Annotated in this window: 470 protein-coding genes, 11 tRNA genes, 5 pseudogenes, 2 riboswitches and 1 other annotated feature (1 of these 489 cut by a window edge); of the genes and pseudogenes, 193 read left to right on the top strand and 293 right to left on the bottom strand. The window is 57.2% G+C overall.

Annotated features, from left to right (window positions below):
- The 3 genes from WKI41_RS07470 to pcsA all read right to left on the bottom strand — a co-directional run.
- Nucleotides 1-282, bottom strand: partial view of an ABC transporter permease gene (locus tag WKI41_RS07470; RefSeq protein ID WP_340192854.1) — the 5' end (the start) only. 807 nt of this gene lie to the left of the window's left edge; only the first 282 of its 1,089 coding nucleotides appear in the window; the start codon lies at nucleotides 280-282; the stop codon falls past the left edge of the window.
- A complete protein-coding gene (locus WKI41_RS07465) occupies nucleotides 272-1,861 on the bottom strand; it encodes an ABC transporter ATP-binding protein (protein WP_340192853.1) in 1,590 nt (529 codons plus the stop codon). The genes WKI41_RS07470 and WKI41_RS07465 overlap by 11 nt, the downstream gene beginning before the upstream one ends.
- A gap of 167 nt (nucleotides 1,862-2,028) precedes the next feature.
- On the bottom strand, nucleotides 2,029-2,760 hold the full coding sequence (pcsA, locus tag WKI41_RS07460; RefSeq protein WP_340192852.1) for a phosphatidylcholine synthase: 732 nt from the start codon (nucleotides 2,758-2,760) through the stop codon (nucleotides 2,029-2,031).
- 207 nt (nucleotides 2,761-2,967) lie between these two features.
- Here pcsA and WKI41_RS07455 point away from each other — a divergent pair, with 207 nt between their 5' ends.
- Nucleotides 2,968-4,182, top strand: coding sequence for a UbiH/UbiF family hydroxylase (locus tag WKI41_RS07455; RefSeq protein ID WP_340192851.1), 1,215 nt, complete (start codon nucleotides 2,968-2,970; stop codon nucleotides 4,180-4,182).
- On the opposite strand, the gene WKI41_RS07450 is transcribed toward WKI41_RS07455, so the two are convergent.
- Both WKI41_RS07450 and WKI41_RS07445 read right to left on the bottom strand, forming a co-directional pair.
- Complete coding sequence (locus tag WKI41_RS07450; protein ID WP_340192850.1) at nucleotides 4,160-5,104, bottom strand: AEC family transporter; 945 nt, start codon at nucleotides 5,102-5,104, stop codon at nucleotides 4,160-4,162. The two genes, WKI41_RS07455 and WKI41_RS07450, sit on opposite strands and share 23 nt — an antisense overlap.
- A 36-nt stretch (nucleotides 5,105-5,140) precedes the next feature.
- Nucleotides 5,141-5,887 carry a cytochrome c biogenesis CcdA family protein gene (locus WKI41_RS07445; RefSeq protein ID WP_340192849.1) on the bottom strand — a complete coding sequence of 249 codons (747 nt, stop codon included), beginning with the start codon at nucleotides 5,885-5,887 and terminating at the stop codon, nucleotides 5,141-5,143.
- Between the two features lie 183 nt (nucleotides 5,888-6,070).
- Here WKI41_RS07445 and WKI41_RS07440 point away from each other — a divergent pair.
- The 4 genes from WKI41_RS07440 (at nucleotide 6,071) to WKI41_RS07425 (ending at nucleotide 9,809) form a co-directional block, all read left to right on the top strand.
- A tRNA-Lys gene (locus WKI41_RS07440) sits at nucleotides 6,071-6,146 on the top strand.
- 514 nt (nucleotides 6,147-6,660) lie between these two features.
- Nucleotides 6,661-7,851, top strand: a complete 1,191-nt coding sequence (locus WKI41_RS07435) for a hypothetical protein (protein ID WP_340192848.1) — start codon at nucleotides 6,661-6,663, stop codon at nucleotides 7,849-7,851.
- Between the two features lie 47 nt (nucleotides 7,852-7,898).
- Nucleotides 7,899-9,488 (top strand): hypothetical protein, encoded by a 1,590-nt coding sequence (locus WKI41_RS07430; RefSeq protein WP_340192847.1) that lies wholly within the window; start codon nucleotides 7,899-7,901, stop codon nucleotides 9,486-9,488.
- Between the two features lie 90 nt (nucleotides 9,489-9,578).
- Nucleotides 9,579-9,809, top strand: coding sequence for a hypothetical protein (locus tag WKI41_RS07425; protein WP_340192846.1), 231 nt, complete (start codon nucleotides 9,579-9,581; stop codon nucleotides 9,807-9,809).
- Nucleotides 9,810-10,220: 411 nt separating this feature from the next.
- Here the strand turns inward: WKI41_RS07425 and WKI41_RS07420 are convergent, their stop codons facing one another.
- The 3 genes from WKI41_RS07420 to WKI41_RS07410 all read right to left on the bottom strand — a co-directional run bounded on the left by WKI41_RS07420 (nucleotide 10,221) and on the right by WKI41_RS07410 (nucleotide 14,054).
- Nucleotides 10,221-11,531, bottom strand: a complete 1,311-nt coding sequence (locus WKI41_RS07420; RefSeq protein WP_340192845.1) for a homoserine dehydrogenase — start codon at nucleotides 11,529-11,531, stop codon at nucleotides 10,221-10,223.
- A gap of 65 nt (nucleotides 11,532-11,596) precedes the next feature.
- Complete coding sequence (locus WKI41_RS07415) at nucleotides 11,597-12,817, bottom strand: LL-diaminopimelate aminotransferase (protein WP_062425410.1); 1,221 nt, start codon at nucleotides 12,815-12,817, stop codon at nucleotides 11,597-11,599.
- Nucleotides 12,818-13,094: 277 nt separating this feature from the next.
- A complete protein-coding gene (locus WKI41_RS07410; protein ID WP_340192843.1) occupies nucleotides 13,095-14,054 on the bottom strand; it encodes a nucleoside hydrolase in 960 nt (319 codons plus the stop codon).
- A gap of 175 nt (nucleotides 14,055-14,229) precedes the next feature.
- On the opposite strand from WKI41_RS07410, the gene WKI41_RS07405 reads away from it, so the two are divergent.
- Nucleotides 14,230-15,033, top strand: a complete 804-nt coding sequence (locus tag WKI41_RS07405) for a TSUP family transporter (RefSeq protein ID WP_340192842.1) — start codon at nucleotides 14,230-14,232, stop codon at nucleotides 15,031-15,033.
- Between the two features lie 33 nt (nucleotides 15,034-15,066).
- Here WKI41_RS07405 and WKI41_RS07400 read toward each other — a convergent pair whose 3' ends face one another.
- The 9 genes from WKI41_RS07400 to hemN form a co-directional block, all read right to left on the bottom strand.
- The gene (locus WKI41_RS07400) at nucleotides 15,067-15,795 is read right to left on the bottom strand and encodes a PAS domain-containing protein (protein WP_340192841.1); all 729 of its coding nucleotides are present in this window, start codon (nucleotides 15,793-15,795) and stop codon (nucleotides 15,067-15,069) included.
- Between the two features lie 172 nt (nucleotides 15,796-15,967).
- Complete coding sequence (locus tag WKI41_RS07395) at nucleotides 15,968-16,660, bottom strand: PAS domain-containing protein (protein ID WP_340192840.1); 693 nt, start codon at nucleotides 16,658-16,660, stop codon at nucleotides 15,968-15,970.
- Between the two features lie 301 nt (nucleotides 16,661-16,961).
- Nucleotides 16,962-17,903, bottom strand: a complete 942-nt coding sequence (locus tag WKI41_RS07390; RefSeq protein WP_340192839.1) for a lipid A biosynthesis lauroyl acyltransferase — start codon at nucleotides 17,901-17,903, stop codon at nucleotides 16,962-16,964.
- A 3-nt stretch (nucleotides 17,904-17,906) separates the two neighbouring features.
- Nucleotides 17,907-18,935: a zinc-binding dehydrogenase gene (locus tag WKI41_RS07385; RefSeq protein WP_340192838.1), complete on the bottom strand. Its 1,029-nt coding sequence runs from the start codon at nucleotides 18,933-18,935 to the stop codon at nucleotides 17,907-17,909.
- A gap of 136 nt (nucleotides 18,936-19,071) precedes the next feature.
- Nucleotides 19,072-20,358 (bottom strand): beta-ketoacyl-ACP synthase, encoded by a 1,287-nt coding sequence (locus WKI41_RS07380; RefSeq protein WP_340192837.1) that lies wholly within the window; start codon nucleotides 20,356-20,358, stop codon nucleotides 19,072-19,074.
- Nucleotides 20,359-20,370: 12 nt separating this feature from the next.
- A complete protein-coding gene (locus tag WKI41_RS07375; protein ID WP_340192836.1) occupies nucleotides 20,371-21,567 on the bottom strand; it encodes a beta-ketoacyl-ACP synthase in 1,197 nt (398 codons plus the stop codon).
- A gap of 178 nt (nucleotides 21,568-21,745) precedes the next feature.
- Nucleotides 21,746-22,225: a 3-hydroxyacyl-ACP dehydratase FabZ family protein gene (locus tag WKI41_RS07370; protein ID WP_340192835.1), complete on the bottom strand. Its 480-nt coding sequence runs from the start codon at nucleotides 22,223-22,225 to the stop codon at nucleotides 21,746-21,748.
- A 145-nt stretch (nucleotides 22,226-22,370) separates the two neighbouring features.
- Nucleotides 22,371-22,649, bottom strand: a complete 279-nt coding sequence (locus tag WKI41_RS07365) for an acyl carrier protein (protein ID WP_027675812.1) — start codon at nucleotides 22,647-22,649, stop codon at nucleotides 22,371-22,373.
- Between the two features lie 133 nt (nucleotides 22,650-22,782).
- Nucleotides 22,783-24,132 (bottom strand): oxygen-independent coproporphyrinogen III oxidase, encoded by a 1,350-nt coding sequence (gene hemN, locus WKI41_RS07360; protein WP_340192834.1) that lies wholly within the window; start codon nucleotides 24,130-24,132, stop codon nucleotides 22,783-22,785.
- A 198-nt stretch (nucleotides 24,133-24,330) separates the two neighbouring features.
- Between hemN and fnrN the strand changes: the two genes are divergently transcribed.
- Nucleotides 24,331-25,056, top strand: a complete 726-nt coding sequence (gene fnrN, locus WKI41_RS07355; protein ID WP_340192833.1) for a transcriptional regulator FnrN — start codon at nucleotides 24,331-24,333, stop codon at nucleotides 25,054-25,056.
- A gap of 349 nt (nucleotides 25,057-25,405) precedes the next feature.
- Nucleotides 25,406-25,461, top strand: a sequence feature (sul1 is cis-regulatory element that is thought to sense ions involved in sulfur or methionine metabolism; They are found in Alphaproteobacteria).
- A 76-nt stretch (nucleotides 25,462-25,537) separates the two neighbouring features.
- The gene (locus WKI41_RS07350) at nucleotides 25,538-27,025 is read left to right on the top strand and encodes a SulP family inorganic anion transporter (protein WP_340192832.1); all 1,488 of its coding nucleotides are present in this window, start codon (nucleotides 25,538-25,540) and stop codon (nucleotides 27,023-27,025) included.
- Between the two features lie 73 nt (nucleotides 27,026-27,098).
- Here WKI41_RS07350 and WKI41_RS07345 read toward each other — a convergent pair whose 3' ends face one another.
- On the bottom strand, nucleotides 27,099-27,494 hold the full coding sequence (locus WKI41_RS07345; RefSeq protein WP_340192830.1) for a hypothetical protein: 396 nt from the start codon (nucleotides 27,492-27,494) through the stop codon (nucleotides 27,099-27,101).
- 127 nt (nucleotides 27,495-27,621) lie between these two features.
- On the opposite strand from WKI41_RS07345, the gene WKI41_RS07340 reads away from it, so the two are divergent.
- From WKI41_RS07340 to WKI41_RS07325, 4 genes and pseudogenes are all read left to right on the top strand, one after another.
- Nucleotides 27,622-29,472 carry a class I poly(R)-hydroxyalkanoic acid synthase gene (locus WKI41_RS07340; RefSeq protein WP_340192829.1) on the top strand — a complete coding sequence of 617 codons (1,851 nt, stop codon included), beginning with the start codon at nucleotides 27,622-27,624 and terminating at the stop codon, nucleotides 29,470-29,472.
- 27 nt (nucleotides 29,473-29,499) lie between these two features.
- Nucleotides 29,500-30,219, top strand: coding sequence for a DNA/RNA nuclease SfsA (gene sfsA, locus WKI41_RS07335; RefSeq protein ID WP_340192828.1), 720 nt, complete (start codon nucleotides 29,500-29,502; stop codon nucleotides 30,217-30,219).
- A gap of 32 nt (nucleotides 30,220-30,251) precedes the next feature.
- Nucleotides 30,252-31,082, top strand: a complete 831-nt coding sequence (map, locus tag WKI41_RS07330) for a type I methionyl aminopeptidase (RefSeq protein WP_340192827.1) — start codon at nucleotides 30,252-30,254, stop codon at nucleotides 31,080-31,082.
- Between the two features lie 177 nt (nucleotides 31,083-31,259).
- Nucleotides 31,260-31,643, top strand: a pseudogene (locus WKI41_RS07325) (RadC family protein); the annotation flags it as partial.
- 70 nt (nucleotides 31,644-31,713) lie between these two features.
- Here the strand turns inward: WKI41_RS07325 and WKI41_RS07320 are convergent.
- The 4 genes from WKI41_RS07320 to WKI41_RS07305 all read right to left on the bottom strand — a co-directional run bounded on the left by WKI41_RS07320 (nucleotide 31,714) and on the right by WKI41_RS07305 (nucleotide 34,178).
- A complete protein-coding gene (locus WKI41_RS07320; RefSeq protein WP_340192826.1) occupies nucleotides 31,714-32,916 on the bottom strand; it encodes an integrase in 1,203 nt (400 codons plus the stop codon).
- A 481-nt stretch (nucleotides 32,917-33,397) separates the two neighbouring features.
- Nucleotides 33,398-33,574 (bottom strand): hypothetical protein, encoded by a 177-nt coding sequence (locus WKI41_RS07315; RefSeq protein WP_340192824.1) that lies wholly within the window; start codon nucleotides 33,572-33,574, stop codon nucleotides 33,398-33,400.
- Nucleotides 33,571-33,810, bottom strand: a complete 240-nt coding sequence (locus WKI41_RS07310; protein WP_340192823.1) for a hypothetical protein — start codon at nucleotides 33,808-33,810, stop codon at nucleotides 33,571-33,573. Before WKI41_RS07310 ends, WKI41_RS07315 begins: the two co-directional genes overlap by 4 nt.
- Nucleotides 33,807-34,178 carry a hypothetical protein gene (locus WKI41_RS07305; protein ID WP_340192822.1) on the bottom strand — a complete coding sequence of 124 codons (372 nt, stop codon included), beginning with the start codon at nucleotides 34,176-34,178 and terminating at the stop codon, nucleotides 33,807-33,809. The genes WKI41_RS07310 and WKI41_RS07305 overlap by 4 nt, the downstream gene beginning before the upstream one ends.
- A gap of 103 nt (nucleotides 34,179-34,281) precedes the next feature.
- Between WKI41_RS07305 and WKI41_RS07300 the strand changes: the two genes are divergently transcribed.
- The 6 genes from WKI41_RS07300 to WKI41_RS07275 all read left to right on the top strand — a co-directional run bounded on the left by WKI41_RS07300 (nucleotide 34,282) and on the right by WKI41_RS07275 (nucleotide 37,421).
- Nucleotides 34,282-34,509 (top strand): transcriptional regulator, encoded by a 228-nt coding sequence (locus WKI41_RS07300; RefSeq protein WP_340192821.1) that lies wholly within the window; start codon nucleotides 34,282-34,284, stop codon nucleotides 34,507-34,509.
- 127 nt (nucleotides 34,510-34,636) lie between these two features.
- Nucleotides 34,637-35,695 carry a tyrosine-type recombinase/integrase gene (locus WKI41_RS07295; RefSeq protein WP_340192820.1) on the top strand — a complete coding sequence of 353 codons (1,059 nt, stop codon included), beginning with the start codon at nucleotides 34,637-34,639 and terminating at the stop codon, nucleotides 35,693-35,695.
- 110 nt (nucleotides 35,696-35,805) lie between these two features.
- A complete protein-coding gene (locus tag WKI41_RS07290) occupies nucleotides 35,806-36,045 on the top strand; it encodes a hypothetical protein (protein WP_340192819.1) in 240 nt (79 codons plus the stop codon).
- 61 nt (nucleotides 36,046-36,106) lie between these two features.
- On the top strand, nucleotides 36,107-36,298 hold the full coding sequence (locus tag WKI41_RS07285; RefSeq protein ID WP_340192818.1) for a dehydrogenase: 192 nt from the start codon (nucleotides 36,107-36,109) through the stop codon (nucleotides 36,296-36,298).
- Entirely contained in the window at nucleotides 36,288-36,758 is a 471-nt protein-coding gene (locus WKI41_RS07280) for a hypothetical protein (protein WP_340192817.1), read from the top strand. Before WKI41_RS07285 ends, WKI41_RS07280 begins: the two co-directional genes overlap by 11 nt.
- Nucleotides 36,759-36,761: 3 nt before the next feature.
- Complete coding sequence (locus WKI41_RS07275) at nucleotides 36,762-37,421, top strand: SOS response-associated peptidase (RefSeq protein WP_340192816.1); 660 nt, start codon at nucleotides 36,762-36,764, stop codon at nucleotides 37,419-37,421.
- A 368-nt stretch (nucleotides 37,422-37,789) separates the two neighbouring features.
- On the opposite strand, the gene WKI41_RS07270 is transcribed toward WKI41_RS07275, so the two are convergent.
- The gene (locus WKI41_RS07270) at nucleotides 37,790-38,650 is read right to left on the bottom strand and encodes a glycosyltransferase family 2 protein (protein ID WP_340192815.1); all 861 of its coding nucleotides are present in this window, start codon (nucleotides 38,648-38,650) and stop codon (nucleotides 37,790-37,792) included.
- Nucleotides 38,647-39,294, bottom strand: coding sequence for a class I SAM-dependent methyltransferase (locus WKI41_RS07265; protein WP_340192814.1), 648 nt, complete (start codon nucleotides 39,292-39,294; stop codon nucleotides 38,647-38,649). The genes WKI41_RS07270 and WKI41_RS07265 overlap by 4 nt, the downstream gene beginning before the upstream one ends.
- A gap of 295 nt (nucleotides 39,295-39,589) precedes the next feature.
- Here WKI41_RS07265 and WKI41_RS07260 point away from each other — a divergent pair, with 295 nt between their 5' ends.
- Nucleotides 39,590-40,831 carry a class I SAM-dependent methyltransferase gene (locus WKI41_RS07260; protein WP_340192813.1) on the top strand — a complete coding sequence of 414 codons (1,242 nt, stop codon included), beginning with the start codon at nucleotides 39,590-39,592 and terminating at the stop codon, nucleotides 40,829-40,831.
- Between the two features lie 34 nt (nucleotides 40,832-40,865).
- On the opposite strand, the gene WKI41_RS07255 is transcribed toward WKI41_RS07260, so the two are convergent.
- The 30 genes from WKI41_RS07255 to WKI41_RS07110 all read right to left on the bottom strand — a co-directional run bounded on the left by WKI41_RS07255 (nucleotide 40,866) and on the right by WKI41_RS07110 (nucleotide 65,731).
- Nucleotides 40,866-41,684: a methyltransferase, TIGR04325 family gene (locus tag WKI41_RS07255; protein ID WP_340192812.1), complete on the bottom strand. Its 819-nt coding sequence runs from the start codon at nucleotides 41,682-41,684 to the stop codon at nucleotides 40,866-40,868.
- 76 nt (nucleotides 41,685-41,760) lie between these two features.
- Entirely contained in the window at nucleotides 41,761-42,219 is a 459-nt protein-coding gene (locus WKI41_RS07250) for a hypothetical protein (RefSeq protein WP_340192811.1), read from the bottom strand.
- On the bottom strand, nucleotides 42,216-42,500 hold the full coding sequence (locus tag WKI41_RS07245; RefSeq protein ID WP_340192810.1) for a hypothetical protein: 285 nt from the start codon (nucleotides 42,498-42,500) through the stop codon (nucleotides 42,216-42,218). The genes WKI41_RS07250 and WKI41_RS07245 overlap by 4 nt, the downstream gene beginning before the upstream one ends.
- A 133-nt stretch (nucleotides 42,501-42,633) precedes the next feature.
- Nucleotides 42,634-44,793 (bottom strand): hypothetical protein, encoded by a 2,160-nt coding sequence (locus tag WKI41_RS07240; protein WP_340192809.1) that lies wholly within the window; start codon nucleotides 44,791-44,793, stop codon nucleotides 42,634-42,636.
- The gene (locus tag WKI41_RS07235; RefSeq protein ID WP_340192808.1) at nucleotides 44,786-45,046 is read right to left on the bottom strand and encodes a hypothetical protein; all 261 of its coding nucleotides are present in this window, start codon (nucleotides 45,044-45,046) and stop codon (nucleotides 44,786-44,788) included. The genes WKI41_RS07240 and WKI41_RS07235 overlap by 8 nt, the downstream gene beginning before the upstream one ends.
- A 9-nt stretch (nucleotides 45,047-45,055) precedes the next feature.
- Nucleotides 45,056-45,400, bottom strand: a complete 345-nt coding sequence (locus WKI41_RS07230; RefSeq protein WP_340192807.1) for a hypothetical protein — start codon at nucleotides 45,398-45,400, stop codon at nucleotides 45,056-45,058.
- A 117-nt stretch (nucleotides 45,401-45,517) separates the two neighbouring features.
- Nucleotides 45,518-45,757, bottom strand: coding sequence for a hypothetical protein (locus WKI41_RS07225; RefSeq protein ID WP_340192806.1), 240 nt, complete (start codon nucleotides 45,755-45,757; stop codon nucleotides 45,518-45,520).
- Nucleotides 45,754-46,680, bottom strand: coding sequence for a glycoside hydrolase family protein (locus tag WKI41_RS07220; RefSeq protein ID WP_340192805.1), 927 nt, complete (start codon nucleotides 46,678-46,680; stop codon nucleotides 45,754-45,756). The genes WKI41_RS07225 and WKI41_RS07220 overlap by 4 nt, the downstream gene beginning before the upstream one ends.
- 17 nt (nucleotides 46,681-46,697) lie before the next feature.
- Complete coding sequence (locus WKI41_RS07215; RefSeq protein ID WP_340192803.1) at nucleotides 46,698-46,997, bottom strand: hypothetical protein; 300 nt, start codon at nucleotides 46,995-46,997, stop codon at nucleotides 46,698-46,700.
- Between the two features lie 3 nt (nucleotides 46,998-47,000).
- Nucleotides 47,001-49,079 (bottom strand): discoidin domain-containing protein, encoded by a 2,079-nt coding sequence (locus WKI41_RS07210; RefSeq protein ID WP_340192802.1) that lies wholly within the window; start codon nucleotides 49,077-49,079, stop codon nucleotides 47,001-47,003.
- A 12-nt stretch (nucleotides 49,080-49,091) separates the two neighbouring features.
- On the bottom strand, nucleotides 49,092-51,926 hold the full coding sequence (locus WKI41_RS07205) for a phage tail tip fiber protein (protein ID WP_340192801.1): 2,835 nt from the start codon (nucleotides 51,924-51,926) through the stop codon (nucleotides 49,092-49,094).
- A gap of 4 nt (nucleotides 51,927-51,930) precedes the next feature.
- Nucleotides 51,931-52,302 carry a DUF6950 family protein gene (locus tag WKI41_RS07200; RefSeq protein ID WP_340192800.1) on the bottom strand — a complete coding sequence of 124 codons (372 nt, stop codon included), beginning with the start codon at nucleotides 52,300-52,302 and terminating at the stop codon, nucleotides 51,931-51,933.
- Nucleotides 52,299-52,769, bottom strand: coding sequence for a GNAT family N-acetyltransferase (locus tag WKI41_RS07195; protein WP_340192799.1), 471 nt, complete (start codon nucleotides 52,767-52,769; stop codon nucleotides 52,299-52,301). The genes WKI41_RS07200 and WKI41_RS07195 overlap by 4 nt, the downstream gene beginning before the upstream one ends.
- Nucleotides 52,735-53,307, bottom strand: coding sequence for a hypothetical protein (locus WKI41_RS07190; RefSeq protein ID WP_340192798.1), 573 nt, complete (start codon nucleotides 53,305-53,307; stop codon nucleotides 52,735-52,737). Before WKI41_RS07190 ends, WKI41_RS07195 begins: the two co-directional genes overlap by 35 nt.
- Nucleotides 53,307-53,918, bottom strand: coding sequence for a hypothetical protein (locus tag WKI41_RS07185; RefSeq protein WP_340192797.1), 612 nt, complete (start codon nucleotides 53,916-53,918; stop codon nucleotides 53,307-53,309). Before WKI41_RS07185 ends, WKI41_RS07190 begins: the two co-directional genes overlap by 1 nt.
- A gap of 10 nt (nucleotides 53,919-53,928) precedes the next feature.
- Entirely contained in the window at nucleotides 53,929-56,292 is a 2,364-nt protein-coding gene (locus WKI41_RS07180; protein WP_340192796.1) for a phage tail length tape measure family protein, read from the bottom strand.
- Between the two features lie 397 nt (nucleotides 56,293-56,689).
- Nucleotides 56,690-56,893 (bottom strand): phage tail assembly chaperone, encoded by a 204-nt coding sequence (locus tag WKI41_RS07175; protein WP_340192980.1) that lies wholly within the window; start codon nucleotides 56,891-56,893, stop codon nucleotides 56,690-56,692.
- Nucleotides 56,890-57,249, bottom strand: coding sequence for a hypothetical protein (locus WKI41_RS07170; protein ID WP_340192795.1), 360 nt, complete (start codon nucleotides 57,247-57,249; stop codon nucleotides 56,890-56,892). The genes WKI41_RS07175 and WKI41_RS07170 overlap by 4 nt, the downstream gene beginning before the upstream one ends.
- On the bottom strand, nucleotides 57,250-57,681 hold the full coding sequence (locus WKI41_RS07165; protein ID WP_340192794.1) for a phage tail tube protein: 432 nt from the start codon (nucleotides 57,679-57,681) through the stop codon (nucleotides 57,250-57,252). It lies immediately after the preceding gene.
- A 34-nt stretch (nucleotides 57,682-57,715) separates the two neighbouring features.
- Nucleotides 57,716-58,126 carry a DUF3168 domain-containing protein gene (locus WKI41_RS07160; RefSeq protein ID WP_340192793.1) on the bottom strand — a complete coding sequence of 137 codons (411 nt, stop codon included), beginning with the start codon at nucleotides 58,124-58,126 and terminating at the stop codon, nucleotides 57,716-57,718.
- The gene (locus WKI41_RS07155) at nucleotides 58,126-58,620 is read right to left on the bottom strand and encodes an HK97-gp10 family putative phage morphogenesis protein (RefSeq protein WP_340192792.1); all 495 of its coding nucleotides are present in this window, start codon (nucleotides 58,618-58,620) and stop codon (nucleotides 58,126-58,128) included. The genes WKI41_RS07160 and WKI41_RS07155 overlap by 1 nt, the downstream gene beginning before the upstream one ends.
- The gene (locus tag WKI41_RS07150) at nucleotides 58,617-58,973 is read right to left on the bottom strand and encodes a phage head closure protein (protein ID WP_340192791.1); all 357 of its coding nucleotides are present in this window, start codon (nucleotides 58,971-58,973) and stop codon (nucleotides 58,617-58,619) included. The genes WKI41_RS07155 and WKI41_RS07150 overlap by 4 nt, the downstream gene beginning before the upstream one ends.
- Nucleotides 58,974-59,089: 116 nt before the next feature.
- Nucleotides 59,090-59,446 (bottom strand): head-tail connector protein, encoded by a 357-nt coding sequence (locus WKI41_RS07145; RefSeq protein ID WP_340192790.1) that lies wholly within the window; start codon nucleotides 59,444-59,446, stop codon nucleotides 59,090-59,092.
- 10 nt (nucleotides 59,447-59,456) lie between these two features.
- Complete coding sequence (locus tag WKI41_RS07140; RefSeq protein WP_340192789.1) at nucleotides 59,457-59,735, bottom strand: hypothetical protein; 279 nt, start codon at nucleotides 59,733-59,735, stop codon at nucleotides 59,457-59,459.
- Between the two features lie 3 nt (nucleotides 59,736-59,738).
- Complete coding sequence (locus tag WKI41_RS07135; protein ID WP_340192788.1) at nucleotides 59,739-60,038, bottom strand: spike base protein, RCAP_Rcc01079 family; 300 nt, start codon at nucleotides 60,036-60,038, stop codon at nucleotides 59,739-59,741.
- A 48-nt stretch (nucleotides 60,039-60,086) separates the two neighbouring features.
- A complete protein-coding gene (locus tag WKI41_RS07130) occupies nucleotides 60,087-61,280 on the bottom strand; it encodes a phage major capsid protein (RefSeq protein WP_340192787.1) in 1,194 nt (397 codons plus the stop codon).
- Nucleotides 61,281-61,293: 13 nt separating this feature from the next.
- A complete protein-coding gene (locus WKI41_RS07125) occupies nucleotides 61,294-62,412 on the bottom strand; it encodes a S49 family peptidase (RefSeq protein ID WP_340192786.1) in 1,119 nt (372 codons plus the stop codon).
- A gap of 9 nt (nucleotides 62,413-62,421) precedes the next feature.
- Complete coding sequence (locus tag WKI41_RS07120; RefSeq protein ID WP_340192784.1) at nucleotides 62,422-63,648, bottom strand: phage portal protein; 1,227 nt, start codon at nucleotides 63,646-63,648, stop codon at nucleotides 62,422-62,424.
- The gene (locus tag WKI41_RS07115; RefSeq protein ID WP_340192783.1) at nucleotides 63,648-65,174 is read right to left on the bottom strand and encodes a terminase large subunit; all 1,527 of its coding nucleotides are present in this window, start codon (nucleotides 65,172-65,174) and stop codon (nucleotides 63,648-63,650) included. The genes WKI41_RS07120 and WKI41_RS07115 overlap by 1 nt, the downstream gene beginning before the upstream one ends.
- Before the next feature lie 86 nt (nucleotides 65,175-65,260).
- Nucleotides 65,261-65,731, bottom strand: coding sequence for a phage terminase small subunit P27 family (locus WKI41_RS07110; protein ID WP_340192782.1), 471 nt, complete (start codon nucleotides 65,729-65,731; stop codon nucleotides 65,261-65,263).
- A 472-nt stretch (nucleotides 65,732-66,203) separates the two neighbouring features.
- Between WKI41_RS07110 and WKI41_RS07105 the strand changes: the two genes are divergently transcribed.
- Nucleotides 66,204-66,461, top strand: a complete 258-nt coding sequence (locus WKI41_RS07105) for a hypothetical protein (RefSeq protein ID WP_340192781.1) — start codon at nucleotides 66,204-66,206, stop codon at nucleotides 66,459-66,461.
- Nucleotides 66,462-66,651: 190 nt separating this feature from the next.
- On the opposite strand, the gene WKI41_RS07100 is transcribed toward WKI41_RS07105, so the two are convergent.
- The 3 genes from WKI41_RS07100 to WKI41_RS07090 all read right to left on the bottom strand — a co-directional run bounded on the left by WKI41_RS07100 (nucleotide 66,652) and on the right by WKI41_RS07090 (nucleotide 69,070).
- A tRNA-Trp gene (locus tag WKI41_RS07100) sits at nucleotides 66,652-66,726 on the bottom strand.
- A gap of 671 nt (nucleotides 66,727-67,397) precedes the next feature.
- Entirely contained in the window at nucleotides 67,398-68,621 is a 1,224-nt protein-coding gene (locus WKI41_RS07095) for a hypothetical protein (protein WP_340192780.1), read from the bottom strand.
- Complete coding sequence (locus WKI41_RS07090; protein WP_340192779.1) at nucleotides 68,618-69,070, bottom strand: hypothetical protein; 453 nt, start codon at nucleotides 69,068-69,070, stop codon at nucleotides 68,618-68,620. The genes WKI41_RS07095 and WKI41_RS07090 overlap by 4 nt, the downstream gene beginning before the upstream one ends.
- Before the next feature lie 125 nt (nucleotides 69,071-69,195).
- On the opposite strand from WKI41_RS07090, the gene WKI41_RS07085 reads away from it, so the two are divergent.
- The 3 genes from WKI41_RS07085 (at nucleotide 69,196) to WKI41_RS07075 (ending at nucleotide 72,146) form a co-directional block, all read left to right on the top strand.
- Complete coding sequence (locus tag WKI41_RS07085) at nucleotides 69,196-69,468, top strand: hypothetical protein (RefSeq protein ID WP_340192778.1); 273 nt, start codon at nucleotides 69,196-69,198, stop codon at nucleotides 69,466-69,468.
- Between the two features lie 452 nt (nucleotides 69,469-69,920).
- On the top strand, nucleotides 69,921-70,994 hold the full coding sequence (locus WKI41_RS07080) for a RelA/SpoT domain-containing protein (RefSeq protein WP_340192777.1): 1,074 nt from the start codon (nucleotides 69,921-69,923) through the stop codon (nucleotides 70,992-70,994).
- A 186-nt stretch (nucleotides 70,995-71,180) separates the two neighbouring features.
- A complete protein-coding gene (locus WKI41_RS07075; RefSeq protein ID WP_340192776.1) occupies nucleotides 71,181-72,146 on the top strand; it encodes a hypothetical protein in 966 nt (321 codons plus the stop codon).
- Between the two features lie 111 nt (nucleotides 72,147-72,257).
- Here the strand turns inward: WKI41_RS07075 and WKI41_RS07070 are convergent, their stop codons facing one another.
- The 3 genes from WKI41_RS07070 to WKI41_RS07060 all read right to left on the bottom strand — a co-directional run bounded on the left by WKI41_RS07070 (nucleotide 72,258) and on the right by WKI41_RS07060 (nucleotide 75,203).
- Complete coding sequence (locus tag WKI41_RS07070) at nucleotides 72,258-73,706, bottom strand: AAA family ATPase (RefSeq protein WP_340192775.1); 1,449 nt, start codon at nucleotides 73,704-73,706, stop codon at nucleotides 72,258-72,260.
- 216 nt (nucleotides 73,707-73,922) lie between these two features.
- A complete protein-coding gene (locus WKI41_RS07065; RefSeq protein WP_340192774.1) occupies nucleotides 73,923-74,354 on the bottom strand; it encodes a hypothetical protein in 432 nt (143 codons plus the stop codon).
- Nucleotides 74,355-74,879: 525 nt separating this feature from the next.
- Nucleotides 74,880-75,203, bottom strand: coding sequence for a hypothetical protein (locus tag WKI41_RS07060; RefSeq protein ID WP_340192773.1), 324 nt, complete (start codon nucleotides 75,201-75,203; stop codon nucleotides 74,880-74,882).
- A 33-nt stretch (nucleotides 75,204-75,236) separates the two neighbouring features.
- Here WKI41_RS07060 and WKI41_RS07055 point away from each other — a divergent pair.
- A pseudogene (locus WKI41_RS07055) lies at nucleotides 75,237-75,542 on the top strand (JAB domain-containing protein); the annotation flags it as partial.
- Between the two features lie 128 nt (nucleotides 75,543-75,670).
- On the opposite strand, the gene WKI41_RS07050 reads toward WKI41_RS07055, so the two are convergent.
- Complete coding sequence (locus WKI41_RS07050; protein ID WP_340192772.1) at nucleotides 75,671-75,835, bottom strand: hypothetical protein; 165 nt, start codon at nucleotides 75,833-75,835, stop codon at nucleotides 75,671-75,673.
- Between the two features lie 301 nt (nucleotides 75,836-76,136).
- Here WKI41_RS07050 and WKI41_RS07045 point away from each other — a divergent pair, with 301 nt between their 5' ends.
- Both WKI41_RS07045 and WKI41_RS07040 read left to right on the top strand, forming a co-directional pair.
- Nucleotides 76,137-76,559 carry a TadE/TadG family type IV pilus assembly protein gene (locus tag WKI41_RS07045; RefSeq protein ID WP_340192771.1) on the top strand — a complete coding sequence of 141 codons (423 nt, stop codon included), beginning with the start codon at nucleotides 76,137-76,139 and terminating at the stop codon, nucleotides 76,557-76,559.
- Between the two features lies 1 nt (nucleotide 76,560).
- Nucleotides 76,561-78,291 carry a TadG family pilus assembly protein gene (locus WKI41_RS07040; protein WP_340192770.1) on the top strand — a complete coding sequence of 577 codons (1,731 nt, stop codon included), beginning with the start codon at nucleotides 76,561-76,563 and terminating at the stop codon, nucleotides 78,289-78,291.
- Between the two features lie 68 nt (nucleotides 78,292-78,359).
- On the opposite strand, the gene WKI41_RS07035 is transcribed toward WKI41_RS07040, so the two are convergent.
- Entirely contained in the window at nucleotides 78,360-79,736 is a 1,377-nt protein-coding gene (locus tag WKI41_RS07035; protein WP_340192769.1) for a class II 3-deoxy-7-phosphoheptulonate synthase, read from the bottom strand.
- A 496-nt stretch (nucleotides 79,737-80,232) separates the two neighbouring features.
- On the opposite strand from WKI41_RS07035, the gene WKI41_RS07030 reads away from it, so the two are divergent.
- Nucleotides 80,233-81,141 carry a LysR family transcriptional regulator gene (locus tag WKI41_RS07030; RefSeq protein ID WP_340192768.1) on the top strand — a complete coding sequence of 303 codons (909 nt, stop codon included), beginning with the start codon at nucleotides 80,233-80,235 and terminating at the stop codon, nucleotides 81,139-81,141.
- On the opposite strand, the gene gor is transcribed toward WKI41_RS07030, so the two are convergent.
- The 3 genes from gor to rpiA form a co-directional block, all read right to left on the bottom strand.
- The gene (gene gor, locus WKI41_RS07025; protein ID WP_340192767.1) at nucleotides 81,119-82,507 is read right to left on the bottom strand and encodes a glutathione-disulfide reductase; all 1,389 of its coding nucleotides are present in this window, start codon (nucleotides 82,505-82,507) and stop codon (nucleotides 81,119-81,121) included. The two genes, WKI41_RS07030 and gor, sit on opposite strands and share 23 nt — an antisense overlap.
- 204 nt (nucleotides 82,508-82,711) lie before the next feature.
- Entirely contained in the window at nucleotides 82,712-83,308 is a 597-nt protein-coding gene (locus WKI41_RS07020; protein ID WP_340192766.1) for a DUF2059 domain-containing protein, read from the bottom strand.
- 17 nt (nucleotides 83,309-83,325) lie between these two features.
- Nucleotides 83,326-84,024 carry a ribose-5-phosphate isomerase RpiA gene (gene rpiA, locus WKI41_RS07015; RefSeq protein WP_112952472.1) on the bottom strand — a complete coding sequence of 233 codons (699 nt, stop codon included), beginning with the start codon at nucleotides 84,022-84,024 and terminating at the stop codon, nucleotides 83,326-83,328.
- Between the two features lie 336 nt (nucleotides 84,025-84,360).
- On the opposite strand from rpiA, the gene gph reads away from it, so the two are divergent.
- A complete protein-coding gene (gph, locus tag WKI41_RS07010; RefSeq protein ID WP_340192764.1) occupies nucleotides 84,361-85,050 on the top strand; it encodes a phosphoglycolate phosphatase in 690 nt (229 codons plus the stop codon).
- Between the two features lie 109 nt (nucleotides 85,051-85,159).
- Here the strand turns inward: gph and rpsD are convergent, their stop codons facing one another.
- The gene (rpsD, locus tag WKI41_RS07005) at nucleotides 85,160-85,777 is read right to left on the bottom strand and encodes a 30S ribosomal protein S4 (RefSeq protein WP_340192763.1); all 618 of its coding nucleotides are present in this window, start codon (nucleotides 85,775-85,777) and stop codon (nucleotides 85,160-85,162) included.
- Between the two features lie 436 nt (nucleotides 85,778-86,213).
- Here rpsD and WKI41_RS07000 point away from each other — a divergent pair, with 436 nt between their 5' ends.
- Nucleotides 86,214-87,203 carry a TerC family protein gene (locus WKI41_RS07000; protein ID WP_340192762.1) on the top strand — a complete coding sequence of 330 codons (990 nt, stop codon included), beginning with the start codon at nucleotides 86,214-86,216 and terminating at the stop codon, nucleotides 87,201-87,203.
- 97 nt (nucleotides 87,204-87,300) lie between these two features.
- Here WKI41_RS07000 and WKI41_RS06995 read toward each other — a convergent pair whose 3' ends face one another.
- The 6 genes from WKI41_RS06995 to WKI41_RS06970 form a co-directional block, all read right to left on the bottom strand.
- Complete coding sequence (locus WKI41_RS06995; protein ID WP_340192761.1) at nucleotides 87,301-88,818, bottom strand: helicase HerA domain-containing protein; 1,518 nt, start codon at nucleotides 88,816-88,818, stop codon at nucleotides 87,301-87,303.
- A 127-nt stretch (nucleotides 88,819-88,945) separates the two neighbouring features.
- Nucleotides 88,946-89,833 (bottom strand): EamA family transporter, encoded by an 888-nt coding sequence (locus tag WKI41_RS06990; RefSeq protein ID WP_340192760.1) that lies wholly within the window; start codon nucleotides 89,831-89,833, stop codon nucleotides 88,946-88,948.
- Nucleotides 89,834-89,876: 43 nt separating this feature from the next.
- Nucleotides 89,877-90,512: a LysE family translocator gene (locus WKI41_RS06985; RefSeq protein ID WP_340192759.1), complete on the bottom strand. Its 636-nt coding sequence runs from the start codon at nucleotides 90,510-90,512 to the stop codon at nucleotides 89,877-89,879.
- Between the two features lie 105 nt (nucleotides 90,513-90,617).
- A complete protein-coding gene (gene bluB / locus WKI41_RS06980; protein ID WP_340192758.1) occupies nucleotides 90,618-91,304 on the bottom strand; it encodes a 5,6-dimethylbenzimidazole synthase in 687 nt (228 codons plus the stop codon).
- A gap of 94 nt (nucleotides 91,305-91,398) precedes the next feature.
- A riboswitch (cobalamin riboswitch) is annotated at nucleotides 91,399-91,577 on the bottom strand.
- Between the two features lie 33 nt (nucleotides 91,578-91,610).
- Entirely contained in the window at nucleotides 91,611-92,441 is an 831-nt protein-coding gene (locus WKI41_RS06975) for a TolB family protein (protein ID WP_340192757.1), read from the bottom strand.
- Nucleotides 92,442-92,479: 38 nt separating this feature from the next.
- Complete coding sequence (locus WKI41_RS06970) at nucleotides 92,480-94,159, bottom strand: NAD+ synthase (protein ID WP_340192756.1); 1,680 nt, start codon at nucleotides 94,157-94,159, stop codon at nucleotides 92,480-92,482.
- Between the two features lie 283 nt (nucleotides 94,160-94,442).
- Here WKI41_RS06970 and WKI41_RS06965 point away from each other — a divergent pair, with 283 nt between their 5' ends.
- From WKI41_RS06965 to sthA, 3 genes are all read left to right on the top strand, one after another.
- Complete coding sequence (locus tag WKI41_RS06965; RefSeq protein ID WP_425340999.1) at nucleotides 94,443-96,338, top strand: LTA synthase family protein; 1,896 nt, start codon at nucleotides 94,443-94,445, stop codon at nucleotides 96,336-96,338.
- 82 nt (nucleotides 96,339-96,420) lie between these two features.
- Entirely contained in the window at nucleotides 96,421-96,966 is a 546-nt protein-coding gene (locus tag WKI41_RS06960; protein WP_340192754.1) for a DUF1003 domain-containing protein, read from the top strand.
- A 234-nt stretch (nucleotides 96,967-97,200) separates the two neighbouring features.
- Entirely contained in the window at nucleotides 97,201-98,619 is a 1,419-nt protein-coding gene (gene sthA / locus WKI41_RS06955; RefSeq protein ID WP_340192753.1) for a Si-specific NAD(P)(+) transhydrogenase, read from the top strand.
- A 6-nt stretch (nucleotides 98,620-98,625) separates the two neighbouring features.
- Here sthA and WKI41_RS06950 read toward each other — a convergent pair whose 3' ends face one another.
- From WKI41_RS06950 to WKI41_RS06935, 4 genes are all read right to left on the bottom strand, one after another.
- Nucleotides 98,626-99,279 carry a hypothetical protein gene (locus WKI41_RS06950; protein WP_340192752.1) on the bottom strand — a complete coding sequence of 218 codons (654 nt, stop codon included), beginning with the start codon at nucleotides 99,277-99,279 and terminating at the stop codon, nucleotides 98,626-98,628.
- 381 nt (nucleotides 99,280-99,660) lie between these two features.
- Entirely contained in the window at nucleotides 99,661-100,203 is a 543-nt protein-coding gene (locus WKI41_RS06945) for a nucleoside kinase (protein ID WP_340192751.1), read from the bottom strand.
- A 164-nt stretch (nucleotides 100,204-100,367) separates the two neighbouring features.
- Complete coding sequence (tig, locus tag WKI41_RS06940; RefSeq protein WP_340192979.1) at nucleotides 100,368-101,843, bottom strand: trigger factor; 1,476 nt, start codon at nucleotides 101,841-101,843, stop codon at nucleotides 100,368-100,370.
- 188 nt (nucleotides 101,844-102,031) lie between these two features.
- Nucleotides 102,032-102,116, bottom strand: a tRNA-Leu gene (locus WKI41_RS06935).
- Nucleotides 102,117-102,667: 551 nt separating this feature from the next.
- Here WKI41_RS06935 and WKI41_RS06930 point away from each other — a divergent pair.
- From WKI41_RS06930 to trmFO, 3 genes are all read left to right on the top strand, one after another.
- A complete protein-coding gene (locus WKI41_RS06930) occupies nucleotides 102,668-102,814 on the top strand; it encodes a DUF1127 domain-containing protein (RefSeq protein ID WP_113265880.1) in 147 nt (48 codons plus the stop codon).
- Between the two features lie 356 nt (nucleotides 102,815-103,170).
- Nucleotides 103,171-103,314, top strand: a complete 144-nt coding sequence (locus tag WKI41_RS06925; RefSeq protein ID WP_082447266.1) for a DUF1127 domain-containing protein — start codon at nucleotides 103,171-103,173, stop codon at nucleotides 103,312-103,314.
- Between the two features lie 296 nt (nucleotides 103,315-103,610).
- On the top strand, nucleotides 103,611-105,080 hold the full coding sequence (gene trmFO / locus WKI41_RS06920) for a methylenetetrahydrofolate--tRNA-(uracil(54)-C(5))-methyltransferase (FADH(2)-oxidizing) TrmFO (protein WP_340192750.1): 1,470 nt from the start codon (nucleotides 103,611-103,613) through the stop codon (nucleotides 105,078-105,080).
- On the opposite strand, the gene WKI41_RS06915 is transcribed toward trmFO, so the two are convergent.
- From WKI41_RS06915 to yajC, 5 genes are all read right to left on the bottom strand, one after another.
- The gene (locus WKI41_RS06915; protein WP_340192749.1) at nucleotides 105,032-105,514 is read right to left on the bottom strand and encodes a hypothetical protein; all 483 of its coding nucleotides are present in this window, start codon (nucleotides 105,512-105,514) and stop codon (nucleotides 105,032-105,034) included. The genes trmFO and WKI41_RS06915 overlap by 49 nt on opposite strands.
- A 230-nt stretch (nucleotides 105,515-105,744) precedes the next feature.
- Nucleotides 105,745-106,593 (bottom strand): phytoene/squalene synthase family protein, encoded by an 849-nt coding sequence (locus WKI41_RS06910; RefSeq protein WP_340192748.1) that lies wholly within the window; start codon nucleotides 106,591-106,593, stop codon nucleotides 105,745-105,747.
- Between the two features lie 13 nt (nucleotides 106,594-106,606).
- Nucleotides 106,607-106,999: an Mth938-like domain-containing protein gene (locus WKI41_RS06905; protein WP_340192747.1), complete on the bottom strand. Its 393-nt coding sequence runs from the start codon at nucleotides 106,997-106,999 to the stop codon at nucleotides 106,607-106,609.
- A complete protein-coding gene (gene secDF, locus WKI41_RS06900; RefSeq protein ID WP_340192746.1) occupies nucleotides 106,999-109,560 on the bottom strand; it encodes a protein translocase subunit SecDF in 2,562 nt (853 codons plus the stop codon). The genes WKI41_RS06905 and secDF overlap by 1 nt, the downstream gene beginning before the upstream one ends.
- A gap of 63 nt (nucleotides 109,561-109,623) precedes the next feature.
- A complete protein-coding gene (gene yajC / locus WKI41_RS06895) occupies nucleotides 109,624-109,980 on the bottom strand; it encodes a preprotein translocase subunit YajC (protein WP_340192745.1) in 357 nt (118 codons plus the stop codon).
- A 233-nt stretch (nucleotides 109,981-110,213) separates the two neighbouring features.
- Here yajC and WKI41_RS06890 point away from each other — a divergent pair, with 233 nt between their 5' ends.
- Both WKI41_RS06890 and WKI41_RS06885 read left to right on the top strand, forming a co-directional pair.
- Complete coding sequence (locus WKI41_RS06890; protein WP_340192744.1) at nucleotides 110,214-111,089, top strand: ATP-binding protein; 876 nt, start codon at nucleotides 110,214-110,216, stop codon at nucleotides 111,087-111,089.
- Nucleotides 111,090-111,242: 153 nt separating this feature from the next.
- On the top strand, nucleotides 111,243-112,142 hold the full coding sequence (locus tag WKI41_RS06885) for a PhnA-like protein (protein WP_340192743.1): 900 nt from the start codon (nucleotides 111,243-111,245) through the stop codon (nucleotides 112,140-112,142).
- A 131-nt stretch (nucleotides 112,143-112,273) separates the two neighbouring features.
- On the opposite strand, the gene dksA is transcribed toward WKI41_RS06885, so the two are convergent.
- Entirely contained in the window at nucleotides 112,274-112,693 is a 420-nt protein-coding gene (gene dksA / locus WKI41_RS06880) for an RNA polymerase-binding protein DksA (RefSeq protein ID WP_340192742.1), read from the bottom strand.
- A 269-nt stretch (nucleotides 112,694-112,962) separates the two neighbouring features.
- Here dksA and WKI41_RS06875 point away from each other — a divergent pair, with 269 nt between their 5' ends.
- From WKI41_RS06875 to WKI41_RS06860, 4 genes are all read left to right on the top strand, one after another.
- The gene (locus WKI41_RS06875; protein ID WP_340192741.1) at nucleotides 112,963-113,472 is read left to right on the top strand and encodes a SixA phosphatase family protein; all 510 of its coding nucleotides are present in this window, start codon (nucleotides 112,963-112,965) and stop codon (nucleotides 113,470-113,472) included.
- A 101-nt stretch (nucleotides 113,473-113,573) separates the two neighbouring features.
- Nucleotides 113,574-115,049, top strand: a complete 1,476-nt coding sequence (locus tag WKI41_RS06870) for a YcjX family protein (RefSeq protein WP_340192740.1) — start codon at nucleotides 113,574-113,576, stop codon at nucleotides 115,047-115,049.
- On the top strand, nucleotides 115,046-116,122 hold the full coding sequence (locus WKI41_RS06865) for a TIGR01620 family protein (protein WP_340192739.1): 1,077 nt from the start codon (nucleotides 115,046-115,048) through the stop codon (nucleotides 116,120-116,122). Before WKI41_RS06870 ends, WKI41_RS06865 begins: the two co-directional genes overlap by 4 nt.
- Nucleotides 116,123-116,250: 128 nt before the next feature.
- On the top strand, nucleotides 116,251-116,808 hold the full coding sequence (locus WKI41_RS06860) for a hypothetical protein (RefSeq protein WP_340192738.1): 558 nt from the start codon (nucleotides 116,251-116,253) through the stop codon (nucleotides 116,806-116,808).
- 18 nt (nucleotides 116,809-116,826) lie between these two features.
- Here the strand turns inward: WKI41_RS06860 and folK are convergent, their stop codons facing one another.
- Genes folK through folP form a run of 3 tightly spaced genes read right to left on the bottom strand, consistent with a single transcriptional unit; the run spans nucleotide 116,827 to nucleotide 118,494 of the window.
- A complete protein-coding gene (gene folK, locus WKI41_RS06855) occupies nucleotides 116,827-117,351 on the bottom strand; it encodes a 2-amino-4-hydroxy-6-hydroxymethyldihydropteridine diphosphokinase (protein ID WP_340192737.1) in 525 nt (174 codons plus the stop codon).
- Nucleotides 117,344-117,709, bottom strand: coding sequence for a dihydroneopterin aldolase (folB, locus tag WKI41_RS06850; RefSeq protein ID WP_062425460.1), 366 nt, complete (start codon nucleotides 117,707-117,709; stop codon nucleotides 117,344-117,346). Before folB ends, folK begins: the two co-directional genes overlap by 8 nt.
- On the bottom strand, nucleotides 117,706-118,494 hold the full coding sequence (folP, locus tag WKI41_RS06845; protein ID WP_340192978.1) for a dihydropteroate synthase: 789 nt from the start codon (nucleotides 118,492-118,494) through the stop codon (nucleotides 117,706-117,708). The genes folB and folP overlap by 4 nt, the downstream gene beginning before the upstream one ends.
- A 283-nt stretch (nucleotides 118,495-118,777) precedes the next feature.
- On the opposite strand from folP, the gene WKI41_RS06840 reads away from it, so the two are divergent.
- Nucleotides 118,778-119,407 (top strand): DUF922 domain-containing Zn-dependent protease, encoded by a 630-nt coding sequence (locus WKI41_RS06840; protein WP_340192736.1) that lies wholly within the window; start codon nucleotides 118,778-118,780, stop codon nucleotides 119,405-119,407.
- A 298-nt stretch (nucleotides 119,408-119,705) separates the two neighbouring features.
- Here WKI41_RS06840 and WKI41_RS06835 read toward each other — a convergent pair whose 3' ends face one another.
- Nucleotides 119,706-120,026 (bottom strand): 2Fe-2S iron-sulfur cluster-binding protein, encoded by a 321-nt coding sequence (locus WKI41_RS06835; RefSeq protein WP_340192735.1) that lies wholly within the window; start codon nucleotides 120,024-120,026, stop codon nucleotides 119,706-119,708.
- A 259-nt stretch (nucleotides 120,027-120,285) separates the two neighbouring features.
- Complete coding sequence (locus tag WKI41_RS06830; RefSeq protein ID WP_340192734.1) at nucleotides 120,286-120,654, bottom strand: Hpt domain-containing protein; 369 nt, start codon at nucleotides 120,652-120,654, stop codon at nucleotides 120,286-120,288.
- 478 nt (nucleotides 120,655-121,132) lie between these two features.
- On the opposite strand from WKI41_RS06830, the gene WKI41_RS06825 reads away from it, so the two are divergent.
- Entirely contained in the window at nucleotides 121,133-128,245 is a 7,113-nt protein-coding gene (locus WKI41_RS06825; RefSeq protein WP_425340996.1) for a hypothetical protein, read from the top strand.
- A gap of 952 nt (nucleotides 128,246-129,197) precedes the next feature.
- On the opposite strand, the gene WKI41_RS06820 is transcribed toward WKI41_RS06825, so the two are convergent.
- Both WKI41_RS06820 and WKI41_RS06815 read right to left on the bottom strand, forming a co-directional pair.
- Nucleotides 129,198-130,157 (bottom strand): PopZ family protein, encoded by a 960-nt coding sequence (locus WKI41_RS06820; protein WP_340192732.1) that lies wholly within the window; start codon nucleotides 130,155-130,157, stop codon nucleotides 129,198-129,200.
- A 197-nt stretch (nucleotides 130,158-130,354) separates the two neighbouring features.
- The gene (locus WKI41_RS06815) at nucleotides 130,355-131,026 is read right to left on the bottom strand and encodes a protein-L-isoaspartate O-methyltransferase family protein (protein WP_340192731.1); all 672 of its coding nucleotides are present in this window, start codon (nucleotides 131,024-131,026) and stop codon (nucleotides 130,355-130,357) included.
- Between the two features lie 243 nt (nucleotides 131,027-131,269).
- Here WKI41_RS06815 and WKI41_RS06810 point away from each other — a divergent pair, with 243 nt between their 5' ends.
- From WKI41_RS06810 to WKI41_RS06795, 4 genes are all read left to right on the top strand, one after another.
- Nucleotides 131,270-131,422: a DUF3309 family protein gene (locus WKI41_RS06810; RefSeq protein ID WP_340192730.1), complete on the top strand. Its 153-nt coding sequence runs from the start codon at nucleotides 131,270-131,272 to the stop codon at nucleotides 131,420-131,422.
- A 167-nt stretch (nucleotides 131,423-131,589) separates the two neighbouring features.
- Nucleotides 131,590-131,663 (top strand) — tRNA-Cys (locus WKI41_RS06805).
- Between the two features lie 187 nt (nucleotides 131,664-131,850).
- Nucleotides 131,851-132,141, top strand: a complete 291-nt coding sequence (locus WKI41_RS06800) for a hypothetical protein (protein WP_340192729.1) — start codon at nucleotides 131,851-131,853, stop codon at nucleotides 132,139-132,141.
- Nucleotides 132,142-132,212: 71 nt separating this feature from the next.
- Complete coding sequence (locus WKI41_RS06795) at nucleotides 132,213-132,458, top strand: DUF982 domain-containing protein (RefSeq protein ID WP_340192728.1); 246 nt, start codon at nucleotides 132,213-132,215, stop codon at nucleotides 132,456-132,458.
- Between the two features lie 572 nt (nucleotides 132,459-133,030).
- On the opposite strand, the gene wrbA is transcribed toward WKI41_RS06795, so the two are convergent.
- Nucleotides 133,031-133,630 (bottom strand): NAD(P)H:quinone oxidoreductase type IV, encoded by a 600-nt coding sequence (gene wrbA, locus WKI41_RS06790; protein WP_340192727.1) that lies wholly within the window; start codon nucleotides 133,628-133,630, stop codon nucleotides 133,031-133,033.
- Nucleotides 133,631-133,874: 244 nt separating this feature from the next.
- Between wrbA and WKI41_RS06785 the strand changes: the two genes are divergently transcribed.
- Both WKI41_RS06785 and WKI41_RS06780 read left to right on the top strand, forming a co-directional pair.
- Nucleotides 133,875-134,648 carry a competence/damage-inducible protein A gene (locus tag WKI41_RS06785; protein WP_340192726.1) on the top strand — a complete coding sequence of 258 codons (774 nt, stop codon included), beginning with the start codon at nucleotides 133,875-133,877 and terminating at the stop codon, nucleotides 134,646-134,648.
- A 118-nt stretch (nucleotides 134,649-134,766) separates the two neighbouring features.
- Nucleotides 134,767-135,612 carry a universal stress protein gene (locus WKI41_RS06780; protein ID WP_340192725.1) on the top strand — a complete coding sequence of 282 codons (846 nt, stop codon included), beginning with the start codon at nucleotides 134,767-134,769 and terminating at the stop codon, nucleotides 135,610-135,612.
- A 134-nt stretch (nucleotides 135,613-135,746) separates the two neighbouring features.
- On the opposite strand, the gene WKI41_RS06775 is transcribed toward WKI41_RS06780, so the two are convergent.
- The 4 genes from WKI41_RS06775 to WKI41_RS06760 form a co-directional block, all read right to left on the bottom strand.
- A complete protein-coding gene (locus WKI41_RS06775; protein ID WP_340192724.1) occupies nucleotides 135,747-136,520 on the bottom strand; it encodes an amino acid ABC transporter ATP-binding protein in 774 nt (257 codons plus the stop codon).
- An 11-nt stretch (nucleotides 136,521-136,531) separates the two neighbouring features.
- Nucleotides 136,532-137,689, bottom strand: coding sequence for an ABC transporter permease subunit (locus WKI41_RS06770; protein ID WP_340192723.1), 1,158 nt, complete (start codon nucleotides 137,687-137,689; stop codon nucleotides 136,532-136,534).
- 5 nt (nucleotides 137,690-137,694) lie between these two features.
- Nucleotides 137,695-138,891 (bottom strand): ABC transporter permease subunit, encoded by a 1,197-nt coding sequence (locus WKI41_RS06765; RefSeq protein ID WP_340192722.1) that lies wholly within the window; start codon nucleotides 138,889-138,891, stop codon nucleotides 137,695-137,697.
- Between the two features lie 107 nt (nucleotides 138,892-138,998).
- Nucleotides 138,999-140,021, bottom strand: a complete 1,023-nt coding sequence (locus WKI41_RS06760; RefSeq protein WP_340192721.1) for an amino acid ABC transporter substrate-binding protein — start codon at nucleotides 140,019-140,021, stop codon at nucleotides 138,999-139,001.
- A gap of 339 nt (nucleotides 140,022-140,360) precedes the next feature.
- Between WKI41_RS06760 and WKI41_RS06755 the strand changes: the two genes are divergently transcribed.
- A complete protein-coding gene (locus WKI41_RS06755; RefSeq protein ID WP_340192720.1) occupies nucleotides 140,361-141,548 on the top strand; it encodes a cystathionine beta-lyase in 1,188 nt (395 codons plus the stop codon).
- Nucleotides 141,549-141,643: 95 nt separating this feature from the next.
- On the opposite strand, the gene WKI41_RS06750 is transcribed toward WKI41_RS06755, so the two are convergent.
- Both WKI41_RS06750 and WKI41_RS06745 read right to left on the bottom strand, forming a co-directional pair.
- A complete protein-coding gene (locus WKI41_RS06750) occupies nucleotides 141,644-142,813 on the bottom strand; it encodes an FAD-dependent monooxygenase (RefSeq protein WP_340192719.1) in 1,170 nt (389 codons plus the stop codon).
- A 23-nt stretch (nucleotides 142,814-142,836) separates the two neighbouring features.
- A complete protein-coding gene (locus tag WKI41_RS06745; RefSeq protein ID WP_340192718.1) occupies nucleotides 142,837-143,082 on the bottom strand; it encodes a zinc-finger domain-containing protein in 246 nt (81 codons plus the stop codon).
- A 152-nt stretch (nucleotides 143,083-143,234) separates the two neighbouring features.
- Here WKI41_RS06745 and WKI41_RS06740 point away from each other — a divergent pair, with 152 nt between their 5' ends.
- From WKI41_RS06740 to WKI41_RS06725, 4 genes are all read left to right on the top strand, one after another.
- The gene (locus tag WKI41_RS06740; protein ID WP_340192717.1) at nucleotides 143,235-144,023 is read left to right on the top strand and encodes an alpha/beta fold hydrolase; all 789 of its coding nucleotides are present in this window, start codon (nucleotides 143,235-143,237) and stop codon (nucleotides 144,021-144,023) included.
- Nucleotides 144,024-144,156: 133 nt separating this feature from the next.
- The gene (cysE, locus tag WKI41_RS06735) at nucleotides 144,157-144,981 is read left to right on the top strand and encodes a serine O-acetyltransferase (protein ID WP_340192716.1); all 825 of its coding nucleotides are present in this window, start codon (nucleotides 144,157-144,159) and stop codon (nucleotides 144,979-144,981) included.
- Between the two features lie 174 nt (nucleotides 144,982-145,155).
- On the top strand, nucleotides 145,156-145,359 hold the full coding sequence (locus WKI41_RS06730) for a DUF3126 family protein (protein ID WP_062425480.1): 204 nt from the start codon (nucleotides 145,156-145,158) through the stop codon (nucleotides 145,357-145,359).
- A gap of 384 nt (nucleotides 145,360-145,743) precedes the next feature.
- A tRNA-Glu gene (locus WKI41_RS06725) sits at nucleotides 145,744-145,818 on the top strand.
- A 134-nt stretch (nucleotides 145,819-145,952) separates the two neighbouring features.
- Here the strand turns inward: WKI41_RS06725 and recJ are convergent.
- The 4 genes from recJ to WKI41_RS06705 form a co-directional block, all read right to left on the bottom strand.
- Entirely contained in the window at nucleotides 145,953-147,755 is a 1,803-nt protein-coding gene (recJ, locus tag WKI41_RS06720; protein WP_340192977.1) for a single-stranded-DNA-specific exonuclease RecJ, read from the bottom strand.
- A 159-nt stretch (nucleotides 147,756-147,914) separates the two neighbouring features.
- On the bottom strand, nucleotides 147,915-148,115 hold the full coding sequence (locus tag WKI41_RS06715) for a hypothetical protein (protein WP_340192715.1): 201 nt from the start codon (nucleotides 148,113-148,115) through the stop codon (nucleotides 147,915-147,917).
- A 127-nt stretch (nucleotides 148,116-148,242) separates the two neighbouring features.
- Nucleotides 148,243-148,683 carry a YqaA family protein gene (locus WKI41_RS06710; RefSeq protein WP_340192714.1) on the bottom strand — a complete coding sequence of 147 codons (441 nt, stop codon included), beginning with the start codon at nucleotides 148,681-148,683 and terminating at the stop codon, nucleotides 148,243-148,245.
- 39 nt (nucleotides 148,684-148,722) lie between these two features.
- The gene (locus tag WKI41_RS06705) at nucleotides 148,723-149,982 is read right to left on the bottom strand and encodes a glycerate kinase type-2 family protein (RefSeq protein WP_340192713.1); all 1,260 of its coding nucleotides are present in this window, start codon (nucleotides 149,980-149,982) and stop codon (nucleotides 148,723-148,725) included.
- 183 nt (nucleotides 149,983-150,165) lie between these two features.
- On the opposite strand from WKI41_RS06705, the gene WKI41_RS06700 reads away from it, so the two are divergent.
- Nucleotides 150,166-150,399: a hypothetical protein gene (locus WKI41_RS06700; RefSeq protein ID WP_340192712.1), complete on the top strand. Its 234-nt coding sequence runs from the start codon at nucleotides 150,166-150,168 to the stop codon at nucleotides 150,397-150,399.
- A gap of 74 nt (nucleotides 150,400-150,473) precedes the next feature.
- Nucleotides 150,474-152,036: a phospholipase D family protein gene (locus WKI41_RS06695; protein ID WP_340192711.1), complete on the top strand. Its 1,563-nt coding sequence runs from the start codon at nucleotides 150,474-150,476 to the stop codon at nucleotides 152,034-152,036.
- A gap of 57 nt (nucleotides 152,037-152,093) precedes the next feature.
- Here WKI41_RS06695 and WKI41_RS06690 read toward each other — a convergent pair whose 3' ends face one another.
- From WKI41_RS06690 to WKI41_RS06670, 5 genes are all read right to left on the bottom strand, one after another.
- A complete protein-coding gene (locus tag WKI41_RS06690) occupies nucleotides 152,094-152,933 on the bottom strand; it encodes a response regulator (RefSeq protein WP_340192710.1) in 840 nt (279 codons plus the stop codon).
- A gap of 156 nt (nucleotides 152,934-153,089) precedes the next feature.
- Nucleotides 153,090-153,467: a response regulator gene (locus tag WKI41_RS06685; protein WP_340192709.1), complete on the bottom strand. Its 378-nt coding sequence runs from the start codon at nucleotides 153,465-153,467 to the stop codon at nucleotides 153,090-153,092.
- A 3-nt stretch (nucleotides 153,468-153,470) separates the two neighbouring features.
- Nucleotides 153,471-155,489 (bottom strand): GAF domain-containing protein, encoded by a 2,019-nt coding sequence (locus WKI41_RS06680; protein WP_340192708.1) that lies wholly within the window; start codon nucleotides 155,487-155,489, stop codon nucleotides 153,471-153,473.
- Between the two features lie 146 nt (nucleotides 155,490-155,635).
- Nucleotides 155,636-156,340 carry an SDR family oxidoreductase gene (locus WKI41_RS06675; RefSeq protein ID WP_340192707.1) on the bottom strand — a complete coding sequence of 235 codons (705 nt, stop codon included), beginning with the start codon at nucleotides 156,338-156,340 and terminating at the stop codon, nucleotides 155,636-155,638.
- Nucleotides 156,341-156,371: 31 nt separating this feature from the next.
- Nucleotides 156,372-157,541: a pyridoxal phosphate-dependent aminotransferase gene (locus tag WKI41_RS06670; RefSeq protein ID WP_340192706.1), complete on the bottom strand. Its 1,170-nt coding sequence runs from the start codon at nucleotides 157,539-157,541 to the stop codon at nucleotides 156,372-156,374.
- Nucleotides 157,542-157,801: 260 nt separating this feature from the next.
- Here WKI41_RS06670 and WKI41_RS06665 point away from each other — a divergent pair, with 260 nt between their 5' ends.
- The 5 genes from WKI41_RS06665 to aat all read left to right on the top strand — a co-directional run bounded on the left by WKI41_RS06665 (nucleotide 157,802) and on the right by aat (nucleotide 161,637).
- On the top strand, nucleotides 157,802-158,569 hold the full coding sequence (locus WKI41_RS06665; RefSeq protein ID WP_340192705.1) for a DsbA family protein: 768 nt from the start codon (nucleotides 157,802-157,804) through the stop codon (nucleotides 158,567-158,569).
- 147 nt (nucleotides 158,570-158,716) lie between these two features.
- Nucleotides 158,717-159,154 (top strand): type II 3-dehydroquinate dehydratase, encoded by a 438-nt coding sequence (aroQ, locus tag WKI41_RS06660; protein WP_340192704.1) that lies wholly within the window; start codon nucleotides 158,717-158,719, stop codon nucleotides 159,152-159,154.
- 27 nt (nucleotides 159,155-159,181) lie between these two features.
- A complete protein-coding gene (gene accB / locus WKI41_RS06655; protein WP_340192703.1) occupies nucleotides 159,182-159,667 on the top strand; it encodes an acetyl-CoA carboxylase biotin carboxyl carrier protein in 486 nt (161 codons plus the stop codon).
- Between the two features lie 11 nt (nucleotides 159,668-159,678).
- Entirely contained in the window at nucleotides 159,679-161,022 is a 1,344-nt protein-coding gene (accC, locus tag WKI41_RS06650) for an acetyl-CoA carboxylase biotin carboxylase subunit (RefSeq protein ID WP_340192702.1), read from the top strand.
- A gap of 3 nt (nucleotides 161,023-161,025) precedes the next feature.
- The gene (gene aat / locus WKI41_RS06645; protein ID WP_340192701.1) at nucleotides 161,026-161,637 is read left to right on the top strand and encodes a leucyl/phenylalanyl-tRNA--protein transferase; all 612 of its coding nucleotides are present in this window, start codon (nucleotides 161,026-161,028) and stop codon (nucleotides 161,635-161,637) included.
- Between the two features lie 35 nt (nucleotides 161,638-161,672).
- Here the strand turns inward: aat and WKI41_RS06640 are convergent, their stop codons facing one another.
- The 5 genes from WKI41_RS06640 to gatB all read right to left on the bottom strand — a co-directional run bounded on the left by WKI41_RS06640 (nucleotide 161,673) and on the right by gatB (nucleotide 165,359).
- A complete protein-coding gene (locus WKI41_RS06640) occupies nucleotides 161,673-162,110 on the bottom strand; it encodes a DUF2155 domain-containing protein (RefSeq protein ID WP_062425495.1) in 438 nt (145 codons plus the stop codon).
- A 144-nt stretch (nucleotides 162,111-162,254) separates the two neighbouring features.
- On the bottom strand, nucleotides 162,255-162,653 hold the full coding sequence (locus tag WKI41_RS06635; protein ID WP_306932353.1) for an NADH:ubiquinone oxidoreductase subunit NDUFA12: 399 nt from the start codon (nucleotides 162,651-162,653) through the stop codon (nucleotides 162,255-162,257).
- A 105-nt stretch (nucleotides 162,654-162,758) separates the two neighbouring features.
- On the bottom strand, nucleotides 162,759-163,220 hold the full coding sequence (locus WKI41_RS06630; RefSeq protein WP_340192700.1) for a GNAT family N-acetyltransferase: 462 nt from the start codon (nucleotides 163,218-163,220) through the stop codon (nucleotides 162,759-162,761).
- A 4-nt stretch (nucleotides 163,221-163,224) separates the two neighbouring features.
- Nucleotides 163,225-163,722: a GNAT family N-acetyltransferase gene (locus WKI41_RS06625; protein WP_340192976.1), complete on the bottom strand. Its 498-nt coding sequence runs from the start codon at nucleotides 163,720-163,722 to the stop codon at nucleotides 163,225-163,227.
- 134 nt (nucleotides 163,723-163,856) lie between these two features.
- Nucleotides 163,857-165,359, bottom strand: coding sequence for an Asp-tRNA(Asn)/Glu-tRNA(Gln) amidotransferase subunit GatB (gene gatB / locus WKI41_RS06620; protein WP_340192699.1), 1,503 nt, complete (start codon nucleotides 165,357-165,359; stop codon nucleotides 163,857-163,859).
- A 151-nt stretch (nucleotides 165,360-165,510) separates the two neighbouring features.
- Here gatB and WKI41_RS06615 point away from each other — a divergent pair, with 151 nt between their 5' ends.
- On the top strand, nucleotides 165,511-165,795 hold the full coding sequence (locus tag WKI41_RS06615) for a DUF1294 domain-containing protein (protein WP_340192698.1): 285 nt from the start codon (nucleotides 165,511-165,513) through the stop codon (nucleotides 165,793-165,795).
- Between the two features lie 22 nt (nucleotides 165,796-165,817).
- On the opposite strand, the gene WKI41_RS06610 is transcribed toward WKI41_RS06615, so the two are convergent.
- Nucleotides 165,818-166,327 carry a GNAT family N-acetyltransferase gene (locus WKI41_RS06610; protein ID WP_340192697.1) on the bottom strand — a complete coding sequence of 170 codons (510 nt, stop codon included), beginning with the start codon at nucleotides 166,325-166,327 and terminating at the stop codon, nucleotides 165,818-165,820.
- A 283-nt stretch (nucleotides 166,328-166,610) separates the two neighbouring features.
- Here WKI41_RS06610 and WKI41_RS06605 point away from each other — a divergent pair, with 283 nt between their 5' ends.
- Nucleotides 166,611-166,868, top strand: coding sequence for a YjhX family toxin (locus WKI41_RS06605; protein ID WP_340192696.1), 258 nt, complete (start codon nucleotides 166,611-166,613; stop codon nucleotides 166,866-166,868).
- A 208-nt stretch (nucleotides 166,869-167,076) separates the two neighbouring features.
- Here WKI41_RS06605 and WKI41_RS06600 read toward each other — a convergent pair whose 3' ends face one another.
- The 5 genes from WKI41_RS06600 to WKI41_RS06580 form a co-directional block, all read right to left on the bottom strand.
- On the bottom strand, nucleotides 167,077-167,547 hold the full coding sequence (locus tag WKI41_RS06600; RefSeq protein ID WP_340192695.1) for an SRPBCC family protein: 471 nt from the start codon (nucleotides 167,545-167,547) through the stop codon (nucleotides 167,077-167,079).
- 61 nt (nucleotides 167,548-167,608) lie between these two features.
- Entirely contained in the window at nucleotides 167,609-168,091 is a 483-nt protein-coding gene (locus WKI41_RS06595) for a GNAT family N-acetyltransferase (protein WP_340192694.1), read from the bottom strand.
- A complete protein-coding gene (gene gatA / locus WKI41_RS06590) occupies nucleotides 168,085-169,566 on the bottom strand; it encodes an Asp-tRNA(Asn)/Glu-tRNA(Gln) amidotransferase subunit GatA (protein WP_340192693.1) in 1,482 nt (493 codons plus the stop codon). The genes WKI41_RS06595 and gatA overlap by 7 nt, the downstream gene beginning before the upstream one ends.
- A 57-nt stretch (nucleotides 169,567-169,623) precedes the next feature.
- Nucleotides 169,624-169,911, bottom strand: a complete 288-nt coding sequence (gatC, locus tag WKI41_RS06585; protein WP_340192692.1) for an Asp-tRNA(Asn)/Glu-tRNA(Gln) amidotransferase subunit GatC — start codon at nucleotides 169,909-169,911, stop codon at nucleotides 169,624-169,626.
- A 125-nt stretch (nucleotides 169,912-170,036) separates the two neighbouring features.
- The gene (locus tag WKI41_RS06580; RefSeq protein WP_340192691.1) at nucleotides 170,037-170,741 is read right to left on the bottom strand and encodes a metal-dependent hydrolase; all 705 of its coding nucleotides are present in this window, start codon (nucleotides 170,739-170,741) and stop codon (nucleotides 170,037-170,039) included.
- A gap of 80 nt (nucleotides 170,742-170,821) precedes the next feature.
- On the opposite strand from WKI41_RS06580, the gene WKI41_RS06575 reads away from it, so the two are divergent.
- The gene (locus WKI41_RS06575) at nucleotides 170,822-171,124 is read left to right on the top strand and encodes a zinc ribbon domain-containing protein YjdM (RefSeq protein WP_340192690.1); all 303 of its coding nucleotides are present in this window, start codon (nucleotides 170,822-170,824) and stop codon (nucleotides 171,122-171,124) included.
- A gap of 9 nt (nucleotides 171,125-171,133) precedes the next feature.
- A complete protein-coding gene (gene ruvX, locus WKI41_RS06570; protein WP_340192689.1) occupies nucleotides 171,134-171,622 on the top strand; it encodes a Holliday junction resolvase RuvX in 489 nt (162 codons plus the stop codon).
- Here the strand turns inward: ruvX and WKI41_RS06565 are convergent.
- The 5 genes from WKI41_RS06565 to WKI41_RS06545 all read right to left on the bottom strand — a co-directional run bounded on the left by WKI41_RS06565 (nucleotide 171,565) and on the right by WKI41_RS06545 (nucleotide 175,319).
- The gene (locus WKI41_RS06565) at nucleotides 171,565-171,891 is read right to left on the bottom strand and encodes a DUF6105 family protein (protein ID WP_340192688.1); all 327 of its coding nucleotides are present in this window, start codon (nucleotides 171,889-171,891) and stop codon (nucleotides 171,565-171,567) included. The two genes, ruvX and WKI41_RS06565, sit on opposite strands and share 58 nt — an antisense overlap.
- Nucleotides 171,888-172,034 carry a hypothetical protein gene (locus WKI41_RS06560; protein ID WP_340192988.1) on the bottom strand — a complete coding sequence of 49 codons (147 nt, stop codon included), beginning with the start codon at nucleotides 172,032-172,034 and terminating at the stop codon, nucleotides 171,888-171,890. Before WKI41_RS06560 ends, WKI41_RS06565 begins: the two co-directional genes overlap by 4 nt.
- Before the next feature lie 236 nt (nucleotides 172,035-172,270).
- Complete coding sequence (locus WKI41_RS06555; protein WP_340192687.1) at nucleotides 172,271-172,921, bottom strand: TetR/AcrR family transcriptional regulator; 651 nt, start codon at nucleotides 172,919-172,921, stop codon at nucleotides 172,271-172,273.
- A 131-nt stretch (nucleotides 172,922-173,052) separates the two neighbouring features.
- Nucleotides 173,053-173,667: a GNAT family N-acetyltransferase gene (locus tag WKI41_RS06550; protein WP_340192686.1), complete on the bottom strand. Its 615-nt coding sequence runs from the start codon at nucleotides 173,665-173,667 to the stop codon at nucleotides 173,053-173,055.
- Complete coding sequence (locus WKI41_RS06545; RefSeq protein WP_340192685.1) at nucleotides 173,667-175,319, bottom strand: acyl-CoA dehydrogenase family protein; 1,653 nt, start codon at nucleotides 175,317-175,319, stop codon at nucleotides 173,667-173,669. Before WKI41_RS06545 ends, WKI41_RS06550 begins: the two co-directional genes overlap by 1 nt.
- 129 nt (nucleotides 175,320-175,448) lie before the next feature.
- Between WKI41_RS06545 and WKI41_RS06540 the strand changes: the two genes are divergently transcribed.
- From WKI41_RS06540 to WKI41_RS06490, 11 genes are all read left to right on the top strand, one after another.
- A complete protein-coding gene (locus tag WKI41_RS06540) occupies nucleotides 175,449-176,390 on the top strand; it encodes an aspartate carbamoyltransferase catalytic subunit (RefSeq protein ID WP_340192684.1) in 942 nt (313 codons plus the stop codon).
- The gene (locus tag WKI41_RS06535) at nucleotides 176,387-177,679 is read left to right on the top strand and encodes a dihydroorotase (protein WP_340192683.1); all 1,293 of its coding nucleotides are present in this window, start codon (nucleotides 176,387-176,389) and stop codon (nucleotides 177,677-177,679) included. The genes WKI41_RS06540 and WKI41_RS06535 overlap by 4 nt, the downstream gene beginning before the upstream one ends.
- A gap of 44 nt (nucleotides 177,680-177,723) precedes the next feature.
- Nucleotides 177,724-178,341, top strand: coding sequence for a glycerol-3-phosphate 1-O-acyltransferase PlsY (gene plsY, locus WKI41_RS06530; RefSeq protein WP_340192682.1), 618 nt, complete (start codon nucleotides 177,724-177,726; stop codon nucleotides 178,339-178,341).
- A 33-nt stretch (nucleotides 178,342-178,374) separates the two neighbouring features.
- Entirely contained in the window at nucleotides 178,375-179,532 is a 1,158-nt protein-coding gene (gene dprA, locus WKI41_RS06525; protein WP_340192681.1) for a DNA-processing protein DprA, read from the top strand.
- 243 nt (nucleotides 179,533-179,775) lie between these two features.
- Nucleotides 179,776-182,466: a type I DNA topoisomerase gene (topA, locus tag WKI41_RS06520; RefSeq protein ID WP_340192680.1), complete on the top strand. Its 2,691-nt coding sequence runs from the start codon at nucleotides 179,776-179,778 to the stop codon at nucleotides 182,464-182,466.
- Entirely contained in the window at nucleotides 182,463-184,817 is a 2,355-nt protein-coding gene (gene rnr, locus WKI41_RS06515; RefSeq protein ID WP_340192679.1) for a ribonuclease R, read from the top strand. The genes topA and rnr overlap by 4 nt, the downstream gene beginning before the upstream one ends.
- Nucleotides 184,818-184,893: 76 nt before the next feature.
- Nucleotides 184,894-185,328 (top strand): DUF983 domain-containing protein, encoded by a 435-nt coding sequence (locus WKI41_RS06510; protein WP_340192678.1) that lies wholly within the window; start codon nucleotides 184,894-184,896, stop codon nucleotides 185,326-185,328.
- 51 nt (nucleotides 185,329-185,379) lie between these two features.
- Nucleotides 185,380-186,012, top strand: a complete 633-nt coding sequence (locus WKI41_RS06505; protein ID WP_340192677.1) for an NUDIX hydrolase — start codon at nucleotides 185,380-185,382, stop codon at nucleotides 186,010-186,012.
- 9 nt (nucleotides 186,013-186,021) lie between these two features.
- Entirely contained in the window at nucleotides 186,022-187,194 is a 1,173-nt protein-coding gene (locus WKI41_RS06500; protein WP_340192676.1) for an MFS transporter, read from the top strand.
- 89 nt (nucleotides 187,195-187,283) lie between these two features.
- Entirely contained in the window at nucleotides 187,284-187,451 is a 168-nt protein-coding gene (gene rpmG, locus WKI41_RS06495) for a 50S ribosomal protein L33 (RefSeq protein ID WP_003496403.1), read from the top strand.
- A gap of 97 nt (nucleotides 187,452-187,548) precedes the next feature.
- Nucleotides 187,549-188,919 (top strand): IS1182 family transposase, encoded by a 1,371-nt coding sequence (locus tag WKI41_RS06490; RefSeq protein ID WP_340192675.1) that lies wholly within the window; start codon nucleotides 187,549-187,551, stop codon nucleotides 188,917-188,919.
- 625 nt (nucleotides 188,920-189,544) lie between these two features.
- Here WKI41_RS06490 and WKI41_RS06485 read toward each other — a convergent pair.
- On the bottom strand, nucleotides 189,545-190,912 hold the full coding sequence (locus WKI41_RS06485) for a PleD family two-component system response regulator (RefSeq protein ID WP_340192674.1): 1,368 nt from the start codon (nucleotides 190,910-190,912) through the stop codon (nucleotides 189,545-189,547).
- 18 nt (nucleotides 190,913-190,930) lie between these two features.
- The gene (locus WKI41_RS06480; protein WP_034854043.1) at nucleotides 190,931-191,302 is read right to left on the bottom strand and encodes a response regulator; all 372 of its coding nucleotides are present in this window, start codon (nucleotides 191,300-191,302) and stop codon (nucleotides 190,931-190,933) included.
- A 141-nt stretch (nucleotides 191,303-191,443) separates the two neighbouring features.
- Between WKI41_RS06480 and WKI41_RS06475 the strand changes: the two genes are divergently transcribed.
- The 4 genes from WKI41_RS06475 to WKI41_RS06460 all read left to right on the top strand — a co-directional run bounded on the left by WKI41_RS06475 (nucleotide 191,444) and on the right by WKI41_RS06460 (nucleotide 194,970).
- Nucleotides 191,444-191,740, top strand: a complete 297-nt coding sequence (locus tag WKI41_RS06475; RefSeq protein ID WP_340192673.1) for a DUF3572 domain-containing protein — start codon at nucleotides 191,444-191,446, stop codon at nucleotides 191,738-191,740.
- 82 nt (nucleotides 191,741-191,822) lie between these two features.
- Nucleotides 191,823-193,106, top strand: coding sequence for a DNA polymerase IV (locus WKI41_RS06470; protein ID WP_340192672.1), 1,284 nt, complete (start codon nucleotides 191,823-191,825; stop codon nucleotides 193,104-193,106).
- A 151-nt stretch (nucleotides 193,107-193,257) separates the two neighbouring features.
- Nucleotides 193,258-194,478 (top strand): L,D-transpeptidase family protein, encoded by a 1,221-nt coding sequence (locus tag WKI41_RS06465; RefSeq protein WP_340192671.1) that lies wholly within the window; start codon nucleotides 193,258-193,260, stop codon nucleotides 194,476-194,478.
- Between the two features lie 201 nt (nucleotides 194,479-194,679).
- A complete protein-coding gene (locus WKI41_RS06460; RefSeq protein ID WP_425340995.1) occupies nucleotides 194,680-194,970 on the top strand; it encodes a hypothetical protein in 291 nt (96 codons plus the stop codon).
- A 180-nt stretch (nucleotides 194,971-195,150) separates the two neighbouring features.
- Here WKI41_RS06460 and dnaE read toward each other — a convergent pair whose 3' ends face one another.
- From dnaE to WKI41_RS06330, 26 genes and pseudogenes are all read right to left on the bottom strand, one after another.
- Nucleotides 195,151-198,648 (bottom strand): DNA polymerase III subunit alpha, encoded by a 3,498-nt coding sequence (gene dnaE / locus WKI41_RS06455; RefSeq protein ID WP_340192670.1) that lies wholly within the window; start codon nucleotides 198,646-198,648, stop codon nucleotides 195,151-195,153.
- 513 nt (nucleotides 198,649-199,161) lie between these two features.
- Nucleotides 199,162-199,845, bottom strand: coding sequence for an ABC transporter ATP-binding protein (locus tag WKI41_RS06450; protein WP_340192669.1), 684 nt, complete (start codon nucleotides 199,843-199,845; stop codon nucleotides 199,162-199,164).
- Nucleotides 199,846-199,860: 15 nt separating this feature from the next.
- Entirely contained in the window at nucleotides 199,861-201,168 is a 1,308-nt protein-coding gene (locus WKI41_RS06445) for a lipoprotein-releasing ABC transporter permease subunit (protein WP_340192668.1), read from the bottom strand.
- Nucleotides 201,169-201,188: 20 nt separating this feature from the next.
- Complete coding sequence (gene proS, locus WKI41_RS06440; RefSeq protein WP_340192667.1) at nucleotides 201,189-202,511, bottom strand: proline--tRNA ligase; 1,323 nt, start codon at nucleotides 202,509-202,511, stop codon at nucleotides 201,189-201,191.
- A gap of 697 nt (nucleotides 202,512-203,208) precedes the next feature.
- Nucleotides 203,209-203,478 carry a DUF1467 family protein gene (locus WKI41_RS06435; RefSeq protein ID WP_340192666.1) on the bottom strand — a complete coding sequence of 90 codons (270 nt, stop codon included), beginning with the start codon at nucleotides 203,476-203,478 and terminating at the stop codon, nucleotides 203,209-203,211.
- A gap of 127 nt (nucleotides 203,479-203,605) precedes the next feature.
- Nucleotides 203,606-204,010, bottom strand: coding sequence for a methylmalonyl-CoA epimerase (mce, locus tag WKI41_RS06430; RefSeq protein WP_340192665.1), 405 nt, complete (start codon nucleotides 204,008-204,010; stop codon nucleotides 203,606-203,608).
- A 104-nt stretch (nucleotides 204,011-204,114) separates the two neighbouring features.
- Complete coding sequence (locus WKI41_RS06425) at nucleotides 204,115-205,782, bottom strand: ribonuclease J (protein ID WP_340192664.1); 1,668 nt, start codon at nucleotides 205,780-205,782, stop codon at nucleotides 204,115-204,117.
- 192 nt (nucleotides 205,783-205,974) lie between these two features.
- The gene (locus tag WKI41_RS06420; protein WP_340192663.1) at nucleotides 205,975-206,715 is read right to left on the bottom strand and encodes a biotin--[acetyl-CoA-carboxylase] ligase; all 741 of its coding nucleotides are present in this window, start codon (nucleotides 206,713-206,715) and stop codon (nucleotides 205,975-205,977) included.
- Nucleotides 206,716-206,741: 26 nt separating this feature from the next.
- Nucleotides 206,742-208,184 carry an NADH-quinone oxidoreductase subunit NuoN gene (gene nuoN / locus WKI41_RS06415; RefSeq protein ID WP_340192662.1) on the bottom strand — a complete coding sequence of 481 codons (1,443 nt, stop codon included), beginning with the start codon at nucleotides 208,182-208,184 and terminating at the stop codon, nucleotides 206,742-206,744.
- Between the two features lie 18 nt (nucleotides 208,185-208,202).
- Complete coding sequence (locus WKI41_RS06410) at nucleotides 208,203-209,714, bottom strand: NADH-quinone oxidoreductase subunit M (protein ID WP_340192661.1); 1,512 nt, start codon at nucleotides 209,712-209,714, stop codon at nucleotides 208,203-208,205.
- Nucleotides 209,714-211,711: an NADH-quinone oxidoreductase subunit L gene (gene nuoL, locus WKI41_RS06405; RefSeq protein ID WP_340192660.1), complete on the bottom strand. Its 1,998-nt coding sequence runs from the start codon at nucleotides 211,709-211,711 to the stop codon at nucleotides 209,714-209,716. Before nuoL ends, WKI41_RS06410 begins: the two co-directional genes overlap by 1 nt.
- 7 nt (nucleotides 211,712-211,718) lie before the next feature.
- A complete protein-coding gene (gene nuoK, locus WKI41_RS06400) occupies nucleotides 211,719-212,027 on the bottom strand; it encodes an NADH-quinone oxidoreductase subunit NuoK (protein WP_296020959.1) in 309 nt (102 codons plus the stop codon).
- A 29-nt stretch (nucleotides 212,028-212,056) separates the two neighbouring features.
- Nucleotides 212,057-212,671, bottom strand: coding sequence for an NADH-quinone oxidoreductase subunit J (locus WKI41_RS06395; RefSeq protein WP_340192659.1), 615 nt, complete (start codon nucleotides 212,669-212,671; stop codon nucleotides 212,057-212,059).
- A 137-nt stretch (nucleotides 212,672-212,808) separates the two neighbouring features.
- Nucleotides 212,809-213,300 carry an NADH-quinone oxidoreductase subunit NuoI gene (gene nuoI / locus WKI41_RS06390; RefSeq protein ID WP_003502385.1) on the bottom strand — a complete coding sequence of 164 codons (492 nt, stop codon included), beginning with the start codon at nucleotides 213,298-213,300 and terminating at the stop codon, nucleotides 212,809-212,811.
- Nucleotides 213,301-213,339: 39 nt separating this feature from the next.
- The gene (gene nuoH / locus WKI41_RS06385; protein WP_340192658.1) at nucleotides 213,340-214,383 is read right to left on the bottom strand and encodes an NADH-quinone oxidoreductase subunit NuoH; all 1,044 of its coding nucleotides are present in this window, start codon (nucleotides 214,381-214,383) and stop codon (nucleotides 213,340-213,342) included.
- 12 nt (nucleotides 214,384-214,395) lie between these two features.
- Nucleotides 214,396-216,477 carry an NADH-quinone oxidoreductase subunit NuoG gene (gene nuoG / locus WKI41_RS06380; RefSeq protein WP_340192657.1) on the bottom strand — a complete coding sequence of 694 codons (2,082 nt, stop codon included), beginning with the start codon at nucleotides 216,475-216,477 and terminating at the stop codon, nucleotides 214,396-214,398.
- 158 nt (nucleotides 216,478-216,635) lie between these two features.
- Nucleotides 216,636-217,940: an NADH-quinone oxidoreductase subunit NuoF gene (gene nuoF, locus WKI41_RS06375; protein WP_340192656.1), complete on the bottom strand. Its 1,305-nt coding sequence runs from the start codon at nucleotides 217,938-217,940 to the stop codon at nucleotides 216,636-216,638.
- A 38-nt stretch (nucleotides 217,941-217,978) separates the two neighbouring features.
- Nucleotides 217,979-218,764, bottom strand: a pseudogene (gene nuoE, locus WKI41_RS06370) (NADH-quinone oxidoreductase subunit NuoE); the annotation flags it as partial.
- A gap of 16 nt (nucleotides 218,765-218,780) precedes the next feature.
- On the bottom strand, nucleotides 218,781-219,035 hold the full coding sequence (locus tag WKI41_RS06365; RefSeq protein ID WP_340192974.1) for a hypothetical protein: 255 nt from the start codon (nucleotides 219,033-219,035) through the stop codon (nucleotides 218,781-218,783).
- A gap of 2 nt (nucleotides 219,036-219,037) precedes the next feature.
- A complete protein-coding gene (locus tag WKI41_RS06360; protein ID WP_062425538.1) occupies nucleotides 219,038-220,228 on the bottom strand; it encodes an NADH-quinone oxidoreductase subunit D in 1,191 nt (396 codons plus the stop codon).
- Nucleotides 220,228-220,659 carry a GFA family protein gene (locus tag WKI41_RS06355; RefSeq protein WP_340192655.1) on the bottom strand — a complete coding sequence of 144 codons (432 nt, stop codon included), beginning with the start codon at nucleotides 220,657-220,659 and terminating at the stop codon, nucleotides 220,228-220,230. The genes WKI41_RS06360 and WKI41_RS06355 overlap by 1 nt, the downstream gene beginning before the upstream one ends.
- Nucleotides 220,656-221,258 (bottom strand): NADH-quinone oxidoreductase subunit C, encoded by a 603-nt coding sequence (locus WKI41_RS06350; protein WP_340192654.1) that lies wholly within the window; start codon nucleotides 221,256-221,258, stop codon nucleotides 220,656-220,658. Before WKI41_RS06350 ends, WKI41_RS06355 begins: the two co-directional genes overlap by 4 nt.
- A 17-nt stretch (nucleotides 221,259-221,275) precedes the next feature.
- Entirely contained in the window at nucleotides 221,276-221,860 is a 585-nt protein-coding gene (locus WKI41_RS06345; RefSeq protein WP_274103711.1) for a NuoB/complex I 20 kDa subunit family protein, read from the bottom strand.
- Nucleotides 221,851-222,216, bottom strand: a complete 366-nt coding sequence (locus WKI41_RS06340; protein ID WP_027672972.1) for an NADH-quinone oxidoreductase subunit A — start codon at nucleotides 222,214-222,216, stop codon at nucleotides 221,851-221,853. Before WKI41_RS06340 ends, WKI41_RS06345 begins: the two co-directional genes overlap by 10 nt.
- Before the next feature lie 420 nt (nucleotides 222,217-222,636).
- Nucleotides 222,637-222,713: transfer RNA gene (locus WKI41_RS06335), tRNA-Asp, on the bottom strand.
- A 43-nt stretch (nucleotides 222,714-222,756) separates the two neighbouring features.
- Nucleotides 222,757-222,833: transfer RNA gene (locus WKI41_RS06330), tRNA-Asp, on the bottom strand.
- Between the two features lie 654 nt (nucleotides 222,834-223,487).
- On the opposite strand from WKI41_RS06330, the gene WKI41_RS06325 reads away from it, so the two are divergent.
- Nucleotides 223,488-223,563 (top strand) — tRNA-Val (locus WKI41_RS06325).
- Nucleotides 223,564-224,171: 608 nt separating this feature from the next.
- On the opposite strand, the gene WKI41_RS06320 is transcribed toward WKI41_RS06325, so the two are convergent.
- The 5 genes from WKI41_RS06320 to clpP all read right to left on the bottom strand — a co-directional run bounded on the left by WKI41_RS06320 (nucleotide 224,172) and on the right by clpP (nucleotide 231,168).
- Nucleotides 224,172-225,074 (bottom strand): DMT family transporter, encoded by a 903-nt coding sequence (locus WKI41_RS06320; RefSeq protein WP_340192653.1) that lies wholly within the window; start codon nucleotides 225,072-225,074, stop codon nucleotides 224,172-224,174.
- A 127-nt stretch (nucleotides 225,075-225,201) separates the two neighbouring features.
- Nucleotides 225,202-225,352, bottom strand: a riboswitch (FMN riboswitch).
- 240 nt (nucleotides 225,353-225,592) lie between these two features.
- Entirely contained in the window at nucleotides 225,593-225,868 is a 276-nt protein-coding gene (gene hupB / locus WKI41_RS06315; protein WP_062425544.1) for a DNA-binding protein HupB, read from the bottom strand.
- A gap of 201 nt (nucleotides 225,869-226,069) precedes the next feature.
- Nucleotides 226,070-228,487, bottom strand: coding sequence for an endopeptidase La (lon, locus tag WKI41_RS06310; protein ID WP_340192652.1), 2,418 nt, complete (start codon nucleotides 228,485-228,487; stop codon nucleotides 226,070-226,072).
- 411 nt (nucleotides 228,488-228,898) lie between these two features.
- Complete coding sequence (clpX, locus tag WKI41_RS06305) at nucleotides 228,899-230,176, bottom strand: ATP-dependent Clp protease ATP-binding subunit ClpX (RefSeq protein ID WP_296038183.1); 1,278 nt, start codon at nucleotides 230,174-230,176, stop codon at nucleotides 228,899-228,901.
- Between the two features lie 359 nt (nucleotides 230,177-230,535).
- A complete protein-coding gene (gene clpP, locus WKI41_RS06300; protein WP_340192651.1) occupies nucleotides 230,536-231,168 on the bottom strand; it encodes an ATP-dependent Clp endopeptidase proteolytic subunit ClpP in 633 nt (210 codons plus the stop codon).
- Nucleotides 231,169-231,586: 418 nt separating this feature from the next.
- Here clpP and WKI41_RS06295 point away from each other — a divergent pair, with 418 nt between their 5' ends.
- Both WKI41_RS06295 and WKI41_RS06290 read left to right on the top strand, forming a co-directional pair.
- Nucleotides 231,587-232,834 carry a diguanylate cyclase gene (locus tag WKI41_RS06295; RefSeq protein ID WP_340192650.1) on the top strand — a complete coding sequence of 416 codons (1,248 nt, stop codon included), beginning with the start codon at nucleotides 231,587-231,589 and terminating at the stop codon, nucleotides 232,832-232,834.
- 59 nt (nucleotides 232,835-232,893) lie between these two features.
- The gene (locus tag WKI41_RS06290; protein WP_340192649.1) at nucleotides 232,894-234,141 is read left to right on the top strand and encodes a cytochrome P450; all 1,248 of its coding nucleotides are present in this window, start codon (nucleotides 232,894-232,896) and stop codon (nucleotides 234,139-234,141) included.
- Here WKI41_RS06290 and WKI41_RS06285 read toward each other — a convergent pair.
- Nucleotides 234,131-235,117, bottom strand: coding sequence for a helix-turn-helix transcriptional regulator (locus WKI41_RS06285; RefSeq protein ID WP_340192648.1), 987 nt, complete (start codon nucleotides 235,115-235,117; stop codon nucleotides 234,131-234,133). The two genes, WKI41_RS06290 and WKI41_RS06285, sit on opposite strands and share 11 nt — an antisense overlap.
- Before the next feature lie 118 nt (nucleotides 235,118-235,235).
- On the opposite strand from WKI41_RS06285, the gene WKI41_RS06280 reads away from it, so the two are divergent.
- On the top strand, nucleotides 235,236-235,895 hold the full coding sequence (locus WKI41_RS06280; RefSeq protein WP_340192647.1) for a glutathione S-transferase family protein: 660 nt from the start codon (nucleotides 235,236-235,238) through the stop codon (nucleotides 235,893-235,895).
- A 36-nt stretch (nucleotides 235,896-235,931) separates the two neighbouring features.
- Here the strand turns inward: WKI41_RS06280 and WKI41_RS06275 are convergent, their stop codons facing one another.
- The 3 genes from WKI41_RS06275 to WKI41_RS06265 form a co-directional block, all read right to left on the bottom strand.
- Nucleotides 235,932-236,288, bottom strand: a complete 357-nt coding sequence (locus WKI41_RS06275; RefSeq protein ID WP_340192646.1) for a cupin domain-containing protein — start codon at nucleotides 236,286-236,288, stop codon at nucleotides 235,932-235,934.
- Between the two features lie 48 nt (nucleotides 236,289-236,336).
- The gene (locus WKI41_RS06270; protein ID WP_340192645.1) at nucleotides 236,337-237,620 is read right to left on the bottom strand and encodes an O-acetylhomoserine aminocarboxypropyltransferase; all 1,284 of its coding nucleotides are present in this window, start codon (nucleotides 237,618-237,620) and stop codon (nucleotides 236,337-236,339) included.
- Between the two features lie 84 nt (nucleotides 237,621-237,704).
- Nucleotides 237,705-238,139, bottom strand: coding sequence for a CoA-binding protein (locus tag WKI41_RS06265; RefSeq protein ID WP_340192644.1), 435 nt, complete (start codon nucleotides 238,137-238,139; stop codon nucleotides 237,705-237,707).
- Nucleotides 238,140-238,700: 561 nt separating this feature from the next.
- On the opposite strand from WKI41_RS06265, the gene WKI41_RS06260 reads away from it, so the two are divergent.
- From WKI41_RS06260 to rpsI, 3 genes are all read left to right on the top strand, one after another.
- Nucleotides 238,701-239,537 carry an EamA family transporter gene (locus tag WKI41_RS06260; protein WP_340192643.1) on the top strand — a complete coding sequence of 279 codons (837 nt, stop codon included), beginning with the start codon at nucleotides 238,701-238,703 and terminating at the stop codon, nucleotides 239,535-239,537.
- A 249-nt stretch (nucleotides 239,538-239,786) separates the two neighbouring features.
- Nucleotides 239,787-240,251, top strand: a complete 465-nt coding sequence (rplM, locus tag WKI41_RS06255) for a 50S ribosomal protein L13 (protein ID WP_062425555.1) — start codon at nucleotides 239,787-239,789, stop codon at nucleotides 240,249-240,251.
- 2 nt (nucleotides 240,252-240,253) lie between these two features.
- Nucleotides 240,254-240,721 carry a 30S ribosomal protein S9 gene (rpsI, locus tag WKI41_RS06250; RefSeq protein WP_051795849.1) on the top strand — a complete coding sequence of 156 codons (468 nt, stop codon included), beginning with the start codon at nucleotides 240,254-240,256 and terminating at the stop codon, nucleotides 240,719-240,721.
- 172 nt (nucleotides 240,722-240,893) lie between these two features.
- Here rpsI and WKI41_RS06245 read toward each other — a convergent pair whose 3' ends face one another.
- Nucleotides 240,894-242,849 (bottom strand): acyltransferase family protein, encoded by a 1,956-nt coding sequence (locus WKI41_RS06245; RefSeq protein ID WP_340192642.1) that lies wholly within the window; start codon nucleotides 242,847-242,849, stop codon nucleotides 240,894-240,896.
- Between the two features lie 274 nt (nucleotides 242,850-243,123).
- Between WKI41_RS06245 and speB the strand changes: the two genes are divergently transcribed.
- The 3 genes from speB (at nucleotide 243,124) to WKI41_RS06230 (ending at nucleotide 245,947) form a co-directional block, all read left to right on the top strand.
- The gene (gene speB, locus WKI41_RS06240) at nucleotides 243,124-244,077 is read left to right on the top strand and encodes an agmatinase (protein WP_340192641.1); all 954 of its coding nucleotides are present in this window, start codon (nucleotides 243,124-243,126) and stop codon (nucleotides 244,075-244,077) included.
- Nucleotides 244,078-244,148: 71 nt separating this feature from the next.
- The gene (argC, locus tag WKI41_RS06235; protein WP_340192640.1) at nucleotides 244,149-245,075 is read left to right on the top strand and encodes an N-acetyl-gamma-glutamyl-phosphate reductase; all 927 of its coding nucleotides are present in this window, start codon (nucleotides 244,149-244,151) and stop codon (nucleotides 245,073-245,075) included.
- Entirely contained in the window at nucleotides 245,072-245,947 is an 876-nt protein-coding gene (locus WKI41_RS06230; protein ID WP_340192639.1) for an aminoglycoside phosphotransferase family protein, read from the top strand. Before argC ends, WKI41_RS06230 begins: the two co-directional genes overlap by 4 nt.
- Here WKI41_RS06230 and WKI41_RS06225 read toward each other — a convergent pair.
- Nucleotides 245,937-247,055 carry a COX15/CtaA family protein gene (locus WKI41_RS06225; protein WP_340192638.1) on the bottom strand — a complete coding sequence of 373 codons (1,119 nt, stop codon included), beginning with the start codon at nucleotides 247,053-247,055 and terminating at the stop codon, nucleotides 245,937-245,939. The genes WKI41_RS06230 and WKI41_RS06225 overlap by 11 nt on opposite strands.
- Nucleotides 247,056-247,229: 174 nt before the next feature.
- Here WKI41_RS06225 and WKI41_RS06220 point away from each other — a divergent pair, with 174 nt between their 5' ends.
- The gene (locus tag WKI41_RS06220; protein WP_340192637.1) at nucleotides 247,230-247,442 is read left to right on the top strand and encodes a DUF2842 domain-containing protein; all 213 of its coding nucleotides are present in this window, start codon (nucleotides 247,230-247,232) and stop codon (nucleotides 247,440-247,442) included.
- 6 nt (nucleotides 247,443-247,448) lie between these two features.
- On the opposite strand, the gene WKI41_RS06215 is transcribed toward WKI41_RS06220, so the two are convergent.
- Nucleotides 247,449-248,090 (bottom strand): hypothetical protein, encoded by a 642-nt coding sequence (locus tag WKI41_RS06215; protein WP_340192636.1) that lies wholly within the window; start codon nucleotides 248,088-248,090, stop codon nucleotides 247,449-247,451.
- 218 nt (nucleotides 248,091-248,308) lie between these two features.
- Here WKI41_RS06215 and WKI41_RS06210 point away from each other — a divergent pair, with 218 nt between their 5' ends.
- The 3 genes from WKI41_RS06210 (at nucleotide 248,309) to WKI41_RS06200 (ending at nucleotide 250,958) form a co-directional block, all read left to right on the top strand.
- On the top strand, nucleotides 248,309-248,881 hold the full coding sequence (locus tag WKI41_RS06210) for a polysaccharide biosynthesis/export family protein (protein ID WP_340192635.1): 573 nt from the start codon (nucleotides 248,309-248,311) through the stop codon (nucleotides 248,879-248,881).
- A gap of 286 nt (nucleotides 248,882-249,167) precedes the next feature.
- Nucleotides 249,168-250,715, top strand: coding sequence for an undecaprenyl-phosphate glucose phosphotransferase (locus WKI41_RS06205; RefSeq protein ID WP_340192634.1), 1,548 nt, complete (start codon nucleotides 249,168-249,170; stop codon nucleotides 250,713-250,715).
- A gap of 93 nt (nucleotides 250,716-250,808) precedes the next feature.
- The gene (locus tag WKI41_RS06200; protein ID WP_340192633.1) at nucleotides 250,809-250,958 is read left to right on the top strand and encodes a hypothetical protein; all 150 of its coding nucleotides are present in this window, start codon (nucleotides 250,809-250,811) and stop codon (nucleotides 250,956-250,958) included.
- A gap of 375 nt (nucleotides 250,959-251,333) precedes the next feature.
- On the opposite strand, the gene WKI41_RS06195 is transcribed toward WKI41_RS06200, so the two are convergent.
- Nucleotides 251,334-251,410 (bottom strand) — tRNA-Pro (locus WKI41_RS06195).
- A 260-nt stretch (nucleotides 251,411-251,670) separates the two neighbouring features.
- Between WKI41_RS06195 and WKI41_RS06190 the strand changes: the two genes are divergently transcribed.
- On the top strand, nucleotides 251,671-252,099 hold the full coding sequence (locus WKI41_RS06190; RefSeq protein WP_340192632.1) for a hypothetical protein: 429 nt from the start codon (nucleotides 251,671-251,673) through the stop codon (nucleotides 252,097-252,099).
- 77 nt (nucleotides 252,100-252,176) lie between these two features.
- Here the strand turns inward: WKI41_RS06190 and WKI41_RS06185 are convergent, their stop codons facing one another.
- The 19 genes from WKI41_RS06185 to WKI41_RS06095 form a co-directional block, all read right to left on the bottom strand.
- Nucleotides 252,177-252,872 (bottom strand): hypothetical protein, encoded by a 696-nt coding sequence (locus tag WKI41_RS06185; RefSeq protein ID WP_340192631.1) that lies wholly within the window; start codon nucleotides 252,870-252,872, stop codon nucleotides 252,177-252,179.
- Nucleotides 252,865-253,086 (bottom strand): hypothetical protein, encoded by a 222-nt coding sequence (locus WKI41_RS06180; protein ID WP_340192630.1) that lies wholly within the window; start codon nucleotides 253,084-253,086, stop codon nucleotides 252,865-252,867. Before WKI41_RS06180 ends, WKI41_RS06185 begins: the two co-directional genes overlap by 8 nt.
- The gene (locus WKI41_RS06175) at nucleotides 253,083-253,352 is read right to left on the bottom strand and encodes a hypothetical protein (RefSeq protein WP_111846685.1); all 270 of its coding nucleotides are present in this window, start codon (nucleotides 253,350-253,352) and stop codon (nucleotides 253,083-253,085) included. The genes WKI41_RS06180 and WKI41_RS06175 overlap by 4 nt, the downstream gene beginning before the upstream one ends.
- 9 nt (nucleotides 253,353-253,361) lie before the next feature.
- Nucleotides 253,362-253,853 carry a hypothetical protein gene (locus WKI41_RS06170; RefSeq protein ID WP_340192629.1) on the bottom strand — a complete coding sequence of 164 codons (492 nt, stop codon included), beginning with the start codon at nucleotides 253,851-253,853 and terminating at the stop codon, nucleotides 253,362-253,364.
- Nucleotides 253,854-253,857: 4 nt separating this feature from the next.
- Nucleotides 253,858-254,181 carry a cell wall anchor protein gene (locus WKI41_RS06165; protein WP_340192628.1) on the bottom strand — a complete coding sequence of 108 codons (324 nt, stop codon included), beginning with the start codon at nucleotides 254,179-254,181 and terminating at the stop codon, nucleotides 253,858-253,860.
- 22 nt (nucleotides 254,182-254,203) lie between these two features.
- Entirely contained in the window at nucleotides 254,204-254,917 is a 714-nt protein-coding gene (locus tag WKI41_RS06160; protein ID WP_340192627.1) for a peptidoglycan-binding protein, read from the bottom strand.
- A gap of 18 nt (nucleotides 254,918-254,935) precedes the next feature.
- Entirely contained in the window at nucleotides 254,936-255,634 is a 699-nt protein-coding gene (locus WKI41_RS06155; RefSeq protein WP_340192626.1) for a hypothetical protein, read from the bottom strand.
- A gap of 3 nt (nucleotides 255,635-255,637) precedes the next feature.
- Nucleotides 255,638-256,039, bottom strand: coding sequence for a hypothetical protein (locus WKI41_RS06150; protein WP_340192625.1), 402 nt, complete (start codon nucleotides 256,037-256,039; stop codon nucleotides 255,638-255,640).
- A complete protein-coding gene (locus tag WKI41_RS06145; RefSeq protein ID WP_340192624.1) occupies nucleotides 256,036-256,788 on the bottom strand; it encodes a hypothetical protein in 753 nt (250 codons plus the stop codon). The genes WKI41_RS06150 and WKI41_RS06145 overlap by 4 nt, the downstream gene beginning before the upstream one ends.
- Nucleotides 256,789-256,800: 12 nt before the next feature.
- Complete coding sequence (locus WKI41_RS06140) at nucleotides 256,801-257,697, bottom strand: hypothetical protein (protein WP_340192623.1); 897 nt, start codon at nucleotides 257,695-257,697, stop codon at nucleotides 256,801-256,803.
- 12 nt (nucleotides 257,698-257,709) lie between these two features.
- Complete coding sequence (locus WKI41_RS06135; RefSeq protein WP_340192622.1) at nucleotides 257,710-258,507, bottom strand: DUF2612 domain-containing protein; 798 nt, start codon at nucleotides 258,505-258,507, stop codon at nucleotides 257,710-257,712.
- Entirely contained in the window at nucleotides 258,507-259,397 is an 891-nt protein-coding gene (locus WKI41_RS06130) for a hypothetical protein (RefSeq protein ID WP_340192621.1), read from the bottom strand. Before WKI41_RS06130 ends, WKI41_RS06135 begins: the two co-directional genes overlap by 1 nt.
- Nucleotides 259,394-259,759 carry a hypothetical protein gene (locus tag WKI41_RS06125; RefSeq protein WP_340192620.1) on the bottom strand — a complete coding sequence of 122 codons (366 nt, stop codon included), beginning with the start codon at nucleotides 259,757-259,759 and terminating at the stop codon, nucleotides 259,394-259,396. Before WKI41_RS06125 ends, WKI41_RS06130 begins: the two co-directional genes overlap by 4 nt.
- On the bottom strand, nucleotides 259,756-260,412 hold the full coding sequence (locus tag WKI41_RS06120; protein ID WP_340192619.1) for a Gp138 family membrane-puncturing spike protein: 657 nt from the start codon (nucleotides 260,410-260,412) through the stop codon (nucleotides 259,756-259,758). The genes WKI41_RS06125 and WKI41_RS06120 overlap by 4 nt, the downstream gene beginning before the upstream one ends.
- On the bottom strand, nucleotides 260,412-261,299 hold the full coding sequence (locus WKI41_RS06115) for a phage protein (RefSeq protein WP_340192618.1): 888 nt from the start codon (nucleotides 261,297-261,299) through the stop codon (nucleotides 260,412-260,414). The genes WKI41_RS06120 and WKI41_RS06115 overlap by 1 nt, the downstream gene beginning before the upstream one ends.
- Nucleotides 261,300-261,620 carry a phage baseplate plug family protein gene (locus WKI41_RS06110; protein WP_340192617.1) on the bottom strand — a complete coding sequence of 107 codons (321 nt, stop codon included), beginning with the start codon at nucleotides 261,618-261,620 and terminating at the stop codon, nucleotides 261,300-261,302. It lies immediately after the preceding gene.
- Nucleotides 261,617-262,189, bottom strand: coding sequence for a phage baseplate protein (locus tag WKI41_RS06105; RefSeq protein WP_340192616.1), 573 nt, complete (start codon nucleotides 262,187-262,189; stop codon nucleotides 261,617-261,619). The genes WKI41_RS06110 and WKI41_RS06105 overlap by 4 nt, the downstream gene beginning before the upstream one ends.
- On the bottom strand, nucleotides 262,189-263,820 hold the full coding sequence (locus tag WKI41_RS06100; RefSeq protein ID WP_340192615.1) for a phage tail tape measure protein: 1,632 nt from the start codon (nucleotides 263,818-263,820) through the stop codon (nucleotides 262,189-262,191). The genes WKI41_RS06105 and WKI41_RS06100 overlap by 1 nt, the downstream gene beginning before the upstream one ends.
- A gap of 166 nt (nucleotides 263,821-263,986) precedes the next feature.
- Nucleotides 263,987-264,445, bottom strand: a complete 459-nt coding sequence (locus WKI41_RS06095; protein WP_340192614.1) for a phage tail assembly chaperone — start codon at nucleotides 264,443-264,445, stop codon at nucleotides 263,987-263,989.
- Nucleotides 264,446-264,466: 21 nt separating this feature from the next.
- Between WKI41_RS06095 and WKI41_RS06090 the strand changes: the two genes are divergently transcribed.
- Nucleotides 264,467-264,841, top strand: coding sequence for a hypothetical protein (locus WKI41_RS06090; protein WP_340192613.1), 375 nt, complete (start codon nucleotides 264,467-264,469; stop codon nucleotides 264,839-264,841).
- Nucleotides 264,838-265,320, top strand: a complete 483-nt coding sequence (locus tag WKI41_RS06085; protein WP_340192612.1) for a thermonuclease family protein — start codon at nucleotides 264,838-264,840, stop codon at nucleotides 265,318-265,320. The genes WKI41_RS06090 and WKI41_RS06085 overlap by 4 nt, the downstream gene beginning before the upstream one ends.
- On the opposite strand, the gene WKI41_RS06080 is transcribed toward WKI41_RS06085, so the two are convergent.
- The 15 genes from WKI41_RS06080 to WKI41_RS06010 all read right to left on the bottom strand — a co-directional run bounded on the left by WKI41_RS06080 (nucleotide 265,317) and on the right by WKI41_RS06010 (nucleotide 278,255).
- Nucleotides 265,317-265,469 carry a hypothetical protein gene (locus WKI41_RS06080; protein WP_340192611.1) on the bottom strand — a complete coding sequence of 51 codons (153 nt, stop codon included), beginning with the start codon at nucleotides 265,467-265,469 and terminating at the stop codon, nucleotides 265,317-265,319. The two genes, WKI41_RS06085 and WKI41_RS06080, sit on opposite strands and share 4 nt — an antisense overlap.
- Nucleotides 265,462-265,896: a phage structural protein gene (locus tag WKI41_RS06075; RefSeq protein ID WP_340192610.1), complete on the bottom strand. Its 435-nt coding sequence runs from the start codon at nucleotides 265,894-265,896 to the stop codon at nucleotides 265,462-265,464. Before WKI41_RS06075 ends, WKI41_RS06080 begins: the two co-directional genes overlap by 8 nt.
- A gap of 13 nt (nucleotides 265,897-265,909) precedes the next feature.
- A complete protein-coding gene (locus tag WKI41_RS06070) occupies nucleotides 265,910-267,055 on the bottom strand; it encodes a DUF3383 family protein (RefSeq protein ID WP_340192609.1) in 1,146 nt (381 codons plus the stop codon).
- 27 nt (nucleotides 267,056-267,082) lie between these two features.
- Complete coding sequence (locus tag WKI41_RS06065) at nucleotides 267,083-267,571, bottom strand: phage neck terminator protein (protein WP_340192608.1); 489 nt, start codon at nucleotides 267,569-267,571, stop codon at nucleotides 267,083-267,085.
- Nucleotides 267,572-267,926: 355 nt separating this feature from the next.
- Nucleotides 267,927-268,397, bottom strand: coding sequence for a hypothetical protein (locus tag WKI41_RS06060; RefSeq protein WP_340192607.1), 471 nt, complete (start codon nucleotides 268,395-268,397; stop codon nucleotides 267,927-267,929).
- A 218-nt stretch (nucleotides 268,398-268,615) separates the two neighbouring features.
- Nucleotides 268,616-269,005 carry a DUF4054 domain-containing protein gene (locus WKI41_RS06055; RefSeq protein WP_340192606.1) on the bottom strand — a complete coding sequence of 130 codons (390 nt, stop codon included), beginning with the start codon at nucleotides 269,003-269,005 and terminating at the stop codon, nucleotides 268,616-268,618.
- Nucleotides 269,006-269,053: 48 nt separating this feature from the next.
- Nucleotides 269,054-269,356 carry a hypothetical protein gene (locus tag WKI41_RS06050; RefSeq protein WP_340192605.1) on the bottom strand — a complete coding sequence of 101 codons (303 nt, stop codon included), beginning with the start codon at nucleotides 269,354-269,356 and terminating at the stop codon, nucleotides 269,054-269,056.
- Between the two features lie 13 nt (nucleotides 269,357-269,369).
- Nucleotides 269,370-270,323, bottom strand: coding sequence for a DUF2184 domain-containing protein (locus tag WKI41_RS06045; protein ID WP_340192604.1), 954 nt, complete (start codon nucleotides 270,321-270,323; stop codon nucleotides 269,370-269,372).
- Between the two features lie 15 nt (nucleotides 270,324-270,338).
- Complete coding sequence (locus tag WKI41_RS06040) at nucleotides 270,339-270,776, bottom strand: structural cement protein Gp24 (protein WP_340192603.1); 438 nt, start codon at nucleotides 270,774-270,776, stop codon at nucleotides 270,339-270,341.
- 12 nt (nucleotides 270,777-270,788) lie between these two features.
- Nucleotides 270,789-271,922 (bottom strand): DUF2213 domain-containing protein, encoded by a 1,134-nt coding sequence (locus WKI41_RS06035; RefSeq protein ID WP_340192602.1) that lies wholly within the window; start codon nucleotides 271,920-271,922, stop codon nucleotides 270,789-270,791.
- Between the two features lie 175 nt (nucleotides 271,923-272,097).
- Nucleotides 272,098-273,786 carry a hypothetical protein gene (locus tag WKI41_RS06030; protein ID WP_340192601.1) on the bottom strand — a complete coding sequence of 563 codons (1,689 nt, stop codon included), beginning with the start codon at nucleotides 273,784-273,786 and terminating at the stop codon, nucleotides 272,098-272,100.
- A gap of 222 nt (nucleotides 273,787-274,008) precedes the next feature.
- A complete protein-coding gene (locus tag WKI41_RS06025; RefSeq protein ID WP_340192600.1) occupies nucleotides 274,009-274,830 on the bottom strand; it encodes a phage minor head protein in 822 nt (273 codons plus the stop codon).
- Nucleotides 274,830-276,650, bottom strand: a complete 1,821-nt coding sequence (locus WKI41_RS06020; protein ID WP_340192599.1) for an anti-CBASS protein Acb1 family protein — start codon at nucleotides 276,648-276,650, stop codon at nucleotides 274,830-274,832. Before WKI41_RS06020 ends, WKI41_RS06025 begins: the two co-directional genes overlap by 1 nt.
- Nucleotides 276,651-276,796: 146 nt before the next feature.
- Nucleotides 276,797-278,017, bottom strand: a complete 1,221-nt coding sequence (locus WKI41_RS06015) for a PBSX family phage terminase large subunit (protein WP_340192598.1) — start codon at nucleotides 278,015-278,017, stop codon at nucleotides 276,797-276,799.
- The gene (locus tag WKI41_RS06010; protein ID WP_340192597.1) at nucleotides 277,995-278,255 is read right to left on the bottom strand and encodes a hypothetical protein; all 261 of its coding nucleotides are present in this window, start codon (nucleotides 278,253-278,255) and stop codon (nucleotides 277,995-277,997) included. Before WKI41_RS06010 ends, WKI41_RS06015 begins: the two co-directional genes overlap by 23 nt.
- A 170-nt stretch (nucleotides 278,256-278,425) precedes the next feature.
- On the opposite strand from WKI41_RS06010, the gene WKI41_RS06005 reads away from it, so the two are divergent.
- Nucleotides 278,426-278,635 (top strand): hypothetical protein, encoded by a 210-nt coding sequence (locus tag WKI41_RS06005; protein WP_340192596.1) that lies wholly within the window; start codon nucleotides 278,426-278,428, stop codon nucleotides 278,633-278,635.
- A gap of 210 nt (nucleotides 278,636-278,845) precedes the next feature.
- On the opposite strand, the gene WKI41_RS06000 is transcribed toward WKI41_RS06005, so the two are convergent.
- The 23 genes from WKI41_RS06000 to WKI41_RS05890 all read right to left on the bottom strand — a co-directional run bounded on the left by WKI41_RS06000 (nucleotide 278,846) and on the right by WKI41_RS05890 (nucleotide 291,556).
- A complete protein-coding gene (locus tag WKI41_RS06000; protein WP_340192595.1) occupies nucleotides 278,846-279,271 on the bottom strand; it encodes a hypothetical protein in 426 nt (141 codons plus the stop codon).
- Nucleotides 279,272-279,999: 728 nt separating this feature from the next.
- Nucleotides 280,000-280,533, bottom strand: coding sequence for a hypothetical protein (locus tag WKI41_RS05995; RefSeq protein ID WP_340192594.1), 534 nt, complete (start codon nucleotides 280,531-280,533; stop codon nucleotides 280,000-280,002).
- Between the two features lie 89 nt (nucleotides 280,534-280,622).
- Nucleotides 280,623-280,811: a CrpP-related protein gene (locus tag WKI41_RS05990; protein WP_340192593.1), complete on the bottom strand. Its 189-nt coding sequence runs from the start codon at nucleotides 280,809-280,811 to the stop codon at nucleotides 280,623-280,625.
- A complete protein-coding gene (locus WKI41_RS05985; RefSeq protein ID WP_340192592.1) occupies nucleotides 280,808-281,014 on the bottom strand; it encodes a hypothetical protein in 207 nt (68 codons plus the stop codon). Before WKI41_RS05985 ends, WKI41_RS05990 begins: the two co-directional genes overlap by 4 nt.
- Nucleotides 281,011-281,469 (bottom strand): hypothetical protein, encoded by a 459-nt coding sequence (locus WKI41_RS05980; protein WP_340192591.1) that lies wholly within the window; start codon nucleotides 281,467-281,469, stop codon nucleotides 281,011-281,013. The genes WKI41_RS05985 and WKI41_RS05980 overlap by 4 nt, the downstream gene beginning before the upstream one ends.
- Nucleotides 281,466-281,936, bottom strand: a complete 471-nt coding sequence (locus WKI41_RS05975; RefSeq protein WP_340192590.1) for a helix-turn-helix domain-containing protein — start codon at nucleotides 281,934-281,936, stop codon at nucleotides 281,466-281,468. The genes WKI41_RS05980 and WKI41_RS05975 overlap by 4 nt, the downstream gene beginning before the upstream one ends.
- On the bottom strand, nucleotides 281,933-282,421 hold the full coding sequence (locus WKI41_RS05970; protein ID WP_340192589.1) for a 5' nucleotidase, NT5C type: 489 nt from the start codon (nucleotides 282,419-282,421) through the stop codon (nucleotides 281,933-281,935). Before WKI41_RS05970 ends, WKI41_RS05975 begins: the two co-directional genes overlap by 4 nt.
- On the bottom strand, nucleotides 282,418-282,747 hold the full coding sequence (locus tag WKI41_RS05965) for a hypothetical protein (protein WP_340192588.1): 330 nt from the start codon (nucleotides 282,745-282,747) through the stop codon (nucleotides 282,418-282,420). Before WKI41_RS05965 ends, WKI41_RS05970 begins: the two co-directional genes overlap by 4 nt.
- Nucleotides 282,744-284,111 (bottom strand): DUF4942 domain-containing protein, encoded by a 1,368-nt coding sequence (locus WKI41_RS05960; RefSeq protein WP_340192587.1) that lies wholly within the window; start codon nucleotides 284,109-284,111, stop codon nucleotides 282,744-282,746. The genes WKI41_RS05965 and WKI41_RS05960 overlap by 4 nt, the downstream gene beginning before the upstream one ends.
- Nucleotides 284,112-284,354: 243 nt before the next feature.
- Nucleotides 284,355-284,558: a response regulator transcription factor gene (locus WKI41_RS05955; protein ID WP_340192586.1), complete on the bottom strand. Its 204-nt coding sequence runs from the start codon at nucleotides 284,556-284,558 to the stop codon at nucleotides 284,355-284,357.
- Nucleotides 284,551-285,141, bottom strand: a complete 591-nt coding sequence (locus WKI41_RS05950) for a hypothetical protein (protein WP_340192585.1) — start codon at nucleotides 285,139-285,141, stop codon at nucleotides 284,551-284,553. The genes WKI41_RS05955 and WKI41_RS05950 overlap by 8 nt, the downstream gene beginning before the upstream one ends.
- Nucleotides 285,110-285,466 carry a hypothetical protein gene (locus tag WKI41_RS05945; RefSeq protein ID WP_340192584.1) on the bottom strand — a complete coding sequence of 119 codons (357 nt, stop codon included), beginning with the start codon at nucleotides 285,464-285,466 and terminating at the stop codon, nucleotides 285,110-285,112. Before WKI41_RS05945 ends, WKI41_RS05950 begins: the two co-directional genes overlap by 32 nt.
- Nucleotides 285,463-286,623, bottom strand: coding sequence for a DNA-methyltransferase (locus WKI41_RS05940; RefSeq protein ID WP_340192583.1), 1,161 nt, complete (start codon nucleotides 286,621-286,623; stop codon nucleotides 285,463-285,465). The genes WKI41_RS05945 and WKI41_RS05940 overlap by 4 nt, the downstream gene beginning before the upstream one ends.
- Nucleotides 286,620-286,964, bottom strand: coding sequence for a hypothetical protein (locus WKI41_RS05935; protein ID WP_340192582.1), 345 nt, complete (start codon nucleotides 286,962-286,964; stop codon nucleotides 286,620-286,622). Before WKI41_RS05935 ends, WKI41_RS05940 begins: the two co-directional genes overlap by 4 nt.
- 73 nt (nucleotides 286,965-287,037) lie before the next feature.
- Nucleotides 287,038-287,658: a GIY-YIG nuclease family protein gene (locus WKI41_RS05930; protein ID WP_340192581.1), complete on the bottom strand. Its 621-nt coding sequence runs from the start codon at nucleotides 287,656-287,658 to the stop codon at nucleotides 287,038-287,040.
- 36 nt (nucleotides 287,659-287,694) lie between these two features.
- Entirely contained in the window at nucleotides 287,695-288,027 is a 333-nt protein-coding gene (locus WKI41_RS05925) for a hypothetical protein (RefSeq protein WP_340192580.1), read from the bottom strand.
- A 592-nt stretch (nucleotides 288,028-288,619) separates the two neighbouring features.
- On the bottom strand, nucleotides 288,620-288,952 hold the full coding sequence (locus tag WKI41_RS05920) for a hypothetical protein (protein ID WP_340192579.1): 333 nt from the start codon (nucleotides 288,950-288,952) through the stop codon (nucleotides 288,620-288,622).
- Nucleotides 288,953-289,288: 336 nt separating this feature from the next.
- Nucleotides 289,289-289,984, bottom strand: coding sequence for a hypothetical protein (locus WKI41_RS05915; protein ID WP_340192578.1), 696 nt, complete (start codon nucleotides 289,982-289,984; stop codon nucleotides 289,289-289,291).
- Nucleotides 289,984-290,172, bottom strand: a complete 189-nt coding sequence (locus tag WKI41_RS05910; protein WP_340192577.1) for a hypothetical protein — start codon at nucleotides 290,170-290,172, stop codon at nucleotides 289,984-289,986. The genes WKI41_RS05915 and WKI41_RS05910 overlap by 1 nt, the downstream gene beginning before the upstream one ends.
- On the bottom strand, nucleotides 290,173-290,559 hold the full coding sequence (locus tag WKI41_RS05905; RefSeq protein ID WP_340192576.1) for a hypothetical protein: 387 nt from the start codon (nucleotides 290,557-290,559) through the stop codon (nucleotides 290,173-290,175). It abuts the gene before it with no gap.
- Nucleotides 290,560-290,568: 9 nt separating this feature from the next.
- Nucleotides 290,569-291,042 carry a helix-turn-helix domain-containing protein gene (locus WKI41_RS05900; protein ID WP_340192575.1) on the bottom strand — a complete coding sequence of 158 codons (474 nt, stop codon included), beginning with the start codon at nucleotides 291,040-291,042 and terminating at the stop codon, nucleotides 290,569-290,571.
- A complete protein-coding gene (locus tag WKI41_RS05895) occupies nucleotides 291,039-291,347 on the bottom strand; it encodes a helix-turn-helix domain-containing protein (RefSeq protein ID WP_340192574.1) in 309 nt (102 codons plus the stop codon). The genes WKI41_RS05900 and WKI41_RS05895 overlap by 4 nt, the downstream gene beginning before the upstream one ends.
- Nucleotides 291,344-291,556 carry a helix-turn-helix domain-containing protein gene (locus WKI41_RS05890; RefSeq protein ID WP_340192573.1) on the bottom strand — a complete coding sequence of 71 codons (213 nt, stop codon included), beginning with the start codon at nucleotides 291,554-291,556 and terminating at the stop codon, nucleotides 291,344-291,346. Before WKI41_RS05890 ends, WKI41_RS05895 begins: the two co-directional genes overlap by 4 nt.
- Before the next feature lie 93 nt (nucleotides 291,557-291,649).
- Between WKI41_RS05890 and WKI41_RS05885 the strand changes: the two genes are divergently transcribed.
- The 25 genes and pseudogenes from WKI41_RS05885 to WKI41_RS05770 all read left to right on the top strand — a co-directional run bounded on the left by WKI41_RS05885 (nucleotide 291,650) and on the right by WKI41_RS05770 (nucleotide 303,274).
- Nucleotides 291,650-292,075, top strand: coding sequence for a helix-turn-helix domain-containing protein (locus WKI41_RS05885; protein ID WP_340192572.1), 426 nt, complete (start codon nucleotides 291,650-291,652; stop codon nucleotides 292,073-292,075).
- Nucleotides 292,076-292,434: 359 nt separating this feature from the next.
- The gene (locus WKI41_RS05880) at nucleotides 292,435-292,860 is read left to right on the top strand and encodes a hypothetical protein (RefSeq protein ID WP_340192571.1); all 426 of its coding nucleotides are present in this window, start codon (nucleotides 292,435-292,437) and stop codon (nucleotides 292,858-292,860) included.
- Nucleotides 292,861-293,316: 456 nt separating this feature from the next.
- Nucleotides 293,317-293,607, top strand: a complete 291-nt coding sequence (locus WKI41_RS05875; protein ID WP_340192570.1) for a hypothetical protein — start codon at nucleotides 293,317-293,319, stop codon at nucleotides 293,605-293,607.
- Between the two features lie 78 nt (nucleotides 293,608-293,685).
- Entirely contained in the window at nucleotides 293,686-294,312 is a 627-nt protein-coding gene (locus WKI41_RS05870; RefSeq protein ID WP_340192569.1) for a hypothetical protein, read from the top strand.
- A gap of 51 nt (nucleotides 294,313-294,363) precedes the next feature.
- Complete coding sequence (locus WKI41_RS05865) at nucleotides 294,364-294,708, top strand: hypothetical protein (protein ID WP_340192568.1); 345 nt, start codon at nucleotides 294,364-294,366, stop codon at nucleotides 294,706-294,708.
- A gap of 226 nt (nucleotides 294,709-294,934) precedes the next feature.
- The gene (locus WKI41_RS05860; protein WP_340192567.1) at nucleotides 294,935-295,150 is read left to right on the top strand and encodes a hypothetical protein; all 216 of its coding nucleotides are present in this window, start codon (nucleotides 294,935-294,937) and stop codon (nucleotides 295,148-295,150) included.
- Nucleotides 295,151-295,154: 4 nt separating this feature from the next.
- Complete coding sequence (locus WKI41_RS05855) at nucleotides 295,155-295,424, top strand: hypothetical protein (protein WP_340192566.1); 270 nt, start codon at nucleotides 295,155-295,157, stop codon at nucleotides 295,422-295,424.
- 23 nt (nucleotides 295,425-295,447) lie between these two features.
- A complete protein-coding gene (locus WKI41_RS05850) occupies nucleotides 295,448-295,822 on the top strand; it encodes a hypothetical protein (RefSeq protein ID WP_340192565.1) in 375 nt (124 codons plus the stop codon).
- A 42-nt stretch (nucleotides 295,823-295,864) separates the two neighbouring features.
- On the top strand, nucleotides 295,865-296,092 hold the full coding sequence (locus tag WKI41_RS05845; protein WP_340192564.1) for a hypothetical protein: 228 nt from the start codon (nucleotides 295,865-295,867) through the stop codon (nucleotides 296,090-296,092).
- Complete coding sequence (locus tag WKI41_RS05840) at nucleotides 296,092-296,328, top strand: hypothetical protein (RefSeq protein ID WP_340192563.1); 237 nt, start codon at nucleotides 296,092-296,094, stop codon at nucleotides 296,326-296,328. Before WKI41_RS05845 ends, WKI41_RS05840 begins: the two co-directional genes overlap by 1 nt.
- Nucleotides 296,316-296,498 carry a hypothetical protein gene (locus tag WKI41_RS05835; RefSeq protein ID WP_340192562.1) on the top strand — a complete coding sequence of 61 codons (183 nt, stop codon included), beginning with the start codon at nucleotides 296,316-296,318 and terminating at the stop codon, nucleotides 296,496-296,498. Before WKI41_RS05840 ends, WKI41_RS05835 begins: the two co-directional genes overlap by 13 nt.
- Nucleotides 296,495-297,175, top strand: a complete 681-nt coding sequence (locus WKI41_RS05830) for a hypothetical protein (RefSeq protein ID WP_340192561.1) — start codon at nucleotides 296,495-296,497, stop codon at nucleotides 297,173-297,175. The genes WKI41_RS05835 and WKI41_RS05830 overlap by 4 nt, the downstream gene beginning before the upstream one ends.
- Entirely contained in the window at nucleotides 297,175-297,906 is a 732-nt protein-coding gene (locus tag WKI41_RS05825; RefSeq protein ID WP_340192560.1) for a hypothetical protein, read from the top strand. Before WKI41_RS05830 ends, WKI41_RS05825 begins: the two co-directional genes overlap by 1 nt.
- Nucleotides 297,906-298,208, top strand: coding sequence for a hypothetical protein (locus tag WKI41_RS05820; RefSeq protein ID WP_340192559.1), 303 nt, complete (start codon nucleotides 297,906-297,908; stop codon nucleotides 298,206-298,208). Before WKI41_RS05825 ends, WKI41_RS05820 begins: the two co-directional genes overlap by 1 nt.
- Nucleotides 298,208-299,035 carry a hypothetical protein gene (locus WKI41_RS05815; RefSeq protein ID WP_340192558.1) on the top strand — a complete coding sequence of 276 codons (828 nt, stop codon included), beginning with the start codon at nucleotides 298,208-298,210 and terminating at the stop codon, nucleotides 299,033-299,035. The genes WKI41_RS05820 and WKI41_RS05815 overlap by 1 nt, the downstream gene beginning before the upstream one ends.
- A gap of 204 nt (nucleotides 299,036-299,239) precedes the next feature.
- Nucleotides 299,240-299,455 (top strand): hypothetical protein, encoded by a 216-nt coding sequence (locus WKI41_RS05810; protein WP_340192557.1) that lies wholly within the window; start codon nucleotides 299,240-299,242, stop codon nucleotides 299,453-299,455.
- The gene (locus WKI41_RS05805) at nucleotides 299,452-299,655 is read left to right on the top strand and encodes a hypothetical protein (RefSeq protein ID WP_340192556.1); all 204 of its coding nucleotides are present in this window, start codon (nucleotides 299,452-299,454) and stop codon (nucleotides 299,653-299,655) included. The genes WKI41_RS05810 and WKI41_RS05805 overlap by 4 nt, the downstream gene beginning before the upstream one ends.
- Complete coding sequence (locus WKI41_RS05800; protein ID WP_340192555.1) at nucleotides 299,655-300,062, top strand: HNH endonuclease; 408 nt, start codon at nucleotides 299,655-299,657, stop codon at nucleotides 300,060-300,062. Before WKI41_RS05805 ends, WKI41_RS05800 begins: the two co-directional genes overlap by 1 nt.
- Complete coding sequence (locus WKI41_RS05795) at nucleotides 300,059-300,547, top strand: hypothetical protein (protein WP_340192554.1); 489 nt, start codon at nucleotides 300,059-300,061, stop codon at nucleotides 300,545-300,547. The genes WKI41_RS05800 and WKI41_RS05795 overlap by 4 nt, the downstream gene beginning before the upstream one ends.
- On the top strand, nucleotides 300,537-300,995 hold the full coding sequence (locus WKI41_RS05790) for a hypothetical protein (RefSeq protein ID WP_340192553.1): 459 nt from the start codon (nucleotides 300,537-300,539) through the stop codon (nucleotides 300,993-300,995). Before WKI41_RS05795 ends, WKI41_RS05790 begins: the two co-directional genes overlap by 11 nt.
- Nucleotides 300,992-301,429 (top strand): hypothetical protein, encoded by a 438-nt coding sequence (locus WKI41_RS05785; RefSeq protein ID WP_340192552.1) that lies wholly within the window; start codon nucleotides 300,992-300,994, stop codon nucleotides 301,427-301,429. Before WKI41_RS05790 ends, WKI41_RS05785 begins: the two co-directional genes overlap by 4 nt.
- A complete protein-coding gene (locus WKI41_RS05780) occupies nucleotides 301,429-301,677 on the top strand; it encodes a hypothetical protein (protein WP_340192551.1) in 249 nt (82 codons plus the stop codon). Before WKI41_RS05785 ends, WKI41_RS05780 begins: the two co-directional genes overlap by 1 nt.
- Nucleotides 301,674-302,006, top strand: a complete 333-nt coding sequence (locus WKI41_RS05775) for a hypothetical protein (RefSeq protein WP_340192550.1) — start codon at nucleotides 301,674-301,676, stop codon at nucleotides 302,004-302,006. The genes WKI41_RS05780 and WKI41_RS05775 overlap by 4 nt, the downstream gene beginning before the upstream one ends.
- A pseudogene (locus WKI41_RS21725) lies at nucleotides 302,007-302,162 on the top strand (helix-turn-helix domain-containing protein); the annotation flags it as partial.
- Nucleotides 302,163-302,185: 23 nt separating this feature from the next.
- A complete protein-coding gene (locus WKI41_RS05770) occupies nucleotides 302,186-303,274 on the top strand; it encodes a tyrosine-type recombinase/integrase (RefSeq protein WP_340192549.1) in 1,089 nt (362 codons plus the stop codon).
- A gap of 194 nt (nucleotides 303,275-303,468) precedes the next feature.
- Here the strand turns inward: WKI41_RS05770 and WKI41_RS05765 are convergent, their stop codons facing one another.
- Complete coding sequence (locus WKI41_RS05765) at nucleotides 303,469-303,996, bottom strand: dual specificity protein phosphatase family protein (protein WP_340192973.1); 528 nt, start codon at nucleotides 303,994-303,996, stop codon at nucleotides 303,469-303,471.
- A gap of 132 nt (nucleotides 303,997-304,128) precedes the next feature.
- On the bottom strand, nucleotides 304,129-304,716 hold the full coding sequence (locus WKI41_RS05760) for a YqaA family protein (RefSeq protein WP_340192548.1): 588 nt from the start codon (nucleotides 304,714-304,716) through the stop codon (nucleotides 304,129-304,131).
- A 622-nt stretch (nucleotides 304,717-305,338) separates the two neighbouring features.
- Between WKI41_RS05760 and WKI41_RS05755 the strand changes: the two genes are divergently transcribed.
- Complete coding sequence (locus WKI41_RS05755; RefSeq protein ID WP_340192547.1) at nucleotides 305,339-305,986, top strand: exopolysaccharide biosynthesis protein; 648 nt, start codon at nucleotides 305,339-305,341, stop codon at nucleotides 305,984-305,986.
- Here the strand turns inward: WKI41_RS05755 and WKI41_RS05750 are convergent.
- Complete coding sequence (locus WKI41_RS05750) at nucleotides 305,973-306,266, bottom strand: hypothetical protein (protein ID WP_340192546.1); 294 nt, start codon at nucleotides 306,264-306,266, stop codon at nucleotides 305,973-305,975. The two genes, WKI41_RS05755 and WKI41_RS05750, sit on opposite strands and share 14 nt — an antisense overlap.
- Nucleotides 306,267-306,441: 175 nt before the next feature.
- Here WKI41_RS05750 and WKI41_RS05745 point away from each other — a divergent pair.
- The 3 genes from WKI41_RS05745 to WKI41_RS05735 all read left to right on the top strand — a co-directional run bounded on the left by WKI41_RS05745 (nucleotide 306,442) and on the right by WKI41_RS05735 (nucleotide 307,377).
- Nucleotides 306,442-306,516, top strand: a tRNA-Asn gene (locus tag WKI41_RS05745).
- Between the two features lie 113 nt (nucleotides 306,517-306,629).
- A complete protein-coding gene (locus tag WKI41_RS05740) occupies nucleotides 306,630-307,115 on the top strand; it encodes a helix-turn-helix transcriptional regulator (protein WP_340192545.1) in 486 nt (161 codons plus the stop codon).
- 1 nt (nucleotide 307,116) lies between these two features.
- On the top strand, nucleotides 307,117-307,377 hold the full coding sequence (locus WKI41_RS05735; protein ID WP_340192544.1) for a hypothetical protein: 261 nt from the start codon (nucleotides 307,117-307,119) through the stop codon (nucleotides 307,375-307,377).
- Nucleotides 307,378-307,586: 209 nt separating this feature from the next.
- On the opposite strand, the gene WKI41_RS05730 is transcribed toward WKI41_RS05735, so the two are convergent.
- A complete protein-coding gene (locus WKI41_RS05730; protein WP_340192543.1) occupies nucleotides 307,587-307,910 on the bottom strand; it encodes a DUF2934 domain-containing protein in 324 nt (107 codons plus the stop codon).
- 167 nt (nucleotides 307,911-308,077) lie between these two features.
- On the opposite strand from WKI41_RS05730, the gene WKI41_RS05725 reads away from it, so the two are divergent.
- Nucleotides 308,078-308,323 (top strand): hypothetical protein, encoded by a 246-nt coding sequence (locus WKI41_RS05725; RefSeq protein ID WP_340192542.1) that lies wholly within the window; start codon nucleotides 308,078-308,080, stop codon nucleotides 308,321-308,323.
- A gap of 120 nt (nucleotides 308,324-308,443) precedes the next feature.
- Here the strand turns inward: WKI41_RS05725 and WKI41_RS05720 are convergent, their stop codons facing one another.
- Together WKI41_RS05720 and WKI41_RS05715 are read right to left on the bottom strand one after the other, a co-directional pair.
- Nucleotides 308,444-308,887, bottom strand: a complete 444-nt coding sequence (locus WKI41_RS05720; RefSeq protein WP_425340994.1) for a TIGR02594 family protein — start codon at nucleotides 308,885-308,887, stop codon at nucleotides 308,444-308,446.
- 976 nt (nucleotides 308,888-309,863) lie between these two features.
- The gene (locus WKI41_RS05715; RefSeq protein ID WP_296022258.1) at nucleotides 309,864-310,130 is read right to left on the bottom strand and encodes a DUF982 domain-containing protein; all 267 of its coding nucleotides are present in this window, start codon (nucleotides 310,128-310,130) and stop codon (nucleotides 309,864-309,866) included.
- A 189-nt stretch (nucleotides 310,131-310,319) separates the two neighbouring features.
- On the opposite strand from WKI41_RS05715, the gene WKI41_RS05710 reads away from it, so the two are divergent.
- From WKI41_RS05710 to sseA, 4 genes are all read left to right on the top strand, one after another.
- Nucleotides 310,320-311,768, top strand: a complete 1,449-nt coding sequence (locus tag WKI41_RS05710) for a cryptochrome/photolyase family protein (protein WP_340192541.1) — start codon at nucleotides 310,320-310,322, stop codon at nucleotides 311,766-311,768.
- 120 nt (nucleotides 311,769-311,888) lie between these two features.
- A complete protein-coding gene (locus tag WKI41_RS05705; RefSeq protein WP_340192540.1) occupies nucleotides 311,889-312,926 on the top strand; it encodes a cysteine synthase A in 1,038 nt (345 codons plus the stop codon).
- A 12-nt stretch (nucleotides 312,927-312,938) separates the two neighbouring features.
- On the top strand, nucleotides 312,939-313,676 hold the full coding sequence (locus tag WKI41_RS05700; protein WP_340192539.1) for an alanyl-tRNA editing protein: 738 nt from the start codon (nucleotides 312,939-312,941) through the stop codon (nucleotides 313,674-313,676).
- Nucleotides 313,677-313,693: 17 nt separating this feature from the next.
- A complete protein-coding gene (gene sseA, locus WKI41_RS05695) occupies nucleotides 313,694-315,115 on the top strand; it encodes a 3-mercaptopyruvate sulfurtransferase (protein WP_340192538.1) in 1,422 nt (473 codons plus the stop codon).
- Nucleotides 315,116-315,562: 447 nt separating this feature from the next.
- On the opposite strand, the gene WKI41_RS05690 is transcribed toward sseA, so the two are convergent.
- Complete coding sequence (locus tag WKI41_RS05690; protein WP_340192537.1) at nucleotides 315,563-316,447, bottom strand: DUF4344 domain-containing metallopeptidase; 885 nt, start codon at nucleotides 316,445-316,447, stop codon at nucleotides 315,563-315,565.
- Nucleotides 316,448-316,599: 152 nt separating this feature from the next.
- On the opposite strand from WKI41_RS05690, the pseudogene WKI41_RS05685 reads away from it, so the two are divergent.
- Both WKI41_RS05685 and WKI41_RS05680 read left to right on the top strand, forming a co-directional pair.
- Nucleotides 316,600-317,067, top strand: a pseudogene (locus WKI41_RS05685) (DUF1203 domain-containing protein).
- Between the two features lie 160 nt (nucleotides 317,068-317,227).
- The gene (locus WKI41_RS05680; protein WP_340192536.1) at nucleotides 317,228-319,219 is read left to right on the top strand and encodes a bifunctional 2',3'-cyclic-nucleotide 2'-phosphodiesterase/3'-nucleotidase; all 1,992 of its coding nucleotides are present in this window, start codon (nucleotides 317,228-317,230) and stop codon (nucleotides 319,217-319,219) included.
- 81 nt (nucleotides 319,220-319,300) lie between these two features.
- Here WKI41_RS05680 and WKI41_RS05675 read toward each other — a convergent pair whose 3' ends face one another.
- Nucleotides 319,301-320,257: a LysR family transcriptional regulator gene (locus tag WKI41_RS05675; RefSeq protein WP_340192535.1), complete on the bottom strand. Its 957-nt coding sequence runs from the start codon at nucleotides 320,255-320,257 to the stop codon at nucleotides 319,301-319,303.
- Between the two features lie 134 nt (nucleotides 320,258-320,391).
- On the opposite strand from WKI41_RS05675, the gene WKI41_RS05670 reads away from it, so the two are divergent.
- On the top strand, nucleotides 320,392-321,006 hold the full coding sequence (locus WKI41_RS05670) for an FMN-dependent NADH-azoreductase (RefSeq protein ID WP_340192534.1): 615 nt from the start codon (nucleotides 320,392-320,394) through the stop codon (nucleotides 321,004-321,006).
- Nucleotides 321,007-321,069: 63 nt separating this feature from the next.
- Here the strand turns inward: WKI41_RS05670 and WKI41_RS05665 are convergent, their stop codons facing one another.
- Both WKI41_RS05665 and ilvA read right to left on the bottom strand, forming a co-directional pair.
- The gene (locus WKI41_RS05665; RefSeq protein WP_340192533.1) at nucleotides 321,070-321,378 is read right to left on the bottom strand and encodes an HlyU family transcriptional regulator; all 309 of its coding nucleotides are present in this window, start codon (nucleotides 321,376-321,378) and stop codon (nucleotides 321,070-321,072) included.
- Between the two features lie 64 nt (nucleotides 321,379-321,442).
- Nucleotides 321,443-322,693, bottom strand: coding sequence for a threonine ammonia-lyase (ilvA, locus tag WKI41_RS05660; RefSeq protein ID WP_340192532.1), 1,251 nt, complete (start codon nucleotides 322,691-322,693; stop codon nucleotides 321,443-321,445).
- Between the two features lie 114 nt (nucleotides 322,694-322,807).
- On the opposite strand from ilvA, the gene WKI41_RS05655 reads away from it, so the two are divergent.
- A complete protein-coding gene (locus tag WKI41_RS05655) occupies nucleotides 322,808-324,268 on the top strand; it encodes a TrkH family potassium uptake protein (protein WP_340192531.1) in 1,461 nt (486 codons plus the stop codon).
- Nucleotides 324,269-324,273: 5 nt separating this feature from the next.
- On the opposite strand, the gene WKI41_RS05650 is transcribed toward WKI41_RS05655, so the two are convergent.
- From WKI41_RS05650 to WKI41_RS05615, 8 genes are all read right to left on the bottom strand, one after another.
- A tRNA-Leu gene (locus WKI41_RS05650) sits at nucleotides 324,274-324,355 on the bottom strand.
- Nucleotides 324,356-324,417: 62 nt separating this feature from the next.
- A complete protein-coding gene (locus tag WKI41_RS05645) occupies nucleotides 324,418-325,122 on the bottom strand; it encodes a nuclease (protein WP_340192530.1) in 705 nt (234 codons plus the stop codon).
- A 174-nt stretch (nucleotides 325,123-325,296) separates the two neighbouring features.
- Nucleotides 325,297-325,836, bottom strand: a complete 540-nt coding sequence (locus WKI41_RS05640) for a MerR family transcriptional regulator (RefSeq protein WP_340192529.1) — start codon at nucleotides 325,834-325,836, stop codon at nucleotides 325,297-325,299.
- A 164-nt stretch (nucleotides 325,837-326,000) separates the two neighbouring features.
- The gene (locus tag WKI41_RS05635; RefSeq protein ID WP_340192528.1) at nucleotides 326,001-326,339 is read right to left on the bottom strand and encodes an integration host factor subunit alpha; all 339 of its coding nucleotides are present in this window, start codon (nucleotides 326,337-326,339) and stop codon (nucleotides 326,001-326,003) included.
- A gap of 144 nt (nucleotides 326,340-326,483) precedes the next feature.
- Nucleotides 326,484-327,455, bottom strand: coding sequence for a beta-ketoacyl-ACP synthase 3 (locus WKI41_RS05630; RefSeq protein ID WP_340192527.1), 972 nt, complete (start codon nucleotides 327,453-327,455; stop codon nucleotides 326,484-326,486).
- Nucleotides 327,456-327,458: 3 nt separating this feature from the next.
- Nucleotides 327,459-328,520, bottom strand: coding sequence for a phosphate acyltransferase PlsX (gene plsX / locus WKI41_RS05625; protein ID WP_340192526.1), 1,062 nt, complete (start codon nucleotides 328,518-328,520; stop codon nucleotides 327,459-327,461).
- Nucleotides 328,521-328,619: 99 nt separating this feature from the next.
- Nucleotides 328,620-329,183, bottom strand: a complete 564-nt coding sequence (locus WKI41_RS05620; protein ID WP_340192525.1) for a YceD family protein — start codon at nucleotides 329,181-329,183, stop codon at nucleotides 328,620-328,622.
- Nucleotides 329,184-329,191: 8 nt separating this feature from the next.
- Complete coding sequence (locus tag WKI41_RS05615; RefSeq protein ID WP_340192524.1) at nucleotides 329,192-329,731, bottom strand: ubiquinol-cytochrome C chaperone family protein; 540 nt, start codon at nucleotides 329,729-329,731, stop codon at nucleotides 329,192-329,194.
- Nucleotides 329,732-330,005: 274 nt separating this feature from the next.
- Between WKI41_RS05615 and WKI41_RS05610 the strand changes: the two genes are divergently transcribed.
- On the top strand, nucleotides 330,006-330,536 hold the full coding sequence (locus tag WKI41_RS05610; RefSeq protein WP_340192523.1) for an outer membrane protein assembly factor BamE: 531 nt from the start codon (nucleotides 330,006-330,008) through the stop codon (nucleotides 330,534-330,536).
- A 77-nt stretch (nucleotides 330,537-330,613) separates the two neighbouring features.
- Here the strand turns inward: WKI41_RS05610 and WKI41_RS05605 are convergent, their stop codons facing one another.
- A complete protein-coding gene (locus WKI41_RS05605) occupies nucleotides 330,614-331,510 on the bottom strand; it encodes a branched-chain amino acid ABC transporter permease (protein ID WP_340192522.1) in 897 nt (298 codons plus the stop codon).
- 61 nt (nucleotides 331,511-331,571) lie between these two features.
- On the opposite strand from WKI41_RS05605, the gene WKI41_RS05600 reads away from it, so the two are divergent.
- Together WKI41_RS05600 and WKI41_RS05595 are read left to right on the top strand one after the other, a co-directional pair.
- Nucleotides 331,572-332,123 carry a CGNR zinc finger domain-containing protein gene (locus WKI41_RS05600; protein ID WP_340192521.1) on the top strand — a complete coding sequence of 184 codons (552 nt, stop codon included), beginning with the start codon at nucleotides 331,572-331,574 and terminating at the stop codon, nucleotides 332,121-332,123.
- On the top strand, nucleotides 332,120-332,620 hold the full coding sequence (locus WKI41_RS05595) for a hypothetical protein (protein WP_340192520.1): 501 nt from the start codon (nucleotides 332,120-332,122) through the stop codon (nucleotides 332,618-332,620). The genes WKI41_RS05600 and WKI41_RS05595 overlap by 4 nt, the downstream gene beginning before the upstream one ends.
- A gap of 94 nt (nucleotides 332,621-332,714) precedes the next feature.
- On the opposite strand, the gene ndk is transcribed toward WKI41_RS05595, so the two are convergent.
- The 3 genes from ndk to WKI41_RS05580 form a co-directional block, all read right to left on the bottom strand.
- Nucleotides 332,715-333,137 (bottom strand): nucleoside-diphosphate kinase, encoded by a 423-nt coding sequence (ndk, locus tag WKI41_RS05590; RefSeq protein WP_062425595.1) that lies wholly within the window; start codon nucleotides 333,135-333,137, stop codon nucleotides 332,715-332,717.
- A 102-nt stretch (nucleotides 333,138-333,239) separates the two neighbouring features.
- On the bottom strand, nucleotides 333,240-333,929 hold the full coding sequence (locus tag WKI41_RS05585) for a glutathione S-transferase family protein (RefSeq protein WP_340192519.1): 690 nt from the start codon (nucleotides 333,927-333,929) through the stop codon (nucleotides 333,240-333,242).
- A 116-nt stretch (nucleotides 333,930-334,045) separates the two neighbouring features.
- Complete coding sequence (locus WKI41_RS05580) at nucleotides 334,046-334,804, bottom strand: class I SAM-dependent methyltransferase (RefSeq protein ID WP_340192518.1); 759 nt, start codon at nucleotides 334,802-334,804, stop codon at nucleotides 334,046-334,048.
- A gap of 115 nt (nucleotides 334,805-334,919) precedes the next feature.
- Between WKI41_RS05580 and WKI41_RS05575 the strand changes: the two genes are divergently transcribed.
- The 3 genes from WKI41_RS05575 to WKI41_RS05565 all read left to right on the top strand — a co-directional run bounded on the left by WKI41_RS05575 (nucleotide 334,920) and on the right by WKI41_RS05565 (nucleotide 338,767).
- Nucleotides 334,920-336,803, top strand: a complete 1,884-nt coding sequence (locus WKI41_RS05575; protein ID WP_340192517.1) for an ABC-F family ATP-binding cassette domain-containing protein — start codon at nucleotides 334,920-334,922, stop codon at nucleotides 336,801-336,803.
- Between the two features lie 96 nt (nucleotides 336,804-336,899).
- A complete protein-coding gene (locus tag WKI41_RS05570; protein WP_340192516.1) occupies nucleotides 336,900-337,742 on the top strand; it encodes a polysaccharide deacetylase family protein in 843 nt (280 codons plus the stop codon).
- Nucleotides 337,743-337,840: 98 nt separating this feature from the next.
- Nucleotides 337,841-338,767, top strand: coding sequence for a Gfo/Idh/MocA family protein (locus WKI41_RS05565; protein ID WP_340192515.1), 927 nt, complete (start codon nucleotides 337,841-337,843; stop codon nucleotides 338,765-338,767).
- Between the two features lie 99 nt (nucleotides 338,768-338,866).
- On the opposite strand, the gene WKI41_RS05560 is transcribed toward WKI41_RS05565, so the two are convergent.
- The 10 genes from WKI41_RS05560 to WKI41_RS05515 all read right to left on the bottom strand — a co-directional run bounded on the left by WKI41_RS05560 (nucleotide 338,867) and on the right by WKI41_RS05515 (nucleotide 349,849).
- Nucleotides 338,867-339,577, bottom strand: a complete 711-nt coding sequence (locus tag WKI41_RS05560; RefSeq protein WP_340192514.1) for a ribonuclease activity regulator RraA — start codon at nucleotides 339,575-339,577, stop codon at nucleotides 338,867-338,869.
- 32 nt (nucleotides 339,578-339,609) lie between these two features.
- Nucleotides 339,610-340,410 carry an NAD-dependent epimerase/dehydratase family protein gene (locus WKI41_RS05555; RefSeq protein ID WP_340192513.1) on the bottom strand — a complete coding sequence of 267 codons (801 nt, stop codon included), beginning with the start codon at nucleotides 340,408-340,410 and terminating at the stop codon, nucleotides 339,610-339,612.
- 12 nt (nucleotides 340,411-340,422) lie between these two features.
- Nucleotides 340,423-342,147 (bottom strand): L-arabinonate dehydratase, encoded by a 1,725-nt coding sequence (gene araD, locus WKI41_RS05550; protein WP_340192512.1) that lies wholly within the window; start codon nucleotides 342,145-342,147, stop codon nucleotides 340,423-340,425.
- Nucleotide 342,148: 1 nt separating this feature from the next.
- A complete protein-coding gene (locus WKI41_RS05545) occupies nucleotides 342,149-343,231 on the bottom strand; it encodes a sn-glycerol-3-phosphate ABC transporter ATP-binding protein UgpC (protein ID WP_340192511.1) in 1,083 nt (360 codons plus the stop codon).
- Between the two features lie 22 nt (nucleotides 343,232-343,253).
- The gene (locus WKI41_RS05540) at nucleotides 343,254-344,297 is read right to left on the bottom strand and encodes a carbohydrate ABC transporter permease (protein WP_340192510.1); all 1,044 of its coding nucleotides are present in this window, start codon (nucleotides 344,295-344,297) and stop codon (nucleotides 343,254-343,256) included.
- Nucleotides 344,290-345,258: a carbohydrate ABC transporter permease gene (locus WKI41_RS05535; RefSeq protein WP_340192509.1), complete on the bottom strand. Its 969-nt coding sequence runs from the start codon at nucleotides 345,256-345,258 to the stop codon at nucleotides 344,290-344,292. Before WKI41_RS05535 ends, WKI41_RS05540 begins: the two co-directional genes overlap by 8 nt.
- 56 nt (nucleotides 345,259-345,314) lie before the next feature.
- On the bottom strand, nucleotides 345,315-346,589 hold the full coding sequence (locus tag WKI41_RS05530) for an ABC transporter substrate-binding protein (RefSeq protein WP_340192508.1): 1,275 nt from the start codon (nucleotides 346,587-346,589) through the stop codon (nucleotides 345,315-345,317).
- A gap of 121 nt (nucleotides 346,590-346,710) precedes the next feature.
- On the bottom strand, nucleotides 346,711-347,790 hold the full coding sequence (locus tag WKI41_RS05525) for a Gfo/Idh/MocA family protein (protein WP_340192507.1): 1,080 nt from the start codon (nucleotides 347,788-347,790) through the stop codon (nucleotides 346,711-346,713).
- On the bottom strand, nucleotides 347,787-348,803 hold the full coding sequence (locus WKI41_RS05520; protein ID WP_340192506.1) for a Gfo/Idh/MocA family protein: 1,017 nt from the start codon (nucleotides 348,801-348,803) through the stop codon (nucleotides 347,787-347,789). Before WKI41_RS05520 ends, WKI41_RS05525 begins: the two co-directional genes overlap by 4 nt.
- The gene (locus WKI41_RS05515; protein ID WP_113225411.1) at nucleotides 348,800-349,849 is read right to left on the bottom strand and encodes a Gfo/Idh/MocA family protein; all 1,050 of its coding nucleotides are present in this window, start codon (nucleotides 349,847-349,849) and stop codon (nucleotides 348,800-348,802) included. The genes WKI41_RS05520 and WKI41_RS05515 overlap by 4 nt, the downstream gene beginning before the upstream one ends.
- 105 nt (nucleotides 349,850-349,954) lie before the next feature.
- Here WKI41_RS05515 and WKI41_RS05510 point away from each other — a divergent pair, with 105 nt between their 5' ends.
- Nucleotides 349,955-350,668: a GntR family transcriptional regulator gene (locus WKI41_RS05510; RefSeq protein ID WP_306932064.1), complete on the top strand. Its 714-nt coding sequence runs from the start codon at nucleotides 349,955-349,957 to the stop codon at nucleotides 350,666-350,668.
- 33 nt (nucleotides 350,669-350,701) lie between these two features.
- Nucleotides 350,702-351,628, top strand: a complete 927-nt coding sequence (locus WKI41_RS05505; protein ID WP_340192505.1) for an SMP-30/gluconolactonase/LRE family protein — start codon at nucleotides 350,702-350,704, stop codon at nucleotides 351,626-351,628.
- A gap of 12 nt (nucleotides 351,629-351,640) precedes the next feature.
- Here WKI41_RS05505 and WKI41_RS05500 read toward each other — a convergent pair whose 3' ends face one another.
- Nucleotides 351,641-352,090 carry a DNA polymerase III subunit chi gene (locus WKI41_RS05500; protein ID WP_340192504.1) on the bottom strand — a complete coding sequence of 150 codons (450 nt, stop codon included), beginning with the start codon at nucleotides 352,088-352,090 and terminating at the stop codon, nucleotides 351,641-351,643.
- A 29-nt stretch (nucleotides 352,091-352,119) separates the two neighbouring features.
- On the bottom strand, nucleotides 352,120-353,610 hold the full coding sequence (locus WKI41_RS05495) for a leucyl aminopeptidase (RefSeq protein ID WP_340192971.1): 1,491 nt from the start codon (nucleotides 353,608-353,610) through the stop codon (nucleotides 352,120-352,122).
- A 293-nt stretch (nucleotides 353,611-353,903) separates the two neighbouring features.
- Here WKI41_RS05495 and WKI41_RS05490 point away from each other — a divergent pair, with 293 nt between their 5' ends.
- From WKI41_RS05490 to WKI41_RS05455, 8 genes are all read left to right on the top strand, one after another.
- A complete protein-coding gene (locus tag WKI41_RS05490; protein WP_340192503.1) occupies nucleotides 353,904-355,073 on the top strand; it encodes an LptF/LptG family permease in 1,170 nt (389 codons plus the stop codon).
- Entirely contained in the window at nucleotides 355,070-356,158 is a 1,089-nt protein-coding gene (lptG, locus tag WKI41_RS05485; protein ID WP_340192502.1) for an LPS export ABC transporter permease LptG, read from the top strand. The genes WKI41_RS05490 and lptG overlap by 4 nt, the downstream gene beginning before the upstream one ends.
- Nucleotides 356,158-358,518 (top strand): LPS-assembly protein LptD, encoded by a 2,361-nt coding sequence (locus WKI41_RS05480; RefSeq protein WP_340192501.1) that lies wholly within the window; start codon nucleotides 356,158-356,160, stop codon nucleotides 358,516-358,518. Before lptG ends, WKI41_RS05480 begins: the two co-directional genes overlap by 1 nt.
- 322 nt (nucleotides 358,519-358,840) lie before the next feature.
- Nucleotides 358,841-359,782 (top strand): peptidylprolyl isomerase, encoded by a 942-nt coding sequence (locus WKI41_RS05475; protein ID WP_340192500.1) that lies wholly within the window; start codon nucleotides 358,841-358,843, stop codon nucleotides 359,780-359,782.
- Between the two features lie 115 nt (nucleotides 359,783-359,897).
- Nucleotides 359,898-360,914 carry a 4-hydroxythreonine-4-phosphate dehydrogenase PdxA gene (gene pdxA / locus WKI41_RS05470; protein ID WP_340192970.1) on the top strand — a complete coding sequence of 339 codons (1,017 nt, stop codon included), beginning with the start codon at nucleotides 359,898-359,900 and terminating at the stop codon, nucleotides 360,912-360,914.
- Nucleotides 360,914-361,744 (top strand): 16S rRNA (adenine(1518)-N(6)/adenine(1519)-N(6))-dimethyltransferase RsmA, encoded by an 831-nt coding sequence (rsmA, locus tag WKI41_RS05465; protein ID WP_340192499.1) that lies wholly within the window; start codon nucleotides 360,914-360,916, stop codon nucleotides 361,742-361,744. Before pdxA ends, rsmA begins: the two co-directional genes overlap by 1 nt.
- A 62-nt stretch (nucleotides 361,745-361,806) precedes the next feature.
- Entirely contained in the window at nucleotides 361,807-362,034 is a 228-nt protein-coding gene (locus WKI41_RS05460) for a hypothetical protein (RefSeq protein WP_340192498.1), read from the top strand.
- Nucleotides 362,022-362,432, top strand: coding sequence for an alpha/beta hydrolase (locus WKI41_RS05455; RefSeq protein ID WP_340192497.1), 411 nt, complete (start codon nucleotides 362,022-362,024; stop codon nucleotides 362,430-362,432). The genes WKI41_RS05460 and WKI41_RS05455 overlap by 13 nt, the downstream gene beginning before the upstream one ends.
- On the opposite strand, the gene gmk is transcribed toward WKI41_RS05455, so the two are convergent.
- The 7 genes from gmk to fabD form a co-directional block, all read right to left on the bottom strand.
- The gene (gmk, locus tag WKI41_RS05450; protein WP_340192496.1) at nucleotides 362,429-363,091 is read right to left on the bottom strand and encodes a guanylate kinase; all 663 of its coding nucleotides are present in this window, start codon (nucleotides 363,089-363,091) and stop codon (nucleotides 362,429-362,431) included. The genes WKI41_RS05455 and gmk overlap by 4 nt on opposite strands.
- Nucleotides 363,092-363,096: 5 nt before the next feature.
- Nucleotides 363,097-363,984 (bottom strand): YicC/YloC family endoribonuclease, encoded by an 888-nt coding sequence (locus WKI41_RS05445; protein WP_340192495.1) that lies wholly within the window; start codon nucleotides 363,982-363,984, stop codon nucleotides 363,097-363,099.
- A 55-nt stretch (nucleotides 363,985-364,039) separates the two neighbouring features.
- Nucleotides 364,040-365,257 (bottom strand): endolytic transglycosylase MltG, encoded by a 1,218-nt coding sequence (gene mltG / locus WKI41_RS05440; protein WP_340192494.1) that lies wholly within the window; start codon nucleotides 365,255-365,257, stop codon nucleotides 364,040-364,042.
- 308 nt (nucleotides 365,258-365,565) lie between these two features.
- On the bottom strand, nucleotides 365,566-366,828 hold the full coding sequence (fabF, locus tag WKI41_RS05435; protein WP_340192969.1) for a beta-ketoacyl-ACP synthase II: 1,263 nt from the start codon (nucleotides 366,826-366,828) through the stop codon (nucleotides 365,566-365,568).
- 165 nt (nucleotides 366,829-366,993) lie between these two features.
- The gene (locus WKI41_RS05430; protein WP_027675866.1) at nucleotides 366,994-367,230 is read right to left on the bottom strand and encodes an acyl carrier protein; all 237 of its coding nucleotides are present in this window, start codon (nucleotides 367,228-367,230) and stop codon (nucleotides 366,994-366,996) included.
- Nucleotides 367,231-367,612: 382 nt separating this feature from the next.
- Entirely contained in the window at nucleotides 367,613-368,350 is a 738-nt protein-coding gene (gene fabG, locus WKI41_RS05425; RefSeq protein WP_062425623.1) for a 3-oxoacyl-[acyl-carrier-protein] reductase, read from the bottom strand.
- Nucleotides 368,351-368,380: 30 nt separating this feature from the next.
- Complete coding sequence (gene fabD / locus WKI41_RS05420) at nucleotides 368,381-369,325, bottom strand: ACP S-malonyltransferase (protein ID WP_340192493.1); 945 nt, start codon at nucleotides 369,323-369,325, stop codon at nucleotides 368,381-368,383.
- Between the two features lie 226 nt (nucleotides 369,326-369,551).
- On the opposite strand from fabD, the gene WKI41_RS05415 reads away from it, so the two are divergent.
- The 5 genes from WKI41_RS05415 to rplI all read left to right on the top strand — a co-directional run bounded on the left by WKI41_RS05415 (nucleotide 369,552) and on the right by rplI (nucleotide 373,348).
- Nucleotides 369,552-370,595: an aldo/keto reductase gene (locus WKI41_RS05415; protein ID WP_340192492.1), complete on the top strand. Its 1,044-nt coding sequence runs from the start codon at nucleotides 369,552-369,554 to the stop codon at nucleotides 370,593-370,595.
- A 287-nt stretch (nucleotides 370,596-370,882) separates the two neighbouring features.
- On the top strand, nucleotides 370,883-371,329 hold the full coding sequence (rpsF, locus tag WKI41_RS05410; RefSeq protein ID WP_340192491.1) for a 30S ribosomal protein S6: 447 nt from the start codon (nucleotides 370,883-370,885) through the stop codon (nucleotides 371,327-371,329).
- Between the two features lie 12 nt (nucleotides 371,330-371,341).
- Nucleotides 371,342-371,590, top strand: a complete 249-nt coding sequence (gene rpsR / locus WKI41_RS05405; RefSeq protein WP_003502063.1) for a 30S ribosomal protein S18 — start codon at nucleotides 371,342-371,344, stop codon at nucleotides 371,588-371,590.
- 189 nt (nucleotides 371,591-371,779) lie between these two features.
- Nucleotides 371,780-372,757 carry a DUF2232 domain-containing protein gene (locus WKI41_RS05400; protein WP_340192490.1) on the top strand — a complete coding sequence of 326 codons (978 nt, stop codon included), beginning with the start codon at nucleotides 371,780-371,782 and terminating at the stop codon, nucleotides 372,755-372,757.
- Between the two features lie 15 nt (nucleotides 372,758-372,772).
- Nucleotides 372,773-373,348, top strand: a complete 576-nt coding sequence (gene rplI, locus WKI41_RS05395; protein WP_306932004.1) for a 50S ribosomal protein L9 — start codon at nucleotides 372,773-372,775, stop codon at nucleotides 373,346-373,348.
- Nucleotides 373,349-373,527: 179 nt separating this feature from the next.
- Here rplI and WKI41_RS05390 read toward each other — a convergent pair whose 3' ends face one another.
- The gene (locus WKI41_RS05390) at nucleotides 373,528-374,451 is read right to left on the bottom strand and encodes a DMT family transporter (RefSeq protein WP_340192489.1); all 924 of its coding nucleotides are present in this window, start codon (nucleotides 374,449-374,451) and stop codon (nucleotides 373,528-373,530) included.
- Between the two features lie 120 nt (nucleotides 374,452-374,571).
- Here WKI41_RS05390 and WKI41_RS05385 point away from each other — a divergent pair, with 120 nt between their 5' ends.
- Nucleotides 374,572-375,282 (top strand): metalloregulator ArsR/SmtB family transcription factor, encoded by a 711-nt coding sequence (locus tag WKI41_RS05385; RefSeq protein ID WP_340192488.1) that lies wholly within the window; start codon nucleotides 374,572-374,574, stop codon nucleotides 375,280-375,282.
- Between the two features lie 80 nt (nucleotides 375,283-375,362).
- Here the strand turns inward: WKI41_RS05385 and WKI41_RS05380 are convergent, their stop codons facing one another.
- From WKI41_RS05380 to WKI41_RS05370, 3 genes are all read right to left on the bottom strand, one after another.
- The gene (locus WKI41_RS05380) at nucleotides 375,363-376,430 is read right to left on the bottom strand and encodes an HlyD family secretion protein (RefSeq protein ID WP_340192487.1); all 1,068 of its coding nucleotides are present in this window, start codon (nucleotides 376,428-376,430) and stop codon (nucleotides 375,363-375,365) included.
- Nucleotides 376,431-376,448: 18 nt separating this feature from the next.
- Nucleotides 376,449-378,005, bottom strand: a complete 1,557-nt coding sequence (locus WKI41_RS05375) for an MFS transporter (protein ID WP_340192968.1) — start codon at nucleotides 378,003-378,005, stop codon at nucleotides 376,449-376,451.
- A gap of 146 nt (nucleotides 378,006-378,151) precedes the next feature.
- Nucleotides 378,152-378,607, bottom strand: coding sequence for a MarR family winged helix-turn-helix transcriptional regulator (locus tag WKI41_RS05370; RefSeq protein WP_340192486.1), 456 nt, complete (start codon nucleotides 378,605-378,607; stop codon nucleotides 378,152-378,154).
- A gap of 318 nt (nucleotides 378,608-378,925) precedes the next feature.
- Here WKI41_RS05370 and WKI41_RS05365 point away from each other — a divergent pair, with 318 nt between their 5' ends.
- Nucleotides 378,926-380,422 carry a replicative DNA helicase gene (locus tag WKI41_RS05365; RefSeq protein ID WP_062425631.1) on the top strand — a complete coding sequence of 499 codons (1,497 nt, stop codon included), beginning with the start codon at nucleotides 378,926-378,928 and terminating at the stop codon, nucleotides 380,420-380,422.
- Nucleotides 380,423-380,467: 45 nt separating this feature from the next.
- Here the strand turns inward: WKI41_RS05365 and WKI41_RS05360 are convergent, their stop codons facing one another.
- The 4 genes from WKI41_RS05360 to WKI41_RS05345 form a co-directional block, all read right to left on the bottom strand.
- On the bottom strand, nucleotides 380,468-382,162 hold the full coding sequence (locus WKI41_RS05360; RefSeq protein ID WP_340192485.1) for an ABC transporter ATP-binding protein: 1,695 nt from the start codon (nucleotides 382,160-382,162) through the stop codon (nucleotides 380,468-380,470).
- A 97-nt stretch (nucleotides 382,163-382,259) separates the two neighbouring features.
- On the bottom strand, nucleotides 382,260-382,562 hold the full coding sequence (locus WKI41_RS05355) for an AzlD family protein (RefSeq protein WP_340192484.1): 303 nt from the start codon (nucleotides 382,560-382,562) through the stop codon (nucleotides 382,260-382,262).
- Nucleotides 382,559-383,269, bottom strand: coding sequence for an AzlC family ABC transporter permease (locus tag WKI41_RS05350; protein ID WP_340192483.1), 711 nt, complete (start codon nucleotides 383,267-383,269; stop codon nucleotides 382,559-382,561). Before WKI41_RS05350 ends, WKI41_RS05355 begins: the two co-directional genes overlap by 4 nt.
- A gap of 73 nt (nucleotides 383,270-383,342) precedes the next feature.
- Complete coding sequence (locus WKI41_RS05345) at nucleotides 383,343-384,200, bottom strand: AraC family transcriptional regulator (RefSeq protein WP_340192482.1); 858 nt, start codon at nucleotides 384,198-384,200, stop codon at nucleotides 383,343-383,345.
- 79 nt (nucleotides 384,201-384,279) lie between these two features.
- On the opposite strand from WKI41_RS05345, the gene alr reads away from it, so the two are divergent.
- The 5 genes from alr (at nucleotide 384,280) to WKI41_RS05320 (ending at nucleotide 390,147) form a co-directional block, all read left to right on the top strand.
- Complete coding sequence (gene alr / locus WKI41_RS05340; protein ID WP_340192481.1) at nucleotides 384,280-385,455, top strand: alanine racemase; 1,176 nt, start codon at nucleotides 384,280-384,282, stop codon at nucleotides 385,453-385,455.
- 106 nt (nucleotides 385,456-385,561) lie between these two features.
- Nucleotides 385,562-386,965: a DNA repair protein RadA gene (radA, locus tag WKI41_RS05335; RefSeq protein ID WP_340192480.1), complete on the top strand. Its 1,404-nt coding sequence runs from the start codon at nucleotides 385,562-385,564 to the stop codon at nucleotides 386,963-386,965.
- Between the two features lie 92 nt (nucleotides 386,966-387,057).
- Entirely contained in the window at nucleotides 387,058-387,645 is a 588-nt protein-coding gene (locus WKI41_RS05330) for a CvpA family protein (RefSeq protein WP_340192479.1), read from the top strand.
- 138 nt (nucleotides 387,646-387,783) lie between these two features.
- Nucleotides 387,784-389,277: an amidophosphoribosyltransferase gene (gene purF, locus WKI41_RS05325; RefSeq protein ID WP_340192478.1), complete on the top strand. Its 1,494-nt coding sequence runs from the start codon at nucleotides 387,784-387,786 to the stop codon at nucleotides 389,275-389,277.
- 129 nt (nucleotides 389,278-389,406) lie between these two features.
- On the top strand, nucleotides 389,407-390,147 hold the full coding sequence (locus WKI41_RS05320; RefSeq protein ID WP_113260786.1) for an SDR family NAD(P)-dependent oxidoreductase: 741 nt from the start codon (nucleotides 389,407-389,409) through the stop codon (nucleotides 390,145-390,147).
- Here WKI41_RS05320 and WKI41_RS05315 read toward each other — a convergent pair.
- Nucleotides 390,125-390,358 carry a hypothetical protein gene (locus WKI41_RS05315; RefSeq protein ID WP_340192477.1) on the bottom strand — a complete coding sequence of 78 codons (234 nt, stop codon included), beginning with the start codon at nucleotides 390,356-390,358 and terminating at the stop codon, nucleotides 390,125-390,127. The two genes, WKI41_RS05320 and WKI41_RS05315, sit on opposite strands and share 23 nt — an antisense overlap.
- On the opposite strand from WKI41_RS05315, the gene cysS reads away from it, so the two are divergent.
- From cysS to rarD, 6 genes are all read left to right on the top strand, one after another.
- Nucleotides 390,357-391,742 (top strand): cysteine--tRNA ligase, encoded by a 1,386-nt coding sequence (gene cysS / locus WKI41_RS05310; protein WP_340192476.1) that lies wholly within the window; start codon nucleotides 390,357-390,359, stop codon nucleotides 391,740-391,742. The two genes, WKI41_RS05315 and cysS, sit on opposite strands and share 2 nt — an antisense overlap.
- A gap of 288 nt (nucleotides 391,743-392,030) precedes the next feature.
- Entirely contained in the window at nucleotides 392,031-392,399 is a 369-nt protein-coding gene (locus tag WKI41_RS05305) for an endonuclease domain-containing protein (RefSeq protein WP_340192475.1), read from the top strand.
- Nucleotides 392,396-392,869, top strand: coding sequence for a GFA family protein (locus WKI41_RS05300; RefSeq protein WP_312805012.1), 474 nt, complete (start codon nucleotides 392,396-392,398; stop codon nucleotides 392,867-392,869). The genes WKI41_RS05305 and WKI41_RS05300 overlap by 4 nt, the downstream gene beginning before the upstream one ends.
- Nucleotides 392,869-393,339 carry a GFA family protein gene (locus WKI41_RS05295; RefSeq protein ID WP_062437963.1) on the top strand — a complete coding sequence of 157 codons (471 nt, stop codon included), beginning with the start codon at nucleotides 392,869-392,871 and terminating at the stop codon, nucleotides 393,337-393,339. Before WKI41_RS05300 ends, WKI41_RS05295 begins: the two co-directional genes overlap by 1 nt.
- An 18-nt stretch (nucleotides 393,340-393,357) precedes the next feature.
- Nucleotides 393,358-394,314, top strand: coding sequence for a prolyl aminopeptidase (gene pip / locus WKI41_RS05290; protein ID WP_340192474.1), 957 nt, complete (start codon nucleotides 393,358-393,360; stop codon nucleotides 394,312-394,314).
- Nucleotides 394,315-394,563: 249 nt separating this feature from the next.
- Nucleotides 394,564-395,478 carry an EamA family transporter RarD gene (rarD, locus tag WKI41_RS05285; RefSeq protein ID WP_340192473.1) on the top strand — a complete coding sequence of 305 codons (915 nt, stop codon included), beginning with the start codon at nucleotides 394,564-394,566 and terminating at the stop codon, nucleotides 395,476-395,478.
- Nucleotides 395,479-395,534: 56 nt separating this feature from the next.
- Here the strand turns inward: rarD and WKI41_RS05280 are convergent, their stop codons facing one another.
- Complete coding sequence (locus WKI41_RS05280) at nucleotides 395,535-396,155, bottom strand: TIGR00730 family Rossman fold protein (protein ID WP_340192472.1); 621 nt, start codon at nucleotides 396,153-396,155, stop codon at nucleotides 395,535-395,537.
- Nucleotides 396,156-396,310: 155 nt separating this feature from the next.
- Between WKI41_RS05280 and WKI41_RS05275 the strand changes: the two genes are divergently transcribed.
- The 5 genes from WKI41_RS05275 to WKI41_RS05255 all read left to right on the top strand — a co-directional run bounded on the left by WKI41_RS05275 (nucleotide 396,311) and on the right by WKI41_RS05255 (nucleotide 402,537).
- Nucleotides 396,311-398,362, top strand: a complete 2,052-nt coding sequence (locus tag WKI41_RS05275) for a LysM peptidoglycan-binding domain-containing protein (protein ID WP_340192471.1) — start codon at nucleotides 396,311-396,313, stop codon at nucleotides 398,360-398,362.
- Nucleotides 398,363-398,482: 120 nt separating this feature from the next.
- Nucleotides 398,483-400,369 carry an ABCB family ABC transporter ATP-binding protein/permease gene (locus WKI41_RS05270; protein ID WP_340192470.1) on the top strand — a complete coding sequence of 629 codons (1,887 nt, stop codon included), beginning with the start codon at nucleotides 398,483-398,485 and terminating at the stop codon, nucleotides 400,367-400,369.
- 246 nt (nucleotides 400,370-400,615) lie between these two features.
- Nucleotides 400,616-401,314, top strand: a complete 699-nt coding sequence (locus WKI41_RS05265) for a phosphatidylserine decarboxylase (RefSeq protein WP_340192469.1) — start codon at nucleotides 400,616-400,618, stop codon at nucleotides 401,312-401,314.
- Nucleotides 401,315-401,338: 24 nt separating this feature from the next.
- Nucleotides 401,339-402,199, top strand: coding sequence for a CDP-diacylglycerol--serine O-phosphatidyltransferase (gene pssA, locus WKI41_RS05260; protein WP_340192468.1), 861 nt, complete (start codon nucleotides 401,339-401,341; stop codon nucleotides 402,197-402,199).
- 203 nt (nucleotides 402,200-402,402) lie between these two features.
- Nucleotides 402,403-402,537 carry a hypothetical protein gene (locus WKI41_RS05255; protein WP_272865808.1) on the top strand — a complete coding sequence of 45 codons (135 nt, stop codon included), beginning with the start codon at nucleotides 402,403-402,405 and terminating at the stop codon, nucleotides 402,535-402,537.
- Nucleotides 402,538-402,650: 113 nt separating this feature from the next.
- Here WKI41_RS05255 and WKI41_RS05250 read toward each other — a convergent pair whose 3' ends face one another.
- Nucleotides 402,651-403,406, bottom strand: coding sequence for an SOS response-associated peptidase (locus WKI41_RS05250; protein ID WP_340192467.1), 756 nt, complete (start codon nucleotides 403,404-403,406; stop codon nucleotides 402,651-402,653).
- Between the two features lie 3 nt (nucleotides 403,407-403,409).
- A complete protein-coding gene (locus WKI41_RS05245) occupies nucleotides 403,410-403,733 on the bottom strand; it encodes a YnfA family protein (protein ID WP_340192466.1) in 324 nt (107 codons plus the stop codon).
- A 136-nt stretch (nucleotides 403,734-403,869) separates the two neighbouring features.
- Here WKI41_RS05245 and WKI41_RS05240 point away from each other — a divergent pair, with 136 nt between their 5' ends.
- The 9 genes from WKI41_RS05240 to WKI41_RS05200 all read left to right on the top strand — a co-directional run bounded on the left by WKI41_RS05240 (nucleotide 403,870) and on the right by WKI41_RS05200 (nucleotide 409,679).
- Nucleotides 403,870-404,550 carry a glutathione S-transferase family protein gene (locus tag WKI41_RS05240; protein WP_340192465.1) on the top strand — a complete coding sequence of 227 codons (681 nt, stop codon included), beginning with the start codon at nucleotides 403,870-403,872 and terminating at the stop codon, nucleotides 404,548-404,550.
- Between the two features lie 36 nt (nucleotides 404,551-404,586).
- Entirely contained in the window at nucleotides 404,587-405,009 is a 423-nt protein-coding gene (locus WKI41_RS05235) for an NUDIX hydrolase (protein ID WP_340192464.1), read from the top strand.
- 58 nt (nucleotides 405,010-405,067) lie between these two features.
- Complete coding sequence (locus tag WKI41_RS05230) at nucleotides 405,068-405,493, top strand: TIGR02301 family protein (RefSeq protein WP_340192463.1); 426 nt, start codon at nucleotides 405,068-405,070, stop codon at nucleotides 405,491-405,493.
- A 105-nt stretch (nucleotides 405,494-405,598) separates the two neighbouring features.
- On the top strand, nucleotides 405,599-405,856 hold the full coding sequence (locus tag WKI41_RS05225; protein WP_062425653.1) for a hypothetical protein: 258 nt from the start codon (nucleotides 405,599-405,601) through the stop codon (nucleotides 405,854-405,856).
- 14 nt (nucleotides 405,857-405,870) lie between these two features.
- Nucleotides 405,871-406,620: a hypothetical protein gene (locus WKI41_RS05220; RefSeq protein ID WP_340192462.1), complete on the top strand. Its 750-nt coding sequence runs from the start codon at nucleotides 405,871-405,873 to the stop codon at nucleotides 406,618-406,620.
- 178 nt (nucleotides 406,621-406,798) lie between these two features.
- Nucleotides 406,799-407,647: a folate-binding protein YgfZ gene (locus WKI41_RS05215; RefSeq protein WP_340192461.1), complete on the top strand. Its 849-nt coding sequence runs from the start codon at nucleotides 406,799-406,801 to the stop codon at nucleotides 407,645-407,647.
- A 3-nt stretch (nucleotides 407,648-407,650) separates the two neighbouring features.
- Complete coding sequence (locus WKI41_RS05210; protein WP_340192460.1) at nucleotides 407,651-408,262, top strand: YfbR-like 5'-deoxynucleotidase; 612 nt, start codon at nucleotides 407,651-407,653, stop codon at nucleotides 408,260-408,262.
- A complete protein-coding gene (locus tag WKI41_RS05205) occupies nucleotides 408,259-408,789 on the top strand; it encodes a tyrosine phosphatase family protein (protein WP_340192459.1) in 531 nt (176 codons plus the stop codon). The genes WKI41_RS05210 and WKI41_RS05205 overlap by 4 nt, the downstream gene beginning before the upstream one ends.
- Before the next feature lie 65 nt (nucleotides 408,790-408,854).
- Nucleotides 408,855-409,679 (top strand): mechanosensitive ion channel family protein, encoded by an 825-nt coding sequence (locus WKI41_RS05200; protein ID WP_340192458.1) that lies wholly within the window; start codon nucleotides 408,855-408,857, stop codon nucleotides 409,677-409,679.
- 49 nt (nucleotides 409,680-409,728) lie between these two features.
- On the opposite strand, the gene WKI41_RS05195 is transcribed toward WKI41_RS05200, so the two are convergent.
- The 3 genes from WKI41_RS05195 to WKI41_RS05185 form a co-directional block, all read right to left on the bottom strand.
- Entirely contained in the window at nucleotides 409,729-410,547 is an 819-nt protein-coding gene (locus tag WKI41_RS05195) for an ABC transporter permease (protein ID WP_340192457.1), read from the bottom strand.
- Nucleotides 410,544-411,332 carry an ABC transporter ATP-binding protein gene (locus tag WKI41_RS05190; protein WP_340192456.1) on the bottom strand — a complete coding sequence of 263 codons (789 nt, stop codon included), beginning with the start codon at nucleotides 411,330-411,332 and terminating at the stop codon, nucleotides 410,544-410,546. The genes WKI41_RS05195 and WKI41_RS05190 overlap by 4 nt, the downstream gene beginning before the upstream one ends.
- A gap of 110 nt (nucleotides 411,333-411,442) precedes the next feature.
- Nucleotides 411,443-412,432, bottom strand: coding sequence for an ABC transporter substrate-binding protein (locus tag WKI41_RS05185; RefSeq protein WP_425340998.1), 990 nt, complete (start codon nucleotides 412,430-412,432; stop codon nucleotides 411,443-411,445).
- A gap of 334 nt (nucleotides 412,433-412,766) precedes the next feature.
- Between WKI41_RS05185 and WKI41_RS05180 the strand changes: the two genes are divergently transcribed.
- The 6 genes from WKI41_RS05180 (at nucleotide 412,767) to WKI41_RS05155 (ending at nucleotide 420,863) form a co-directional block, all read left to right on the top strand.
- On the top strand, nucleotides 412,767-414,332 hold the full coding sequence (locus WKI41_RS05180) for a VOC family protein (RefSeq protein ID WP_340192454.1): 1,566 nt from the start codon (nucleotides 412,767-412,769) through the stop codon (nucleotides 414,330-414,332).
- Nucleotides 414,333-414,432: 100 nt separating this feature from the next.
- Entirely contained in the window at nucleotides 414,433-417,228 is a 2,796-nt protein-coding gene (locus WKI41_RS05175) for a DUF2339 domain-containing protein (protein ID WP_340192453.1), read from the top strand.
- A gap of 57 nt (nucleotides 417,229-417,285) precedes the next feature.
- Nucleotides 417,286-417,927, top strand: coding sequence for an HD domain-containing protein (locus tag WKI41_RS05170; protein WP_340192452.1), 642 nt, complete (start codon nucleotides 417,286-417,288; stop codon nucleotides 417,925-417,927).
- 10 nt (nucleotides 417,928-417,937) lie between these two features.
- Nucleotides 417,938-418,783, top strand: coding sequence for an MOSC domain-containing protein (locus tag WKI41_RS05165; protein ID WP_340192451.1), 846 nt, complete (start codon nucleotides 417,938-417,940; stop codon nucleotides 418,781-418,783).
- 90 nt (nucleotides 418,784-418,873) lie between these two features.
- Nucleotides 418,874-419,161 carry a GIY-YIG nuclease family protein gene (locus tag WKI41_RS05160; RefSeq protein ID WP_340192450.1) on the top strand — a complete coding sequence of 96 codons (288 nt, stop codon included), beginning with the start codon at nucleotides 418,874-418,876 and terminating at the stop codon, nucleotides 419,159-419,161.
- Nucleotides 419,162-419,636: 475 nt separating this feature from the next.
- Nucleotides 419,637-420,863, top strand: coding sequence for an MFS transporter (locus tag WKI41_RS05155; protein ID WP_340192449.1), 1,227 nt, complete (start codon nucleotides 419,637-419,639; stop codon nucleotides 420,861-420,863).
- 20 nt (nucleotides 420,864-420,883) lie between these two features.
- Here WKI41_RS05155 and recO read toward each other — a convergent pair whose 3' ends face one another.
- The 11 genes from recO to rpoZ form a co-directional block, all read right to left on the bottom strand.
- Nucleotides 420,884-421,663 (bottom strand): DNA repair protein RecO, encoded by a 780-nt coding sequence (gene recO / locus WKI41_RS05150; protein WP_340192448.1) that lies wholly within the window; start codon nucleotides 421,661-421,663, stop codon nucleotides 420,884-420,886.
- Between the two features lie 153 nt (nucleotides 421,664-421,816).
- Nucleotides 421,817-422,170, bottom strand: coding sequence for a response regulator (locus WKI41_RS05145; RefSeq protein WP_340192447.1), 354 nt, complete (start codon nucleotides 422,168-422,170; stop codon nucleotides 421,817-421,819).
- A 230-nt stretch (nucleotides 422,171-422,400) separates the two neighbouring features.
- The gene (locus WKI41_RS05140) at nucleotides 422,401-423,153 is read right to left on the bottom strand and encodes a Crp/Fnr family transcriptional regulator (protein WP_340192446.1); all 753 of its coding nucleotides are present in this window, start codon (nucleotides 423,151-423,153) and stop codon (nucleotides 422,401-422,403) included.
- A gap of 206 nt (nucleotides 423,154-423,359) precedes the next feature.
- The gene (era, locus tag WKI41_RS05135) at nucleotides 423,360-424,319 is read right to left on the bottom strand and encodes a GTPase Era (protein WP_340192445.1); all 960 of its coding nucleotides are present in this window, start codon (nucleotides 424,317-424,319) and stop codon (nucleotides 423,360-423,362) included.
- Nucleotides 424,320-424,329: 10 nt separating this feature from the next.
- Nucleotides 424,330-425,049 carry a ribonuclease III gene (rnc, locus tag WKI41_RS05130; RefSeq protein WP_340192444.1) on the bottom strand — a complete coding sequence of 240 codons (720 nt, stop codon included), beginning with the start codon at nucleotides 425,047-425,049 and terminating at the stop codon, nucleotides 424,330-424,332.
- Complete coding sequence (gene lepB, locus WKI41_RS05125) at nucleotides 425,046-425,792, bottom strand: signal peptidase I (protein WP_340192443.1); 747 nt, start codon at nucleotides 425,790-425,792, stop codon at nucleotides 425,046-425,048. Before lepB ends, rnc begins: the two co-directional genes overlap by 4 nt.
- A gap of 137 nt (nucleotides 425,793-425,929) precedes the next feature.
- Nucleotides 425,930-426,334: a holo-ACP synthase gene (gene acpS, locus WKI41_RS05120; protein WP_340192442.1), complete on the bottom strand. Its 405-nt coding sequence runs from the start codon at nucleotides 426,332-426,334 to the stop codon at nucleotides 425,930-425,932.
- On the bottom strand, nucleotides 426,331-426,909 hold the full coding sequence (locus WKI41_RS05115; RefSeq protein ID WP_340192441.1) for a DUF2062 domain-containing protein: 579 nt from the start codon (nucleotides 426,907-426,909) through the stop codon (nucleotides 426,331-426,333). The genes acpS and WKI41_RS05115 overlap by 4 nt, the downstream gene beginning before the upstream one ends.
- A gap of 218 nt (nucleotides 426,910-427,127) precedes the next feature.
- Nucleotides 427,128-427,274, bottom strand: coding sequence for a DUF3563 domain-containing protein (locus WKI41_RS05110; RefSeq protein ID WP_340192440.1), 147 nt, complete (start codon nucleotides 427,272-427,274; stop codon nucleotides 427,128-427,130).
- Between the two features lie 191 nt (nucleotides 427,275-427,465).
- A complete protein-coding gene (locus tag WKI41_RS05105; protein ID WP_340192439.1) occupies nucleotides 427,466-429,700 on the bottom strand; it encodes a RelA/SpoT family protein in 2,235 nt (744 codons plus the stop codon).
- A gap of 145 nt (nucleotides 429,701-429,845) precedes the next feature.
- Nucleotides 429,846-430,238 carry a DNA-directed RNA polymerase subunit omega gene (gene rpoZ / locus WKI41_RS05100; RefSeq protein WP_340192438.1) on the bottom strand — a complete coding sequence of 131 codons (393 nt, stop codon included), beginning with the start codon at nucleotides 430,236-430,238 and terminating at the stop codon, nucleotides 429,846-429,848.
- 281 nt (nucleotides 430,239-430,519) lie between these two features.
- Here rpoZ and WKI41_RS05095 point away from each other — a divergent pair, with 281 nt between their 5' ends.
- Nucleotides 430,520-431,095 carry an NYN domain-containing protein gene (locus WKI41_RS05095; protein WP_340192437.1) on the top strand — a complete coding sequence of 192 codons (576 nt, stop codon included), beginning with the start codon at nucleotides 430,520-430,522 and terminating at the stop codon, nucleotides 431,093-431,095.
- 172 nt (nucleotides 431,096-431,267) lie between these two features.
- Nucleotides 431,268-432,761, top strand: a complete 1,494-nt coding sequence (locus WKI41_RS05090) for a methyl-accepting chemotaxis protein (RefSeq protein WP_340192436.1) — start codon at nucleotides 431,268-431,270, stop codon at nucleotides 432,759-432,761.
- 135 nt (nucleotides 432,762-432,896) lie between these two features.
- Here the strand turns inward: WKI41_RS05090 and WKI41_RS05085 are convergent, their stop codons facing one another.
- The 5 genes from WKI41_RS05085 to dapA all read right to left on the bottom strand — a co-directional run bounded on the left by WKI41_RS05085 (nucleotide 432,897) and on the right by dapA (nucleotide 438,088).
- Nucleotides 432,897-433,592: an FkbM family methyltransferase gene (locus WKI41_RS05085; protein WP_340192967.1), complete on the bottom strand. Its 696-nt coding sequence runs from the start codon at nucleotides 433,590-433,592 to the stop codon at nucleotides 432,897-432,899.
- Nucleotides 433,593-433,666: 74 nt separating this feature from the next.
- Nucleotides 433,667-435,601, bottom strand: a complete 1,935-nt coding sequence (locus tag WKI41_RS05080; protein ID WP_340192435.1) for a putative bifunctional diguanylate cyclase/phosphodiesterase — start codon at nucleotides 435,599-435,601, stop codon at nucleotides 433,667-433,669.
- A 9-nt stretch (nucleotides 435,602-435,610) separates the two neighbouring features.
- Nucleotides 435,611-436,117 carry a molybdopterin-dependent oxidoreductase gene (locus WKI41_RS05075; RefSeq protein ID WP_340192434.1) on the bottom strand — a complete coding sequence of 169 codons (507 nt, stop codon included), beginning with the start codon at nucleotides 436,115-436,117 and terminating at the stop codon, nucleotides 435,611-435,613.
- Nucleotides 436,118-436,583: 466 nt separating this feature from the next.
- A complete protein-coding gene (smpB, locus tag WKI41_RS05070) occupies nucleotides 436,584-437,063 on the bottom strand; it encodes an SsrA-binding protein SmpB (protein ID WP_062425680.1) in 480 nt (159 codons plus the stop codon).
- A 140-nt stretch (nucleotides 437,064-437,203) separates the two neighbouring features.
- A complete protein-coding gene (dapA, locus tag WKI41_RS05065; protein WP_340192433.1) occupies nucleotides 437,204-438,088 on the bottom strand; it encodes a 4-hydroxy-tetrahydrodipicolinate synthase in 885 nt (294 codons plus the stop codon).
- Nucleotides 438,089-438,487: 399 nt separating this feature from the next.
- On the opposite strand from dapA, the gene WKI41_RS05060 reads away from it, so the two are divergent.
- Entirely contained in the window at nucleotides 438,488-440,563 is a 2,076-nt protein-coding gene (locus WKI41_RS05060; protein ID WP_340192432.1) for a lytic transglycosylase domain-containing protein, read from the top strand.
- A gap of 275 nt (nucleotides 440,564-440,838) precedes the next feature.
- On the opposite strand, the gene WKI41_RS05055 is transcribed toward WKI41_RS05060, so the two are convergent.
- The gene (locus tag WKI41_RS05055) at nucleotides 440,839-441,900 is read right to left on the bottom strand and encodes a porin (RefSeq protein ID WP_340192431.1); all 1,062 of its coding nucleotides are present in this window, start codon (nucleotides 441,898-441,900) and stop codon (nucleotides 440,839-440,841) included.
- 266 nt (nucleotides 441,901-442,166) lie between these two features.
- Nucleotides 442,167-443,158 (bottom strand): porin (locus tag WKI41_RS05050; RefSeq protein WP_340192430.1); only part of this gene is annotated, 992 nt, incomplete at its 5' end.

Here is a 443,158-nt window from a genome sequence, read left to right as displayed (position 1 = left end):
GAACTGCCCTTCCGCGCCAATATTCCAGTTGTTCGATCGATAACAGATGGCAAGCCCGACCGCGATCAGGATCAGCGGTGCTGCCTTGACGGCCAACTCATGCAGCGACCACACCTCCAGCAACGGCTCGATGAAGAAGCTGTAGAGCGCTCCGATGGGTTCTTTGCCGAGTGCCGCGAAGATAATGGCACCGACAATCAGCGTCAGCACCAGAGCCAGAAGCGGAGAGAGAAAAGCAAAGAGCTTGGAAACCCCCGCGCGTTTTTCAAGTTCAATGCGCATGGACGACCTGCTCCGTATGCCCTGCCTGGCCTGTGCTGCCTGCGTGGATGCCGCCCATCAGAAGACCGATCTTCTCACGCGTCATCTCTTTTGCCGGGTAGGCGCCGGACAGATGACCGTCGGAGATGACCGCAATGCTGGAAGAGACCTCAAAGATTTCGTCCAAATCCTGGCTGATGACGATGACTGCAGACCCTGCTTTCGCCATATCGACAAGTGCTTGACGAATGCGGCTGGCGGCACCCGCATCGACGCCCCATGTCGGTTGGTTGACAACGAGGACGGAGGGCTGGCGATCGAGCTCCCGACCGACGATGAATTTCTGCAGATTGCCGCCGGATAGCGAACCGGCGAGCGGATCTTCGCCGCTTTTACGCACATCCATATTTTGCGAAATGCGTTTGGCGGCGTTCTTGATCACCGAATGCCGGACGACTTTCAGGACGCCGCCGGTGAGAAACGCTTTCTTGTCGGATCGACAACGTGCCAGGAGAAGATTGTCGGAGAGGCTCATATTCGGCACCGCCGCGTGGCCATGGCGCTCTTCCGGGACAAAACCGGCACCCAACAAGCGGCGGCCATTGATGCCCATGCGGCCGACCGGCCTGCCGCGCAGAAAGATCGCGTCGTCCTTTGAGACGGGATACTCGCCCGAGAGCGCATCGAACAGTTCGCCCTGGCCGTTGCCGGCAATGCCTGCTATGGCCAGCACCTCACCCGCTCGCACCTTCATGGCGATATTCTTGAGCGACACCGCAAACGGCGTACGTGCGGGAACGGAGAGTCCCACGATCTCGACTGCCACATCACCAATCGTGCATTCGTCATCACGCTGAATGCCAGCGACATCGGAACCGACCATCATGCGCGCCAAAGACGCAGGCGTCTCTTGGCGCGGATCGCAGGCGCCGGTGACCTTGCCGTGGCGGAGAACCGTGGCGCGGTCGCAGATGCGCTGCACTTCCTCCAGACGGTGGCTGATGTAAAGCACCGAGCGACCTTCGGCTTTCAACTTTTCCAGTGTCTCAAAAAGCCGATCCGCTTCCTGCGGCGTCAGCACCGACGTCGGTTCATCGAGAATAATGAGCTTCGGGTTCTGCAGCAGAGCGCGGACGATCTCGATACGCTGACGTTCGCCCACGGAAAGATCGGCGACGTGGGCATAGGGGTCGAGCGGCAAACCATAGGCCTTAGAGAGCGTCTCGGCTTCGCGGGCAATTTCCTTCAGCGAAATCTTCGGATCAAGCGACAGCGCGATGTTTTCGGCAACCGTCAAAGCTTCGAACAGGGAGAAATGCTGGAACACCATGCCGATGCCGAGCCTGCGGGCCTCGCCTGGCGACGCAATGCGAACGGAATTTCCGTTCCAGACGATCTCTCCACTTGAGGGCTCAAGCACGCCGAAAAGCATCTTGACCAGCGTGGATTTCCCCGCACCGTTTTCACCGAGAAGAGCGTGAATTTCGCCAGGGGCAATATCGAGATCAATCGAATTGCATGCGGCAAATGTTCCAAACAGCTTGGTCAGCTGGCGCACGGATAAGAGGGGCAAAGCCCCGGACGTGACCGATTCCGTCACCTGTTCCCCTTTTCACCAATCGCTGCACTTCTACGAGGCTTAACGACTGGATCGACACTCTTGCACTTAAATTGGGCACTGCCCTTTATGTGTAATAAATACCTTTTTTGTGCCGCGACACAACTGGAAAACATAAGTCAGGCGATGCTTTTAAACGGCTGATTTCGTCAGCCCTTTCTTGCTCCCAAAAACGGCATGAACTGCATGACGCCGCCGATGCAATAAAGATAAATGCCAGTGAGAACCACACCTGCCACAAGCCAATCAGGCGACTGGAAATGCAGGAGCAGCGAGTAGCCGCTCAGCACGCACCACAGCAGAAAAACCGCCATGTTCAACCATCGCAGCCGCTTCACGCGCACCGGATGAAGGAAGTTGATCGGCAGGAAGGTCAGAATAACCGATACTGTTACGATAATCATCGCCGTCGTGGCACTGGCATCGATGACGAAGAGCGTGAACACCACCATATTCCAAACGACGGGAAAGCCAGAGAAGAAATACTCGTCCGTCTTCATGCCCATGTCAGCATAGTAGATCGCGCTCGACACCACGATCATGCCGGCTGCGACGAATGACCAGGGCTCTCCGATCATGCCACTCTGATAGAGCGCAAATGCGGGGAGCAGGACGTATGTGACGTAATCGATGATATTATCCAGCGTGTCGCCGGACCAGTTGGGCAAGACTTCTTTGACCTGAACTTTGCGGGCGATCGGCCCGTCGATGCCATCGACGAGGAGCGCGAGGCCCAGCCACCAGAACATGTCGACGAAACGATGCTCAGCGGCAGCCACGACGCCCAAAAAGGCCAGGAAAGAACCCGACGCTGTCAGGATATGGACGGAGAAGGCTCGGATTTCGGCATAGGGCACGCGTCTGTAGTTGAAAATCTTCATGACAGCGTAACGGCCCCGCTCTTATTCATTGTCTCTTTCCGATATGCGACCATTCACCGCTCTTTGCAACCATGCGCGAAAGCTTATCCTCGAACTTAATGAGGATGTTGCCGCATGACCATGGCATGCGGACACCAGATGGCTTCTGGATTTGACAGCACAAAGCCACTATGTGTTGGACCTAGACTGCAGGAGTGGAACAGGACGATGAAGAACTTCGAAGTTGCCGTTGTCGGCGCTGGACTTGCAGGACAGATTGCGGCTCTTGCCATTGCGCGGGCGGGCCGAAACGTCGCGCTGATTGCTCCTCAATCCGATAGAACCGATCGCCGTACGACCGCGCTCATGGATCAGTCGATCCGTTTTCTCGACCGGCTTGGTGTTTGGTCCAGAATCGAACCCTCCGCTGCGCGGCTCGCCACGATGCAGATCATCGATGGCACAGACCGCCTGTTGCGCGCGCCGACCGTCGCCTTCCGTTCGTCCGAAATCGGACTCAATGCTTTCGGCTGGAATATGCCAAATGCCGCGCTGCTCAGCGTCCTTTCGGACACCGTCGCTCATGAAAATAATATCACCCTCATCGATGCAACGGTCGATACGGTTGACGTCGGCCCTCATGACGTGTCGCTGAAACTGGCCAACGACGAGATGGTCTCCAGCAGCTTTGTCATCGGCGCGGATGGTCGAAACTCCAAGGTGCGTGAAGCAGCCGAGATCGGCGTTCGGAGCTGGTCTTATCCGCAGACCGCTGTCGTCCTCAACTTCTCCCACACGCGCCCGCACGGCAACATCTCGACGGAATTCCATACCCCAACCGGACCCTTTACCCAGGTGCCCCTGCCTGGCGATCGATCCAGCCTTGTCTGGGTCGTAAAACCGGAGCAAGCAGCGGAACTCGCAGCCTTGCCGTTAGACGTATTAAGCGCGCGCGTTGAAGAGCGCATGCAGTCGATGCTCGGCACGGTTTCGGTTGAAGAGGGCGTGCAGACATGGCCGCTCTCGAGCATGACGGCCCGCAATTTCGGTAAGGGACGTATCGCGCTTGTTGGTGAGGCTGGGCATGGCTTCCCGCCCATCGGTGCACAGGGCCTCAATCTGAGCCTCCGCGATATCATCGTTTTGACGGACATGCTGGGCACTTTGACGGGCGGCGCGATCCCGGCAGATGCAGGTGCCGCCTTCGATCGCCGCCGCCGCGCCGACGTGTTCAGCCGCACACTGAGTGTGGATCTTCTCAACCGGTCGCTTCTATCAAGCATGCTACCCATGCAGATGGCCCGTGCGGCAGGGCTTCACGTGCTTGGCAATGTCGGACCGCTGCGCGGTCTGGTCATGCGTGAGGGGATCGAACCGGGACGTGGCATCAAGGCTCTTCCCTCCCTCATCGTCGGAAGCCTCAGGCGCTCATTGCGCGAATGAAGTAAAGCACCAGCGAGACTGTGAAGACGGACAACACAGTCGAGATGAGGATGGTCGCCGAGGCTCGTTCCTGCCAGACCTGGTAGTGCTGGCCGATAACGAAGACGTTGGTGGCCGTCGGCAGCGCTGCCAGAAGAACCGCGGTCGATACCCAAATCGGGTCGAAATTGCCGAAAGAAGACATCAGAAGGTAGGCGAGCAGCGGGTGCAGGATGAGCTTGGCTGGGACGATGTAACTGATCTCCACTGGCACCCGCTTCAACGGTCTAAGCGCCAATGTCACACCCATTGCAAAGAGCGCACAGGGTGCCGCTGACTGCGCCAGATAATCCACCAGTTGCTGTACCGGCTGAGGCGGTTGCCACGCAAAAACGGCTGCCAGAAAGCCGACGATGACGGACAGGATGAACGGGTGCGTCAACACCTTGCGGGCGACATCGCCGGCGAGCCTCAAGCGCGATCGCCTGTCACCGCCGGCAATCGCCATGAGCGCTGGCGCTGCAATAAAATGCGCGGCGTTTTCCAGACAAACGATCAGGGCAACGGGAACAGCCGCTCCCTCGCCGAGTGCCAGAAGCGCTAGCCCTGGCCCCATGTAGCCGATATTGCCATAGGCTCCGGCAAAACTCTGAATGGTACAATCCGCGAAGCTATTGCGGCGCAGATAGTAACCAATGAGGAAAAGGCAAATGAAGATCGTGTATGTCCCAGCTAAGCTTAGCGCGACAAAATCCATGCGAGCCAGTTGATCGACTGGCGTTCTGGCAACGAGTTTAAAGAACAGCGCCGGAAGTGCGGCGTAGATGATGAAGGTGTTCAACCACCCGAGCGCTTCGGCTGGCTGTCGCGTGACACGCGCCGCCACATAGCCGATCAGGATCAGCCCGAAAAACGGAAACAGCAATCCGGCGATTTCAGCCATGGCCCCCTCGCCGTGCACGTCATCTCTGAAGAGGGTCTAGCCGATTTTCATCAGGATTGGAAAGCTCTCCTGAAACCAGATTGCCACATTGGTGATGAAGCCCGACATGAATGCAATACCCGTCAGGATCAGCAGCACGCCCATGACTTTCTCAACCAGTCCCAGGTGGCGTCGAAAACGCGTGAGGAAGCGCATGAAGCTGCCGGAAAAGGCAGCCGCTATCCAGAACGGGATGGCGAGACCAGCCGAATAGACAGCGAGCAACATTGCGCCCTCGCCGACGGTATTGCGGGAGGCTGCGACGCCAAGGATAGCGCCAAGCACCGGACCGATACAGGGCGTCCAGCCGAAGGCGAATGCTAGCCCCATAAGATAGGCGCCGGAGAGCGTGGCGGGTTTTCCGCCGCTTTGAAACCGTGCCTCACGCGAGAAGATGCCGATACGGAAAACGCCGAGGAAGTTCAGTCCCATAAGGATGATGATGAGGCCGCCGATCTTGGCAAGGACATCGAGGTTTTGTCGCAGCACCATGCCGATCGTCGAGGCGCCTGCCCCGAGCGCCACGAAGACAGTGGCAAAACCTAAGGTGAAGAATAGTGCTGCGAAAAGCACCGCCTTGCGGACCTGCGGCTTTGCTTCGAACCGGTCATCCTTGAACTGCTCCACGGAAATGCCCGCCATGTAGCACAGATAGGGCGGCACGAGCGGCAACACACAGGGAGACAGGAACGATAAAGCTCCAGCAAAAAGTGCTGTGAGGATCGATATATCGGCGATGGACAATGTGGCACTCCGGACAGTTCACGACGTCTTGTAGCTCCACCAAACCCTTGCCACCAATCACCTTTTTGCGGTTGCGGCAAAAAAACGCGGAAAGATGATATAATCCTGTTTTTATGGGTTGACCGCAAACGTGCCTCTACCTATGTTCCGCCCACTTCCGAGGGGCGCTTCGCCTCCACTTGGGAGAGCGTAGCTCAGCCGGTAGAGCAACTGACTTTTAATCAGTAGGTCCAGGGTTCGAATCCCTGCGCTCTCACCACCAAAACCCAAGTAATTCATCTACTTAAAAGCCTCCACAAAGGCCGCAACGACTTTTTGGAATGCAGAAAGTTTTACAGGCTGCACCTTAACGACGCTCAATCTTGCGGCCAATCACCACCCGGTGATGGGTAAGCGACTGTCGTGCCTCGTAGTGGAGCGCGACTGAAGGCGTGGCTGGGCTCCTCGATTGAGCGATGCCGGCGGCATAGGCATGTGGTTCCGGCTATCGCTATCTTGACCTGCAGTGCCCGCAACACACGCAAAGCGTGCTCTTGGTTGCGTGTTTACAGCCTCAAACTCCTCACCTTACATCGCTCTCCCGTCTACGCGCTGGAGACTCAACGATGAATGCTCGCCTCCTTGTTTTCGCTCTTCTTTTCTTTCCTGCCTCCGCCGCTTTGGCAGACTGTCCGGCACCTACAGACAATAGTTTTGCAGCAGCCGCCAAAGCTAAGTTTGACTGTTCGAGCAGCCTGCCACTCAAAGGGCACGAGACGGATCGGAAGTTTCAGATGCATTATGATTTTCCCAAAACCTTGCCCGACAACAGCAAGCTTCCTTGGTTGACGGTCGATCCGTTCAAGAATCCTGCGGACTATATGCAGTCGATTCTGAACTACGTTACAAAGGTAAACGCGCGGCCGGATGTCGATTGGCGGATCGAGGACAACAAAGAAGAGCAGTGGTGCGACGCGCCTTGGTTCTTCATGTTGCGCGAGCCCCTGCGCGGTATGACAACGGAGCGGTGGTCACGGCCCAAGGAACTGCATGCACTGCAAAGGGACTGGGAGCGCAACTTCGCTGTCGGCATCTATAACGATGTCGCATGCTACGGCTTCGGTCAAATCTGGAAAGATCCTGCCTTCCCCAAGACTCGTGATTTCGCGTTTGCGGAAGGCGCGGTTTCAGCGAAGATGCTCTTTACCACTGCCACACCTTCAAGCGTTCCTTATCTTGCCGGCTCGAAAGAATGGGACGTGGCTGGGCAGAAGGATGGCAGCGTCATGACCATGCGCCTTCTGCAGCTGGATCTTTCGGTAAAGGACAAGCGTTCGCCGAATGGCTGGTTCTTCGGGACCTTCATGTATAACGCCATGCAGCCCGGCAACACGCCTTATGAGCGGCTGGTGCCTGTCGGCCTCATCTGGGGCAGCGATCCAGGGCTCAACGCGAAAGCTTATCTTGAACAGGCAGCGACGCCCAAGGAACGCTGGGTCAATCCGGATGTCGCTTCCATGTTCTACGCCCTTCCCCGCCAAAATCTTGGCCTCTTTGGTCGCGCAAACGGCCCCGTCGACAACCCGACATCGGCATGTATCACCTGCCATCAGCGTGCCAATGATTGGGGCACTGCCGTCCTGCCGGATACGCCCGAAGCGACGCAAGCGGCAGCACTTCTGCCTGATGTCCCTGCCAATCCTTATGATGACGCGGCGATTGCTGCCTACTTCCGCAATATCGGGAAGAATTCGCCCGTCGCCGATACCCAGTCGCTTGACTACGTACTGCAAGTGTCAAAAGGAATTGCTGCATTTCGCAACTGGGTGAAGACCGATTTCCCTGATCACACTGCATCGACGACCGATGTTACGCCCTACCCGTTCAAGCCAGCCGAGGCTCGCCTCATGGCGCCAGCCAATGCCGACGCCGCAAGACCGGACGAAAATGAGCAGGATCCAACGGGAAGGCTTTTCCTCCGCTAATACGACCTGATATGCATAGGCGTGATTTGCCTTCGGGGGGCGCACCTATGCTGTCGTTAAACGTCTTTGGTCAACTCCGGATCGGCGATCCGGATGGAAATGACCGAGCACCGCGATCAGCCAAGGCTCGCGGTCTTCTCGCTTTGCTGGCAACGGCGCCGCATTATTCCAGAAGCCGGAGCTGGCTGCAGGACAAGTTGTGGAGTGATCGAGACGCCAGAAAGGGCTCGGACAGCCTGCGCCAAACGCTTGTCGAGATTCGAAAAGCGTTTGGCCCCTATCAAGAAATCTTGCAGGCCGACCGCGAAAAGGTTGCCCTCGACCCATCTCGTTTCAAGGTCAGCTATCGCCTTGTCGAGTCGTTGGGTGATTGGGGTGATGAACAGGACGCCTTTGCTGGCATCGACATTCCTGACCCCGAATTCGAGGACTGGATTCGCGACACTCGATCGTCGCTTGCCGAGAAGGCGCGCGTCGGCGCTTTCGATGCACCGCACGCATCTGCGCCACCGAAGCCAGCAATCTTCTTTCAATTTCATTCCGACACTCAGTCAGCCAGCGAGTTGATCAACTCCCGCATGATGACGCTGACGACGGCATCTCTTCATGACCTGGACGACTTTCAGATCTTTCCACACATCCCGGATGCGGCCCGTGGCATCTCGCGTCAGCCTATCAGTGGTCTTTCCGTCTCCGTCCGAACCGCAACGATGGGACGACACAGCCACATTAGCTTCACGATCAGCCACGCAGAGACCGGCAGGCTTTACGCGTCGCGCATCGAGAAGCTGGCAAGTTCTTCTGAAGAGGCCCTGCATCATCTGTGTGGCACTTTAGTCCAGGCCATCCTCATTACATTGCGTGAGAGGAAGGACGATCTTGCGATCTCGAACTGCGCGGCACTTTTGGCCAGCAATGCTCGCAATCTGATCTTTCGCTTCGACCGTCAAAGTCTTTCAGAAGCGGACAAACATCTTAGCTATGCGTACGAGCACGATCCTCGACCGCAATATGTCGCGTGGCGGGCCTTTCTTCGCAATATGGCGCAATTCCAACATCGTAGTACTGCCTTCCTCGGCGACGAGATTACCTCAACGGAACTCGTGCAGGAGGCTCTGCGCCAGGATGGAAACAGCCCGGGCATCCTCAGTATAGGGGCGCATCTGGAATATCTTGGCGGAGGATCGAGCCGCGGATCGCTGAAGCTCGCCGAGCGGGCTGCCCAACTCGATCCGCTGAACCCGATGAATATGGCGATCCTGTCCAATGCAGAACTTGTTCTCGACAAGTTGAGGGCAAGCCGCAGGTCGGCAACAAAAGCTCTGGAACTGACGGGCGGTGGGGAGCACCGCGCCTTCGTCGAATTCTTCTGCTGCATGTCGGCCGCGGCTGTCGGCGACTATGACGCAGCCATCGGTCATGCGGAGGCTGCTCTTATTTTGCGGCCTGCCTTCCGGGCGCCATTGCGTTATTTGATCGCCCTGTACATCCAAAAAGGGATGACGATACATGCGGAACGCGCCATCGGCCAGTTGCAGTTGCTTGAGCCGGACTTTACGCCGGCCCGTTTCCTCGATGACGATTATCCCGTCACCACGATGCGGCGCATCAGACTGATCGACACTATTTCCGCGTAATCTTATATAGTCTTGATACCGTTGGTTGATTCACGCTGCAATCACGATGATGCACTAGTTTGAGTGCGTTAAGACACATGAGGGCAGACTATGAGTGACACCAATATCGTGATGGACCATTTGCGCGCAGCCTTGCTTGCCACGCCGAAGGAAAGCACGTTTCTTACCTATCTCATCCAGATGGCGCTGATTGAAGGAAGCAATGCATCTCAGGATCGCTTCGCGAACCAGGACATCGCTTTGGATGATGACACGGAAAGCCACCGCAGGGTGTACCCGACGCCATCAGAAAAGAGCTACCCAGCTCAGGCCTACGCGTGATTTGTATCTAAAGCGCCATGCGCCTTTTCCCACGCAAAGGACGCTTTGGCTCTTTGAATCTACGCAGCGCTTATCAAAGATCGATCCCGATTTTCGGGTCTATGCCTCAGCCGTTCGCAACAGGGATGCCTCTTGGCGATACGCATTCGCCAAGACTTTTTTTCGAGGTCACACGCTGAAGCGACATGAATGGCGTGTCGAGACCACGTGACCTGAGAGTGTATAGAGACGCGCATCGGATCATGCGGGCTTTGGGATCATCAGGACGCTCTCTGCGTGAGCATGCACCGTTTCCCCTTGTGCAAATCGGTATATCAAGAAATGAAAAGCCCGGACGCAACTGCCTCCGGGCTCTGTTTATCCATCAAGTTTTATCGGATGAAGACGCCCGCAAGCCGTCGGTGCTATCTCTTATGTGCGCTCAATGCGAATGACCTGCGGTTCGCTTACCAGATATTTCTCGCTCTTGATGGCCTTCACCGCCTTACGGATTGCATCTTCCATCGTAGCGTGCGTCACGAGGATAATGGTCTGAGCTCCCTGCTCCATCGGCACCTGAGAGCGCTGAACGATTGATTCCAGAGAGATGTTGTTTTCCGCCATGCGGGTCGCTATCGACGCAAACACGCCGGCCTTGTCCTTCACAGTCAAGCGGATGAAGTAGCCACCTTCGTGGCTCTTCATCTTGGCACGACGATAATCCGTGAGGGACTTTGCAGGACGGCCAAGCACCGGCACCTGCTGGGCACCGGGTCGGCTCTTGGCGATATCGGCGACATCGCCCAGCACCGCAGACGCCGTGGCGTTGCCGCCGGCACCAGGGCCAACCATCAGCAATTCACCGAGAATATCCGATTCCACCGCGACCGCATTGGTCACCCCATCGACCTGCGCGATAACGGAATCGAGCGGCACCATGGTCGGGTGGACACGTTGCTCGATGCCGGACTCGGTCAGTTGGGCGACACCGAGAAGCTTGATGCGATAGCCGAGGTCGGCAGCAGCTTGAATATCTTCGATGGAGATATTGGTGATGCCTTCAAGATAGATGTCGTCGGCGGCAATCTTGGAGCCGAAAGCGAGCGTCGTCAGGATCGCAAGCTTATGAGCCGTATCGTTACCCTCGATATCGAAAGCCGGATCGGCCTCCGCGTAGCCGAGACGCTGCGCTTCCTTGAGGCAGGCTTCAAAGGACAGACCTTCCTTTTCCATCTTGGTCAGGATGTAATTGCACGTGCCGTTCATGATGCCGTAGATGCGTGACACATGGTTGCCCGTCAGCGATTCACGCAGCGCCTTGATGATCGGAATACCGCCAGCAACGGCCGCTTCGAAGTTAAGCAGGGCGCCCTTCTCTTCCGCCATCTTTGCCAGTTCCACGCCGTGCTTTGCCAGCAGCGCCTTGTTTGCCGTCACCACATGGAGACCACGAGAGAGAGCGGCGCGAACAGCCTTTTCTGCCGCACCAGATGCGCCGCCGACGAGTTCGACGAAGACATCGATATCGGCCTTTTGCGCCATGTCTTCCGGTGTGTCGAACCAGGTAATACCCGAGAGATCAAGGCCGCGGTCACGCGAGCGATCGCGTGCCGACACAGCAATAATCTCAATTGCGCGTCCGCAGGTAATCGCAAGTTCGTTGCTTCTCTGCTGGAGGATGCGCACGAGCGAAGAGCCGACAGTGCCGAGTCCCGCTATGCCGATTCTCAATGAATCTGCCATGGGTATATTCCTGATTTGCTTTAATGAAAGAGGTGGCCGGAACCGGCCACCTTGGCGGGTTGCCCTTATCTGTGGGCGTTGAGCGAGACGACGTTGTGAAGCGTGTCGTCCGCTGTCGACAGGAAGCGCTTGAGATTGCGCGCGGCCTGACGAATCCTGTGCTCATTCTCCACGAGCGCGAGGCGAACGTAATCGTCGCCCATTTCGCCGAAGCCGACCCCCGGAGCGACCGCGATATCGGCCTTCTCGATCAAGAGCTTGGAAAATTCAAGCGAACCGAGGTGGCGGAATTTTTCTGGAATTTTTGCCCAGGCGAACATGGTGGCAGCCGGTGGCGGAACTTCGAAACCGGCCTTGCCGAATGTATCGACCATGACGTCGCGACGGCGGCGATAGACGTTACGCACTTCGGCGATATCGGAGCCATCGCCGTTCAGAGCGTGCGTGGCTGCAACCTGGATTGGCGTAAATGCACCGTAATCGAGATAGGACTTCACGCGTGTCAGTGCAGCGATCAGACGTTCGTTGCCGACTGCAAAGCCCATGCGCCAACCGGGCATGGAGAAGGTCTTCGACATGGAGGTGAATTCCACCGATACATCCATGGCGCCCGGTACTTCCAGAACGGATGGCGGCGGGTTCTTCTCGTCGAAGTAGATTTCCGAATAGGCAAGGTCGGACAGCACGATCAGGTCGTGCTTCTTCGCAAACGCGATCACGTCCTTGTAGAAATCCAAAGACGCCACGTGAGCGGTCGGATTGGATGGATAGTTGATGATCAGGGCCAGAGGCTTCGGGATCGAATGGCGCACAGCGCGCTCAAGCGGACCGAAGAAGGTTTCATCCGGCTCGACATTCATCGAACGGATGACGCCACCTGCCATCAGGAAGCCGAAGGCATGGATCGGATAGGTCGGGTTCGGACAAAGGATCACGTCGCCGGGCGCGGTGATCGCCTGCGCCATGTTGGCGAAACCTTCCTTTGAGCCCAGCGTTGCGACAACTTGGGTATCAGGGTTCAGCTTCACACCAAAGCGGCGCGCGTAATAAGCGGCCTGGGCGCGGCGAAGGCCTGGAATGCCTTTAGAGGACGAGTAGCGATGGGTGCGCGGGTCCTGAACGACTTCGCAAAGCTTGTCGACGATTGCCTTCGGTGTCGGCAGATCTGGATTGCCCATGCCAAGGTCAATAATATCCGCGCCACCCGCTCGCGCGCTCGCTTTCAAACGGTTGACCTGTTCGAAGACGTATTGCGGCAGACGCTTGACCTTGTGAAACTCTTCCATCTCTTTCCTCATGGAAATGGACCGGCTTATCCGGTCCACACTAGCGTTCGTTTTTTGGTTTGAAACATAAGCCCCACACGAACAAATCGGACCTGTGCTGTTCATTGTAGCGCAAGCGGTGGAAAACACGAATTGGTTTTCCCGAAACGCCACGCTGTTACCGACGCTTTGCCCGATCGAGCGTCGCGACATCTACTTGTGCAGATCGTGCCTGCATAACGCCAGATTCTTGTAAAATGCAAGGCAAAGCCGCCGCGCGAACGGCGGCTCCCCTCAATCAGCCACGTTCGCCACGCACAATTGCGGAGCGGATGACCGAAAGCACACGATCTGCCTCGATCTTCGTGCAAATCTTCTGGCTAGGATGGCCATCCCAATTGCCCGGCGGGAAGGTAACACCATCCGGCTTCTGAATTGTCTGGCCGTCGGCGAGACCGCCGCAAACGACGCGGATCGCGCCGGTTCGCGTTTCGAAAAGTTCGGGGTTCGTCAGATAGACGCAGGCACAAGAATCGTGGACGACCATGCCGTCGCCTGTGCGCATGTTGTAAAAGCTGATGTAGAACTGCGAGAGGTCGGACAGAAGCTGAACGGCCGCGCCATTTTCCTTGACCATATCCGCCAGAAAACCGGAGGTCATGACCGTTTTCGTGGTGACGTCCAGACCGATGACGGTGACCGGCCACGGCGCGGTGAAAACGACATCGGCCGCTTCGGGATCGCCGTGAATGTTCGCCTCCGCTGCAGGGCTGACATTGCCGTTGATATCGAAGGCCCCACCCATGATGATGACCTCCTTCACCAGAGCCGCGAAATCGGGATCGGTCTTCAGAGCGAGCGCCAGATTGGTCATGCGACCAACGGCAATCAACGTCACTTCGCCGGGATTTGCCTTGACGGTATCGATGATGAATTGGTGGGCTGCGCGGGGATCGAGCGGCACATCCACCGTTTCCGGGACGCCAATATTTCCAAGCCCATCATCGCCATGAATAAAGGTTGGGAAATGACCCTCGGCACGCGATGGATCGAATGTCTTGCCGGCGCCTTTGGCAACCGGTGCATCGATCATCCATTGCTGCTTCAGGAACTGCGCATTGCGGGTGGTAATCTCGATTGGCGCGTTGCCAAAAACGGTCGTGACCCCGATGAGATCGATGTCAGGGTGACGATGCAGAAAAAGCAGCGCCATTGCATCATCAATACCCGGATCTGTGTCGAAAATTACCTTCTGCATATGTCCCTCATTTAAATTCGGTGGCCTGCTTTGCAGCTGCGTTCGGCGCACAATAACCTCCTGTGCGGACTGCGCAATCTTTTCCGTCCGTCCATTAGCGCCACCTGCAAAAGCGGTTGCGGGACAAGGCATTCAGTGCCACAAGCGGCCAGCAAAACATTCCGGATGCCTCCCAGTGCAAGACGTCGCCCTCCAGCTTTTCATCGTTCTGTTCTTTGTCGCCGTCTTTGCCGGCTTCGTCGATTCGATTGCCGGAGGCGGAGGATTGATCGTGCTGCCGGCCATGCTGATCATGGGCATACCGCCACTGGAGGCACTGGGGACCAACAAGTTGCAGGCCCAGTTCGGCTCGGCTTCCGCAACGATCGCCTATGCCCGCAAGGGCCATGTCAATCTAAGACAACAGCTTCCGATGGCCGTTATGGCGCTGATCGGCGGAATGGCCGGGGCGTTTATCGCGTCCTTCGTTCCGGCCGATATACTCAGGGCCATCATGCCATTTCTGCTCGTTGCGATTGCCATCTACTTCGCCTTCAAGCCGAATCTGAGCGATATCGACAGCCATCGCCGCATCACCCCATTTCTGTTCGGCGTGACTGTCGTGCCGTTGATCGGCTTTTACGACGGCATCTTCGGCCCTGGTGCCGGCTCGTTCTACATGCTCGCTTTCGTCGGCCTCGCCGGCTTCGGCATGTTGAAAGCGACCGCCCACACGAAGCTTTTGAACTTCGGCTCGAATATCGGCGCCTTCATCGTGTTCACATTCAACGGTGCAACTCTTTGGAAGCTTGGGCTGGTGATGGGCCTTGGGCAGTTTCTCGGCGCCCAGATCGGATCCGGATTGGCGATGAAGAACGGCGCAAAGATCATTCGCCCGCTCCTGGTCATCTCCTGCCTCGCCATGGCAGCCAGACTTATTCTAGATACGAGTGCGCCCTACTCTCTCGGCTGGATCTTCGGCAAGCTCAGCGGCGCTTGATCTTCAGATCAAGCGAAAACTCGAAACTTTTTCCTAGCCGCACTCAAGTGTCGCCATTTCATCCATGTTGGTCAGCACCACAACCGCGCCCATGACGTGATTGTTAGATGCACGCAACGGCGTCATCCGGCATCGCGTGGAAAACCGCTGCCCGTCCTGGTAAGCGTGATGAATATAGCCAACCTTCTCCCCGGCAAAGCAACGATCCAAGGCGGGCTTTGCCTGCAAGTAGAAGCCGTCTTCACCAGTAAACTCGGTGACGTGGCAGCCGATGAGCGACAGCCTCGTCCGGTTCTTCATTTTGGCATAGGCATGATTGGTATAGAGATAGCGGTAATCGCTGGTGACAACGATAATGTGGTCGTCGAGACTGTCGAGAATCGCGTCGTTGAACAGCGGCTGCTCATAAAATGCAGGCGCTAAAACCTTGGGTGGCTGAGTGATTGCAGAAAAAACGTCTGCGCCGAATTGATCTGAATGATCTCGGAAGTACCGGTCAATCAGCCCAGACATCATCACGCTTCGGCGCACAACCGCCAACCTATCGTCAGCTTCGTCACGCACGAGCGTGCACAGAAACTGGAATTGTCTGTAGAGCTCATCCTGACTGGACGCTTGATGAGCCAGAATGTCGTTGACGATCGCCTGAATCTCTCTGTCAAAAGATTGGACAAGCGTGTCCTCACCCCGGTTGATAGCCTGCTGCAACTGCAGGCTTTTGATCGCAAAGGCCTGAAAAAAATCCTGGAGCAAAGTGTCCATCCACGTTCACTGCGAATAACTCGGAAATACTCTCCGACCGCAAGTTTGGCCGTACCAATCCGCCACAGCAATACTACCCGCATCGCCGTCGTCAATATACCATTTATAGTAGTATTTTCATGAAAAGCGAAGCCCCGACTGCCATCGGGGAATGGCCGCGACCGATGCTGGCTTACGCGACCACGCGCGTGCGGCGATCTTCCAGCTCCTTGACCACCACAATGGCGCCAACAAGCTTGTAGGAAGGCGAATAGCAGGGGGACATCTCGAAGGACTTGACCACTGTATGCCCAAGTGCGTCCTCGGCATAGGTGTACTTCTCAGCCTCACCCTTGAAGCACGCATCGAGCTTCTCACGAAACGCCTGCTGGAAGTGGTGGATGCCGACCAGCTCGGCAATGTGTTTGCCGATGATTTCACTGCGATCCGATTGCAGCGACGCTGCGTTGGCGGAATTAGTGTAGTTGATGCGGTAGCCAGGAGAGACAACAACGACACGATCGTCCAGGTCTTCCAATCGATCTTCATCCAGAATGATGTAGGGGCTCCATGGCGCATCTTCGTCATCCGGCGTGCTGCCATCGCGCGGAAGACCCGCGCCGATATAACGATCGACAAGCTTGCGAAGAACGTCGGCATTGCGCTGAACGCAACCGATGTCTTCCGCCTCTTCGTTCAGAAGATCGATAGCGAAACGAAACTGTTCTAGAATTTCCGACGACGAAGCGTTCTTTCTGCCGATTATATTATCGAGCAGAGTTTCCAGCTCTTTGTCGAGCGCGGCGACCTTGGGCGCTTCATTGCGAAGAACTGCGCTTTTCAGCTCCGCATAACGCTGCCAGAATAATTCGATTTTTCTCTTCAACTCAACACTCCCGAGACGCAGGCATTCAAGCTGCCCAATCCTCTCCGGGCGCACACGCGATTATCTGCACGATGTGCCCGTAAAGCATGATGTAAGGAGTTGCAAGATCACCACACCAGCACATTCACCCATATCACAATCGGCGGTGTCATTACAAATCCGAGAAATAGTAAGGAAGAATAAGCACGTATTATCTTGAAGCACGCCGGCTAAAGCAGCGCAGAGCAAAATCTCTCTGCCTCATGTGGTCTAGTAATACCCCAAGTGGTAGACAGCATTATTGAAAAGGATCGACCGACTTTCAATCCGCCGTCTTGACCTGTTCCTTGATGTGCCAGCGATCGTGGTACCACAACCACTGACCCGGGTATTCACGCACCCAGCTTTCGACCTTATCGTTCAGAAGCTGTGCGGTCTTCTGAATGTCAACGCTGCCCTTTTCGTTGAGCGGTATTTCGACTTTGGGCTCGATTTCCAGACGGTAGCGATTATCCGGCAGGCGGATGCATCGCGCCGGATAGACATCGCAGCCGAACTGGCGCACCAGCTTGGCAAGTAGCGGATTCGTCTGAACATTATGTCCGAAAAACTGGGTGGGAAGACCTTTGCGAAACTTCTGATCAACGAGCACGCCAACGCCCGCCCCTCGCTCCAGCTGCCTCGCCAACGCGAAGGATGAGCCTGCATGCGAAGGAACGAGCTTGCCCATCCGCTCCTTACGGAAATTGAAGATTTTCTCTGCCACGTAAGGATTGTTCGGAGGACGGAAGAGCACAGTCACGTCAAGGCCGAAGGCTGATCCGGCGACAGGTAGAAGCTCAAAATTTCCGGTATGGGCCGTGAAGACGATGAATGGGCGTGGATTGTCCCGCAGCTCAAGAAAGTTGTCGATGCCGACAACCTCGATTCGGCCGGGCTTGGTCTGCTCCGGGTCGTAATCGAATAGTCGGTCAAGAAAGACATATTCGGCTGCGAGCCGCCCCATATTCCCCCAGCTGTCGAGCGCGATGTCCAGACGCTCTTCTTCGGTCTTCTCCGGATAGGCGCGAGCGAGGTTGAAGAGCATCAGCTTGTGGCGTGGCGTCTTAGGCCCAAGTTTACGCGCAATGCGATCGGCAAAGTGAATGGCGGGATCGGCCGGCAAGAGCTTCAGCATGTTCAAAAAGCCGAACGCGATGGTCGCGTTCAGCCACTGGCGAAAGTTCTCAAGCGCCAGAACAATGCGCGTTATAAAAAGCTTCACTGATCAATCCATCCGCAGAACGATCTTACCGAAGACCTGACGGGTCTCCATGCGTTCCAGAGCCATGTCGATATCGTCGAAGGTTACTTCGGTATCGATTACCGGATGTACAAGGCCACGCGCCATTTTCTGCATGGCATCGGCCATGTTCTGCATGCGGCAACCAAAAGAACCAAGCAGCTTGAGCTGCTGCTGGAAGAGCATCATCAGGTTGATTTCGGTCGAGACGCCCGAGGTCGAGCCACAGGTGACGAGACGACCACCGCGCTTCAGCGAGAACATGGAGCCTGCCCAGGTATCCTTCCCGACGTGCTCGAAGACGACGTCGACGCCCTTCTTCTTGGTCAGCTTGCGCACGACACCTTCGAATCGATCCACGCGGTAGTTGATGACATGATCGGCACCCAACGCTTTAGCGCGTTCGATCTTGTCGTCCGAACCGACCGTGGTGATCACTGTGCAGCCCATCTTCTTCGCCAGCTGAATGGCCGCCGTGCCAATGCCAGAGCCACCGGCATGAACGAGGATCGTTTCACCGGGCTGGAGCTTGGCATTGTCGAACAGCATGTGCTCTACGGTACCGAAGGTCACCGGTGCAAGCGCGGCTGCCACAGCATCGACGCCAGGCGGAGCCAGAACCAGCTGACGGGCGGGGATGTTGATCTTTTCCTGCGCAAAGCCATCGAGGTGGAAACCGTGGACGCCGCCGACATTTTCACACAGGTTGTCACGACCCGCGACGCAGTGATGGCAACGACCACAGATGCGCGCGCCGTAAATGGAGACCAGCTGGCCGGGAAGAACATTGGAGACGCCAGGACCGATGGCCTCCACCACGCCCGAGGCTTCTGCACCAATCGTCAAGGGCATCTTGCGCTTGGCAAAGGCCATGCCGCGCCAGCCCCAGACGTCGATGTGGTTCAGCGCGACCGCCTTGACCCGCAGCGTGACCTCACCGGGTGCCGGCGCTTCCGGCTCCGGCAGATCCACCTTTTCGAGCTTACGGTCGTCGACGAGTTGAAGAGCGCGCATAATAGAAGTCCTTCGCCCGAAGGCGTTAAAGCGTTTTCGATCGAGAGCGCCGCTCGCCCGCATGGACACGCAAAGGCGGCTCTCCTTTGTTTACAAGTGCATCGGACGCGTTAGGGCCGATACGTTGGGGAACCGATTAAGCCGGTTCCCGCGTCATGACAAGGCTTGCGTTCTGGCCACCGAAGCCAAAGGAGTTGGACAGCACGGCACTCACCTGAGCATCCCGCTTCACATTCGGCACCACGTCCAGCGCAATCGTCGGATCAGGATTGTTGTAATTGATGGTTGGCGGAAGTGTGCCGGTCAGCATGGTCTGCAAGGAGAACACGGCCTCGACCGCTCCTGCTGCCGTCAGCGTGTGGCCGATCATCGACTTGTTGGAGGAGACCGGGATCGACTTCAAACCGTCACCGAAGACTGCAAGCATGGAGCTATACTCCATCTTGTCGTTTTCCGGCGTGGAGGTGCCATGGGCATTGACGTAGCCGATATCGCTTTCGGAGAAGCCGGCATCGGAAAGTGCTGCACGGATCGTCGCAATCGCAGGACCGCCATCTGGCGAGGAGCGCGTGCGGTGGAAGCTGTCTGCCTTCTCGCCGGCACCCTTGATGATGCCGAGAACCTTTGCGCCCCGCGCTACCGCCGCTTCAAGCGATTCCAGAACCAGCGTCGCAGCACCTTCGGCAATGACGAAACCATCGCGATCCTTGCTGAAAGGCTTAGACGCTTTTTCCGGTGGATCGTTCTGCGTCGACAAGGCCGACAGAAGCGAGAAGCGGATCAGCGCTTCCGCGCTGACCGATCCGTCCGTTGCAACCGTCAGCGCGCGATCCGTGCGCCCCTGGCGGATGGCTTCGACGCCGAGCTGGATAGCTGTTGCGCCGGAAGCGCAGGCCGTCGACAGCGTGACCGGAAGGCCACGTGTGCCGAACTGATCGGACAGCCGCTCCGAAATCGCACCGAACAATGCGGCTTCCTGGAAGGCCGGATCGGGACGCTCACGAAGAGCGGACATGAAGCGATCATAGGCGTCGCCCGGTTTTGCGGCAGGCGGCGAACGGTCGGCAAGCTCGAAGCGGGCGCTCCATTCCGGTTCGATCGGCGGTGCCGCAAGAAACAGCGGTCCGTTGAAATCGCCGGATAGTCCGGCCTGTGCCAAAGCTTCGATCGTGGTTTCGCGCGCGAAAGCGAAGGACCGCTCGACGGAATTGGGTGCAGGGATATCGATGAAATCGACCGTGCCACAAATCTTGGTGGAGAGGTTGTCTGTCGGAAAGCGGGTGATCTTGTGGATGCCAGATTTGCCGGACGTCAGAGCCGACCAGTTATCTGAAAGTCCCTGCCCCAAGGAGGTGATGATGCCCATGCCGGTGACGGCAACGATGGGACGGCCAAGGTGATCCTTGAAAGTGCTGGATGCCATGGTCTTAACTCCTCAAGCGTCTTTAGAAAGAACGGCAACACCTTCACCGCGCACATGGCCAACCGTGGTCACGACCGCTTCGGTTGCGGAAGCCGCCATCGGCTTTTCTGCCGCACTGTCGAAAGGTGGGACCTTCGCGCCGCTCTCGAGCGCAAGGGCGGCAAGCGCCAGACCAAGCGGAAACTGCGCTTCCAGTCCATGGCCGGTGACACCACCGAAGCCGCGAATGGCAGCATGCGGCAGGGTCTTTTCGAGGATGTCCTTTTCGCGGGCTGTCAGGCCGTCATAGCCGCTGGCGCCGGAAAACACCACTGTGTCTGCCGCATCCTTTGCGGGTGCAAGCAGGCGTCCAAGACGCGTCTCAAGCTTGCCTTCATCACGATTGCCGCGATCGCCTTCGATCGCGTCGATGCGTGCGTAAATCTTCGCCCCACGCGCTTCAGCGCGCTTGCGCGATTCCAGCACAAGAAACGCGCCGACAGAGCCGGTAATCATGCCACCTCCCTCGCCTTCCATGCGCGACCACAGCGGCTGCCAGTCGCCTTGAGCATGCGCGCCAACCGCTTCGAACAGCAGCGTCATATCGGGACGCTCGGCGGCGAAAGCACCACCGACCAGCGCATGGCTCGATTCGCCTGAGCGAATTCGGTAGAAAGCGGTCTCGACGGCTGAGATGCCTGCCCCCTCTTCACCCATGAAGGTGCGTGAAGAGCCCGTGACCTTGTGAACGATCGAAATATTGCCAGCCATCAGATTGGAAAGCTGGGCGAGAAACAGCGTCGGACGAAGTTCTGTCGTCAGCTTTTCATTGAGCATGACTTCGCGGTCGTTGCGCTTCAGGCCTTCATCGACAATCAGCGTATCGACATTGATGTCGCGCTCTCCGCCTCCGGCTGCAACGATCATGTCCATCGTGCCGCAGGCTTCAGCGTCTTCCTTCAAGCTAGCATCGTCGAGAGCAAGACCGGCGGCAAACACGCCGAGGCGCTGCCAGTTTTCCATCTGGCGCTGATCCTTGCGCCCAATTTGAGCGGACCAGTCGATCTCCGGTAATGGATGAATGGGATAAGGAGCAAACTTTTCCGTTTCAACGATCGCCTCAGGCGTCGTGGTGCTGGAGAGCAGCGCAATATGGGCATCTTTACCGACGCCGTGACAGGTCACGATACCGACCCCGGTAATCACCACATCATTGTCAGACTTCATCATCCGTGATCCTTCGTCGCTTTTCCGAGACGCAGTCTCGGGCGAGCCTCACAAGCGGCAGAGAAGCCGCACTTGCCATGCGGAATAATGCGCGCGATGCAGCTTTGCAATGGCGAAGGCCAAATGACCTCTCGCAGTGCGTGACTTTTCAGCATTTTAAACGCGAAGACAGCGTTTTTGATCAGGCGGAAGTGTCGGCGGCAATGGCCGCCATCAGGCCCACTTCCTCAGCGCGCTTCTTGATGATCGGCGCGAGCGGAATTTCGGAAAACGGCATGGTGCGAAGCTTCAGCTGCGCGTCGCAGACTTTCTTTCCGCCCGAGGTGATCTTCGCCTTCGTAACCGCAAAGCCCGATCCGTCATGTTCCAGATAGGCTTCGATATCGAGTTCGGCATTGGGTTCGACGAAGGTGCGCATCTTGGCACTATCGACCGACATCAGGAACGGCATGGCGGCGAAATCAGTCATGGCGAGAACCAGCATCCCGGATGTCTGGGCCATGGTTTCGATCAAAAGTACGCCTGGAACCAGCGGCATGCCAGGAAAATGTCCCTCGAAAACCGGGCTCTTGTCCGGCACGACCGATCGCGCCTTCAAGATGCGGGCTGATCTTTCGATAGACTCGATTCGGTCCACCATCTGGAAATATTCGAGAAGCATCTTTTGTCCGTTGAATGAGACAGAATGGTTTGCCCCAAGACACCGTCTCATGGGCAGAGATCCTCGAAGCGTGCCGAGGATCAAGCTCTGTTTAAAGCGTCATACGGGTTCCATTGCCTGGAACCCGCAGAAGCGGAAGACAGAATCAGCCCTTGGCTGCCTTGAGCTCGTCAATCTTGGCGCAGAGGTTCTTCAGAACGAAGTATTCTTCGGTCGAAACCTTGCCTTCATTGACTTCCTGCGTCCACTGCTCGAGCGGGATCTTGATACCGAATTCCTTATCGATGGCGAAAACGATATCGAGGAAGTCGAGGCTGTCGATGCCGAGGTCGTCGATCGTGTGGCTTTCCGGCGTAATGGTTTCGCGATCGATTTCGCTGGTGTCAGCGATGATGTCGGCAACCTTATCGAATGTAGCTGTCACGCCCGTAATCCTTTGTGTTCTTAATTATAAAGGTCTCTTCTGACGCACCACATAGGGAAGTTGTATCAAAAAGCCAATGCTTTCGTGATGCTTCGGTCTATTTTGGGCGATGTGTGTTGCGCACGCCCTACAGTCAAACGGCCAGAGAATGGCGCCCTCGCCCGTTGGAGAGGTAGGTGTCGAACCTAGCGGCAATGCTGCGAGCAAAAGGCTTGCCTGTGTCCGTCAAGGCGAAATGATCCGCCTTAAGATGAACGAGTCCATCGCAATCTGTCTGCGCGAAATGCCTTGCTTCTTCGACCGCTGTCAGAGAGGCATTGCCATAAAGCGCGGTCAATGCCGACAGATCGAGCGAAAAATCGCACATGATCCTCTCGATCACGTAGGCCCTCACACGGTCTTCGACGGAAAGCGCGATGCCGCGGGCGGTGCAAAGACCATCGGTTTCGGCCATGCGCTCATATTCGCCGGTTGCAACGATGTTCTGCACATAGCCTTGCGGCAACTTGCCGATGGAAGATGCGCCGAGCCCGATCACGGCGTCGGCGCTGTCGTCAGTATAGCCTTGAAAGTTGCGGCGAAGTTCTCCCTCTTTCATCGCGCTTGCCAGAGTGTCTCCCGGCTTGGCGAAGTGATCAATTCCGACCGCCTCGTAACCCGCCTCCACCAACATTTCGGCTGCGGTCGTCATCTGCCTGTAGCGCGCGATCGCATCCGGCAGCGCCTCTTCTGGGATCATCGTCTGGTGCTTCTTCATCCATGGCACATGCGCGTATCCGAAGAGGGCCACACGGTCCGGGTTCAAGGACAGGATCTTGTCGATGGTATCGCGAAGCGTCTCCAGCGTTTGATAAGGAAGGCCGTAGAGCACGTCGCAATTGACGGAATGGACACCACGCGCCCTCACCGCATCGACGACGGATTTCGTTTGCTCGAAGGTCTGTATGCGATTGATCGTGTTTTGCACCTTCGGATCAAAATCCTGCACGCCGAGGCTTGCTCGCGTCATCCCGATTGCCGCCAAGGCATCATAGCGCCCCTCATCAAGATCGTTCGGGTCCATCTCCACGCTGATCTCAGCATCGTCCGATACGGAAAATGTCGAGCGGATGTGGTCCATCAGGGCGATCAGGTCTTCCGGTTTCACCATGGTCGGCGAGCCCCCACCGAAATGCACGGCAGTGACTTTTGCATGGCGCGAAACAAGTCGGCCGACTGCGTCGATCTCTCCATGGAGTGCCTTCAGATAGGCGGCGATCGGCTCGTAGCGAAGCGTGTGTTTGGTGTGGCATGCACAGAACCAACAGAGCCGGTCACAATAGGGAATATGGATGTAGAGGGACAGGCGATGTTGCTGGTTAAGAGCGCGCAGCCAAGCCGCATACTCGCCAGCACCGATGCCCTCGTGGAAGTGTGGCGCTGTTGGATAGCTGGTGTAGCGGGGAACGGCCGCCGAATATTTCTTCAACAAATGCTCAGCCATCGCGATCGCTTCCTGACATGTATCAATTCTGCGACTTAGGGATACAGGCTGCGACAGTTTGCAACTTTGACTTCGATCAAATTAACTAATAAACAAACAGATCAGAAGCGGTGTGGGGACATGCGCTTCGGGGGCTTAAGGTAGCGGGATTTTGGAGATCGTGTTGCGGTCTTACCCGTTCGACTTGGACGTGATGCGATGGACACGCTGCAGAGAACTATCCACAATTCGGACATGCCCGTGGTGTGCCGGTCTTGCGAGGCGCGCCATGGTGGCCTCTGCGGTGTCCTCACCCCGTCGCAGCTTCTGGAGCTCAACCGCCAGTCCAGCCGAAAAAAGTTCGAGACCGGCAACGAGCTGCTCGGTCAGGGCGAGCTTGTGCCCTACTACGCCAATATTCTCAACGGCGTCATCAAACTATCGAAAATGATGTCGGATGGTCGTCAGCAAATCGTTGGCCTGCAATTCGCGCCGGATTTCCTTGGGCGCCCTTTCAATGCCGAAAGCAGCATGACGGCTGAGGCCGCTACCGATGTGGAGATTTGCCTGTTTCCACGGCGCGTCGTGGACCGGATGATCAGCGAAGTGCCGAACATGGAGCGCAAGCTTCACGGTCAATCGCTGAAGGAGCTGGACGAAGCACGGGACTGGATGCTGACGCTCGGCCGCAAGTCCGCCCAAGAAAAAGTAGCGAGCTTCCTGCATCTGATCGCCACGCACATCGATCCCGAGAAGGGTGACGCGTCCTCTTTCGACCTGCCTCTGTCACGTGCTGACATTGCCGATTTTCTCGGTTTGACGATCGAAACCGTCAGCCGTCAAATGACCAAGCTGAAAAAAGAGGGCATCATTCGGATCGAAAACAACCGGCATATTACCGTGCCCGATCTTGACGCGTTAAGCGATGCCGCTGGAAACGACTGAGCGACCTACTTGTCCCAGTGCAGGTGCGTGAGCGAGGCGCCGAACATGTAAGGCGCCTTAGCCTCTGCTGGTGTGAAAACCGTTCCGGTCAGGATCAAAACTACAAAAAAGCACTTCATCATCACGCTCCCCAGCGCCTGCCATCAAGTGGCCTCCCTGACAACAAGTTTTAGACGATAAGATACTCTTTTCGTTTAAGAAATTCGGTTATCACGGAATTGGAGGGATGCGTTAAAAACGCTCATCCCAGGTAACATTTCGTTAAGATAACCGGGGCTGCCTCACAGCTCCTCAGCAAAACGATGCTGGTTGAAGCATGCCGATATCTCGATTATAGAACAATCATCCACATGGACCCGGTGAAAATCCGGGTGGCTCTTCTGGCCGCCGATCCGCCAGACAACACAGCAACGCAACCTGTTTCATCTTTTTGAGGACCGAGTTCTGCTCGGCCCGTTGCATCAACTGTGGTAACTCATCCATGCAAACTTTTTCACACTACCGTCGGGAGTGGTTCTCCAATATTCGTGGAGACGTGCTTTCCGGCGTTGTCGTCGCACTTGCGCTGATCCCGGAAGCAATCGGCTTTTCCGTCATCGCCGGCGTCGATCCCAAAGTCGGGCTCTATGCCTCGTTTGCGATTGCCTGCGTTGCAGCTTTCATCGGCGGCCGTCCCGCCATGATCTCCGCGGCAACGGCTGCGACAGCCGTGGTTATGGTCTCGCTCGTCAAAGAGCACGGCCTGCAGTATCTCTTTGCCGCTACGGTCCTGATGGGCCTCATCCAGATTGTCGCGGGCTGGCTGAAAGTGGGACGCGTCATGCGCTTCGTCTCCCGCTCGGTGATTACCGGCTTCGTCAACGCACTCGCCATACTGATCTTCATGGCGCAGTTACCTGAACTGATCGGCGTGCCAACACTGACCTATGTGATGATCGCAGCCGGTCTCGCCATCATCTATCTCTTTCCATATCTGACCAAAGCGGTCCCCTCGCCGCTGGTTGCCATAGCCGTCCTGACCCTTGTCGCATGGTGGACGGGGATGGAGCTACGCACGGTGGGCGACCTCGGCGAGCTACCGTCGAGCTTTCCTGTACTGATGATTCCGCAAGTCCCGCTAACCTGGGAAACGCTGCAGATCATCTTCCCCTATTCCATCACGCTTGCCGCCGTCGGCCTGCTTGAATCCCTACTCACGGCTCAGATCGTCGACGACATGACGGATACGCCGAGCAACAAGAGCCAGGAGTGCGTTGGCCAGGGTGCGGGTAACATCGCCTCAGCGCTTATCGGCGGCATGGGTGGCTGCGCCATGATCGGCCAGTCGGTGATCAATGTGACGTCCGGTGGACGCGGCCGGCTCTCGACCTTCGTCGCCGGTGCATTTTTGCTTTTCCTTATCGTCGTACTGGACGACCTCGTTCGCATCATTCCGATGGCCGCACTTGTGGCGGTGATGATCATGGTATCGATCGGTACCTTTTCCTGGCGCTCGATCCTCGACCTCAGACGCAATCCGCTGCCATCTTCCGTCGTTATGCTGGCCACGGTCGTCACCGTCGTCGCAACGCACGATCTTGCCAAGGGCGTTATCGTCGGCGTGCTGTTGTCGGGGATTTTCTTCGCAGGCAAGGTCTCCAAGCTTTTTCGCGTGACGCGAAGCGAAGACATGAGCACCAAGACGGTGACCTATCTCGTGGAGGGCCAGATATTCTTTGCCTCGGCAGAAAACTTCATTCATGCCTTCAATTTTTCCGAGACGGCGGACAAGATCATCATCGACGTTTCGGCCGCGCATCTCTGGGATATCACCGCAGTCGGTGCTCTGGACAAGGCGGTCTTGAAGTATCGCAATGCTGGCGTCCAGGTCGAAGTCATGGGCTTCAACAAGGCAAGCGCCGAGATGGTCGACAGGTTTGCGCTCCATGACAAGGGAGAGCGGCTGGCGGCAAGTGCATCCTTGCACTGATGATGAGGGGCCGTGGCGATATCGCGGCCCTTCTTATCTCCAGATATAAGAGAATTGATGCCGGTTCTTTTGCTTATTGGGAGGCAGCAGGCGTGGATATTGGTTGCTGCTGCTCCGCAAGCGCACGAAGCTCTGCGACGCGCCGCTTGTATTCGGCCTCGGTGATCTGGCCGCGGCGGCGGGCAGCGCCCAGTGCGGTCAGGTTCTGCTCCATGGTCGAGGCTTCGTTTTCTTCCATCTGCGGCATCGCAGCCGTCATAGGCTTGGCGAAGGTCGGGAAATTGCCCGTGTCACGCTTCTGCAACGGGCCGCTGCTGACTGGCTGCGGGCCGACGATTTGCGCCTTGGGCCGCTCCATATGAGCGGGATTGACGAGCGGCTTCGGTGTGGTGCAGGCAGCCAGAGGAAGGACCAAGCCGCAAACCAACAGCACAGATGCTGCTTTTACGCTTCCTGAATGCTTGCCCATTTTCCTGCCCCACCTGTAAGGTAACTGTCGCCTGTCGAACGCAATTTGCCAGCGTCCATGTTGCTGGAACTTGTATTCGTTTTCGTACAGAATGTGCAAATACAAAAATCGCCGCGGAGGAGAACGTATGGCCGGCAATCGAGGCGGACCGAACGATCCTGATGACAAAGGGTTCAGTTTCGATCCCAAATCTGCCGACGCTTATATTCTTCGCGATCCGCAAGCCTTTGCCATGAATATCGCCAGAGCTGTGGAAAATCTCGGCAAGGCCGCATCGGAATGGCTTGCACCGCGAGAGCGCGGCGAGATCCCGCAGACTAGTCCAAGCCCTTTGAGCGATGTCTTCCAGACGATGTCGGATGTAGCGGAATATTGGATGGCGGAGCCTCAGCGCTCCATCGAGGCACAGACAAACCTTCTGTCGAACTACTTTGAAATCTGGCAGGAATCAGTTCTGCGGCTCTCGGAACAGCAGACCAAGGCCGGCGGGGAAAAACCCCAAAGCCAAACCGGCAACAAACGGTTTGCCGATGCCGACTGGCAGGCAAACCCGTTCTTTGACTTTCTGCAGAAGGTCTATTTCGCCACCGCCGGTTGGGCGGAGAAGATGGTCACGGAGGCCGATGGCCTGGACGAGCGCACCCGGGAGAAGGCCCGCTTCTATATGCGGCAGGTGACTGAGGCGATTTCGCCAGCCAACTTCGCCTTCACCAATCCTCAAGTGTTTCGAGAGACCGTTGCGACGAGCGGAGCCAATCTCGTTAGGGGAATGGCTCAACTGGCGGAAGACGTGGCTGTCGGCAAGGGACACCTAAGGCTTCGTCACACAGACTACAGCCAGTTCGTCATTGGCCAGAACATTGCAGTCTCTCCAGGCAAGGTGATTGCCCGCAGCGCGCTCTGCGAGGTCATCCAGTACGCCCCTTCGACGGAGACAGCGTTCAGGCGCCCTCTCCTGATCATCCCACCATGGATCAACAAGTTCTACATTCTCGATCTCAACGCGCGAAAATCCTTCGTCAAGTGGTGCGTCGATCAAGGTCACAGCGTCTTCATGATCTCCTGGATCAATCCGGATGCGCGTCATGCCGAAAAAGAATGGGACGACTATGTTCGTGAAGGTATCGATTTTGCCCTTACCGCGATAGAAGAGGCCACCGGCGAAGAGGATGTCAATGCGGTTGGCTACTGCATCGGCGGGACGCTTCTCGCTTCCGCTCTTGCCCTTCACGTCCAGGAGAACAACCACCGCATTCGCAGTGCCACGCTGCTTGCGGCGCAAACCGACTTCACCAATGCCGGTGATCTGAAGATCTTTATCGATGAGCCTCAGCTTGCTGCGCTCGACGTCCATATGAAGGCGATCGGATATCTGGATGGCGCGATCATGGCGGGCGTCTTCAACATGCTGCGCGCCTCCGATTTGATCTGGCCTTACATGGTCGATAACTATCTGCGCGGCACCCAGCCACCGCCCTTCGACCTCCTCTACTGGAACTCGGATTCGACGCGCGTCGCAGCAGCCGTTCACTCCTTCTATCTGCGCAACTGCTACCTGGAGAACAATCTCGCCGAAGGCCGCATGGTGGTGGGTGGCAAGGTACTGAACCTCAAGGACGTAACTATTCCGATCTACGATCTTGCCACCCGTGACGACCACATCGCTCCGGCACAATCGGTGTTGGAGGGTGCAAAGCTGTTCGGTGGGCCGGTTGAATTCGTGCTGGGTGGTTCGGGCCACATTGCGGGCGTGGTAAATCCGCCGGATGCGGGCAAATATCAATATTGGACGGGCGCGTCACCGGTCGGTGATCTCAAGAACTGGCAGCAGGAAAGCACCGTTCATGCCGGATCCTGGTGGCCGCATTGGCAGCACTGGCTTGAGGGACTGAGCGGAGAAAAAGTCGCGGCGCGCATCCCAGGGGACGGTAAACTCGTTCCGCTTTGCGATGCCCCAGGAACCTATGTTCTTGAATGACACACACCATCGGCAGACACTTGCGCCATGCGCTTTGATTCTCCCCTCGCGCCCGCGACGCTTGTTTCTCGCTACAAACGCTTTCTCTTCGACGCCATCCTGGATGACGGAACAGCGATTACCGGATCGTGTCCCAATACGGGCTCAATGCGTGGCCTAACGACGCCTGGTTCGCGTATTTGGCTTTCCGTGCATGACAGCCCGACGCGCAAGTACCGTCATATGCTGGAAATGGTGGAAGCGGATGGAACGGTGGTGGGCATCAACACTGGAATGCCGAACCGGCTTGCGGAAGAAGCGATCCTTTCAAATCGCGTTCCGTCACTACGTGGCTACGACATGCTGAAGCGCGAGCAGCGATACGGTATCAATTCTCGCATCGATTTTCTGCTATCGGCGCCTGGACGACCGAATGCCTATGTCGAAGTCAAAAACGTGCATTTCATGCGCGAGGCAGGGCTCGCGGAGTTTCCGGATACAGCGACGAAGCGCGGCGCAAAACATCTTGAAGAACTGGGTGACGCGGCAGAGACTGGCTATCGCGCCGTGATGCTCTATCTGATCCAGCGCGCGGATTGCCATCGGATGCGCATCTGCTCCGATCTCGACCCAATTTACGGAGAGGCTTTCCGACGCGCGATGGCACGGGGCGTGGAGGCCTATGCCATCGCTTGCGCGGTTTCGCCGACGGAAATCGTCGCGAACCGGATGGTTGCAATAGACGACTGGCACCCTACTGCTTTATGAACGCAGGTGAAAATAAGACAGAAAGCGATAGAATGGTCACCTATATCGACGCGACGTCGGCACCCATGAAGAATACGGGCGTCATCCGCCTCTATAACTCCGAAGATTTCGAAGGCATGCGCAAGGCAAGTCAATTGACGGCCCGTTGCCTCGATGCGCTGGCGGACATGGTCAAGCCTGGTGTCATGACCAACGCGATCGACCGCTTCGTCTTCGAATTCGGGGCCGATCATGGCGCGCTGCCCGCAACCCTCAATTATCGCGGTTATACGAAATCTGTCTGCACCTCTATCAATCATGTCGTGTGTCACGGCATTCCAGACGACAAGCCGCTGCGCGAAGGCGACATCGTCAATATCGATGTGACCTATCTTCTGGATGGCTGGTACGGCGATTCGAGCCGAATGTACCCTGTTGGGCTGATCAAGCGCTCGGCCGAACGCCTGCTCGAAGTCACCTACGAGTGCCTCATGCGCGGCATCGCTGCAGTAAAACCGGGCGTGCGGACCGGCGCCATAGGCGCTGCCATCCAGGCCTATGCGGAAGCGGAACGATGCTCTGTCGTCACGGATTTTTGTGGCCACGGCGTTGGGCGCCTCTTCCACGATACCCCGAACATCCTGCACTACGGAAAGGATAGCGACGGTCCGGAAATCCGCGAGGGCATGATCTTCACCATCGAGCCGATGATCAATCTCGGCAAGCCGCATGTGAAAGTTCTCTCGGATGGATGGACGGCGGTGACCCGCGATCGATCGCTCTCAGCGCAATATGAACATGCCGTTGGCGTCACTGCGACGGGCTGTGAGGTCTTCACCCTGTCGCCAGGCGGCTTCGACCGGCCTGGTCTGCCACCGCTCTAAAGAGAGAGTTATCGCCAGATGACAAAAGGTCCCTCACCCGACACCGCAACAGCACCAGCATTTGGCGAAACGTCTGGGGTGGGAGACTTATTTGGCAGTCCGGTAACTATCGATGTGTCCGACGAGACGTCGCCTCTTCCTAGGCCGGCCAAGGCGAAGACGAAAGATACGACCGAGGTCGCGCATTATCATGGTCATCGCGAAAGACTGAGAGCCAAGTATCGCGACATTGGCGACGTGGCGCTTGCGGACTACGAACTCCTTGAGCTTCTTCTCTTTAGGCTCATTCCGCGCCGCGACACCAAGCCCATCGCCAAAGCGCTCATTGCCCGTTTCGGAACGCTCGGCGGCGTTATTGGCGCTCCGCTATCGCTTCTGCAGGAAGTCAGTGGTGTCGGAGAGGCCGTAGCACTGGATTTGAAACTGATCGGTTCCGTGTCGCAACGGATGCTGAAAAGCGAGATCCGCAACAAGCAGGTGCTCGGCTCCTGGGCTGCGGTCATTGATTATTGCCATGCAGCAATGGCCTACGAAACGCGAGAACAGTTTCGCATGGTGTTCCCGCGCTTTGAAAACTGCACTAGAAACAAGACCTTACGCGAAACATCCCTCAAACGTCCCTGCCCGTCCCTCACGCGTCGTTCTCGCTCTGTTTTTCCGAGCGCATCTTTGCGACACGGCTTGTTTGCTTGATCGTTCCCCGATTGTATCGGGCACTGGTTTGGCGGTTTTTGTGGCCAGCAGATTTCATCACGTCGGTTTCCATCGCGCCTAGATCGTAGGCCTCAGTTATAGCGCCTGCACGCGCGTCCATGCTCCAAACGTTGCGCGGTATGCCGGCCTTATCGGCGACCTTCCGCCAGCGCTCCGTAAACTTACGATTTTTGTAAGGAACTCCGGTGGCTTCTGAAATGATCATCGGACCAATCTTCTTGTCCTCGGGCACCCGAGCGAACTCCTCAAGGACACGAGGATGAAGCTTAAGGTCGTGCTCAACGTAAAAGCCTGTTTTGGTGTGTCGCTTACGCAAAATCATCTCATCGTCGACATCAGACCAAAGAAGGCCGTTGACCCACCGCCTATCCCTAAAAGTAATTCCACTGTCACCTGAAACATTGGGCTCCCATTCGCCTACGACGTCTTTTTGACGCATCGCCAGCGCAAACTGCATGGTCGTGGCCAAAGCCACCGAGGGGTACCCGTGAAGGTGGGCGGCGGCCCGTATCGCATCGACGTGTTCCGCCGTCATCACTGAAGTTCGAGCGGGAGGGATTTTGAAGCGTATTTTAGAGAGGATGGTATCCGCGCGAAAGCAGTCCTCGAAGCCGAGTGTCACGCCGTAGGCTATCAATTGCCTGACGGCATCCATAGCGTGTTTGGCGCGCCATGGGCGCGGCTTGTCACCGTCAGTCTTTGGCTCACTCCAGGAGGAATGCCAGCGCTTGAAATCCGGGCCTAGTAGCTTTCCTACCTGCCTGGACCCGACAGTCCGCTCAACAATTGTCAACGACTTCAGCCGATGCTCCTGGCTATTCCACTTCATGCCGTGGAACGGCGAATCGTCATTAGTCTGAAACAGCCTCGAGAGGCTTACGAGAGTTCCATCAAAGTCCGGTTTGGAGCGACCTTCGTTGGAAACCCAAGCCAGCATTTCAGCCTGCAGTACTTGGCAGCGCGCCGCTAGCATGTTTCGTCCGTCGATGCTTTCATCATAGTGAAGGCGAACAGATGATGGCTTGTACCCCTTCTTCACCAAATCCGAACGCGCCTGCCAATATTCGCGGAAGCTGCCGTCTTGGTTCCTTTTTCGCTTAAGGCCAGGAGCGCCCATCATGACCAATTCTCCGCGCCATCCGCAGTCGAGGGAATGCTTGCCCGGTTTAAGCCATGACGGCGATCCAACCAATTGCGCACCGCTGGCCAATACCGGCAGCCGGTCATGGGATCGATGCGGGGCAAGCCCTCTCGTTCCCAGACGCGCGCCAGAGCTGCCCAGGATGCTTTGTTCTTGGCGCCAAGGATACGTGCTGCGATCGCACTCTCAGGCAAATACAATGGGTCATTGTCGTTGTCGGCTCGCATCACGGCTCCTTTTATGAAGTGGCAACCCCGCAAGGTGGTGAGGCTTGCGGGGTTGATCGGCTGTGGTGGACTTGGTGGTGAAAGGCGCCGGTTACATTCGAAAATGTCAACGCCGTGATTGGTGTCGGTTCCCCGATGCGGCGAAGGAACCGGCAGGCTGCGAAGGTAGGGCGGAGCCTCGCAGCAGGATAAAAGACCGGGTGCTGCCCGAAGGCGCACACCGGCAAGGCAAATCAAGGATATCGAATGCCAGTGGCGACCTGCGGCAGATACTGCGGACACACGGTCATGACGCGCAAATCGCCTTGATACAGGTCTAAACCAGGAAAAAACGGATTGTGCTTGGCGACGTTGCGGTCGTTGCCGATGAAGACCGTGCTACCTTCGGGGTAGAGTTGCTGCCAGCTCATTGGACGAACCCCCGAAGTTTCGGCAGCACGAACCAGTGATGACGGGCGCTATCCCAACTCTGAACCATCGGGTCTTTCTTGCACCACGTCTGGCCTCTGTTGGTCTCCTTGACCCAGCGTGCGTACACTTTTTCCTCTTCTGTGTGCCATTCAGGCCAGGTGGCTGCGCGTACGTCGCCTCCCATATCCATTCCGGCGATAAGAAATTTCGCGAACTCTTGAAGCATAACGCTCATTGCATCACCTCCAGCCCAAGGCAATCGCGATACATGCGAACATCTTCAAGGGGAAGGGATCTGATCTCGATGATGCGCAAAGCTTCGATATCAACAACGCTGCAACTGAAGTGGTGCGGGCGGCCGTCATACCACATCATGTCCAAGTCGCCGTCCGCCCTGAACCCAAGGATGGTTGCAACGTGAGACCAGCCATCCTCTTTTATGAATTTCAACATATCTCCCACGCAGAACGGCGGCGGGTTTTCACTGTGAAATAATTCTAGGAATTCGTCGCGTCTGTCGCTGGGTCTGCCGACCAACGATCGTGGCAGCGTCTCTCTGGCGTTGCGCGATGGCGCAAGAATTCTTTCTGCGGCTGCGGTCATTTTCAGTCTCCTCGGTTGCAGTTCCGTAGCGTTTTCGCTACTGTGTAAACAATATAAGCCTATTTTCGCTACGTCAATGCGAAATCGCTACAGGAATGCAAAAATGTTGCCGATGCAGTGCCGGATGGCGCGTGTTGCACTTGAGTGGGGAGTGCGAGAGCTTGCGGATGCTGCAAACGTTTCGACAAACACCGTCACCCGTTTTGAAGGTGGCGAAGCTCTGAAAGAGCGTACCGTGGATGCACTGCGAACAGCGTTTGAACGTAGCGGCATCACATTCATCACCACCGGCGATGTTGCCCAAGGCACCGGCGTCACCTTGAAAGCTTGACGCCCACGCGCGCCAGGCGCAGACTGCCCTCTGTAGCCACCACCTGCATCACCACACTGAGGAGACCAAACAAGCTTTCGGCAGCAATGCCGGTGGCAGTGTGTCCGTTATTTGTAAGGTGATAGCGATGCGTGGTGCTCTCCCCAAAGGCCTCATGAAGGTCAAAAAGACCCTCGCGAGCGGCAAGACCATCTATTACTGCTACGCGTGGCGCGGAGGCCCGCTTCTGACCACCGAGACCGGCGACCCGATGCAGCCCGGTGACGCTCTACTGGGCGAAGCGTTTGCAGCCGCGCACGATCGGCGGAAGACTCCCACCACCCACGACCTCAAAGAAATCATCACCCGCTATCGAGCGTCTTCCGACTTCCGCGCGACAGCGCCCAAGACGCGCCAGGAGTACGATCGATACCTTGACGTCATCCGTGGCAGATTTGGCCTGCTAACTCGAGAGCAGCTTCAAGATCCGTCGACACGCGGCGAGTTCAAGGAATGGCGCGATTCGCTAGCCGACACTCCCCGCGCGGCAGACTTTGCTTGGGCGGTCCTGGTACGTGTTCTGTCATTCGCCAAGGACCGAGGCATGCTCTCGGTGAACATCGCCGAGCGCGGCGGCAAGCTGTATCGGGCCGCGAGGAAGGAACGCATTTGGAGCGACGAGGACATAGCTGTATTTCAAGCTGTGGCGCCACCACACATGCGCTTGGCGCTTCGTCTTGCTCTGTGGACGGGCCAGCGCAAAGGCGACCTCCTGCGGCTCACCTGGCGCGATTACGACGGCCGATCAATCAAACTGAGGCAGAGCAAGACCGGCGCGCGCGTCATGATCCCGGTCGATCCGCTCGTCGCGGAGCTCGACGCTGCCCGATCCGCAGGTGCGATCCTGAAAAACAGCCGCGGCCAAGCATGGACATCAGACGGCTTCGACACTTCTTGGAGGAAGGTTTGTGGCAGCGCCGGTATAACCGCCCTCACCTTTCACGACCTGCGCGGTACCGCAGTCACGAGGATGGCGCTGGCCGGCTGCACTGTTCCTGAGATCGCGGCCGTCACTGGCCACAGCCTGCGCGACGTCGAAGCGATGCTCGATCTGCATTACTTGGGCGGCCGGGCAGATTTGGCGGGGAACGCGATGCGGAAGATGATGGAGAGTGACGGCATGTCTGGAGACACGTTGTCTTCCTAGTGCGTTGTTCAACGTGACTGCAAGCCGAACGTCCGCCTGTGAGATAGAGGAACCTTGACTCTCCTTTCCCACAATGAGAACATAAGAAGAACAAAAGAGAGAGCCATAGAATGTCAAATGACGAGAAAATCATCGTCGTCCAGTTCAAGAAGAACCGTGGAGGCATAGTGCCCGGCGACATCAGGCAGGCATCTAACGCGGCCTCGGCGGAAAAGATTGCTGGCGCCATGGCTGCTCGGCATATCGGCGTGGCTGCCTACGCCGTGACCGTGGATGAGGAAAGCGGCAGCATGGGAAACCCTCGCCTTCTGGTGTCTCATGGGCAGATCGCCGACCTGATGCCAGACTAATACGCAAATCTCATAGAGCTGAAATTGAACTTCTGAAACGGAGATTGAGAACGTGCGCCCGATGCAGAAACAAACCACAGCGGATCCAGTCGCCCATCTCGTCGCATGGCACGATGGGGATCACCGCGCAGCTATCGAGACGTTGCTCGAAGACGTTGCTCATCTTCGCATGCAGCTCGCCTTGGCGACTGCTGCTATGAGCGCGGGATATACAAGAGGATGGGCACCGAACGAGGAGCGCGATGCCCGCTGAAGGCTTTGCAACGCTCTCGTCGTTGAAGGACGAGCATGTCTTCGTCATGTGCCTGGACTGCGAGATGCTTCGGCGTTTGGATTATGAAGGCCTCGCCTCAATGTATGAGGACCTTGAGTTGCTCACACTGAGGGACCGAATCGCCAAAGACATCATCAAATGCGAGAGGGAAGTCGAGGGCTATCATAACAGATGTCGGATCAGCTTTTACCGTGGCCATGAAACGAAAAAGTTCACTTACGAGAAACCGGCTTCACCTAGCCTGGAATCGCTTTGCAATTGGCACATAGTCGTCGGCAAATGCCTCTACTGCGGACACGTGTCGAACATAGAGCGGTGGCGAGTGAACAAGGTTACGAAACCAGGCAGGACGCTGGACGACCTGAAGAAGCTCCTCAGATGCAGCAAGTGCAACCACAAGGGCCACGTGGAGTTGTCCCTAGCCAAAATGCCGAGGTGACGCATGTGCAATCTCTACCAAGTACGAACAAACCAAGAGGCGATGCGCGACATCGCCGGCGCCATGAGCGAGAGGCTAAACCTTGAGCCAGAGGTAGAAGTCTACCCGGACCGCCCTGCCCCGGTCATTCGAAACCACGGCGGTGCGCGCGAGCTGGTGGGCCTTACTTGGGGCATGCCTACGCCGCCAAACATCCTTGGCGACCGACCGGACACAGGAGTCACCAACATTCGCAATGTCACCTCACCACACTGGCGCCGATGGTTAAGGCCGGAGAGCCGTTGCATCGTGCCATGGACGCGGTTCTGCGAGTGGGAAGATACCAAGCCTCGCAAGACGAAGCGGTGGTTTGCGATTGATGTTTCTGAACCACTTGCCTTCTTCGCCGGCATCTGGACGGAATGGCGTGGAGTGCGCGGCTCAATGAAAAACCCACGAGACGGCAATCACGAGCTATTCGGCTTCCTGACCTGCGAACCGAACGACATCGTCAAGCCGATCCATCCAAAGGCAATGCCGGTGGTGTTGACGACCCGAGAAGAAGTGGACGTTTGGATGAATGCACCATGGGATGTGGCAAAAACACTACAACGACCTTTGCCTGATGAACGCTTGATCCTGCTGCCTGTCGAGGAAGCGACGCCGCAAGGAACGCTGCTGTGAGCGACGAAAAATCCGGCGACGGAATCCACATCAATCACTGCTGCTCGCATCCAGGCTGCAAGAAGTGGGGTAGTCTCGGGTATTCCAAAAACAAAACCGATGCGCCACAGTGGTGGTGCGTTGAGCATTATCCCTACTTGAAAGTAACCAACTAATGGACACGATACATGCTCGCCGCAAGCACTACGAAGAGCGTCTGGCAGCGGCTTTGCGCCAGTTCAATGACGCGATCCGCGACGTTCACAAGTCTGGCCTGGATGTCGATATCAGCACTCTGACCATGCACACGGAGCGCGGGCCGATGGTCCAAGTGGATCTGTGCACGTTTCGGCTTGATGGTGCTCCGCCTTTGCTAAAGGTTGTGGACACTAAACGTGCAATACATCCAGATATTGCCGACTTACTGCCCTAGCACGCTTTGAGAAAAACTTGAGTAGGACATTGACGGGCGACTTCTTGCTTATGCCACGTCGCCTCCTCGTCGCCATTATGGTCTCGGCCCACAAAGCAAAATACATCAACTTCCATACAAAATAGCAACGGTGGCCGACGATGCGCTTCATTTCAGGCCCCCACTTGCGCAACATTCCTCGCAAGCCGATTAGGCGCTTGTCCGTGCTAGCCGATATGCTGTCGTCAGAAGGCTTGTACTCGGCGGTTATCGTGTCGACGAAGTACACCGGATATCGGCGCGCAACAGTAAGGCAGAAATCATCGTCCTGCCAAGCCGGTAGGTCCTTGTCGACATCATCCCACTGCGCGGCCTCTTTTTTTACAAGGAGGCCTGAGAAGGGGCAAAGGCTAAGGTTCTTTAGTAGTTTCGGGAAGGCGCCGCCTCGCACCTGGAGAAAATTAGTCTCCTTAGAGCCAACTCTGAAGTTACCATAAAAAAGAGCCGCATCAGGGTTTTTCTCTGAGGCTGCAATCATCTCTTCAATGCCGGCGGCAACAAGAAGATCATCGGAATCCAGATAGAGCACAAAATCTCCAACTGCCTCAGCCGTGCCAAGGCTCCTCGCATGCTGAGCGCCTGGGGATCCGCTATTCCGCACGATGCGGACCAAGTTGGAACGTTCTTGAAGATTAAGTGCATCGAGGGTTAGAGGCGGCGTAGAGTGATCATCAACGACGATCACTTCGCAAACATTTCTTATCGCGACGGCACTGTTGATGGCATCGATGAGCTTAGGGACACGATTTTTAACGGGGATAACAACGCTGATCCTCATTGCGCGGCACCATCCGGGAACCGCAGAACAGCGATTCCTTTGGGGGTCTCATAGAAAGAACTGTCCAAAAACTTCCTGCGCAATGATGCAAAGGCATAAAGTTCATCAGCACGCTTTGCATCGTGAATGACGACGATGGATTTTCTTCTCAATAAGGGGAGGAAAAACTCAACGGTCTTCAATCTCACATCAAGAGCATTAGTATCTGGCGGTGCATCAACAAAGACAAGATCGGGCGGGCCAGCGTTAAGAACATCGCAAACGATTTCCTCCGCGAAGACGCCACTCTCATTGTCGTAAGGGACATGTTTTATTTCAACGCGGCCTCTGCTGAATGATTTGCTTTCTACCCAATCACGCGCCTCCATAAAATATTTTTCATCACCTTCCAGCGAGACCATAGAGTAACTCTGAAAACTACCTTCCAGGTACTGTGAGACAATCCGGGTCGACAGACCGAAACCAAACTCCAAGTATGAGATGTGGCGATGTTGGAGAAACCTTTCCGCCTCACTTGCCAACACTACTGCGTCTTCGAGGTCAATACTCCAACCGGAAGCTGCTTCTATGCTGCCAATTTTGAACTGTTTAGCCAACACCTGCTTTGCTTCCGAACCCCTATCGTAGTTTTTCTTAAAAAGCACAAACCTCTCCTTGCCCAATCTGTGATTGCTCTCTTTGTTACCTCCTTTGGTTGATTTCGCAATACTGCTATTTGGCTCAAGTTGCCCTATGGACGGGCCCTTCGTCGCGTCGCGTGGTTTCCGACAGGTTGAATTTTACCCGTGAAATGTGCGGTTGACGTAGCAGTTAGTGTCACATATTCGCCTTCTTTTAGAAGGGGTGATCTTAATGCATAGCAGTGACTCGGACATCTCATACCACCTTCAGAGTTATGCAGACTCTAGAGGCCGCTTGTTTCTCCGTGACGGAAAAGTGATGCGTCACATTGATCGCGGCTCATCGAACTTCTATTCCAATTTCATCACTTCACCTCTCTATCGCACCTTGCTGTCGGATGGCTTGTTGATTGAGTCCTCTGCCAGGGAAACTAATCATGATGGTTCAATAATTATCGAACATCAGACTATTGAACATGTGAGCTATCCTTTCGAGTGGTCCTTCAATGGTCTCAAAGCCTCGGCGCTAATGTTTCTTGAGCTACAGGAGAGACTGTTACGCGAGGGGCTTTCAATTCATGACGGGCACCCCTTTAACGTCCTCTTTGATGGCTGCCGACCTGTCTTCGTTGATCTATCATCTATCAACGCCGCGCAGCCCCGTAGGTGGGGCGCTTCTCGGCAGTTTCGGCGTAATTTCTTGAACCCTCTTCGCCTGATGGCCGCCGGCCACACAAAAGTCCCGCGGGCCGTGATGGCTCGTGGGCAAGGCATTAGCGATGAGGAAACAGATCTGTTGACGGGCCGTGGCGGTCGTCTTACCAGGACGCTGAAGCAGTCTTTCAGAAATACGCGCCAAAAGTGGCAAAAAAACCCTGCGTCGATCGTTCAAAGACTGAGGCGATCCGTCGAAGATCTGAGCTACCCTAAATCCGCCACTAAATGGGGAAACTATTACAAAGAACCAGAGCCTGTAGATCTCAAAAACTACAGCAACCTAAAGCAGGAAAATGTACGGAAAACTATTGATAAGCTAAAACCGCGGACGATTTTGGATGCTGCGTGCAACCAGGGTTGGTTTGCTCGACTTGGAAGCATTCATGGAGCGCGCGTAATTGGCTTCGACCTTGATGAGGTCGCGGTAAATAAAGCGTTTGATGTTTGCCATGACACGGGAGCAAACGTGCAACCTTTGGTTATGGACTTCGCTAATCCAAGCCCCGCTCTCGGGATACTGAACCAAGGATTTCCTAACGCGATCCAGCGTTTCCGATCAGAGATGGTCCTCGCACTTGCGATCGTTCACCACCTGGTCTTCAGTGCAAACCTTCGGTTTGAACAAATCGTTTTTACTTTGGAGGCGATGACTGAAAAGTGGCTTTTGATCGAATTCATTCCAGGCGAGGACATTCATGTTAGCAAATGGAAAAAGCCAATCCCTGAGTGGTATAACCTAGAAAATTTCAAAAAGGTTTTAGGAAGCTCGTTTGAGAGCATAGAGATTTTGGAGAGTGAACCATCTCCAAGAGTCTTCTTGCTATGCGCGAAGAGCGCGCTCTAGTCGGGTACGCCGCTGTGACAATGTCCTGAGAATTCTAAGTGATAATCTCGCTCGGCTGGCTACAAATAACGGTGTCAGAGCGGATCGACTGGCCGGCAATTTTGACGATGCGATCACTGCGGATTGAAACCACTTTACCATAGTGCCGTCGCAACTGAGCCATGACGTCAGCTTCCGGCCTGTATGTCACAGGATAGAAAATATCTTGGTCAGGGAAACCCTCGGGAAGCGGACCTCTAGCGTTCTCGCCTAAGCGACTTTTCTGGACGATGGTAACCGACCGCGTAGACAGAGAAACCGCGCAACGCTGAATGGCCAAAATTGGCGCATGTAGATTTAGCAGTCTGGACAGAGCCGCTTGAGGGTCTGGTGTATATTGTAAAGCCCCGGAAGTAAAGACAAGATCACATGCTTCAAGCCATATCATCGCTTCATCAATATCCGAAAACCAACGAAGGTGATCAGATCTATAATCCAGCGAGCGCTTTACCATAGGTTCAGTCTCTATGACCGCCCATTTACCGATAGGAACATGGCCATAAATCTGTGTTGCAAGCAGGTAATGGGTTCCTGTAGAGCCGCCGAAGTCAAGAACGCGGACTGGTCGATCTGACTTTGCGGCAATGGGCAGGGCAGCCAAAAGGCCGGCCGTCCCAAACCACGGAACATCCTCAAGTGGAGACGCGTCTTGGAACAAAGGACCCTGCCTCGCCCACGTATAGGCTGAGAGATGATCGGCGCTATAGCCCTTACCGGCCGCTTTTAAAGCCTCTGAGAATGACGAAAACTGCTTCGCATCAGATGACTTTGTTTTGTTTCGAAGAACATTAAAAAACGAAAACCTATACCCCACCAGACGATCCTCAACCTAAGGTAAGAGTTTGGGGAATATTCGAACTAAAGAATATAAGCAACTCATATCCCACGCTTCACAAAGATTTGCCTGCCGGCAGGATTGTGAACCGGATTCCCGGCGAAACAACCCGGATCGGCCCAACCAGGTTGTGAAGTGGATTGCAGATGTATTCCAGCGTCACACTATATTCAGCAGGACCGGGCGCAGCGGCCGGGGGAATGGTTATGGACCTGCGATATGTCTCCCTGCCTGCCAGCAGTCTCAGTCCGGTCGTATACTGAGGTATCGAGTGCCGTTCCTTGTTGGCATCGAGGAGCCAGCGCTTTGCTACTAGCGGGCATATCCGTTTGCGGAATACAGAAAACTCAACATCGATCGTCCCGCCCTGCTCCACACTGTCAGCAAGTGCTGTGACATTTTCATATTCGATCGGCGCATCTGTGTCGGCAACCCAAATCCCAAGGTTGACAGAGCCGATCACAGCGAGAAGACCGATCACCGCCGCGAGAAGCTTTACGAAAAATCTCTTCATTGGGATGATCCCCCTTTGAAAAAGCCGACGAATTTGAGGAATTGCTCGTAGAGCATCACTGTGCCCACGAAGATCGAGATGCATGTGATGATCACCCATCGCATGTAGCGGCCGACAATGCGCATATCCCGGATCAGCTTGAATGCATCGCGGATGTCTTCCTCAGGAAGCTCAACGATCGCCTTCAGCGTGTTGAGTTCATCCGGTCGCAGACCCGCCATCCATTCGCGGGTCTCCGTCGGCAAGTCCCGCATTTTGTCCGGGATGACAGTTTCGGTCATTTTACAGCTTTCGAGACGAAGGGCGGGAGCGTGGCGTTGGCCGCGCTGATGAACGTTAACAGATTGTGCAGAAGGCGCGTTTAAGCACCTGCCGCCAATTAGCGATGAGCATGAGGAGTTCCTGATTGTTTGATTAAGCAGATATCCGATACGCTCGGAAATCGCTGATCCAAGGATTTTTGACAGCCTGTCGGTTGACGACCCCCTGCCGGACCTCAGTGGGAAGATCAGTGCTTACGAGTGTTCTTGTCCCTTGCAATACACCGTCCGCGTAAACCCTCACATCTTGGCCGAACACCTCCATCGCCATTTTGCCACCATTGGCAATATTGACGGGGAACGTCCCAATCGATGTAAAAGTGGATGCTATACGCTTATAGAGCTCCAGACGGTTGACGCTGGAAACACGAACGTACCGCAACCCGACATAATTTGTCTGATTGTTCAGGCGGCAAGAAATAAACGGTCCGTCAGTCGAAGTCGGCTGCGAGGCTATCGTTGCCTCAACACCATGGTTTGCCTGTCCCACAGAAGGACATTTTGCAATCGCTCCGTTCACCGCATCATTGGCAGCAAGGTTACCTCCGACGATCAAGAACGCAGTGTCATTGCCTCCTGTGCGCGACCAGTTGGCAGACGGCGTTAGATTGCCGTCCTCTCTCTCAAAGTCGTCGTAGAACGACGTAGCGAGTATTGTGCCGGTCTGCGCTGACGTGGCGATGGCATTTGGGAAGTCTGCGGGTATTTGACCGACAGATACCTTCTGACCGCCATCGGCTGGCTGCAACAGATACGTGGTGCCAGTCGCGCCGGGGATTGCAGCACCGTTACGGAACCATTGCCAGGTGAACGACTGATTTGCGCCGGTCCATGCGCCGGGAGTTGCCGTTAGCGTTTGTCCCTCTTCCAGCGTTCCGCTGATAGTGGGGTTGGCTGTCCATACGCCGGTTGCCGTCAAGGCATTCAAGCGAGCAATCATGGACGTTCGCGAAGGGGAAGCAGGCAGCGCGTTGATCGCATCAAGGGCAAGAGACACGCGCACCGACTGTCTGTTGACCTCGGTTGCAGCGACGAGAGTTTCAGAAACGCTGGTCGGCCACACGCCCGTATATAGGTAGGTCATCAACTGACGCACCCAAATTTCACTCCGAATGCCGGCATAGTATTCTGGGTAGGTCGAGCCGTGTATTCCGTCGCCGTCCTGATACTCACGCCAAGCGATCGTCCACGAATAGGCATCGCCGCGAGGAACTGAAAGGGTGGCGTCGAACTGGTCTGGCAGAAGCTGTTGGATTACTGGATAGACGTGATTGAGGTTGTAAGGCAGCGAGCCGTTCTCTTGATTTGCAGCACCATTTACGGGGTTGGTTGTCTTGTAGTTACGATAGGTGATGCCGCACGTGAGGCAGTTCTTGCCAGCCGAAAGGATTGCAGCGATGGCCGTCCTGATAGTGTTTTCAAACCGGTCATATTTATCAAAATCGCTGTCATCAAAGTATGGGCGGTTTGACGTGATCGTGTTCCCGCCAGTCTCGAATAGCACCGTCCCGATAACGCTGTCGAAGATAGGCAGAGCAGCGAGAGCCAAGTCCTTCGTCTGAACAGAATTATAGCCAGAGCGCGCATAAGTGAAAAAGAGCGGATCACGATCCGGGAATGCCACCTGTGTAGCGGCTCTCATGCTGCCTGGCTTGCAACCATCGTCTTCCAAAGAGGCGCCAATGACAAGATGAGCGTCCAGCCTTGTGCCGGGTAGTGCCTTTTTGAAAGCACCGAACTGCCAATTGATAGCCGTTCCTGCCGTTCTGGTAGGGTTGAGCTTGACGCCCTTCGTGCCTGTCGGCAGATCGACCCAAAAAGCTCGACGCGATTTTGAGGCGCTGTCAGGCAGCGGAATATTGACGGTCGCTGCGGACCAACTGCCGTCAGCACCGTTCGACGTGTCGAGGCTGTACTCAGCAGTGAACGTGAAGTCTTCGCTGGTGGTGGCGTAAGTCGGAATGAAGTAGACAAACGCTCCCTCTGAAGGCACCGTCTCAACGGTCCAGACAAGCGCTGCGTTGTTTTGCGACAGCGTGGGCAGCGTTTTGGCTGTACCGGAGGCGATCATCTGCGTAGCGAAGCTGTCGACGCTCCCATCAGTGGTGGCAGAGGTGATTGCGAGGCGACGGTTTTGGGCTGGTTTGAACGGGATCACAGGCACCACCCCACCAGAGACCACGCCCCGGCCCACCACTCCCTTCGTCATCAACGGTGAGAACAACGGGCTGAAAAGTCCAGACTTATTAAGCACTGAACACCCCGCAGACTCCGCCTGCGATACGGCTAAAACGGTATGTGCCAGGCGCGTTGATCAATTGCGCGGGCGACGCCTTAGAAAGCGTGCCAACTTGTGTATACGCACCGGCGTCGTCCTTCAGCTTGATTCTGACGTCCGCGAGTTTGTCGGCACCTTTAAGCACAACCGTCAAAGGCGTTCCGGCAGCGACAACGACATCAGCGGAATCGGCGGCAGTGTTGCCTGTGGCTAGAATATTGCTTGGCATGGATCCATCCTATGAGGAGCGCGTCGTCCGCGGCTTTGATTGGTTTTCGACAATGCGATCTACGCGCAGCGTCATCTGGTCGACGGCATCCTTAACCGCGCCAATGGCTCCCATGATCTGCTCTGTCTGTTCGCGAAGGCCGGACTTGGAGACATACGTTTCGGCGACATGAAGGCGGTGCGCCGCAAGCTCTTCGCGCGCCAGGGAAGCCATTGCAGCAGCTGCGCTTGCCGAGCTTGATGCTTCTGTTTTCGCTGCGCTGATCTTAGCGTCAACGTACTTCCACAGACCGAAGAAAAAGCCGAAGAGCATGACGAAGAAGCCGACGACGCCCATGATTTCGGCGCCGGTCACGGCTTCACCCCGCACAGCTTCTCAAGCTTTTGGTTCTCGGTGAGGATCTGGCGCTTGGTCTCCGGCGTCATATTGTCGTCGACAGACGGACGCACCGGCCGCGCGATGTCGCAGTAGCTACCGCTTGTCGCGCATCCACTTGCTAAGGCCAGCATCAACGCCAGCGTCATCCAGATTTTTAACTTCATGTTCGACGTCCCCGGCCTTCTTGATGGCCTTGGCGTTAGCGGCGGCCTGTTCGTCTTTTGCCGAGGAGCGCCCTGCCCTCTGGCCATACAAAAATGCGCCCGCGATGATCGCGAGCGCCGTACCGATTGCGGCGAGGTAGCCTTTGAGCTTTGCCCATATGAAGATCACACCTTCTCCTCCTTGCCGCGCCAGCTGTTCCACCTGCGAATGACGACATCTCGGTTTCGGTAGGCAACGTAGGCTACGACGGCGACAAGCACGCCTGCGGCAATCCAGCCCCATGGAAGGCCAGCGGTGAAGGCAAGCAGGCCTGAACCTGCCGCCGAACTTACGCCCTTCGTCACCACGTCCTTGGCTGCGCCAGCGTCACGACGAAGCTGGGCAAGAGTTGCCGGTCCGATGATGCCATCAGCGACCAGATGCGGATGAGCCTTCTGATAGGCGATGACCGCTGACTTGGTCCTCTCGCCCATCCATCCATCAATGGCGCCCGGATTGAGGCCTGCCGTCGTCAGCAGCTCCTGCGCTTCCTTGACGACAGGATCAGGCTGCTTCGGCGGTTCTGCTGTGGCCTCTTTGGTCACGCCGCCGACACCTGTGTAGATGCCCTTCTCAAAGAGAAGCGCTTCCTCTTTGCGACGGCGCACAAGGCCCGGCAGCTTCTTGCCGTCGGCCGTGTTGTAGTTACGCGAGAGATAGTCGGCCGCCTGCTTGATCTGGCCTCTGCGCCAGAGGTCCGCCCATGTCCACTCCATTGCGCGAACGCCGAGGTTAAAAGTCACAGACGAAGCGGCGTCGAGTTCGTGCTGCTTTCGGTCCTGTGGTGAGTTGGCAACGACTGCAGGCACGTATTCAGTCGCCAGCACTGCGTCCAGAATTGCGTCGCTCTGCGCGGCGGTGATCTTGGTCTTCCCTGGCACCAACTTCGTGATGCCGATCTTCGCAAGTTCGCGGCGTACGGAATCGCTGCCCATCGTGAAGCCAGTGCCGATCGTCGGAATGCCGACTGGATCAAGGTAGGCCGTGTGCGGGTCGCCCTCGTGCAGACGCACGAAAGCCTTCCCCTGTGTGGAGATTTTGGTGATTGGCATAAAACGTTCCTTAGAGTTTAAGGCCAGACGATCTCAGGCAACGCAGCAATGAACTCCGCGACTGTCGGCGCGTCACCACCGGCCTGCACCGCTGCCAGCTGTGCAAACATTGAGGCCAACGCCTGATCTCGCCAATCAATGAATGCTTGTGCCTCAGCAGCCCAAACCGCGTTCGTGCTGCCTGCGTAGGTGGCGATCGTCACCCGGTTGTCGTAGCTCTTCGACTGCGCAACAGAATCGAGGTGAGCGTCGAACGCAGTTTTGTAGTCGTCAATGGCCGGCACCAACGGTGCCAGCCCGAATGTTCTTGGTGCCATTGATCAACTCCACTGAGCAACGACGCCAGATACGGCGACGTTCTTGTTGTTGGCGGTCGAGACTTCCCATTTTATGGAAGTGCCGTTGCCCAGAGACGCAAGGTTGATGCCCGTGGCTTCGTACATCTTCGGACCGATCAGAAACTGCGAAAGCGCAAGAGTGGCGGTCGCCCAGGTGGTGCCACCGTCGCGAGACATGCGAACGACGACATCCGTGTTGATCGTGATGGCGTCGGTCTCGACAAGCTGGACTGCAACCCTGCCGGTGGTTGGTACTGCTGCTGCCGCATAAGCGACAGAGCGCAGGGTCATGTTGTTGGTTGATGGCACCACAGTATCAATTTTGAACTCAACTTCGCGAATGAATGTGTCAGTTGAATTCCCGCTGACGCCAAGAAGTTGAAAGTATCGGTAGAGCGATGTCGCTTTGCCTATCTCGGTATTTAAAGATTCGTAGAGAGACCCCACCGCCACATTGCCGCCGTGCAAGGTAAACTCCGATCCAATATCGGTCCACGTGCTCCCGTCGTTTGATCCCTGCCACTTGAAGACGCCTTGCGTGGTCGCCGTCCCCTGACGCCAACGCATTTCAGCAATGTACCTTGCGGAGCCCGCACCGAAATCAAATCGAATATTCTTGCCAGATACGGCTTGAACGCTAGTGGCATACGAGCCGGTATCACTTCCATCCACCAATGCAGAAGGCGAACCTGAAGCGGCAAGCGTGCTGCTCACAGTGATAAGTGAGCTTCTGTTGCCTGTTCCGCCTGGGTTCGAGTACGACGCGCTTCCTGACTTCGTGGGCGCATACCAATCATTCGTCGCATCGTAGATCGCGTTTGTTTTGACATCGACGCCTGTCTCGTCATCGAAGGCATCGGCAACGCCACCCTTCATACCAAGGCGCGAGCCCTTGAGGTCGGCGATCTCCAGAGCAAGGATGGCGTCGTTCTGACCACCCGCAGAGAAACGCGGGTCATCGCCAGCCGCTACGGTCCCGGCAGCAGTGCCAACATTGCGAGATGCCGAGTTTCCCAGGATGATGCCGCTGTCGATAATGACCTTGCCGGAGGTGCCGCCAAACACAGCAACGCGGTTTGCAACAGAACTGGCAGGGCCGACGACGTCGCCAGTGCCAGTGCCGTCAGCTCCCTTTGCAGCCAGCAGGCTCCAGTAGGTATTTTCAGTCGTCGGCAGCACAGGCGGCGCATTGCCCGTCGTCGTACCCTTGGCGATCCACGATGAACCATTGTCTAGGACAAGGTCCAGAGCCACGTAAGACTTGCTATTGTCATAAGCACCGCGAGGATTAACGCCTGCACTGCCAGCGCGAGCAAATATTCGCCACTGTGTGTTCTCAGTCGTTGGCAGCGTCGGCGGAGCGTTGCCAGTTGTCGCCACCTTGGCGATCCATGTAGAACCGCCGCTGTAGACAAGATCGTCAGCAGCGTAGGCCGTCGCAGGGTCATATGTCCCGCGCGGGTTCACGCCATCGGGACCAGGCGGGCCGGTAATGATAGCCGGAGCCGACCAGTCCGCTGCAGTATTGCTGTTCTTGCTGTAAATGGCGGCCCGGCCATCACCGATATCAGCCACCAGAACACGGAAGTTTGGGGGGCGACTATCGTAGACAGCCCTGTCCGCAAGATTGTTCACCTGCACATCGTAGTCAGCACCGTTGATGAGTGAGGTGAGTGCGATCGTGGTCGCGGTATCCGGTCCGGTAAAAAGCAGCAACGTATCGGCCAAAGGGCTTACACCCGCCACAGCCGACAAAGCCGTGTTGTTCAGCTTCTGGATATAGTCTGCCAGCGCCTGAGCATTTGCCACCGTCTGCTGGCCGTAGGCAGTGTCGCGAACGAGAGCGTAATCGTAGGTGCCGGTCGGGCCAGTCCAGGCGATCGCGGCAGTGATGGCCGTGTCACCGCCGATATCCGCGATGGGCAGAGCATTGCCACCATCAGCCTCGACGAAGATCGTCCCGCCGATGATCAGCGACGTTTCCCAGCCAGTGCCGATACCCGTCACCATAGCGCTGCCATTGACGAGGCTGATCTGCCCCGTCGTGTAAGGAGTGGTCATGTTGGATTGGCCCTAGATGTTGTTGGGAACGTTCTTGGTGAGGATCGCCCCTATCGTTCCACTGTCGTATGACAGGGATGCACCAAGTGGTTGAAGCTCAACTCGAAAAACAGTCTGAGTTTGCGTCTGTGACTCGGCTAGAGACACATAGGTAAATTCCGTCCTATTAAGAGTTTGACCGGCAAAGATAACCCCGAAGTTCACAAGAAGAACCGCTTCGCCTGTGGACATGTTTCTAATAATTGCAGTCACAGGACCGGTTGACCCAGTCCCCAATCTGCTTATCTGCAACTTGAAGTCTAGCCTGATTTCGTGGTGCGTTCCGGGCTGACTTACTCCGTGTCTAACAACAAAGTCGTAATTCCCGCCGTTATTTCCGGGTATTTGAAGAGACTTAATGAACCCTGCCGAAGCCGGTTCTATCTGGTCTTGCCCAACGAATAGGTTTTCAATCTGCGCCTGCTCGATCATGGCATTGATGATCTTCACCACGCCACCTTCCGTCGCGAAGACTGGCAAAGCTCCATCTTCGGTCAGGATTGTGAACTTGTCCGCGAGGAAGCCGACTTCGGACACTCTCACGCCGCCGACGGTTCGGATCTGGATGTAGAACCCACTTTCCGTAAAGTCTTCATCCGTGCCGGCGCGCAGCATGATTGCGAAACGAACAAGCACGTCCTCAGGACTCGCTACAGCCTTGAAGCTTACCAGCCCTTCGGCAAAGTTTTCACCGAACGAAGCAGACAACGCCGTGAGAGTCTCTGCAAGAGCTTCGCTTTCAGAGACCCGAACGCGCTTTTCTTCCACGATCTGAGCGCGCGCGGCGCCAAGCTCCGCACGCATCTTCTGACGATCGATCTGACCTATCGCGCCATCAAGGGTGAAAGCCGTCGTGGATTCTTCCAAACGTTTCCAGAGATCATCAATCTCGCCGCCAAGCTGCGTGAATACGGCCTTTGCATCTTTACCAAGATGTTGCAGATCAGCGACGAAGTCCCCGCCAGCCTGAAGGGTTCGGAAGTTGGTGATACCAGACGGCGCGACTGCTCGACCGTTATCGACAACCAACGTCGTGCGAACGCGCAAGTCAGTTTCGGAGGTCAAGCCTTCCACGATCTGCACTACGCTGATGTCGGCATCCACCATTTTGGTGAATACCTGCGTCGGATTGGCGACAGGCCAATACTCGATCAGCACACCAGTAACCGAGATATCTTGAATAGCACCCCACGACAGCCGCACGCCAGGCAGCAAGCCGCCGCCTTCTGCTTCCACCACGTTCGGCGTCGCCGTGAAGTTCTGCACCTCTGCCAGATACTCAGGCGGAGGAACAACGATAATGACAGGCGGGTTCGTGGCGTATGCTGTGGGATCGAAGACGCCGTTGCTGATTTCCTGCAGCGAGACTGTGATGTCACGCACACCATCGCTGCTGTGCGGTCCGAGGGTGCGCGAGAGCACCTGGTAGGTGCGCGTGCCATGCTTGGCGCTTGCCCACGTGATCCACCGGCCTTCCTTCACAACATCCAGAAAGCGCGGATGAATGGTGATTTCCGCAGACGCTTGAAAGCGCGCTCCACGAAGGGCGATATCGGCCAGACGATCAACCTGCTTGACGTTTGTCACAGCGCCGTAAGGGATGCTGCTGGCAAGCGTCTCGCGGTCTTCAGCCAGTGCTGACTGGTCTATGCGCGTGGCCGCGTCCTTGGTCTCGTAGAAATCATCCGGCGAGATATATGACGCCGCAACCGTGTTGATCAGCTCTGTACGCTTGCGCTTGGCCGTGAACCGCTTTGGCGCGCCGACCTTGATGTCGTCATCGGTTATGGTCGCGACGATTGCCTGCGGTGCGCCCCCGATCGGGAACTCTCCATCGACACGCTCCACCCAAGACGCACACATGGCTTCAAGCAAAGGCTGAAGGTTGGCGTCATGGTTGGCGCCCGGTCCATCCTTGGCAATCATGTGCGAGCGGTAGCGATAGTAGCCGTCGACGATCTCGTCGCAGATATTGGCAGCCTGCGTCCACTCGGAAAGCGGCAGACGCGAGGCGCGAACGCCCTTCCCCACCATGCGCTGCGCACCATGGAAGAAGCCACGCTCCAGATTGTAAGCCTGCACGGCTGGATTGTCGCTGTATTCCCATGTCGACTGGTCATTCCAGCGATGAGGGCCAGCGCCGCCGACACTGCTATCCTTACGCCAATCGTAGAGAGGAGCCCCCTTCACCTCAAAGAGCAACTGTGCAGGAGACGTTAGTCCGCGCCCCTTGCGGCTCAGGACAGAATAGACAACTGCGTAAGCAACGCCGACGCCGCGGTGATCTTCTGTCCAGCGGCCGGCGGGTCGAGATGTCTCAATCAGATAAGGGTCTGCCTGCTGGTCCATGCTCCCGTAATAGAACTTGACTTGGATCTCATCACGGCTGTCTCCGCTGGTCCCCTCGTTCGGCACGTCATACCACCCGCCTGGCGTCGGGTTTGAGAGAGTTCTCCACTGGCCGTTATATTTAACGCGAGGAACGTCGGTGATCCTGAAGCTCGCCAGCTCATAGACATCAACAAAGATGCGCCCGCCGTCGCTAAAGTTGTTGCGATACACGTGACGGCCAGCAAGACCGCAGGTGCCAAGGATGACAGTGCGCGGATTGTTCGCGCCGTATTCCGTTTCGATCTGCGCCGAAGAGCTTGGAGTCTTTGGCGGGAACAGTTTGCTGACAGCATATTGCGCAGCGATGGAAAACGCACTGGTCAGGATACCGGCCAAGACCGTATTGGCAGCTGCCCACGTGCCGATCGCCGCGATACCTGCTCCGATCGCGCCGATGATGCTGGAAATGAATGCCATAGAGCTAGGCGCCTATCTTGTAAGCTTGTTCGATATCAGCGAGCGGAAAGATCGACGCGCCATGCGCCATCCGGACGACAAAGCCTGCACTCGACACCACACCAAGGAAGTAACGGCCCTCGAAGAACACGAGGCCGATATCCCCGCGACGGGCGTTGAAACGGTTGACCGGCTCAAGGCCATCGACGAACGCCTTGGCGTCTTTGCCTCGCGGTGTGACCGCAACGCCAACAGTGGCCGAAATCACGTCGCAGACTGCCGCCACGTCTTGGTTCAGGGCGTCTGTCGGCCCGCTGCTCGTGATGGTAGACACGGCCTCTTCCAGTCGCCTGTCCCACCCATCGGCGCGGACAGCCTTTGCAAGCTTCTTGCTCATACGGTCAGCGCTTTCATAAAATGGGTCTCAACCGGCGCATATCCGCATCGGGTGTAGATCCGGGAGACGTCGTTGATCGCGAGGGACGCCATGCAGGCATAGACGCAGCCGATATCCCTTGCCCAATCCTCATAGGCGTCCAGCATCTTTAGTGCGCCTCGCCCTCTAGCCTCTTCCGCGATAAACCAGACCGTCTCAAAACTGCACATGCCTGCACCGAATGGATGGTCAAAAGCGTGAGCCATGAGAATTCCTGCGGGAGACCCGCGATACTCCATGACAATTGCCGCCGTGTGCGCGGATTGCTCGTGCGCACAGAACAGCGAGTGCGCCCGCATCGGATCGAAAGGAAATTTCCATCTTGCAGCCGCGTGGCTTTGCCTCAGAAGCTCGACGACGACACCGGCATCGCTATTGCGAGCGTGGCGAACATCACTTCTGGTCAAAGGTGAAATTGAAGAACTCATTCTTGAGCCTCGCAGCATGTTCGAAGAACATATCGCCAGGTGAGACCAGTTGCTGGTCTTCGTGACTGGCGTACCGATAGCCCTCGCGGAAATTGTCGATCGCTTCGGTTTCGATGTTGGCTTCCAGCCAGGCTTCGCCGTTCTCCTCGCGGTGGTCGATTGTATCGACGTAGCCGTAGAAGGTCGGCTCCGCGTGGAGGAACTGATTATTGTCCGGATCGAAATAGAAGTCGTAGAGCGTGACCGGTCGGCCCTTGTACTCCTCTTGCTCGATCAGCAGCAGCTTGTCTGGCGTAAGATCGAAGTCGGACCGTGCCGGAAGCCGCATCGTAATCGGGTTGGCAGCGGTACCTAGTGCATAGGCAGGCTCGTCGATCTCGATCAGCGAGCTACCCTTGTAGGTCAGCCCGTTGAAATCCAGAGTGCCTTTGCCCGAGAAGAACCCGTACGTTCCCGTACCAAACTCAAACTTGACGCCCGAGCCGATCTTGACTCTGCCCTCGTTTAGGAGCTGCTGCAATCGTGTCGGAAAAGCCATTACTTCGGCACCTCGATGAGTGTGAATGTGGCTGTCGGCCGAAAGTCGTCAGGGCACTCGTAGCTATCCGGCACCATGCGCATGTTCATGACTGGGTTCTTGAAAACGACAGTCGCGCCTGCGGTGATGTAAGACGGCAGGAATGGCTCAATCTTGATTGTAATAGCCGCACTGGCTGCGACCGCGTCCTCAACAACGCGAACGATGATGTTGTAGTCGCCTTGGCTTAAACCGATCAGGTCACCAGCAGTCAGCTTCAAGCCGGTCGTCACGCTGTTGACCGCGAGCTGGTTGCCGCTGATCGTGGCAAGCGTTCCGTTATCGAGGATTGCCGGAGCATCTGGGTTTCCCCAATAAGCCTGCGGCAGGCAGACATGCTTCGGCGTGTAAAGCACCGTCACCATGCCGTCTCGACAGCGAGAGATGAATGCTTCCAGTTTCTGCCGATCGGCGTTGCTCAGCGCGAGCACTCGCATCGACACTTGCCAGAACGGATCGCCCGTCTCCATGAAGGAGATCGCGCGCTTGCCCCATCGTGACATGCTCGTCGAGCGCACGAGCTTAGGATAGGTCGGCCCGTATCTCAGGCCGACCGGTAATGTTTCTGCCATGTGTGAAGCCCTAAACTTTGATGCCGCGCGGACCGACCTGCTTCATGACTTTCAGCACGTTGCCAGTAAGTTCTTGGTTCGTTTTTGCGAGCCCCGCCTCAATGCGAGCGACAGCCGCTGCGTCAGCGCCACGAGCGTCAATGACGGGAGCGAAGGTGATATTGGGCATAGCTGGCGCCGCAGTCTTCAGAGATGGCAAACTCGGCACCGAAACGCCAACCGCACCACCATTGGCGTAGCCCTTCAGGTTGCGCCTCATGGCTTCCATGGCCGCCGGACCGCCGGCTGCTTTGACCGCCGCCTGGTCAAAAACATACTCGCCTTTGTGGACAACGCCGGCAGGCTGGTACTTGCCGCCAGCACCGGTGTAGCCGCCGTCTGAATACAGGCCGCCAGGCGCAGATGGAAACTTGCTGCCTCCACCACCAAAGATGCCACCGAAGAGTCCGCTCAGGAAACCACTGCCGCCACCCGCCGCGTTGTTGACCTTGAAAATGCTGTTCAACACATCGTCGAGCAGTGCATCAGCTATGCGGCTGAGTGCCGCAGCAAACGCATCGGCCGCGCTTTCACCATGGATCAAGTCGTCAATAAAGCCGCGTGTAGCGTCTCTTGCTACGTTGTTCCACTCATTGAGCTTCTGCTGTTGCTCTTGCGCCTTTCTTAGCGCTTCTGACTGGCGCGCGTAGGCTGATGCCTCCTGCTCAATGGCCGCGATTTTGTCCGGCGAAAGCGTGATGCTTTCGAGATCCTTCTCGCCTTTTTTACGCGCCTCTTCTCGAAGGTCGGCGAGAGCTTTCTGCTCCAGATCGAGAGCAGTGCGGCGCTTGGCTTGCTCTTCATTGGAGAGACCAATCAAGGCCATCTCCTGACGCAGCGCCTCTGTGCGGTCTCGAACTGCCTGAATGTCTTCCGCAAACCGATCGGCGGACGTCTTCTTTGGCACTCTCGCGCGCTTCGGAGTTCCAAAACCACGGTTCTTGTCGGTGTCGAGATCCGAAGGTCGGTTTGTCGGCGTAGGACCATCAAAGGGGAGAGAGTATTTCTCGTTTTGGATGGTGTTATCAGCCGACTGGAACGTCCCTGGATAACTGCCTTGAGACGGGAAAAGCGCCGTCCGCGCCGAAGCTTCGGCAAGCAGTGATTGCTCCCTTAGCTTTGCTGCATTACCTGCGGCCGCGACGAACATGTTCGAAAGATACTCAATCCTCCCGCTGAGCGTGTCTGACGCTCTAGAGGCGTCGTTTTCGAGCATCCGCGCGAGTGTCTCGGTGACAGCTTCCATTTCTTTGGAAGTGTCTTTCCCAGCCTTGTATGCATCGGATAGCTCTCCGATCTTCCCTTCCAGCGCAGTCACATCGCCAATGAGGACTGCAAATGACTGTCTTGCCTCTTGGTTTCCTGTTTGCATCTCCAACGACGCCTGAACCGCGGCATCTTTCAGTCCGGCGTAGCCCTTCGTCGCGTCCGCAAGAACCCGCTCGATGGCATTACCCGTCGCGGTTTGGAGATCTGCGCCCTCCTGCGCTCTCTTAAGCTGGTCGGCATATTCGCGCAGCGCGGGAACCGCATCACCCCACCTCTCAGCCACCGCCGAGATAAGAGCGGCTTGTTCCTTGAGCACCTCAGCGGACTTGTCACCCTCGCTCATCACGGTCGCGAAATACTGGAAGGCGGCAGTGCCGGCTGCGATCACGCCGATCGTCACGAGAGACAGCGGAGAAACCACCGATGCAAAGGCTGCGGCCAGCCCTTTTCCCACGCCTTGTCCGCTGGTTTTCAGCTCCTGCAACACAGCAGACAACTGAGTGCCCTGCTGTAGCGCAATCTGTATAGGTGACATGCCCATGGCTGCCGTAACGCCAATATCTTGGAACTGCGCAGCGATGTTGGACGTGTTGAAATTGTTCGTCTTCGGCTGCGACGACAGCGCCGAATTCCGGCCCTTGATGGCCGCCGTAGATGCTAAGGCAGCTTGCCGTTCACGCTGGATCGCGGCGGTCATCTCATTTGCGGAGATTGCACCTGCGGCATGGGCCTGCCTGATTTCCGAAACGGCTGTCTTGTAGTTCGAGACGGTCGCAAATAGCGGGCTATATTTTGCACGAAGGCGATCAAGCTCTTTCTGCTGATCTGCAAGAACTCCGTTCCACTCTTTTGCGGCCGTCGCGCCGATTCCCACCATGCCGTTGATGCGTTCCTGCATCGAAGTGGTGAGAGAGCTATTTATCGACTTTCCCGCAGACGCAAATCGCTTTTCAATGCCGCTCGAGGCACTACCGACGTCAGACACAAGCCGATTCAGCGCACGCTTTACGGTTGCAAGGTCGGTGCTGATTGAGATAATCAGATCATCACTGTTGTTGCCGGCCAAGTCTTGTTCCTAACGTGGAAAAGCCCGCCGGTTGGGCGAGCTGGGAGGCTTCGAGAATGAAAGTGTGGACACTTGCAGCGATTTTTGCTGCATCTTGCGCAGTCTCGGCCGCCGGAGGGTGGACCGCACGGGGTCTCACTTTGCACAACAGGCCACAACTTGTAGCCACACCTCGTATCATCGAGAGGTGTGAGAAGGATGTCGCGGACGTCGTTTTGAGGCGAGACCTTGAGAGCCTTAATGAGGGTACAAAGCGATCGTATGCGATCACAACGCAAGAGTGCTACGAGCACGGACTCGTATCAGACAGATACCTGGACGCCATCAAAAACAGTCAGATCGGCCCGTACCTAGAGCAGTACAAAGCCAATCGAGGTGTATGGCGGCAAAAACCAGCCTAACCACCATACTTCGCGATCAACTCATCCATCTCTGCGTCCGACGGCGGCTTTACCGAACCGCCAGCGCCGTTCGCTTCGGCCTTACCCTTCACAGCAAGAGTGAATTCCGTCAGGCTGGATGCCCAGAAAACAGCGGGCGGCCAGCATAGGCCTCCGAATGCGATCTTTTGCCAATCTCGCCAAGGAAACGGTTCTTCTATGCCGCCTTTTGAGCGGCTTCTCCGTTTCCCTCGTCTTCCTCGTCGAAATGATGAGACAACGCCTCGGAAATCGCCTTGGCAACGGCGCCGAAGTGCTTCAGTTTCAGCGAACCGATCGCCTTCACCTTGTCTCCTCGAGTCGTGAGAAGATCGAGTGCGGCCACGGTAGCCGCTGGCTCTACGCCTGACAGGCGAAGAAACAAATCGGACATGCTCTTGCAAGACAGGCGCGAAGAAACAGCTGCAAGGCCGCCCATCTCGGCAACGATGACCAGAGGAACGTTGCCGATCCACAGAGCGACCTCGCCGCGAGCACCGTTCACTTCGAGCGGGAATGGCTTTTCTTCTTCGGACAATTAAGCCTCCGCAACAAAAGACAGGACGCCGGCGGCAACAAAGGTAGCATTGAACTCCATGTTGCCTTCCATTTCGCCGCTGAATTCGAACTCAGACACAAACCACGGTCCGGTATATGTGCCGAGACCTGGCACGATGACCTTGGCGTTGAACTTGGTGGCATCGGTGACGTGCGCCATGAACGCGGTGTTGGCAGTGCTCTTGATGAACTTGCCAGAACCGGAGAACGTACGATTCTTGATGCCAGGCTCGGCCGTTTTCTGGGGTGTGTTCGCAGGGTTCTCGCAATCCGTGACCGTAGTGTCGACCTCGTTTGCGGACATGTTGAAGCTGCGCGTCGTCAGGCCGCACAGATTTGCATACACTTCCGGAGAAGCGCCATTACCAATCTGGATAAGCAGCGTGCGACCAATCTGTTGACCGTCGGCCATATGTAAACCTCAAGAATTAGGGATTGATGGCCAATCAGGCCGGTGTTTCGACACGCGCAACAAACTCAACGACACCATGTGTCGTAACTTCGTCCGGGTCTTTGAAATGGCGAGTATCTTGCCGCGTTAGCGACACGAGGCGATGCGATGGGAGCACGAGAGGCGCGTCATCGAGCGCCTCAACAACTTCGTTTATGACCTCCTTCAGCTCCTTGAAGCCTCCGGAGTATTGCGACCAAACGTGGATAGTCACGTAGATGAGATTAGCCTTGAAGCAGGTGACATCGTCGCGAATGACTTGGCTTTCGCCGTACTCGACATAAGGAAATGGAGCATTGGTCGGAGGTCGATCATAAATGCGCTGTGCAACAATGGCTGTCAGCGCGGTACGCGCCTTCAGTCTCGCAACGATCGCGCCCTGCAACTCAAGATCGGGACTAGCCATTATTTCTTCATGGCCTCCCTCACCCCGCGTGAAACCGCTTCCGCGATCTTCTTCTTCGCCTTCGCCTTCATAGAGCGCCAAGTCGGGAAAACGTGTGGCTGCGCACGCGTTCCTGGGTGCATCTTCGCGCCGTCAGTCTGCTTTTTGCCGAGAACAGTTCCGCCACCCTTTGCAACGTTGTGAGGTGATGTACCGAACTCCAGGAAGTGCCAAATCCAAGCGGCGAATACGCCAGTCGCATCCGGATCCTTACTGGCCGATGCGCCAACAAGGGCTTTTGCGCTCGGTCTGTCAGAAATCTTGCCGCCCTGTATCGAGGCAGCGTAGTCGCCGGCCGTTGCGCTGTTGCTGATTGGTGCCCGGTCGGAAATTCGCTCTGCCGCCTCGTTTGCAATCTGCAACTTCGCTTCGGCGGCGTATTTGTTGGCAAGCGGCGCGACTTGATTGAGCTTTTTTGTCAGCGCCTCGCGGCCCAAAACCTTTGCCTTGATCAAGATGCCTCCCCTTGCACCACAAGCAGTTCAATCCACTGATTGCGCTCGTCGATGTTGACCGCTGCCTTGATGGCGTAGACGACGCCGGTGCGCTTATTACGCGCCCGCCACGCGGGCGTTATGGTGCGCGTGCGCTCATTGCTGCGAACAGTCATGGTGAATGGCTGCAACCCTTGTAAGCGGCTGGCTATGACCGTTTCGTTGCCGACGCGCGGCTCGAGGCGGGCAGGTTCGATAAAGGATTCCTGCCAGCCTGTAATCGTCCCGCCGTACCCGTCATCACCTTGAACCTCAGCCTCAAAGCCGATTCTCTCCGACAGCGAGCCCGCTCCGGATCTCTTGCGTTTTGGCATTCGGTCGATCCTTGGTGGGTTCGGCGGCCTTGGCCGCTATCGCAGCATCGGCGCAAGCGCGCGTGACGTTGTATAGGCCCGGCTCATAGGCAATGGTGAAGCCTGGCTGGCGCCAGTCAAATGGTGCATGGAAACGTATCCACATAGTCTTCCACCGGTGTTCGCCATATGCGCCAGGGCGCTAGCAGCATGCGGACCGCGCGCGGAAGAACCGCGTTGCCCTTGGCGTCAGGGTCTGGCTCGCGAACCTCATAAAGGTCGCCCGTCACAAGAAGGATCGCGGACACGATCGCAGGGGTTGCGACAATGCCGTCGGTTGCGGTCGGCGTTACGCCAGCGGCAACAATCTCGCGGTCCAAATACTGCGTGACAATGCTCTCAGCGGCATCGCGATAAATGCCAATCTCCGCGTCTTCATCATCGTGAAAGACGCGGAGGTGTTTCTTGATCGTATCGAGATCGACGATCGGCATGGCTCAACCCTTAATGCGGATCGGAGCCCGCCTTCTCATCAACGAGCTTGACCAGATCGTTGGCCTTCAAGTCGACGTATCGCTGATGGCTGACGCGGAACGGCTCGGATCGCGGCCCCTTGTCACCCTCGATGCCCTCAAAGCTGCGAATGGCCTGCACCAGAACGGTGTTGGCGTTTTCGGCTTTCGCTGGCGCTTCTTCGGCCTTCGCTTCGGCGACCTTGTCCTCGACCGCCACCGGCTTCGGGTCTTCCTTGACCTCGACCTTTTCGTCTTTCTTGGCAGCCATTGGTTAGCCCTCCAAAGTTGCAAGAGTTGCGGTCGTGCCGGTGGCAAACACGCGGCGAACCTGGTGGGGGATGATCATGCCGACAGTGGCCCCGGTGATAGTGATCGTGTCGGCGTCAGCGTTCTGCGACGGAACGTACTTCACGTTGCCAGCGGTCACGACAACCAAGCCAGCAGCGTAGGTCGCGAGGTCGACGGTATCGGAAGGAACAACGGTCACGCCCTTGGGGTGGCGGGCGGCTTTGCGACGGCCTGCGCTGTAAGGATTGCCTGTGGCCGGATCTTTTGTCTTATCGTAGGGCATAAGCCCCTCCTTATCTCAGAGGAATGGGCGCCGAAGCGCCATGTGGGGTTAAGCCGAGACGGCACCGGTCACGAAGGCTTCAGGACGATACACAGCCAACGCCAGACGCTCTTCAGCGCGGATCGAAACCATGTTCTTTTCGAAGTCATCAACGTTCTCGGTGGAGAGAAGGACTTCGATTTCCATGCGATCAAAGATCTGCGCGGCCATGTTGAATGCGCCGGTCAGGAAGGTGCCTAGCGTCTGCGACTGGGTTTCGACCACCGGCAGATTCCAGAGCGTCGGCTGGTTGGAGCCCTGAGGGTTGGCGATGATGTAGCGACCCTCGCTGTCCTTGGTCAGCTCGATGGCTGCCCAGTCGACCGGATTGAGGACAAAGCCCGTCGCAGGATACTCAGCCAAGACAACCTGTAGGATCGCGAGGCGAAGGCGATCGATAGGCGTTGCGTCCTGCGGCACGAACGCCGGGTTAAATGCGGTTGCCTGCGGCTGGATACCGAGGATGTTCTGACCGGTACCGTCCCCCTTGAGAAGCTGCGCCTCTTCCTTGAACTGGAGACCGTAGCGCGCTCGACCGTCGATGTAGCTTCGCAGCCCGACCGCATCGTCCAGAATCTGGCGCGACGCCTTGAACAGATGAGCAATCGTGCGAACCGGAGCGTTCGTCATATCAAACGTGATGTCTGAATATGGCTTCGCAGTGGTTTCGGCGACCGTATTTGCATTGTTCGTGAAGCCGGTCTCTCTGGTGTACTCGACGTTGTTCGAGCTGGTCTGGCCAGGCATCAGAAGATCGCGGATGGTCATGCGACGGTTCGGTGGAGCGACAATGCCCGGAACGCGCTGACCAGCCACGAGAGACGTGCCGGCGGAGCGGCCTGTGCCCACCGTAGTGTTACCGGTGGTAATTGCGGCGCGCTCCGCTTGGACCCGAATAGCACCGCGAGCGGCCCCGTTGAATTCCTTCGCTTGCGCCGCCTCGACGACCAGATCGCCGAGCGACTTCTCTTCCACGTCGCCGTTTTCACGCTCGCGAGCGGCGCGCTTCTCCATGTCGGAAAGACGGGTCGTGACGTCGCCGAGTTCGGAAAGCGCCTTGTCGGTCTTTTCCTTCAGCTCAGCGGAAACCTGACCGTTTGCGGCAAGCTTCGAAGTGAAGTCGGTGGCGAGATTGCCAACCTGCTCCTTGATGGATGCGAGGGAAGCACCAAGTTCGCCAATTTTTTCTGCTAGTTCGGCCATGAAAGGCTCCTTATCATCGAATGAGGGGAGTTTTTGCTTCGGCCAAAAGCCGGTCTAAGGCTGCCAAAGCAGCAGCATCCGTCTCGACGTCAGGAGCCCCCTGACCATCTTTGAGGTAGAGCCGAGCGGCCCGCTCTGCCTCAGAGCCCGACAACCCCATCAGTCCCCTGATGCCGTTTTCGAACTCGCGTTTCGTGATTTGCTCGCCGGCCGTCATCTTTGCGACCAGCGTTTGTGCAGCCTCCCCCTTTGCGGCGTTGGCTGCCTTGATGCGCCTTACCGGCGCAGGCTCTGCGTCCGCGCCGTAGCGGGCCAAGGTCTCGTCAAGTGTGGCAACACGGTCGACCATGCCTCGGTCCATAAGGGCTTCCGCATAGAATACTCTCCCTTGGCCGTAGCCATCCTCAACTTTGCTGACCGTCACACCGCGCCCTTCGGCAACGGCTGCGAGGAAGCGATTGTAGGAACGGTTCACGCCATCCTGCACATGCGCCAGCGTGTCCTTGCTCATAGGCTCGGTCTCGTTGCCCTCGACCTTGTGCTTGCCGGCAGAAATGTAGGTACGCTTGATGCCCCGCTGCTCAAGAGCGGCGGACAGGTCATCATGGGCGGTATAAACACCGATCGAACCAGCGCGGCCGGAAGGCGTGACGACGATTTCGTCGGTCGACGCAGCGATCCAGTACGCCGCACTTGCCGCCAGGCTGTTGACCTGCGCGATAATAGGCTTTTCGCCGCCACGCAGCTTTCGGATCTCGGTCGCGAGCTCGTCAGTGCCCGGCACAGTGCCACCGGGGCTGTCGATATCGAGCACGACAGCCTTGATATCCTCGTTCGATAGCGCTGAATGCAGCGCTTTCTTGATGCCAGCGTAGGAAGTTCCGCCGCTCATGGCGGAAAACATGTCCATTTTGTTCGCCAATACCCCGTAAACGGGGATGACCGCGACGCTGCCGCCGATTTCGGCGATTTCCTTGGCTCGCGCATCGTCGATCGACGCGGCGAACTCCGACGAGAACAGCTTCTCGCCTTCGGCTCGGGCGACCAAAACATTAGCCAAGACGCCCAGTTTTTCGCGCTGAATAGCCCAAGGTTCGGCCAGAATGGCCGAAATCAGGTGTTCAAATTTCATGATTTTCCCTTATGCAGCGCGTGCTGCTGGCGTTTGCGGCGCATTATCGTTGGCCTGACCGACCGTATCGAGCGGGGTCATGGTGCCGTTGACGATTGCCTTCTCTCCGCCGTCGACTGGAGCCTTGTTCTCGTAGGAACGGGCCTCATTTGGCGTGTAGATGCCGTTGGTGACCATCTTGGACAGGAATTCTGCCCTCGCCGTGCTGTCGCCGCGGAGCAAGCCTTCCATGTTGAATTTGACGATGGTGGTCTTGCGTGTTTTCTCGTCGAGGAGGTCGCGGTACACGGCAGATTCGATGCTTTTTACCAGCGGCCCAAGGCATGTCTTGATGAACTGCAGGATAAGCTGCTCGATGCCGCTTCCCCAAGTCGTTGTGCCGTTGGCTGCGTGGCCGATCATCACCGGAGGAATGCCGAAGATGCGGCAAATCTGCTCGACGTTGAACTGGCGCACCTCAAGCATTTGCGCATCTTTGGGATTGATCGTCAGCTGCTGGTATTTGAGGCCAGCTTCAAGGACTGCGATCTTGCCAGCCTTATCAGATCCGGCAAACTGCCCAAGTATCTGGCCAAGCTGGTCGCGCTGTTCCTTCTTTAGGATCTGATCAGACGAAAGCACGCCTGCGACCTGCATGCCATTGGCAAACATCTTGCCAGCGGTCTTCTCGCCGGCCAGTGCGTTGCCCACAGTGTTGCGGACAACACCGATCGGTGACATGCCTCGATCACAGCCAGGCAGCACCGCGCCGCGGACGTGGAACATCCTGTCTTCTGCGATCCTGCGCTTATTGCCGCTCTCGGTAACCTCGTAGTAGCGCGCGTTCCGACTATCACGGCATACGTTCACGGCGAGAGGTGGCAGCGGGTTGAGCGCCACCAGCTTGCCGCCGTTGAACTTCTTCTCTGCAAAGAAATTGCCGTCTAGGCACAAGCACAAGACGACCATGGCCCAGAAATCCGAGGCGGTGTCGTCCATATTCGGCATGTCGTGCAGCAAGTCGTAGAGCGGCGATGCCCTGTCGATTGTGACGCCGTCGTCCTTGTAGACGTTGCAAGGCAGCATAATCACTGCGTTCCGGATCAAGTTGACGCACGCCCACACAGCATCAAGTTGGAGCGCTGTCTCGATCGTAACCGGCTCACCAGAGGTGGTTCCTAGCCCGAAGAACCCGCGCCAGAACTCGCCATCGGTGAGTTTGATGGGTACTCCGCGCCATCGTTCGAAGAAACCCATTAGATCACCATAACCATGTTGTTGATGAAGTCGTCCAAGTCCGGCCCACCTTCGACGAGGTCTCGAGCCTTCAGGCCGAGAGCCATGGCCGCAGCAACCGATCCATCGATACGGAACCGTGTTGCCGCCTTGTTGAGTTTGCGATTCCCGGCTGCATCCATCTGGACGATCGCGTTGGCGAAGCAAAAACCAAGAACCGGGTTCCCGTCGTGCATGAATCGCCGCTGAATGACCGATTCCTCTAAGGCGTCGATTGCAGGCGCCATCGAAACGAAGCCTTGGCCCCAGTCGACCATGCGTATCGCGCCGTCGTAAGGTCGGTCTTGACCGTCCTTGTAGGCTTCAATCCCTAAGCGGCCGAATTCGACCAATAGAAGATCGATGCGAGACCGGTCGTACGCGATGCCGGCGATCTCATAGTCTTGCGAGATTCGGCTTATCGCTTGCGCGACATGTCCGAAGTCGATCACCTTCCCAGGAGCAGCATCAAGCCATCCCTCTTTCGCCATAGTCGGATAGTCGAAGTGGTCCCGCTTGTAGTGGTCGTGAAGATAGTCTTTTGGCTTCCAATGCCACGCCTTCACCCGATCGCTTCCCGGTTCGGCGGAGACAGCCACAAGTGCGGTCAAGTCGACTTTGGCAGACAAGTCCAAACCAAGATAAATCCGCTCGCCTTTCCGAAGCACGCCGGTATCCGATCGCCATGTCTTCGCGTCAGGCGATTGGCAGGCCTTCCATTCGGATCTCGATATGAGAGGCGCCGTTTGATCGACACGCTGATTCAGATAAAGATTTCGGAACGATGCCTCACGAGAAGGCATGCGAACGGCTTCCTCCGCCAGCGCACGGATATCTTCCACTTTGCGGAAATCACCCAGGGCAGGATTGGCGGCTGCCCACGCATCTTCGTCGAGTAGGTCTTCCACATTCTCGGCAGCGGCATAGAGATGGACACATACTCGGGTATCATCTGCCCGAAGGCCGTCGTCGATCAGCTTTGAGAGCGGATGCTCTGGGTCAGGCGACTGCGTCGATATGACAAAGCCGAGCGGCTCATTCCGTGCGCCTTGAGACGTGTTCAACACGTCGTAGAGTTCATGATTCCTCGCCTGCGCTAGCTCGTCGTAGATCCACAGCGACGGGTTCAAGCCGTGCTTCGTACCGGCCTCAGCGGAAAGCGCCCTGTAAGTACTGCCGTTGTGCTTGCACAGGATGGTTTTCGTTGAAGGCACGACGGTGAGCGGACAACTGCCGCCGGGTCCGAACTCGGGCTCAGCTTCAATTATCTGGCTCGCGAACTTAAAGACTTGGCCCGCTTGCTCGCGGTCTGTGGCAGCCGAATAGATTTCGCCATTCTTTTCCGACACGGGGCCGCACAGGTGCGCCAACACAAGTGCTGCTATGAGAGCAGTCTTCCCGTTCTTTCGTGCGACCGAGAATATCGCGCGCCTGACGCGCCGCCTGCCATTTGCGAGTGGCGCATACACGTCGAGTATGAACTGCTTCTGCCAATCCCTTAGTACCATGGGGCCGCCCTGGCCCTCGCCGCTTGGCACGCGCAGCAGTTCAATGAAGTCAATAACTCGTTGGGCGCGGTCCAGCCCCTCTTGGGTTACGCCTTCTCCACGCCTTGCCCAAGCAGGCCGCTGAACTTCGATTTTGGCTTCTCCTCAGGTAGCGCCAAGGCGCCGCGGGCTTTCGGGTCCATGCCCAGCCTGTCGCCCATCGACATCATGATGCGCGCCGCTTCATTCTTGATTTTGAACCAAGGGTTCACTGTCGGATTGCCTGTTGACCCAGGCACAATGGCAGCTTCTGTTTTGAGCGCTTCCGTAGCTCGCTTGTGATCCGACCAGGCGGATGCGTAGACGGCTATACCGCCTGTGTCGGTCACCGCGTAAGTACCTGGGGGCATTGCGGCCACGATCATCTCGAAGCATTGCTTGGCATCGTCATCCAAGTAGTTCGGGATGTAGACGTCACCCTTCGCCTTCAATGACGGCGCGCGCTTCTTGCGCTTGCCGGGATTACCCTTCAGCGCCTGCATTTCCGGCGTTTCAGGGCGCGGTCCTCTGGCGCCCATGGCCTCACCTAAAAATAGTTTGAAAACTTGCGGGATTTAACGCTTGCCTCCCTCGGCGGTCCCTGGGGGTCGAAGCTGACACTTCTCTTTGGCCCCGGGGGTCAGTCGTCGACGGGCCAGCCGTCGCTCCCAAAGGACACGACCTTGATGCCACGATCCTCAAGAGCACCGAAGCGATCGTGGCATGCCTTGCAGAGGGATTCGAATGGCCCATTCCAAAAGCGATCCTCGTCGCCTTTGTGCCCACCTTCTGCGTGGTGCACGACGGTGGCTTCCTCAACCACTTCAATGCCGAGGCATCGAGTGCACAAGGGATGCGCTGCCAAGTGTGCCTCGCGGAGGCGCTGCCACCGTGCCGTTCGATAGAGGCGACGATAGAGGGCGGCCTGGGCTGAGCGACCTACGGGTTGAGGCATTGCATAACGCTCTCATGCCGTGCATTCTCTACCCGCTTTATGTAGGGAGAAGAGCTATGGACAGAATACTGGGTTACAAAGACGTTAGCCCTGAAGCTAATGCCCGAGTATCGGTAGCAGAGGGTAATCATTTTCAAGGAATGACGAAGCTTGATCTCAAGCCCGCTAAAGATGCCTTCAAAGAGGCTATAGACGCGGAAGACTCAGGCAAATACGATAGAATTTCTGTCTTCGTTGAGGACGTTACGGAAATCCTTGAAATGCCTCAGGTTCGTGAGATTTATGCTGCATGGGTAGATGAAGGTTTGGCTTAATATTCTTGGGCTGAGGCCTATTTCGCTGCCTAACGTATTGCCCTATACCTGACAAACCGACGTCGCGGGCGTGGATAAGTAGGAAGACGGCAGCGATGATTGTGTCGGTCATGGCTGTCTCCGGAAAAGCACGCTAGGTCATCATCCCGGCGTTCTTTTCGATGAGGCCTATGCGGCCCTAGAAGTTGAATGGCGGTGCGCAGCTGGAGTTGAACCAACATCGACGGTTTTGGAGACCGTTGCCTTACCGTTAGGCGATACGCCCTTAGAAACAAAAGCGGCCCGCTCAACCACGATGGGGAACGGGCCGCATGAACCCACGCTGCGGAGGAGAACGCGCATGGGATTGCGAAACATGGTGGTGCAACGACAATAGGCCTCTAAAAAAACCGATTCGGGAGGCAGAGTTGTTACGAAGCAGCACAATAGATCAATACTACGACACCGTATGGTGCATTGCCGCGTCGAAATATGTTGCTGAGTACATGATAGGATACACGCGGAGGCCGCTGAAGAACAGGCTTTCTGAGTACGGAAGACTCCACGGCTATCAATATCTAGTCATTTTGTCTAACGGCCTTAAGCTCGACGAAGCAATGCAACTAGAGCGCATGCTCCAAGAGCGGATTAAGCAGGATCGAAAACACACCCTCTTCAAAAAGTACTGCTCTCAACGGCGGGAGCAGCGCTACTTTCCGAGCCAAGGGCCAATTAGCGTGTCTCCGTTCGAGCCTGTTCATTCAGTCTACATGGCGTGGTGGGATCAGTACACTTGAGCAAGGCATAAACGTCCTGGCCCTCAGTTTACTCCACGAGATAGTTACGCCCGGCTCATCGCTGGCCGAGCGTCCGTCGCAACTTCGGTGCATCCGGAGTGGTGTGGGGCTTTTCAGCCCCTTCACCTGTATAGGTGGATGAGCGGAATTTTTCTTCCCTTCAAGCCTCAGCGGCATATTGCGCCAGTGCCAGCGCACGCTCGAAATTGTCGTTTGCCGCCCTCAGGAGAGACCGGCCGGCATCGACGGCATGGCGTCCTTTATAGCCACGAGCTTCGCCAAGCTGCGCCAGGCTCTTGGCGTCGACAGCATCGGCAAGGATTCCGACGTCGCTATCTAGCAGGCTCTCAAGCGCGATTTCGAACTGCTTCTTATTTTCGCTCTCGACGGCGATATCTTCCCAGGCCTGCGAGCCTTTCTCGCCGTTCTTGCCCTTGCGGCCGGCAATAAACAACTGACGCAGCGCTGTTGGGCCGTAGGGAAAGCCGTCCGGCGCCTTCTTCACCTCTGGCATGACAGGTGTGTTTTTGATCGCCTCCGCAAGCATAGCTCTCGCTTCCATCTTCGACATGACGACGCGCTTCTTCGATCGATCCTTCTTCTTCGGTTGCTTGGCGGACTTACCTTTCACCATCCATCGATAGTGCGCATTGCTACCCGTCTCGTCGATCTCGGATCCCTTGTCTCTGGCCGATTTCTCAATGCACCCCAACATTGCGCCGACGGGCATCCGGATTTCGGCATCAACAGCCTCGCCGAAAACCAGCTTCTGACCCTTCTCCTTCTGCGATCCGTCGCTGAAACGAAGCGAGCCGAGCCGGACAATGCATTTGTGCTTCTTGCCATCGTCATCGGTGTACGAGCCGTACTCAACCGAGCCGCCAATCGGTACCGAGTGGATTTCACGGTTGTTCGTAGGATTGAGCATCGACGGCTCGGCCCTCTCCCGTGTTTCGATCCTAGCTGCCGATTCCATGATCAGCTGGATGCTAGGTTCGTACTCCACAGCCCGCTCGTTGCCAAAACCATCCTCTGGCGGCGCGTTGTCGTTGGCGGGCACAAGCGACCAGTTTGTGGCTAGAGCGGAGAAGCCCTTCATTTTCACGTCACCACCCTCGGCCACGCCTAAAGGCCTATTACGGAACGCGAGCAGCCCGCTCATAGCGCCCAAGCCCCGGTGACGTGGCGCATCCGTCTTTGGCTTCTTGCCAAAAATGTCGCTATCGTTGGCAGGCGCGCTCTTGCGCCATTTTTCCACTGCGGCGCGGTGTTCGACTGTTGTCCGGACCGGTGGATCTTCGGCCGAAACCGTTGGTGCATCTCGGCGCTTGAACAGCACGCCCGGGAACATTGGCGAACAGTAGTAACCTTCTGGGATCATCATGCGCGGCTCCATCGTGGTTTGGCATCTGGAATTGCTCTGATTGCTTCTGAGGCGGATGTTGGCTGGCCTCCCTCGTCCTCCATCAAAATCGCCGCCTTTTCTCGTGCGAGGTTGAATGCCTTGCGGCAGCCCTCCTCCGCCTCCCTGACCGGGATCGACGTCGGCGTGTTTTCTTTGAGCGTTGTGTATGCAACTTTGAACTTGTCGCGCTCTTTGGTCACCTCGGCTAGCCTTGCATCGAGGTGGCGGCGATCGCTGATAGCCGCAGCGCGCTCCCTCTCCTCAACGTGCTCAACGAGGCGGTCACGGTAGTAAGCGAGCACTTCCGCGATCATATCCTCCCTCACGCCAGGGATGTCTGATGTGCAGTGATGCGCTATTACGCGCAAGCAGTAGTCCGCTAGATCCTCGCGCTTCCCGCGCGCGACGCGCTGTTCCAAATGGTGCATCGATACCCCCAAAGTCTTCGAAGGTATTTTTAGATTTTCGTTGGGAAAAGTCCGGTGCCTAATGCAAATATTTTTGCGGTGTCCTGAGCGCCGATGCACTATCGACCATCATCTTCGGAGGCCACATGCAGCTCAAGAAATCGTTTGCATATCGCAACAGCAACCATCCTGGGAAAGCGTCAGTCTTCTTAGAGCAATCGAGGCCGCCAACTGGCTACAAGGATGCTGGTGTCGAAATTCGGTTCGATATGGGGACCGAGGAGAAGCGGGAACGACTGGCGGTGTGCATCCACAAAAGTGACTTCGCGATTATCGCTCAACAGATGGCGGAAGCTGACCGAGAAGCGGCAATTCAGGCTTTTTCAAATGCTCTGATCAAGTCCAAGCCGAACCGCTAGGCCGCTGCTCTTCCCAACCTATCTACGGGGGATGGCGTTCCCAGACGCCTCCCCTTACGTAGTAAGGGCAAATGCCGGGAACGCGGGAACGTCAATGAAATCATATAGTTAAGCCGTTCCCGGAAACGGTGGGAACGCCGGGAACGGGAACGTGTTATTGAATGATATCAATCACTTACCGTTCCCGTTCCCACGGGAACGGCCGTTCCCAGAAATGTCGGGAACGGGTTTTTGGCCATGGAAATTGGGCGCTGTGCAGGTGTCTCCGCCCGGATGTGCACGGGTACTGAAAGGATATTTAATGAGGTATTCTGGTGTTACCTTGGGTTGAAAATCATGTGGGCACGGGTTGCATTGCCATTGACGAACAATTCTGCGGTAGGGACAATGGCGTCACCTCACCTGCCAAGTCTTTGAGCCTTGATCTGGTGTAACTAGATAAGGTGATCCCATTGGCTTACGAAAAACCATCGTGCTCCATGAACAGGCTGGACAAGGCTTGCGCGCGTCTCTTTCAGCCTGATTGCGCCGCGGACGAATGGGTAGAAGGTTTGCAATTGTTGTCCAATTGGAGGGCCGCGCACAGCTACCCGCTCAATGCGCTGAACACGACGTTGAGAAACAGAATACTCTCTGTGGACAAGGATGCTATTACAGCACAGCGATTGAAGCGCCTTGAATCAGTTCTGAGAAAGCTTCGACGTCGCCCTACGATGCAGATGTCGCAGATGCAGGACGTCGGTGGCTGCAGAGCGGTCGTAGGTGGAATGGGTAATTTAGGTAAGGTGTTGCGGCTTTATGTTGACAGACCCCTCCGGCATTCCCTGAATAAAATCGACAATTACATCGATACACCAAAAGAAGATGGTTATCGGAGCATACATATGCGCTACAGGTTTGCAGGTCGTGCTACAGCATCTCCCTGGAACAACTTGCGTATAGAAGTCCAGATCCGAACAAAGTTGCAACATTCTTGGGCGACTGCCGTGGAGACCGTGGATGCCTTCACGGGCGAAAACGTAAAGTTTGGAAGCGGCACTCAAAAATGGCGTCGTTTCTTTTCGCTTATGGGATCCGTTCACGCATTTTACGAACGGCAGCCGCTGGTGCCAAGTACGCCAACATCAGTAACGGAGCTCCGAGAGGAGTTGGCTGATCTATCGAATGATTTGAATGTCGCCTACATGTTGAGATCTTACGCAAGAATCGGTCGACAGATGCAAGGGTATATGAACGGCAAAGATTATTGGTATCTGCTGGAATTGATGCCTGAGACAAGTGCTGTGAAAATGACCTCCTACCCCACTAGAATGTCTGAGGCTGCGAAGGTCGACTACGCAGAGGCGGAAAAGCGATTCACGGGCACCTTAAATCAAGCGGTATTGGTCTCGGTGGATTCTATCAAGGATCTGCAGAAGGCCTATCCTAACTTTTTTGGCGACACGAGACTTTTTTTGTCCTCTTTGGAGCGGTTCTTGAGCGAAGAACGTCAGGCGAGAAATAAATTGTTCCCAATTCTTATGTAGAAACAACATCTTGACCGTATCACAAATTTGCATCTGGCATGATCCGCAGTATATCGCGTGTATCTCCAGAACAAATATTGCCGGCCTTGCAGAACTGGCAGCTTAGGTCTTACGCCAAATGCTCGGCGCCTTTTAGCTAGTCGGGCATAGGCTAGCGTCCTTATCGGATAATGAACGGATGAAAAAATGAAGCGAATTCTTGTCGGATTGAGTAGCCCTATTGCGTACAACTACACTGGCCTAACAGGCCGGGAACCTCCTAAAACGATGCTCTACGGAGCTACCGGGATGTTCATCCTCTACGATGAAATTTGGTTTGTTTCTGCCGACCAGTGCCCCCCAAATATGCGGTCCCTGCCGTACGTTAAATTCTTAGAGCGGGAGGTCAATCCAGCCATTCTGGGAGGCAACTTCCGACATGAGACTGAAGCAGTCAGTGCCGAGCTTCAATCCGCGCTCGACCGGCAAATGCTCGAAGGTTGGGACGATCTTCTCCAGCACTACGATCCTGAAATCAAAACAAAAGCTTACGATAACCACGGCCGCGGAGGGCGCGGATTGTTTGAGTTCGGTGCGGGACATATGTTCTCGCCACGCGAATTGGCCGTAGATCTATCAATAGTAGCCAAGCTCACAGGATATGATTTTGACTTAGCGCTTCATCCGTTTACGGAAGATTATGTTGCGTCACCGTTCGGAAGCTTAGATCAAAGCCGCAACCTGATTGCTCATGACCAAGTTGAATTAGCAACTAAACTTATCCAAGTCGACCACACCTATGACTATATAAATGCGGATGGCCCTTATCATCCTGCCATAGAAGAGGTTCGCCAAGATGAACTCATGGCGCATTTTCGAAAATGGATGGCTGGACACACCTCTCGCTTAGACAACGGAGAAATTGTTGAAATTGAACGAGAAGTGAACGCTCAATTGAAAACGTTGATGGAGAAGAGCTTGAGAAAGTATGTGAAGAGCAGTTCCTTGACCCAGATTGGCGTTCAGTGGATGAAAACTGGCCTGATGGAAGCTGCGGCTCCTGGTTCAAGCATAATTGACAAAGTGATCACGCATTTTCGCGACAGAGCGAAGAAGAAAGACGCATCATGGCAGGCTTTCATCGCGTTATCCAGGGATCGCTTGCGGGCATAGACTCTAGTGGCAGGTCATCATGCAACAGATTGCGGAGGGCGCGCTGCATCTAAGCGTCCAGGTGGCAGATAATCAAAAATGAAAGGGCGGCCTTACGACCGCCCTCTCCCTTCAAATCCTAACCGCTCCGGTCGTGAATGTTCCCAGACCATGAGCAAAGTGCCCACCAGGCACATCAAGCCATTTGGCAGTTTTCTCTCCCTTGGCAGCCGTACGCACGATCGACCCCTTGCCAAGCGCATCATCGACCAGCCCATGCAGCTTGGTCTTCGACAGACTCCTGAGTTCATCCGGCAGGCGTTCCCGCATCTCGAACACGCCGCTTGCACCCGACTTTGTGAACGGGGATCCGGCATTGGCTGCGGCCTCAACCGTCACCACTAGCGCTCCGATCAAGTCGCCGGTTGACGGCGTGGATGAACCGAGCAAAGCCGTCTTGTCGACCAGAAGACCATGCTCATTGCGGACATAGGTCGAGATGATGCGTCGAGCTGCGCCGTTCGCTTTCACGACGCCGCCGAGCACCACTCTACCCGGCACGAAATCTACGCCGACAGCCCTGCAGACCTTGCGCGCCCTCGCTTCTTCCGCCGGCCACATAGCATAGGCTAGACGAAGGCCGTCGACCAAAGCGGTGCTGCCTCGGATGCTATCGCGCGCATCGCCAAGCGTTTCAATGGGCTTTTGCGTTTTTCGCATGTGGTGCGCAACCAGAACCGTCGCGCCGGTCTCAGTAGCGAGGCGAGACAGCGACGTGCATACGAATTGGCCAGCGGCCGGGTCTTCATTCAGAGGGAGGTGCGCGAAGCTCGACAACGGATCGAATGTCACCAGTCGGAGATCATCTATCTCAGCCAGCTGATCGCATATGCGCCGGTAGTGCTCGGTTTCCTGCAAACCCTTCTTCCTATCATCCATCCAAAAGGCCTGCGCGCCACCGGCTGAAGGAAGAGGTACGACGATCATCTTGCGCCCGAGCTCGGAAAACCTGTGCTCGCGGTGATCAAGCGCAGCGATGCGCCGGTGAACCTCGCTTGCGTCATCCTCGCTCGTGATCATTACCGACGTGCCTTGCGCGGTAACTCGTCCGCCAAAGATCGGGCTGTCGTAGATGCTCGAACCGAAAGAAACGCGTCGGTGAAGCTCGAGCATTGCGTACGATTTGCCGGTGTCGCCCATAGCCGAGACCATGCCTGGCACGCCTGCTGGCATGACGCCGTCGACGAGATAAGAAACCTCGGGAGGCTCACCCTTGAATCGATCGACCGTCCAGTCGAAGATAGACAAGGATGGACCTGCAGGAACGTTGTCGTTTGCAGCGACCGGGCGAACTGGTGCTTTACCGTCTACTGTCGTTAGGTAGTCGGTCATCACCATCCGGGTATCGCCGAGGCGGTCGAACTCCACGCGCGACATGAAGTTGCCGGGGTAAATGACCGTGCCTTCGCCGTATTCGGTGTGGATGACTCGATCGCCGATGCGCCACGGCGAACCAGGATGTGAATAGCCAGAGGCGTCGGGCTTAGGCTGCGTCGTTGATACTGGCGGTAGTTTGGCCACGGGCGACTTCCCTCATTGCAATCTCAGCGAGGCGATCAGCGATCACCGGTTCCATTGTGACGGCGGAACCGCCAGCGATAGATGGGCCGAAGACTCTCAGCCCCTTCTGTGATTGAACAAGCTTAAGGCCGTAGGCTCTTATGCCGGGAGCTATCTCGGCATCAAACCGAGCAATGGTATTGCCGCCCTCGAAAGGGCGGCGTAGGGATAGGATCTTCATGCAGATTCTTTCTGGCCAGCCAGAACCCGCGCTTCGAAGGCTTTCTTCCACTCGTCGAGGGTCATGCCGGTGTTCCCCTCGTCGTCGCTGACGCCACCCAACGGATCGATTAGTGCCTCGTAATTATCAACGTGATCCCCATCGGTTGCGAAGAAAGGAAAGTTGCCGCCAGGACATACTCGCCACGCGATGATGGACCGTATGCGGTAATGGAATTCGTTTTTCCACTGATCGACAAACACCGCGGCGTGGCCAGGGTTTGCTGGCACGACAGGATAGAAGGCTTCTTCGATGTCTCCGATTACTTTGGCGGTTTGCTCTCCTCCCGTAGACAAAAGAATCTTCGTTAGTCCGCTGCGGAGATGTTGATGTTGGACGACGTGTTCGGAATTGATCGTCAGGCCTTCGGTGGTGAAAATTGCGGGCATGTGGTCTCCTCTTGTGGTGTGGTGGTGGTTGGTAAGGGCCGGCAGGCGTCGGCAGGCGTAGAACTTCAAGAGGCGTCCGGTTCGCTCCTGCTCGCCACGTATTCCATTGCCTCTTTAAGCTTCGGTGGAATGGTCTTCCCCCGCTTCACGGCCCGCCTAAGCATCCCGGCGCATGCCTTGGGGCTCAAGATGAACCGGTCATCCACTTCGCTCATGGGCTGAAGTATGTCCGTTAGGTTTTTGACGGACGCATCGTTAGGCCATTCCTCAACATTGATCCGGCCTGCAAGCCCCCGAGGCATGGACTTTTTGTCGAAAAGCCAAACCTTCACATCCCCATCACCTTGCGTGAAACTGGGGGGGGGTATCCCAAATGTCGACAGGCTGCTGATCGGTCTGTTTGAAGTGTTCATCGGTGAACAGGGGTGCGGTCTCGTAGGTGGAATTATTGTTGTCAGTCATAACTTCTCCTCTCGCCAGCAGCGCTGGGCGTTGCATGTGGTTGACGATGTTGGGCTGGGTGGTCTAGGCGACGACGCTCATTGCGTCTGCAACGGCAATCTCTTCGGCGATGGCGAACGCGCGCATAAATGCATTCTCATCGATAGTGGGAAAGCGCGCGCGGATGATTCTCACTCGGTCTTGCTCGGGAATGTCCCTGTATTCTTCGACTAGAAACTTGGCGAATTCGGAAGCCTGGTCATTCATGCCGCCGCCCTCGCGCTGATTTTGGCCTGTACCCGGCGCAGTTGTTTTGTCGTTCTGATGTTGCATGGTTTCTCCTTCTTGCGTGATGATGAAGGAATGCTGGCGGTTACATAGGGGCTGGTCAATTGCCTCAGAAGCCAAGGTACGTAACTACGCAAAATCAATTACTTATAACAGTTTCGCATTCTCTTCCTCGATAAGCGCAACGTGCTGATTGCCGATGAGGTACAGGGACAGGGCACGGTTGATCACACGCCCGTCTATCCACGCGAGCTTGTAAGGCGCGCTCTGGAGCTTTCCTCAACCGCCATCATCCTCGTGCACAATCATCCCAGCGGGGACCCGACACCGTCCAAGGCCGATATCGATATGACGAAGACCATCATCGACACGGCAAAGCCGCTTGGCATTGTCGTGCATGATCATATCATTATCGGCAAGGACGGGCATGTGAGCTTCAGAGGTCTGCGGCTGATCTGAGATGGTCAATGATGTCCATCGTCAGCTAAAAGCCTTTCCCCTGAGGCCTAGCGCCTCTGGAAGGGGCTGAGGTCGGCGTATGGTGATTGTAGGGGAGCCGGTAAAGAACCCGCCCCCTGCTTGTATGATTAGTGACGATCACTCTCTCGGTGTGAGCACCGCTTCATCATCTTGTCGATCAATGACCGATCGCCGCCAAACCGGTCCAAGACCTCAACGGCCTTTGGCAGGCTTAGAGCATATGCCTGCTGAAGCTGCTCAACGGTGTATGGCTGGTTCTTTAAATCGTCCATGTGCATTCTCCTTACGGCCCACAAATGCAAATGGTAGAAGGTGGGTTCCACAACTGCCAACTCTCGCTCTCAACCACTCGCTGTAACAGCGTTTAGCTGCGATCGGCCGCCTGTTTCAGAAATCATATGTGACGTAACCTGTAACGGCGGATAGCGGTGACTGATCATTGTCTCTACTTATGAAGGTATATTGTCGCCATCCCAAAGTGATACACAACCAAGAGCTTTGTCATTAAGAAAAAAGCAACCTGGTTGAATTAGCATTTCCGAAAATAACGCAACAAGCGTATCGGAGGATGCCATGGGACTTATGGCAAAAATGCTTCGTAATCGTGCGGGCTCATCTACCGTCGAATTTGCGATTATTGCGCCAATATTTCTGCTGGTCCTACTGACCATGATTGCCTACAGCATCTACCTGATGACCGCCTACTCCGTGCAGCAGGTTGCGGCGGATGCAGCCAGAACCGCTATCGCCGGATTGAACAACAATGAACGGGAAGCGCTGGCAAAGGACTTCGTATCGCGCAGCGCTCTGAGCTACGCCTTCATGGACAAGCGCTATTTCAATGTGACGGTCGGCAGCGATCTCAGCAACAGCAACCAGTTCACCGTGACCGTGGAGTATGATGCCACAGAGCTACCGATCTGGAGCCTCTACTCCTACGCCCTTCCAGAAAAGACCATCAAGCGTTTCTCGACTATCCGGATCGGAGGGGTCTGACATGAACGGAGCAAAACTTCAGCAGTCGCGTCTGTGGAAGAACACATCCGGCAACATCGCTATCATGGCTGGCCTTACTGCTCCGCTCTTTGCCGGCATTCTGGCACTCGGCGTCGATTATGGCGCGTTGACGCTGCAAAAGCGGGAGCTTCAGCAAACCGCGGACCTCGCCGCTATTTCCGCTGCCGGCGCACCCAACCCCGACCAGGCCGTGTTGCAGCACTTCAAGCTCAACGGCAAAAAGCTTGGCGTGAAGATTCCCGCTGGCGTGTTGACCGATACCGGGATCGTGCCCATCGACATCAATGGCGACGTACCTGGAATGGACGGTTATGCCGAGATCACCAAAGGGCGCTATGTGCCGGACCCAAATACCGATGTCGGCCAGCGGTTCGTGGCCAACGCCACTCCAGCCAATGCAGTAAAGGTAGAGATCGTCGAACGAGGAGAGCTCTATTTTGCGTCGAGCTTTACGACCTCACCAAAGGTTTCGGCAATCGGCACCGCCGCGGCGCAACGTATAGCGGCGTTCTCTGTAGGCTCACGTCTGCTTTCCCTCAATGAAGGCATCCTCAACGCACTTCTCAGCGGGCTCCTGGGTTCCTCCGTCAGCCTCAAGCTGATGGACTATCAGGCACTTGTCAGCACCGACGTCAATCTGTTGAAGGTGATTGACGTTCTGGCAGTCGACCTCGACCTCCAGGCTGGCACCTATCGCGAGGTGCTGGCGACTGATGTTACCGTCAGCCAGTTCCTCAGCGCGCTTAGCCGCACGGCCGGCCTGTCTCCCTCTGTCGCAGCAGCGGTGAAAACTCTTGAGCGGACGGCAAACAAGAGCAGCATCAGTCTTCCTCTGGAAAAAATCGTCAACCTCGGACCGTTTCTGGATTCGATGGTCGGCAACAGCGAAAACCTCAAGGTCACAGCAGGTGTCTTTGATATCATCTCGGCCGCAGCGGTGGCTGGTAATGGAAACCAGCAGATTGCGATCAATGCAGGCGCGTCAGTTCCGGGTCTTGCCGCAACCAAGATCACGCTGGCGGTGGGCGAGCCTCCCGTCAGCACGCCTCCGCTTGCCGTCGGCGCATCGGGCACGGTCGTTCGAACGGCGCAGACACGCCTTGCCGTCGAGACTTCTGTAACGGGTCTGAAAGCACTTCTTGGCCTGCAAATTCGCATCCCTCTTTATGTCGAGGTGGCCAATGCGGAAGCAAGGCTTGCTGATATCCGCTGCATGACACCGGGTAACGGCGCGGTCGACATCGACGTCGTCCCTGGCCTTGCTGAGATTTCGCTTGGGACTGTCGACACAAGTGCATTCAACAATTTCGGCCGCGCGCCCCGCGTCACCAAAGCGTCGATCATCGATTCTGCCGTGCTCAAGATCAACGGCATGGCGCAGATCAACAGCGGCAACATGACGAAGAGCCGACTAACTTTCTATCAATCGGAAATCCAGCTTGGAAAGATCAAACAGGTCTCGACAAAGGATGTCACCACATCGTTGGTCACTTCGCTTCTGAAGAAGCTCGACCTCGATATCAACGTGCTTTTCCTGACGATCGGCTCACCCACAGTTCTCCAGGCAGCGCTTGCAGACACGCTGGGTGCTGCGACGAAACCGATTGATGAGCTCCTCTATAACACCCTACTGGTGCTGGGCGTGAAGATTGGCGAAGCGGATGTGCGGGTGACGGATTTACGTTGCATGCAGCCTGTGTTGGTTCAGTGATTTTCTTTGAAACAAGAAAGCCGCCGAATCGCTCCGGCGGCTTTTGCATTGTTGGCATGTCTACAAACTCAAGCGTTGGCGACGGCCAGGCGCTTTTCGTCACGACCACTCTTCATGCGCTCGGACAGGAGGAACGCCAGTTCCAGGGCCTGGTCGGCATTGAGGCGCGGGTCGCAGTGCGTGTGGTAGCGATCGGACAGCGAATCTGCGGTCACGGCGCGCGCACCGCCGGTGCATTCCGTTACGTCCTTGCCAGTCATCTCGATGTGGATGCCACCCGGGTGCGTGCCTTCGGCGCGGTGGATCTGGAAGAAGCTCTCCACTTCCGAGAGAATGCGCTCGAATGGGCGCGTCTTGTAATGGTTGAGCGTGATGGTGTTGCCGTGCATCGGGTCGCAGGACCAGATGACCTTGCGGCCTTCTTTCTCGACGGCGCGGATCAGCTTCGGCAGGTGGTCTGCGACCTTGTCGTGTCCGAAGCGGCAGATCAGCGTCAGGCGTCCTGCCTCGTTGGTCGGGTTAAGCGCGTCGATCAACTGGATCAGATTGTCAGGCTGCAGCGACGGGCCACACTTCAGACCGATCGGGTTCTTGATGCCGCGGAAATATTCCACATGCGCGTGATCGAGCTGGCGCGTGCGGTCACCGATCCACAGCATGTGTCCGGAGGTCGCGTACCAATCGCCGGAGGTGGAGTCGATGCGGGTTAGCGCTTCCTCATAGCCAAGAAGCAGCGCTTCGTGGCTGGTGAAGAAGTCCGTTTCGCGGAGGCTTGGGTTGTTATCCGCGCTGATGCCAATCGCCTTCATGAAGTCCATCGTTTCGGAGATGCGACCAGCAAGCTTGCGGTAGCGATCCGCCTGCGGGGAATCCTTGACGAAGCCAAGCATCCACTGATGCACGTTCTCCAGATTGGCATATCCACCCATCGCGAACGCGCGAAGCAGGTTCAGCGTTGCAGCCGACTGGCGGTATGCATCCAGCTGGCGCTCCGGATTGGGAATGCGGGAGCCCTCGTTGAATTCGATGCCGTTGATGATGTCGCCACGGTATGAGGGCAGTTCCACGCCATTCTGCGCTTCGATGTTGGACGAGCGCGGCTTGGCAAACTGACCGGCAATGCGGCCGACCTTCACGACAGGCAGCTGTGCGCCATAGGTCAGCACAACGGCCATCTGCAAGAAGGCACGAAAGAAGTCACGGATATTGTCGGCACCATGCTCCAGGAAGCTTTCCGCGCAATCGCCACCCTGCAGAAGGAAGGCTTCGCCTTCGGCAACGCTAGCAAGCTGTTTCTTCAGACGCCGGGCTTCGCCGGCAAAAACCAGCGGAGGATAGCTTGCAAGCTGGGCTTCCGTTGCTGCCAGCGCAGCAGCGTCAGGATATTGCGGAACCTGCTGGATGGGCTTTTGTCTCCAGCTACCGGGCGTCCAATTCTGTGCCATTCTACTCACCTGTCTCCCCGCCCGAAGATTGCGCGGGCGTCCGCTCCTTTAAAAATTGAGCGGCTTATAAACCTTTGCAGGGAACTTGCCTAGTCAATTACCGACGCTTTTAGACCTAGGAAAGCGCTCGGAATTCTCGATTATCCTTGCATTGAAGCCCCAGTGCTTGACGTTGTCGTTTTTTACGATCGGTCGCGATTGCACGACCGCTGCACAAGCTGCCAGAGATACACGGCGAAATGATCAAGACGGGTCGATGGCCATGTCTCCCATCGGTGATCATCTTCCCGCTTTCGCTCCGTGACGCTGGCACGAGCCACTCTCTCCATCGAAAACATCGTTTCCGGCAGCATGGTCTTCCTCCTGTTACTCGAGAGGAAGTAAGGCAGAGGCTGCGGGCGGCGTAGATGCAGGAATGAAACGCGCGTTTCAGTGCCTAACGGTGCAACGCGGCATCGATCGGGCTATAAATGACCTATCAGCCAGGGAGCTTGCCATGACAGACGTGAACTGGGACGATCTGAAACTCTTCCATATCGTTGCGACCGAAGGTGGCCTGGCAGGCGCGGCCGGTCTCACCGGCATCAGTGCGCCGACGATTGGACGCAAGATGCTCTTTCTCGAAAGGACGATGGGGCGCACGCTTTTCATCCGCAGCCAGCAGGGCTACAAGCTTGCGCCCGATGGGGTGAGCCTGTTCGAACGGGTTCAACATATGCGAAGGACCGCGGCAGAGATCAGCCAGTGGCACGGTGACGCCTTCTCGCTGCCAATCGTCTCGATCTCCAGCAATATTTGGCTGATGGGTTTCATCGCCGAAAACACCAGTGCCATTCGTGGACCGGAAGACGCTTTTCGGCTTTGCTGCAAGCACTTCGGACCCGACGACGATCTGACATTCCGACGCGGTATGATCGGGGTTTTCGACGCCCCTCCGCAGCACGGCAACTTTGCTGTGCGCAAGTCCGTCACCGTCAATTACTGCGTCTACCGATCGAACGAACTTCACCAGGAGGGATCCGCGCCCTGGATTTCGATCGGAACGGAAGTCGCGGCGTCGGACGCGGAGATGTGGGTTTTTCGCAACCGGGAGCAGATGATCCACACATGGACAAATGCGCCGGCGCTTTTGCCGCGCCTAATCCAGAGCCGGGCTGGCAAGGGGGTCTTGCCCGCCTATATCGGCGACGCCCTACCCGGCGTGGTGCGAGACGGCGACATCATCGAAGAACTCGGGCACTCGCTGTGGATCACCGTCAACGATGACGATCGTCATACGCCCGAAATGCGGGTGGCCATCGACCGGCTCGCCGCGCTTTTGAAGCGCAACGAGCGATTGTTTGAAGGCGCTCAGGAGGCGCCAGTAGACCAACGGACCCCGGTTATACTCTTTCCCCGTTCTTGATCCGATAGCTTGGGGAATACATCGTCACCAGTTCTTCAGCGGCCGTCGGATGCACGGCCATGGTGGCGTCGAAGTCATCCTTGGTGCAACCGGCCTTCAGCGTGATGCCGAGAAGCTGCGCCATCTCGCCGGCCTCGTGACCCAATATATGCGCACCGACGACCTTTCGATCAGCGGCGTTGACAAGGAGTTTCATGATCGTCTTTTCCTGACGACCGGAGAGCGTCGCCTTCATCGGACGGAACTGCGCACGGTACACTTCGACTTCCTCGAACTTGGCTGCAGCCTGTTCTTCCGAGAGGCCAACGGTGCCGATTTCCGGCTGTGAGAACACGGCCGTGGCAATCAGATGGTGATCGGGCTTGGTCGGATTGTTCTTGAACTCCGTCTCGATGAAGCACATGGCCTCATGAATGGCGACCGGGGTCAATTGTACCCGATCGGTGACGTCACCCAGCGCGTAGATATGAGGGACATTGGTGCGCGAATACTCGTCCACGACGATCGCGCCCTTTTCACTGGTTTTGACGCCTGCCTTTTCGAGACCTAGACCCTTGGTGTTGGGGTCGCGCCCAAGCGCCAGCATGACTAGGCCGACATGGATCGAGGCGCCCTGTTTGGTGCGGGCCATGAAGCCGCCTGCCCCGTCCTTGCTAACTTCCTGGATTACGTCTTCCAGTATTATGCGAATTCCCTTGGCTTCCATTGCTTCATGCAGACCCTTGCGCATGTCGCCATCAAAGCCGTTAAGGATTTCCTTGCCGCGATAGATCAGCGTCGTTTCGACACCGAGGCCATGGAAGATGTTGGCAAACTCGACGGCGATATAACCGCCACCGGCGATCAGGATCGATCTGGGCAGTTCTTCCAGATGAAACGCCTCGTTGGAAGAGATGGTCAGCTCGTGACCCGGCAGTGACGTGTGGACATTCGGCGTGCCACCGACGGCAATGACGATGCGTTCCGCGGTCACCGTCTGCCCGGTGCTGAGAAGCTTCACCGTGTGTGCGTCGACGAGTTCCGCCCGACTGTCGAAGATGTCCGCCTTGGCGTTTTCCAGGCCCTTGCGATAGAGGCCTTCGAGGCGCTCGATCTCCTTGTCCTTGGCGGCAATCAGCTTCTTCCAGTCGAACGTACCGTTCCCGACGGTCCAGCCAAACCCTGCGGCATCTTCGAAATGTTCAGGGTATTGCGACGCGTAGACGAAGAGCTTCTTCGGCACGCAGCCTCTGATCACGCAGGTGCCTCCGTAACGATATTCCTCAGCAATGCCGACGCGCTTGCCAAGCGAAGCTGCCACACGGGCGCTGCGCACACCGCCGGAGCCGCCGCCAATAACAAAAAGATCGTAATCATAGGATGTCATCATAAACCCCTGTCATCGGCCGAGACCCGCATACGGCATCGACAATCTTAGCGTGAAAAATCAGCTCGTTACGCCAAGCTGCGCACCGAAGAAACGCGCAAGACCCAAGCGTTTTCTTGATGCTCATATAGGTGTCGGTAGCTGTAAAAGAAAAGCCCGGAATTTCTTCCGGGCTTTGAAAAATAATGATCGATCAGCCAGCAATCATGGCTTTGGCGCAGGAGCCGCGGCCGGAGCAGCCGGCGCGCCTGGCGCACCACCAACATTGTTTTCGTTCGCTGGAAGCGGCTGGAGGTCGGCACCCGCAACCTTCTGAAGCTCGGCCATGCTCGACGCGTTGAGATCGCGGTTGATGCCAGCTGCCCAGATATCGGCGGCCTTCATCAGTTCGCGTGTCGCAATCGGACCATCCTTGAGAAGCTTCTTGCCAGCTTCGCTGCTGTAGAACGTCGAAATGGCTTTCAGTTCATCGATCGAGAAAGCGCGAGCATAGGTCAGCGCTGCTTCACGTTCCAGATCGGCGCGGCGTGGTGCGAGTTCAAGCGCCTTGGCATCGACGGTCGCAGTGATCTGGTCTTCGACGTTCGGCGACGACTGGATTAGTTCAGACTTCAGACGCTCAGCAAGACCCGGCAGAATGTTGTCGAAGCGATCGGTCACGCCCAGAGCCGTGATTGCCTGCTTTGCAGCAGCGATATGATCTGCAGAAATTTCCTGCGCGCGTGCGGCGGTGCCGAACACAAGGCCGGAAAAAAGGATCGAAGCAGCGGCAGCTTTGCCCAGTCCCGCTAGTTTACCCATGAACTCTCTCGCTCCTGTTATATTTTCGCTTGCATGACGCGGGCGCCATCCGGCCCAGCGATGATGGCAAGCGATGCCAAATTAATGAAAAGTCCGTGCTCGACGACCCCTGGAATCGTATTCAGCTGACGTGCCAGCGCTTCTGCATCAGGAATACGGCCAAATGATGCGTCGAAAATGAGATGACCACCATCGGTTTTGAACGGTCCGTCTTCGGAAGAACGTAGCTTCAACTCGCCCGAAAGGCCCATTTTGGACGCCAGTTTTTCGATGGCAATACGGGTTGCAATCTGGCCGAAGGCATTGATTTCGATGGGAAGCGGAAAGGCGCCCAGTGTCTCGACGACCTTCGTCTGATCCGCAATCACGATCATGCGCGCCGACGCGGCCGCGACGATCTTCTCCCGCAGCAAAGCACCGCCACCGCCCTTGACCAGTCGAAGACCGTGATCGACCTCGTCGGCGCCGTCAATCGTGAGATCGAGTTCGGGCAGTTCATCCAAAGACTTCAGCGGAACGCCAAGCTCGACGCATAGACGCGCTGTGCGCTCCGATGTCGGAACACCTTGAACTTTGAGGCCGTTCGATACTTTTTCGGCAAGCAGGCGGACAAATTCTTCCGCAGTAGAGCCCGTTCCGATGCCAAGACGCATGCCGTCTTCAACATGGGCAAGTGCAGCCTCTGCGGCCTTGATCTTCATTTCGCGGGCATCCATGCGCCTGCAACTCCGCTTTACTCATCGCCGTGCGACGAACATCCGCACGAGATCACCATTGTGATTGTACATCGGAAAGCACCAAATGACGGTTGCCAGCCTTTGTGACTGCGTGTGTTTACACGTCTAGAAAGTCAAACGAAAGCCCCTTTTGCTGCTTCAAAATAGACCATTCAGTGGTTTCGGCCGGCTGAGATCAGGCCCGCAGCCTCAAGCGGTTAAAGCAAAAGTGCGAAAGCGCTGCTCAGGCTTCGTCCAGATGTCGAATAGCGTTTCGATTTCCTGCGCGATGCGTTAGGTTCTCGCACTATCAACACGACAGACGAGGTTTCCTCTTTGACTGCACCCCTTGTTATTTTCGATCTCGATGGAACGCTGATCGACACGGCCCCTGACCTGATCGACAGCCTGAACCACACGATTGCTGCTGCAGGCCTTGCACCGGTCACCTTCAACGACCTGACGCATCTTGTCGGCCAAGGCGTTCGCGTCATGATCGAACGGGCATTTGCGCTAAGAAACAAGGCGTTGCCCCCGGAAGATGCGGAGCCCCTGCACGAACGTTTCATTGCCCACTACAGGGAAGAGATGCCGGGCAACAGCAAGCCTTACCCTGGCGTCCTCAAGGCACTGGATCGCCTCACTGCTGCAGGCTTTGAACTCGCAGTCTGCACCAACAAGACATCGGTTCTGGCGATCCCTTTGCTGGAAAAACTGGGACTGAAGGATCGATTTGCGACGATTACCTGTGGAGACACATTCGAGTGGCGCAAGCCGGACGCGCGCCACATTCTCGGAACCATAGAAAAAGCCGGCGGCGACGCGGGGCGCAGCATTATGGTGGGTGACAGCGTCAACGACATTCTGGCGGCGAAAAATGCCAAGATCCCGTCCATCGGCGTGACCTTCGGTTATACAGACGTGCCTATGGCAGAGCTTGGACCGGATGTGACAATCGACAGCTATGAGGCTCTGGATGCGGCACTTGTCGAAAGACTGCTAGCGCAGAATGCGGCTGCCGCCTGAAGACTGATCGTCCTTGGCACAGCACCAAGGACTGAACCTTGCTCATCGAAAAATGCGCACAAAAAAGCCGGCCACGAGGACCGGCTTTTCTGCTGAACTTGAACGCGGATTAACGCGAGTAGAATTCGACGACCAGATGCGGTTCCATGATGACGGCGTAAGGCACGTCAGCAAGAGCCGGTACGCGAGCGAAGGTCGCGACCATCTTGTTGTGATCGACTTCGATGTAGTCCGGAACGTCGCGTTCTGCGAGCTGGACAGCTTCAAGAACGATTGCGAGCTGCTTGGACTTCTGGCGCACTTCGATAACGTCGCCAACCTTGCAACGGTAGGAACCGATGTTGACGCGAACGCCGTTAACAGTGACGTGGCCATGGTTGATGAACTGGCGAGCCGCGAAAACGGTCGGCACGAACTTGGCGCGGTAGACGATGGCGTCCAGACGCGACTCGAGCAGACCGATCAGGTTCTCGGAGGTGTCGCCCTTACGACGGTTGGCTTCGTCGTAGGTTGCACGGAACTGCTTCTCGCGGATTTCGCCGTAGTAACCCTTCAGCTTCTGCTTGGCGCGCAGCTGCGTGCCGAAGTCGGACATTTTGCCCTTGCGGCGCTGACCGTGCTGGCCAGGGCCATATTCGCGACGGTTAACCGGGGACTTTGGACGACCCCAGATGTTTTCGCCCATGCGGCGGTCAATTTTGTACTTGGACGATTCGCGCTTGCTCATCGTATTTCCTTCTCAACAGTTTACACCAGTCTGTTGCGAGACCGGATTAAGGAAACACGCCCTCCTCTGAGGTTCTGCTGAAGAACCTCTGACAGGCTTCTCACATGCGATATGGAGAGACCACGGGACATGTCGGTGATGTTGACCGCCGAACGTCAGCTATTTGCTGCAAGGCAGTCAACGAAACACACCGGGCATTGCTACCCGGCGTTGGAGCGGCTTCTAGGGGCGCTTCATAAAAATGTCAACGACAAAACGACGAAAGCCCCTTGAAACCTGTGCCGCGCCTCCCATTTCATCCTGGTGATCAGGACTCGGGCCCCTCTGGCGTATTACCGGACAATACGCGATGTCGAGTCTCCAAGGTTGGGGCGTCGTCTATTTTTCATCACGTTCCCAATCATTGAGCCAACCTCGTCCGGACAAAGGTTGACTGATGGACTTTCTGTTTACGGATTTTCTCGCTACCCCCACCTGGATGTGGGGAATTTTTATCACTCTCGTTTTAGGCCTTTTGGCGCTCGATCTTGGCGTTCTGCATAAAAACTCCAAGGAAATCGGCATCAAGGAAAGCCTGCTGATGTCAGGCTTCTACATTGCCATTGGCTTGGCCTTCGGTGGCTGGATCTGGTTCCAGTCCGGTCAGCAGCCGGCGATGGAATATGTCACGGGCTTCGTGGTGGAAAAAAGCCTGGCGATGGACAACATCTTCATCATCGCCATGATTTTCTCCTACTTCTCGATCCCGCGTCAATACCAGCACCGCGTGTTGCTCTGGGGCATCCTCGGCGTCATCGTTCTGCGTGGAATCATGATTGCCGCCGGTGCTGCGATCGTCGAAAACTTCCATTGGGTCCTCTACCTCTTCGCCGCGTTCTTAGTATTCACCGGTATCAAGATGCTGTTCTCGGCAGACCATGAAGAGCAGGACATCGGCAAGAACCCGATCCTGAAGTTGCTGCGCTCGCGTCTGCCCGTCACGGAAAAGCTTCACGAGGAGCGCTTCTTCGTCAAGCAGCCTGATCCCAAGACCGGCCGGTTGAAGACCTTCGTGACGCCGCTGTTCCTGGCGCTCGTCATGGTGGAAATCGCCGACTTGATCTTTGCAGTCGATTCGATCCCGGCGATCTTCGCGATCACTACCGATCCGTTCATCGTCTACACGTCGAACATCTTCGCGATCCTTGGACTGCGCGCCCTCTACTTCGCGCTTGCCGCCCTGATCCACCGCTTTGCATACCTCAAATATGCGCTAGCCGCGGTTCTGGTCTTCGTCGGTTCCAAGATCTTCCTGGCCGACATGCTGGGCATCGCGAAAATCCCGCCGTCGATCTCGCTTGGCATCACCGTCGCGATCCTCCTGACAGGTATCGTCGGCTCGCTGTTTGCCACGCGCAACGACAAGAAGGTCATCGACGAAGTCTAAAAGCGTTCATCATTGAGACTTGGAAAGGCGGGGCGACCCGCCTTTTTCTATGGACTGATGACCATTTAGCGTCTGGACGGGCTTACCCGCGTCGGCCTTATTCGGCCGCCAAACTCATGTCACCGTCCGGAGCATCAGCGTCGCCGGGCGCGGTCTTAGCTTCCATATCCGGGAAGGCCACGATGCGCTTGCCGGAAAAGTCCGCATGCACCACGACCAGTTCCTTTTCTTCGAAGTAGCCGAGCAGACGCCTTGCGCGGCGCGCCGAATGGGTGCCGTACGCGCGCGCAATCCTCGCGTCCGAAGGGCAAGGCTCTTCTGCAAGAGCCGCCTTTACCAAAAGCAGGAAGACTCCCTGAAGGTCGTCCGAGACGCTGCGTGATAGCTCTAGAGCTTTCTGCCAATTTTCGCTTGCCGCCATTTCTACATCAACGCCGGAGCGGGTGATGGCGATCTGCCGGCGAAATTCAGACAGCGCCATAGGCGTGCCCGGAATACGGCGCATGCGGGCGCGCACGAGAAAGTCCTGGTAGAGCACCGCATCGGTGCGATAGGCCGATTGCGGATCGTCAAGAATTTCGGTCAGAACAGCGGTGATCTTTTCCTCGCGCTCTTCCGGAGTCAGTTCCGGCTGGCTCGAACGCGAAGGCTGCTCGGATGTTGGTGCGATAGCAGCGGGCGTCGAGCGCGAAAGTTCGGCAAGAATATCGGTTGTGGGACGCGGTGCTGGCGGCGTGCGACGAACAGCGGGCCTCGTGAACTCTTCCGGGTCTGGGGTGAAGATCAGGTCTTCCACATCCTGCGGCGCATCTGGCAGCGGCATAAGTTTGGGCGACGAGGAACGTGCCGAGGTTTCCACCGGACCAATAACGATCGGCAGCGGCCGGCGCGACAATGCGGGACCGAGGGCGACGAAATTGCCGCGCTGAAGATCGCGAAACATTTCCGCCTGACGGCGGTCCATGCCGAGAAGATCGGCAGCGCGCGCCATGTCGATATCGAGAAAGGTGCGCCCCATCAGAAAGTTGGATGCTTCCGCCGCAACGTTCTTGGCAAGTTTTGCCAGTCGCTGCGTGGCGATGACACCGGCAAGGCCGCGTTTGCGTCCGCGACACATGAGGTTGGTCATGGCACCAAGCGAGGCCTTTCGGGCATCTTCGGTAACTTCGCCACCGACGGATGGCGCGAACATCTGCGCCTCATCCACCACCACCAGAACCGGATACCAATATTCGCGGTCGGCATCGAACATACCGTTGAGGAATGCGGCTGCAGCGCGCATCTGCTGCTCGATATCGAGCCCCTCGAGCGTCAGGACGCAGGAGACACGATGCTGGCGAATGCGGTTGGCAATGCCAGCAAGTTCGGCCTCGGTGCGCTCGCCATCCACCACAACATGGCCGAACTTGTCAGCCAGCGTAACGAAATCACCTTCGGGATCGATGATGACCTGCTGAACCCAAGGGGCCGACTGCTCTAAAAGGCGGCGCAGCAGATGCGACTTTCCGGAACCGGAATTGCCCTGCACCAGCAAACGTGTGGCGAGCAGTTCCTCAATATCGAGCTTGGCACTCTGCCCGCCCGAAAGTGTACCCATGTCGATACCGACCTGCACGTTGGCACTTCCCTGCACTGCAATGAATGAAACACCGCGTCATCGAGCGGCGAACACTCTCTTTACCAAAATTTTGCGCAAATGCCCCGCCGCATCGCAACAATGCACAGGGAATTGCAGATCGCTCTTAGGCGTTGCCGGATGGCGCTCGACCGAAGGATAAGCGGCGGCCAAACACGTTCAGCGCCAGACCGGCAACGACAAGTGCGCTGCCGACAATCTCCAGCGTCGTGATGTGTTCGGCAAAGGCAAAATAGGCGCCAAGAAAGCCGACGATCGGCACCAGCAGCGAAAACGGCGCCACGGTTCCTGCGGGATAGCGAAGCAAAAGAAAACTCCAGATGCCCGCGCCAATGATCGTCGCGCCATAGGCCATATAGGCAACGACGGCCACCGTCATCATGTTGGCGTTCGCCAGGCCTTCGCCAATCGCCTCTGGGCCTTCGAGCAGCAGCGAAAGCGCGATCAGGGGTAAAACCGGCGCAAGACTTGTCCAGGCGACGAAGGCAATCGCGTTGACGCGTCCCACCTTGCGGTTGACGATATTGCCGATTGCCCAGCTGAACGCCGCACCGACGCACATCAACAATGGAACGAGCGCTGTGAGTTCCAGCCTTTCCAGCCCGATGACTGCAAGACCGGAGAATGCTACGGCGGCCCCGGCAATATGGGATCTTAACGGAATTTCGCCCAAGAGCGTGACGGCCAACGCCATGGTGAAGAAGGCCTGCGCCTGCATCACGAGGGAAGCAAGCCCGGCAGGTAGGCCCCATTTGATCGCCGTATAAAGCAGGCCGAATTGCGCGCAGCCCATCACCAAGCCGTAAACGACCATGTGCTTCCACGGGACCTTGGGGCGCGGCAGGAAGAAGATCAGCGGCACGGCTGCGAAGAGGTAGCGCAGCGCCGTCAAGAAAAGCGGCGGCATATCCATGACGCCGACCTTGATCACGACAAAGTTGAAGCCCCAGAGAAAGACCGTGACAAGAGCAAGAAGAATGTGCGGCACTGACATTGATATGTTCCAAAACTCGGCGCCGCACGAGATGGCGACGTTCTCAAGCGGCGGCTTTTTTCCAGCCTGCCGCCAGCAGTCCGGCACCGATCAAGAGCCCGCCACCCGTGCGGTTGACGACGCGCTGGACGGAGGGCTTGCGAATGGTGTTGCGGGCCGCACTTGCCAGCAACCCATAAAGAGCCGCGTTGCAAGTCGCAAGCACAAGAAAAGTAACTTCGAAAATAAGCACCTGCGGCCAGAATGGCAGGGTCGGCACCAGGAACTGCGGCAGGAAGGCGACGAAGAAGATGATGCTCTTTGGGTTCAGCGCTGTGACGATGTAGGTGTGAATGAAGATTTTCAGCGGGCGCTCGCGACCGCTGACGTTACCCTCGCCTCCAGCTGAGGCGCCGACAGGAGCACGCCAGAGCTTGATGCCGAGGTAAATCAGATAGGCCGCACCCACCCATTTCAACACGGTGAAGAGTGCGGCAGACGTGGCCAGCAGTGCGCCAAGACCCAGCATTGAAGCAGTCATGGCGGTAAAATCGCCGAGAGCCACGCCGGCGACGGTGGCACTGCTTGCCTTTCGTCCGTGTCCGAGCGCGTAGGAAATGACCAGCAAAATTGTTGGTCCGGGAACGGCGAGCATGATGGTGGATGCGGCAACGAAGGCCGACCAGTTTTCAATCGGCATGATATGATCCCCTCTCGAAATGAGAAAGAACTAAGCCACTGGCCATGGAGACTGGCAAGTGGTTTTTGAGGGCTTGGAAGGCACGCGTACAAGCCGGCGAACCTGTTATTTTTCGCCCCACCTGTCTCTGAAAATCAGATCGTCCAACGGCAGGCGTTGGCGCCAGCCCTTCACCGCTAGCTCCGGCTCGGCGTAGAGTTCCGAAACATAGCCGATGCAGAGCCATGCCACGATTTCGATATGCTGAGGGATACCCAGGATCTTTCGGATATCGTCATCATGAAAAATGCTGACCCAACCGACGCCGACACCTTCCGCGCGTGCTGCAAGCCAGAGGTTCTGGACCGCACATACTGTGGAGTAGACATCCATGCGGGGATTGTGCGTCCTTCCCAGCACGACATCTCCACCCCGTGTCGGATCGCAAGTGACGCAGATGGAGAGCGGCGCTTTCCTGATACCCTCCAGCTTGAGGCTTCGATAAAGCGACTGCCTCTTCTCGGTGAACATCGACGCTGCCTCTTCATTGGCGCAGCTGAAGGCCTGCCAAACGGCTTGCTTGATCCTGGTATCGCTGACCAGCGTAAAATTCCATGGCTGCATGAAACCGACAGACGGCGCGGCATGGGCTGCTGCCAACAGCTTTGCGATCAGTTCGTCCGGTAGCGGATCGGATAAAAACTCGTTGCGGACATCGCGGCGGGTCTCGATGGCGCGATAAACCGCAGCCTTCTCATCCTTGGAAAACTCAAAAGCCGGCATCAGGCCATGCCGGGTATCATCAGGTGGCATCGTCAATCCCCAACAATGCAGGAAAGACCGCGTGTGCACGCCGATCACGGCGCGGCGCACCGTTCTTCCTCACAACCTGCCGCCGTCCGCGCGGTCTGGTCTATCTCGTCAGGCCGGTCTTCTGACTTGGCTTCGCCTGCCCGTTGCCGCCTTCCCGATTGCTCAGTGGCCTGTGGCAACAGGCATCAGCCTCACAGCGTTGGGCACGTCGCGGTCTTGCACCGCATTCCCGATTCTCCCGCTCAGGCGGGCACCTGACGACAAGCCGTATGTCCAATTGTTGGCAACAAGGCAAGTGCCGGGGATTTAGCCAGCTGGGAAATATCGCACATAGGCAAACTCATCACCATTCGGTGACCAGTTGGGAGAGTTCATCGTGCCCTGCCCGCCGAAGAGATCGAAGAGCGTTTCGACATTGCTACCATCGGGATCCATCAAGCGCACCCGAACATCAAGATCACGCGGATGGTCGAAAACGTCGCCGTCATAAGAAATGAAAACGACTTTGTCTCCCTTGGGAGAGGGATGCGGAAACCAGTCGCCGTATGGACTGTCGGTTATCCTCTCCACGTCCGATCCATCCGGTCGCACACGCCAGATCTGCATCCGGCCCGTACGGCTGGAATTGAAATAGATCCACTCACCGTCGGCCGAGTAATCTGGACCGTCGTTTCGACCCTCGCCATGCGTCAGGCGAGTCTCGGTCGCAGTTTCGATGTCCATGGCGTAGATATCGAAAACCTGATCCCTGATGCCGCAATAGGCAAAACTTTTGCCATCCGGCGCCCAGCCATGCCAGTAGGATGGCAGGTTCTGCGTCATCAGTTTTGGCGTACCGCCCGTGGAGGGCAGAAGATAGATCGCACTCTTGCCGAACTCCACTTTGTCGGAAATGGCATAGAACGAACCGTCCGGCGAGATGCCGTGGTCGTTGTTGCACTCAACCGCAAAGCCCGTATCGACGGTCTCCACTCCTTCAGCTTGCCCAAGAGACAGGCGGTAGAGCACCCCATCGCTATTCAGCAACAGATACCGTCCGTCCGGAGACCAGTTCGGCGCTTCGAACAGCTTCTCGGTCTGCCACACGACGCGATTTTCGCGGGTACGGATGTTGAATATCTCGACTGAACTTCGCATCGTTCCTCCCGTTGCGATATTCCAACGATTTGACTTACCTACCGGTCTCGGAATCGATTGGTGATCGGATAGCGACGATCACGACCGAAGTTCTTCTTGGTGATCTTCACGCCGGGTGCGGACTGGCGACGCTTGTATTCGGCAAGATAGAGCAGGTGCTCGATGCGATGAACCGTTGCGACATCGTGACCTCGGGCGACGATCTCCTCGACGGACATTTCCTGCTCCACCAGGCACTCTAGAATATCGTCGAGAACGGGATAAGGGGGCAGCGAATCCTGGTCTGTCTGGTTGGGACGCAACTCGGCGGACGGCGCTTTTGAAATGATGTTGGCAGGAATGACTTCACCTGAAGGTCCAAGTGCGCCAGGCGGTACATGCGCGTTACGCCAACTGGAGATGGCATAGACCTGCATCTTGTAGAGGTCCTTGATCGGATTGAAGCCGCCATTCATGTCGCCATAGAGCGTCGCATAGCCGACCGACATTTCCGACTTGTTGCCTGTGGTCACCACCATCGAACCGAACTTGTTGGACACGCCCATAAGGATCGTGCCGCGCGCGCGGCTTTGCAGGTTTTCCTCTGTGATACCTTCTTCTGTTCCCTCGAACAGCTCAGACAGCGCCGACATGAAGCCATCGACAGGTTCGGCAATCGACACGATATCGTAACGGCAACCGAGTGCCTTAGCGCAATCGGCAGCATCTTTCAGTGATTCTTCCGAGGTATAACGATATGGAAGCATGATGCAGCGTACGCGCTCCTCGCCGAGCGCATCAACCGCAATCGCTGCACAGATGGCCGAATCAATGCCGCCAGAAAGCCCCAGAACGACACTCTTGAAGCCGTTCTTGTTCACATAATCGCGGAAGCCCAGCATGCAGGCGCGATAGTCCGCCTCTTCGCCTTCCGGGATATGCGACACCGGACCGTGGCTGCAATGCCAACCATTTTCCGTGCGCTTCCAGTCGGTAACCGCAAGGGTGGCTTCGAACTGGCTCATCTGAAAGGCAAGCGTCTTATCGGCATTGAAACCGAAGCTTGCGCCATCGAACACCAGCTCGTCCTGGCCGCCGAGCTGATTGGCGAAGACCAGAGGCAGGCCGCTTTCGATGACTTGGCGAAGTGCCACCTGATGACGGACATCGACCTTGCCCCGATAATAGGGTGAGCCGTTCGGCACCAGCAATATTTCGGCGCCAGCCTCGGCCAGCGTTTCGCAGATGCCCAGATCGTTCCAGATTTCTTCGCAGATCGGAATGCCGATGCGGATGCCCCTAAAATTATAGGGGCCCGAGATCGAGCCTTCGCTGAAAACGCGCTTTTCGTCGAATTCGCCGTAGTTTGGCAGATCCACCTTGTCGCGCAACGCTACGATCTTTCCGGCATCCAACAGCGCGACGGAATTATGCCTGCCCTTTTCGCCTTGCCGTGGGAAGCCGATGATGACACCCGGGCCGCCATCTGCCGTCTCTGCCGCCAGATCTTCCACCGCCTTGAGGCAGGATTTAAGAAAGGCAGGTTTCAGAACCAGATCTTCCGGCGGATAGCCGGAAATGAAAAGCTCCGTCAGCAGAAGAAGGTCGGCACCCTGGGCTGCCGCATCTGCCCTGGCCTCGCGGGCTTTGGCAAGATTGCCTGCAACATCGCCAACAGTCGGGTTGAATTGCCCGACTGCAATGCGGAACGTGTGGGGAATGGTCTGTCCTGTGCTCATGCCTTCCTCATTATCGCGCCGGCTCTCACTGTGCAACGCGCCGGATAGAACTGTTGCAAAACAACGCTCAGTCAAGAAGGTTTCGGCAAGCGGATGCGCAATCTTGATGGCTCACGCAACGGTTATACTCAAGGCCTGTGAATTTTGCATAGTTCATGTCGCGTTCATTGCGCATATGTGACAGTTAGATGACGCTTATATGACAGGTGATTCACACCCGTCACCCGACTGCCGGAGTACAAACTTGACGAAATCGGCGCCCAAAACAACGGTTGCCGAAAGGATGAAACTCGTCCTTTCAACGCCTTGGACACGGTCCCTTGCCCGCCTTTTAAATGATGCGCAAACTCTGGCCAACTTGGTACTCGCAGCGGTCTTGCTGGTTGTCTGCATGGAGTGGATCGCGCGTGGCACCTTGTACGATGTCGGCTCGTTTCTTTTGTCACCCGCGCGTCCTGGACTGACGACGATCGTCACAGTCGTCATTGGTCTGATGGCACTCGACGCCCTCTTCGGGCGACATTATCAGTCGCTACTCGTTGCCATTCCACTGCTGATCCTCCCCGCCTTCATTTCCAGCCAAAAGCAGCTCTACCTCTCTGATCCGCTATATCCCTCCGACCTGCTGTTTGGCCGTCAAATCATCCAGCTTCTGCCGGCTATGCTGAAAGCTCAGCCCTTGACGGCAATAGCGCTGGCGGCTGCTTTTGCCGCTGCAGCCTTTACCATCCTTATGCTCTGGCGCTTTTTACGTCACGCCATGCCGGTCATGCCCTTCAAGGCCAGGATGTGGAGACTGGCGCTTGCCGTCCCGCTCTTCGTCAGTTTCGGCTCGATGATGGAATATTCCAGCTATTCCTGGATCAGGGACCGGCTCAACATCATTCCGATGATGTGGGATCAGAAGGAAAACTACCGTCACAACGGCTTCATCATGGCCTTCGCCTTCAATATTCCGATGGCGAAAGTGACGGCGCCTTATGGTTACGGCGAGAACACCATCGCCGAGATCACCTCCGATAGCTCGGCTTTTGCGATCAATCACAGCAAACGTCCCGACGTCATCATGATCATGAGCGAGTCGCTGTGGGATCCAACGCGGTTGGAGAACGTCAGACTTTCGAAAGATCCGATGCCCAGCATCCGCGCCATGCGATCGGGCCATGTGTTTTCGCCGGAGTTCGGCGGCATGACGGCAAATGTCGAGTTCGAAGCGCTGACCGGCTTCAGCAATGCCTTTTTGCCCTATGGCAGCATTCCCTATCAACAATATGTGCGTCGTCCCGTCCCATCACTTGCGACCTTCTTCCGCTCGGAAGGCTACTCCGCCGTCGCCGTCCACCCCTTCCAGGAATGGTTCTGGAATCGCCGGGAAGTCTACAAGCATTTCGGCTTCGAGGAATTTCGCTCGGAGGAAACGCTGCCGCCAATGGAAAAGCGTGGCGCCTTCGCCTCGGATGAAGCGCTGACGAACGAGATCATCCAGACAGTGGACGCTGCCGAGAAGCCGCAGTTTCTCTTTGCCGTCACCCTCCAGGGACACGGACCTTACGAGGGAAACCGCTATGCCGAGAAAGGCGTGGCGGTCACAGGTGATCTTTCCGAAAACGCCCGCGATGCACTCGCTACCTATGCGCAAGGCGTTTCGGAAGCTGACGCAAGCTTTGCGAAGCTCGTCGCGTGGGCAAAAGGCCGTGAGAGGGAAACCGTCATCGTTCTCTTTGGCGATCATCTGCCGCCGCTCGGTCAGGCCTTTGTCGAAAGCGGCTACATGCCTGGCATGGTGGCGACACGCCGCGCGCCACTTGTCACCATGAAGAGGGAACACGAAACGCCCCTGGTGGTCTGGTCCTCGAAGGCCGGACTGCAAAACCGGATCGGCACGATCAGCCCGTCGCTGCTGCCTTATCACATTCTAAAAACCGCAGGCTTTGACGATCCGTTCTACACCGGCATTCTGGGCAAAGTGCATTCATCGTTTTCCGTGATCGACCGGCATATGCTGATGGAGCGAAACGGTTCGGCTGTGCCCGACTGGTCTATCACGCCAGCGACTCTGCCATCTTCACTTATCGAATATCGCCAATTGCAGTTCGACATGATGTTTGGCGATCAGTTCGGCAGAGAGCGGTTCTTTCCCGGCTTCAACTGGATCCACCAGACAGCGCCATCCAGCTAAGGCATTTTGAAGCCCGCGATTTTGTTTGAACTTGCGGGTTCGTTGCGTTTATCTCCAGCCAACGCCTTGCCGGAGATGATTCATGTCTGCCATCCCAGATTACGTGCTGTCCCATTTCAAGCGGTCTTCCAGACAGATCGGCGAGATCGAAAAGCGGATTCTGGAGGTGGCGCATCAGAAACAATTGATCTCCACGGACACGAATGCCGAGTTTTCGAGGGAGTCCACAGTCGGCGCCCGGCTAGCCGACAGTATCGCCCGTATCGGTGGCTCCTGGGGTTTCATCATCAGCTTCATTGTCTTCCTGGCCATTTGGGCTGTCATCAACACGGTAGTTCTGACGACAAAGGCCTTCGACCCCTATCCCTTCGTGTTCCTCAATCTCATTCTCTCCATGCTTGCAGCCATACAGGCGCCGATCATCATGATGTCGCAGAACCGGCAGGCCGAGCGCGATCGCTTCGAGGCAGCCAAGGATTATGAGGTCAATCTCAAGGCTGAGTTGGAAGTTCTCTCTCTTCACGAGAAAATCGATCTCAAGGTTCTGGCCGAACTTGCAGCGTTACGCGACGATATTGCGAAACTACACGCGGTACAGAACCAGCGCGGCGGTGGCCCCACATCGTGATCGATAGTCGGTCTGCGGCTTTTTCCATGCCGGTTACGAATCCGTCAGATTTCTGCGCTACAGATTGACGCAGGCATTTGTTGCATTGCACTCCGCAGTCTCACGACGCTCGGATGTGCGAATGCGGAGATCGTTTCCGTAAGCTCAGAGCATCACGCTTTTCGCGGCAAATCCCTCACATCGGATCTTTAAACATTCGGGCACTGATCCCGGTTCACGTCCAGAGGCTTTTTCATGAACCAGTACGATCTCATTGTTGTTGGTAGCGGTCCCGCCGGCAGACGCGCTGCCATCCAAGCGGCGAAGCTCGACAAGAAGGTTCTGGTCATCGAAAAGGGCAGCCGTGTTGGTGGCGTCTCGGTTCATACCGGCACCATCCCTTCCAAGACCATGCGCGAAACTGCCCTCAATCTTTCCGGATGGCGCGAGCGCGGCTTCTACGGCCAGTCCTATCGCGTCAAGCAGGAGATCAGCGCCGAGGACCTGCGCCAGCGCCTGCTCATCACCCTCAACCACGAAGTCGAAGTGCTTGAGCATCAGTTCGCACGAAACCGCGTGCAGCACCTGCGCGGCAAGGCAAGCTTCATCACGCCGGACACGCTTCAAATCACCAAGGATGATGGCGAAGTGATGCATGTGATGGGCAAGAGCATTCTGCTTGCCGTCGGTACCCGTCCCTTCAGGCCCGACTACATGCCGTTTGATGGCAAGACCGTCATCGACAGCGACGAGTTGCTGCAAATGGAAAGGCTGCCACGCTCCATGGTGGTCATCGGCGCCGGCGTCATCGGCATCGAGTATGCGACGATCTTCAGCGCGCTCGATACCGCCGTCACGCTGATCGATCCAAAGTCGACAATGCTGGACTTCATCGACAAGGAAATCGTCGAGGACTTCACCTATCAGCTGCGTGACCGCAATATGAAGCTTTTGCTTGGCCAGAAAGCGGAGAAGGTCGAGCATACCTCGGAGGGCAAGGTTTCGATCACCCTCGACAATGGTCGCACGATCGTTACTGAAATGGTGCTGTTCGCTGCCGGCAGAATGGGCGCAACAGATACGCTGAACCTTGCTGCAGCCGGTCTTGAGGCCGACAGCCGCGGCCGACTTTCGGTCAATCCCGAGACCTTCGAGACTTCAGTCCCAGGCATCTTTGCCGCCGGAGACGTTGTCGGCTTTCCAAGCCTTGCCTCCACCTCCATGGAACAGGGCCGAATCGCCGCCCGCGTCGCGGTTGGTGCGATTGCGATGGAGCCCCAGAAATATTTCCCCTATGGCATCTACGCCGTTCCGGAAATCTCGACCTGCGGTTTGACCGAAGAAGAAATGAAACAGCGCGGGATCCCTTATGAGTGCGGGATTGCCCGCTTCCGGGAAACCTCTCGTGGACACATCATGGGCCTTGATTCCGGTCTGTTGAAACTCATTTTTTCCCTGAAGACGCGCCGGCTTCTTGGCGTGCATATTGTCGGCGAAGGCGCCACCGAATTGGTGCACATCGGCCAAGCCGTGCTGAACCTCAAAGGTACCGTCGAGTATTTCGTTGAAAATACGTTCAACTATCCCACTCTTGCCGAGGCCTACAAGATTGCCGGGCTGGATGCGTGGAACCGAATGGGCGACATCAAGAAAAAGGATGAGGCGGCCAGTTGAGCCGCTTCACCATCTGATCTTGTAGTTCGCGTGCACGGCTGGGCGGAAACGATCCTCAAAACCACGATCAAAGCTTCCGGTCACGGTCAGATTGTCGGAAAGCTTCTGTTCAAGCGCGACGCTGGAACTGAACTCATCGAAGGTCTGCCGGCTTGCGCCCGTCAGAACAAATGCCGTGCCAGTGCCAGAGCGCGTCAATCGCAGCGATTGAGAGACATCCAGGCCATTCCACTGCTGGCTTGGTCCGTCATAGCGCAGCGTCACGTTCCTGTTCGACTCAAAATCGAGATCGGCTGTCGCAACCCGCTTTTGCGTCATCGTCATCGTCACGGCGCTCGAGCCGGTGAGCGCATTCATCAGGATGCCGATGTCTCTTGCGATCTTCACGCCTGGTAGATTGGTGGACATCAAGGTGACATCGCCCCAAAACTTCACCGGCGCATCCACCACGGCCCCGCCTTCAGAAGCGCTCATGCCCATCTCAAGACCGGCGCGCAACGGCGTTTCGGTGGGCAGCTTTGCACCCAGCCGCGCCGAATAGGAGCGGTCTGAGTTTTTTGCAGGGGCCCAGATCAACCCGCGTTCCTGCGCCTTCACCTGTACCGGCGACAACAAAATGAGCGAGGCCGCGGCGAGCGTACCTAGTATCTTGACCAACATGTCATTTCCTCAAGCTTTAAAAAGACCAGCCGCTCTTGGGAGGAAAACGGCAGGTCTCGTTTCGGCTTGGGCAATCCCAAAAAGAGGATCGCCCGGCGTGGATTCGGCCCGGCACGGACGCCAGCCTCACCCGCACTTGCTTTTTACGCAGCGCAGATCGACAAGCGCGACATGGCAGCCGCGCCCGAAAAGAATTGAACCTGAAGGCTTAAAGCCGAGCCGCGTACTGCGGCGGATTGCTCCTCACGCAACGAGGCGTTCAGCAAATCACTCCCGAAGGGTGCCAGATGAACGGGAGATGAACAAGAGCAGGTGCAGCAAAAAGTCATTGTGCACTGCATTGTGATCTTGAGAGCACAATTAGTCTCGGCGATCGGACCACTATAAAGGCCGAAATGGCTGTATGTTGATATGGGACAACAGCTCGGCGACAACGGCTGCAACCGGCTGAGTGGCGTCGATGACGATACCGTCTGGCGGAACGTCCTTCTCGCTGTCGTATAGCCGAAGGATGAACGCCCGCTCTTCCGGTTTCCCGCCAAACTCGTCTTCCGGCCTGAATAACAAGCGCTTTTCTAACAACGCTCTGTCGAGATTAAGAACGAAGACCTTGTCAAAGAGCCCGATGAAAGCGGAAAAGTTACGAGCGCCGCCACAGAAGAAGGTGACCGGATGGCTTTGATCGGCCATGAACGCTCTGACTTTCTTGATGCACCAGAGGTGATGACGACGCGGAAACGATACGTCCCCGGCCAAGGCGTCATCAAACGGCCCCTCTAACGGTAAGCCGGTCAGAGGATCGCCCTTGTAGGCAAGTTCCCGATCACCATGAACGACATGGTGTCCCAGACGCTGAAGCTCCGTTGCTACCGACGTTTTGCCTGAGCAAGACAAACCTTCGACGAGATAGTTTCTGACACCCACGAGATATCGCCTGACAGCAGGAGGAGCCAAAGGCCAACATACCGTTTGGATACGACGAGACGATGTCTTTTCACCGCGGATACAGGCACGTAACTTCGCAAAGCCGCAAATGAAAAGGCCGCAGCTTTCGCCGCGGCCTCTCCGAAACATATGAGAAGAGCAGATTACTCTGCGTCGCCTTCCGCTGCCTTCTTCTTGGCAGGAGCCTTCTTCTTCGGAGCAGCTTCTTCACCTTCAGCAGCGTCAGCCTTGGCTGCAGCCTTCTTCTTGGCAGGTGCCTTTTTCTTGGTCTCTTCGCCTTCTTCGGCGTCGTCAGCCAGAAGCTCTTCCTTGGAAACCGTCTTGTCGGTGACGGAGACTTCGCTCAGCAGCTTATCGATGACCTTCTCTTCGAAGATCGGAGCGCGTAGCGACGCGGATGCACCAGGCGTGTTGCGGAAGTAATCGAGGATTTCCTTCTGCTGGCCTGGGAACTGCTGCAGCTGCTGGAACAGCGCGCGCTGCATTTCGTCTTCGGTCACTTCAACGCCAGCCTTCTCGCCGATTTCGGAGAGAACGAGGCCGAGACGGACGCGGCGCTCAGCGAGCTTGCGATATTCTTCGCGCGCTTCTTCTTCGGTCGTGTCCTCGTCAGCGAAGGTCTTGCCGGACTGTGCAAGATCGGTGTTGATCTGGCGCCAGATGTTGTCGAACTCGGCGTCGACGAGACCTGCAGGCGTGTCGAACTTGTAGAGTTCGTCCAGCTGGTCGAGGATTTGACGCTTCACCTTCTGACGGGTCACGTTGCCGTACTGGCTTTCGATCTGACCGCGAACGATTTCCTTCAGCTTTTCAGCGGATTCGAGCCCGAGCTTGGTTGCCAGCTCGTCGTTGATTTCGACGTCGGCGGCAGCAGCAACTTCCTTGACGGTGATGTCGAAGGTGGCTTCCTTGCCAGCCAGCTCAGCAGCCGGATATTCGGTCGGGAAGGTTACGGTGATGGTCTTTTCGTCGCCCGCCTTGACGCCAACGAGCTGGTCTTCGAAGCCTGGGATGAAGCGGCCCGAGCCAATAACCAGTTCGGCATCTTCAGCAGCGCCGCCATCGAAGGCTACGCCATCGACCTTGCCGAGGTAATTCATGGTGACGCGGTCGCCTTCAGCGGCCTTGCCCTTCTTGGTCTCGTAGCTACGAGCGCTCTCGGCGATCTTGAGGATCTGCTCGGTGACTTCGTCTTCGGTTACTTCGACGACTTCGCGCGTAACCTTGATGCCGTCATTCGACTTCAGCTCGATCGCAGGAATGACTTCGTAAGCGATGTTGAATTCGAAATCGGTTTCAGCAGCCAGGATCTTATCGGCTTCCTTCTCGTCTTCCGTCATGGAGATGGAAGGCTGGGTTGCAGACTTTTCGCCGCGGCTGGAAATGATTTCGGAAGGCTTTTCACGAACAAGCTCGTTGACGAGGTCGGCCATGATCGACTTGCCATACATCTTCTTCAGATGCGCAGCAGGGACCTTGCCGGGACGGAAGCCGTTGATACGAACCTTGTCCTTGGCTTCAGCGAGGCGCTCGTCAAGGCGAGCCTTCATGTCGGCGGCCGGGATAACGACCTTGATTTCGCGCTTCAGCCCTTCAGCGAGCGTTTCGATAACCTGCATTTTCATACCTTCACATCATGGCGGCAGTGCTCAGACAGCCGTCGGTTTACTTTCGAGCACAGCGCCGGAATCTGAATTCACCGGCCGTGACTATAAAACTTGCATGCACAGGCGCGTTGCGGAGCAATTATGCCTGAGCCAGGGAAAGGGCAAAACGAAACGTTGTGCCTAGCTCTCCCGGCGATTTGTGGTGCGGGTAGAGGGACTCGAACCCCCACAACTCTCGTCGCCAGAACCTAAATCTGGTGCGTCTACCAATTCCGCCATACCCGCGCTCTTTAAATCCTGCATAAACAACATCTGGCACATGAGGCCTTCCGGAGCGCGGCGTCTCTATATCATCCGTTTTCAGGAGCGCAAAGGAAAAATGACGCCGTACAGCCCCTATTTCCATGGGTTTTGAGGCCTATATGACAATTGCATGCAAGGCATCATCGAGATTTACGGAGATGCCGTCTTCTCGATTCTCTTTGATTAAAGGGCTGATGAGTTTCCCGGCCCTCGTGGAACGCCCTCCCCTGCTCCTAGACCCCAGGTGAAAGCACCCGGTTACCTTCCCAAAACCATCAAGAACAAGATCGACGGCACCAGGAGGTTTAGCGGGCCTTGAGAGGGTCTGAAGCATCAAAACTCCTCTTCGATGCTACCAAATTATGCATTTGTTAAGGAAGTAGCCACCGATTCGCGCGTCGCCATGCGTTTCCTGCATAGGTGTCATCCTTCTTTGTCTGTTTTTGGAGTGCGCGGAAACGCATATATTCCAGTTCAGAAAACGAAGCCGAGTTGACCCCAAGCAACCGGCGAACCGAAACGAGGATATGACCATGAACATTGCACGCTCGCTGAACAACTGGCGCAAGTATCGTCAGACCGTAACTGAACTCGACCGTATGAGCGATCGCGAACTGAGCGATCTCGGCATCGGCCGCACCGACATCCGTCGCGTTGCTCGCACTGCCGTCGGCATCTAATAGACTATAACACCGGCTGACGATCCGTCGTTAACTTGATGCGTTACCTCAAAAGGCCCTGAGCACTCGCTCCGGGCCTTTTCTTTTTGCTTGCATTTCTCTCTGATCACCAAAAAGCACGTTGGCTATCGATCGAAAACGCCACGCGCTTCCCCGCTCAAATAATACGCATATCCGTCCTGAAGCTGCAAAAATAGACGACACATTGCACAAATGCATGGCAGTCGCTCAAAATCTGCACTCCAAGTCATGGCTGTGAATATGTATATACCAGTCAACAGCCGAGAGCGCAGATGACCAGCGGCCCGGCGGACAGAATTCAAAATTCAAATACATCACAAATCGAGGAAACGACCATGAACCCGCTTCGCATCGCAAAGAACTGGATTAGCTATCGCCGCACGCTCAATGAATTGGGCAGCCTCTCCAACCAGGCTCTCAGCGATATCGGCCTGACACGTTACGACATCCGTAACGTCGCCTCCCGTTCGTTCCGCTAATCAGCGTAAAGAGCCATCCGAAAGAGCCGACCTCCCACGGCATCGGATGGCTGAGCGACAGGCAAGAAAAACGGCGCCACGAGCGCCGTTTTTTGATTCTGGCTGGCAGCCTAGGACTGGGGAGTAGCGCGGCCCTCCGCCATGTCCGAGGATTGGCTGTAGCCGAAAAAGTTTGGCTACGTGCATTGCTCGTGATACTGCATCGGCCAAGTGCCTCCTGAGAGCGAGGCGTAGCCAATCAACAAAGATGGTCGACCCGCAGCACCCACGGTGCCGGTTGGCGATGTGAGCGCGCGATGCAAGACAAGACGAATTCCCCCATCCACGTCATTGGCGGCGGCCTTGCTGGTTCTGAAGCAGCCTGGCAGATTGCTCAGGCTGGCATCCCCGTTGTTTTGCATGAAATGCGCGGTGTTCGCGGCACGGATGCTCACAAGGGCGACAGTCTTGCAGAGCTTGTCTGCTCCAACTCTTTCCGCTCAGACGATGCCACGGCCAATGCAGTCGGTGTTATTCACGCCGAGATGCGTCTGGCAGGCTCACTGATCATGGCCTGCGCCGACAGGCACCAGGTTCCGGCCGGTGGCGCGCTCGCTGTCGATCGCGACGGGTTTTCCGAAGCGGTAACAGCTCAACTTGAGGCCCATCCGCTCGTGACAATCGTTCGTGAAGTGGTTTCTGGACTTCCGCCAAAAGAATGGGGCAACACGATCATTGCCACGGGCCCCCTCACCGCGCCCGAGCTTGCCAGTGCCATTCAGGCGGAAACGGGCGAGGATGCACTGGCCTTCTTCGACGCTATCGCGCCAATCGTCCATCGCGACAGCATCAACATGGATATCTGCTGGTACCAGTCCCGCTACGACAAGGTCGGACCTGGCGGCAACGGCAAGGACTATATCAATTGCCCGATGAACGAAGAGCAGTATCATGCCTTCATCGACGCGCTGATCGCCGGTGATACGGTGGGCTTCAAGGAATGGGAAGGCACACCATACTTCGATGGTTGCCTGCCGATCGAGATCATGGCGGAACGCGGACGTGAAACGCTTCGCCATGGTCCGATGAAGCCGATGGGTTTGACCAACGCCCATAACCCGACCGTCAAGCCTTATGCGGTCGTGCAACTGCGCCAGGATAATGCGCTCGGCACGCTCTACAACATGGTCGGCTTCCAGACGAAACTGAAATACGGTGCACAGGCCGAGGTTTTCCGGATGATCCCGGGCCTGGAAAATGCAGAGTTTGCACGCCTGGGCGGCCTGCACCGCAACACCTATATCGATTCCCCGCGTCTGCTCGATACGTCGCTCAAGCTGAAGTCCCGTCCGGACATTCGCTTTGCCGGCCAGATCACCGGCTGCGAAGGCTATGTAGAGAGTGCATCCATCGGACTTCTGACAGGCCGCTTCGCAAGTGCTGAGCACAAGGGCGAGAAAATCAGCCTGCCGCCCGCGACAACAGCTCTGGGCGCTCTGCTGAACCACATTACGGGCGGTCATCTTTCCACCGACGAAGAACCAGGCAAGCGCTCGTTCCAGCCGATGAACGTCAATTTCGGTTTGTTCCCCGACCTCGAGCCCGGCTCGATCGTCAAGCCCGAAGGCGTCAAGCGCTTTCGCGGCAAGGACAAGACCATCATGAAGCGGCAGTTGATGAGCGCCCGCGCGTTGAGAGATTGCGCGATGTGGCTTGGTGTTGCAGCGCCTGTTGTCGATCAGGTCGCGGGAGAAGGCGAGGAGTTGGAGCCGGTTTCCCTAGGCTGATCCGGATCGGCATCTGCCGCCTCCAAATAGCTACCAAGTAGCCAGAGCGACACTTCCGCGGCTTCGCCGATCGTTTTGAAACGATAAGCACCGCTATATTTTGGCGTGTCGATGAAGGTGACGACGAAACCATCGCCGCTTTCCAAATGCTCAACGGTAATGCGCTCAGGGTTCAGCATCATGCAGACATTGTGCTTGCCCATGTTGCGCATGAAGCCAGCCTTGTTGTCATGCAGGCGAACGAAGACGGCGTTGCCGTCAGCAGTCATGTGCAGACTGCGGATCGCCTCATTGGGAAAGGCTCGGGCAAAGTCCAAAATCGCCTGCCCCGTATCGTAGCTGTTTTCGCTTTCCGAGAAACGCTTCAGGCGCCAGATATAGATCGCAACCGCACCCAATAGCGCGAGGATGATGATCCAAATGGTTAGGCTCATCTTGTCACTCCCTAGAGCGCCGCGCATCTCATTTAGACGCACGAAGGACGCTCTGACTTCTCGAATTTACGCTTAAAGCGATACCAAAGCGTGTCGCGATCTTTCCGATTTGCTTCTTACGCTTTAGGTCCTTGTCATAGCATGTCGCTCTCGCAAAACCGCTGCACACTTTTACGCGACATGCTTATCAAGAGCGTTAGCAATCAAGGCTTGCGTGGACGTGGAGGCGCTCAAAATCGCTTGAGATAAGCGGCTTTGGCAAGCAGCCATTGACGGCGGAGCAACGAGAGTTGAATGCCGCTTTCAAGCACATCTGCGCCTGCCCGACGCGCCGCCTTCAACACGGCCTCGACTTGCGCTACCGGCAAGAAGGCTGGAACGACTGCGGCAGGAAGCGAGGTCTGGCGTGCCTTCTTCAAGTGATCCTGAGCGTGCGCGCAGAATATCTCGATCGCTGCCCCGACCTTCTCTCGGTCTTTGCCTTCCAGAAAACTCCCCCGGTTCAACCCGGCCGCCGACAAGATATCCTGCGGGATGTAGACCTGTCCGCGACGGCGATGTTGCGGCATCAACAGCAGCATGCCAGCCATGGCCTGAGCGACGCCTGCATGGCCCGCGACATCAGCGTTTTTCGCGGCGTCACGTGGGGAAAGCACGATGCTGGCAAGCTGGATCAGTGCCGACGCCGTCTCGCCCGCGTACCCCTCCAGAGCATTACGGCTTTCGAAGACGTCATCGTAAAGATCGAAGATGCGCGCTTCGATCATGTCGATCAAAGTCTGCCTGGGCAGATTATGCGTGGCGATCGCGTTCAAGAGAGCTGCGGCAACCGGATGACCTGTGCTGTCTCCGTGCGGATTGCCCTCCAGAAGATCACGCCACCATTGCATGCGCACCTCGCCTGGAAGCGGCTCGCGCACGACATCGCGGATGCGGGCGATCTCGGCATTGAAAGCGTAAAGCGCGGCAAGATCGCCGCGCTTGTCTTCCGGCGCAAGAAGGCACGCGAGATATCTGTCGCGATCCATATCGCGCAGCATCGAAAGGCATGCATCCTTGTTCGCCGGCAGATCTGTCATCGATAACCGTTCTTCAGCCTTCGACCGCAATGAGGGCCGCAGCGACTGCCCGCGATTCGGAAAGCATGATGTTGTATGTTCTTACTGCAGCACCCGTGCTCATCGGATCGACCGAGATGCCAGCCTCTTTCAAGGCTGCCTTCAATTCTCTTGGAACGACCCGCATGGAGTTTCCCATGCCGATCAACAGAAACTCGATGTCGGCCGCTTGTTCCAGAATCTTGGCAAATTTATCGACCGAAAGCTGTGAGGGATCGGTGACGTCCCATCCATGAATGCCGGAAGGGAGGCAGAGAAGCGAGCCGCGATGCGACATTTCGGCAAAGCGAAATCCGCCATTTCCATAAGCATCGATCGGCGCCCGACCGGGAAAATGGGCCGGGCGTATCTCTATTCCACCAGCCATCAGACTGCCGGCTTACCGGTGATCGTCTTCGCTTTTTGATCTTCCTTATCGTCGGAATCGACGCTGGAAGGGCGCAGATTGAAGGCGATCAGAACCGGTGCCGCGATGTAGATCGACGAGAACACGCCGATACCGACACCGAAGAGCATCGCGAATGTGAAGGAACGGATGACTTCACCACCGAAGAGATAGAGCGACAGCAGTGCAAGCATCACCGTCAGACCGGTCAAGATCGTGCGCGACAGTGTCTGGTTCAGCGAGACGTCGATGATCATGGACAGCGGCATCTTCTTGTAGCGCCGCAGGTTCTCTCGAATTCGGTCGTAAATGACCACCGTATCGTTCAGCGAGTAACCGATAATGGTCAATATTGCCGCGATACTGGTGAGGTTGAATTCGATGCCGAGGAAGACGAAGAGGCCGATGGTGAAGACCACGTCGTGCACCATCGAGATGATCGCGCCCAGAGCGAACTGCCACTCGAAGCGGAACCAGATGTAGATCATGATCGCGACCATGGCGAGCGCAATACCGATCGTCGAGGTGACGGTCAGATCGCCGGACACTGCTGGGCCCACGACTTCGACGCGGCGGAAGTCGTATTTCTCCTGCAACTCACCGCGGATCAACGTGATCGCCGACTGCTCGGCGTTCTCGCCACCTTCCTGCGCCTGAATGCGGATCAGCACGTCCTGTGGAGAGCCGAAGCTCTGCGCCTGGATTTCACCGAGATTCAACTGGCTGAGGCGGTCACGAATATCTGCGAGATCGGCAGGGCCGCTCTTCGACTGAACTTCAATGATCGATCCGCCCTGGAAGTCGATGCCGAGATTGAGACCCTTGGTCATGAAGCCGCCGACGCAGGCCAGCATGATCACGCCGGTAATACCGAAGACGAGGCGACGGTACTTCATGAAAGGGATGTCCTTGCCGTCGAACATGCCAGTGCGGATGCCCTTTGGCAGGTGCTTCGGACGGGTACGGCGAACCCAGGCGCCAAACAGCCAGGCTGTCAGGGTGTAGGCCGTGAACACCGTCGTGACGATACCGACGGCAAGCGTCACCGCGAAGCCCTTAACCGGACCTGTACCCATATAGAAGAGCACGCAGGCCACGATGAAGGTGGTCAGGTTGGCGTCGATGATGGTCGCGAAAGCGCGGGTAAAGCCGTTCTCAAGCGACGATATCAACGGCTTTCCGGCTTTGACTTCCTCGCGGATGCGCTCGTAGATCAGAACATTGGAGTCCACCGCCATGCCGATCGTCAAGACGATACCGGCGATACCCGGCAAGGTCAGAGTCGATCCGATGATACTGAGAACCGCAAGCAGCATTACGATATTGATGACCAGCGCGATATTCGCCAGCAGGCCGAAGAAACCGTAAAAGACGAACATGAAGATGACGACGCCGGCAGCACCGATGGCGCTGGCAGTGAGGCCGGCATTGATGGAGTCGCTACCAAGGCTTGGGCCGACGGTGCGCTCTTCCACGACGGTCAACGTCGCAGGCAAGGCACCGGCGCGCAGAAGCACGGCGAGATCGTTCGCGCCCTGAACGGTGAAGTTACCGGAAATCTGGCCGGAACCGCCGATGATCGGCTCGCGGATCACGGGTGCAGAGATAACGTTGTTATCGAGAACGATAGCGAATGGCTTGCCGACATTCTGCTGAGTCGCCTGGGCGAAACGTTGCGCGCCGCGGCTGTCGAAGCGGAACGTGACGACGGGCTCATTGGTCTGCTGATTGAAGCTTGCCTGCGCGTCGACCAGATTGTCACCGGAGACCAGGGCACGGCGCTCAACAAGGTAAGGAACCGGCGGATCATCCTGCGAATAGAGAATTTCATCTGTCGCGGGCGGGCGACCGTTCAACGCTTCCTGAACCGGCATGGACGTATCCACCATGCGGAAAGAAAGCTTGGCGGTCTGGTTCAACAGCGACTTCAGGCGCTGCGGGTCCTGGAGGCCAGGAACCTGAACGATGATCCGGTCATTGCCCTGACGGACGATCAGCGGTTCGGTGGTGCCGAGTTCGTCGACACGACGACGCACGACTTCAATCGATTGGGAAACGGCCGACGATAGACGGTAATCGATGCCCTCGTCCGTGAGATTGAGGCGAAGCAGATTGTCGCCGCCGTCGCTCATCGTCACTTCATGTACGGAGGTGCCAACCAGCGTACCGGTAGAAACCGGCTGCGTCAGGTCCTTCAGTGCATTCTTCGCCGCTTCATATTGCGCCGGATCGGTGATACGAACCTGGATCTGTTGCCCGTTACCGGTCAGACCCGAGTAGCGAATGTTAGCATCGCGCAACTGGGCTCGGACGTCGCCAACAATGGTTTCGAGGCGTTCCTTGACGATATCGGAACGCTCGACCTTGAGCATGATGTAAGACCCGCCCTGAAGGTCGAGACCCAGCGTCACCTTGTTGTGCTTGTACCAGTTCGGCATGCCCTCCAGCTGCTTGTCCGTAAACAGGTTGGGGGAAGCGATGACGGCGCTTATCAGCACGATCAGCCAGATGAAGACTGTTTTCCAGCGGGAAAAATGAAGCATTTCGGTCTCGGTCAGGGTTGGGTTAAAAAACCCAGGCTGCATCGATGCGCAGCCTGCTTATTGTTACTTCGCGTTTGCAGGAGCTTCGGTCTTGACCGGCTCACCCTTGACACGAACCTCGGCAATGTAGGTGCGCGATGCGCGGACCTTGACGCCTTCGGAAATTTCAACTTCGAGTTCGTTATCGTCGATAACCTTGGTCACCTTGCCGACAATGCCGCCGCCGAGCACGACCTGATCGCCGCGACGGATATTGGTCAGCGTCTCCTGACGCTTCTTCATCTGCGCGCGCTGCGGACGGATCAGGAAGAAGTACCAGACAACCATCAGGGGGGCGAAAAGGAAAAGCATTTCCAGGCCGGATCCGAAAGCCGACGGTGCGCCTGCTGCATCCTGAGCAAAGGCTTGGCTAATGAACATAAAAAACTCCTCAGATTTCAGGCACAGTTCTAAGCCACTGGCCAGCTTTCAAGCCGCCGGAATATAGTTGCGATCCCTTAGAATGCAACAGAAAGACTTGGAACCCCGTACCGTTTCCACGCCTCATACTCTTTCGAGGTGCGAAACGCCATGCTACGCCGCGCAAAATCCACGGTTGTTCCGGCATTTGACCGACTTCATCACGCCGTGAAAGACGACAAGGAGCATCGATCATGACGTCAGACGAAACCAGCGCACTCCTGCTTCTCGAACTTCGCCGTCTTGCCGACGCTGTGGAACGATTGGCAGGCCCGCCACCAGCGGCAAACGACTGGGATAGCGCCGACTGTTTCGTATGGGCGCCCGCCAATGCATGGCTACAGCCCGTGCGCCGTCCGAACCGGATTGCACTGACGCTGATACGCGGCGTCGATCATGTCCGAGATATATTGCACGAAAACACGCTTCGCTTTGCCGAGGGCTTTGCCGCCAACAACGTGTTGCTGTGGGGCGCACGCGGCATGGGCAAATCTTCGCTGGTCAAGGCGGTTCACGAAGATGTGCGTGCGGCCAGAGGCGCGTCGCTGAAACTGGTCGAAGTGCATCGTGAAGATATTCACACGCTCCCTGCCCTGCTCGACATTCTAAAGGCCGCGCCGCATAGGGTCATCCTGTTCTGTGACGACCTCTCCTTCGACCATGATGACACAGCCTACAAGTCCTTGAAGGCGGCGCTCGATGGCGGCATCGAAGGCCGACCGGACAACGTCCTGTTCTACGCAACGTCAAACCGGCGCCATTTGCTGCCGCGGCACATGATGGAGAACGAGCAATCGACCGCCATCAACCCGTCGGAAGCGGTCGAGGAAAAAGTTTCGCTGTCGGATCGCTTCGGCCTCTGGCTCGGATTCCATAAGTGCAGCCAGAATGATTATCTGGCGATGATCGATGGCTACGCAGAGCATTTCGACCTTGGCTTGACTCAAGATGTCCTCCATCGCGAAGCTCTGGAATGGGCAACAACACGCGGCGGTCGATCCGGTCGTGTGGCATGGCAATATATCCAGGATACAGCCGGTCGTCTGCGCAAGCCCCTGGACAAATCTTGAAGACAAAAAGCCGATCATTACAACCACTGCGATTGGCAGTTGGAAGAGAGACACCCCGGTATCCGCAAATACTTAGTGCGCAATGGAACAAACGGATTGAAAGGCCGTTGCACCGCATGCGCAACCTTCGCGCGATTTATTAGGAGAGTCTAAATGGTTGATCAGGCCCGCTATGCAACATCGACGGTGGCCGCGCGCAGCGCGGTATGGCCCGAAGCAGTGACACGTATTTCCTGGGGTGGCGTTTTTGCAGGTGTCGCGGTCGCACTGACACTTCATTTGCTCCTCAACCTCCTGGGCGTTGCCATCGGTGCGGGCGTGATCGATCCCGCCCATAACGACACGCCGTCGGCAACGTCGCTATCGACGGGCTCGGTGATTTGGATCATTGCCAGCGGCATCATCTCGTCCTTCGTGGGCGGCTACGTGGCGAGCCGCCTTTCCGGTCGCTCCATCCGCTCGACCGGCGCTCTTCACGGTTTGACCACCTGGGCTGTCACCACGCTGATCGTCTTCTACATGCTGACGACCTCCGTCGGCGCGTTGATCGGCGGAGCTTTCACCGGTGTCACAAGCGTCTTCTCCGGTGCCGGTTCAACGATCGCAACTGCCGCAACGACGGCTGCACCAGCGCTTGCAAACACCACCGATCCGCTGGCTGGCGTCGAGCAGCGTATCCGTGAAGCGAGCGGCGGAAACGATCCGCAGGCTCTTCGCGATGCCGCTGTTAGCGCCGTACGCGCGGTTCTGACCGGTGACCAGGCCCAGGCTGAAGATGCACGCAACCGCGCTGCCGATGCCCTCGCCCGCGCTCAGAACATCCCGGTCGACCAGGCACGTCAGCAGGTTACGGACTATGAGAACCAGTACCGTCAGGCTGTCGAGCAGGCCAAGGTCCGCGCGACAGAAGCTGCACAGGCAACTGCGACCGCCGTCTCCACCGCCTCCTACGTCGCCTTCGGCGCGCTTCTGGTCGGTGCAGTCGCTGCGCTCTTCGGCGGCAGCGTCGGCACCAGTCGTGGTTACCGCGACGGCGAAGTCGTCGTCGAGTAATACGGTCTCAAGGTCGATCGGAGTGCCCGCGCAAGTCGCGGGCATTTTTGTATAGACCTTATGGATGCAATACAAAAAAGGCCGCATCATTTCTGAAGCGGCCTATCATTCATTTGTATTCCGTCTTGCGATTACTCGTCGCGATAAACCTTTTCGCGCCGCTCATGTCGCTCTTGCGCCTCTATCGACAAGGTCGCAATCGGACGAGCATCAAGGCGCTTGATCCCAATCGGTTCGCCAGTTTCCTCACAGTAACCGTAAGTGCCGTCTTCGATCCGCTGAAGAGCAGCATCGATCTTGGAAATCAGCTTGCGCTGACGATCGCGGGCTCTCAGTTCGATGGCTCTGTCTGTTTCTGAAGAGGCACGGTCTGCCAGGTCAGGATGATTGGCGCTTTCCTCTGCGAGATGACCGAGTGTCTCGCGCGCTTCTCTCAATATGTCGTTTTTCCAACCGATCAGCTTGGCCCTGAAATAAGCCCGCTGGTTGGTGTTCATGAACTCGTCGTTTTCCGAGAGCACATAGTTACTAAGATCGATCTTCTCACTCAACGCGATTCTCCTCGAAGAACATCTCATATGGCGGCGGTATACTCCAATGCCGTGTAGCCATTCAAGCCTGGAGAATCGTTTTCAGGCATTTTTAAATCTGTCACAAAAATCATCTAAACGACTATTTTTTATACATTATTGCGAAAACACGAATTATTTCTTCGATCACTTTATCTAGACTTGCTCTTCCGCGCTCACTCTTGCGAGTTAGCCCCCTCCTCCTGTAAAGCGTGGTTCTCCCTTTTTAATTGCATTAAGGATGCTCCGGAATGGCGCCGTCGCAACAGCAAACCTTCCGGCTTTATCTCTTGCGACACGCCCAGGCTGGATGGGCAGAACCCGGTGGACGCGACTTCGACCGAACGCTGACCGAAGAGGGAAAATCGGAAGCGGCGTTCATCGGCAAATCTGCTGTAGACAGGGACTATCGCCCCGCGCTCATGCTCAGCTCGGCTGCCACTCGATGCCGCGAAACGGCGCGAATTGTGCTCCAGGCATACGACGAGAAGATTGCCGTCTCCTATTTTGATGAGATGTATAACGCCCGGGCTGAAATCTATCTTGATCTTGCGCTTCGAAGAGACGACGTCTCGTCTCTCATGCTTGTCGGACATAACCCAACAATAGAAGCTGTTGCAGAGGTTCTGCTTGGCCGTGAGCTTCTGGAAACGTCGCTCCCGCATGGTTTTCCGACAGCAGGCCTCGCCGTGCTCGAATGCGATCTCGCGGACAAATCCAGATTCCGTGGCTGGCGGCTCGTGGACTTTCTTACGCCATAAGCAGAATTCCAAGGGTTGGAAAACTTTGCCCCGCGCTTCTTTTTTGAGCATGGCGCTATCCTATATATTTTCGGAAGACCGATTATTTTTAGGAAAAGTCATTGCCGCCATCCCTGACATCCTTCACCGACAGCGCACTGATCGCCCTCGACAATCTTGCGGACCGGGCAAGCGCGCTGACCAACCCGACATTGCGGCTTGGTGTGACGGGACTGTCACGCGCGGGAAAGACGGTCTTCATCTCATCGCTCGTTCATAATCTACTCAATGGCGGACGCCTGCCACTCTTCGAAGCCATCCGGTCTGGTCGGGTCTCGAATGTGCGGCTCGAACCGCAGCCGGATGATGCCATCCCGCGCTTTCAATACGAAGATCATATCCAGGCGCTGGTGCGAGATCGAATCTGGCCGGAATCGACCCGCGCCATTTCGGAGCTTCGGATCACGCTCGATTACCAGAGTGCGAGCGGCTGGGGGCGCTGGTTTTCGCCGGGTCGGCTTTCCATTGATATCGTCGATTATCCAGGCGAATGGCTGCTGGATCTGCCGCTGCTGACGCAGGATTACAAGACTTTCAGCGACAACACGGTTTTGCTGGCACGGACGGGCGTCAGGTCCGAACTTGCACGCGAGTGGCTGGATATTGCGTCATCCATTGATATTGATGCGCCAGCTGATGAGATGACCGCCAAGCGCTTGGCGGAGAGCTTCGCGGCCTACCTCAAGGCCTGCAAGTCGGATGAGCGGTCGCTCTCAACGCTGCCGCCCGGTCGCTTCTTGATGCCGGGCGATCTGGAGGGCTCGCCTGCCCTCACCTTCTCACCTCTTCCAGGGATCGGTGACGAGAAAGCCGTCAAAGGATCGCTGCGTGCCATGATGGAGCGACGCTTTGAAGCCTACAAGTCGATCGTGGTGAAGCCCTTCTTCCGTGAGCATTTCGCCCGCCTCGACCGGCAGATCGTGCTGATAGATGCGCTGCAGGCGGTCAATCGTGGGCCGGAAGCCGTGCAGGATCTGGAGCGTGCGCTTGGCGATGTGCTCGCCTGTTTCCGCCCTGGCAAGAACAGCCTTCTCTCGTCGCTGGTTGGCCGGCGCATCGACAAGGTGCTGGTGGCGGCAACGAAAGCAGACCATCTGCACCACGAGAGCCATGACCGGCTGGAGAATCTTACTGCGCGTCTTGTCGATCGTGCAGTGACGACCATCGGCATGAGCGGTGCAGGTATCGAAGTCATGGCGCTTGCCTCGGTGCGTGCGACGAAGGAGGCAAGCGTGCGCCAGGACGGAGCGTCATTGCCGGTCATCGTCGGCACGCCAATTGCTGGCGAGAAAATCAACGGCGAGATCTTCGACGGCAGTCGCAGTACGGCAATCTTTCCCGGCGACCTGCCGGAGGACCCGGAGCCGCTCTTTCGCCAGATCGATGCACAAGGCGCTTCGGCAGACCTGCCCGACGTCAACGTCATCCGCTTCCGTCCGCCGAAACTAGAAGAGACGGCCGGCGGCATCAAGCTCTCGGTCCCGCATATTCGCCTGGACCGCGCCATGCAGTTTCTGTTCGGAGACAAGCTCGCATGAAAGACAATACGAACGGTTCGTCCCGCAGACCCGCGGCGTTCACTCTCGAGACCGAAGCGCAACGAGGTACGCCGACGGCATTGCCAAGGCGTCAGCCACGCAGCTTCGACACCGACGTCTCGATGGTACCGGATGAAGAAGACCCGTTCTTGGCACCCGAAGAGATCGATGCAGCGCCACTTCCTGTCGCGGAACCGCGCCGCCACCGCTTCTCCTTCGGTAAACTCGCTATCGGTGCCATTGGCGTTCTTCTCTCGCTTGCTTTCGGGCTTTGGGCCGACCAACTCATCCGCAACCTGTTCTCGCGCTCGGACTGGTTGGGTTATACGGCGACAATCGCGCTTATCGTTGCGGTCGTCGCAGTCCTTGTTCTCATTGGGCGGGAAGTCTTCGGCATCATGCGGTTGAACGCCGTTCAGTCGCTGAAGGCGGATGCGCAAGATGCTGCCGGCCAAAAGAAGGCGTCGGCTGCGCGTTCCGTGATAACTCGGCTGACAGCTGTTCTCTCTCACCGGGCGGAGACAGCCAAAGGTCGTGCCGCCTTGAAAGAGACCGAAAGCGATGTGATCGACGGGCCGCATCTGATGGAGCTCGCCGAACGGGAGCTTCTCACCCCGCTCGACCGCCAAGCGCGTGCCTTGATCCTCAACTCGTCCAAGCGAGTCTCGGTCGTGACTGCCGTCAGCCCTCGGGCCATCGTCGATCTGGCCTATGTCCTGTTTGAGGTGACCCGACTTGTTCGCGCCATGGCCGAACTTTACGGCGGCCGTCCGGGCACTCTCGGAATGATCCGGCTACTGCGCGATGTGATCGCTCACCTTGCAGTGACAGGCTCGATTGCGGTGGGTGATGGGCTGGCCCAACAGGTTCTTGGACACGGCCTTGCCTCGCGTCTGTCGGCCCGTCTCGGTGAAGGTGTCATCAACGGTCTGATGACGGCTCGCATAGGAATTGCCGCAATGGATCTCTGCCGGCCCTTGCCTTTCCGAGCGCTGAAACGGCCGGGCATCAGCGACTTCATGTCCGATTTAACGCCGGATCTGAAGGGTAACACAAAGGTTGAAAAGCCCTGATTTCAGGGTTCTTCCGAGCCAAATGGTTACAATTCGTTATCCTTATTTGCCCGAAATATACCAACCATTAACCATTCGCGACATAGATTGCTCCCACACAAAGCGGCCTACTCGCCAGGGAAAGTATCATGTTTTCGCGCTTCTTTTCGCTTCTGGGCGGACTTGCCGCCGTTATGTCCGTCAGTAGCGGACTTGCAATTTCGGACGTTCAAGCCGCATCGCGTGACGACGTCTTCTTCGGCTCGGTCGCAGGCACCTGGTCTGGTCCGGGCGAGATCGTCGCTGGCAAATACAAGGGCACAAAGTTCAACTGCGATCTCACAGGCGAACCGCTGGGCGATAAAGAGACGGGCATCAAGCTTGGCGGCACCTGCCGCGTTGGCGTCTTCAAGCAGCCCATGTCCGCCATCATTGCTAAAAAAGGTGGTGGCTATGAGGGCAAGTTCCTCGACGGCTCCGAGGGCAAAGGACTGGATGTCACATCCGGTCAGGTCAGCGGCGACAAGGTGGTGCTCGGCATCAACCGCGCAAAGCTCAACGGCGCGATGGTGGCGCGTGTGATGGAAGACAACAAGTCGATGAACATCACGATCTCGGTCAAAGTTGCAGATCAGATGATCCCTGTGATCGGCCTGACATTGGCGCGCAATGTCGACTCGATGGCGGTCGGCTCGATCAAGCCGTAACGCGGCTCAACCGGATTCTCATTCCGAAGCGGGATTGGTCCACCAGTCCCGCTTTTCGTTTGCACGCACGATGCCGGTACTATTGGCGTTCGCAAGCCATTCGATCACCCGCCTGCCATTCACAACCAGATCCGGCGTGATATCGCTAAGCGGCATCAAAACGAAAGCGCGTTCCGTCATCCTTGGATGAGGGATTTCGACACGATCCGTCAGGACATGCGCGTCGCCGAAGGTCAGCACATCGATATCGATGGTACGCGGCCCCCAGCGCTCGATGCGCACACGCTTCATCCCCCGTTCGATATCGAGGCAGAGATCGAGTAAAGCCTCGGCGGTGAGCGACGTCTCGATCAAAGCGCAGCAGTTGAAGAAGTCGGCTTGGTCGGTCTTGCCCCACGGGGGCGTGCGGTAGAGCTCGGACACCGACACAAGGCGGCAATCGCTGCGCGCGCTCAAAGCAGCCAGTGCTTTCGCCATCGCAGTCTTCGGGTCACCGAGATTGCCGCCGAGGCCAAGCGTTGCGGAGGTCCACATCTCAGGCATGCTGCTCGACGCAGACCTGAGCGTAATCCAGGATACCTGGGACAGGCGCCGAGGGCTTGCGCACGGTGATCTTGACGCGCACAATCTGCGGGTAGCGCTGGCGAAGGGCGGTGGCGATATCGTTGGCAAGCGCCTCGATCAGATAGCGCCGCTGGCCGACGACGATCTTTTCAATGACGGCAAAAGCAACACCGTAGTCCACGGTGTTACCAATCTCGTCCGTCTCAAGTGCGTCTCCGGCTTCGACATCCATTTCGGCATCGACGAAGAAGCGCTGGCCCAAAACCTCCTCCTGCTCCAGCAGGCCATGGCGGGCGAAGAACGAACAGTTCTTCAGAAGGATCGTGTAACGGCTCAAGCGCGTGTCTCCTGTCGCTTCTTCTGGTCGAGGACAGCATCGGCGACAGCCAAGGCATCCCTTGTCATGGACACGTTATGAACGCGGAAGATCAATGCGCCTGCAAGGCGCAGGATCGTCGTTGTTGCTGCCGTTCCCACGTCGCGCTCATCCGCTGCTTCTCGTCCGGTCAACGCGCCAATGAAACGTTTGCGCGACGTGCCGGCCAGAATAGGCAGGCGGAAGGCTGCAAGCTCATCGAAACGCGACATCAGTGCGACATTTTCATCCACATTCTTGGCGAAGCCGAAGCCAGGGTCAAGGACGATACGGTCGCGGGCGATGCCGGCGGTATCGGCAATCGCAAGCGATTGGTTCAGAAAGGAAAACTGATCGGCGATGACATCGTCCAGCTTCCGGCGCTCCCGCCCGGTGTGCATGATGCAGACCCCTGCACCAGAGTTTGCGACGACTTGCGCCATACCAGCATCTTTCTGCAGGCCGAACACGTCGTTGACGATATGCGCACCCGTTTCGATGGCGAGGCGCGCCGTCGATGCCCGGTAGGTATCGACCGAGATCAGCGCATCGGTGTGCTTCGAAAGCTGCTCGATCACTGGAAGAACTCGATCCTGTTCCTCCGCATCCGTCACGCTGGCAGCGCCGGGGCGGGTTGATTCCCCACCAATGTCAACGATATGCGCGCCGTTCTCGACACAAGCCAACGCATGTTGAACCGCCTGATCCACCGTGGCAAAGCGCCCGCCATCGGAAAAAGAATCCGGCGTAGCGTTGACGATCGCCATGATAAGGCCATGTCCATCAAGTTTCAGGAAGCGACCATGGGCCGCTTGCCACAGATTACTGCTGGCTGTTATCAAGTAACGTACGCCTTTCTGAACTCGTGGAGTGCCTTGCCATTTATACCGATCCCGCTCCGTTTACCGCATCGGTCGCTGTCAGACCGGCTTCGATTTTTTTCGGGCGCGGTACGTCGTATAAAGGTTTGAAGCGTTCTTTGCGCGCTTCCTCGGCCACCTCTCGCTCTATGCCGCAAACCTCCGGCAAGTTCAACATGAAGGCCGGAAAATGAAAAAGCTTTACCCTTTCTGCCTCGCACTTATCGCGGGTGCCCTGTTGCTGTCCGCCCTTGAACGCCCGGCTGCCGCCGAAACCCTCAGCACCAAGACCTACTCCTACTTCGTCGTTGGAGGAAAAACGGCAGAAGATCTGGATCGCGAGCTGTCGCTACGCGGCCCGATGACCAAGTCGACTGGCTTTCGCCATCCGGGTGCCACGGAAATCAAGTTTGGGGGCGAACTGACCTATGTGGAGAAAAATGGACGGTGCGGCGTGGGTACGGTCAAGGTAACCCTGCACACCAAGATCCTCCTGCCGCGCTGGTCGAACCGGCGTCGCACCAATGCTGATCTGGCGCTGATCTGGGACACACTCGCCGCCGATATCAAGCGCCATGAGGAACGGCATGCCGAAATTGCGCGAGGCTATGCGCGTGATCTCGATCAAAAGCTCCGTGCGTTACGTCCGCAACCCAGTTGCGAGGCTATGCAGAAGATGGTGGCAGAGGTGAGCCAAGAGGTGATGGATGCACATGACAAGGATCAGGTGCGCTTTGATAAGATCGAGTCCAAGAACTTCGACGCCAGAATGACACGGCTGCTTAAGAATCGCATTCAACAACGCGCCGACTCTCGCTGAACCAGGCATGAAGCACAGGATGCTTGCCCCAGCCGTGTCGCAACGCAAAAGGTTTTGCCGGATAATGACCGTTGATTTCTTGCCATGGTCGCACAGGGCAGACTCACGTAATGGTGAATGCACCAGATAAAGACATATTCGAAGACTTGAAATTCACGATCACACGGGCTCTCCCGGTGCGTATGAAGCCGCAGGTGTCTTCCTCTCCGCCTGCAGGTGACGCGCCCAACTGGAGCGGCAGGTGGCATAGTTATCACCACCGCCGCTCAATCTTTTCAAAGACTTACTAGAAGATAAATCAGCCCTGGCGCTCAGGCACGTGGACGACCAGGCCATTAAGGTCATCGGTCATCTTGATCTGACAGGACAGGCGCGAGGTCGGGCGCACGTCGAAAGCGAAATCGAGCATGTCCTCTTCCATCGGCTCTGGCGGCCCTACCCGCTCAGCCCATTGATCGTCGACATAGACATGACAGGTTGCACAGGCGCAGGCACCCCCACATTCAGCATCAATGCCAGGAATGGAATTGCGAACGGCGTTCTCCATCACAGTGGAGCCGTTGCTGACGTCGAGTTCATGGGACGTGCCGTCGAAAGCAACGATAGTCAGTTTTGTCATGTCAAAAGATCCAGGCAAGGTGTTTGAGAATTCTTCTAAACACATAGAAAGGCCGGCTGCGATTGGCAACCCGTGAATGTGGTCGCGAACCAAACCGGCCTGTATCGTGGTAGTTCCGAGTTACAGCATCGCCTGAGAATTGCATTGGATTTTCGGAAAAGCAGGATGCGTCAATTCAAAAGCGAATGCGTCTATTGCGCGTCCAACAGGATCCATGGTGCCTTGGGATTTGCCCGGCGCCATCTAGGGCAGTTGCACTTTACCGGCAGAGCTTCAGAATGAAGTTCTCGGCTTCCACAACGCAGGCAGCTAGCTTCGCGAGAGCAGCACCATCGTACTGGCCGTTCTCAAGGATTTCCGCCGCGGCCGACACGCTGAATGCGCCGACTGCGTCGGCCGAGCCTTTGAGACGACCGGCAATGACGCGCATGGATGCTTTGTCAGCAGCCGCAAGCTCTTGCAGGATGGACCGCGCATGCCGAGAAAACAGCTGGAGAACCGCGATTTCAAGATCCTTATCGCCCTTCGTCTGACAGGCCAGGTGAGTGAAGTCGATCGGTTTTCTTCCAGTTACGGCTTTGCCGCCATGATTGTCCGGCGCTTCAAATGCGATACTGAGCGCAGCCATCTGCATGATCCTTCGTTTGTCTTTGGATAGAGTTGTTTGAATGTGTTTCACATCAAAGCAAGCTATTGTCGCTTTCAGCTGAAAATGCGGCGCCTATAACGGGAAAATCTTTCGCTATGGTTAATTTATGTTAAACTTCTCATAACTCAGGGTTTCCAGGTCTTTTCGCGGTTTAAAAACTGTTAACAAGCAGGCACTTGGACCGCCCGCGCCGCCCGTGTTAATTGTTTAAAAGCTGCAAATGTGTCACTACGGTTATTCCGTGCCGCATGCCCTCTTCCCGGGTTTTGCGAATTCGGCAAGCTGATGCATTTTTACCTTGAAGCTGGGCGACCGCTTTCAGGTGTTAGTAAGGAGCAGGCCACCGCGTACCATGATGGTTCTAGGTGTCTTGCAGGCATGATGGCGGATATTCGTTTGCAGGCGGCGGGCGAATGAACGGCATGAGCCGGGCGTATATGTAACGAGGCGTAACCGCATGGCGAACAACAAGTTTAGCGACTCGATCGACGAGACTGCATACCAGGCACTTGAAGATGCCTTGCAGCTCGGCGCATACGAAAATCAGCCGGAGCCTCGTAGAAGGTCCACTCAAAAGCCCGCGGAGGCAAGAGTGCCAGAACAGAATAGACCGCGTAAGAACGACCAGCAGGCACAGGCCTCGGCTCAAGCAGCAGCAGCGCGCGCGGCAAGCGAGCAGCAGTCTCGATCCGGTGGCCTTGAGGCTGCCAATGACGGCACCAAACGCAGCCCGGCCATGATCTTGCGCTCGCTGGAGGCCGGCTCGATGACTGGCGCCATCCGCAATGCGTCGATCGTATCGGTCTTCTGGGCGATTGCCGGCATTGGTCTTGCCCATGCCATTTACGGCGGCCAGATCTGGAATGTGGGCTCGATCGCACAGCTCTTTGCCATTCCTGGCCTGATGGCCATCATGGTCGGCATCGTCGTCCCGATCATGCTGTTCTTCGCATTCGCCATCATGATGGCGCGCGCCAAGGATCTGCGCAATGCGGCGCGCTCCATGGCGGAAGTTGCCCTTCGTCTAGCAGAGCCGGAAACAATTGCATCCGAACGGATCATGTCTGTCGGCCAGGCCGTTCGTCGTGAAGTCTCCGCCATGAATGACGGCATCGAGCGCACGATTGCCCGTGCGACCGAGCTTGAGACGCTCGTCCATTCGGAAGTCAATGCGCTCGAGCGGAGCTACGCCGATAACGAACTGCGCGTGCGCGGTCTTGTGCATGAGCTGACCGCAGAGCGCGATGCCATCATCAGCCATGCGGAGCGCATTCGCTCCTCGATCTTCGGCGCTCAGGAGCAACTCAAGGAAGAACTGTCACTGGTCGGTGAAGAGTTGTCCATGCGTCTTGCCACCAGTGGCGAGGCGTTTGCTTCGATGATCGACACCCGATCGGCAGCACTTCTGGAGAAGTCGCGCGTTTCGACTGAAGCCATGGGCACGCTGATTGCAGCGAAGACCGAAAACCTGCTGAATGCTCTGAACAGCTCCGGTGCTGCGCTCAACAACGAATTCGATCTTCGCCTTCACGATCTCTCCAATACGTTTGACGAGCGCGGAAACGCCCTGATCGAGAAATTCGCCACGCATGCCACCGCGCTGTCGAGCGGCACGGAAACGCTCAACCAGTCGATGGACGAGCACACCCGCCTTCTCAACGAGACGCTGACCAAACGCACGCAGGAGCTGTCGCAGAATATCAGCCGCGGCCAGCAGGTCATCGATGGCTCGCTGGACACGGTGCTCGGCAAGCTTTCTGCTACACTCGAAGAAAAAGGCACGTCCTTCCGCCAAAGCCTGCAGAGCACGGCAGACGATGCGATCATGGATCTCGATCTGCGCTCCGGCCTTTTCGAAGAAAAGCTGCAGACGACCGTCGGCCTCGTCAACACGGCGTTCGACACGCATGTTGCAGAGTTTGCCAGCGCATTCGACCAGCGCGCCGGTACGCTCGACAGCAAGCTGATGGAAAGCCTCGCACGCATCAACGAAACAGTTGCCGGTGGTACGGATTCGTTGAGCGGCATCCTCAATTCCAATATCGATCGCCTCAACAACACTCTCACCGACCAGTCTCTCGCTTTGGCGACGTCGCTTGGCACCGGTCAGGAGATGCTGGAAAGCTCGCTCGAAACCCGCACACGCGAACTGACGGATGCCTTGAGCGCGCGCACCAACGAAATCTCTACCGCGATTGTCGGCACGCACGAGAAGATCGATGCGGTTCTCGCGGAGCGCAGCGCGCAGCTTTTCGGTGCATTGACCGAAAGCCAGAACCGCTTCGACAACGCGCTTGCCAGCCGTTCGGAAGCCATCACCGGATCGGTTGCCGGCACGGCAGAACGCTTGGCCGCGCTGCTCGATGAGCGCGCCGCCGCTATCAACAATGTCGTCGCCGACGTTGAGCGTCGCCTTGCAGAAACGCTGGATAGCCGCGCTGCTGCCATTACGGGTGCCGTCTCCGGCGTCGAAGACCGCATTGCCGATACGTTGGATAGCCGAACTGCAGCACTGAACCACGTCGTTGCAGGCGTGGAAGAACGCATCGCCGACACGCTCGATAGCCGCACCATGGCGCTGGACATGGCATTCTCCAACGCTGAAGAGCGCATTGCGGAAACCCTGGATACGCGCACCTCTGCTCTGACCACCATCGTCAACGATGTCGACAGCCGTCTCGCAGAGACGCTGGACAGCCGCACGTCTGCTCTCGGGAATGTCGTTGCCGGTGTTGAAGAGCGCATTACCGATGCACTCGACAGCCGCACCATGGCGCTCGACATGGCATTCTCGACTGCCGAAGAGCGTATTGCCGAAACGCTCGAAAACCGTACCTCCGCCCTTAACAGTATCGTCAGTGGTGTTGAAGATCGCCTTGCCGAGACGCTGGACAGTCGTACTGCTGCGCTTGGGACCGTCGTTGCGGTCGTTGAAGAGCGCATAGCCGATGCGCTCGACAGCCGGACCATGGCACTCGATATGGCATTCTCGACCGCCGAAGAGCGCATAGCCGAAACACTCGATACGCGCACCTCGAATCTGACCAATTTCGTCAGCGATGTCGAAGGCCGCCTGGCCAATACTTTGGACAGCCGCACCTCCGCGCTAGGCAACGTTGTTGCGGGCGTTGAAGAGCGAATCGCCGATGCGCTCGACAGCCGGACCATGGCACTCGATATGGCGTTCTCGACTGCCGAAGAACGGATCGCTGAAACGCTCGATACACGCACTTCGAACCTGACCAATATCGTCAGCGGTGTAGAAGGCCGTTTGGCCGATACTTTGGACAGCCGCACCTCCGCGCTAGGCAACGTTGTTGCGGGCGTTGAAGAGCGAATCGCCGATGCTCTCGACAGCCGGACGATGGCACTCGACATGGCGTTCTTGACTGCCGAAGAGCGGATCGCTGAAACGCTCGATACGCGCGCTTCGAACCTGACCAATATAGTTAGCAATGTCGAAGGCCGTTTGGCCGACACGCTGGATAGCCGCACCTCGGCGTTGGGTAATGTCGTCGCTGGCGTAGAAGAACGCATTACCGATGCGCTCGACAGCCGCACCATGGCCATCGACATGGCGTTCTCTTCTGCTGAGGAACGGATCGCCGATACGCTCGACACGCGCACGTCGCATCTGACCAATATCGTCAGCGGCGTGGAAGGTCGTTTGGCCGAAACGCTTGATAGCCGTACCTCTGCCCTCAACAGCGTGGTTGCCGGTGTAGAAGAGCGCATCGCCGACACGCTCGACAGCCGCACCATGGCAATCGACATGGCCTTCTCTTCTGCTGAAGAGCGGATTGCAGAAACCCTCGACAGCCGCGCGGCCACTCTGACGTCCGCCGTTTCCGGTATCGAGAGCCGCATCGCGGGTACGTTGGAGAGCCGTACCCATGCGCTGACGGATGCTGTCAACGGCGTCGAAGGCCGTATTGCCGACACGCTCGATAGCCGCACCATGGCGATCAACATCGCCTTCTCCAGCGCAGAAGAACGTCTTGCCGAAACACTTGATGGCCGTACAAGCGCGCTGACCTCTGTCGTCTCGGGCGTCGAAGAACGCATTGCCGATACGCTCGACAGCCGTACCATGGCAATCGACATGGCCTTCTCCTCTGCCGAAGAGCGCCTGGCCGAAACCCTGGATGGCCGCACGAGCGCCCTCTCCTCGGTTGTATCCGGCGTGGAAGAACGTCTCGCAGACACGCTCGACAGCCGCACCATGGCGATCGACATGGCTTTCTCCTCTGCCGAAGAGCGCCTGGCCGAAACCCTGGATGGCCGAACCGGCGCCCTCACCTCTGTGGTATCGGGCGTAGAAGAACGTCTCGCTGACACGCTCGACAGCCGCACCATGGCGATCGACATGGCGATCTCTTCTGCCGAAGAGCGCCTCGCTTACGCCCTCGATGGTCGGGCTGCGAGCCTTGCCCGCACTGTCTCGGATGCCGAAGAGCGGCTGACATCGACGACATCTGCAATGGAAGAAGCCATGTCCGTCGGGCATCTGCGTCTCGACACCATGCTCGGCACCCAGGCCTATACCATCAGCCGAACTGTCGAGCGCAACAGCGAGCTGATCGAACAGACGGTTGCTTCCGCGGCGACCCGGATCGAGACCGCAGTCGAGTCCGGCGGCGGCAACTTTGCCAACACGATGGAAAGCGGCGTCCAGCGTCTGGAAAACAATCTGCAGACGTCGCACGAAGCCATCCGTAGCACATTGGATCAGCATCACTCCGCTCTGTCGGAGACGTTGGGCTCTGCCAAGGAGCAACTCGGCGATCTTCTATCCGAGCAGACGATGTCGCTGGCGACCACCGTTGCTTCGAGCACCAGCATGCTGGAAATGTCGTTTGAAACGCAGCAAGAAGTGCTGCAACGCACGATCGACATTGCATCGGAATCGATGAGCTCGCGTATCGAAAATTCCGTCAACACGGTTTCCAACCGTCTTGGCGAAACCGGCGCGCGGCTTGAGAACAATATCGAGACCCTGCATGGCAAGCTTCAGTCCGATCTGAGCAACGTCAATGCAACGCTTGACGACGCCACCCAGAAGATTGAGGGCGTCTTCATTACCGGCACGGCTCGGATCGACGAACGTCTCGGGACCATGGACCGCGCGCTGAATGTCGGTCTCGAAAACGTCAACCGCACGATCGAAGGCAAAGCCTCCGGTCTCGCTCGCAGCCTTCGCGATGCGGTGGCCGACGCTGCTCAGAGCATCGATCATGAAGCGGTGCGCTCGACCGAATTCATCGGCAAGACCGGCGTAGAATTTGCTGACCAGATCAAGGCACGCAACGACGAATTCACGCGCACGGTCGAACAGCGCTCGGATGAAATTGTCGGACGCATTTCCGATGCGCAGAGCAGGCTTTCTGGGCAGGCTGCTGCGGTCGCGCAGACCTTCTCTGACGCTGGCAATGCCATCGTCAACAAGGTTGCCGAGGCGGAGGCGGTCGTTCGCACGCAGGTCGGCGCTATTTCGGAGACCCTGACGAATGTCGAAAGCGCGCTTGATGCTCGTGGCGAATCCATTCGCCACACGCTCGACAGCCGCACCCGCGAACTCAACTCTATGCTCGCAAGCCGTTCGGCCGAACTGTCTCGCCTCATCGAGGAGAAAGCAAAGCCAATCGTCAACGAATATGCGGCCGTTGGCCAGGACGCAGCAGAGAAGATCGTGACTGCGGCTCAGCAAAGCGCGAGTCTGCTGTCGGATACCAATAGCGGCATGGTGGGTATGGTCGAACAGGCCATCGACGAATATGGACGTGCAAGCAGCGACGCTGCCAACAAGCTGGTCGCGGCGACGCGCCAAAGCACCGACATGCTGTCGCAGACCCATTCGAGCATGACGGATGTGGTGAACGGCGCGACCGACAGCCTTAACGTGGCTGTTGCCCGTGCGACACAGGAATTCAAGCAAGCTGACGTCGCTCTCAACAGCGCTACGACAAGCTTCTCGGAATCCGCATCGCGTGCCTCCGACCTGATCACCACGTCCAGCCGCTTGCTGGAAAGCAAGGTCGATCGCCTGGCCACGGTGTCCGGCAACACGCTGTCACAGGTCGCTGGCATTGTAGCGCGCTTCGATGAGCACTCCTCTGTTCTGTCGCAGGCGGGCGAGCTTCTAACCTCGGCTCAGGCCAACCTCGTCGGCACACTGGAAGAACGCCAGGAAGCGCTTCGTTCGCTCTCGGTCGGTCTGTTGCAGCGGTCCGAGGAGATCGAAAACTCCATGCGTGGCGTCATGTCCGTCGTGGAGCAGACGTTGGGCGAGGCCGAACAGCGCTCTTCCAATGTGGCAGACAATCTGCGCGAAAACCTCAACTCGTCCTTCGACGATATTGGTCGCTCGCTGGATGAGACCGAACAGCGGGCACGCAACGCGGCGCAGAACATGCGCGGCGCGCTCCTTGCAGCCAGCCAGGACGCCGCCCGCTCCATCGAAGGCACGATGTCGGAGGCGCAGAAATATTCCGACGAGCTTGCTGGTCGTCTGCGCAATGGCGTGGCTTCGTCGCTGTCCGACGTCGACAAGCTGATCAACAGCGCCACCGACAAGTCGAACGCCGCGGCCACAGTTATGCGCGAGACATTGCGTGAAGCGGTACAGGAAGCGGTCAATCGCTTCTCGGGCGCAACGGAAGAAATCCGTCGCTCCAGCCACGACATCCGTCAGGAACTCGACGCAACGCGCGCAGAACTGAAGCGCGGCGCATTCGACCTGCCGGAAGAAGCAAAGGAAAGTGCTGCCGCCATGCGTCGTGCCGTTTCCGAGCAGATCAAGGCACTGCAGGATATCTCTCAGCTGGTTGGTCGCTCGACACAGCAGTTCGAGATTTCCGAACCAGCAGCACGTGCGATTGCGGCGACAAAGCCAGCCGCCCCGCAGCAGCAGCCACTGCGTGCAGAGTCGCGCCCACAGCAGCAACCTCTCTCTGCACCGGTAGCCACCCAGGCTCCGGTTCAGCAGCAGCCGGCTGCACCCGTTATCCGCAACGCGGCTCCGGTGGAGCAGCGGCCGGCTCCGTCGCAGCCTGGTCTTTCGGCGCCACTTCAGCGCCGCGAGGAAGGCGGTGGTTGGATCAGCGATCTGTTGCGCGGAGCATCGCGTGACGGTCAAGACGGTGCAGCGCCGGTGGCACCTGCCCCAGCTCCAGTGCGTCCTGCGGCCGAGCAGCAGACGCGTGCCACAGATAGTCGCAACCCGCGCCACGTGGTCGAGTCGCTGAATTCGCTATCAGTCGATATTGCCCGGGCTATCGATCACGATGCGTCGGTCGAATTGTGGGGCCGCTACCAGCGCGGTGAGCGCGACGTCTTCACGCGTCGTCTCTACACGCTGAAAGGTCAGCAGACCTTCGACGAGATCAAGCGCAAATATGAGCGTGAGTCTGAGTTCCGCACGGCGGTCGACCGATACATCTCCGACTTCGAAAAGCTGCTTGCCGATGTTTCTCGCACAGACCGCGACCGCACCGTAACGCAATCCTATCTGACGTCGGACACCGGCAAGGTTTACACCATGCTGGCCCATGCGGCAGGACGCTTTAGCTAACCGAGCCTCTCGCGGATACTGTTTGAAGACGCCCCCGCCAACAACGGGGGCGTTTTCATTTGAGGAGCATCAGCGTTGCAGATGGCAGTTGATGCGTCTTCACGATTGGCTGTGCCGCCTGAGTTGATGGCGCTACATCAATCCTCTGGAATTTTGGCAACGCGGCAGTCGCTCGTCCGCATGAGGTCGTCTTGTGCTTAATACGTTCTCTATAGCGACTGATGCGTTCGATCGACGCACCCGCTCAAACCGCCTTCCAGTCACTCTGAGTTGACGACGACCAACATCGCTACAGCGATGCGTTCGCTTGCAGGGGCGGGTTGGATACTCCATTGCTTTGACGGGGGAACGATAACGAACGCGTCTGGAACTCTGCTTGCGGGTCTTTCGAATAAGACCCACGTCTCCTTGAGAGCGCCATGTCTGCCTGGCATGCAGAATAGTCTGGCGGTTGCAAAGCGCACGGCTTCCTGAGGATTGAGCTGTTTTATTACCCGCTGATTCGATCCGGCACGGCTGAAGTTCTTGACCGACTGTCGCATGGTTGGGATGCAACTGACCGTTTCGTTGAGCATAAAGGTGCGGCCCGGATGTCTGAGGGTGGCTCTGTCCAACACGCCTCACGCGCTGGAAATGGGGGCGATGTTTGGGAGCGACGCGGGCGCAGAAGTGAGCTTGGAGCTGCGAAGTCCGCTCTGCAGCATCGGCCCGAAAATCGGAATTGATTCTCGGAGAAGCACGATGCGTAGATCCCAAAAGCTGAAGCGTCCTTTGTGCGTCTAATGGGACGCAAGGCACTTTAGCAAGGAGCTCAAGGGAGTTGTAAAAAAGCGAAAGCCGCTGAGGAGGTCATCTCCACAGCGGCTTTCTTTATCAACGAAAGGTCATCATGACCTCAAGGTGACCTCGTTCGACGCGGCAGGAGAAAGGTGCAGCCTTCCTCCAAGGTGCATCAACGACGAGGACCACGCGCAACGCGCTCGATTTCTTCACGAACCATACGTTCGACGATCGTTGGCAGGTTATCTTCCAGCCATTCCTGCAGCATAGGGCGCAGCATATCCTGAGCAACGGTTTCGATTGTCGGATTACGCACGCCATCGAACACGTCGGCAAGAGCACCAAAAGACCGGGCGATCTGGGCACCCGCCTCAGCAGATACCAAGTTCAGCGGCAGATCGAGCTTGGGCTCGCTTTTCTGAGCGAGCGGTTCTGCAACAGGCTCCTGACGAACCTCGACCGCGCGAGAAATCGGCTTTTCTTCTTCCACGGTACCGCGCAGTTCCATTGTTTCCCAGACAGGAATGGACTGCGGTGCTGGCTCGTGCACGGGAGAAGGCCCCGCAGCCGGCGGTGGGGGATTGAAAGTCGGCATTTCCCGGACAGGCTGATGTGTTGCAGCAGCCATCAGTGGGCGCACATCCGTTGGTCGCGCAGGCGGAGCCATCTGGGGGCGCTCGTTTTCAAACGAGGCTTGCGGCAATGCTGGTGCGACGGCTGGTGCCGGTGTTGCACCCTGCCCTAGTGCCACACTCGCTTGCGGACCAAGCGCAGCATTGCGATCGGCAGCTGCGCGAACGCGTGCTGCCACATCGGCCAGCGACAGCGACTTTTCGGCGGCACGCTCTACGGCAGGCTCTTCTCTTTCGGCAACAGGCGCAAAATCGTTGAACTGGCGAGCCCCATAGCCCTGATTGGCAGCCGGTGGGACATGGGCAGGCGGGCTCGGGATTTCCGCGGAGACATCCTCGGCAAAATCGACATCCAACTCGACATCGCCAAGATCGAACTCAGGAGCCGGCTGACCTGGAAAGCCATTCGATGGCGCCGGTTCGTTGCTCTCGATGATCCTGCGGATCGATGCCAGAATCTCTTCCATGGATGGTTCACGCGCTACACTCGGCTGAGCCATTTTAATCCCCGATTTTCACATTTAAGACGGGCCGGAGCAAAATACGCATGCTCCGAATCACCTCGAGTGTAGGCCACCGAGACTCGGAAGAGAATCCATGCAGGCGGCTGATTTGCGCGATGCACAGCTTTATTTGCAAATAAAAACGGCCCGGCGTGAACCGGGCCGTCTGTTAACCATCTGCTTTTGCAGACGATTTAGAAAACAAACTCACGCGCCTTGGCAAAGCCTGGAAGTGGCTTGAGCGACGCATTAAAGAATGTCGCGGCAGAAATACCTTTGCCATCGCGACGATAAACAGTCGCCTTGGCTGCGTTGCCATAACCGACGACAGCGATCAGGCGACCACCATCGGCGAGTTGGTCGAGGAGCACCTGCGGCACTTCCTCGACAGAACCATTGACGAAGATCACATCATAAGGTGCCTGGGCTGCATGTCCCTGCTCAAGCGCGCCAGCCACCGTCACGACGTTATCGTAACCGAGTGCGGCAAGCGTTTCGCTCGCCTTGGCCGATAACTCCGCATCGCTCTCCAGCGAAACGACAGAACCCGCAAGTTCCGACAGGATCGCGGAAAGGTAGCCGGTCGCTCCGCCGACTTCCAGAACGAGATCATCCTTGGTGATGGCGACAAGCTGCAGCATCTTGGCGATCGGCGAAGCCTTCAGCAGGTAACGCGGACCGAGTCCATCCTTGGCGGGACAGATCTGCAGGTCCTCGTCCATATAGGCGACCTGCTTGACGCTTTCTGGAACGAAAGCTTCACGAGGAACGGAGAGAAACGCCTTGAGCACCGAATGGGATGTCACGTCGGTGGTGCGCACCTGGCCGTCGACCATTTTCGCGCGTGCGGTTTCAAAATCCATCATGTCGTGCTTGCCTCGAGTAAAAGCCTGCGAACACAGATGTGTCCGCTTTTTGCTAATCGTCTTAATGGGCTCCGGCTGCGCTTTCAAGCACAAGCATGCATCAGGCGGACTAAAAAGAAACGGGCTTGTGCGACGGCATGTCGTCTTCTTGCAATTGCACCCTCCGATACCGCGCCTTGGAACTTTTTTATCCGCCTAATCATTATTGCGTTACTGAAGCATCATCAACGGCTGGAGGTAAAAATGCTCGGTACAATCCTAGTCATCCTTCTCATTCTCTTCCTGGTCGGCGCGCTTCCGAGTTGGGGCTACCACAATTACGGATGGGGACCGTCTGGCGGCTTAGGCCTCGTTCTGGTCATTGTCATTGTCCTGCTTCTGCTTGGACGGATTTGATCAAAGAGATTGAAAAAGGCCTCGCCGCGGTTACTGCCCCGGCGGGGCCTTTTTGTCACCTTTAAGTGGCCTGGAAAAACTTATCGGGAGTTTTTCAAACTCTCCTATTGCGTGGAAAATGGATTCGTTCTAAATCCCCGCCATCGCTCAAACAGACGAGCGGGTGAGGCCTCGTGGCGGAGTGGTGACGCAGAGGACTGCAAATCCTTGTACCCCGGTTCAATTCCGGGCGAGGCCTCCAAAAAATTCTCCACATGATGATTTCCTTGGTCGTCGCGATGCTGTCGTGAGGCAGACGAACATAGTCGTGCATGTTAAGGGCCATCAGTCTCAGTCAGAGATCGAGCAATCGAGGAACCTCCATCCGGACTTCTAGTTTACGGCGGTGACCTCGTGACGACATTCCGTCTGATCCTATGGAGCCTATCATGACAGCGAAGTCTCTTTTCGCCATTTCCGTTCTTGCTCTGGCGCTTGCAGGCTGCACGACGGGGATTTCGAATGCTAACCTGGAGCCTATCCCGGGGAGCATCACCTACAACGGACAGCCGCGCACCAAGCTGACGAAATCGCCGGTGGGTAGTACCTTCACGCATAACTTCAGGCGCTGGAACGGCGACCGCGTGATTGAGACCTATCAGATTCAGCCGGATCGTTCGATCAAGATCATCGACCGTCGGATCATTCGTGATTGGCTGACATTTGGCCGCGACGACTAATCCAAACTGTTGAATGAAACATGCTCTCGGGTTAGACGCATCTTTCGATCGAATGGAGCGTGAGCGCGAAGATGCATACGAAATGGGGCAAGCCTGTTCTTGTCGCGCTGGAAGAGCCGGATAATTATATCAGCATCGAAACAACACAGGCTGCATCCTGGGCGATGATCGAGGACTGGCCCGTTGAAGACGGTGATGCGCTCGATCAAGCTCTGCTTGTCTGCGCCGCCGTGGGTGCGGGCAAGAAAAAACCAGAAGACGCCCGAAGGGCCTTCATCGCCGCCGCAGTCGAAGCAGGCATCGATATAAAGGCATAGTGTCGCAACACCAATGATGCTGGTTAACGCGTGCGTTTTTTGCGTGTAGAAGATAACGAGCGGTTCGGCCAAGGCAGGTCGCGCCGTCGGTAGCGCCCTAGAGAACGTACCACCTAATTAGAATTAAAAGCGCGACGGTCGAACCTCGCCGATCGCCATTCGCCTGCAGAAAGTCCAAGACACGATGAAGAAGCCCCTGCTCCTGCTTTTGATGACCTGCCTTGTCGTCGGCGTCGTCGGCCATCTCATCATCGCCTTCGTTATTACCGGCTAATTAAAACAAATCGGCATTAAGAGAATCTCTTTACTGTCCATTAAGATTCGTACCATCGTCGCGGAACTACGTTATGTTTTCCACGTTTTCCTGGCACGGAAATCTGGAGGGTATAAAATGCGTGACGGCCTGAACAGTTTGCTTGAAATATCGCTTCTGGGCTTTGTGGTTGTGACATGCCTGATGATGGTCAACCCGCTGGTCTAAAGCTTTTGATTTTTTGATTAGTGAACCGCCTGCAATGGCGGATATGAAAATGCGGCCTCATGGGCCGCATTTTCATTTTTATCTACCGGGTTCAAGCCGAGAGCTTGGCAGCCAGTTTCGCAACATGTGCGCCCTGGAACTTGGCGCCTTCCAGCTCGATTGCCGAAGGCTGGCGCGAGCCGTCACCGTCGGTGATGGTGGACGCGCCGTAAGGTGAGCCGCCCTTGACTTCCTCCACACCCATCTGACCCTGAAACGCGTAAGGCAGACCCGCAACCACCATGCCGTGGTGCAGGAAGGTTGGGATGAAGCTGAGGATGGTCGATTCCTGGCCGCCGTGTTGAGTGGCAGTGGAGGTAAAGGCCGAACCGACCTTGCCGACCAGCTTGCCGCTGAACCACAGGCTACCCGTCTGATCCCAGAAATTGCGCATCTGCGACGCAACAGTGCCAAAGCGTGTGCCGGCGCCGACGATGATCGCGTCGTAGTCTGCGAGCTCGTCAACGGTTGCGATCGGTGCCTGCTGATCCAGCTTGAAGTGGGAGGACTTCGCGACTTCTTCCGGAACGAGTTCGGGAACGCGCTTCACGACGACGTCGGCACCCGCAGATTTAGCACCTTCTGCAACAGCATAAGCCATTGTTTCCACGTGACCGTAGGACGAGTAATAGAGCACCAGAACTTTTGCCATCGTTGGTCTTTCCTCACTGTTTGTTGTTCAGAATCGAAACTGCAGGGGCATACTACGCCTGCGATGTAACGAGACGCTAACAGAGGAATTGGGCAAGAGCGAGAGGTACGAACAGGACGGACTGTTCTCGATTTACGAACGATAGACGCGCGGGGGTATACGCGCCTATTTTGCGAGACGGCATATTGCATTCGCCGCTAACGGGTTTAACCTCCGGCTCATCCTGTCGCGTGAGTATCCTCCCATGTCTTCTGCCTCTCCCTCCTCCCCGGTTACTGCTGCCATGCTCGCCATCGGCGATGAGCTTCTGTCCGGTCGCACCAAGGACAAGAATATTGGGCACCTTGCCGATGTGCTGACCATGTCTGGCATCGATCTCAAGGAAGTGCGGATCGTTGCTGATGATGAGCCGGCGATTGTCGAAGCCTTGAACGCTCTTCGCGCGCGTTATGATTATGTCTTCACCTCCGGCGGCATTGGGCCGACGCATGACGACATCACTGCTGACGCTGTGTCGGTGGCATTCAACCTGCCCTGCGAGCACGATGCCGACGCACTGCGCATTCTTGGCGACATGTACCGCGCTCGCGAAATGGAGTTTACAGAAGCCCGCAAGCGCATGGCCCGCATGCCGCGCGGCGCCCAACACATTGCCAACCCTGTGTCGGTTGCGCCGGGCTTTATCATTGAAAACGTTTATGTCATGGCCGGTGTGCCGCAGGTATTCCAGGCGATGCTCGATAATGTCGCGCCTACGCTGAAGACGGGCGCCAAAATGATGTCACAGTCGGTAACATCACCCTATGGAGAGGGTGACATCGGAACGCCCCTGAGCGAGATCCAGAAGGCGCATCCTCAAACCAGCATTGGCTCCTATCCGAAATATGATGGGCAGCGTTTCTCCACTGAGATCGTCGTGCGAGCACGCGATGCGGACCTGTTGGACGCAGCAGCAAGAGACGTGGCGGCGATGATCGAAAACATTGCGAAAGCGAAAGCCTCGTCCACGTTTGCGTGAACTCCTTTGGGCGCAATACGTTTAATCTATGTAGCTTTGTCTTGATAGGGATCAAGGCGACAAACGAGTGACAGGCTTATCTTGAGCTCGTCACTGACGCGTTACAAGGAGAATGGCCATGGGCTATAGAACGATCCTCGCTGTTGTCGACACCGCTGAAAACACGCGTCAGCTGGACGCGTTCGTGGCTCAGTTGGCGCAACAATTCTCGTCTCATGTTGTCGGGCTCCATATGGAGGCTCTGGCTGCCGTACCGCTTGTCGCCCCCATGGAAATGCCGGATCCCGCCACCATGCAGGCCGTTCAGGATGTGGCCCACAAGGAAACCGAGGAGTCCGGCAAAATTTTCGCCGAAAACATGGCGGCAAATGGCATCTCCAGCGAATGGCGCAGCTTCGCATCTTCTGTTGGCTACTCTGCCAAATCCTCGATTCAGAGCGCGCGTTGCGCCGATCTGATCGTGGCTCGCCAACACAGTTCGTCGGCCCTGTCGGATAGCCGCGCCGACATCGACAATTTCCTCTATGAGAGCGGACGACCGGTCCTTCTCATCCCGCATATTCTGACAGCGCCCAAACCGATCCGCCGGGTGCTGATTGCCTGGAATGGATCACGCGAGGCGACACGCGCGACGTTTGACGCCCTGCCCTTCCTCCAGGCCGCCGAGAGCGTTGAAGTGTTCTCTGTCGACATGGAAGATAATGATTCCAAGACAGCTGCGCTGGCAGGATCGGAGATCGCCGCAACGCTTGCGCGGCACGGCGTCAACGTGACTGTAACTTCGCAGGAAAAAATACAGGGTGTTGCACCACACACGGCGATCGAGAAGCGTTTGGCGGATAACAGCATCGACCTGTTGGTGATGGGCGCCTATGGCCACTCCCGCTGGTGGGAAATGCTGTTCGGCGGTGTCACCCGTACGCTTCTCGACTCGATGACAGCAATGACACTGATGTCACGCTGACAACCTCGATACCTGATAAAGAAACCCGCCGGTCGCCCGGCGGGTTTTGTGTCTCGGCGTTTCGACAATTTGCTACAGCATTGCGCGTAGAGTCAAAAAGCCACGTGCTTTGTGTGTCGATAGGACAGACGGCGCTAGTGCAGGATCTGGCTGAGGAAGAGCTTGGTACGCTCATGCTGCGGATTGTCGAAGAACTCCTGCGGGGCGTTCTGCTCGACGATCTGACCCTGATCCATGAAGATCACGCGATTGGCGACCTGACGGGCGAATCCCATTTCGTGGGTCACGCAAAGCATGGTCATTCCGTCTTCGGCCAAGCTCACCATGGTGTCGAGCACTTCCTTGACCATTTCAGGGTCGAGCGCGGATGTCGGCTCATCGAAAAGCATGATCTTCGGCTTCATGCAAAGCGAGCGGGCAATCGCCACGCGCTGCTGCTGACCACCGGAAAGCTGGCCTGGATATTTATGGGCCTGCTCGGGGATCTTGACGCGCTTCAGATAGTGCATCGCGATTTCTTCCGCATCCTTCTTGGGCATCTTTCGAACCCAGATCGGTGCCAGCGTGCAGTTCTCCAGGATCGTCAGATGCGGGAAGAGGTTGAAGTGCTGGAACACCATGCCGACTTCACGGCGCACTTCATCGATCTTCTTCAGGTCGTTGGTCAGTTCGATGCCGTCGACAACAATGCTACCCGACTGATGCTCTTCCAAACGATTGATGCAGCGGATCATCGTCGACTTGCCGGAACCGGATGGACCGGCGATGACGATGCGCTCGCCCTTCATCACCTTGAGATTGATGTCGCGCAGCACGTGAAAATCGCCGTACCACTTGTTCATGCCGGTGATTTCGATCGCGACATCCGTCGCGGAAACTTCCAGCTTCTTTGCGTGGGTTTCTGCCATGAGATTTTCCCTTATTTTCTATGTCCGGTGTCGAGATGGCGCTCCATGAACAAGGAATAGCGCGACATGCCGAAGCAGAATATCCAGAATATGAACCCGGCAAACACATAGCCCGTAACAGGCGTCACAGGTGTTGCCCAGTTCGCATCCGATTGGTTGAGGTTAACGATACCGAGCAGGTCGAACATGCCGATAATCGACACAAGCGAGGTATCTTTGAAAAGACCGATAAAGGTGTTGACGATGCCCGGAATGACGAGCTTCAGCGCCTGTGGCAGAATGATCAAACGCGTCTTCTGCCAGTAATTCAGACCAAGAGAGTCGGCTCCCTCGTACTGCCCCTTCGGGATGGCCTGAAGGCCGCCGCGGATGACTTCCGCCATATAGGCGGATGCAAACAGCGACACGCCGACCAGAGCACGCATGAACTTATCGAAGGTGACACCCTCGGGCAGGAACAGCGGCAGCATGATGCTGGCAAAAAACAGGACTGTGATCAGCGGGATGCCGCGAATGACTTCGATGAACGTCACGCACAGCGTCTTGATCACCGGCATTGTCGAACGTCGACCAAGCGCCAGCAGAATGCCCAGCGGCAACGACACGGTGATGCCGAAGAACGACAAGATCAGCGTCACCATCAGCCCGCCCCAGAGCTGCGTCTCCACCCTCGGCAAGCCGAAGTAACCGCCGACAAGCAGGAAGAAGGAGACGAAGGGCAGCACAAGGAAGAGCAAGACAGCATTGGCCGTCTTGAACGGTGCCTTCGGGATCAACATCGGGATCAGCAGAATGACAAACATTGCTGCCACCAGAAGCGGCCGCCAGCGCTCGTCAAACGGATACCGTCCGAACATGAACTGCTGGAACTTGGCGCCAACAAACGCCCAGCATGCTCCGGCCTGACCGTCCGGCAAGGCACCACCTTGAGCGACAGTGAGGCAGGCCAGTCGGTCGGTACCGGTCCAAACGGCATCGATGAACAGAAATTGCACCAGCGGCGGAATGATGTAGGCGAGCAGTGCGATGGACAGCACCGTCATCACGACATCCTTCGGCGTGGCGAAGAGTTTCGTCTTGAGCCAATGAACGACGCCGACTTGGCTGGATGGCGCCGGCTGCGCCGGCACCAGTTCACGGCGGATATAGGAAACGGGATTAGTGGCCATGTCTCTTATCTCTCCACCAATGCCATCTTCGCGTTGAACCAGTTCATGAACAGCGCGGTGGTGATGGACAGCGTCAGATAGACAATCATCCAGATCGCCACGACTTCAACAGCCTGACCCGTCTGGTTGAGGATGGTACCGCCAACCGCAACAAGGTCGGAGAAGCCGACAGCAACAGCCAGAGACGAGTTTTTCGTCAGGTTGAGATACTGGCTGGTGAGCGGCGGGATAATGATGCGCATTGCCTGCGGTACGACGATCAGGCGCGTCGTGGTGCTGGAACGCAAGCCGAGCGCGTCGGCGGCTTCGGTCTGCCCCTTCGGCACAGCCTTGATACCACCGCGGACGATTTCAGCGATGAAGGAGGCGGTGTAGAAGGATAGAGCCAAGTACAGCGACATGAATTCCGGTGCGATGACCGAACCGCCTGCCAGATTGAAACGGCCAAGAACTGGAAGATCAAAAGTCAGCGGTGCGCCGAGCCCCAGGAACGTCACAAGAGGCAAACCGATGATGATCGCAGTGCCCACGAGACCGGTGCGGAATGGCTGGCCGGTGCGCATTTGCCGGGCCTTGGCCCAGCGATAGACGAAGAAGGTAATGACGATACCGACGAGGAAGGCCACCGGAACCATCCAGGTGCCCTCGCCCCAAACGAATTTGGGGTAGAAGAAACCGCGATTGTTCAAATAGGTATCGAATGGCAGTGCAAGCGATTCACGCGCCTGCGGAAGAATTGTGATGACGCCCTTGTACCAGAAGAAGATGACGAGAAGCGGCGGCAGATTGCGGAAGATTTCCACATAGGCCTGCGCGAGTTTCGAGACGAGCCAGTTTCTGGACAGGCGTGCAATACCGACGAGGAAGCCGATGATCGAGGCGGTGATGATGCCAAGAACCGCCACCTGCAAGGTGTTCAATATACCGACGATCAGCGCGCGACCGAAGGTGTTGTCGTTGTTGTAGTCGATCAGCGTCTGGCCGATATCGAAACCGGCTCGACCGTTCAGGAAGCCGAATCCTGAGGCGATATTGGCGCGCTGAAGATTCTGGATCGTGTTGTTGGTGATGAACCAGACGGCCAACACCAGGATGATGAGCGTCACGGTCTGGTAGAAGATGGACCGCATGCGCGGATCGTTGATCATGGACGTCGCGCCGGATGCGCCGGACGGTCCAGAACGGATCGTCTTGCCTGCCATAGGCACCTTTCCCTCTATATGCTCTTTTCGAGCTTATTTTATGAAGAAGAAGGAGGCAGAGATGAATATCCCCGCCTCCTGCAAAAGCTTTTTAGGCTTTAAAGCAATCAGCGAACCGGAGGTGCGTACTGCAGGCCGCCCTTGTTCCACAGAGAGTTCAGGCCACGCTCGATCTTGAGCGGGGAGCCAGGACCGACGTTGCGGTCGAAAACTTCACCGTAGTTGCCGACATTCTTGATGATGTTGTAGGCCCACTCGTTGGTGACGCCCAGATCGGTGCCGATCTTGGTACCTTCTTCGGTGCCGAGAAGACGCTTGACGTCCGGGTTGGCAGACGCCTTCTGCTCATCGACGTTCTTGGATGTGATGCCGAGTTCTTCAGCATTGACCATGGCGTAGTGAACCCAGCTGACGAGGTCGAACCACTGGTCGTCGCCCTGGCGAACGGCAGGTCCGAGCGGCTCCTTGGAGATGATTTCAGGCAGAACCATGTTTTCATCAGGGTTCTTCATCTTCAGACGAATGGCGTACAGGCCGGACTGGTCGGTGGTGTAGACGTCGCAACGACCGGAGTCGTAAGCTGAGGTCGCATCGGATTCCTTCTCGAAAACAACCGGGTTGTACTGAAGGTTGTTGGTCTTGAAGTAGTCGGCAAGGTTGAGTTCGGTCGTCGTGCCCTGCTGAACGCAAACGGCAGCGCCGGAAAGCTCAAGAGCAGACTTCACGTTGAGGCTCTTCTTAACGATGAAGCCCTGGCCGTCGTAGTAGTTGACGGTGCGGAAGTTGAAGCCGAGGGACGTGTCGCGGCTGATCGTCCAGGTGGTGTTACGCGTCAGAACGTCGATTTCGCCGGACTGGAGGGCCGGGAAACGATCCTTGGAGGTCAGCGGGACGTACTTCGCCTTGGAAGCGTCACCAAAAACGGCGGCAGCGATACCGCGGCAATAGTCAACGTCGATACCGGACCATTCGCCCTTGTCGTCAGGGTTCGAGAAACCCGGAATGCCAGAGCTGACGCCACAGGTGACGAAACCCTTTGCCTTAACATCCTGAAGAGTACCGGCAGATGCAGCCGTTGCAGCTCCCAAGACTGCTGCGCCAATAGCGGCTGACAGAAGTGCCTTTTTCATTTTTCCCAACCTTTGTCTCTTTTTTCTCGATTGGAGAGGACCGGCACCCGCCGTGGCTTGCAACAGTCTCTCCGCTTCACCTCCCGGTGTGCGTCCCTATCACAATCGCAATTGCCGCTATGGTCAAGACTTACGCGAAGCAATTGTGTCCAAAAAACGGAATTTTCAAAATTCCGACCTTTAAGTAAGCATCTGACTATTTTTTACGCTAAATCAGCCCAAAATCTACTCATCCTGTCAGGCAGGTAGACTGGTTTTCCCCAACCACAGATAACCCGCTTGACCTGTGAAGCAATTCCTCGGCATCTTCCCGCATCACATTAATGAGAGACGCCTAGCATGAAAGACAAGAACGAGATCCTCGGCAACTCGGGTGTGAATACCCGCCTCGCCCACCTTGGAAACGATCCGTCTGATTTTTTCGGCTTCGTCAATCCTCCGATCGCCCGTGGTTCGACGGTTCTTTTCCCGGACGCCGCAACACTGATGTCGGGCAACCAGCCCTATACCTACGGCACCCACGGCACACCGACCACGGATGCACTCTGCAAGATGATCGATGCGCTGGAAGGTTCGGCCGGAACCATCCTTCTATCATCCGGCCTTGCCGCCGTAACCGTGCCCTTTCTCGCCTATCTCGGTGCTGGCGATCACGCGTTGATCGTCGATTCGGTCTATTTCCCGACCCGTCGTTTCTGCAATACGATGCTGAAGCAATATGGCGTCGAGGTCGAATATTACGATCCCGCCATCGGCGCTGGCATCGAGGCTTTGATCCGTCCGAACACGCGGCTCGTGCATCTGGAGGCGCCAGGCTCAAACACGTTCGAAATGCAGGACGTGAGGCTGATCTCATCTATCGCGCACCGCCATGACTGCGTCGTCACAATGGACAATACCTGGGCGACCCCGCTTTATTTTCGCCCGCTTGACCATGGCGTCGATGTCTCCATCCATGCTGCGACGAAGTATCCGGCAGGCCATTCCGACGTGCTGATGGGCTTTGTGTCCGCCAATGAGAAACACTGGACTAAGCTACTGGAGGCCAACACCAATCTTGGCATGTGCGTCACCTCTGACGATGCCTATCAGGTTCTGCGTGGTATGCGCACCATGGGCATCAGACTGGAACACCATCAAAAAAGCGCCCTTAAGATTGCTCAGTGGCTCGAAACGCGTGACGATGTTGCCCGTGTGCTGCACCCTGCCCTGCCAAGCTTTCCGACACACGACGTCTGGAAACGCAACTTCAAGGGCTCGAGCGGCGTGTTCTCGTTCGTTTTGAAGGCCGATCAGAACAAGTTCACGCAAAAGGCGCACGCGTTTCTCGATGCTCTCTCCATCTTCGGGCTTGGTTTCTCATGGGGCGGCTACGAGTCGCTTGCGATCCCCGTCAATCTCGCCGATCGCACCGTAGCGGCAGCGCCGACCGAAGGACCTGTCATCCGGCTTCAGATCGGATTGGAAGATGTTGCGGATATCACGCGCGATCTCGAGGCAGGTTTTGCCGCCGCCGCGAAGATCTAGAGCATGTCGCGCCAAGTGTTCGACGGTCTTGCGGTAACGACATGCGGCAGAAATAACTAAAGGTGAGGAGCGAAGCTGAAAGATCGCAACATGCTTCAAAGCCCCCTTGCCTTGTAGCCGTAGAGCCAATCGAAGTCCGCCAGGAATTTTTCTGACGGACGCATCAAAAAAAGAAGATCGCGCCCGATGCGCGCCGGTCCTGAGGCGTGATACGCGAAGCTGTTGAGTGATGCGCGTCTGCGCGCCTTATCGATGCGCGGCACCCGATGGGCAGCAAAATCCGACAGCGACGTCGCGAGTGCATTTCCGTTCGAAACAAATGCTGCGAGCTCGAAGGCATCCTCGATTGCCATCGCCGCACCTTGAGCTGCGAAAGGCATCATGGCATGGGCAGCATCGCCGATCAGCACCGTGTCGCGGCCATTGTGCCACTGGCCGGCACCCGCCTCAAACAATGGCCAGAATGTCGGGTTGGCGGGACCCTCAAGTGCCTTGGCAAAGGCGGGGTGCCATTTCCGAAACTGGTGGAGAAGAAACGCCTTCTGCTGGCCTTGCGCTTCCGCCTTCCACGGAGCGCCGGGGTTCGCGCCAACAGCGATGGCGACCACGTTGAAGTCGCCCGTCTCTGCCAGCGGATAGGCCACGACATGAGCCGATCGCCCGAGATAGGCTATGACCGCCTTGCGATTGAAAAAGTCGGGCGCCTCATCTGCCGACACTGTGAAGCGCCATGCAATGTTGTTTGAAAAGGTCGCGACGGGGCTGTTCGGCACGGCGTAGCGCATGCTCGACCAAACGCCATCGGCACCGACGATCAAATCCGGCTCCGTATATGTCGTGCTGGCAATCGCGGCCTTAGTCGCCGCCTCCAGCCTCTTGCCAAGATACACCCGACACAAGGGATTGTCTTTGACGGCCGTCAGAAGCGCCCGTTGCAGGCTGGCCCGATGCAGCACCCCATAAGGTGCCTGCCAGCGGCTTCTTGCCACGCTCTTCATTGGCAGAGAGACGAGCGTCTTCAAAGAAAGGCCGGACGCCAGATCGACTGTCTCCGGCTCGATCCATTTCTCCTCGATCAACGGCAGGACATTGAGAGCGGAAAGGATGTGGGCGGCGTTGGGCGATATCTGCAGCCCGGCGCCGACCTCTGCCAGTTCGGGCGCCTGCTCGATGATGTCACTTGCGATGCCATGTCGCGCGAAAGACAAAGCGGCGGTGAGACCGGCTATACCGGCACCGACAATCGCCACGGACTTTATGGGCATGGAGAGCCCCGATATTTATGAGGTTACGCTGCCTTCACGTGGAAGACGCAGCCGGGAGGATTGGTCTGCGTGGCCTTTAGCGACGAATTGTAGCGATAGAGCGTCGAACAGTAGGAGCAAACCTTCTCGCTCTCGTCGCCCATATCGATGAAGATATGTGGGTGGTCGAAAGGAACGGATGCTCCCGTGCACATGAATTCCTTGACGCCAATCTCGATCATGCGGTGTCCGCCGTCGTTCTGGAAGTGAGGAATTGTATGGCCGGCCATGTTCGTCTCCAACTGCAACTTCGTCTCTGAGCCAATGCTCGTATCGTTCGAGTATGTAGCGTTAAATCACTTAGACCTCCACAGAAAAGAGTGGCGAATATTCCCAACACCTCTATTTCCTGACATATGGTCGGCAAAAAAGGAGGTCCTTGATGAATCTCAACCTGCCGCAATTTTTGTCCTTCCACCGCGATGGACTTCAACTGGCCTATTTCGACAAGGGTAATCCATCCGGGGAGCCAGTGCTTCTGATCCACGGCTTTGCGTCGAGTGCGGCCGTCAACTGGGTTCATCCGGGCTGGGTGAAGACGCTTGGCGATGCCGGCTACCGCGTGATCGCGCTTGATAATCGCGGCCACGGTGCCAGCGACAAACCGCATGATCCGGACGCCTATTATCCAGCCGTCATGGCGGAAGATGCAGTCGGCCTGCTCAATCATCTTGGCATCCCCGAAGCCCACGTCATGGGCTACTCCATGGGCGCGCGGATCTCCGCTTTCTTGGCGATGGCTCATCCAGAGCGCGTTCGGTCGCTGGTGTTCGGTGGGCTCGGCATCGGCATGGTCGATGGCGTTGGCGACTGGGATCCGATTGCAGATGCTCTACGCGCGCCTTCGCTGGATGTCGTCACCCATGAGCGTGGCCGCATGTTCCGAGCATTTGCCGAGCAGACGAAGAGCGACCGCGTGGCGCTCGCCGCCTGCATCGAGACCTCGCGCGTGCTCGTTACGCGTGAGGAAGCCGCCAAGATCGACGCTCCGACGCTGATTGCCGTTGGGACGAAGGATGATATTGCAGGCTCCGGCCAGGAGCTTGCCGATCTCCTGCCCCATGCGCGGGCCATTGACATTCCCAACCGCGATCACATGCTGGCAGTGGGAGACCGTGTGTTCAAAGCGGCGGTGTTGGAATTTTACGGCGAACTTGACCAATCGACGTGATCAAGAAACGCCGTTCCACAAAGCTGTCAGAAAAACTGATGCTTTACCACCTTTAACGCTGCACACGCATACCCATTTCTGTGCAACGTATTTTTCTATATAATGAAGCAAACCGGTTTTAAGGACAGCTGACATGGTCGCACGCATAGAGACCCGGCAGAATGATCAGATCACCGTCGTCGATCCGATCTGGGGCAGTCTGTTGAACGAAGCGCGCACTGCCGCCGCACAGGATCCGCTGCTTTCGGCATTCTTCTATTCAACGATCCTCAATCACCATTCGCTGGAAGAAAGCGTCATTTATCGCATCTGCGAACTGCTCGACCACCCGGATATGCAGGCCGTGCTGTTGCGACAGACGTTCTCGGAGATGCTTCAAGACTGGCCGGAATGGGGCGCAATCCTGCGTGTCGACATCCAGGCAGTCTATGACCGCGACCCCGCCTGCACGCGCTTCATCGAACCCGTCCTTTATTTCAAAGGCTTCCACGCCATTCAGACGCACCGTCTGGCCCACTGGCTGTGGTCGAAAGGTCGGCGCGATTTGGCGCTTTACCTCCAAAGCCGGGCGTCGAGCGTTTTCCAGACCGATATCAACCCGGCTGCCAGGATCGGCAAAGGGCTGTTTCTCGACCATGCGACCGGTCTTGTCGTTGGCGAAACGGCAGTCATCGGCGACAATGTCTCGATCCTGCATGGCGTCACACTTGGGGGAACGGGCAAAGAAGGCTCCGACCGCCATCCGAAGATCCGTAGCGGAGTGTTAATCGGCGCGGGAGCAAAGATCCTCGGCAATATCGAGATCGGTAGTTGCTCGCGTATCGCCGCAGGTTCCGTCGTTCTGAAGCCCGTTCCCGCCAATGCCACCGTGGCTGGCGTCCCAGCGAGAATTGTCGGCGAAGCGGGCTGCAAGGAACCCTCTCGCATCATGGACCAGATCATCGGCGCCGATATCTGATCGAGGTTGGACTGAGATAAAAACCTCCGTGTGGATCGATTGATCGATTTGCCTCTTTGACTTTACTTTCGCCTTTAAGCCGTGTCACAAGCGGCGCAGATTGAAAATCACGATGTCCGGATGACGCGTTTTCAACGACGATGGACGACGTGAGAACCGCACAGGAGAAGACTGGTGAAAGCCGACGAAATCAAAAAGCTCGATGCCTATTTCAAGCGTACGTTCAACGACAAGATGGCCGTTAAGGCGCGTCCGCGTAAGGATGATTCCGCTGAAGTCTACATGGGTGAAGAGTTCCTCGGTGTCGTCTATATCGACGACGAAGATGGCGATCGCTCCTACAACTTCTCCATGGCGATCCTCGACGTCGATCTTTGATTGCGTTAAACTTAGTTCGCAAGATCAGCCGCCCAAGACAGATGTCTTCGGGCGGCTTTTTTTGTTTCAAACAAGGGCACGAGAGGCGACAAGATTTTTTGCCGTCCTTCTCCACAGGTGGAACCAAAATCTCCACCGCTCGTTTCTTCGCTGTCCCCCCGATGAAGCGTGAGGCGGCGATCAAAACGGGAAGCCCCTGATCCCACGCCACCTCACGCTTCCCCCTCCCTTTCAAATCGATACCGACCGGACCCGCGAGTTTGGATGAGTTTGTCCACGCCGTCGGCCCTCCTCCTTAAAAAACATCATCTAAAGTCAAAAAAATCGATATTGCCGCTTGCGGAGAATCTTCGGTCTGACTATAAGGCCCCCACCACAGCGCACGCGCCCTTCGTCTATCGGTTAGGACGTCAGATTTTCATTCTGAAAAGAGGGGTTCGACTCCCCTAGGGCGTGCCACTTCCCCCCATTTTCATAATGTTATGTGCCTATCTTGATGAAAAGCGTGAAGGTGTCCCGCACTCCATGCTTGATGGTCACGCGATGATCCTACGTGCGGAAGATTCGGCATCTATGTAGCGTCGCGTGACGCATTAAGGCGCAAAGGCTGCGTCTAGAACGCGCAGTTGCACACGCTTCTGACCCTGCCAGTGCTCGGCTCCAAGCGTACCGGCAACGTGGATCTGGCGACCGCGCGCTGCCATCAACATCTGCCCGAGAGGCGCATCCGCGGCACGGAAGGCGATGCCATCCAGGCGTGAACCGTCCGTCGCTTCCAGCGTGATTTTGATATGCGACGTGCCAACGATCCGCACATCACGCAGTCGGTGAGCAGGCACGGCGAAGATTGGCTGCGAGTGGCCCGATCCATAAGGCCCCGCCTGCTCCAGTTGATCGACAAGTGCCAGTGTGGCACCGGACGCACCAATGGCACCGTCGATTTTCAACACACTGTTTTCGACGAGTTGCGAGACGGTCTTTTGTGCCGCTTCCTCGAAGAAGGTTCGTAAGCGTCCGAGATTCGCGCGCTCCACGGTGAGGCCGGCTGCCATTGCGTGGCCACCGCCTTTGACCAGAAGACCGGCTTCCACCGCAGTGCGCACCATCCGCCCCATATCGAAGCCATTGATGGATCGGCCGGAGCCCGTGCCTCTACCTTGCGAATCGAAAGCGATGGCAAAGGCCGGACGACGAAAACGATCCTTTAAGCGCGAGGCGAGGAGGCCGACGATACCGGGATGCCAGTTCTCCCTGGCGGTCACGATGACACCCGCGCCAGAACCATCGCCATATTCAAACAGCGCTTCCGCTTCAGCCTCGGCAAGCATCGCCGCCTCCATCGCCTGGCGCTCGCGGTTTAACTCGTCGAGCTTCTCTGCAATGACTTCGGCCTGCGTGCTGTCATCCAGCGTGAGGAGACGGCTGCCGAGGGCGGCGTCACCGATACGTCCGCCTGCATTAATGCGGGGACCGATCAGAAAGCCAAAATGATATGGCGTCACGGGGCCGCCGAGGCCCGCCTTCTTGAAGAGAGCAGCCAGGCCGACATTGTTCATGTGCCGTGCGGCGACCAGTCCCTTGACCACGTAGGCGCGGTTCAGACCCTTCAACGGCACGACATCACACACCGTCGCCAGCGCGACGATGTCCAGATAGGTCAGAAGGTCCAACATGAAGGCTTGGCGGTTATGCCGCTCTTTCAGAACCCGGAGCGTTGCCACCAGCACCAGGAACACAACGCCAGCTGCGCAGAGATGGCCCTGCCCCGACAGATCGTCCTCGCGATTTGGATTGACCAATGCCACCGCTGGCGGGAGTTCTGTACCGACTTGGTGGTGGTCGATAACGAGAACATCGGTTCCGGCATCGCGCGCGGCCGCGAGCGACTCGTGGCTGGTCGAGCCGCAGTCCACCGTGATGATCAGCGTTGCGCCATTGGAGGCGAGTTGCTGCATGGCGGCAGGATTAGGTCCGTAACCTTCAAAGATTCGATCCGGAATATAGATTGCCGGTTCGAGGCCGAAGTGATGAAGGAAGCGGTACATGAGCGCTGATGAAGCGGCACCATCCACATCATAATCACCGAAGATCGCAATCTTCTCATGCTTTTCAATAGCATCGGCAATGCGCTTGGCAGCCTTCTCGCAATCCGTCAGCGTATGGGGATCCGGCATCAGCGAACGGATCGTCGGGTCGAGAAAAGCAAGCGCGTCGTCCACGCCAACATGACGGCCAGCCAGAACGCGGGCGATCAGTTCCGGAATACCGTGGACCTGGGACATGGCAAGCGCACGGTTCTGCCCGGCCTGATCCAGCCGCGACATCCATCGCTGGTCTGTTGCCGATCGCTCCACCCCGAGAAAGGCCCTCGGAACGGCATCGACCGTCTCAATCATCACCATGGTCCGTCCGTATCGCCATTCACGCTTTTAGAAAATAACCGGCTACAGCATCAGCCCGCAAATCGGAACCAATTTTTGAGAGCAGGATGCGTAGATCCAACGAAAATGGAGCGCCCGGCGTTTTTCAAGCAAGAAGCAACACGAGTATGCCTGTCACCAGAGCGGCAGAAAGATGAAGGCAGAAAGCCCGCAGACGATTGCACCGATGAGACAGAAAAGACGCCAGTCACGTTCTTGGCCCGCAGCTTCGAATTCCAGGCTCGGAAAGTTATCGTTCGCTCCGGCGCGGTGGATTTTACGGCGCGATACCAGACCACGTGGTTGATCGTCTCTGAACAGGATTTTCGATTTCACGGCAGCGCCTCCCTTCGCTTGGTGAATTCTCTAGGGATCATATCATCAGAGCCGAAGCTTTTGCAAAGGCTTCGCAAGCAAGGTCAATAATCCAAGCTCGACAGATCGCCGCCCTATAATAACGGCATCAGAGAAAACCTTGTGTCGCAAAAGCGAGGAGCACGTAGCGCCCCGCTTTGGCAACTGTGACGATGGCGACGAAGGATGGTAGCGGCTCACGCATGACCCCGGCCACGATAGTCAAAGGGTCGCCGATAATGGGCAGCCAGCTTGCCAGCAATGACCAGCGTCCAAAGCGCGCGTACCAGCGTTGCGCCTTCTCAAGCTTTTCTGAGGAAACCGGAAACCACCGCCGTTCACGGTAGTGTTCGATGCCACGGCCCAGATACCAATTGACGATGGATCCCAAGACATTGCCGAGACTTGCGAGCGCGATAAGCAAGATAATGGAGTAGTGTCCCCTCGTCATCAGATAGACCAGGACCGACTCCGACTGAGCCGGGAGCAGCGTCGCGGCCAGGAAAGCGGACGCGAAAAGGCCGAAATAGGCGCCGATATCACCGCTCATCCTGTGGCCGCTGCGGTGACGTCGGCACACATGCTAGTTTTAGTGAAGCAGGAAAGCACGGAAGTCGTTGACGTTGGTGCCGGTCGGACCTGGAGCAAACAGATCGCCCGAGATGGCAAAAGCAGACCAGGCGTCGTGACCGGCAAGGAACGAGCGAGCGTCGCCGCCAGAGGCGCGAATGCGCGCCACTGTTTGTCCGTCACAAAATGCGCCGGCATTATCTTCCGATCCATCGATTCCGTCCGTGTCTGCTGCGAGCGCGGTTATACCGTGGCTTCCCTGCAAGTCGAGTGCGGCAGACAGCAGCAGCTCGGAATTGCGCCCACCCTTCCCATATGTGCCGCTGCCTATACTCACCGTCGTTTCACCGCCTGAGAGCAGCACGATGGGTTTTCCCGCCGCCGTACGGCTTGAAAACTCCTTTGCCAAAGCAGCATGCATTCGGCCGATATCCTTGGCCTCGCCCTCGATACAATCAGACAGGATCAGTGGTTCGACTCCACGTTCCAGCGCAAGCTTGGCAGCCGCTTCCAGCGAGACGCGCGCGGACGCGATGACATGCACTTCGTTGTTGGCAAACGATGCTTCTGAGGGCTCTGGTGTCACCACTTGGTGAATGTGATCGATGACCCTCTCAGGGAGCGCGATTTTGTAGTCTCTTATCGCACGTAACGCATCAGCGGCATCTCCCTCATCTGGCACTGTCGGGCCGGACGCAACGAAAGCAGGATTATCTCCCGGCACGTCGGAGACGATCAAACTGACGACGCGCGCCGGGTGGGCGAGATCGGCAAGTCTCCCTCCCTTGATTCGGGAGAAATGCTTACGCACCAAATTCATGGCGGAGATCGGTGCGCCAGATGCCAAAAGCGCTTGGTTAAGCGCAATCTCATCGGCAAGCGAAAAACCCTCCGGTGGTGCAGGCAGCAGAGCCGAGCCGCCGCCGGAGATCAGCGCGATGACCAGGTCGTCCTTCGTCAGGCCATGAACCGTGCGGATGAGTGCCTCGGAGGCAGCAAGCCCTGCTTCATCCGGCACGGGATGCGCCGACTGCAATATCTTTATGATTCGACATGGAGCAACCGGCCCATGTCGGGCGACGACGACGCCTTCATAAGGATGAGGCCAAGCCCTTTCAAAGGCTTCTGCCATCTGGCTTGCCGCCTTACCGGCACCAATCACGATCGTGCGGCCTTTCGGCCTTGCGGGGAGATTTGCGCAGATCGCCTCGTAAGGATCTGCGGCGCGGACGGCTTCAAAAAACAAATCTTCCAGAAAGGCACGCGGGTCGGCAATCACAACTTTCTCCCAGAGGCAGAACGAAACTCCCCTAGCATGTCCTGCGTCATGAGCAGCGACAAGGCACCGAACCGCAAAAACGTTCGTTACAGCTTCATTCGCATGTCCTGATGAAACCACCTGCGCGGTTGAAGCGTTCGATGCGTGACCTCCGGAAATTTCAACAGGCGCGGGAGAGCCACGATGACCAACACAGAAAATCTCGGCCCGGAATACCAACACCACAGCAACAAGAACCGCCTGCTTCACCGTCGTTTCGTCTGGTCTCGTCGCAAATCGAAGCCATGGGGCCCGACGATTGCCGTGATCGGCACGCTTATCGTTGCAGCGGGCGTCATCGCGGTCACCTACCTGGTGACATCGCATCCGGGCATGCCCGAACCGAACCCAGGCATCGAAACACAGGCTATGCGGTAACCTTCGCCTCTCCGGCACAAGAAGCGCCTACTATCAATACTGACGGTGAATAAAAAACAGGAACGGGAGACATTGTGACGGGGATCATCATTACGACGCTGATCGTGCTCGTCGCCGTCGTCGCTTTGCTCGTTGCCCTGTCGCGCCGTCAAGAACGAGCCATCACCAAGATTGCTTCGACAGCGCTTCCAAAGGTCGATGATGCCACGCCCCTTGACCGCCACTGGGCAGATATCCGCGAGGGCGGTGATGAAGAGGACCTTACGGCGCTTGCGCTTGTGCAGTCCAACATGGACGCCTTCGCGGTGCGCGTCGCCACAGCACGAGCGGCGGGTCGCAGTCTCGATCTCATGTATTACATGTGGAATGCCGATCTCACCGGTCGCCTGATGATGCGTGAGGTTCTTGCTGCAGCAGATCGCGGCGTCCGCGTCAGGCTGCTGCTGGACGACCTCGGTGTCACCATGTCGGATCGAATTTTCCACGCCATAGACAGTCATCCCAATATTGAGTTGCGCTTGTTCAACCCGACGAAGGCGCGGGAGAACATCTTTCGGCGCGGCGTCGAGCTCGTCTTGCGTTTCCGAAGCGTCAATCGACGCATGCACAACAAGGCCTGGATTGCCGACGGTCGCGCGTTGATCATAGGCGGACGCAATATCGGTGATGCCTATTTCGGCGCGGCCGAGGCTGCGAATTTTCGCGACTTCGATGTGCTTGCACATGGCAAAGCAGTTAGCGATGCCGAAGAGATTTTCGACGATTACTGGAATAGCGCGGTTGCCATCCCGGTCCGCTCGCTGTTGGCGAAGAGGCCGAGCAGACTTGCGAGGCTGCGGCGAAAGTTGGATCGCTTGGCGACCGGAGACGCAGCACGACCCTATCTCGAAAAGGTCGAGAGCCTCCACCATGATGGCGAGTTTCTGATGGCCGACCAACTTCGAAGGGTGGCGTCCGCAAGCGTGCTCGCAGACCCGCCTGAAAAAGCGGCGGGCAAGCGCCGTAGCGGACACAACTATCTGATGGAGAACCTACTTCCAATTTTGGAAGGCGCGGAGCAGAAGCTGAAGATAACCTCTCCCTATTTTATTCCGGGACAGAAAGGTGTGGAGACGTTATCACGCCTGTCTGCAAGCGGCGTCTGCGTCTCCGTGCTGACCAACTCGCTTGCCGCAACCGATGTTGCCGCTGTGCACGCCGGCTATGCACGCTATCGCCGCCCTCTCCTGATGAATGGTGTCAAAATCCACGAATTGCGCTCGCTGGCGGACCAGCACAATTCACTGTCTCTTCGAGGTTCCGGACAGGCAAGCTTGCACACAAAGGCGTTCACGCGGGATGGCGAAACGGGTTTCATCGGATCGCTGAACTTCGATCCCCGCTCCATGTCGCTCAATACCGAAATGGGCGTGTTGTTCAAGTCGCCTGAATTGGCTACTGCTATGGACGAGATATTCAAGCAGGAAACCAGTCGCGACATGAGCTTCGAGTTGGCGCTGAGCCCCAAGAGGCGGCTGATCTGGACCGGGCTCGTACGAGGCAGGCCTCGACTTTACGGCAATGAACCCTACGCCAGCGTGTCCCGGCGCGCGGTCGCCCTGATTTTGGGCATTCTTCCGCTGGAGTCACAGCTGTAAACACAAAGCCGCCCTTGATGCAAGGACGGCTTAGGTGGTTGTAACCACAAGCGCTTGTTATGCCGCTTCGGCTTTCTGGGCACCGCCGCGCGCCGTCTTGATTTGCACCAGCGTGTCGAGGTTCTGGTTCACGCGGCAATAGAACTCTTCTTCGATAAAGGGACGCAGCATGAAGTCATTACCGCCGGCTTTTAGGAAGCGCGCCGACAGCAGACGATTGGTTGACGACGATACGCCGATAATGCGCAACTCGTGCGAGCCGCGCATGGTGCGGATGCGGCGCGTCAGCTCAAAGCCATCAATGTCGGGCATGTTGTAGTCGGTGACGACAAGGCCGATATCCGGATTGTTACGAAGAATCTCGAGGGCCTTGGCACCGCTATCGGCCAGGCTGACGCGGAAATTGTAGCGCTTCAGGCGGCTGGAGAGCAGCGCACGAGCGGTTGGGCTGTCGTCCACGATCAGCACGTGATGCCTGTGATTGGTGAGGAAGCGGCAAACTGATTCGGTCAGCATATCGACTGCAAAGACGTTGTCCTTGAGAATATAGTCGACCACTTCTTTGGTGATCAGCTTCTCACGCGTGTCCTCATGAAAAGTGCTGGTGAAGACAATGGTCGGGATGGACAGATCTACCAGATACTCCAAGGCCTCGCCATTTTCAGCGCCGGGCAAGTTGATGTTCGAGATCGCCAAAGTCACCTGTTCGCTGGAGTGTTCGTAGCACTCCTGAAGCTCTTCGAAGTTGCGGCAGACTTCGACGGTTAGGCCAAGCAACTCTTTCAGGCGGGCACCGATCATCTGGGTAAAGACGTTTGAATCTTCCGCGAGCAATATTCGCGTATCGTGAAACGGAACGCCGGAATATTGCATGCCTGTAATGCCAAGAAAGTTCATGTAGTCCCCCAGAGCCAAATCTTGGAGAGACAATAAAAAATTTTATTTTCGGAAAAATTAATGCAAATTGTCACCGATTTTCTTGGTTTATAAGCCGTGAATTTCGATGAGCTTCGCGATAGTGCCGCTCCCGGTTTAAGCAGCACTACAACGAGCTTAGGCGGCGATTTTCCGCAGGACTTCGGTCACGATGTTTAGATCGTAGGGCTTTGGGAAGAAGATGCTACGCGGCGGCAGAGTTTCCTGATCAAGCCGATGTTGGCCGGAAGTAATCACGATTCTAATCGGCCGATCAGTCTGGCACGCGAGACGAGCAAGTTGAACACCATCCATGGTGCCTGGCATGTCGACATCAGTGAAGAGCACTCCGACGTCAGGACGCGTCTGCAGAATTTCCAGTGCTTCGTCAGCCCCACCGGCCTCGATCGCACTGAAACCCGCATCTTCCACCATGTCGACCGCCATCATGCGCAAAAGCGGATCGTCTTCGACGACCAATACGACATGTTTGGCAAATGGCTGCTTCTGTCCCATCTTTCACGCTACCTGTTGCAGTTGAACCAGGGACGCTGTCATTTCGACCTCTAGTCCTTGATCTAAGTAACGCGTCGATACCCCACCGGTTCCTAGCAACCCCATTGAAATAAGGCGGGAGCCGAAGCCCTTCGATTGCGGCTGGACAACGGGCGGCCCGCCCGTCTCCCTCCAGATCAGACGGAAGACGGCGTCTTCCCTGCCCCCCTCGACATCCCATGCCACAAGGACCCGGCCCTGAAGCGACGAGAGGCTTCCATATTTTACCGCATTGGTCGTCAGTTCGTGGAACAGAAGCGAAAGGGACAAGGCGCCCTTCGGGTTGACCGAAATATCGTCGCCGCGAATGTCGACCTGCTCCGTCATTCCGAGCGTATCGATGACGCGCAGAAGCACTGTGCGCACATCAGCATTCGCCCAGTTGTTGCCCAATAGAATATCGTGCGCCGAGCTTAACGCCTGCAGCCGCTGCTCGAAATTCAGAACTGGCCCCCGCTCTTGAACGGGCCTCAGAGTTTGTTTCGCGAGCGCCTGCACCATGGCGAAGGCGTTCTTCAGCCTATGACCGATCTCGCGGTTTAGGAGGTTCTGCTCGGCTTCGGCGCGCAGCCGGCCGATCGCGCTTTGAATACGGTCGCCAAAACTTCTGACAAAGGCAAGATCGTCGTCCATCCATTCGAACAGATCGCAGTGGTGCACGAAGACGACGAGAGCGAATTTTCCTTGGTCGAAGATTGGTACGTTTACGAGCTGACGAATTCCAATTGCCAACAGAGCGTCGGCTTTGTCCTTGGTCCTTGGATCCGTCGTCACATCCGAGATGACGACGCTCATGCCGCCCTTCAGGTCATCGATATAAGATCCGTAGTCACGAAAATAGTGTTTCCCTGCCAGAGACGACACGCCGGGCGCACGCCATTCCGGTTGCATCATCACCGTTTCTCGAACGGGATCGACCACACCAAAGCCCGCGCGCGTCGCATCGAGCGCGTGCGCCATCAACTCCGCCGCGGTCAGAGCGATCTCTTCGACGTCCGTCAAGTCTCGCAGCCGATCGCCAAGTTCCAACAGCGTCCGGATGCGCTCGGTGGCCCGCTTCTGTTGCGTGATGTCCTGAACCGTACCGAGAAGCTTGACCGGCTTGCCAGTCTCGTCCCTCTCGAACGTTGCTTGTCGGCTTACCCAGCGGACTCCACGTGAGGCGGTGACAATGCGATATTCGACGGTGGTGACGGCCGTACCACTCTTGCGCGTCTCTTCCGACGACTCACGGCCCCGGTCATCGGGATGGAGCATCTTTTCGAAATCGCGCGCGTGATAGTGGCCGACGGGGGGAACGTCGAAAATGCGGCAGAATTCGGCAGAGACCTTGATGTTTCCCGTCTCGACATCGAGTTCGAAGGTGCCAATACGCCCGGCTTCCTGCGCCGTGAGCGCTGTGCGGACACTGTCGCGCATCATCGCGTTGATCTGCTTTTGACGCTCAAGAATTTCGCGCTGGCGGTTTGCTGCGCGGCGAAGCTCCAGATGAGCGGAAATCTGGCCGGCGAGAGCCTTCAAGACAGACCGCTGCTCCCGCGTCAGACCCTCAGGACGGGGCACATGGTCGATAATGCACAGCGCGCCGACGGCGATCCCATCTGAGAGGACAAGCCGAGCGCCTGCGTAGAAGCGAATGAAGGGGTCTTGGGTGACAAGAGCGTTGGAAGATGTCCGAGGGTCCTTTGTCAAATCGGGGATGATCAGCAAATCGTCGGAGTTAAGGGAGTAACGGCACACAGACTGATCAATGGGTGTCTCTGCCGGAGGGAAGCCTATACGGGCCTTGAACCACTGCCGCTCCTCCTGAACGAAGCTGATGAGCGCCACTGGTGCGTTGCAGACTGTGCTGGCGATTTGAACGACATCATCGAAGACTGGCTCAGGCCCGCTATCGATGATCTGCAACTCCTCCAGAGCCTCCAGACGCTCCACATCCGACGCCGAGAATACGGACACTTCCGGCTCAGAATCGCGAATCATGTGAACCAAGTCCATTCCCCAATTCATAAAAGGGTGTGGCGTCCATAGGTTCGCGATTTCCATGTGGCATCGAGATCAAAAAGGACACTCCCCCGCGTCGTTACAACGCTGGAAATGAGGATCGGTTCCCTGCCCAAGAAAAAATTTTAGACTGATCTCGTCAGACCACCGTCGACCTTTAGGTTTTGCCCGGTGATGTAGCCCGCGCCTTCGGACGCAAGAAACGCGACGGTGGCGGCAATTTCCTCGCTTTTGCCGTAGCGCTGCATGGGCACCATCTCGCGTCGCTGCTCGGTTGCCGGAAGGCTATCGATCCAGCCCGGCAGAACATTGTTCATGCGAACATTGTCGGCAGCGTACTTATCGGCAAAAATCTTCGTGTAGGCGGCAAGCCCTGCGCGGAACACTGCGGATGTCGGAAACATGTCACTCGGCTCAAATGCCCATGCTGTCGAGATGTTGACGATGGCACCGTTCTTTTGCGCGACCATAAGGGGCGCTATAATGCGGGTCGGACGGATGACGTTCATCAGGTAGACATCGAGACCGGTGTGCCACTGCTCGTCGGTGATCTCGAGGATCGGCGCACGTGGACCGTGTCCGGCGCTATTGACCAGTACGTCGATGCGGCCAAACTTCTCCATCGTGAGGTCAGCGAGCTTCTGAATATCCTCGTTTGACTGGTTGGAGCCTGTGACCCCCACGCCACCGAGTTCAGCAGCCAGTGCTTCTCCTTTACCGGAGGACGAGAGGATCGCTATCTTGTAACCATCCTGGGCAAAACGTCTCGCCACGGCTGCACCCATGCCGCTCCCACCCGCCGTCACGACCGCCACTTTTTTCATCGTCATCGTCATCGTCTTTCTCCGCTCCGCTTACGCGTCAATCCTGTTTCAGCCATCCCGCAATGCGTCCAACGGCCTCAGCAATATCCGAGACCGAGCCCGCGTATGAAAACCGCATCGCACGATGCCCTTCCAGCGGATCGAAATCCAGCCCGGGTGTCGCAGCCACATCGATTTCCGAAAGCATGCGTTTGGCAAACTGCATACTGTCGTTCGAATAGCGGCTTGTATCGACATAGGCGTAAAAGGCGCCATCCATGGGCGAGGCAAGCGGCAAGCCTAACTCGGGCAGGCGGCTCATCAGAAAATCGCGGTTTGTGCGGTAGCTTTCCTTGTAGATGTCGAGCTCTGCCGGCGCGGAGAATGCAGCCGCTGCCGCAAGCTGAGAGAGCTCAGGCGCCGAAATATACATGCTCTGCGCCAGACATTCGACGGGCCGGATCAGCTCTTCCGGCAAAACCATCCAGCCAACGCGCCAGCCCGTCATACAGTAATATTTGGAGAACGAGTTGATGACGACGGCCTTGTCGGTGACCTCTACGGCGCTGGTCTCATCGCCTACAAACGTCAGGCCGTGATAAATCTCATCGGAGATGAAAGCGATATCGCGGCTGTCGCAGTAAGTTGCAAGACGTTTCAAGGCCTCCCTGCCCGTCACGGTTCCGGTCGGGTTGGCGGGACTTGCCAGAAGCACGCCCTTCAGCTTGCAGCCGGCCTTCGTCTCTGCCCGCTCGAGACTGGCTGGCGTCAGCGTGTAACCTGTTTCGGCCGTGACCGGTACTTCCACCACATTCAGGCCAAGCGCCTTCAGGATGTTGCGATAGGCGGGATAGCCGGGTCTCGCGATCGCTACCGCATCGCCGGCATCGAACAGCGCAAGGAAGGCGAGATTGAAGGCCGCGGAAGAGCCAGTCGTCACTGCGATCCGAGCAGGGTCTATGATCACCTGATGCCGCAGCCGATAATGCGCAGAGATGGCCTCGCGCAACTCGCGAAGACCCAGCGCATCCGTGTATCCGATGCGGCCGTGCTTCAAAGCCGCTTCAGCCGCCTCCAGCGACACCCTGGGCGCTGGATGGGAAGGCTGACCCACTGCCATGGAAATGACCGGACGACCCGCCTGTCTTTGCCGGTTAGCCTCCGCCAGGATATCCATGGCATGAAAAGGCTCGACGGCGCTTCGCTTCGACAGTGTTATCAAGGGCATGGTCTTTCTGTATGCTACGGCTTCGTCCCGAAAATTATATCCGATTCTCGAAAGGCGCGAGCCGTAGACTTGAAGTAGATAGAGGGTGCCTTTTGCGTCCTGACGGATGCACGGAGCTCTATGACGGAGATTTGCCGCATTGTTGCGCTCTTCACAATGGCGAGAAAGCAACGAACGCGATTATTTGCGATATGGCAATTCCTTTAAATTAAGGTAATGGCCTGCACCACGAAACGACGAGACAAACAGTGAGGACCGAAATGGCACCTTCCATCCGATTTGCAGCACTTGCCTGCGTCACGGCCCTTTCCACCTTAGGCGCTAGCCTGCCGGCTCGCGCATTGGATGCCGAGCAAAAGAAGGAGATGGGTGCCTTCATCAAGGAGTATCTGGTCGAAAATCCAGAAATCATGCTCGAAGTCCAGGATGCGCTGGAGAAGAAGCAGTATGCAGCCCGCAATACGAAAGCGGCGGAAGCGGTTGCCGACAACACCAAAGCGATCTTCGATTCTAAATACGATCTCGCGATCGGTAATCCCGACGGCGATGTGACGCTGGTGGAGTTCTTCGATTACAATTGCGGTTACTGCAAGCGCGCCATGGCTGACATGGACAAGATTCTCAAAGAGGACAAGAACGTCCGCGTCGTCTTGAAGGAATTCCCGATCCTCGGGCCGGAATCGGTTGAGGCGCACAAGGTTTCCAATGCCGTGAAGCTGCTAGCCCCGAAGAAGTATCCCGAGTTCCAGCGCACGCTGCTTGGCAGCCGAGGACGCGCCAATGAGGCAAGGGCAATGGATGTTGCCACTTCGCTTGGCCTTAAGGAAGCCGAAATCCGCAAGTCCATGGCGGAGAACCCCAACGATGCCCAGGTTCAGGAAGCCTACACGCTCGCAAGCAATCTCGGCATCTCCGGCACGCCTTCCTACGTGATCGGCAATGAGGCGGTCTTCGGTGCCGTCGGCGCCGAACCGTTGAAGGAAAAGATCGCCAATATGCGCAACTGCGGCAAGGCGAGTTGCTCCTAACGCAAGCGCCCTGGCATGGCTTGAAGCCTAAAAAGCCACTGAATAACGTTGACTTACGCTGCCCCCGATCTTCTTTCGAGGCATCGGGGGCTTTTCCTTGACGGTCGCGCAGTCTATAGGTGTCGCTGATTTTTGACGGAACCGCGAATGAGCAACACGATCTTCGTCCTGAACGGCCCCAATCTCAATATGCTGGGAAAGCGGGAGCCGGGCATTTACGGCGGCAAGACGCTGAAGGATATCGAGAACGACTGCGTGGTGGCTGGTGAAGAGCTTGGCTTTTCTGTCGAGTGCCACCAGTCCAATCATGAAGGCGTTCTTGTGGATTTCTTGCATGAGGCGGGTGAACGTGCCGCCGGTGTCGTCATCAATCCCGGTGCCTATGGCCATACATCGATTGCTCTGCACGATGCCATTCGCGCCATTTCCGTACCCGTCGTGGAAGTTCACATTTCCAACATCCACGCCCGCGAAGAATTCCGCCACAAATCGATGATAGCGCCCGCTGCAAAAGGCATGGTCTGCGGCTTCGGGCCTTATGGCTACATCATGGCGCTCAACGCCTTGAAGAACATCACGGCATAAAAAGAAACAATCAGAATAGGGTTTGTCATGTCTGAAAAGAAAAACGGTATCGACAAGGAACTGATCCGCGACCTCGCGAACATCCTCAACGACACCGATCTTTCCGAGATCGAAGTCGAGCAGGACGATCTGCGCATCCGCGTCTCCCGCTCTGCGCCGCCTGCGACCGTCTATGCCGCAGCTCCTCAGTATGCGCCAGCCCCTGCAGCAGCGCCTGCCGCTCCCGCTGCAGCGGCACCTGCCGCTTCCGCCGCACCGGCTGCTCCGGCGCGCAACCCGGCAAACACCGTGACTTCCCCGATGGTCGGCACAGTTTACCTGTCGCCGGCACCTGGTGCCCGCGCCTTCGTTGAAGTCGGCGCCACCGTCAAGGAAGGCCAGACCATTCTCATCGTCGAAGCCATGAAGACCATGAACCAGATCCCGGCTCCGAAGTCCGGCAAGGTGACGGAAATCATCGTCAATGACGCACAGCCCGTGGAGTATGGTGAAGCCCTCGTGGTCATCGAATAAGGGCAGATCACATGGTTTCCAAGATCCTCATTGCCAACCGTGGCGAAATCGCCCTTCGCGTGCTTCGCGCCGCCAAGGAACTCGGTATTCCGACGGTTGCCGTTCACTCCACGGCCGACGCGGATGCCATGCATGTGCGCCTGGCCGACGAGAGCGTCTGCATTGGTCCGCCACCGTCGCGTGACAGCTACCTCAACATCCATCAGATTGTTGCGGCCTGCGAGATCACCGGTGCGGATGCGGTCCACCCTGGCTACGGCTTCCTGTCGGAAAATGCCAAGTTTGCCGACATTCTCGACGCGCACGGCATCACCTTCATCGGGCCGACCGCCGAGCATATCCGCATCATGGGCGACAAGATCACTGCCAAGCAGACGGCGCAAGAACTCGGCATCCCCGTTGTTCCCGGTTCCGATGGCGAGGTGAAGCCTGAAAACGCGATGGAAATCGCGCGTTCGATCGGCTTCCCGGTCCTGATCAAGGCGACGGCCGGTGGTGGCGGCCGCGGCATGAAGGTCGCCAAGACCGAAGCCGATCTCGACGAGGCCGTCTCGACAGCCCGTTCCGAAGCGCTTGCTGCTTTCGGCAACGACGCCGTCTATATGGAAAAATACCTCGGCAAGCCGCGCCACATCGAGGTGCAGGTTTTCGGCGATGGCGAAGGCAATGCAGTGCATCTGGGTGAGCGCGATTGCTCGTTGCAGCGTCGTCACCAGAAGGTTCTGGAAGAGGCAAACTCCCCTGCTCTCACCGTCGAGCAGCGCATGGAGATCGGTGAGATTTGTGCGAGCGCCATGCGCAAGCTCAAGTATCGCGGTGCCGGTACCATCGAGTTCCTCTATGAAAACGGCGAGTTCTATTTCATCGAAATGAACACCCGCCTCCAGGTGGAGCATCCGGTGACGGAAGCGATCACCGGCATGGACCTCGTGCAGGAGCAGATCAGAGTCGCGTCCGGCCAGGGCCTTTCCGTTACGCAGGCCGATATCGAATTCCATGGTCACGCCATCGAATGCCGTATCAATGCCGAAGACCCGCGGACCTTCGTGCCCTCTCCCGGTACGTTGACCTATTTCCATACGCCCGGCGGTCTCGGTGTGCGCGTGGATTCGGGTGCTTATCAGGGCTACAAGATCCCGCCCTACTATGACAGCATGATCGGCAAGCTCATCGTCCACGGTCGCGACCGCGACGAGTGCATTCGCCGCCTGCGTCGTGCACTCGACGAGTTCGTCGTCGATGGCATCAAGACCACGCTTCCGCTGTTCCAGGATTTGCTTCAGAACGAAGACATTCTCAACGGCGATTACGACATTCACTGGCTGGAGAAGTATCTGGCCGGCGACGCACACTGAGGAATGGGGCGGCGCAGCAGAGATAGCGATATCACTGTCGACATGCTGCTGCGCGCCTATTCTATCGGCCTCTTTCCGATGGCTGAAGCGGCTGACGACCCGGAGCTATTCTGGGTCGAACCGGACCTGCGGGGCATCATCCCGCTCGACGATTTTCACGTATCAAAGAGTCTCGCCAAAGCGATTCGAAAGACGCCTTTCCATATTCGCTTCGACACGGCGTTCACTGCCGTGATAGCCGGATGCGCAGCGGAAGCGCCGGACCGCCCCAATACCTGGATCAACGAGACGATCCGCAAGCTCTACACCGAACTGCACGAGGTTGGCCACGCGCACAGCGTCGAAGCCTGGGAAGGCAATGAGTTGGTGGGCGGTCTTTACGGCGTCTCGCTGGGGGCTGCCTTCTTCGGTGAAAGCATGTTCTCTCGGCGCACCAACGCCTCGAAAATCTGCCTCGTCCATCTGGTGGAGCGACTGCGCGAAAGAGGCTTTATGCTGCTGGATACGCAGTTCACCACCGAACATCTCAAGACCTTCGGCGCGATTGACGTTCCGAAGGAGGCTTATGCAAAGATGCTGGATCGGGCGGTGAACCAACCGGATTTGGAATTCTAGGTTTTGCGGGATGACGGCTCTTTGGAGCCTAGCGATTACTTGCTCGCCGTCGATGGTGGAGGAACGTCGGAGTCCTGTTTGCACCCCGTGAGCCACACGTCATAGATCGGGTGTTCAACGGCATTGAGACCGGGGCTATCGGCAAACATCCAACCGGTGAAGATGCGACGGATTTTGCGGTCCAGGGTAATCTCATCGACTTCAACGAAAGAATCGATTTTCTGCGCTTCGGTATCGTCGCGCGAATAGCAGACCTTCGGCGTAACCTGCAGTGCGCCGAACTGTACCGTCTCGTTGATGTAGACGTCGAAAGAGGTGATGCGGCCGGTGATCTTGTCGATGCCCGAGAAAACAGCGACTTTGTTTTCGAGCCGAGCGGCAGAAGCCGGAGACACGAGACCCACTGCCGGAAGAAGCGCCAGAAGCGAAACCGCCAGTGCACGCAAAGATACATCCCGCGTGAATGTTCTCATATCAAACCGTCTCCAGAAAAACTGCCCCGCTCATCAAAGCGCCCATCACGCCTAAAGATTGAATGTGGCAAAAGCGGGTGGCGGCCATAATGTAATGCCCGCCCATTTTTGCTCCGATTTGCAAGGAGCATGAGGCGAAGTGAATCAGCCGCCGGGCGTCCAGGCGTCGTAGTCACCGGTAACGCGCGGGCGTTCACCGGGAACAGCGATCGATCCCTTGGGACGGTAAGCCTGAGCGGAACCGGTCAGGTTTGGCTGGTGCTGCTTCTGCCAGTCGCGTGCGACATAGCTTTCTTTGCTCGGTGGCGTGTCGGTGCGGTAATGCATCCAGCCGTGCCAGCCGGGCGGAATTGCAGACGCTTCGGCATACCCGTTATAAATCACCCAACGGCGCGGCATGCCCCAGGAGGTGGTGCCGCCTTCATAATACGTGTTGCCGAACTCATCCTGCCCCACCTTCTTTCCGAAGCGCCATGTATGAAAGCGCGTTCCGATCGTCTGGCCGTTCCACCAGGTGAAGATTTGCAGCAGAAGAGTCTTCATTATCCGTTCCTCGGGCTTTTCAGGCGCGTCGCTTTCGCACTCGCACAGCCACAAGCTTATGACGTTGTCACCGACGATTGTCCAGCTTTTCCAACGTCGCGACGATTATTTCAACTTCAGCCGGAAGCCGAAATGACGCTTTTCGAAGCCCAGTCTCTCATAGAAGCGGTGGGCGTCGATGCGCGCCATATTGGAGGTGAGCTGCACACCCGCAAGGCCACGCCTTTCAGCCTCGGCAATGCAATAGCGGATCATCGTCGCGCCGATGCCCCGACCGCGCATATCTTCGCGTGTCTGCACCCCTTCCACCACCATCCACACCGCGCCACGCCCGGCGATCTTAGTGAGAATCACCGTCTGGAAGGTGCCGATCACCTGGCCCTCGAACTCCGCCACGTAGAGCGTTTCGATGGGCGACATGGCGATCACCCTGAAAGCAGCGAGATAGTCGGGCATTGCTGATTCATCGGTGGTGTCGCCATGGCCGCCCACATCATCGGCCGCAAACATCGCAGCGATTGCCGCGACATCCTCTTCGCGTGCTTCACGAATGATCAGACCGTCCATTCTCTTACCGCCTCAAGCTTTTTTCCATGACGATTCCCGGCATCCCCTCGACGCCCGCCATGCGCTCGATTCGATCTACCTCGGAGAATCCGACGCCTTCATAGAAGGTAATTGCGACAGTATTTTTAGGCTCGACTTCCAGCCGCATGATTTCCGCGTCGGGAAAGCAGGTTTCGAGTTCAGCGAAAAGATCGCGCCCCACACCCTGACGCTGGAACTGCGGATCGACATAAAGCTGATAGAGCAACGCAGTTTTCGCCATGCTGGTGGACATGACGGCATAGGCCATGCCGCCGATGCGCTTACCGTCATCGGCCACGAGAAACTCGCCGCCTTTTTTCTCGACCCGCTCTTTCAGGGCCGCTGGCGTGTGCCACAGCGCGATCATGTCGTTGACCTTGTCCGTGCCATAGATCGGATCATAGGTGGCGTGCCAGGTCTTCATCAACAAAGACCGGACCGGCTCGATATCGCGCTCGCTTGCGGTGCGAATGAAGAACACCATTGTTACTCCCATCAAAACAGAAAAGCCGGGAGTGATCCCGGCATTGCTAATCTTACCTTAACGTCACTTCGACGTGACACGAGGCCGACGAAGGAGAGCGCTGGCCTCTCAACGAGAGGCCGAACGCCGGCTTATTCCTCGATGCCGAGCTTGGCTTTCACTAGCTCCTGGACGGCCTGCGGGTTTGCCTTGCCGCCCGTCGCCTTCATCACCTGGCCGACGAACCAGCCGGCAAGCGTTGGCTTTGCCTTGACCTTCTCCACCTGATCCGGGTTCGCAGCGATGATTTCGTCCACGGCCTTTTCGATGGCACCGGTGTCGGTCACCTGCTTCATGCCGCGGCTTTCAACGATTTCCGCCGGGTTGCCGCCCTCGTTCCACACGATTTCGAACAGGTCTTTGGCGATCTTGCCGGAGATGGTGTTGGCCTTGATAAGGTCGATGATGCCGCCCAGTTGGTCAGGAGAAACCGGCGTTTCCTCAATGGACTTGCTGGACTTGTTCAGCGCGCCAAGGAGATCGTTGATAACCCAGTTGGCAGCTGTCTTCGGATCACGTCCGGCAGCTACAGCCTCATAATAATCGGCGATCGCCTTTTCCGAGACCAGGATCGATGCGTCATAGACGGAGAGGCCGAGTTCAGCCACGAAGCGCGCCTTCTTGTCGTCGGGCAGTTCCGGCAGACCGACCTTCAGGCTTTCCACAAAGGCATCGTCGAATTCCAGCGGCAGCAGGTCTGGATCGGGGAAATAGCGATAATCATGCGCATCTTCCTTGGATCGCATGGAGCGCGTCTCACCCTTACCCGGATCGAAGAGGCGGGTTTCCTGATCGATTGCGCCGCCATCTTCGAGAATGGCGATCTGTCGGCGGGCCTCATACTCGATCGCCTGACCGACGAAGCGGATGGAGTTGACGTTCTTAATTTCGCAACGCGTGCCGAAACCTTCGCCCGGACGGCGCACCGAAACGTTGACGTCAGCACGCATGGACCCTTCATCCATGTTGCCATCACAGGTGCCGAGATAGCGGACGATAGAGCGAAGCTTGGTCAGATAGGCTTTCGCCTCATCGGACGAGCGCATGTCCGGCTTGGAAACGATTTCCATCAACGCAACGCCGGAGCGGTTCAGATCGACAAACGACATGGTCGGATGTTGGTCGTGCATCGACTTGCCAGCGTCCTGCTCGAGATGCAACCGCTCGATACCGATTTCGATATCCTCGAAATTGCCCTGACGATCCGGACCGAGCGAAATCGTGATGGTGCCTTCACCGACGATCGGGTCCTTGAACTGCGAGATCTGATAGCCCTGCGGCAGGTCGGGATAGAAGTAGTTCTTGCGATCGAAGATGGAACGGTTGTTGATCTTGGCCTTGAGACCGAGGCCGGTGCGAACCGCCTGCGCCACGCACTCCTCGTTGATGACCGGCAACATGCCGGGCATGGCCGCATCGACGAGCGACACGTTGGAATTGGGCGCATTGCCGAAGGTCGTGGAAGCGCCGGAGAAGAGCTTCGAATTGGACAGAACCTGCGCGTGGACCTCCATGCCGATGACGATTTCCCAGTCGCCGGTGGCGCCGGGGATAAAACGTTTCGGGTCGGGTGTGCGAACGTCTACAAGGGTCATATCAAGCTCATACGATACGGAATTTCTATCCGTGGTGAGGTAGAGCAATTGGCCGGGAGGTGCAAGACTTCTAAGGCGCTTACGGCCAACGCGAGACCTTTTTACCGATCTGGAATGCCCACCGAGCGTCATTTAGATTATAGAGCCGATCATGACATTTATCCCTGCGGCTCTCGGCATCTATACCGTCGTCACCATCACTACCTTCACCCTGTTCTGGTGGGATAAGCGAGCAGCGCGGCGAGGCGCCAGGCGCATTCGAGAACGGACCCTGCTCCTCTTCGCGCTCATTGGCGGAAGTCTCGGCGCGGTGACAGCGCAACAGATGTTGCGTCATAAGACACGCAAGCAGCCATTTCGCGGACTGCTTTTGGCCATCGTCTTTCTTCACTTCGCATTGGCGGCACTGTGGACGTTTTTCGCCTGGAACGCGTGAGTATTCCCGAGCGGTCTTGCGATTAAAAAGACGGACCATAAGTCGTTATGTCGAATTCTTTCAACGCCTTGCGCAGACCGATGGTCTGGACTTCGCGGTCGAGCTTCCGGGCATATTTCATCGACAGCCAATTGACGTTGTAGCCATGCTTGCGAAAGAAGGACAGCGCGGCTTCGTTACTCGCGTGGCTCTCAAGCCCGATCGAGTAAAAGCCGGCGGCAAGGACCTGATATTCAACCGCACTGAGGAGCTTGCCGCCAAGCCCTTGTCGATGAAGCCGTGGATCGATCCAGAAGTCGGAGATCAGATCGTCGGAGTTTTCCCGCGCCGCCCAACCGGCGGGCGCGCCGTGTCTTTCGATTAGGAGGATGCGATGCCAGAAGGATTGGGTGAAACCGGCAAAGGCTTCCGCCGCGTTCGTTTCGAGAACGGCCGTCAGCCCCAGCGCAGAGCTTGCGACACGCCATGCCTGCAGGCCGATGGCCGCAAGATGCGGTGCATCCTGTTCATTTGCGTTGCGAATGACGATCACGTTCTGGTCCCGATGGCTCGACGAGATAAAGCATCGGCCCTGCGATTCTTCCAGTCAAACCGGAAATACCGCGTGAATTCCGCCGATTCTTGACGGAAAGACCGCAAGCGCTTAATCAGAAAACGACCAACTTTGGAGTTTTGATGTTCTCTCAATCGGAGTCCCGGTAGAGGCCCTGCCCGCAAGTCTCTTGCGTGCCGGGCCATGTTGAAATCGAGCCGGATGCCAATGGCAGCCGGGTTTGTTTTCACGCGTCCACATGGACGCAAGCCGGATTCCAACCATGGACATTTCCCGCGCAGAACAGCGCATCCTTCACTTGCTCGCGCAAGGCGGCAGAATTGAACTGACGCGAGACGAGAACTGCAGAATCGAGAAAGTCGTGCTTTACACGCGCGGCGGCTGGGTTTTCAGCGGGCTCGACCTCATCACCTTCCGCAAACTGAAGAGCAAAAGAGCAATCTCGTCCTCCAGAAGCCAGCCTTATCGTATCACCACGCGTGGGCTGGAGCTGGTGAGAGGTCAACTCGACAATAGCTGAGAACAAGGGGCGGCGGTCAGACACCCGCCGCTCCTCCTCTCAAGCTTCCGCCGGCACGTTCTGGACGAGGGGACAGCTTGGCTTCAGGTTTCTCATCGGGCTGGCTACAGCATCGGCCCGAAAATCGAAACCGATTTTCGGAAAGCACGGTGCGTAGATTCAAAAAAGGGAAAGCGTCCTTTGTGCGTCCAATAGGACGCACGGCGCTTTAGATGGTCGCAACGAGTGCTGCCAGTTGATCTGTGGCAGCGCCCCAGCCTTCATGAAAGCCCATGGCTTCGTGCGCCTTCTTGTCTTCTTCCGTCCAGTGGCGTGCCATGGCTGTGTATTTGGTCCGGCCATCGCCTAGCGGTTCAAGAAGGACAATGCCCGTCATGAAGGGCTTTTCCGATGGTACCCAGGCGGTCTTGAACGCGTCGGTGAAGACGATCTTTTCATTCGGCACGACTTCAAGATAAACCCCGCGGTTTTCGACCTCTTCGCCGTTCGGTCCGTTCATGACGATGACGCTGGTCCCGCCAGCACGAACATCAAGTTCAGCGTGAGACACGCGCCAGGGCTTGGGACAAAACCATTGTTTCAAAAGTTCCGGATCAGTCCAGGCGCGAAAAATTTTCTCCGGCGTCGCGTCAATCTCGCGCATCAGGATGAGTTCATGCCTCGCGGTTTCAGATGTCATTATCGCCTCCCGTGATAGTGTCACCCAGCATAACAGAGGATCAACGGAGAAAAAGGCCGCTTTAGAGAGGTTTTTCCAGCCGGACCTTCTGAAGCTCGACCTTCATGCTTTCCGACCACTGTGCGCCCTGCCAGACGATGCGAAAACCGCAGCGTTCATAGGCGCGGATAGCGTTGACGTTCCTAGCATGGGTAGCGATCTTCGCGGCCGGGAGATGGGAGCGGCGCATCTCGTCGAGGAAATACTTGACGAGGACTCGGCCAATGCCCCTGCCCTGATAGTCTGGATCGACCCAGATGTCGGAGATATAGTCCGGGTCTCCAGCGCGAGCACCCCAGCCAATGACGAAGCCGCCGATCTCGGCAATGACGACATCGCAGTTGGTTTCACGCGCGAAAACTTCAAACTCGCCGCGCTCGATCACGATCGGATCCAGATAAGTATCTTCAAATGCGCTGCTCGATTGCCAGGCGCGAATACCGACGAGGCCGACCGCTTCGCGATCGGTCTCTGTCATGGCTCGAATTGTAAGACCCGTTACCACCACTTGGCGGGCGTGAACTTGCCCGCTGCCTGCTCGATGGCATGCGCCGTCTTGAACAGCGTTTCTTCCTCGAAGGGCTTGCCAATCAGTTGAAGGCCGAGTGGAAGGCCCTTGCCGTCAAGGCCAGCCGGAACGGAAAGACCTGGCAAGCCCGCCATGTTGACGGTGATGGTGAAGACGTCCTGCAGGTACATCTTGACCGGATCGGAGGCCAGTTCCTTATCGCCGATCTCAAAAGCCGAGGATGGCGTGATCGGCGCGAGAACAGCGTCGACGCCTTCGTGGAAGACGTTCTCGAAGTCGCGCTTGATCAGCGTGCGGACCTTCTGCGCCTTGAGATAATAGGCGTCGTAGTAGCCGGCGGACAGCACATAGGTGCCAACCATGATACGGCGCTTCACTTCCGAGCCGAAGCCGGCAGCGCGGCTCTTCTCATACATGTCGGCAATATCCTTGCCATCGACCCGGAGGCCGTAGCGAACACCGTCATAGCGGGCAAGGTTGGAGGACGCTTCGGCAGGTGCGACGATGTAATAGGCCGGCAGCGCATATTTGGTGTGGGGCAGCGAGATATCGACAACCTCGGCACCGGCGTCCTTCAGCCAGGCGATGCCCTGTGCCCAAAGCTTTTCAATTTCTTCCGGCATGCCATCGACGCGGTACTCCTTCGGAATACCGATCTTGAGCCCCTTCAGCGACTGGCCCATGGCCTTCTCGTAATCCGGTATCGGCAGATCGACGGACGTGGTGTCCTTTGCATCAACGCTTGCCATGGACTTCAGCAGAATTGCCGCATCGCGAACATCGCGAGCAATCGGACCTGCCTGATCGAGCGAGGATGCGTAAGCGACGATGCCCCAGCGCGAGCAGCGGCCGTAGGTGGGCTTGATGCCGACAGTGCCGGTGAATGCTGCGGGCTGACGGATGGAGCCGCCGGTATCGGTTGCGGTGGCGCCGGCGCAAAGATGCGCGGCAACGGCTGCCGCAGAACCACCGGAAGAGCCGCCAGGAACGAGGTTCTTTTCGGAGCCTTCGGCGCGCCAAGGGTTCACAACCGGACCGTAATAGGAGCTCTCGTTCGACGAGCCCATGGCGAATTCGTCCATGTTGAGCTTGCCGAGAAGGACAGCGCCGTCGTCCCAGAGGTTCTGGGTCACTGTGGATTCGTATTTCGGCTTGAAGCCGTCCAGCACATGCGAGCAGGCCTGGGTGTGGATGTCACGGGTAGCGAACAAATCCTTGACGCCAAGCGGAATACCTTCAAGCGCACCGCCATTACCCGCAGCAAGCTTCTCGTCGGACGCCTTCGCCATGTCACGCGCCTTGTCATGCGTCGTCACGACATAGGCGTTCAGCTTGTCATTGGCGGCGTCGATGGCGGTCAGATACGCATCCGTCAGCTCAACGGCGGAGAATTCCTTGGACTTCAGTCTATCACGCGCTTCGGCAATGGTGAGGCTGGTCAGTTCGGTCATATCGGCAACAGCTTTCGAAACTTTTGAATTTTCAACGTGGGAGCAAACGAAAAGCGCTTACTCGACCACCTTCGGAACCATGAAGAAATTGCGATCGGTGGCTGGCGCATTGGCAACGATGTCTTCGGCCTTGTCGCCATCTGTCACAGCGTCGGGGCGTTTCTTCATCGCAACCGGCGTCACCGAGGTCATCGGCTCGACGCCGTCCACATTCACTTCCGAAAGTTGCTCCACGAAGCCGAGAATACCGTTCAACTGACCAAGCATGGTGCTGGCCTCTTCTTCGCTGACGGCAATGCGGGAAAGGCGCGCGACGCGCTTCACGGTGGCAAGATCGACGGACATGGTTCTACTCCAGTCAAGAATTTTCTACCCGCTATAATGACCATGTCCGCCCTTCGCAACGGTAGAAAGCGTGTCGCGGCCCTCTGCGGCGCAGTTTTGGGCCGGGACACGCTGATGCCGGCTCATCAGAATGACAGGACTTGTCCAACCTTGGGGACATCCACGCGCGTCTGCGAACCGTCCATGCCGGACACGAACTTGTCGGCAGTCTGATCGACGATTGGGAATGAACCGTAGTGGCAGGGAATGGCATGGCGGAACTTGAAGAAGCGCTGGCAGGCAAGAGCTGCCACTGCACCGCCCATCGTGAAGCGATCGCCAACGGGAACGAGGCCGACTTCCGGCTCGTGCAACTCGTTGATCAGTGCCATGTCCGAGAAGATATCCGTGTCGCCGAGATGATAGACGGATGGGCCATCTTCGAAATGCAGCATGAGGCCATTGGCATTGCCAAGCGAATGCGACACACCGTCTTCCGTGATCTGCGCGGAGGAGTGCAGCGCATTGGTGAACGTGACCGAAAAGCCGTCGAAGCCCACCGTGCCACCAGTGTTGCCCATTTCAAGCTTCTGGACGCCCTTGGAGCCGAGCCATGCAGCAAGGTCTGCGTTGGCCAGCACCGTTGCGCCGGTCTCTTCTGCGAGCCGCACCGTGTCTCCCACGTGGTCGCCGTGACCATGCGTCAACAGAATATGAGTAATACCGTTTGCAGCATCCTTGGCGTTCTGTCCGGCAAAGCCTGGATTCCCGGTGAAAAACGGATCAATCAGGATCTTTGCGTGACCCGTTTCAATGCGGAAAGCGGAATGGCCGAGCCAGGTGATTTTCATCGAAGTTCTCCTTTGTGTTCTCGTCATACTATGAGATAGGACGAGCCATAAGACCCAAAGCCTTATTTTGGAGCGATAAGATGGCCGCAGATAATGACGACTATGTGTATGACGAGGTGAGCGGCGAATGGCGCCCTGCGTCGGAAGTTGCGGCGGCTGCAGCCACGGCGACCGAGGTTCGAGACGCGGCCGGCAATCTGCTCGCAGATGGCGATTCCGTCACTCTGATCAAGGACTTGAAGGTCAAAGGCACGAGCACCACGCTGAAGCAGGGTACTGTCATCAAGTCGATCCGACTGACAGAAAACCCTGAAGAGATCGATTGCAAGAGTGATGCGGTCAAAGGGTTGGTGCTGCGCACGGAATTCGTCCGCAAGAGATAAGGGGACTGCATGGCAACGCTGACGATCGAAGAACTGGCTGAGACCTTGGGCCCCGGACAGGCGATTGCCGGTCTCGATCTCGGCACCAAGACGATCGGTCTTGCTATGTCGGATCTGTCGCGGCGGTTCGCTACCCCTCGCCCGGTGCTCAAGCGGATCAAGTTTACCCAGGATGCTGCACTTCTCCTGGATTTCGCCGCTAAGGAAAAGGTTGCGGCCTTCGTCATTGGTCTGCCGATGAACATGGATGGCTCTGCCGGTCCGCGCGTTCAGGCGACCCGCGCCTTCGTTCGCTCGATGAGCGAAAAGACCGATATTCCTTTCATCTTCTGGGATGAAAGGCTGTCCACCGTAGCAGCCGAACGAGCGCTCCTGGAAATGGACGTTTCGCGGGCAAAGCGCGCCGAGCGGATCGATTCCGCCGCAGCAAGCTTCATCCTTCAGGGTGCCTTGGATCGGCTGTCCATGCTGGCAAGAGACGCGTCGACAGAAGGTTGACGCGCACGCCACCACGACGCAATCGCCTTGCGCTTGCGAAATGCGATAATCGCGAAAACGATCAGGCTATCGACCGCAATGGCGCGCGCCACGAGCGGCGGGATCGTTTCCGGCGGAATGCCGAGGACATTGCCGTAAATCTGGAAGACCAGATCATGGGTCTGCCTTGTCAGCATAAAAAAGCCGAAGCTCATATCGTAATAAGATAGACCATACCAACTGGTGAGCAGAAGCACGGGACCGGCCCACAATATCAGAAACCACTTCATGCCATCTGCTCCCCGGACAGGCTCGTTGCAGCCGTCCGTTCGTCAGGCAGAACTGCAATGACACCCCAGCGCAGCAAAGCCATGATGCACAGGTTCAGCGTCGGCGCATTGAGATCGAGTGGTAGCAGGGCGAAAAACGTCATTATGACGCTCAAAGGTATCCAGCGGCTCACAGCGCTTCCTTCTCATCCAGCTCGGAATTCGTGGTTAACAAATCGTTAACAGCATGAACCGAAGGTTAATGAGGGGCAAACGAAACCTGCATTTATGGTTAATGCGAGATGCCGCGCTGTGGACAAACGACGATAGTGCACACGCCGTTGCCACGGCCAACGGCGTTAAGTTCAATTGATAGGGAAGTAACTCCGGGTCCGCCGGATCAGCCGTAAAGCGCCCTAATGATACGCTTAACCGCGGTGGCGATCTTGTCCCAATCCTTGTCACTTTTTAGCGACACCCCGGAAAACTGGCCATTCGTCGTTCCGGCAATGACGAGGTGCTGGATTGAGGCGAAAAGGAGTGCATTGAGCACGAGTGGATCGGCACCCTTGGGCGGCTGGAGCGAGCCGCGCATGCGCTCGATCCATCTGACCAGCGCCTTCGAGCGGGCGTCCGCCAGTTGCTTGACCTGTTCCGTCTGCTCGGAGAGTTCCCAGGCAATGATCTTGCAGACCAATGGATCGGCGCGAAGCGCATCGAGATAGGAGAGCATCAGCCGTTCCATCAGGTCGCCATAGGTCAGCAGGAACATGCCGCCTGTATCTTCCGGAATACGGTCCTGCACCCAGGAGCCGAGATCCTCGCCGATGGCTGAAACCAGGCCTTCGAGACCGCTAAAATAACGATAGATCAGCTGCTTGTCGCAACCGGCGCGACGCGCCACGGCATTGATGCCGAAACCCTGGAAGCCCTCCTCCGCCAAGAGCGACTTTGCCGCAGCAAAGATCGCCTTCTCCGTCGCGGCGCGATCCTTGATGCGCTTTTCCGGCGCAGGCGACATGAGGGCGGCAGTGCCATCGATGGCGAGCATGGCTTTTCCGAATCTCCGATTGGTGACCTATCCTGCGCGGTTAGCAAAGAGTTAACAACACGACAATCGAGACGAAGCCTAGCAACCCTGGCTTTCCTGTGGATGGTGGAAAAAACGGCGGTCTACCGGGCTCAGGCGTCCAACAACATGCCGAACCATGCGGTACCCGCCGGCATTCCGGCAAGCGGCGAGAATCCACGCGACTGCCAGAAGGCGATGCCATTGTGATTTTCAGGATTGGCGCCGAGATGGATGCCCGAGATCCCCTTGCTCCGTGCCATCTCCACCCAAATCGACAACAGCCGAGAACCGCCGCCGGTGCCTCGCGCTCGCTCCAAGAGGTTCATGTGGATATGAGCGGGATACTTCTGAACTACCGCGACAGGCATGCGAGACGGCTGGTGGATGAAAGCGACACGCTTGCGGTGTTCTTCGGGCAGACGATTATCCTCTGCTTCCGCGAGAGGATAGTGTTCGCGCAGCTTCGGCCACCAATCCTGCTCAAGCTGTTCTTCGTAAGTCGCAGTGTCCGTGGCTCCGACTATGTAGCCGCAGACGCCCTGCTCATCTTCTGCGACGAAAGCGCTGTCTGGACAAAGATGGAGATAAGGCACGGCATAGATACTACCGACGAGCTTATCGTCGGCGTAGAGATGCGAGGCATCCTTGCCCGCGTCGCCAGTCGCAAGGCAGGTGGCGTAAAGCGCCTCCTCGTCTCTTAGAACGGCTTTGCGGAACGTCAGCATCACGACACCGGCGGGTAGAGCAGATCGATAATGTATGTCGGGTCGAAGCGGCTATCGAGCATGCCATAGGTGTGGCGCCAGCCGCCCGCCAAGCGGGTTTCAAGGAAGGCATCGGCGATGCGCCCTGCCCCGATGCGGCAGAGTTCGGCAGCGGCGGCGGCAAGAGCAAACTGCTCCACCAGCAGACGGGCAGCGCCCTCGTCACGCTCACATAGCGCAATTGCGGCGCGCAGCACGTCCGTGGTTTTTTTTCCCGATGGGCCGAGGTCGCGTTCAAGCGTTTCGAAAACGAGATCGAAGAGATCCTTGCCGCGCTGAAGCACGCGCAGCACATCGAGCGCCATCACATTGCCTGAGCCTTCCCAAATGGCGTTGACCGGGGCTTCACGGTAGTGACGGGCAATCGGACGGTCTTCGACATAGCCGTTGCCGCCAAGGCTTTCCATCGCCTCATAGATCAGGGCTGGCGCGATCTTGCAGCACCAGTACTTGACGATCGGCGTCATCACGCGGGCGTAAGCCGCTTCCGCAGGGTTGCTACGGGCGCTGTCGAAGGCAGTTGCGAGGCGGAAGGACAAGGCCGTCGCGGCAGCGACATCAAGCGCCATGTCCGCTAGCACGCGCGTCATCACCGGCTGGTTGACGAGCGGCTTGCCAAAGACCGAACGACCTCGGGCAAAATGAACGGCTTCCGCGAGCGACGCGCGCATCATGCCGGAAGACGCCAGTGCGCAGTCGAGCCGCGTCAATGTCACCATGTCGAGAATCGTGCGAATGCCGGCACCGGGCTCACCCAGAAGATAGCCGAATGCGTCGCTGAATTCGACTTCGGCCGACGCGTTGGAGCGGTTGCCTAGCTTGTCTTTCAGGCGTTGGAAATGCAGCCCGTTCGCCGATCCGTCTTCCAGAAAGCGCGGCACCAGGAAGCAGCCCATGCCGTCGCTCATCTGCGCCAGCATGACGAAGCCGTCGCTCATCGGGGCCGACAGAAACCACTTGTGGCCGGAGAGTCGATAGATGCCCTCGCCCACCCGCTCTGCCGTTGTGCGGTTGGCCCGCACATCCGTGCCGCCCTGCTTCTCCGTCATGCCCATCCCGATCGTCACGGCCGTCTTCTGCATCGCAGGCTTTTGCGAGGAATCATATTTGCGCGAGAGGATCTTCGGCGCCCATTCGTTCTGAACGCGAGGCGATGCCATCAAAGCGGCAACCGAGGCATGGGTCATGGTCAGCGGGCAGAGATGGCCCGCTTCCAGTTGCGCCGTCAGATAGAACTTGGTGGCTCGAGCCTTGTGCTCGTTGCCACGCGTATCGGCGGAGTTTTCCCAGGCGGCGCTGTGCAGGCCGGACGACATGGAGCGCCGCATCAGCGCATGCCACGCGGGGTGGAACTCCACCTGATCGAGACGTTCGCCACGCGGGCCGTGGGTGTGCAGCTGCGGCGTGCTGCGATTTGCCATGCGCGCCAGTTCCTGGGCTTCGGCAGAGGTAACGTAACGACCGATCTGGTCCAGCTCGTCGCGAAGCGGGCGCGAAAGATTGGAGGTCAGATCAACGATCAAAGGGTCGGACCGATAGGCATTGATCCCGGACCAGAGGCTAGGCTGGTTCAGTTCTGCAAGCTGTTCTTCAGTCCGGTTCATGTCTGTCATCGTGTACTTTTATCGGGATTTGCAATTAAATGCCTAGATAGGCTCGCTCCCGGCTTATCCCATGCTTGCCGACAAAGCCACCTGTCTTTATAGACCGCGACTGACTATTCCGGCCCGGAGGACAGTTCCATGGTCTATTTTCCCCATCGCCATCTGCTTGGCATCAAGGGGCTTTCCCATCAGGATATCACGCTTCTTCTCGACAAGGCCGACGAGGCCGTGAAGATCAGCCGACAGCGCGAAAAGAAGACCTCCACGCTTCGCGGGCTAACGCAGATCAACCTGTTCTTCGAAGCCTCGACCCGCACGCAATCCTCCTTCGAACTGGCCGGCAAGAGGCTGGGTGCCGACGTCATGAACATGTCCGTCGGTAACTCTTCGGTGAAGAAGGGAGAGACGCTGATCGATACCGCCATGACGCTGAATGCCATGCGACCAGATGTTCTGATCGTGCGCCATTCATCCGCTGGTGCGGCAGCGCTTTTGGCGCAGAAGGTCGCCTGCTCGGTCGTCAATGCCGGCGATGGTCAGCATGAGCATCCCACCCAGGCACTTCTCGACGCGCTAACGATCCGGCGCGCCAAGGGCGGCATCTCCGGCATGACGGTGGCCATTTGCGGCGACGTGCTGCATTCGCGGGTCGCCCGTTCCAACATCATTCTCCTGAACCAGATGGGCGCTCGGGTGCGTGTCGTCGCGCCACCGACGCTCCTGCCTTCTGGCATCGCCGACATGAGTGTCGAAGTCTATCACGACATGAAGGAAGGCCTGAAAGGCGCCGACGTGGTAATGATGCTGCGCCTCCAGCGCGAGCGCATGGCCGGCTCCTTCGTGCCGTCGGTGCGCGAATATTTCCACTACTACGGCCTTGATGCGGAAAAGCTGAAGGCCGCGAAGGAAGATGCGCTTGTCATGCATCCCGGCCCGATGAACCGCGGCGTGGAAATTGCTTCCGAAGTCGCAGACGGTCCGCAGAGCGTCATCGAAGCCCAAGTGGAAATGGGTGTTGCCGTTCGCATGGCGGTTATGGAAACGCTTCTTCTTTCGCAGAACCAGGGAGAGCGCGTATGAGTGCCGCGACCGTCCTCACTAATGTACGCATCATCGACCCGTCGCGCGGTCTCGATGAGACCGGCACGATCATCATCGATGCTGACGGCAACATCCTGGCGGCTGGCAAGGACGCGCAGAACCAGGGTGCGCCAGAGGGCTCCACGGTCCGTGACGCCAAAGGCCTCGTTGCCGTTCCTGGACTGGTCGATGCCCGTGTCTTCGTCGGCGAACCGGGTGCCGAACACCGTGAAACAATCGAGTCCGCCTCGCGTGCGGCCGCTGCTGGTGGCGTGACCAGCATCATCATGATGCCGGATACCGATCCGGTCATCGATGACATCGCGCTGGTGGAGTATGTGAAGAAGACCGCGCGCGACAAGGCTGTCGTTAACGTGCATCCGGCAGCGGCTCTGACCAAGGGTCTGCTGGGCGAGGAAATGACCGAGTTCGGGATGCTGAAGGAAGCGGGTGCGGTTGCCTTCACCAATGGCCGCAAGGCGCTGTCCGATACGCTGGTGCTGCGTCGTGCCATGACCTATGCGCGCGAGCTCGGCGCGGTCATCTCGCTCGAGACCCGCGACAAATATATCGGCAATGGGGACATGAACGAAGGGCTGCTCGCAAGCTGGCTCGGCCTTCCCGGCATTCCCAAGGAGGCCGAAATCATTCCGCTGGAGCGCGACCTGCGCATCGCGGCACTCACCCGCGCCAACTACCACGCCGCCAAGATTTCAGTGCCGGAATCAGCAGAAGCCCTCAAGCTCGCCAAGGATCGCGGCGCGAAGGCGACCTGCGGCATCTCGATCAACCATCTGACGCTCAACGAGAACGACATCGGCGAATACCGCACCTTCTTCAAGCTCTCACCACCGCTGCGCGCCGAAGACGATCGCGTCGCCATGGTCGAGGCGCTGAAGAACGGCACCATCGATATCATTGTCTCGTCGCATGATCCGCAGGATGTCGATACCAAGCGCCTGCCCTTCTCGGATGCGGCAAGCGGCGCGATCGGACTGGAAACCATGTTGGCGGCAGCGCTTCGCCTGTATCACAGCGATCAGGTACCGCTCATGCGCCTGATCGACGCGCTCTCGACCCGGCCGGCGCAGATCTTCGGGCTGGATGCCGGAACGCTCAAGCCCGGTGCTAGGGCCGATATCACGCTGATCGATCTTGATGAGCCATGGCTGGTTTCAGAAAAGAAGCTGGTATCGCGCTCCAAGAACACGCCATTCGAGGATGCGCGTTTCAGCGGGCGCGCAGTCGCGACATATGTTGCGGGCAAGCTCGTTCATTCATTGCAGTAATAAATGGTGGTGCGCCACGACGCACTAAAGAGGGGACGTAGAACATGACTGCATTGACCACTTGGGAGACAGCGCCAGCGTTTCTCGCTTTTGCCGCTATCATCGGTTACCTCCTCGGCTCCATTCCTTTCGGCTTGCTTCTGACGCGGGCGGCAGGTCTCGGCGATGTTCGCCAGATCGGCTCGGGAAATATCGGCGCGACCAATGTGCTGCGCACCGGCAATAAGAAGCTCGCTGCGGCAACCCTTCTCTGCGATGCGCTTAAAGGAACGGCGGCCGTGCTGATTGCCAATGCGCTATGGGGATATGAGGCGTCGCTGGTGGCGGGCTTCTTCGCATTTCTTGGTCACCTCTTCCCCGTCTGGCTTGGCTTCAAGGGTGGCAAGGGAGTCGCGACCTATATTGGCGTTCTCCTGGGTGCCGCTCCACTGATGATGCTGGCATTCGCCGCCATCTGGCTGATCACTGCCTTTGTCACCAAATATTCTTCTCTCTCGGCGCTGGTTGCGATGCTGGTCATCCCGATCGTCCTGTGGATTCTGGGGCCGGAGAAGACGGCACTACTGGTGACGATCCTCAGTATCATTTCCTGGTACATGCACCGCGAAAACATCAAGCGGCTGCTGGCCGGTACGGAAAGCAAGATCGGCAAGAAAGGTTGAGACTTTATTGTGTCGCAACGTTCGGGGGCAGACATGTCGCGTGATCAAGAAACGAAGCGCGGCATCGCCCTGACCGAAAAGCAAAAGCTTTCCTGGCTGCGGCTGATCCGCAGCGACAATATCGGCCCCGTCACGTTTCGTGATCTGATCAATCACTTCGGCAGCGCCGAGGCGGCGCTGGAGGCTTTACCAGATCTTTCCCGCCGTGGTGGGTCTGCACGCAGCCCCCGCATTGCCACGCTCGCTGAGGCCGAACGCGAAATGGAAACAGCGACACGGTTTGGCGCACGCTTCATCGGCATCGGAGAAGCGGACTATCCGCCTGCGCTGCGCGAGATCGACGGTGCACCACCGCTGATCGCGATGAAGGGTTCGAGTGCTGCAGTCATTCGCCCGTCGCTCGGGATCGTTGGCTCTCGCAACGCGTCTATCAACGGCGCGAAGTTTGCGGCCATGCTGGCAAGGCAATGCGGACAGGCGGGCTACACCATTGCGTCCGGTCTTGCCCGCGGCATCGATGCCGCGGCTCATTCGGCCAGCCTCTCGACCGGCACGGTCGCCATGCTGGCGGGTGGCTTGGACAAGCCCTACCCGCCTGAAAACTATCGCTTGCTGGATGACATCTACGCCAATGGCGGTGCTACCATCAGCGAAATGCCGTTTGGCTGGGAGCCGCGTGCGCGAGACTTTCCGAGGCGTAACCGGCTGATCGCCGGTGTTTCGCTCGGCGTGCTGATCGTCGAGGCTGCGGAACGCTCGGGCTCTCTCATCACCGCGCGGCTGGCTGGAGATTTCGGCCGTCTCGTCTTCGCGGTGCCGGGATCACCGCTCGATTCTCGCTGCCACGGCACCAACCGGTTGATCAAGGACGGCGCGACGTTGGTAACGGAGGCCGCCGATATTCTCGATGCGCTCTCGCCAATGATGGAGCCTCGCTTCGATCTGCCACAGGTCGTCCGAGAAGGTACTGAACATCAGCCCATGTCTCAAGCGGGAGACCATCACGCAGGTGACAGGGAGCGCGCCATCCTTGCCGACGCCCTCGGCCCCTCGCCCGTCGAAACGGACGACATCATTCGTCACACCGGCCTGCCCGCGGCAACCGTCTATTTCCTGCTTCTTGAGTTCGATATTGCCGGCAAGTTGAACCGACACTCGGGTGGACGAGTTTCGATGATCATGGCGGATTAAGACGCCAAGGGGCCGCTCAAGCAAAGCTTCCGCCTGGTGGCGAACGGGAGCGTTGCGCCAATCAAAAATTGTCTTTGCGTCGGAAAAATTCCGAAAGTTGCATATAGGCGAGAAGATAGAAAAACGGGCTCTCCCCCTTGACCGGAGCGCATTACCTGTCCATGTCGAAATAAAAGGAAGGCGTTGTTGCGTGCGCAATAAGCGACGATGCCGGTTAACGGACATGTTTCCAGAGAAAAAAATATGAATGTCGTCGTCGTAGAATCTCCGGCAAAAGCCAAGACGATCAACAAGTATCTCGGCCCCGGCTATAAGGTTCTTGCATCGTTCGGCCATGTGCGGGATCTCCCCGCCAAGGATGGTTCGGTTCTCCCCGACCAGGATTTCGAAATGTCCTGGGAGGTCGATCCCGCGTCGCAGAAACGCATGAAAGATATCGCCGATGCCGTGAAGGCATCCGATGGACTGTTCCTGGCGACCGACCCTGATCGCGAGGGAGAAGCTATTTCCTGGCACGTTCTGGACCTTCTGAAAAAGAAGAAGGTTATCGGCGACAAGCCGGTCAAGCGCGTGGTGTTCAACGCTATCACCAAGAAGGCCGTTCTGGATGCGATGGCCGAGCCGCGTGACATCGACGTTCCGCTTGTCGATGCCTATCTTGCCCGCCGCGCGCTGGATTACCTCGTCGGCTTCAATCTGTCGCCGGTTCTATGGCGCAAGCTGCCGGGTGCGCGTTCCGCTGGACGCGTGCAGTCGGTCGCGCTTCGCCTTGTCTGCGATCGCGAATCCGAAATCGAGCGGTTCGTCTCGGAAGTATACTGGAACATTTCCGCACTCCTGAAGACACCGCGTGGCGACGAGTTCGAAGCCAAGCTCGTTTCGGCGGATGGCAAGCGCTTGCAGGGCAAGTCGATCAAAACTGGCGACGATGCGACCCGGCTGAAGACCTTGCTTGAAGGCGCAAGCTACGTTGTCGATACGGTCGAGGCAAAGCCTGTCAAGCGCAATCCCGGCCCGCCCTTCACCACATCGACGCTGCAGCAGGCCGCCTCCTCGCGTCTCGGCTTCTCCGCATCGCGCACCATGCAGGTGGCACAGCGGCTTTATGAAGGTATCGATATCGGTGGCGAGACCGTCGGTCTCATTACTTATATGCGTACCGATGGTGTGCAGATGGCACCCGAGGCGATCGATGCTGCGCGACGCGCGATCGGCGATCAGTTTGGCGAACGCTATGTGCCGGAGAAGGCGCGTTTCTACTCGACCAAGGCCAAGAATGCCCAGGAAGCCCACGAGGCTATACGCCCGACGGACTTCAATCGCTCGCCGGACAAGGTGAAGCGTTACCTCGATTCCGATCAGCTTCGTCTCTACGATCTGGTCTGGAAGCGCGGTATTGCGAGCCAGATGGCCTCTGCCGAGATCGAACGCACGACGGTTGAAATTCTTGCCGATAACAAGGGTGAGAAGGCCGGTCTTCGCGCCGTCGGCTCGGTCATCCGTTTCGATGGCTTCATAGCCGCCTATACGGACCAGAGGGAAGATGGCGAGCAGAGCGATGACAGCGAAGACGGCGGTCGTCTTCCGCAGATCAATGCTCGTGAAAACCTTGCCAAGCAGAAGATCAATGCGAGCCAGCACTTCACCGAGCCGCCACCGCGCTACTCGGAAGCATCGCTGATCAAGAAGATGGAAGAGCTCGGCATCGGTCGCCCCTCCACTTATGCCGCGACGCTGAAGACGCTGAGCGACCGCGAGTACATCGTCGTCGACAAGCGCAAGCTGATCCCGCATTCGCGCGGTCGGCTGGTGACGGCCTTCCTCGAGAGCTTCTTCACCCGCTACGTAGAGTATGATTTTACCGCGGATCTGGAAGAGAAGCTCGATCGGATTTCGGCAGGCGAACTAGACTGGAAGCAGGTTCTTCGCGATTTCTGGAAAGACTTCTTCGCTCAGATCGAAGACACCAAGGAACTGCGCGTCACCAATGTTCTCGACGCTCTGAATGAGGTGCTGGCACCGTTGGTCTTCCCCAAGCGCGAGGACGGTTCCGATCCGCGCATCTGCCAGGTGTGCGGCACCGGCAACCTGTCGCTGAAGCTCGGCAAATATGGCGCTTTCGTCGGCTGCTCGAACTATCCGGACTGCAACTATACCCGCCAGCTGACCTCGGATGGGGCGGAGGCGGAAGCCGCAGCACTGAACGAGCCGAAGGCGCTCGGCGCCGATCCGATGACCGGCGAAGAATTGACGCTGCGTTCCGGTCGTTTCGGACCCTATGTCCAGCGTGGCGACGGCAAGGAAGCCAAGCGTGCATCGCTGCCCAAGGGATGGAAGCCGGAAGAAATCGATCATGAGAAGGCGCTCGCGCTGATCAACCTGCCACGCGATATCGGCAAGCATCCGGAATCCGGCAAGATGATTTCTGCCGGCATCGGTCGCTATGGTCCGTTCCTGATGCATGACGGTGGTTACGCCAATCTGGAGAGCGTTGAAGACGTGTTCTCCATCGGCCTCAACCGCGCCGTGACCGTCATTGCTGAAAAGAAGGCAGCGCCCGGCCGTGGCCGCGCGTCCACGCCTGCTGCACTAAAGACTCTGGGCGATCACCCAGACGGCGGCGCGATTACCGTCCGCGACGGTCGCTTTGGTCCTTACGTGAACTGGGGCAAGGTCAACGCGACGATCCCCAAGGCACAGTCTCCTGATACAGTGACGCTGGACGAAGCGCTGGTGCTGATTGCTGAGCGCATTGCCAAGACCGGGGGCAAGCCGGTCAAGGCGAAGAAGGCACCGGCAAAGAAGAAGGCCGAAGGCGACGCAGACGCCAAGCCCGCAAAGGCGAAAACGGCCAGCAAGACCAAGGCGACTGCCAAGCCTAAGGCCGCAGCCAAGCCGAAAACCGCAGCAAAAACCAAGAAGGCCGCATCGTGAGCAAAGCACCGCGTCAGAAACAGAATTCCGCCAATGACGGTTTCGGACGCACCGCTCGCTCAAAGCGCGTGAATGAAAGCGAAGGCATCATCCATGGGGAAGTGCCTTCGCGCGAAGTTCTGCTGAAGTTCATTGCCGAACATCCGCAGCAGGCCTCCAAGCGCGAAATCGCCAAGGCTTTCGGCCTGAAAGGCGACACCCGCGTGGTGCTCAAAGCTCTGCTGAAGGAGCTTGAAGGCGACGGCATGGTGCAGAAGAACCGCAAGTCGCTGATGCGGCCGGGTGGCCTACCGCCTGTGACGGTTCTCGACATCACCACGCGGGACAAGGATGGCGAGTTGATCGGCCGCCCTGCCGAATGGCCGGAAGACCAGGGCGCGGCACCCGCTGTGCTGATCCGCCAGTCGTCACAGGACCGTGGCAAGAAGGGACCGGCGGCGGGCTTGAATGACCGCGTGCTGGCCAAGATTTTCCCTTCCAAGGATCGTAGTGGGCCTGCCTACACCGCCCGCGTCATCAAGCTGATCGATCGCCGCCAGAGCGCGCTGATCGGCGTATTCAAGGAGCAGCCCGGCGGTGGTGGCCGCCTGATGCCGGTAGACCGGCGGGGCGAAGAACTGGTAATCGATCCCGATGGCGTTGGAGATGCCAAGGACGGCGATCTGATCGAAGTCGATGTATCGCGCAACAGCGGACGTTATGGCCTGAAGCGTGCCAAGGTGCTTTCCGTGATTGGCTCGGTGGCGTCTGAAAAGGCCATTTCGATGATCGCGATCTATGGGCACGGTATTCCGCACATCTTCCCGCAGAATGTTCTGGCGGAAGCGGATGCGGCAAAGCCCGCCACCATGGCGCACCGTGAGGACTGGCGCGATCTGCCGCTGATCACAATAGACCCGGCGGACGCCAAGGATCATGACGATGCGGTCTATGCCGAGCCCGATACCTCGCCTGACAATCCCGATGGTGTCATCGTCACCGTGGCGATTGCCGATGTGTCCTATTACGTTCGTTCCGGCGCGCCGCTCGACCGCGAAGCGCTGAAGCGCGGCAACTCCGTCTATTTTCCCGATCGCGTCGTGCCGATGCTGCCAGAGCGGATTTCCAACGATCTCTGCTCGCTGAAGGAAGGCGTCGATCGGCCAGCGCTCGCGGTTCGAATGGTGTTTTCGAAAGAAGGCCGCAAGGCGTCTCATACATTCCATCGCATCATGATGAAGAGTGCGGCCAAGCTCTCCTATCAGCAGGCGCAGGCGGCGATCGACGGTAAGCCAGACGACAAGACCGGCCCGATGCTGGAGCCGATCCTAAAGCCGCTGTGGCGCGCCTATGAGGTGATGAAGCGCGGGCGCGATCGTCGCCAGCCGCTCGAACTCGACATGCCGGAACGCAAAATCGTGCTGCGCAGCGATGGCACCGTCGACAAGGTCATCATTCCCGAACGTCTCGACGCCCACAAGCTGATCGAAGAAATGATGATTCAGGCGAACGTTTCTGCAGCGGAGACGCTGGAAAAGAAGAAGCAGCCGCTTGTCTATCGCGTTCACGACGCTCCCACCCTTGCCAAGCAGGAGACGCTGCGCGAATTTCTTGCAACGCTCGGCATCACCATGGCCAAGGGCGGTCAGGTGCGCGCCAACTCCTTCAACGGTATTCTGGCACGCGCGGAAGACACGCCTCATCAGATCATGGTCAATGAGATGGTCCTGCGGTCGCAGAGCCAGGCGATCTACAGCCCTGACAATATCGGACACTTCGGCCTGAACCTGATGAAGTATGCGCACTTCACCTCGCCCATTCGCCGCTACGCCGACCTGATCGTGCATCGGGCTCTCGTCGGATCGCTCGGGCTTGGTGAAGGCGGCATCACGCCGCAGGAAGAAGCGACGCTCGCCGATATCGCCGCTGAGATTTCCACCTTCGAACGCCGTGCCATGGCAGCCGAACGCGACACCATCAACCGCCTGATCGCTCACCATCTTTCCGAGCGCGTCGGCGAGGAATTCGAGGGCCGGATCGGCGGCGTCACGAAAGCGGGACTATTTGTCGCGCTTCCACAGTTTGGCGCAGACGGCTTCGTTCCTATATCTACGATCGGGACCGACTATTTCATCTACGACGAGGCGCATCAGGCACTGACGGGTGAAAAGACCGGCCTTGGCTTCCAGCTTGGCGATACGGTCCAGGTTCGTTTGGCAGAAGCCGTACCGCTGGCAGGTGCACTTCGCTTTGAGATGTTGAGTGAAGGGCGCAAGATGCCCACAGCAACACGATCCTTCCACAAGACGGCGCGCCGGGGTGGAGGGCGCCCGGCGGCTCCGGGAACGAGGCCGCCGCGTAGGAAACACTGAAGCATTGTCCCGTGGCAATATCGGCAACAATGTCGCCATCAAATGGTTCGGCACTGGACGTCTTGGAGAGATTAGCATGAGCGATACACAGACAGTGCAGTATGGTGGCGAGAAGCAGGAGCGTCCGCTGGGACGGTCCATCATGCGCGGCATCTCATGCCGATGCCCGGCCTGCGGCAGCGGCCGGCTGTTCAAAGCCTGGCTGAAGCCCGTCGATCAGTGTGCTGCCTGCGGCGAGGATTTGCACCACCAGCGCTCGGACGACCTACCTCCTTACATCTCCATCATGATTTTAGGCCACGTTGCGGTCGGCGGCTTCATGATGACAGATCTGATCCTTATGGTGCCGATGTGGGTGCATCTCGCCATATGGGTTCCGATTACCATCCTCGTAGCGCTCCTTACGATCCAGCCGATCAAGGGCGGCGTCATCGGTTTGCAGTGGGCACTCAGGATGCACGGCTTTAGCGGCGAACCTGAGAAGACGCAGATCGACGGCTCTTCCCACTGACAGGCGCCCATTGCCTTGCCTGCTGCAGCCGAATCCGAGAAATCACCCAATATGCGTCCCAGGGACGCGGCCTGTCTCATTTTGACCGATCGTTCGGGTGATTATCCACGGGTGCTCGTCGGCAAGCGCAGCAGTCGTCACGTCTTCATGCCCGACGTCTATGTCTTTCCGGGTGGTCGCCGCGACCCTCGCGATCACGCCCTGCCCTTCAGCGCCGATCTCCGTCCACGTGTTATCGACAAGCTGAGGCATTCAGCCTCGCGTGTGATGTCGGTTGCCGGAGCGCGGGCATTGGCGCTCGCGGCGGTGCGCGAGTTGCAGGAGGAGACGGGGCTTTGCTTTCAAAACGACCATTCGCAACAGGGACCGGACCTTGCGTCACTGCGCTATGTCGCTCGTGCCATCACGCCGCCCGGGCGCGTCAGGCGATTCGACACGCGCTTCTTTTTCTGCTTCACCGACGAGGTTGGCATTGAGCCGGCAAATATAAAGGACTCAGCCGAGCTGCAGGACCTGCAATGGCTTGACATCCGCGACAGTTCCGGTGTGAACATGGCGGCGATTACACGGATGGTTCTCGAAGATGTCACAAACTTCATGATAGGTGATCAGCCACTACATTTTGAAAGCCGGGTGCGACTTTACTTCGAGCGTCGCGGCACATTCATTCGCGGCTTTCTATAAAAGGTCTCCATGTCACATCCCAACTGCGACGCCGACAATATTCACTGGCCATCGCTGATTGCCGCCATATCCGCCATCAGCGCCGTGGGCATCGCTATCGGTCTGGGTTTGCCGCTCTTGAGCCTCATCCTGGAGCGTCGCGGAATCTCATCGAGCATGATCGGCTTGAATTCGGCTATGGCCGGTGTCGCAGCCATGATCGCAGCGCCTATCACCAGCAAGCTCGCCCATGACTTCGGTGTTGCCCGAACCATGTTGACGGCGGTGGTCATCTCTTCCGTCAGCGCCATGGGCTTTTATTTCGCGCCCGACTTCTGGATGTGGTTTCCGCTGAGAATCGTTTTCCACGGCGCGACGACCACGCTTTTCATCCTGTCGGAGTTCTGGATCAATGCGGCTGCACCTCCGCGCAAACGCGGATTTGTGCTGGGAATGTATGCGACAGGACTTGCCGTCGGTTTCGCCGTGGGGCCTCTTCTTTTTTCGACCGTCGGGAGTGAGGGGATCACACCGTTTCTGGTCGGCTGTGCCATCATTCTGCTTGCCGCGATCCCGATCTTTCTCGCGCGCAATGAAAGCCCACCACTGGACGAGAAGCCAGCCCACCATTTCGTGCGCTATATCTGGCTTGTGCCGATGGCCTCTGCCGCCGCCTTCGTCTTCGGCTCGGTCCAGGCTGGCGGGCTGTCGCTCTTTCCAATCTATGCCACGCGGGAAGGCTTCAATGAGGCCCAGGCAGCGCTTCTCCTCACGGTCATGGCGATCGGCAACATGACCTTCCAGATTCCGATCGGGCTCCTCTCCGACCGCATCACCAACCGCCGCTTGCTGCTCGGTGTGATGGCTTTTATTGGCCTATGTGGCACGCTTGCGCTGCCACTATTGGTCAGCAACTGGATCCTGGTGGCGATACTGCTTCTTCTCTGGGGCGGTCTTGTGTCGGGCATGTATACGGTCGGCCTCACGCATCTGGGGTCGCGACTCACCGGCTCGGACCTCGTTGCCGCCAATGCAGCCTTCATCTTCTGCTATGCCACAGGTACGATTGCCGGCCCTCAGACGGTCGGTATTGCGATGGATATTTCCGGAAGCCACGGCTTTGCCTGGGCATTGGCGCTGTTTTTCGGCTTCTATGTCGTTCTTTCCATTGGCCGTTCGGTTTTCGGATCAAAACATGCTTGACTTTTCGGGCGCGATCCGTAGTTTCGCGCCAGATTTAGCCGGGATCGTCGAGGTCCGCGGCCCACTTACTTGTTAAAGGCAGGACGACCATGGCGAAAGCTACAACAATCAAGATCAAGCTGCTGTCGACGGCCGACACAGGTACTTTCTACGTCACCACGAAGAACAGCCGTACCTTCACGGACAAGATGACGAAGACCAAGTACGACCCGGTCGTTCGCAAGCACGTTGAATTCAAGGAAACCAAGATCAAGTAATTTTCTTGATCCGGTCCTTAAAGAACGCGCCCTTGAGGCGCGTTCAGACTGCTGACAAACCTCTGGCGTGAGTTGGGGGTTTATGATTCATTAGGACATGTTGAAGAAACCTGCTCCTGAACAGACCGCTCTTGAGATGGTGACGCTCGATAGCCTGGTCCCGAAAGATCATCTGCTTCGAAAGATCGACGCGGTGATCGACTTTTCCTTCATCCATGATCGTGTTGCGGGCCTCTACTGCACCGACAATGGTCGTCCGCCGCTCGACCCGACATGCATGTTCAAGGCTCTGTTCATCGGCTACCTGTTCGGTGTGCGCTCGGAGCGGCAGTTGGTGCGCGAGATTGAGGTGAACGTCGCCTATCGCTGGTTCCTGCGTATGAAGCTGACCGATCCGGTCTTTGATGCCTCGACGCTATCGCAGAACCGCCGCCGTCGCTTCAACGATACATCCGTTGCCCAGGACATCTTCGATGCGATCGTGGAGCAGGCGATCCAGCACGGTCTGGTGGACGGGACTGTACTCTATACGGATTCGACCCACCTGAAGGCCAATGCCAACAAGAGTAAATACGATCTGGCAATGCTCCAGAAGTCGCGGGCGGACTATTGGGCCGATCTGGATCGGGCGATCGAGGCGGAACGTGCGGCACATGGCCAGAAGCCGTTGAAGGAGAAAGAACGCGAGCCAGCGCAAAAGGAGACGAAGGTCAGCCGTACCGATCCCGATAGCGGTTACATGGTGCGCGACGGTAAGCCCAAAGGCTTCTTCTACCTCGATCACCGCACTGTCGACGGCCACTATGCGATCATCACCGACACACACGTAACGCCGGCCAATGTGCATGACAGTATCGTCTACCTGGAGCGGCTCGACCGGCAGCGCCAACGCTTCGACTTACATGTCGGCGCGGTTGGGCTGGACGCCGGTTATGCCACGCCAGGCATTGCCAGGGGGCTGGAGGACCGAGAGATCCTCGGCGTAACTGGCTATCGCAACCCAACCCCGCCCAGAGATGGGATGATGCGCAAGTCGAAGTTTGTCTACGAACCAGAGGCTGATGGCTATCGCTGCTCGCAAGGACAATTGCTGACCTATGCCACCACCGACCGCAATGGTTACAAGCACTACCGCTCAGACCCATCCATCTGCCGTGACTGCCCGCTTCTGGCGTCTTGCACTTCCAACGCCAAGACAGAGCGCACCATCACCCGCCATGTCTGGCAAGACGTTCGCGACCGCACGGACGCTCACCGAAAGACGACATGGGGCAAAGCGATTTACAAGCGGCGTAAGGAAACGGTGGAGCGCTCCTTTGCCGATGCCAAACAGCTTCACGGGCACCGCTATGCCCGCTTCCGAGGCTTGATCAAGGTCAGATGGCAGTGCCTGCTCGCCGCGGCTGCACAAAACATCAAGAAGATCGCAATGGCGCTGACGAAAGCACCCAAACCTGCCTGGGGATGAGGAGATCAGCCTCATCTTGTCTCCCATTCGGCATCGCGAAAAGAACACCACCAACATCACAATCCAAAAACAGAAAAACCCGCCGAAAAAATCGACGGGTTTGTCAGCGGTCTGAACGCGCCCTTGAGCCGGGTTTTTTGTTTTGGGCAATTGGAGTATCTAGATCCCACCAAGCTTAAGCGCATCAATGCGCTGCTTGTGAAGCCATGGATCTTGTTAAGATGGTGGGAACGGAAAATCGTGGCGATGTGGGGTCGGCCGGGATAACCACGATAGCACGAGGAACCATCAATTGGCATCGCCGGCCGACCGGCCCCAAGACCCAGGAGATGCGGCGGACCTGAGCATCAAGGGGTTCGTAGGCACAGTCCTTCAAAAATAGAACCGCGCGGTCTGTTAAAGTTCTAGTGCCTCATATCGACAGATATATCGGCCTAAAGTTATTTGTATGAACAAAGTTTCGCTCAACACGCCCAAAAGTTCAATACTTTATTAAGCCGGAGCTGTTGTTGCTTCGAGATATGGTTAAGTGCGCCATGCTGGGACAGAAACTCCCACTCCAAGCATAGCTTCAGCAACGCGCTGCTGAAGGCGCCTCAGAGGAGGATGTTTCCTGCAACTCTAATCAGGCTGCGGAAGCAACAACGCGGTTTCGTCCGCTTCTCTTAGCCTCATAGAGAGCCCGATCTGCCTGTCGCATCAACTGCTCCGGACTTTCGACCCCCGTCGCATTCGAGGCGATCCCAAGCGACGCCGTGATCTTCAAAGATTGGCCGGAACGAAGCACGAAAGCAGTATCTTCAATGATCGAACGCAGGGATTCCGCAACCGCGGAAGCCGTTTCCATAGAGGTGTCCGGCATTACCACAACGAACTCTTCACCACCGTACCGACAGGCGAGATCCGCGCCGCGCACTGTGGAGCGCAGACGCGTTGCAAATTCCTGCAGAACTTCGTCGCCGGCCTCGTGTCCGTAGAGATCGTTGACCTGCTTGAAGCGGTCGATATCCGTCATGCAGACGGAGAGATTGCGGCCTCGAAGTGCCGCACGGTTGAACAAGGTCTTCAAATGGAGATCGAGATAGCGCCGGTTGTTCAGGCCGGTAAGCCCATCGATAACTGCAAGCTCCATGGTCTGCGCCAAGTTCTCACGCAGCCTGTCGTTGAAGCGCTTGCGCTTGATCTGGGAGAGCGTGCGCGCCACCAACTCATTCGGGTCGATTGGGCGAATGATGTAATCATTGACGCCGAGATCGAGCGCGCGCACCACCATTGCGTCGTCGTTCTGCTCGGTGATGATGAGAAGCGGCAGAAAACGCGTCCTCTCCAGCGAGCGCAATTGAGAGCAAAGCCTCAAAGGATCGAAATCATCGAAATTGGAATTGATGATGACGAGGTCATAGGCATTTTCCGCCGCCTCGAAAATGACATTCCCCGGATCGCTCCACGCTACAACCTCTCCAACCGGCTTCAATGCCTTGACGATCCGCTCCTGTGAGCTTGCCCTACCATCAACGAGAAGAACACGACCTGGCTTTTCGATATGGCCGTCGGCGCCGATCGATTCTTGGATGCCGATCGTTTCTGCATTCATCATCCGGCCACGCAACTCGTCGCTCATGGTCTTGAGACGTGCGAGGCTTTTGACCCTAGAAATAAGTTGCAGATCGTTCACTGGCTTGGTCAGGAAATCATCCGCGCCAGCTTTCAATCCGCGCACACGATCGGCAGGCTGATCCAGCGCCGTTACCATGACGACGGGGATGTGCGCGGTCGCCGGATTGGCCTTAAGCCGCTCGCAGACCTCAAAGCCATCCATTTCCGGCATCATGATATCAAGAAGAATGACATCGACCTGCCCATCGGCGCAAATCGCCAAAGCGTCGCGACCATTGTCAGCGCAGACGACATCGAAGTATTCGGCAAGCAAACGCGCTTCCAGAAATTTTACATTGGCTACGATATCATCGACGACCAGGATCCTAGCAGTCATTCGGTCGCCCCTATTACCTTAAGCATCGCCTAAATAAGTCTTGATCGTCTCAATAAACTTCGGAACAGAAATTGGTTTGGAGACATAGGCTTCACAACCGCCCTGGCGAATGCGCTCCTCATCTCCCTTCATAGCAAAAGCTGTGACAGCAATCACGGGAATCACATGAAGTTCATCATCTTCCTTGAGCCATTTGGTGACTTCAAGTCCCGATACTTCCGGTAACTGAATATCCATGAGAATAAGATCGGGTCTATGCTTGCGAGCAAGCTCGAGCGCTTCCATACCATTGCGTGTCTGTATGGTCGTGTAACCAGATGCCTCGATCAGATCACGAAAGAGCTTCATGTTCAGCTCATTGTCTTCAACTATCATGACCTGCTTGGGCATGGCGGCAGTCCTTGTTACGCTTTGAAACCGTCCGCGTGACATATAAGTTGCCAAACAACCGATTCCATTATCCCCTGCCGAGGGAGGCTAAAGTGATTTGGTTGAAAAATAGGTAACTTCCGGCAAGAAATACGGCGTGAGATGAAATACGGCAAACCAATCACCAAAGACCCCGAGGAAACCGTCGCCGCCATTCTTGGTTGGCTGGCAAACGAGCCGGATATTCTCGCTCGCTTTCTGGCGCTCTCCGGGCTGCAGCCGAACATGCTGCGCGCAGCCCTACAAGATCCCGGCTTTCTGGCTGGGTTGACGGATTTCGTCATGAACCATGAGCCGGATCTCATGGCGTTCTGTGAATCCTCGGGTTGCAAGCCGGAAGATGTGCAGGCCGCTTGGCATAAATACTCCGGTCCCGGTCTCGATTCCGGCGTCTACTGAGATGTGAATCGACGATGCGCGCTCTTGAGCAACGTCTGATTCACAACTATGGTCGAGGCTGTTCCCTCTTTGTTTCTTGGCCATGGCTTCCATGTCGAACGACCACCCCGGTTTCTGTCGTGACTGCCTGGCTGGTCAGCCCGAGGGATTAAAACGTTGCCGCCGATGTGGCAGCCCTCGCCTCCTCTACCACGATGAACTGTACGACCTCAGCATCGCCCATATCGATTGCGATGCCTTCTATGCTTCGGTGGAAAAGCGCGACAATCCCGATCTTATCGACAAGCCGCTGATTATCGGTGGCGGAAAGCGCGGCGTCGTCTCGACCGCGTGCTACATCGCCCGCATCCATGGCGTTCGCTCCGCCATGCCAATGTTCAAGGCGCTCGAAGCCTGTCCTGATGCCGTGATCATCAAGCCCAATATGGAGAAGTACAGCCAGGTTGGGCGTCAGGTTCGCACCATGATGCAGGACCTGACGCCATTGGTGCAGCCAATTTCGATTGACGAATCATTTCTTGATCTTTCCGGTACCGAGAGACTGCACCATGATCCGCCAGCACGGGTGCTGGCGCGATTTGCACGCCGGGTGGAAAAGGAGATCGGCATCACGGTGTCTGTCGGGCTCTCCTACTGCAAGTTTCTGGCAAAGGTCGCGTCCGATCTGCAAAAGCCACGGGGCTTTTCAGTGGTTGGCGAAAAGGAAGCGACCCGTTTTCTCGCAACCCGTCCTGTCACTACGATATGGGGCGTCGGCAAAGCCTTTGCAGCGACGCTGGATGCCGATGGCATCCGCATGATCTCGCAGTTACAGGAGATGGAGGAAACGGATCTGATGCGCCGGTATGGTACTATGGGGCAGCGCCTTTACCGGCTCGCGCGCGGCATCGATGACCGAGAGGTTCATACCAACGATCCAGCCAAAAGCGTTTCTGCCGAAACCACCTTCTTCAACGACATCTCCCGCTACGACGAACTTGTGCCGATCTTGCGCTCGCTTTCGGAAAAGGTCGCGTGGCGGCTGAAGAAGAATGCGACCGCCGGACAGACGGTGGTGTTGAAGATGAAGACTGCGGACTTCAAGTCCCGCACGCGCAACAAGCGGCTGGAAAATCCAACGCAGTTGGCAGACCGGATTTTCAGAACGGGCCTTTCGCTCCTTGAAAAGGAAACGGACGGCACAAAATTCCGCCTGATCGGCATTGGCGTGACCGATCTTTGCGATCCGGCCCAGGCCGACCCGCCCGATCTGGTAGACAAATCCGCTGGCAGACGAGCCGCAGCAGAAGCCGCGATGGACAAGCTGAGAGAAAAGTTTGGTAAAGGCACGGTGGAAACTGGCTACACATTCGGCGCGAAAAAATGAGCGTCCACACAGCTTCGTGACCGCATTTAAAACCTTCCTTAAATAGGCGAGCCTATGCTCTGTCTTCTGACTGGCGCAGTTCAAAGCGTGCCTTGAGTCTCCCTTGCCGTTCCTTCTCTGGCGGCTTGTTGTGTATCGCGTTGGAGCAAACATGATGTTGCGTAGCTTAGTGGGAGCCTGTCTCCTTTCCACCTCCGTTTTCGTGCAAGCGGCAATTGCCGGTGATGCACGCAGCCTGCAGGTCATCGTCTCGAAAAATGACCAGTCGCTGTCCCTCTACGAAGACGGAGAGATCGTCGCCACATCGCGTGTCTCTACCGGCAAGGCTGGCCATGAGACGCCTAGCGGCATCTTCTCGATTCTGGATAAGCGCAAGTATCACGAGTCCAATATCTATTCAGCGGCCCCTATGCCGTTCATGCAGCGGCTGACATGGTCAGGCATTGCCCTACATGAGGGCCATGTTCCGAACTACCCGGCCTCGCATGGCTGCATTCGCTTACCTGCCAAATTTGCAAAGTCGCTTTACGGCATGACCAGTCGCGGCGTCCACGTCATCGTCTCCAGCGCCGATGTTACTCTACAACGCATCGACCATCCAACTCTTCTCCAACCCAAGCCTGCTGACGAAGGCCGCCTGCTTTCCGATGTCGAGATGCGGCCTGCCACTTTCGATGCATCGCTGAAGCTGGTGGAGGTCGCAGTCAACGAGAAGACCAGCTCCGTACCTGCCAAGTCTGCCTCTAAGGCAACCGGTGCGCCATTGCGAATCCTGATCACCCGGCGTGGCGATCGGGAAAAAATCATGGATGTTCAGCGTTTGTTGACCAGCATCGGCTTTGACGCAGGCGTCGCCGATGGCTTTACGGGCCAAATGACGATCAACGCGGTAAACGGTTACAAGCGGTGGAAGGGCATCAAGACCACCGGTCCGCTTGTCACCAACGAATTCCTCGATGCACTCTATGGATCGACTGGGGCCGACACGCCGCCTAATGGACAGCTGATGGTGCGTCAGAATTTCAAGCCGCTTTTGGAAGCGCTAATCCACATCAAGGAGCCTCAGATGGCGCTCGGCACCCATTTCTTCGAAGTCATCGACATTGAAGGCGACAGGGCGGAATGGAACGGCCTAACCCTTGAGAACCACATCCCTCTCGCGGCGAAAAAGCGTCTTGGAATCGATGTGGCGGATGCTCCGGGCGGTTATGATCAACTCACTGCCGTGCTTGACCGCATCGATATACCGGCCGACATTCGTGGGCGGCTTGAAGAGCAATTGGCCGTCGGAAGCTCGATTACCGTCTCCGATCTGAGCCATGGCTTAGAGACCGGTCAAGGCACCGACTTCGTGACGATCACGCGCGACTGACGCTTGAGTCCGCAGCATCGGCCCGAAAATCGAAACCGACTTCGGAAAGCATAATACTTTGGATTGGAACATCTTAAAGCATCGTGCGCTCTGAAAGCGGACTATGGTTTCGGGTTGATGGTGCGGGCCGAGCGACCCGAGGAACCACAGGCGGCGCCGTGACGTTTAGAGGCTCATCACGTTTGTTTGGGGAGCCTGCCTATGAACATGAAATATCTTGGAGCCGCTGTCGTCGCACTAGCCTGTGTCTCTGCTGCCGAAGCACCGAAAAACTACAGCGTCTATGGCGGGCCGGCCGTCGATAGCGACCCGGTCATTCTGAACGTATTTGACCACGCACTCTCAAGATGCAGCGTTGAGGCCAGCGTGCCGCCAAGAGGCACCACTTTCACCAATTCCTACTACTATAATGCGGCGCTGCGAGCCTGCCTGTCACGCCACGGCTTTATCGATAACGGCGCATATGCATATCCTGCGAACAGCTTATTCTAATCCTCAGACGGGCGAAGGACACTCCCTTCTACCGAGAGGCATCCAAGCGCCGCTGTCCTGAATTGAATAACAACAAAAGCCTAAACGTCTTATTGGTGGTCGGTTGAAACCGACCACAAGCGTCTGGATTACTCTCCTGACTCAGATCAAGGCGTAGATAAGGACACTCGGCCCGCTAATCTACACCAACTCCACATCGATGACGCCGGGAGCACTGCGCAAGGCGGCGGCGATCTCTGGTGAAATGCGATACTTCTCCGTGAGTTCGACCTCGATCTCACGCTGTCCTTCATCCTTGATCACGACGAAATACACCGATCCATCGCCCTTCGCGTTGAGGTGTCGTGCGACGGTCTTGAGAGGACCGGAATCGCGGACATAGACGCGAAGCGCCTTCTGCATTTGAACGGATTTCTCCTCAAGCGACTGCGCCGTCTGAATGCGCAACCCTATCCCTTCAGGCCGCTCCTCCGCCTGAACGGTGATCACCAGTGACTTTCCCACCTCGAGCAGGTCTCGATACTGACCGAGCCCTTCCGAGAACAGCACAGCCTCATACTGACCAGACGCATCCGAAAAGGTCACGATGCCCATCTTGTTGCCGGTGCGGGTCTTGCGCTCCTGTTTGCCAGTCACCGTACCAGCCAAACGCCCGACTGTCGCACCCTGCTTCACCGCGGCTGAGAAGTCAGCGATGTTCTGAACGCGGAGCTTGTCGAGCACAGCGCGGTAGGTATCAAGCGGATGGGCGGTGAGATAGAAGCCGAGCACCTGATATTCGCGCAGCAGCTTTTCGGAGGCGAGCCAGGGCTGGTAGGCTGGCAGTACCAGCTTCTCGGGACCGGTCGCCGCGCCTGAGCCGAACATATCGTGCTGCCCGGTAACGCGGCTTTCCTGGGCGCGCTGGGAGTAGCCTATTATACGATCGAGCCCGCCGATCAGTTCGGCGCGGTCCCTGCCAAAGCAATCAAAGGCGCCTGCATTGATGAGGCTCTCCAGAACGCGGCGGTTGACCTGCTTGGGATCAATCCGAAGGCAGAAATCCTCAAGGCTGGCGAACGGCTTGTCGCCACGAACCTCTACGATATGATCGACCGCGCTTTCGCCAACGCCCTTCAAGGCCGCCAAAGAGTAATAGATGCGGTTTTCGCCCGTCTCGAAACGGCGGAAGGAGGTCTGCACCGATGGAGCGACGATCTCAATCCCCATCCGCGCGGCGTCCTGGCGGAAGTCGTTGACCTTTTCAGTGTTCGCCATATCGAGCGTCATCGACGCTGCGAGGAATTCCACCGGATAATGCGCCTTCATATAGGCGGTCTGGTAGGAGACGATCGCGTAGGCGGCAGCGTGCGATTTGTTGAAGCCGTAATTGGCGAACTTGGCGAGAAGATCGAAGATCGTATCAGCCTGTGCCTTGGACACATTGTTGCGGATCGCGCCCTCAACGAAGCGCTCACGCTGCTTGTCCATTTCCTCCTTGATCTTCTTGCCCATGGCGCGGCGCAGAAGATCGGCTTCGCCGAGCGAATAACCAGAGAGGACCTGGGCGATCTGCATCACCTGTTCCTGGTAGACGATAACACCCTGCGTTTCCTTCAGGAGGTGGTCGATCGTCGGATGGATCGACTCGATTTCCTCTTCGCCGTGCTTGCGAGCGTTGTAGACTGGGATGTTCTCCATCGGGCCCGGTCGATAGAGCGCCACAAGCGCGATGATGTCCTCGATGCAGTCGGGCCGCATGCCGATGAGGGCCTTGCGCATGCCGGCACTTTCCACCTGGAAGACGCCAATGGTCTCACCACGCGACAGCATGTCGTAGGTCTTTTGATCCTCCAGAGGGATTGCGGCAAGATCGACGTGAATGCCACGCTTGGCGACGAAATCAACGGCGACCTTCAGCACCGTCAAGGTCTTCAGACCGAGGAAGTCGAACTTCACCAGGCCAGCACTTTCCACCCACTTCATGTTGAACTGGGTCACCGGCATGTCGGAGCGCGGATCGCGATACATCGGCACGAGCTTCGATAGCGGACGATCTCCGATGACGATACCGGCGGCGTGGGTCGAGGCGTGGCGATAAAGACCTTCGATCTTCTGGGCGATATCCAGAAGCCGTGCGACCACCGGTTCTTTGTCCGCCTCCTCCTGAAGGCGCGGCTCTTCTTCGATGGCCTTGGAAAGTGGCGTTGGATTGGCCGGATTGTTTGGCACCAGCTTGCAGATACGGTCCACCTGACCGTAGGGCATTTCCAGCACACGGCCGACGTCACGCAACGCCGCACGCGCCTGCAGCGAACCGAAGGTTATGATCTGCGCCACCTGTTCGCGCCCATATTTGCGCTGCACATAGCGGATCACCTCTTCGCGGCGATCCTGGCAGAAGTCGATATCGAAGTCGGGCATCGAGACGCGTTCCGGATTGAGGAAGCGTTCGAAGAGCAGCGAGAAGCGAAGAGGATCGACATCGGTAATGGTCAGCGCATAAGCGACCAGCGATCCCGCACCCGAACCACGACCCGGACCGACGGGTATGTCGTGCTGCTTTGCCCATTTGATGAAGTCGGCAACGATGAGGAAGTAGCCCGGAAACTTCATGCGCTCGATGACGCTCAGTTCGAAATCCAGCCGCTCGCGATACTCCTGCTCCGTATAGCCGGGCGCTATACCAAGCGCAGCAAGGCGCATATCCAGTCCTTCGACCGCCTGACGACGAAGCTCAAGCGACTCTGCGCGCTCGGCCTCTTCCGGGTCATCACTCGCGCCGGTAAAGCGCGGCAGAATGGGACCTCGCTTTTTCAAGACGTAAGAGCAGCGCTGGGCAATCTCGACGGTGTTTTCGATCGCTTCAGGAATATCCTTGAACAGCGCCACCATCTCGTCACGGCTCTTCAGGTAATGGTCCGGCGTCAAACGAAAACGGCTGTCATCCGAAACGATGGCATTATGCGCTACCGCCATCAAAGCGTCATGCGCCTCATAATCTGCCTTGGACGGGAAGAAGGCTTCGTTGGTTGCGACCAGTGGAATGTCGTGCTCGTAGGCGAGTGCTATCATCCGGCGTTCATGCGCACGGTCGTAGTTGCCTTGGCGCTGTAGCTCGATATAAAGCCGGTCGCCAAAAATTTCTTTGAGCGCGAGAAGCCGGCTCTTTGCCTGAGCAGCATGACCCTCTCTGAGCGCCATATCGACAGGACCACCGGACGCGCCGGTCAAGACAATCAGTCCAGTATTACTGGCTTCTTCCAGCCAGGATTTGGCGATGTTGACGGCATGACCGCTGCCCTCCCCATCGAGATAGGCGCGGCTGAGCAGATCGACCAGGCGCTCATAGCCTTCGGCATCTGCGGCAAGCAGAACGATTGAGGGAAGCTTGGAAAGATTGTTGCTTCCTCGTTTGTCTTCGACGGCATCTTGCATGTCGATTGACAGCTGACATCCGATGATCGGCTGCAGCCCCTCGTCTCGCGCTTTCTCGGAGAATTCCAACGCGACGAAGAGATTGTTCGTGTCTGTGATGGCAATAGCTGGCTGTGAATCGCCGACAGCCTTTGTCATGATCTTCTTGAGAGGAAGCGCTCCCTCAAGAAGGGAGTATGCGGAGTGGACACGCAAGTGCACAAAGCCGGGAGATTTCAAGAGCACGCCCGAGTGGTTTTGCTCCGTTACATGATCGCCCATTGTGCTGCATTCCCGTCATTCTGAATCGGGCTGATTTTGATGCCTTCGAGCAGCAAAGTCCACCGGCAAAGGATGTCTTTGCACCGCTATCGCCGGGGAGACCGAAAGGCCTTAGCGTCACATGGACGTGAGTATGACAGAGAAGCTCGCAACGAACAGGGCAATGGAGGCAAAAGCGGCGAGGTCACGGATAAAATCGGTCATTTGTCTCTCCTTACTTGTTATGTTCCAATTTTGTTCTCATTTTGTTTCGGTGTCAACAGCTTTTTTGGGCTGGCTTGTTGCCAACGTGGTGCGACTCGCTGCAGTTCCTCTGGTGGCCCCAAGCAGATTGGTCCAAAACAATAAAACCCCGCCTGGCGGGCCAGACGGGGTTGATGTGCGCGATTCCTGCTTGAGGGGCTGTGCGTCTTTCCAGACGCGAAAAAGTCGCTCGATCTTATTTAAACCCACGCCTCGTGCTTGTCGAAAATCGAACCGATTTTCGACAAGCACGAGGCTGTCCGTGTTCAATCAGAACTCGACGATTTTACCTTCGGAGAGCGTCACGCGACGATCCATGCGTGCTGCCAGATCGTGATTATGAGTTGCGATCAAAGCCGCAAGACCCGACTGGCGCACCAGAGCTTCCAACGCATCGAACACGTAGGATGCGGTCTCAGGGTCTAGATTGCCCGTCGGTTCGTCTGCCAGAAGCAGAAGCGGCGCATTGGCGACGGCTCTTGCAATTGCCACACGCTGCTGCTCACCGCCGGAGAGCTCTGCCGGACGATGCTCGCCGCGGTGGCCTATCCGCATATAGTCCAGCAACGCTTTGGCTCGGACCTGCGCTTCCTTTGGTGCAAGACCGGCGATCATCTGCGGCATCATGATGTTCTCAAGCGCCGTGAACTCCGGGAGCAGATGGTGGAACTGGTAGACGAAGCCGATATCGCTGCGGCGGATCGAGGTGCGCTCTTCATCGGAGAGCGTACCGCAGGGTTTGCCATTGATGAAAACCTCGCCGGCATCCGGATGCTCCAGAAGACCTGCCAGATGCAGCAGGGTGGACTTGCCGGTACCTGACGGTGCGACAAGCGCAACGATCTCGCCGCTTCTCAATTCGAAGTTTGCATCCTTCAGAATGGACAGGCTCGTTTCGCCTTGACCATAGGTCCGTTCCACGCCGGTAAGCTGTAGAGCCATTTTCTTTGCCATGGTGTGAAGCGGGTCCTATTCGTATCTCAGGGCCTGGACAGGATCGAGCTTCGACGCGCGCCATGCGGGGAAGATCGTCGCCAGGAAGGACAGGGTCAGCGCCATGACGATGACGGTGATCGTTTCGCTCAAATCCATCTCCGCCGGAAGCTGGCTGAGGAAATAGAGTTGCGGATCGAAGAGAACAGTGCCGGTGATCCAGGAGAAGAACTGTCGGATCGATTCCACATTCAGACAGACGAGAACGCCAAGCGCGACGCCTGCAAATGTGCCGACAATGCCGATCGCAGCGCCGGTCATGAAGAAGATGCGCATGATGGCCCCAGAGGTTGCCCCCATGGTGCGCAGAATGGCGATGTCGCTGCCCTTGTCCTTGACGAGCATGATGAGACCGGAAATGATGTTGAGCGCCGCGACCAGAACGATCAGCGTCAGGATCATGAACATGACGTTTCGCTCGACCTGGAGCGCGGAGAAGAAGGTCTGGTTACGCTGTCGCCAGTCGGTGATATAGACCTGACGCCCTGCCGCAGTCTCCACCAGCGGGCGGATTCCGTCAACATTGTCAGGATGGCTGACGAAGAGCTCGATCGATTGGACGATGCCTTCGGAATTGAAATAGAGCTGCGCTTCTGAAAGCGGCATATAGATCATCGAGGCATCATATTCCGACATGCCGATCTCGAAGACGCCCGAAATCGGGTACGACTTCACGCGCGGATTGACACCCATCGGCGTCACGTCACCTTCCGGTGAAATGAGAGTAATCTGATCTCCCACAGTCACGCCGAGCTGTGCTGCAAGCCTCGAGCCCACCAGAACGCCCTGCCCCGACATGAAGCCCACCAAGTCGCCGGCTTTGACGTTGGTGGATATCTCCTTGATCTTTTCCAAATCTTCCGGACGCACGCCGCGAACCAACGCACCGCTGCCGGCGCCATTGCGTCCAGAGGCCAGCGTCTGTCCCTCGACAAGCGGCAAGGCCATCGTCACGCCAGGAATAGCGCCGAACTTCTTCGCCAGTTCATCATAGTTGTTGAAGGGCTGATCAATCGGCTGAACGATCATGTGACCGTTGATGCCTAGAATGCGGGAGATCAGCTCGGTACGGAAACCGTTCATCACCGCCATGACGATAATGAGCGTCGCTACACCCAGCATGATGCCGACGAATGAGAACCCCGCAATGACCGATATGAAGGCCTCCTTGCGGCGCGAACGCAGGTAGCGCCAGGCTACCATGCGCTCGAAAGCCGAAAATGGCCGTGCCGCCCCATCCTTCACGGATGCAACTGCCCCGTTGTCAGCCTCGGCTTTTGCCATGTCCACTCCTTGTCGGCTTCTCAGCCGAGAACTCTGTTCATTGCCGCTTCGATGGTGACGTTCTCACGCGCTCCAGTCTTGCGGTCCTTCACTTCGACTTCACCGGCAGCAATGCTGCGCGGGCCGACGATGATCTGCATAGGCACGCCGATGAGATCGGCCGTCGCGAACTTCTGACCTGCGCGATCATCCGTATCGTCGTAAAGAACATCCTTGCCGGCGTTCGACAGCGAGTAATAAAGCTTCTCGCAAGCCGCATCACAGGCAGCATCACCAGCCTTCATGTTGATGATGACGACGTCGAAGGGAGCAACCGACGCGGGCCAGATGATTCCGTTCTCGTCATGCGATGCTTCAATGATGGCGGGAACAAGGCGTGTGGGACCAATGCCATAGGATCCCATGTGGACAGGATGTTCCTTGCCGTCCGGACCTTGAACCTTGGCACCCATCGGCTCGGAATACTTCGTGCCGAAGTAAAAGATATGGCCGACTTCGATACCACGCGCGGAGAGACGATCGCCTTCTGGAATTGCGTTGAAGGCAGCCTCGTCGTGCATTTCCGATGTCGCGGCGTAGTCCGCGGTCCATGTGTCGAAAATGTTCTGCAGACCGGCAACATCATCGAAATTGGTGTCGTCGCCAGGAATACCCTGCTCCAGGAAGCTCTTGTGGCAGAATACTTCCGATTCACCCGTGTCGGCCAGGATGATGAATTCATGGCTGTGATTGCCACCGATCGGGCCGGTATCGGCGCGCATGGGAATGGCGCGCAGGCCCAGGCGTGAGAACGTGCGAAGATAAGCAGCAAACATCTTGTTGTAAGAATGGATCGCGGCTTCCTTCGTCAGGTCGAAGGAATAGGCATCCTTCATCAGGAACTCGCGCGAGCGCATCGTGCCGAAACGCGGACGTACTTCGTCGCGGAACTTCAACTGAATATGATAAAGGTTCAGCGGCAGGTTCTTGTAGGACTTCACGTACGAGCGGAAGATGTCCGTAATCATCTCTTCGTTTGTCGGGCCGTAGAGCATCTGACGGTCCTGGCGGTCCTTGATGCGCAACATTTCCTTACCATAGTCGTCGTAACGGCCGCTTTCCTGCCAAAGCTCAGCCGATTGCAAGGTCGGCATCAAAAGCTCGATCGCACCCGAACGGTCCTGCTCTTCGCGGATGATGCGGTTTACCTTGTCCATCACACGCTTGCCGAGCGGCAGCCAGGAGTAAATGCCCTGGCTCTGCTGACGGACCATGCCCGCGCGCAGCATCAGGCGGTGAGAGACGATTTCTGCCTCCTTCGGATTTTCCTTCAGGATGGGCAAAAAATAACGGCTAAGACGCATGACTATTTCCTGAGTGATACGACTCCCTATCGACTGGGGAATCGCCAGAATTAATGGATATTTCCCCGGTACATAACCGTTTCTCCGGCAGAAGGAAACCCGCACAATCCGGACGTCCAAAACGCCTGTCACGTCTGCGTGAGAACAGGACATTCGTCACTGAACGGTTTCAGGAGAAATAATTTTGCCAAGCGCCTGCGACATAATGTTCGTGAGGAAATTTTTTGCTGACTGTAACAAAAATGCAAAAAACGTGGTGACAAGGTGGAATCTTTGGGCTAGCTTTAGCTCACAAAAGAGGCAGGAAGTTTAAATTTCTGCCGTCTTCGCGGTCAGTCTTGGGAGGATGAGATCTTAGGCGCGCTTGTTCGCAGCCCCGGAAACGGAAACGGATCACGCGAAACTGAAAAACAAGGCTTAACCGCCTTGTTTTTTTTTGCCTTGAAATTGGTTGTCTTTCAGCGAGTTAGGCGTCGGCGGGTCCTCGACCCGCTTTCGCTCTCGGCCGATGCGCGAATCTTGATCCACGAAAATGTAACAATCGTATGACGAGCGATAAGGCATGTCGCGCGCTGAAGTGTGCACCGGTTTCATGATAACGACATGCGGCAGAAGAAGGAGCTAACGCGCAAGGAGCGAAGATCGCGATACGTTTTAGCGGATAGACAGGCTTCATGTAGGCTCGCGACCTGCAAACTCAGTCGTAAACCGGGATGATACGGGGAAGATCATCGAGGCTGACGCCGAAGTACCATGTGACGCCATGCCAGAGTGCACAGAGCAAGACCGAAATCAGCGTCGTCGCGATCAGGATTTTTGCGCCTTGGAAACGCGCAGGCGCGCTTGCCACCGTACCGAGGGCCACATCGTCGTCGTCCATCTGCGTTCTGAGCCCAATCGGCAGCACGACAAAAAGGACCGTCCACCAGACGATGAAAAAAACGGCAACAACCGACAGCCACGGCATGCGAAACCTCCCGAGTAGAACCGGCCGCTCCAATCCCTTTCACGGCCAGAGACACGCTCGAAACAGATGGAGAAGCAGGCACACGATTCCTAAGCGAAGACGTCCGCTTTAGAAAGACGACCTTTGATCAAATCTCTTCCAACTCAACCAGCGTTCCGCAAAAGTCCTTTGGGTGGAGAAAAAGCACAGGCTTTCCGTGTGCGCCGACCTTCGGCTCTCCATCGCCCAGAATGCGTGCGCCGGCCGCTTTCAAACTATCACGGGCAGAGATAATGTCCTCCACCTCGTAACAGATGTGATGCATCCCGCCGGCCGGGTTCTTTTCGAGAAAGGCTGCGATTGGGGAGTTGTCATCCAGCGGTTCAAGCAGTTCCACCTTGCTGTTTGGCAGGTTGACGAACACCACCCTCACCCCATGTTGAGGCAAGGTCTGAACTTGCGAGACAGCAGCGCCGAGCACGTCGCGATAGGTGGTGGTGGCGGCTGCGAGATCGGGCACAGCAATCGCGATGTGATTGATCCGTCCAAGCATGGTCTTCCTCCCAAGTTCTCAGCCGAAGATAGCAACGTCCCGCCCGAAGATCATGTAGAATCGGAGGTGCGCAGCAGCTGTAAAACGCAGCACGAAGCCTACCGTCAGATCTTCGTCACGAACACCGTGACGATCGGTTTTTTTCCCCATGTCTGGTTGGCGGCAGCACGAACGGCGCGACGCACCGCTTCGCGCAACAGATCCAGATCTTTGCGGCGCGCGCGCGGGATGCTTTCAATGGCACCGAGAACGGCATCATAGAGCGTGTCCTCCATCGCCTCGCCTTCGTCGTCGAATTCCGGCAGGCCGAAAGGCACGACGTCCGGATCTCCATGGAAATCGTAACGGCTGTCCAGCACGACGTTGACCGAGACATGACCGGCAAAGGAAAGCTTGCGACGGTCGCCGATGCCCATTTCTTCAAAGTCGCCGACCAGCCGGCCATCCTTGAAGACGCGGCCATGCGGCGCATCATCGATCACCTCTGCAGGACCAGGCGCCAGACGCAGGATGTTGCCGTTGCGGACCTTGGGAACCTGCTTGATGCCGGCCTGCTCGGCCAGTTCCTTCTGGGCCACCAGATGCGCTGCTTCGCCATGCACAGGCACGAGGATTTGCGGCTTGGTCCACTCATACATGCGCAGCAATTCGTTGCGCCGTGGGTGGCCGGAAACATGAACCAGGGCTTCATTATCGGTGATGATGTGGATGCCCTGCTCGATCAGACCGTTCTTGATATCGAGGATCGCCTTTTCGTTGCCCGGAATGGCGCGCGAGGAAAAGACGACCGTGTCGCCCTTGGCGAGCGCTACATTACGCATTTCATCGCGTGACAGTTTCGCAAGTGCTGCGCGCGGCTCACCCTGCGAGCCGGTGAGAATGACAACCACCTTATCGCGAGGAATGTAACCATACTCGTCTTCGGCCAGGAAAGGCTTGATGCCCTCCATGATGCCAAGATCCTGCGAGACGTTGACCACACGCTTCAGCGACGAGCCGAGCAGCAACACTTCGCGACCAGCGCGCTCCGCAGCCTGGGCGATGGAGCGAATACGGCCGACGTTGGAAGAAAAGGTGGTGATTGCCACTCGGCCTTCGGCATTTTCGATGATCTGGCGCAGCCCCTCGGAAACCTGTTCCTCCGACGGCGAAACACCGTCGCGCACGGCGTTGGTGCTGTCACACAGAAGTGCCAGAACGCCTTCCTCGCCAACGGCGCGGAAGCGTGCCTCATCTGTCAAAGGTCCGAGCGACGGCGCGTCATCGATCTTCCAGTCGCCTGTGTGGACAACATTTCCAAGCGGCGTGCGGATGACGAGTGACATGGGCTCAGGGATCGAGTGATTGACGCCGATAGCCTCGATCTCGAACGGACCAAGATGAATGCGATCACCCCCCTTGAAGGGGGAGATCGGGATCTCCGCCCGCGTGCCCTCATAGTTGCGCTTGGCTTCCAGCATGCCGGCAGTGAAGCCCGACGCATAGACGGGAACGTTGAGGCCAGGCCAAAGGTCGTTCAGCGCGCCGTAATGGTCCTCATGGGCGTGAGTGATGATGATGCCCTTGAGGTTCTGCCGCTGCGCTTCGATGAAGCGGATATCGGGCAGCACGAGATCGACACCCGGAAGATCGAGGCCTGCGAAGGTGACGCCGCAATCCACCATGATCCATTGCCGTTTGGCGGCAGGACCATAACCATAGAGTGCGAGGTTCATCCCAATTTCGCCGACGCCGCCAAGCGGCAGGAAAACCAGTTCGTCTTGTTGAGACATGTCGTTATCCATTCTGCAACAGGCCATGGCCGCACACGTCTGCTGCGCGCCGCCATCGCCTTCACCGCGTCGGACTTAATGAAACGCCGGAATGCCGGGCCGACGCGGACCGTATGGGCGCCCTGATTTTACGAGCATCAGGGGTGCTGCAAACTCGAAAGCCAAGTTGGAGCGTCGACCGCGCCTATATACTCAGCCGAAAAATACGTCGCCGGCGGCGATTGCCCGTCTGGGGCCATCATCCTCGTCCAGCAATAGAAATCCTTGATCGTCTATTCCCGCAAAACGCCCGCCGATAGAGCGATCGGGAAAGTTGACCGTGATATGCTCACCAACACCGCAGGCGGCTGCGCGCCAGTCCCTCATGACCTCGCTGACGCCTCTACCCTCATTCCAGACCGATAGAACCTCAGCCGTCTCACGATAAAGATGGGCAAACAGTTCATCCGGCCCGCAAGACGCCCCGTGCTCCGACAGCATGGTGGCAGGATAAAGCGGGTTGTCGGGTTTATGGGCGATGTTGATGCCGATGCCGATAACAATCGCCCGGCGTCCATCTGGAAGCTGCTCCGCTTCCATCAGGATTCCGCAGGTCTTCATCCTGTCGATGAGAATATCATTGGGCCATTTGATTTCCAACGCAGTCACGCCGAAGGGCAGGACTGCACGGATCGCACGGTGAACCGCGAGCGCAAAAGCTAACGGCAGGGAACCAAGGCGGTCCGCTGGTGCGGGATCAATCAGGAGAAGAGACGCGTAGAGATTGCCAGGCTCAGAGATCCAGGGTCTGCCGCGGCGGCCCTTGCCGCCTGTCTGGCGGAGCGCGGTGATCCAAAGATTGCCGGTATCGCCGGAGCGCGCCCGGACAAGGCATTCGACATTGGTGGAGGATGTCTCCTCCAATGCCTCGTGCCGGAAGTCATCAAGTGACATCCGGCGCTGTTTCATAGCATTTTCGCTCAAAAGAACGTCTTCGCCGCAGCTGTCACGGCGTTGCCGAGCATGCCGCCGAAGAAGATGAAGGCGACGACGAAGAGGCCAGACAATGCGTATACGATCCGCAACTCGCCAGCAGCCTTTTCAAACCCACCCTTGGCCTCATCGAACCACATGACCTTGACGATGCGCAGGTAGTAGTAGGCACCAACAACAGATGCTATCACGCCGATCACGGCCAGTGCGTAGAGCTTGGCTTCGATGGCAGCGAGGAAGACGTAGTACTTGCCGAAGAAGCCCGCGAGCGGTGGGATACCTGCCAGCGAGAACATCAGAGCCGTTAGAACCAGCGCCATGAACGGGTTTGTCGAAGACAGACCAGCGAGATCGTCGACATTCTCGACATTGCCGACTTCCTTGCGGCGCATGGCCAGAATGCAGGCAAAGGTGCCGAGCGTCATGCCCATGTAGACGGCCATGTAGATCAGCACACCGGCAACACCATCCTGGCTACCAGCAGCAAGACCGACCAAGGCATAACCCATGTGACCGATCGACGAGTAGGCCATCAGGCGCTTGATGTTCTTCTGGCCAATGGCCGCGAAGGAGCCGAGCAGCATGGAGGCGATCGATACGAAGACGACGATCTGCTGCCAGTCGGTGAACACAGGCTGGAAAGCGTCGATGACGATACGAACGAAGATTGCCATGGCACCGATTTTCGGCGCAGCGGCGAGGAAAGCCGTCACCGGGGTCGGCGCTCCTTCGTAGACGTCCGGTGTCCACATGTGGAACGGCACGGCGGAAATCTTGAACGCCAGGCCAGCCAGCACGAAAACCAGTCCGAAGACGAGGCCGAGCGAACGGGTTTCGGCGGATAGCACGGCTGCGATTTCCTGGAAGCCGGTATTGCCGGTGAAGCCGTAGACCAGCGACATACCGTAGAGCAGCATGCCAGACGAGAGCGCGCCGAGAACGAAGTACTTGAGACCGGCTTCGGTCGAACGCAGGCTTTCGCGGTTGATTGCGCAGATGACGTAGAGAGCCAGCGACTGAAGCTCGAGTGCCATATAGAGCGAGATCAGGTTGTTGGCGGAGATCATCAGCAGAATGCCGAGTGTCGCCAGAACCAGAAGCACCGGGTACTCGAAGCGGCCGATCGGCTCGACACGGCTGTGGCCGACCGAGAGGATCATGGCGACGATGGAGCCGATCAGCGCCAGGATCTTCATGAAGTTGCCGAAGGCATCGGCGACATACACGCCGCCGAAGGCAACTCCTCTTGCAGGAGCGAAGATGATCCACAGGCCGACGACGACCAAAAGCGCGACGGCAAGACCCGTCACAGTGTTGGTCGACTTGTCGCCGGAGAAGACGCCGATCATTAGCAGCGCCAGCGCACCGACCGCAAGGATCAGTTCGGGCGTCGCGATGCGCAGACTGGCAAAAAGAAGTTCAGCGGTCATATCCAACGGGTCCTGTCGTCAGTTCAGAGAAAGCGCAACATTCTGCGCTGCCTGCAATGCGGCTGTATAATTATTGATCACGAGATCCACCGATGCCGCCGTCGCATCGAAGACCGGCGCCGGGTAGACGCCGAAGAAGATCGTCAGCACCACCAGCGGGTAAAGGATAACCTTTTCGCGGGTGTTGAGATCGAGCATCGCCTTCAGGCTTTCCTTCTCGAGCGCACCGAAGATCACGCGGCGATAGAGCCACAGCGCGTAGGATGCAGAGAGAATGACGCCTGTTGCGGCGAAGAGTGCCACCCAGGTGTTGGCGCGGAAGACGCCGACGATCGTCAGAAACTCGCCGACGAAGCCGGAGGTGCCGGGCAGGCCGACATTGGCCATGGTGAAGACCATGAAGGCCACTGCGTATTTCGGCATGTTGTTGACGAGGCCACCATAGGCCGCGATCTCGCGGGTATGGAGGCGGTCATAGACGACGCCGACGCAGAGGAAGAGTGCGCCCGATACGATGCCGTGCGATAGCATCTGGAAGATAGCACCCTGCAAACCTTGAACGTTTGCAGCGAAGATACCCATCGTCACGTAACCCATGTGGGCGACGGATGAATAGGCGATCAGCTTCTTGATGTCCTCCTGCATCATCGCGACCAGCGAGGTGTAGACGATGGCAAGCACGGACAATGTGAATACGAAGGGCGCGAAGTGCTCGGATGCCAGCGGGAACATCGACAGCGAGAAGCGGATGAAACCGTATCCGCCGAGCTTCAGCATAACGCCGGCCAGGATGACCGAGCCTGCGGTTGGCGCCTGAACGTGCGCATCGGGAAGCCAGGTGTGAACCGGCCACATCGGCATCTTCACCGCGAAAGCCGCGAAGCAGGCAAGCCAGAGCCAGGTCTGCATGCCCGCCGGAAAGCCGTGCTTCAGAAGCTCGGTCATATCCGTCGTGCCAGCCTGCCAGTACATCGCCATGATGGCGAGCATGGTCAGAACCGAGCCGAGAAGCGTGTAGAGGAAGAACTTATAGGACGCGTAGACGCGATCCTTGCCGCCCCAAACGCCGATGATGATGAACATCGGGATCAGCGTCGCTTCGAAGAAGACGTAGAAGAGAACGGTATCGAGCGCGACGAACACGCCAATCATCACGACTTCCAGAAGAAGGAAGGCGATCATGTATTCCTTCAGGCGCTTCTCGATGGAATCCCAGCTTGCGAGAACGCAAAAGGGCATGAGGAACGTCGTCAGGATGACGAAGAGCATGGAGATGCCGTCAACGCCCAGATGGTAGGAGGCGATGCTGCCGAACCAATTATACTTCTCGACCATCTGGAAGCCGGGGTTCGAATTGTCGAAGCCGATCCAGATGAACAGCGAGACGATGAAGGTGAACACCGTCGTCAGAAGCGAGACATTGAGAATGTTACGGCGCCCGAAGGGGCCGTTCTCATTCGTCAGAAGCAGGAGCACCACGCCGACGAGCGGCAGGAAGGTGACCGTTGAAAGAATGGGCCAATCGGTCATCAGAGGGCACTCCCGAGCATCATCCAGGTGACTAGTGCTGCGATGCCGATCAGCATCGCGAAAGCATAGTGATAAAGGTAACCGGATTGCAGACGGACGACACGGTTGGTCACGTCAACCACGCGCGCTGCAATACCGTTGGGGCCATAGGCGTCGATGACAGCCACGTCGCCCTTCTTCCACAGGAAGCGACCAAGCGCCTTTGCGGAACGAACGAAGAGGAAGTCGTAGAGTTCATCGAAGTACCACTTGTTCAGGAGGAACTGGTAGAGGCCGCGATGAGTCTCTGCCAGACGCTTCGGCGTCTGTGGCGACTTGATGTAGAAGTACCAGGCGGTGACGAAGCCGAGAACCATGGCGATGAAGGGGCTCCACTTGACCCACAGCGGGACGTGGTGGAACTCTTCAAGGATTTCATTGGACGGAAGCGTAAAGAGTGCGCCCTTCCAGAATTCCGCATATTCGTGGCCGAAGAAGTAGCCTTCGAACACGACACCGGCAAAGATCGCACCGACCGTCAGAACGAAGAGCGGGATCAACATCACCATCGGCGATTCATGGACGTGGTGCATGACATCTGCCGAAGCGCGCGGCTTGCCGAAGAAGGTCATGAACGCCAGGCGCCATGAGTAGAAGCTGGTGAAGAGCGCTGCAACGACGAGGAGCGTGAAGGCGAAACCTGCAAGCGGGCTGTGCGATGCAAACGAGGACTCGATGATCACGTCTTTGGAGAAGAAGCCGGCAAAGCCGATCATCGTTCCAGGTATACCGACGCCGGTCAGAGCAAGGGTACCCACCGTCATCGTCCAGAAGGTGATCGGGATGTGCTTACGCAGACCGCCCATGTGACGCATGTCCTGCTCGCCATCCACGGCATGGATGACCGAGCCTGCACAAAGGAACAGCAGCGCCTTGAAGAAGGCGTGCGTGAAGAGGTGGAAGACCGCCGCGCCATAAGCGCCGACGCCGAGCGCCACGAACATGTAACCCAGCTGCGAGCAGGTCGAGTAGGCGATGACGCGCTTGATATCGTTCTGCACCAGGCCAACGGTGGCGGCAAAGAAGGCGGTGATCGCACCAATCAATGTGACGAACATCAATGCAGTAGGCGATAGTTCGAAGATCGGCGACATGCGCGCAACCAGGAACACGCCAGCGGTCACCATGGTCGCGGCATGGATCAGCGCCGAAACAGGCGTCGGGCCTTCCATGGCGTCCGGAAGCCAGGTGTGCAGCAGGAACTGAGCCGACTTACCCATCGAGCCCATGAAGAGCAGCAGGCAGACGGCAGTTACCGCGTGTGCCTTGTCGAGTTGCATGCCGAAAAGGTTGATCACGGCTTCAGTGGAGGCAGCGCCATCGGCCGGCAGGTAAGAACCGGCGGCCGCGAAGATCGTTTCGAAGTTGATCGAGCCGAACAGAACGAAGAGACCGGAGATGCCGAGAATGAAGCCGAAGTCGCCGACGCGGTTGACGATGAAAGCTTTCATCGCAGCGGCGGAAGCGGACGGCTTCTTGAACCAGAAACCGATCAGCAGATAGGACGCTAGACCCACGCCTTCCCAGCCGAAGAACATCTGCAGCAGGTTGTCCGAGGTCACCAGCATCAGCATGGCGAAGGTGAAGAGCGACAGATAGGCAAAGAAGCGCGGACGATGCGGATCGTGGTGCATGTAGCCGATGGAGTACAGATGCACGAGACAGGACACCGTATTGACCACGACGAACATGACGGCCGTCAGCGTATCGATGCGGAATGCCCATTCGACGTCGATGCCACCGGACTGGATCCAGCGCAGCACCGGCACCTTGATGACCTCGCCGGCTTCATGGGTCAGAAGCGCAACGTCGAAGAACACGATCCAGGAGAGGATCGCGACTACGATCATCAGACCGGTGGTGACATATTCCGAGGCCTTGGCGCCGATGGAGCGGCCAAAAAGGCCAGCGATCAGGAAGCCGATCAGCGGAAGAAAGACGATAGCCTTGTAGATCATAGCCTTATCAGCCCTTCATCATATTGACGTCTTCCACGGCGATCGATCCGCGGTTACGGTAGAAGACTACGAGTATTGCAAGACCGATGGCAGCCTCAGCAGCGGCAACAGTCAGAATGAACAGGGCAAAGACCTGGCCGACGATATCGTTCAGCACCCAGGAGAAGGCCACCATGTTGAGGTTGACCGCCAGCAGGATGAGTTCGATCGACATGAGGATGACGATGACGTTCTTCCGGTTAAGGAAGATACCGAAGATGCCGATCGTGAAGAGGATCGCGCTGACCGTCAGGTAATGGGAAAGACCGATTTCCATATTCTATGTTCCTTGGATCCGTTCGCGCCTCAGAGGCCCTGACCCGGCTTGACCTTGACCGTCGTAACGGCGGTCTTCGGATCGCGGGCGACCTGCGTTGAAATGTCCTGACGCTTGATGTCGGTGCGGTGACGCAGCGTCAACACGATGGCGCCGATCATGGCCACCAAGAGCACGAGACCTGCCAGCTGGAAGAAGTAGACGTAATTCGTGTAGAGCACGTCACCCAGAGCTGCGGTATTGGTGCGCTCAAGCGGATTGGGGATTGGCATTGTGATCGACTTTGCCGCCTGCGGGTTCAGCACGCTGCCGCCGATAACGATGATGAGTTCTGCCGCCAGAATGATCCCGATCAAGGCACCGATCGGGGCATATTGCAGCACACCGGAACGCAACTCAGCAAAATCGACGTCCAGCATCATGACGACGAAGAGGAACAACACCGCCACGGCGCCGACATAAACGACCAGCAGGATCATGCCGAGGAACTCAGCGCCCGTCAGCAGGAAGAGCGCGGCCGCGTTGAAGAAGGTCAGGATCAGGAACAGAACCGAATGAACGGGGTTCTTGGATGCGATGACCAGAAACGCAGACGCCACGGCGACGAAAGCGAAGATGTAGAAGAATACAGCGTGCAGACCCATGTTGGTGCCTTTTTGTCCTCACCGGACAAAAGCGGCCTTCAGACCGCCCTGCCCGTTTCGTTCCCGCCAGCGATCGCCGACCGGCATTTCATCTTTTACCGTCCCCGAAGAAAAGCTCCGAAGACATGGAATAAGCCTTAGCGATAAGGCGCATCCAGAGCGAGGTTGCGCGCGATTTCACGCTCCCAGCGATCGCCATTGTCGAGAAGCTTCTGCTTGTCGAAATAGAGTTCTTCGCGGGTTTCCGTCGCAAACTCGAAATTCGGACCCTCGACGATCGCATCCACCGGGCAGGCTTCCTGGCAGAAGCCGCAATAGATGCACTTCACCATGTCGATGTCGTAACGCACCGTGCGGCGCGTGCCATCGTTGCGGCGCGGGCCGGCTTCGATGGTGATCGCCTGAGCAGGACAGATCGCTTCGCACAGCTTGCAGGCGATGCAGCGTTCTTCGCCATTTGGATAGCGACGCAAAGCGTGCTCACCACGAAAGCGCGGGCTGACCGGGCCCTTTTCGAAAGGATAGTTCACCGTTGCCTTCTGTTTGAAGAAGTGGCGCATGGTCAAAAAGATCGCGCCAACGAATTCCTTGAGGAACAGCGAATTGACGGCTTGGGAAAGACTGGCCATCTCAACCTCCAAATCTGCAAGCGAGGAGTTCGGACATCATCATGCCCCTGCCGTCAGCTTGAGTACGAATGCAACAATCACGACCATGGCAAGCGACAGTGGAAGGAAGACCTTCCAGCCGAGACGCATCAGCTGGTCATAGCGGTAACGCGGGACGAATGCCTTCACCAGACCGAACATGAAGAACACCATGACGCCCTTCAGGACGAACCAGACGATGCCTGGAACCCAGTTCAGGAACCACACATCGACGATCGGCAACCAGCCGCCAAGGAAGAGAATGGTCGTCAGGCAGCACATCAGAACGATGGCAGCATATTCGCCCAGCATGAACATCATGTACGGGGTGGAGCCATACTCCACCATGTGACCGGCCACAAGTTCCGATTCCGCTTCCGGCAAATCGAAGGGCGGACGGTTGGTTTCAGCCAGCGACGAAATGAAGAAGACGATGAACATCGGGAAGAGCGGCAACCAGTGCCAGTCTAGGAACGATGCCGGCAATCCGAGCGACGTGCCAATGCCGGAATGCTGGGCATTGACGATATCTGTCAGGTTCAGCGAACCCACGCAGAGCAGGACGGTGACGATGACGAGGCCGATTGAAACTTCGTAGGACACCATCTGCGCGGCAGAACGCAGCGCGCCGAGGAACGGGTACTTCGAGTTCGACGCCCAGCCACCCATGATGATGCCGTACACTTCAAGCGACGAAATCGCAAAGATGTAGAGAATGCCGACATTGATGTTGGCAACCACCCAGCCTTGGTTGAACGGGATCACGGCATACGTTGCGAGTGCAAGCGTCACCGCGACCAGAGGTGCTAGCAGAAAGACACCCTTGTTAGCGCCGGACGGAATGACCGGCTCCTTCAGGATGAACTTCAGCAAGTCGGCAAAGGACTGGAAGAGACCGAAAGGACCGACGACGTTCGGGCCACGGCGCAGCTGAACGGCCGCCCAGATCTTGCGGTCAGCCAGAAGCAGGAACGCGATCGCGACCAGAAGTATAACGAGAAGCAGTAGAGACTGGCCGACAATAATCAGCGCTGGCCAGACATAGCTCCAGAAAAACGAGTCCATAATTCCCTACCCTTACTCTGCCGCAGCCTTGAAGTTGTTGCGGGCCAATGCGGAGCATTCGGCCATTACGGCGGACGCTCTCGCAATCGGGTTCGTCAAATAGAAATCCTTAACCGGCGTCGCGAAAGCCGCCTTGTTAAGGGCGCCGGTCTTGCCGGACAGTGCCGTCAGGTCGTGAACGTTACCCGCAGCGATCTCATCGGGGTCGGCAAAATGCGGATGCGCGATGTAGAGCTGAGCACGCAGACCGGACAGGCTGTCGAAAGGCAGCTTCTTGCCGAGGACATCGGAGAGCGCTCGCAGGATCGCCCAGTCTTCACGCGCTTCACCGGGAGCAAAGCCCGCGCGGTTACCGAGCTGAACACGGCCTTCGGTGTTGACCCAGATACCGGACTTTTCGGTATAGGCAGCACCCGGCAGGACGACGTCGGCGTTCATCGCGCCGTTGTCACCGTGCGAGCCGATGTAGACGGTCAACTTTGCAGCCTTAGCCGATAGATCGATTTCATCAGCGCCGAGCAGGAAGAGCACGTCGGACGAAGCAACGATCGACGCGGCGTTCGCGGATTCATCTGCAGGAACGAAGCCGAGATCGAGGCCACCGACGCGCGAGGCGGCGGTGTGCAGAACGCAGAAGCCGTTCCAAGCTTCAGATACTGCGCCGATGTTTCCGGCAAGCTTTGCCGCATCCGCCAGAATTGCCGCACCGTCTTCGCGTGTCAGGGCGCCTTGGCCGACGATGATCATCGGGTTTTTTGCCAACTTCAGCTTATCAAGGAAGCTTCCCGAACCGTTGACCAGATCGGTCAGCGTATCGGTGCCGGCACCGAGATATTCGTAATCGTAACGCAGTTCACCCGCTTCACCGATCACGCCGATCGGGAAACCGCCACGGCGCCAGCGCTTGCGGATGCGGGCGTTGAGAACGGCCGCTTCGAAGCGAGGGTTGGAGCCGATGATGAGAAGCGCGTCGGCCTTCTCGATGCCCTGGATCGTCGTATTGAAGAGGTAGCTTGCGCGACCGTGCGACGGATGAAGTGCTGCACCATCCTGGCGACAATCGACACTAGTCGAGCCGAGCGAGGCGAGAAGCGACTTCATCGCGAACATTTCTTCGACGGAAGCGAGATCGCCGGCAATGGCGCCGATCTTTTCGCCAGAGGTCGTCGAAACGGCAGCCTTGATCGCACCGAAGGCTTCACCCCAGGTGGCAGGCTGCAGGCGGCCATCCTTACGAACGTATGGACGATCGAGGCGCTGCGTCTTCAGGCCGTCCCAGATGAAGCGGCTCTTGTCAGAAATCCACTCTTCATTGATGGCTTCGTTGACGCGCGGCATGATGCGCATGACTTCGCGGCCACGCGTGTCAACGCGGATCGCAGAGCCCAGAGCATCCATCACGTCGATGGTTTCGGTCTTGCCGAGTTCCCATGGACGGGCGGTGAAAGCGAAAGGCTTGGAGGTCAGAGCGCCGACCGGGCACAGGTCAACGACGTTGCCCTGCAACTCGGAGGTCATTGCCTGCTCGAGATAGGTTGTGATTTCCGCATCCTCGCCACGACCGATCAGGCCGAGTTCGGAGATGCCGGCAACTTCGGTGGTGAAACGAACACAGCGCGTGCAGTGAATGCAGCGGTTCATCACCGTCTTGACGAGCGGGCCGATATACTTGTCTTCGACCGCACGCTTGTTTTCGGAGTAGCGCGAGCCCGCGATACCGAAGGCCATGGCCTGGTCCTGCAGGTCGCATTCGCCGCCCTGGTCGCAGATCGGGCAATCCAGCGGGTGGTTGATGAGCAGAAACTCCATCACGCCTTCGCGGGCCTTCTTGACCATCGGTGTGTTGGTGAACACTTCCGGCAGTTCGCCGTTCGGGCCGCCGCGAATATCGCGCACACCCATGGCGCAGGAGGCTGCAGGCTTGGGCGGCCCGCCCTTCACCTCGATCAGACACATGCGGCAGTTACCGGCTACCGACAAACGCTCGTGAAAACAAAAGCGCGGAACTTCGGCACCAGCCTCCTCACACGCCTGAAGCAGCGTGAAATGATCCGGAACCTCGATCTCTTTACCGTCAACCTTGAGCTTTGTCATGGTTCTACTTACGTCCTGTTGCCTGTCCGTCCCGCCAAAACCGCGGTCCACGACAAATCCCGATCGCATCCTGCCGTATCGCTCGATTCGACCGGATGCTTAAATGATTTTCGGGATCGGTGAAACCCGGTCCCTTGCCTTGTCACGCGCCGTACGAGTTACTCGGCAGCTTCCATTACAGCGCCGTCATCCATGGCTCTGTAGGTGTATTGGTCGATGCGCTTTTCGATCTCCGGGCGGAAATTGCGGATCAGCGCCTGAACCGGCCACGCAGCCGCATCGCCAAGCGCGCAGATGGTGTGACCTTCGATCTGCTTGGTCACTTCGAACAGCATGTCGATTTCGCGCTTCTGGGCGTTGCCTTTGACCATGCGCTCAAGAACGCGCCACATCCAGCCCGTGCCTTCACGGCAAGGCGTGCATTGGCCACAGCTCTCATGCTTGAAGAAGGCTGCGATGCGAGCGATCGCCTTGATGACGTCGGTGGACTTGTCCATGACGATCATGCCGCCGGTACCGAAGGACGACTTCACTTCGCGCATGCCGTCGAAGTCCATGATGGCGTCCTTCATGTCCTCACCGCGAACGATGGGGCAGGATGCGCCGCCAGGGATAACGCCGAGAAGATTATCCCAGCCACCGCGAATGCCGCCGCAGTGATGCTCGATCAGTTCCTTGAAGGACAGACCCAGCGCATCTTCGAAGGTGCATGGACGCTCGACATGGCCGGAGACCATAAACAGCTTGGTGCCGACATTGTTCGGACGACCGATGGACGAGAACCAGGACGCACCGCGACGCAGGATCGTCGGCGCAACGGCAATCGATTCGACGTTGTTGACCGTGGTCGGGCAGCCGTAAAGACCCATATTCGCTGGGAATGGAGGCTTTAGGCGCGGCTGGCCCTTCTTGCCCTCCAGGCTTTCAAGCAATGCGGTTTCTTCGCCGCAGATGTAGGCACCTGCGCCGTGGTGAACGTAGATGTCGAAATCCCAGCCGTTCTTGTTGTTTACGCCGAGAAGGCCCGCATCATAGCATTCGTCGATGGCAGCCTGAAGCGCTTCGCGCTCACGCATATATTCGCCGCGAACATAGATGTAGGCCGTGTGGGCGCCCATGGCAAAACCGGCGATCACGCAGCCTTCGATCAGCGTATGCGGATCGTGGCGCAGGATTTCGCGGTCCTTGCAGGTGCCAGGCTCGGACTCGTCGGCATTGACGACGAGGTAATGCGGACGGCCATCGCTCTCCTTCGGCATGAAGGACCACTTCAAGCCTGTCGGGAAGCCTGCACCACCACGACCACGAAGGCCAGATGCCTTCATCTCGTTGATGATCCAGTCACGGCCCTTTTCGATGATCTGCTTGGTGCCATCCCAATGGCCACGCGCCATATTGCCCTTAAGCGACTTGTCCTTGAGGCCGTAGAGATTGGTAAAGATGCGATCTTGATCTTTCAGCATGGTTCAACCTCTCACTGCGACTTCTTGGCATCGCTGTTGGTGTCGGCAGCCTTGGCATTGTCTGCTGCAGCCTTCGGCTCCGTCGCCGGCGTCTTCAGCTTCGGATCGGTTTCCGGCGTATCCGTCTTCGGCTTTGCGGCATTGGACGGTGGCGTCTGCGCAGCGTCCGGTGCAGGCTCTTCCTTCTTGTCGAGGTTTGAGCGATCCGGCTTGGTCTCTTCCGTCAGCGTGGTCAGCGGACCGACCGGTGCCGACAGATGACGATCGATCTGCGGGCCAGGCTTCACTGTGTCGCCCTTGCCTGCTTCGAAGGCGTCGATGATCTGTTCCAGACGCTCAGGCGTCAAATCTTCATAGGCATCCTTGAAGATCATCACCATCGGCGCGTTGACGCACGCACCCTGGCATTCAACTTCTTCCCAGGACAGCGTGCCGCTCTCGTTGGTGTGCAGCGGATCGTGGTGAATCTTATGGCGACAGACATCCATCAGCGCTTCGGAACCGCGCAGCATGCACGGCGTCGTACCGCACACCTGAATATGAGCCTTGGTGCCCACCGGCTTGATCTGGAACTGCGTATAGAAGGTCGCGACTTCGAGAACGCGGATATAGGCCATATCCAGCATTTCGGCGACCTTCTCGATGGCGGCGCGGGTTACCCAGCCATCCTGTTCCTGCGCACGCATCAGCAGCGGAATGACCGCAGATTGCTGGCGTCCTTCAGGATATTTCTTGATCGTCTTTTCCGCCCACGCCGAATTGTCCGCATTGAATGCGAAGCTTGCGGGCTGGAACTGATCTTCGGCTAGTCGACGAACGGACATACTTCCTCACGCCTCATCAATTTAACGACTCACACCGCGATCTCGCCACCGTGACGAACTCGCAAGCATAAGCCGCTTTGTCTTTTTGCATAAACACAATGAATTTGCTGCCGTTGGGAAGCGAGGACTTAATCTCATATCCCAAATCCAACAGCTGCTTGATGGTCGAGCTGCCGCCGCTTCCACCCGACGACACATCGCTTGTCGCCGTCTGGGCGAAAAGCGGCGTCGCGGCGGCCAGCAAAGCCGATATGGCGAGCGGCAGACGCATCATCAGCGATCGACCTCCCCGAACACGATGTCGAGAGAGCCGAGAACGGCTGTCACGTCAGCGAGCTGGTGGCCTTTGCAGAGAAAGTCCATCGCCTGCAGGTGGGCGTAGCCCGGAGCGCGGATCTTGCAGCGATACGGCTTGTTGGTGCCGTCGGCCACAACATAAACGCCAAACTCGCCCTTCGGCGCTTCGACGGCCGCATACACTTCGCCAGCCGGCACGTGATAGCCTTCGGTGTAGAGCTTGAAGTGGTGGATCAGCGCTTCCATCGAACGCTTCATCTCACCACGCTTCGGCGGAACGACCTTGCCGTCCAGCGACGAGACTGCACCAATGCGATGCTTACCCGAGAGAAGCTCGACGCACTGCTTCATGATCTTTACCGATTCGCGCATTTCCTGCATGCGGATCAGATAACGGTCGTAGCAGTCGCCATTCTTGCCGACCGGAATATCGAAGTCGAGATCGGAATAGCACTCGTAAGGCTGTGCCCGGCGAAGGTCCCAGGCAGCGCCTGAACCACGAACCATGACGCCGGTAAAGCCCCAGGCGAAGGCATCTTCGAGCGACACCACGCCGATATCGACGTTACGCTGCTTGTAGATACGGTTATCGGTGAGCAGGCCCTCGATGTTGTCGAGAACCGTGATGAACGGATCGCACCACTTGCCGATGTCATCGACGAGCTCCTGCGGGATGTCCTGATGGACGCCACCTGGCCGGAAATAAGCGGCGTGCATGCGAGCACCAGATGCACGCTCGTAGAACACCATCAGCTTTTCGCGCTCTTCGAAGCCCCAGACCGGTGGCGTCATGGCGCCGACGTCCATGGCCTGCGTCGTCACGTTCATGATGTGCGACAGGATGCGGCCGATTTCCGAATACAGAACACGGATCAACTGGCCGCGCATCGGGATTTCGAGGCCAAGCAGGCGTTCGACAGCAAGTGCAAAGGCGTGTTCCTGGTTCATCGGCGCCACATAGTCGAGACGGTCGAAGTAAGGAACGGCCTGAAGATAGGTCTTGGCTTCGATCAGCTTTTCCGTGCCACGATGCAGCAGGCCAATATGCGGATCGACGCGTTCAACGATTTCGCCATCGAGTTCCAGAACGAGACGCAGCACGCCGTGCGCGGACGGATGTTCCGGACCGAAGTTGATCGTAAAATTGCGAACGTTATGTTCAGTCATCAGTGTTGCTCCGCCGACGTGATCATGGCGATGAATTCGGGGCCGGTCATTTTCTTGGTGGCCTCGGCGAACGAATAGCTTGCCGGCTTTTCGTCAATGAAGATCTCAGATGCCAGCGTGAAGCTGGACGGGTCGCTGAAGAGCTGGGCGGAAACGGCGAAATGCGCGCCATCCTTGGAGCGCCACATCACCGTGCTGCCGCACGTCTTGCAGAAGCAGCGCTCGCCCCACTCGGACGAGGAATAGACGCCGAGCGCTTCAGCATTCTCTACAGAGACGGACTTGCATTCAACAGCGAGGAAAACCCCGCCGGACCAGCGACGGCACATGGAGCAATGGCATGCACCCATTTCCCGGGCGCCGATCGTCGCTTGCATGCGAACGGCGCCGCAAAGACATTGTCCCTGCTCTGTGGAAATTGCTTCGCTCATTGCTTGGCCTTTTCATCACCTGGAAGAACGTAATCCGTTCCTTCCCAAGGCGAGAGGAAGTCGAAGCTGCGGAATTCCTGCTTCAACTCCACGGGCTCGTAAAGAACGCGCTTCTGGACGTCATCGTAGCGCACTTCGACAAAACCGGTGAGCGGAAAATCCTTACGCAGCGGGTGGCCTTCAAAGCCGTAGTCCGTGAGAATACGACGAAGATCCGAATGGCCTTCAAAAGGAATGCCATACATGTCCCAGGCTTCGCGCTCGAACCACTCGGCACCGAAGAACACGGACGTCGCAGACGGTACGCCCTCATCTTCCGCCGCCTGAAGCTTGACGCGAACGCGCAGGTTCTGGCGTGGCGACAGCAGGTGATAGACGACATCGAAGCGCTTTTCGCGTTGCGGCCAGTCAACGCCGCAAATGTCGATGATGTTGACGAAACCACACTGGACATCGTCACGCAGGAAGGTCAGCAGCGCGATGATGTTTTCTGGCGTCGTGTTCAGCGTCAACTCGCCATAGGCAATGGCGTGCGACTCAATGAGAGAGCCGCGCGCTTCCTGCACATAGGCCGCGAGATCGTTCAGAGCTTCGCTCATTCTTCAGTCCTCTGCCCTTAACGCTCGATCGTGCCTGTGCGGCGGATTTTCTTCTGCAGCAGAAGTACGCCGTAAAGCAGCGCTTCCGCCGTGGGGGGACAGCCCGGCACATAAATGTCGACTGGCACGACGCGGTCACAACCGCGAACGACAGCGTAGGAATAATGATAATAACCGCCGCCATTGGCGCAGGAGCCCATGGAAATGACGTAACGCGGCTCCGGCATCTGGTCGTAGACCTTGCGCAGTGCGGGCGCCATCTTGTTGGTCAGCGTGCCGGCCACGATCATGACGTCCGACTGGCGCGGTGAGGCGCGCGGGGCAACGCCGAAGCGCTCCATATCGTAACGCGGGCCGGAAGCCTGCATCAGACCTTCGACGGCGCAGCAGGCCAGACCAAACTGCATCCACATCAGCGAGCCGGTGCGCGCCCAGGTGATGAGCTCGTCGGTCGAGGTAACGAGAAAGCCCTTGTCGGCCAACTCGTCGTTGATTTCGCTGAAGTAAGCGTCATCGCTGCCAACCGGCTTACCGGTCGACGGATCGATAATGCCCTTGGGCTTTTGCGCGATAAGCGTCGAGTCGTTTTGAACTACGCCCATTCCAGCGCTCCCTTCTTCCATTCATAGATGAAGCCGATAGTCAGAACGGCCAGAAACACCATCATGGACCAGAAGCCGAACCAGCCGAGCTCACCGAAGGACACAGCCCATGGGAACAGGAATGCGACTTCGAGGTCGAAGATGATGAAAAGGATTGAAACGAGATAGAATCGAATGTCGAACTTCATGCGCGCGTCGTCAAACGCGTTGAAGCCGCATTCGAATGCGGAAAGCTTCTCAGGATCGGGATTCTTGTAAGCAACCGCGAAAGGCGCGATCAACAGCGCCAGGCCGATGACGAGTGCGATACCGATAAAGATTGCGATCGGAATATAGGAACTGAGGAGTTCAGTCATTGTCTCTTCCTTGCCCGACCGAGCGTCGGACACCCATTTGGAACTGAAGTTCCGCCGGGCCGAATTGTGTTGCAACGCCGCAGTGGTTAGCGCAGCCGCGCCATCTCTGCAAGGGTTTAAGCACCATTTCGCGCCAATCCCGCCATGGATTGGACACCATAACGTCAAACAGCTGGTGCATCGACTGTTAGACATATCGTTAAATACTTAAAAAATTTAGATAAAAATCCCCTGAAGGGATCTTTCAAAAAGTCACACATATTTGCGCAGGCCGGTAGCGATTTATGACCTAGGAGGGGCGCAAAAACCTGAATTTTCAGAGTAACAATTTGGGTGATTTGGCGAACGGACTCGCCGCAATTTCTTGACCATCATATGGTTCGGAAAACGCGTAATTCAATGGCGGAGAATTACAAAAAATGGCGCGAGTGACGGGGCTCGAACCCGCGACCTCCGGCGTGACAGGCCGGCACTCTAACCGACTGAGCTACACCCGCGCATGACGAACGCTTAGCGTCCGTAGAGTTCCGAGGGACAGGATGGCGCGAGTGACGGGGCTCGAACCCGCGACCTCCGGCGTGACAGGCCGGCACTCTAACCGACTGAGCTACACCCGCATCTCCTGACAGGAGGCTTTCACCCCGCTGCACGAACCGCCTCGGCTGTTCGTTGAGCGGCTAACTAAGGCGTTCGTGTGGGGGTGTCAAGCAGCTTTCACGACAAAAGAATAAGCTTATGCATTTTGCCGTGAGACCAGCTTCCAAAAGCCCCGGCTTTCCGGGCAAGCGATCCAAACCTGCAAACGCGAATAGCGGACTTCTTATCCACAGCCCGAGCCGATCTTGTTGGGAAAAGAGATCTTGAGTCGCCTCTGTCGGGGCATGCGCACCAAGAAATCTTCTCCCCTGCCCTCCTCCATGATCGTCTCGTTATCCAAGCGCTGGACGCGTTCACAATCTCGAAGCTGACTCGCTGCTGCGCGGAGGAGAAAGCGATGTCCGAATACAGGAACTGTTGCTGCCGACGTTTCGCTCGGATACAGCGTCATACTTCTGGCGCCGGAGAGATGGAAGACGAGCGGTTTAGCTACGTAGGAGGATAACCATCTGATATGGAAGTTCTATTTCTGGTGATCGTTGACTGTTGCGCCATGTTTCCACTGACAAAAAATCGGAAAAAGCAAAAAAACTTCACAAAGGCTCTTGCGGTTTCCATCCGATCCGAATAGATCACGGCCACCGACGCGGCAGACACGATCTGTACGACGCGAAGGGCGATTAGCTCAGTTGGTAGAGCGCCTCGTTTACACCGAGGATGTCGGGAGTTCGAGTCTCTCATCGCCCACCATTTTTTTCCCACACAAAAACATTGGATACTCCATGCGTTCGCGCATTGATGCCTTGCTGACGCTCGTGCGTTTTGCGGGCGATACTGAGCGCCACTTGTTGCTCATCCGAGCAACGTCAGGTGATCCAAGCGGCCACAGTTCGACGATGCTTTTGTCGCACCCTCACCTGTCCCAGAATCGGACAATTCACTCGGCAAGCGATTCAAGAATTATAAAGATGTTTCGGATCATAAGTATCGCGTCGTCCTCATGATGAAGACGCGACTAATGGGATGAACCATGTCAGTACACACGCTCGCCACTTTGGCGCTTATTGCCTTGCCGATTTATTTCTTCTTCCGATGGGTTCAGTACGATTCGGAGAATCAGGACAAGCAGCGATAGAAGCCTCGGCCACTTAATCCAGGTATCCAACACAGCTTTATCGGACGGTGATTTTGCATTGTCCGGTCTGCGAAGCTTTTCGCCCTTATCGCCGCTAGCGTACCGTAGTTGCCCCTACCCTGTCCTAGCATTGCTGGGGACGCGGCAGAGGGCCCGCGCAGCCATTACGAGGGTATTGATGTCTAGGCCGGACGCGATGCGCCCGGCTCTATCTCCCGTGTCGTCATGATACGGTCTTCGTTTCCCTCCCCGCCTCACGTAGCATCAGGAAGAGTGAGGCGCAGAGGATGAGGAGCGCCCCCAGCCAAAGGTAGCCGCTGGGAGCGTAGCCAAAAACCAGCCAACCTGCGAAGACATTCAGCGGTAGCTTCAGGTCGTCGAAGGGTTGGACATAGGCAGCATCTGCCGCATTATAGGCGAGCGTCAGAAGATATTGCCCCAGGGCCGTCAGCAGACCAGCGCCCAGCAGAAGCCATAGCGCAAGCCCTTCTGGGACGGCAAACCCGGAGGCGGCGGCAAGGCCTGCATTGATCGGCGTCAGCAAGACGAGCAGCCAGACGGTGACAGTCTCGGGAGGTTCGTGATGCGTGAGGTTCTTCATGATCAGCGACGATCCACCCCACAATAAGGCGGATAGAATCGGTAACAGTGCGGCCATGGTGAAGCTGTCCGACCATGGCTGCAGGATGATCATGGCGCCGACGAAGCCCGTTAGTGTCGCAAGCCATCTGTCACGACCGACGGTTTCGCCGAGAAACAGACGCGCGCCGATGATGATGAAGAAGGGCGAGGTCATGACGAGCGCGATGGCCTGCCAGATCGGCACCGTAACGAGCCCCGTCACCCAGGCCTGAACACCGAAAGCGGCAAGCAAAACGCGGAAGATGTGACGGAAGGGATAGGCCGTTTTCATTGCACGCAGGCCGAGCCGAATAAGCAATGGCAGCGAGAGGATGAGCGCGAAGCCATATTGCCAGAAGGCTGTCGACGCCGGCGGAAAGCCGAGCGTCATGGCAAGCTCCTGGGTCACGACGTTGAGTGCGGCAAAGGCGATACCCGCCAGAACCATGAAACCGGCGCCGAGAACGGCCCGGGAGCGTAAGAGCGAAATGGAGCTCTGATTCATGCATGTTTCCTTTTCAAAGGACCAACATAAACCAGGACAGATGAGGACGACGCAAACCGCATCGGCGAAGATGCGATGAAACACGCACTGCCTCTCCCCTGCTTTCGCAGATGAGAGCGCAGCCTGACCTCATTCTCTTTCATCCGGACTATAACCGTCGGCTCCGGAGTTACACCGGATCTGCTGACCCTGCCCCTCCTTCGAAGAACAGGCGCTCGCGGGCTTGAGGTTTCCCTTTTACCGCCGGTGGGGAGTTGCGCCCCGCCCTGAGAACGAATGCCGGAAGAACCGACACGACAGAAATATGGCACGTCTCGAAACAACGCAAGATGGCCAAAAAGAAAGCCCGGCGCCAAGGCCGGGCTTACAGGATATCGAATTGTCTTAAACCCCATCCAAGACAAGGTTACTGCATCGGCCTGAAAATCGGTGTCGATTTTCGAAAAAGCTCGATGCGCCGGTTCAAAGCTAAAGCGTCCGTTATGCGTAGAATAGCACGCACGGCGATTTAGGACCGATCAGCTGTTAACTGCGTCCTTCAGACCCTTGCCTGCAGAGAACTTAGGAACGTTGCGAGCCGGAATATCGACTTCCTCGCGGGTCGCCGGGTTGCGGCCCTTGGTTGCCTTGCGGTGGCTGACGCTGAAGCTACCGAAGCCAGCGAGGCGAATGTCGCCGCCAGCCTTCAGTTCGTTCTGTACAGTTTCAAATACGGCGTCAACGGCAGAAGCGGCATCAGCCTTGGACAGGCCAGCCTTCTCGGCAACTGCGGAAACGAGCTCGTTCTTGTTCATGTTTCCATCCCTTTCAGTGGTATGAAACGACTCAAAATCAGGTCCGCGCAGAATAGAGTTCTATTCGCGCACCGCCATCCAAAAGCGACGGAATCGCCTGAAAAACAAGAGGTCTCGTGATCTTTTCACAAAAAAGGCCGGCATTTCTGCCGGCCTTCCAGAAGTTCTGTGCTAATTTAGCACCAGAGATCGCTCGAAATCTTAATGCGCGATGGTCTGGCTGCCGTCATCGACGCCCTCAACGGTCGCGATGACCGGCGTTTCGATGCTTCCATCCCATTCGATCGGCTCCGGTTTGCGGGTTAGAGCATGCTCCAGAACCTCACCCATCCGCGATACCGGAATGATCTCCATGCCGTTCTTCACGTTGTCCGGAATGTCGGCCAGATCCTTGGCGTTCTCTTCCGGGATCAGCACCTTCTTGATGCCACCGCGGAGTGCAGCAAGCAGCTTTTCCTTCAATCCACCGATCGGCAGGACACGACCACGCAGGGTGATCTCGCCTGTCATCGCCACATCCTTCGAGACGGGGATCCCCGTCATGATGGAGACAATGGCCGTTGCCATGGCGACGCCTGCGGAGGGACCGTCCTTTGGTGTTGCGCCTTCCGGCACGTGTACGTGGATGTCGCTCTTATCGAAACGTGGAGGCTCAATGCCGAAATCGACCGCGCGCGAACGGACATAGGATGCCGCCGCAGAGATGGATTCCTTCATCACTTCCTTCAAGTTACCGGTCACGGTCATGCGACCCTTACCCGGCATCATCACGCCTTCGATGGTGAGCAGCTCGCCGCCGACCTCGGTCCAGGCAAGACCCGTTACCACGCCGACCTGATCCTCACGCTCGGCCTCGCCGTGGCGGAAGCGCGGCACACCCAGATAATCGTGGATGTTGTCTGCCGTGACTTCGACCGAATTGGTCTTGCCCTTGATGATCTCGGTGACGGCCTTGCGAGCGAGTTTCATCAGTTCACGCTCGAAGTTACGAACACCGGCTTCGCGGGTGTACTGCTGAATCACGGCCATCAGGGCGCCATCCGTCACGGAAAACTCTTCCGGACGCAGAGCATGTTCCTTGATTGCCTTGGGCAGCAGGTGCCGCTTGGCGATCTCGCGCTTTTCGTCTTCTGTGTATCCGGCAATACGGATCACTTCCATACGGTCCATTAGCGGACCCGGAATGTTGAGCGTATTGGCCGTCGTCACGAACATAACGTCGGACAGGTCGTATTCCACTTCCAGGTAGTGATCCATGAAGGTGGAGTTCTGTTCCGGATCCAGCACCTCCAGCAGAGCCGAGGACGGATCGCCGCGGAAGTCCATGCCCATCTTGTCGATTTCGTCGAGCAGGAAGAGCGGGTTCGCCTTCTTGGCCTTCTTCATCGACTGGACGATCTTGCCAGGCATGGAGCCGATATAGGTGCGGCGGTGACCGCGGATCTCGGCTTCGTCACGAACGCCCCCGAGCGCCATGCGAACATATTCGCGGCCCGTCGCCTTGGCGATCGACTTCGCAAGCGAGGTCTTACCCACACCTGGAGGTCCGACGAGGCACAGGATCGGGCCGCGGATCTTGGTTGCACGGGCCTGCACGGCCAGATACTCGACGATGCGTTCCTTGACCTTGTCGAGGCCAAAGTGATCGAGATCCAGAACCTGTTCGGCTGCGTTCAGATCAACCTTGACCTTGGACTTCTTGCCCCATGGCAGACCGAGCAGCCAATCCAGATAATTGCGCACGACTGTGGCTTCCGCCGACATCGGGCTCATCTGGCGCAGCTTCTTCATCTCCGCTTCGGCCTTTTCCTTGGCTTCCTTGGAGAGCTTGGTCTTGGCGATGCGCTCTTCCAGTTCGGCCATCTCGTCGCGGCCGTCCTCGCCGTCGCCAAGCTCCTTCTGGATCGCCTTCATCTGCTCATTCAGATAATATTCGCGCTGCGTCTTTTCCATCTGGCGCTTAACGCGCGAACGGATGCGCTTCTCAACCTGAAGAACCGAAATCTCGCCTTCCATGAAGCCGAGAGCCTTTTCCAGGCGCTGCTTCACGCTCACCGTTTCCAGCATTTCCTGCTTTTCGGTGATCTTGATGGAAAGATGCGATGCCACGGTGTCGGCGAGTTTGGAATAATCGTCGATTTGTCCAGCAGCGCCAACCACTTCCGGCGAAATCTTCTTGTTTAGCTTTACATAGCTTTCGAACTCGGACACGACTGAGCGAGACAGAGCCTCAATCTCTACAGCGTCTTCCGATGGCTCGTGCAGGATCGTTGCTGTCGCTTCATAGAAGTCTTCCCGGCCGGTGTATTCTTCAATCTGCGCACGACCCTTACCCTCGACGAGAACCTTGACGGTGCCGTCGGGCAGCTTCAGCAACTGAAGAACGTTGGCAACCGTGCCGACCTTGTGAATGGCAGACGGATCTGGATCATCGTCGCTCGCGTTGATCTGGGTGACAAGCATGATCTGCCTGTCGGAGCCCATGACCTCCTCCAGCGCGCGAATGGACTTCTCGCGTCCGACGAACAGTGGAACGATCATATGCGGGAAAACGACAATGTCGCGCAGGGGAAGTACGGGATAAGTACCGCCAGATGCAGCAGACGTAATGTTCGTCATATCATTTCCTTTCCATGGTCCCGTGAGGGACGCTTGCCGGACGTCTTGGAGAGTTTCCGGCGTATTCTTATTCGTGACAGAAAGTGGAGTTTCGCACTGTCATTTTCAAGTCACGAAAACCAGCAACCCGCCGTCTATCATGGGGTCGCATATTTTTAAAAAACCGATGGGCCTAATACGCCTTTTACTGTCCAACCCTTCCGCGCCCCGCGAGGGTGGATTTGATGAGCGACCTTTGTCGACACGCCGCATCATCACACAAATCACTCGTAAGAGTTTATCAGCAAAGCACAATCCGCTCCAACTTAAAATCGGAAGCCAGCCGCGTTATTCGCCACTTGTAGGTCTAAAACGGAAAAAAGGCCCGCCAGTGGCGAGCCTTTTCAACTCATTCACGATCAGCGTTAGCGATCAGGCCGATACATTGGCCTTTTCGTCCTGACGATCGGCGTAGATGTAGAGCGGACGAGCGAGACCGCTGACAACTTCGTCGGAAATGACCACCTCGCGTACGCCTTCCAGCGTCGGCAGGTCGAACATCGTGTCGAGCAGGATCTTTTCCATGATCGAGCGCAGACCGCGGGCACCCGTCTTGCGGGTGATCGCCTTGCGCGCGATTTCACGCAACGCATCCTCGTGGAATGTCAGTTCCACATCTTCCATCTCGAACAGACGCTGGTACTGCTTGACCAGAGCATTCTTCGGCTCGGACAGAATCTGGATCAGCGCATCCTCATCGAGATCCTCAAGCGTTGCCAGAACCGGCAGACGACCGATGAATTCGGGGATAAGGCCGAACTTGACCAAATCTTCCGGCTCGAGTTCACGCAGCACTTCGCCAACGCGGCGATCGTCTTCCGCCTTGACCGTCGCGCCGAAGCCGATGGACGTCTTCTCGCCACGAGCCGAGATAATCTTGTCGAGACCAGCAAATGCGCCGCCGCAGATGAAGAGGATGTTCGTCGTGTCCACTTGCAGGAACTCCTGCTGCGGATGCTTGCGGCCGCCCTGCGGAGGAACGGACGCGACCGTGCCTTCCATGATCTTCAGAAGCGCCTGCTGCACGCCCTCGCCCGATACGTCGCGCGTGATGGACGGATTGTCCGACTTGCGGGAAATCTTGTCCACTTCGTCTATGTAGACGATACCGCGCTGCGCCCGCTCGACATTGTAGTCGGCAGCCTGCAGCAGCTTCAGAATAATGTTTTCGACGTCTTCACCGACATAACCGGCTTCGGTGAGTGTCGTTGCATCGGCCATGGTGAACGGAACGTCGATGATGCGCGCCAACGTCTGGGCAAGATAGGTTTTGCCGCAACCGGTCGGGCCAACCAGCATGATGTTCGATTTCGCCAGTTCGACATCACCATTCTTGGAGGCGTGCGCCAGGCGCTTGTAATGGTTATGAACGGCAACAGACAGGATTTTCTTCGCCTGCTTCTGGCCGATGACGTATTCGTCGAGGATCTTGATGATGTCCTGCGGGGTGGGAACACCCTCACGTGACTTCACCATCGAGCTCTTGTTCTCCTCGCGGATGATGTCCATGCACAATTCGACGCATTCATCGCAGATGAACACCGTCGGCCCGGCAATCAGTTTCCGGACTTCGTGCTGGCTCTTGCCGCAGAATGAACAATAGAGTGTATTTTTCGAGTCGCCGCCGTTGCTGCCGCTGACTTTGCTCATATCTCTTTCCTTCCAGCACGCCGCAGGTCCGCCAAGCGGAGCGCGGTCAACTTACCGCCTGCAAATACGATCGCCACTTCCGGCCTTCGCATCCGCTTCGTTCCCGGGGTACTAGCCGTATCAGATACATGAACTGACGCACGGCGGCAACGAATTCCCCTTAAAACCCCGGAACACGCGTGCTCCGGTATCTCTTCCTATGCTCTCCTCAAAAGCTTTACGCCATTCAGGAGAGCTTGGTTCAGACTACGTCATAAAATTTCAACATAGCCTTAATATGTACTATTAGCGCTTTATTTGCCGGTTTAAAGCCTAGAATTAAATCTGAGCCGACAAACCGGCATCAAAGCGCAAACACCTTAATTTGCAGAAACGCCTTCGATTTCCTGGCGGGAGGTGAGGATCTTGTCGATCACGCCCCAATCCTTCGCCTCTTCGGCATCCATAAAGTGGTCGCGGTCGAGCGTCTTTTCAACGTCTTCCAACGTACGACCTGTGTGCTTTACGTAGACTTCATTGAGGCGACGCTTCATCTTGATGATATCACGTGCGTGGCGCTCGATGTCGGATGCCTGACCCTGGAAACCGCCGGACGGCTGGTGAACCATGATGCGAGCATTCGGGGTTGCAAAGCGCATGCCCTTTTCGCCGGCAGCCAGCAGCAACGAGCCCATCGAGGCTGCTTGTCCAACGCAGAGCGTAGAGACCGCAGGACGGATGAACTGCATCGTATCATAGATCGCCATGCCGGCGGTCACGACGCCGCCTGGCGAATTGATGTAGAGCGCGATTTCCTTCTTCGGATTTTCGGCTTCAAGGAACAGAAGCTGGGCACAAACGAGCGACGCCATGTGATCTTCGACAGGACCTGTCAGGAAGATGATGCGCTCTTTGAGAAGACGGGAGTAGATGTCATAGGAGCGCTCACCACGGTTGGTTTGCTCCACGACCATCGGCACCAGAGCCATGGCGGTATCAACTGGATTTGTCATGTCCGTCCTTTATCCAATTCTTGCCCGGAAGCTCCGAGCGCCCGGAATCATTATTCGTCAACTCACTACATAGAGTGTCCTTGGTCGGCACTTCAAGACTGAGGCGGCGGATATCCTTAATAGCGAGGACAATTCTTGCTCTGCTTTAAAGATGAAATCGCCTGCGGACCAGTCTCTCGCGCGCTATGCCACACCCTCATCAACGACCAACACCTCGACTGGTCAACAAGCGGTTAAGCTGAAGCGATGCTGTGCCGAATTCTTTACGTTACGTAAGGAAGATAGGGCGAGCGAGAGTTTTTCGTTGAAAGTCACCTTTCGGAGGACTACACGTCGAAGTGGCGTTATCGACCTCCTTCCTCGTTCACACTCGACGATCAGGCGAAGCGACCCATCGAAATTCAATTAGGATAGCGCAGTGTTCCAGGCCCAAACAGGCATGCTTCTCTGGTCGTTGGAAACGTCGACCCTTGCCGCACTGCTGGCCATGCTTTGGTTTCATGCGCCGTCGAAAAAACATCACCTCTTCTTCGCTTGCGGTTTTGCGGTTATCGGCGTCGGCTTTGCGCTGGTGTCGCAGCGGGGCTATCTCGCCGATTTCTGGACGATCATCGTAGGCAACACGCTTGCGCTTTCGGCCTCCGGCTTCTGGCTTGCCGGTCTGCTTCGCCTCGAGCAGCGAAAAATCGAAGGCTGGATCTTCATCCCGCCGCTCTTGTGGCTGGCCTTCATGTTTCTGCCGCCAGTGCGCGACAGCATGCTGGCACGCGTGCTTGTCTATCATGCCTGCGCCGCCATCGGTTACTTCACAATTGCCGGCGTTGTGCTGACTTCTAAAGAGCCTCGTTCGACGACGCGTAAGCTCTTTGCCGCCGCACTCGTTGTCCATGCGCTCATCGGTCCTTTAACCGCGGCCCTTATCATTCCCTACAACATGCTTGCAGGCCAGACACTGCCGCTGACCGCACCGGTTGCTTACTCAGCGGCCTTCAGCTTCGTGGTGCTGATGATGATTGCTGTGAAGATGTTCATGGAGGACAACGAGAGACGGCTGCATCGCCTGTCGGTTACAGATCATCTCACGGGCGTTCTGAACAGACGCGGGCTGATGGAGAGATTTCCGCAGATCAAGACGGCGCCGGAACATCGCTCTTCACAACTTCTACTTGCGCTGTTCGACATAGATCATTTCAAGAAGATCAATGACCGGCACGGTCACCAGTGTGGTGACGAGGTGTTGGTGCAGTTCTGCGAACTCGTTAACCGTATTGTCGGCGGCAAGGGCACCTTCGTGCGCATGGGCGGAGAAGAGTTCGCTTATCTGCTGACCCACGACGACCTGAACGCAGCTCTCAGGATCGTCGATGGCGTGCGCGTCTATTTCTCCCGTCTGCCCACAGAAGGGACGGAAGAAAGCTTCACGTCCACGGTCAGCATAGGCATCTACTCCGCACCCGTGGCGGAAGCGGAACTGGATCTGATGCTGAAAATGGCCGACCGGGCGCTCTATGCGGCCAAGTCCGCAGGACGCAATCGCACGGTCTTGAACGACGGCGTCGCCAATGTCGTGTTGCCGGCAGATGACCGTGGCGAAGACCCGCACGACAACAACGCCGACAGGCAGGTGGCGGCACTCAACCGCATCGCGGCTATCGGCAGCGCTTGAACCTCTTTCACGCCTGAAATCTCTTTTCCGTCGCCGACGTTTTCGCTAGATGTTCGGGCATGAACACCATGCTCGACTTTCTCCACATCGATCCTCAGACGCGGTCCGTTTCGCTCGACGCCCGTAACCCGGCGTTTTACGGCGATCCCAACGCCACATACGCTCAGCTTCACGCCCACTGTCCAACCTTCTACTGGAAGGAACAGAAGCAATGGTTCTTTACCGGCTATGATCATGTCAACGCGCTGTTGCGCGACCGTCGCTTCGGGCGCCAGATCCTGCATATCGCCACGCGTGAAGAACTCGGCCTTCCCGAGCCGCTCGAGCACACTCAGAATTTCGATGCGGCTGAGCGCCATTCCCTGCTGGAAATCGAGCCGCCGGCACACACCCGCCTTCGCACACTTGTCAACCGCGCCTTCGTTTCCCGCCACGTGGAGAAGATGAAGCCGGAGATCGAGGCACTCGCGCACGAGCTTATCGACCGCTTCGAAAAGGACGGCGAGACGGAGCTGCTCTCGTCGTTTGCCGACATCATCCCTGTGACGATGATTGCCCGGATGATCGGCATTCCCGAGGAGATGGGACCTCAACTGCTGAAATGGTCGCACGCCTATGTCGGCATGTACATGTTCAAGCGTAGTCGCGAAGACGAGCTTGCCGCCGACCGCGCGGCCAAGGAATTCGCGGATTATGTGCGAAGCGTGATTGCTAAGCGGCGGGCCGAACCAAAGGATGATCTGCTCAGCCATATGATCCACACGGAACATAAGGGACAGTTCCTCACCGATGACGAACTGATCTCCACCACCATTGTGCTTCTCAACGCCGGCCATGAGGCGACCGTCCACCAGATCGGAAACTCCGTCCGTGTCATCTTGGAAAGCGGCCTTAATCCTCCGTCGCTCTTCAGCGACGAGAAGACAACCGAACGGACCGTTGAAGAAACGCTGCGTATCGGCGCGCCCGTCCATATCTTCCAGCGTTGGGCATTGGAGCCTGTGGAGATCGACGGCGTGACATTCGAGCGAGGCGATAAAGTCAGCCTCATCCTCGCCGCCGCCAATCTCGATCCGCAAAAATTCAGCGATCCCCTCGCCTTCAAGCCGGATCGCGCCGAGGCGCCGAACCTCTCCTTTGGTGCGGGCATCCATTTCTGCATCGGCGCCCCGCTGGCGCGGCTGGAACTGAATATCGTCCTTCCACTTCTCTTCCAGCGCTTGCCGCATCTCAAGCTGGCGAGCCAGCCGAAGGTCAAGGACGTCTATCACTTCCACGGCCTGGAAAGGCTCGACCTCACATGGTGAGGTCGTCTGCTCCCCGCGCGTAACGGTTCATCAGTGTTTCTATCGCCTGTCGCATAGCGTCGCGCAATTCCGGCGGGTCAATCACTTCGACCTCTGGCCCGAGCTTCAGCATTTCATGCACGGCCATGCGCGTTTGCGCCACCGGCAGCCGCACCGTTTGCCAGCCAGCTTCGTCGGCTTCTTCGACGAAGCTCAGATTGGCACGGACGTAAGGTGGCGCCGTATGCTCGATCTCCTTCAAGCCATAAGGTGAAATCCGGATCATTGCCCAATTCGGGTAGAGATCGAGCTCTAGTCTCCTCGTGTTTTCAGTCCAGTAGTCGGCCAGATTAAACGCTTTCGGCCAATCGAAGCTTTCGTCAGTCACGATAAGGTCGAGGACGCGTGAAATGCGGTAGGTGCGAACCGTGTCGTCAACGCGCGCGACCAGATACCAGGCGCCCCCTTTCATGACGATGCCCAGCGGCTCTGCGACCCGCGTCTTTTCGGCTGTCCACGAGCGGTATCTGATCCGGATACGTTTCGAATTCCAGACAGCGCCGGCGATGGCTTGCAGATTAAGCGGTTGCTCCCCCTCGGCGAGCCATGTCGGTGCGTCGAGGTGAAATTTCGTTTGCAGCCGCCGCGCGCTTTCGCGCAAATCCTCGGGCAAGGCGGCTGTCAGTTTCTTCTGCGCCCCCGCCATTAGCGCTCCCAAGCCGAGATCGGCAGCAGCGCCGGGAATACCCGAGAGGAACATGGCTTCCGCCTCGGCAGGGGTCAGCCCGTTCAGGCGCACGCGGTAACCGTCCAGCAGCCGATACCCGCCTTCCGACCCACGTTCGCTGTAGACGGGAACACCCGACAGCGAGAGCGCGTCAATGTCGCGATAGATCGTCCGAACCGAGACATCATTTTCCTCAGCCAAGAGTTCGGCTGTTACGAGGCCCTTCGCCTGGAGGGTGGTGAGAATGTTGATCAGCCGGCTCGCGCGCATCGAAGAAGTTCCTGTTTCTCGATCTATTGCTAACCCAACCTGACATGATCTGACAGGTATGGAAGCGCAATCTCTCCATATCGCAATTCGCGAGATCGATCAGAACGGGAGACAACAAATGACCACAAGCCATGAGCTTACACTTTTCTACTCACCACAAACGCGTGCAACTGGAGCCCGCATTTTGCTGGAGGAGCTGAATGTGCCCTATGAACTACACGTTTTGAACATGAAGGCCGGCGAACAGCGGCAACCGGAGTATTTGAGCATCAACCCGCTCGGTAAAGTACCCGCGGTGCGTGTCGGTAATACGTTGATCACGGAACAGGGCGCGATCTATCTGTATCTTGCCGATCTATTCCCAGAGCGGAATCTGGCCCCAGGCCTCACCGATCCGGGTCGCGGCGCCTATGTCCGTTGGCTGTTCATCTATGGCAGTTGCTTTGAACCGGCCATCGTCGACCGCTACATGAAGCGGGAGCCAGCATCTTTGAACGACACACCCTATGCAAGCTATGAAGCCCTGTTCGACATGCTGGAAGCGCAGCTTGAGAAGGGGCCCTATCTGCTCGGCGATCGATTCACGGCCGCCGATCTTCTGTGGGGCATTGCTCTCATCTGGACGACGATGTTCGGCCTCGTGCAAGTCCGTCCCGCCTTTCAGCGTTACATGGATCGCATCAGCGCTCGGCAAAGCGTTCAGACAGTCACCGCACAGGACGCGGCCATGGTCTCTGAACATCAAGCGGCAGCAGCCGCCCTTAGCAAGTCTGTCTAATGATGACAGGAGACGATGCGTCTGAGGTAGCCTGTCCTACATTCGAACCACATAATCCTTTCGTGTCGTCTCCACCACTTCCCATGTGCCTTTAAAACCGGGGCGGATGATTTGGCGGTCGCCCGCCTTCAAGTGAACGGGCTCGCCACCATCTTCCGTCAGAATGGAATGGCCCTCTAGGATGTTGAAGTACTCCCATTCGTCATACTCAACGCGCCATTTGCCGGGAGTGGATTGCCAGATACCAGCATAGATACCGCCTTCGGCCTCCTCCAGGTTCCAACTGGTGAATTTTGGGCCGCCGGCAATCAGCCGGGCGGGCGCGGGAGCGCCCTCCTCCGGCTGAATGGTGGAAAGATCGCCGTCCGGCTTGAAATTGAGTGTGAAAGCCATCGGCGATCTTATCCTTCCAGATTGTTGCTTCTCAGCTATTTTGGCTCGTCAGATCTTTGCAAGCGACTGCTCAAGATCGGCGATGATATCCTTCACATCCTCTATGCCGATGGAGAGGCGCACAACGTCTGGACCGGCACCTGCAGCAACCTGCTGCTCAGGCGTGAGCTGAGCATGGGTCGTGGATGCCGGGTGGATGACGAGAGAACGCGTGTCGCCAATATTGGCGAGATGCGAGAAGAGCTGCAATCCTTCCACCAGCGACTTGCCAGCCTGGTACCCGTCTTTTACGGCGAAGGTGAAGACCGATCCCGCGCCCTTTGGCGAGTAGCGTTGCTGCAGGGCGTGGTTGTCGCTGTCGTCTAACCCCGCATAATGCACCCAGCCGATCTTCGGATGCGCCTTCAGCCATTTGGCCACGGCCAGCGCATTGTCTGAATGGCGCTGGACGCGCAGCGGCAGCGTTTCAATGCCGGTAAGGATCAGGAAGGCGTTGAAAGGGGAAATCGAAGGGCCGAGGTCTCGAAGCCCGAGGACCCGTGTGGCAATGGCAAAGGCGAAATTGCCGAAGGTCTGGTGCAGCACAACGCCTGAATATTCCGGGCGCGGTTGCGAGAGGGCCGGAAACTTGTCCGACGCGGACCAGTCGAACGTTCCGCCATCGACGATGATGCCGCCCATGGAGTTGCCATGGCCGCCGAGAAACTTCGTCAGCGAGTGAACGACGATGTCAGCACCGTGTTCGATCGGCCGAATGAGATAGGGACTAGCCATCGTGTTATCGACGATCAAAGGCAGGCCATGTCTGTGTGCTACTTCTGCGATCGCAGCGATATCGACAAATGTGCCACCTGGATTGGCAAGGCTCTCGACGAAAATCGCTTTCGTCCGCTCATCGATCTGGCTCTCGAAGTTGGCCGGATCGGCGGCATCCGCCCAACGCACCTGCCAGCCGAAGTTCTGGAAGGAGTGTCCGAACTGGTTGATCGAGCCGCCATATAGCTGGCGAGCGGCGACGAAGTTGTCTCCGGATTGCAGCAGCGTGTGGAAGACCAGCAATTGCGCCGCATGCCCGGAGGCTACAGCAAGCGCGGCGGTTCCGCCCTCAAGGGCTGCGACACGCTCTTCAAGAACCGCCTGGGTGGGGTTCATGATGCGGGTGTAGATATTGCCGAATTCCTTCAGCCCGAAGAGCGCTGCCGCGTGATCGGAATCACGAAATGCGTAAGCGGTTGTCTGATATATCGGCGTGGTGCGCGCGCCGGTCGTCGGATCCGGCTGCGCACCGGCGTGAATGGCAAGGGTGGAAAAGCCCGGCGTATGGTCTGACATGGTGTCCCTCCGACTGTCTTTTTTAAACAAGCACGGCGGGATCATATCGCTTCGACGCCGAATGATAAGTGCGACTTATCCTAACTATCGCCCGATATTGAGACGAGGATGCTCAATGGCCGGGCAACGATCCATGATCACTTCCACGCCGTAATGCTCTCCCTTTGCCGCCGCATCGTGATCTTTAACGCCGAGCTGCGCCCAGACGACCTTTGGACGGGGCGACATGTGGATTACTTCTTCCATCACACCGGAAAGAAACTCCGAAGCTCGAAACACATCGACCATATCGACTGGCTCAGGGATATCTGCAAGCTTGGCGTAAACCTTTTGTCCGAGGATTTCCTTGCCTTCCTGGCCGGGGTTGACGGGGAAAACCGTGTAACCCTTGGACAGAAGAAACGACATGACGCCATGGCTGGGGCGCGCGGCATTTGGCGAAGCTCCGACCAATGCGATCGTCTTCGTATCGTTCAGAATGCGACGAATGTCCTCATCTTCATAGTTGTCGTGATCCATGATGTCATCCTCCTCTTATCGGCTAACCGTCTCCGGCTTCACGTTACAATAGATGAAAACATCAATTCCTCGTCGCAGAAAAGGATGCGTGATTTTGTACCGCGCACTGCTCTTTTAAGCGATGGCAGAGGAATTGCCCTATCGTACTATCTTTGTTCGAATTTCGTTCATGCTCACTTTAGAAACTACTTATAGTTACATTAGCGATCTACGTTTCTGGTATAACAAATCCCAATCTGAAACGTTTAAGCTCCGATTAATCGCGATCTTTTAAGGGATCGACATCTTCTCGTCCTTGAAATCTCACCAGCGAAAACATCTTGGAATTGCAATTATTGAGAGTCTCACACAGCGGCTGTGGGGTGATCGAAACGAAATCATTTCGACTTTTTGCACGCCCTCCGTGAGCATTTCCACGATTTGAGTTCTTCGTAATCAGTTTTGCCTTTTCGCAGGAAGGCGCGGCATCCCGTTCCTCTACCGTGATCGCAAAACCACTGCACACTTGTGCGCGGCATGGTCTAGACTTCCGTTTTCACCCAGACGCTTCGTGAGTCGCCCGTGTCCCTTGATGTCTTGCTGCTTGTTCTTCTAGGCGCTCTCCTGCACGCATCATGGAATGCGCTCGTCAAATCCGGATCGGACAAGGCACTGGACGCATCGCTGATCGCGGCGGGTGCAGCGATCTGTTGTATTCCGTTCCTGCCATTTCTACCGCTTCCCGGGATTGTCGCTTTACCCTTTCTCGTCGCTTCAGCATTCCTGCAGTTTGCTTATTTCCGGCTGGTCGCCGCAGCCTATACCGTCGGCGATATCGGCCTCGTCTATCCTGTCATGCGTGGTGTCGCACCCTTGATCGTTGCGGCAAACAGCAGCCTCTTTCTCGATGAACGGTTGAGTACAGCCGCATTCGCTGGCATCGCGGTCATCTCCGCAGGCATTCTTACACTTGCGTTCGAAGCACGCCGTGGCGGTCGCCAAGCCATCTTGCTGGCGCTTGCCAATGCCGTCGTGATCGCGGGTTATACCTTTGTGGATGGCGTCGGTGCGCGCACGTCGGGGAATGCCATTTCCTATACGCTGTGGATGTCCCTGCTCCCGCCTGTCCTGCTCTTCTCCTATGCCTTCTACCAACGTGGTTATCTGCCGGTCGTGCAGCATGTGAGGCGCAACTGGTGGCGCGGTCTTGCCGGTGGCGGCGGCTCGATTTTGTCCTACGGACTTGCGCTCTGGGCAATGACGCAGGCGCCGGTAGCGGTGGTGGCCGCCTTGCGCGAAACGTCCATTCTCTTCGCCATCCTGATCTCGGTTTTCCTTCTCAAGGAAAAAGCCAGCATCTGGCGCTACGTCGCCGGCGGCATCATCGCGACAGGCGTTCTCATCATGAGGCTTGGCTAAAAACGCCAGGATTTTTGTGGTATTATAAAACCACATAAATAACCTATTGATTTCTATTATCTATTTTTGGAGGCTGGACTTTCGCACCTGTTGACGGTTGACGACGCACCGCCTATAAGCGCGCCAGACTGAATTCTCATGGAATACATGTCTTCCGGCACGCGCAAATGCGGCCAAATCAAGCAACAAGAAACGCCCGCGTCTCACCTGGCAACAGCAGGATGACGGGTCCAAAAGAAAGTGAAAAGAATGTCTACTTTCGTTCAGAAGCCCGCTGAGGTGGAGAAGAAGTGGGTCATCATCGACGCCGAAGGCCTCGTTGTTGGTCGTCTCGCCACCCTCGTTGCTACCCGCCTGCGCGGCAAGCACAAGGCAACCTACACCCCCCACGTCGATGACGGCGACAATGTCATCATCATCAATGCGGAAAAGGTTGTCTTCACCGGCAAGAAGTATTCCGACAAGAAGTACTACTGGCACACCGGTTACCCGGGTGGCATCAAGGAGCGTACGGCTCGCCAGATCATCGAAGGTCGCTTCCCGGAGCGCGTCGTTGAAAAGGCTGTCGAGCGCATGATCCCGCGTGGTCCGCTTGGTCGTCGCCAGATGAAGAACCTTCGCGTTTACGCTGGTTCGAACCACCCGCACGAAGCACAGCAGCCTGTCGCTCTCGACGTTGCATCGCTGAACAAGAAGAACGTAAGGAGCGCCTGATAATGGCCGATCTTTCCTCCCTGAAAGACCTCGCCCCGGCATCGGAAGCTTCGGCTCCCGTACACGTCCGCAAGGTTGACACTCTCGGTCGCTCCTACGCGACCGGCAAGCGCAAGAACGCCGTCGCCCGCGTGTGGGTCAAGGCTGGTTCCGGCAAAATCATCATCAATGGCCGTGACTTCACTGCCTACTTCGCACGTCCGGTTCTGCAGATGATCCTGCAGCAGCCGATCGTTGCAGCAGCACGCACGGGTCAGTTCGACATCATTGCGACCGTTGCTGGTGGTGGTCTCTCCGGTCAGGCCGGTGCCGTTCGTCACGGTCTGTCCAAGGCTCTCACCTACTTCGAACCGGGCCTGCGCTCCGTTCTGAAGAAGGGTGGCTTCCTGACCCGCGACAGCCGCGTTGTTGAGCGTAAGAAGTACGGTAAGGCCAAGGCCCGCCGCAGCTTCCAGTTCTCCAAGCGCTAATCACTTCTGGAATACAAAATCGGAAAGGCGGGGCTTCGGCTCCGCCTTTTTCTATTGGTGCTTCCGCAAGGGAATCTTGAGACTGCACATTGAAGTGCACTTTCACGCGGCAAAGACCGCCGAACGCTGCCATGCAGCGATCGCGAATCCGCCTCCACTGTGTTCGACGTTCTTAGTTGAGCGGCAGGGGTATCGACCCCGTTATTCCGTCAGCGCCAAAGAGCTCATCCGCAACTGCGGCGGCAATCCGTTCTGCCCCTGCCCGGGTGTAGTGACCGCGGTCGGCGATATAGGCCACGCCGTCCAGGCCAAAGTCGCACCCCCCTTTTGAAATCGGGTCGCAGAAGAGTTGCTCCGGCAGCACCTTGGTGACGTCTTGAGGCAGACCTGAATTCAATAGCTGATAGGCGCGGCCCGTGTTGGCCTCGAAATCCGCCTTCGAAAGTTCGAAGCTCGGCGCGGGATCGCCTCGCAGCATGCGTGCCGCCATGACATCTACCAACGGTTTATCGAAGCGCGGTCCAGGATAGACGATCACCACCTGTTTTCCGGTGGCCTGCAGCCTTTGGACCGTTTCACGAAGATTGTCGGCGATGGCCTGAAGCGGCATCGCGGAGTTTGCGTACACTTTGCTGTCGATCTGCATATAGGGTGCGGCCAGAAAGCTGACCCAGGAGGCTGACAGAATGACGGTCTCGACATTGCTGGCGGCCAGGTAGTCCAGTGCGCGCTTGTTGAATTCGTCGCAATTGGCAGCGCCCTCTTCCCGTGCTGGATAGATTCCGAGGATCGGTGCGCAGAAGCCGTGGGTCAGTTGCACCATGCCGATGTTGCGGCGTTTGAATTCCTCCTGCAAGGAGGGAGAAATCGACGCCCCGATGGAATCTCCCCAAACGGCGATCGTACGGCCGCTGCCAATATTGAACATGCATTCCATGCTGGGCAGCGCCGGAAGACCGTCCTCTTTTTGGAAGAGACAGTTGCTGCTCCACGTCGTGCGGGCGACGAATTCCCTGACATTGGTTGGAAGCCGGGACGGCAGACCCTCTTTCACATCGCCCCAAGCGCCAAAACCAACAAGCCCGACGGCAAGTGCGGATGCCGCCCACGCGAGATTGGGGAAACGAACGCGTTGCCCACGAAACGGCTGTTCGACGAAACACCAACTGAAGGCTGAGAGCAGCAGGACGAGACCAATCAATCCGCACATGACAAGGGTCGATGGCGGTTCTGGACTGCGGATGCGCCAAAAAGCGAAGACCGGCTGGTGCCAGAGATATGCACTGAAGCTGATCCGGCCAAGCCATACCAGTGGAGGGAATGCCAGGATACGTCCGACCACGCTCGTGTGCGAGGCAAACAAGAGAACAAGAGCTGTTCCTCCCGTGGGGAGCAGGGCCACAAGCGACGGAATGTTGAGCGAGGAGTTGAACAAAAAGATCGATAAGAGGACGAGTAAAAGCCCTGCCGCTGCAAGAGTGTCGCTTATACGCCTTTCCTTGCCAAAGACGTGAAATGCGCAGATCGACCCGAGGAGAATTTCCCAGACGCGGGTTGGCAACAGGTAGTAGTTGGTGACGGGAAAAAAGCGCACGCCAGCTTCGCTCAGCAACAAGCTACTCGCAGCAAGGGCAAGGACGATCGAGAAGATCGTCCTAATCTTGAGGCGAAACAGAAAGAGCAGCGGGAAAAGCAAGTAGAACTGCTCTTCGAGACCGAGGCTCCACGTATGGATCAACGGGACTTCCGCCGTCTCTGGCGAAAAGTAGTCGGTATTTCTCAGGAAGTAGATGTTGGAAAGCGAAAGCGTTGCCGCAATTAGGCTCTTGGAAAACTGCTCATAGGCGTCCGGCAGCAGCCACATCCAAGCAAAGGGAATGGTGCAGATCAGGACAAAGAAAAGCGCAGGAAGAATGCGTCGCACGCGGCGCGCATAAAAGCGACCAATCGAGAAGCGGCCTTGCGCATATTCGCGCAGAATGACCTTCGTGATCAGATAGCCACTGATGACGAAGAAGATATCGACACCGATATAGCCGCCGTCAAAGGCTGCGAAACCGGCATGGGCAAAAATGACGGCCACTAGTCCCAGTGCACGCAGGCCGTCAATTTCGGGTCGATAGTTCATAAAAACCACATGTAACGTTGCGTATAGCTAGCCTTCGAGAACGGCTTCTACCGAGCCAGCGCAGTTTCGACCTATCCATGGTGCGCCAGGATGATCGGTGAGAACGCATGGCTGTACTGGAAATGCCGGAACCGAAAGACCCGAACACGACGGCGAAGCAGCTGGATATACTCTCAGATTAGTTCTTTACGAGGTGTTTACCACGGGGCAACCTTATCCCGAACAGCTTAATGCGATATTGAATATTCTGAACTTTTTCACCGAAGGATGAGCAATGGCTAAAAAGACGATCGATCACGCCTTCACCGCTTCGTCTCTCACCTCGGCGGCCAGCGATCCGACCCATGCGGGCGTGCTGTCTTTCATGCGCCGCCGCTACAGCAAGAACCTCGAAGATGCTTCGACCGTCGTCTGGGGCATTCCATTCGACGCGGCTACATCCAATCGTCCGGGCGCTCGTTTCGGGCCTCAGGCGATCCGCCGCGCATCTGCTATTTTCGACAACGATCCGCAATACCCGTTCGGGCGCGATCTCTTCGAGACCATGCCGACGATCGATTATGGCGACTGCCTGCTGGACTATGGAAATCACTGGCAGACGCCGGAGACAATCGAACAGGAGGCGCGCAAGATCATCGCCAACAGCGACTATTTGCTGACGCTCGGCGGCGACCATTTCATCACATGGCCGCTCCTGAAAGCGCATGTGGCCAAGCACGGTCGGCTGGCGCTGGTTCAGTTCGATGCGCATCAGGACACATGGTTCGACGATGGAAAACGTATCGATCATGGCTCCTTTGTCGTCCGCACGGTACGGGACGGGCTGATCGATCCGGATCGCTCGATCCAGATCGGTATTCGCACCCACGCACCCGAAGATTGCGGCATCAAAATCCTGCATGGATACGAGGTCGAAGAGATGCGCGCGAGCGACATCGCCTCGCTGATCGTCAAGCACACTGGCGGGCTGCCAGCCTATCTGACCTTCGATATCGACTGCCTCGACCCTGCCTTTGCGCCAGGCACCGGCACACCCGTGGCGGGTGGGCCATCGAGCGCTAAAATCCTGTCGGTACTGCGCGGTCTTGAGCAGCTCGATATCCGTGGTTCCGATGTGGTGGAGGTGGCACCAGCCTACGACCATGCCGACATCACCGCCATTGCCGGGGCAACGGTTGCGATGTATATGCTTGGGCTACGTGCAGAGCGGCTTGCAAGATCGACTTGATACGCGTCTCTCGGGCTAACAAATCGAGTCTGAAAACACCCACAACACATTGAATATGTAAGGTTAAGGACATGGCAGCGAAAATCTTCATCGATGGCGAACACGGCACCACAGGCTTGCAGATCCGCACGCGCCTAGCCGACCGTCGCGATATCGAGCTGCTGTCGATTCCCGAGGCGGAGCGCCGTAACGCGTCCATGCGCGAGGATATGCTAAACAGCGCCGATATCTCGATCCTCTGCCTGCCGGATGATGCCTCCAAGGAAGCTGTTTCCATGGTCTCCGGCAACAACAAGGTCAGGATTATTGATACCTCCACCGCTTTCCGCATCCATCCGGACTGGGCCTATGGCTTTGCCGAAATGGACAAGCATCAGGCCGAAAAGGTTCGCTCCGCACGTTTCGTTGCAAATCCCGGCTGCTACCCCACCGGCGCCATCGGTCTGATCCGCCCCTTGCGCGCCGCGGGCATTCTGCCTGACGACTATCCAGTCAGCGTCAACGCCGTTTCGGGTTATACCGGCGGCGGCAAACAGATGATAGCGCAGATGGAAGATCAGAGTCGCGAGGATGCTATCAGTGCCAACAACTTCCTTTATGGTCTGACGCTCAAGCACAAGCACGTGCCGGAGATGAAGAACCACGGCCTCCTGGATCGTGCACCGCTCTTTTCGCCGTCGGTCGGTCGCTTCCCGCAGGGCATGATCGTTCAGGTTCCGCTGTTTGCGGCCGACCTCAAGGACGGCACGACGGTGGAAACGGTTCACGCCGCCCTCGCGCAGCATTATGCCGGACAGGACATCGTCAAGGTTGTGGCTCTGGAAGAGAGCAAGTCGATCGCGCGTATCGATGCCGAAGAGCTCGCCAATCAGGATATTATGAAGCTCTACGTGTTTGGTAATGCCGAGCACATCAACCTCGTGGCGGTTCTTGACAATCTCGGCAAGGGTGCATCCGGTGCGGCTGTTCAGAACATGGAGCTGATGCTGTCTGCATGAGCGCCAATATTGTCACCTGCGACATTCCAGACGAGATCAAAAGGCGGTGGAGCATTTCCTCCGCCTTTTTTCTTGCCGATACGCCGAGCAGCATCGTTCATCGCGTGACGCTCTCAGATGGATCATCGGCTGTCTTGAAGCGATTGAAGCCGCGTGGTTTGGGCGAGCTTCCCGGCATGATTTTTCTGGAGTGGCGGCGGGGCCGAGGTGCTGTGCGGCTCCTGCAGAAGAAGGGCACGGAATGCCTCCTGGAGGATGCGGGTGATCTGACACTGCGAGCTTACCGTCTCCAGCAGGGCGAAGAGGCAGCAAATAGGATAATCTGCGACGTCCTGAAGACGCTCCACGCGCCAGCCGGAGAGCCGCACGGTGCGCTTACGCCGCTCGATCAACATTTCCGATCTCTCTTTGTCCGAGTTGAGACGGAAGGGAGTCAGCGCCTGCGGGAGCCTTTGCGGTATTGCGCCCAGCTGACACGCGAGCTTCTGGCTAACCAGGATACGATGACACCGCTGCACGGAGACCTGCACCACGACAACATTGTCACAGGTGGGGCACGCGGTTGGTTGGCAATCGATCCACAAGGCCTTGTCGGCGATCGGGCTTATGACGTGGCAAACATTTTCGGCAATCCGCTGAATGCGCTGCCGGAGATCGTCGATCCGCAACGGATCAAACGGCTCTGTGACTTCTTCTCAGAAACGCTGGACTGCCCGAAAGAGAAAATCCTTCGCTATGCCATCGCGCACGCGGGAGTATCGATCTGCTGGTCACTCGAGGATGGCGGCTGCCTCGATGAAAGCGAAAACGCCCTGGAGCGTCTCGCCTTCCTTACCGTCGCGCGCGGCCTGCTGAGCGACCTTAATTCCTGACTTCGACGGTCACTGGTGCAGGATATTCTCCGATGAAGCCGCGCCAGTGAGCGATGGCAAAACCAAGGACGATGAGTGCCATGCCCTGATGGGCAAGCGCTACATGAATATCCACGTGGGTCAGAAGCGTCGTGATGCCAAGCCCTGCCTGCATACAGATCAGCACGAAAAACAGCACGGACCGTCGTGCGTGCGGCGTGTTCGGCAGGGCGCGGGAAAGGCTCACCATGTGCCAGAGCGTGGCGGCGAAGAGCGTATAGGCGCCAAGGCGATGGACAAATTGCACGGTCTTCGGATTCTCAAAGAGATTGATCCACCAGGGTTGCTGGATAAACAGATCACCCGGAACGAGAGAGCCATCCATCAGCGGCCATGTGTTGTAGGAGAGCCCGGCATTGAGGCCGGCGACCAGCGCGCCCAGATAAATCTGGACAAGACAGAGCACCGCCAGCAACGCTGCAAAGCCCCTGCCCTCATGCTCCCGTGACGCTTCTGGAGAATGGTAGGACAGACCGCGCAAGATCCACGTGCAGCCAGCAAAGATCAGGCAGGCGATCGTCAGGTGCGTGGCAAGCCGATACTGAGACACGTCGGTGCGGTTGACCAGGCCAGACGACACCATCCACCAACCAACGAAACCCTGGAAACCGCCAAGCGCCAGAAGACCGACAAGTGGCAGGCGCAAACGCTTTTCGATCCGTCCTGTCAACCAGAAATAAGCAAGCGGCAGGGCAAAAATCAGCCCAATGGTTCGCGCTAGAAGGCGATGCGCCCACTCCCACCAGAAGATGGTTTTGAACTCGTCTAGCGACATGCCGCGGTTGATTTCCTGGTATTGCGGTATGCGCTTGTAGAGCTGGAATTCCTCTTCCCATTCGGCGACCGTCAAGGGCGGGATAGCACCGTGGATCGGCTTCCATTCCGTGATCGACAGACCCGATTCGGTCAGACGGGTGGCACCACCCACAAGCACCAGACAGAACAGCGTGAACAGCACGACGCGTAACCAGATGCGCAAAAGCTTGCGATTGCTTTCCTGCCGCTGCAAAGCGGTTTTTACCCGTTTTTCGACAGAGGCATCCGCCCTCGCCACCGTATCGGATCGCATTCTTGACACTCCACAATTTCTCACATTGGTTTGCCCCAACCGGCTGGGCAAAACAAGGGGTTAGCCTTTGCGGCATCGGGTCGCGGCGGGCAAGCTTGTGAAAAGCGATTCCGTTTTTGACGAGCGCTGTTATACAGGGATCCTACGAGTCAGCGACGGACAAAACTCAAAGCCATGCATCCCCGCCTCAGATCCTTCATCGGCACCATCGTCATCATTCTGCTGGTCGTGACTTATGCGGTTGTTGCAACGGCCTTCGCCTCTGCAACGCTTGCGAACTCGCCATGGTGGATTCACCTCGGCTACTTCGTGCTGTCCGGTTTGCTGTGGATCTTGCCGGCCATGCTGATCATCAAGTGGATGGCCGGTCCGAAACGGCAGAAATAAACTTAGCTATGCGGGCTGTGCCGAAGTTCTCGATGCCAATACCATCGGGATAATCTGGCTATGGCCGCTCGTGCGGAACGCCGTTTCTGCCTCGCGCAGTACCTCCGCATCACCGTCGGGAACGGACAGAACGATATCCGCATCGACATATTTGAGGATGCGGGAAATCTCGATGGGATTGGCTGCGCCAAATTCGAGCAGCACGGTGTCGTAACTTCCCGACAAGGCGCCGAGCACCATCACCAGCCGGTCCAGCACGCCACTCACGCGATGTCCTGAGCCCACTCCTTGTGGAACGATATGTGCGGTGGACAACCGGTCGCGATGGATGGTCTCACCGAAGGCCGCGTCACCCGTCAAGAGATCCATCATACCCGGCAGCGATTCGTCCGACACCATCAACCGCGATGGCGCGCCCGTTGCGGTCATATCCACCAGCACCACAGATCGCGCCAGTTCGGCAATCGCGCGCGCCAGCATGACAGTGGCTGTCGATCCATCCGTGCCACTGGGTGACGCCACGACCGCCACAGGCTTGGCGCCCGGCATAACGAGAAGGTCTGCGACATAGGCAATCGGAAGCCCGGCCAGCCCAGATGCGGGATCGAGATCATCCTGTGGTTCGGTCGCATTGTCGTTGGCGTTCATGGCGTATTCATTCCCTCATCGCCGGCAGCTCCAATCACGCTGCCACCGTTCATCCCTTCTAAATGCATCGCGGTAACGCAAGCGTTAAACCGAGCTCCAGAACCGAGGCGCTGCGATGCGTGTGAGCGAAATTATTCCAAGAAAAGTTTTCTTTACCGGGAATTAACCATGACGAACGGATAACTGAGGTCAAGAAATGTCCCGGAGCCTGATTGCGAATGAGTTTCGCCGTCCCACGTTTGATATCGGCTTTTGCCCTTGCTGCGACGATGACGCTTGGTGGTTGCGCTGCCTATCAGCCAGCGCCTTCGGCCATCAATGCAGCCGCCTTGCAGCCCTATCGTCTGGATAGCGGCGACAGGCTCCGCGTCACTGTTTTCGACCAAACGGGCCTCACCAACACTTATACGGTCGATCAGGCAGGATACATCGCCTTCCCACTCGTCGGGCAGATTCCGGCACGTGGCAGAACGGCCAAGCAGGTTGAAGCGGCGCTCGCAGCCCAACTTCGCAAAGGCTATCTGCGCAATCCCGACGTCAGCATCGAGGTCGATCGTTATCGCCCGGTCTTTGTCATGGGCGAAGTCGGCAGACCGGGACAATATTCCTATGTGCCTGGCATGACGATCCAAAACGCAATCGCCATTGCAGGCGGCTTCACCTCGCGCGCAAATCAGCGCGACGTCGATGTGACCCGCAAGCTCAATGCCGACGTTAACACCGGACGCGTGCTCATCTCAGCCCCTGTGCTGGCTGGCGACACCATCTATGTGCGGGAGCGTTTCTTTTGAGAAAACTGCATCTTAGCACCCCCCGGCCTCATCAAAGCTAAAGTCGGGATTTCAAATTCAGCGGCAGAAGCAGCAGGCGCCCATCCGGCAGCCTTAAGCCTCTGTCCATAGTTGCGGGTAAACTGGTATTGCGTATCCCGCCCCCATATTGCTGCAACAAGCCGACAATTGATACCGGCATGTAGTGAAGTAGAGCTTGCAACGCGGTTTCCCAAGTGGAGATCGTCAACGCTTCTTTTAGTATCTATGGCTTATCCATATCTCAAAATGGTGGCGGGATAAGTCTATGGGCGATCAAGAAAGAGACGGACGCAGCTCCGATCTCGATGTCGTGCGGTTGCAGCTTTCTCAAAAAGCGGGGGGCAAAGGCGACGGCAATACACCCACTCTCAATCCCCTCGCCCGACAAGTTGCCAATCAACTTCGCGATACCAGCCACTCACCCAATATGGTGATCGGCCAGTTGCGTCTTTTCGAGTTCGTCGGCCTCTCGGTGATCTCGCTCCTACTCAATGGGATGGAAATCTCCGGAAGCTGGCGGGTCCATCTGGCACTTGTCGTTGCCTGTCTTTTCAATGCAGGCTTGACCGCTCTTCTGCTTCAACTCACCGATACATATCAGCTGCCATCGCTGCGTCGTCCTTTGGCGATGTCCGGGCGTATCCTAGGTTCATTTGTCGCCGCATGCGCCATAACCGCCGGCGCAATCTATGTGCTGTTGAGCGAGGGCGGCTACGCATGGTCAGGCTTTGCCTGGTCGATTGCTGCAGGGTCGATTTTCCTTCTTCTGGAAAGATCAGTCGTCGGCCTCGCTATACGTCACTGGGGCCGCAACGGTGTCATGGAGCGCCGCGCCGTTATTGTCGGCGGAGGACAGGCAGCCAAAGATCTGATTCGCTCGCTGGAACAGCACGATAACGACATTCGAATCTGCGGTATTTTCGATGACCGTACCGGCAATCGCTCGCCTGAGATCGTCGCCGGTTACCCGAAACTCGGGACGTTCGCGGAGCTCGTCGAGTTTGCACGACTGACGAAGCTCGACATGCTGATCATCGCACTTCCCATCAGCGCTGAAGCACGCATTATGGAGCTTCTGCGCACGCTTTGGGTGCTGCCCGTCGATATCCGCATAGCGGCCCATGCCAACAAGTTGCGCTTCAGACCCCGCTCGTACTCCCGCGATGGCGGCGTGCCGATGCTCGACGTCGTGGACAAGCCCATTCGAGACTGGGATGGTGTGGCGAAACGAATGTTTGATATTCTTTTCAGCGTCATCGCTCTGCTGCTACTTTGGCCTGTGATGATCGGAGCTGGGATCGCAGTCAAAGCAACCTCCAAGGGCCCGGTGTTTTTCAAGCAGAAGCGCCATGGCTTCAACAACGAGACGATCAACGTCTGGAAGTTCCGCTCGATGTATACCGAGATGAGCGACCCGAGTGCGGTCAAGGCGGTTACCAAGAACGACCCCCGCGTGACACCCGTCGGCCGTTTTCTGCGCAAATCGTCGCTTGACGAACTGCCCCAGCTCTTCAACGTGCTGGCAGGCGATCTCTCCCTCGTCGGACCCCGCCCTCATGCCGTCCATGCTCAGACGGGCGATCTGAAATATACCGAGGTCGTCGAACACTATTTCGCTCGCCACAAGGTGAAGCCCGGCGTTACCGGCTGGGCACAAATCAACGGCTGGCGCGGCGAGATCGACAATAGCGACAAGATCAAGCAACGCACCGCGTTCGATCTTTACTACATTGAAAACTGGTCTCTTTGGCTCGATCTCAAGATTCTCTTCCTGACACCGATCAGGCTGCTGAAATCAGAAAACGCCTATTGATGATACTGTAGCCTATTACCACCAAACTCGTGGAACCGGGCAGGACTTCCCGCGTTGATGACGCGCATATCTTATCTTTCAGGGGAATTCCGAATGACGCGGACCAACAATCTCTACTTCATCATCGGTGCACTTGTCGTGCTTGTCGCTGCTCTTGGCATATACGTCTGGCACGAAGAATCCAAGCCCAAGGGTATTGAAATGAACATCGGCCCTAACGGCGTGTCGGTGCAGGAAAACTAACATTGTCGGGAGGAGCGCAGCGCTGATCGTCGCTGCGCTACCTCGCTGTCTTTTGCGTCTCGTACAAAGCGAAAACGCCTCGCCCTGTCAGGCCAGGCCGACGAAAGACAGGATCATACCTACGACAACCACCAGACCGACAATGTAGATAATGCTGTTCATTTCTCTCTCCATCTCTTCAGAAGCATCCCCAGCGATGCCTCGTCATGTCACGATGGAGTAACACCTCTCCCAGCGCGAGCGTTCCATTAGAAAGTTCAAAAATGGATGCTTCGGAGGAATTGACTGGGCGGAAATAGCGGCACCGCTCCCTCGCGAGACGGTCAAACGGCTGATGCTACGTATAAAACCAGAGGCTTGGGGAGAGCCTCAAAATGGTCGGAGCGACAGGACTTGAACCTGCGACCCCTTGACCCCCAGTCAAGTGCGCTACCGGGCTGCGCTACGCTCCGACACTGGAAAAGTGCTTTATATATAGGGCCTTTGGGGCGCAACCCCTAAAATTGCGGAAACAGAACAAAATCAGAAAAATCGGCACTGGTGGTGAAGTTCGGAGCAGAGAATCACACGAGATTCACACGCGATGTTCTTGCCGCGTTCACGGTCGATTGACTCCACCGTACATTAGAACGTAATGAGAACTCGACAGGCAGCTTGGCGGCCTATCTGTCACCGACATGCGGCGATTGAAACTCTGATTGGAGAGATGCCCGTGGCAGGATACAACAAGCCGCAGCTTCAAAATCACGTGCCGATCACACGAACGCCTGTCAGCGGTGACATGATCATTTGCTACGCTGGGAAGTGGCAGGTCTGCTATCAGGCAAGAGGCAAGATCGATGATCGAAAGGCTCTGGCTTGGGTCTATGGACCGGATAGCAAATTCTTCTGCGAGGTGGGGGATGAGCAGTTTCGCTGCGACGTTCCGATTCCGGATACGAGACCGTTCTTCAACGACCAGTTCAACTACACGATCGAAATGATAGACGAGGAAGGCGTGAGGCTGGAGCGGCTGGCCGGCGCTGGGAATGTCTCAGTAGCGCTCGCGGCATACCTTGAGGCAATCCGTACACACCCGAATCGCCTTATCCAGATGCGTACTGGTATGCGCCTCGTGCGCCGGTCCGATGAGAAAGATTGATCTGCTCGGTCCAAGAGCGGCGCGCCGCAGTGGTGGTGCTGCGCCCACTATCCACACAAAAAGATTGAGCCGGACGGTTAATTGCCAACCAGCCCTTCAGGGACGCGGAAGCCCTTTTCTTCAGCTTCGGCGGGTGAAGAAAAACACCATGACGGGATTACCATTCCTCGATATGGACTCTCTTGGGAATGGTAGATTTTCCGTTCAGTGCCAAATACCTGCTGACCTTCGGGGCATAGTGGCCTGTTCGCCAGTCTGCCCTTTATGCTAGTCCAGTAAGACGCGGTTTCCGGCTGGCTTATCCGCCCGACAAAGAAAGATGCGACTGCGATCGCTGTGATCAGCAAGATTATCATAAAGATGTTGGCGGGCCTGAATGTACCGCTCGCAATAGTCGGGCTGAATGCCATCAAGACGAATCCAGCACCAGACACTGCTCTGCCGTAGCCGGAATAGGCGGTTCCCAGCCATTCAGGTGGTTGCCCAGCAAGCACCCATAGAAAGCCGAATAGCCCCACATAGCAGGAGCCCGCAGCGATCAGTGTCGCGCCATAGACGCCAACGTGAGATCCTTCGCCGCCCTGCCCTGTGTCCCTCTGACGGTGAATGAGGACATCGTATGCTGTCGGGAAGTAGCGCAAGAACATAATCGCACTGGATACCAGCAGGAAAAGCGACGACGCGCTTGATATAAACGGATCAGGGCTGGCAAAGCCGATCGTCCAATACAGAATGTTGGCAACGACCGTCGATATGAGAAGCGGGTTATTCATCGTCTTGATCAGCCCCTTGCACCATCCGCATCATCCCCGTCATGTTTGCGAGAACGTCGGACTTCATTCTGTCTATTGCGCGCGCACCGGATTCCACGGCTATGGAATTGAGCCTGACACTTTCTCGCGCCTGGCTGATTTCGTTGTCGAGTTGCGCTTGCCGGTTTGACCCGTAAGTGCCTGTCATGCGGCGGATGAAGTTCGATACCCTCATGTTCGCCCCCTATCGTTCAGCGTCTCCAAGGTGAGCTTCATAAGCTCTGCCTGGGTTTGCATCTGACTTTTCAGGACTTCCGTCATGGTTGCGAACTTGATCGCGTCGTCCTTGTGGGCTTCTTTTGCTGCCAGTATCTGATCTTGAGCTTGAAACAACTTCTTCGTCAGCCACATCACGGCGCCGATCAGGAAGACGATGGCAATGCCGAGGACGCCATAATCCAGCAGCTTGTCGAAGGCAGACAGTTGAACCGGATCAGGCATGTTTTCGGCTCACTTCGTTGACTGCATCACTTCGGGGATTTTGGAAAGGAGGATTTCTTTCAGCGCCTTCTGGTCGACGCCGAGCTTCGCGAGCGCCTCAGGATTCTTGTCGGTGACATATGCTACTGCCTCGTTGAGAACCGTATCGGTCATGCGACCAGCAACGCTTGGCATCCCCTCTTTGGTGAAGGCAAACCGAATAGCGTTAAGCGCCGATTGGTGAAGAGCTTCACGCATCTTCGCCTCTATCTCGACGCGCTGCTTTTCGTCGGATACCTTCAGCAAAGCGATTAGGCGCGCGCTAATCCACCCGACCAGCACAGGCCCGACGGTAGACACCAACAGCACCACGATCGGCTGGACAATGGTCCATACGTCATAGAGCCAGGATGAAGGGGCAATGACCGGCTGCGCGTCCTGCGCGAATGCAGGGGCGAAGATGAAGGCCGCAAGACACACGACTGCTAAGCCGACAAGAATTTTCAGATACATCGACGTCATGGCTTCAGCCCTCCACCTTCTTCGCTTCGCGCACTGCGATGCTGATCGTCAGATAGGCGCTGGAAGCGGCCACCAGCGTCGATGCGAGAGTTGCCGCCCCCTTGTTCGCACACAGCGACTGAAGGCTCTCGTAGGCTGCCTCAGCGGCGGCTGCAGTCTTCGGCTTGAGGCGGTCGGCGGCGATGAATGGCTGAAGTACGGCATAGGCCGTGTCGCCGGCGGAGCAAATCTGTGGCAGGCTCTGGCGGATGCCGCTGTCGATTGATCCAGTAGACTGGCACGAGGCAAGCGTAAGCGCCGCCCCTGCGAGAATCGCAGTGCGTTTCATGGTCGGTTCCTTTGTGGAGAGGTTAAAGTCTTGCTGCCTGGATATGCATCCAGTCCATGTTGCGCGCGCGGCCGAGCGACAGCCAGCCTTCGCTTTCCCATGCCACCCAGAAGGGCACTGCGTCAGGTTTCGCCAGGCGGGCTTTGTCCCTGCCCCACTTCAACTGATTGCGCTCTGGGTCGAAGTCGATGGCGATTCCCCACGAGTGCATGGAGTAGCTGGATCCGCCCCGCATCTTGCGGACGTTGAGAGAACCGCCGAAAAGATCAATACCGATCGTCTTTCGCTCGGCGGCGCTATAGATGCCCTCGATCTTATGGAAAGCTCGCTCTGCAGATTCCGCCACGCGCTTGTGAACCGTGATTTTGCGAATGCGGGTTCCTTTGTCCCATGCCAGCCACATATCGAATGGAATATCGATGCTGGTTTGATTCTGGCCCACCGCTCCAAAAAACGATGGCACGTCAGCCTGTCGAGGCCACACAGTTTTGGAGGACTGAAACACCTCACTAGGCGGGGTCATGTCGCGAACTGGGATCACCGGAGCCGATGCTGTCGAGGATTTCCGAAGCGCCTCCACCGTCGCCTCGTCGCCCGCGCCGGTCACTGGCAAACCCTTCGCCTTCTGGAATGCCTTTAGCGCGGCAATGGTGATGTTGCCGATCTTCCCATCGATGATGCCGACAGGGTAGCCGTGCGCAGTCAGTCGGCTTTGCAGCCACTGTTCAAACGTCATAGCGATGTCCTTTAAGATTTAGTTGCCGAGCGCCCGGACAGTGATCGCCACGCCGGAGCCTGCCTTTTGGAATGGTCCGCTGGTCAGCAGGAGCGTGCCGCGGGAAACCATGACTTGGACCTGACAGCCGCTCACGGTTGCTGATCCTGGCACCACTGCGCCGGTGATCATCTGCTCGCCAGACCAAGCTTCGATCACGTCGATATCTGGGATGGCACCGAAAGCGGGGGTGAAGGTTATGGGGGCAATGCCGCTGGCGTTCGTTGTGCCCGTGAAACGGGATATGCGCAACTTGCCTTTGTCGATCGCAGTTTGCTGGGCTGTTGAGACGGGCTTATCGGCATCCGAGGTGTTATTGACCGCTGAGAGGCCGACGTCAGCCTTGGAAACCGTCACGTCGCCCGTCTTGCCATTTACAGACTGAACCGGCACAGCAGGAATCTGAGTTTTGTCGGCCTTGAGATCGAGAGCTTGCTGTGTCGCGGTGCTTACAGGCTTGTTTAAGTCTGCGGTATTGTTGACGTTGCCAAGCCCTACGTCTGCCTTGGTGAGAGTGACATCGCCGGTTTTCCCCGCTACAGATTTGACAGGTATTGCGGGGGGAGGTGCTTTGTTGGCGATGTTCTGGGTGGTTGTCTTCACAGCCTTCCCGTCTTGAATAACGATCGCTGCTTCAGAGCCAGTGAGCGGTGCAGCCTCGGGTATCTTCTTCGCCATTGATTATCCCTCCGGTGCGAGCAATTCATCCGCGCGTGCAGACCCGCCGGGAAGGTTATCCGCGAGGAGTTGATGCAAGGTCGGCCAAAATTCATCTCCGGACGAAAGGTACTGAGCGGCCATATAGACCTGCCGCATCTGTGCATCCGTCTGGGTCATAACCCCATCCATGATGCTTGCCTCTTCCGCCGTCATGCGAAGCCATGGCGTTGTCTTGGAGATTTTGTAAGGATCAGGCGGTAGGGGCAAAAATTTCCGTTTGCTCGCGTCCCATACCTGGCGCCCGTCTTCTGGAGGGGTTGGAACGGGAACCCCTGCCTTGAGGTCATCTGGCATGTCCTCGTCTGCGCCATCAAAGGATCCGAGGTAAGCTCCTACAGAACTAACGAAAAACCGCTGTGTCATAGCTCGGCCTCCAGTACGACGCGCCAGTTGGCCGGCGTTAGTGTCACATCTGTTGTGCCGCTTCTTACAGCAATCAAAATTGCTGCGTAGACAGTAAATGAGACGGAAGTAGAGTTAGCCGAGACAACGCAACCACGCACCGCTGATCCGGTATATCCCCAGTAGGTCGAAAGATGGACTTCATCGCCGATTGAATACCCACCCTCCGCTATGACGCAAACGATCTTGGCACGCACCCTACGAGGAGTCCCGCCAAGCCCATGACCAACGGAGACAACTGAGCTATTTGCATATGTCTGCTGCCCGCTAGTGAAAGGTGCCGCAGACGAAACCCCCGTCAGATCGACGTTCCTGTCTGGTATGGTGATGGTGCGGTTGGCGGACGGGGTTGCGGCAATCGAGTGGTAAAATGTGTTTGCGTCGTTCCACCACTTGAAACTTGACGCGACGAAACCACCGTTGGCTATTTTTCGGGTAGCTGCGAAGATGCTTGAGATCAGACTAGACAGCTTGACCTTCTTGAGCTTGAAACTATCCGCGCTGTCAGCTATCCCAAACTCGTCGTTATCTACGACGGTGCTCTTAGCATCTGCCGTATGGATGACAGCAGCCGGGTCTGCTAAGTCGATCAATTGCTTTACCGTTGCTTTCGATGTGGCCCCACCAGGGCGCTTCGACAGCAGGAGATCAGTAGCTTGTAAGGTTGTGACCTGAACCAGGTCATCCAAAGTCTTTCTTTCGTCAGCCATGGTAGCTCCCTCTTATCGCCACGCCTGCCAGCCTACCCATTCGCCATTGTTCGACACGGAAGACTGTGAATATACGGCGATCTGATAGCGGCTAAGGGGCCGAGTGCCGAAGTTCCACTCGGCATTTGATGGGCTGTCAGTAACAGCTTGCACCGCCGTGAAAGGGATTCTCGACCAGTCAATGTTCACCGTCGTGTAATTGGTGATCTGGCTTGGCGGCTTATCGTCTTGGAATGGCAGATTGGTAAACGTGACCTCTCCGCTAGCCCCCAAGCTGCTCTTGTTGACCAAATCAGTGACCGTGACGACGTTGGAACTGTTCGTAATGACGCGCGCGACGAGCATGTCATCATAAGTACTATCGAACGCGATGTTGGTTTCGGCAGCTACCGTTGGGTTGTAGCCTGTGTTGGCCAAGTCCTTGAGAGCAAAGCCAGCCGTAGGGCTCCATCTCAGGTGATACGTCTTGCTTGCATCCGTGACGAGGTCGGTTTGAACCGTCGTAACGTTGAAAATTCCACGATGAAGGAAGTTGACGCCGGCAGGAACACGAACCTGCCCAACGCCAGGCGATGTTACCCCCATTTTGCCGTTTCCAGTAAGGATTTCAGGGAAGATCGGAAGCCTTGTGCGCGCCTGCGTCATCAACACATAGTTGGGATCGCCGCCGCCGCCGGTCGCCGCATCGATCAGGCTCTGAATTGCCTGAAGCAACTGCGTCATGTCGGTATTGCTTGGCGTCAGACCCGCTTCCTCAATGACCGCGCCAATCTCAGATTGGATCGACCAGAACATCCAGTTGAACAGGAACTGATCCGCTTGGCCGCAACCAAAACCGAGCTGCTGCTCATCAGACGCGGGTGCGCGCCGCTCGCCATCATTGGCGAACGGTGGACTGAAATCTGCCATGTGGTTGTCTCCTCAGCAGGAATAAGGCTTCACGTCGACTTCACACATCCAATCCGCGCCCTGTGTGAGAGCTTCGGTGACAATGAAGTCGTCAAATTCCGTTACAATTGAATTTCCATTTTCATCCGAGATGATGACGCCCTCTGGCACCCATTCCTCGCAAAAACCGCCCCAGCCAGCGCCGAAGCCAAACACTTGCCGAGTGCCAAAATGCCATCTGGTGGTGACGCCTGGAGCGACTGGTAGAACGCGAGGGACTATCTGCAACAAAACCGTCTCTGCCTCTGTCAGAGCGCGAAATGGAGCCAGAACGACACGACCATGCCCAGCATCAAGAACGCTTGCTGTAGGGCCGTAGATCGCCTGTAGCGCGGCAATGAGATCATCAAGGCCGTATCGAGCCTGCATCTGGAAAGATCGAGCTACCAGAAGCCGTCGATAGACATCATCGTCTGTGATGCAGATTTCAGATACGCCATCCTCACCGCACGCCAGCCAGCTTCCGTCTTCGCAAAAGCCAACGATCGGACGGCCAGGCACATCATCACACGCAAACCCAAAGACCGGCTGCACATCACAGACGCAGTGGCAGCGCGGAAAGCCCATCCATTTGCCAAGGATGGTCAACTGATCGCCCGCAGCGGTGTCGAGATCGAAACTGCTTGGCAGGTCACAGATAGACTGAGACGAGAGCCACACTTGCCGCATGTAGGTGCGGATCATGTGTAGCAGTTTCGGACTTTCTCGATATTGCGTCAGAACCCGATCAATACCGGATTCTATGAAGGTGGCTTCATCTGTGCAGACCATCATGTCACCGTGATTGAAACATCTTCGGCGGCAATCGATGCCCGCTCGATAAAGCCGATCACAACATCCGTGTTGTTGGACTGTGCGATGCCGTCTCGTTCGCCGTTGATTGAGACGACTTCCACATTTGAAAATGCGCTCTCAATGACAGACCGGACGCGATAGAAGGTCACATCGTCACCATTCAGAAGGTAGAGACCGTTGACGAGCGTTGTCCGAATCGCTGTCGCAGAAGGCGGCGGGCATCCCATGCTGTCCTTGAACGTCCTGACGACCACTTTGAGTTCGACCGGCACATTTATCGGTCGCAAGATACGGAACGTGCGGCAAAATCCATCGATCAAGCTCTCGATCGCCGTCAGCCCGTACATCGATACGCCGGGAACCACATATTTGCGCATGGTCGCGGCTATCTCATCGTCATCCCCGCCGGTCACCGCGATGCAGATAGATCCGGGCGGCATCAGGTTGCTATCGATCTCGCCTGTGTCGTTCACCCAAACATGTGAGTAAGTGACGCCATCGAGCGCAGCGATCGCGCGGCTGATGTCCTGAAGGTCAATGCGAGCCTGTCCCGCGTTGGTGATCGCTCGCCGGAAAGCGTCGTCCCCTTCGCCTGCAGCGCGACCGATGCGCCGGATGCGACCAAGAATATCAAGACGCACGCCCTCTGCCTGATCCGGGTCAAGAGACTGGTAAATGTCCTCTGTAAGCTCCCAATGCTTTGCAGAGGCTTCAGCAAAAATACCATTGATCTGGCCGAGAGGAGACTGCGAGGTCTGGACGACGCCGGGGCCGAACTCGGTGATCATCGCAGCCTCAAGCTCCGCGAGGATGATCGTCAGTGGCTTGCGTGCAAAGCCTGTCGGAGAGATGCCGTAATCGGTCAAAGCTGCACCTCCTGGTCAAACATGGTCAGAACATTCACTTCGTTAATTACGACGCCGCGGGTATTTCGCTCAAAGGAGACAGAACACGATGTGATTTCGGTCACCCCGTCAGTATTCATGATCTCTGCCCTCACGAGGCTTTCAGCTAGCGCCGGGTTGTAGCTCCGGCCAAGCACCTGATCGAGCCAAGGCACACCGCAGGTCGTATCTAGGAACCACTCGCCCGAATGCGTCTGAAGTCGTTGGCGAGCGTGCTGGCCAACAGCGAGAGCATCGACAGCCAGCGCGAGACTGCCATCAGGGTTTAGAAACAGGTCATTCGTAGCCTCGTCCAAGGACAGACCTACGCGGATAGCGGTCATAGAACCATCGCCCTGAGTTTGTTCGCCAGCGCCGTAAGTTCTGGCTGCTGAGTGATCGGCCATATGCCAGAGGACGAACCACCAGAAACTGTCGTTGTGAGTTGCCCAAGAATTTCACAAACCTGGGCGAGCAGATCCATTACGTCGCCTTGTGCGCCGGTCATCTGGAACTTGCCATCAGGAGTAGCCTTGAAACCAAATGACCCGGATGCGTTGGCGCGGAGGTGGAAGTTCTCAAGGTCGATGTCTGGGATTTCCTGCGACAGGCTTTCTCCGCCGGAGATAGAAGCGCGCATGTTCGACAGGTGAAAGGATCGGGCATCGTAAGGGGTTGCCTCGCCGCCTTCCTCCCAATCGTCCATAGCCCGCATCTGAGGCGTGAGCATAACAGGCGTGCCTACAGGGATCGGGAACGTCATGCCGCCATTCGCGGTCATAGGCTGATCCAGAGGGACTTCGAAGAGTTCTGGCATGTCCAGCTTCTGGCCGTTGACCATAGGCTTGTAGAGGGGCCGGACGTTGACCGTGCGACCATTCCACGCCGACGTGGTGACCCCCGGGATCGGGCCCCAAGTCGTATCCTTCTCGGCCTGCGCGAACTGCCCAATCACGTCTTCGGGGGTGTTGGTCGTTTTGCCGATACGTCCTGGCATTACTTCTTCACTCCCTCATCAACCTTGTCGCCCTTCACGGACTCTCCGGTGATGTCGATCTTGAAATCGCCATTGTGGTTGTCGCCACTGTAAGTGACGGTGGAGACGCGATAGATACCGTCATCGGCATTCATTTCGAGCGTCTGGCTTTTCAGCTGCACGCGCCGATTTGGACGCACCTCCGGATTCAGGAGGGCAGAGACTCGGACGCCATTGTCAGTGATTGCCGGCGTCCCGATCATACCGGTTTGAGGGTTGATCAGCACTACACCACCGACGTAACCATTGCCGGGAATGATCTCTAAAGTCTCGTTTTGCAGCGACCAATAGAAGTCATTGCCCCGTCCGATCGTATCTAGCTCTCGCGCGCAGGAGCCGCATGCCGCATAGGGGCGCTTGAACTTCTTGCTTTCGATGTCGTCAGGATACTTGAACTCGCCCCGAGCGACGCCTTCTTTCTCCATCTGCTTAGCAATCTCATCGACCACGTCTTTGACAGGCGTTCCTGCCGGAAACGATTTGCTGATCGTAGCTCGCCTGAGAGCATTATCGCCGTCGCCGCAGGATATGATCGTCTGGATGTTAGGGCCTTCCCTGCGGTGCTCTACGTCCCGTACAGCGCCCTTGAAAATGATGCCGACGTTCCCGTCCTCGCCTTGCGGGATGTATCCAGCCTCAAGAGTGATCGTGTCGAACTCTTTGCCGATGCTGTTGCGCGTGCTTTCGGCCAAGTTCCAAAGAGTGATGTCCGCGGTATTCGCTGCACTCGAAATACCCTTGGTGATCTGGAACGATATCTTGATCTGGTCGACAGTGCTGTTGCCGGGGTTGATGACGTATCCCGTATTGAACTTCGCCCTCACCTTCCGGAGATATTGCAGAGCCATTTACTGAACCTCCGCGACTTCCTCGGCAGTGGCATGGAATAGCCGAACAGTGCCAGCAGGTATTGCCGCCCGATTTGGAGCGGAACCGTCTGTGATTGATGCGGCGAAGATGACGCCGAGTCCGAAATCAAAAGGCGCTAGCAGATCGACGCCTGTCACCACTCTGCGACCATGGAGAACGGGCTTGTCATCAATCGATAGATCGAATGACCACCGGTCAGACGTTGGATTGTAGCGGAGGCGGATGGTGACCCGCCGCCCATTGATGATCGTGCCGAATTGCTGGTCAGCCTGGTCAAGGATCTCGAACCTATTCATCATTCACCAACAATCGTTGAAAGGATCGAACGGTCGCGCTCTGGTGCCGTTGTTATCCCTGCATCGCCCCGCTGGACGGTCCCAGATGCACGATCAGCCGTCACCCCATCTTTTGCAGTGTTCGAGCTTGGCGCCGCAGACTTGGTGCTCTTCGTGCCGCCCTGCTTGCCGCGTTCCGAGTTGTCACCATCAGGATCAGCCGCATAGGAAGTGCCAACGATGATCACCTCCTGAAGCTCAACACGGGCTTTCAGCACGGTCGAAAACTGCTCATCCCGATCAGGATAGATGCCCTTGATCAGCATGTTGTTATAGACACTCAGGCCAGATACCAGAGTGAACGGAATACGACTCTCCTGAAACGCCACCAGAGCATTGTAGGAAGCCGCGGCGTTGGCGTTGGCGATGTCGAGCCCGAGCCTCTTTGGCATCACCACCGCATGGTCGGTGATCTTCGCACCCGTCTCGATCGGAATTTCGGTGATGTCCAGTTCCGAAGTGTGGCGCTCCAAAAGCACACAATCGATCGGGACCGGTCCGATGGCTGTTGAGAAGGCGATGATTGATGCCATCAGAATCCGCCTCCAACCACTCTTGCCGGCGGCGCTGCTGCGCCTGCCGCTGCACTGCCAACTGCTTGCCCGACCGCCGCACCGACCGCAGGTGTGACGTTCTGGACGCCATTCACCACCACGCCACCGACGTTAACCGTTGTAGATCGGTCAGAGTTATCGTTGACAGTGTTTGTGATCTCGTTTGTCGCGTTGCCATCACCCATCGCGGAAAGCTTGTTCATCCTTTCCTCAAAGCCAGCGAATGCATTGGTTTGCAATTCAGGTGCCGCTTGCGGTCTGACGGGGGTCGCTGAAATAGGCCTGTTCGGCCGGCGCCCCAACGTCTTGTAAGCCTCTGGCACGTTGCGAGCCGCCTCTTGTGCGACCGGATCATTGTTCGGGACATACCCGCCCTCTCGGGCAAGCCGATCCTTTTCTTCTTTCGACCCCATCCAAAGCTGCCGGCCAAGCAGGCCGTATCCCTTGCCTTCCAGCGATTTTGACACAGCGTCTTGATACCCGATTTCATTTGTCAGGGTATCGAGCGCGCCGCTTGCTGTGGGGGCAATTGACGAGCCAAGCGCCTTCATAAAGCCGTCCCACGAGCTGGAAAGCCTTTGGATCGAAGCTGTGGTGTCTGTAGTGAAGCGCTGGAGATCGCGAAACACCGTTCCGTTGACTTCCCCTCCGTTAACGGCGTCCAGGAATTTCTGATAGGAATCAGCGCTCGTCATCAAGGACTGCATACCAAGCTGAAACTCTTGGTCTGCAAACAGGTCAACCAGTTTGGCGTTCGGGTTCTCTTTCATGACCCGGCGAGAGATGCGAACGTAGGCCTCGATAGCGCCCTCGCCTGCCTTCACCGCATTGTCGACTTCTTGCCGGATGTTGACGCCGAATTCCTTGAAGTTTTTCTCAGTCTCCTGGCTGAACATTTTGGAGAAGATGTTCTGGGCTTGCGTAGCCGCTTGACCAGAAGATCCTGTATCCTCGCGAAGAGTTTGCAGGATCGCGATCAATCTTTTTAGGCCTTCTTCGCCAGAGTATCCCAAGTTGGCGAAAGAGTTGGCGAGCGTCGGTATCGACGCGGCCATATCTTTCAATTCGAACTGTCCAGCCTTCCCGCCGGTGACCATGATATCGAAAGCGTTCTGCAGGTCACCTGCCTCAATCTTCAGAGCTGACGACGCTTTCTGCGCGGTGTTCGCAATGTCAGCGACCGCAGCACCCGAAGCCTGCGCGGTCGCCAATACCGATGGCAGAAACTCCATGGCCTGGTTGAGGTCCATCCCAGATGCAGTCAACGTGTCGAGGCCGCTCACGGCTTCTTCCAGCGGCAGAGCGAACCGCCTCGCCAGCGCCTGGACGTCGTCTGCCGCTTTTACGGTCTCCGCTACCGTGGCCCCAGCGGTCGTTCCGATGCGGTTCATCTCGCGCTCGAAAGCAGCGAAGTTTTTCACAGCCGAAGTGCCAACTGCTATTGCGCCGGTTGCCAAAGCCCCTGCAGCGATGCCAAGAGATCGAACCCGATCGGCGGTACGCTTGGCGCCAGCTTCGGTGTTGTCCAGCCCTTGATTGAATTTCGAAAGCGCGTCCTGGCCTTCAATCTTGTAGCCGAGGACGGCGATCAACTCATCAACTATGGGCATCAGTTTCTCCGCGGTGTTTGCGCTTTCTCAGCGGCCGCAAGTCGCAGGTCCAAGATTTCGTGCATATCCAGCAACTGCTTTAAGGTGATCTTCTCGCAATCGAGAAAACTGCAAAGCGGCGGGTTCGCCAGAGCAGGCCTGTAGATGAAGAAGTTGACGTTTGGGGCTACCCGGCGGATTTCGGCGCTCGTAAGACCGCCGTCAGTAGGCCGATGATGCCATTCTGGCTCTTTCCGGGAAAAAAATCAGAGAACTGCACCTCAAGGACGTACTTTACCAGAGCAGGCAATTTACCGAGGCGACCGGTGAAATCGCCGTCGATGTCTGTGTCTTCGTAACTTCCGGAAGGCCTCTTGATCTTTGCCACACGAACGATTCGGGAAAGCAGGTCGGTCAGCTCTTCACTCGTCGCGCGGGAAAGAATGTCTGACAGGGCAGCGAGTGCCGCTGCGTCAGCCATGTATCTTTGCCCTTCGCTTTCAGCTTGAAGTGACAGGATAATTGCGGGTAGCCGGGAAGCAGCAGGGCCAAGAATGCGAAGAATATCCGCATACAGTTGGATTGCCTCTACTGCTGGTAGGTGATCGACATGATATTCTACGCCGTCTATCTTGCGGTCAGCCATTCAAACACCTTTGGAGGAAACATGAAAATGTTCATCTGCGGCGCAGCCTTGGCGATTATGCCGTCCCTGGCCATAGCCAAGAACGTCGCCAATAATGACCTGCCGTTTAAGTATGAAGTCGTGAAGGTCGATGCTGTCGACCGTTCGGGCAGCGTTACGACGGTCGTGACGCTCAAGATTGAGAACGGGAAAAATTCATTGCCTTCCGCCACCTTCCACTGCGAAGCCAAGAGCGAAAAAGGCAACACTTGGGACGTCGAGGGGACAGCAAAGAACCTTGACCCGAGCGAAGTTCGTACCGTTCGATTGACGAACGCGGGCGACACCACGGGGGACTTTTCGAAGCCTGCTTCCGTCTCTTGTGAAGTTAAGGCCTTCGACGGCGGGATCCGATGATCTGGGTCACCTTTATTGCCGCACTGGCGCTCGCGCTACCAAACATTGCGACAGCGGCTGAAATCACAGGTCGAGCGTCTGTCATCGACGGCGACACCATCGAGATCAACGGCACGCGTATCCGCTTCAACGGCATAGATGCACCAGAGAGTAATCAGCTCTGCCAGAACGCGTCAGGCAAAGCCTACAGATGCGGCCAGGCCAGCGCGAAGGCTCTTGATGCCTTCCTGTCACAGTCGCGCCCTACCACCTGCGTTCCTACCGGCAAGAGCTATGACCGGCTGGTCGGTCACTGCGTGCGAGCCGATGGCTCTGACGTCAACACATGGATGGTGCGCAACGGCTATGCGATCGACTGGCCCAAATATTCGCATGGCTTCTATGCTGAGACCCAGCAAGAGGCGCAGTTGGCGAAGGCTGGCATCTGGTCCGGTTCATTCCAGATGCCATGTGTCGTTCGCGGCTCCCTCTGCGATTAAAGATCGTCTCCAGAACGCTTGATGTTCTCCATAAAGTTTTGGAGAGCCTTTTGCGTTTCGGGGCTATTCATCATCGATAGAAAACCCTCGAGAGTTTGCCTAAGCCCTTCAATGGCGTCCTCAATCAATTTTGCTAATTCTTCAAGCATTTGGAACCTCCGGCGTCCACTCACCGGTGACAAGAACCCATTCACGAACAACAGCGTTCGCACCCTTCTGGTCGTTAGGAGCGCTCTGGATAAAGCACTTATCTGCCGTGCCGCCCTCACCGCTTGATGTGTCAAAGACCGTGACCGGGAAAGCTGCATTGGGAGACGCCAGAGCTTGCTGACGCTTCAGCTTCTGTGTCAACTGTCGGTGTGTCGGGCTGGTGTGCATAAGGCGCAGGGTAATCGTCGCCCCACGGTTGGCCGATACTGAGAACAGAGCGGAACCGTCAGCTCCGATCAGCATAGTGCCTTTGTCGGCCAAGGGGGCGATGACGATTGCATCGTCACCATCCCACAGCCCCTGAATTTGCTGTCCGTCCACCATATTGGAGGTGTTGACGAAGCCATATGCGGAAGTGATTGGCATTGTTCAGCCCTCCTTAGAATGTCATCTGGTAGCGCACGACGGCGTAGTGGATCGCGCCGGCATAGCGGAAGCGGCATTGTATGGCAGGAGCGATGCGCGCCTTGCGCTGGCTTTCTGGAACATCGAAGACGCTGGGAACGGTGATCTCAACCGCGGCTTCATATTCGCCCGTCTCTGGGTTGAGATCGCTGGCGATGAGACCTGCTCGAGTAGCCTGCTGCATGACAGTGCGCACAGCGCCGGCCAGCATCTGCATCCCGCTGTCGTCAAACTTGATCCGAGCGTTATTGAGTAGAATGCCCAGGGTTTCTTCTTCGGTGCGCGCGATGATCCAATCTGTCGAGTGGATTTCATCAAGGAACACGTTCGCGGTGAGCGTCGACCCTTCGACCACGAAGTTGCGGCTGCCGATGTCGATGTAGGTGTTTGCCATGTGGCCTGCAGCCTCAGACTGGCCGACGCCAGGAACGAAGCCAGTCACGGCCGTCAGAGCAGCAGAGCCGATATTGACGGCAGGCACGCCAGGCAGATTCTTGAACTTCGCGGTGTATGCGGTGTTCGCATCATCGAAGTTGCGCGTCTGCATGTAGGCAGCAAGCGAGGCCGCTGGATAGGCTGCAGCATTGGTGTGATAAAACACGCCTGCCCGATCGAAATCGCCCTTGTTGGCAGATGCAAGGCTTGTGGTGGTGCTTGCCGGGTTCTCGGTATCAACGTCGTTGCTGTCGATGATAGCCAGTTTCGGCTTTGCCTGGATCCACGTCAGCAGGCCGGAGAGCGCCGCTACATCGCGAAGGTTCGCCGCAATGGTCAAGAAGTACCAATCGCTGTCGAAGGCATACAGCAGGTCAAGCTGTGCCGTCAGTTCAGCGCTTGTCATGGTGCCGTCGTCAGCAACATGGCCGATCTTGATCTGGCGCGGGCGCGGGTTCTGCGAGAATGCAGATAGTGCCGCCTTATATGCGCTGGTTGTCGTTGCCCAATCAGCCGCGACTTCTTCGATCGAGCCATAGAGCTTGGTGCGATTGGTCGGGTCTACCTTACCAGCGACCGATTCCGTTGTGATGATGAGCTGTATCCCGAAACCACGGCGGCTCGGGAAGGCGTCATTGCGGGAAAGACTGACGTCCACCACGCGCGAGTAGGGCAAAACAGCCATACCGTTGTCCTTTCAGGGTTTCAGGGGTTACTCAGCTCGATTGATCTCGATGCTGTAAGTCTCGATGACGTCCACGACGCCCACGGTGTCACGAACAATGCCGCGGACAATCAAATCCATCTGCGCGCGCGGTTGCCACGCGTTGTTGATCCAGTCCGGAACGTGCCGGATTTGCGATGCTTCATGCATCAAGAGGGTTGGATACTGAGGCTCAAGAGCTTGGCTGACGTGCATTGCCGCAAGGATCGGTCGCAAGGTGTCCGTCGGCGCCTCGCCATAAGCATGAACTGAAAAGCGCCACTCACGCTCTAGGACTGCGGCAGCAGAAACATTCCCAGCGTCTTCAACATATTCGGTATCAATCGGCTGCTCACGAACGTTCAACGCCCCTGTCAGATTGACCATGCAATAACGGCCCTCGGGCATCTTGCCGCTCTGGTAGGCCTTGATCGTTTTCTGCTTGGTCTTTGCGCGCACCCAACGGACGACAGAGCCATGCACTTCGTCGTCTGTCATCGGGTCAATCTCCCCAAAGCCGCCCTGAAGAACTCGCCCTCACGTCGGGGCCAGAGATACATCACTCGGTACTCGACACCGGCGTCAAAGACGTGATCATTTAGCCGAACTTCAGACCTGGACCAGAGAAGCCATCCTGCGTTTACTTGCGCGCCGGTAGGTGTCGAAGAGACTCTCATTCCTTCCGGGACATCGAGTAGCTGATTGCCGGAAGCCGGCTGGACAACAGCCTTGATGGGAATGGTCGTGGAAGCGCCGGGGATGTGGTCTCCATCATCGTTATACGCCCCATCCGAAGCACGGCTGAGTGTGACTGCCCACGCCCTGCGATCGATCCCAAAGCCTGCAAGTCTCGTCATCCGTCAATCTTCCAGGTTATGGCCGCGCGCATCTCGCCGCTGTCGATAAGCGGATTGCTCGATCCCTTCAGGGCTATCGTGACAGGGCTGTTAGGCGGGCTGGAAAGAGACGTGATCTCCTCCTGAATGTCACCTTGTGCCTTGATGCCAAGCTTTGACAGCACCTCACGCAGGGACGTCTCGCCCTTGAGTATCTTCGACGCCGAAGCTTTCATGGCGTTTCGGTAAGCCGTCCGGTTCGATCGCATAGCGTTCGAAAGGAATGGACGTTCAGGAATCGGACCACCCCAACCGCCGCCTGATGCGCCGCCTCGTGTGCCGAAGTGGTTCCAGATGGCCTTCATGATGTTGTCGCTATCGGCCTTCCCAGCAGGAAGACCGACCTTGACCCGTGATGGGCCTTTAATCTTGCCCTCGATCGCCTTCAGATTGACTCGCTGGTTGCGTTTCACTGTCACCGTGAACATCTGCGCTCTCCGATGCTGTTTCCGCGTCCTTGGGCTTCTTTGGGCGTTTCTCGCTGTGCTCGCCGTATGCCCGCAGGTCGGTCGATGCCTGAACCAGCTTCAAACCTTCCTCGGTGAGATCAACATCCCAGGTCTTGCCCGGATGGATGAAGACAACGCCGGTCGTCGTGTGCACCGCTTGGCGCACGTCGCTTGTGTTTCTGACTTTCATGGCTTCCTCACACTACGGCAACAGCCGCGAAGTTCTTGCGGAGCAGAGCAAGGTATTCCCGACCGTAAGCTGTCAGAGAGAGACCAGAGCCCGTCGCATCAGACGACGATCCAGTTGGGCCGAAGAACTCGGTCTCGCTGTCGCCCACCTTGTCGCGCTTGATCGCGCCAATGCCTGCCGCCCCGCTGCCAGTGTTGGTTCGGTCCGGCTCGCCTTCCAGCGTCAGCCGATGCGCCACCAGAAGCATTTGAGCACGCGCTCGATCACGCTCCATCCATGTGTCGCCCACCTCGCCCACGGCCTCATTGATGACCAACTGGATCAGCGCGTCATTAACTGGTGCAAACTCGGGATAGCGTGCCTTGAAGGTCTCTGGCGTTGGTTCGGTATAGGCCATGGCTACCTCCAAAAAGGGAAACCCGGCAGTTGCCCGCCGGGATATTTCTTACTGAGCCTGCTGCTCCGCCACCTTGGCGTCGACAAGCTCCTTGAGCTTCGGCGTGGTGATGTTCGGTGCGTAGTCGATGTTGAGCTTGTCGGCCTGGGCCTTCAGTTCTTCGCGATCGACGGGAGGCGTCTCGGGGTTCTTCGGCGCTTTGCCGGAGATTTCGAACCAGCCGGTCTTTTCAGACACAGCCACTTCTTCGTCCGCCATTTCCACGTCAGCGGTCTCGCCGGGTTCAAGCCAACGATGACCCTGCTTTGTGTTCACGCCGCGTGGGCCTCGAGTAATGTTCTTGATCTGCATGGCTCGGCCCTCCTTATACGCCGTCGAGATATCGAATGCCCTTGGCGAGCTTCACGTCCACGCCGCCGAGACGGAATGTGCCGGGAACCTCGAAGAGCATCGGCCCCATCTGCCATGGGTTCCAGAAACGGAACGGCATTGGCATGTTCAGCTTCAAGACGGATGGGTCCTTCTTGTAGGAAACCATACGCTTCGTGCCGCCCGCGCCGGAAGCATCCAGATAACCGAACAGACCGCGAATGGTCAGGGGGCGCCCGGTGGTGCGAGTGTAGATGTTGTTCTTCTCGATCCACTCCAGAATCGTGGTCTGGTTGACGCTGTCGATGCGTCGGGTAGAGAGGTCGAGAAGGACTTGGTATGGGAATAGGATCGTGTCAGCGACGAGATTCCCAAACGTGCCGGTGAATTGGCCGGTCAACTGCCCATTCACATCGCGAAGGATTTGGTCAGGGGTTTTGTTGGCGAAGGTCGTAGAGGAACCCGTACCATCTGCCGGCGCCGTTGTTGCTGCGACAGCTGGGTTGTTAACGGTACCGGTATAACCTTTTGTCGCATCACCAACGAATGCCACGCTGTCGATCTTCTCTTCAGCCACACGACGGGCAGCAACGCCCTTGTCGCTCGTGAGGTTAAGGCCGTAAAGCGCGGCCTTGCCCAGCTCTTCGACCGAATAGCGGTAGCCGATAGCGGCCATCGATACAGTGGTCGAGAACTTTTCGCGAAGCAGTTCAACGTTCGGCACGTCTTGGGCATGACCATTGAACCACTGCGCCGCACCGACTGCGTCGGACGAGAAGTAAGTGATGGCATCCACCCATTCCGGGCCGGTGGTGTCGACCGGCACGATGTCCTGGTACTGGATTTCCTGATAGACCGTGCGATAGACCTCCGCTTCGATACGGGTGGCCTGCTGGATCAGGAAGCCGAAAGCTCGCTGCGGAGCATCCTGCATCTGCATGAAATTCATCTTGGTTGCTCCTTGTTAGCCGAGGCGGACAGCAGCAAGGCCGGCGCCGGAAGTCGTGGTTTCCCACTGGGCGTTCGGAATCTGCTGGTTGCTGGTGGAGACGTTCGTCAGAACGCCAGTTGCCGGGACGAAGTAGACCGGATCGCCATCGTTCACTGCGACAGAAGCCTGCACGACGATCACGCCTTTGATCATCACAGCGGCGGTGTCGTACTGAGCGTAGGTGTCGCCAAACTTCGACGGGTCAAGCACGGTGATGCCGAGGTAGACTGGAGAAGCGGAAGACACCTTGATCTGGTGATCGCCCGTACCGCGCTGTGCGATCTTGCCGAAGCCGATACCAGCGACGGTCTCCACTTCACGGCTGACAACCACACACGGTTCAGAGTTGAGGACCATGCCCTCCACCCAGCGCGCATGCGTGGCATTGAAAGTGCTCTGCATATCAGGCATTGGAGCGCTCCTTTACTTGTTGAACCGGCCGACCATTTCGGCGTGCGCCTTGGCAGCGTCCGAGTGGTCAGTGATGACGGGGGTGATGCCGGACTTGACCGCATCAGCGAAGGCATCGGGATTGGCTTTCGATGCATCCTCGACCAGCAGGTCAAAGCGTGCGTCGATATAGGCGTCAGCCTTGCCGGCGATTGCCGCATCACCGATCTTGGCGACGACAACAGCCTTGCGGATTGCAGCGTCGGACAGGCCTTCTGTCTTCACGTCCTTGGCGATGGTCTTTGCAACGGCGATAAGATCGGCCCGCTCTTGCACGCGCTTGTCGAGATCGGCGTCGGACAGAACCTTGCCGGTCAATTCGTCAATCTTGGCGTCCCGCTTTGCGAGTTCCGCATCCTTGGCGGCGATGGCCTTGTCGTGTTCTGCCTTGGCGTCAGAAAGTGCCTTTGCCGCATCGGCCTTGAAGGCTTCGACTGCGGCAAGATCGGAAACGGCGACTTGGACGGCCTTATCGCCCAGTACCACCGTCTTGAGAGCATCAGACATCTTGTCTTCCTTTGTGCTCGGGGTGATGGGCGCTAGGCCCTTATCGCGCCAGGCATCGCCAATGCGCGTGTTCCCTGCCCGAGGGTTATTGTCGGGCAGATATGCGACGTGGTTGAACCGTAGTTCTCCCGCCTGTCGAAACTGATAGGGTGTGCCGTCCGGGGCGATGCCCTCGTCTCTGACCACAGAGACCGTGTAACCGGCTGAAAGAGCGCGTGCGCCTTCCATGACTTCCTTGGCAGAGTCCGCGTCCATGATGACCATAGAGGCCACTACGTGCTCACCATCCCGCTTGATGGTCCCGCCCATGGTTCCCTTGGCAAGGTCTCGCCAGTTGCTGGCATTGACTTCACCATCTGGATGCCCGCGCGTCACAGGACGACCGGCCAGCGACAGCATCGATCGTTCATCGAAAACCACTTCCGGATCTCGATAGACGCCGAACACCTTCCTGGCCTCGTCGCCCATAAGGCCAAGCTCGGCCCCATAATATTGCTGGACGTTGAAGGCGCGCGAGACCTTAGCCTCACCCACGACATATCCGTCACGAGTAAGGGTAAGGCCTGCGGCGTCCACCGTCAGGCTGTCCCTGATTTGCATTGTTTGCCCTCGGTCTTAGGCCGTCCGACGCGTGCCGGACACCGTTACAGCGTCGGTGAATTGCATGATGGTGTCCTAGTTGATTACGTCTTCCCATCGCTTGGACCAGGCGCGTTTAAGCACCTCCTGCCAATTAGCGATGAGCATGAGGAGTTCCTTGGTTGTTGCGTTATGCTTACGCTACGGGACGAAGCCGGGTGACAACGTCTCTCAAATATACCGCAGTGATGGCGTTCATCGCGGTTGTAGGGTGAAGGTTATCCCCAATGCGATACGTCAAGTCTGTTGGGTCTGCAGTTTCGGGGATCTGCCGGATATCGAAGAACGCAGAAACCCCGTGCGCCTGATACTGCTGAGAAATAAGATCGGCCATCAGATAACGGTTGGCTTGTCGCGCCGCGTTACCTTCGGTCCAACCAGCAATTATGACCTTCACCCATCCTGCAGTTCTACCGTCTAGGTATTCCCATAGCTTGTCGACATAAGCCTGCCCCTGAAGGGACGGCCACGCATTGCCGCTTTCCCAGACAATGAGAATGTTGGTGACACCTGGGGTGAATTTCGGGTCAACGTCGGTCGTGACATCTCCAAGCATGCTGATGATGGATTGACCGGACACCGCCAAGTTGTTTTTCGAAAACGCCTTTTCGCTTATCCCCGGCAGGGTGACCATTTGTTCCGGCCATGCGGTTTGATTATTGGCACCCGCTGCGCTCATGGAATTTCCATCAACGACCAGTTTTGCCGAGTTCAGGTCATAATAGGTCACGTCGTGAGGAGCGCACGCCGCCAAGGCCGTATCCAGAAGAGCGGCTTGGGCGTCGGTTAGATCATTCTGGAATAACGCCCTTGCTGTCACCCCTGCATGCGTCACTTGGCTTGGGTTCGTGGTGTTATTGTTCGCCCCGTATACCACTGGCCGCACGGCATCAACGGCAGCGGCGTTCCCGACCGGCCACGTCGGTGCGCCAACAGTCTTAACCCCATCTAGGGTAATTGACTGGGTTCCGGCAGCATAATTAACTCGGGAAATTGCTCTGTGCCACTTATTGGAGCCAATGTTCATGCTGACAGAGGAAATTGTCTCCGCACTTTTGCGCGACTGATTACTGATTTGCCCCGCCGTTGTCATGTTCATTGCTGAACGAGGTGAACCAACTGTGGTTGATGTCACGAAGATTAGAGGGGCGGTAACAGCCGCCGATCTGGCATGGAAGCACGCGGCCATTGCAATGCTGGCTTGTCCTGTCGTGTAGGCCTGAGTTCCAGGGACTTCGAGGAACCGTTTGCTGCCATCGGTCAGCTCATACGGATGTCCATCGTTGATGATAAGACGCGGCTGATTTGCTGCCGCTGATCGAGTGGCGTGTCTTCCATTCCCGGTCTGATCGTAGAATGTGACAATGTAAGGCGCGTACTTGCACCATGCTGTAATGGCCGAAACGTCTAGCCTTCGATCATTCCGTGGCGTGAAGTCTCTCTCTTCGTTCGTTAGAGGATGCCGAAGCCGAACCGTAGCTTGGCCTATAAAGGACGAAAGTAGACAAGTTGGCGCGTGCAGAGCATACGGAGTGGCGCCACTTGCAACCAGTGCATCAAAGGTGGGTGTCGCTGGTATAGTTGGATCAACCACCCCACCAGAGACTGGGATGCTATCCACCACCTGCCCAGCAGAGTTGACAGCAGACTTGCCCGTTACATACCGCACCGGAACGCCACGAGCGTCTTCCGTCACGCTGACAGGCGTCACAGGACGGCCAACGATGTCAGTCTCCCCCGCTACCGCTGTTCGCACGGGCAATGCTTCCACGAGCTGCCCAGCGCTGTTGAGCGCCGTAACTGTGGTGACGGTCTTGATGCGCATTGCAACTCCGGGGGCGAAGGCCTAATGATGCGGCATGGACGAAAAGCAATTCCGAGAACTGCGAACACTGATCCTCAACCAAAGCGCCAAGATTGAATCCTTGGCTTTGGCTGTGCGAACTTTGCAAAGGTCCGTGCAAGCGACCGATGCGGTCTGCATCTCGGAAGAAGACCTTGGAAACCCTGTGGACGTGCCAGACGACCTGAAGAAGTTTTTCCGCGACTAAAACTCCACCACGCCTCGCGCGATGCACCGGCAGTTGATTGGCTGCCCCGGCGGCAACCCACCTTCAGCTCCCGTCGCCTGCCCCCATTTATATGCCCTGCCATCAAGCTGCTTATGGCGCTCTCTGACGCGTTCGTCGTGGCTTGTGGTCCACTTGTAGGACGTGACGCCTGCCTGCTCCTGCCGGATGCGGTTGAGGTCGCTCGTTAGCTTTGCCGTTTGGTCTCTCGCGATCAGCTTCGCTCGCCGATCCGATATGCCAAAGTCCTGCACCAACGCCTTGCGCAGCGTCGTCACCGAGTCGCCGGCGATGCTGTTCTGATAGACCGTCTGCTGGATCCGCTTGATCGTGTCGTCTGCCAGTCCGGTAATCAGCGATGCGTTGCGGGCTGCAGCCGTAACCAGATAGTCGGCCAAGTCTTCCTGCTGCACCACCGCGGCCAGGTTGATGCCCAGAGCGCGGCGGGCGGTGTCTATGAACGTTGATGTGTGCCGCTGCGCCTCAAGATCGAGGATGCGGTTCACAGTGTTAGTTGCTACCCGCGTCAGTGCCTGCGCCAAGGCATTCACCCGACCAAACCAGAACTGGTCTGCATCGGCCACCAGACCACTCTGTGTACGCTTCTGAGCCCTCTCCGCCTCGTACAGCGGGATGATGCTTTCGGGCGTCTCTGCGGCCATCCGCGCGAGCATGGAGCGCAAGGCCGAGTAGTAAGCCTTTTCTGCCGACAGCCTTGCCTCAATGATCGGAAGCTCTGCCGACGTTCCAGCCTTACGCCCCGCCCGCTTGCCGAGCTTCGACATGGAATAGCGGAGCATCATTCCTCTTTCAGGTTCTCAGACCAGTCTTCCTTGATCTCTTCGAATAGCTCCGGCCCAAGGATGATCTCACCTTGGTAAGGCTCTATCTCTGCGAGGGCCGGTGATTCCGGATCGTAGCTGATCGTGATGTGCGGCTGATATTCCTCGTGGTCCCACGATGCGCCAGCCGCCTTCATCGCTTCATGCCGCCACTCAAGCTCGCTGGCCTTGAACAGCAACACGCGGGCTTCCCCGAATTGCTCCATCAAACGCGGGCCACCGGCAGCAAGCTTTAGCTCGCTCTGCCAAGCCTCTCCGATCTTCATCCAGTCAACCGGACTACGGCTGTAGGCGATCGTGACATGCAGATCGTCGGCTGGAAGCGTGGTCTTAAATCCCTGCTTCTTCGCCCACGCGATGAGATCGACGGCGTTCTTGACCTTGCGTGACACATAGAGCGTACGGGGCGCGGCATCATTCGCGGCTTGGCGTTGCTGAGGCTGCTCCTGATTGTCTTCCTCGTCGTCTTCTCCCTGGCCGAGATCGAAATCCTTGCCGGTCTCTTCCATCGCTTGGTCAAGGCCGGGATAGAAGCCGCTCTCCACAAGCTGATTGCCTACTACCTTGCGAAGCTCTGGCTGCGTGAAGATTCCTGTCCGTCCGAGAACTTCGGCAGTCTCAGCATTCATCTTTCCGATCTCTGCCTGTTCCTTCTCGCTCATCTGTTCGAGCGGCGCCCAAGTATAGAAGATTTCAGGCGGGCGAGAACCAAGAGCAGAGCGGATCAAGCATTCATCGAGCCGGTACAGTGCCGGCGTGATTTCGAGCGTCTGAAGAGAGGCAATCCGGTCATGGTAGTTCGCCATGCTGTGATCACCGTTCGACCCGAGGCCAGATGGTGCCGTGCCGAGGAACCGCGTCATCGGGATATCGGACGCACCACAGAACTGCTGCAGGAACTGCTGCATGATGTCGGGCAATGTGGCGAAAGATACCGTTTTGCGTTCGTATTCCTCGTCCTTGTCGAGGATCAGCGCGCGGTTGATGCCTTTTGCCGTCGCTGCCAGCATGAAGCGATCAAGCAGGCGCTGTGAGTATGTCGGGTCGGCCAGGCTTGCCATGAAATCTGGGATGCGAAACACATCGACGTTGGCCTCGAAGACTAGTGACGCAATGTTCGCAGCCGTGGCGTCGGCGTTCTTCATGGCCGAATACATGGCCTCCAGAACGCTATCGCCCCAACCCTGATTGACTCCTCCGGTCAGGAACTGGTCAGCCTGAGACGCGCCGATGAACAATGCCAAGCGTGAAGGGTGCAAGCGCACCATCGAGTTCTGACCGGTGACATCGTAATAGGCGGGCTTGCCATAGAACTCCGACGTCACATCCTGGTCGATCTCACCGGCGGCCACATCGCGGCGGCTGAGTACGGTCAGATAGCGAACGCCACCCTTCTGCATACGATTAGGGTCAAGCGGTTCCGCAAGGTTGTTGTCGCCAGTGCCGATATACAGAGCCGCGCCACCCCATAGCCGAGCCTTGATCAAGGCCTCAAGCAACTTCTTCCAGAAGCCCAGACGATTCTGCTCTGCCTCAATAAGTTCGATCTGGTCCTGTGGCGCCTGCCAGTCCCTGCCCTTGCGCACTGCGTCCAGAGCCGGGATGTCGACAGCCTTACGGCCCATCCAGTTTGAACGATAGATGTTGGCGATCTGGACCTCATCCAGGATGTGCATCCCGTATGTCGTCAGCGCCATCTTGTCGCGCATCGGGTCGCCAAGACCTGATACGACAGAGCGCAGGCTGTCGTTCATCGGGAATTTCACGACGTTACCCATTGCGCTTCTTTCCGATCTTTGGCGGGTTCTTCACGATGTCTCTGGCGATCATTGGCAGGGCTTTAGCCACACCCTTTAAGCCAGCCTGTTTCCTCGCCTCAGCGAGCATCCGCCGGCGCTCTTCACAAGGTCCACAGGCCATGCGGTTATCCAACGTTGGAAAGCGTGTAATTCGACCCGCGCAGCCCCTCGACCGCATATCGCAGGGCGTCGATTACGTGGTTGTTCTTGTCATTCAGTAATGGCAACACTTCGTCAGTGACCGGGTCAGTCTTCCAAGAGTAGAGCGTCAACTCATCGACCATGTGCTTGCACCGCGGGTGGACGACGATGTCGTAGCTCTTCAAGAACTCTATCCCGTCCTCGACAGAGCCTGCACCCTTCTTCGCCGGTTTGATGCGCGTGTATCCATGGCGCTTCATGTAGTCGATCGTCTCAGGACGGGCGCTGTCAGCCGTTATAGGCCAGTTGCGCGCCATCTTGAGGTTGTCTTGGTCCAGCCTGTCGAAAAGATCGGGCGTGCGGTCTATCTCGCAGCCGACCTTATAGACCTCGCGATCCACGAAAAGAGTGCGGCCCATGATGAAGCACCGCACCAGCACGGTAGGGTCGATCGAGAAGCCCCAGTCGGCGCCAAGGTAGAACCTAGCGTCGGCTGGCGTATCGAACTGTTCAACCTTCCAGTTGTGAAAGACCCTCGCCTCACTGTTGCGCAGATACTCGCCAAGCCAGATATGCCGGTACTTGTCGGGGTCTCTGCTGGCGTCCCACTCCATGTCCTCGCGAAGCACATCCGGGAAGAACGGGTTTAGGTCCCAGTTCACCCTGCGGACGATAGATCGCGGCGGCGCCCCTGATGGCAGTCTGAACATCGAATCCACCGGATCGCTCTCATGACGAGGGTTCCAGGTGAACCAGATCTCCGAGCCATCCTTACGGATTGTCGGACCAAGGTTCGTCAGGCTCGATTGCGAAACCGTCGTGGCTTCTTCCACCCAGGCGATGTCGATACCTTCCAAGGACTTGATGCTCTCCACGTTCGAACGCAAACCAGCGAATACGAAGTGCGAACCATTCGTGCCCTTGATCTCCGTGTCCGTCGACCGGAAGTATTGGCCGAAGCCCATCTCGCGGATCTTGTCGTCCAGTAGGCGCTTGACCGAGTCCTTAATCGACTTCTGTATCTCGCGAGCACACAGCACGCGGATCGGCTTCTGCCTTGCCTTGATTACCAAAGCCGCAGCGAATGCGTGAGACTTGCCAGACCCTCTCCCGCCGTAAGCGGCACGGTATCGGATCGGGGAGCCATCCGGCATCCGCTCATCGAACAGAAACCGGAATGCTCTAGGTATCTGAACTTTCGCCATCATCCCCTACGAACTCGACAACGAAGTGGTTCTCAGTCACCACAGGCTTGTCGGCGTCACCAGTGTGCATGACGGATTGAAGTTTCGGGTGCATGTAGGGCGCCGCGTCTTTTGCAATTGCCGCTGCTGCGTCCCATTCCTCTTTCTTGAAGTGCTCATCCATGGCGCGCAGCATGACCTCAAGGGGCGTTGTTCTGCCCGAGGCTATAGCATCCTGCGCAGCCTTCGTAGATCGCACTGTACGGGCTCCCTTGGGTCTGCCAGAGCCTTCTCGTTTGCCACCGCGCATGTTTGATTTCCGGTTTGATTAATATTCAACAGGGGTAGACGGCCAAATACCCGCTCACCCCCCTTGGCGGAATCGGCTCGCTTCTTACACTCGGTTCTGCCAACAAGAGGAGAACCCGCATGGCATTTATTCATCTCAACAGAACGAATACGAATAACAAGGTGTCGATCAACGTCACCCACATCGTGTCAGTGCAGCCGGGGAACCCGGACACCATCGTCCAGACGGCAGTCCCATATACTGGTGGTGGGCTCCAGTACCTTGTTAGCGATAGCTATGACGCCGTGCTCAAAATGATCGAGACAGCTCAGGTTTATGGGCCGCGCTAGCCCTCTCCCGCTCTTGCTCTGTGGTGGTCATGGGGTGGGCGGCCATGTGCGTGACCGTCGGCACTTGTCGGACGCGACAGTCTCAGCCTTGCGATCACTGCAGCCTTTGGCGCGATAGTGATCTACCCATGCTTTGCGCCGCGCACCGTCGTTCTTGAAGCTTGATACGAAGGTTGGCATCGCTCTCTCCATGTGGGTGAGTGAATGGGGTTAGGCGGCAATGGCCCTCTTAACAGCCTCAGCCACATCGAATGTCTCGATTCCGCCTTGCTTACTCAGGTACACGTTCGCATAGATCTTGCCGTCGCCCTGCTTGCCAAACGGAATGTCCATTACCGAATGATAACTGCCATGAGGCAGACCAAGCTTTCTCGCTGCCGCCTCATACAAGTCTTGGAAGATCGCGTGGCCAGCACAAACTCTGGTGAATTCGTTTAACCATGCCTCGCCCCGCCGCTCGCACTGATCTTTCCAACGATCCGCAAGCCGCTGAAGGTTTTGGCGGTCTCTGGCTGGAACCGCGCACTGCGCTCTACGGTGCATGGATGCATACCGAGCGCGCAATTCCTTTAGCGCCGACTTCAGCTCATCCTCGTTCATCGCGTCGATAGCGCTATCATCCAGGCGCATCGTCATGCACATCTCCTGAATCGGTTCAGCCCCACCTTGTTACGGGCTGGGCTGTGAAATGCTAGCCGGGCACTTGGTAATCAAAACAGATGGACAAGGCGGCCCGGCATGCCAGTCTTATCCGTCGCGCCCTCTACCGCCTAAGTCGTCGGATCAATCGAGGGTAGCCGCTTTCGCGCTGATCTCTTGCCTCTCAAAACACGTTGACTATCAGATAGGCCGTGTTTTGAGTGTCATGGGTGGTGGTCAGGAAGGCAGGGCGTTACCCCTGCATCCAGCCAGAACAGTAGGTTTCCTCTGGCAGGTGAGCTCTCTGCTGCCGGTTCCTATCTCTCGGCGGGCTTCCTGATTTGCTGCGAGGGCCACACGCTACCGTGGCAGCGAACCCGAGAGGACTGTTGACCCGGCACGTAGCCGGTATACGTCCCGCACTTCGGACAGCTAGGCCGAGTTCGCATACTGCCATTGCGACAATGCCGTCGCCGCCTCGCATTACGTTGCCCTGATGGGCGAATTCAACAGGAAGGTCATGCCCCCTGCGTGTTGATCCCGTGTCCCTAATCGCTGTCGCAAGGTTGACCGCGCATCCCGCGCTTCCGGCACGCCCGCTAGGCCCATCTGACGCCCTAGCACCTCGCCTCTTTCGAGGCCTTCCTGATTTGCTTGCCAGTGTGTCTGCCGACAGCTGGTAGACAGCCCAACCGTCGGCAGCACTGGCGACCCTTTCGGGATTGCTATGCCGCTTCGCGTTTCCGAGCATGTCGCTCGCGCCGTCTGGCGTTTTGAGCCTCAGACCACGAAAAATCCTGCAGGTTTGCGTCAAACCCTAAAATCGGTCTGGCATCATCTGCGCGCCAAACTCCGATGTTGGACTTTTTATCCTCGATTTCCGGGTGATTTGGCAAGTGGTCGACATCGTGGTTTTCGTTATGCTGCAATGGCTTGCGGGCGAAAGCTCTACCAATGCATTCGATTGCCGAATTTTTCCGCCAATCTCCTGCCTGCCTGGAAATGCCTTCTTCCTCTCGACACCACTTTGAGAAGGCTTTGCCGCCTGCTTCGGACATGGCCCAAGCCCACAGTGCACGGCGCTTCTTTTCGCATGGAACGAGCTTGATCACCTCAAGGGCGGCATCCCATAAACCCATGTCGTTGGTCGTATTGCGTAGATTTTCTGGGTTCAGCCACTTCCAACGCCACTCTTCACTTTTCGTCTTTTCGTCCCAGCCGTTGATGTCCGCGATGTCGTGGACGTATCCATGGTTCATCGCCTTCAGCGCCTTCGGTCTGCCGGTATCCGGTAACTTGCGATCGACTTCGGCCGCGCGAATGAAAAGCTCTATAATCTGTCCTTCGTTCATGCCGCACCTCGCATCGCGTTTTCTATGGTCCATCCCAAGTGCCAGGCGTCATGCTTGGCCGACCATTCTTCGATAGTCTCCCCCGTTGCTGCCGGCATGTTCTCGCTCTTGAGATACGGGTTGTCGAAGAACGTTCTTCCCATCGCCCGTGCTGTTGCGCCCTGATTCTGAATGTCCTCGTTCATGCTGCCTCCTGCCAAAACATCGCTTTCGTGATGCCTTCTTCGCCGTCGTACAGATGACCATCAACGAAACGGATAAGCCCCTGCGGCGCGTCCCACCAATATGGCTCGGTGAAGCGCATTGGCCGATGGATTGTGCCGTTCTCAGTCTTGATCCGCACCGGAACGTCATGGGGCGCGGTATCAATCGTTTTCCATTCCGTCATGCCGATCTCCTGTCATCCAAAAGGTCCGGCTGCTTCGCCATCGCACCGAACGTTCGCTTCATTCTCTCGTATACCATGCCACCCAGCGCGTGTCGTTTCGATATGACGCTGTCGAGGTCCAGAGCCCAGTATTGAAGCCATCCCAGCGGGAGACTGTCGAAGAAGGCAAACCACGCAGTGACGTTGTTCTGCACCAGATCAGGGAAGTTCTTCTCTGCGGCTCGGATCATATCGGACACAAGCCACAGGGAGGTCTCGTCAATGAAGGCTTTGTTGTTGGCTGTCTCTGCCAGGGTCATGACCACAAAACGCGCGTGGTCGTCTCCATAGCGGTTTCTGATGCGGTCCAGCGTTGCTATTGCCCTCGTTTGCCCGATGGCCGGCATCACATGCGCTGGCACCACCTGAATGTCATGCTTTGCGAAGATAGCTTCGGCCTCCGGGTGTTGCTTCATCCTGCCCTCGCCTTCTTCTCCCGCCATTCCTTGGCAGACTGGCTCTTGCACTTCAGCCGACCGAGATGAAACAGGATCGTCGTGTGGTTTTTGTTAATGAGCTTGCCGAGCTGGTTACTCGACAGATGCGGGAACGCCTCATGGGTGGCGCGCATGATTATCTTGCGCGCCTGGGCGAGACGATCGGTGCGCGACTTGGAGCATATCTCTTGGTAGCTCACGCCGAGATTGAAGCACTGCATCTTGACGAAGCGCCGTGAAGGGCTGACATCGTGCAATGCCTCCTGATAGGCATGCCAGGCCAAGACGTGATTCCGAGGCTCCCGGACTGCCATGGCGAGCGTCGGCGGCGCGTAGTAACGCGGTTCCCGTTCTGTTGCTTTGGCGTTCCCGAATGTGCGCTGGCGTACAGCCTTTGCGTTGGCTCTTGCTCTTTCCTCGTAGGTAAGGGTGACGTGCTGGTTCATGCTGCTTCCGCCCTTCTCATCTCGGCATAGAGACGATCCTTGGTGTCGGCGAAGTTGGTGTGATGGATTCCGAACCCGCCCTCTTCTCGCCAAGCCTTGATGTTGCGCTCGAAGTCATCAATGAGGATGTCACCACGCGAGTGCATGAAGAGCGGCTTATTGCGCCCGCCCATGACCGGCAGGATTGTGCAGGTGCTGGAAAGGTGCTCCCTCACCCACTCGCGCTTCTGACGCGCTACGTGAGCATAGTTCGACTTCGGGCAGGCTGTGAGAATGATCGGGTTGGCCCAAGATATCCGGTCGAAGAATTCCTTAGCGCCAGGGCATTGCGGCATGTCGCGGAAGTATGAGGGGTGAGCATTGATCTGCGCCCACATGTCGTCATCCAACATAGTGCGATGATCGATGCCGAACAGCGCCGGGAAATGCGCGTCGAAGTCAGCCATGACGCCATCGAGGTCAAGATATACGTTTGGTCGTTTCATGCGCTCACCCTCTCTCCACCCTTCCGAGCCTTGCGCTCTACAGGGACTTGCTTATTGCTGCCCTTGGCTTTGACGAAGGGAGATAGATTGAAATGCGCGTCGGCTGACGCCTTGGCGGCGAATACAAGCTCACCGTCGCGACGCATGACGCGCTGCTCGACTGAGTACAGGACACGCCAGGCGGCGACCTCTGCGGCAAGCTCTGTGGCGAACTTGGCAATACCGCCGCGGTTCTTTACCTTGCGATATGCCGCCGCCCACACAGGCTTGTAATGGGCCTCGTATTCATGGCCGCATGGCACGGCTTTTGCTGCGCTCTCATTCATGCTCGCGCCTTTCCAATTGTCATGATGCCTGTGGCGACGTTCGTGCCAGCCTCTGAGAAGCTTGCAGTGGGTAGGTCTTCCCATCTGCCTTTCAGCTCCTGGTGATCGTAGTAGGCGGTCGCAGGAAGCACGGCGACGAGGGTGCCGCCTGGCTTCAGAAACTTCAGCGCATGATTGATATGCTTGACGTAGTGCCTGCCGTAGAAAGGCGGGTTCATCACCACGAAGTCGAACTCTTCACGCGGCGGCTGTTCAAGAAAGTTGCCGGTCAACACGTGGTGACCTTTAGCCCTCGCTTCGGCAGCTCGCCCGGCGTGCACCTCAATTCCAAACGGCCTGCAGTTGCGGGCGCGGAGCTCGTCCATAATCCGGCCATCCCCGCACGAAGGCTCGAGAACGCGATATGGCTTCATCTCGTCGCCGGTATAGCGGGGCTTGTAGATTCCGGCACGATCGCAGAGTCGCTCAGCTACCGTCTCTGGCGTCCAATAGAACTGGAGATCCTTAGAAACAGCCGTGCTAGCTTTAGGCTTGGCGTCGTCCTCTTCTGCATCTGGCAGAACGTCGCCATAGAACTCAGCAAGCGCCCTGTTGATGTCGAGCAAAGCGTCCTTATCGAAGATGACGTGGGCATTGCCATTCTGGAACTTGCGGATAGTCAGGCCGCGGTTGGGTGCCCTGGTCTCTATCCCGTCATTGTCCTTCGTAATGCAATGAGACCCGTCAAAGACGATCTCTCCAGCCTTCGGGCCGCTTGCATAACTGTGATAGGCGTCGAGAGCTGAAATCTCAGCATGTGTCGCCAGCGTCTCGCCTCGATATGCCGCCAGAGCATTGATGATGTCTCTGATCTTGTCGCGCCCGTATGAGCCGTAGCCGCCGACGTTGGAAACGATGACGCGCTTCGGAAGGCCGCTAACGCCAACCTTGACCTTGCTGTGAGATTTGTAGGCGTGATCAAGCTGACTGAATACCTCCGCCAGGCCGCGCAAAATATGAAAGCGTGGGCGCATCAGGTAATCACCGAATGTCGCCTTCGCGTTGTCGAAAGTAAGTTCCGGCGGGTTCTCGAATGTTCGCTCAAACAGGCGCTTGTCATCGGCGCTGGCAATCTGGTCAATCTGGCAGCGGTCATAGATAGCCCGCCATCCAGACTTCAGCAGAGCAGATTTCACGTCGTGCTCACTCACATGCGGCGAATGCCTGGAGATGCTGCCGCCGAACTTGCCGCCAATGCTGGCAGCCATTTCGAGCGACCGCCATGATTCTTTCATGGCTTCGATAGCCGCGGGAGCATTTGCAAGCTTTTCCTCATACTCTTCGATGAGGTCTGAAACGGTTCTCTGTCGTGCGATCTGGTTCATCACACCAACCTCCCCTGGTCATAAGGATTGAGTTCGGTGAATGTGGTCACTGGATCCACCCTTCACGAATTGCCTTGGCTACAAGGGCGGTTTCCTTCGTGACGCCGGCTCTGCGACGGCACACCACTAGAAGGTCGTTCACCTTATGCAGCTTGACGCCCCACACATGAGCGATTTCCTTTGCGTGCTTCCCTTCAGCCAGCATTGACACGCATTCGAGTTGGCGAGGTGTAAGCGGGCAGGTCATTCTATCCATCCTTTCCGCAAAGCCATGGCGACGAGGCCGTGCCGATTGAAGGTGCCGGTCTTCTGAAATGAGGAGCGGACGTGCCGGGTGATCGTCATTTCGCTGCGATCAAGCTCGGCGGCGATGTCCTTGTGCTCCATGCCGTTTGACAAGAAGACGAGGATGCGCATCTCAGCAGCGGAGAGAGGGCATTCAGACATGGATCACCACCGACTTGGGAAGATGCTCTCGGTTAGCGCCCCATATTTGAGCGTCAGTTTCAGCGCTGCCCGGCGGCCCATACATTGAGCCTAGTCCGGTATCGACGGGACCGAGCGACCAGAACCAGACGGAATATGGAGCGTATTTCCTCGCTCTGGTTCGCGCCTGAGATTGATCGATCGTCGCGTGTTCGATGAAAGCGCGCTTTTCCTTGAATGCTTGGTTGATCTGGCGTTCCCGGTGATCGACCCATGGCCGATTGACAGGCTGATACGAGATAGCCTTCGGACGGTTGGCGGCCTCAATACGCGCCTGCTCGCTGCGAACCAGCACGGCAAGCTCTGGAGCTTTGGGGCAAAAGCTCTTGCTGGCGTCCTCTATCTTGCCAGAGCGGAGATTGTTGACGGTGTTCCATATGGCCGTCTCGCTGAACTCTGAAAGCACGTCGGCGTAGAGGCTCAGGATAGCCATCTGGCGTTCGCGAGGGTCGCCATCGGCGCCATCGTTCGATGCTCTGACAGGCAATGCCACCCAAAGGGATTTCAGCGCCTCAATGGTTGATGGTCGAAAGCTTGCGTTCATAGTAGCCCTCCATCATGTCTGTTGCGAAATCTGCCATGTCGCCTGTGCGGCGCTGCGGCGGCTGATGCGGGTGGCGTTGGCCTGTCTTCGCGAGTTCGTTGAAGTACCAGTTGGCTTTGAAACCCTGCCAGTTCATCGAGATTTGCATTTCGGCCGCTGCAACGGGATTGCCTGTGATCTGGTACTCCTTCACCAGAAGCTTGGCGGCGTATCCTGTGAGCGGGGCCTTCTTCGTGTGCCGGCGAAACTCGACAATGGCTTTTGCAAGCTCGTCACCGAGAACCGGCGCAAGGTGATCAAGGGCGTCTTTCTCTGGTCCGGTCATGCTGCGCTCCCTGCGAATAATGGGCCGTGATCAACCTGTTTTGGCTGCCGCTGCACCTTCCATTCCTTTTCGATCCGCCGGCAGGTGATGTCTGCGTACTCCGGGTTGAGTTCGATCAGCTGCGCCGAGCGACCGTGACGAAGAGCAACGAGGGCCGTTGTGCCCGCCCCACCAAATGGGTCGAGGACTGTTCCACCCTTTGGGCAGCCTGCCATAATGCAGCGCTCCGCAAGCTCTGGGGGGAACGTGGCGAAGTGAGCATCTGAAAACGGCTGAGTAGCGATATTCCACGCTTCTATCGGCGCTGGCTCGTAGTTGCGAAGATTTCGCCCGTTGGCCTGCTGTTCAGCCTTGGTCATGTCGTCCCACTTATCGCGGAAGCCTTCATGCTCCCGCTCATGGCCACGCTTCTTGACGCGCTTTTCTCTGCTGCCATCTTCTTGGTACCGCCAACCTACGCCGGTACCGCCTACGGCTTTCATGTTGCCGTTTGTTTTTCGCCCGCCATTAGCTCGCGTCGAGCCGGTCTGGTTTTCGATGTCCTGAGAAAGGCGCGATACACTTGATGCCGCCATGTTCTGGCGCACCGCGTCCTTGTCGTAAAAATACCGAGGAGATTTGGTGAGCATGAAAATCTTCTCATGGCTCGTCGCAGGGCGATCACGGATACTCTCTGGCATCGGGTTGGGCTTTGCCCAGATGATCTCCGATCGAACCCACCAGCCAGCCTCCTGCAACGCGATGGCGAAACGGTTTGGCACCATGCAAAGGTCTTTCGCCTTCAAAACGCCTTGGATGGTCGAGAATGGCTTGTCGCGAAATGTACGGTCATCATTGCCGGTTGCTTTTGTATCGGCGGCGCTGCGCCCGTTCGGCGTCGTCGCGTAGCAATCGCCGTAATTGACCCAGCAAGTGCCGGTCGGCTTCAGGATGCGGCGTACCTCTTCGAAGACAGCCACCATGACCTGAAGATGTTCTGCTAGAGTAGGCTCAAGGCCGATCTGACCTTCGACGCCATAGTCACGCAAACCCCAGTACGGAGGCGATGTCACCACGCAGTCAACAGAGTTGGCAGGCATAGAGCGCATCACTTCGATGCAGTCGCCGACGTGAACCAAGCAGCGGCCGTTCAGTATGTCTCTGATCTGATGGCTCATGCCGGTACCCCGCTCGCGATCGATATCGCCCAATCCTGCGCTTCAAGCGCACTGCCCAGGCGGATCATCTTCCCGCCGCGCCAAAAGTCGTTGAAAGCCTGTTGATTGCTGTTGAGGGCTTTGCCGTAAGTCGTGCCGTTGGTCTTGCATTCGACCAGATAGTTCTTGCCCCGGAAGCCTATGAGCAAATCGCATGGCTCATTCAGCCGGAACACAGAGAACCCGCACTGCTCAAGCGTGCTGACGATCTCCGGTTCGCTTGCGTCTCGCTTCGCCGCGCGACGTGCAAGGCTCATTCCTCGCTTGGGCTTGACCCCCTTTTTGTATGTCGCTGGCTTCATCGCGCTTTCCTTTTCTCAAACCTCAGACGAATCCATTCCCAAGCCCGCCTGAGCAGGCTTTTCGTCAGCCGTTTCATGATTTCCTCGCCGCTAAGAGTTTTGCGGTGTGCTCGATGGTTTTGATGAACCTGGCCTGATTATCGTTCAGTCGCCCTTCCGCCTTCAGACAGTAAGCGTACTTGAGGCGCAGGTTCCGGTAGACTTGGCCGGACACATCTTTCATCGCAGTTGACTTGTGCCAGAGGCTGGCGCCCTGAGAGACTGGAAGCTCACAAGAGACCATTACTCTGTCGCGCGCGGCCTCAATCGTATCACCCATCCCTGCCCACTCTCGGCGGACAAGCTCATTCAGGTAAAACCGGCTCTCTCGGACGATGTCTTCCGAGAACTCGTCATCTGGAGTTGGGTAAGGCGGTTTCGACGTGTTCGAGGGCCAAGCGGTCGTGTCCATCTCAGCAATTGCCTGGATGTCATCGGGCGAAAGATTGAACCACTCTCTTGCGACCCTCTGAGAGTTGAATGTGCGGTGAAGATGCTTTTCGAACGCTCTCCCGGCTTCGATCTCATGAACGACGTCAAAGCCTTCAGGAAACGCAGTGCCGAAACTATGCAGTCGTTGCGCGAGGTTATCTGTAAACCCGATCTTGACGAGACCGTTCTCATCTCCGCGCCTTCTGATCACATATACCGTCATCGATCCTCACCTATGATCCAGTCAGCCAATTCCGCCTTATGCTTCGCCTGGGCGCGCCACCGCTTGGCGATCGACAACCGCTTCATAAGCGGCAATCTTCTCATCCAGCGCAGCCAGACGGGTGCGCAGTTCTTCTTTTTCACGTCTGCTCTCCTCGATTAGAGCGGCCCGTAGGGCGTCCATTTCCTCGCTATCGATCCGCTTCGCCGTTCCTTCCCAAATCGATCGGGCACGACGTTGCGTGAAATCCTTGGTCACTCGCGGAGAAATGAACCGCACTGCGTGATAGAAAACGTTGTCGAGCTTCCCGTAACGGGTCAGCGAATAGGCCGACCGCATAGTGTCCCTCGCTTCTAAACTCGGAGTCATTATCTGCTTCCTGCTACTCGTCTTGGGGCGACAACCCACGCCCTTGTGATCAGAACCCAACACCTTGTCGTTCTCCTGTGGTTCACTGTGCTTGTTGATGAGACACAGGAGGCCCACAGATGAGCCGTTCTAAAATTGAGGGAGACATCGAAGCTGACGCCAATCAGTCAGATGAAACCCTTTCGCCCGACCTTGAGGGGTTCGAGCCTTTCTCGGTTCCCCTCGCTGCTGTGATTGCAAAGCTGCGAGGGAAGACGTTGGTTAAGGTGCGGGCTGGGTCGAGAGAGAAAGACACCAGCCCGCGTTGAGCGCGCCGCACGCTCAAGCCACTCGGCCAACCGGCCAAGATGTAGATTTATGCTTGTACGGATCGCCGCGTCGGAGAGTTTCACTGCGCTGGATTGTGAGAGATTTGAGCGCAGCCGCTTCCGAAATTCCGAAGTATTTGGCGATCTCGACGGTGTCGTAACCGCGCTTGAAGAGATCGTATGAGGTGGGGCCGTGCTTCATTCGCCCGACCTCAGAATAGCGATGAACATCACGGCCACGGTCGCGCCGGCCATCATGGATGGGATGATGATAAGCATGGTGCTCATGCCGCCAACCGCTCACGGTTGATGCGGTCTACCTCGGCCATAAGCTCGGCTTCGATTGCCTGTGTATCGAAGTAGAATTCGTCCTCCGAAACCTCATCGACCCAATCAGAATAGAAGGTATCCGCGTCATGAAGCCGATGGTCGCCATCGCGCACCTCCATCGCCTCACCGAAGCGCTTGACCTCAAGGAGGCCAACAACATCAATGCGAACCAGCCCCGTCTCAACATCAAAGTCATGGACAGGCCAGAACTCGCTATCGCCGCAAAAGCGAATAAAGAACGGTTGCGGAAGGCTGTTGATGTAATCCATGCGAAGAAGATCACTCATGACGCCCTTCCCTCCTGATTTGATGAAATTGATTTCAGCCGCGCGCACCGAGTGCAGAAGTTTTCAATCTGCTCATCGATGGACTGGACGTGGCCTTCGCTGCATTCGACAGCGGGTCGGAATGTCGCCTGACGTGCCTGGCGCGATGCTTCGATGTGAACGGAGGTCATGGCCTTCCCTCCTTGAGCCCGTGGATTTTGACGAGCGCCAAAATGGACAGATAGAAGCCAAGCTGTTCTCGTGTTGGCCATCCCTGGTTCACTTCGAAAACGAAGTTGATTGCCGTGAGAACAAGCGCACCTACGAGCACCTCAAATGCGACAGATAACAGGGCCTTCATATGCTCGCCCTCACCTTGAAAGGCTGCTGACCATGCTCGACAAGAATGGCGTCGATCTTCTGGATGAACTTCTGCTTGGGAAACGAGCCGAGGCATCGGAACCCCGCAGCAAGCATTTCAGCGTGCGTTCTCGTCTTCGGGCCAGCTTTGCGAGCTACCATTCTGCCGTAAGAGGTCACATACACGCGCTCAGGCTTCGTCTCGCCGACATGCTCCCAGCCGCTTGCGCGATATACAGAACCGGTGTGACCCTGCCAGCCGTCGGCATACGTCACGAGGCAAGGCCAACGGAGGCGGTCGATCAACTTCAAGCTTCGCGCGATGAGAAACGAACACGCGTTCTTCGGAGCTTCAGGGACAATGACCATTCTCGAAAGCGAGAGAACTCCTTCCCAGTTTTCAGAGAAGGTTGCTTGAGCTGCAGTCTTGGTCGGCGGTATCCACCATACGATTCCGAAGCACGCGTTGTCGAAAATTTCCCCCTTGCGGAAAAGGCCGTGAAGATAGGTCGCCGTATTCGATGCACCTTGGCTGTAGTGGAAAAGCTCAACGAGGTTTCTGGCTACGTCCAGCGATACCGAGCGAACCTCCCAATCCTGTTTTCTCAGACGGTCGGAGTAATCAGCTTGCATAGCGTCTATCGCGCTGCGGTCGTGGATGTGACGGTTGGGGGCTTGGAGTGAGGTGTCCATCATGGCGCAACCAACCCAAGCTCGATGCAGGCCGCCGCGCCCTTCATCGTGAGGAAGTTCCAGCCATTGCATCTCTGCACGTGGTCGGTCCTCATAAGCTCGTCGCGATCAGTCTTGCTGATCAGATCACCGTCCCATACGAGACCTTTGGTGGCGAGATGCTTGAGAGTTTCGGTTCTGTCAGCCATTTACGCGCCGCTCCCACAGTCCTCGAGGAAATGGATGGACGGCGACGGTTCAACACCAGTGGCGTTCTCCAGTCGGGCCTTGCCCTTCACTGCAGAGATTTCGCCGCCGTCCTTACCCTGCTGCTGCGGGGTGTTTGCGAATGGATGTTCCGGCACAACGTAGTGCTGCCAAGCGATCGGCGTTTCAGCAGCCGTGCAGCCAGACCAGCGCGCAAGGAAACCTTTGTCTTCATGAACCCAGTACGACCGCTTGACCTTGCCGTCTGCGAAAGCCAGCCAGACCGGCGCGACGTGGTACTCACGCTTCGTGCGCTCTTTGCCGTCTACAATCGTTGTGGTGATCTTCTCTTCGCCGCGTGGTGCGGCGGTAATGTCTGTGTTCCACATAGCAAAACCTCAGAACGGAATGTCGTCTTCGGAAAGCTCGACCTTCTGGGGAGCGCCGATTTCGATCTGTTGAACCTTGGGAGCGTCGGCCATGAATGCGTCTACCGATTCGAGAACGACAAACATCACGCCGGGGTTAAGCTGGGAGAGGCGCTGCGCTTCTTGCAACGCGCTTTCCTTTGTCTTGTGCATGTAGTTCGGAGAGCGCTGGTAGACGCCGTAGATCATCCAAAACTTCGCGATGCTTTCCGTGCGCTGCGGTTCTGCATCCGCTTCTTCATCGCTTTCGCCGGCGAGATAGGCCAACGTGCACTTGAGCGGGCCGCAAAGTGCCTGAATGGTCGCGAGGCTTGGAGAACGAGACTTCCCCTTGATGATGTCTCGCACAAGCGATCGGTTTGCCCCGATCTCGTCAGCTACAGCGCTGGCATTGGTGCCAAGAGCATCAAGGCGCGACTGGATGCGTTCTGCCAAAGTGCTCACGATTGTGCCTCTCTCTCGAAGAGGTCTCGAAGAAGAAGGGCGGCGGAGCCGTTAGGGTTCTCGTATCCACGCTCCCAACGGCAAACGCTGGACTGCTCGACGCCGACCACTTTGCCGAATTGCGCTTGGCTCATCTTCATCGACTTGCGGAGACGCTTAATTTGATCAGGCGTCGGAAGATTCGAAGTGTCCCGCGATGCCCCAGGTTGAACAACTGGCCCAAGGCTGTCCTGCGTAACGTTGACCGTCAGGTTATCTCCGCTGACGATTACGCGAGCGCCGTTGATCTCGAACTCGATGATCATACCGCTGCCTCCGGCTCTCCGAAGACGTCGGGACGAAGTTCATGAGGTGGAATTTCTGTAACCTTGGAAATCGAATGGACTTTCTCCGCCGGGATGCGGCGGGTGCCGTTCTCGTATCGGTGCCACTGGACACCGCTCACGCCGACGAGTGCGCCAGCTGCTTCAATTGTGAGAGAGCGCTCGGTGCGCCAGTTTTTGATCTTTTCCATACTGGTAAATTACCAAAATGGCAATTTCTGTCAATATCGAAAATTACCATTTTGGCCATTCGCTCTGAATTTTCTCAGGCGTAAATTACCGTCATGGATAAAGCGCAAAAAAAATCTAAGCCTGAAGGCATCTTCATCGAAGAGTTGATGGAGGCCAATAAGCTTAAGAACAAGGATGTGGCCGAAAAAATGGGGACCACAGACGCGACGATTTCGCGTCTGCTTAACGGCCAGCGCGGCATAGACCTTGACTGGCTTCACAAGTTTGCAAAAGCGTTGGATGTCCCTTTATGGAAGCTTTTCAGAAGACCGGGTTCTGATGAGCCGACGTCCCCAGAGGCCGCGCTTCGATCCGCTATGATCGCCTATGGTGTAGACCGCTCACAGCTTGGGAGGGCCGTTCAGATCGTCGCCACCTTCAGGACGACCCAGGCAGCCGAGGAGCAATCAGAACAAAGCCAGTCTGATGATCAATCTCAACACGCCAATCCCCGCCATGAAGTAGTGCCATCAAGGTAGAGATTTCAGCAGCCTTCCGCTTAATGACGATTTCCGGCGCAGCCGGGATGTCCGCGCCGGCTGCTTTAAACAGTTCCGCGACGATCTCTTCATTCTTGGTTTTGTACTTGGGTCGAATGCGATCGTAGATGCGAGACATTTTCTTGCTCCGCCACTCAAAAACAAGAACCAATAGTGAACAAAAGAAAGTGCTTATGCAAGGTTGTCTGCGCCTTGCTTTTAATCATCGAAAGTAAGCCTTTGATTCATTCGGGGAATATTTTTTAGCGTTCTCGAATGAAAAGCCAACTTTAGCCGGATCCGAGCCGATCGCATTATCCCGCCTCATCACTGCACCGAATATTGCCAGGACATCAAAAATGAACGACCCACTCGATGACATCGCTCAAGTGATCGAAGAAGCTCTCGGCATGATCCGGAAAGTCAATGCTTCATTGGAGGATCATAGAAGCGATACCGCTAAATCTCTCAAGTCAGTCGCCACTTTGCTGACCGACGCGACGAACCGGATATCCGATGCAAATCAAAGCCGGATGCTCACCGATTTCATGTTGAACGCTTTGATCGAAGAACTGGTCAAAAAGAAGATCGTAAGCGGCGAAGCCGTTGCTGCGCGTTTTTCAGCGAACGTTCAAAAGACCGCTTTCGTTTTTGAGAAACATTCTCTTGCTCAAGCAAAGATGCTTGCAGAGCATTTATCCCATCCAGGCTATCCCGATGAGCTTCCGCGTCCGCGAGGGTTCGGTCCAACGTTGATTGTTGATAACGATCCAACTGATTCATGAGATTCCCTTTCTCTACCTAACCAAAAGAACGTTGATGTTCTGAAAATCTTTGGTTTTGAAGGATGGTGAGGGAGGGTTCCAGCCATAGCTTCCCCCTACCCCATGGACTATGTCCAAGAGGCGGGGAAACCATGGCTAAGTCCTGAAGGCCGGAGCCGGGATGGGACACACGCCAGAGGAGCTATTCGCTTACCTCGCCCTGATTTTCTGGCAGCGCACTTAAGAGCTTTCGCTTCCCGCGCCGTGGGGTTCACCAGCCTGGGAGTTGCACCCGGTCGCCCATCACTTACCAATACCGATATTCCCCAGCCCGCCCCCTCGTCAACATAAAATTACCAAAACGGCAATTTTCTATGTTGACATAAATTACCAATACGGTAAGTTCTTCTCACCAGCCCACCGACTGAAGCTTCCTTTGGAACGACGAAACGGAAGGCTCCAACGAGGAGAGAGACGATGACACTGGTTCTTGGACACTTTGAAGCAATCCGCAAAGCTCGCCATCAGGCAGAGGTCGCACGTCCAGCGGTTACTGACGAAGAGTTTTGGTTCAACGACTACACCGACGACATGATCGCAATCATCCGCGACCAATCTTTCATGACCGTTGGCGGCTTCTGGACTTTCCCGCTCACTCACGAGGACCGCGAGCTGATCGTCGCTTACCTGCTTCGTTGCCGGGAAGCCGAAGAGGATGATCGTGCCGAGCGCCTGCAGAAGTTTAAAGCCCAACAACTCGCCGCCTGATCGCGCTCGGCATCCGTCTTCGGGCGGATATCCAATTCGATCTAGCCCGCACGGTCGGGCATCAACGGAGATACGCAGATGAGCAACCTGATCATGGATACGGGAAACCTTGCTGAGCTTACTGGAGACGATGAAGTCCCGGAAAGCAGCATGGAGGCCCGCAAGCAAGCCGAGGGCAACGGCATTGAGTTTCATGTTGCCATGACTTCTTGGACTTTGCGCGACATGGAAGACCTGATCGTTCAGGCGGCGGCGCAACAGGTTGTCGGCAAGTTCGGCAATGACCGTCTCGCCAAGGAGATTGAGGCAAAAACGATTTCGCTCGTCACTGCAAAGGCAGATGCAGCGCTTGAATCGGTAACGACCGAGATCATCAACCAGCCGCTTATACCGAAATACACTTATGGCAAGCCTGACGCGGACCCTGTGACCATGCGCGAGTTCATTGGCCTCACCGGTCGGCAGTATCTGACGCAGATGGTTGATGTGCATGGGAAGGTCAGCGAGCGCTCTTCCTACAATGAAAAGAGCCGCATTCAGTACCTCGTTGAGAAGTGCATGGAAACGGCATTCAAGCGCGAGATTGAGAAGGCAACCAACGATCTTATTGCCGAAATCCGGCGCGGCGTCGAAGCCCAGCACAAGGCGTTCATCGAAGCTGAAAAGACCCGCTTTCGCGAAGCTCTCGCCAAGATCACGAGCTGACCCTCCCCTTCCGGCGCTATCCCATCACGATCTCAACTGAGGATGAGTAACATGGAACAGCAGATCCAAGCATTCAAAGCGGCGCTCGATGAAGCTGCCGCTGGCATGGGCGAAACGAAGTCGTGGAAGTCGAACACTTCGGCTTTTCAGGCTGCGTCCGTCGCTTTCCATAAGTTCCTGATCGCAGGCATCAACGAGTGCGGCGGTCTAGCTGATTACTACATCAGCGATCCGAACATTCTTGCGACCGAGATCAAGTACGCCTTCGATGACGGCGAAGCAGCCGAAGACGCAAAGGTTCGCAATCCAGTCACCTATGACGCTACGGCAAAGTTCAAGCGTCCTTCCGCAGGCAACATCACACACGCAATGCAGGGTGTAGGAGCGGGGGTATGAGCCAGAGAAAGCCGTGGGGCGTAAACCGGATTGGGGACATGGTATCTGCACACGTCAGAACACAGCGCGGCGGTAAGTGGTTCCGAGCTGTACCGACTCCTTATCACAAGAACACCCGTGAACGCATTCGTGCCGCGTGGTGGGTCCTCACGGGCCGCGCCGAAGCTGTCATCTGGCCAGAGGCTGGAGATCTAGAAGCCGCTTTAGGTATCGAAGGAGACCGCTCATGAGGCTTGCGCGGATCATCGGCAGCATCGAAGCGGCAACTCTGATCGTGACGATCAATCCGAAGAACGGTGCGCACAGCTACCCGTTCAAGGGACCGTCTCCAGCGCCGAACGACATCGGCCCCGTCATCGACAGCACCAAGGAAAGCAAGCGCGCCAAACGCCGTCGTCTTGCATCTGACGAGCCCTCCCACAGGGCAGCAAACAAGGGATAGGGAAATGACCGTTACAGAATTGAGAGAGCTTCTCAACCGTATGCCGGGAGAGATACCCGTCTACATACCTTCTGGCGAAGGCGTCATGTCGGCCAAGCATATATTCCGCGGTAATCTAATTGGCGTGGACCAATTTTGCGAAATAACCGTCTTCGGCGGCGATCCACATACGCCAGATTTCCAAGACGCCTTGATTGAACGCGAAACTGGCTTTTTTGACCGAAAGCAGCTGATCGACGCTTACAAAGCGCTCGTCGCTTCCACCCCCTCGTAACCTCAGCACAGCGGGATAAGAAGATGAGCGAAGCGGCAGAAATCATTGCGCGGATAATTGATCCACATTCTTTCATGCCTGACCACAGCGGCGATCAATTGGTTGGCGATATTGTCAAACAATCGAGAGAAGCGGCGATTCGTAAAGCGGAACTGGTCATAGCTGCCGTTCAAGAGTTGGAATGGCAAGACATGAATAGCGCGCCAAAGACGCGATCCTATTTGGTCTATCAACCACAGGCAAAGTCTGGGCGATCAACCCTATCAGCACGCGTCTGTGATATTTCTCAAGCAGGTCTTTCTAGGGTCAGCACCCATTGGAGGGAAAGCAGACCTCCAGCGGCATCGCCCGAAGATCGCGAAAAAATCCTCAACCCGTACGGGACCACCCAATCCTAACCCACCCCGGCTTTGTCCGATACCCGCATGAAGGGGAAGACTATGGCAGATAGCAAGAACATTGATGATGGCGGTCCGGCGTTCCCTTGCGAGGGTGGAGTTGACAGCGGACTTTACGCAGCACCAGGCATGAGCCTGAGAGATTACTTGGCCGGTCAGGCTCTCATTGCTGGAGGCCAGTATCTTGCGAACTTCCTGCCGAAGGAAGCTGCTGAAAGGGCATATCAGATTGCCGACGCCATGATTGCCGCTCGTGAAGGCCGCTCGTGATGGACGCTTTCACCACACCAGAGAAAGAGTTGCACGACGAGATCGTGGTTGACCTGCACTCGCTCAACAACCGCATCAATCGGATCGACGCCAACCTTCGGAAGGCAGAGCGCGTCGAACTCGGCACGCTAGTTCTCATGTGCTGCGCCCTGATGTTCGGCGGATGCCTGGCGCTGGAACACACCCTCTCAATTCAAGCGAAAGACCGGCAGGAGAATGTTGCATGGGCAAGGTAGCAGAACTTCACACAGAGGCCACGCGCCTCGGAGCGCTCACTGACAAAATCGTGCAGCGCCTCAATCCCGAAGGCTTCATCGAATTTCAACTTCGCCAGACCGTTAACGACGCCATCAAGGAGCTGGGGCGCGAGAAGGTCATGGAGATCGTCAAGGATGCTGCAGAATGAATTACCTCTATCTCGACATCGAAACCATTCCTGCCCAGACGGAGGCGGCTAAGGAGCGGGTTGCTGCTACTGTCAAGCCGCCAGCCCAGATGAAGAAGGCTGATACGATCGCCGCCTGGGAGAAGGAACAGAAGGCTGCGGCTGTAGAAGAGGCCATTGCCAAGACCAGCTTTGATGGCGGCATGGGCCATGTGTGCTGCATAGGCTTCGCGATCAATGGCGGGGATATCCATTCCCAGAGCGTCAAGACGATTGAGCAAGAGCGCGACGCGATTCAGTCGTTCATCGACATCGTGGGGGTGTTTCGCGCTTCGGAATGGTCGCAGATACAGATCGTGGGGCATTTTGTTGCCGGGTTTGATCTGCGCTTCCTGACGCAGCGCGCCATAGTTCTTGGGGTTCGTCTGCCCGAATGGTGGCCGAAAGACCCGAAGCCGTGGTCGAGCGAAGTGTTCGACACGATGGTGGCGTGGGCCGGGGCTAAAGGAAGCATCAGCCTTGACGCGCTGTGCTTCGCTCTCGGGCTTGAAGGCAAGGGAGAAATCGACGGCTCAATGGTTGCCCAGCTTTGGGCTGACGGTAAGCATGAGGACATCGCCGGCTATTGCCGTGATGATGTGGCCCGCGTCCGTCGTGTACATCAGAAGATGCTCGCTTCCTTTGGGGAGGCCGCGTGATGGAGAATACTGCTCTCTGGGACAAACTGGGGAAAACTGACCCTGCCCATACCAAGACATTTAAGCGTGCCGGGGGTTTCTCTGGCACCGCTATCAAACCGATGTTCTCCTATCGTCGCCTGACCGAGGAGTTTGGACCATGTGGCTCGGGCTGGGGCGTTAACGAACCGGTTTTTCAGGTTGTGCCAGGTCAAAACAATGAGGTTCTGGTCTTTTGCACGGTCTCTGGCTGGTACATGCTGGACGGTCAGCCGAAGACTGTCTACGGCGTTGGCGGCGACAAGGTCGTCACCTACATCAAGGCTAATGAGCAATATAACCGCCCTGAGAGATGGGAGAACGACGATGAGGCTTTTAAGAAGGCCTTTACGGATGCTCTGACCAACGCCTTCAAATTGGTCGGCGTGGGCGCTGATGTTCACATGGGGATGTTCGACGACAACAAGTACGTCAACAGCATGAAGGCTGAGTTTTCAGGCCAGCAGCAGAATCAAAACGATCAGGCCGATAAGCCCGGCGATGCGCCAGCAAAACCAAGCGCCGCACACCAAAAGCGCCAGTTAGAGGAAATCGAGAGGGAACTTCTCGACTGCAAATCTGTGGTGTCCGTCAACGCATGCGCCGAGAGCTGGAAGCACATCGCCAACCGCGATGGCTGGTCGCGCGATTACAAGCAAGCAGCAGCAGACAAATTTGAAGCGCGCCGTCAGGCCGTGCAGGAGGCAGCGTAATGACCACGAGATACGATGCAGTTGCAGTTCGCCGCTACAAGGACGGTAACGGCAACGAGAAGAGCCAGTTCACGACTATCGGCACGGCTTGGCCTATGCGCGAGAAGGATGGGTTCACGGTTCGCCTCAATGCCGTTCCTGCGCCCACAGAAGGCGAGTTTGTCATCCTCCTAATGCCACCACGCCAGAAGGACGATAACCGCTCTGGCGGGCAATCTCGTGGCGACCAGGGGCAAGGCAGAAACGCTAACTTCTCCAACGATCTTGATGACGATATCCCGTTCGCACCGGAGTGGCGCTAATGGGCACCGTCAACCGCACGATCCAAGACGATTACCAGCGGGACATGGCAGCCAAGCTGGTTGCCAACCGGCCCTACCCGTTCACGCTCTCCATCACCGATGGCAAGCATCGCTCCACCGCACAAAACCGGCTGCAGAACATGTGGTTCAAGGAGATTGCCGAGCAGAAGGGCGATATCAAGCCAGCGGAAGCCCGAGCCTATTGCAAGCTGACGATCGGCATCCCGATTCTGCGGGAGCAGAACGAGGCATTCCGCGCCCGTTATGACGAGGTGGTGAAGCCGCTCTCGTATGAGCAGAAGCTCGCGATCATGCAGGAACCGCTAAACTTCCCCGTCACAAGCCAGATGAACACGAAGCAGTTCACCGAATATCTCGACGGCATCATCCGTCACTTCGGTGAGCAAGGCATCGTTCTGACCATGCCTGACGATATCCGCCAGGAGCTTTACCGGAACACCGATACCGACGAGACCGCCCTATCTCAGTCGGTTGACGCTGGCATGAAGCCAGCAGAGGGCGAGGTGGAAACCCCTCCGGCTGCCTCGCCCTCAAATGATCCAGAGCGCGATATCCTTATCCGGTTCGCCGCTGAAATGCTGCCTATGGCTGCGGCGGCGAAGACAGAAGTGTGGAAGGACGTCGAACTCGGCTGGTCCGAAGGTGAGATGAAAGGTCTATCTCCTGAGGGCTTTGAAAAGGCCAAGACAGTATCGACGTCGATCCGACAGATCGCTCGGGGAAACATCAGCGTCGAAATAGCTGCCAAGGCTTGTGCCAAGGTTCTCGGCTGCAAGCCTTCTGATCTGGGGGGCGTCGATGGCTGAGCCGTTTTACAGCGAAGAGCGCCCCTCGCCCTGTCCAACGGATTGGCAGGTCGCCTGCCCGTCATGCGGCGAGCACATCAGTTGCGAGATGGAAGAGGACGTTGACGGCAGTTTCTCGAAGACTGACCGCGATGGCGATCCTGTCGTCAACTGCGAGTGCGGGTGCTTTTTCATCCCCGCTACCGTGACCGTGAGGGTTGCAGCATGAAGATGAGCGCCGCCGGACCTCACACAAAAAAAATCACCGGTGATGCCGGAGAGACGATCGGTCTTGCCGTGGAACTCGCCAACGGTCGTTGGGCACCGTTCGACAAGGAAGAGAAAACGCGCCTCGTTGAGATTGGCATCAGCTTTGAAAAGCCGAAGGACGTGCTGAACTTCTTCAAAGCCGCAGCGGCCGGAAAGGGAGAAAAGACATGAACCGATTGATCCGACGTTCCATCCACCTCTGGCAGTCCTGGCGCGCCCGTAGGAAGCTCTCAAAAGCCTACCGCTGGCAATCCGACATAGACGCCGCAATCAAGCAGGCAAAGCGCTCACACGGCAAGACGGGCCGGGTACGAGACCTTGAGCGACAGAAGCGGGATATGATGACACGCGCGCTGGGAGGGCAGTTGTGATGGTCCGTCGTGAGTTCACCCGAAACCAGAAAGAGCAGATTGTCGAGCGGTCCAAGAACGCTCTCGGTCAAATCTGCTGCGAGCGGTGCGGCCAAGTGCTTGGCAGCAAGCCTCACGAGATCGACCACATCATCCCAGAAGCGTTGCGGCCGGAAGCCGACAAGAAGGCCAAGCTGACGATTGCTGAAGGCCAGTTGCTCGGGAAGTGCTGCCACCGCGGCGCAGAGGGCAAGACGAACAAGGATGTTGCCCAGATCGCGAAAGCCAAGCGTCAATACAATGGCGCCAACGGCATCAAAACCAAGCCTGCAAAGCCCCTGCGTGGTCCCGGCTTCCCCAAATCCGAAAAGCCTAAGAAGGCCGTCGTCTTCCGGCCCTGCACCTTTTACCGCGAGGATCAGAGATGAGCAGCAACCCAGAGAAATTGGAACGCCTGAAGCAGCCAAAGTCAATGAGCATGTACGCTTCTCAAGGAGACATGATTTCGGACCTGCTTATCGATCGGAGCTTAGCCTCTGCCGAGATCGACCGATTGAAGCGCGAGAACGAGGAACTGCAGAAGCTTGCCGACCGCTTGAAGCTGGAAGCCCAAGGCCACGCTATGGAAGCTCGAACAGCCAACTCCACGATCTACGAAATCTACCAGATCGTAACAGGCGCTAAAGGCGAGCCGGGGAACTGGAGCGGTGCTGAACCGGTGCGTAAGTTCGTTACGGAGATGCAAGCGGCCCTGCTACCATTTTCTAAAGCAGCAGAGATAAAGCTTTGCGGCGAATGGCGCGATGATGAGCGCTTTGCACAAACCGACGTCGGTTTCTACCTCACTTTTGGCGATCTACGCCGTGCCCGCGCCGCCATCGCCAGCACAGGAGGCGAACACCATGGTAACTGATGAGATGGTCGAGGCATTCGGCAACGCATTCTGGAGCGTCAATGCAGCCTCCAAGATCGACGCTCAGCGTGAACATATCCGCTCAGCTCTCGAAGTCGCCCTATCGACGGACGCGGAGCCGGTGAAGAACGCGCCAGCCGTGGCGGTGAAGGCTGACTTGCCGGAACGCTTTGAGGAATGGTGGGCAGGTCGGGACAGTAAGGGCGAAAAGACACTTGATTATAACCATCGCAAACAACTGGCTTGGGAAGCATTCTATGCCGCCGCCCTCTCCGCACAGGTGCAGGACGTGGCGGATGACAGGCCGATGAAGGTCGTGAAGCATCTTGCTGAGTGGTGGGACACCTCCGACGCCCGCAACGTGCTTGGTGGCGCGCCATGGTGCGTTTTTGAAGCTAAGCGAATTCTTTCAGCCTCCCCCGCCTCCAAGCATGGAGATGAAGAATGAGCGAGATCGTGGAAGCTACATTGAAAGCAGCATGCAAAGCTTTTTCGGAAGCACGCGCAGTTTACCCTGACGGCGAAGCGGAAACGCCGATCACGGATTGGTTTGATCTAGACCCTAAAGACGCCGTCGACTTCGGCGTCCTGACCGAACCGAAATGGAACGGTCATTCCGATATCGGCAATATGCAGCAAGAGGCATATGTCGCCGCCGTGATAAGAGAGCCAATGCGTGCCGCTCTCCGCACAGCCCTATCCGAAGCAGAGCAGCGCGCAAGGCGTGAGGCGCTAGAAGAGGCGGCGATCTTGGCGGGCTCTATCGGTGACGAACAAATCCGATCTGGTTCTTTGGACCTTGAAGCATCGGTCGATAAAATCATTGTCGCCATCCGCGCCCTCATCCCATCAGAGCCTCATGATGCGGAGGGCCGGGAGTGATGAAGCTTGGAAAGCGACAACTGGAAACGCTTCTATCGGTTGGCTGCACATCGGCCATGATCGTACCGACACCCATCACCAAACGCCTCTGCGAAATCGGCCTGATGAAATCGCACGGCCCGGATGGCAGCTTTGCCAGCATCACGACTGATGGGCTCCGCGCCTTGGCTGATGCTGTGGACGCTGGTTCCATTCAGCTTTTCGTTATGCCGGAACGCCGAGCGGTGCTTGAAAGGAGCGAGGGATGACGGCGACACCAGAAATGATCGCCGCCGCTTGGTCCACATGGCACAAGCGCCACGGCGGCAAGCTCGGGCCCGGACCGGCTTTCGTTGAGGCAATCAACGCGGCATTGGCAGCCCAAAAGCTCAGCATCACCGATGAACTGCGTACCGAGATCGATCGGATGGCAAAGCACTTCGACACGTCCCCACAACAAGTCCTTCGCCGCATGGTCTTCAGCTACGCCACGAATTTAGGGTTGCGCACGCCGCCTGAATACGATGGCGAGAACGTCACTTCGATCAGGGGAAGAGAAATATCGGCTGTGAATAGCGGGAATAATGGGGAGAAGTAGATGCCTTTGTTGACGCCCGAACTCGCCGCAGAGGAGCTTGGAATTTCGTCCCGCCAACTGCGCGAGTTGACATACGAGGGAGCGATCCCATTCATCAACGTTGGTCGAGGCGATCGACCCTCACGAAGGTACGATATGGCTGATATCGAGGCCTTCAAAGCTGAGAGAAAAACGACATCATGCCCGTCTTCAAGCGCCCAGGTGCAGACACGTACAGCTACGACTTCCGCCTCAAAGGTGTTCGACATTCAGGCAATACTGGCTGCACGAATAAGAGAGAAGCGGAGCGCGTCGAACAACAAATCCGCCAAGAGGCCAAAGCTCAAGAGGTAGACGGCCGTAAGCCAATGACAATGGCTGTCGCGGTTGCCCGATACTGGGAAGAAGTCGGGCAGCACCATGCCAACAATGACACGACGCTGAAGACGATAGCATGGCTTGAAAGGGAGATCGGGAAAACGCGTCCGGTCTCCGACATCCGCAGCGCGGATATTGCCCGGTTGATCGCAAAAAGGCGACTGCCAGATGCCAAGGGTAAATCGCCATCGCCGGCAACCGTAAACCGGAGCGTCACCCAGCCGATGCGGGCGATCCTTACCCGCGCCGCCGACACGTGGGGCCAGACCATCCAAAAGATCGAATGGTCAAAACATATGCTGAAAGAACCGCAGGAGCGTGTTCGGGAGCTAAAGCATGATGAGGAAGATCGGCTGTTTGCAAAGCTGCGCAGCGACTATCACCACGTGGTGAGGTTCGCTCTTCTGACCGGATGCCGAATGCAGGAGTGCCTGGATCTCGAATGGCGGGATATTGATTGGCGGAACCAGCAAATGCGCGTCACGGGAAAAGGTCGGAAGACCAGAACCATCCCCATGACCAAAGCTGTTTATGAGCTACTGTGGACTTATCCCAGGGCGCACGAGAAGGTCTTCACTTACATCGTCCAGCGCGCCGACGTGGCGCCACGAGGAACGCGCCTACCGATTGAGCGCGAAGGCTTGAAGACGACGATGGATCGCACGGTCATTAAAGCCGGTATTGATGATTTCAGCTTCCACGACCTGCGGCACACATGCGCCACAAGGCTATTGCGGAAGGTGGGGAATATCCGTCTCGTGAAGGAATTGCTCGGGCATGAGGATATGAACACGACGCTCAAATATGCCCACGTGACGACGGAAGATTTGCGCAACGCGATGGATAAAACGAACCCGGTGGAAATTCACACGGAAATCGCCACTCAACCGGATGGCATTGCAAAGAAGTAATTGGGAAGATTGAGGTTTTAGAAGCGCGGGGACATTTCCCCCAGTCAAGTGCGCTACCGGGCTGCGCTACGCTCCGACACAAGAGAGGCGTTTATATAGAAGGCGTCTCGCGCGCAACCCAAAAAACGATCCGCCCCAGACAAAATGAGAGAATGTTGATTTCTTAGGACTGCGGGTTTTAAACGCGAGCTCACTTACATCCGCGCCAAACTGTTTTCGATCCGCTCCCAACTCTCATCCATCGGATAAGCGGCGGACACGACGGGCACGCTTAAGTGACCGTAGCGGATGGACAACTGCTTCTCAGCAGTTTCAGGATCGACGCCGGCGATCTTGCCCAGATAGATGGCGGAGGCGAGGCCTGTACGGTCGGAACCGGAGCGACAGTGGATGAGGATCGGTTTCGGGGATGTGCGCATGATTTCGACAAGCGCTTCGGCCTTGTCCATCGAAAGCGCTTCACGGGCAGACATGGCAAAATCGACATGGTGAACACCGAGTGCCTTGGATTCGGAGACCTCATCCTTGTACCAAGTGGATCCGTCATTCTCGCCGCGCAGATTTATGACGGTCTTGATGCTGTGCTGCTTTACATAAAGCGCTAGTTGCTCGGCGCTTGGCTGGTTTGAGCGATAAAGTTCGCCGGCCAGCACCTCATGAAAATTTCCAGATAGTTGAAGGAAGCCGAGATAGCCGAAGAAGCTCAGTACCAAGGCCGCCACGGCGCTCACAAAGGTGATCAGTTTTTTGCGCATCATATCGATCTTCCAACTGCCATTGGCGGAAGGAGTAGATACTGAGGCTGACATCAAGATGAACGTTCTTCGTCCATCGGTAAGCTACGGCGGGCCATGTCACCGCACAAAGACATAGACGGCATAGAGAGCGATCAACGCGCTGGCGGCGAGTGCTGCGATGATGCCGAGGCGTTTTTCAATGAAGTGGCGGATGCTTTCGCCATAACGCTGCAACAGGCCCGCTAAGATAAAGAAGCGTGCGCCGCGCGTCACGACGGCAGTGACAATAAAAAGGCCGAGGCTGATATTGGCGGCACCGGAAAGGATCGTCACCACCTTGATAGGCGGAAGGTGAGCGAGGCCTGACGTGATCAGCAGGAGAACAATGGTTTCGTAGTCAACCGACGCTTTCAAATGTTCGAAGGCATCGAGTTTGCCGTAAAACTCGAGAAGCGGACGAGCGACGCTTTCAAAGGCGTAGTGGCCAAGATACCAGCCGGCAATTCCGCCGAGTACCGATGCCACTGTGGCGACGGTCGCGTAGAACATCGCTTTGCGCGGCTTTGCCAAGACCATTGGCAGAAACATGATATCTGCGGGCAAGAAGAAAATCGAACTCTCGACGAAGGCGATGATCGCCAGCCACCAAACGGCGGTCTTGCGTGCTGCCAGGTTCATCGCCCAGGCGTAAAGACCTCTCAGCATTTCTATCTCCGTTTAATTCGGTGGTGGCGCATGTGCAAACTCCACAGCGCATGCCCTTTTAGCATCCGTCGGCGACCTGCATTAGCGGTCAAATCTGCGAATGGCAAATGATGCAGCGCAACATTATGACGCCTCATTCCGAAAAATGCTGCGGTACGGAAGCTGAAAAGCCTTGCCCGGGATTGAAGAAACCTCTCTGCTTGCTGCGGCGCAGTAGAAAATCCTTTTATTCTGGTTTTTTCCGGCATTCGGCGTAGAATGAAAATGCGAGGACATACTGAGGAGGAGACAGTTATGGACTACGTTAATTTCTTTACTTCGCTGAACCCATTTATTCTCGGCATCTTGATGATTGTTCTTTTGTTGGGCGCCTACAATAAGTGGGTCTCGCACTGACGATCTAAAGCCTGTCGTGTAAAATTGTGTAGCGGTTTGGCGGTAACGAGATGCGGCAGACGAAGGAGCTAAAGCGGAGGGAGTGAATCTGAAAGATCGCGACACGCTTGGGCCGGTCCGCGCCATCGTGATGAGCTTTGCCGGAGTGCTTCCTGCATTTGCGGATAGTCACTCATGGCCATGAATGGTATCACTTCCGAAGTTTCAATTGATTTCGGGAGAAGGCATGACGCAGGACTTCGCGTTCAAGGATACGTCTGAAAATCTGAGTTACGTTTTGCAAAAGCTGATCAATCAGCTTGGCGGAAAGACGATCACCTTGCGGGAATTGATGGAGGCCATTGGCGAGCAAGGCCTGCTACTCATGTGCGCCATTGCTTCCCTGCCCTTCCTCATTCCAGTGTCGATCCCAGGCGTCAGCACTGTGTTCGGCGCGGCGATCATCATGATCAGCCTTGCGATCATTCTGAACCGGTTGCCGTGGCTGCCAAAACGCATTCTGGATCGGCAGATGGAGACGGCGCGCCTCGTACCGGCGCTGCAGAAGGGCGTTAACATCGTTTCCTGGATGGACAAATACATTCGTCCGCGGCTGCTCTCTCTCACCACTGGCGCTATCATGAACCGCGTGAACGGCATCGCCATCATGGTCGCCGGGATCCTGCTAATGATGCCGCTGGGCTTCATCCCCTTCTCGAATACCTTGCCGGGGGTCGCCATCCTTCTGTTTTCTGCGGGTATGATCCAGCGCGACGGTGCGACCGTGCTCGGCGGCTATCTGTTCCTCGCACTGACGACCATCTACTTCGCGGCACTGGCCTATGCGGCCGTGTGGGCCGGCCAAGGTCTCAGCAACTCGCTTACGGGCGCCTGACGACATCTGTGCCATCGCGGCGCGCCTGGCGGGCGCGCTTGCGGTATTCCCACCATATGGCCAGCTGACGGCGCTTACGACGAACGAAGCGCAGATCCTGAGACAGCACCAGAAGACCGAGCGGCACCATCCAGAAACCGAGGATGGGCAGGAAGCCGAGCAATCCACCAATGACAAGCAACGTGCCGATAACAATGCGCCCGACGCGAGAGCGCGGCATCGCTACGCTCCATTTGCCCATGTGGAGTCGCCCCGTTTTGGGGTGAAGACCGAAATTCACGCCAGATCACCTCGGCTCAACAGGGTTGGGAAAACTTTTTCAACATCGTCATGCCCAGAAACGTGGGGGCTTCGGTGGATAAAACAAGATGAATCCATTTTTTTTGAAAAAAGCGCTTGGCAAATCGTCAAAGCGTTTGTATTACCCCGCTCACGCCACGCCAAGCGGCGCACGTTCCCTGGTAGCTCAGCGGTAGAGCATTCGACTGTTAATCGACAGGTCGCCGGTTCGAATCCGGCCCGGGGAGCCATTTTTACAATCGACCACATTGTAATCAAGACATCTCCCAAAAAATACCGCTGAAAAATCTTCGATCCTCAACGTCTTGAGCGCGCACATTGTTGCGACGAGATTTCAGATTCGTTGAAAGCCTATCGACGCATTAGCACGCTTTACCGTTTTGAATTTACCAACAGCACTTTTTGGAAAATCGATTCCGATTTTCCGGTCGATGCTGTAGGACGAATAAGGATCCAAGCAGCCGCTTCGGTCATCTGTCGCAATGGAGACTGCGGATATATGTCGCTCACCACTTCGCAATGCAGAGCTGCTCGGGCAATGCTCGATTGGTCGCCGGAAAAGCTTAGCGAAGCAGCCGGTATCGACCCTGCAGTTCTGACGTCGTTTGAGCATGGCCAAAATGGATCCGATGCTGAAATGATAAACCGGCTCCGTTCGTCGCTGGAAAAGGCGGGCGTTTCCTTCATCGACGACAATCAGACCTCTGCAGCCGGTGGTCCCGGGTTACGCCTTTTGAAGTCACCTGGCGAGTTCGATACCGACCAATCTGAGACAGTGCAATACAAAGAACATCTGGCGCCCGATGCGCCCACCGGAGCGGGAGGCTGATATGTCGAAAAAACAGAAGTTGGAACATTCTGAATTTTCTGGTGAGTTCGAAGATGATGGCGTGACTGTCCTTGTCGACATCTTCCGCCCTGCTGGAACCCAGCAGGACTGGCAGTTGGAAGTCATCTCCGAAGAGGACGATGTAACGACCTGGGACGAACCCTTTGCCACTGACAAGGATGCCTGGGAAGAGTTTGTCGCTACGTGCGAGCGCGATGGAATCAGAAGCTTTCTGGGTGATGAGGAGCCGGCGGTCCACTAAGGCGCCGTAAGCCGCCATTGGGCGCGCAGAGGACGCTCTACCTTTTTAAGCCAAAGCATGATGCTCAGACCCGTCGGACTCGCGGAAGGTACGACGCTTTGTGGCATTCTGACTTTCGAAAACTTCTGACGTTGTACGAAAAAGGCGACCGCTTTCACGATCGCCTGCCATTATTCGATTTAGAAGCGGTTTCGAGAACCAACCGGATACTAGCGCTTTCCGGCGCGACCGGAGACCGCCGTCGACGTGGCTGACACCGGGTCGCTTGCCGGGAACGTATCCTCGAGACCCTCCTCAAGCTCGTCGCTGGACTGAGCATTGTCTTGCGATTGCTCTTTGTTCAGCGAGGCCACCGCAGGCGATCCACCTTCAGCGTCTTCATCCTCGACTCCCAGCACAGACGTGTTGCGGGTCGCGTCGATCTCCAGCTCAGCTTCCTGCCAGTGCCGGTCGTGGTCGCCATCGCGCCGACCTTCGCTCTCCCACTTTTCATAGGCCTTGTTACGTATTTCGGATTCGCGATCGACTTGCATGGTGCTTCTCCCGTTTTGGATATCGGGAAAACAATTGGCGCACATATTGGTTCCTGCGCTCTCATTGGGCTGTATCGCAGAGAAGGGTGAGGCCCAAGGGAAGGAACGAAGCTACGCCATCACCGTTTCCTTCCCAGACCACCATTGATTATCGACAGGAGCAGACGATGAGCGACGACAAAGCGAAGACCCACAACAACGACCACCTCGATATCAAAGACGAGGATGTCGCGCGCTTTGAGACTGAGGGCGAACTCACCGAGCATGAGCAGGAACTGGATCCGGACGAACTGATCAGCCTCAGAGCACGCCGACAGGCGGCACGTCAGCATGAAGACGCGTTCATCGTCGCCACCGACCTGGAAGACGACGACCAGCGTGACGCCGCTCCCGGCACCCGCGAACAGCCATAAGCTCTTCTATCCTAGAGAACCGACGTTGAGCTTGCTCTCCTCATCGGTTCTCTAGGGAGAATGAGACGGCTGCCGGAAGAGATCAAGGACGTGTTAGCCACAGTCTGGCTGGACATTCGATCAGCGACGGACCGAGACGATTGACTTGCGGCTGAAATTGGAGACCTGGACGCGGCCGGACTGATTGCCGCCAAGGATTTGGGCGGTGGCTCCGCTCATGCTCTTCAATATACCTGCATGATAGCGCTTGCCGCTTCTGACAACGACGACATCACCGGGTTTGGCTGCGCCAACGGGGACAGCATAGCCGAAAGATTTCCAGGATTTGGCAAAGCCTGAGGATTTTGGAGGGGTGCGCCCGGATTGTTCGGCAACGACGCTGAGGAAGTGACCACACCACGGGGTTTTACGCGGATTGACGCCTAAAATTGCTTTCAGCGTCTTGTTGTTCTTGCCTTCATGAAGACCGGCATACTGCTCGGCTTGGTTTAACATGCCCGCCGAGGCGGGGCTCATGACCGCGGCACAAAGCCCCACAGCCAAAAGAAACGCAGATACTCTCACACTCTTGCCCTTTAAAAGCGCAGGACGAGTCGGCTCCAGCCCGCGCCGAAGTGTCCTTGCGCACATTCAAAGTAAGGCAGTCTCAGGAGCGACACTGCTCGCTCACGACGACTGCTGTTGAGCCGTCTATGCTCCGAATTTAGCAAGAATTTGACGAGACGTAGGCGTTTATGGGTATGTTTGCCCGGAAATCGCCCTTGGAGTTACCAAAACAGAGAAGGTTGTTCCAGATTTCGTTCATTCCTGAAAACGCCTTCCAATCGCAGCATTCACGTCTTTGTCTTCACGCTACTATTTGCTGAAAGGCTCTCCAGTTTACCAGCGGTAGCAAGCACTCGATGACACTGGATTAAACGTGTCACCGGATCCTTGCTACCGTCCGGCCTTGCGAAATGGGCGGAATGTGTAGCAGCGTTTGGGTGCTTGGTAATTCTGCCATAGGTCTGAAAGGTGCCCATGTGCAAAACTGCAGGAACTCCATAAGCCATTGAAAAGAAATAATTCCATAAGCAACAGCAGGCCTTACGCTTTGAAAGGGGGGCGTTCGCATTTGAAGTAGCCTCTCGCCTGTTCCGCCAGATATCCAGTTGGTCCAGAACGTTCCTTGAGCGATGTAAGCCAGAGTTGGCCTCATCTTCTATGTCAATCGGTGATCGGAAACGGCAGATGATGCCTCAGGCCACATAACTGCGCAAAAAACCGCTGCAACGAGGATGGTTGATTAGCGAAATTCGCGCAGCCTCAGCTTGCCCCATTCCAGTCGCATTCCCATAAGACGTCGAGCGCGTTAACGTTTCAGCAACCATTTTTTTGAGATCGAGCCGACGTCCCCGCGAGAGGAATTTAGGCAATGACGTGTCTTCGTCGTCGCTCTAGTGCTATAGTCGACAACAGTCTAGAACAGCAAAAAGCCACCCGGCGGGTACGCGACGGGTGGCTGAAAAGGTCTTCTTCGACTGAAGATCGAACGGATCGCTTACGATGCGAGCTTGGGCATCTCCACAAGGCGGTTTGCGTCGCGGCTCGCCTCGACAAAGGCGGTGCGTGCAATCTCACCAGACACACTGCCTAAAAGCGACGCCCTGCAAAGGCGCAATGCCTGCTCATACGCCTTGCCATGGCGGCTGGGCCACTCGTGTTGGAGAAAGTCAAAGGCTTCATAAGCGCCGTTGAAGGTGCGAGGCGCGCCGTTCTCCAAGGAGATCACGACGGGCGCATCCCATTTTACTTCATTCAGCATCATTGGTGGGTCTTCCATACTCAATTCACGTGCCTCCAACGTCACGTCCGGCATATGGTTCCACCTGTTTTGATTTAAAACCAACAAAATTTACCCTTCAAAAACCATAGGTACCGCTCCACCGTATTACCCTCGTTGCAGGGGAGCGAAACACTCTCGCATGCGTTACACATGAAAGCGGAAGGAGCAGGAATGACGAAGCAAGAGAGCCCGATAATCCTATGGTTTCGCAAGGACTTGCGTCTTTCCGACAATCGCGCACTTGCGGCTGCCCGCGAGCATGGCGGCGCGATCATACCGCTTTATATTCGCGAGGATCCTCAAGGCTCAAACGGTCCGCTCGGTGGCGCGCAGGAATGGTGGCTGCATCACTCGCTTACGGCCCTTTCCGATCAGTTGGAGAAGCTGGGCAGCCGTTTAATTCTGCGTAGCGGAAACACCAGCAAAGTGCTCAAGTCACTCATCAGTGACGTCGAGGCGAGCGCGATCTTTTGGAACCGCCGGTACGATCCAGACGGCATGGAGATCGACAGCGAACTTAAAAAGCAGCTGCGCGATGAAGGACACGACGTCGAAAGCTTTCCCGGCCATCTTCTGCACGAACCGTCGAAGGTGACGACAAAGAGCGGCGGGCCCTACCGCGTCTACACGCCGTTCTGGCGCGCCATAGAAGGTGGAGACGAGCCACAGGAGCCGACAGGTAAGCCGCGTCAGATATCGTCCCCGTCAAGCTGGCCGAAGTCGGAAAAGCTGGAGAGTTGGAAACTGCTGCCGACAAAGCCGGATTGGGCAAAAGATTTTTCCGACATTTGGACACCGGGGGAAGCGGGAGCAAAGGAACGGCTGGACGATTTCATCGACTCCGCGCTGAAGGGGTATGAGAAGGGCCGCGATTTTCCGGCTCAGCCATCAACATCGATGCTCTCGCCGCATTTAGCCCATGGTGAAATCACTCCTGCCCAACTTTGGCACGCCACAAGAGGGCTGTCATCCCACATCGCGTCGAACGATATCAGCCGATTTCGCAAGGAAATCGTCTGGCGCGAATTCTGCTATCACCTTCTCTTCCACTTTCCGAAACTGGATCAGAAGAACTGGAATGACAGTTTCGATGCCTTTGAATGGAAAACGGACACGGCAAAGTTCAACGCCTGGAAGCGAGGCATGACGGGCTATCCGATTGTGGACGCCGGCATGCGACAGTTGTGGAAACGTGGCGTGATGCACAACCGCGTGCGGATGATCACGGCATCGTTCATGATCAAGCATCTGCTAATCGATTGGCGCAAGGGAGAGAAGTGGTTTCGCGATACGCTTGTGGATGCCGACCCAGCCTCAAATGCTGGCAACTGGCAGTGGGTGGCTGGATCGGGTGCAGACGCCTCCCCGTTTTTCCGTATCTTCAACCCGATCATTCAAGGCGAAAAGTTCGACCCCGACGGCGAGTATGTCAAAACCTTTGTGCCGGAGCTAGAGAAGCTCGATGCCAAGTACATTCACAAGCCTTTCGACGCACCGAAGCAGGTGCTGGAGAAAGCCGGGATAGAACTTGGGAAGACGTACCCGAAGCCGGTCGTCGACCATAACGAGGCACGTCAACGCGCGCTTGCTGCCTATTCCGATATCAAGAAGAGTGAATAACCGGGTGACCGGCAAGATTTTGCGCCGGAACCCTCTTCGCCAGAAGATATTTTCTTGTCACAAGGTCGATACATAACGACATAACGGCTTTACATCGCTGACTGGACAGAAGGCCTGATCATGACCATTCATTCTTCCGTGCTGACCGCAATTGGCAACACCCCGCTCATCCGCCTCAAGGCAGCATCCGAGGCCACGGGATGTGAAATTCTTGGTAAGGCCGAGTTCATGAATCCAGGCCAGTCGGTCAAGGATCGTGCCGCGCTTTTCATCATTCGCGATGCGGAGCGACGCGGGCTCTTGCGTCCGGGTGGCACGATCGTCGAGGGTACGGCAGGCAATACGGGGATCGGACTGGCGCTCGTTGCCAACGCGCTCGGCTACAAGACGGTCATCGTCATCCCCGAGACCCAAAGCCAGGAAAAGAAGGACGCGCTGAAGCTTCTCGGCGCGCAGCTTGTTGAGGTGCCGGCAGCGCCCTACTCGAACCCCAACAACTATGTGAAAGTCTCCGGGCGTCTGGCAAAACAGCTTGCTGAGACAGATCCGAACGGGGCAATCTGGGCAAACCAGTTCGACAACGTCGCCAATCGTCAAGCGCACATCGAAACGACGGCGCCGGAAATCTGGGATCAGACGGATGGCAAGGTGGACGGCTTCATCTGCGCGGTAGGCTCCGGTGGCACGCTGGCTGGCGTCGCGGACGGTCTTCGCGATTTCAACCCGGACATCAAGATCGGTCTTGCGGATCCGGAAGGCGCCGCTCTTTACGAGTTCTACAAGAGCGGTGTTCTGAAGTCTGAAGGATCTTCGATTACCGAGGGCATCGGCCAGGGCCGTATCACCGCCAACCTTGAGGGCTTCACACCTGATTTTGCTTACAAGATTCCAGATTCGGAGGCGTTGCCGATCATCTTCGAATTGATCACCAAGGACGGCCTTTGCCTTGGGGGCTCGTCCGGCATCAACATTGCCGGTGCAATTCGGCTTGCCCGCGACCTCGGACCGGGGCATACAATCGTCACCATACTTTGTGACTACGGTAACCGTTACCAGTCCAAGCTCTTCAATCCAGATTTCCTGCGGTCCAAGGGTCTTCCCCTTCCCGCCTGGTTGACGGAGAAGAAAGAGATTTCGGTTCCGTACGAAACCGTCTGAGGTGAATGCAGCATGCCCGTGAATGCCCTGTTTCGTGATGATTTTTATCTTTCAACTTGCGAAGCGGTGGTCACGGCAGTGCATGACGATGGTGGCATAGAGCTGGATCAAACCTGCTTCTACGCCACATCCGGCGGCCAGCCGGGCGATACGGGGTTTCTGGAGCGCGCCGATGGTTCGAAGATCCAACTCGGCGTGACCCGGCATGGCGCAGACAAGAGCGTTATCATCCACGTTCCTCTCGAAGGACAACCCTCCCCGGATATTGGCGAAAAGCTGACCCTCCACATCGACTGGCAGCGCCGCTACAAGCTGATGCGCATGCACACCGCTTGCCACCTTCTTTCCGTCGTCTGCTCCTGGCCCATCACAGGTGCGGCCGTTGGCGAGGACGAGTCGCGGGTTGATTTCGATATGTCCGAGACCATCGACAAGGATGACGTGACCGCCAAGCTGATGGAGCTGGTCAGAGCGAACCATCCTATCTACCTGCAATGGATCAGCGACGAGGAGCTGGCGGCCAATCCTGGCATCGTCAAGTCCAAGCATGTCCGACCACCTGTCGGCCTCGGTCGGGTCAGCCTCGTCTGCATCGGCGAGAATTCTTCGGTTGACAGCCAGCCCTGCGGCGGCACTCATGTGTCGGAAACGCAGGAAGTCGGCGAAATTTACATCGCCAAGATCGAAAAGAAGGGCAAGGAAAACCGCCGTTTCCGCATCCGCTTCGGCAACCCCGCCGACGCCGCCTGATTTCTGGGAGAAATATCGTGAGCACCGATAAAAGCCGTTTCGTCGTTTCGGCGGATTGGGTCGAGCAGCAGCTTGGAACGCCGCACTTCCGCATCGTCGATGCATCCTGGTATCTGCCTGCGCATAAACGCGATGGAAAGCAGGACTATGCCAGCGGCCACATTCCAAGCGCCGTCTTCTTCGATCAGGATGCGATTGCCGATCATGACACCGGGCTTCCCCATTCGCTGCCCTCGCCGGAGTTTTTCGCAGAGGAAGTCGGCAAGCTCGGCCTCTCCGAGACGGACACCATCGTGGTTTATGACGGCCCCGGCTTCTTCTCCGCGCCACGCGTGTGGTGGATGCTGCGCGTTATGGGTGCCGAAAAGGTCTATGTGCTGGATGGTGGGCTTGATGGCTGGAAGGCTGCCGGCAAACCGCTTGAGACCGGAGCCCCGCAGATTGAACCGACAGAGTTTCACGCCGAGTTCAAGGCGAACCGTGTCACCTCATTCTCCGATATGCGCGCTGTCGTCGATAAGGGCGAAAAGCAGGTGGCGGACGCCAGAGGTGCAGGCCGCTTCACCGGCGACGAGGCCGAGCCTCGCGCCGGCATGCGTTCCGGCCATATGCCCGGTGCCCGCAGTCTGCCTGCCACCGCCTTTTCGGAAAACGGCCACTTCAAGGATCTGCCGACGATCCGCAAGATGATTGCCGAAGCTGGCATCGATCTTTCCAAGCCGGTCGTTACCAGCTGTGGCTCGGGCGTCACCGCCGCCGTTGTGACACTGGCATTGGAATCGCTCGGTCATTCGGACAACTCGCTTTATGACGGGTCATGGTCGGAATGGGGATCGAAGCAGGATACGCCCGTCGTTACAGGCCCTGCAGAGCCTCTGCCCACTGTCACCTACGGTCCGCTGAAAGCCCATGTCACACAGTTGGAAATGACGTCCGCACCGAAGGTCAGTCTTCCGGTGCCGGTCAATATCCAGACGGCGATCATGCGCACGCACAACATCCCGCTGCATTTCTATCGCTATCTCTACTGGCGGGTCGGTAAACGCTGGCACTGGCAGAAGCGCATGCGTATGAGCGATGCCGAGCTCTCCGCCGTGCTGAATGATCCGAAGAACTGCGTGACAGTGCTCTACCTCAACGGGTCACCCGCCGGTTTCTTCGAGTTCAACAAGGGCGACGGCGAGGTCACTGAGCTGTCATATTTCGGTCTCATGGAAGAGGCGATCGGCGCTGGCGTCGGCAAATGGTTCCTGCTCCAGGCGCTCTATTCGATCTGGCAGGACAATCCGAAAAAGGTCACCGTCTCCACCAACACGCTGGACCATCCGCGCGCCTTGCAGCTCTACCAGATGATGGGCTTCTCGCCCGTCAGAACCTATGAGGCCTGGGTGGAGCCACTGACCGACAGCGAGTATCTCGAGATTTCAAGGCGCGGTTAACGGGCTGGCTGCTGCCGCCTCTCCTGGATCGGATTAGCCGTCCGCATTCGGCATGGCATCGGCTCACGCGGCCGGAAGCGATTGAGGACAGGCCCTAGAGCGTTTCCTTGTTGAATAGAAACAGTTCTGTTGGTTCAAACGGGATCGACTGATTGTCCGGAGGGCGCGTGCCGTAGCCAAAGCATACAGCCAAGCCGTCCGGGCAAGCAGGTCGCCCGTTTCAACCAACCCTCCCGCAGATTTGCTGGCAAATCTGCAAGAGCTTCAATCGCCCGGCGCGCTTATCGCTTCGCACGGCGAAGCGGCGCGACGGGAGGGCCGGGCATCTTTCCGCCAGGCTCAAAGGCGATCGGCTCGACCGTACCTTTGGGTATGCCCTTCGCCAATCGCCGTTGCCCTGACGAAAACCTGCTCCGGCAGAGCGTTTCTATTTAACAAGGAAACGCTCTAGAGCTCTTGGCCAAGATTGACGGCGGTCGGGATTTCTTTGGCGGGTGCGTCGCCGCGATCACCATTGGTTGCAAGAAGATGAGCGGCGATCAGCTCGCCGTGAAATCTGGCAAGCTCGTAGCAATAGGTGATCTCGCGGCGTTCCTCGGACCAATAGGCGTCGGGCCTGCCGCAGCTTCTGGCGGTCAGCTTCACCTCGCCTTTCAGCTCATAGGCGCTGAAGCCGCGCGCAATCAGATCAAGAACCTTCGATTCCTTCACCATCGTCGCGTATATATCGAGGAAAGGATCGCGCGCCGGCTCGTATCGTATCTCGAACTTCGTCGTCCCCGGTGTCTTTACATGCGGTTTGAGCAACTCGTTCCAGCGAGCGACGATTTGAGGATAAGCCACTTCGCAGGCCTTCCACTCATTCTTTGGGAGACCCATCATTTCGGCGAGATCGCCATAGCCTTCGTGATCCTTGCCGACCATGAGGCATGCCATCTGGCGGTCACGCGCGACGTTCGGGACAAGGACGCTGTAGAGCGGCGCATTATGCTCGGGGAGTTCCCCGGCTGCTCGTGCCAAGTACCAGCTGTCCGTCGCGTTGACGATCGCCGTATCCAGCCACTCCTGGTTGGCCTCAAGCATGATCGTTCCGGCAAGTTCATCGGGCGTATTCTTGTCCTCGCCTGAATTGGGGAGGCTAAAGTCGGAAATCAGCATCTTGGCCGCTTCGTGATAGACGCCGAAGACAGCATTGCCGATGACGAAATTGACCGTCCGCTGCAACTGATCGTCGGTAAGGTCGTCAAGCGCGGGCGCAACCTGCGCATGCGCAGCCGGCAAGGCGGAAACTAAAAAAGCGACCGAAAGAACGGTTCGAAACCTGCGCAGCATTGACGTCAACTTTCCAGAACGAGGACGCAGCATAGATCGCTAAAGAGAACGGTCCACGCAATGGGTTGGTTTCGCTCAACCGCAAGAAACGGGTGGATAGACGATTGTTTGGCAGCCATAGCGACAAAGAAGCAACTCAGCGAGGATCCGCCATGACCACCATCATATTCACCGCATTGCCCCAGCAGCATGTTGAGGCCATCAGGCTTGGCAAACCGGATTCGAACGGCCAAGTGCCTGAACGGATGATCGCTACCGGGGACCTGCCCTGCCGCGCCTGTCTGGGGCAGATCAGGGAGGGTGATTCGGCTCTGCTTGTCTCCTAACGGCCCTTTCGCCATGTACAACCTTACGCCGAGACCGGGCCGATTTTCATTCATGCCGAGGCGTGTGGGACTTATGATGGCGCGCAGGTTCCGCCGGCAATGCTGTATAGCGCAGACTACATCGTCCGGGGTTACGATGCGGGCGACCGCATCGTTTATGGCACGGGTGCGGTGACGCCGACGGCTGAGATCGCCGCGCGTGCACAGGACCTGCTTGAAAGGCCGGATATCGCCTATGTGCATGTTCGCTCCGCACGCAACAATTGCTTCCAGTGCCGCATCGACAGAGCGTGAGGCAGAACAAGGTCGCGGTGAGAAACATTAAATTTTACTCATGCGAGCGTAGGCATGAGTTACGTCATACGCCCGTCATTTTGCTGGTGGACTCCTCCACAATTCGTTTTACCTTGTCGCGGTTTAGACAGGTCATCGTATTTTAGGATCAGGAGTTTCCATGTCGTCCCTTATCGGCCTTCACCCCATCACGCGCCGTTCTCTCTTAAGCGGCATCGCGGCGTCGTCCGCCTTCGTCATGCTGCATCCTTTTGCGGCGCGTGCTGAGGGCAACCAGGCGCATCTGCGCATCATGGAAACCACCGATATCCACGTTCACGTTTTTCCTTACGACTATTACGCCGATAAGCCGAATGACACGTTGGGTCTGGCACGCACGGCATCCTTGATCGATGCCATACGCGCCGAAGCCGGGAACTCGATGCTGGTCGATAATGGCGACTTCCTCCAGGGCAACCCGCTTGGCGACTACATCGCCTATGAGCGGGGCATGAAGGCGGGCGACAAACACCCTGTCATCAATGCCATGAATGTGCTCGGGTATGATTGCGGTACGCTCGGCAACCACGAGTTCAATTACGGCCTCGATTTCATGTTCAACACGCTGGGCGGGGCAAAATTCCCTTATGTCTGCGCCAACCTGACCAAGGGCCAGCTTGCGTCCGATCCTAAGCAGGATGAACTTTACTTCAAGCCCTATGTGATCCTGGAAAAGCAGATCCGCGATGGCTCCGGCGCGACAAGCCCGATCAAGGTCGGCATCATCGGCTTCGTTCCGCCGCAGATCATGATGTGGGATGCGAAGAACCTCGAAGGCAAGGCGCAGACGCGCGACATCGTCGATGCCGCCAAGGCCTGGGTGCCGGTGATGAAGGAACAGGGCGCGGATATCGTGATTGCGCTCTCCCACTCCGGTATCGATGGCAAGGGCCAAAGCGAGCGCATGGAAAACGCTTCTCTTTATCTCGCAGGCGTTCAAGGGATCGATGCGGTCTTTACCGGTCACCAGCATCTGGTCTTCCCGGGCCCCAAGACCTGGGATGGCATCGAAGGCGCCGATCCCGTCAAGGGCACGCTGATGGGCAAGCCTGCCGTCATGGCGGGCTTCTGGGGCTCGCATATGGGCCTCATCGATCTCCTGCTCGAAAAGGACGGCAAGAGCTGGAAGATCGTCGACTTTACCTCCGAGGCTCGGCCGATCTACCACCGCGACGACAATCGCAAGATCGTTGCCGATGTGAAGGACAAGCCCGAGGTGATCGAGGCGGTCAAGACCGATCACGAGGGGGCGCTCGCCTATGTGCGCCGCCCGGTCGGCAAGACCTCCGCCCCGCTCTACTCCTACTTCGCGCTGGTGGCCGACGATCCATCCGTGCAGATCGTCTCCAATGCACAGACCTGGTATATCAAGGATATGCTGAAGGAAGGCCAATACAAGGACCTGCCGGTGCTTTCCGCAGCCGCGCCCTTCAAGTCCGGTGGTCGTGGCGGCGCGGACTATTACACGGATGTCCCCGCCGGTGACATCGCAATCAAGAATGTCGCCGACCTCTATCTCTATCCGAACACCGTGCAGGCCGTCCTCATCAACGGCGCGCAGGTCAAGGACTGGCTGGAAATGTCGGCCGGCATGTTCAATACCGTCAAGGCTGGCTCCAAGGACGCGCCTCTGTTGAGCAGCGACTTCCCGTCCTACAACTTCGATGTCATCGACGGTGTCACCTATCAGATCGATGTCTCGAAGCCTGCGAAGTTCGACAAGGATGGCAAGGCCGTCAATCCGGACAGCAGCCGCATCGTCAATCTGCAATTCCAGGGCAAGCCCATCGACCCGGAACAGAAATTCGTCGTTGCCACCAATAACTATCGCGCCAGTGGCGGCGGCAAGTTCCCGGCGATCGGCAGTGACAAGATCATCTTCGTCGCGCCCGATACCAACCGCGATGTGATCGTGCGCTACATCATGGATCAGGGCACCATCAATCCTTCCGCTGACGACAACTGGTCGTTTGCAAAGCTGGCGGATACGACAGCGATCTTCGAGACGGGCCCGAAAGGCCGTCAATATGCCAAGGATGTGAAGGGGGCCAAGCTCGAGGACGCCGGCGATGGCGCCGAAGGCTTTGCCAAGTTCCGTCTGATGCTCGGCTAATGGTCGTGGCGGCGGCAGTTTTGTCGCCGCCACTTTTCAGCTGTGCTGATGTTCGGTTCCCTGTCGAACGGGGAGAAACCTTTACTCGGCGGCGTCTTTCAAGGGCACGGGGCGGACGGCGTTCAGGAAGCTCTTATTGTCCGGGCATTTCGATAGGCGCTTTTCAAAGCCATCGATCAGCCACTGGCTTGCCGGACCGGCAGGCGTATCGGCCTTTCGCAAAGAATACAGCGGATACTCGCCAAGTTCGTAAGCATCGAGGTCGAGCACCTTCAGGCTGCCATTCATGATATCGGTCCTGACCAGCGATGCGGGCAGCCCACCCCACCCAAGACCACCCTTGATCAGCTGATATTTCGTCGCTATGTCGCTGACCCGCCATGTCTTGTAGGACAGGACATTGAAGTCGCGGCCGTTGGTCAGGCCCGACATGTCCATGACCACCATCTGCACCTCTTCACGGACATCGGCGAGTGTCACCGGGCGGCGTAATCGTGCCAGGGCGTGGTCACTGGCGACAACCGGCACCATGAAGGAGTGACCGATCTTTTCGAGGACCAGACCGTCATCCTGCTGCGAGACCGCCCCGCCAATACCGATCAGCGCCTTTCGGCTTCTGACCATATCCATAACCATACCCAACTCGCCGACATTGAGGGTGAGCGACACGGTTGGGAATTCCTTGCGGAACTCGCGCAGAATCTCGACCACGGCCTCGGCTGGAACCATGGTGCTGAGAACGAGCGAGACTTCCGCCTCCAAGCCCTGTTTCAGCCCCTTGGCGCGTGATCGCATTTCCTGCAATCCGGCAACAATACGCCGCGCATCCTCCAGCATGGCGCGGCCCTCGTCGGTCAGTTTCGACTGGCGGCCGCTGCGCTCGAAAAGGCTAACCTCAAGCTGCGCCTCGAGATTGGCGATGGTGTAGCTCACGACCGACTGCGCGCGGTTGAGCACGCGCGAAGCGGCGGAAAAGCTGCCGGTTTCAGCGACAGTCAAAAAGACCTGCAACTGGTCGAGGGTCGGGTTGGCGTCCATGTCCCATCCATTTTATCGATAGATCAATTTCAGATTATCACAGTTTTCTAGATGGCAAAACTGGCTGATAACCGCTTCAACCAAGCGGGGGCCGCCCCGCCACACCTTCCCAAGAATGACCAAGAGGCGTCAAAATGTCGAAGATCCTGCTCGTCACCTCCAGCCCGCGTGGCGATGAATCGCTTTCCAACAAATTCGCGTCAGACCTGGCCGAGAAGATCCAGGCACAGTCGAACGGCTCGATCACACATCTCGATCTGGGTCAGAATCCGATCCCGCACCTCGATTCCGTCACCACGTCGGCCATTCGTAAGCCCGCCGAACAGCGCACGCCGGAAGAGGCCTCAGCTGCCGATTACTCTGACAAGCGCGTGACCGAGTTGATGGACGCTGACACCGTTATCATCGGCACCGGTCTCATCAACTTCTCGATCTATTCGGGTCTGAAGTCCTGGATCGATAACATCGCGCGCGCCGGCATGACCTTCAAATACACCGAGTCCGGTCCAATCGGCCTTGCAACCGGTAAGAAGGTCTACATCGTTCTATCTGCTGCTGGCGTCTACTCTGAAGGTCCAGCCGCGTCGCTTGAGCATGCTGTGCCCTACCTGAAGACGGTTCTCGGCTTCATGGGTATGACCGATGTCGAAGTCATCCGTATCGAAGGTCTGGCATTTGGTCCGGAAGCTGCCGAAAAGGCGATTGCTGCCGCTAATGCCAAGGTCGAAGAGCTGGCGAATGCTGCATAAAAAAAGCGGCCAATCCGGCCGCTTCCTTTAAAGAAATCATAACGGTCGCGCTTGTCGCGGCCGTTACTTTTTGTCAGCAAACAGATGCGGCCCGTTCTGGTCGATGATCAGCTTGGCCTTGCGCACCGTGCACTCCACCGCATCATCCATGCTGGTAAACACGTCGGCACGAACGAACTCATGCACGAGCACCTCGTCGCCATCCGTCTTTTCAATACGGCCTGCCAGGCGGTACTGCGCCCCTTCCTTCATCGGCGTCGCATAAATGGTATACTCGCCGTGCTGGTGCGGTTCAGATGTCTCCGCCTTCTTCGGCGCGTCCGACTGCGCGGCACCGAAGCCGGAAAAGAGTTTCGAGAAGAACGAGGCCATGCTTTACCCTTCCTGTTGTCTCTGCAGGGCGGCTTTAGCCCGCCCCACCTGATGATGCATCCGATCAGATAATGAGGTTCGCGAGGATTTCGTTCTCGGTTATATCTTCATAGCCGAGCCCTGCCGCCTCGAAACGCTCGAACAGAGTGGTAAAATTCTCGCGAGAGGTGGTTTCGATACCAATCAGGATCGAACCGAAGTTGCGCGCCGATTTCTTCAGATACTCGAAGCGCGCAACGTCATCATCCGGACCGAGCATGTTGAGGAAGTCGCGAAGCGCGCCTGGACGCTGCGGCAGACGCAGGATGAAGTACTTCTTCACCCCTGTGAAACGCATGGCGCGTTCCTTCACATCCGGCAGACGCTCGAAATCGAAATTGCCACCGGAGACGACGCAGATGACGCGCTTGCCCTCCAGCCTCTCGCGGCCGAGCTTTTCCAAGGCTGCAATCGACAATGCACCTGCGGGCTCCAGCACCACGCCTTCGAGATTGAGCATGTCGATGATGGTGACGCAGATGGCATTTTCCGGGATCAGTTCGACCTGTTCGGAGGGGAAATCCTTAAGAGCCAGGAAGTTAAGATCGCCAATTCGGGCAACGGCAGCCCCATCGACGAAGTTATCCACCTTGTTCAGCGTGACTGCTTCTCCTGCCTCAAGACTCTTCTTCAGACTCGGCGCACCTTCCGGTTCGCAAAAGACGAAATTGTTTCGCGCAACGATACCTGCAAAATACCCCGTGAGACCTGCCGCAAGACCGCCACCGCCAACCGGCATGACCACCAGATCGGGCTTCGCACCGTCCGGAAGCTGATCCATCACTTCAGCGGCAACCGTTGCCTGGCCCTCGATAATATCCTGATGGTCGAAGGGTGGCACCATGTAGCCATCATTCTCTTCGACATAGGCACGGGCTGCCGCATAGCATTGGTCGAAGATATCGCCAATCAGCTTGATGGTGATGAACTCCGCGCCGAAAATGCGGGTCTTGTCGATCTTCTGCTGCGGTGTGGTGACCGGCATGAAGACGACGCCCTTCACACCGAAATGGCGGCAGGCAAAAGCAAAGCCCTGGGCATGATTGCCGGCGGACGCACAGACGAAGATCTTCTCTTTGCCGGCACCGGCAACCGCCTTGCGCAGGAAATTGAACGCGCCTCTAATCTTGTAGGAACGAACCGGCGTGAGGTCTTCACGCTTCAGCCAAATCTCGGCTCCATACCGACGGCTGAGATGTTCATTCAACTGCAACGGCGTCTCGGGAAAGATTTCCCGAACTTCCCGCCGTGCGGCTTCTACAAGCAGTTTGTCCACGATTTTCAATCCATTGAAATTCACGATGGCACCCGCTATGCCATAGGAACAGGCCCGACACAAAGACTCTTTGCGCCACTTCGGTACGCGTTACTCGATCAAGGTTTGATTTTTTTGAACGCCAATCTCCTGCGCGCCGTCGTCTATATTACCTCGATCTTCGGCCTCTACATGGCCACTTCGATGTTCGTGCCGGCCATGACCGATCTCTATTATGGCAATAATGACTGGATCGTGTTTGCCGCCTCCGGCTTCATGTGCGGCGGCTTTGCGCTGGCATGCGCGCTCGCCACCCGCGGACCGATGCCGACCTTCAACAAGCGCTTCGGCTTTCTCCTGGTGAATCTCTTATGGGTGGTCTTCTCGCTCGTCGGCGCCGTGCCTCTTTATCTGTCGGAATTGGACCTGACATTCGGCCAAGCCCTTTTCGAGTCCGTGTCGTCCATCACCACCACCGGCGCTACAGCCATTTCCGGTCTCGACCATGCGCCGCAGGGTCTGTTGATCTGGCGATCACTTCTCTGCTGGCTTGGCGGTATCGGTATCGTGGCGCTCGGTCTCTTTATCCTGCCGTTGCTGCGCGTGGGCGGCATGACCTTCTTTCGGATGGAGTCATCCGACACGGCCAGCGACCGGCCCTTCGCACGGCTGGCGAGCTTTACCAGGGCTTTCGTCGGCATCTATGTGGTCATGACGATTGCCTGCGCGGTCGCTTTCGACTTTGCCGGCATGACCCATTTCGATGCGGTGAATCATGCCATGTCAGCGGTGGCGACAGGCGGCTTCTCCACCCATGACGCCTCCTTCGGATATTTCGGTGACAATGTCGCTCTTTTGTGGATCGCAACCTTCTTCCTGATCCTGGGCAGCCTTCCCTTTTCGGTGATGATCCTGCTCGCGGTGCGACGGAGAATGGATATCCTCTATGACCCGCAGATCCGCGTCTTCATCGGTTATCTATGCGCCATCTCGCTTGCAGTCGGCATCTACCACCACATTAATAACGGCGTGGCGCTTCATATCGCGCTCAGCCATTCCTTCTTCAACATGACGTCGATCTTGTCGACCGGCGGTTTTGCCAGCGACGACTATACGCTTTGGGGACCCTTCGTCGTGGTCGTCGCCTTCTTCGCCACCTTCATGGGCGGCTGCTCCGGCTCGACTGCTGGCGGCATCAAGGCCTATCGCTTCGTCATCGTTTTCAATGTGGTGAAGACTGGGTTGCGTAAGCTCATCTATCCCGACGCCGTCTACCCGGTGCGGTATGGGGTACAGGTCGTAGACGCCGAAACCATCCGCAATGTGTTTCTCTTTATCAGCTGCTTCATTGCACTGTGGATCGGCGGCAGCCTGGTAATGAGCGCCATGGGCTATGACTTCCTGACCGCGACATCCGGAGTTGCGACATCGCTTGCCAATGTCGGACCGGGTGTCGGGCCAATTATCGGCCCGGCTGGCAACTTCTCCACCATCAGCGATCCCGCACTTTATCTGCTGTCGCTGATGATGCTGCTCGGACGTCTGGAAATCCTGACGGTCCTTGTGCTGCTGATGCCGCTGTTCTGGAGAGGTTGAAGATGTGGTACGGGCGGCGGGACTCGAACCCGCACGCTTTCGCTCCGGATTTTAAGTCCGGTATGTCTACCATTCCATCACGCCCGCATGCATTTCCATCTACACAGCGTCACCGCATCCGGTCAACTGTAAGTCCCGCGTGAATTCAATTAACCACACCAGGATGGACTTGCCGAACCTGCTCGTCGCGCTAGCCCTTCTCGAACAAGCTGGTCGGCGAAGGATATGCCGGATTTGGAGAGCGCTTTCACCTCAGCTCCCTGCCCACCAGCCGCCACCTGGAAGCTGCCGGAATTGAGCATATCGCGCAGCCTGACCTTGGCGGTGAAACCGCGGGCGCGCTCTTCCATGCACCTTGCCTGATCCGTCTGCGGCACCTCGATGCCGGCAAGTTTCATCTTCACGCCCTTCATCCAGAAGGTGTTGCCATCCATGACGCAGTTGTTAAGGCCGGAGCGCCCGCAAAAGGCAAATGTGCCTGGCTTTGCCCCGAGCGAGACATTTTCCACCTGCGGCTTTGGCGAAGGTAGTGTTGCGGTTGGAAGTTGACCGAGGCTGGCAGCGTTACTCGCCATGGCAATCGAGCGCGGTGGAACGGGCGCACCAGACGCTGGCAAGGCAACGGTCTGCTTCTGCACGGATGCAGGCTTCACAGAAGCCGTTTCGCGCACTGCAGGTGCGCTGCTTTTGGACGTCGAAGCAACAACGGTCTTCATCTTCGGCAACAAGGTGTCGCGATGCTCATAGGCTTGAATCCCGCCGACGGCGACTCCAAACAGGATCAACCAGGACCAGACGCTTCCACCTTTGGATTTGGATGAGGCGCGGCGGCTTGAAGGTTTTCTCTTGCTCACAGGACAACTCCTTTTCAGGCGGGCATTATCCGCGGAAGGAGTTTCCGAAAGGTTGGCGTTTGAGACAAATTCAATATGCCGTGGCGAGCAACAGGGTTATCCACAACTCTCTAAATCACCCTAGCGCTGGCGCCTGAAGCCGAGAATCCCGGCCGCAGCGAGGCGTCTCGTTCTCTAACGAACCTGATCCAGCAGGCGCTTGCATTCCAGAAGGTCGAAGAGCGCCTCCTGCAGCAGGGCGCGATCATCCTTGCTGATGCTCGATTTGCCGATTGATATCTCCGGCGTGTCGTCGGATCCTCCACCGCCGAACCCGAAGAAGCGGCCGCTTGGCCTCGCCTTAGGGCGCCCTACGACTTCATCCTCATCCGGCTGGACGACACGCGGGTCTGCCGTCTGCTTCTCGCCGCTGGCAGCCATGATGGCTTCCATCGTCGCCATGTCGCCAGATGCGATGGCAGCAACGAAGCGGTTGCCATTGGTCTTGAGGAGCTTCTGCACGCCCTTGATCGTGTATCCATGATCGTAGAGCAGGTGCCGGATGCCTTTTAAGAGATCGACATCGTCCGGGCGATAATAGCGTCGCCCGCCGCCGCGCTTCATCGGCTTGATCTGGGGAAAGCGGGTTTCCCAGAAACGCAGCACGTGCTGGGGCAGATCGAGATCGTCCGCAACTTCACTGATCGTTCTAAAGGCGTCCGGACTCTTATCCACGCTTAACTCCCACCCGGCGAAATGACAGGTTTGCAAAACACACGACAAGGTATGATGCGAATCGTCTTTATTTCAACGGCTTGACGGTTGAAATTCAAGTATGTTCACAGGAAGAAAAGCAGTGAGGTATCAGAATAGGCGTCGATCGCGCCGAAAGAAGCCGCTCAGGAGCCCGGCTTTTGGCTCTTTTGCTTCGCCTTGCGCGACGCGTGGGCTTTGAGGATACGCTGTTTCAGAACGTTGGAGGCCTTGAAGGTCATGACGCGGCGTGGCGAAATCGGCACTTCTTCGCCGGTCTTCGGATTGCGACCGATACGCTCGTTCTTTTCGCGGATCTGGAAGGTTGCAAAGGAGGAAAGCTTCACTACCTCGCCACGAGTGATGGCATTGCAAATCTCGTCGATGACCGTTTCGACCAGCTCGGCGGATTCAGTTCGGGACAGCCCCACCTTGCGAAACACAGACTCGGCTAAATCCGCACGTGTCACAGTTTTACCGGCCATTTTTCCCCGCGCTTCTCTCTGTTGTGTTCTGGAAACCGCCTGAGACTATTGCCGTTGACGGCAGCGGTCAAGGAATGTTTCCAGAATCGTTTAGGGATTTACGGCAATGATGGCAAGGGGTTACGTTGAACCGTAACCGACACGTTACCAGCGCAGAAGCACCGCACCCCAGGTGAAGCCGCCGCCCATCGCTTCCAGCATAACGAGATCGCCCTGCTTGATGCGCCCATCGGCTGCAGCGGTCGCGAGCGCCAGTGGGATGGAAGCTGCAGAGGTATTTCCGTGCAGATCGACGGTCACGACAACCTTCTCCAATGGAATGCCGAGCTTCTTTGCCGAGCCATCGATAATGCGGCGGTTGGCCTGGTGTGGAACGAGCCAATCCAGATCGTCTGCCGTGGTGCCGGTCGCCTCAAAGGCTGCCTCGATAACGTCCGTGATCATGCCAACGGCATGCTTGAAGACTTCGCGGCCTTCCATGCGCAGGTGGCCTACAGTTCCCGTCGTCGACGGGCCACCATCAACGTAGAGCTTCTCCTTGTGCGAGCCATCCGAGCGAAGATTGGAGGTCAGCACGCCACGGTCGGAGGTCTTGCCCTCTCCCTCGCCTGCTTCCAGGATGACGGCACCCGCGCCATCGCCGAAAAGAACGCAGGTGGTGCGATCCTTCCAGTCGAGAATGCGCGAGAAGGTTTCCGCACCGATAACCAGCACACGCTTGGCCATGCCGCCACGAATGTAAAGATCGGCCGTCGCCATCGCATAAACGAAGCCGGAGCAAACAGCCTGAACGTCAAAGGCAAAACCACCCGTGATACCGAGGCGGTTTTGAATGTTCACCGCGGTTGCTGGAAACGTGTTGTCCGGTGTGGAGGTGGCAACGATAATGAGATCGATGTCTTCGGGCTTCAGTCCCCCGTTCTCCAACGCCGCGCGGGCCGCAGCTTCGCCAAGCGACGCGGAGCTCTCGCCCTCGCCTGCAATGTAGCGCTGCTTGATGCCGGTGCGCTGAACGATCCATTCGTCGGAGGTCTCGACAATACCTTCGATTTCCTGGTTCGTCACAACCCTCTTAGGGAGCGCCGCTCCGAAGCCACGTACGATAGAGCGGATCATTGGTTATTCCTCATCAACCACGAGAGCTTCAGGCGCAGGAGGCGGAAGTCTTCTTGCGTGGTATGCTTTCAAATCATTTTCGATCTTGGCGGTAAGTCCATTATGCACCATGTCGTAGCCTACATCGATGGCCGATGCGAAGCCGAGCGCATCCGTTCCACCATGGCTCTTGATAACGATGCCGTTCAGACCCAGGAACACGCCGCCATTGACCTTGCGGGGGTCCATCTTCTCGCGCAGCACGTCGAATGCGCTCTTGGCCAGAAGGTAACCGATCTTGGCAAAAAAGCTGCGCGAGATCGCCTCACGCAACAACGTGGTGATCTGACGCGCGGTGCCTTCTGCAGCCTTCAGCGCGATATTGCCGGTGAAGCCTTCAGTGACGACGACATCGACCGTGCCCTTGCCGATATCATCGCCTTCGACGAAACCGCGATAATCGATGGTCGCGAGATCAGCTTCACGGATAAGGCGACCGGCTTCGCGGACCTCTTCCTGACCTTTGACCTCTTCGACACCGACATTGAGAAGGCCGACTGTCGGGCGATCGACATCAAAGAGAGCGCGCGCCATGGCGCCGCCCATCAGGGCAAAATCCAGAAGCTGCTGCGAGTCCGCGCCAATCGTTGCGCCGATATCGAGCACGATGCTTTCGCCGCGCAGCGTCGGCCAGATGCCGGCAATCGCAGGACGTTCGATGCGCGCCATGGTGCGCAAACAGAATTTCGCCATCGCCATCAGCGCGCCGGTGTTACCGGCAGAGACGGCCACATCCGCCTCGCCGACCTTGACCGCTTCAATTGCGCGCCACATGCTGGACACGTAGCGCCCACGGCGTAGCGCCTGGCTTGGTTTTTCATCCATGGCAACCGAAACTTCGCAATCGAAGAACTCGGATTTCTCCATCAGACGTGGATACTGCGCCAGAATAGGATCGCACTTGCTCTTCTGCCCGTAGAGCAGGAATGTCACGTCGTTGTGCCGCTCGAGTGCCTTTGCCGCACCGGGTATGACAACATCAGGGCCGTGGTCCCCACCCATGACGTCAATTGCTATTCTGATCACTCGTCCCTGATCCTTCTGACCGCTGCGCGGTAATTTTCGGGCGAAAATACCGTTTCCGCCCACCCTTACAACTGAATTATTGGCTTCTTACGAAGGCATTCAGTCTTTTTTCCAATCTTTCAACACCGCGAAGGGCGAAGGTTTTTTGTCGTCCATCGGCGTCTTGTCGCCATATCCATCGAAATCGATACCGGCTTTTCGCGGATAGGGATCAATTGCAAGCGCCGCGAATTCCGCAACCGCCACGCCGACATCGATCGTGTCACCGACAAACTGGTCGGGAATATCCGGACCGTCCGGATCCAGCACGATCTCACCGTCTTCGTTCGTCTTCATGCGTGCAAGCTTCGACCCTTCCGGAACGAAAATCTGCTCGACCTTCTCGTCGATCACGCTTGGCACGGGCTCAAGCGTGACAACACAGGCCTGAGTGATACCAGCCTGCACCTGACCCTTGATCCTGATCCCGTCCCTTTTCCAGCGGGTGACCTGCAATTCGCTTTTCAGATAATCGACCGACAGGACATCCCAGAATTTTGCCAGCGCCTTCAGTTCTTCCGGGCTTGCCTCAAGACCAATCCTGACCGGATTGGCAGAAATATGGCCTACCTTGACGGGATAGGAAAAGGGCGTGTCATCATTGGCCGCATGGGGCGATTTCATCGAAAACCTCACAAATCCGGTGAAGGCAGCGTGACAGTTCCCGTCGCGACAGCGTCTTCCGGCTGCGTAGACAGCATCTCAGACGCCGACATCATCCATTTCGAAAGCGCGCGCATATCTGGCGCGGTCTCATCTGCCTGGGGATATATATTGCGGCGGAGCGCTGCCGCAAGTGCGTCGGCGTCTGCTCCATCGATGGCCGCGGCGTAGGACTCAAGCCTGCCATAAAACATGCCGGCGAATTTCTTCATCCGCTTCGGCACGCCCTGGTCGCCAATCCCCAGTTCCCGCATCGAATGATCGAGATCCTGAAAGAAGGCATCGACGATCTCCTGGGCAATTTCCTGGCCGCTGACCGACGCGCTTTTGGTACGGCGAAAATACAGAATCATGACGACCGCCAGCATTTCGAAACGACCCATAACCGTGTCCGGAACGCCCATATGGAGATAGAAGCCCGGCTGGCGAGCGGCCTGCGTCAATATCGAATATTGACGGTCAACGATGGCGCGATTGTTGTTTTTCTTTTTGAAAAGCCCAAAAACCATCGAAAAATCCGGATATCGACCGACGAAATCGTGTCTCGCCCATCGCACTTGTTGCATGATCGTCAAAGCTGGTTTACCGAAGCATCCGAGAATTGCAATGCCGTGTCAGTCACGTTCATCATCGTGCTGAAACAGTCAAGGAGAGGCGCCAGAACGCGGCGCCGGTTTCTGAAACATGTTGCATTCCATGGTGAAACGGGGAATTCCTGTCCCCGGATTGACATAATCGTGTGTACAGAAGCGGTACGACACGCAATGCCGGAAGGTGCCATTCATGATCGCAGTCGGGGAAACGCAGGTGAGCAAGCAGAAGTCGGTGGTCAAGTCCAAGTTTCTGAGCAAAGCCGCTATCGCCGTCGTTGTTGCCTCGAGCCTGCTGACGGCCTGCTCCAGCACCACGGATGTTTTCCATAATGGCTACGTACTGGACGAGCAGTCGCTGCAACTGATCCCCGTCGGCTCCAGCCGTGAACAGGTGCTGCTGACCATGGGTACACCGTCGACGACGGCGACTTTCGGCAATGAGGTGTTCTACTACATCTCGCAAAAGCGTGTTCGCAAGGCAGCCTTCATGAAGCCGCAGCTTGTTGAGCAGAACATTCTGGCGATCTATTTCGACAAAAACGGCGTTGTCGCCCAGAAGGCGAACTACACGCTTCAGGACGGCAAGGTCTTCGACAGTATCTCGCGCACCACGCCGACAGGCGGCAAGGACCTGACCTTCCTGCAGCAGCTGCTTTCCGGTGGCCCTGCGGGTGCTGGCATCGCCAAGAGCATGCTCGGCGGCAACAACAGCGTCTTCTGACGCTGGACATCCCGATGGTTTCGAAAAGGCCGGCGCCAAATGGACGCCGGCTTTTTTATGTTCGGCAATAATCCCTGTCACAAGACAGGACGTTCGCTGCGCGCGGCGATCAGCCACAGGATCAGCATAAGGAGGACACCGGCATCGCGACACGTGATGGCTCCGTAGGCTGACCAGAACGTCTCGCCCATACCAATGGCGGCAGCGCCTGCTGCGGATTTCAGCGGGCTCGAATATCCGCCCGCAGCCGAGATCAAGACGACTTTCAAGCCGAAGGTGAGACCGGCGCCGAAATCCATATTGCCGTAATAGAAGGTGGCGAGCACCCCGCAAACAGAGGCAACGAGTGCTGCGGCACAGTATGAAAGCAGGAACACCCTGCCCGCATTCACCCCCATCAGTTTTGCCGCAAAGTCATCTTCGGAGACGGCCCTCCATTGCCTTCCGAACTGAGACGAGCGAAGGAACAGCCAGCCGGCCGCGATCAGAGCGCAAAAGCAGGCCGAATTCAAAATCTGCATTGGCGTCGTTGTGACCAGGAAATCTCCCTGTTGCCAGAGCCGGACAGGATCGTCGAAGAGCGGAGGCAACCAGAGCGAACGAGTATCGGCTGCAAGTCTTGCACTCTCCATCAGTGCAATCAGCGCCCCAATCGATGCCACCGTGACCGCGTTGGGCGTGGCCTGGGCGAGAGGACGCATCACTGCGCGGCCGATCAAAAAGCCTGCCCATGTCCCGCCAAAAATGCCGGCGACCGCCCCTAAGACCAGTGTGGCGGCGAGGGTCAGCCAAAGCCGGTTCCAGCCAAAATCAGCGAAGAGCAAGCAGGTCAGTCCGGCAAAAGCAAAAATTCCCCCAAAGGTGACATCAGCCCGCTTGGTGATGGCAAAGGCAATGGCATAGCCGAAGGCCAGCGCGGCATAGAGAGCTGCAATCGGAACGGCGTTCAGAATCTGCTGCAGAAAGTACGCCATATCAGCCCTCCCCACCACTAATATAACTGGCAAAATAGATTTTACCAGTTATAATTATGTCATGGCTTTTATCTGGACACCGCATCGATTTTCTGGCGGAGCGCTCGCGCTGGATGTCGCCAACACCGTAATCCTACGCGGTGATGCCGACCGCTCTATCGACCGTTTCGCCAGCAGCGAGCAGATCGAAAGCTTTTGCGAGGCGGCCGTTGCGATGTATGCTGAAAGAGACGGCATGCCGACTGCCCTACTGCCGCCGACGGCGGGGTCGGAGGATGTGCTGATCGATCTGCGGGAGGCGACAGATCGCTACTTTCGCACTGCGATTTCGACCGGGGTGGAAGACAATGCGCTGCTTGCCGATCTTCTCGGTGCCTGCGCCACGGCGCTGAGGAAAGCGAAAGCGGACGAACTGGCCGCGGCAACGGCCCATTCCGTGCTGCAATTGATTCACGGCTCCGATCGCAGTCGCCTGCGCATCTGCAACAACTGCGGCTGGCTGTTTCTCGACCGTAGCAAGAACCGCAGCCGGATCTGGTGCGACATGGCGGTCTGCGGCAACCGGCACAAAGCGAGCCGCCACTATAAGCGCAAGAAGGAGACCGCGGAATGAGATGGCTTTCCTTACCCCTCATTCTCCTTGCGCTTGCGGGATGTCAGCGTGAAGAGCAAAGGAATGTAGCAAAAATTTCCGGGCGTATGTTCGTCTTCAACTACCGCGTCGCGGTGGCAACCTATCTCATCACGCTTCAGACACAGGTGCCGATAGAAGATGGAAGCACGATAGAGGCGGCGTTCGAGAATCCACGCGGTGGCGAAGCACTGACAGTTTCCGAACGTCTTTTTCCCAAAAATTCAAAGATTGTTCTTCAGAGTCCACCGGTGGAATGCGTCCGGCAGGGCAGGCCCTACAAGGTGACGATCCGCTTGAGAGCGCCCGATGGGCATGTGATGCAGACACTTGAAACCAGTGTGACATCCAGCACGGATCAGTCGCTGCTTCCGGCAAAGCCGCTGGTGGTCGGTCCCCTCTACACCCCAAACCCGGAGGTGTTTCGCAATGATGGCACAACGGACATGCGGCCGGTTCAAAACTGCCCGGCATCGTGAGATGGGGATTTCTCACTGACCGCGAAAGGACAAAACAAAAACGGGGCCGTTTCCGACCCCGCTTCCTAATGCACTCGGCTTCGCAGCCGACAAATCAGCCGACGATTTCGGTTTCAGCGAACCAGTAAGCAATTTCCTGAGCAGCGGTTTCCGGAGCATCCGAACCGTGGACCGAGTTCTCGCCGATGGAGAGAGCAAACGTCTTGCGGATGGTGCCTTCGGCAGCCTGTGCAGGGTTGGTTGCGCCCATGATTTCGCGGTTCTTGAGGATGGCGTTTTCGCCTTCCAGAACCTGAACGATCGTCGGGCCGGAGGTCATGCCTTCAACCAGTTCGCCGAAGAAAGGACGTTCCTTGTGAACGGCGTAGAAGCCTTCTGCTTCACGCTTGCTCATCCAGACGCGCTTGGATGCGATGACGCGCAGGCCGTTTTCTTCAAAAACCTTGGTGATGGCGCCAGTGAGGTTACGCTTGGTTGCGTCCGGCTTGATCATCGAGAATGTGCGTTCAATCGCCATTATTGCGGTTCCTTGTCATAGAAAGAAAGTGGGCGGTGTTTACCCGCCCAACCGCCCGAAAACAAGGGGGCTCTGCGCAATTGACACGCGCCGCGTGACATTTCACGCCGCTGTCACACTGCGCCCCTTTGCACCATGCAAATCGAGGCAGCGCTCGAACCAGTCGCGAACCGGATCCTTGGCAGCGAATAGATCGACGCCGCTTGCCACCCTCGACCACTGTAGCGCGCCAAAGACGATGTAGTCGGCAAAGAGTGGGCTTTCCCCACCGAGGAAAGGTTGACGGCTCAGCATCTTGCGAATGGGTTCAAGGCGAGCGGGGAACGCAGCAATTGCTTCATCGCGTTCGGCAATCACCTCTTCCAACGCGGCACCCAGCGCTTTTGTGCGGCTTTCGCGGAAGTAAGCCTGATCCTGATCATCCAGCATGTCGTGAATATCGAGAAGCGCGATCCGAATGATCGCCGGATGGAGTTGCGTTTGCGACCAACTTTCGACGAAACGAGAAAGCGCTCTGCCGCCCTCCCCGTTGAAGAGTGATGGCTGATCGGGATAAGCCTCATCGAGATAGACCGCGATGTCGAAGCTGTCCTTTACCAGCCTGTCGCCATCGCGCAGGACAGGCACGGTTTTCGAGAAGCCGTTTTCAATGCCGGGGATAGCAGTAAAGGCGAGCGGTCGCTCTTCGAAATCCAGCCCCTTATGCGCGAGCGACAGAACCGTTTTCCAGCAATGTGGCGAGAACGGACGGCTGATGTCACGGCCGCAGAGCGTGTAAAGCGTAATCGACATGGTCACTCCTGTTTTTCCAACACCATTGAACAGGCTGATGCGGCGAAAATCAAACCACCAGTCTTCATATCTGCCATCACAAAGTTTGAAGTGAGACGACCGGCGTTGAGCCGAGGTTAGAAGCGATAGAGAAACAGCTTCGTATGGCGGGCGTCGTCCACCTGCAGTATCTCAAGCGGCGTGACACCCGGCACCGCAAAGCTGTTCGACACCAGCCAGGTGCCTTTGCGCATCTCAGCTTTCGCCTTCTGGTAAATCTCAGGCATCGGCACCGGCGACAGGAAACAGTAGACCACATCATATTGGGAGAGATCCGCATCCCAGAGGCTTTTGTAGCGAATTGCCGCGTTCGGACGACGAGAGATCGCCACTAGGAGCTTGGAGACCAGCGTTAGCAGCGGCGCTGTCTCATAGCCATCGACCCGAACATTTGGGTGAGCCTTCGCCAGAAACGTAACGATGCCGCCCGTACCGCTTCCGAGATCGGCCACGGACCGCGCCTTTTCTCTCGCTACAAGATCGCCGATCGCCTTCCAGGTCTGTCGGTTGGTCATATAGAATGGCACCTGCTCCTTGGCACCGTTCCAGAAGATCAGGACGCAGGCGATGAAGGCAAGACCATAGGCCCAGGCCGGAACGACGTCATCGTAGATAACGGCGAAGGGAAGAAGGATTTGCACCGGGACCCAGAACCACCAAAGGCCGAGGAGCCGTCCGATCAGCGCTGACAGCACGCCCTGTATCAGCAGGATTTCGAACAGGCCAAATGGCAGCCGCCAGCCCATGCGCTGCACAAGAACGAAACCACACAGCACGATCGCCTGAGAGAGAACGAGCCTGAGAAGGTTCAAGATGGGCTGGAGAATTCGGCGCATGAATGGGTTCTTCGTGACGGCGTGGCAACGGGCTTTGTCTAGAAGGCCATGATGGCGCGGGGCTTGCCGCCTTCCCCATCTTGCAAGCGCCGGGAAACTCCGCCAAAAGGCTGGCATGATTACGATTACCGACCTTTCCGCCCGTATCGCAGGCCGCCTGCTTCTCGACAATGCCAGCGTCTCACTGCCGGATGGCGTGAAAGCGGGTCTCGTGGGGCGCAACGGTGCGGGAAAATCGACACTGTTTCGCGTCATCACCGGCGATCTCGGCTCTGAAAGCGGCAGCGTCACCATTCCAAAGCATGCGCGCATCGGTCAGGTGGCGCAGGAAGCACCGGGTACGGAAGATTCGCTGATCTCCATCGTGCTGGCCGCCGACAAGGAACGGGCAGCGCTGTTGCAGGAGGCGGAAACTGCAGCTGATCCGAACCGGATTGCCGAAATCCAGATGCGGCTTGTCGATATCGACGCGCATTCGGCAGAAGCCCGCGCTTCGGCCATTCTCGCTGGTCTCGGTTTCGATCAGGAGGCGCAGCTGCGTCCCGCCTCTTCCTTTTCCGGCGGGTGGCGCATGCGCGTGGCGCTCGCCTCGGTTCTCTTCGCCGAGCCGGATCTTCTGCTGCTCGACGAGCCGACCAACTATCTCGATCTTGAAGGTACGCTGTGGCTTGAAGATTATATTCGCCGCTATCCGCACACCGTGATCATCATTAGCCACGACCGTGATCTTTTGAACAACGCGGTCAACTCGATCATCCATCTGGATCAGAGGAAGCTGACCTTCTATCGCGGCGGCTATGATTCCTTCGAGCGGCAGAAGGCGGAAGCCGACGAGTTGCAAATGAAGGCGAAGGCCAAGAGCGATGCCGCGCGCAAACACTTGCAAAGCTACATCGATCGCTTCCGCTACAAGGCGTCCAAGGCCAAGCAGGCGCAAAGCCGTATCAAAGCGCTGGAGCGCATGGGCACGGTTGCCGCCGTCATCGAAGATCACGTCCAGCCGATCACTTTTCCAGAGCCGGAAAAGCAGCCCGCCTCCCCGATTGTCGCGATCCAGAGCGGTGTCGTCGGTTACGAAACGGGCAAGCCGATCCTCAAGGGTCTGAACTTGCGTATCGACAATGACGACCGCATCGCCCTGCTCGGCTCCAACGGCAACGGCAAGTCCACCTTCGCAAAGTTCATCTCCGGGCGTCTGCCTGCACAGGCGGGCGATCTGCGCGTCGCGCCGGGGCTCAAGATCGGCTTCTTCGCTCAGCACCAGCTGGATGATCTGGTGCCCAACGAAACGCCGGTGGAGCATGTGCGCAAGCTGATGCCGCAGGCTGCGGAAGCGCAGGTGCGTTCACGCGTGGCGCAGATGGGGCTTGCGACCGAAAAAATGTCGACCGCTGCAAAGGATTTGTCGGGTGGCGAAAAGGCACGCCTGTTGATGGGTCTTGCTGCCTTCCACGCACCGAACCTTTTAATCCTCGACGAGCCGACCAACCATCTCGACATCGATAGCCGCCGCGCGCTCATCGAAGCACTGAACGGTTACGATGGTGCTGTCATCCTGATTTCGCACGACAGGCATCTCATCGAAGCCACCGTGGACCGTCTCTGGCTGGTCAACAACGGAACGGTGACGAGCTTCGAAGGCGATATGGAAGAGTATCGCGACATCGTCATCACATCCGGAAAGAAGAAGGATGAGAAAGTCGACACTGCCAACGACCAGGCATCCAAGGCGGATCAGCGAAAAGCCAATGCCGAAAAGCGCGCCCAGCTTGCGCCGCTGAAGAAAAAGATCAACGAAATCGAATCCTTGACGGCAAAGCTTGAGAAACAGATTCAGGCACTCGACACTGAACTTGCCGATCCGACGCTTTATGAAAAAGCCCCTGCCAAGGCGGCAGAAAAGGTAAAACAGCGCGGTGAAGCGGCTGCAAAACTATCCGCCGCGGAAGAACAGTGGCTGTTGTTGTCCAGTGAATATGAAGACGCGATGGCTGGATAAATGCGACGTTACTTTCCAGGCAGAAAAGTAACGCGCCGTTAACCATAATCAGAGAAAGCTCGGCAACAACGTCACCCCCGATTTGCCGAGCTTTTCATGCGCCTCTCTTCACTCTTCGTGTCCGCAGCCCTTGCGCTGTGCCTTTCCAGCTGCGCGGGCAAGCCGCAGGCGGAAGGATCGCTGAAAAGCTCTTTCGCCGCCACAATGCCGGATAAGCCGGCCGCAGGCGCACATGATCCGATCGCACTCTCGCCAGCCGCATGGATGCGTCCGCGCAACCCGATGGGCCTTGCCGGTCGCGATATCGAGGTATCGTCACTGAAAGATATCGCGCTTGCCAACAAGGAAGTCGTATTGAGCTTCGATGACGGCCCGGTGCCGGGCAAGACGGAGCGTATTCTTGCGACGCTGAACGAGTTCGGCGTGAAAGCCACCTTCCTGATGGTGGGCCAGATGGCGCAACATTATCCCGACATCGCCAAAAAGGTCGTTGCCGAAGGCCACACGATCGGCAGCCATACCTTCAGCCATCCGAACCTGCGCAATCTGGCCTTCGACCGGGCGCTGGCGGAAGTGGCAAAGGGTGAAAAGGCTGTCGCGAAGGCGACGGAAACCGACGCCATGTTCTTCCGCTTCCCCTACCTGTCGGATAACAGCAACCTGCGTCACATGGTGTCCGAGCGTGGTCTGGTCATCATGGACGTCCAGGTCGATTCAAAGGACTATTTCTCCGATACGCCTGCCCTGGTCGCGTCGCGCACCATCGCCGCCCTTCGCCACCGTGGCAGCGGCATCATTTTGATGCATGACATTCACAAACGCACAGCCACCATGCTGCCCGCTCTCCTGACCCAGTTGAAAGCAGAAGGTTATAAGGTCGTCCACCTCGTCTACAAAAAGCCGGCCAGCAAGCCGCTGCTGGTTGCCTCGGCAAGCTGATTTAGAGGCGATAACGCCGAGCAACAGCTTGCCCGGTCGCCCGTTTCTGATACAAGGCATAAAGTATTATTTTTAAAGCATCACACGGGTCTTAAAGCATGTCAGCCATCAAGCTTGCCATCGTCGGCGTCGGCAAAATCGTTCGCGACCAGCATCTTCCAGCCATCGCCGCCAATGCGGATTTCGACCTCATCGCCACGGCAAGTCGTCACGGTACGGTCGAAGGCGTGCCGTCTCACCGCACGATCGAAGAGCTGATCGCTGCCGTGCCTGACGTCACCGCCGTGTCGCTCTGCATGCCACCGCAGTACCGCTACGAGGCTGCCTATACGGCGCTCAATGCCGGAAAGCATATCTTCCTTGAAAAGCCGCCGGGCGCGACCTTGTCGGAAGTACAGGATCTGGTTCGGCTAGCGGACTCGAAGGGACTGTCCCTCTTTGCAAGCTGGCACTCGCGCTACGCACCTGCGGTCGAAGCAGCAAAAAGCTTCCTGGCCTCCACCAAGATCAACAGCGTCCACGTCATCTGGAAGGAAGACGTGCGCCACTGGCATCCGAACCAGGAATGGATCTGGCAGGCTGGCGGTCTTGGCGTCTTCGACCCTGGCATCAACGCGCTCTCCATCATCACCCATATCCTGCCGCGCGCGCTCTTCATCACCAAGGCAACGCTGGAATTCCCTGAGAACCGCGACGCACCAATTGCAGCGGACATTCACTTCTCCGACGTGACGAAGATGCCGGTGCATGCGGAATTCGACTGGCGCCAGACGGGCAAGCAGAGTTGGGATATCGTTGCCGAAACGGAAGCCGGCCAGATGGTTCTGTCCGAAGGCGGCGCGAAGCTTTCTATCAATGGCGAGCTCAAGTTCGCAGAACCCGAACGCGAGTACCCTGCCCTTTACGAGCGCTTTGCAGAGATCATCAAGGCGAGGACGTCCGACGTCGATCTCGCACCGCTGACCCATGTTGCAGACGCGTTCCTGCTCGGTCGCCACAAGTTCGTGGATTCCTTCTACGACTGATCAAAAGATCATCGACAGACTTTAGCTGATAAGCCAATGGCCGGGACGAACCCGGCCATTTTCGTTGACGCTATTAATCTAAAGAGAGATCGCTGGGTGTCAGCGACCATTCGCCTTGCGCCAGGCGGCGAAGGCCGTTTGATGCTCATCCTTCGTGCAAGGGTAAAGGCCAATAATCGTTTCACCCGCCTTGACCTGTTCCACGACGAAGTCCTCATAGGCCGTCATTTCTACAGCTTCTGTCGCGACTTCGTCGGCAATCTCAGCGGGAATGACGATCACGCAATCCGCATCGCCGACAATGATGTCGCCCGGGAAGACCGGCGCGTCGCCGCAGCCGATCGGGCCGTTGATCTCGATTGCCTCGTGCTTGGTGAGGTTCGTCGGGCTGGACGGGCGTGTGTGGTAGGCGGGAATATCCAGTTCGGCAATGGTCGCCGCATCGCGGAAACCGCCGTCGGAGACGATACCGGCACCGCCGCGCACCATCAAACGGGTGACGAGAATATCGCCGGCAGAGGCAGCACTTGCGTCCTTGCGGCTATCCATGACCAGCACGTGGCCCGGAGGGCAGGTCTCGATCGCCACGCGCTGCGGATGGGCAGGGTTGCGGAATTCGACGAGCTGGTTGCGGTCTTCACGGGCCGGCATGTAGCGCAGGGTAAAGGCCGGGCCCACCATGTTCTTGCCCTTGAAGCCCAGCGGGCGGACACCTTGAATGACCTGGTTGCGCAGGCCGCGCTTGTAAAGCGCCGTTGCCAGTGTCGCGACGGAAATCGTCGATAGCTTCTCGCGGGTTTCGCTGTTCATTTTGTTCTCCTGTCGTGACGGATAAAGTCATTTCACGCCTTGTGAATGGGTTCGTCGATGAAGACGCCGCCCTGATACTTTGCGATGGCTGCTTCCGGATCGGGACGCGGTACGGTGCGTTCGATTTCATCGCGATAGCGCGCTGCATTATCGCGGCGCTGCCAGCCAAGAAAATCGATATGGGAGTTGTCCCACCAGGCGTCGTCATTGGCAGACACGCCCCATATGACCGGGCAACCAAGTTGGGGCACGCGGAAGACGGCTTCGATCAGCGAGACGAAATCACCATGGCTGAGCCAAGTGGAGAGCATGCGCCAGTCCATCGGCTTTTCTGTACAGGAGCCGATCCGGACAATCGCCGTCTCCTGGCCGAACTTGGAATGATAAAGGCTCGCCATCGCCTCGCCGAAAATCTTCGACACGCCGTACAGACCATCGGGCAGGAAGGGCATATCCGGCGTCAGTTGCGTGCCTTGGGGATAATAGCCGATAGTGTGGTTGGTGGAGGCGAAAAGGATGCGCGGCTTGCCGTTGGCGCGCGCGGCCTCATAGAGATTATAGACCCCACGTAGATTTGCGTTCTCGATCGGATCGTACGCCTTCTCGACGGAAATGCCGCCCAGATGAACGATGCCATCGCAATCTTTGACCAGATCGTTGACTGCCTCAGCATCCTCCAGCGCACAGCGCACCACTTCCTCATGCGGTCCGGCAGGTGCGGCAATCTCCACCACATCAGACAGGCGGACGATTTCGGCAACCTCGCCAAGGCGTCCGCGCAACATTCTACCGAGTTGGCCGCCCGCCCCTGTGATCAGCAAACGCTTCATCATTGGCGTGCTCCCTTAGAAAATGTCGGGTTCGCCAGCGCTTTGGCCGAAGTCCGTCTGGAGGAAGTCGAAGTCACAGCCTTGATCAGCTTGAGTGACATGCTTGGAGAAGAGATAGCCGTAGCCGCGCTCGTACCGGGGTGCTGGCGGCTGCCAGGCTGCGCGGCGGCTGGCGAGTTCCTCTTCGCTCACCAGCATGTCAAGGCGACGTGCGGGCAGATCGAGGCGCACGATATCGCCCGTCTTCAAAAGCGCGAGCGGGCCACCGACGAAGCTTTCCGGTGCCACATGCAGCACGCAAGCGCCGTAGGATGTGCCCGACATACGGGCGTCGGAAATGCGCACCATGTCACGGTGGCCTTTCTTGATCAGGGCTTTGGGGATGGGCAACATGCCCCATTCCGGGAAGCCCGGGCCGCCGAGTGGTCCGGCATTGCGTAGCACCAGAACGTGATCCGGAGTGACGTCGAGATTTTCATCGTCGATCGCTGCCTTCATCGCAGGATAGCTATCGAAGACGAGCGCTGGGCCTTCATGAACATGGAACTTGGGATCGCTAGCCGCAGGCTTGATCACGGCACCATCCGGGCAAAGATTGCCGCGAAGGACGGCAAGCGAGCCTTCGGCATAAACCGGATTGTCGAGAGAGCGAATGACATCGTCATTATAGACTTTCGCGCCTTCCAGATTCTCACCGATGCTGCGGCCAGTCACCGTCAAAGCCGAACAATCGAGACGGCTTTCGATCTGCTTCATCAGAGCACGCAGACCGCCGGCATAATAGAAATCTTCCATCAGATAGTCTTTGCCCGACGGGCGGACATTAGCAATCAGCGGGGTGACGCGGCCCAGTGCATCCAGTTCGTCCAGCGTCATCGGCACGCCTGCGCGCCGTGCCATGGCGATAAGATGTACGACGGCATTGGTGGAGCAGCCGGTTGCCATGGCAACGATCGCGGCATTGCGGAAGGCGGCCGCGCTCAAAATCTTGTCCGGTGTCAGATCCTCATTCACCATCTCAACGATGCGACGGCCGCAGGCGGCGGACATACGCTGGTGACCGGAATCGACGGCAGGGATCGATGAGGCCCCGGGCAGCGTCAAACCGAGTGCATCGGTAATCGCCGTCATGGTAGACGCCGTGCCCATGGTCATGCAGACACCAGCAGAGCGCGCAATGCCGCCCTGAACGCCGCGCCACTCCTCATCGGTGACGTTGCCGGCGCGACGTTCGTCCCAGTACTTCCAGGCGTCAGAACCGGAGCCAAGCGTCTTGCCGGCATAGTTGCCGCTGAGCATCGGGCCAGCGGGCAAGTAAATCATCGGAACGCCAGCGGAAATCGCACCCATGACGAGGCCGGGCGTGGTCTTGTCGCAGCCGCCCATCAGCACGACACCATCCAGCGGGTGAGAGCGGATCATCTCTTCCGTCTCCATCGCCAGCATGTTGCGGTAGAGCATGGATGTCGGCTTGGTGAAACTTTCATCGACTGAAAGCGATGGCATCTCGACAGGAAAGCCGCCAGCCTGGAGCACGCCGCGCTTCACATCCTTTACACGTTCGGGGAAATGCGAGTGACAGGTGTTCAGCTCCGACCACGTATTGAGAATGCCGATTACCGGCTTGCCGGCAAAATCCTCTTCGGAATAGCCAAGCTGCATCATGCGGGAACGGTGGCCGAAACTGCGCAGATCATCGGGAGCAAACCAGCGGGCGGAGCGGAGCTTTTTCTCGGTCATGTCAAACGTCCTGCTTGAGCGTCACGCCGCTCGTCGTGTCGAAGAGATGAATGTGCTCGAGCGGAGCGGACATACGGATCACCTCGCCTGCGGCGGTCGACGTCTGGCCGGACAGATGCAGCGTCACTGGCGTACCATCGCCGAGGTTACCATAGAGATAGGATTCGCCCCCCAGCTGTTCTGCCGTGCGAACCGACATGGTCAGCGGTCCCTCGCTGCCATGCTTCACATGGTTCGGACGAATGCCGAGCGTCACTTTTTGGCCGGGCGCATACATAAAACCAGTCTGCGGCAGCGGAATGAGTTCTCCTGTCGCAATCTTCAGCAGCGGCGCCGGCCCGGAGATAACCTCTCCAGCGAAGAAGTTCATCTTCGGGGAGCCGATAAAACCGGCGACGAAGAGATTGGCAGGACGATTATATAGATCGAGCGGGACGCCGAATTGCTCCAGCTTGCCGGCGCGTAGCACCGCGATCTTGTCAGCCATGGTCATGGCCTCCACCTGGTCGTGGGTGACGTAGATCATGGTGTTGCCGAGCCGCTTGTGTAGGGCGGAGATTTCCCCGCGCATGTCGACGCGCAACTCTGCATCGAGGTTGGAAAGCGGCTCATCGAAAAGGAAGACACGTGGCTCGCGCACGACGGCGCGGCCGATCGCGACGCGCTGGCGCTGCCCGCCGGACAGGTCCTTCGGTCTACGCTCCAGAAGCTGGTCGATCTGCAGCATCTTGGAGACCTGGGCGATCTTCTCGGCGATCTCCTTCTTCGGCGTGCCGATATTTTCAAGACCGAAGGAGAGGTTTTCGCGCACCGTCATATGCGGATAGAGCGCATAGGACTGGAACACCATGGCAAGACCGCGGTCCGCGGCTGGCACCGTGTTGACGACATCACCGCCAATGACGATATCGCCGTCGCTCAAGGCTTCCAGGCCGGAAATCATGCGCAGAAGCGTCGATTTTCCACAGCCGGACGGCCCGACGAACACACAGAACTCGCCATGCTTGATATCGAGATCGATACCCTTGATCACATCGAGGGCGCCATATGTCTTTTTGACCTGACGAAGCTCAATACTTGCCATTGTCTTGTCTCCTCCCGAAGGATTATTTGCCGCCCGTCGATGCGATACCGGTGGCGATGTATTTTTGCAGGAACATGAACACCAGCGCGATGGGCGCGAGCGTCAGCACGGTCATGGCAAGCAGGTTGCTCCACTCCGTCGACATCTCTCCCTGGAAGGAATTCAGTGCCAGTTGCAGGGTGAAATTGTCATTGCGGGTCAGCACGATCAGCGGCCAGAGGAAGTCGTTCCAGCGCCACATGACCGCAAGGATCGCAAGCACGGCCAATGCCGGTGCGGATAGCGGCAGAATGATGCGCCAGTAGATTTTCCATTCGCTGGCCTTATCCATCCGTGCCGCGTCGAGAATCTCGTCGGGGATGGTCAGCATGTATTGCCGCAGCAGGAACACACCGGTCGGCGTGGCGGCACCGGGAATGATCACGCCCCAGAGACTGTTGATCATGCCAAGCTGGCTGGTGATGAGAAAGAGCGGCACGAGCACGACCGTCTGCGGGATCATCAAGGTGCCGACGACCATGGCTAGAACCGCACCCCTGCCCTTGAATTGATATTTCGACAGGGCGAACGCCGCCATGGAGTTGACGATCAGCATGATCACGGTCGACGTCACCGTAATGAAGACCGAATTCCAGAAGTAGAGCGGAAAGTTGAAGCGCTGGAAAAGCTCGGTGTAGTTCTCCGTCGCCAACGAAACGCGCTCCGCCGACTTCAACTCATTGAACGGTACCTTCTGTATTTCGGTGGGCTTGGCCGGATCGATGACCTGGGCGACCAAACCGATGCGGCGAACCATGCCGACCGTCTGGCCGTCCTTGGTGGTGTAGGCGGGAAGCGGCGCCGGCTGCCCATCGACCATGACAGTCTCCTGCGAATAAGGCAGGAAACGCGGAGGAAAGCGCTGCAGATCGGCTTCGGTCTTGAAGGACGACAGGACAAGCCAGACGACCGGCCCGAACATCAGTATCACTGCGAAGCCGAGATAGGCATAGGACAGCCAGTCGGTCCAATGCAGCTTGCCGTTGCGGCCACGCGTGCGGGTCAGAAATGCACCGATCCTAGCCATCGACCTTGCTCCTGTTTGCCCGGAATTGCAGGGCGGTCAGCACCACGAGAACGGCGGCGAGAAGCAGCGAGGCTGCGGCCGCGAGGCCGAAATTGCGGGGTGTGCCGGCAAAACCGGTCTGATAGATGTATTGAATGATGAAGGTCGTCGCAGAGCCTGGACCACCGCCGGTGAAGGCGAAGATTTCGTCGAATGTCTGAACGCCCTTGATCAACGACAGGACCAGAACGACAAGCATGGTCGGCGCCAGAAGCGGCATGGTGATGCGGCGGAAGATGCGCCAGGGATTCGCCTTGTCGAGTTCGGCGGCCTCATAGACATCACGCGGGATCGCCTGCAAACCGGCAAGAAGGATCAGCGTGTAAAAGCCCATATGCGCCCAGACCGAAAGGAAGACAGACCAGCCGAAGGCGAGATTTGCTTCCAGAAGCCAGTCCACCGAGCCCAGACCCATGCCTTCCATCGCGGCATTCAGAACGCCAAAGCGCTGCAAGATCCACTTCCAGATCAGTGCCACGACAACGGGCGATAGGAGAACCGGGAAGAAGAAGACAGCGCGGAAGAAACCACGGGCACGAATGTCACGATTGAGAATGATGGCGGTGATCAGCGAGAAGCCGACCATGAAGCCCACTTGAAGCACGACGAAGAGCATCGTGTTCCAGACAGAGCGCCAGAAGAGGTCCTGCTGACAGGAATTCGGATCGAGATAATTTCCGCAGGACATCAGCGCCGAGAAATTCCCGCCAGCCACGAAGGGGCGATCGGCAAGCATGATCTGCTCCGTGCCGGTCATCGAATAGGCAACGTTCAGCAGGATCGGCAAAAATGCGAAAACGGCAAAGAGAATGAGGTTGGGGGTGAGAAACACCCAGGCAATACGTCGGTGCCCGAGAACCTTCTGCAGGAAGGCGAACGGCAGTTCGACAATGCCCATCACTGGCGCAATCAATTTATACATGGGGCTCCTCCTTCGATCCGGCGCGGCGCGGGATGCCCGCGCCGGAAGGCGATGGATCACTTCGCCTGCTTCAACATTTCCTCAACGTCCGTCTTGGCGCGTGCCATCGCTTCGTCGACTGTGAGTTCACCGACGATGGCCTGTGTGATGCGCTGAACAGAGATGTTGAACATGGCGCGGTTGTTCTTGTAGCCTTGGTATGCGTAGGCAATCGGGCTGATGCCTGGGATCTGGTCGAGCCAGGCGTTCATCGCTTTCTGTGTGGCAGGTGTCGCACCCGTATAGGTCACGCCCTTTTCAGCAACAGATTTCTTGGCAGGCACGTTGCGCGTACGAACCGTAAAGTCGAGATAGTTCTCGTCTTCGGCAAGGAAGTTCAGGATATCGGCAACGATCTTTGGGTTCTTGGTCTGCTTGAAGCCAACAATGCCGGTACCACCAGGCATGCCTGTGCACGCAGCGCCACCGCAAGGCTGAGGCACTACTTCCCAGTCGAAGGCATCGCCCACCTGGCTATCGAAACGCGCCGTCTGCCAGCTGCCGGAATAGTAGTAAGCGAGCTGGCCGTTGATGAACTCCTGCGCGGCGTCGCGGTAGGTGTTGCCGCCCTGGCCTGCCCAGACGTCACGCGCCATGGTGCCGTCCTTGTTCCACTCGACGAACTTCTTCACGAAGGTCGTGAAGCCTTCATCGACCAGGATCGGCTTGCCTTCAGCATCGAAAATCTTGGCGCCATAGGAAATGGCCGGCCCGGCGATACGGTGGCCGGAGCGGTCGATTGCCATCGGGTAAGGCGTGCTGGTGGCCTTGGCAACGGCGGTTGCAGCCTTTGCCCAGTCATCCATCGTCGCGTCCTTGCCGGGCACGGCGACATTGGCCTGATCGAAGAGCGTACGGTTGACGAAGGCGCCGGTGATGGTCAGCTGCGTGTGCATGCCGTAGATGCCCTTGTCGTCCGGGCCGCTGCGGTACCATTTCAGAACGTTGGAGAAGTTGTCTTCCCAATTCTTTGCGTCGACGTAGGGGGTAAGATCGAGATAGTAACGGTTAAGGCCACCAAGATCGGTCACCGTCGCGAAATCCGGACCACTGCCGCCTGCGAGCTGAACGGGCAGTCCTTCCAGCAGCGCCTTATAAGGCACCACGTCGGTGACGATCTTCACGTCCGGATGCTGCTTTTCGTAGCGCGCGAGAATGTCCTTCAGGATTTCGCAGCCATTGCCGTCATAGGCGCAGGTGAAGCGCACTTCCTGGGCAGCCTGCGCACCACCGGCAAAAGATGCTGTTCCCAATGCCAACGCCGCGAATGCGATTTTGTACTGACTGATCATCTGGTTTCCTCCCGTTCGATGATTATGCTTTTGAGCGCTGTTGCGTCCTTTGAGACGCACGAAGGATGCGTCTCACTCTTCCAGTTTACGCATCTTGCTTTCTGAAAATCGATGCCGATTTTCAGGCCGATGCTTTGACAGGTGCGGCAGCAGGCGCCCAACCTTTAGCCCATTCGCCCTCGGCGGCATCGGACAAGCGGACCGGCTTGCCTTCCCGCACTGAACGATAGATGGCCGTGACGAGCTCGATCGATTGCAAGCCGTCATTGACAGTCACTTCGTTGCCGCCACGCCCCTCCATGGCGTCGGCGATGGCTTCAACGAAACCGGTGAAACCGTTTTCGCCTTCGCCGACCGTGGCAAGAACCGCATCGATCTGATCTTGCGTCGTCGGCGCACGCGCGATGAAGCGCCATTTGTCTTCCGCCGGACGATAGGGCAGCGAACCACTTTCGGCGGTAAAGCCTTCGAAGCAGAAGCGTAGACGCGACGTATCTTCGGCGGCACCGAGTGTCACCGAACTTGTCGCCAGCGCACCGTTTTTCATGCGGAAGCTCAAGGCCGCACAGTCTTCGGTTTCGATCGTGTTGACGCGGGTATCGGCCATGGTGAAAACTTCCTCGACCGGACCAAGCACGTAGCAGATCAGATCATGCGCATGAATCGCATGGCCAAGGATCGCGCCACCGCATTCACCCTTCCAGGTGCCGCGCCAGGGAATGTCGTAGTAACCTTTGCCACGGTTCCAGTGCACTTCTGAGCTAGCGACATAGGCTTTGCCGGCAAGTCCGGCATCGATCAGCGCACGAAGCTGGCGCATGGCCGGACCAAAGCGATACTGGAAAACAGGGAAGATGCTGCGGCCGGTCGTCTTGACGGATTCGAGCAGAGCATTCGCCTCTTCCAGCGAACGCACGAGCGGCTTTTCGCAGACCACATCCTTGCCAGCGGCATGCGCCTTCAACGTGATTGAAAAATGCAAGTGCGGCGGCAGGCAGACATCGATGAGCTGGATGCTCGGATCCGCCAGAACCTCATCCAGGTCGGCCGTGACGTGGATCGATGTGCCATTCGCAACACCACGTGCACGTTCCACGTCGAGATCGCAAATCGCCTTCACAGAAAAGCGCTCTGGAAGTGCGAGATAGCCCTTCAAATGCTCGGCACCGATACCGGCGCCAACAATGGCGACGCCAATCATGCCTTTGCTCCTTCGGCTTTTGCCTGCGCCTGCAGCGACAGGTCGCAGACCTTGAAGACGTGTTCTTGCGTCATCGCCGTTTCGGTGCGGTTGCGAATGTCGTCGCAGACGCGTCCGAAATATGGGAGACCGGCGTCGGAGGCATCGATATATTCGCAGCGATCGCCATTGACGAGGATCAAGCGGTCGGTGCCTTCGCTGTTGCCGACATCGACATATTTGCGAAGCTCGATATAGCCCTCGGTGCCAAGGATCGTCAGGCGGCCATCACCCCAGGTCGGCAGCGCATCCGGCGTATACCAGTCAACGCGGATGTAACCGTGGCCCTTGTCGCCGCGCAGCAGCACTTCGCCGAAATCCTGCAGACCCGGATCGCCTGGGTTGGCGTAATTGGCAACGGTTGCGGAAACGACTTCCACTTCGGTCGAGCCGGTGAAGAACATGAACTGGTCGATCTGGTGGCTGGCAATATCGGTGATTATACCGCCATAGGCTTCACGCTCAAAGAACCACGTCGGACGGATCTGACGGTTCAGACGATGCGGACCCATGCCGATGGTCTGCACGACGCGGCCGATGGCGCCGGCTGCGACCAGTTCCGCAGCCTTGGTGACGCTCGGCACTTCGAAGCGCTCGGAGAAATCGACGGTCCAGATGCGGTTGGTCTTCTTCACCGTCTGGCGAATGCGCTCAAGCTGTTCGAATGTGGTGCAGCCCGGCTTGTCGGTCATGACATCCTTGCCGGCCTCCATCGAAGCGACGGCAAGATCTGCGCGCTTGGATGGGATATCGGCAATGACGACGAGATCGACGCTTTCATCAGACAAAAGCGCTTCCTTGGTGGCCGAGCGCGGCACGTCGGGAAAACGCTTGACGAAGCCTTCGACCACGTCGGGCTCGCCTTCGGTCCACCAGCCGACGAACTCCGCACCGGCATCCATCAGGTTCTGTGCCATGCCAAAAATGTGGCGGTGCTCTATGCCCAGAGCGACGAACTTAATTGCTTTAGTCATTGTTGCAGTTCCACTTCCTTGCCGGTTTCGGCCGAGTTAATGATCGCGTCGATCAATCTGTGAGACAAAAGAGCCGCTTCGCCCGTGACAACCGGTGGACGTCGGGCGGTTATGCTATCGGCGAAATCCTCGAAGACGCCTTGGTGCCATTCATGGGTAAAAGCCATCGGATCGGCGCCGCCACCGGTGCCGGAAGCCGCCCCACCAAAGACCTCCTGGCGTCCGTCGCGCCAATCGACATGCAGGAGACCGGAAGCGATCCGGAGGCTGGCATTGTCGAAGTGCAGGACGATCGATTCCGCCGAGCCTGGAAAACTTGCCGTGCTCGCGACAAGCGAGCCGACCGCGCCATTTGCAAAGCGAAGGCCCGCAGCAACGTAATCTTCGGTTTCCATACGATGGAAACGAGTCGTTGCCGCCATAGCTTGAACGCGCGACACAGGACCTGTGAGGCTGAGGGCAAGATCGATGGTGTGAATGGCCTGGGAAATCAGAACGCCGCCACCGTCACGCGCCAAAGTGCCGCGACCGGGCTCGTCATAATAGGACTGGGCACGCCACCACGGCACGGAAATCTCGCAGAGACCGAGCTCTCCAAGCGTTCCGCCATCAACAAGTGCACGCGCCTTCTGTGATGCAGCCCGCATGCGGTGCTGAAAGATGATACCGAGCGTGACGCCAGCGTCCCGACAGAGAGCAACCAGATGCTCCGCCTCATCGGTGTTGCGAGCAACCGGCTTTTCCATCAGAATATCTTTGCCGGCGCGGGCGAAAGCTTCGACGATATCGAGGCGGGCGTTCGGCGGCGTGGCGATGATGGCGAAATCGACATCCTTATCATGCGCCGCCGCTTCCACCGAGGAATAGACCGTAACGTCATATCCTGCATGCTTCGACGCTTCCTCGGCCAGCGCCTTGGCGCGCCCGGAACCGCTGTCGACGATACCCTTCAATCTAATTTTCTCGGGGCTTGCTGCACAAGCGAGCACGTGGGTCTTCGCCACCATTCCGGCGCCTATAATGACGCAGGTCTTGATATTCTGCATTTTCGGGGAGCCTCCCTTCCCAATGCGACGTAAATTGCATACCGGTATGCCGGTTGTCAACTGACTCGTGTTCCGGTATACCGGTTTAAAATTGCTGGAGTGCAAATGCCAAAAATCCCGATGACAGGCGGCTCTGTCCCGACTATGGAACGGCTGGATCTGAACCGCCCGGTAGTGGATCAGATTTATTCGGCGCTGAAATCCGCCATTTTGTCGCGAGAGCTTTTTCCCGGGCAGGCGGTGTCTGAAAATGAGATCGGGCTATCATTCAATTCCAGTCGCACGCCGGTGCGTGAAGCCTTGAGCCGTCTAAGAGACGACGGCCTGATCGTGACCCTTCCCAGCCGCGGCACCTATGTCTCCAAGCTTTCTGAAAAGAGTATCCGCAGTTCGCAATTCATCCGTGAAGCGCTTGAGGTCGCAGCGGTCGAGAAGCTATGCGAGATCGGCCTGTCGGCGGAAGCGGAGCAGGAAATCGAGCATGCGCTGAGCGGTCAGCGCAAGGCGATGCAGCGCGGGGACCGCAAGGCCTTCCGGATGCATGACGACCAGTTTCACAGCGCCCTTGCGGCGGCCACCGGCATGGACAGGCTGGAAACGCTACTCATCCGCGAAAAGGCAGGCCTTGACCGCCTGCGGGCACTCGCCATTACCGATGAGGCGCATATGGCTGGGCTGCTTGCTGAACACGAGGCGGTCTATGCCGCGATAAAGGACGGCAACGAGACGCTTGCGGCGGACGAGTTGCGTAAACATCTGCGCCGCGTGCTTGGAATTCTGGCGCAGGTCTTCGCCAACCATCAGGACTATTTCGAGTAAATCTGCGGCATAATCGACACTGGATATCCCATCATGACGACTGCACACCCCGCACTTCTGCCCGCTGAAACGCTCGGCATGTCAGAGGCAACGCTCCTCTGCGACACAATCAGCACGCTGGCGGAATCACCCGTTTGGGACGAAAAGCGCCAAGTGCTGTTCTGGTGCGATATTCTCGGCAAGACGGTGCGTTCTGCCGCTCTTACGCCCGGACAATATCGCGAATGGTCTTTCCCAAGCGCAGTGTCCAGCCTTGGACTTTGCGACAATGGTGACCTTATCATCGCGTGCGGCATGGATATCGTTGTCCTCGATCCGGCGAGTGGCGCCACCCACACGCTCTGCAGCATTCCGGCGCAGGAGGGCAGTCCTTTCCGGCTGAATGATGGACGCATCGGGCCAGATGGTGCCTTCTGGGTCGGCACGATGCATAATGTGCCATTGCCGCAGATGGAACCGCGCGGCGAGCTTTGGCGCGTCACGGCAAGTGGTGCCGAACGGATGCAAACCGGCCTCACCTGCCCCAATGGGCTTGCCTTCTCGCAAGATGGTTCGCTCATGTGGCAGAGCGATTCCGTCCAAAGATGGATCCGTCGCCGCGCATTCGACAAGAGCCGAGGGACCTTCGATGAAGGGATTCTGGTTGCGCAGATGACCGAGGAAACGGGCAGGCCCGATGGCGGCTGCGTCGATCGTTCCGGCGTTTACTGGACCGCTGGCGTTTCGGCTGGACTGATCAACGCGTTTTCGCCCGATGGCAAGCATCTCGGCGCGATTGCGGCGCCCGTCCCGCACCCCACCATGGGCTGCTTTGGTGGGCCGGACTTCAGCACGTTTTTCCTGACGTCCCACCGTCACAACATGTCGGAGGAGCGGCTGCAGAATGCGCCATCATCGGGCGGTGTTTGGGCGATCCCGACGAAGACGGCCGGTTTTGCCGGTTGTCGTTTTCGTCGTTGATGCGCTGTAGGCTCACGCCTTTTTCTGCCAGCGGCCTTCAGGCGATTGCTGCCAATAGGTGAGTGCATGGCCCTCACCTTTCAGCTTCTTCCACTGCGCGCGTGCCGCCTCCAATTGTCCCGCGTCGTAGCCATCGAACATGAAGACGATACGCTCGTACGGCTCAAGAGCCGGCGGTTCGGCGCCGTCGACCAGAAAGCGCACCGTGGCCTCATTGGCATTGCCATCGCTTGAGGTGAGCAATACCGGCTGATCGGCAGAACTTGCGGCAGAATCGGTCGCGTGCGGCAGAAAGCTGTCGTCACGAAAGGTCCAGAGAAGCACGTCGAGAGCATCGCGCTTCTCATCACTTCCCGTCTGGACCGCGACCTTCCAGCCGCGCTCCAGCGATTTCTCCAAAAGCGGCGGTAAGGCGTCCTCCAGCTTGGATTCCGTCAGATGATAAAACAGGACTTCCGTCATCGGGAGATTGCCGCCTTCTTGCTTCTACCTCAATCCTCGTAGTGCGCGCGAACCAGTTCGTCCAGAAGGCGAACGCCATAGCCGGAGCCCCAGGATTGGTTGATCTCGGTCAGCGGCGAGCCCATGGCCGTGCCTGCGATATCCAAATGCGCCCATGGCGTCTCGCCGACAAAGCGCTTGAGGAACTGAGCGGCTGTCACCGAGCCCGCCAAGCGCCCGGCGCTGTTCTTCATATCGGCAAACTTCGAATCAATGATCTTGTCGTAATCCTTGCCGAGCGGCATGCGCCAGAGCTTCTCCTGTGTCGTGTCGCCCGCCTCGATCAACTGCCCGGCCAGTTCATCATCATTGGAGAAGAGGCCTGCCTGAAGATTGCCGAGCGCCACGGTGATGGCACCGGTCAAGGTGGCGAGATTGATCATGAATTTTGGCTTGAAGCGGTCGTTCGTATACCAGAGCGCGTCCGCCAGAACGAGGCGGCCTTCGGCATCGGTATTGATGATCTCGATGGTCTGGCCGGACATGGAGGTAACGATATCGCCGGGGCGCTGCGCATTGCCGTCCGGCATGTTTTCGACCAGCCCGATAACGCCGATCACATTGGCCTTTGCCTTGCGGGCCGCAAGCGCGTGCATGAGGCCGGTCACGGCAGCAGCGCCGCCCATGTCGCCCTTCATGTCTTCCATGCCGGCACCGGGCTTTAGGGAAATACCGCCGGTGTCAAACACCACGCCCTTGCCGATGAAGGCAATCGGCTCATCTTTCTTGGAGCCGCCATTCCACTGCATGATGGCAAGCCGCGGCGGGCGAACCGAGCCCTGCGCGACCCCGAGAAGAGCGCCCATGCCGAGCTTCTTCATTTCCTTTTCGCCAAGGATTTCAACCTCAACGCCGAGTTTCTTCAAGCCCTCCGCCTTTTCGGCGAACTCCACAGGTCCGAGCACATTCGGCGGCAGGTTGACGAGATCCCGTGCCAGAAGAACGCCGCCGGCAACGGCCTGAGCAGCATCGAAGGCCTGCTTTGCGTCTTCATGAGCCACCGTCACGATCGTCACATCGACGTGCTTCGGCTTCTTCTCGTCGTCGGAGGGTTTCTTGGTTTTGTAAGCATCGAAGATATAAGCGCGTAGTAGAAGCCCGAGCGCAAAATCGGCCGCGGTCTTGCCACTCACATCAAGGCCCGGAACATCGAGATAAACAACGACTTTTTCCGCTTTCTTGAAATTGGCGGCCGCCGTACCGCCTGCTCTCAGCCAGTCATGTGCGGTAAGCTTCGTCGCCTTGCCGAGACCGATGACCGTAATGCGGTCCGCATCGGAGCCCTGGGGCGCCAGAACATCGAGAACGCTCATCGACTTTGCCGAAAAGCCGGCGACCTTCGCAGCCTTTTCCAGCACGCCCGCCGGATCGACATGCGCCTGACCCGCCGCGCCTTCGTCGCCGGAAGCGCGCAGAAGTATAGCCGTGGCATTCTCACAGGGAGCAGAAGCGGCGAAGGAAATATCGAAATTGGCGGACATCTTGATGCTCATCTTGCTGTTTTTAAAGGGTGGGCGGATCATGGGCCTTTCCGCCCGCGACGCAACCCCGGCATGGCGCCTTGCGGTGTCAAATTTGTGGATGGTGCGCAACCACGACCGAGGCGAAGAGGAAAGTTTTTCTCCACCTCTCCTCAAAAAGCCACAGCGGCGGGAAAAATGACTGCGCGAAAGAAATTTGTGGCCAATCGAGAGTCGCCAAGCGAGATCGATACGATTACATAGGGCCGGTTCCCTGCGCGGGAAAAAGAATGAAAAACGTTACCAGGGACTAAATGGCGCTTCTCGAACGGTACATATTGCGACGCACGACGCAGATGGTTCTCGTCGCGCTGATGCCCGTGCTGGCAATCATCTGGACGATTCAGGTTCTGCAAAGAATCAACCTCGTCACGGATAGCGGCCAGTCCATGGGCTCGTTCATGACGCTCGCGACCATGCTGTTGCCGACGCTCATTCCCGTCGTTCTGCCCTTCGCTCTGGTCATTGGCGTGACGCAAACGCTGACCGCGATGAATACCGATTCGGAACTCGCCATCATCGATGCGTCGGGCGCGCGCCGCACCATAATCTACAAGCCTATCCTCATTCTTGGAGCGGTGCTGAGTCTTGCCTCCTTCGGCATTACCAACTTTGCTGAGCCGCCCGCACGTGCGGCTGCGCGCCAGATGGTCGCTGCAGCCTACGCCGACCTTCTCTCTTCCGTTATCGAAGAGAAGACCTTCCGCACCATTCAGGATGGGCTATACGTGCAGATCGCCCAGCGCCAGGGCCGGATCCTGCGCGGGCTCTTTGTTGCCGACCGTCGCGATCCGAACTACGACCTTATCTATTACGCCAAGGAAGGCATGATCGACGAAGGCGGAACTTCGCTCACCATGCGTGACGGCGAGGTTCAACAGAAGACACCTGACGGCAAGGTGTCGGTCGTCAAGTTCCTGTCTTACGCCTTCGATCTTTCGACCATGTCGGAGAAATCCGACAATGAACCGTCGCTGTCTGCGAGCGATGCGAGCCTTGCCTTCCTGCTGTCGCCCGATGAGAACCTGGAGAGCTACAAGAAAAATCCTGGAAGCTTCCGCTCGGAACTACACCGGCGTCTGGTCGACTGGATGTTCCCCTTCGTGTTTGCTCTGATCTCGTTGGTGGTTGCCGGCGACGCGCGCTCGCATCGCGAGGCCCGGCTGCACCCGATGGTCGTGGCGCTGGTGACTGCTTTCATGCTGCGCTGGCTGGGCTTTTATTTCACTAACCAGGTGAAGCAGAGCGCCGCCTTTATTCCTTTCGTCTATGCCGTACCGGGGGTCAGCGGTCTCATTGCCGCCTATCTGCTCGCGACGGGCCGAAAGCTGCACATGCCTTCCTTCCTGCATAACGCGACTCAGGCGATTCAGCGCCGTGTCACGCCGCCAAAGACGAGCGGTAATGGAGGACAGAGCACATGATTTTCGGCACCCTCTCCCGATATTTCCTTCGTCGCTATGCCATGACCACCTTCTGGTTTCTGCTTGGCGTCTCGTCGATCATCTTCCTGGCCGATTTCAGCGAAACCGCGCGTCGCATGTCCGGGCTTCCTGGCTACTCCGTGCCGGCCGCACTTGGACTGACGGCGCTTCGGCTGCCGCTCATCCTGCAGCAGACGGTACCCTTCGTTGCGCTCTTCGTCGGCATGACGACGCTCATCTCGCTCAACCGCCGTTACGAGTTGGTAGTAACGCGCGCTGCAGGCATTTCTGTCTGGCAGTTCATGCTGCCCTTCATCACCGGCGCGATTCTCCTTGGTATCCTCTGCGTCACCGCCCTCAATCCGCTCGCGGCCTGGGGCGAAAGCAAATCGCTCTCCGTCGAGGCGGGATGGCGTAATGACGGAAGCGGCCCGCGCCAGCAGCAGGTGATTCCATGGCTGCGCCAGAGCAGCGGTGGACAGGACACGATCATCGGAGCCAAGAGCTTCGAGGATAATGGCGCGTTGCTGAAAGACGTGGTGCTGATTCACCTCGACAAGAACGGCAACATCCTTTTCCGACAGGACGCCGCCTCGGCGAAATTGGAAGATGGTTACTGGCTTCTTAACGACGTTTCGGAGATTCGACCGGGTCATGTGCCCACTCGTCAGCCGACGGCAAGAATCAGTACCAATTTGAGACAGGAATTCGTTCAAGAGCGCCTGACGCAGCCCGAAACCGTTGCTTTCTTTGATCTTTCTCGGAAGATCGAAGTGGCGAAATCCTTCGGCCTGTCATCCAAAGCGCTCGAAACGCAGTATCACTTCCTGCTCTCGATGCCGTTTTTGCTCGTGGCGATGACGTTCATTGCAGCGACTGTTTCTCTAAAGTTCAGCCGTTTTGCACAGTCGCGTTCAGTGATTCTGGGTGGAATCCTTTCCGGCTTCGTGCTTTATGTGGTAACCGTGCTTGTAAGGGCATTCGGGAGTAGCGGCGTTGTTCCGCCCTTCGTTGCGGTCTGGATTCCAGTCGTCGTAGCGTTGGCATTGGGGGCAACCATTCTGCTTCATCAGGAGGACGGCTAGTGGCGGTATTTGACCGCGGGAATATCAGACGGCTTGCGGCAGCCCTTCTGACAGGGGCTTCTGTGTGCGCATACATGGCGACAGCATCCAGCGCTTTTGCTGATGACGGCGTGATCGTGGGCGACGCTCAAGACCAATCAAAACTCCTGCTTACAGCAAATGAACTCACCTATAATCGCGACGCTCAAGAAGTGATCGCAACGGGTGGCGTGCGCTTGAAATACTCGGGCTACCGCATGGTGGCACAGCGTGTGGAATATAATCAGGGCACGGGCCGCGTTGTCGCCCGTGGCAACATCGAACTCATCGAACCATCCGGCAGCAGAATCTATGCCGACGAGCTTGATGTGACCGATAATTTTTCGCAGGGATTTGTAAATTCTCTGCGCGTTGAAACGTCCGACAACACCCGCATTGCCGGTGAAAGTGCTGAACGCGTCAATGAGGATGTCATGATCCTCAACAACGGCGTCTATACAGCCTGCCTTCCCTGCGCGGAGCGTCCTGACAAGCCGCCACTGTGGCAAGTCAAGGCTGAGCGCGTCATTCAGGACGGCAAGAGCCAAACGGTACGTCTGGAAAAGGCTCGCTTCGAGCTTTTTGGCAAGCCAATCGCCTATCTTCCGTTCATCACTGTTCCCGACAACCGGGTAAAGCGCAAATCGGGCTTTTTGTTCCCGCAAATGAGCATAACCGATAAGCTCGGCTTCGGCATCGGCGTGCCCTACTATCAGGTGCTTGGCGACAGCGCGGATCTGACGGTTACACCGACCTTTTATACGGCGCAGGGTCTTCTGCTGCATGGCGAGTTGCGCAATCGTTTCGAAATGGGAACGCATACGCTGACATTTGCCGGCATCGACCAGCGCGATCCAGAGAGATTCGACCCGGCAACGAGCGATTCTCTGAATGACCGTCGTGGCATGGTTGCCAGCAAGGGCGAGTTCAAGATCAATCCCCGCTGGTCATTCGGCTGGGACGTCATGGTGCAGTCGGACAACAACTTCGCCCGCACCTATGATCTCAAGGGCTACAAGAGCGAAACGCAGACCAACAAGCTTTACCTCTCCGGTCTTGGCGATCGGAACAGCTTCGATGCCAACGCCTACTACTTCAACGTTCAGGACAAGGACGACTTCGAGTTGGAAGAGCGCCGGCAGGCGATCGTCCATCCGGCTGTCGACTATCGCTATTTCCTTCCGGATCCCGTCTATGGCGGCGAGCTTTCGCTGACGACAAACCTGACGAGCCTGACGCGCCGTAATCAAGACGCCTATGCGCTTGGGACATCCAACCGCTTTCCGGGTCTCGAAGGCACCTATACGCGCCTGACGACGGAAGCCGAGTGGAAGAGAACCTATACTTTCGACAGCGGCGTTCAACTGACACCGCTCGGTGCCCTTCGCGGAGACGTCTTCTCCACCGATATGGCGACGCAGGGTCTGGCCTATAACAGCTCGATCAACGACGACGCGGCGTTCCGCGGTATGGCGACCTTCGGTCTCGAGGCGCGCTATCCGATCTTGTTCACAGCACAAAACAGCAGCCACGTGATCGAACCGATTGCGCAGTTGTTCGTGCGTCCGGACGAGCAATTCGCTGGCCGCCTGCCGAACGAAGACTCGCAGGCCTTCGTCTTCGATGCCACCAACCTGTTCGAACGAGACAAGTTCAGCGGTTTCGACCGCATCGAAGGCGGCACCCGTGCCAATCTCGGTTTCCGCTATAACGGTACCTTCGACAATGGCTATGGTGTGCGCGCCATCGCTGGACAGTCCTTCCATCTCGCAGGCGAGAACTCATTCGCTTCGGCTGATCTGGTCAATGTCGGCGCCGATTCCGGTCTGGAATCGGATCGTTCCGACTACGTGACCATGGCGGCGATCGATGCGCCGATCGGCCTCTCCTTCTCCAACAGCTTGCGTCTCGACAAGGACAACTTCGAGATCAACCGCATGGAGAACAGCGTTCACTACACCGATAACCGCTTCACCGGTAAGGTCAGCTATACCCAGGTCAAGGCACAGCCGAACTATGGATATGATCGCGACCGCGATATCATCCAGACTTCCGGCAAGATCCGCCTTGACGACAACTGGGCTCTGTTCGGCGCTATCAACTACGACCTGAACAACAAATTCTCCAGTGAGCGTCGCATCGGCATCCTCTATCAGGACGAGTGCACGATCTTCACCGTCAGCTACTCGGATGAGGGTAACCTCAGCACAGTGCGTGAATCGGCGAATGATTGGTCGATCAACGCTCGCCTCGCCTTCCGTACCCTCGGCGACATCAGCGTTGGCTCGGCTGCGGAAGATTGGGATAAGGCCGATATCGGCTGGCAACCCAACAACTACTGATAGCCAATGGCTCATGGAACAACGGCGGGATCTTCCCGCCGTTTTCGTTTGAAGCAGCACCTACAGCGGGATTGTGCTCGACATCATGTGATCGATGGAGCGGTGTGAAGGTCACGCTTTTGCCGCAGATATCGACGATCTGGTTGTGACGGGCGATTGCGGTGATAATCATTCCAGTGATATACACGGGCGCGTTCATATTTAGGATTGCAGCGGAAGGATGACATCACCGTCAGGTGAGGATGCAACCTTCGCGCTGTAAAAGTTTCAAAAGCAGTGCCGTGGCGCCAGTCCATCGGCTTGCCGAGAGGGAGAGACCAGGATGAACTTCGGAAATAAGGCGATGCGCAGCGTCGCGTTCGCCTTTGCGATCTTCGCAGTTCCCATGATTGTCGCGCCGCAGGCGAATGTCGCTTTTGCCGACAGCGCGGTGAAGATCGTCGTCAACAAGACACCGATCACCTCTGATGATATCGCGCGCCGGGTGGCTTTCCTGAAGTTGCAGCGCCAATCTGGCAATCTCAACGAGAAAGCCCGCGAGCAGCTTATCGAAGAGGCCTTGAAGCGCGAGGAAATCGCCCGCGTCAAGGCGTCTGTCAGCACCGCAGATGTCGATGCCGCCTTTGGCCGCTTTGCTGCCAGCAACAAGTTGACGAAAGAGCAACTGACCAAGGTTCTGACACAGGCCGGTGTGGGCGCAGACCACTTCAAATCCTTCATCGCCGTGCAGATGAGCTGGCCGCGTCTGGTCAACGCTCGTTATGGTGGCAAGAACCGTATGTCGACACAGGACTTCATCACCCGCCTCAAAGAGCGCGGACAGAAGCCGGTGACATCGGAATATGTCCTGCAGCAGATCATATTCGTTGTACCGGAATCGAAGAAGTCCATCATCGGCAAGCGCAAGAGCGAAGCTGAAGCGTCGCGCAAGCGCTATCCTGGCTGTGAGCAGGCAAAGACCTTCGCAGCCACGATGCTGGACGTTTCGATCAAAGACCTTGGTCGTATTCTCGAGCCGGAACTGCCCTCAGAATGGAAGGACCTCGTGACCAAGACGCCTGAAGGCGGCACCACCGGCACGCGCGTGACCGAAAAGGGTGTCGAGTATCTCGCTGTCTGCAAGAAGCAGCAGGTCTCCGATGATTACGCGGCGGAAGTCGTGTTCCGTGCCGAAGATCTAAGCAAGGCCGAGAAGGGCGAAAACCCGAACGAGAAGAAGTATATGGACGAGCTGCGCAGCAAGGCGCAGATTACCCAGACCTGATGCCAGCGCGGCACCGCCGCACGGTGCCGATGGTCTTCCCAAAACATAAGAACGCCGCTGATCGGCAGGGTCGACCCTACTGTGATGGGCGCAACAGGTGAAAGCTCCGAATCTAGTGACGTCGCTTCAATTGCCTCTCGCTTTGACACAGGGCGATCCCGCCGGGATCGGTCCCGATATCGCGCTCGCGGCCTGGGCAAGACGCGATGAACTCGGCGTTCCGCCGTTTTTCTTCGTCGGCGATCCAGACGTGCTGACGAGCCGCGCGAATATTCTTGGCATTCCTGTCAAGGTCGTGACTTGCGAGGCCGAGGAAGCCATAGCTGCGTTTGCCTCCGCCCTGCCCGTCTTCTCCATTCCCGTCGGGTTTGAGGTACAGGCAGGTCAACCCCATGTCGGCGCAGCGATCTCCACAATCAAATCGATCGAGACAGCCGTCTCATTGACGATGGCAACGAAGACCGCCGCCATCGTGACCAATCCGATTGCCAAATCCGTGCTTTACGAAGCGGGCTTCGGCTTTCCCGGGCATACGGAGTTTCTTGCTGATCTCGCCTTGAAGCACACCGGGCAAGCGGCGCGACCGGTGATGATGATTGCCGGGCCGAAGCTGCGGGTCGTGCCTGTGACGATCCATATTCCGCTCAAGGATGTGGCCCCGGCTTTGACGGAGGATCTCATCGTCGACACCTGCCGGATCGTTGCCAACGATCTGAAGAGCAAGTTCGGCATGGAGGGACCGCGACTGGCAGTTGCCGGCTTGAACCCACACGCGGGCGAAGACGGTGCCATCGGTGCGGAAGATCGCGATATCATCCATCCGGCAACCATACAGTTGCGAAAAGATGGTATCGACGCCTTCGGGCCGCTGCCGGCCGACACCATGTTCCACGATGCCGCGCGCAAGCGTTACGATGTCGCGATCTGCATGTACCACGATCAGGGTCTGATTCCGGCAAAAGCGTTGGGCTTCGACGACTCGGTCAACGTAACGCTCGGCCTGCCCTTCATCCGCACGTCTCCCGATCATGGCACAGCGTTTGGTATTGCTGGACAGGGTATCGCCAATTGCTCCAGCCTTGTCGCAGCATTGAAGATGGCAGCCGATGTCGCTGTTCGGCAGGCCTCCTGATGGCAGCAATCGATGGTCTTCCGCCGCTGCGCGACGTCATCCAGCGCCATGGTCTGGATGCGAAGAAGTCGCTCGGTCAGAACTTCCTGTTCGATCTCAATCTGACGCAGAAGATTGCGCGCACTGCAGGTCCCTTGGACGGCGTTACGGTTTTCGAAGTCGGGCCTGGCCCTGGCGGTTTGACCCGCGCCATTCTTTCACTCGGTGCAAAAAAGGTCATCGCCGTCGAGCGCGACAGCCGTTGCCTTCCCGCACTGGCGGAAATTGCCGATCACTATCCGGGACGACTTGAGGTGATCGAAGGCGACGCGCTGAAGACCGATTTCGAAGCGCTGGCTCCCACAGGTGAACCGGTGCGCATCATTGCCAATCTCCCCTACAATGTTGGCACCCAGCTTCTGGTAAACTGGCTCCTGCCGAAGCAATGGCCGCCATTCTGGCTGTCCATGACGCTGATGTTCCAGAAGGAAGTCGGCCAGCGGATCGTCGCAGAGGAAGGCGACAATCATTACGGCCGCTTGGGCGTGCTTTGTGGATGGCGCACAGTTCCGGAAATGGCCTTCGACGTGCCGCCGCAGGCCTTCAGCCCGCCTCCGAAAGTCACCTCGACTGTGGTGCATCTGTTGCCGAAGGAAAAGCCTCTAGCCTGCGATGTGGAGAAGCTCGAGAAGGTGACGGAAGCTGCCTTCGGGCAACGCCGCAAAATGCTACGCCAGAGCGTGAAGAGCATCGGCGGGGAGTCCCTGCTTGGTAAAGCTGATATTGACCCCACGCGACGCGCCGAGACGCTTTCTGTCGAAGAATTCGTACGGTTGGCGAATAGCCTGTAACTCTGCTGCGGGCGCGACAAAGCCGACATTGATCTCGCTTTTGATCGAGCCCGAGGGACGCCATGTACGACGCCGGTTTCGAATATAGGTTCGAGCCCCATCAGGACCCGCCGACGGCGTCGTCCTGCTTCTTCATGGGTCTGGCCGGGATGAGCAAGACCTACTCGCGTTCGGTCGTGTCGTGTTTCCTAACGCTCTTCTTTATGCGCTTCGCGGCGCTGTCCCATGGGAAAATGGTTTTGCATTTTTCCGCAGGACGCACGACCGGCGACTCGACGTGGATGATCTGAAAGCGCAGGCTGCTCGGCTCTGCACGTTCATCGAGTTTACTACGCAGCAGACAGGCCAGACGCCATTCCTGGTCGGCTACTCAAACGGTGCGATCATCGCAGCTGAGGTGCTGTGCCAGGATTGCAGACTGGCACGGGGAGCGATCCTGTTGCGTCCGCTGTCCCCTAGAAGAGATGAAGAGCTCCCTCGTCTCTCCGGCTTTCCCGTCGTTCTGCTTGCTGCCAAGCACGATGAGCGGCGCGAGCCGAACGATGCGCAACATCTGGCCGCCCAATTCGTCACCGCTGGCGCGGATGTTCGTCTCGAAATCCTAGACGGTGGTCACGGATGGGCGGAGGGCTCGGCCGATGAAACGCTCTCGCGTCAATGGTTGGGACAAAACCCCCAGGCTGATTAAAGCTGAGGCTCTTCTTCAAGCAATCCTCGGATGAAATCGAACATGCCATGGCGACGATCGCGGCGGACGCGTTCGGCCTTGACGATAGCTTCGACGGCCGAAAAGGCGGCCTGAAGGTCGTCGTTAAGGATCACGTAGTCATAGTCGCGCCAGTGCTCGATCTCCGCACGGGAGTTGGCTAGGCGTGTGCGGATGACCTCTTCGGTGTCTTCGGCGCGGCGATGCAGTCGGGACTGCAGTTCGGTCATCGTCGGCGGCAGGATGAAGATCGACACGACGTCCGCCTTCATCTTGTCCTGAAGCTGCTCTGCACCCTGCCAGTCGATATCGAACAGCATGTCGCGGCCTTCAGCCATGGCCTGCTCCACGGGCGCACGCGGGGTGCCGTAGAAATTGCCGTGTACCTCGGCCCATTCCAGCAACTGATCGCTGTCACGCATCACCTCGAATTCACGCTTGGTGATGAATTGGTAATGGATGCCTTCAATCTCGCTTTGTCGACGCTGGCGCGTTGTGACACTGACAGAGAGACTGATGTTCTTGTCCCGGTCGAGCAGGTTTCTGGCAATGGTGGACTTACCCGCACCCGATGGCGAGGACATGACCAGCATAAGCCCTCTACGGGCAATATGAACGGGAGAGCTATTTGCTGGCACCATGGAGCCTACTCCAGATTTTGAACCTGTTCGCGGAATTGGTCGATCACGACTTTCAATTCTATACCAGCAGCGGTTACAGCACTGGCATTGGATTTGGAACAGATCGTATTCGACTCCCGGTTAAATTCCTGTGCAAGAAAATCGAGCTTACGCCCAACAGGACCACCCCCAGCGAGAAGTTCGCGTGCCGCGGATATATGCGACGTCAGCCGGTCGATCTCCTCACGTAGATCGGCCTTCGTGGCCAACAACGCGGCTTCCGCGTAAAGCCGTTCGCGATCAAGACTTGCATTGCCATCGCCGATCAAGGCGATCTGCGCTTCCAGCCGAGTTCGGATTTGCTCGGGTTGACGAGAAGGATCGGCCTCGATGACGCAGGTCAATTGTTCGATCCTGTCGATGTGACTGGAAAGCAGCGTGTAAAGCGAGGCGCCTTCCCTCTCGCGCATGGTTTTCAACGAAGTGACGGCTGCTGAGAAGCCCTCGATGATATCGGCATCCCGCGCGCTTCGCGCATCTTGCGTTTCTTCCGGTTCGCGAAACTCCACGAGTCCCCGCACCGACAGCAAAGTATCGAAACTCAGAGGAGCATCGCTCACAGCATTGCCCAGTTCCTTTTTCAGTGCAAGCACCGCATCCAGCGCATCGCGGTTGACGACGGCCTCAAGCTTGGTCTCTGACGCAGACACCGAGAGCCCGGCCTGAATGTTACCGCGTGACAGGCTTTTGGAGGCGATGTCACGCAACGCCGTTTCCAGCGGTTCCATGCCTGATGGCAGGCGAAGGCGGAGATCCAGCCCCTTTCCGTTGACGGAGCGTAATTCCCAGGCCCAGCGATATCGTCCGGAAGAGCCTTCGCTGCGCGCAAAGCCCGTCATGGATTGCAGTGTCATTCGAATGTCCCCCAGAAGCTTGAGCGCGATCACACGACCACATCAAACCCCTCTATCAATTTGCCGGTTTCTCTGCCTGATTACCACCCGGCTGACCGTCGACGACGGTTTCGGAGTTGCCGCCGGCAGCCGCTTTTTCCGCTTCGATCTTGCGCCAGCGGCGCACATTGGCGTTATGCTCATCCAGCGTCTTGGCAAAGACGTGGCCACCGGTGCCGTCAGCCACAAAATACAGATCGTCCGTGCGCCAAGGATTGGCGGTTGCTTCTAGCGCGGCCCGGCCCGGATTGGCGATCGGGTGCGGCGGCAGGCCACGGATGATGTAGGTATTGAACGGCGTCTCTTTTTGCAGATCCGACTGATAGATGGGCCTGTCGGATGGTTTGCCCTCGCCGCCAAACAGCCCGTAAATGATCGTCGGGTCGGATTGCAAACGCATGTTCTTCTTCATGCGGTTATAGAAGACCGATGCCACATGGCCGCGTTCGTCGTCCTTGCCAGTTTCCTTCTCGACAATAGATGCAAGCGTGACAAACTCCTCCACCGTCTTCAGCGGCAGGTTCGGATCACGACGCTCCCAAAGCATCTCGACAAGCTTCGTCTGCGCTGCGCGCATCTGGCGCACGATTTCGTCCCGCTTGGTGCCGCGGGTAAAGGGATAGGTATCAGGACGCAGACTCCCTTCCGGCGGCAGTTCGCTCGGAAGATCGCCTTCAAGCACCGGGTCGGAAGCAAGACGCGCAAACATCTGCTTTACCGTCAGGCCTTCCGGGAAGGCAACCGTGTAGAGGATCGACTTGCCCGATTCGAGCAGGGCCAGGATGTCCTTCATCGACGCCTGAGCCTTGATCTCATATTCGCCGGGCTTGGGTGTCTGGCCCGCGGTCATGTAGCGATCTGCCATCAAGCGGAAGATGCGGCCGTTGGAAATGGCATCGCTCCGCTCAAGCGTGTTTGCGATTTCCGCCAGACCCGCTCCGTTGCGTACAGTGATGGTGGTGTTGGTGGCAAGCGGGCCGGGCTCATGAAACGCGTGAATCATGTAATAGAAGCCGGCGACACCGACCACCGTCACAGCAACGATCAGCGTCATGAGAAAATTCAGAAAGATGACCGCCTGGCTGTGGGCCTTGCGCGAGCGCTTTGGCGGCTCAGGCACTTTTTCAGGTCTCAGAGCCTCGGTCGGCGATTTGGGAATGATCGGTCCACCCTTGCTCTCATAGGAGCTGTCGCGGTCGTAGGGGGGCTGATTGTTCTCTCTGTTATCGCTCACCGGCGGTCCTTTTCAGTTCGGCATTACAACGGCTTATTTGAGCAGGCAATGCGGCAAAAACAGGTTCGGCAGGCTATTCTGCACTCTCTACCGGTGGCGGGAACAAACACATCTTCGTTGACGAAGAGCGGATCCTCCACCGCTCCAGTTCATCGAAAACCAATGCGCTCGCATCTTTAGTTTCGAAGAGCTGGCAGATCAGGCGATCCCGGCATCTTGCCGGGAAAGCTGAAAACGTTCTGATCGATTCTTGAATGGGCGGCAAGTAGCCGCCCGTGCGGATGGACTTAACGGGTCAATCTGACCCTTCAGCCTTCATAACGACGAAGCACCAGAGATGCATTCGTTCCGCCGAAGCCGAAGGAGTTCGACAGTGCCACATTAACGTCGCGCTTGCGCGCCTGGTGCGGCACCAGATCGATTGCCGTCTCGACATCGGGATTGTCGAGGTTAAGTGTCGGCGGAACGATGTTATCGCGGATGGCAAGTGTTGCAAAAATCGCTTCGATCGCACCTGCCGCGCCAAGAAGATGGCCTGTTGCCGACTTGGTGGACGACATGGAAATCTTCGAGGCGGACTCACCCACGAGGCGCTCCACCGCGCCGAGCTCGATCGTGTCAGCCATTGTCGAGGTGCCGTGGGCGTTGATGTAGTCGATGTCGCCCGGTGTCAGCCCGGCGCGCTTCAGCGCCATGGACATACAACGATACGCACCATCGCCATCCTCGGATGGAGCCGTGATGTGGTATGCATCGCCGGAGAGACCATAGCCGACGACTTCGGCATAAATCTTCGCGCCACGTGCCTTGGCATGTTCCAGCTCTTCCAGAACGACAATGCCGGCACCCTCGCCCATGACGAAACCGTCACGGTCGCGGTCGTAAGGGCGCGATGCCTTCTGCGGGTCGTCATTGTGCTGGGTAGAGAGCGCCTTGCAGGCGGCAAATCCTGCGAGCGAAATGCGACAAACAGGCGATTCAGCACCCCCAGCAACCATCACATCGGCGTCACCGAGCGCGATCAGACGCGAAGCATCGCCGATAGCATGCGCGCCGGTGGAGCATGCCGTCACGACCGCATGGTTGGGGCCACGGAGCTTGTGTCTGATGGACACCTGACCGGAAACAAGATTGATCAAACGACCGGGAATGAAGAATGGCGAGACGCGGCGCGGGCCTTTATCTCGAAGCGTGTATCCTGCTTCCACGATGCCTTCGAGGCCACCGATGCCGGAGCCGATCAGCACGCCGGTCATGATCTGATCTTCATCGGTTTCGGGATGCCAGTTGGCGTCGTTCAGCGCCATCTCGGCGGCCGCCATGCCGTAGATGATGAAGGGGTCAACCTTGCGCTGTTCCTTCGGCTCCATCCAGTCGTCGGCATTGAAGGTGCCGTCGGTACCGTCACCGACAGGAATGCGGCAAGCAATTTTCGCGGGCAGATCGTCGACTTCGAATTCCGTGACGAGACGGGCGCCATTCTGACCGGCCAACAGCCGCTCCCAGGTCACTTCCGTTCCACAACCAAGGGGAGATACCATGCCGGTACCTGTGATAACGACACGTCTCAAAGTCAATTGTGCGCCCTCATAATCCAATCATAGGTGTTTGGTATATGTATTTCAGCGTGCGACACGCTCCATCCGGCCAAAAGAGACCGTATGATAAAATATTGGCCCGGACAGGCCGGGCCACATCGGGAAGGCTTTGAGGCCTTCCCTTGATCCATTCAACGATTAGGCCTGAGCCTTTTCGATGAACTTGACAGCGTCGCCAACAGTCAGGATCGAGTCAGCTGCGTCGTCTGGAATTTCGACGCCGAATTCTTCTTCGAACGCCATAACCAGTTCAACGGTGTCGAGCGAGTCAGCGCCCAGATCGTCGATGAAGCTTGCGCCTTCAACGACTTTGTCGGCGTCAACGCCAAGATGATCAACTACAATTTTCTTTACGCGTTCTGCGATATCGCTCATGTCGGTTTCCTCGACCTTTACTTTGAAAGGAATGCCCCTTCAGGCACCCTGCCCTGTTAAAACCCCCAAGCGCCCTTTAAGGCAGGCACCGTGGGCAAACCCGTTCAACCCGGTCAAGCTAACATCGTCGCAAGAAATCGCAACGGTCGCCTGTCACTCCGGGACGACTGTTCACAGTCTTCGCCCGCTTAACATGGTTTCCCGCGGGAAAAAAGCCTTAAAATAACGCTAACACACGCGCTCTACAGGCAATTTTCTCTCCGGCACATGCCAGAAGTCGAAGTGTGCAAGCGCCACCATAGCAAGACGCAAAGCGCTTTCACCTGTTTCATCTTCCAATCGCGCCCCACGAAAATCATCGTCGATTCTCAGGCGCAATGGATCAGATCATGGCCATGCCGCCGTTGACGTGCAGCGTCTGGCCGGTCATGTAGCCGGCCTCGTTGGAGGCAAGGTAGAGCACGGCAGAGGCAATTTCAGCGCCTGTACCCATGCGCTTCATCGGGATCGCTCCCATGATGCCTTCCTTCTGCTTGTCGTTCAGCTTGCCGGTCATGGCGCTTTCGATGAAGCCCGGAGCAACGCAGTTTACTGTCACGTTGCGAACGGCGATTTCCTGAGCAAGCGACTTGGAAAAACCGATCATGCCAGCCTTGGAGGCACAGTAGTTGGTCTGGCCCGCATTGCCGGTGACGCCGACGATGGAGGTGATGTTGATGATGCGACCGAAACGGCGGCGCATCATCGGATGGGTCAGTTCACGCGTCAGGCGGAACATCGAGGTCAGGTTGACCTCGAGCACATTGTCCCAGTCCTCATCGCTCATGCGAACGAAGAGACCATCCTTGGTGATGCCGGCATTGTTGACGAGGATGTCGACGCCTTCAAGCTCGGCTTCCGCCTTCTCGCCAAGCGCCTTTACCTCTGCGCGGTCGGCCAGATTGGCCGGGAAAATCTTGACGCGTTCGCCAAGCTCGGAGGCCAATGCCTCCAGCTTCTCGACGCGGGTGCCATGAAGGCCGACCGTAGCGCCCTGCGCATGCAGCATGCGGGCAATTTCTTCACCAATACCGCCGGTCGCACCGGTGATGAGAGCCTTACGGCCAGTCAGATCAAACATGCTGTTCGTCCTTTATTGTATCTTTTGAACTCAGCCGAGAAGCGTCTGAAGTGCGGCTTCGATATCCGCAGGAGAATTGACGGCAACGCCATTGACTGTCTTGTCGATGCGGCGCGCAAGGCCCGTCAGAACCTTGCCGGAGCCGATCTCAAAAAGCGTGGTCACATCGTTTGCGGCAAACCACTCGACAGTCTCGCGCCAGCGAACCTGGCCCGTCACCTGTTCGACCAGCAGGGCTGCGATCTCATCCGCATCGGAAACCGGGGTCGCGCGCACATTGGCGACCACAGGAACAACCGGATTGTTCTTGTTGACCGAAGCCAGCGCTTCACGCATCGCCTCTGCGGCAGGTGCCATCAGCGCAGAGTGGAAGGGTGCCGAAACCGGCAGCATGATGGCGCGCTTGGCGCCTTTTTCCGATGCAAGCGCGGCAGCCTGTTCCACCGGCGCCTTTGAACCGGAAATGACCAGCTGACCGCCGCCATTGTCATTGGCTATCTGGCAAACGCCACCGGCCGCCGCTTCGGCGCAGATCGCCTCCACATCGCCATGCTCAAGGCCAATGATGGCCGCCATGGCACCCTCGCCCACGGGAACGGCAGCCTGCATGGCATTGCCGCGGATGCGCAAGAGACGGGCTGTATCGGTGAGCGAAAATGTGCCGGCAGCACAGAGCGCGGAATATTCACCAAGCGAATGGCCCGCGACATGAGAAACTTTCTCAGCCAGCTTCAGACCACGCGCTTCCAGAACACGCATCACGGCCATCGAAACGGCCATCAAAGCTGGCTGCGCATTGGCTGTCAGCGTCAGCGTTTCTTCAGGACCGTTCCACATAATGTCGGACAGCTTCTGTCCAAGGGCTTCGTCAACTTCTTCGAAAACGGCGCGGGCTTCTGCAAAGTTCTCCGCCAGATCCTTGCCCATGCCGACAGCCTGGCTGCCCTGGCCGGGAAATGTGAATGCGATAGCCATGGAATGCGGTCCTTCTTTTTTGGCCTGTTCTTGGGCCTTCACTTCCATCTTGGGGCTTTCCATTCACATTCCAGCCCGCAAAGTCAAGGCTTTGCGCCGCTGGCCACGCCTTCGCGATCTGTTTCGCCGTCCTCTTCCACAGAGATTGACGCGGAATGTTTTTTCTTGCGCTGCGGCAATTCCGCATTACTTTCTGCCCACCTTCCAAGCAAAACGAGACATTTCCATGAAACAGAACACGTTGGGACGCACGGGCATTTCCGTGTCGGAAATCTGCCTTGGCACGATGACATGGGGCACGCAGAACACTGAGGCTGAGGCCCATGAGCAAATGGACTACGCGCTCGAGAACGGCGTGAACTTCTTCGATACTGCCGAGCTCTACCCGACGACGCCGGTTTCCGCCGAAACGCAGGGTCGCACGGAAGACTATATTGGAACATGGTTCCAAAAGACCGGCAAGCGCAGCGACGTGGTTCTGGCGACAAAGGTTGCCGGCTCCGGACGCGACTACATCCGCAGTGGGCGCGATATTGACGCCGCAGCCATCCGCGAAGCGGTCGACACCAGCCTCACACGCCTGAAGACAGACTACATTGATCTTTACCAGATCCACTGGCCGAACCGCGGCACCTACCATTTCCGCGGCGCCTGGAGCTTCGACGCTTCCAAGCAGAACAAAGAAAAGACCCTCGAAGAGATCAACGAAAAGCTAGAGACACTCGGCGAGTTGGTAAAGGCCGGCAAAATCCGCGCCATCGGGCTTTCCAATGAAAGCGCCTGGGGCACGCAGAAATATATCGATATTGCCGAGGCCAAGGGCCTGCCTCGCGTCGCCTCCATTCAGAACGAGTATAATCTTCTGTATCGCAGCTTCGACCTCGATCTGGCGGAAGTCGCCCATCATGAAGATGTCGGGCTGCTCGCCTACTCACCGCTTGCAGGTGGCATCCTGACGGGCAAGTACCAGAACGGCGCGCGTCCCGAAGGATCGCGCGGGTCGATCAATCACGATATCGGCGGACGGCTTCAGCCTTTGCAGGAGGCTCCAGTAAAAGCCTATCTGGAACTGGTCTACGAGCTTGATATCGATCCTGCGCAGCTTGCCATTGCCTTTTGCCTGACCCGCCCCTTCATGGCGTCCGTGATTATTGGCGCAACAACGATGGAGCAGTTGAAGACGGATATCGCCGCAGCGGACGTGACATTGTCCGATGAGGCGTTGAAGAGCATTGCCGATCTTCATCGGCAGTATCCGATGCCCATCTGATCCTGCGGTTGCAGCAGGCTTTTTCGGGCAGTGCGCTTGCATTCTGAGCGAAATTCAGTATAAGCGCGCTGTTCACAACACCCGGTCTTATGGCTGGTGGCTGAACGGAGGGCTGGTTTCGGTCTCGAAACAGCAGGAACCATAAGGTTTTTCCGGCCTCCCGTGTCTCCGCTCTCGACCGTCTCGAACAACGCTTTTCTTGCCTCCGGTTTTCCGATCAAGAGCAGTCGTTGAGGCTTAGCGCCGTTGCCGGGTGATGAATGAAACGCAAGAAAGGCAAAGCTTAAATGGCTCTTTACGAACACATCTTCCTTGCCCGGCAGGATATCACTGCCCAGCAGGTCGACGCACTTGTCGAACAGTACAAGGGCGTTATCGAATCGTTCGGCGGTAAAGTCGGACGCATCGAGAACTGGGGTCTGAAGTCCCTTACCTATCGCATCAAGAAGAACCGCAAGGCTCACTACGCTCTGATGGACATCGACGCTCCGGCGGCTGCCATCCATGAAATCGAGCGTCAGATGCGCATCAACGAAGACGTTCTTCGTTACATGACCATCGCTGTGGAAGCTCACGAAGAAGGCCCGTCTGCCATGTTGCAGAAGCGCGACCGTGACGACCGCCCTCGCCGTGACGGCGACCGCCCGGATCGTGGCGACCGTGGTGACCGCGGTCCCCGTGATGGCGCATCGCGCGAAGACCGTCCGCGCCGTCCGCGCGAAGACCGTGCATAAGGAGAAATAACAATGGCTGACGCATCCTCTTCCCAGGCACGCCGCCCGTTCCACCGCCGTCGCAAGACGTGCCCTTTCTCCGGCGCTAACGCTCCGAAGATCGACTACAAGGACGTTCGTCTCCTGCAGCGCTACATTTCTGAGCGCGGCAAGATCGTTCCTTCCCGCATCACCGCCGTTTCCCAGAAGAAGCAGCGCGAACTCGCTCAGGCGATCAAGCGTGCACGCTTCCTCGGCCTGCTGCCTTACGTCGTAGCGTAATTCAAGTTACGAGGCCGCGGTTTGACGCGGCCTCGTTCTTCCTCTTGAGGAGCCGACTTCAAGTCAGCCTGTTCCAAGAGCTCCAATTCCTTCCGCGTTGGGCGCGGATCGACCAATACCAAACCCCATGTTGGGGACGACGTTCAAATGAACGGTCCTCTAACTGCTAAGACAAGCAGGACAGCGACGTTGAGACAATTGAACCAGACAGTGCTGATCACCGGCATTCTTGCCGGCATATGCGCCGCGTTTCTGACGCTTGGCGCAACGGCACAGTCGTCGATGTCTTTCCTGCTTTATGCGGCTTCCGCCATGCCGGTTCTTGTTGCCGGTCTCGGCTGGGGCAATGCCGCGGCCATCGTTGCCGTTCTCTCAGCAGGCTTTCTTGGCGCCCTTGCCGTCTCCCCGCTTTTTGCCGTGACGATCGCAATCTTCACACTGATCCCGGCTGGCTGGCTGTCTCACCTCGCAAACCTTGCGCGGCCTGCGGCTGAAATCGGTGGCCCCGAAGACTTGATGGCCTGGTATCCGCTTTCCGGCATCGTTCTGCATCTTTGCGGCCTGATCACGGTCTCGGTCATCATTCTCGGTACGATGATCGGCTACGGTCCGGAACTTGTTTCACAGATGGTCGATCTGATGATGGCGTCGGTGCAGGCAAGCGAATCGACCTTCAAGCCAGACCCGGCAGCACTTGCGCAAACCAAGTCGCTTCTGGTTCTGATGCTGCCGATGATCCAGGGCGGGCTCTGGGTCATGCTCTTGTTCGCGGCCTACTATTTCGCAAGCCGCATGGTGCGATCCTTCGGCAAGGGCCTGCGCCCACGCGAAGATATAGCAGCAGCACTTCGCATGCATCGCAACGCGATCTTCATTTTTCTTGCGGGCATCGTCCTGACCTTTTTTGGCGGTGTTCCCGCCATGGTCGGTGCGGTCCTTTGCGGCACATTCGGCGCGGGATTCATCATGGCGGGTTACGCCTCGCTGCATCACCGTTCCAAGGGAAAGGACTGGCGCTTGCCGGTTCTCGTCCTCGCATACCTTTCAGCGGTCTTCATGTTTCCGCTGTTCTTCATCCTCCTCTTAGGTCTCAGCGACGTGCGCAGCACGATCTCTCTGACGCCTACGCGGAACTCCGATCAATCGAACGAAACCAACACCAAATAAGAAAGGATCAAGAAGATGGAAGTCATTCTTCTCGAGCGTATCGCAAAGCTTGGCCAGATGGGCGAAACCGTAAAGGTTCGCGACGGCTATGCACGTAACTTCCTGCTGCCGCAGGGCAAGGCGCTGCGCGCCAACTCTGCCAACAAGGCACGTTTCGAAAACGAGCGCGCAACGCTCGAAGCCCGTAACCTCGAGCGCAAGTCCGAAGCCCAGAAGGTTGCCGACGCACTCGAAGGCAAGAGCTTCATCGTCGTTCGTTCCGCTGGCGAAACCGGCCAGCTCTACGGTTCTGTTGCTGCTCGCGACGTCGTCGAAATCCTCGGTGCCGAAGGCTTCAACGTTGGTCGTAACCAGGTCGAACTTAACACCCCGATCAAGACCATCGGTCTCCACAACGTCACGCTTCACCTGCACTCGGAAGTCGAGCTTCAGGTTGAGCTGAACGTTGCCCGTTCGGCTGAAGAAGCTGAGCGTCAGGCCAAGGGTGAAAACCTCACCTCCGCTGACGCCATCTACGGCGTTGACGAAGATGCCCTGCGTCCGGAAGACTTCTTCGATCCGGAAGCTGACCGCGACGGCGACGACGACTAATAGCTTCTGGCCTTTCGGCTCAGAAACCAAACCCCGGATGGCAACATCCGGGGTTTTTGTTTTGGCGTTGCGGGGACTTAAGCATGTCGCGCAAAAGTGTGAAGCGGTTTTGCGATAACGACACGCGGTAAAACAACGACCTCAAGCGTATGAGCGAATCTGAAAGATCGCGACACTGCCTAGTCGGTTGCGGCTTTTGCAGGCGCTGCTCTCCTGGTCGACATACGTGTCGGCAACGTCATGGCAATAACCCCCGCCAGGATGCAGACGAGACCGATCATCGTACTCGCATGCAGTTGCTCACCCAAAAATATCACGCCGATCGCCACCCCAACGGGCACGCGCACATAGGCCTGCGCCGTCGTGCCGAGCGACCCCAGCGTGCGAACGAGGCGGAAGTAGATAGTGAAAGCGAGCGCGGTGGAGAATATCGAGAGACCGATCAGAGCCGAAATCGATCGTGCAGAGGGTACAAGTTCCCAAGGCCGATCAACTACCAAGCTCACCGGAATAAGGATGATTGCCCCGCAGATCAGCGAGGCCGCGGCAGGGATCATCGAGTCGATGCCCTTGAAATTTTTCCCGAAGATGGCCGCGCCAGCATAAAAGGCGGTTGCGAGAATGACAGCCATCTGCGCCAGCACGACATCGCCCAATCCGTTCAGTGCCTGAACGCCGATCATGACAACGGTCCCGACCAAGCCGATCGTCACGCCAAACAGCTTCCTGCCGTTCACCACCTCATGGCGGGTGATCATTGCAGTCAGCACGAAGGTGAAGACCGGCGTTAGAGAATTGAGAATAACCGCAAGCCCCGCGTCGATGTAATGTTCCGCCCAGGCAATCAACGTAAATGGCAAAACGCTGTTCAGCACTGCCTGGATGGCAAACATCTTCCACAACGCCGCATCCTTTGGAAGCCGCAAGCCGCGCCAGAAGATGATGACGGTAAGGATGCTGCCGGCAATGGCTGTTCGCGCAGCAATCAGTGTGAGCGGCGGGATCGTCTCGATCCCGATCTTGATGAAGGTGTAGGAACTGCCCCACAGACAGCCAAGCAATACAAGCAAAGCGAGTTCCGGCAGTATTTTTTTATCGGCCATGACGTCAGTCTCTCTATCGAAGCGTTCCTTCTTTATAGAGTTGCGCCGCGATAGGAAGCTTCGGTATTGGCCGAACCATGCGACGCTGACGCGCGCCTGCCGAAATGATAATGGTCCTACATGACCGGTATCGCCTCGCCCAACACGATTGCTGCCATCGCCAACCTGATTGGTGATACGACACGCGCGAACATGCTATGCGCCCTGATGGGCGGGCAGGCGCTGACCGCAGGCGAATTGTCGCGAAACGCAGGTGTAACGCCACAGACGGGCAGCGAGCATCTGGCGAAGATGGTGGACGCCAATCTGTTGACGACAGTGAAACAAGGCCGGCATCGCTACTACCGACTTGCCTCGGCGCAGGTTGCACATGGGATCGATGCGCTCATGTCGATTGCCGCAGCCGGTCCGAAACGGCATCATCCCATTGGGCCACGAGAAAAAGATATGCGTCTCGCCCGCAGTTGTTACGACCACATTGCAGGTCGGCTTGCTGTGGCATTGGCAGATAGCCTCAACGTCCATGGATATGTTTTGCTTTCCGACGAGGGCGCGCTCGTCACGGAGAAGGGCAAGGTCTTTTTGGGAGAGTTCGGGATCGACCTTAGCGAGGGTCCTCGCTCAAAACGGCCGCTCTGCCGCACCTGCCTGGACTGGAGCGAGCGACGTCACCACATTGGCGGGCGCGTCGGCACTGCTCTTTTTCAGCGCACGCTCGATCTCGGCTGGGTGGTGCGTCGTGCTGAAAGCCGGGCGTTGAAGATCACGCCTGCGGGCGACAAGGGTTTTCGGGAGCTATTCTGCCTCCCCGCGGAATGGCGGGAAGGCTGAGCGGGACGACCAACGCAAAACCAAGCTTTCCAGCCTGCTACAGAGGCTGAGAGGCTTGAGCACGCCAGGCAGCCGCAAGGCTACTTGGCCGCCGTCTCTTCGGTCGTCGGCGCTTGGCTCTTGTCAACGCGCACCACGACCGACATGCCGGGAGACAGTTCTGTGGCGGCCTGTTGATCCGGATCGATCGACACGCGCACGCCCACTCTCTGCGCAATCTTGACGAAGTTGCCTGTTGCATTGTCCGGCTTGATCACGGCGAACTCTGAACCCGCGGCAGGCGAGAAGCGCTCGACCCTGCCCTTCAGTTTGCGATGATGCAGCGCATCGACCGAAATCGAAACGGGTTGGCCTACTTCCATGCCTGCAAGCTGCGTTTCCTTGAAGTTGGCAACAACCCACACTTCATGTGGGACGACGGCCATCAACTGGCTTCCCGCAGCCACATACTGGCCGACGCGAGCGCCTACCTCCCCCAGTTCTCCATCGCGCGGCGCCTTGATCTCGGTGTTCTGCAAATCGATTCTGGCAAGCTCGACTGCGGCCTGCGCGTTGGCGACGGCTGCTTGAAGCGAGCTGCGATTGACGATGATGGTCTGCAGATCCTGACGCGCCACTTCCAGCGCTGCCTTGGCTTGCGATAGCCCAGCGCGAGACTTTTCGAGATTGGCCTGGGCTTCTTCCTGAAGGCTTGAGGTACCAACGCCGCTACGGATCAGATTGTCCTGACGATCCGCAGCAAGCTGCGCCTGTTTCAAAGACGCTTCGGCGCTATCCACCGCCGCCTGGCTGGACGCGATATTGGCGCGGGCAGCGTTTTCCTGCTGACGGGAGTTGTCCGAAGCGGCGGTCTGGCCAGCAAGAGTAGCTTCTGCCTGTGCCAGTCGCTGACGGAAGATGCGGTCGTCGATCTTGACCAGGAGGTCACCCTGCTTGACCTCCTGATAATCCTTGACCGGCACATTCACGACGTAGCCGCTGACCTGTGGGCTCATCGTGGTGACGTAACCGCGCACATAGGCATTGTCGGTCATCTCGACATGGCTGGAAAAAGGTGGCAGGCGCCAGGCATAAAGCACCAATGCGACTCCGGCGATGCCGCCGAGAAGAACGATAAGAGTAAGCGGTGTGAAAATCTTCTTTAGCATTTTTCGGTCTCTGAAGGATCAGGATTGGGAAACGGCGGCGGCACTCTCGCCGCCCGTCATCAATGGTTTGATGCGTAGCCACGCCAAGTGAAGAAGCAACATCACGAGAGCAGCGGCAGCGCAGACGGCAATGAGCAGGAAGGTATCGTTGTACGCGAGGATATAAGCCTCTTTCGATACTTGCTGTGCCAGCAGAGTCACCCCTTCCGCCCTTAGCAGGGTTGGGTCCGTCAGCACATGGCTGTAGGCACCGGAAAGCTGGCTGATACGCTGTGCGACCTGCGGATTTTGCAGAAGGATGCTTTCCACCAGAATATTGGAGTGGAATTTTTCCCTCAGCGTCACGAAGGAGCCCAACAGACCCGTTGTCAGCATCGATCCGGTAATCTGCGTGAACAGGAAGATGGTGATGAAGTTGACGAGATAGGGCGGCCCTTTCGCCAGTGCGGCACCAAAGCCCTTCGCCATCACCGGCGGCAGGAACATGGCGGCGCCGAAGGCGATCATGGCCTGGCTCAGATACATTTGTTCGGGCCGCGTCAGGTTTGTCGACGTGCTGTCCATGAAGGCGCCGAGTGCGATGCAGGACAGCGCGATGACATGCGCAGTCTCGACATATTTCGTCAGCATCAGCAAAGTACAGGTCGCACCGCCGAGAACAGTCGCCAGTATGATCAGACCGTAAAGCCCCATCGTCTGGTCGTTGAGAATGCCAAGCTGTTGGTAGAGGCTGACGGCCGTGGACGATTGTTCCGAGGAGACCGCGCGATAGACCAGCAGGACGGCGATAAGATGCAGATTGGTACGCGAGAAAATCCAGCGCAGATCGAGCATCGGGTTCTTGCGGGGCAACTCGATGATCGTCATCACGGTCAACAGGCTGATCGATGTCGCCAGAAGGACGCCGAGCCACCAGGTCTCAAACCACCAGTAGAAGCGGCCAAGCGTCAGGAAGACGGCAAGACAGCCCAGGCCACCGGCAAAAAGCAGATAGCTTAGAATATCGAGACGCTCGATAACCTTGACGCGAGGCGGCGGTGTCAAAGGCAGGAGGTAGATGATCGGCAATACCGCAAGCGCCAGACCGACTTCCATGCTGTAGAGCGCCTGCCAACCATCGATCTGCAACAACGCCGGCGAGACGATACGGGCAAGCGGCGCCGCCAGAAGCGTTCCAGTCAGCGCAATGCTGAGGCCAAGCGTCAGCTTGCGCTGCGCTGGGAAAGCTTCGAGAATGTAAAGAAAGCCGAGCGAGGATAAAGGTGCCGCCGCCATACCGCTGACGAAACGCACGACGATGGCCGAATGCAGATCCGTGACGAAGAGGTTGAGGCAGGACGCCAGCACGAAAGCGATGATGCTGATTTCCGCGAAGGGACGCAGGCCATATTGCTGGCGTACCTTGAACAGCGCGATCGAGAATGTTGCGTAAGGTGCCATATAGGCTGCTGAGAGCCATGCAACCTCCGCCACCGTGCCGGAAAATTCGCCCTGCAACTGGTAGAGATTGGCCATGACGATGTTCATCCCCATGCCTTGCGTGATGAAGAATGCAAGGCCGGCAGCGATATACATCAGCTTTTGACCGAAGGATTTTTCGGCAGGCTGTGCCGGCGGCACGGCAGCAGCTTCCTGCGACGCAGGTGCAGATCCCGACGCAAGAGAAGCCTCGTTCGCCTCCTCGTCCAAAGATACGTCGCGTGTGCTCGTTACGGCGTTGCTCACGGCGCCACCTCTTCTTCCGAGAGTTTGTGCAGATTGCCGGTCAGGCGTCTGACCACGTTGAGCGCCACGCGGATCTCATCGGTCGAGATATCCAGCGCGATCTCTGCTCGCATGGCCTTTGCCTGTGCATCCACATCTTCGAATGTCTGCAGCCCGGAGGATGTCATATGAATTCGCTTCGCCCTCCGATCGATCTCGTCAGAACGCCTTTCGATGAGTTTTTGTTTCTCCATGGCATCCAACAGCCGCACGAGCGTCGGCGTTTCGATTTCCAACTCTTCGGCGAGCTCCTTTTGCGTCAACGAACCGCGCCTAGAAAGCGCAAACAATGTCCGCGCCCGCGCCAGCGTGAGGCCTTTCTCAGCAACGCGGGCGTCGAAGAACGAGCGGAGCTTGCGGTTGAAGGCCGCCATCTCATCAAAAAGCTGCTCTTTCTCTGTGATCCGAGACAATGTAACTAGACCTTATAATTAGTATGCTACTTATTTTGTCCCTACCTATTTCGATCCCTGCTAAAATTCAAGTGTCGTTGGTGAATTGGAGCCATGCCTTAAATTCATGGCAGAGGGCGGCTGATTCGCGAGACGCCAACGCATCGCTCGAATCTTCCTGTGGATTGTTGGGGACAATGCACTATGTTGGGGTCACTGCCTCTCTTTAGGTAAGGTGAGGCGCGAGTGTTGCCTCAAGGTCATTGACGGCAACGACGCCACGCTTCAAACCGACAGGCTTGCAAAACAGAAGATAAGGCTAAGGGAGATCACGAGACCATGAACGACGCCGTGAGAAAGATCACCCCAGCGCCCGCCGCCGAACCGCTCTATCGCGAAGCGCCGAACAACATCGAAGCCGAGCAGGCGCTATTGGGTGCAATCCTCGTCAACAACGACGCCTATTATCGCGTGTCGGACTTTTTGAAGCCGGTTCATCTTTACGAGCCGCTGCACCGCAAGATTTTCGAAGTCGCGGGCGATATCATCCGCATGGGCAAGACGGCCAATCCCGTCACCATCAAGACCTTCCTTCCGGCGGACGATAAAGTCGGCGACCTTACCGTCGCTCAGTATCTTGCGCGCCTTGCCGCCGAAGCCGTTTCGATCATCAACGCCGAAGATTATGGCCGCGCGATTTACGACCTGGCGCTTCGACGCGCGCTGATTCAAATCGGTGAGGATGTCGTCAACATCGCCTATGACGCGCCGCTCGACATGCCGCCGCAGGCGCAAATCGAAGACACCGAGCGCCGCCTTTTCGAACTGGCCGAAACCGGGCGCTATGATGGCGGCTTCCAGTCGTTCAACGATGCGGTGGCTCTTGCGATCGACATGGCTGGCGCGGCCTTCGAGCGCGACGGCAACCTGTCCGGCATCTCCACCGGCATCCATTCGCTCGATGCCCGCATGGGTGGCTTGCAGCGTTCGGACTTGATCGTGCTTGCCGGACGTCCGGGCATGGGTAAAACCTCGCTTGCCACCAACATCGCCTACAATATTGCAGCCGCCTATGAGCAGGAAGTGCAGCCGGACGGTACGTATAAAGCGAAGAATGGCGGCGTTGTCGGCTTCTACTCTCTCGAAATGTCGTCCGAACAGCTCGCAACCCGTATCATCTCGGAGCAGACGGAAGTCTCGTCCTCGAAAATCCGCCGCGGTGACATCACCGAAGCCGATTTCGAAAAACTGGTCGCCTGCAGCCAGATGATGCAGAAGGTGCCGCTCTATATCGACCAGACCGGTGGTATCTCGATTGCTCAGCTTGCCGCGCGTGCGCGCCGCCTGAAACGTCAGCGCGGTCTTGATGTTCTGGTGGTCGACTACGTTCAGCTGATGACGGGCTCCGGCAAGGGCGGTGAAAACCGCGTGCAGGAAATCACCCAGATCACCACCGGCCTGAAGGCGCTCGGCAAGGAACTCAATGTTCCGATCATCGCGCTCTCACAGCTCTCGCGTGCGGTGGAAAGCCGCGAAGACAAGCGCCCCCAGCTCTCCGACCTTCGTGAATCGGGCTCTATCGAGCAGGACGCCGACGTGGTGCTCTTCGTATTCCGTGAGGAATACTATGTGAAGAACATGGAGCCGCGCGATCCGGCAGACCCGAAATATGCCGAATGGGAATCGCTTTTCGACAAGGTGAAGGGCACGGCCGACGTTATCATCGCCAAGCAGCGTCACGGACCGACCGGCACCGTCAAGCTCGCCTTCCAGGCAGAGTTCACCCGCTTTGCCGATCTGGCCGATCCATCCTTTAGCCAGTACGAAGAACACTGATAGCTCTTCGCCTCGTGTGTGGAACGGCCATGAGGCGGAGTCTTTTCAAGGCGGTAGAAAAGGCAGTTGAGACATTGAATCGCTTGCCTCAACCGGTTTCAAGGTGATGACTTGATCCCCTGGACGGATGGAGCTTTGACGGTGGGTGATGGCGATGATCGTCAAGTTGCCATTCAGTTTGCGTAACTGATCCATGATCTCCCGCTCGGTGTCTTCATCGAGCGCGGAACTGGCTTCGTCCAGGAGTAAAATGGAAGGCGCGCCATATAGAGCTCGCGCGATGGCGATACGCTGGCGCTCCCCGCCCGACAGCTTCAATCCCCTCTCCCCAACAATAGTGTCGAAGCCGTTCGCCATGCTTTCAATCCGTCTTAGGATCGCAGCCTTCTCGGCCACTTTTCGCAGCCGCTCTTCGTCACGAGGCCGCCCCAGCACGATATTGGTGCGCAGGCTGTCGTTCAGGAGCTGGATTTCCTGCGGCACGATGCCGACAACAGAATACCAGCTTCCCCTTCCGATCTTTTTCAGATCAACACCTTCAATGAGAATGCGCCCTTGCTGCGGCACCAAGGTCTTCTGCAGCAGCTTAAACAGGGTGGATTTTCCGGAACCGGTCTCGCCGGTGATGAAGGTCAGCCGCGCCGGTGACGCCGTGAAGGAAACGTTGTCGACGCCTCGGCCGTTGTCGTAACGGAAGCCGACATTCTGAAGTTCGATCGTCTCAGGGCGCGGCGCTGGCAGCTCCAATTCCACCTCTTGCGACTCCTCCGGCTCCATCCACATGCGCGCGCACGGCATGAAGCGCGCCAGAGAGCGCATCGCCTCTCCTATCGACTGCCCGATCATCTCAAACGGAATATTCAGCTGAAGAAGCAGCATGTTGAACAGAACGATGTCGCCAACGGAGATCGCGCCTTGCTGATAGCGAGGCAGCAGCAGATAGAAGCTGAGCATAAGCTGCAGGCAAAGCGCCAGAGCGAGCGTCGCGATAAAACCGATACGTCGCAGGGAATAAAGCCGCCAGTTTTGATAGATCGCACTGGCGTTTTCACCAAAGCGCTGCTGCATCCAGACGATACTGCCGGCGTGCCTCAAAGGTTCGATCATGTTGACCGCATTGCCGACGAAGCCGGCATTTTGCTGTCCTGCGTCGATGGCGCGCTCGAGGTAACGACTGGTAAAGCGGTTGGACGCAATTGTCAGTCCTATAAACGCTGCGCCATAACAGAAAACGATCAGGATCAATTCCGGGCTGATCGCCGCACCAAGCACGATGATGCTGAACAGAAAATTGGCGAATCCCGGTACGAAATAAATGAGGACGATCTGCATCAAGATCGACGCTGCGGATGCGCCCTGAGTCTGCGCTTGCTGGATCTCCGCAGGATTATAATCGGTGAAGAAAGATGCTTGCTTGCGCGTGATCCGTTCGAAGAAGCGGGTCGTCGCGACCAGTTCGAGCCGTTCCGAATGGATGACGGCAAGATATTGCGTGCAACGCTGAATGCCGGTCGCAAGCGCCGTCAAAGTGGCATAAAACGAAAAGGCCAAGATCCACGGACCGGTCTCTTTCGGCACGTCATCGATAATGCGCGAAAACACAAAAGGACCGGCGACGGCCAGGATCGCGCCTGCGAGGATCGTTACCACAAGAAGAGCGATCGAGGCCCAGGCCGTTCTCAGGTCTTCCTTGTAGATCTGCCGTAGTGGCTGAAAGGCGATCTTGTAGTCTTTGAACAAAACGGTACTCCCGCTTTTCACCAACTAGAAAGTCGTCATCCCAGACATATCGTCCTCGGCTGCCCTGGACAAGGCCGGTCACCTTCAACGCATCGGCTTACAACCCAAAGGCACGCAAAACCGCCACGGTCACGACACCTGTTGCTGCGGCAGGCAGAAGCGAAAAACGCGTTGCTGCGAGAGCGGTCACAGCGCAGCCGATGGTTTCGGCGAGGCCGCTCGTCAAGGCGGTTGGTGTGACGACGGCCATCAGCACTGCGGGTGGTACGGCGTTGAGTGCGCGTTTGGCGCGGTCCGTCATCTGGACGTGGCGAATGAGAACGAGGCCGCCGAAGCGTGTCGCAAGAGTCGCAACCGCCATGGCAATGATCGTCAGCAGCGTATCTACATCGACGTTCACTGGGGCTGCTCCTGCTCATCCTTGGCGAACGCGGCGACGGCCAATCCGGCAAGAGCACCGGCTGCGATATACCATGCACCGGGAACATATCGATGGACGAGGAACGCGGCGCTCGCGCTCGCGAGCAGAACGAATCCTGTCTCCCTGCCCTTCCAAAACCCCATCAAGAGCACGATGAAGACCGCTGGAAACGCGAAGTCCAGGCCGATCACCGTTGTATCGCCCATGACGGAACCCAAAAGAGCGCCTGCCAGCGTCGACAGGTTCCAGACCGTGTAGATCGAAAGCGCGGCGGCGGCGTAGAAGGCCGGGCGCAATGTGCTTGTCATGCTGCGAAACTCGGCCAGCGCCCAGGATTCGTCCGTCAAAACCGGCATGGCAAGCCAGCGCTGCCAAGGTTTGAAACTTTGCATTTTTGCGCCGATGGAGGCGCTCATCAATATGTGCCTGAGATTGACGAGGAGTGCCGCAAAGCCGAGCGCTGCCCAGCTTGCAGGATGCGTCCACAAATCCATCGCGACGAACTGCGCACCGCCGGCGAAAACGAACAGCGACATCAGGCAGGCTTCCAGGGGCGATAGACCCTTGCTGACGGCAATCGCGCCGAAGACCATACCGATGGGCACCATGGCGACAAGCAATGGCGAAGCGGCTTTCAATCCAGCGATCAGTTCCTGTGGTTTTTTGGGCGGGGCTTCGCTCAACATCTGCTTCTCCTGTGCAGGAGATGCATCTAGGCGCAGACCAATCTTGCGTATTGAACGAAAGTGACACGAGCTTTTATGCAGCGCGAAACTGGCCGGGTGTCACTCCGGTGCGCGCCTTGAAATGGCGAGTGAAATGCGCTTGGTCGGCAAAGCCGCATTCCAGCGCTACAGAGGCCGGCGTTTCTCCCCGCCGCAACAGGTGCCTCGCCCGGCGAATGCGGATATCGGTGAGGAAGGCGTGCGGCGTGATATGGAATTCGCGGCGGAAGGCCCGGATCAGATGCGCGCGGCTGAGACCGGCCATGGTCGCCAGTTCCTCAAGTCCCACATCCGTATCGAAGTTATCGTTGAGATAATCGCGTGCCCGATAGACCGCTGTCTTCTCGCCTGTTTCGACAGGCAAGATGATGGCGCTGCCATGGCGGGAAAACAGTTCTGCCAGCACCGAGAACATGCCCTCATCCGTCTCCAGTGCCCCTGCCCCGTTTTCCAGTTTGCGATGAGCGTTCTGAAAGGCCTGCGCCATCTTCGGGTCATGCGGCAGGAAGCTTGGAAAGGACGGCGTGCCGTGAAAGGCGCGACCCGTCACGTCTTCGATCACCTCCGATAAAAGCGCGATATTCGGATAGATCATGCGGTATCGGTAGCCATCGCCGCCGGGCGCGCCGTCATGGATCTGGCCGGGGTCAATGAGATAAAGATGACCGGGGCCCGTCCGCTCCGTCGTGCCTTTGATGGTGGAAATCTGCGAGCCGTTTTCGATGGTGCCGATGGAAAAGGTGTCATGCGCGTGAGGCGAAAACTCGTGCGTCAGGAACGTTGCCGTCATGCATTCCATGCCTTTGAACCGTTTATCCCGCCAGAAACGCGTCGTTTCTGCGCGCGAAAGCGGCATGCGGTCAGTGGCCTGTTCCTGCGAAACATTGTGCATAGGTTTGGTTTAACCCAATCCGTCATGACCGTCTTGAACAAAAGTGATAGACCACGGCGACATTCAAAAGGTGCAGACCATGACAGACGATCTCGACGACAGCTTCTCCGCAATGGATGCAGACGCATTCGAAACCGCGCCACTTCGGTTGACCGTCGATCTCGCAGCGCTTGCGGATAACTGGCGCGACATGCAGCGGCGCTCCGGCAAGGCGCGTGCGGCGGCGGTGGTGAAGGCGGATGCCTATGGTATGGGGATCGAAGATTGCGGCTCGACCCTTTATCACGCGGGTGCCCGGGATTTCTTCGTTGCCAGTGTGTCGGAAGGGGTAACCCTTCGGCCACATGCGCCGGAAGCGCGCATCTTTGCTCTCTCCGGCATTTGGCCAGGCCAGGAGCGCGATGTCTTCGCCCATGATCTGGTACCGGTCATCGCGTCGGAAGAGCAGCTTTCGTTCTGGACCAGCGCTCTGGCGGAGCGCGGCGACCATCCCTTTGCTCTGCATGTCGATACAGGCTTCAACCGGCTTGGTCTCCCACTCGAAGACGCGCTCTATCTCGCCGATGACCCCACTCGTCCCGCCAGTTTCGATCCCGTTCTGGTGATGTCGCATCTTGCCAGCGCCGACACCCCCTCTTCGCCGATGAACAAGGCACAGCTTGAATCATTTCGAAGAGTTAGCGCCGCTTTCGAAGGTATCGAATCAAGCCTTTCAGCCTCTGCCGGAATTTTCCTTGGGCCCGACTATCACTTTGATCTGACGCGTCCAGGCATTTCCCTCTACGGCGGGGAAGCCGTCAATGACGTGCAGAACCCGATGCGTCCCGTCGCAAAGGCCGAAGCACGGATTATCCAGATTCGCCAGGCAGGCAAAGGCGAGACCGTGAGCTATGGCGGAACGCATCGGCTAACGCGCGCAAGCCGTCTGGCGATCGCAGCGGTGGGTTATGCGGATGGCTACCAGCGCTCGCTTTCTGGCTGCGGTATTCCATTGCGCGAGATGGGCCGTGGCGGCGCGGAAGGCTTTATCAATGGCTACCGCGTGCCGGTTGCCGGGCGCGTTACCATGGACCTCACCATCTTCGACGTGACAGACGTGCCTGAGCGTGAAATCCGCGCTGGCGATTATATCGAACTCTTCGGGCCGAACGTGACTGTAGATGATGTTGCACGCGCGGCAGGAACGATCGGCTACGAGATGTTGACGAGCCTCGGGCTTCGTTACGAACGGCAATATCTGATCGGCGACGAGTGATCCTCCGCGCCACTTGGAAAGCCGTAACGAACTATGCTAGAGGAGAACAAAACGGGATCGAAAGTCTCGATCCTTCTCCCTCATCTCGAAGAGAAGACCGACATTTATGGCCAAAGCCAAGACGCAATTCATCTGCCAGAACTGTGGCACCGTTCACACCCGCTGGGCAGGCAAATGCGAGGGCTGCGGCGAATGGAACACCATCGTCGAAGAAGATCCGATGGGCGGTATTGGCGGCGGGCCGGGCAAGACGCCGAAGAAGGGTCGCCCCGTTACGCTCACCTCCCTCTCCGGTGAAATCGAGGAAGCCCCGCGCATCCCGACCGGCATGAGCGAGCTGGACCGCGCCACCGGCGGCGGCTTCGTACGGGGATCGGCGGTTTTGATCGGTGGCGATCCCGGCATCGGCAAGTCGACGCTTCTGATGCAGGCTGCTGCTGCGCTATCTCGCCGGAACCATCGTGTTATATACGTATCGGGCGAAGAGGCTGTCGCCCAGGTGCGGCTGCGGGCGCAGCGTCTCGGTGCTGCCGAGACCGATGTACTGCTGGCAGCGGAAACCAATGTCGAGGATATTCTGGCGACGATCTCCGAGGGTAAGCGGCCCGATCTCGTCATCATCGATTCCATCCAGACGCTTTGGAGCGACACCGCCGATTCTGCCCCCGGCACCGTCACGCAGGTACGTACCGGGGTCCAGGCAATGATCCGCTTTGCCAAGCAGACGGGCGCCACCATGGTGCTTGTCGGCCACGTGACGAAAGAAGGCCAGATTGCCGGTCCGCGCGTTGTCGAACACATGGTGGATGCCGTTCTTTATTTTGAAGGCGACCGGGGGCACCATTACCGCATCCTCCGCACCGTCAAGAACCGTTTCGGCCCGACCGATGAAATCGGCGTCTTCGAAATGTCGGACCGGGGTCTGCGCGAAGTGTCCAACCCCTCCGAGCTTTTTCTGGGAGAACGCAACGAAAAGTCTCCGGGTGCTGCCGTTTTTGCCGGCATGGAAGGCACGCGTCCGGTGCTCGTTGAGGTTCAGGCGCTGGTCGCGCCTACCTCACTCGGCACGCCCAGACGTGCGGTCGTCGGCTGGGATTCGTCACGCCTTGCGATGATTCTGGCGGTGCTCGAGGCCCATTGCGGCGTTAAGCTTGGCCAGCATGATGTGTATCTCAACATTGCCGGTGGATATCGTATCTCCGAGCCGGCAGCAGATATGGCGATTGCCTCTGCACTGGTTTCCTCGCTTGCCGGTCTTGCCCTGCCAGCCGATTGCGTCTATTTCGGCGAAATCAGCCTGTCGGGCGCTGTTCGGCCCGTTTCTCAAACGGCACAGCGATTGAAGGAAGCCCAAAAGCTTGGCTTCTCCGCCGCATTTCTGCCTGCTGCCTCGGCAGAACTGTCGAAGGCGGCCAAGGGGCGCTGGACGGAAATCGAAAGCCTGCCTGACCTCGTGGCGCGCATTGCTGGCTCGGGCAACCGTTTCAGACAGGCTGAGGAAGACGAATAATGATCCTTTCGCTGGTTACCCGGCTAGTGTAAGAGGATCGCAAATTGGCACAGCGGCTTCCTTTCGGGTGCCGCGACCTCCGGAGTTGGTAAATGCCCATTACGATTTTCGACGGTATCGTTCTTGCCGTTGTGCTTTTCTCCGCCGTTCTCGCCATGGTGCGCGGGTTCTCGCGTGAAATTCTGTCCATCGCAAGTTGGGTTGGCTCCGTTGCAGCTGCATACTATCTCTACCCGCTGCTCCTGCCCTATGCGCGCAACTACACCGATGACGACAAGATTGCGATTGCCGGTTCGGCAGGCCTTGTCTTTCTCGTTGCGCTGATCCTCATTTCCTTCATCACCTCGCGTATTGCCGATTTCATCATCGACAGCCGCATCGGTGCGCTGGATCGTACGCTCGGTTTTCTCTTCGGTGCTGCCCGCGGTCTCCTTCTCCTCGTCGTTGCCGTCGCCTTCTGGAACTGGCTGGTCGATGTCAGAACGCAGCCCGAATGGGTGACGCAGGCCAAGTCCAAGCCTTTCCTGGATGGTCTGGTGGGCAAACTGGAAGCGGTGCTGCCAGATGATATAGAGCCGCAAATCCGGGCTCGCATCCTTGGCAAGAAGACCGAAACAACGCCTGAGCAGGCGCCTGCAGAGGACGCCCCAGCCACAACGGCCCCGGTGCCCGCGAATTGATCCGATAGCGCGCCTTGCAATAGATGCAAGGCGCGCTATTTGTGCTAAATACTTCGACATAGGCAGCAGACAGGCCAAACCGGCAGAGCAGATCTCCGGGGCGGTTTTTGTTTTTGGCAGTAAGCAAAGGCAAGCCAGATGAATGAGCCGCTTTCGCATTCCACCTTCAATGACATTATCGATGGCGATACGCTGCACGAAGAATGCGGTGTGTTCGGTATCCTCGGTCACGCGGATGCGGCGGCCCTGACGGCGCTTGGCCTGCATGCTCTCCAGCATCGCGGACAAGAAGCGGCCGGTATTGTCTCCTTCGATGGCAAGCGGTTTCATCAGGAACGGCATATGGGTCTGGTGGGCGACCACTACACCAACCCGATGACACTTGCCCGTCTGCCTGGCACGATGTCGATCGGTCACACGCGCTACTCGACGACTGGTGAAGTAGCGATGCGCAACGTGCAGCCGCTGTTTGCCGAATTGGAAGAAGGCGGCATCGCCATTGCCCATAATGGCAATTTCACCAACGGCCTGACACTGCGCCGCCAGATCATCGCAACGGGCGCGATCTGCCAGTCTACCTCCGACACCGAAGTCGTGCTGCATCTAATCGCCCGCTCGCGCCACTCCTCCACGGCGGATCGCTTCATTGATGCGATCCGTCAGATGGAAGGTGGTTATTCGATGCTCGCCATGACGCGCACCAAGCTGATTGCTGCGCGCGACCCCACGGGCATTCGCCCACTCGTGATGGGCGACCTCGACGGCAAGCCGATCTTCTGTTCGGAGACCTGTGCGCTCGACATTATCGGCGCGAAATTCGTGCGCGACGTGGAAAACGGCGAAGTCATCATCTGCGAAATCCAGCCGGATGGCTCGATCAGCATCGATGCGCGCAAGCCCAACAAGCCGCAGCCGGAACGCCTCTGCCTGTTCGAATATGTCTATTTCGCTCGCCCCGACTCGGTGGTCGGCGGCCGCAACGTCTATACGACGCGCAAGAACATGGGCATGAACCTTGCCAAGGAAGCCCCGCTCGAGGCCGACGTCGTGGTGCCGGTGCCGGATGGCGGCACGCCTGCGGCACTTGGCTTTGCGCAGGAGAGCGGCATTCCCTTTGAGTACGGCATTATCCGCAACCATTATGTCGGTCGTACCTTCATCGAGCCGACCCAGCAGATCCGCGCTTTCGGCGTGAAACTGAAACATTCGGCCAATCGCGCGATGATCGAAGGCAAGCGTGTCGTGCTGGTGGATGATTCCATCGTTCGCGGCACGACGTCGGTGAAGATCGTGCAGATGATCCGCGAAGCCGGTGCCAAGGAAGTCCATATCCGCGTTGCAAGCCCGATGATCTTCCATCCGGATTTTTATGGTATCGACACGCCGGATGCCGACAAGCTTCTCGCCAACCAGTATGCTGACGTGGATGCGATGGCGAAATACATCGGCGCGGATTCGCTCGCCTTCCTGTCGATCAACGGTCTCTATCGTGCGGTCGGCGGCGAGGATCGCAACCCTGCCCGGCCGCAATTCACCGACCATTACTTCACCGGTGAGTATCCGACGCGCCTTCTCGACAAGAATGGCGAGTCCATGGGCAGCAAGATTTCCATGCTCGCCAGCAACGGCTGATTTTATAAAAGCCCGCACGACGAGTGTGGGCTTTTCTTTGCGGCCTTCTCAGACCTCGAAGCCGCTTGCCGGACATGTCCTCCCTAAGTAAGAGGTGGCGGACGAGCAAACGCTATTCAGGGGGGAACCATGACCATCGACCTTAAAGGCCGGATCGCACTCGTGACCGGAGCCTCGCGCGGCATCGGCTATTTCACCGCGGTCGAACTGGCGAAAGCTGGCGCCCATGTTATCGCCTGTGCGCGCACTGTTGGTGGCCTCGAAGACCTGGACGACGCCATCAAGGCAGTCGGTGGAACTGCGACGCTCGTTCCCTTTGATCTCGCCGACATGAAGGCGATCGACGCGCTCGGCGCCTCTATCCACGAACGCTGGGGCAAGCTGGATATTCTGGTCGCCAATGCCGGGATGCTTGGCGTCATTTCACCTGTCGGCCATATCGAGGCCAAGGTGTTTGAAAAGGTGATGAACATCAACGTCACCGCGACATGGCGGCTTATCCGCTCGGTCGAGCCCCTGCTTTTGAAGTCCGATGCCGGGCGTGCGCTGATCCTGTCATCCGGCGCTGCCCATTCCTGTCGTCCATTCTGGGGTGTCTATTCCACCTCAAAGGCCGCCGTCGAAGCGCTGGCACGCACATGGGCTGCCGAAACCGAGCAGACGCATCTGCGCATCAACAGCATCAATCCTGGCGCGACGCGCACCGCCATGCGGGCTCAGGCGATGCCTGGCGAAGATCCCGACACCCTGCCCCATCCATCGGAAGTGGCCCAAGCCATCGTTCCGCTTGCTTCGCCGGAGCTTACCGAGACCGGCAAGATCTATGTGGTTCGCGACCGGAAATTCGTCAGCTATCGCGCACCGGAATGACTTGCGACCCAGCGTGAATCTGAAAGCGATGCTCTTGACCGACCACGGGCATCGTTTCATAAAGCAAGCCATGAAAATAACGATCTGCCGCTGCTGCTGAGTTGAATTTTGCTGGCTTAACCCCCGGCCAGATCGTTTTCGTCTCCTGAAAGGTCAAAGCAGACAAACGCTCCGGTGGGGTCCATCTCCGATACCCGAAGGAAATACGCATGTCCTTGCGCTTGAAGCTTTACAATACGCTGACCCGCGAAAAAGCCGACTTTCAGCCGATCGACGCGAACAATGTCCGCATGTATGTCTGCGGCCCGACGGTTTATGATTATGCCCATATCGGCAACGCCCGTCCGGTCATCGTGTTCGACGTGCTCTACCGACTGCTGCGGCATGTCTATAATGAGAACGGCGTCACATATGCACGTAATATCACCGACGTTGACGACAAGATTAATGCGCGGGCGCTTCGCGACTATCCGAACCTGCCGCTGAACGACGCGATCCACGCGGTCACGGAAAAAACCGCCAACCAGTTCCATCAGGATGTTGCGGCGCTCGGCTGCCTTGAGCCGACGATTGAGCCCCGTGCGACTGATAATATCACCCAGATGATCGAGATCATCGAAAAACTGATTGCGCGCGGCCACGCCTATGTCGCGTCGGGAGAAGTGCTGTTCGATACCAAATCCATGAGCGATTACGGGCAGCTGTCCAAGCGCCCGCTGGATGAGCAACAGGCCGGCGCGCGCATCGCGGTCGACGCGCACAAAAAGAACCCTGGCGACTTCGTGTTGTGGAAGCTTTCAAGCCACAACGAACCCGGCTGGGAAAGCCCTTGGGGTCGTGGTCGACCCGGCTGGCATATCGAGTGCTCGGCCATGTCCGGTCGCTATCTCGGCGAAGTCTTCGATATTCACGGCGGCGGTCTCGACCTGATCTTCCCACACCATGAAAACGAAATCGCCCAATCGCGCTGTGCCCATGGAACGCATGTGATGGCGAACGTCTGGATGCATAATGGCTTCGTGCAGGTCGAAGGCCGCAAGATGTCCAAGTCCGACGGCAACTTCGTGACGATCTACGATCTGCTGCACACCGAAACTTTCGGTGGCCGCAAATGGCCAGGCGAAGTGCTGCGGCTGGCAATGCTGATGACGCATTACCGAGAACCGATCGACTTCTCGGTCAAGCGCCTGGAAGAAGCGGAGCGTCTTCTTGCGAAGTGGCCCGCCGCAGAAGTGAGCGACGCCGACGTCGATCAAAGCGTGCTTGATGCACTGGCTGACGATCTCAACACCGTTGCGGCGGTGCAGGCGATCCATGCATTGGCGCAGGCTGCGAATGCCGATCCGGGAAAACTTACCGTGTTTGCGGCGAGTGCGACTCTTCTCGGTGTTCTGCCGAAAAGAGCAGAAGTGGATGAGGCGATTGCCGCTGCTGTCGATTCGCTTGTTGCCATGCGGCTTGAGATGCTGAAGGCGAAGAATTTTGCCGAGGCAGATCGGATTCGCGATGAGTTGTCTTCCAAGGGCATTCAACTGAAGGATAGCAAGGATAAAGAGACGGGCGAGCGGGTAACGACTTGGGAGTTGAAGCGGTAGGGTTTTGAACTGCCTTTCTTACTTTTCAATCGCGGCTTACCCCCCTCTGCCCTGCCGGGCATCTCCACCTCAAGGGGAGAGATCGACTCGTAGCGCCGTCGGGGCCATCACTGACATCAAACGTGAATTAAAAGGTCGCGCCCAGCTGATCTCCCCCTTTGAGGGGGAGATGTCCGGCAGGACAGAGGGGGGGGCCTCGCTTCGCGCTACGAGAAATTTCCAGCTCTCTGTTGATCTTTCTCGACAACTTCACCACCCTCTCGTTACTCTCAGCGCAACGAGCCACCCATGCCGCACCACGACGTCAAGCCACAGCACCGCACACATGCCCGGCGCATGCGAAAGGCGCTCACGGATGCGGAGTTAAAACTTTGGAACTGCCTGCACGCTCACAGGCTGGACGGCCTCGGCTTCAGAAGACAACTACCCATCCTCGGCTACATCGTCGATTTCGCATGCCCTGAGCACAAACTCATCATCGAGATCGACGGCTCGCAGCACGCCGATGACGCGGCAATTCATTATGACCAGCAAAGAACCGACGCCCTCCAGCAAAACGGCTGGACCGTCATCCGCTTCTGGAACGATGACGTCCTCCACCGGATAGACGATGCCTGCCTGCACATCCTGCAATCGATACCAAAGGAGCCATCATGACCACTCATACCGGCGGATGCCAATGCGGCGCGATACGGTTTCGAGCAGAAGGTGTTTTGAAGGATAGCTCGATCTGCCATTGTCGGATGTGCCAGAAAGCGTTCGGGGCCTATTATGCGCCACTCGTTTCTGTGCGTGGTGTGGAGTTTCATTGGACACGCGGTGAGCCGAAGCGGTTCCAGTCCTCCAACCATGTGAAGAGGGGCTTCTGCGGTGACTGCGGTACGCCGCTGACCTATGAGGCGCCGGATGGTATGGCGATTGCGGCGGGTGCCTTCGATGATCCAGCCGCGCTACCGCCCGTCATCCAATGGGGCGTCGAGAACAAGATCGGCTTTGTCGATCATCTTCACACTCTTCCGCAAGAAGAAACCGAGGCGGATTTGACGTCGGCAAGTTTCATTGCCGGCCTTGTATCCTATCAGCATCCGGACCACGATACGGTGGAGTGGCCAGAGGAGAAGGGTTGATGAGCGAGGCAGGATATTCCGGTGGGTGCCAGTGCGGGGCAGTCCGCTTTCATGCGGGCAAGCTTGGCCGGCCGTCTATTTGCCATTGCCGCATGTGCCAGAAGCATTTCGGCAATTTCTTCGGCGCGCTGGTCACGGCTGATCAGGCGCACCTCACATGGACCCGCGGCCAGCCCAGCCTCTTTCGGTCGTCGACCAAGATCCATCGCGGCTTCTGCAACAAATGCGGCACGCCGCTGACCTATCACTACCCGGGGGGCGTCGAGATCGCCATTGGCGCCTTCGATCACCCCGATCAGATCGAGCCACAGGTGCAGGTCAACGCGCATATGCAGATGCCATGGATCAAGGCGCTGTTCGACAAGCCGGAGATCAAGCAGAGCGTCGACGAAAGCACGATCATATCCTATCAGCATCCTGACCACGACACCGCGGTCTGGCCGCCCGAAGACGAAGCAAACAAGGCATAGCATCAAGGACTGAATTCCATGACTGAAATACTGCGTGGCCTCTATCCGGAGATTGAACCCTACGAGACCGGCTTTCTCGATGTCGGCGATGGCCACACGATTTACTGGGAGCGGGTCGGCACCAAAGGCGGCAAGCCTGCGGTCTTCCTGCATGGTGGCCCAGGCGGTGGCGTGAACCCGACGCAGCGCCGCGTTTTTGACCCCACGCTTTACGATGTGGTTCTATTCGACCAGCGCGGCTGCGGCCGCTCGACCCCGCATGCCGGTCTCGAAGCCAATACGACGTGGCATCTTGTGGCGGACATTGAGAAACTGCGCAAGAAGTTCGGCTACGACACATGGCAGGTGTTCGGCGGCTCCTGGGGCTCAACGCTGGCGCTCGCCTATGCCGAGACCCATCCTGAGCATGTCAGCGAGTTGATCGTGCGCGGCATCTATCTGCTGACCAAGCGGGAGCTGGACTGGTACTACCAGTTCGGCGTATCCGAAATGTATCCTGAGCGCTGGGAAACGTTCATTGCGCCCATTCCCGAGGCCGAGCGGGGGCAGATGATGGCGAGCTACTATCGCTATCTGACCGGCATCGACGAAAAGAAGAAGCTGGAATGCGCCAAGGCCTGGAGCCAATGGGAAGGTGCGACGATTGCGCTCGTGACCGATCCGGCGCGTGTGGATGAATTCGGTGAAGATCGCTACGCCATCGCCTTTGCCCGCATCGAAACGCATTTCTTCGTCAATGGCGGATGGCTTGAAGAAGGCCAACTGCTGCGCGACGCCCACAAGCTGAAAGATATTCCGGGCGTCATCGTTCATGGGCGTTACGACATGCCCTGCCCGGCGAAGACGGCCTGGGATTTATCCAAGGCCTGGCCGAAGGCTGATCTGCATATTATCGAAGCCGCAGGCCACGCCATGACTGAGCCCGGCATTCTCGACCAGCTCATCCGCGCAACGGACCGCTTCGCCGGAAAGTAAGTAGAACCTGTGCGCGTAACGTTTGGCGAGACATTTGAAATAGCCCGTCGGCCATGCTGGCGGGCTTTGTTCTTTTCGCGAATCTTGCCAGGCACTTACACCACGAACTTGAGGTCTTGATTCACCTGCATGATCGACATCTGAGCAGACAAGGCGTTCCTCATCGAAGCTTCACGGAAATGAATTGGTACATCACGCCAAAGGGGAATACTGCGAAGAGACCCCCAATGATGTTTGGCAGTAATGTCCATGGCAATGAACCCCACCATTCAGGCTCCTCAGCCAGGCGATAGCGCCCGTGGCTTTGTCTACGCACTGACCGCCTATCTCCTGTGGGGGTTCCTGCCGCTTTACATGAAAGCAGTGGCGCATATATCGCCGCTCGAGGTCATCGTTCACCGCGTCGTCTGGTCGGTGCCGATTGCTGCCATCGTGCTGATCGCGCTTGGGCGAACTGCAGAAATTCGCCAGGCGCTGACGACGCCGCGCATGCTCGCGATGGCCTGCCTTACGGCCTCGCTGATCAGCATCAACTGGGGCATCTACATTTGGGCAATCGGCTCGGGTCACGCGCTGGATGCGGCTCTTGGCTACTTCATCAATCCCCTGTTCAGTATTCTTCTGGGGGCGTTGATCCTGAAGGAAAAGCTCAGCCGGATGCAGATCGTCGCCATTTCCCTGGTTGCCGTTGCCGTTGCGCTTCTGACATGGAACGCCGGTGGTTTGCCCTGGGTGGCGCTTGCGTTGACCTTTTCCTGGGGCTTTTACGCCTTCTTCCGCAAAACGCTACCGATCGGCCCGACACAAGGATTTCTATTAGAGGTCCTGATACTGACGCCGCCCGCATTCGCTTTCATCGTCTATCTGACGGCCACGGGACAGGGACACTTTTTCGCAGGAACAGCCATAGACACATGGCTTTTGGCGGCAAGCGGCCTCGTCACCGCCGTGCCACTGATTTTCTACGGCAACGGGGCGAAGCTGCTGAAACTTTCCACGATCGGGATCATGCAGTACATCGCACCGTCGATCATCTTCATCATCGCGGTCTTCGTGTTCCGTGAACCGTTTGATACGGTTAGGCTGATTGCCTTCATGATGATCTGGGCCGCATTGGCCGTCTATACACTGCCAAGCCTGATCAAGGGCAGAACCGTCAGATAAATAGCCGCGCGTCGGCCACCGGGCGAACAGGACGCCATCATACGCGCTTTCGTGATTTACAGCTGCGCGATGACGGAAGGGTCGCCTTCCGGATTTTGCTGGGCTGCAGAACGCTCGATAATGGCGGGGACGATATCCTCGATGCGCTCGATCACCAGCGGGTTGAGCAAGTGAGCGCGATGAATGAAGCCCTGGTCGCGCATATGACGGATCAGTTCCAGCATCGGGTCCCAGAAACCGTTGATGTTGGCAAAGACCATTGGCTTGGCGTGACGGCCAAGCTGCGCCCAGGTCATGATCTCAACGATCTCTTCCACCGTGCCGATACCGCCAGGTAAAGTGACGAAGGCATCGGCGCGCTCGAACATCATGTGCTTGCGCTCATGCATATCCTTGGTGATCACAAGTTCGTTCAATTGGCCCAGCGAATGGCGTGTCGCTTCCATATCAACCAGAAACTCGGGTATGATGCCGGTGACTTCGCCGCCGTTCGATAAAACGCCGCTTGCGACCGCACCCATGATGCCCTTGGTGCCGCCACCATAGACGAGGCGAATGCCGTTTTCGGCGAGGGATTTCCCAAGGTTGCGGCCTGCTTCCATATATGCGGGGTCGCGTCCGGGCTGAGAGCCGCAATAGACGCAGATGGATCGAATCGAATGGTTTTCATGTGTCATAGCCGGCACCGAACTACGCAGGGTCAATTCCGTCAAGAAATTTTGGGGGAAGACACGACAAACGCGGCGCTTTGACGGAGGTGACGCTTGTATGAAAAGCGCTAAAACGCTAGCAATCCACGATAATATTGCGAAGAATGACCTGGAGACACATAATGAAAAATAAGAGAGCCGGATTGTTGGCGCTTGTCGTGCTCGGCATTGCCACGCTGCTCATGGTTTTCTTCGTTCTTCCTCGCATGTCCGCTGATGACAAGCCGATCGGTGACGCCATCAACGAAGCCAGCAATGCCGTCAAGAACAGTGTCGAAATGGGCGGTGAAAAGGCTGGCGATCTCCTGTCCGACGCTGCCAAGGACACGACCAATATTGCCGACAAGGTCGGCCGGCTGGCGGAATCCGCCAACAAGTCCATCAAGGACATGAGCAACCTGTTTGCCGACAACAAGGTGCCGTCCAACGAGGAATTTGCTAACGCCCGCAAGCAGGTCGAAGACTCGCTACGCGAACTGGACAACGTCGACATCCCTGAATCCCTCGATGAGACCACATCGCGACTGATCACGACCGCACGCTCGGCTGCTGAACGGACACTTGCCTACCTCCGCGGACTGCCGACCGATGCCTCTGCCGCAGCAGCACAGGTGCGCCGTCTCGCGGGCGTCTTTGCAGGCACGGATGATGGCGCGCCTAAGCCGGAAACGCCGGCCGCCACCCCGCAGCCGGCTCAAACGCCTGCGCAGCAGCCCACAACGCCTCCGGCACCTGCCACTACGGGCGACGCCGCGCAGCTTCCGACCTTCGACGTTTTGCGCGTCGAGCCGAACGGTTCGGCCGTGATCGCCGGCAAGGCGCAGCCCGGTTCGCAGCTTGAGATCATCAACAAGGGTGAGGTTATCGCCAAGACCCCGGTTGAAGGCAGCGGCGATTTCGCAGCGGTTCTCGACAATCCCCTCCCTCCAGGCGACCACGAGCTGGTACTGAGGGCAACTGGCAAGGACGGCAAAGTCTCCGAGTCCAAGGAGGTTGCAACCGTATCTGTCCCCGCTCAGAAGGGCGGCGATCTTCTTGCCATGGTGACGACGCCTGGTAAGGCGAGCCGCGTTCTGACGATGCCGGAGGCAGCTCCACCTGCCCTCCAGGCTCAGGCCGCACCGCCTGCTACTCAGAACCCACAAACGCCTGCAAACAACGCGCAGACCGGTGGCACAGCACCGGCCAACACAGCGCCCGAAGCTGCGTCCGTGCGAGTCACCGCCGTCGAGTTCGATGGGTCGAAGATTTACATCGCCGGTTCGGCACCCGCCGGCACGACGATCCGCGCCTTGGTGGACGACACCCGCGTTGGCGAAAGCAAGGCGGAAGCCTCCGGCAGCTTTGTCGTTGAAGGCGACATTCAGCTTTCGGTCGGCAGTCACATCATCACCGCGGAAGCCCTCGATGCATCCGGCAAGGTGACGGTGCGTGTCCGCGTTCCGTTCTCCCGCCCGGAGGCGGATCAAGGCACCGTTGCCATGCAGCCATCGGCTCCTGCCGCTCAACAGGGCAGCACGACCACCGGAAAAGCGCCCGCCGCAGTCACCGATCAGGCTGCTTTCGAAGCGTTGCGTACGGAGGTGTCGAAGGCCTTCGGTATCCTCTCCGGTCTTTACAAGGACGGCAAGACCCCTACTCTGGATGAGGTCGCTGCTGCGAAGTCTGCAACGGTCATCGCCTTGCGCTCGCTCTCGGAGTTCCGCACTGCCGCCTCTGCCGATCCGGCCTTTACCGCATTCGCCGCCGAGATTTCTCACAAGGCGCGTTCGCTGCTCTCGCTGGTAGAAGCGCTGCCAAACGATGTCGCAGCTGTCGGTAAGGCCATTGCCGGCCTGACCGAACGGTTCGCAGAATTGAACGCAACCTCTCCCGCACTATCTGCGCCAGCCAATCCTGCAACTCCCGCCACCGATGCCTCCGGTCCCAAGACCTTCGAACAGGCGCCGCTCGCCCATAGCGACAGCGCGGTGATCATCCGCAGGGGCGACACGCTGTGGCAGATTTCGCGCCGCGTCTATGGCCAGGGCGTGCGTTACACCACGATCTACCTTGCCAATCAGCAGCAGATCCAGAACCCGGACCTTATCGAGCCAGGCCAGATTTTCGACGTGCCGGAAAAGGCTCTTCCAAATGCCGAAGAGATCCACCGCAACCGGTTGAAGACACGCTGAGAAGGCAAGTGCCGGGCATTGCAATTGCCCAGTCGGGATACTATTTGATTTAGACGACGACGGCGGCTCATCAGGGCCGCCGTCTTGCTGTCTGCACTCCGGCAGACGCTGGAGCAGAACATGACCGACAAGAAGAAGACGATTTCAGCGGATTCCAGCAATCCGATGCAAACCCTTATCAACCTGTGGCCCTATATGTGGCCCCAAGGCAGGCCCGACCTGAAGATGCGGGTGATATGGGCAACCTTCTTCCTGATCGTCGCCAAGCTAGTGCTGATCTCCGTTCCCTACTTCTTCAAATGGGCGACCGATGCACTGAATGGCAAGGTCGATATCGCAGGACTGCTTCCTGTCTTCCTGCTGGGTGCTGTTGCCCTCGTTGTCGCTTACAACGTTACGCGCATCATCCAGATCGGCTTCAACCAGCTTCGAGATTCGCTTTTTGCCAGCGTCGGCCAGCACGCGGTCCGCCAGCTTGCATACAAAACATTCGTACACTTGCACCAACTGTCGCTCCGCTTCCATCTGGAGCGCAAGACGGGCGGCCTGTCGCGCATCATCGAGCGTGGTACCAAGGGCATCGAAACCATCGTCCGTTTCACCATTCTCAATACCGCCCCCACCTTCATCGAATTCCTGCTGACGGCGGCGATCTTCTGGGTGTCCTACGGCTTCTGGTATGTTTTCGTTACCGTCGTCACTGTCTGGGCCTATATCTGGTTCACGGTGAAGGCCAGCAACTGGCGCATCTCCATCCGTCGCTCGATGAACGATAGCGATACCGACGCGAATACCAAGGCGATCGACTCGCTTCTCAACTTCGAAACGGTCAAGTACTTCGGCAATGAGGACATGGAAGCCCGCCGTTTCGACGCCTCTATGGCGCGCTACGAGAAGTCCGCCGTCGCGATCTGGACGTCGCTCGGCTGGCTGAACTTCGGCCAGGGCGTCATCTTCGGCCTCGGTTCGCTGGTGATGATGGTGATGTCGGCGCTGGCGGTCCAGCGTGGCGAGCAGACTATCGGCGACTTCGTCTTTATCAACGCGCTGCTTCTGCAACTTTCCGTGCCCCTCAACTTCATCGGCTTCGTCTATCGCGAAATCCGCCAGGGGCTGACAGATATCGAACAGATGTTCGATCTTCTGGAAGTGGAAGCGGAAGTGGTAGACGCGCCGGATGCGAAGCCTCTGCAGATCGGCGCCGGCGCTGTCAGCTTCCGCGACGTGCAGTTTTCCTACGATCCCGAGCGTCCGATCCTCAAAGGAATTTCTTTCGATGTACCGGCCGGCAAGACGATTGCCATTGTAGGCCCATCGGGCGCCGGCAAATCGACGATTTCCCGTCTGCTTTATCGTTTCTACGATATTCAGAGCGGTTCGATCACCATTGACGGACAGGACATTCGCGACGTGACGCAGAAGAGCCTGCGCGCGGTGGTCGGCATGGTTCCGCAGGATACGGTGCTGTTCAACGATACGCTTGCCTACAATATTCGCTATGGACGTCCTGACGCACCGGATGCCGATGTAACGGCTGCCGCCAATGCGGCGCAGATCAGTGGCTTCATCAGCAAGTTGCCTGAAGGATTTCAAACCATGGTCGGTGAGCGCGGCCTGAAACTTTCAGGCGGGGAGAAGCAGCGCGTCGCGATTGCCCGTACCATTTTAAAGGCGCCACCGATCCTCATCCTCGACGAGGCGACATCGGCACTCGATACCCATACCGAACAGGAAATTCAGAGTGCCTTGGATGTGGTTTCTCAGAACCGCACCACGCTGGTGATCGCCCACCGCCTTTCGACCGTGATCGGCGCGGATGAGATCATCGTGCTGAAAGACGGCAACATCGCAGAACGTGGCACGCATTCATCGCTGATGCTGGCCGGTGGTCTCTACGCATCGATGTGGAGCCGTCAACGCGAGGCGATCCAGGCTGAGGAACGGCTCAGGGAAGTGCGCGAGAAAGATGACCTTGGCGTGGTGGACCGCGGCGAACCTGCACATTGAGTTGGTATAAACTGACGCTTGCCCACGCCACCATTGCCCGTGGCGCGGTTTGCCTGTAGTCACCTATGCGTGTTTTGTCGCCTTGTGACGTGAATATTGTCGAGAAACGACTATATGGTGCATGTCTTGCAGGAACGAACAAAGTTTTTGCCCTCGGGCGCGCAGGCAAATTGAGGTTCGAACGAGAGCGCCCTCCGCGGCGCATATCGCGAGGACCGATAACGAAACTTCGGAGAAGAAAGACCTATGAACCTGTTCGATACCATTCGTAACACCCTCGTTCCGATCCACAAGGAAGGCTACATTTTCGTCGCAGCCTTCTTCGTGGCATCGCTGGTGCTCGGCTGGATCGCCGAACCGCTGTTCTGGATCGGCATGGTTCTGACCGCCTGGTGCGCCTATTTCTTCCGCGATCCTGAGCGCGTTACGCCGCAGGACGACGATCTGATCATCAGTCCGGCCGATGGTACCGTGTCCGCGATCCAGACTGTGGTTCCGCCACTCGAGCTTGAGCTCGGCAAGGAGCCGATGGTACGCGTTTCGGTGTTCATGAACGTGTTCAACTGCCACGTGAACCGCTCGCCGGTGCGTGGACGCATCGTCAACGTCGCCTATCGCCCGGGCCTTTTCCTCAATGCCGATCTCGACAAGGCGTCCGAAGACAACGAGCGCAACGGTCTTGTGATCGAAACCGCGCATGGTCGTGTCGGTGTCGTGCAGATTGCCGGTATGGTCGCACGTCGCATCGTCTGCTGGGTCAAGCCGAACGAACCGGTTGATGCCGGCGAACGCTTCGGTCTCATCCGCTTCGGTTCGCGCCTCGACATCTTCCTGCCGGAAGGCTTTTCCCCGCGTGTATCCGTCGGTCAGACAGCGATTGCCGGTGAAACGGTTCTTGCCGAATTCGGTTCTACCAAGGGAGCCGTCATCAGCCGTCGAGGCTGATGATCATTCAGGAAGGTACGATCGATGGAAGAGCCAGCGCCGCATCCTAGCACCAACGGCAAGCATGAGGTCAGTCAGGACAGTGGACGAGGCCCGAGACTGCGGGAAATTCCGCTTCGTCTTGTCATACCCAACCTCGTCACCGTGTTGGCCATCTGCGCTGGCTTAAGTGGCGTACGCCTTGCCTTTGAAGGTCGCTTCGAACTTGCCGTCGCCATGGTGCTCCTCGCAGCCTTCCTTGATGGGGTGGATGGGCGGTTGGCGCGCATGATGAAGGCGACGTCGAAGTTCGGTGCACAGATGGACTCGCTTGCCGATATCGTCAATTTTGGCGTCGCCCCTGCCCTCGTTGTTTATGCCTATCTGTTGGATCAGGCTCGTTCGCTTGGTTGGATCGCGGCTCTCATCTACGTCATTGCCGCCGGACTGCGCCTGGCGCGCTTCAATGTCATGATCGAGCGCGAGGTAAAGGCACCCTGGCAGAACGAGTTCTTCGTCGGCGTTCCCGCCCCGATGGGTGCGATGCTGGTGCTGTTGCCCGTCTATATCGGCTTCATCGGTATCGAGCCGAGCAGGACATTTGCACACATCGCTGCCGCTTACACAGTTTTGATCGGCTACCTCCTGATCAGCCGCCTGCCAGTCTGGTCGGGCAAATCGGAGAGCCGCATCCGTCGCGATCTCGTTCTGCCCGCCATTTTGATCGTCGTGCTTTATGTGGCGCTGTTGATGAGCTTCACCTGGGAAGTCCTAATCCTTACCGTGCTGGCCTACCTCACGTTCCTGCCGTTCAGCGCCCGCATCTGGCACAAGCGATTCGGCACGTTGACGATTGAAGAGCACGATCATGGCGATAGTGGCGACGGCCTCGATCGGGGCATCTGATCTACGACGGATAAAACCAGCTCTGCGGCGACAACGGCTGGTTTAACTTGCGTCTTTTTTCGGACACTCCTGAACACGAAATGTCGCAGTCTGCAATTTTTAATTGATTGAATCCGCCTCGAATTCGTCACGATTGACCTCGAGAGAGCTAGTTAGAGAGGCCAACGAATCATGGGCCTGACAAGCGATCTGCGGAGGGTGGAATGACTGAAACGAAGAAAATCGAGATGCCGGCAAAACCGGATTTGAAGGCGCATTACCAGCCGCTTGGCTTGAAGGCCGTTGCAGCGGCCGCCATGATGGTGGCGCGCAAGCCGAAGCAGGCAAAGACTGCCTGATCTCTTTTACATGGGGCGGGCAATGTGGTGCCCATCGAGTTCTTAAATGGCGCCGTCGAGCGCCATTTTCATTTTCTGTGTGAAGTGCAACAGACAATTGCTGAGCGCTTCCTTTAGAACAACGAGAGTTGTCCGCCCTTTTCCTTCACCGGAGCAAGGGGTGCGGCCTCTTCCACTGGTTCGATGAGATCAGGCCCGACATTGGTGACCTTGTTCACCTTGTCCGAAACCGGGATCATCTCGAAGAAATCCTCATCCGCTGCCGTCATCAAGCTTGAGACATTGCGGGGCTCCTGCGTCTTACAATCCAGCCACCGAGCGAAATCCTCCGGCGCGATTACGACCGGCATCCGGTCATGGACACGCGACATCGAGGCGTTGGCTGCCGTGGTAAGGATCGCTCCTGTGTCGACTTCCGAGCCATCGGCTGACGACCATGTTTCCATCAATCCGGCAAAAGCGACGATCCCGCCCCGCTTCGGCCTGATGTAGTAAGCCCGTGGCTTTCCGCTCTCTTCTTTGGAAGGTCGCTTCCATTCGTAGAAACCACTTGCCGGAATGAGGACACGGCGATGGCGCATGGCAGCGCGGAACGACGCCTTGCCGATCGCCGTTTCGGCGCGGGCATTGATCAGAAGCGGAAATGTTTTCGGGTCCTTCACCCACCCCGGCATGAAGCCCCAGCGCACGAGCATCGCATGCCGATTGGGTAGGTTGCTCCCCACTTCCTGCCGTTCGCCTTCGACAACAATGAGGATAGGCTGCGTCGGCGCGATGTTGAAGCGCGGCGGAAAGTCTTCAAGACCGATCAGGCCCAGATGATCGGCAATCTCTTGCGGTGTTGCCTGCAACACGAAGCGTCCGCACATGGTCTAACCTCGCGGCGCAAAAAGGATGAGAGATGCGCCGAAAAGGCAGATGGCGCCACCAGCCAGATCCCAACGATCCGGAGCATGGCGCTCCACCCCCCACAGCCACAGCAGCGAGGCGACGATGTAGATGCCGCCGTAAGCGGCGTAGGCGCGACCGGCTGCCTCGCTTGGCACCAGCGTCAACAGCCATGCGAAGATGGCAAGCGACAGCATCCCGGGCAGCAGCCACGCACCGGACTTACCCATCCGTAGCCACACCCAGAAGGCAAAGCATCCCGCTATCTCGGCCACAGCGGCAGCCGCATAAATGAGGTAGAATTTCATGCCTTATCCATGCACTTGTCGCACCAATCACCGCGATGGATTGTTCGAGTCTTTTGGCGCATCATAGCGAAAACATTCTCTTGCGAAGAGTTTTCCAAGGACGCCGCGATAATTTTACCACCCAAGGAGCAGCGACATGGCCCTGACGCTTTACATGCATCCACTCTCCTCCTTCTGCCATAAGGTGCTTGTTGCACTTTACGAAAATGGGACGTCTTTTGAATCCGTTATCGTCGATTTTTCAAACACCGATTCAAGAATGGCCTTCTTTCAGAAATGGCCGATTGGAAAGATGCCGGTGCTACATGATACGGCAGCGGACATAACACTGCCGGAAAGCAGCATCATCATAGAATATGTCCATACCCGTTATCGGGGACATGCGGAATTGGTGCCCACCAATGCTAAAGAGCATCTTGCCGTTCGGCTGTGGGACCGCTTTTTCGATCTCTACATTCACCAGCCGATGCAGCGCATCGTTGGCGAACGGCTACGCCCCAAAGGCTCGGTACACCCGCATGGTGTCGCTGACGCCCATGCGACGATCGAGAAAGCCTACGGCGTGCTTGAAGAGCATCTTTTAAACCGCCAGTGGGTGGCAAGCGCGTCATTCTCCATGGCCGATTGTGCGGCAGTTCCAGCGCTCTTCTATGGATCGATCGTCCATCCCATTAGTAGGGACTATGCGCGGGTGAGCGACTACTTCGAACGGTTGATGCAACTCTCGTCCGTCAAAAGGGTCCTGGAGGAGGCTCGTCCCTATTTTCAGTATTTTCCTCTCCACGAAAAGATACCGCCACGTTTCCTGCAAGGTTGAATGGTTAAAGAAAGCGAGACTTTTGAAGGACAACGCATGCCTCTTCCCCAGCCCGCATCTTCAGCCATTCTGAGGCGGGGCGACCGATTGTTGCTGGTGCGTCGTATCAATCCGCCGTCGCAAGACATGTTTGCCTTCCCCGGTGGCCGGGGCGAGCCTGGCGAAACCCCGGCGGAGACCGCACTTCGGGAGCTATTGGAGGAGACGGGCATCGTTGCCCACAATCCACAGCTTTTCGCCACCTATGATCTGCCATCGCGTGACACCGCGGGGCAACTAACCAGCCACTTCCTGCTGTCGGTGTTCCTTGTCGAGGCGGACGAACAGGCCGCGGCTCTTGCAGCGGATGATGCGGCAGATGCCGGATGGTTTACGATGGAAGAGATAAGACGTCTCCCCGCACCAGAAAGTGTACTCGAATGCGCCGAGCGCCTTTTAGGCCAGTTGCATGAACACTAGAATCATAGCTATCTGGTGAGAGTTCGTCACGAGTCGATGTTGGGTTGCGCGTAAAGTCATGGGTCGACAGGTTTGTTTTTTGTCAGCATTGTTGGTGAGCGTGACCCTCCCCGTCGCCTCCCAGGCCGCCAGTCAAAAACCGCCGCAGCCTCCCGCGCCTGTCCCTCAGGAAAGCAAGCCAGCGCCCTACGACGACAAGTTGGCGCGGTTGTCGGAAATTCTGGGTGCGGTTCAATATCTGCGCACGCTTTGTCCCTCCACAGGGCCACAGGAATGGCGCAAGGCGATGAGCGATATTCTGGCAGCGGACACGGCGAATGAGCCGCAGCGCAAGCAGAGAATGACCGCGGCTTTCAATCGCGGGTATCGCACTTTCGCTGCCGTTCATACGAGTTGCACACCAGCAGCACTCTCGGCAGAAGAGAAATACCGTAACGAAGGCGCAACACTCGCACAAGAAATCACGTCCCGGTTCGGAAATTAGAGGATTGTTAACCTCTTTTCGCCGTGGGGCGTGCCGTTTTGATAAAAGACTGTTAGAGTTGTTAACAGGGTGGTAACGACTTGGACGCCCTGTCGAGGATGAAATATGCAAACGAGCCGTAACGAAATCCACGATATGATCGCGCATGAAAAGATGCAGGTCGCTCTGGAACATCAAAACGAAGCCTGGGCCGATGGTATGGCCGATGGCATCGAGCCGGAGATCATCGCAGATGCCGCTATAGCCTTGGCCATGCGCGAAACCATTCGTATGCACGGCGAAGCCGGCGCAGAGGCCATGCTCGAATCATTGCGCCAGCGTATGCTTGCTGGCGAATTTTCCCCGCAGCGGATCATCCAGTAAGCGGGAGTTTATCGATGTTGTCTTTCCGTCATGACACCGCGCGGTCTTCCGCCGCGCTTATTGCTATTGTTTCGCTGACCCTCTCAGCCACGGCCCTGCCCCATGCGGCCAATGCGTTGTCTGAGTTGAAGCCGGGTCCAGGCGGCCAAACCGAACAGGCGCAGGCATCGGAGACGCCCAAGTCTTCCGAACCGGCGCAGGTCGAAGAAGGCTCTGACGGCATTCCGATGCCTGATCCGCTGGTAAACCGCCAAGGCGCACAGGAACAGGCAGCGCCCGAGCAAAACGAGGCGCCGCAAATTTCCGCCCAGATCGAACACGACATCAGCAAGGCGCCGGAGCCGGTGCGTCGTCTGCGGCAGCTGATCATTGATGCAGCGTCCAGCGGCGATATCGAAAAGCTGCGCCCGCTGATCAATGCCGGTCCGAACCAGACACGTGTCGATGGCGAAGGAAACGATCCTATCGCTGCACTGAAAAGCTTTTCCGGCGATCCGGACGGGCTGGAAGTGCTCGCAATCATCCTCGACCTCCTCTCCACGGGTTATGCTCATGTGGATGCCGGAACGCCGGATGAGATGTATGTCTTCCCCTACTTTGCCGGCAAGGCGCTCAACACGCTGACCAAACCGGAAAAGGTGGAGCTTCTGCGCATCATCACTGCCGGGGACCTGGCAGACATGCAGGATTACGGCAATTACAGCTTTTACCGTATCGGCATTTCACCTGACGGCCAGTGGAAGTCCTTCGGCGCGGGCGACTGATCCTGCCTCGGACGAATTCCGTCGCTTGCTCTTGAGCGGCAAAAATCCTAACTCTAGAGCGCCGTTCTCCTCTCTGATGCACGGCGCTTCCACTTTTTAAATCTCGCATCGCGATTTCAAGAGATCGATTGTGATTTCAGTCCGATGATGTAGATGAACCCAGCCGAACGGTCGTGCCATGTCCAGCGCCTTTCTACCCAACCGTCGTTTCATCCGCATTGCCGGCGAGGCCGCGACTGACTTCCTGCAAAACCTGATTACGACGGATCTGGATTTACTTGGTGAGGGCGAAGCACGCGCAGGCGCCCTGTTGACGCCACAGGGTAAGATTCTGTTCGACTTTCTCATTTCGCGCGATGGGACGGATTATGCCCTGGAGACGAGTGCGGACCAACAGGCACCGCTGGTGCGCCGTCTGACCATGTATAAGCTGCGCGCTGCGGTCGATCTCAAAGCCCAAGACGTCGAAGGCGTCAGCGTCTACTGGGACGAAGATGCACCGGCGGACGGCGTTGCGGACCATCGCTTTGCAAAAGCTGGCGTGTCGCTCTACCGTTTGCCCGGCAAATTTACCGAGGACGACAGTTCCGATTACGATGCCTTACGTATCGCCAATGGAATTGTCGTATCGGGGAGCGACTACGCGCTTCAGGATGCCTTCCCGCATGATGTGCTGATGGATGTAAATGACGGCGTTTCCTTCAAAAAAGGCTGCTTCGTCGGCCAGGAAGTCGTCTCCCGCATGAAGCACCGTGGGACAGCGCGTCGACGCGTCGTTATCGTCTCTGCCGTAAACGCTCTTCCGCCTTCCGGCACCGAGATTGTGGCTGGCAGCAAATCGATCGGAGCCCTCGGCACCGTCATCGGCAATCAGGGCCTTGCCATCATCCGTATCGACCGGGCTGCGGACGCCATGGCTTCAGGCAATATGATGACCGCTGGGGAGACAGCCGTCACCGTCGCTCTACCAGCATGGACCGGCATCAGCTTTCCATCCGTCGATCCGCTTGCAAGCGCCGAGGATTAAAAGGTGGCATCGTCCAAGGCTCCGCGTGCATGGCAGCGCATGCTCTCCGGCAGGCGTCTCGACCTTCTCGACCCCTCGCCACTCGATGTCGAACTCGCCGATATTGCTCATGGTCTGGCGCGCGTTGCGCGGTGGAACGGGCAGACTCGCGGCGACCATGCGTTCTCGGTGGCACAGCATAGCCTCATCGTTGAGGCGATTTTCTGCCAGTTGAATGCCTCCGCGAACCCGAACGACATGATGATGGCGTTGCTGCACGATGCACCGGAATATGTGATCGGCGACATGATTTCGCCCTTCAAGTCCGTCGTCGGCGGCGGCTACAAGAGTGTGGAAGCTCGGCTGGAAGCCGCTATCCATTTGCGTTTTTCTCTTCCGCCCCACCCGACACGAGAGTTGAAGGATCGCATCAAGAAGGCGGACACGGTTGCAGCCTTCTTCGAGGCAACGGAGCTCGCTGGCTTTTCGCTCTCCGAAGCCCAGAAATTCTTCGGCCTGCCACGCGGCATCAGCCGCGACATGATCGCAATCGATCCGGTTCCAGCACTGGAAGCGCAGCGCCGTTTCATCGAACGCTTCGAGGCGATCGAAGTACTGCGCAAGGCTCTATCATGACCGCAATCGTCGTCTCGCCCCTCTCCCGCATCGGAGAAATGGCCGTGCGCCACAAGGTGCGTGAAATGGTCACCCTGATCGCAAAGGAACAGGCGTTTCATCGCCCGGCCGTGATTGCTGCCGAGCGGCATCTGACGCTGCAGATGAACGATATTGCGTTCAAGGGAAATGATAAACTGATTGCGCCGGATGATGTGCATGTTCTCCAGCTGATCGAATTTGCGCGCGAATGGGATCAGGCCTCACCGCTTCTGATCCATTGCTGGATGGGCGTTTCCCGCTCGCCGGCTGCCGCCATCGTCGCAGCACTGGCTCTCTATCCGGACCAGGAAGAAACTGCTCTGGCGCGGAGGCTCAGAACCATCTCGCCTTATTCTACCCCGAATCCCCGCATCATCGAAATCGGCGACAGGCTGCTGGGCCGCAAGGGCCGATTGGTGAGCGCAATCAAGGCTATCGGGCGCGGAGCGGACACCGACGGTAATGTCCCCTTCGTGCTACCGCTTCGGGACGTGAACCAATTTTAACGGGAACCCGAGCCATAACCCATCGTTACCAATCCAGACACTGAAAGACCATGAAGGGACGATCCATGGAACAACAGGCAACGGATATCATCGTCGCGTCGCAGGCCGCTCTACGGCAGGCCAGTGCATTGGCGGTCCAATACTCCTTCTCCGTCATCGGCGCGCTTCTTCTGCTCATCATCGGCTGGCTGGCAGCAACCTTCCTTCAGCGCTGGGCGTTCCAAGGTCTTTCGCGCATTCGCGGCTTTGACGCGACGCTTGCAGGTTTCTTCGCAGGTGCCATTCGCTACGTTGTCCTCATTCTGGTCATGGTCATGGTGCTTGGCCAGTTCGGGGTGCAGACTGCTTCCATTCTCGCAGCGCTCGGTGCCGCAGGTCTTGCCATCGGTTTGGCACTACAGGGCACGCTGCAGAACATAGCAGCGGGGATCATGCTCCTCGTTCTTCGCCCATTTCGCGTTGGGGAGTATATCGAGACCAGCGCCGTTTCCGGCACCATTATTGAAATCGGCCTGTTCGCGACTGAGTTGAAGACCAGTGACGGGCTTTATCGCCTCGCGCCCAATTCAACCCTGTGGAACGTGCCGATCACCAACCACAGCCGCTTTCCATCGCGTCGCCATGAACTGAGCGTGACGGTTCCGAAGGGTGAGAGCATTACCGAGACGCAGGACATGCTGATGCAGATCGCACGCAATGAAAGCCGAGTGCTGCTCGACCCGGCACCAACCACCTTCGTCGATTCTGCCTCCGCTGACAGCGCCACCATCAAACTGCGTTATTGGGTGCGCAGCGCCAATTGGTTTGCAACGACCCGCGATATGACGAAAGCGTTGAAACTTGCTTTCGACGAGCGAGCGGCGAAGGTCGAGGAAGCGCCCTCTGAATAATCAAAAGGCCGGGAGACCGGCCTTTTTACTTCGACATCGACGTTCTGCCTTATTGCCCCATGGTCGAGCGGTGTGCCCAGCCTGTCATGCGCCTTTCCACCCATGCCATGATCGCGTACATGGCGATGCCTTCGACCGCCAGCATCAACAGCCCGGCGAAGACCAGCGGTACGTTGAACTGGCTCTGAGCTGAGCTCATCATGTTGCCCAGGCCGTAATTGGAGGCCACTGTTTCTGAGACCACGGAGCCGACAAAGGCAAGGGTAATGGCGATTTTCAGCGAGCCGAAGAAATACGGCATGCAGCGTGGGATCCCGACCTTCAGCATGATGTCCATCTTCTTGGCGCCGAGCGCACGCAGCACGTCTTCGGTTTCCGGCTCAATGGTTGCAAGACCGGTCGCGACATTGACGACGATGGGGAAGAAGGAAATCAGAAAGGCCGTGAGCACCGCCGGCACAGTGCCTATGCCGAACCAGATGACGAGAACGGGAACCAGTGCTACTTTTGGGATGGCGTTGAAGCCGATCATAAGCGGGTATAGTCCCGCGTAGATCGTTTTCGACCAGCCGATGAAGAGGCCGATGCCGAGACCCGCGACCACGGCAATCGCGAAGCCAAGCGTCGTGGTATAAAGCGTCTGCAGCGAGTTCTTCCAGATCGGCGACCAATATTGCACCACGGCCTGCCCCACGCGGGTTGGCGACGGCAGCACGGTCTGCGGCATTTTCAGCGCATAGACCAGCAGTTCCCAGGCAGCGAAGAGTGCCAGGGTATAGAGCCATGGCGCTGCCTTGACCCAATTGACGCGGGCGATCAATGGCTTTGGTGGCGTTGACACGACCTGGCCTTCGACAACCGCACTCATGCCGCTACCCTCGCCTGGGCGATTTCGCCATGCAGTTCCTGAACCATGTCGTTGAAGCCCTTTTCATACATCAGGGACAGCTGGCGCGGCCGCTCGAAGGGCACGCGGTGTTGTGCCAGCACCCTGCCTGGCCTTGCGCTCATCACGAAAATCTTGTCGGCCAGGAAGACCGCCTCGCGCAGATCATGGGTGACGAGGATGATCGTGACCCGCTGGACCGCATGAAGATCGCGGATGACGCACCACAGCTCCTCACGGGTGAAAGCATCAAGCGCGCCAAACGGTTCGTCCAGCATCAAAAGTTCCGGCTCGTGAATGAGCGCGCGGCAAAGATTGGCGCGCTGCTGCATGCCGCCGGAAAGCTGCCAGGGGAATTTCGAGCCAAATCCCTTCAGACCGACGATTTCCAGCAGACGCTCGGCCTTGGCGATATACTCAGCCTTGTTGGTGCGCAGCCTCCGGCGATGCTTTTCGACGATCTCCAGCGGCAGGAGGATGTTTTCAAGCGTGGTGCGCCATGGCAGCATCGTCGGGTTCTGAAACGCCATACCGACAATCGAAACTGGCTCCGTCACCTGTTTGCCGCCAACGATAACATTGCCGCACTGGGGAATGTGCAAGCCTGTCACGAGTTTCATCAGCGTGGATTTTCCGCAGCCTGATGGGCCTACGACAGCTGCAAATTCTCCACGATCCACGTTAAGCGTCAGGTTCGAAACGGCAAGCGTTCCCGAAGCGCCGCCGTAGCGCATATCGACGCCGTCGATCTCCACCAGATGAGCCATATTCCTAAGTTCCTGTCATACTTCAAAATGCACAAGGCGCGCCGATCCCAGAGACCGACCTCCCTGGAGCGATCGGCCCGGCTGTTGGATTGCCTTATTCTACGCCACCGCTACGGCAGCATGCGCTCTTCCTTTGGCGGCAAGTAGCTTGCGTCGAAAACCTGCTCGGCCTTCACGTTGCCTTTGAGGCCGATGGAAACTTTCAGCGTCTCCATGGATGCCGCAAGGCGTGCCGGATCGACGCCACCCATGCCGTTTTCGATCACGTAGGGCGTCTTGATGTTCATCGAATTTGCCATATTGAGGCGCTGCAATTCGATGTCAGGGTTCAGCGTCTCATTGCGCTTCAGAACCGCAGCAACGCCCTCTTCCGGGTTCTTGACAGCATCCGCAAAGCCCTTGGCCAGCGCCTTGAGAAAGCCCTTCACAGCCTGTGGATTTTCCTTAGCGAAATCAGTGTTTACCAGCACGGCATTGCCATAGAGATTCAAGCCGTGCTCTGCCATGAGGATCGTGGCGATATCGTCATCCGCGATGCCTTGAGCCTTCAGGTTGAGGATCACCGAGAAAGCAAAACCGAAGACCGCATCGACATCGCCCTTTGCCAGCATGGGTTCGCGCACGGGGAAACCGATGGACTGGATAGTGATCTTGCTGTCATCGATCTTGGCGACCTCTTTGAAGGCTTTCCACTGGGCAAAGGCGCCATCCGGCGGCGGTGCTCCGAGCTTCTTGCCTTCCAGCGATTTGGGATCTTCCGTCACGCCCAAGGACTTGCGGCCGACGACAGCGAAGGTTGGCCGCTCATAGACCATGTAAACGGCCTTCACCTTCTGGGAAGGGTCCTCGTCCAGAAACTTCATGACGGAGTTGATATCGCCGAACCCCATCTGGTAAGCGCCCGTCGCCACGCGCGGAATGGCTTCGACGGAACCGTTGCCGCTGTCAATTGTGACATCCAGACCCTCGGCCTTGAAGTACCCCTTGTCGAGTGCGAGCAGAAAGCCCGCGGCTGGCCCTTCGAATTTCCAATCGAGCGTGAATTTGATCGGCGTATCGGCGAGAGCTGCAAGGGGTGCGGCGGAGATGCCGGCGAACATGGAAAGAGCGGCCAAAGCCGCTGTCTTTGAAAACAGCCTTCGCGTGAACATTCAGAAATTTTCCTCTGGAGGTTTTTTGTGTTGTTGCCGTCATACAAACCAATTTTATTCTCGCTTGCAAGAACTAATCGCTCATAAAATGCGCAAATTTTATTCTGCATATTTTTTGATCTTACGACGTTGTCGAGCGAGGCATACCGCCGATGGAATAGGCGAAATACAGATGTCGTACAGGCGGTGATAAGGATATGAACACATCGTTCTTTCGGGCGTGGATTGCGAAATCCGCCAGGACAATGAAGATGGCTTCATTAACGACAGTCTGGAGACACGCATGACATCCGCCCTCGGCATTCACCACATCACCATGATCACGCGTAAGGTTCAGGCCAATGTGGATTTCTACGCCGGTTTTCTGGGGCTGCGACTGGTGAAGCGGACGGCCGGCTTCGAAGACGCCATGCAGTTGCATCTCCTTTACGGCGACTACGCGGCCTCCCCCGGCTCTTTGATGACATTTCTTGTTTGGGAAGACGGTGGACACGGACGCGTCGGTTACGGCCAGACACTTGAAGTGTCTCTCGCCATTGATCCCGCGAGCATAGGCTTTTGGCTGACGCGCGCTCTGCAGGCGGGCGTTCATACAGAAGGACCGATGGAGGAGTTCGGTGAACCGGTCATCCGGCTGAAGGACCCCGACGGCATCATCCTCAAGCTCGTCGGCACCGGCGCGTTTCCCGAAGCCCAGCCGCATGACGCGCTCGGCATTCCGCTGGAACACGCCATCCGCCGCATCCGCGGCGCTACCGTTCTGAGCGAAGTGCCGGAAGAGACCGAAAGCTTCTTCTCCAATTATTTCGGCTACGCGCGGCAGGACAAGCAGGGAGCAATCCGCCGCATGTCATCCACCTCGGGCGATGTTATCGATGTTCGTGACGCGACGGGTTTCTGGTCCAGTGCGCCGGGAACAGGCACGGTTGACCATATCGCCTTTCGCGCTGGCGATATGAACGAATTGGACGAGACGCTGAAGCGGCTGAAATCGTTGAACTCTTCCACGACCAATGCGCATGACCGAAAATACTTTCACTCGCTCTATGTGCGCGAGCCGGGCGGCGTTCTGATCGAGATGGCGACCGACGCGCCGGGCATGACCGTCGACGAGCCGCTGGAAAAGCTTGGCGAGGAATTGTTCATTCCGCCGCTTTTTATGCGCGATGAGGAAGACGTGCGCGTGGCGCTCCCACAATTTTCCATGCCGGGAGAGGAGCGTGTCATCTACCGCGACCTGCCTTTCGTGCATCGTTTTCACACACCTTCCAAACCTGACGGCAGCACCGTCGTTCTGCTTCACGGCTCCGGCGGCAGCGAGACCAGCCTGATGGCGCTGGCGCATCGCGCCAATCCCATCGCCACGCTGCTCGGCGTGCGCGGCCGTAGCACTGAAGAGGATGTGGCACGCTGGTTTCGGCGCTTCGGCGATCTCAACTTCGACCAGAAGGATATTGCGTCTGAAGCGGAAGCCTTTGCCGCCTTCATGGACGGTGCGGTCCAGTCTTACGGCATTGATCGCACCAAGCTCAGCTTCATTGGACACTCCAACGGCGCAAACTTCCTTGCCGCCTTCTTCGCCCTTCACCCCGATTGGGCGGCCGATGCTTTGCTGCTTCGCCCGATGCAGGTCCTCGAGCACTGGCCTGCCGTCGATTTCGCCTCCAAGCGCTTCCTACTCGCCGCCGGGGAGACTGACAGACACCGCGACAGGGCACATGGGCTTGCAGACACTCTGAAAGGCAGCGGCGCCGAAGTAGAGGTCAGAGTTTTGCCGAGCAATCACGATCTTGGATTTGACGATGTCGAGTTAGCCAAGGAATGGATCGCTGACCGCACCAGCAGCTGAGGAGCATGCTAAACGACGCGACGGGAATCAAAAGAGGCCAAGACGCTTGCAGATACCGCAATAAAAGGCTTTAAAAAACAGAGCTATACGCGGAGTGCTTATGACGTCTTTCCTGCTGCTTCTTATCGTCGGCTATGTTGTTGCGTTTTTCTACACCTTAAACGCCAGCATAAAGAATTCCAGACGCCTCGCAGAGCTTGAAAAGGAAGTCACGAACCTCAAGGCCCAGATGGCGGCAGGTATTTCGCCGGTTACCGTCTCCGCAGAGACTCAAGAGCCGTTGAAAGAAGCAGCCGACGTCGCCGCTGAAAACGCGCCCCGCCCAGCTTTGCAAGCCGAGGTGGACGCTCCCGAAGAAGATCAAAACACTCTATCACCTCCACTGCCAACCCCCTCAACGGCGGAAGGATTCAAGCAGGAAGAAGCTGTCTCCGTCGACGCTGCAACCAAGCAGTCGGCGCAGAAGGAAAGCTTCGAAAGCCGGCTTGGCGCCCGTTGGGCCGTGTGGCTGGGCGGCATCACGCTTGGTCTTGGCGGCATATTGCTGGTCAAATACTCCATCGAAAATGATCTTCTGAGCCCCGCCGTGCGGCTTGCCATGGCGGCCCTCTTCGGTCTTCTGCTTGCAGCTGCCGGTGAAGCGATCCGCCGCCGGGCAATGCCAGGCATCGCGGCTGCCTATTCCAACGCCATGATCCCCGGCGTGCTGACTGCCGCCGCCTCGCTGACACTCTTTGGCGTGGTCTTCGCCGCTTACGGCATCTACGAATATATCGGACCGACGACGGCCTTCATCCTGCTTGCGCTGGTGGCTTTCGCCACACTCGGCTTGTCGCTGCTCCATGGTCAAGCGCTCGCAGGGCTGGGGCTGTTCGGCTCGATGGTCACGCCGGCTTTGATCGCCAGCGAGACACCGAACTTCTGGGCGCTCTTCGGCTTCCTCACGGTCTCCTGGGTGGCAACGGCACTTGCAGCGCGATACCAGCGCTGGAAAGTGGTTCCGGCTCTTGCCAACATCGGTCTTGGCCTTTGGACCATCGGCTACACCATGGCGTCGAACACGGTTTCCGCAGAGCCCGTCATGTTTGCCCTTCTCGCCATGATCGCAGGGTCCATCTGGATCTGGCCCGGCAAAGTCTACGAGCATGTCGCAGAAAACCGTTTACCTCCAACGGAAGAAGACTCCGGAAAAGCGGCGAACCGCGTTCTTGCTTTTCTGGCGAGGCCGCCACTGGCGATCAATCTCACTGCGTCGCTGGCGATGGTTCTGACCGCACTTGCCATGCTCGCCACCAGCGCAGGCATCAGCATGCACCCGGCCTTCGTCGTTGCCGTGCTGATCATTGGCCTTGCGGCGCTCGGAGCTGGACGCCTTCATGCGGTTTGGCCCGCCATCTTCGCTTCGCTCGCAGCACTCGGCTGCGCAAATATTCTGGCGCAAAACAGCCTCGATTTCCTGTCGACCGCAAACGTTGTCGCATCACCTGTTTCCGTGGCGGTGGATCACAGCCTGCAGGCGTCGATCACCCGCATCATGGGCATTGTTTTCCTGCTGTTTGCCGTCGAAGCCATCCGTCGTAGAACATCGAAGGATCCGGCCTTCGGGACACTCTGGGCCTTGATCGGCTCGATCGTTCCCGTCGGGCTTGGCGTTATCAGCTTCTTAGAATACGGCAATCTGACGCGCGACTGGCTGCATGCGACCTACGGCTTGGCCGTCGGCCTTGTTCTTTTCGGCGCTGCTTATCGTTTCGACAGAAGCTCGGACACCGCCTTCGGGCGGCCGGTCAACATTCTCGTGGTCGGCTCGTTCCTCGGCTTCCTGTTGACGATCCATGCCCTGACGAATGGACTTGCAACCATCATCCTCATCCCGCTTCTGGGCTTTATCTACGTCCTTGGGACGCAGCGTCGTCCTTGGCCGGCTCTTGCCTGGGTCATGGCGCTCGCACTTATCACCGTCCTTGGCCGGATCGCATGGGAGCCGACGATCGTCGGTCCGCAAAACCTTGGTACCACGCCGGTCTTCAATGCGCTTCTTGCAGGCTATGGCATCCCTGCCCTACTTGCGGCGCTGTCTGCTTGGTTGTTGCGGCATTCTCCTGATGTGCGCGTTCGAAACTTCCTTCAGGCTCTTGCAAGCCTGATGGTGCTGTTGACGCTGGCGATCCTTACCCGCCACGCCATGAACGGCGGCGTATTGAACGATGCCGTGCCAACGCTTGGCGAACAATCCATCTACACGCTGCTGACGATCGGCATGTCCGGCGTGCTGATGACGCTCGACTTGAAGAGCCCCAGCCCGGTCTTCCGCTACGGCTCGATGCTCGCCGGCTGCCTAGCCATGATCAACGTGCTGATTGCGCATTTCTTCGTGCTGAACCCGTACTTCACTGGCGAAAATACCGGACGCTGGCCGTTCTTCAACCTGCTTCTCATCGGCTACCTGCTGCCGGGTGCTGCCTATGCGGGACTGGCATATTATGCACGAGACAAGCGACCTCAGCCTTACGTTGCCCTGCTCGCACTTTGGGGAGCAGCACTTGGCTTTGCCTGGGCCACGCTATCGGTGCGTCGCTTCTGGCAGGGCGAGAATATCGCGGACTGGAAGGGCTTTCTGCAGGGAGAGACCTATAGCTATTCCGTCGTTTGGCTTGCCATTGGCGTGCTGCTTCTGGCGCTCGGTTCACGCTTCGATGCCAAAAGTCTGCGTCTCGCCTCCGCCGCGCTGGTTCTGCTCGCTGTGGCCAAAGCCTTCCTCATTGATATGAGCAATCTGGAAGGCGTGTTGCGCGCACTCTCCTTCATCGGGCTCGGCGTTGTACTCATCGGCATCGGTCTCTTCTACCAGAAGATCCTGACTGCCAAGCCGAAGGAAGACACAGCGCAGCAGTGATTGCGCGGCTGCCTCACCCGCTCTAAAACGCGATCTCACGAGATTGGGGAATCGCGAATGCATGCTGCGTCTTTTGCGCCGTACGAGGCGCTTGCTAAAACGCTCATTCCGCACTCTGCGGAGGGTGACGATGGCTCGCATGATCTTGCGCATATTCACCGCGTCTTCCGCAACGCTATGCGTATCAATGAGCAGGAGGACGGGAACGGGACGGTGCTCGCCGCAAGCGTTCTGCTGCATGATTGCGTGGCAGTCGAGAAGAATTCGCCGCTGCGCTCACAGGCCTCGCGTCTGGCCGCTGAAAAGGCGAGCGGTATCCTTGCCGAACTCGGATGGGCGACCGCCGATATCAACGCGGTAGCCCACGCTATCCTGACACATAGTTTTTCCGCCAATCTCACGCCGGAGACGCTTGAGGCGAAAATCCTGCAGGATGCAGACAGGCTCGATGCCATCGGCATCGTGGGTGCCGCACGCTGCTTCTATATTGCCGGGCGTCTGGGCTCGGCGCTCTACGATCCAACGGATCCCCTCGCGAAGGACCGTCCGCTCGACGACCGTCGTTTTGCCATCGACCACTTTGAAAACAAGCTGTTCAAGTTGGCCGATGGCTTTCAGACCGAGACGGGCCGGCAGCTTGCAAGAGAACGGCATGAGCGCCTTCAACAGGTGCTCGAGATGTTTATGGACGAAATCTGAGGAAAGCTGCATGCAAATTACCCAGCTGAACATCTATCCTGTGAAGAGCGCCAGAGGAATTTCGCTTTCCGAGAGCGCCATCTTAGCTGAAGGATTGCCGGGCGACCGACGTGCCATGCTGGTGGATACCGCGGGCCACTTCATCACGCAGCGCGAACTTCCTGCAATCGCCACGTTGAATGCCGTGCCGGAAAAGGGCGGCTATCGCCTGTCCATCGATGGCAAGGGTGAAACCCTTGCCCTGCCCTCATCCTCCAGGCTTGATGTCACGGTGTGGAGATCCACGGTCAACGCGGCTTTGGCGACGGATGAAGCCAACGCTGCGCTTTCGCAATGGCTGGGACAAGAGATCAAGCTTGCCTTCTTCGACGACCAATCGCAGCGCCTCGCCAGTGTCGAGTGGACCGGCAGCGAAACGCCCGTTACCTTTGCCGACGGCTACCAAATCCTGGTTGCGACCACAGCGTCGCTTGCGGCTCTCAACGCGGACATGCTGGCAAATGGCGAAGACAGTGTCGGCATGGAGCGCTTTCGCCCCAACATCGTGTTGGAGACGGATGACGCATGGGCGGAAGATCGCTGGGCGGCGATCGAGATCAATGGCATTCGCTTCGATCTCGTCAAACCATGTACCCGCTGCATCATGACCACCCAGGACCAGAAAACGGGCTCACGTGACGTGCCCTCCCCGATGAAGGCCATGGGTCGCATCCGCATGTCTGCCGATCGCCGCGTCCCCGGCGTTCTTTTCGGCTGGAACCTGACACCGCGCGGCGAAGGCACGATCAGGCTCGGCGACGTTGCCAAGGTCTTCGACTGGCGCGATGAGCCTTGGCCACTGAAACGACGCGGATAAGCGTTGCTGAAGCGAACCGTATTGCTTCGAAGTCGGTTCGGGATTCGAGATGAGTTTTGCGTGCACGTGAAATCCATGCGATCGTTTTGAATGCGTGAAGGCTATGTCTACATTCTTGCATCCAAGCGAAACGGTACTCTCTACACGGGAGTGACAAGCGATCTTGCCCGTCGATTATACGAACACCAAAATGATCTAACACCAGGTTTTACGAGCAAGTATCAAGTCAAGACACTGGTGTGGTTCGAAACGCATCCACTCATCACCGATGCGATTGCGCGTGAAAAGACCATAAAAAAATGGCCACGCAAGTGGAAGCTCGACCTCATCGAAACGATGAATCCGGATTGGGATGACATCGCCCATTTTCTGCTCTGAAGAAGCATAATGCTCCTCCGTTACCTCCACATGATACGGCGCTTTCCGTATTCAATCAGGCGCGCAAATGCCTACCAAGAGTACTGCGGCGATACCATATCCTCTTCGTCATCCCGCACTTGATGCGGGATCCAGCGTGATCAAGGACTTGATCACAAAAACTCTTTTCGCCTTGCAGACGCAAGGCGGCTAGATTCCGGCTCAAGGCCGGAATGACGAAGGAGGAAATCTCTCGCCCCAAAACAAACGTCTAAGTCTAACCCGGCCATCAGCGTACTGATACAGGATGACGCAGAAGGTGTGGGCACCATTGCTCCAACGACTGGGCGTGGTAAAATGGTTTCCAAACTTCGTGCCGGGAAAACACCAAGCAAGCCGCATGGTCCATCAAACCCGCTGATGCACCTGTCAAGAAAAGTCGCTGGTGCGTGCATACACGGATGACTAATGTTCTTCCCCTATCCGGAGGAAAATCATGGCTACATTATCCAGCGCGTCTATCGGTCGGCCCATGCCGTGGCTGATCATTTTGGCTGGATCGCTGATCGCCGTGATGACGTTTGGGCCGCGCTCGGCAATGGGCTTTTTCCAACTGCCGATGCTGGCGGACACGGGTTGGGATCGCTCCACCTTCGGGCTTGCCATGGCGTTGCAGAACCTTTTCTGGGGACTGGGACAACCCTTCTTTGGCGCGCTGGCGGATAAGTACGGCACAGGACGAGTGCTCATTCTGTCAGGCCTGCTCTACGCGCTTGGGCTCTTGTGCATGTCCTTCGGCACCTCGCCGTTCTGGCTGCATTTCGGCGGCGGCGTGCTGGTGGGGCTCGGCATTGCGGCCGGCTCTTTCAGCGTCATCCTGTCGGCCTTTGCGCGGCACGTGACGCCGGAACAGCGCTCCATGGCTTTTGGGATCGGCACAGCGGCTGGATCTGCCGGCATGTTCATCTTCGCGCCGATCAGCCAAGGATTGATTTCCAATTACGGCTGGTCGGACAGTCTTGTGTTCCTCAGCGTCATGATGCTGCTGGTGCCGCTTCTGGCGTGGCCACTGCGCGGCAACTCGTCCTCCGGGTCGCAGTCGCATGCGCAATTTCAGCAGACCATAGGCGCTGCGCTGAAAGAGGCACTGGGACATAAGAGCTACTTGTTACTGACGACAGGGTTCTTCGTCTGCGGCTTTCAAGTGGCCTTTATCACGGCGCATTTTCCCGCCTATCTTGGCGATATCGGTATCGAGCCGCGCTACGCGGTGATCGCCATGGCGCTCATCGGCTTCTTCAACATCGGCGGATCGCTTGCGGCCGGCTTCATTGGACAGCGCTATTCGAAGCCGCATTTTCTCGCCTATATCTATATCGGCCGTTCAATTGCCGTGACAGCCTTTCTGCTGCTGCCGCAAACACCAGTCTCAGTTGTTATCTTTGCCTCCGTTATGGGCGTTTTGTGGCTCTCCACCGTGCCGCCGACAAACGGGCTCGTCGCCATCATGTTCGGCACCCGTCATCTCGGCATGCTGGGAGGCGTAGTGTTCCTGTCGCATCAGGTCGGCTCGTTTCTTGGCGTCTGGCTTGGTGGCTTCCTCTACGACAAGCTCGGCTCTTACGATCTCGTCTGGTGGCTGGGTGTCGCAATGGGGATCTTCGCGGCGATCGTGCATTGGCCGATCGAAGAGCGACCGGTCGTGCGTCCGGCGATGGCGTGAACATCACAGAGACGAGATGATCAACCCTGTTGACCGAGTGCCCCTGGAGGAGTGACGGTTTCGTCCAACTTCCTCGCCAAGGCCTTCAACGCTGCCTGGACGAAACCGTCGCGGGCGGCATTTTCTTGAATGCCTCTCGGCTCATAGACGTGTCTGTTAAGAAAATGATTCGTCAGTCGGAAAGCGGCAGTGAGGCTCTGGCAGTCTGCAGAAGGTGCATGTGCCTCACCCAGAAAGGGAGGTAGCGCCAGCATCCGGTCCGCATAAGGTGCACCAGCGGCACGCGAGACAGCCCTTCCCGTCTTGGGCGAAACATAGATGAGATCGCTGCGAATTCCGGTCGCCGCACACTCCGTCAGATCGAGACCGAAACCGAGATCGTTCAAGACAGCCAGTTCGAAGCGGACAAACAGTTCGCCAGCATCCGCTGGATCGGAGAGATTATCGAGAATGACGTCGAGTGCCCGGTAGAGATGCGGGTGTGGATCGCGCTCGGGCAATAGCCGCAGCAGCGCACCCATGGCCTGAACGCCATAAACCGCCGTCGCCGTTTCCATCAACTGCGCGGCGCGCAATTGAATTGGCTCGATGCGGTATTCGCCCAAGTGATCATCAAGGCGCGCGCGCCACGTGACGTCGACGCGATTTCCAGCCTGAAGCACCGGCTGCATGGATCGGGAACGGCCACCCCGAACCATCCCCAGATGGCGCCCGCGGGCGCTCGTCATCACCTCGACAATGACGCTCGTCTCGCCATGGCGCTTGACGCCAAGAATAATTGCCTCGTCCTGCCACTGCATAAAGATATCGCCCAGAACTCAAACGCCACGGCAACGATCATGAACGCTCTCGTGCATTGAATCTACACATCGCGCTTGTCGGAAAATCGATTTCGATTTTCGCGCCTAAGCTGCAGATCATTATAACCCGCTTGAGCGCTTTGGGTCCAACGTTTACGCCATCAGGCGGGTGACGAAGCCCTTGAGTTCGGGCTCGGCGAATGGCTTGTCGAGAAGCGGTGTATCGGCAAAATCTTCCGGAAAACCGCTGGTGTCGCCATAGCCGCTGACGAAGCCAAACGGAATGGCGTGATCCTTCAACCGTCTCGCCAATTCATAGCTCATACCGTCAGAGAGATTGACGTCCAAGAGCACGCAGTCCGGGCGCGCACGCTCCAGCGCTTCCTGTGCTTGCGCCAGAGTCGTCACGATTTCGACAGTCTCGACCCCCATCGATTGAAGGCACGCTTCGGCGTCCATCGCAACCAGATACTCGTCCTCGATGATGAGAACCCGCTGAGGCACCATATCTCTTATATTCTCCGGGCCGGGCCTCAAATCGAAGCCTATTGCATTCAGATAAGTTTACGTGGTCCTGACATCGCAGATCACTTCCGTTACGTCATTTAAAAAAGACATATCAGGATACCGGGTGAAGCCCCAGAAATCGTGATTCAGAAGTTGGGGAACTAGGCGGGGGCTTACGCGAGACCGACGGTCTTTAAACTTCTGGACCGATACAGCAGTGAGAAACTGCGCTAAATAAATGGCCGCTTGCCACGGGACTCCCTGTCCCATCCCGCAAGCTGCGCAAGCCCCTCTTCGTCCAGTACAAGACAGCCCTTATCGATCCAGCGGATGAAGTTTCGCTCGGCAAGCTTCTTGAGTGTTTTGTTGGTGTGCACGATGGAAAGTCCGAGCGTATCGGCCACATGCTGTTGCGTGACCGGAATGGGGACGCCCTTTTGCAGCAATCCGACACGTGTTGCCTTTTGATGCAAGAACGCCAGAAGATAAGCGGCGCGCTCGATTGCGGTCCGTCGGCCGACACTCAACAGGTGACTGTCAAGCATGCGCTCTTCACTTGCGGCGATCCAGGTCAAGTCGAAGGCAAGCGACGGATGATCGGTAAGGAGGCTTTGAAGCCGACCACGTTCGAAGACACAAAGCGTCACTGGTGACAAGGCTTCGACCGAATGCTGCATCTCTCCCATCACGGTACCCTGGAGACCCACCAGATCTCCAGGCATGAGATAGTTCAAGATCTGCCGACGCCCGTCCTCCAGCGTTTTGTAGCGAAAGCCCCAGCCTTCCAGAACGGTGAACAGATGGGCGCTGTGCGATCCTTCCATCAGAATCAATGAGCCGCTTTCAACCGACAGTTCGCCCGTCTTGAAATTGGAAACGAAATCAAGCTCTGGTGGAGTGAAATCACGGAAATGCGGCATGTCACGAAGCGGGCATTCTTCACATGGCGTGGTGGAAACGCCGCTCGGCTTTTTGGGAGACATGACAATCCGTTGGAGGCAAGAAATGAAGTCGCGGTATCAAACGTATAAGAGGTATCATGGAACCTCTTTCCGCATTCTTGCGAAGAGTTTCATGACGGCATGAAATATCGGCGAGCCGTGACAGTTTAACCGCCGCCTGCTCGCCGTAATGCTGGTTTTTATGCAGGTCTCATCCGCGAGGTGATTATCCCTCGCGGAACTTGAGTTCAATTGCGCGGGAATTCCAGACCCATCTCGCGGAAGCGTTCCGGGTCGTCGCCCCAGTTCTCTCTGACCTTGACGAAGAGGAAGAGGTGAACTGGCTGCTCGAGGATTTCCGAAAGCTCTTTGCGAGATGCGGATGAAATGGCCTTGATCGCCTCTCCGCCCTTGCCAAGCGCGATCTTCTTCTGGCTATCACGCTCGACGTAGATGACCTGCTCGATGCGAACCGAGCCGTCCTTACGCTCTTCCCATTTTTCCGTCTCTACGTGAGAGGCATAGGGCAGTTCCTGGTGCAAACGCAGGAACAGCTTTTCGCGCGTGATCTCCGCTGCGAGCTGGCGCATCGGCAGATCGGAAATCTGATCTTCAGGATAGTACCACGGGCCCTGCGGTAACTCGCTCGACAGATAATTCATCAAGTCATCACAGCCAGAACCATTGGTAGCGGAAATCATGAAGGTGCGGTCGAAAGCAACGATGTCGTTTGCGGCAGCTGCGAGCTTTAGAAGATCCTCGCGCTTCACCTGGTCGATCTTGTTGAGGCAGAGGATTTTCTTCTGACGAACGTCTTTCAGACCTTCCAGAATGTTTTCTGCATCACCCTTCAGACCGCGCTCGCTATCGATGAGCAGCAGAATGACGTCAGCATCCTTGGCGCCGCCCCAAGCGGAGGTGACCATGGCACGGTCCAGCCTGCGACGCGGCTTAAAGATGCCAGGCGTGTCCATGAAGACGATCTGAGCATTGTCGTGAATGGCGATGCCACGCATCACGGCACGCGTCGTCTGCACCTTGTGGCTGACGATCGAGACCTTGGCACCGACCAGCCGGTTGACGAGCGTCGATTTGCCGGCATTGGTTGGTCCAATGAGCGCAACGAAGCCGGACCGCGTCGGGACGGCTGCCTTGGCATCATCATCATTGCCCTCACCGGGCGCTGCGGCGAAATCATTCTCGGTCATGAATATCCAATCAGTTTGCGGCAGATGGTTTCTGCCAGACGCCTTCGCGTTCCAATAGCTTCGTCGCAGCGGCCTGTTCTGCCGCACGCTTCGAGCGATCGACGCCCGTCTCCGGCGCTACACCGGGAATTTCTACAGTCACCGTGAAGCGAGGATCGTGATCCGGTCCGGAGCGATCGTCAACCCGGTAGTTCGGAGTCGCCGCAAACTTCGCATGCGCCCATTCCTGCAGTTCAGTCTTGGCATCGCGACGCCCGGCATCCGCGCCATTGGCGCGGCCCTGCCAGTATTTCAGAATGAAGCTGCGTGCCGCCTCCAAACCGCCATCCAGATAAATGGTGGCAATCAAGCTTTCTACCACATCGGCGCGTACGTTCAGCATGGCCTTGCCCGTCAATTTCTTGACGTCGGAGCCTGTGCGAATGAAAAGATGCAGGCCCATTTCGTCGGCGATCGCTGCGCAGGAATCGGCGCTGACAAGCTGGTTCAAGCGAACAGAAAGCTCGCCTTCCGTCGCATTGCGAAACGTGGAGAACAGCAGTTCGGCGACACAGAGCCCGAGAACGCGGTCGCCCAAAAATTCCAAACGCTCGTAGTTGCCGGCTTTCGCCGAGCGGGCACTTGCATGTGTCAAGGCCCGGTCAAGCCGGGCCTTTTCCTTGAATTCATATCCGATCAACGCTTCAAGACGGGCGATCTCGTCCGTCTGGAGCGGCTTGGCCTTACTCATCGAACAACCTTGAAGATGCGATCCCAACGCATGTTTGCCGGCCATTCCCAGATGTGGCTGAATGGCGTGTCGTTGCCGAGCGAGAAGAAGATGACGCTTGCGCGGCCAATCAGGTTCTCGGCCGGTACGAAGCCTACGTCGAAGCGGCTGTCCAGCGAGTTATCGCGATTATCGCCCATCATGAAGTAGTGACCTTCGGGAACAATGAACTCGCGCGTGTTGTCGCCACGGCTGTCAGGCGATTGGTCGAGCGTGTCATAGGTCACGCCATTGTCGAGCGTTTCGCGGAATACAGGAACATTGGTGCCTGGATCTGCACGGTAGTCGGAGGTGAAGAAGCCATCTGGCTCCTTCGGAACCGGGTTGCCGTTGATGTAAAGCACGCCATTCGTCACCTGAATGCGGTCACCAGGCAGGCCGACGAGGCGCTTGATGTAATCTACATCCGGGTTTGGCGGAAGGCGGAAGACAACGACATCGCCACGCTTCGGCTCGCTGAACTCCAGAATACGACCGGAGAACAGGTTCGGAGAAAACGGCAGAGAGTATTTGGAATAGCCGTAGGAGAACTTGTTGACGAACAGGTAGTCGCCCACCAGAAGCGTCGGCATCATGGAGCCGGACGGGATGGTAAAAGGCTGGAACAAGACCGTGCGAATAACCATCGCCAGCAGAAGAGCCTGAACGATGACCTTGACGTTTTCCCAGAGGGCGTTCTGCTTCTTTTCTGCTTTTTCGGACACTTAAGAGACCTGTCTGCTCGTTCTTCGTCGTTGTCATAAAACCGCTGAACGGTCTTTTGAGATGCTTTAGTGCCTTTCAGGACCAAAGGAAAGCATTTCTATTGAGATGCGCACCGCAAGACCTTGCCGGTCTGGCGTCATGTTGAAACAGGAAGTGCCTCGATGATGACGAAGGCCTGCGCGTAAGGAAAGTCATCGGTAATGGTCAGGTGGATTACGGCCTCATGCCCCGCCGGCAGCATGGCCTGCAACCGCTCACCTGCTCCATTGGTCAAACGCATCGTCGGCTTGCCGCTTGGCAGGTTGATAACGCCCATGTCCTTCCAGAAGACGCCCTGCGCCAGACCAGTGCCCAGCGCCTTCGAGCACGCTTCCTTCGCCGCAAAGCGCTTGGCATAGGATGCGGCGCGGTTCTTGCGTCGGTCGGATTTTTCTCGTTCCACATCGGTGAAACAGCGATGGGTAAACCTCTCACCAAAGCGTTTGATGGAGGCTTCAACCCGGCGAATGTCGATGAGATCGCTTCCAAGGCCAATAATCATTCAACCACATCCATCACGGTGTTACGGTTTGCAGCACGCGCGGCAATCTCCTGGTGTTTGCGCTGACGGAAGCCGCTGATGACCGCATAGACTGCGGCGTAAGTGACGACGGCGGATATAGCGGCCGGAATAAGCGAACCGACCGCCATCGGTTCCAGAACCGGCCTCCACAACTGCAGGAAGTTCATGTGTGCGAAGATCGAAACGAAATCCACGTGGGCTGCAACCTCATCGCCACTCCGCCCCAAGATGAGATGACCGAGCTCCCATGTGGAAGCCCATATCAGCGGAAATGTCAAAGGGTTGGCGAAAGTCGTTCCAAGTGCCGCTGCAACGAGATTTGCGCGCAGAACGAAGCCGATCACCATGGCAATGATGATATGGATACCGAGGAAGGGTGTCCAGGCAACAGCCACGCCCGTTGCCGCCCCTGCGGCCACCGCGTAGGGCGACGCAGAAAGGCGAACCAGCTTCAACTTCATGTAGCGAAGCGAACGGCGCAGCCCCATCCGGGGCCAGAGCGCGGCGATAAGTCTTTCGGAGAGTTTTGCAGGATGGCGGCGGCGAAATGGCATGAGCGGACTTTATGTCATCGCTGGCATTCCGCCAAGTGGCGAAAACGGCACCACACCCTAAGCGCAGCACAATCACTGCAACACATCACAAATGCTTACACGCGACTTTGAGGATGGCTTAACTGGAAAAGACACACTGCAGTAATATGTCACGCTGCCAGCGGAGCCTGAAGAGCCCCGCACATCCCATGGCGGCATGGCCGCCATGCATTTATGTATTATCTACGGAACATACCGCGATCGACTTCGCGCTGGCGAAGTTCGAGATCGACATTCGATGCCGAGCCGCTGAGATAATCGAATTCGCGTTCCTGAACCGACTTGCCACGAACAGCGCGGGCGATCTTACGAAGCGGTGCAAACATTTGCATTTCCTTTCCAGACGTGAGGCTTTGTCTTCAACGGCAGGATTGCCGGAGGAAACCTCGGTTGCTCTTGATTTCTGGAGTGAAGATAGCTGCTAGATCGCGGAATGACTACGGATAAGACATGGCCGCTGCCATGCATTACGCGCATAGCAGCGGCCTCAAAGGCCTTTATTTAGGCACAGGATGCATCAATCGAAGGCACGTTTCACCGTTGAAACGCAGTCGAGGTCCTTCAATTGAGACAGAAGCTGGTTCAGTTGGCGTAGATCCCATACTTCCACGTCGAGCGACAGCTCGGAAAAATCCGTGCCGATCCGCACCATGTTGAGCGCGCGGATGTTAACATCCAGCGTCGCGATGGATTGCGCCACGGAGGCCAGCGTTCCGGGCTCGTTCAGCGCGTTGATCAACAGCCGCGCCATGAAGCGGGACTTGTTCGCCTCATCGAGATCCCAGCGCACGTCGATCCAGCGTTCCGGCTCATCGTCAAACCGTTGAAGCGCGGGAGACTGGATCGGGTAAATGGTGATCCCCGTCCCCTTCTCCATGATGCCGACGATCCGGTCACCAGGCACTGCCCCTGTCGCACCGAAATGGACTTCGACATTATCGGACAGACCGCGGATCGGCATAGGATCTGGACCATCCAGCACTTCAGTCGCCCCATCATCTTCCATTGCGGAGCGTGACTTGCCCGGGATTTTGAAGATCATACCCGATGCACTGCGCATATTGAACCAGCCGTCGTCGCCGGTCATCTTCACGGTAACGCGCTCATCCTGATAGTCCGGGAAGACTGCGCGCAGCACATCGAGAGACGAGACCTCACCGCGACCGACCGCCGCAATCGCATCCTCCACATCCTTCTGGGCCAGACGATGCAGTACCGGCTTGAGCGCCTCGCGCGAAAACGTCTTGCCAGCACGCTCGAAGGTGCGCTCCAGAATGCGATAGCCGAGGCCCGCATATTGCTTGCGGATCGCCATGCGGGTTGCTCGCCGGATGGCAGAGCGTGCCTTGCCGGTGACAACCACCTCTTCCCAGGCCGCAGGTGGAACCTGGACGCCAGAACGAATGATTTCGACTTCATCACCGTTATTGAGGCGCGTGACGAGCGGCATAATGCGGCCATTGATCTTCGCACCCACGGTGGTGTCGCCGATATTGGTGTGGACGGCATACGCGAAATCGATGGGCGTCGCGCCACGCGGCAGGGCAATGAGCTTGCCCTTTGGCGTGAAACAAAAGACCTGATCCTGAAAGAGTTCAAGCTTCGTGTGCTCGAGAAATTCTTCGGGGTTGTCACCTTCGGCAAGCGATTCGATCGTGTGGCGCAGCCAGGAGTAGGCGTTGGTTTCCGTTGAAAGCTGTTCCGTGTCGCCCGTCTCGCCGTCCTTGTAAAGCGAGTGCGCGGCGATACCGAATTCGGCAATCTCATGCATGCGACGCGTGCGGATTTGCAGCTCGATGCGCTGACGGGACGGACCGACGATGGTGGTGTGGATCGAGCGATAATCGTTCTGCTTTGGCGTCGAGATATAGTCCTTGAAGCGACCAGGAACCACGCGCCAGCGGGTGTGAACGATGCCGAGCGCGCGGTAGCACGACGGGATATCCTGTACGAGAATGCGGAACCCGTAGACATCCGACAATTGCTCGAACGACAGCGACTTGGATTGCATCTTGCGGAAGACCGAATAAGGCTTCTTCTGCCGCCCCTTGACCATGGCGCCTTCGACGCCGTTGGCCAGCAGCAACTCGCGCAGTTCATCCTCGATCTTCTTGATCAGGCCTTCATTGCGCTCTTCCAGTTCCTGCAGTCGCTTGGTCACTGTCTCGAAAGCGTCGGGATTGAGATAGCGGAACGAGAGATTCTCCAACTCGTCGCGCATGTCCTGCATACCCATGCGGCCTGCAAGCGGCGCATAGATTTCCATCGTTTCTTCGGAGATGCGGCTGCGCTTGTCGGCCGGCATATGCTCCATAGTGCGCATATTGTGCAAGCGGTCGGCAAGCTTGACCAGCAGCACGCGAACGTCGTCTGAAATGGCCAGCAATAGTTTGCGGAGATTCTCGGCCTGCTTGGCCTTCTTGCTGACGAGATCGAGCTTCTTGAGCTTCGTCAGACCTTCGACCAGCCGACCGATATCTTCACCGAACATCTCATCGATTTCGGCGCGCGTCGCACTCGTATCCTCGATCGTGTCATGCAGAAGAGCAACCGCGATGGTCGACTCGTCCAGATGCATTTCGGTGAGGATGGCGGCAACTTCCAGCGGATGGGAGATATAGGGGTCGCCATTGGCCCGCTTCTGCTGGCCATGCTTTTGCATCGCGTAAACATAGGCCTTGTTCAACAAGGCCTCATTCACATCAGGCTTGTATGTCTGAACCCGCTCCACGAGTTCGTATTGTCGCATCATGAATGGGATGCCCCGAAAAAGAAAGCGCGCCAATTGACGGGGACAGCCCCGCCGGATTGGCGCACGATGATACATAATCCAGGATAAGATTATGACGACAATGATTTACAGAGCGTAACCGGTTTGATCCGGCACCGCGCCCGATCTAGTAGTCGTCGTTCTTTTCTGGCGGCACAAGGCCTTCGATGCCGGCCAAAAGCTCTTCTTCCGACATCTGGTCGAAAGTGACGGTTTCCGGCGCATCGTCGTCTTCGTTTTCGCTTGTCGCGTTCGCGGCAATCGTAACCGGATCGGGTTCTGGCTCATCCACTTCCACATGCTTCTGCAGCGAGTGAATCAGATCTTCCTTCAGGTCGTCTGGCGAGAGGGTCTCATCGGCAATCTCGCGCAGAGCAACGACGGGGTTCTTGTCGTTGTCGCGATCAACCGTGATCTGAGAGCCTTGGGAAATCTGGCGCGCGCGGTGGCTTGCCAGGAGAACGAGCTCGAAGCGGTTGTCTACTTTGTCAATGCAATCTTCTACTGTGACACGGGCCATTGCCTGTCCTTTGCGGGTCTTGATGTCGCTGATTAATGGTCCCGATATAGACATTGTCCGCGAATTTCAAGTTTTTCCTCATTTCGCGTGGTTTGTCTCCTACGGGACGCAACCACCCACACCTTTCACTAGTTAGTGCAAATTGTAGCCATGGGTCTGGACTGCGAGGCAAACGAGCTTATATGAAAGCTTAATAATGTATCACAGACCAAGATGTTAGCTGGTATCCGATACTCTTATTATATTCGCGGCTGGGAGCCGCTTTGGAGGACCCCCTTTTTATGTTCGACCCACGTGAGAAAATTGCGCTCTTTATTGATGGGGCAAACCTCTACGCTGCATCGAAAAGCCTTGGTTTCGATATCGATTACCGCAAGCTGCTGAAGGCATTTCAGAAGCGTGGCTACCTGCTGCGCGCCTATTATTATACTGCCCTTATTGAAGATCAGGAATACTCCTCTATCCGTCCGTTGATCGATTGGCTCGATTACAATGGCTACAAGGTGGTGACCAAACCTGCCAAGGAATTTACCGACGCCATGGGCCGCCGCAAAATCAAGGGCAACATGGATATTGAACTTGCCGTCGACGCCATGGAGCAGTCGGAAACAGTCGATCACCTGGTTCTATTCTCCGGCGACGGTGATTTCACGACTCTGGTAGATGCGCTGCAGCGCAAGGGTCGCAAGGTGTCTGTGATTTCAACCATGTCGACGCAACCACCGATGATTGCCGACGATCTCCGTCGCCAGGCCGATCATTTTATCGACCTTCTGTCTCTCAAAGCGGAGATTGGACGTGATCCCAGCGAGCGCGCTTCTCGCGCACCAGTCGAGACCGCTGAAGCGGTAGACTAAAATCTCTCGCCTTCCCGCAGGCGCTGAGGATTGACCCTGGCGCCTGAGGTAACCCTACTAAAGGTTGATTTATGATTTTAGCAAATATTTAAGCATGGTTGTGTTTTTCTATCCCTGTTGATTTTTTTAGTGCGGTTGGGGAACACGCACGAACAGTAGGGGCTGTTTTACTATGACGGGGCTGCACAATAATTCTCAGTTGACCGAGCGACTTGATTTCCTCGGTCTCGATACGGAGCAGAGGCAAGATCTCGCCGCTCTCAAAACAACCATTACCGGCACGCTCAGCAGCTCGCTCGATGCATTCTACAAGAAGGCGAGAGCGGTCCCCGAGACAGCGAAATTCTTCTCAAGCGAAGCCCATATCCAGCACGCCAAAGGCATGCAGGTCAGCCACTGGACGCGAATTGCAACCGGTGTTTTCGACGCGGATTACACCAAGGCGGTGAGTGCCATTGGCCGCACCCATGCACGATTGGGGCTTGAGCCACGCTGGTATATCGGCGGCTACGCGCTGGTGCTGGAAGGCATCATCAAGGCGATCGTCGAATCCGAACTGAAGGGCTTTCTGGTCGAAAAAAAAGGCAAGAAGGTTGCCAAGGGCATTAGTGCCACGGTCAAGGCAGCGATGCTGGACATGGATTACTCGATCTCCGTCTATCTCGACGTGCTTGCCGACGAGCGTGCGAAGGTCGAGGCAGAACAGAAGCGCATGAAGGAAGAACAGGACCATGTTCTGGCGCTTCTCAACAGCGCGCTTGACCGGATGGCACAAGGTGATCTCACCTCGCGTATCGACGGCCCCATACCTGCAGAATTCACCGGCCTCAAGGAGAACTTCAACGCAGCGATCAGCCGCCTATCTGGTGCGTTTTCCGAGATCGTCGAAGAATCCCACAAGATTGCAAACAACACGCGAGAACTGACATCCTCGACCGACGATATGGCACGCCGCACAGAGCAGCAGGCCGCCTCGCTGGAAGAGACGGCAGCTGCAATCGACCAGATCACCACCATCTCCAAACAGTCGGCATCCAGAACGGAAGAAGCCCAAGCAATCGTCAAAAGTTCGGCTGAAGAAGCGGCCCGATCCCGTCACATCGTCAGCGAAGCCGTCGAGGCCATGAGCGCGATCGAGGGTTCGTCGCAGAAGATTACACAGATCATCAGCGTCATTGACGAAATTTCCTTCCAGACAAACCTTCTGGCGTTGAATGCCGGCGTTGAGGCAGCCCGTGCCGGCGAGGCTGGTAAGGGCTTTGCGGTCGTGGCACAGGAAGTGCGCGAGCTTGCGCAGCGCTCGGCGTCCGCTGCCAAGGAAATTCGCACGCTGATCGACAAGTCCTCGCAAGACGTCGCCCAGGGCGTCTCCCTCGTCAACCGCACCGGCGAAGCGCTGAATTCGATTGGCGGCAAGGTGGACGATATCCACGAGCATATCGGCGCGATCACCCAAGCAGTGCGCGAACAGGCCGTTGGTATCCAGGAAATCAATATGGCGATCAACAGCATGGATCAGCTGACCCAGCAGAATGCCGCGATGGTGGAAGAGACCAACGCTTCCACGCACGGCTTGAGCGACATCAGCAGCAATCTGGCAGCACTGATTTCACGCTTCCAGGTGGAAAAGTCGATGACCTATCAGCAGCACTATCGCGCAGCCTAGAGACCCGTTGCGTCTTTTTAGACGCACAAAGGACGCCTGTCTTCTTCGAATTTACGCATCCGGTATTACGAAAATCGGATCCGATTTCGCACCGATGCTGTTGCGAAAAGATGAAAGGGCCAGATGGCCCTCTCGTCAATCCACCTCCGGATCATATTCACGCGGCCCATCGTCCTTGGAAAAGAGGACGCAGGGGCCGCGAGATCCTCTCGGATCATAGGCAAATCCTTTTTCAGCCAGCGCCTGGGTGATGTCGCGAACGCCCGAAAGGCCATAGAGATGATCGTGGAGTTCGACGAAAATTCGCTCCACGCCGTCAAGTCTAGCATCGCGCAACAAATCACGCTCAGCACCTTCGATGTCCATCACCATCACGTTGATGTCGTGAAGGTGGATAAAGTTATCGATGTTCTCCGAGCCAATCTCGATACGGCTTTCATACGGCCCTTGCTGCTCGTCCATGGATGACATCCATAGATCGCGCCGGACATAAAAGACATGCTTGTCCGGCTTTCCTGCCGTCAGAAGCCCTTGAGCAAAACGCACATTGCTTGCGCCGTTGGCGGCAAGAATGCGTTCGGCAAGACGTGCGGTCGATGGATTTGCCTCGAACGCAAAAACCGAAACGTCGGGAATACGCGCGATGACCGAGGTGATGACGCCAATGCCGGAGCCAAGCTCCAGCACCCGGTCCCCAGCCTTGACTGCCCGTGTTACGCTACGGGCTTCTTTCGCTTCGTAGCTGCCATCCCTCAGCGCCTGCCAGATGATTGGCGAGACCTCGTCTGATGCCAATTGCAGGAGGACGCCATGTATCTCAAACGCTTCCATGTCGCGTCCTTTCATATTCTTTCCCGCGGAAAGTTAATCTTGTTCAATTGGAGTGGCGTGATGCTTTAAGACCTTCACGCATAAACGCCGTAAGCGGTAAGTTCGCTTGCAGGGACCGGTTTACCGATGAGATAGCCTTGGATCTGGTCGCAGCCCAGGTCTCGCATGTGTGCGAATTGTTCTTCCGTCTCCACACCTTCGGCAATCATCGTCATACGCAGTTTGCGGCCAAGTCCAACAACGAACTCGACGATTGCCAACGCATCCTGATTATCGGCGATATCGGAGAGGAAGGACTGGTCGATCTTGAGTTTATCGAAGGGAACGCGACGCAGATTGCCGAGGGACGAATAACCCGTACCGAAATCGTCCATCGCCATGCTGATGCCAACTGCCTTCAGGTTATCAAGAATGGCAAGCGTCTGGTCGCTGTTGCCCAAAAGCACGGACTCGGTGATTTCCAGTTCAAGACGCGCGGGATTGAGATTGCTCTTCTCCAAGGCGTCGACGACGTTTTGAATGAGGTTGCTGCTGTGAAGCTGCACGGGCGAAAGATTGATGGCTATCTTGATGTCAGGCTTCCACCGTGCAGCCTCCTTGCAGGCCGTTTCCATCACCCATTTCCCAAGCACGTTTATGAAGCCGGTTCTCTCCGCGACAGGAATGAACTCCGCCGGAGGGACGCGTCCGCGCACTGGGTGCGTCCAGCGCAATAGCGCTTCAAATCCGCAAATGCTGCGCGTCTCGGTCGATACTTGCGGCTGGTAGAAGACGTCCATTTCGTTGTTTTGGAGAGCGGCTTGCAGATCCGCTTCGAAGGATCGCTTTTCTGCCAACTGGCTTTGCATATAGGGCCGGTACACACTGAGGCTGCCCGCCCCTGCCCGCTTGGCTTCGTAGAGCGCAAGGTCTGCATGTTTCAGCAACTCGTCGGCATGAGACTGTCTATGGGAGATGGCGATACCGACGCAGGTACCAATTTTGATCTCCATGTCGTCGATGTAATATGGGCTGGCAATCCGTTCGACCAGACAACGGGCGAGATCCAGTGCCCTGTCCTCATCGAGATTGTCGGCAACGAGTGCGAACTCGTCACCGCCCAGTCGACAGATCAATTCCTGGTTTTTTCTGATCGGTAGAATGCGTGCCGCCACCGCCTGAAGAAGACTATCGCCGACATCGTGACCGAGCGTGTCGTTGATCTCCTTGAAGCCGTCGAGATCGAGGAGCAGTAGCGCCACCTTGTCGAGGCCAGAGGGTGGATCTAGCCTCCGCACGAGTTCACGTCGAAACAGGGCGCGGTTCGGAAGGTTGGTGAGAGCGTCATGATAGGCATCATACTCGAGGCGAAGATTATTTGACTGCAACTCTAACGTTGCAGTCTGTAATTCTTGCGTCAAAAGTGTGAGTTTCATCTGGGCGCGGTCCAGCAACTGATTGTGCCGCAGTAGGAGAAAGATCAGCGCCATCCCGCACAGAATCAGACCTCCAGCAAGTCCCGTATAGATAATGTGGAGCTTGCGAACCTCCGCGTGAGCAGCGTCGATGATCTCGACATCGTTGGCAACGGATGCCGCGGCCACAGATGTCAGCTGCGGAACAAGCCCGCTGATCGTTGGAAGCAGCGCTTTTGCCTCCGCAGGGCTTAAGTTGTCCAGCCTGTTATCGACATCGTCGAGGACTTGATTGACGTCGCCAATGACCCGGCGCATGTCCGGCTTGGCATCAATAAAAGTGGCAAGGCTCCCTTCCTTGAGGGAGCTCATTCTACCGAGGACGATGTCGAGGCGAAGACGCACTTCGTCCTTATCGACACCCTCGATACCAAGAGCATATTCCGCAAGGAGACTTTGGAAACGGACATATTCGCCCACGGTCTGGCTCACAGCCCATGAGTCGTTATAGCGAGCGAATTTCTGGAGCGCGTTCTGCCGCTCAGCTATCACATAAGCGATATAGCCGGTGGCGAGTATGAAGCAGCAAACAACGACTGCCAGCGCCTTTCGCAAATTTCACCTTTATTCAACTATGAGTTTGGCCACTTGCCAAGCGGAGCGCGTGTAGTAGGTCTGCGATTGAAGCTCTGGAATGCTATCATAGGGATATATGATGAAGAGCGGCCCTTTGTCCCTGACCTGCATATATTCCCCGTCGCGCTTCATGGCAAGAATGACATTGTACTGGGTAAAATCCTTCACAGGAATCGAGCTGACGTAATCGTTCAGCGCCACAGCCTTCACGGTCTCCCCTTTGGCGCCCACAAAGTCCAAAAGCTTCGCCATGGGCACCCCTTCGAAACGAACGCGCGTTTCGTACCACGGCGTCTGGGTTTCGATGGTCACCAATCCCATCTTTTCCAGCATGTCACGATCGAACTGCGCCGTACCGTTGACGTTGGTGTTGGCGATGTTGCCGGAGATGGTGAGGATGGGCTTGCCCTTGGGCGCAGGAAGGCTTTGCGAATATGCAGCACCCGTGGAAACACAGAGGAGCAGAAGGCAGAATGTGAAGCGAATGATAGTCATGGGAGCACGCCCTTCGAGCCAGCTTGACGGAGGAGAGACCGCTCCACAACCTCCGCCTTAAGGTTATCCTAAATTAGAATGTATTGAACTATCGTCGCGCAGTTTCGATCCATGGAGACGAGACGAAGCTTCAATGGGTCTTATGATACGTGCCTTCACATTACTTAAACACCAGGAAAAGAATCATCCTATGCGAGAGCCCGAAAGGCGCTCTCTCCTAGCGTTTCTTTTTCCGATGGTAACAATGAATTTTGTCAGCCGCGTTTAAACTTTCGGCGATAGATAATGATCTGTTAACAATTTGATACTGAGCAATTCCGTTTCCGCTTCGTCGGCGGCACCACGATCTACGGCATGGACACGAAAATCGTAATCGATTCTGCAAAAGCGCGATGCGTAGATCCCATCAGCTAGAGCGCCCCTTGTGCGTCCAACAAGACGCGTGGCACTTTAGCGGCTTGCCTCATCAACCGCCGGTTTTCAGCAACCTGGACTTTTGACGATTCCAGTCCCGTTCCCTCTCCGTCTCACGCTTGTCGTGAAGCTTTTTACCCTTTGCCAGAGCCAGTTCAAGTTTCGCGCGTCCCTTGTCGTTGAAGTAAATCTTCAACGGCACCAACGTCATGCCGTCGCGATTGATGCCTGCGCGCAGACGGTTAATCTCACGCTTGTTGAGCAGCAACTTGCGGCGACGGCGAGGCTCGTGATTGAAGCGGTTTGCCTGAAGATACTCGGGAAGATGTGAGTTGATCAGCCAGATTTCGTCGCCCTCGTCGGACGCGTAGGATTCAGCGATATTAGCTTTGCCCTCACGCAGCGATTTTACCTCGGTGCCAGTCAGCACAAGCCCGGCCTCATAGGTGTCGAGTATTTCGTAATTGAAGCGCGCCTTGCGGTTTTCCGCGACGACCTTGTTCACGATGCGCTGGCTGCCTTTGGGGGCCATGTGTCCTGATCCAATTCTCTGCCCGCACACCGAATGGTGTGCGACTTTCGGCGCTTATGTAATCAAAGCAGTGCCGAAAGTGAAGATGCGCGGCTTGCGCGCATCTGTCTTATCATATCGGTGCACGCGCTTTGCCGCGTTTAGCTCGTCAGGCCCGCATGTTTAAGCGCCGCATCGATTGCCGCTTCTGTCGCGGGCTCCAGCGTGTCCATCAGTGGCGAGCGGACCTTTCGGCTGCCGTTGCGCGTGCGCGAGACCGCATATTTGGTGCCGCAAACGCCGGGCTCCATGAAGATGGCCTTGTGGAGCGGCATCAGGCGGTCCTGGTAATCAAGCGCGAGCGCGTAATCGCCAGCGGCCATCGCCGCCTGGAATTCGGCACATAGGCGCGGCGCCACGTTCGCCGTGACCGAGATACAGCCGACACCACCGTGCGCGTTGAAACCAAGCGCCGTGCCATCTTCTCCAGACAACTGCACGAACTCCTTACCGCAGTGAATGCGCTGCTCGGAAACGCGATCAAGCTTACCAGTGGCATCTTTCACGCCAACGATGTTCTTGTGCGCCTTGACGAGTGCGCCCATCGTCTCAGGCATCATATCAATGACCGAGCGCGGGGGGATATTGTAGATGATGATGGGAAGATCGACCGCTTCCGCAACAGCCGAAAAGTGAGCGAAAAGTCCCTTTTGCGTCGGCTTGTTGTAATAGGGGGTGACGACCAGAAGCGCATCCGCCCCGACTTCCTGAGCGTGCAGTGCAAGCTCGATCGCCTCACTGGTGTTGTTGGAGCCAGCACCGGCAATCACTGGGACCCGCTTGCCCGCGACCTCGACGCACAGCTCGACCACACGTTTATGCTCGTCGTGCGACAGGGTCGGCGACTCCCCCGTGGTGCCGACGGGCACAAGGCCGCTGCTGCCTTCGGCAATCTGCCATTCCACATGGGCGGCGAAAGCCGTTTCGTCCACAGCGCCCTCGGCGGTAAACGGCGTAATCAGGGCGGGAATAGATCCCTTGAACATGCAAAACTCCTTGCGGTGAGCCAGTTCATGCTTCAGCCGCATTCCGTGGTTAAAACGGTGTCACATTAGTTGGGAGCCAGTCGCCCCACAAGCTTTAACCGCGGCTTTTGTCCAGGAAACGTAAATAGTTTCACGGTCGAGACTGGTGGTCGGCTCCATGACAAAAGCGACGGGTTTGGAGCGCTTTGTCAGCGCAATGTTACCGAAATTTGATCGAATGGAAGTCATTCGCTTTAAGGTTTCGTTAAGGCTACGAGCAGCTAATGGATGCAAGGGCGGTTGTCTGTGGAGCTTCACATACAGGGCTACGTGACACACGGGATGTCGCCAAGGTGCAACCTCTTGTCTTTTGCGATGAGGTTGTAGTCGGGTTCGATACTGTCGGCTGGTGAGTAAGGGATGAAGAGAACAGCAGTTTTTGGCCTGATGGCAGCGGGGATCGTCGCGACCGTGTGGAGCGCTTGGGCTGGACCAGCCTCAGAGGGCGTTGTTCCCCTGCCCTTCGCGCGCCCCAACACGCCCGCCGTTCCGGCTTTTCTGCCCGCCTCACCGGAGGTAACGGGCTCGATCATCCGCCCGGCAAACCCGCTTGACGTATCACAGCTTAAAGCAGGCCTCGACGCGCTTTCCAACAGAGATGCCAGTGGAGCGATCGCTATCCGCAACAGTCTCCCCGCGACCAGCCTCGACCGTCACATCCTGACATGGGCAATTGCCATATCGGGGCAGAGAGGTGTTTCCTCGGCGGAGATTGCCGCGGCTCAACGGGAGCTGGAAGGCTGGCCAGGCCTCTCGACTCTGAGGGCAAACTCAGAGCGGGCGATGCTGCGAGAAAATCCATCTGCTGCACAGGTGCTTGCAGCATTTGGCTCTTCCAGACCGGAAACACCCGAGGGCACCATCGCGTTGGCGCATGCCCTCGCCTCATCTGGCAACGCTGCTCGCGCCCAGCAACTCATTCGTCAGCTGTGGGTAAGCGAGGGTATGGACACCGATTTAGAAGATCGGGTGATCGCCGAGTTCGGAAACGTTCTGTCGTCGGCCGATCATAAGGCCCGGATGGACTACTTGATGTATCGCAGCCGTGTCAGTCAGGCCAAACGCTTTGGCGATCTTGGCAAAGCGCAATCGCTCTACAAGGCCTGGGCTGCGGTTCTTCAACGCGCCAACAATGCCCCGGCCCTATTGAATGCTGTCGAAGCCTCCTGGCGGAACGACCCGGTTTATCTCTTTGCCCAAATCGAAAATCTTCGTCATCAGCAGAAATATGAGGATGCTGCCAAGCTTCTTGCACGCGCCCCAAAGGACAGCGGCAAGCTCGTCAATCCTGGAGAATGGTGGAACGAGCGCCGGATTATTGCTCGCGGACTTGCCGATCTTGGTGACTTCCAGGGCGCCTATCGCGTCGTGGCGAACCATGCAGCAACCGCGCCCGTCGATGTTGCGGATGCGGAGTTTCACGCCGGCTGGTACGCTCTGTGTGCAATGCACGACCCGGCGCTCGCCGCGCGGCATTTCAATGCGCTGCTCACGGCCTCAAACCGGCCTCTTTCCGCCTCGCGTGCTTATTATTGGCTAGGGCGCGCTGCAGAGGCTGGTGGCCCGGGCCAGGCGCGCGACTATTTCTCCAAAGCCGCGGCTCATCCAGGCACATTTTATGGTCAGCTCGCTGCCGCGCGCATCGGCGTTACGACCCTCAACGTGACCTACCCGTCTCCGAGCGCTGCAGACCGCGATCGCTTCGCTGGACGCGAAGCAGTGCGTGCCATCGAACGATTGGAAGCGGCTGGCTACAGCTGGCGTGCGGATGGGATTTATCGCGCGCTTGCGGACCAGATCGACAGCCCCGGTGAGTTGGCGATTCTCGCGTCGCGCGCCGAGCGTAACAACAACCACCAGGTCTCGCTGCAGATCGGCAAAACGGCCTTCAGCCGCGGCATTGATGCCGCGGCCCTTGCCTACCCCATCGGCGTCATTCCCGTGAGCGCCAATATATCCGGGTCCGGCAAGGCGCTGGCCTATGCCATCGCCAGGCAGGAGAGCGCCTTCAACCCCGCAGCCGTCTCGCCAGCGAATGCCCGCGGTCTGCTTCAACTTCTCCCTGGAACAGCCAAAGGTGTCGCCAGCCGTCACGGCATGGCCTATACTCAAGCCAAGCTCACCACGGACGCGGGATATAACGCAACTCTTGGCGCTCACTATCTCGGAGAGCAGATCGACAGCTTCGGCGGTTCCTACATCCTCACCTTCATCGCCTATAATGCCGGGCCGAAGCGTGTACCGGAATGGATCGCTCGCTACGGAGATCCGCGTGGCAAGCCTATCGATGAAGTCGTCGACTGGATCGAGCGCATTCCCTTCCCGGAGACGCGCAATTACGTGCAGAGGGTGATGGAAAACTATCAGGTCTACAAGACCCGCCTCGGCCAACAAGCCGACATCGTCAACGACTTGCGCAACGGCCGAGCAGGTTGAGGGCAAAGGATCCCGCATCCGCCAATCATCGAATAACGCGATCGCTGGCTTACGTAAGGAATGAAGCGCGCCGCTACTGTTAGTCTGTTACGTGCTCGAGCTTCAGGTTCTGGCACCTGCCAAGTTGCGGCACTCATAACGGACCTTCTGCATGGTGACCAAGAACAGCGGCCCATTCTAGTTGGACGCCGGCCATTGATGGCCAGCCATTCAACCCTCTCAAAACAAAAAGCCCGGCAACGAGGCCGGGCTTTGTCATAGCGTCAAACTTGCGATTAGAAGTCGCGCTGCAGGCGAACGAAGCCGGTCCAGAATTCCGGACGATTTTCTTCGTCGTAGTAGTTTGCCGTTACCTTGGTGGTGAAGCCTTCGACGACCTTGTAATCAACCGTCAGACCAGCAGTCCAGGCGTCATTGTTGGACCAGCCGGTGTTGACGATGTCGAATGCTGCATCTTTCGTCGCCACGTTGCCGAGCCACTGAACGCCTGGCGTAATGGTCAGCTTGTCGGTGACCTTGTACGCGTATTCTGCGACGACTGCCCACTCGGACAGCGCGTAGTAGGCATTGACGCCAGAAGCGTAGACGCCAGCGAAGCTAAAGGCGCCAGGGCCGACATCGAAAGCACCGATCAAGCGGACAGCACCGTCTTCACGATCAGTGTCGTAACCGCCGATGAGCGACAGGCTGCCTCCGCCGAATTTGCCAGCAAGGCTTCCAGCGATACCGACATTGTTGTCGACCGTGGTGTCACCAACAAAAGTGATGCCTTCTAGTTCGTCGACTGAGATACCTGCAGTGAATGCGCCGGCGTCGTAAGAGTAGCGAATGGAGTTGAAGAGCGTGTTGGAAGACAGCAGGTCCGTCTCGCCGGAGAGATCGTCATCCCACCAGCTGTAGAACTTGCCGACCTTCAGACCGCCGAGTTCGATGAAAGCCTGATCGACAAAGAGGGCGGAACCGGTGTCGGCGGTGTTCGTAGCGGAGGCAGCAGCGGAGCCGCTGTCGGCGTTACCACGGAAGCCGATGAAGCCGCGCAAAGCGCCAAGTTCGGTGTCCGAACGAACGTCCATTTCGAACTGCGCGCGTGTGAAGCTGTCCCAATCGGACGTACCAGACTCATTACGCCCAAAATCTGTCTCGAAGCGGATGTAACCGCCGAACTTCAGGCAGGTCTCTGTGCCTGGAATGTAAAAGAAACCAGCGCCGAACGCGTCGCACACTCGGACATATTCGAGCGGCTCAGGCTCAGCAGCGACGATAGCGTCGGCAGCATGTGCGCTGGACACGGTTACGAGTGCAGCGGCGGCACCAAACAAAAAGTTCTTGATGTGCATATCGATCTCCAAGCCAATCAGGAGAAGCAGCGGACAAATCGCAAACATGCGTTGCTTCTTAAGTTCGATTAGACGCAAAGACGCACCGCAGCGCAACAAGCATCAAGTAATTCGGGAACCTTACGATCTCCTTCTTTTGTGACTGTGGCGTAAGCACAACAAATTGTGATCGGCGCTGGAACTTTTCGAATCAGCCATCTGAAAAAGAGAAACGAAAAAACCCGGCTCGAGAGCCGGGTTTCCATTATTGACAAAGTCAGGTTAGATTAGAACGAACGCTGAAGGCGGACGAAACCAGTCCACTGCTTCGGGTTGTTGTCGATGTCGACGTAGTTCGCTGCAATCTTCGTGGTCAGGCCTTCGGTGATCTTGTAGTCAACCGTCAGACCGCCCTTCCAGCCGTCGTTGTTAGTGAAGGTGTCCTGCGTCAGGAGGCCGTAGTTGCCGTAGTACTGGACGCCAGGGGTAACCGTCAGGCGATCGGTTGCCTTGTAAGCGTATTCAGCAGCAACTGCCCACTCAGATGTTGCATAGTAAGCGTTTGCGCCGGAGGCCCAGACACCAGCGAGACCGAGCGTGCCAGGACCAACGTCAGCCGTTGCGATGATGCGAGCAGCACCGTTGCTACGGTCTACGTCGTAGCCACCGATGACGTCGATCGCCGCGCCGCCGAACTTGCCACCGATGTTGCCGGAGAAGCCAACGTTGTTAGGCTGGTCGCCAGTTACGGTGTAGGTTACGCCTTCCAGTTCGTCGACCGACAGACCGGCGTGGAACGTGCCAGCGTCGTAGGTGTAACGAATGGAGTTGAACAGCGTGTTGGAAGAAAGATCGTCCGTTTCGCCGGAGAGACCATCGTCCCACCAGTTGTAGAACTTACCGACCTTCAGGCCGCCCAGTTCGATGAACGCCTGCTCAACGAATACAGCGTCCGTAGCAACGGTTGTGCCAGCGTTGTCAGTGTTGCCCTGGAGGCCGATGTAGCCACGCAGAACGCCGAGCTCGGTGTCGGATCGTGCGTCAATGTTGAACTGAGCGCGAGAGAAAGCATCCCAGTCAGACGTACGGCCGTTCTGGCCAAGAGCTGCGTTAGTACCCGTACCACGGTTGACGTCAACCTGGAAACGAACGAAGCCGTCGAACTTCAGGCAGGTTTCGGAACCAGGAATGTAGAAGAAGCCAGCGCCGAAAGCGTCGCAAACGCGAACGTATTCCAGGGGCTCAGGCTCAGCAGCGACGATAGCGTCAGCGGCCTTTG

The sequence above is a fragment of the Agrobacterium larrymoorei genome (genome assembly GCF_037722385.1).
GTDB lineage: Bacteria > Pseudomonadota > Alphaproteobacteria > Rhizobiales > Rhizobiaceae > Agrobacterium > Agrobacterium larrymoorei_C.
The sequence above is the reverse complement of the archived record's forward strand: the minus strand, read 5'-3'. Positions and strand labels throughout refer to the sequence as shown.

What these genes read in the sequence shown, in the direction of transcription:
- pcsA (WP_340192852.1), bottom strand. Translation starts at nt 2,760, where the DNA reads ATGAAGATTTTCAACTACAGACGCGTGCCCTATGCCGAAATCCGAGCC.
- WKI41_RS07455 (WP_340192851.1), top strand. Translation starts at nt 2,968, where the DNA reads ATGAAGAACTTCGAAGTTGCCGTTGTCGGCGCTGGACTTGCAGGACAG.
- WKI41_RS07450 (WP_340192850.1), bottom strand. Translation starts at nt 5,104, where the DNA reads ATGGCTGAAATCGCCGGATTGCTGTTTCCGTTTTTCGGGCTGATCCTG.
- WKI41_RS07435 (WP_340192848.1), top strand. Translation starts at nt 6,661, where the DNA reads ATGCATTATGATTTTCCCAAAACCTTGCCCGACAACAGCAAGCTTCCT.
- WKI41_RS07430 (WP_340192847.1), top strand. Translation starts at nt 7,899, where the DNA reads ATGCTGTCGTTAAACGTCTTTGGTCAACTCCGGATCGGCGATCCGGAT.
- WKI41_RS07425 (WP_340192846.1), top strand. Translation starts at nt 9,579, where the DNA reads ATGAGTGACACCAATATCGTGATGGACCATTTGCGCGCAGCCTTGCTT.
- WKI41_RS07420 (WP_340192845.1), bottom strand. Translation starts at nt 11,531, where the DNA reads ATGGCAGATTCATTGAGAATCGGCATAGCGGGACTCGGCACTGTCGGC.
- WKI41_RS07415 (WP_062425410.1), bottom strand. Translation starts at nt 12,817, where the DNA reads ATGGAAGAGTTTCACAAGGTCAAGCGTCTGCCGCAATACGTCTTCGAA.
- WKI41_RS07410 (WP_340192843.1), bottom strand. Translation starts at nt 14,054, where the DNA reads ATGCAGAAGGTAATTTTCGACACAGATCCGGGTATTGATGATGCAATG.
- WKI41_RS07400 (WP_340192841.1), bottom strand. Translation starts at nt 15,795, where the DNA reads ATGGACACTTTGCTCCAGGATTTTTTTCAGGCCTTTGCGATCAAAAGC.
- WKI41_RS07385 (WP_340192838.1), bottom strand. Translation starts at nt 18,935, where the DNA reads ATGCGCGCTCTTCAACTCGTCGACGACCGTAAGCTCGAAAAGGTGGAT.
- WKI41_RS07380 (WP_340192837.1), bottom strand. Translation starts at nt 20,358, where the DNA reads ATGGCATCCAGCACTTTCAAGGATCACCTTGGCCGTCCCATCGTTGCC.
- WKI41_RS07375 (WP_340192836.1), bottom strand. Translation starts at nt 21,567, where the DNA reads ATGATGAAGTCTGACAATGATGTGGTGATTACCGGGGTCGGTATCGTG.
- WKI41_RS07370 (WP_340192835.1), bottom strand. Translation starts at nt 22,225, where the DNA reads ATGCTTCTCGAATATTTCCAGATGGTGGACCGAATCGAGTCTATCGAA.
- hemN (WP_340192834.1), bottom strand. Translation starts at nt 24,132, where the DNA reads ATGGCTGAGCATTTGTTGAAGAAATATTCGGCGGCCGTTCCCCGCTAC.
- fnrN (WP_340192833.1), top strand. Translation starts at nt 24,331, where the DNA reads ATGGACACGCTGCAGAGAACTATCCACAATTCGGACATGCCCGTGGTG.
- WKI41_RS07350 (WP_340192832.1), top strand. Translation starts at nt 25,538, where the DNA reads ATGCAAACTTTTTCACACTACCGTCGGGAGTGGTTCTCCAATATTCGT.
- WKI41_RS07345 (WP_340192830.1), bottom strand. Translation starts at nt 27,494, where the DNA reads ATGGGCAAGCATTCAGGAAGCGTAAAAGCAGCATCTGTGCTGTTGGTT.
- WKI41_RS07340 (WP_340192829.1), top strand. Translation starts at nt 27,622, where the DNA reads ATGGCCGGCAATCGAGGCGGACCGAACGATCCTGATGACAAAGGGTTC.
- sfsA (WP_340192828.1), top strand. Translation starts at nt 29,500, where the DNA reads ATGCGCTTTGATTCTCCCCTCGCGCCCGCGACGCTTGTTTCTCGCTAC.
- map (WP_340192827.1), top strand. Translation starts at nt 30,252, where the DNA reads ATGGTCACCTATATCGACGCGACGTCGGCACCCATGAAGAATACGGGC.
- WKI41_RS07320 (WP_340192826.1), bottom strand. Translation starts at nt 32,916, where the DNA reads ATGATGGGCGCTCCTGGCCTTAAGCGAAAAAGGAACCAAGACGGCAGC.
- WKI41_RS07315 (WP_340192824.1), bottom strand. Translation starts at nt 33,574, where the DNA reads ATGAGCTGGCAGCAACTCTACCCCGAAGGTAGCACGGTCTTCATCGGC.
- WKI41_RS07310 (WP_340192823.1), bottom strand. Translation starts at nt 33,810, where the DNA reads ATGAGCGTTATGCTTCAAGAGTTCGCGAAATTTCTTATCGCCGGAATG.
- WKI41_RS07305 (WP_340192822.1), bottom strand. Translation starts at nt 34,178, where the DNA reads ATGACCGCAGCCGCAGAAAGAATTCTTGCGCCATCGCGCAACGCCAGA.
- WKI41_RS07300 (WP_340192821.1), top strand. Translation starts at nt 34,282, where the DNA reads ATGTTGCCGATGCAGTGCCGGATGGCGCGTGTTGCACTTGAGTGGGGA.
- WKI41_RS07295 (WP_340192820.1), top strand. Translation starts at nt 34,637, where the DNA reads ATGCGTGGTGCTCTCCCCAAAGGCCTCATGAAGGTCAAAAAGACCCTC.
- WKI41_RS07290 (WP_340192819.1), top strand. Translation starts at nt 35,806, where the DNA reads ATGTCAAATGACGAGAAAATCATCGTCGTCCAGTTCAAGAAGAACCGT.
- WKI41_RS07285 (WP_340192818.1), top strand. Translation starts at nt 36,107, where the DNA reads ATGCAGAAACAAACCACAGCGGATCCAGTCGCCCATCTCGTCGCATGG.
- WKI41_RS07280 (WP_340192817.1), top strand. Translation starts at nt 36,288, where the DNA reads ATGCCCGCTGAAGGCTTTGCAACGCTCTCGTCGTTGAAGGACGAGCAT.
- WKI41_RS07275 (WP_340192816.1), top strand. Translation starts at nt 36,762, where the DNA reads ATGTGCAATCTCTACCAAGTACGAACAAACCAAGAGGCGATGCGCGAC.
- WKI41_RS07270 (WP_340192815.1), bottom strand. Translation starts at nt 38,650, where the DNA reads ATGAGGATCAGCGTTGTTATCCCCGTTAAAAATCGTGTCCCTAAGCTC.
- WKI41_RS07260 (WP_340192813.1), top strand. Translation starts at nt 39,590, where the DNA reads ATGCGTCACATTGATCGCGGCTCATCGAACTTCTATTCCAATTTCATC.
- WKI41_RS07250 (WP_340192811.1), bottom strand. Translation starts at nt 42,219, where the DNA reads ATGAAGAGATTTTTCGTAAAGCTTCTCGCGGCGGTGATCGGTCTTCTC.
- WKI41_RS07245 (WP_340192810.1), bottom strand. Translation starts at nt 42,500, where the DNA reads ATGACCGAAACTGTCATCCCGGACAAAATGCGGGACTTGCCGACGGAG.
- WKI41_RS07235 (WP_340192808.1), bottom strand. Translation starts at nt 45,046, where the DNA reads ATGCCAAGCAATATTCTAGCCACAGGCAACACTGCCGCCGATTCCGCT.
- WKI41_RS07220 (WP_340192805.1), bottom strand. Translation starts at nt 46,680, where the DNA reads ATGCCAATCACCAAAATCTCCACACAGGGGAAGGCTTTCGTGCGTCTG.
- WKI41_RS07215 (WP_340192803.1), bottom strand. Translation starts at nt 46,997, where the DNA reads ATGGCACCAAGAACATTCGGGCTGGCACCGTTGGTGCCGGCCATTGAC.
- WKI41_RS07210 (WP_340192802.1), bottom strand. Translation starts at nt 49,079, where the DNA reads ATGACCACTCCTTACACGACGGGGCAGATCAGCCTCGTCAATGGCAGC.
- WKI41_RS07205 (WP_340192801.1), bottom strand. Translation starts at nt 51,926, where the DNA reads ATGGCATTCATTTCCAGCATCATCGGCGCGATCGGAGCAGGTATCGCG.
- WKI41_RS07200 (WP_340192800.1), bottom strand. Translation starts at nt 52,302, where the DNA reads ATGAGCAAGAAGCTTGCAAAGGCTGTCCGCGCCGATGGGTGGGACAGG.
- WKI41_RS07195 (WP_340192799.1), bottom strand. Translation starts at nt 52,769, where the DNA reads ATGAGTTCTTCAATTTCACCTTTGACCAGAAGTGATGTTCGCCACGCT.
- WKI41_RS07190 (WP_340192798.1), bottom strand. Translation starts at nt 53,307, where the DNA reads ATGGCTTTTCCGACACGATTGCAGCAGCTCCTAAACGAGGGCAGAGTC.
- WKI41_RS07185 (WP_340192797.1), bottom strand. Translation starts at nt 53,918, where the DNA reads ATGGCAGAAACATTACCGGTCGGCCTGAGATACGGGCCGACCTATCCT.
- WKI41_RS07165 (WP_340192794.1), bottom strand. Translation starts at nt 57,681, where the DNA reads ATGGCCGACGGTCAACAGATTGGTCGCACGCTGCTTATCCAGATTGGT.
- WKI41_RS07160 (WP_340192793.1), bottom strand. Translation starts at nt 58,126, where the DNA reads ATGGCTAGTCCCGATCTTGAGTTGCAGGGCGCGATCGTTGCGAGACTG.
- WKI41_RS07150 (WP_340192791.1), bottom strand. Translation starts at nt 58,973, where the DNA reads ATGCCAAAACGCAAGAGATCCGGAGCGGGCTCGCTGTCGGAGAGAATC.
- WKI41_RS07145 (WP_340192790.1), bottom strand. Translation starts at nt 59,446, where the DNA reads ATGCCGATCGTCGATCTCGATACGATCAAGAAACACCTCCGCGTCTTT.
- WKI41_RS07140 (WP_340192789.1), bottom strand. Translation starts at nt 59,735, where the DNA reads ATGGCTGCCAAGAAAGACGAAAAGGTCGAGGTCAAGGAAGACCCGAAG.
- WKI41_RS07135 (WP_340192788.1), bottom strand. Translation starts at nt 60,038, where the DNA reads ATGCCCTACGATAAGACAAAAGATCCGGCCACAGGCAATCCTTACAGC.
- WKI41_RS07130 (WP_340192787.1), bottom strand. Translation starts at nt 61,280, where the DNA reads ATGGCCGAACTAGCAGAAAAAATTGGCGAACTTGGTGCTTCCCTCGCA.
- WKI41_RS07125 (WP_340192786.1), bottom strand. Translation starts at nt 62,412, where the DNA reads ATGAAATTTGAACACCTGATTTCGGCCATTCTGGCCGAACCTTGGGCT.
- WKI41_RS07120 (WP_340192784.1), bottom strand. Translation starts at nt 63,648, where the DNA reads ATGGGTTTCTTCGAACGATGGCGCGGAGTACCCATCAAACTCACCGAT.
- WKI41_RS07115 (WP_340192783.1), bottom strand. Translation starts at nt 65,174, where the DNA reads ATGGTACTAAGGGATTGGCAGAAGCAGTTCATACTCGACGTGTATGCG.
- WKI41_RS07110 (WP_340192782.1), bottom strand. Translation starts at nt 65,731, where the DNA reads ATGGGCGCCAGAGGACCGCGCCCTGAAACGCCGGAAATGCAGGCGCTG.
- WKI41_RS07105 (WP_340192781.1), top strand. Translation starts at nt 66,204, where the DNA reads ATGGACAGAATACTGGGTTACAAAGACGTTAGCCCTGAAGCTAATGCC.
- WKI41_RS07095 (WP_340192780.1), bottom strand. Translation starts at nt 68,621, where the DNA reads ATGATGATCCCAGAAGGTTACTACTGTTCGCCAATGTTCCCGGGCGTG.
- WKI41_RS07090 (WP_340192779.1), bottom strand. Translation starts at nt 69,070, where the DNA reads ATGCACCATTTGGAACAGCGCGTCGCGCGCGGGAAGCGCGAGGATCTA.
- WKI41_RS07085 (WP_340192778.1), top strand. Translation starts at nt 69,196, where the DNA reads ATGCAGCTCAAGAAATCGTTTGCATATCGCAACAGCAACCATCCTGGG.
- WKI41_RS07075 (WP_340192776.1), top strand. Translation starts at nt 71,181, where the DNA reads ATGAAGCGAATTCTTGTCGGATTGAGTAGCCCTATTGCGTACAACTAC.
- WKI41_RS07065 (WP_340192774.1), bottom strand. Translation starts at nt 74,354, where the DNA reads ATGCCCGCAATTTTCACCACCGAAGGCCTGACGATCAATTCCGAACAC.
- WKI41_RS07050 (WP_340192772.1), bottom strand. Translation starts at nt 75,835, where the DNA reads ATGGACGATTTAAAGAACCAGCCATACACCGTTGAGCAGCTTCAGCAG.
- WKI41_RS07045 (WP_340192771.1), top strand. Translation starts at nt 76,137, where the DNA reads ATGGGACTTATGGCAAAAATGCTTCGTAATCGTGCGGGCTCATCTACC.
- WKI41_RS07040 (WP_340192770.1), top strand. Translation starts at nt 76,561, where the DNA reads ATGAACGGAGCAAAACTTCAGCAGTCGCGTCTGTGGAAGAACACATCC.
- WKI41_RS07035 (WP_340192769.1), bottom strand. Translation starts at nt 79,736, where the DNA reads ATGGCACAGAATTGGACGCCCGGTAGCTGGAGACAAAAGCCCATCCAG.
- WKI41_RS07030 (WP_340192768.1), top strand. Translation starts at nt 80,233, where the DNA reads ATGACAGACGTGAACTGGGACGATCTGAAACTCTTCCATATCGTTGCG.
- gor (WP_340192767.1), bottom strand. Translation starts at nt 82,507, where the DNA reads ATGACATCCTATGATTACGATCTTTTTGTTATTGGCGGCGGCTCCGGC.
- WKI41_RS07020 (WP_340192766.1), bottom strand. Translation starts at nt 83,308, where the DNA reads ATGGGTAAACTAGCGGGACTGGGCAAAGCTGCCGCTGCTTCGATCCTT.
- rpiA (WP_112952472.1), bottom strand. Translation starts at nt 84,024, where the DNA reads ATGGATGCCCGCGAAATGAAGATCAAGGCCGCAGAGGCTGCACTTGCC.
- rpsD (WP_340192763.1), bottom strand. Translation starts at nt 85,777, where the DNA reads ATGAGCAAGCGCGAATCGTCCAAGTACAAAATTGACCGCCGCATGGGC.
- WKI41_RS07000 (WP_340192762.1), top strand. Translation starts at nt 86,214, where the DNA reads ATGGACTTTCTGTTTACGGATTTTCTCGCTACCCCCACCTGGATGTGG.
- WKI41_RS06990 (WP_340192760.1), bottom strand. Translation starts at nt 89,833, where the DNA reads ATGTCAGTGCCGCACATTCTTCTTGCTCTTGTCACGGTCTTTCTCTGG.
- WKI41_RS06985 (WP_340192759.1), bottom strand. Translation starts at nt 90,512, where the DNA reads ATGCCGATTGAAAACTGGTCGGCCTTCGTTGCCGCATCCACCATCATG.
- bluB (WP_340192758.1), bottom strand. Translation starts at nt 91,304, where the DNA reads ATGCCACCTGATGATACCCGGCATGGCCTGATGCCGGCTTTTGAGTTT.
- WKI41_RS06975 (WP_340192757.1), bottom strand. Translation starts at nt 92,441, where the DNA reads ATGCGAAGTTCAGTCGAGATATTCAACATCCGTACCCGCGAAAATCGC.
- WKI41_RS06970 (WP_340192756.1), bottom strand. Translation starts at nt 94,159, where the DNA reads ATGAGCACAGGACAGACCATTCCCCACACGTTCCGCATTGCAGTCGGG.
- WKI41_RS06965 (WP_425340999.1), top strand. Translation starts at nt 94,443, where the DNA reads ATGAAACTCGTCCTTTCAACGCCTTGGACACGGTCCCTTGCCCGCCTT.
- WKI41_RS06960 (WP_340192754.1), top strand. Translation starts at nt 96,421, where the DNA reads ATGTCTGCCATCCCAGATTACGTGCTGTCCCATTTCAAGCGGTCTTCC.
- sthA (WP_340192753.1), top strand. Translation starts at nt 97,201, where the DNA reads ATGAACCAGTACGATCTCATTGTTGTTGGTAGCGGTCCCGCCGGCAGA.
- WKI41_RS06950 (WP_340192752.1), bottom strand. Translation starts at nt 99,279, where the DNA reads ATGTTGGTCAAGATACTAGGTACGCTCGCCGCGGCCTCGCTCATTTTG.
- tig (WP_340192979.1), bottom strand. Translation starts at nt 101,843, where the DNA reads ATGCAGGTTATCGAAACGCTCGCTGAAGGGCTGAAGCGCGAAATCAAG.
- WKI41_RS06930 (WP_113265880.1), top strand. Translation starts at nt 102,668, where the DNA reads ATGAACATTGCACGCTCGCTGAACAACTGGCGCAAGTATCGTCAGACC.
- WKI41_RS06925 (WP_082447266.1), top strand. Translation starts at nt 103,171, where the DNA reads ATGAACCCGCTTCGCATCGCAAAGAACTGGATTAGCTATCGCCGCACG.
- trmFO (WP_340192750.1), top strand. Translation starts at nt 103,611, where the DNA reads ATGCAAGACAAGACGAATTCCCCCATCCACGTCATTGGCGGCGGCCTT.
- WKI41_RS06915 (WP_340192749.1), bottom strand. Translation starts at nt 105,514, where the DNA reads ATGAGCCTAACCATTTGGATCATCATCCTCGCGCTATTGGGTGCGGTT.
- WKI41_RS06910 (WP_340192748.1), bottom strand. Translation starts at nt 106,593, where the DNA reads ATGACAGATCTGCCGGCGAACAAGGATGCATGCCTTTCGATGCTGCGC.
- WKI41_RS06905 (WP_340192747.1), bottom strand. Translation starts at nt 106,999, where the DNA reads ATGGCTGGTGGAATAGAGATACGCCCGGCCCATTTTCCCGGTCGGGCG.
- secDF (WP_340192746.1), bottom strand. Translation starts at nt 109,560, where the DNA reads ATGCTTCATTTTTCCCGCTGGAAAACAGTCTTCATCTGGCTGATCGTG.
- yajC (WP_340192745.1), bottom strand. Translation starts at nt 109,980, where the DNA reads ATGTTCATTAGCCAAGCCTTTGCTCAGGATGCAGCAGGCGCACCGTCG.
- WKI41_RS06890 (WP_340192744.1), top strand. Translation starts at nt 110,214, where the DNA reads ATGACGTCAGACGAAACCAGCGCACTCCTGCTTCTCGAACTTCGCCGT.
- WKI41_RS06885 (WP_340192743.1), top strand. Translation starts at nt 111,243, where the DNA reads ATGGTTGATCAGGCCCGCTATGCAACATCGACGGTGGCCGCGCGCAGC.
- WKI41_RS06875 (WP_340192741.1), top strand. Translation starts at nt 112,963, where the DNA reads ATGGCGCCGTCGCAACAGCAAACCTTCCGGCTTTATCTCTTGCGACAC.
- WKI41_RS06865 (WP_340192739.1), top strand. Translation starts at nt 115,046, where the DNA reads ATGAAAGACAATACGAACGGTTCGTCCCGCAGACCCGCGGCGTTCACT.
- WKI41_RS06860 (WP_340192738.1), top strand. Translation starts at nt 116,251, where the DNA reads ATGTTTTCGCGCTTCTTTTCGCTTCTGGGCGGACTTGCCGCCGTTATG.
- folK (WP_340192737.1), bottom strand. Translation starts at nt 117,351, where the DNA reads ATGCCTGAGATGTGGACCTCCGCAACGCTTGGCCTCGGCGGCAATCTC.
- folP (WP_340192978.1), bottom strand. Translation starts at nt 118,494, where the DNA reads ATGGCGATCGTCAACGCTACGCCGGATTCTTTTTCCGATGGCGGGCGC.
- WKI41_RS06840 (WP_340192736.1), top strand. Translation starts at nt 118,778, where the DNA reads ATGAAAAAGCTTTACCCTTTCTGCCTCGCACTTATCGCGGGTGCCCTG.
- WKI41_RS06835 (WP_340192735.1), bottom strand. Translation starts at nt 120,026, where the DNA reads ATGACAAAACTGACTATCGTTGCTTTCGACGGCACGTCCCATGAACTC.
- WKI41_RS06830 (WP_340192734.1), bottom strand. Translation starts at nt 120,654, where the DNA reads ATGGCTGCGCTCAGTATCGCATTTGAAGCGCCGGACAATCATGGCGGC.
- WKI41_RS06825 (WP_425340996.1), top strand. Translation starts at nt 121,133, where the DNA reads ATGGCGAACAACAAGTTTAGCGACTCGATCGACGAGACTGCATACCAG.
- WKI41_RS06820 (WP_340192732.1), bottom strand. Translation starts at nt 130,157, where the DNA reads ATGGCTCAGCCGAGTGTAGCGCGTGAACCATCCATGGAAGAGATTCTG.
- WKI41_RS06815 (WP_340192731.1), bottom strand. Translation starts at nt 131,026, where the DNA reads ATGATGGATTTTGAAACCGCACGCGCGAAAATGGTCGACGGCCAGGTG.
- WKI41_RS06810 (WP_340192730.1), top strand. Translation starts at nt 131,270, where the DNA reads ATGCTCGGTACAATCCTAGTCATCCTTCTCATTCTCTTCCTGGTCGGC.
- WKI41_RS06800 (WP_340192729.1), top strand. Translation starts at nt 131,851, where the DNA reads ATGACAGCGAAGTCTCTTTTCGCCATTTCCGTTCTTGCTCTGGCGCTT.
- WKI41_RS06795 (WP_340192728.1), top strand. Translation starts at nt 132,213, where the DNA reads ATGCATACGAAATGGGGCAAGCCTGTTCTTGTCGCGCTGGAAGAGCCG.
- wrbA (WP_340192727.1), bottom strand. Translation starts at nt 133,630, where the DNA reads ATGGCAAAAGTTCTGGTGCTCTATTACTCGTCCTACGGTCACGTGGAA.
- WKI41_RS06785 (WP_340192726.1), top strand. Translation starts at nt 133,875, where the DNA reads ATGTCTTCTGCCTCTCCCTCCTCCCCGGTTACTGCTGCCATGCTCGCC.
- WKI41_RS06780 (WP_340192725.1), top strand. Translation starts at nt 134,767, where the DNA reads ATGGGCTATAGAACGATCCTCGCTGTTGTCGACACCGCTGAAAACACG.
- WKI41_RS06775 (WP_340192724.1), bottom strand. Translation starts at nt 136,520, where the DNA reads ATGGCAGAAACCCACGCAAAGAAGCTGGAAGTTTCCGCGACGGATGTC.
- WKI41_RS06770 (WP_340192723.1), bottom strand. Translation starts at nt 137,689, where the DNA reads ATGGCCACTAATCCCGTTTCCTATATCCGCCGTGAACTGGTGCCGGCG.
- WKI41_RS06765 (WP_340192722.1), bottom strand. Translation starts at nt 138,891, where the DNA reads ATGGCAGGCAAGACGATCCGTTCTGGACCGTCCGGCGCATCCGGCGCG.
- WKI41_RS06760 (WP_340192721.1), bottom strand. Translation starts at nt 140,021, where the DNA reads ATGAAAAAGGCACTTCTGTCAGCCGCTATTGGCGCAGCAGTCTTGGGA.
- WKI41_RS06755 (WP_340192720.1), top strand. Translation starts at nt 140,361, where the DNA reads ATGAAAGACAAGAACGAGATCCTCGGCAACTCGGGTGTGAATACCCGC.
- WKI41_RS06750 (WP_340192719.1), bottom strand. Translation starts at nt 142,813, where the DNA reads ATGCCCATAAAGTCCGTGGCGATTGTCGGTGCCGGTATAGCCGGTCTC.
- WKI41_RS06745 (WP_340192718.1), bottom strand. Translation starts at nt 143,082, where the DNA reads ATGGCCGGCCATACAATTCCTCACTTCCAGAACGACGGCGGACACCGC.
- WKI41_RS06740 (WP_340192717.1), top strand. Translation starts at nt 143,235, where the DNA reads ATGAATCTCAACCTGCCGCAATTTTTGTCCTTCCACCGCGATGGACTT.
- cysE (WP_340192716.1), top strand. Translation starts at nt 144,157, where the DNA reads ATGGTCGCACGCATAGAGACCCGGCAGAATGATCAGATCACCGTCGTC.
- recJ (WP_340192977.1), bottom strand. Translation starts at nt 147,755, where the DNA reads ATGATTGAGACGGTCGATGCCGTTCCGAGGGCCTTTCTCGGGGTGGAG.
- WKI41_RS06710 (WP_340192714.1), bottom strand. Translation starts at nt 148,683, where the DNA reads ATGAGCGGTGATATCGGCGCCTATTTCGGCCTTTTCGCGTCCGCTTTC.
- WKI41_RS06700 (WP_340192712.1), top strand. Translation starts at nt 150,166, where the DNA reads ATGACCAACACAGAAAATCTCGGCCCGGAATACCAACACCACAGCAAC.
- WKI41_RS06690 (WP_340192710.1), bottom strand. Translation starts at nt 152,933, where the DNA reads ATGAACTTTCTTGGCATTACAGGCATGCAATATTCCGGCGTTCCGTTT.
- WKI41_RS06685 (WP_340192709.1), bottom strand. Translation starts at nt 153,467, where the DNA reads ATGGGACAGAAGCAGCCATTTGCCAAACATGTCGTATTGGTCGTCGAA.
- WKI41_RS06680 (WP_340192708.1), bottom strand. Translation starts at nt 155,489, where the DNA reads ATGATTCGCGATTCTGAGCCGGAAGTGTCCGTATTCTCGGCGTCGGAT.
- WKI41_RS06675 (WP_340192707.1), bottom strand. Translation starts at nt 156,340, where the DNA reads ATGACGATGAAAAAAGTGGCGGTCGTGACGGCGGGTGGGAGCGGCATG.
- WKI41_RS06670 (WP_340192706.1), bottom strand. Translation starts at nt 157,541, where the DNA reads ATGCCCTTGATAACACTGTCGAAGCGAAGCGCCGTCGAGCCTTTTCAT.
- WKI41_RS06665 (WP_340192705.1), top strand. Translation starts at nt 157,802, where the DNA reads ATGGCACCTTCCATCCGATTTGCAGCACTTGCCTGCGTCACGGCCCTT.
- aroQ (WP_340192704.1), top strand. Translation starts at nt 158,717, where the DNA reads ATGAGCAACACGATCTTCGTCCTGAACGGCCCCAATCTCAATATGCTG.
- accB (WP_340192703.1), top strand. Translation starts at nt 159,182, where the DNA reads ATGTCTGAAAAGAAAAACGGTATCGACAAGGAACTGATCCGCGACCTC.
- accC (WP_340192702.1), top strand. Translation starts at nt 159,679, where the DNA reads ATGGTTTCCAAGATCCTCATTGCCAACCGTGGCGAAATCGCCCTTCGC.
- aat (WP_340192701.1), top strand. Translation starts at nt 161,026, where the DNA reads ATGGGGCGGCGCAGCAGAGATAGCGATATCACTGTCGACATGCTGCTG.
- WKI41_RS06640 (WP_062425495.1), bottom strand. Translation starts at nt 162,110, where the DNA reads ATGAGAACATTCACGCGGGATGTATCTTTGCGTGCACTGGCGGTTTCG.
- WKI41_RS06635 (WP_306932353.1), bottom strand. Translation starts at nt 162,653, where the DNA reads ATGAAGACTCTTCTGCTGCAAATCTTCACCTGGTGGAACGGCCAGACG.
- WKI41_RS06630 (WP_340192700.1), bottom strand. Translation starts at nt 163,220, where the DNA reads ATGGACGGTCTGATCATTCGTGAAGCACGCGAAGAGGATGTCGCGGCA.
- gatB (WP_340192699.1), bottom strand. Translation starts at nt 165,359, where the DNA reads ATGACCCTTGTAGACGTTCGCACACCCGACCCGAAACGTTTTATCCCC.
- WKI41_RS06615 (WP_340192698.1), top strand. Translation starts at nt 165,511, where the DNA reads ATGACATTTATCCCTGCGGCTCTCGGCATCTATACCGTCGTCACCATC.
- WKI41_RS06605 (WP_340192696.1), top strand. Translation starts at nt 166,611, where the DNA reads ATGGACATTTCCCGCGCAGAACAGCGCATCCTTCACTTGCTCGCGCAA.
- WKI41_RS06600 (WP_340192695.1), bottom strand. Translation starts at nt 167,547, where the DNA reads ATGACATCTGAAACCGCGAGGCATGAACTCATCCTGATGCGCGAGATT.
- gatA (WP_340192693.1), bottom strand. Translation starts at nt 169,566, where the DNA reads ATGACCGAACTGACCAGCCTCACCATTGCCGAAGCGCGTGATAGACTG.
- gatC (WP_340192692.1), bottom strand. Translation starts at nt 169,911, where the DNA reads ATGTCCGTCGATCTTGCCACCGTGAAGCGCGTCGCGCGCCTTTCCCGC.
- WKI41_RS06580 (WP_340192691.1), bottom strand. Translation starts at nt 170,741, where the DNA reads ATGAAAATCACCTGGCTCGGCCATTCCGCTTTCCGCATTGAAACGGGT.
- WKI41_RS06575 (WP_340192690.1), top strand. Translation starts at nt 170,822, where the DNA reads ATGGCCGCAGATAATGACGACTATGTGTATGACGAGGTGAGCGGCGAA.
- ruvX (WP_340192689.1), top strand. Translation starts at nt 171,134, where the DNA reads ATGGCAACGCTGACGATCGAAGAACTGGCTGAGACCTTGGGCCCCGGA.
- WKI41_RS06565 (WP_340192688.1), bottom strand. Translation starts at nt 171,891, where the DNA reads ATGAAGTGGTTTCTGATATTGTGGGCCGGTCCCGTGCTTCTGCTCACC.
- WKI41_RS06560 (WP_340192988.1), bottom strand. Translation starts at nt 172,034, where the DNA reads ATGACGTTTTTCGCCCTGCTACCACTCGATCTCAATGCGCCGACGCTG.
- WKI41_RS06555 (WP_340192687.1), bottom strand. Translation starts at nt 172,921, where the DNA reads ATGCTCGCCATCGATGGCACTGCCGCCCTCATGTCGCCTGCGCCGGAA.
- WKI41_RS06550 (WP_340192686.1), bottom strand. Translation starts at nt 173,667, where the DNA reads ATGCTGACGTTCCGCAAAGCCGTTCTAAGAGACGAGGAGGCGCTTTAC.
- WKI41_RS06545 (WP_340192685.1), bottom strand. Translation starts at nt 175,319, where the DNA reads ATGACAGACATGAACCGGACTGAAGAACAGCTTGCAGAACTGAACCAG.
- WKI41_RS06540 (WP_340192684.1), top strand. Translation starts at nt 175,449, where the DNA reads ATGGTCTATTTTCCCCATCGCCATCTGCTTGGCATCAAGGGGCTTTCC.
- WKI41_RS06535 (WP_340192683.1), top strand. Translation starts at nt 176,387, where the DNA reads ATGAGTGCCGCGACCGTCCTCACTAATGTACGCATCATCGACCCGTCG.
- plsY (WP_340192682.1), top strand. Translation starts at nt 177,724, where the DNA reads ATGACTGCATTGACCACTTGGGAGACAGCGCCAGCGTTTCTCGCTTTT.
- dprA (WP_340192681.1), top strand. Translation starts at nt 178,375, where the DNA reads ATGTCGCGTGATCAAGAAACGAAGCGCGGCATCGCCCTGACCGAAAAG.
- topA (WP_340192680.1), top strand. Translation starts at nt 179,776, where the DNA reads ATGAATGTCGTCGTCGTAGAATCTCCGGCAAAAGCCAAGACGATCAAC.
- WKI41_RS06510 (WP_340192678.1), top strand. Translation starts at nt 184,894, where the DNA reads ATGAGCGATACACAGACAGTGCAGTATGGTGGCGAGAAGCAGGAGCGT.
- WKI41_RS06505 (WP_340192677.1), top strand. Translation starts at nt 185,380, where the DNA reads ATGCGTCCCAGGGACGCGGCCTGTCTCATTTTGACCGATCGTTCGGGT.
- WKI41_RS06500 (WP_340192676.1), top strand. Translation starts at nt 186,022, where the DNA reads ATGTCACATCCCAACTGCGACGCCGACAATATTCACTGGCCATCGCTG.
- rpmG (WP_003496403.1), top strand. Translation starts at nt 187,284, where the DNA reads ATGGCGAAAGCTACAACAATCAAGATCAAGCTGCTGTCGACGGCCGAC.
- WKI41_RS06490 (WP_340192675.1), top strand. Translation starts at nt 187,549, where the DNA reads ATGTTGAAGAAACCTGCTCCTGAACAGACCGCTCTTGAGATGGTGACG.
- WKI41_RS06485 (WP_340192674.1), bottom strand. Translation starts at nt 190,912, where the DNA reads ATGACTGCTAGGATCCTGGTCGTCGATGATATCGTAGCCAATGTAAAA.
- WKI41_RS06480 (WP_034854043.1), bottom strand. Translation starts at nt 191,302, where the DNA reads ATGCCCAAGCAGGTCATGATAGTTGAAGACAATGAGCTGAACATGAAG.
- WKI41_RS06475 (WP_340192673.1), top strand. Translation starts at nt 191,444, where the DNA reads ATGAAATACGGCAAACCAATCACCAAAGACCCCGAGGAAACCGTCGCC.
- WKI41_RS06470 (WP_340192672.1), top strand. Translation starts at nt 191,823, where the DNA reads ATGGCTTCCATGTCGAACGACCACCCCGGTTTCTGTCGTGACTGCCTG.
- WKI41_RS06465 (WP_340192671.1), top strand. Translation starts at nt 193,258, where the DNA reads ATGATGTTGCGTAGCTTAGTGGGAGCCTGTCTCCTTTCCACCTCCGTT.
- WKI41_RS06460 (WP_425340995.1), top strand. Translation starts at nt 194,680, where the DNA reads ATGAACATGAAATATCTTGGAGCCGCTGTCGTCGCACTAGCCTGTGTC.
- dnaE (WP_340192670.1), bottom strand. Translation starts at nt 198,648, where the DNA reads ATGGGCGATCATGTAACGGAGCAAAACCACTCGGGCGTGCTCTTGAAA.
- WKI41_RS06450 (WP_340192669.1), bottom strand. Translation starts at nt 199,845, where the DNA reads ATGGCAAAGAAAATGGCTCTACAGCTTACCGGCGTGGAACGGACCTAT.
- WKI41_RS06445 (WP_340192668.1), bottom strand. Translation starts at nt 201,168, where the DNA reads ATGGCAAAAGCCGAGGCTGACAACGGGGCAGTTGCATCCGTGAAGGAT.
- proS (WP_340192667.1), bottom strand. Translation starts at nt 202,511, where the DNA reads ATGCGTCTTAGCCGTTATTTTTTGCCCATCCTGAAGGAAAATCCGAAG.
- WKI41_RS06435 (WP_340192666.1), bottom strand. Translation starts at nt 203,478, where the DNA reads ATGCCGTGGCTGTCGGTTGTTGCCGTTTTTTTCATCGTCTGGTGGACG.
- mce (WP_340192665.1), bottom strand. Translation starts at nt 204,010, where the DNA reads ATGCTTGGACGGATCAATCACATCGCGATTGCTGTGCCCGATCTCGCA.
- WKI41_RS06425 (WP_340192664.1), bottom strand. Translation starts at nt 205,782, where the DNA reads ATGTCTCAACAAGACGAACTGGTTTTCCTGCCGCTTGGCGGCGTCGGC.
- WKI41_RS06420 (WP_340192663.1), bottom strand. Translation starts at nt 206,715, where the DNA reads ATGTCACTTGATGACTTCCGGCACGAGGCATTGGAGGAGACATCCTCC.
- nuoN (WP_340192662.1), bottom strand. Translation starts at nt 208,184, where the DNA reads ATGACCGCTGAACTTCTTTTTGCCAGTCTGCGCATCGCGACGCCCGAA.
- WKI41_RS06410 (WP_340192661.1), bottom strand. Translation starts at nt 209,714, where the DNA reads ATGACCGATTGGCCCATTCTTTCAACGGTCACCTTCCTGCCGCTCGTC.
- nuoL (WP_340192660.1), bottom strand. Translation starts at nt 211,711, where the DNA reads ATGATCTACAAGGCTATCGTCTTTCTTCCGCTGATCGGCTTCCTGATC.
- nuoK (WP_296020959.1), bottom strand. Translation starts at nt 212,027, where the DNA reads ATGGAAATCGGTCTTTCCCATTACCTGACGGTCAGCGCGATCCTCTTC.
- WKI41_RS06395 (WP_340192659.1), bottom strand. Translation starts at nt 212,671, where the DNA reads ATGGGTCTGCACGCTGTATTCTTCTACATCTTCGCTTTCGTCGCCGTG.
- nuoI (WP_003502385.1), bottom strand. Translation starts at nt 213,300, where the DNA reads ATGGCCAGTCTTTCCCAAGCCGTCAATTCGCTGTTCCTCAAGGAATTC.
- nuoH (WP_340192658.1), bottom strand. Translation starts at nt 214,383, where the DNA reads ATGGACTCGTTTTTCTGGAGCTATGTCTGGCCAGCGCTGATTATTGTC.
- nuoG (WP_340192657.1), bottom strand. Translation starts at nt 216,477, where the DNA reads ATGACAAAGCTCAAGGTTGACGGTAAAGAGATCGAGGTTCCGGATCAT.
- nuoF (WP_340192656.1), bottom strand. Translation starts at nt 217,940, where the DNA reads ATGCTGAAAGATCAAGATCGCATCTTTACCAATCTCTACGGCCTCAAG.
- WKI41_RS06365 (WP_340192974.1), bottom strand. Translation starts at nt 219,035, where the DNA reads ATGCGTCTGCCGCTCGCCATATCGGCTTTGCTGGCCGCCGCGACGCCG.
- WKI41_RS06360 (WP_062425538.1), bottom strand. Translation starts at nt 220,228, where the DNA reads ATGACTGAACATAACGTTCGCAATTTTACGATCAACTTCGGTCCGGAA.
- WKI41_RS06355 (WP_340192655.1), bottom strand. Translation starts at nt 220,659, where the DNA reads ATGAGCGAAGCAATTTCCACAGAGCAGGGACAATGTCTTTGCGGCGCC.
- WKI41_RS06350 (WP_340192654.1), bottom strand. Translation starts at nt 221,258, where the DNA reads ATGAGCGAAGCTCTGAACGATCTCGCGGCCTATGTGCAGGAAGCGCGC.
- WKI41_RS06345 (WP_274103711.1), bottom strand. Translation starts at nt 221,860, where the DNA reads ATGGGCGTAGTTCAAAACGACTCGACGCTTATCGCGCAAAAGCCCAAG.
- WKI41_RS06340 (WP_027672972.1), bottom strand. Translation starts at nt 222,216, where the DNA reads ATGACTGAACTCCTCAGTTCCTATATTCCGATCGCAATCTTTATCGGT.
- WKI41_RS06320 (WP_340192653.1), bottom strand. Translation starts at nt 225,074, where the DNA reads ATGAATCAGAGCTCCATTTCGCTCTTACGCTCCCGGGCCGTTCTCGGC.
- hupB (WP_062425544.1), bottom strand. Translation starts at nt 225,868, where the DNA reads ATGAACAAGAACGAGCTCGTTTCCGCAGTTGCCGAGAAGGCTGGCCTG.
- lon (WP_340192652.1), bottom strand. Translation starts at nt 228,487, where the DNA reads ATGACGAACATTACGTCTGCTGCATCTGGCGGTACTTATCCCGTACTT.
- clpX (WP_296038183.1), bottom strand. Translation starts at nt 230,176, where the DNA reads ATGAGCAAAGTCAGCGGCAGCAACGGCGGCGACTCGAAAAATACACTC.
- clpP (WP_340192651.1), bottom strand. Translation starts at nt 231,168, where the DNA reads ATGACAAATCCAGTTGATACCGCCATGGCTCTGGTGCCGATGGTCGTG.
- WKI41_RS06290 (WP_340192649.1), top strand. Translation starts at nt 232,894, where the DNA reads ATGAACACCATGCTCGACTTTCTCCACATCGATCCTCAGACGCGGTCC.
- WKI41_RS06285 (WP_340192648.1), bottom strand. Translation starts at nt 235,117, where the DNA reads ATGCGCGCGAGCCGGCTGATCAACATTCTCACCACCCTCCAGGCGAAG.
- WKI41_RS06280 (WP_340192647.1), top strand. Translation starts at nt 235,236, where the DNA reads ATGACCACAAGCCATGAGCTTACACTTTTCTACTCACCACAAACGCGT.
- WKI41_RS06275 (WP_340192646.1), bottom strand. Translation starts at nt 236,288, where the DNA reads ATGGCTTTCACACTCAATTTCAAGCCGGACGGCGATCTTTCCACCATT.
- WKI41_RS06270 (WP_340192645.1), bottom strand. Translation starts at nt 237,620, where the DNA reads ATGTCAGACCATACGCCGGGCTTTTCCACCCTTGCCATTCACGCCGGT.
- WKI41_RS06265 (WP_340192644.1), bottom strand. Translation starts at nt 238,139, where the DNA reads ATGGATCACGACAACTATGAAGATGAGGACATTCGTCGCATTCTGAAC.
- rplM (WP_062425555.1), top strand. Translation starts at nt 239,787, where the DNA reads ATGTCTACTTTCGTTCAGAAGCCCGCTGAGGTGGAGAAGAAGTGGGTC.
- rpsI (WP_051795849.1), top strand. Translation starts at nt 240,254, where the DNA reads ATGGCCGATCTTTCCTCCCTGAAAGACCTCGCCCCGGCATCGGAAGCT.
- WKI41_RS06245 (WP_340192642.1), bottom strand. Translation starts at nt 242,849, where the DNA reads ATGAACTATCGACCCGAAATTGACGGCCTGCGTGCACTGGGACTAGTG.
- speB (WP_340192641.1), top strand. Translation starts at nt 243,124, where the DNA reads ATGGCTAAAAAGACGATCGATCACGCCTTCACCGCTTCGTCTCTCACC.
- argC (WP_340192640.1), top strand. Translation starts at nt 244,149, where the DNA reads ATGGCAGCGAAAATCTTCATCGATGGCGAACACGGCACCACAGGCTTG.
- WKI41_RS06230 (WP_340192639.1), top strand. Translation starts at nt 245,072, where the DNA reads ATGAGCGCCAATATTGTCACCTGCGACATTCCAGACGAGATCAAAAGG.
- WKI41_RS06225 (WP_340192638.1), bottom strand. Translation starts at nt 247,055, where the DNA reads ATGCGATCCGATACGGTGGCGAGGGCGGATGCCTCTGTCGAAAAACGG.
- WKI41_RS06220 (WP_340192637.1), top strand. Translation starts at nt 247,230, where the DNA reads ATGCATCCCCGCCTCAGATCCTTCATCGGCACCATCGTCATCATTCTG.
- WKI41_RS06215 (WP_340192636.1), bottom strand. Translation starts at nt 248,090, where the DNA reads ATGAACGCCAACGACAATGCGACCGAACCACAGGATGATCTCGATCCC.
- WKI41_RS06210 (WP_340192635.1), top strand. Translation starts at nt 248,309, where the DNA reads ATGAGTTTCGCCGTCCCACGTTTGATATCGGCTTTTGCCCTTGCTGCG.
- WKI41_RS06205 (WP_340192634.1), top strand. Translation starts at nt 249,168, where the DNA reads ATGGGCGATCAAGAAAGAGACGGACGCAGCTCCGATCTCGATGTCGTG.
- WKI41_RS06200 (WP_340192633.1), top strand. Translation starts at nt 250,809, where the DNA reads ATGACGCGGACCAACAATCTCTACTTCATCATCGGTGCACTTGTCGTG.
- WKI41_RS06185 (WP_340192631.1), bottom strand. Translation starts at nt 252,872, where the DNA reads ATGAATAACCCGCTTCTCATATCGACGGTCGTTGCCAACATTCTGTAT.
- WKI41_RS06180 (WP_340192630.1), bottom strand. Translation starts at nt 253,086, where the DNA reads ATGAGGGTATCGAACTTCATCCGCCGCATGACAGGCACTTACGGGTCA.
- WKI41_RS06175 (WP_111846685.1), bottom strand. Translation starts at nt 253,352, where the DNA reads ATGCCTGATCCGGTTCAACTGTCTGCCTTCGACAAGCTGCTGGATTAT.
- WKI41_RS06170 (WP_340192629.1), bottom strand. Translation starts at nt 253,853, where the DNA reads ATGACGTCGATGTATCTGAAAATTCTTGTCGGCTTAGCAGTCGTGTGT.
- WKI41_RS06165 (WP_340192628.1), bottom strand. Translation starts at nt 254,181, where the DNA reads ATGAAACGCACTGCGATTCTCGCAGGGGCGGCGCTTACGCTTGCCTCG.
- WKI41_RS06160 (WP_340192627.1), bottom strand. Translation starts at nt 254,917, where the DNA reads ATGACGTTTGAACAGTGGCTGCAAAGCCGACTGACTGCGCACGGCTAC.
- WKI41_RS06155 (WP_340192626.1), bottom strand. Translation starts at nt 255,634, where the DNA reads ATGGCGAAGAAGATACCCGAGGCTGCACCGCTCACTGGCTCTGAAGCA.
- WKI41_RS06150 (WP_340192625.1), bottom strand. Translation starts at nt 256,039, where the DNA reads ATGACACAGCGGTTTTTCGTTAGTTCTGTAGGAGCTTACCTCGGATCC.
- WKI41_RS06145 (WP_340192624.1), bottom strand. Translation starts at nt 256,788, where the DNA reads ATGGCTGACGAAAGAAAGACTTTGGATGACCTGGTTCAGGTCACAACC.
- WKI41_RS06140 (WP_340192623.1), bottom strand. Translation starts at nt 257,697, where the DNA reads ATGGCAGATTTCAGTCCACCGTTCGCCAATGATGGCGAGCGGCGCGCA.
- WKI41_RS06135 (WP_340192622.1), bottom strand. Translation starts at nt 258,507, where the DNA reads ATGGTCTGCACAGATGAAGCCACCTTCATAGAATCCGGTATTGATCGG.
- WKI41_RS06125 (WP_340192620.1), bottom strand. Translation starts at nt 259,759, where the DNA reads ATGACCGCTATCCGCGTAGGTCTGTCCTTGGACGAGGCTACGAATGAC.
- WKI41_RS06120 (WP_340192619.1), bottom strand. Translation starts at nt 260,412, where the DNA reads ATGCCAGGACGTATCGGCAAAACGACCAACACCCCCGAAGACGTGATT.
- WKI41_RS06115 (WP_340192618.1), bottom strand. Translation starts at nt 261,299, where the DNA reads ATGGCTCTGCAATATCTCCGGAAGGTGAGGGCGAAGTTCAATACGGGA.
- WKI41_RS06110 (WP_340192617.1), bottom strand. Translation starts at nt 261,620, where the DNA reads ATGATGAATAGGTTCGAGATCCTTGACCAGGCTGACCAGCAATTCGGC.
- WKI41_RS06105 (WP_340192616.1), bottom strand. Translation starts at nt 262,189, where the DNA reads ATGGCATCAATCATCGCCTTCTCAACAGCCATCGGACCGGTCCCGATC.
- WKI41_RS06100 (WP_340192615.1), bottom strand. Translation starts at nt 263,820, where the DNA reads ATGCCCATAGTTGATGAGTTGATCGCCGTCCTCGGCTACAAGATTGAA.
- WKI41_RS06095 (WP_340192614.1), bottom strand. Translation starts at nt 264,445, where the DNA reads ATGGCTGACCGCAAGATAGACGGCGTAGAATATCATGTCGATCACCTA.
- WKI41_RS06090 (WP_340192613.1), top strand. Translation starts at nt 264,467, where the DNA reads ATGAAAATGTTCATCTGCGGCGCAGCCTTGGCGATTATGCCGTCCCTG.
- WKI41_RS06085 (WP_340192612.1), top strand. Translation starts at nt 264,838, where the DNA reads ATGATCTGGGTCACCTTTATTGCCGCACTGGCGCTCGCGCTACCAAAC.
- WKI41_RS06080 (WP_340192611.1), bottom strand. Translation starts at nt 265,469, where the DNA reads ATGCTTGAAGAATTAGCAAAATTGATTGAGGACGCCATTGAAGGGCTT.
- WKI41_RS06075 (WP_340192610.1), bottom strand. Translation starts at nt 265,896, where the DNA reads ATGCCAATCACTTCCGCATATGGCTTCGTCAACACCTCCAATATGGTG.
- WKI41_RS06070 (WP_340192609.1), bottom strand. Translation starts at nt 267,055, where the DNA reads ATGGCTGTTTTGCCCTACTCGCGCGTGGTGGACGTCAGTCTTTCCCGC.
- WKI41_RS06065 (WP_340192608.1), bottom strand. Translation starts at nt 267,571, where the DNA reads ATGACAGACGACGAAGTGCATGGCTCTGTCGTCCGTTGGGTGCGCGCA.
- WKI41_RS06060 (WP_340192607.1), bottom strand. Translation starts at nt 268,397, where the DNA reads ATGTTCACGGTGACAGTGAAACGCAACCAGCGAGTCAATCTGAAGGCG.
- WKI41_RS06055 (WP_340192606.1), bottom strand. Translation starts at nt 269,005, where the DNA reads ATGGCCTATACCGAACCAACGCCAGAGACCTTCAAGGCACGCTATCCC.
- WKI41_RS06050 (WP_340192605.1), bottom strand. Translation starts at nt 269,356, where the DNA reads ATGCAGATCAAGAACATTACTCGAGGCCCACGCGGCGTGAACACAAAG.
- WKI41_RS06045 (WP_340192604.1), bottom strand. Translation starts at nt 270,323, where the DNA reads ATGAATTTCATGCAGATGCAGGATGCTCCGCAGCGAGCTTTCGGCTTC.
- WKI41_RS06040 (WP_340192603.1), bottom strand. Translation starts at nt 270,776, where the DNA reads ATGCCTGATATGCAGAGCACTTTCAATGCCACGCATGCGCGCTGGGTG.
- WKI41_RS06035 (WP_340192602.1), bottom strand. Translation starts at nt 271,922, where the DNA reads ATGCAAATCAGGGACAGCCTGACGGTGGACGCCGCAGGCCTTACCCTT.
- WKI41_RS06030 (WP_340192601.1), bottom strand. Translation starts at nt 273,786, where the DNA reads ATGCGCATCAAGACCGTCACCACAGTTACGGCGCTCAACAGCGCTGGG.
- WKI41_RS06025 (WP_340192600.1), bottom strand. Translation starts at nt 274,830, where the DNA reads ATGCTCCGCTATTCCATGTCGAAGCTCGGCAAGCGGGCGGGGCGTAAG.
- WKI41_RS06020 (WP_340192599.1), bottom strand. Translation starts at nt 276,650, where the DNA reads ATGGGTAACGTCGTGAAATTCCCGATGAACGACAGCCTGCGCTCTGTC.
- WKI41_RS06015 (WP_340192598.1), bottom strand. Translation starts at nt 278,017, where the DNA reads ATGGCGAAAGTTCAGATACCTAGAGCATTCCGGTTTCTGTTCGATGAG.
- WKI41_RS06005 (WP_340192596.1), top strand. Translation starts at nt 278,426, where the DNA reads ATGGCATTTATTCATCTCAACAGAACGAATACGAATAACAAGGTGTCG.
- WKI41_RS06000 (WP_340192595.1), bottom strand. Translation starts at nt 279,271, where the DNA reads ATGACGATGCGCCTGGATGATAGCGCTATCGACGCGATGAACGAGGAT.
- WKI41_RS05995 (WP_340192594.1), bottom strand. Translation starts at nt 280,533, where the DNA reads ATGAACCATGGATACGTCCACGACATCGCGGACATCAACGGCTGGGAC.
- WKI41_RS05990 (WP_340192593.1), bottom strand. Translation starts at nt 280,811, where the DNA reads ATGAACGAGGACATTCAGAATCAGGGCGCAACAGCACGGGCGATGGGA.
- WKI41_RS05985 (WP_340192592.1), bottom strand. Translation starts at nt 281,014, where the DNA reads ATGACGGAATGGAAAACGATTGATACCGCGCCCCATGACGTTCCGGTG.
- WKI41_RS05980 (WP_340192591.1), bottom strand. Translation starts at nt 281,469, where the DNA reads ATGAAGCAACACCCGGAGGCCGAAGCTATCTTCGCAAAGCATGACATT.
- WKI41_RS05975 (WP_340192590.1), bottom strand. Translation starts at nt 281,936, where the DNA reads ATGAACCAGCACGTCACCCTTACCTACGAGGAAAGAGCAAGAGCCAAC.
- WKI41_RS05970 (WP_340192589.1), bottom strand. Translation starts at nt 282,421, where the DNA reads ATGAAACGACCAAACGTATATCTTGACCTCGATGGCGTCATGGCTGAC.
- WKI41_RS05965 (WP_340192588.1), bottom strand. Translation starts at nt 282,747, where the DNA reads ATGAATGAGAGCGCAGCAAAAGCCGTGCCATGCGGCCATGAATACGAG.
- WKI41_RS05960 (WP_340192587.1), bottom strand. Translation starts at nt 284,111, where the DNA reads ATGAACCAGATCGCACGACAGAGAACCGTTTCAGACCTCATCGAAGAG.
- WKI41_RS05955 (WP_340192586.1), bottom strand. Translation starts at nt 284,558, where the DNA reads ATGTCTGAATGCCCTCTCTCCGCTGCTGAGATGCGCATCCTCGTCTTC.
- WKI41_RS05950 (WP_340192585.1), bottom strand. Translation starts at nt 285,141, where the DNA reads ATGAACGCAAGCTTTCGACCATCAACCATTGAGGCGCTGAAATCCCTT.
- WKI41_RS05945 (WP_340192584.1), bottom strand. Translation starts at nt 285,466, where the DNA reads ATGACCGGACCAGAGAAAGACGCCCTTGATCACCTTGCGCCGGTTCTC.
- WKI41_RS05940 (WP_340192583.1), bottom strand. Translation starts at nt 286,623, where the DNA reads ATGAGCCATCAGATCAGAGACATACTGAACGGCCGCTGCTTGGTTCAC.
- WKI41_RS05935 (WP_340192582.1), bottom strand. Translation starts at nt 286,964, where the DNA reads ATGAAGCCAGCGACATACAAAAAGGGGGTCAAGCCCAAGCGAGGAATG.
- WKI41_RS05930 (WP_340192581.1), bottom strand. Translation starts at nt 287,658, where the DNA reads ATGACGGTATATGTGATCAGAAGGCGCGGAGATGAGAACGGTCTCGTC.
- WKI41_RS05925 (WP_340192580.1), bottom strand. Translation starts at nt 288,027, where the DNA reads ATGACTCCGAGTTTAGAAGCGAGGGACACTATGCGGTCGGCCTATTCG.
- WKI41_RS05920 (WP_340192579.1), bottom strand. Translation starts at nt 288,952, where the DNA reads ATGAGTGATCTTCTTCGCATGGATTACATCAACAGCCTTCCGCAACCG.
- WKI41_RS05915 (WP_340192578.1), bottom strand. Translation starts at nt 289,984, where the DNA reads ATGGACACCTCACTCCAAGCCCCCAACCGTCACATCCACGACCGCAGC.
- WKI41_RS05910 (WP_340192577.1), bottom strand. Translation starts at nt 290,172, where the DNA reads ATGGCTGACAGAACCGAAACTCTCAAGCATCTCGCCACCAAAGGTCTC.
- WKI41_RS05905 (WP_340192576.1), bottom strand. Translation starts at nt 290,559, where the DNA reads ATGTGGAACACAGACATTACCGCCGCACCACGCGGCGAAGAGAAGATC.
- WKI41_RS05895 (WP_340192574.1), bottom strand. Translation starts at nt 291,347, where the DNA reads ATGATCATCGAGTTCGAGATCAACGGCGCTCGCGTAATCGTCAGCGGA.
- WKI41_RS05890 (WP_340192573.1), bottom strand. Translation starts at nt 291,556, where the DNA reads ATGGAAAAGATCAAAAACTGGCGCACCGAGCGCTCTCTCACAATTGAA.
- WKI41_RS05885 (WP_340192572.1), top strand. Translation starts at nt 291,650, where the DNA reads ATGGATAAAGCGCAAAAAAAATCTAAGCCTGAAGGCATCTTCATCGAA.
- WKI41_RS05880 (WP_340192571.1), top strand. Translation starts at nt 292,435, where the DNA reads ATGAACGACCCACTCGATGACATCGCTCAAGTGATCGAAGAAGCTCTC.
- WKI41_RS05875 (WP_340192570.1), top strand. Translation starts at nt 293,317, where the DNA reads ATGACACTGGTTCTTGGACACTTTGAAGCAATCCGCAAAGCTCGCCAT.
- WKI41_RS05870 (WP_340192569.1), top strand. Translation starts at nt 293,686, where the DNA reads ATGAGCAACCTGATCATGGATACGGGAAACCTTGCTGAGCTTACTGGA.
- WKI41_RS05865 (WP_340192568.1), top strand. Translation starts at nt 294,364, where the DNA reads ATGGAACAGCAGATCCAAGCATTCAAAGCGGCGCTCGATGAAGCTGCC.
- WKI41_RS05860 (WP_340192567.1), top strand. Translation starts at nt 294,935, where the DNA reads ATGAGGCTTGCGCGGATCATCGGCAGCATCGAAGCGGCAACTCTGATC.
- WKI41_RS05855 (WP_340192566.1), top strand. Translation starts at nt 295,155, where the DNA reads ATGACCGTTACAGAATTGAGAGAGCTTCTCAACCGTATGCCGGGAGAG.
- WKI41_RS05850 (WP_340192565.1), top strand. Translation starts at nt 295,448, where the DNA reads ATGAGCGAAGCGGCAGAAATCATTGCGCGGATAATTGATCCACATTCT.
- WKI41_RS05845 (WP_340192564.1), top strand. Translation starts at nt 295,865, where the DNA reads ATGGCAGATAGCAAGAACATTGATGATGGCGGTCCGGCGTTCCCTTGC.
- WKI41_RS05840 (WP_340192563.1), top strand. Translation starts at nt 296,092, where the DNA reads ATGGACGCTTTCACCACACCAGAGAAAGAGTTGCACGACGAGATCGTG.
- WKI41_RS05835 (WP_340192562.1), top strand. Translation starts at nt 296,316, where the DNA reads ATGGGCAAGGTAGCAGAACTTCACACAGAGGCCACGCGCCTCGGAGCG.
- WKI41_RS05830 (WP_340192561.1), top strand. Translation starts at nt 296,495, where the DNA reads ATGAATTACCTCTATCTCGACATCGAAACCATTCCTGCCCAGACGGAG.
- WKI41_RS05825 (WP_340192560.1), top strand. Translation starts at nt 297,175, where the DNA reads ATGGAGAATACTGCTCTCTGGGACAAACTGGGGAAAACTGACCCTGCC.
- WKI41_RS05820 (WP_340192559.1), top strand. Translation starts at nt 297,906, where the DNA reads ATGACCACGAGATACGATGCAGTTGCAGTTCGCCGCTACAAGGACGGT.
- WKI41_RS05815 (WP_340192558.1), top strand. Translation starts at nt 298,208, where the DNA reads ATGGGCACCGTCAACCGCACGATCCAAGACGATTACCAGCGGGACATG.
- WKI41_RS05810 (WP_340192557.1), top strand. Translation starts at nt 299,240, where the DNA reads ATGAAGATGAGCGCCGCCGGACCTCACACAAAAAAAATCACCGGTGAT.
- WKI41_RS05805 (WP_340192556.1), top strand. Translation starts at nt 299,452, where the DNA reads ATGAACCGATTGATCCGACGTTCCATCCACCTCTGGCAGTCCTGGCGC.
- WKI41_RS05800 (WP_340192555.1), top strand. Translation starts at nt 299,655, where the DNA reads ATGGTCCGTCGTGAGTTCACCCGAAACCAGAAAGAGCAGATTGTCGAG.
- WKI41_RS05795 (WP_340192554.1), top strand. Translation starts at nt 300,059, where the DNA reads ATGAGCAGCAACCCAGAGAAATTGGAACGCCTGAAGCAGCCAAAGTCA.
- WKI41_RS05790 (WP_340192553.1), top strand. Translation starts at nt 300,537, where the DNA reads ATGGTAACTGATGAGATGGTCGAGGCATTCGGCAACGCATTCTGGAGC.
- WKI41_RS05785 (WP_340192552.1), top strand. Translation starts at nt 300,992, where the DNA reads ATGAGCGAGATCGTGGAAGCTACATTGAAAGCAGCATGCAAAGCTTTT.
- WKI41_RS05780 (WP_340192551.1), top strand. Translation starts at nt 301,429, where the DNA reads ATGAAGCTTGGAAAGCGACAACTGGAAACGCTTCTATCGGTTGGCTGC.
- WKI41_RS05775 (WP_340192550.1), top strand. Translation starts at nt 301,674, where the DNA reads ATGACGGCGACACCAGAAATGATCGCCGCCGCTTGGTCCACATGGCAC.
- WKI41_RS05770 (WP_340192549.1), top strand. Translation starts at nt 302,186, where the DNA reads ATGCCCGTCTTCAAGCGCCCAGGTGCAGACACGTACAGCTACGACTTC.
- WKI41_RS05760 (WP_340192548.1), bottom strand. Translation starts at nt 304,716, where the DNA reads ATGCTGAGAGGTCTTTACGCCTGGGCGATGAACCTGGCAGCACGCAAG.
- WKI41_RS05755 (WP_340192547.1), top strand. Translation starts at nt 305,339, where the DNA reads ATGACGCAGGACTTCGCGTTCAAGGATACGTCTGAAAATCTGAGTTAC.
- WKI41_RS05735 (WP_340192544.1), top strand. Translation starts at nt 307,117, where the DNA reads ATGTCGAAAAAACAGAAGTTGGAACATTCTGAATTTTCTGGTGAGTTC.
- WKI41_RS05730 (WP_340192543.1), bottom strand. Translation starts at nt 307,910, where the DNA reads ATGCAAGTCGATCGCGAATCCGAAATACGTAACAAGGCCTATGAAAAG.
- WKI41_RS05725 (WP_340192542.1), top strand. Translation starts at nt 308,078, where the DNA reads ATGAGCGACGACAAAGCGAAGACCCACAACAACGACCACCTCGATATC.
- WKI41_RS05715 (WP_296022258.1), bottom strand. Translation starts at nt 310,130, where the DNA reads ATGATGCTGAATGAAGTAAAATGGGATGCGCCCGTCGTGATCTCCTTG.
- WKI41_RS05710 (WP_340192541.1), top strand. Translation starts at nt 310,320, where the DNA reads ATGACGAAGCAAGAGAGCCCGATAATCCTATGGTTTCGCAAGGACTTG.
- WKI41_RS05705 (WP_340192540.1), top strand. Translation starts at nt 311,889, where the DNA reads ATGACCATTCATTCTTCCGTGCTGACCGCAATTGGCAACACCCCGCTC.
- WKI41_RS05700 (WP_340192539.1), top strand. Translation starts at nt 312,939, where the DNA reads ATGCCCGTGAATGCCCTGTTTCGTGATGATTTTTATCTTTCAACTTGC.
- WKI41_RS05690 (WP_340192537.1), bottom strand. Translation starts at nt 316,447, where the DNA reads ATGCTGCGCAGGTTTCGAACCGTTCTTTCGGTCGCTTTTTTAGTTTCC.
- WKI41_RS05680 (WP_340192536.1), top strand. Translation starts at nt 317,228, where the DNA reads ATGTCGTCCCTTATCGGCCTTCACCCCATCACGCGCCGTTCTCTCTTA.
- WKI41_RS05675 (WP_340192535.1), bottom strand. Translation starts at nt 320,257, where the DNA reads ATGGACGCCAACCCGACCCTCGACCAGTTGCAGGTCTTTTTGACTGTC.
- WKI41_RS05670 (WP_340192534.1), top strand. Translation starts at nt 320,392, where the DNA reads ATGTCGAAGATCCTGCTCGTCACCTCCAGCCCGCGTGGCGATGAATCG.
- WKI41_RS05665 (WP_340192533.1), bottom strand. Translation starts at nt 321,378, where the DNA reads ATGGCCTCGTTCTTCTCGAAACTCTTTTCCGGCTTCGGTGCCGCGCAG.
- WKI41_RS05635 (WP_340192528.1), bottom strand. Translation starts at nt 326,339, where the DNA reads ATGGCCGGTAAAACTGTGACACGTGCGGATTTAGCCGAGTCTGTGTTT.
- WKI41_RS05630 (WP_340192527.1), bottom strand. Translation starts at nt 327,455, where the DNA reads ATGATCCGCTCTATCGTACGTGGCTTCGGAGCGGCGCTCCCTAAGAGG.
- WKI41_RS05620 (WP_340192525.1), bottom strand. Translation starts at nt 329,183, where the DNA reads ATGAAATCGCCCCATGCGGCCAATGATGACACGCCCTTTTCCTATCCC.
- WKI41_RS05615 (WP_340192524.1), bottom strand. Translation starts at nt 329,731, where the DNA reads ATGGTTTTTGGGCTTTTCAAAAAGAAAAACAACAATCGCGCCATCGTT.
- WKI41_RS05610 (WP_340192523.1), top strand. Translation starts at nt 330,006, where the DNA reads ATGATCGCAGTCGGGGAAACGCAGGTGAGCAAGCAGAAGTCGGTGGTC.
- WKI41_RS05605 (WP_340192522.1), bottom strand. Translation starts at nt 331,510, where the DNA reads ATGGCGTACTTTCTGCAGCAGATTCTGAACGCCGTTCCGATTGCAGCT.
- WKI41_RS05600 (WP_340192521.1), top strand. Translation starts at nt 331,572, where the DNA reads ATGGCTTTTATCTGGACACCGCATCGATTTTCTGGCGGAGCGCTCGCG.
- WKI41_RS05595 (WP_340192520.1), top strand. Translation starts at nt 332,120, where the DNA reads ATGAGATGGCTTTCCTTACCCCTCATTCTCCTTGCGCTTGCGGGATGT.
- ndk (WP_062425595.1), bottom strand. Translation starts at nt 333,137, where the DNA reads ATGGCGATTGAACGCACATTCTCGATGATCAAGCCGGACGCAACCAAG.
- WKI41_RS05585 (WP_340192519.1), bottom strand. Translation starts at nt 333,929, where the DNA reads ATGTCGATTACGCTTTACACGCTCTGCGGCCGTGACATCAGCCGTCCG.
- WKI41_RS05580 (WP_340192518.1), bottom strand. Translation starts at nt 334,804, where the DNA reads ATGCGCCGAATTCTCCAGCCCATCTTGAACCTTCTCAGGCTCGTTCTC.
- WKI41_RS05575 (WP_340192517.1), top strand. Translation starts at nt 334,920, where the DNA reads ATGATTACGATTACCGACCTTTCCGCCCGTATCGCAGGCCGCCTGCTT.
- WKI41_RS05570 (WP_340192516.1), top strand. Translation starts at nt 336,900, where the DNA reads ATGCGCCTCTCTTCACTCTTCGTGTCCGCAGCCCTTGCGCTGTGCCTT.
- WKI41_RS05565 (WP_340192515.1), top strand. Translation starts at nt 337,841, where the DNA reads ATGTCAGCCATCAAGCTTGCCATCGTCGGCGTCGGCAAAATCGTTCGC.
- WKI41_RS05560 (WP_340192514.1), bottom strand. Translation starts at nt 339,577, where the DNA reads ATGAACAGCGAAACCCGCGAGAAGCTATCGACGATTTCCGTCGCGACA.
- WKI41_RS05555 (WP_340192513.1), bottom strand. Translation starts at nt 340,410, where the DNA reads ATGATGAAGCGTTTGCTGATCACAGGGGCGGGCGGCCAACTCGGTAGA.
- araD (WP_340192512.1), bottom strand. Translation starts at nt 342,147, where the DNA reads ATGACCGAGAAAAAGCTCCGCTCCGCCCGCTGGTTTGCTCCCGATGAT.
- WKI41_RS05545 (WP_340192511.1), bottom strand. Translation starts at nt 343,231, where the DNA reads ATGGCAAGTATTGAGCTTCGTCAGGTCAAAAAGACATATGGCGCCCTC.
- WKI41_RS05540 (WP_340192510.1), bottom strand. Translation starts at nt 344,297, where the DNA reads ATGGCTAGGATCGGTGCATTTCTGACCCGCACGCGTGGCCGCAACGGC.
- WKI41_RS05535 (WP_340192509.1), bottom strand. Translation starts at nt 345,258, where the DNA reads ATGTATAAATTGATTGCGCCAGTGATGGGCATTGTCGAACTGCCGTTC.
- WKI41_RS05530 (WP_340192508.1), bottom strand. Translation starts at nt 346,589, where the DNA reads ATGATCAGTCAGTACAAAATCGCATTCGCGGCGTTGGCATTGGGAACA.
- WKI41_RS05525 (WP_340192507.1), bottom strand. Translation starts at nt 347,790, where the DNA reads ATGATTGGCGTCGCCATTGTTGGCGCCGGTATCGGTGCCGAGCATTTG.
- WKI41_RS05520 (WP_340192506.1), bottom strand. Translation starts at nt 348,803, where the DNA reads ATGACTAAAGCAATTAAGTTCGTCGCTCTGGGCATAGAGCACCGCCAC.
- WKI41_RS05515 (WP_113225411.1), bottom strand. Translation starts at nt 349,849, where the DNA reads ATGCAGAATATCAAGACCTGCGTCATTATAGGCGCCGGAATGGTGGCG.
- WKI41_RS05510 (WP_306932064.1), top strand. Translation starts at nt 349,955, where the DNA reads ATGCCAAAAATCCCGATGACAGGCGGCTCTGTCCCGACTATGGAACGG.
- WKI41_RS05505 (WP_340192505.1), top strand. Translation starts at nt 350,702, where the DNA reads ATGACGACTGCACACCCCGCACTTCTGCCCGCTGAAACGCTCGGCATG.
- WKI41_RS05500 (WP_340192504.1), bottom strand. Translation starts at nt 352,090, where the DNA reads ATGACGGAAGTCCTGTTTTATCATCTGACGGAATCCAAGCTGGAGGAC.
- WKI41_RS05495 (WP_340192971.1), bottom strand. Translation starts at nt 353,610, where the DNA reads ATGTCCGCCAATTTCGATATTTCCTTCGCCGCTTCTGCTCCCTGTGAG.
- WKI41_RS05490 (WP_340192503.1), top strand. Translation starts at nt 353,904, where the DNA reads ATGGCGCTTCTCGAACGGTACATATTGCGACGCACGACGCAGATGGTT.
- lptG (WP_340192502.1), top strand. Translation starts at nt 355,070, where the DNA reads ATGATTTTCGGCACCCTCTCCCGATATTTCCTTCGTCGCTATGCCATG.
- WKI41_RS05475 (WP_340192500.1), top strand. Translation starts at nt 358,841, where the DNA reads ATGAACTTCGGAAATAAGGCGATGCGCAGCGTCGCGTTCGCCTTTGCG.
- rsmA (WP_340192499.1), top strand. Translation starts at nt 360,914, where the DNA reads ATGGCAGCAATCGATGGTCTTCCGCCGCTGCGCGACGTCATCCAGCGC.
- WKI41_RS05460 (WP_340192498.1), top strand. Translation starts at nt 361,807, where the DNA reads ATGTACGACGCCGGTTTCGAATATAGGTTCGAGCCCCATCAGGACCCG.
- gmk (WP_340192496.1), bottom strand. Translation starts at nt 363,091, where the DNA reads ATGGTGCCAGCAAATAGCTCTCCCGTTCATATTGCCCGTAGAGGGCTT.
- WKI41_RS05445 (WP_340192495.1), bottom strand. Translation starts at nt 363,984, where the DNA reads ATGACACTGCAATCCATGACGGGCTTTGCGCGCAGCGAAGGCTCTTCC.
- WKI41_RS05430 (WP_027675866.1), bottom strand. Translation starts at nt 367,230, where the DNA reads ATGAGCGATATCGCAGAACGCGTAAAGAAAATTGTAGTTGATCATCTT.
- fabG (WP_062425623.1), bottom strand. Translation starts at nt 368,350, where the DNA reads ATGTTTGATCTGACTGGCCGTAAGGCTCTCATCACCGGTGCGACCGGC.
- fabD (WP_340192493.1), bottom strand. Translation starts at nt 369,325, where the DNA reads ATGGCTATCGCATTCACATTTCCCGGCCAGGGCAGCCAGGCTGTCGGC.
- WKI41_RS05415 (WP_340192492.1), top strand. Translation starts at nt 369,552, where the DNA reads ATGAAACAGAACACGTTGGGACGCACGGGCATTTCCGTGTCGGAAATC.
- rpsF (WP_340192491.1), top strand. Translation starts at nt 370,883, where the DNA reads ATGGCTCTTTACGAACACATCTTCCTTGCCCGGCAGGATATCACTGCC.
- rpsR (WP_003502063.1), top strand. Translation starts at nt 371,342, where the DNA reads ATGGCTGACGCATCCTCTTCCCAGGCACGCCGCCCGTTCCACCGCCGT.
- rplI (WP_306932004.1), top strand. Translation starts at nt 372,773, where the DNA reads ATGGAAGTCATTCTTCTCGAGCGTATCGCAAAGCTTGGCCAGATGGGC.
- WKI41_RS05390 (WP_340192489.1), bottom strand. Translation starts at nt 374,451, where the DNA reads ATGGCCGATAAAAAAATACTGCCGGAACTCGCTTTGCTTGTATTGCTT.
- WKI41_RS05385 (WP_340192488.1), top strand. Translation starts at nt 374,572, where the DNA reads ATGACCGGTATCGCCTCGCCCAACACGATTGCTGCCATCGCCAACCTG.
- WKI41_RS05380 (WP_340192487.1), bottom strand. Translation starts at nt 376,430, where the DNA reads ATGCTAAAGAAGATTTTCACACCGCTTACTCTTATCGTTCTTCTCGGC.
- WKI41_RS05375 (WP_340192968.1), bottom strand. Translation starts at nt 378,005, where the DNA reads ATGTATATCGCTGCCGGCCTTGCATTCTTCATCACGCAAGGCATGGGG.
- WKI41_RS05365 (WP_062425631.1), top strand. Translation starts at nt 378,926, where the DNA reads ATGAACGACGCCGTGAGAAAGATCACCCCAGCGCCCGCCGCCGAACCG.
- WKI41_RS05350 (WP_340192483.1), bottom strand. Translation starts at nt 383,269, where the DNA reads ATGTTGAGCGAAGCCCCGCCCAAAAAACCACAGGAACTGATCGCTGGA.
- WKI41_RS05345 (WP_340192482.1), bottom strand. Translation starts at nt 384,200, where the DNA reads ATGCACAATGTTTCGCAGGAACAGGCCACTGACCGCATGCCGCTTTCG.
- alr (WP_340192481.1), top strand. Translation starts at nt 384,280, where the DNA reads ATGACAGACGATCTCGACGACAGCTTCTCCGCAATGGATGCAGACGCA.
- radA (WP_340192480.1), top strand. Translation starts at nt 385,562, where the DNA reads ATGGCCAAAGCCAAGACGCAATTCATCTGCCAGAACTGTGGCACCGTT.
- WKI41_RS05330 (WP_340192479.1), top strand. Translation starts at nt 387,058, where the DNA reads ATGCCCATTACGATTTTCGACGGTATCGTTCTTGCCGTTGTGCTTTTC.
- purF (WP_340192478.1), top strand. Translation starts at nt 387,784, where the DNA reads ATGAATGAGCCGCTTTCGCATTCCACCTTCAATGACATTATCGATGGC.
- WKI41_RS05320 (WP_113260786.1), top strand. Translation starts at nt 389,407, where the DNA reads ATGACCATCGACCTTAAAGGCCGGATCGCACTCGTGACCGGAGCCTCG.
- cysS (WP_340192476.1), top strand. Translation starts at nt 390,357, where the DNA reads ATGTCCTTGCGCTTGAAGCTTTACAATACGCTGACCCGCGAAAAAGCC.
- WKI41_RS05315 (WP_340192477.1), bottom strand. Translation starts at nt 390,358, where the DNA reads ATGCGTATTTCCTTCGGGTATCGGAGATGGACCCCACCGGAGCGTTTG.
- WKI41_RS05305 (WP_340192475.1), top strand. Translation starts at nt 392,031, where the DNA reads ATGCCGCACCACGACGTCAAGCCACAGCACCGCACACATGCCCGGCGC.
- WKI41_RS05300 (WP_312805012.1), top strand. Translation starts at nt 392,396, where the DNA reads ATGACCACTCATACCGGCGGATGCCAATGCGGCGCGATACGGTTTCGA.
- WKI41_RS05295 (WP_062437963.1), top strand. Translation starts at nt 392,869, where the DNA reads ATGAGCGAGGCAGGATATTCCGGTGGGTGCCAGTGCGGGGCAGTCCGC.
- pip (WP_340192474.1), top strand. Translation starts at nt 393,358, where the DNA reads ATGACTGAAATACTGCGTGGCCTCTATCCGGAGATTGAACCCTACGAG.
- rarD (WP_340192473.1), top strand. Translation starts at nt 394,564, where the DNA reads ATGGCAATGAACCCCACCATTCAGGCTCCTCAGCCAGGCGATAGCGCC.
- WKI41_RS05280 (WP_340192472.1), bottom strand. Translation starts at nt 396,155, where the DNA reads ATGACACATGAAAACCATTCGATTCGATCCATCTGCGTCTATTGCGGC.
- WKI41_RS05275 (WP_340192471.1), top strand. Translation starts at nt 396,311, where the DNA reads ATGAAAAATAAGAGAGCCGGATTGTTGGCGCTTGTCGTGCTCGGCATT.
- WKI41_RS05270 (WP_340192470.1), top strand. Translation starts at nt 398,483, where the DNA reads ATGACCGACAAGAAGAAGACGATTTCAGCGGATTCCAGCAATCCGATG.
- WKI41_RS05265 (WP_340192469.1), top strand. Translation starts at nt 400,616, where the DNA reads ATGAACCTGTTCGATACCATTCGTAACACCCTCGTTCCGATCCACAAG.
- pssA (WP_340192468.1), top strand. Translation starts at nt 401,339, where the DNA reads ATGGAAGAGCCAGCGCCGCATCCTAGCACCAACGGCAAGCATGAGGTC.
- WKI41_RS05255 (WP_272865808.1), top strand. Translation starts at nt 402,403, where the DNA reads ATGACTGAAACGAAGAAAATCGAGATGCCGGCAAAACCGGATTTGAAG.
- WKI41_RS05250 (WP_340192467.1), bottom strand. Translation starts at nt 403,406, where the DNA reads ATGTGCGGACGCTTCGTGTTGCAGGCAACACCGCAAGAGATTGCCGAT.
- WKI41_RS05245 (WP_340192466.1), bottom strand. Translation starts at nt 403,733, where the DNA reads ATGAAATTCTACCTCATTTATGCGGCTGCCGCTGTGGCCGAGATAGCG.
- WKI41_RS05240 (WP_340192465.1), top strand. Translation starts at nt 403,870, where the DNA reads ATGGCCCTGACGCTTTACATGCATCCACTCTCCTCCTTCTGCCATAAG.
- WKI41_RS05235 (WP_340192464.1), top strand. Translation starts at nt 404,587, where the DNA reads ATGCCTCTTCCCCAGCCCGCATCTTCAGCCATTCTGAGGCGGGGCGAC.
- WKI41_RS05230 (WP_340192463.1), top strand. Translation starts at nt 405,068, where the DNA reads ATGGGTCGACAGGTTTGTTTTTTGTCAGCATTGTTGGTGAGCGTGACC.
- WKI41_RS05225 (WP_062425653.1), top strand. Translation starts at nt 405,599, where the DNA reads ATGCAAACGAGCCGTAACGAAATCCACGATATGATCGCGCATGAAAAG.
- WKI41_RS05220 (WP_340192462.1), top strand. Translation starts at nt 405,871, where the DNA reads ATGTTGTCTTTCCGTCATGACACCGCGCGGTCTTCCGCCGCGCTTATT.
- WKI41_RS05215 (WP_340192461.1), top strand. Translation starts at nt 406,799, where the DNA reads ATGTCCAGCGCCTTTCTACCCAACCGTCGTTTCATCCGCATTGCCGGC.
- WKI41_RS05205 (WP_340192459.1), top strand. Translation starts at nt 408,259, where the DNA reads ATGACCGCAATCGTCGTCTCGCCCCTCTCCCGCATCGGAGAAATGGCC.
- WKI41_RS05200 (WP_340192458.1), top strand. Translation starts at nt 408,855, where the DNA reads ATGGAACAACAGGCAACGGATATCATCGTCGCGTCGCAGGCCGCTCTA.
- WKI41_RS05195 (WP_340192457.1), bottom strand. Translation starts at nt 410,547, where the DNA reads ATGAGTGCGGTTGTCGAAGGCCAGGTCGTGTCAACGCCACCAAAGCCA.
- WKI41_RS05190 (WP_340192456.1), bottom strand. Translation starts at nt 411,332, where the DNA reads ATGGCTCATCTGGTGGAGATCGACGGCGTCGATATGCGCTACGGCGGC.
- WKI41_RS05185 (WP_425340998.1), bottom strand. Translation starts at nt 412,432, where the DNA reads ATGTTCGCCGGCATCTCCGCCGCACCCCTTGCAGCTCTCGCCGATACG.
- WKI41_RS05180 (WP_340192454.1), top strand. Translation starts at nt 412,767, where the DNA reads ATGACATCCGCCCTCGGCATTCACCACATCACCATGATCACGCGTAAG.
- WKI41_RS05175 (WP_340192453.1), top strand. Translation starts at nt 414,433, where the DNA reads ATGACGTCTTTCCTGCTGCTTCTTATCGTCGGCTATGTTGTTGCGTTT.
- WKI41_RS05170 (WP_340192452.1), top strand. Translation starts at nt 417,286, where the DNA reads ATGCATGCTGCGTCTTTTGCGCCGTACGAGGCGCTTGCTAAAACGCTC.
- WKI41_RS05165 (WP_340192451.1), top strand. Translation starts at nt 417,938, where the DNA reads ATGCAAATTACCCAGCTGAACATCTATCCTGTGAAGAGCGCCAGAGGA.
- WKI41_RS05160 (WP_340192450.1), top strand. Translation starts at nt 418,874, where the DNA reads ATGCGTGAAGGCTATGTCTACATTCTTGCATCCAAGCGAAACGGTACT.
- WKI41_RS05155 (WP_340192449.1), top strand. Translation starts at nt 419,637, where the DNA reads ATGGCTACATTATCCAGCGCGTCTATCGGTCGGCCCATGCCGTGGCTG.
- recO (WP_340192448.1), bottom strand. Translation starts at nt 421,663, where the DNA reads ATGCAGTGGCAGGACGAGGCAATTATTCTTGGCGTCAAGCGCCATGGC.
- WKI41_RS05145 (WP_340192447.1), bottom strand. Translation starts at nt 422,170, where the DNA reads ATGGTGCCTCAGCGGGTTCTCATCATCGAGGACGAGTATCTGGTTGCG.
- WKI41_RS05140 (WP_340192446.1), bottom strand. Translation starts at nt 423,153, where the DNA reads ATGTCTCCCAAAAAGCCGAGCGGCGTTTCCACCACGCCATGTGAAGAA.
- era (WP_340192445.1), bottom strand. Translation starts at nt 424,319, where the DNA reads ATGACCGAGAATGATTTCGCCGCAGCGCCCGGTGAGGGCAATGATGAT.
- rnc (WP_340192444.1), bottom strand. Translation starts at nt 425,049, where the DNA reads ATGAGTAAGGCCAAGCCGCTCCAGACGGACGAGATCGCCCGTCTTGAA.
- acpS (WP_340192442.1), bottom strand. Translation starts at nt 426,334, where the DNA reads ATGATTATTGGCCTTGGAAGCGATCTCATCGACATTCGCCGGGTTGAA.
- WKI41_RS05115 (WP_340192441.1), bottom strand. Translation starts at nt 426,909, where the DNA reads ATGCCATTTCGCCGCCGCCATCCTGCAAAACTCTCCGAAAGACTTATC.
- WKI41_RS05110 (WP_340192440.1), bottom strand. Translation starts at nt 427,274, where the DNA reads ATGTTTGCACCGCTTCGTAAGATCGCCCGCGCTGTTCGTGGCAAGTCG.
- WKI41_RS05105 (WP_340192439.1), bottom strand. Translation starts at nt 429,700, where the DNA reads ATGATGCGACAATACGAACTCGTGGAGCGGGTTCAGACATACAAGCCT.
- rpoZ (WP_340192438.1), bottom strand. Translation starts at nt 430,238, where the DNA reads ATGGCCCGTGTCACAGTAGAAGATTGCATTGACAAAGTAGACAACCGC.
- WKI41_RS05095 (WP_340192437.1), top strand. Translation starts at nt 430,520, where the DNA reads ATGTTCGACCCACGTGAGAAAATTGCGCTCTTTATTGATGGGGCAAAC.
- WKI41_RS05090 (WP_340192436.1), top strand. Translation starts at nt 431,268, where the DNA reads ATGACGGGGCTGCACAATAATTCTCAGTTGACCGAGCGACTTGATTTC.
- WKI41_RS05085 (WP_340192967.1), bottom strand. Translation starts at nt 433,592, where the DNA reads ATGGAAGCGTTTGAGATACATGGCGTCCTCCTGCAATTGGCATCAGAC.
- WKI41_RS05075 (WP_340192434.1), bottom strand. Translation starts at nt 436,117, where the DNA reads ATGACTATCATTCGCTTCACATTCTGCCTTCTGCTCCTCTGTGTTTCC.
- smpB (WP_062425680.1), bottom strand. Translation starts at nt 437,063, where the DNA reads ATGGCCCCCAAAGGCAGCCAGCGCATCGTGAACAAGGTCGTCGCGGAA.
- dapA (WP_340192433.1), bottom strand. Translation starts at nt 438,088, where the DNA reads ATGTTCAAGGGATCTATTCCCGCCCTGATTACGCCGTTTACCGCCGAG.
- WKI41_RS05060 (WP_340192432.1), top strand. Translation starts at nt 438,488, where the DNA reads ATGAAGAGAACAGCAGTTTTTGGCCTGATGGCAGCGGGGATCGTCGCG.
- WKI41_RS05055 (WP_340192431.1), bottom strand. Translation starts at nt 441,900, where the DNA reads ATGCACATCAAGAACTTTTTGTTTGGTGCCGCCGCTGCACTCGTAACC.